This is a genomic window from Streptomyces sp. Inha503 (genome assembly GCF_047215865.1).
GTDB lineage: Bacteria > Actinomycetota > Actinomycetes > Streptomycetales > Streptomycetaceae > Streptomyces > Streptomyces lycopersici.
The window spans coordinates 7,748,401-8,206,500 of sequence record NZ_CP178360.1; the positions used below are offsets into that span (position 1 = coordinate 7,748,401).

A 458,100-nucleotide genomic window follows, 5' to 3' on the forward strand; every position below is an offset into this window, starting at 1 on the left:
TGGCCGGCGCGGTGGTCTGCGCCACCATCGCCGTATGGGCGGGACACCAGAAGCAGTCGCCCGAGCCACACGCCGCGCCCTCACAGCCCCCGGCGTCACAGCCCCCCGCGGCGCGTCAGCCCGCCGAGTTCGTGCCGTACGTCAACGCCTGGTCGGACCCGGGGTACGACATGGCCGCCGCGGCGTCGCGCGGGGTCAAGGAGTTCTCGCTGGGCTTCGTCGTCGCGGGCGACGGCTGCGCCCCGGTGTGGGACGGCGGCGCCTCGCTGGAGGACCAGGGCCTGGAGGCCCGGATCGAGGGCGTCCGCCGGGCCGGTGGCGACGTACGGATCTCCTTCGGCGGCGCCGAGGGCACCGAGCTCGCCACCGTCTGCACCGACGTCCCCGAACTCGCCTCCGCCTATGCCGAGGTGATCGAGCGTTATCAGGCCAACAGGATCGACTTCGACCTCGAGGGCGAGGCGCTCGCCGACGCCGAGGCGGCCGCCCGCCGCGCCCAGGCGCTCGCGCTGATCCAGCGCACCCACGAGGGCCTGAACATCTCCTTCACCCTGCCCGCCATGCCGGACGGGCTGACCCCGCAGGGCGTCGCCCAGTTGGAGGCCGCCAAACAGGAGGAGGTCATCCTCTCGGGCGTCAACATCATGGCGATGAACTACAGCGGCGACCACACCGGCGACATGGGCGACTACGCCGTCCAGGCGGCCACCGCCGCCCAGGCCCGGATCCGCGAGGTGTTCGGCATGTCCGACGCCGCGGCCTGGAAGATCCTCGCCGTGACGCCGATGATCGGGGTCAACGACGTCACCGGCGAGACCTTCACGCTGGAGGACGCGTCCGGTCTGGCGCGGTTCGCCGCGGAGAAGGGGATCGGACGGCTGTCGATGTGGTCCGCCGAACGGGACCAGCCGTGCACCCCGGAGATGAGCCGGTCCGCCACCCCGGCCGCCCCCACGGCCGGTGCCGCGGCCCCCGAGCCGACCGCGAACGCCGTCCCCAACACCCGGTGCAGCGGCGTCACCCAGCGCCCGGGCGCCTTCGAGGCGGCGCTGAGGGGCTGACCGGGCGCGCCCCTCCGTCCACCCCTGGACGGGGGTCCAGGGGATGGAGCCCCTGGGGATGGGACGGGTAAGGGCGGCGGGGGCGCATCCACTAAGGGCGGGGGCGCATCCCCCGCCGCCCCGCAGGCGCTACTCCCGCCCCGGCCCCCGCACCGGAATACTCGTGAACGTCGGCTGGGGCGCCGGGTCCTGGAAGAAGTCGTTCCCCTTGTCGTCCACCACGATGAACGCCGGGAAGTCCTCGACCTCGATCCTCCAGACCGCCTCCATGCCCAGCTCCTCGTACTCGAGGACCTCGACCTTCTTGATGCAGTCCTGGGCCAGCCGCGCCGCCGGGCCGCCGATCGAACCCAGGTAGAAGCCGCCGTGCGCGGCACATGCGTCGGTGACCTGCTTGGAGCGGTTGCCCTTGGCCAGCATGACCTTCGAGCCGCCCGCCGCCTGGAACTGCTCGACGTACGCGTCCATCCGGCCCGCCGTCGTCGGCCCGAAGGAGCCGGAGGCATAGCCCTCGGGGGTCTTGGCCGGGCCCGCGTAGTAGACCGGGTGGTTCTTCAGGTACTCCGGCATCTCCTCGCCCGCGTCCAGCCGCTCCTTGATCTTCGCGTGGGCGATGTCCCGGGCGACCACCAGCGTGCCGGTCAGCGAGAGCCGGGTCTTGACCGGGTGCTTGGTCAGCTCGGCCAGCACCTCGTCCATCGGCCGGTCGAGGTCGACGGCGACCGCGTCCAGGTCCGGGCCCGCGCCCTTGACCAGCTCCTCGTCCGTCGTCTCCGGCAGGAAGCGCGCCGGGTCGGTCTCCAGCTGCTCCAGGAAGACGCCCTCCGGCGTGATCTTGGCGAGCGCCTGGCGGTCGGCGGAGCACGAGACCGCGATCGCGACCGGGCAGGAGGCCCCGTGCCGAGGCAGCCGTACGACCCGCACGTCATGGCAGAAGTACTTGCCGCCGAACTGTGCGCCGATCCCGATCTTCTGCGTCAGCTCGAAGACCTTCTCCTCCAGCTCCTTGTCGCGGAAGCCGTGCCCGGTCGGCGAGCCTGAGGCGGGCAGCTCGTCCAGGTAGTGCGCGGAGGCGTACTTCGCGGTCTTCAGCGCGTACTCGGCGCTGGTGCCGCCGACCACGATCGCCAGGTGGTACGGCGGGCAGGCGGCCGTGCCCAGCGAGCGGATCTTCTGCTCCAGGAACTTCATCATCGATGCCTCGTTCAGCACCGCCTTCGTCTCCTGGTAGAGGAAGGACTTGTTGGCCGAGCCGCCGCCCTTGGCCATGAAGAGGAACTTGTAGGCGCCGCCGTCGGTCGCGTACAGCTCGATCTGCGCGGGCAGGTTGGAGCCGGTGTTCTTCTCCTCCCACATGGTCAGCGGGGCCATCTGGGAGTACCGCAGGTTGAGCTTGGTGTACGCGTCGTAGACACCGCGCGAGAGGGCCTCCTCGTCGCCCCCTTGTGTCAGCACGTTCTGCCCGCGCTTGCCCATGACGATCGCCGTGCCGGTGTCCTGGCACATCGGGAGCACCCCGGCCGCCGCGATGTTGGCGTTCTTCAGCAGGTCCAGCGCGACGAAGCGGTCGTTGGCGCTGGCGTCGGGGTCGTCGAGGATGCGGCGCAGCTGGGCGAGGTGGGCGGGGCGCAGATAGTGCGAGATGTCGTGCATCGCCTCGGCCGCGAGCTTGCGCAGCGCCTCCGGCTCGACCTTCAGGAAGGTGCGCCCATCGGCCTCGAAGGTGCTCACGCCGTCGGAGGTCACCAGACGGTACGGCGTGGTGTCCTCTCCCAGGGGCAGCAGGTCCGAATAGGCAAACTCTGGCATCGCGGCCATTCCTCACTCGACGGGGCTTCGGCTGACTTCGTCGACAGCGCGTCCATAAGCGTAGAACGGGGCAGCGGGACGGGGCCTGTGAGGTAAGGCTCAGTAGTAGGGGAAGGATCAGGGATCGTCCCCTAGTCGCGATCTAGCCCCGTCTTGGATCGCTGCCCTCGCGATGTTCGGCCCCGGGGGGCCTCACGGGCTTCGGGCAGCCGCGCCGGACTCCGTCCGTCGAGTCGCCTCTACCCCTAGTCGCGATCTATCGCGACTGGGTACGCTGAGCCCGTGGATGAGCAGCAGCCCGTGCCCCTGACCAAATCCGCCCCCGCACCCGCGCCCGAGGCCGCGTCGGCCCCGGCGCCCGCTTCTGCCGCGCCCGCGCCCGCGGCCGTCGCGGAGCTCCGCGCGTCCGACGCGGACCGCGACCGGATCGCGGACATCCTGCGGGAGGCGCTTGCCGAGGGGCGGCTCCAGCCGGAGGAGCACGCCGAGCGGATCGACGCGGTCTATCGCGCCAAGACCCTCGGCGAGCTGGAGCCCCTGGTGCGCGATCTGCCCGCCGCACCCACCCGCGGCGCCGCCTCCGCCTCCGCTTCCGCGCGCGACGCGGAGTCGGGGTGGCCGCGTTCCCTCCCCGAGTCGGAGAACCTGGTGGCGGTGTTCGGCGGTTCGACGCGCAAGGGCCGCTGGCGGGTCAGGCGCCGTACGAACGCCCTGGCGATCTTCGGTGGCGTCGAGATCGATCTGACCGAGGCGGTCTTCGAGCAGCAGGAGATCGTCATCCATGTCGTGGCCGCCTTCGGCGGGGTGGAGATCAAGGTCCCGGAAAACGTCTCGCTGCGCGGTTCGGGCGCGGGCATCCTCGGCGGTTTCGACGTCACGACGTACGAGGCGCAGGACCCCGACGCACCGGTGATCCACGTCACCGGGTTCGCCGTCTTCGGCGGTGTGGAGGCCAAGCCCAAGCGGGGTAAGCGGCTGAAGAACCTGCGAGCATAAGCCCTGAAGAAGGGGTGTGCACGGGGAAGTTCCGGGTGGGACAACGGTGTGCATAAGCGCGCGCACAGCGGGTAAGGCTTGGTGCATCGTCTCTCGTACGGCTGATGGGGGTGCTAACGGGGCCGTACACCTCGAGGCGGGCAAGGGTGACCACCGGAGCCGTCGTCAGGAGTAGACCGTGCTGCAACCGCATCAGCCCCTGCTGGAAGCCGCCGTGCCCCCGCAGCGCGTCCCCGCGCGGGATCAGGCCGGCCCCTGGCACTCGGAGGCGGTGTGCCGACGCGATGAGGCCGGGCTGTTCTTCGCTCCCTCCAAGGAGCCCACGGCTGCCAGGCTGTCGCGGGAGGAGGCCGCCAAGCGCGTCTGCGCGCGCTGCCCGGTCATGGTCGAGTGCCGGGAGCACGCACTGCTGCAACCCGAGCCGTACGGAGTGTGGGGCGGGCTGACCGCGGCCGAGCGCCGGGTCGTGCTGGCCCGCCGCCGGCGCCGGGAGGCCGAGCTACAGCGCGCGGTGCGGGTCGCCGCCGCCGGCTGAACTCTTCGGGACCTGGGCCGGGCACCGCCGGGAGGCGGGACCCGGCCCTCGTCATGCGGCGTCTGTCATGCGGGGCATCTCATGCGGGGTCTGTTCTGCGGGGTCTGCCATGCGGTGTCGGCTGAACGCCGCGGTCGGCTGACCCCCCGTCGTCCTGAACGCCGCCGTCGCCTCGCTCAGCTGGGCCGTTCGAAGTCGACCGAGGCGTAGGCGCGCAGCTTGGCCAGCCGGTGGGTGGAGTCGATCTGCCGGATCGTCCCGGACTTGGACCGCATGACCAGCGACTGGGTGGTGGCGGTCTCCGCGCGGTACCGCACCCCGCGCAGCAGATCCCCGTCGGTGATGCCGGTCGCGACGAAGAACACATTGTCGCCGCTGACCAGGTCGTCCGTCTCCAGAACCTGGTCGAGGTCATGGCCCGCGTCGAGGGCGCGCTGGCGCTCCTCGTCGTCCTTCGGCCAGAGCTTGGCCTGGATGGTGCCGCCGAGGCACTTGATCGCGCAGGCCGCGATGATGCCCTCCGGCGTACCGCCGACGCCCAGCAACAGATCCACCCCGGTGCTCTCGCGCGCGGCCATGATCGCCCCGGCCACGTCGCCGTCGGAGATGAACTTGATCCGGGCGCCCGCCTCCCGGATCTCCTTGACGATGCCCTCGTGGCGGGGGCGGTCCAGGACCACCACGGTGACGTCCTCGGGGCTGGACTTCTTCGCCTTGGCGATCCGGCGGATGTTCACGCCGGGGGGCGCGGTGATGTCGACGAACTCGGCGGCGTCGGGGCCGGTGACCAGCTTGTCCATGTAGAAGACGGCCGACGGGTCGAACATGGTGCCGCGATCGGCGACCGCGAGCACGGAGACGGCGTTGGCCATGCCCTTCGCGGTGAGCGTGGTGCCGTCCACGGGGTCCACGGCCACGTCGCACTCCGGGCCGGTGCCGTCGCCCACGCGCTCACCGTTGAAGAGCATCGGCGCCTCGTCCTTCTCCCCCTCTCCGATGACGACGACGCCGTTCATCGAGACGGTGTGCACGAGGGAGCGCATGGCCTTGACGGCGGCGCCGTCGGCGCCGTTCTTGTCGCCGCGGCCCACCCAGCGTCCGGAGGCCATGGCACCCGCCTCGGTGACCCGGACGAGTTCCAGGGCGAGGTTGCGATCGGGAGCCTCGGGGCTGACCTCGAGCTGGGACGGGAGATGATGCTCGGTCATCGGAGCGCACCTTTCTGTACGGCGACGGACCGTGAGGGCCCCTCCTCCCCGCGAGGGGGATCAGGAGGGTGAGGGTGTTCATGACTTTATCCGCTGATTGGCTAAGTGAGCAGATAGCCCCACGCATGAGCGCGGCCCTGTTGCGAGGTGCGGCGACCCGATGAGGGACGATAGGGGGCGTGGCAGGTATGCGTGGCAAAGAGACGGTCCGGGACATGGTGCTGTCGCTGGCGGCGATCGGCGTCGTCGCGGCGGCCATCTATCTCTTCGGTATCCCGCATGACGAGGGCCCCAAGGGCGCCGGGGTGAAGACGGTGAACTACCGCGTGGAGCTGGCCACGGCCCGCCGTGCCGCCCCGTACCCGGTGGCCGCCCCCGATCCGGGGACCCTGCCCAAGGGCTGGCGGGCGACATCGGTGACCTACCGCCCGGCCGCCGCGCAGGACGGCGCGCTCTGGCACCTGGGCTTCCTCGACCAGAACGAGGAGTACATCGCGGTCGAGCAGAGCGACGGCAAGCCCGTGCCGTTCGTGGAGGAGGTCACCCAGCAGGCGCGGGAGACGAAGCGGACGCAGCGGATCGACGGCAAGGACTGGGTCCGCTACGACGGCGACAAGTACGACGCGCTGGTGCGCAAGGAGCCGGGTGTGACCACGGTGGTCACCGGGACGGCGTCGTACGGGCAGCTGACGAAGATGGCCGAGGCGCTGACCGAGAAGAAGGGCTGAGCGGAGAAGTGGGGCCCTTGGCCCGGACCGCCCGCCGGTCCGGGCCAAGGGCTCCTGGTTCATCGAGCGTGCTCGAGCGTGATCGAGCGGTCGATCAGACCGTGGTGATGACGTCGTCGTAGTCCAGGCGGGGGCCACGGGGGAACCAGGCGTCCTCGCCCGGCTTGCCGATGTTGATGACCATCAGCGGGGTGTGGTCCTCGTCCAGGAACTCCTTCTGGACCCCGGCCGGGTCGAAGCCGGTCATCGGGCCGGCGGCGAGACCGGCGGCGCGGATGCCCAGGATGAAGTAACCGGCCTGGAGCGAGGCATTGAGCGCCGCGGCCTGCTCACGGGAGGCGCGCTCGGCGAAGAAGACGTCCTTGGCCTGCGGGAAGTGCGGGAAGAGCGCGGGCAGCTCCTCGTGGAACTCGTTGTCCGCGGCGAGGATCGCGACCAGCGGGGCGGTCGAGGTCTTGGGCTGGTTGCCCTCGGCCATGTGCTGAACCAGCCGCTCACGGGCCTCGGGCGAGCGGACCAGCACGATACGCAGCGGCGACTGGTTGAACGCGGTCGGCGCGTACTTGATCAGGTCGTAGATCGCCTGCACCTGCTCCTCGGTCACCGGCTCATCGGTGAAGGTGTTGGCAGTGCGGGCCTCGCGGAAGAGCAGGTCCTGGGCGGCGGGGTCGAGAACGAGTGCCATGTGAAGAAACCTCTGCATAAGCGGGGATATCGCTGACGGGCTCCACTCTACGATGCATAGATTAATGTTCAACTAAAATGATGGTGTGGGATGGGGAAGGTGCTCCGAATCACAGCGCGAAGACCGGCGGAGCCGGTCGAGCGCGGTGGATGGGGTGCTCTTGATGGGCGACGCCCGATCGACGCGGCCCCCCGCCACGCCCGCGGGGACGCCCTGCCACCGTCGGCCTCCGTTGAGGCCGAAGGCGCGACCGAGTGCCGCCGGTCGAAGGCGGCAAGGCCGATGGCGGCCGGTCGGCGGCGAGCGCCGATCCAACGCCGCCGGTCGGCGGCGAGCAGCGCCAGCGGTGGCCGGTGGACGCCGAGTGCCGGTCGAGTGCGGCCGTTCGGCGGTGAGCGATGAGCGGCGGCCGGTCAGCCTTCGGTGGGGTTTTCCGTGCGCCCGGCGGACGGCACGTCCGAGTGCGGCGGCCGGTGGACGCCGAGTGCCGGTCGGGTGTGGCCGATCGACGGGCGGCGCGGCTGAGTGCGGCTCGGCCGTTCGACGGCGGGCGGCGCGGGTGGTGGCCGGTGGACGCCGGGCGTCGGTTGGGTCGGTCGGTTCGGCGGCCTGCGATGAGGGGCGGCCGTGAACCGTCGGCCGGGCTCTCCGTGCGCTCGGCGGACGCTTGACCGAGTGTGGCGGTCGATCGACGGCCCGCAACGACCGCGGCCGTTCGACCGTGGGCGACGGACGGCCGCCGGTCAGCCCTCGCCGGCGCTCTCCGCTTCCTCGGCGCCTTCGGCGCCCTCGGCGGCCTCGTCCTCCGCCAGCGCCGCGTCCAGCCGGGCCCTCGCGCCCTCCAGCCAGTGGCGGCAGACCTTTGCCAGCTCCTCGCCGCGCTCCCACAGCGCCAGCGACTCCTCCAGGCTGGTGCCGCCCGCCTCCAGGCGGCGGACCACCTCGACCAGCTCGTCCCGCGCCTGCTCATAGCCGAGCGTGGTCTCCGCCCGCGCGCCCTGCCCGGCCTGGCCGTCCGCCTGTCCGGCCTGCCCGGTCTGCTCGTCCGTCTTCGCCATACCCCTCACCCTATTCAGCGGGTCCGACAGCGACCCGCACCCGGAACTCGCCCTCGGAGACCCGCGCCCGCAGCTCCTCGCCCTCCTCGACCTCCTCGGCCGCCCGCACCACCGAGCCGTCGGGGTGCTGGAGCACCGCATAGCCGCGGCGCAGCGTCGCGGCGGGGGAGAGCGCCACCACCCGCGCCTGGGTGTGGGCCAGCTCGGAGTCGGCCCGGTCCAGCAGATGGCCCAGGCAGCGGCGGGCGCGCTCCAGCACCGCCGTGATCCGCTCCTCGCGCTCGTCCACCATGCGATGCGGCTCCCGCATGCACGGCCGGGCCAGCGCGGCGGCCAGCCCCCGCTCCTCCCGGTCCAGCAGCCCGTGCACACTGCGCAGCGCCCGCTCCCGCAGCTGCTGGACGCGCATCAGCTCCTCGCCCACATCGGGCACGATCTTCTTCGCCGCGTCCGTGGGCGTGGAGGCGCGCAGATCGGCGACCAGGTCCAGCAGCGGCGAGTCCGGCTCATGGCCGATCGCGGAGACCACCGGCGTACGGCACGCGGCCACCGCCCGGACCAGCTGCTCGTCCGAGAACGGCAGCAGATCCTCCACGCTGCCGCCGCCGCGCGCCACCACGATCACATCCACCTCGGGCAGCGCGTCGAGTTCCTTGACCGCCTCGATCACCTGCGGCACCGCGTGCACCCCCTGCACGGCCACATTGCGCACCTCGAAGCGGACGGCGGGCCAGCGCAGCCGCGCGTTCTCCAGCACATCGCGCTCGGCGGCCGAGGCGCGGCCGCAGACCAGCCCTATCAGCTGCGGCAGAAACGGCAGCGGCTTCTTACGGTCGGCAGCGAACAGTCCCTCCGCCGCCAGCGCCTTCTTCGACTGCTCAAGACGTGCGAGCAGCTCCCCCACGCCCACCGGGCGGATCTCGGCGGCCCGCAGGGACAGCTGCCCGCGTGGCGCGTACCACTCCGGCTTGGCGTGCACCACGACCCGCGCGCCCTCGGCGACCGTGTCCGCGATCTTGTCGAAGACGGCGCGGAAGCAGGTGACGGTCAGCGAGATGTCGTAACTGGGGTCGCGCAGGGTCAGGAACACCACACCGGCGCCGGGGCGCCGGGACAGCTGGGTGATCTGCCCCTCGACCCAGACCGCGCCGAGCCGGTCGATCCAGCCCCCGATCAGCCGGGACACCTCGCCGACCGGGATCGGCGCCTCCGCGGACGTGTTGACAGCCATGACCGCGAGGGTATCGGCCCCCACCGACAGCAGCGGCGGTCATCGCCCCCCACCCATCGCCCCCCACCCATCGCCGCCACCAACCGCCTTCCCCAATCGCCGCCACCAACCGGCAGACCCCGCGGTCGTCGCCCCTACCATGGGGGACATGACTGCAACCTCCGCCCGCCGGGTCCTGCTCGCGGCCCCCCGTGGCTACTGTGCCGGTGTCGACCGTGCCGTGATCGCCGTCGAGAAGGCCCTGGAGCAGTACGGCGCGCCGATCTACGTGCGCAAGGAGATCGTCCACAACAAGTACGTCGTCCAGACTCTGGAGAAGAAGGGCGCCATCTTCGTCGACGAGACGGAGGAGGTGCCCGAGGGCTCCATCGTGATCTTCTCGGCGCACGGTGTCGCGCCGGTGGTCCACGAGGAAGCCGCCACGCGCAAGCTGGCCACCATCGACGCCACCTGCCCCCTGGTCACCAAGGTCCACAAGGAAGCAGTCCGGTTCGCCAAGGAGGACTACGACATCCTCCTGATCGGCCATGAAGGCCATGAAGAGGTCATCGGCACCAGCGGTGAGGCCCCCGAGCACATCACCCTGGTCGATGGCCCCGACGATGTGAAGAACGTCGAGGTGCGGGACGAGTCCAAGGTCGTCTGGCTCTCCCAGACCACCCTCTCGGTCGACGAGACGATGGAGACCGTGGACGCGCTCAAGGAGCGCTTCCCGCAGCTCATCAGCCCGCCCAGCGACGACATCTGCTACGCGACGCAGAACCGGCAGACCGCCATCAAGCAGGTGGCCGCCGAGTCCGACCTGGTGATCGTGGTCGGCTCCAAGAACTCCTCCAACTCGGTGCGGCTGGTGGAGGTCGCCCTTGGCGCGGGCGCCAAGGCGGGCCATCTGGTCGACTACGCGAGCGAGATCGACGAGGCATGGCTGGAGGGCGTCACCACGGTCGGCGTGACCTCGGGCGCCTCCGTTCCCGACGTGCTCGTCGAGGGCGTCCTGGAGTGGCTGGCCGAGCGCGGCTTCGGCGATGTCGAGGTCGTCCAGCCCATGCAGGAGTCGCTGACCTTCTCGCTGCCCAAGGAGCTGCGCCGGGACCTGCGGGCCGAGGCCGCCGCGGCGGCCGTCGGCCAGCCGGAGGCCGCGGCGGCCGGCAGCCGGCCCGAGGGGTCCCAGCGGTGACGTACGGCCAGGGGGCCACGGGGGCGTCCGCGGCGAAGGTGTTCGGCATCGACATCGGCGGTTCGGGCATCAAGGGCGCCCCGGTGGACCTGGACCGGGGTGAGCTCGCCGAAGAGCGCCATAAGGTGCTCACCCCGCATCCGTCCACGCCCGACGCGGTCCTGGACGGTGTCGTGGAGGTCGTCCGGCACTTCGACTGGTCCGGGCGGCCGGTCGGGGTGACCTTCCCGGGTGTGGTGAAGGACGGTGTCACCCTTACCGCCGCGAATGTCGACAAGAGCTGGATCGGCACCGATCTGGCGTCGCGCCTCACCGAGCGGCTGGACTGCCCGGTCACGGTGTTGAACGACGCGGACGCGGCCGGGGTCGCGGAGGCGACGTTCGGCGCCGCCCGCGGCGTCAGGGGCACCGTGATCGTGCTCACCCTCGGCACCGGCATCGGCAGCGCGGTCTTCACCGACGGGCATCTGCTCACCAACACCGAGCTGGGCCATCTGGAGCTGGACGGCCACGAGGCGGAGAAGCGGGCCTCGACCAAGGTCAAGGACGACCACGACCTCAGCTGGTCGCACTGGGCGCGCCGGGTGCAGAAGTACCTCCATCACCTGGAGATGCTCTTCTCTCCCGAGCTCTTCGTGCTGGGCGGCGGGGTGAGCCGTAAGGCGGACAAGTTCCTGCCGCTGATCGAGGGCGTCAGGGCCGAGATCGTGCCGGCGCAGCTTCAGAACAACGCGGGGATCGTGGGTGCCGGGATGGCCGCGGCCGCTGCTGCCGGCGACGCCGGGTGACCAGTACGGCCCGCCGTACGAGCACGATCACCACGGTCAGCAGCGTCCCCGCGTAGAGCCAGCCGGCTTGCAGCGACAGCGCGGTGAAGACCCCCACCGCCTGTCCGCTGAACCCCGCCGAGCCCTCGTTGATCGGCAGCAGCCCGACCGTATAGGCCAGCGGCGCCGTCACCGGCGCCGCCAGCAGATCGGCCGGGCGCACCCACAGTCCGCAGGCCGCGCAGGCGGGCAGGAAGAGCACGCTGTAGACGGTGGGCGAGCCGGAGAGCAGCAGCGCGTCCAGGCAGCCGACGCCGAGCATGGCGAGCGTGGTCAGCAGCCCCGCGCCCAGCCCGGTCAGCCGGGGATCGGGGAGGGACAGCCCCCGGACCCGCCGCAGGACGGCGGGCAGCGCCGCGGCCGCTCCGGACGGCCCCGTACGGCGTGCGGCAGGCCGCGGCGCCCGGGCCGCGCCGCCGGGCTGCCCCCGGCCCTGACCCGTGCTTCTGCCGCGTCCCGGATATGTGTCGTCCGCGGCGGGACGGGGCGGCGGTGCCGCCGCGCGGCGGGGCGTACGCGTGCTGTAATGCTCCACCCGACCAACGTAGGTCGCCGGAGGGCGAGAATCCGGTCTTGGACACGCCCTTCGCAGGACCTTGGCAGTGTGTTCGACCGATTGTCAGCCCGGCCGGGTGATCGAGGGCGGCCCCGTAGACTGGTGGACCGGCCCCGGCTCCACCGGGGCCCGTCATCGGTCCTCACATCCCGCCAAGGGAAGCTACGGGAAGTCGTCAACGTGTCGCTCACGATCGGAATCGTCGGTCTGCCGAATGTCGGCAAGTCGACCCTGTTCAACGCCCTCACCAAGAACGACGTGCTGGCGGCCAACTACCCGTTCGCCACCATCGAGCCCAACGTCGGCGTGGTCGGCGTCCCCGACCCCCGCCTGGACAAGCTCGCCGAGATCTTCGGCTCGGCCCGCAAGCTGCCCGCCACCGTCGACTTCGTCGACATCGCGGGCATCGTCAAGGGCGCCTCGGAGGGCGAGGGCCTGGGCAACAAGTTCCTGGCGAACATCCGTGAGTCGGACGCCATCTGCCAGGTCATCCGCGCCTTCAAGGACGAGAACGTCGTCCACGTCGACGGCAAGATCTCACCGAAGAGCGACATCGAGACGATCAACACCGAGCTGATCCTCGCCGACCTCCAGACCATCGAGAAGGTGCTGCCGCGCCTGGTCAAGGAGGCCCGGATCAAGAAGGACAAGCAGCCCCAGGTCAAGGCCGTCGAGGAGGCCAAGGCCATCCTCGACGAGGGCCGCACCCTCTTCTCCGCCGGCATCGTCCAGGGCAGCGAGCGCGCCGCCCTCCTCCACGAGCTGCACCTGCTCACCACCAAGCCCTTCCTCTACGTCTTCAACGTCGACGAGGAGGAGCTCACCGACGACTCCTTCAAGGCCGAGCAGCGCGCCCTCGTCGCCCCCGCCGAGGCGATCTTCCTCAACGCCAAGCTGGAGGCCGACCTCGCCGAGCTCGACGAGGACGAGGCCCTCGAGCTCCTCCAGTCCGTAGGCCAGGACGAGCCCGGCCTGGCCACCCTCGCCCACGTCGGCTTCAACACCCTGGGCCTCCAGACCTACCTCACCGCCGGCCCCAAGGAGTCCCGCGCCTGGACCATCAAGAAGGGCGCCACGGCCCCGGAGGCGGCCGGTGTCATCCACACCGACTTCCAGAAGGGCTTCATCAAGGCCGAGGTCATCTCCTACCAGGACCTGGTCGAGACGGGCTCCGTCGCCGAGGCCCGCGCGGCCGGTAAGGCGCGCATGGAGGGCAAGGACTATGTGATGCAGGACGGGGACGTGGTGGAGTTCCGCTTCAACGTCTAGACGCGCCCGTGTTGCTGATCCTGGTCGGCAGCGATGTCTCCATGATGGGATGCGTTGCCGTCTCGTAATTGCCCGATCTTCGGGCGGACCACGAAGATGGCCTGGTGCTGGAGCACATCGAGCGGGGCCGGCCCAACTGGAGCGGGCGGCCGGCGGAGCCGATCGTCCGAGTCGCTGTTGCGGCTGCCGTTCGACGAGGCGTGACCGGTCACCGAGGCGGTAGGCGGTGGGTGGACCCGGCAGAACACCCGAGAGCACCGTTCTCAACGTCGTCGACATGGACGATGGTGTCCGGAATTTCTTTGAAGTGCATGAGAGCCCTGACGGACACCCTGTAACTCCGTCCTACCTCCTCGTCGGCGGTGCCTGTCCTGCCGCACAGGATGCCCGCGGCCTTGGCGGCTTCATTCCCACGGGTAGGGCGTCGCATCCGGCGCGGAACGTGCCCGAGTGCCCCGTGCCGTCGTCAGCCAGGCTTGGCGGGGCTCGCAAAAGTCATGGCGAGTCGTCGTGCTGTTCGGCCGCGGCGCGGCGGAACTCCGCGTTGATGCGCTGGGCTTCCTCGAGCTGGTCCTCGAGGATCACGATGCGGCAGGCGGCCTCGACCGGCATGCCCTCGTCGACGAGTTCGCGGGCGCGGGCGGCGATCCGGAGTTGGTAGCGGGAGTACCGGCGGTGCCCGCCCTCCGAGCGGAGCGGGGTGATGAGGCGGGCCTCACCGATGGCGCGGAGGAAGCCGGGGGTGGTGCCGAGCATCTCTGCTGCCCGACCCATGGTGTAGGCGGGGTAGTCGTCGTCGTCCAGACGGCCACTGAGCGGATTGTCTGCTGTCATTCTCACCTCGTTGAGCAACGCGTCGAGGGGCCCTGGTGCCGTGCGCACCAGGGCCCCGAAGGAAATTCAACACCATCTGTCGGCCCTACTGCTCTGCCGACCTTCTGTCTTCCGCTACGCCGCCCGAGGGGGGCGGGATCGCGGGGATCGCGGTTGCGTGACCGGGGACCACCTTCCCATCCGGGGTCTTGCGGTACCCGGGCCGGTTCTCCGTGCCCGGGCGATCCTGATGGCGTCCGCTTCCTCCTTCTTCGTCAAGTCATCCACTTCGGGCTTGCACGGTGCGGCTGCCAGTCCCGTCGCCGTCCTGCGAACTACCTGGCTGCGCGACTCGACAGCCGCACCGACCTGCGAACTTCACGTACTTCTACCCGCCAGTTCGTGTCTGCGGGTCTCGCTCGACTCCGTCTACGAGAAAAACCTTAACCAGGGCACGGTCCAATGTCTACTCTGACGAGAAGAGATTTTGTTCCGCGTGGACCCCCGGTTGGCTATGGTCCGTAGCGGCGGTCGTGCGGCTGGTCACCCGGCCCGGCTCAGCGGCCGCATCTCGGCGGGAGGTGTCGGCGCGTTCGCGCCGCGTCCAGTGGGGTACAGCGGGCCGGACCGATGCATAAAATCGGCTCTCATGTCGAACGCTGACGAACTGCTCGTTGACGTGGCCGCCATGGTGGAGTCGGAGAAGAGCAACCAGATGTCCCTGACCGTGGTCACCGGCGGCGCTGTCATCACCGGTCGGTTGGCTCCCGAAGCCGTGTGGAGGCAGCGTGTGTCGGAGATCCTGAGGGACTCGGACCGCCTCGGCCCCTTCGCCGGAGTCTTCACCGCCGGCGGGACGCGGGACCGGCCCGACCGCGACGAGCCGCCCACGCATCTGCACTTCCATGTCGCCCGGATCCTGCAAGGAAGCATGGGGATCCCCGAGACGGGCGGGATGTACCGCGTCGCGATCAAGGACGTCAGCGCCTGGACCGTTGGCGACTTCAGCTACTCCGATTCATGAGTCACGGACCGGGTCGGCCATGGAAGCGCTGTCTTGCCGACCGGACACTGAAAGCGTCGAGGGCTCGACCGGCGCGTGCCGGTCGAGCCCTCAACGCTGTCCTGGTCCCGGCTTTCGCCTCTCTCGCCGGTTACCCGGGCGCGGGGGTGCCGAGCTGAGCCGACGCTTCCTCGAGCGGAGTGAGACCGCGCGCGGGTGAGGTTTCGGGAAACGCTCGGCACGTGAAGCCGAGACGGGTCATGGCCCTGGTGACCTCGCCGGCGGTGAAGTCACGACGGTCCTGCCCGGTGATGACCTCGCCCACCTGCTTCACGGGGTACTGTCGGCGGCCGATGAGCACGGACTCACCTGTGACGAGCTCGGGCCTGACACCCTTCATCGAGGCCAGCACTCCACTCCTGGTCAGGTCGAAGGGGTAACGGGCGATGACGCAGCGCATGGGTGCCTCACAGGCAGAGGGAGGAGGGATGAGCGGGGAAGGCGGATCGGCGTGAGAGGGCGAGAATGCCCACGGCGCATCCATGCTCGTCGATGACGGGCAGGGCCCCGAGCCGCCGGTGCCGCATCGTGCGCTCGGCTTCGGCGATCGTGGTCAGGGGCGAGGTGAACGGGCCGTTGTCGCCGAGGACGTCCCGCAGCCGGACCCGATCCGTGTACGCGGAGCTGTCGCGGACGACGGTGAGCTGGGTCTGGGTGACCAGGCCCGTGCACCGGCCGTCCTCGTCGTAGACGAGCAGGTGCCCGGAGCGGGCGCTGGCCATGACGGACAGGGCCACCTCTACGGTCATGTCGTCCCAGACCTGCGGGCCGGGCGCATCCATGGCGTCGATCACGGTCTCGGTGGCGGAATCCGCCGGTTGCGGCGTCATCTGGACCAGCGTCAAAGCGTGCCTCCTTGGGGAAGGGTAAAGTCCTGGCCGAGGAAGGTTCTAGGCTGCCGTGTCGAGGGCGGACCGCCCCTGAGCTTCGGGGTGTGTCGCCGCGCCGGTCCGTCGGTCGCCGGTGGCACGGCCGCGCCGATCGCGAGTGTGGGGGACGCCGCGCTTGGGGCGCTCCAACCCCGCTGTCGTCAGGACGACCGGAATGCCCGATGGAGTGCGCGCGCCGGTGATGCGGCTCAGCTCGGCCTCACCCGAGCGGACCTGGGTGGTCCGAGGGCGGATCCCGGCGTCTGCCATGAGACGGACCGCGTCGCGGCGCTGGGCGGGCGTCACCAGGGTGACGACGAGGCCGGACTCGCCGGCGCGGGCCGTGCGGCCTCCCCGGTGAAGGTGGTCCTTGTGGTCATTGGGCGGGTCCACGTTGACCACCAGGTCGAGGTTGTCGACGTGGATTCCGCGTGCCGCGACATTGGTCGCCACCATGACCGTCACCTGCCCCGTCTTGAACTGGGCCAGGGTCCGGGTGCGCTGCGGCTGCGACTTTCCACCGTGCAGTGCGGCGGCCCGAACACCGCTCTCCAGCAGATGGCCGGTGAGCCGGTCGACGGCGTGCTTGGTGTCCAAGAACATGATCACGCGGCCCTCTCGCGCCGCGATCTCCGTTGTCACCCGGTGCTTGTCCGCGCCGTGCACATGCAGCACGTGGTGCTCCATCGTGGTGACCGCGGCCGCGGAGGGGTCGACGGAGTGGACCACCGGGTCGATCAGGTACCGGCGGACCAGAAGGTCGACGTTGCGGTCCAAAGTGGCTGAGAACAGCATCCGTTGCCCCTTCGGGTGCACCTGCTCCAGCAGCGCTGTGACCTGCGGCATGAAGCCCATGTCGGTCATCTGGTCAGCCTCGTCCAGGACGGTGATGTCGACCTGGTCCAGGCGGCAGTCGCCTCGCTCGACGAGGTCCTTCAGACGGCCTGGCGTCGCGACGACCACCTCCGCCCCACCACGCAGCGCACCGGCCTGTTTGCCGATCGACATCCCACCGACCGCTGTGGCCAGCCGGAGCCGCACGGAGCGGGCGTACGGAGCCAGCGCGTCGGCGACCTGCTGTGCCAGCTCCCGGGTGGGCACCAGCACCAGCGCCAGCGGCTGCCGGGGCTCGGCTCGCCGACCGGCCGTACGGGCCAGCAGCGCCAGGCCGAAGGCCAGGGTCTTGCCGGATCCGGTGCGCCCGCGGCCGAGTACGTCACGACCCGCGAGGGAGTTCGGCAGGGTCGCCGCCTGGATCGGAAACGGTACGGTCACCCCTTCGGCGACGAGCGCGGCCAGCAACTGCCGGGGCATCTCGAGATCGGCGAACGTCTCGGCGGCGGGGAGTGCGGGGCTGACCGTCACCGGCGGGGCGAACTCCCCCCGCGGTGCGGCGGGCCGGCCCGCGTAACCGCGGGAACGGCTCGGGCCACCGGACCGCTTGGAGACCGTGGCCGCCGAGCGGCTGCCGCCTTTCCGGGAGCCGGAACTGCCGGTACGGGCAGGGACGGAACGGGCGTTCGTACGTGTGCGGTTCATGCGGAACCTTCCTGGAAGCGGCACGCATCAAGGAATTCCCGCAGCGCTCAGCGGCGCAGAGAATCGCAAGAACGGGCCAGAAAAAAATGCCGAAACGGGTCCGGCATGAGTCGAGGCCCGCACTCCACGGCGCGGGCCTCAGCTTCTCGCCGCGCGCGTCAGCTTCGGGCAGGAATGATGTTCTCGGCCATCGGGCCCTTCTGGCCCTGCGCGATATCGAAGCTCACCTTCTGGCCTTCCAGGAGCTCGCGGAAACCCTGGGCGGCGATGTTCGAGTAGTGGGCGAACACATCGGCGCCGCCGCCGTCCTGCTCGATGAAGCCGAATCCCTTTTCCGCGTTGAACCACTTCACGGTGCCAGTGGCCATATGTCACATCTCCTTTGGGCAGTGCCCGGAGACCACGCTCTGCGGCCTCCGCGTCGCGCGATGATTGCCCAGCCCGGAATATGACCGGAATACAGAAAAACTGCCACTGGCATGGAAGGCCAGTAAGGACACTTAAAGATTTTGGGAACCACAACTGCAACTGGACGCAACAGTAGCACAGCGCATGCGGCGGCGCATGGTAAATCATTACGCTCCGATTGTCACGCCAGGAATCTTCATCGCATTCTGTGCTGATTTCTCATTTCGCCACCACAGATATTCGGTCCGCCCGGACTACGGCCGAGTGTGTCCGGGAACAGGCGCTGGTCATTCCTGAAAGCGCGCACTGACCTCCGCCGGGGCGTACCGGTGCTGCTTCCCGTGGGCTCCACCGAGCGGCACGGTCCGCGCCCATCGCCACGGTCACGGCGTCGGGCGTGGCGGGTGACGCGCGCGGGGCGTCCGCCGAGAAGGGTGAGGCCATTTTGGACGCATGCGCGGAAGCCATCGCCGGATGGCTGATGAAATGACCCTGACGCCCGGCGGGCATATCCGCTGGGCCGGCCGTGGTGCCGCCCGCATGCGTGCCCGCCGGCCCGCTCGTACGGGACGGGCGCGGCCGGGAGGCACCTCCCGGCACGGCGCGGGCGGAACGAGGAACGCGGAACGAGGGACACGGGACGAGGGAAGGGGCATCGACATGACGCAGGCGCCGAAGCAGGACGGCTACGCGGCTGAGTACCGGCGCAGCCTGGAGGATCCGGAAGGCTTCTGGCTGGACGCCGCCCGTGCCGTCGACTGGACCGTCGCCCCGACCCGGGCCCTCGACGCGTCGGAGGCCCCGCTGTACCGGTGGTTCCCGGACGGGCGGTTGAACACCTGCCACAACGCTCTGGACCGCCACATCGACGCCGGGCGCGGCGAGCAGCTGGCGCTGGTGTACGACAGCCCGGTCACCGGCCGCAAGGCGGCGTTCACCTACCGGGAGTTGCGTGATGAGGTCGCGCGGTTCGCCGGGGTGCTGACCGGGCTCGGGGTGGCCCGGGGCGACCGCGTCGTGATCTATATGCCGATGATCCCCGAGGCGGTCGTCGCCATGCTGGCCTGCGCCCGCGTCGGCGCCGTCCACTCGGTCGTCTTCGGGGGATTCGCCGCGCGTGAGCTCGCCGTACGCATCGACGACGCCCGCCCCAAGCTCGTCATCGCCGCCTCGTGCGGTGTCGAACCGGCCCGTGTCGTGCCGTACAAGCCGCTTCTGGACGATGCCCTCGCGCTGGCCGAACACCAGCCGGAGCACTGTGTGATCCGTCAGCGGCCGCAGTGCGCGGCGGAGATGACCGGCCGTGACCTCGACTGGGACCAGGTCATGGAGACCGCCGAGCCGGTCGGCTGCGTCCCAGTGGCCGCCACCGACCCGCTGTACATCCTCTACACCTCCGGCACCACCGGCCGGCCCAAGGGCGTGGTGCGCGACAACGGCGGCCACGCGGTGGCGCTGCGCTGGTCCCTGGAGAACGTGTACGACACCCATCCCGGTGAGGTCTTCTGGGCGGCGTCGGACGTCGGCTGGGTCGTCGGCCACTCCTACATCGTCTACGCACCGCTGCTCACCGGCTGCACCACCGTGCTCTACGAAGGAAAGCCGGTCGGCACCCCGGACGCCGGTGCGCTGTGGCGGGTGATCGCCGAACACCGCGTGACGGCACTGTTCACCGCGCCGACGGCGATCCGCGCGGTGAAGAAGGAGGACCCGCGCGGAGAACTCCTGCACGCCCACGACATCGGATCGCTGCGCCATCTGTTCCTGGCCGGCGAGCGCCTGGACCCGGAGACCTACCGCTGGGCCACGGACCTGCTCGGCGTTCCGGTGGTCGACAACTGGTGGCAGACCGAGACCGGCTGGCCGATCGTCGCCAACCCCATGGGCCTGGAGCCGCACCCGCTCAAGGCCGGTTCGCCCACCGTGCCCATGCCCGGCTACGACGTGCGCATCCTCGACGCCACGGGCCGCGACGCGCCGCCGGGCGCCGACGGCGCGGTGGCGATCCGGCTGCCGCTGCCGCCCGGCACGCTGCTCACCGTGTGGCGGGACGACGCCCGGTATGTGCGCTCGTACCTGTCCGCCTACAGCGGCTACTACCTCACCGGCGACGGCGGCCGTAAGGACGAGGACGGCTACGTCTACGTCATGGGCCGCGTCGACGACGTGATCAATGTGGCGGGGCACCGGCTGTCCACCGGCGCGATGGAGGAGGTGCTCGCCGCTCACCCGGATGTCGCCGAGTGCGCTGTCGTCGGCGTCGCCGATCCGCTCAAGGGGCAGGTGCCGCGCGGTCTCGTCGTCCTCAAGGCGGGCCTCGCCCGCGATCCGCGGCACATCGCCGCCGAACTCGTCGCCGCCGTCCGGGAGACGATCGGCCCCGTGGCGGCGCTGCGCCGGGTCGACGTGGTCGCGGCCCTGCCCAAGACGCGCTCGGGCAAGATCCTGCGCCGCACCATGCGCGACATCGCCGACGGCCGGGACCCGGAGCTGCCCTCCACCATCGACGATCCCACGGTGATCGAGGCGCTGCGACCGGTGCTCCGCGGCGACGTCTAGCTCTCGCGCCTTCGCGCCTTAGCCGCGGCTTGCAGTGACCGGCACCTCGTCGATCACCGCGATGCCGGACGCCCCTTCTTCGGCCGGGCGTCGAAGATGACCGTCCACCCCCTGAATCCGGCCGATGTGCGGGCCATGACCGAGCTCGACGCCGCGGGGGCCGTCGATGCCCAGTTGATCACTGATGGATTCCCCGAGATCGTCCAGTCCTGGAGGCCGGGTATGGACCGTACGGAATTCTTGCGGGCCTCGGTCGCCAATCCACTCTCGCCCCTGCTGGTGGCCGGCGAGCTGTCCCTGCCGGGCGAATTCCCCGAGGCCTCGCACTCCGGGCCGTACTGGAAGCGGTCGGCAGCGGTGAGCGCACGTTCAGCGCGATCGCGGCCCAGGCCGGCGGCTCCAACGTCCCCGGTACCGCCCCGGACACGCCGCTGGTCGCGGTCTCCCGCCGCGGGGTGACCGACGGTCTGCCGCTGACCGCGCATTGGGGGCCGGAGGACCTGGTACGGGCGTGGCAGCCCGCCCAATCCGACCCACGGCGAATGCATGATCCGCGGGGTGCCGGTAACCCGCCGGGGGCCCACCACGGACTGAGGAGGGGAGCAACGCCGTGCGCATCGGAATCATCGGAGCGGGCCACATCGGCTCGACGCTGGCCCGCCACTTCGCCTCGATCGGCTACGAGGTGGCGATCGCCAACTCCCGCGGCCCGGACACCCTGGCCGACCTGGTGACCGGCATCGGCGGCCCGATCCGCGCGGTGACCGCCGAGGAGGCGGCCCGGACCGGCGAGGCGGTGGTCGTGTCCATCCCGTACGGCCGCTACCGGGAGCTGCCGACCGAGCCGCTGCGCGGCAAGGTCGTGATCGACACCTGCAACTACTACCCCGAGCGGGACGGAAACGACCCGGAGCTCGACACCGACGCCACCACCTCGAGCGAGAAGATCCAGGCCCACACCGGCGCCAACCTGGTCAAGGCGTTCAACGCGATCTACTGGGAGAACCTCCGCGACCACGCCCGCCCCCAGGGCGCCACCGACCGGGTGGCCATCCCGCTGTCCGGCAACGACGAGGAGGCCAAGGCCGCCGTGGCCGGGCTGATCCGCGACATCGGCTTCGACCCCGTGGACGCCGGCCACCTGGGCGAGGGCGGCCGCAAACACCAGCCGGGCAGCCGCGTCTACGCCACCGAGATGTCCTCCGCCGAGACCAGCGCCCTGCTGAGCGTCGCCTGAGCCCAGGGCTGACGCCCGTGAGGGCCCTCGTCAGCCGTTCCGGTTCGGTACAAGCCTGCTCAGATCGATGTCGATCTTGAACGGAACCGTCCTCTGGAGGTGGTGGCGGAAGATCCCGGCCGGGGCATAGGCACCGGTCGGCTCGTCGAGCTCATAGACGTGGACGACGGCCACCCCGTCCTCGTCCTCGATGCACCAGTAGTGGGGGATCCCGGCTTCGGCGTACTTGCGGAGCTTGACCGTGCGGTCTCGGTGGGCTGATTCGGGGGAGACGACCTCGATCACGAGTTGCACTTCGTCCGGCGCGAACCAGGTGCGGTCACTGTCGAAGCCGGCCGTTGTCACCAGCAGATCCGGTTCGGGCCGGTTGCGCTGATCCAGCTTGATCGTCATCTCGCGGCCGACCCTCGCCTCGGCGGGTACCTGTTCCATGAGTGCGACGGTGAGCATCGTGACGAGGTGGCCGTGCCACCACCTCTGCGGCGACATCATGAAAACGAGTGCTCCGTCGATCAGCTCGGTGTGGCGCGGCGCCTGGGGGAGGCGGTCCAAGTCCTCCGCAAACCAGCCTTCCGCGCGCGGTGGGCACATCCAGTCGGGCAGTGCGGTCATGGCTCAACAGTAGCGGTTCCGGGCGAGGGGAGGGCGTCACCTTTCCCGCCGCCGTCAGGGCTTCTTCGGCTTGCCCTCGCCGTACAGCCAGACGTCGAAGAGGCGGGTCAGGTCCTTGCCGGACTTCCGTTCGCACAGCGCGATGAACTGCTCGGTGTCGGCGTTGCCGTGCCGGTGGTCCATGAGCCAGGTGCGGAGGATGGTGAAGAAGGCCGGGTCGCCGACGGCCCGGCGGAGCTGGTGGAGCACCATCGCGCCGCGGCCGTAGACGGGCGGGTCGGAGACGCTGGCGACGGTCGGGGGGTCGGCGGGCGGGAAGTCCCAGATGCCCTCGCTCTCGTCGTCGGTGCCGTCGTAGAAGTCGTCGAAGATCTGCTGGGCGCTGCGGCCGTCGTGGTCCTCCTCCCACAGCCACTCGGCGTAGGTCGCGAAGCCCTCGTTGAGCCACATGTCCTTCCAGACCCGGGGCGTGACCGAATTGCCGAACCACTGGTGGGCGAGTTCGTGGACGACGAGGGTCTTGTCCGGGGCCGCGTCGAAGAACGGCTTGGTCTGGGTCTCCAGGGCGTAGCCCAGGCCGGGGAGGTGGTCGACGACGGCGCCGGTGGAGGCGAAGGGGTACGGGCCGAAGGTGTGGCTCTCCCAGGTGATCACGTCGTCGACCTGCTCGGCGATGTCCTTGGCGCCGGCGGCCTCGGTGGGGTCGACGGCCAGGTACGCGGGCAGGCCCTTGCCGGTGGTCGTCGTACGGATCCCGAAGCGGCCGATGGCGACCGTGGCCAGATAGCTCGCCATGGGCTCACCGCTGTGCCACCGGAAGGTGGTGCGGTGCCCCCGCGTCTCCTGGCCCTTCAACTCCCCGTTGGAGACGGCGGTGTAGCCCTGGGGAACGGTGACGGCGATGTCGTAGACGGCCTTGTCGGAGGGGTGATGGTTGCCGGGGAACCAGGTCATGGAGCCGGTGGGCTCGCCGAGGGCCACCGCGCCGTCGTGGGTGCGGATCCAGCCCTCCTTCCCGGTGTCATCGCCGGTGAGGGTCTTCGGCTCGCCGTCGTAGACGACGGTGGCCGTGAAGGTGCGGCCCTTGGGCAGGGCCGCGGCTGGGGCGAGCACCAGCTCGGTGCCGTCGCGGGCGGCCTTGGCGGGACGGCCGTTCACCGTGGCCTTCCGCACCCGCAGCCCGGCGAGGTCGAGGTGGAAGGAGCTCAGGGCGCGGTCCGCGCGGGCGGTGATCCGGGCGGTGCCCCTGAGGTGGCGCGAACCGGGGGTGTAGTCGAGGGCGAGGCGGTAGCCCCGCACGTCGTAGCCGCCGTTGCCGAGCCGCGGGAAGAGCGCGTCGCCGACCCCCGCGCTCCCCGCCCCGGCGCCGGACGCCCCGCTCGCCTCCTGCGCCCCGGCGCCACCGGTGCACCCCGCGCACAGCGCGAGCAGCAGTACCCCGGGCAGCACCCGCGAGAAGCGGCCGGCCGCCGTGGCCGCCGCCCGTGACCCGCTCATCCCCGCTCCGGCCCGGGTGCCGGGGGTTCCGCCCACTCCGGCAGCGGTTCGTCGTCCATCTCACGTCCCTACGCTTCGGCGGCTGCTCCTCAGGAGCGTAATGCGCCCGACTGCCGAAACGTGCGGGACGGCCGATGGCACGACACCGCGTCACGGCCGCAAACGCCGGGGAGGTGTCCGGCGCCGGGCAGCTCACCGACTTCGGGCGACTTAAACGTCTCTGAGCTGCGATTCACCACTTCTAGTGAAGCTCTGGCCTCCAGTTGCAATCGGCAACCCTGAGTTGCCAAGCTGTTGCTGACTGTCAACCCAGGGAGTGCACGTGGCCTTTGGTGACCAGCCCGCATACCTCCGCGTCGCCGACGATCTGCGGAAGAAGATCGCCGCGGGTGACTTGCCGCCGCATGCGCGCCTCCCCTCCCAGGCCAGGATCCGGGAGGAGTACGGGGTTTCGGACACCGTCGCGCTCGAAGCGCGCAAGGTGCTGATGGCCGAGGGGTTGGTCGAGGGGCGCTCCGGGTCGGGGACGTACGTACGGGCGCAGCCGGTGCCGCGGCGGGTGGTCCGGGGCGGGTTCCACGCCGCCGGGGAGACCACGCCGTTCCGGCAGGAGCAGACCGACGACCGGATCACCGGCACCTGGGAGGCCGAGAGCGGGCAGGAGGCGGCCGGGGGCGAGATCGCCGGGCGGCTGGGGGTCGAGGTGGGGGAGCGGGTGATGCGCACCCGCTATGTGTTCCGGTCGCAGGGGGAGGTGGTGATGCTCTCCACCTCCTGGGAGCCGCTCGAACTCACCGGCCGTACGCCCGTGATGCTGCCCGAGGAGGGCCCGCTGGCCGGGCGCGGCGTCGTCGACCGGATGGCCGCCCTCGACCTGGTGGTGGACAACGTGGCGGAGGAGGTCGGCGCGCGCCCCGGCCGGGCCGAGGAGGTGCTGGCGCTCGGCGGGGTGCCGGGCCACTGGGTGATGGTCGTCTCGCGTACGTACTTCGCGGGCGGCCGACCGGTGGAGACCGCCGATGTGGTGGTGCTGGCCGAGCGCTACCGGATCGCGTACCGGCTGCCGGTGAAGTGATCGTTCGCCCGCGGCCGGCGCTCACCGATCGCCGTCAGCGCTCACCGATCGCCGTCAGCGCTCACCGATAGTCGGGCGGTCCGTTCCGGGGCGCCTTACCGCGAGTTAACCGCCGCCCCGCCGCCGTAACGGCCCGGCAATGGCGTATCGCGGCCGCCCGTCACCTCCGGCTCCTACCGTCCTCGGGCGTAAGAGAACGGCCCGAGCGACAGGGGAAGCCGGTATGACGGATGCGGTCGATACGGTCACACCTAAGGCGGGAGGGCCGACACGGGCGGGAGGGCCGGCGACCGTTCCGCGGCGCGGCTACGCCCGGCTGGCGGCGGACGAGAGCCGTGAGGACTACTCGCTGCGCTACGCACCCCACTCCTACCGCCGCTGGTCGCCCACCATGGTCGCCTCCACGGCGCTCGGCGGCATCGCCTATCTCGCGGACTTCGCCATCGGCGCGTCCATCGTCTTCACCTACGGCTTCACCAGTGGTATCGCCTCGATCCTCACCGCGGCGACGATCATCTTCCTGACCGGCATCCCCATCGCCCGCGCCTGTGCGACCTACGGCCTGGACATGGATCTGATCACCCGCGGTGCCGGATTCGGCTACTTCGGCTCGACGCTGACCTCGCTGATCTACGCGAGCTTCACCTTCATCTTCTTCGCGCTGGAGGGCTCGATCATGGCGCAGGCCATGCACCAGGCCCTCCATATCCCGCTGCCGGTCGGCTATCTGCTGACCACCCTCATCGTGATCCCGATCGTCTTCCGCGGTATGGGCGCGCTCGCCAAGGTGCAGGCGTGGACCCAGCCGATCTGGCTGATCGGGCTCGCCCTGCCGTTCGTGGTGCTGGCCTTCGAGGCGCCGGACTCCTGGGGCGCGTTCGCCTCCTTCGGCGGGACCGAGGGCGCGGGCTCCGGTTTCGACTGGATCGGATACGGCCTGGGCACGGGTGTCGCGCTCTCGCTGATCGCACAGATCGGTGAGCAGGCCGACTATCTGCGGTTCATGCCCGCGAAGACCGACGAGAACCGGCGACGCTGGAATCTGGCGGTCCTGGCCGCGGGCCCCGGCTGGGTGGTCATCGGCGCGGCCAAGCAGATCGGTGGCGCCTTCCTCGCGTTCGTGGCGCTCGGCGCGGTCGGCAAGACCCATGCGCTGGAGCCCATCGCCCCGCAGATCGAGGCGCTGAAGCCCTGGCTGGGCTCGGTCGCGCTGCCCGCCGCCGCGCTCTTCGTGGTGGTCTCCCAGATCAAGATCAATGTGACCAACGCCTACAGCGGCTCGCTGTCCTGGTCCAACTTCTTCTCCCGGGTCACCCACCGCCACCCAGGCCGGGTCTGGTACATCTTCCTCAACCTCGCCATCGCGCTGGCGCTCATGGAGATGAACATGTTCGCGGCGCTCAACAAGCTGCTGGGCTTCTACTCCAACGTCGGCATCGCCTGGATAGCCGCCGTCGCCGCCGATCTGGTCATCAACAAGCCGCTCGGGCTGAGCCCGAAGTACATCGAGTTCAAGCGGGCGTATCTGCATCCCGTGAACCCCGCCGGATTCGGTGCGATGGTGATCGCCTCGGCGGTCTCGATCGTCGCCTTCTTCGGGGTCTTCGGGGAGGTGGCCGAGGCGTTCTCGACCTTCATCGCCTGCGGTCTCGCGCTGGTGCTCTGCCCGCTGCTGGCCTGGCTCACCGGGGGCCGCTACTACCTGGCCCGGAAGAACCCGGTGAACGGGCCGGGTGCCGACGTCCCGGACATCACCGCCACCCACCTGTGCGCCTCGTGCGAGACGGCGTACGAGCTGCCGGACATCGCCGACTGCCCGGTGCGGGCGGGGGCCGTCTGCTCGCTGTGCTGCTCACTGGATGCCGAGTGCGGGGATGTGTGCCGCAAGGCGCCCACGGGTGAGCCGGTGCTGATGCCGCTTCCCACGGTGGGCGGCGGCCCCGCCGTGGGCGGACCCTCCGCGAGCACATGAGCACCCCCGCCGGGCGTACGTGAAGACCCCCTCCGTGCGTACGTGAACTGAGCCCGGTTCCCGCGCCCCCTGTTGCAAAACTCACATCAGTGCAGGTGAAAGGGGTTACTGGAAGGGGATCATCCGTTTCGCTCTTACGATGGACCGGTTTGTGTCCGGTCGTCGGGGGGCGAAAGGAGTGCCAGGAACTTGAGCACGGAGCAGGGTTCCCACTCGCATTATCGAAGGTCACTCGGACCGGTGGCCCTCACCGCCGTGGGCCTCGGGTCGATCATCGGCTCCGGCTGGCTGTTCGGCGCCGAGCGCGCCGCCGCGCTGGCCGGGCCCGCCGCCATCCTGGCCTGGGTGATCGGCGCCGCCGTCGCCCTGACCATCGCCCTGACCTACTCCGAGCTGGGTTCGATGTTCCCCAAGGCCGGGGGCATGGTCCGGTACGGCCAGTACTCGCACGGCTCGCTGGCCGGATATCTGGCCGCCTGGGCCAACTGGATCGCCATCGTCTCCGTGATCCCCGGTGAGGCCACGGCCTCCGTGCAGTACATGTCCTCCTGGGACTTCGGCTGGGCCAAGGCGCTGTACGACGGGAAGGAGCTGACCGGCAGCGGTGTCGCGCTCGCGTCCGTGCTGCTGCTCTTCTACTTCTTCCTCAACTGGTTCGCGATCACCCTCTTCGCGAAGACCAACACCGCGATCACCGTCTTCAAGGTGGTCGTGCCGACCCTGACCGCCGGGGCGCTGCTGCTGTCGCACTTCGACACCGGCAATGTCACCGGCAACGGCGGCTTCACCCCCAACGGCTGGAGCTCCGTGTTCACCGCCGTCGCCGTCTCCGGCATCGTCTGGGCCTACAACGGCTTCCAGTCGCCGCTCAACATGGCGGGCGAGGCCCGTGACCCCGGGAAGTCGCTGCCCAAGGCCGTCATCAGCTCGATCCTCATCGCGCTGGTGATCTACGTCGCGCTACAGATCGCCTTCCTGACCGCCGTCCCCGCCGCCGATCTGCGGCACGGTGGCTGGTCCGGGCTCTCCTTCAACTCCCCGCTCGCCGATCTCTCCCTGGCCTGGGGCCTGAACTGGCTGGCGATGCTGCTGTACGCGGACGCCTTCATCTCCCCGTCCGGCACCGGCATGATCTACGCGGCCACCACCTCGCGCATGATCCAGGGCGTCCAGGAGAACGGCCATCTGCCGGGGATCTTCGGCAAGGTCGACCCCAAGACCGGCATTCCGCGCCCGGCGCTGCTGCTCAACCTGGGGATCGCCTTCATCTTCCTCGCGGTCTTCCGCGGCTGGGGCTCGCTCGCCGAGATCGTCTCCGTCGCCACCGTGATCTCGTACATCACCGGTCCGGTGGCCGTGATGTCGCTGCGCCGCCTCTCCCCGGAGCTGCCGCGCCCGGTGCGGCTGCGCGCGATGCCGGTGATCGCGCCGATCGCGATGGTCTTCGGCTCGCTGGTGCTGTACTGGGCCCGCTGGCCGCTCACCGGCAAGGTCATCTTCATCATGGCGATCGGGCTGCCGATCTGGGCCTGGTACGAGCTGCGCAAGCCGTGGTCGGAGCTGCGGCCGCATCTGGCCGCCGGTGCCTGGATGGTCGCGTATCTGCTCGTCATGGCGGCGGTGTCCTGGGCCGGCGGCAAGGACTTCGGCGGCCGCGGCTATCTGCCGGGCGGCTGGGACATCGTGATCGTCGCGCTGATCGGGCTGGCCTTCTACTTCTGGGGCGTACGCAGCGCATGGCGCAATCCGACGCTGCTGGAGGCCGAGCGCGAGATGGCCGCCGTCCCGGCCGACGAGGCGGGCGAGGGCGGCGACGGCGATCGGGTGAAGGCCGGAGTCGGCGTCTGAGACATGGCCGGATGAGTGCCTCCTGGTAAGAACACGTATCCGCTGCGTGAAGGTAGGGCGTAGGCTCGGGCATATGCGGATCGGGATTTCCTTAACGGTGTCGCGGGGTCATGCGCCCGGGCGCGCCACAGCGGAGGGGGCGGGGAGATGAGTGACGGGAACGCTGTGCTGCCCTGGCTCGTGATCCGCCAGGACAACAACGGCAACCGCTACCGCGTCGGGCGCTACGCCACCAGGACGGAGGCCCAGGAGGTGGCCGACCGACTGGAGGGCGAGGGCCGGGAGCAGCTGTACGTGGTCGAGCGGACCGCCGCGTCCCGTCAGTCCGGTTAGCCCGAATTCGGTTTCGGTAAGCGGAAATACGTACCTTCGGTCCGCGGGAACGCGTACCTCTTCCAGAGCCCCGGGGCGCTCCCGCCCCGGGGCTCTGGTGTGGATCCGCGCAGGCTAGGGTGCCGATCATGAGCGTGCGTGTGGTGGTGGGCGGAGCGGTGTTCGACCGGGGGCGGCTGCTGGCCGCGCGGCGCAGCGCCCCGCCCGAGCTCGCGGGCCGCTGGGAGCTGCCCGGCGGCAAGACCGAGCCCGGGGAGACCCCGCGGGCGGCGCTCGTCCGCGAACTGCGCGAGGAGCTCGGGGTCGAGGTCGAGCCGCTCGAACCGCTGCCCGGGGAATGGCCCCTCAAGCCCGGCTATGTGCTGCGGGTATGGACCGCGGCCCTGCGCTCCGGTGAGCCGCGCCCGCTCCAGGACCACGACGAGCTGCGCTGGCTCACCCCGGACCGGGTGGACGAGGTGGACTGGCTGGACGAGGACCGTCCCGCGGTGGCGGAGGCGGTCCGCCGGCTGCGCGCGGCCGGGGCTGCCGAGGGGACCCGTCCACGCACCTGTTGAGAACGTCCCGCGCGGGAAAATCCATGGGGTTCGAGCCGCCTCCGTCCGGTTAGGAGTGAGGGGGAGCGCTGATCATGGGCGCTTCACCAAAAGCCGGGACGGACACTGATGGCGGGCTGAGATAGTGCTGTGATCGTGAAGACCGTACTCGGGATGGCCGAAGTGCTGGATACTCGGCTATCTGAAGCCGGTCGGAGCACCTGAGCCGGAGGGGACGGGCGCATGAGCGAGAAGCCAGCGGGGGCTGATATGCCCGAGGAGACGGTGGGTTCGCAGGTGTCGCCGATGTCACAGGAGTCCTCGGTGTCGGACATGTCGTCCATGTCCTCGATGTCGGCGGTGTGGCAGAGCAGTCCTCCCGGCTCGATCTATGACTACATCCGGGTCGCCTCCTTCGCGCTCGGGCCCGACGGCCGGATCGCGCAGTGGAGCGAACGCGCCGCGGAATTGCTTGGGCTGACGGCAAGCCAGGCCATCGGCAAGGATCCGGTGGAGGCGTTCGTGCCGCCGGAGTACCAGGAGACGGGCCAGCGCGCGGTGGCCGACATCCTCGACGGCCGGGAGTGGACCGGGCTGGTTCCCTACCGTAACCCCCGGGCGCCGAGCGGGCATGGCATCGCCGAGGTCTATGTGATGCCCGCTCAGGACGAGCACGGGAAGCGGGCCGCGCTCTGCATCGCGGTGGACGTCAGCGCGTTGCGCGGACTGGAAACGGATCTTGCTTCTTCACAGGCCGTTTTCGGTCAATCTCCGCTGGGCTTCTTCCTCTTCGGGACCGATCTGCGGATCCTGCGCGTCAACGAGCGCTTCGCCAAGGTCTTCGGCCGCCCCACCGAGGAGTACCGCGGTACGACCCCGCACGATCTGCTGCCGCGCGGCGAGGCCGACCGGCTGGCCGCGGCCCTGCGCCAGGTCCTGGACTCCGGGCAGTCGCTGACCGACATGCCCATCGTGGGCCAGGCGCCGGGCAGCCCCGACCGCCGCCGCTGGTCGGTCTCGCTCTACCGGCTGCACAGCGGCTCCGGCCGCCCCATCGGCGTCGCCGGTCTCGCCACGGATGTCACCGGCCGCCGCCGCGCCGAGCAGGAGGCCGCGGGCGTACGGCGCAATCTGGCGCTGCTGAACGAGGCCGGGGCCCGAATAGGCACCTCGCTCGACCTGGAGACCACCGCCCGCGAGCTGCTGGACGTGGCCGTACCGCAGTTCTGCGACCTGGCCTCCGTCGACCTCTACCAGGGGCTGCTCTCCGGCGACGAGACCCCGCCCGGGCTCGCCGACGGCAGCGCCGAGCTGCGCCGCGTCGCCTTCGCCAGCGCGGTCTCCGACGGCCCGGTCCCCTTCGGCGACATCTGCCGCGTCAACACCGTGGAGGACCCCAAGCCCATCCAGGTCGGCGAGGTGCACCGCTACCCCTTCAACTCGCTGTGCGCCCACGCCCTGCGCACCGGCCAGGTCCGCGTCGTCCCCGGGCGGGACGGCAGCGAGGCCCTGGAGCTCGGGGCCATGCTCCAGTCCACCCTCGTGGTGCCGATGGTCGCGCGGGACACCGTCGTCGGCCTGGCCCAGTTCTCCCGCACCAAGGGCAGCGAGCCGTTCGGCGAACGGGACCGCGCGCTCGCCGTCGAGCTGGCCGCCCGCGCCGCCGTGAGCATCGACAACGCCCGGCTGTACCGCAGAGAACATGAACGCGCGCTGATACTCCAGCGCAGTCTTCTCCCGCCCGGCGACCCGGAGGCCGCCGGGCTCGATATCGCCTGCCGCTATCTGCCGGGGAACGCGGCGACCGAGGTGGGCGGCGACTGGTTCGACGTCATCGAGCTGCCGGGGCACCGCACCGCGCTGGTGGTCGGCGACGTCATGGGGCGGGGGCTGCGCGCCGCCGTGGCCATGGGCGAGCTGCGCACCGCCGTACGCACCCTCGCGCTGCTCGACCTGGAGCCCGCCGAGGTGCTCTCCGCGCTGGACGAGATCGCCCGGGGCCTCGGCACACCGGGCGGCTCGCACGCCGACGCGCGGTCCGGCTCGCGCGCCCTCGTACGCGGCGGCAAGGCCCCCGACGACTCCTCGGACCTGACCGAGGTCTACCTCGCGACCTGCGTCTACGCCGTCTACGACCCGGTCACCCGGCGCTGCACGTTCGCCAACGCCGGGCATCCGCCCCCTGTCCTCGTGGAGCCGGGCGAGGACGCCCTGCTGATGGAGGTCCCGCCCGGATTGCCGCTCGGCGTGGGCGGCGAGCCGTTCGAGGAGATCGAGGTCGAGCTCCCCGATGGCGCGCTCCTGGCCCTCTACACCGACGGACTGGTCGAATCCCGCGACCACACCCTCGACGAGGGGCTCCAGGCCCTGCGCGCGGCCCTCAACACCCCGGACGGCGCCGACGGCGGGAACGCCGCGGCCGGTTCCCTCGAGGACGTCTGCGACCACGTCCTGAGCACCCTGGACACCCACCACGGCGAGGACGACATCGCCCTGCTGATGGCCCGGGTGCAGGGCCTGTCGGCCGAGTCGGTCGGCGACTGGCACCTCCCCAGCGCCCCGCAGTCCGTGGGCCGGGCCCGCGAACTGGCCCGGGAGCAGCTGGAGTCCTGGGGCCTGGACGATCTGGTGGACACCACCGAGCTGCTGGTCAGCGAGCTGGTGACCAACGCCCTGCGGTACGGCGAGGGCGAGATCAGGCTACGGCTGCTGCTGGACCGCACGCTGGTGTGCGAGGTCTGGGACGGCGGTCTGGTCCAGCCCCGGCGGCGGCGCGCCCGGGACACCGACGAGGGCGGGCGCGGGCTCCAACTGGTCGGCCTGCTCAGCGCGGGCTGGGGCAGCCGCAGGACCCCGCTCGGCAAGACCGTCTGGTTCGAGCTGGCCCTTCCGGACGGCCAGCCCTCGGGCCCTGACTCGGTGGAGGCACTGCTCAGCCTGTGGTGACGGGCGGCGGCCCGTTACGGCAGCGCTACCGCCCCCGGCGGAACGTTCCCCTCCCCGCCCCTTCCCGAAACCGGGGCTCCGCCCCAGGCCCCCGAGACCGGGGCTCCGCCCCAGGCCCCCGAGACCGGGGCTTCGCCCCAGGCCCCCGAGACCGGGGCTCCGCCCCAGGCCCCCGAGACCGGGGCTTCGCCCCAGGCCCCCGAGACCGGGGCTCCGCCCCAGGCCCCCGAAACTGGGGCTTCGCCCCAGGTTCCGTGATCGGGGTTTTGCTCCAGACCCTGGACGGGGGCGTCCGCCTGAGGCCGTCGGGCCGGGGCTTCGCCCCAAGCCCCGAGACCGGTTCTGGCCGAGGTCCCGAGACCGGGGCTCCGCCCCAGGCCCCCGAAACCGGGGCTCCGCCCCAGGTCCCGTGATCGGGGTTTCGCTCCAGACCCTGGACGGGGGCGTCCGCCTGAGGCCGTCGGGCCGGGGCTTCGCCCCAAGCCCCGAGACCGGTTCCGGCCCAGGTCCCGAGACCGGGGCTTCGCCCCTTCCTGGCTGCATCGATATGCGGCTCTGCCGCATGGCGGGGCCCTGGCCCGGACGCTGGGGTCCAGGGGCGGAGCCCTTGGTATCGGGAAGGGGCGGGTAGGGGAGCAGCCCGCCGCAGGCGTCATGATCCGTCGGACACCCCAACCGCCCCAGCGGAACTACTGGCCCCGGCGGCGGATCTTGTTGCCGAGCCAGACCAGCGGGTCGTACTTGCGGTCCGCCGCCCGCTCCTTCAGCGGGATCAGCGCGTTGTCGGTGATCTTGATCTGCTCGGGGCAGACCTCCGTACAGCACTTGGTGATGTTGCAGTAGCCCAGCCCGTGCTCCTCCTGGGCGGTGCTCTTGCGGTCGAGCCCGGTCTCGGCCGCCGCGTCCAGCGGATGCATGTCCAGCTCCGCGACCCGCATCAGGAACCGCGGCCCGGCGAACGCCTCCTTGTTCTCCTCGAAGTCCCGCACCACATGGCAGGTGTCCTGGCACAGGAAGCACTCGATGCACTTGCGGAACTCCTGCGAGCGCCCCACGTCCTCCTGCCACATCCGGTACTCGCCCGGACCCAGCCCCTCCGGGGGCACGAAGGACGGCACCTCACGGGCCTTGGTGTAGTTGAACGACACATCCGTCACCAGGTCCCGCACGACCGGGAAGGCCCGCAGCGGGGTGATGGTGATCGTCTCGTTCCGTTCGAACACCGACATCCGGGTCATGCACAGCAGCCGTGGCCGCCCGTTGACCTCGGCGCTGCACGAACCGCATTTGCCCGCCTTGCAGTTCCAGCGGACCGCCAGATCGGGGGCCTGGGTGGCCTGGAGCCGGTGGACGATGTCCAGCACGACCTCGCCGTCGTTGACCTCGACGTGGAAGTCCTTCAGACCGCCGCCGTCCTGGTCGCCCCGCCACACCCGGAAGTGGGCCTCGTACGCACTCACTGGGTCAGCTCCTCGTCCGTCAGGTACTTCACCAGCTCGTCCTTCTCGAACAGGTTCAGCAGGTCGGGCCGGATGGGCGGCATCTCACGCCGCTCGAGCCGGATCTGGCCGTGCCCGGCGTCGGGGGCCGCCATCCCGCCCGAGGGGTCGGAGAGCCGGCAGACCAGATTGATCCGCCGCCATTGACGGTCCATCTCCGGGCAGTCGTCGCGGGTGTGTCCGCCGCGGCTCTCGGTCCGCTCCAGCGCGGCACGCGCCACGCACTCGCTGACCAGCAGCATGTTGCGCAGATCGATCGCCAGGTGCCAGCCGGGGTTGAACTGCCGGTGGCCCTCTACCCCGGCGCGGCGCGCCCGGACCCGCAGACTGGCCAGCCGGTGCAGCGCCTCCTCCATCTCCTCGGCCTTGCGGATGATCCCCACCAGGTCGTTCATCGACTGCTGGAGCTCCTGGTGGAGGGTGTACGGGTTCTCCGGCGGCCCGGCCGGGCCCGCGGTCTCGTCCGGTTCACCGGCCTCGGCGCTGAACGGGCGCAGCGCCTCGGCCGCCGCCAGGTCCAGCTGTGCCTCGTCCGGCACCGGACGGGTGCCGGAGGCCGCGGTCTCCTGGGCGTAGCGGGCCGCGTGGAGCCCGGCGCGGCGCCCGAAGACCAGCAGGTCGGAGAGGGAGTTGCCGCCGAGCCGGTTGGAGCCGTGCATCCCGCCCGCGACCTCGCCCGCGGCGAAGAGACCGGGCACGCCGGTGGCGGCCGCGGTGTCCGGGTCGACGTCCACCCCGCCCATCACGTAGTGACAGGTGGGACCCACCTCCATGGGCTCGGCGGTGATGTCGACGTCCGCGAGCTCCTTGAACTGGTGGTGCATCGAGGGCAGCCGCCGCTTGATGACCTCGGGCGGCATCCGGGTGGAGACATCGAGGAAGACCCCGCCGTGCGGGGAGCCCCGGCCCGCCTTCACCTCGGCGTTGATGGCGCGGGCCACCTCGTCGCGGGGGAGCAGCTCGGGCGGGCGGCGGTTGTGGTCCGGGTCCTCGTACCAGCGGTCGGCCTCGTCCTCGGACTGGGCGTACTTCTCCTTGAAGACGTCCGGGATGTAGTCGAACATGAACCGCTTGCCCTCGCTGTTGCGCAGCACCCCGCCGTCGCCGCGCACCGACTCGGTGACCAGGATCCCCTTCACCGAGGGCGGCCAGACCATACCGGTCGGATGGAACTGCACGAACTCCATGTTGATCAGCGGGGCGCCCGCGAGCAGCGCCAGCGAGTGGCCGTCGCCGGTGTACTCCCAGGAGTTGGAGGTCACCTTGAAGGACTTGCCGATACCGCCGGTGGCCAGCACCACGGCCGGGGCCTCCAGGGCGAAGAAACGGCCCGATTCGCGCTCGTAGCCGAAGACCCCGGCGACCCGGTCGCCGTCCTTGACGATCCGGGTGACCGTGCACTCCTGGAAGATCTTCAGCCGGGACTCGTAGTCGCCGGTGGCGGCCTTGTCCTCCTGCTGGAGGGAGACGATCTTCTGCTGGAGGGTGCGGATCAGCTCCAGGCCGGTGCGGTCCCCGACATGGGCGAGACGGGGGTACTCATGGCCGCCGAAGTTCCGCTGGGAGATCTTGCCCTCGGGGGTGCGGTCGAAGAGCGCGCCCCAGGTCTCCAGCTCCCAGACCCGGTCCGGGGCCTCCTGGGCGTGCAGCTCGGCCATCCGCCAGTGGTTGAGGAACTTGCCCCCGCGCATGGTGTCGCGGAAGTGCACCTGCCAGTTGTCGCGCTCGTTGACGTTGCCCATGCTGGCGGCGATGCCGCCCTCGGCCATCACCGTATGGGCCTTGCCGAACAGCGACTTGCAGATGACGGCGCAGCGCATGCCCTGCTCGCGGGCCTCGATCGCGGCACGCAGCCCGGCGCCGCCCGCGCCGATCACGACCACGTCCCACGCCTGCCGCTCGACTTGCGTCATCGGATGAGCACCTCTCCTAGAAAAAGCGGGGATCGTCGAAGGCGCCGCTCGCCACCAGATAGACGTAGAAGTCCGCGACGGCGACGCTGATGAGAGAGGCCCAGGCCAGCTGCATATGGCGTGCGTTGAGCCCGCTCACCCAGCCCCAGAGCCGATAGCGCACCGGATGCCGGGAGAAGTGCTTCAGCCGGCCGCCGACGATATGGCGGCAGGAGTGGCAGGAGAGGGTGTACGCCCAGATCAGCGCGATGTTGACGAGCAGCACCAGGGTGCCCAGGCCCATATGGCCCCAGCGGCCGTGGTCGTCCCGGAAGCCGAGCACGGTGTCATAGGTGAGGATCCCCGCGACGATCACCGCGAAGTAGAAGAAGTAGCGGTGGATGTTCTGAAGGATCAGCGGGAAGCGGGTTTCGCCGGTGTACTTGGCGCGCGGTTCGGCGACCGCGCAGGCGGGCGGCGAGGCCCAGAAGCCCCGGTAATACGCCTTGCGGTAGTAGTAGCAGGTGAGCCGGAACCCCAGCGGGAAGATCAGGATCAGCAGCGCCGGGGACAGGCCCCACCACGCGCCGAAGATCTCCCAGTTGGCGCCGCCCTTCATGGGTACGCAGTTCTGGGCGACGCAGGGGGAGTAGAAGGGGGAGACATACGGCTCGGCGTAGTAGTCGTCCCCCGCGAAGGCCCGCCAGGTCGAGTAGACGATGAACGCGAACAGTCCGGCGGCGGTGATGGCGGGGGAGAGCCACCAGCGGTCGCTGCGCAGATGGCGGCCGGGGATGGCGGCGCGCGAGGCGCTGTGCACGCCGTGCGGGGCCGTTCCGGATTCCGCGGGCGCGGGCGTGGTGGCTTGCGGGTCGGTGCCTGTGGCCAAGGGGAACTCCGCGGTGGAGTGGTATGGGGGGACGGTGGGGACGCGCCCCGTGACGGGAGGCGCGGCGGCCCGTCCCTAGGGCGCGTGGCGATCTCGCGCGCCGAGGCCCTCGTCGTCGACGTCCGACCACAGCGCGCTGTCGTACGGGGCGTCGGGGACCGGAACCATTTCGGGGCGTGATCTCTCCACGGGAGCCGTCTCGCGCAGCAGGGCGAGGCTCTCGCGCAGGTGGTCCGCGTCGGTGCGGACGCGGCGTATCTCCAGCCCGCCGGCGCCCACCCGCTGCTCCAGCCGGGAGACGGAACGGACCAGGTCATCGAGACAGCGCTGGACGGCCGTCAAGTCGTCGTTCAAGGACATGACTTGCCCTCACTTCCGCGGTTGCGGTTGGCGACGCTCATGCGACAGCGAGTGTTACGCGCCACGGTCCTGGTTGTGAAGGGATCTGTCGGGATTGGCGCCGCCACCGGCGGGATTCCGCCGCCGCGCGCCGGAGTGCGCGCCCGCCGCGTTGATCCGGGCGGGTGATCCTTTCCCCTCATGGCCGTCTCCATGGCCCTCTCGGCGTGCTGTCCCATGAACCGTCGCTTTGAGTGAGGAGTATATGCGATCAGCGTCACACTATGCCAAATGCGCATATGTCCGTCACTCTGCGGAGGTACGAGCCATGCCCATCACCAGGAGCCGCCGCGCCATGCTGCTCGCCGCGGGAGTGATGCTGCCGCTGCCCGTACTGACCGGGTGCAGCTCGGAGGACGACGGCCCGCCGCCGCGCGCCGCCTGGGACATCGCCTCCGCACCCCGCTCCGGGACCGCCGGCACCGGCACTCTGCGCTGGGCCCTGGACGCGACGCCCACCACGCTCAACGCTTTTCAGAAGACCGCGGACACGGGCACCCAGCGGATCGCGGGCGCCGTGCTGCCCTCCCTCTACACCCTCGACGCCCGCGGCCGGCCCCAGCGCAACGGCGACTATCTGACCTCCGCCGACGTCACCTCGACCGACCCCAAGCAGGTCGTGGTCTTCAAGCTCAACCCCAAGGCGGTGTGGAGCGACGGGCGCCCGATCGGCGCGGAGGACTTCCAGGCCCAGTGGAAGGCGCTGCGCGGCACCGACGAGAAGTACGGGACGGCGCGCAACGCCGGATACGACCGGATCGCCAAGGTCGAACCGGGGGACAAGGAACACGAGGTCAAGGTCACCTTCGCCAAGCCGTACACCGACTGGCGCTCGCTGTTCACCCCGCTGTACCCGAAGAGCGTGATGGGCAACCCGGCGGTCTTCACCGCGGCCGCGAACAAGGGGCTCGCGGTCGGCGCCGGACCCTTCATGGTCCGCCGGGTCACGGACTCCGAGGTCACCCTCGTCCGCAACCCCCGCTGGTGGGGCGACCGGGCGCGGCTGAGCCGGGTGGTCTTCCAGGCGGTCCCGGCCGAGAAGCGGGCCGAGGCGCTGATCGCCGGGCGGCTGGACCTGGCCGAGGTGGACCGGACCACCGCCCGGCGCATCCAGGCCACCGCCCCGGACAAGCAGGCCGCGGGCGCCAAGCGGGGGTCCTCGGCCCCGGGCAAGGCGGGTGCGCCGGAGCCGTCCACCGACGACACCGACAAGAACCGGGCGCGGACCCGGGCGCTGAGCAGGTTCACCCTGCGCAAGGCCCTGGACCCGGCCTACACCCAGCTCGCCCTCAACGGCACCAAGGGACCGCTCGCCGATGAGCGGGTGCGCCGCGCGGTGGCCCGCGTGATCGACCGGAAGACCCTGGCGAAGCTGGTGCTCAAGCCGATGGGGCTGCCGTCCGAACCGCTCGGCAACCATCTGCTGATGGCGGGCCAGCCGGGCTACAAGGACCACAGCGGTGCCCTCGGCGACCCGGACACCAACGCCGCGCAGTCGCTGCTCGCCGACGCGGGCTGGCGGGCGGGCGGCACCGGCCGGCAGAAGGCGCTGGACGGCAAGACGGACGACCGGGGCAGCCTCCGGCGCAGCGCCCCGACCGCCACCGAGGGCTCCACGAATCCCGCCACGGAGAGCACCTCCGGCACCGGGTCCGCCACCGCTTCCGGCGCCGGGTCCGCCACCGCCTCCGGCGCCTCGCCCGCGGCCGGTGACGCCGGGCGGTCCGGGCGGTCCGGACGGCTCCGGGAGACGGCCGTCGTACGGAAGAAGGGACGGCCGCTGGTGCTGCGCTTCGTCCTCCCCGACGACCGGACCGGCGCCCGGCTGAGCACGGTCGGCGAGCGCATCGCGCGGATGCTGGAGAAGATCGGCGTCCGGACCGAGATCACCAAGGTCTCCGCCGAGAGCTACTTCCGGGACCACATCGCCACCGGCGACTACGACCTGGCCCTCTACTCCTGGCCCGCCTCCGCCTACCCGGCCACCGACGCCCGCCCCATCTACGCCAAGCCGCAGCCCGCTGCGGACGGCTCCCTGGTCGTCGAGCAGAACTACACCCGGGTGGGCACCGACCAGATCGACCAGCTCTTCGACCAGGCGCTCTCGGAGCTGGACGGCGGCGCCTCGCGCTCCCTGGTCAGCCGGGCGGACGCCCGGATCTGGGCGGCGGCCGGATCGATTCCGCTCTATCAGCGCCCCCAGCTGATCGCGATGCGCAAGGGCTTGGTCAACGCGGGCGCCTTCGGCTTCGCCACCCCCCGCTACCAGGACATCGGCTTCCGCCGCTAAGAAGACGCCTGCGGCGAACTGCTCCCCTCCCCGCCCCTTCCCGAAACCGGGGCCCCGCCCCAGCCCCCGGCCCGGGGCTTTGCCCCAGCCCCCGGAGCGGGGTTCTGCCCCCGGTCCCGGCTCGGGGCTTTGCCCCAGGCCTCGGAGCGGGGTTCTGCCCCAGGTCCCGCAATTCGGGGCTCCGCCCCAGGCCCCGGAGCGGGGTTCTGCCCCAGGCCCCGGAGCGGGGTTCTGCCCCAGGCCTCGGAGCGGGGTTCTGCCCCAGGCCCCGCAACCGGGGTTCCGCCCCAGGCCCCGGCTCGGGGTTCGGTCCCAGGCCCCGGCTCGGGGTTCGGTCCCAGTCCCCGGCCCGGGGTTCGGTCCCAGTCCCCGGCCCGGGGCTCCGCCCCAGTCCCCGGAGCGGGGTTCTGCCCCAGGCCCCGGCCCGGAGCGGGGTTCGGTCCCAGGCCCCGCAACTGGGGTTCCGCCCCAGGCCTCGGAGCGGGGCTTCGCGCCAGGCCCCGGGCCGGGGTTCCGCCTCGGGCTCCGGGGCGGAGCTCCGCCCGCAACTGGCGTCCGCCTCAGACCCCGCGAGCGGGGTTCCGCCTCAGGCCCCGCGAGCGGGGTTCCGTCCCAGGCCCCGCGGCCGGGGCTTTGCCCCAGGCCCCCGCGACAGGCGTCCGCCCCGGTCCTCGGGCCGGGGTTCCGCCGCTTCCCGTGGCGTCGGTATGCGGCTTCGCCCCTTAATCCCGGGGTCCAGGGGCGGAGCCCCTGGTAACGGGAAGGGGCGGGGAGGGGAAAGACCGCCGAACACCCCGCAGCCCCATCGGCCCCCGAAGGCGCCCCCGGGCGTGGTGACCGGCGCGGGGACGGGCCGCGAGATGCGCCGCGGGATGGGCCGCGGGATGGGCTGCGGCATTCGTCCCCGCGCCGTCCCCGTACCATGGGGGTGAGGCCGAGGCGTGATCAGCCCGGCGGAAGGCGCGCCGCTTAAGGAGCGCGCCGCCACCCAACAACCGGGAGAAGCGCGCTTTCATGCCCACGCGCCACGACATTCGTAACGTCGCCATCGTCGCCCACGTCGACCACGGCAAGACGACCCTCGTCGACGCCATGCTCAAGCAGGCGGGCGCGTTCGCCGCCCACCAGCAGGTGGACGACCGGGTCATGGACTCCAACGACCTGGAGCGCGAGAAGGGCATCACCATTCTCGCGAAGAACACCGCCGTGAAGTACCACCCGGCGGATGGCGGCGACCCCGTCACCATCAACATCATCGACACCCCCGGCCACGCCGACTTCGGCGGTGAGGTCGAGCGCGGTCTGTCCATGGTCGACGCGGTGGTCCTGCTGGTGGACGCCTCCGAGGGGCCGCTGCCGCAGACCCGCTTCGTGCTGCGCAAGGCGCTCCAGGCCAAGCTGCCGGTGATCCTGTGCATCAACAAGACGGACCGCCCGGACTCCCGGATCGACGAGGTCGTCAACGAGGCGTACGACCTCTTCCTGGACCTGGACGCGACCGAGGAGCAGATCGAGTTCCCGATCGTCTACGCCTGCGCCCGTGACGGTGTGGCCTCGCTGACCAAGCCGGAGGACGGCACCGTCCCGGCCGACAGCGACAACCTCCAGCCGTTCTTCTCCACCCTGCTGGAGACCGTCCCGGCGCCGGAGTACGACGCGGCCGCGCCGCTCCAGGCCCATGTCACCAACCTGGACGCGGACAACTTCCTCGGCCGTATCGCGCTGCTCCGGGTCGAGCAGGGCGAGCTGAAGAAGGGGCAGACGGTCGCGTGGATCAAGCGCGACGGCACCATCTCCAACGTCCGGATCACCGAGCTGATGATGACCGAGGCGCTCACCCGCAAGCCCGCCGAGGTGGCCGGCCCCGGGGACATCTGCGCCGTCGCGGGCATCCCGGACATCATGATCGGCGAGACCCTGGCCGACCCGGAGAACCCGATCGCGCTGCCGCTGATCACCGTCGACGAGCCCGCGATCTCGATGACGATCGGCACCAACACCTCCCCGCTGGTCGGCCGCGGCCCCGGCGGCAAGGGCGCCGACAAGTCGGCCGTGAAGGACCGCAAGGTCACCGCGCGGCTGGTCAAGGACCGGCTCGAGCGCGAGCTGATCGGTAACGTCTCGCTGCGTGTGCTGCCCACCGACCGCCCGGACGCCTGGGAGGTGCAGGGCCGCGGCGAGCTGGCGCTGGCGATCCTGGTGGAGACCATGCGCCGGGAGGGCTTCGAGCTCACCGTCGGCAAGCCGCAGGTGGTCACCCGGGAGGTCGACGGCAAGGTCCACGAGCCGATCGAGCGCATCACCATCGATGTGCCCGAGGAGCACATGGGCGCGGTCACCCAGCTCATGGGCACCCGCAAGGGCCGGATGGACAACATGTCCAACCACGGCTCCGGCTGGGTCCGCATGGAGTTCATCGTCCCCTCCCGCGGTCTGATCGGCTTCCGCACCGAGTTCCTGACCGCGACCCGCGGCACCGGTATCGCCCACTCCATCCACGAGGGCCACGAGCCGTGGTTCGGCGAACTGAAGACCCGTAACAACGGCTCGCTGGTGGCCGACCGCTCGGGTGCGGTGACCGCCTTCGCGATGACCAACCTCCAGGAGCGCGGGGTGCTGTTCACCTCGCCGGGCACGGAGGTGTACGAGGGCATGATCGTCGGCGAGAACTCCCGCTCCGACGACATGGACGTCAACATCACCAAGGAGAAGAAGCTCACCAACATGCGGTCCTCCACCGCGGATGTGACCGAGTCCCTGGTCCCGCCGCGGCTGCTCTCGCTCGAGCAGTCCCTGGAGTTCTGCCGCGACGACGAGTGCGTCGAGGTGACGCCGGAGACGGTGCGGATCCGCAAGGTGGTGCTGGACCAGAAGGAGCGCGCCCGCACCGCCGCCCGCGCCAAGCGCTGACGCGCCCACCCGGGCGCGGGGGCGCCGAGGCTCACGCCCGGGCGCCAAGCGCTGGCGCTCACTTCAGGGCGCCGATGCGCACCGCGGCGCCGATGCGCATTACGGTGTCGAGGCGCACTACGGCGCCGATCACGGAGCGTAGGCGCCCCACCGCGCCTCAGTAAGCTGCCAACGGCCCGGACCCCCCGCCTCCACGGCGGGGGTCCGGGCTGTTGCCATGTCAGCAACGTGCCAGTCAAGCGGTTATCCGGATCTCCCTGTCCGAATATCGGCGTCCGAGCTCCGCATGATGTGTTAACAGTCCGTTTCGCGTGTGTCTGTCTGGGGCAGTTTTGTCCGGATTTCAAAGCTCCGCGCGTAGATGCTGTGACCAAAGCGAGACCCATAAGGTGTGGTTTAAGGGCCGGACGTGCTCAATCATGGGGTCCATTGAGCTCGGGTCAATGGGTCACACGCTGTGGGGAGCGCGGACCTACGAGCACATCTGGGGGGTTCCGGTCCCTTTCGCTGTCAGGGGTGTCAGCGTGTCTCCGGGCGCCCCCTCTCGTAGTGACAGTGGACTCCTGAGGAGGCAAACCCATGCGCGGTGCCAAGAGCGCCAAGTGGGTCGCGTTGGCAGCGGTTGTGGCGCTGGCCGCGACCGCCTGCGGTGGCAACGACAGCGACAGCGGCAGCAATGACATGAACAAGGGCACGGCGGACCCGAATGGGATACTCACCGCCCAGCTGAGCGAGCCGCAGAACCCGCTGCAACCGGCGAACGCCAAGGAGAGCCAGGGCAGCCGGGTGCTCCGCACGATCTTCGCGGGCCTGGTGGACTACGAGCCCGGCACCGGCAAGCTGGTGTATGTCAACGCCGAGTCCGTCACCCCCAACAAGGACTCCTCCGTCTGGACCGTCAAGCTCAAGCCGGGCTGGAAGTTCCACAACGGCGAGGCCGTGACCGCCAAGTCCTACGTGGACTCCTGGAACTGGTCCGCCAACGTCGCGAACAACCAGACCAACTCCAGCTGGTTCCAGGACATCAAGGGCTACGAGGACGTCCACCCCGAGAAGGGCAAGCCCAAGGCCGACAAGATGTCCGGCCTGAAGGTCGTCAACGACAACGAGTTCAAGATCGAGCTCAACAGCTCGGTCTCGTACTTCGCCTACAAGCTGGGCTACGACGTCTGGACCCCGCTGCCCAGCGGCTTCTTCAAGGACCCCAAGGGCTACGGTGAGAAGCCGGTCGGCAACGGCCCCTACAAGTTCGTCTCCTGGGACCACAAGAAGATGATCAAGGTCCGTAAGTTCGACGGCTACAAGGGACCGAACAAGGCCAAGAACGGCGGCATCGACTTCAAGAACTACACCACCGCCGACGCCGCCTACTCGGACCTGCGCTCCAACAACCTCGACTGGATCGAGCAGGTCCCGACCACCGCGCTGACCAACTACAAGTCCGACCTGGGCAAGCGCGCGATCGACGAGGAGTACTCGGCGGTCCAGTCGGTCGTCCCGGCCTTCTACACCAAGCAGTTCAAGGACATCGACCCCAAGGTCATCCAGGGTCTGTCCATGGCGATCGACCGTGACACGATCACCAAGACCGTGCTCCACGGCTCCCGCACCCCGGCCGACAGCTATGTCGCCCGCGGCGTGATCGGCTACAAGGCCGGCGCGCTCAAGGAGCAGGTCACCTACGACCCGGCCAAGGCCAAGGCCCTCATCAAGGAGGGCGGCGGGGTCCCGGGCAACAAGATCTCGATCCAGTACAACGCCGACCAGGACCACAAGCCCTGGGTGGACGCGGTCTGCAACAGCATCCGCAAGGCCACCGGCGTCGACTGCGTCGGCGACTCCAAGCCCGACTTCCAGGCCGACCTGAACGCGCGTGACAAGCACCAGGTCAAGTCCATGTACCGGGGTGGCTGGGTGCTCGACTACCCGGTCAACTCGAACTTCATGAGGGACCTGTACGGCTCCAAGGCGGCCGGTAACACCAGCGGTTACGCCAACAAGAAGTTCGACGAGCTCGCTGCCAAGGCCGACAAGGCCGCCACCCTCGACGAGACCGTGAAGCTCTACCAGCAGGCGGAGCAGGTCCTCGCGAAGGACATGCCGGCGATCCCGCTGTGGTTCTACAAGGTCAACAGCGGCCAGTCCAACAAGGTCCTGGGGAAGATCCCCTACGGCCAGGACGGCGACCCCATCTTCACCAACGTCCAGGTGAAGAAGAAGTAATCATCGGGACCGCCGGCCGGTGCCGCCGCTTCTCTCAACCAGGGAGCGGCGGCACCGGCCCGCAGGCGTGAGGCCCGCAGCTCATCCCCCCACCCGCGTGGCGCAGACGAGACGTGGCCTCCGCCGCCCCCCAACGGCATGGAGGCATGATGGGGCGCTATGTCGCCAGGCGACTGCTCCAGATGATCCCGGTCTTCATCGGGACTACTCTGATTATTTTCCTCATGGTCCACGTACTGCCCGGTGACCCCATCCGGGCGATGTGGGGCGAAAAGGCCGCCGACCCCGCGCAGGTCGCGTCTCTCCGCCATGAGTTCGGGCTGGACCAGCCCCTGTGGAAGCAGTACATCGACTACATGGTCGACCTCTTCCAAGGAGACTTCGGCAAGACCTTCGGCGGCCGTCCGGTCTCCGAGGAAATGGGGATGGCCTTCCCGGTGACGCTCCGCCTCGCGGCGGTGGCCCTCACCATCGAAATCATCGTCGGCATCGGGCTCGGTGCCTGGGCCGGTCTCAGGGCGGGCCGCGCCGCCGACACCGGCGTCCTGATCTTCACGCTGATCGTCATCTCCATGCCGGTCTTCGTCCTCGGCTACCTCGCCCGGTTCATCTTCGCCGACGAACTCGGCTGGCTGCCACCGAACGTCCAGGACTCGATGGACCTCCAGCAACTCCTGCTGCCAGGGTTCGTCCTCGCGATGCTCTCCATGGCGTATGTGGCCCGGCTGACCCGGACCACCTTCGCGGAGAACCTGCGCGCCGACTACATGCGCACCGCGCTCGCCAAGGGGCTGCCGCGCCGCCGGATCGTCGGCGTCCACCTGCTGCGCAACTCGCTGATCCCGGTCGTCACCTTCCTCGGCACCGACGTCGGCGCGCTGGTCGGCGGCGCGGTGGTCACCGAGGGCATCTTCAACGTCCAGGGCGTCGGCAACCTGCTCTTCAAGGCGCTTGGGCAGCGTGAGGGCACCACCATCGTCGGGGTCGTGACCATCTTCGTCCTCGTCATTCTCGTGATCAACCTGCTCGTCGACCTGCTGTACGCGGTCCTGGACCCGAGGATCAGGTATGCCTGACATGACCAAATCCGAGTCCGGCACGGTAGTCGACAGCGCGCCCCCGCAGGTCCGCGCGGACGCCGTCCCGGCCGCCGGCCCCGCCCCCCAGGGCAAGCCGCGCTCGCTCTGGGGCGACGCCTGGTACGAGCTGCGCCACCGGCCGCTGTTCTGGGTCTCGGCGGTGCTGCTGGTGCTGCTGCTGGCCATCGCGGCGTTCCCCGGGATGTTCACCGGGACCGACCCGCGCAACGGCGATCTGACCAACCACTTCCTGACCAAGCCCGAGCTGACCCACTTCTTCCAGGCCGACTGGTTCGGCTACGACGGCCAGGGCCGCTCCATCTACGCCCGGGTCATCTACGGCACCCGCGCCTCCATCATGGTCGGCGTCGGCGTGACCGCGGTGGTGACCCTCGTCGGCGGTCTGCTGGGCATGGTGGCCGGGTACTTCGGCGGCTGGATCGACTCGATCGTCTCCCGGATCGTCGACATCTTCTTCGGTCTGCCGTTCCTGCTCGGCTCGATGGTCGTGCTGAACGCGTTCACCGAGCGCAAGGTCTACGTCGTGATCGCGGCCCTCGCCTTCCTCGGCTGGACCACCATCGCCCGGGTGATGCGCAGTTCGGTGATCACCGCCAAGCAGGCGGACTACGTCACCGCGGCGCGGGCGCTCGGCGCCGGAACCGGCCGGATCCTGTTCCGCCACGTCCTGCCGAACGCGCTGGCCCCCACCATCGTGGTCGCGACCATCGCGCTCGGCGCCTACATCTCCGCCGAGGCCACGCTGTCCTTCCTCGGCCTCGGCCTCGCCGACCCCACCATCTCCTGGGGCATCGACATCTCCGACGCCAAGGACGCCATCCGGGACAACCCGCATGTGATGCTGTTCCCGGCCGGAATGCTGAGCCTCACCGTCTTCGCATTCATCACGCTCGGCGACGCGGTCCGCGACGCCCTCGACCCCAAGCTGCGCTGAGGAGGGCGTACGTGACCACCATCGAGAAGACCGCGGACGACGCCGTCCGCGAGGGTGCCGGAGACGACGGCACCCCACTGCTTGAAGTCCGCGACCTGCATGTGGAGTTCCACACCCGGGACGGTGTCGCCAAGGCCGTCAACGGCGTCAACTACAGCGTCCGCGCCGGTGAGACGCTCGCCGTCCTCGGCGAGTCCGGCTCCGGCAAGTCGGTGACCGCCCAGGCGATCATGGGCATCCTCGATATGCCGCCCGGGAAGATCCCGCAGGGGCAGATCCTGTTCCGGGGCGAGGACATGCTCACCATGGCGGGCGAGGAGCGCCGGAAGATCCGCGGCCGCAAGATCGCCATGATCTTCCAGGACGCGCTCTCGGCGCTGAACCCGGTGCTCTCCGTGGGCTATCAGCTCGGCGAGATGTTCCGGGTCCACCAGGGCCTGTCCAAGAAGGAGGCCAAGGCCAAGGCCATCGAGCTGATGGACCGGGTCCGCATCCCGGCGGCCAAGGAGCGGGTGAGCGACTATCCGCACCAGTTCTCCGGCGGTATGCGCCAGCGCATCATGATCGCCATGGCGATGGCGCTGGAGCCGGACCTGATCATCGCCGACGAGCCGACCACCGCGCTCGACGTGACCGTCCAGGCCCAGGTGATGGACCTGCTCGCGGAGCTCCAGCGCGAGTACCACATGGGTCTGATCCTGATCACCCATGACCTGGGCGTGGTGGCGGACGTCGCCGACAAGATTGCCGTGATGTACGCGGGCCGGATCGTCGAGACCGCCCCCGTCCACGAGCTCTACAAGCGCCCGGCCCACCCCTACACCCGCGGTCTGCTGGACTCCATCCCGCGCCTGGACCGCAAGGGGCAGGAGCTCTACGCGATCAAGGGGCTGCCGCCCAATCTGCTCAAGATCCCGACGGGCTGTGCCTTCAACCCGCGCTGCCCCAAGGCGGAGGACATCTGCCGCCGGGACGTCCCCGCCCTGGTGCCGGTCACCGAGCAGGACGGCACGGAGCTGCCGGGCCGCGGCAGCGCCTGCCACTTCTGGAAGGAGACCATCCATGGCTGACCCCGAGAAGAACGAGAAGGCCATGGAACCGGCCGCGGACGCCACCCCCAACGTCACGGAGGTGGAGACGGTCGACGCGGCCACCGAGGACGAGGCGGTCGCCGCGCTCGAGGCCAAGGTCGACCGCGGTGAGCCGATCCTCCAGGTGCGCAATCTGGTCAAGCACTTCCCGTTGACCCAGGGCATCCTCTTCAAGCGGCAGATCGGCGCGGTCAAGGCGGTCGACGGCATCTCCTTCGACCTCTACCAGGGCGAGACCCTCGGCATCGTCGGCGAGTCCGGCTGTGGCAAGTCCACCGTCGCCAAGCTGCTGATGACCCTGGAGACCGCCACCGCGGGCGAGGTCTTCTACAAGGGCCAGGACATCACCCGGCTGTCGGGCCGCGCGCTGCGGGCCGTACGCCGCAACATCCAGATGGTCTTCCAGGACCCGTACACCTCGCTCAACCCCCGGATGACGGTGGGCGACATCATCGGGGAGCCCTTCGAGATCCACCCCGAGGTGGCACCCAAGGGCGACCGCCGCCGCAAGGTCCAGGAACTCCTGGACGTCGTGGGCCTCAACCCCGAGTACATCAACCGCTACCCCCACCAGTTCTCCGGCGGCCAGCGCCAGCGCATCGGCATCGCGCGCGGCCTCGCCCTCAACCCGGAGATCATCATCTGCGACGAGCCGGTCTCCGCGCTCGACGTATCCGTCCAGGCACAGGTCATCAACCTGATGGAGGGCCTCCAGGACGAGTTCAACCTGTCCTACATCTTCATCGCCCACGACCTGTCCATCGTCCGGCACATCTCCGACCGGGTCGGCGTGATGTACCTGGGCAAGATGGCCGAGATCGGCTCCGACACCGAGATCTACGACCACCCGACGCACCCCTACACCCAGGCGCTGCTGTCGGCCGTCCCGGTCCCGGACCCCGAGTCGCGCGAGGGCCGCGAACGCATCATCCTCACCGGCGACGTCCCCTCCCCGGCCAACCCGCCCTCCGGCTGCCGCTTCCGCACCCGCTGCTGGAAGGCCGAGGACAAATGCGCCAAGGAGGTCCCCCTCCTCGCCATCCCCGAGCGCTTCGCCGGCACGGATTCGCCTGCGGCGCACGAGTCGGCGTGCCACTTCGCCGAGGAAAAGGACGTGGTCCACGCCTAGCATCACCGCGTGGGCCGCAGTCGAACGACGAGGGCCGCCCGGACCGGGCGGCCCTCGTCGTCGTTCAGGAGGCAGCGGTGGGCGGGTTCAGCGTGAACCATACGGCCTTGCCGGTGACGCCCGCGTCCTTGTCGGTGTAGTCGTGCACACCCCAGGTGTCGGAACACGACTCGACGAGCGTGAGCCCGCGCCCGCCTTCGTACTCGGTGTTCGCCGCCACCGGCTGCGGCAGCCCGCAGCCGGAGTCCCATACGGTGACCCGGAAGTCGGACGGCGTCGGCTCCCAGTCCATGCTGACGTACGCGTCGGTGGTGGTGTTCCGGTACGCGTTGGTGACCAGCTCCGACACGAGCAGTTCGGCCGTGTCCACGATGCAGTCGAGCCGCGCCGCCCGGAGGACATGGCGGATGGTGGCTCGTACGACGCCCACGGCGCGTGGGTCGTGGGGAATGAACAGGCCGTAGGACCAGGGCTCTTCGGGCGTGCGCATGGGGCAGCCTCCAGGTGAGTGCCTACTGTGACTGGCGCCATACGTAAGGTAGCGGCTGTGGGATTACAACTACAACCTGTGGCCTGAGGTGTGATAGCGGAGTGGACGCGTCCAGCCACGGTACGCAACACTCGCCTCCCGGAGAGGGGAGTTCACGTGGGGCTGAGAGCGAATCCCACCTACCGGCAGCGCCGGTTCGGCGCGGAAGTGCGCAAGCTGCGCGAGCGAGCCGGGCTGACTGTCGGGGAGGCGGCACGCCTGATGGAGATGCACAGTCCACATCTGAGCAACGTCGAGGCGGGGCGCACGAGTCTGTCGGCCGAGCGGCTCGGCATGCTGGCGCGGGCAGTGGAGGGTACAACTGCAACCTTCTTGGCCGCCTTGCAGGCGATGGGGCAGGAGTCCGGACGCGGTTGGTGGAGTGACTACCGCAAGGTGCTCGGGGCGTCTCATGTGGACCTCGCCGAGCAGGAGTCCGGGGCTCAGGCCCTGTGCAACTACGAGCTGTTGTTCATTCCCGGGCTTCTCCAGACCCGGGAATACGCCACGGCGGTCCACGGCAGCGGCTTCTCGGAAGCCGTACGCGAAGTGCAGGACCGGGCGATCGAGTTCAGGCTGCGGCGCCAGCTGGTCTTGTCGGGCGACCTGTCTCCCCGCTTTCACGCCATCATCCACGAGGCGGCGCTGCGTGTCCTCTACGGAGGCCGCACGGTGATGCGCGATCAGCTACTGCGGCTCATTCAGTCATCGCGGCTGCCGAACGTCACCATCCAGATCGTGCCCATCGACAACGAGGGAAGCGCGGCCTTCAGCCACCCCTTCATGCTGATCGAACCGAGCGTGGCGGAGTTGAGTACAGTGCTCGTGGATCAGTTCGGCGGATCCGAGTTCCTTGACGACTTGGACGCGGTCACCGATTACCGGCAGTCCTTCCAACGGCTGAGCGAGCTGGCCCTGCCATCCGTGGATGCCGAAGCCGCGCCGGAGGCCCGGACCGGGAAAGATTCGCTCGGACTCCTCCAGCACATCCTGTATCCCCTGCTCTAGGAGAAGGCCCGAATGTCTCCCCTTCAGTGGCGCAAGTCCAGCTTCAGCACCGGCGACGCAGCCAACTGCGTCGAACTCGCCGCCGACTCCGTCGGCACCTCCCATCTCCGCGAGAGCGACGACCCGGAGGTCGTCATATCCACGACTCCCGCCGCGCTGCGCGCGTTCCTGCGGGCCGCGAAGGCGGGGACACTGGACCGCCCTTCCCAAAGTACTTGATCTGGCGCAACTAATTTGTCAAACGTTTTCGAGAGGGGTACCCCACCCCCCGGCGAACCGGAGCCGGTCCGGCGGTCCGGCGACGGCCTCGGCCCCCGAGCGTGGGCGCCGCCACCGACGGGCACCCCCGCCAGCCGGCGCCCGGCGACGGCGCTCCGCCCCCCACCCCCCGACCCATGCTCAAATGCGCCGAAGGCGCGAGACGGCGCCGCGCCGGGCCTCGTAGGGTCGTGGCATGACCGCCCCTAACCCACCGGTCTATCAGGAGTACTACACCCGCACCCCTTTCCAGTTCTTGACGGGCGCCGGGTGGAAGCGGCTGGTGGCCTTCCGGGCCGATGAGTCCGGCGTCACCCTGGGCGGCGCCGCATTGCGATACCACCGGTTCCTCGCCGTCGTTCCGTGGCGGGACATCGAAGCCGTCGTGGTGTGGGCCACGCAAATGCCCACGGAGAAGCCGGTACAGCACATAGGTCTGAAGCTGCGGCCGGGCGTTCCCGCCCTTCCCGGCCCCAACCGGAAGCTCACCCCGCAGTTCGCTGCTGGTTTCGCACCGCACCTTGAGTACGAGGTCGTCAGGAACAGTCGGCGCATCGTCCTCTGGAAGGTCGATCAGGCCCGGCTCACCGCCGCACTCCAGGCGTTCGCCCCCCAAGTTCAGCTGCGAGTCCACCCGGTGCACCGGGAACGACCAGGGCAGGGCGGCGGGCTGGCGCCCGGATCCGGCGCGAGCATATTCGACATCATGCCCTGACCTCCGCGCGCTCCTCCGCGAAGTGGCACGCCGATGGATGCGCGGCCGCTCCCGGCAGGCCCGGCGGGACCGTCAGCACCGGCACTTCCACCGCGCAGCGGTCCTGGGCCTTCCAGCAGCGGGTGCGGAAGCGGCAGCCCGAGGGCGGGTTGGCCGGGGAGGGGACGTCGCCGGTGAGGAGGATGCGGGTCCGGGCCTCGCGCGACTCCGGGTCGGGGACGGGGACGGCCGACAGCAGGGCCTGGGTGTAGGGGTGCGTCGGATGGTCGTAGATCTCTCGGCCGGTGCCCGTTTCGGCGAAGCGGCCCAGGTACATCACGGCCACCCGGTCTGAGATGTGGCGGACCACCGACAGGTCGTGGGCGATGAAGATGTAGGACAGGTTGAACTCGTCCTGTAGGGCCTCCATCAGGTTGACCACCTGTGCCTGGACCGAGACATCCAGCGCCGACACCGGTTCGTCCGCGACGATGATCTCCGGCCGTAGCGCCAGACCCCGGGCGATGCCAATGCGCTGGCGCTGGCCGCCGGAGAACTGGTGGGGGTAGCGGTTGATGTGTTCCGGGTTCAGCCCCACCACGTCCAGGAGGCCCTGGACCGCCCGCCGTCGGTTGCCCTTCGGGGCCGCCTCGGGGTGGATCTCGAAGGGCTCCCCGATGATGTCGCCCACCGTCATCCGGGGGTTGAGCGAGGTGTACGGGTCCTGGAAGACCATCTGGATGTTGCGGCGTACGGCCCGCAGGGCCCGGCCCGACAGCCGGGCGATGTCCTCGCCCCGGTAGTGGATCGTCCCGGCCGTCGGCCGTTCCAGGCTGACCAGCAGCTTGGCGACGGTGGACTTGCCGCAGCCGGACTCGCCGACGATGCCCAGGGTTTCCCCGTGCCGCAGGGTGAAGGAGACCGTGTCGACCGCCCGGACCGCGCCGATCCGCCGCTTCACCAGCACCCCCCGCGTCAGCGGATAGTGCTTGGCGAGGTCGCGGACCTCGAGGACCGGCTCGGCGGTCCCGGTCTCGGGCATTGCCTCAGGCATTGCCTCACGCATTGACGGCGTCGAGGGCATCGAGTTCGTCCTTCCAGAAGTGGCAGGCGCTGGTCCGCCCGCCCGCGGCGCCCGTTCCGGCGTCCGCCGACACCTCGTACAGCGGCGGCCGTTCGACGCGGCAGACCGCCTGGGCGCGCGGGCAGCGGGGGTGGAAGGGGCAGCCGGGGGGCAGGGCGAGCGGGCTGGGCGGCGCGCCCTTGATCGCGTAGAGCCGTTCGCCGCGGTGGTCCACGCGCGGTACGGAGTCCAGCAGTCCGCGGGTGTACGGGTGGGCGGGGCGGCGGTAGAGGTCGCGCACCGGCGCGGTCTCCACGATCCTCCCCGCGTACATCACGGCGATGGTGTCGGCCACGTCCGCGACCACGCCCAGGTCATGGGTGATGAGGACGAGCCCCATCGCGTACTCCCGGCGCAACTCCGCGAGCAGCTCCATGACCTGGGCCTGGACGGTCACGTCCAGGGCCGTGGTCGGCTCGTCGGCGATGATCAGGTCCGGCTCCAGCGCCATCGCCATGGCGATCATGATGCGCTGGCGCATCCCGCCGGAGAACTGATGCGGATAGTCCCCGGCCCGCTGCCCCGCCGCCGGGATACGGACCCGGTCCATCAGCTCGACCGCCCGCCGCCGGGCGTCCTTGCGGGACATCCCGCGGTGCACCTCGTACATCTCGGCGAGCTGGGCGCCCACGGGAACCACCGGGTTGAGGGCGGAGAGCGCGTCCTGGAAGATCATCGCCATCGCGGCGCCCCTGATCCGGCGGCGCTCCTCCGCGCCCATCGCCAGCAGGTCCCGCCCCTGGAACAGCACCTGGCCGCCGGTGATCCGGCCGGGCGGGGAGTCGAGGATGCCCATGATCGCCTGGGCGGTCACGGACTTGCCGGAGCCCGACTCGCCCAGCACGGCCAGCGTCCGACCGGCGTCTACGGCGTACGAGACACCGCCGACGGCCTCGGCGATCCCGTCCCGGGTGCGGAATTCCACGCGCAGGTCCCGGACGTCCAGCAGCCGGGCCGCCATGGCCAGCGCAGCCATGGCTAACGCAGCTTGGGGTCGAGGGCGTCGCGCACCGCGTCGCCGAGCATGATGAACGCGAGCACCGTGATGGACAGCGCCCCGGCCGGCCACAGCAGCATATGCGGGGCGTTGCGGATCTGGGTCGCGGCCGAGGAGATGTCGATGCCCCAGGAGACGGTGGGCGGTTTGAGCCCCACGCCGAGGAACGACAGCGTGGCCTCCAGCGAGATGTAGGTGCCCAGCGCGATGGTCGCGACGACGATCACGGGGGCCACGGCGTTGGGCGCGATATGGCGCAGCAGCGTCCGGCCGCTGCCGGCGCCGAGCACCCGCGCCGCCTGGACGTAGTCGTGTTGCTTGACGGTCACCACCGAGCCGCGCGCGATCCGGGAGATCTGCGGCCAGCCCAGCAGCACGATGAAGCCCACCACCGGCCAGACCGAGCCGCTGGTGACCACCGACAGGAAGACCAGCCCGCCCAGCAGGATCGGGATGCCGAAGAAGACATCGGCGATGCGCGATAGCAGCGCGTCCCACCAGCCGCCGAAGTACCCGGCGAGCCCGCCCAGCACGCTGCCCAGCAGCGCCGCGCCGAGGGTGGCGCAGATGCCGACGGTGATGGAGGCACGGGCGCCGTAGACCGTGCGGGTGTAGACATCGCGGCCCTGGAGGTCGTAGCCGAAGGGGTGACCGGGGGCCGGGCCGTCCTGCGCCTTGGCCAGGTCGCCGTGGTACGGGTTTCCGCTCGCGATCAGCTGCGGCCAGATCGCGATCACGACGAGGAAGAGGATGATCAGCGCGGAGACGACGAAGATCGGGTTGTGGCGCAGATCGTCCCAGGCGTCCGTCCACAGCCCGCGTCCGGTGGGCGCGGCCGGTCCGCCGGAGCGGTGGGCTCCGCCGGAGCGGCGGCCGGGCTCCCCGCGCCAGGGGAGGGTGAGGCGCCGTGGGCCGCGCCGTGGCCCGCCCTTCAGGCTCTGTGGGCCGGAGGCGGCGGGGTCCACCGGACCGCCGCCGCCCCCGCCGGCCGGTGCGATCGCCTCGGTCATGTCATAGCGCGTGTCAAAGGGCTCAGGCATACCGGATCCTCGGGTCGAGCACGGCGTAGAGGAGGTCGACGAGCAGATTGGCGAGCAGGAAGACGATCACCAGGATGGTGACGAAGCCGACGACGGTCGGCGAGTTCTGGCGCAGGATGCCCTGGTAGAGCTGGTAGCCCACGCCGTGGATGTTGAAGATCCGCTCGGTGACGATCGCCCCGCCCATGAGCGCGCCGATGTCCGTGCCGATGAAGGTCACCACCGGGATCAGCGAGTTGCGCAGCAGATGGCGGGTGACGATCCGGTGGCGCGGCAGCCCCTTGGCGACGGCGGTGCGGACGTAGTCGGCGCGGGCGTTCTCCACGATGGAGGTACGGGTGAGGCGGGTGGTGTACGCGAGCGAGACCAGCCCCAGCACCACCCCGGGCAGCAGCAGTTCGTTCAGCGGCGCATCCGGGGAGACCGACGGCCTGGCCCAGCCCCACGTCACGCCGAACAGATACTGGAGCACCGTGCCGCTGACGAACGTCGGGACGGAGACCACGACGAGGGTGAGCAGCAGCACCGAGGTGTCGAGGCCCCGGCCCCGGCGCAGCCCGCTGAGGACGCCCAGGGTGAGGCCCAGCGCCAGCTCGAAGGCGACCGCGACGAGGGTGAGCCGGAAGGTGACCGGGAACGCGCTCGCCATCAGCTCGGTCACCGGCTGCCCGTTGAAGGCCGTACCGAAGTGGCCGCCGAAGATCTGCCCCATGTAGTGCGCGTACTGCCGCCACACCGGCTCATCCAGATAGAGGTCCTTACGGATCCGGGCGGCGGTGGCGGGGTCGGGGGCCTTGTCGCCGAAGAGCGCGGCCACCGGGTCGCCGAGCGCGTACACCATGAAGAAGATCAGGAAGGTGGAGCCGATGAAGACCGGGATCATCTGCGCGAGCCGCCGCAGCGTATAGCGGCCCATGGCTCAGCCGACCCTGATCTGCGAGTAGACCGGCACGCTGAACTGATTGAGCGCCACCTCGCTGAGCCGCCGCGAATAGCCCGCGCTGCCGTTCTGGTACCACAGCGGAATCGCGGGCATCTGCTCGGCGAGGATCTTCTCCGCGTCCCGGAATCCGGCGATGGCCCGGCCGTCGGCGGAGGCGGCGTTGGCCTGGTTCACCAGCCGGTCGAAGCCGGTGTCGCTGAAGTGGCCGTCGTTGGAGGAGGCGTCGGTGTAGTACAGCGGCTGGAGGAAGTTCTGGATCAGCGGATAGTCCATCTGCCAGCCGGCCCGGAACGGCCCGGTCATCTTCTTCCCCGCCATCTTGTTGCGGTAGTCGGCGAAGGTGCCGACCGGTCTGCCGACACAGGCCCGGTCGTTCCGCAGCACGGTGTTGACGCTGTTGCAGACCGCGTCCACCCAGTCCTTGTGGGAGCCGGTGTCGGCGTTGTACGTGATGGTCATCCGGCCGCCGGGCAGCCCGCCGCCCGCCTTGATCAGCTTGCGTGCCCGGACCGGGTCGTAGCGGCAGGCGTCCCCGCACAGCCCCGGCTGATAGCCGCCCTGGCGGCGCAGCACCGGCGAGGTCCAGTCGGTCGCGGGGGTGCGGGTGCCCTGGAAGATCCGCTCGGTGATCTGCGCGCGGTTGATCGCCATGGAGATGCCCCGGCGGACCTTGGCCTTCGCCGGGCCGCTCCAGGTGCGGTCGTACATCGGGAAGGTGAGGGTCTGGATGATCCCGGCGGGCTGGTTGATGTAGCGGTTGCCGAGGTCGGAGCGGACGAACTTCAGCTGCTGCGCCGGGACATCGTCGACCAGGTCGAGATTGCCCGCCTGGAGATCGGTGTAGGCGGTGTTGCTATCGGTGTAGACGCGTAGGTCGACGCCTTTGTTACGGGCCTTGTCCGGGCCGGGGTAGCCGTCCCAGGCGCGCAGCTTCATCACCGAGCCCTTGGCATACGACCGCACCTGGTACGGGCCGTTGCCGATGGGCTTCCTCAGCCAGGCGGCGTGGTCCTCGAAGAACGCCCGGGGCAGCGGCACATAGGCGTTGTAGCCGAGGGTCTTGGGCCAGGTGGAGAACTTCTGGGTGAGCCGGACGGTGAAGGTCCGGTCGCTCCTGACCCGCAGTCCGGAGAGGGCCTTGGCGGTGGGGGCGCCGCCGGAGGCGGGGTGGACCTTGTCATAGCCCTCGATGTACTCGAAGAAGTAGGCGTTGCGCTGCTTGTGGTCGATCCGGGCGCCGTAGTTCCAGGCGTTCACGAAGGACGCGGCGGTGACCTTCTCCCCGTTGGCGAACCGCCAGCCCTTCTTGAGGGTGATGGTGTAGTTCCGCTGGTCGGCGCTCTCGATCCGTTCCGCAAGCGCGTTCTTGGCCTCACCGGTCCTCGGGTCGTAGCGCTTGAGGCCACGGAAGATCATGTCGAGGACCTTGCCGCCCTGGACGTCATTGGTGTTGGCGGGCTCCAGCGGATTGGGGGGATCGCCCCAGGAGGAGCGGACGACACCGGCGTCGGAGCCGCTGTCCCCGCCGCCGCAGGCGGTCACGGCGGTCGCGGTGGTCGCGGCCGCCACGATCAGGACGACGGCACGCACACTTGAATGCCGGGCGTGCATGGGGTGCCGGGCACGCAGGGAATACGGGGCTCCGCGACGCATGGCGCCTCCCGACGATCCGGTCCAAGATCGGCCTTAGGCCCATCTGACATCCGCTGGGGCGGCGGCGCACGTCGATGACCGCTGTCCGGGGTGGCGGGGCCGGAGGTGGGGGAGGTTTGGTGAAGCGCGAGCCGAGCGGTACGTCCCTCGCTCGGCAAGCGCTTTCTCGAACACTTTCCCGTATCAACAGGCTCCCCTTCAAGCCCTGTTACCGAAGATTTCATCGCTTCACGCCCGCCTCGGAGAGCACCGGCGCCGCAGAGCGTTCCCCCCGGCCCTACAAGGCGAACGAACCGCCGCTCGCCGCTCGCCGCTCGCCGCTCGCCGCTCGCCGCTCGCCGCCCGCCGGGCGTCGCGGACACTCCCCGTCCGCGACCGCGCCTACCGTGCGGCCCATGGAGATCCGTCCCTTCCGCATCGCCGTCCCCGAAGCCGACCTCGACGATCTGCGCCGACGCCTGGAACGCACCCGCTGGCCGGAGCGGCTCCCGGGCGCCGACTGGTCCGACGGGGCATCGCTCGACCATGTCCGCGAGCTGGCCGCGTACTGGGCCACCGGGTTCGACTGGCGGGCGCGAGAGGCGCGGTTGAACGCGTTTCCGCAGTTCACGACCGAGATCGACGGGCAGCGGGTGCATTTCCTCCAGGTCCGTTCGCCCGAGCCGGATGCCCTACCGCTGCTGATCACCCATGGCTGGCCCGGTTCGATCGCGGAGTTCACCGAGGTCATCGGCCCGCTGACCGATCCGCGTGGCCATGGCGGCGACCCGGCCGACGCCTTCCACGTCGTCATCCCGTCCCTCCCCGGCTTCGCCTTCTCCGCCCCGCCGCGCGAGCCAGGGTGGGGCATCCGCCGCATCGCCACCGCCTGGACGGAGCTGATGGGGCGCCTGGGGTACGAGCGCTACGGCACACAGGGCGGCGACTTCGGTTCGCTGATCTCCCCCGAGGTGGCCCGGGTGGCGCCGTCGCGGGTCGTCGGCGTCCATGTCAACGCCCTGGTGACGGCGGGGTCGGCCGACGCGGCCGATCCGGAGGAGCTGACCCCGGCCGAGCGCTCACGCCTCACCGGGCTCGAACGCTGGCGCCGCGAGCTGTCCGGCTACGCCGCCATCCAGGGCACCCGCCCCCAGACCCTCTCCTACGGCCTCGCCGACTCGCCCGTCGGCCAACTGGCCTGGAACGTGGACTGGTTCGCCGCCCACGGCGACAAGCCCGATGCCCTCGACCGCGACGCGGTGCTGACGAACGTCTCCCTGTACTGGTTCACCAACACGGCGGGCCCCTCCGCCCGCCTCTACAAGGAGGCAGCCTCGGCCTGGGGTGCGTCCCCCGGGCGCTCCGGGGTCCCCACCGGCGTCGCGGTCTTCCGGAGCGACAGCGCGATCCGCCGCCTGGCCGAGCCATGGCATGCGATCACCCGCTGGTCGGAGTTCGAGACGGGCGGCCATTTCGCGGCGATGGAGGTCCCGGAGCTGCTGGTGGGTGACGTACGCACGTTCTTCCGCGACCTGCGCTGACCTGCGCTGACCTGCACTGACCTGCGCTGACCGGTGCTGACCGTGGCGAGACCGGCCTCGGGAACGTCATTTCGTCAGGATCGCGCTCGCGACGACGTCGAAGAGGTGATCGGCGCGTGGCGCGAGCGAGGGCTGGTCGCCGAGCCATGCGAGCGCCGCGATCAGCGCGAAGAGATCGGTGCCATCGATGTCCGTCCGCGCCATGCCCACGGCCTGGGCGCGGGTGAGCAGCCGTGTGCCGGCCGCGCGCAGGGTGACGCACGAGGCGTGGAGTGCGGATTCGGTGTCCTCGATGGCGGCTGCCATCAGCACGGTCACGCCCCGGTATTCGGTTGTCCATGCGACGCAGTCGCGCAGCCATGACACCAGCGCGTCCTCGGGCGAGCTCGACGTTTCGAGCTCGTCCGCCTTCGCCGTCATCTCGTCGAAGCTCGTGTGGAGCAGGGCCTCGAGCAGCGCTTCGCGCGTCGGAAAGTGGCGGAGCAGCGTCGCGAGCCCGACACCGGCCCTGCGCGCGATGTCGCGCAGCGACGCGTCGACGCCCTGCTCGGCGATGACGGTGCCCGCGACTGCGAGCAGGTGGTCACGGTTCTTCCTGGCGTCGGCCCGCATCTGCCCCTCTTGACTATCCGGCTTGACTATCCGGATCAGTGGTCCATATATTCGGATCAGTGGTACGGATATATGGACCACTGATCCGATCAGCGTATCCCCTGGCAGAGGCGGGAGAAAATGATGCCGACACACACGATGAGAGCGATCCGGCTGCATGAGTTCGGCGGCCCCGAGGTGCTGCGTTACGAGGAGGCGCCGGTTCCGGAACCGGCGCCGGGTGAGGTGCTCATCCGTGTGCACGCGGTCGGCATCAACCCTCCCGACTGGTACGCGCGCGAGGGGATGCCCAACGTGCCTCCCGAGCTCAAGCCCCCGTTCCAGCTCCCCCTGATTCCGGGGACCGACGTCTCGGGCGTCGTGGCAGCCGTCGCCGACGACGTCAACGGCTTCGCGGCCGGAGACGAGGTGATCGGCCTGCTGCGCTTCCCCATCGCTCTCCAGGGCGGCGGGTACGCCGAGTACGTCACCGCGCCGGCGTCCGACCTCGCCCGCAAGCCGGCCGCCGTCGATCATGTGCACGCGGCCGCGTTGCCCATGTCGGGGCTGACGGCGTGGCAGTTCTTGATCGAGCTCGGGCACGACCACCCCTCGCCGTTCCAAGCGGCCCGGCACCGCCCGATGGCCCTCGACGGCGAGACCACGGTGCTCATCAACGGCGCCGCCGGTGGCGTGGGCCACCTCGCCCTCCAGCTGGCCAAGTGGAAGGGGGCCCGCGTCATCGCCGTGGCCTCCGGGGCCCACGAGACGTTCCTGCGCGAGCTCGGCGCCGACGAGTTCATCGACTACACCAAGGAGCGGCCCGAGGAGGTCGCCCGTGACGTCGATCTCGTCCTGGACACCGTCGGGGGCCCCGACAGCAGGCGCTTCCTGCGCACCCTCAAGCGCGGCGGATCCCTCTACCCGGTGTACTTCGGCGAGTTCGACGACGAGGAGAACGCGAGGCTGGGCGTCACGGTCACGGCCACCCAGGTCCGCTCGAACGGCGCGCAACTCGCCGAACTGGGCCTCCTGCTCGACGCGGGTACGGTTCGCGTCGCGGTGGACAGCACGTTCCCGCTCGCGGACGCCCGAGCCGCGCACGAACGCGCCGCCCGAGGGCATATCCAAGGCAAGATCGTGCTCACGGTCGCCTAAGAACGAGCCGAGCCGTACGGACGCGCGGCGAAGGCGGGGGCACCGCTCCTCGGGAGGGGTCCCGGGCGGTCCCGAGGAGGATGGGCCGCCCGTAGCCGAGGTGACCGTAAGGAAGTTCCGCCATGACCCCCGTACAAGTCGACTGGCTGTCCATCGTGCTCGGCCCCCTCGCCCTCATCGCCCTGGCGTTCGCCTTCTCCGCGCAGCGCTCGGCGGTCAAGCGGGGCGAATCCATGCCTGGCTGGGGCAAGGCCGCGCAGGGCGTGGGAATCGCCTTTGTGCTGTTCGTGGCGGTGTCCAACATGATGTGGGGTACATGAGGGGCGTGGCGGCACGCCCTCAGACCCGCTGCACGGCCACTCGCTTGCCTCGGCCGCCGAGCCGGTCGAGCAAATGCCGGATGTCGTCGGGGTCGGAGCCGCCGTCCGCTACCGGCCTCGTGACCGTGTCCATGAAGTCATCCACCCACGCCTGTTCCTCCGGGGTGGGTGGGCCGGTCTCCGCCAGCACCTCTTCCGCCGCGATCAGCCCTGCCTCGATCTTGGCCGCGCGCTCGGCCGCGTGCGAGAGCCAGGCCGAGACGCTCATGCCCTCGCGATCCGCCGCCTCCTTGGCGGCGCTCAAGGTCTCGCTCGGGATCGTGATCGTGACACCTTCGAGGCTCATACCGGCGATCATGCGGGCGGACCACCCATTCCGGATGCCTGTGGACGGTGGTTCATCCGAACGAGGGGACGGGCAGATTGTGGGACGGCCCACCGGCGCCTGTGAGGAGAGCCCCATGGTCAGCTCGCCCTTCCCGGAAGACCAGCGGATCGTCCTGATCGGTGACCCACGGGTCAGGGCGGTGCCGGTGCGCGAATGCGGTGAACCGCTGGTCGACTGCCGGGGGCGGATGCGCGTGGACGGCCGGCGGGCCGATCCGGCGGGGCACTTCGCACGCCTCAGGGCCGGAGTCGCCGAACGCATCGAGCGGGCCGAGCGACTGCTGCCGGACGACTGGCGGTGGTTGCTGGTCGAGGGCTACCGGCCCCCGGCGCTCCAGCGGGAGATCTTCGATGGCTACGCGGCCACGCTGCGGAAGCTGGATCCGGGCGCCGACGAGGAGCGGATCCGGACGGCGGCCAGCCGCTGGTGCGCCCCGGCGGAGACGGCCGGACACGTCGCCGGGGCGGCGATCGACCTCACCGTATGCACGCGGGACGGTACGGAGATCGACATGGGCAGTCCGGAGGCCGCGACCCCGGAGGAGAGCGACGGGGCCTGCTACACCCACGCCCCCAGCCTGTCCGGACGGGCCCGCGAGAACCGGGCGTTGATGATCGAGGCGCTGTCCTCGGTCGGCATGGTCAACTACCCCACCGAGTGGTGGCACTGGTCGTACGGCGATCGCTACTGGGCCTGGTCCACGGCCGCCCCCACCGCCGTCTACGGGCCCGTCCCGGAGCCCTGACGGGCCGCGAGCCCGGCTGCCGGTCACCAGGGGCGCGGGACCACCTCGGCGCCGACCGGCTGGAGGGCGAGGGCCGGGCGGGGGTGGACGCGGTCCGGGGCGGTCAGCTCCAGCCGGTAGCGGCGCCAGATGTCGGCCACCAGGTGGACGGTCTCGGTGGTGGCCACGGCGGCCCCCACGCAGACGCGGGGGCCGAGCCCGAAGGGGAAGTACGAGCCGCGGGGCACCGGGGAGGGGCCGCCGCCCAGCCAGCGCTCGGGGCGGAACGCCTCGGCCTCCTCCCAGAACCGCGGATCGCGGTGGGCCACCCACTGGCTGACGGTGACGGTGGTTCCGGCGGGGATGAGGTAGCCGCCGAAGTCCAGGTCCTCCCGCGCGTCCCGGCTGGTCAGCCAGACCGGGGGGTAGAGGCGCAGCGCCTCGCGGACGACGGCGTGGGTGTAGGGCAGGGCATCCATCCGGGAGAGCCCGGCGGGGGTGGTGGCGAAGGCGGCGCCGGCCTCGGCCCGTACCCGCTCGGCGATCCGGGGGTGCCGGGCCAGCAGGACGCTCGTCCAGACCACCGCGTCATTGGTGGTCTCGAAGCCCGCCATGATCAAGGTGGCCAGCTCGTCCCGGAGTTCCTCCGGCGAGGGGGCGGGGGTGCCGTGGACGAGGGCGTGCAGCACGGGGGCGCGCTCCGGGTCGTTCGCGGCGGGGGAGGCGGCCAGGGCGTGCAGGGTGCGGTCGATACGGGCCATCGAGCGGCGGATGCGCAGCTTGCGCGGGGTCGGCACCCACTCGGGCAGCAGGACCGGCGAGGTCGACAGGTCCATGATGGGCGCCACCAGCCGGGCCACTTCGGCGGTGTCCCGGTCGCTGAACTCGTCCCCGAACATGAGCTGGGTGACCAGCCGCAGGGTCACCACCGCGATGTCGTCCTGGAGCGTACGGGCCTGGCCGGGCCGCCAGGTGCGCAGCAGCTTCTCGCCCTGGGCGTCGACGATTTCGGCCGCCCTGGTGGACAGCGACCGCCCGAACGCCGGTTGCAGCCGGTGCCGTTTGGCCTTCCACCGCTCGCCGTCGCTGTTCATGGTGGAGTGGGGGAAGCCCTGCCGCCGCGAGCCGCGCCGGGTGTCCGCGCTGGCCTTGGAGAACAGGGAGTCCCGGTCGACCAGCATCTTCTCCACGTCGCCGGGGTCGGTCAGCAGCACGTTGTTCTCGCCGAGCCGGACCACGTCGCCGTAGCGGCGCGAACAGTCGGTCAGAAAGCCCAGCGGATCGGAGGAGAAGGCGTGCAGATTGCCGAGGTACTTGTCCCCGGAGGGGCCCGGCAGGTCGGTGCGGTAAGGAGCGGCGGTCATGGACGTCCCCTCGGATCGTGGCCGACGGCGGTGGCCGCGGCATCGCCGCCGTGGCCACCGCCCGCGCTCAACCGCGCCGGTTTAGTAGTACGCGTAGGGCAGTGTGAGACGGTCCTTACGAGTGAGCCGGGCGAAGAGCGCTCCGGTGAGGATCAGCTTGCGCATGGCGAACACCTCCCTCTCGTTGGGGGCCGGACGCAGTGGGGTCACTGTGCCGACATGCGCTAGACAGTAAATATCCGCCGCAGAACTATCAAGAGTTGACAATTTCCATCAGAAGGTAGTGGATCGCTTAATTCCCTTTACTCGATGGGTTATCGGGGTTATCCGCGTTTACCGGTTATGGAGAGGCGTTTCATTGTGTGAGTTCGCTTATGATCGCGACGTGCCGCGGAACGACCTTCAGCGCATCATCGACTTCCGGCTCTCCTTCGCCCGCCGCCAGGCCGGTGAAGTGCGGGAGGTGCCGGGCGGTTTCCTGGTGCTGCACCGGGAGTACGCACGCTCCCATGAGCACAATCAGCTCCATATCACCGGGCCCGCCGACCCCGAGGGGCTGCCCGCGCTCGCCGATGAGGCCATGGCCTTCCTGCCGCACCGCCGGATCACGGTCCATGACGAGGCCCTGGGGCTGCTCTGTGTGCCCGCGCTCGAACGGGCCGGGTACACCCATGTCACCGAGGTGCTGATGGTCCACACCGGGCCGGTGCCGGAGGCCGGGGCGGCCGATGTGGTGGAGCGGGAGCTGGGGCCGTATCCGCACGGGCCGCTGCGACGGGCGGTGACGGCGCAGCAGTGGCGGTGGATGCCGGACGCGGACGAGAAGACCGTGCACGACCTCGTGGAGCGGCGCACCGCCCGGCGGGCCGGGGCCGAGGAGGTGCTCTTCCTCGCCGCCCACGACGACAGCGGCGAGATCGCCTCCTGGGCCGATCTGTATCTGGAGCCCGCCGCCGGGGTCGCCCAGATCGAGGAGGTGGCGACCGCCGAGCCATATCTGCGCCGCGGCTACGCCGGCGCCGTCCTGGCCGACGCGCTGCGCCGCGCGGCCGCCGCGGGGTGCGCGCTGCGATTCCTCGTCGCCGACCAGGACGACTGGCCGCTGCGCTGGTACGGCCGCCGCGGGTTCACCGCCGTCGGGCGGGCGCATTCCTTCTCGCGGTTCTGAGGCTGTGAGGCCTTGTGAGGCCTGTGAGCCCTGTGAGGCCGCTCCGTTACGGCTCCTTGCGCGGCAGGGCCTCCGACTCCGCCGCGATCAGCGCCGGGTCCAGCACCACGTCCTCCTCGCGGGCCTCGAGCGTCGGGTCCTCGGGGAAGTGGCAGGCGGACAGGTGGCCCTCGCGGTTGCCGTCCAGGCGGATGAGCGGAGGCTCCTCCCGCGCGCATTTGTCCTGGGCCTTCCAGCAGCGGGTGCGGAAGCGGCAGCCGGAGGGCGGGTTGATGGGGGAGGGGACGTCCCCGGCGAGCCGGATGCGCTCCCGGCGGGTGGTCTCCACGGCGTCCGGGCCGTCCGGGCCGCCCGGACCGTCCGAGGCCTCCTCGGCCATCACCACCGCCGCGTCCGGCACCGCGGACAGCAGCGCATGGGTGTACGGGTGGCGGGGGCGGCGGTAGATGGACTCGCGGTCGCCCACCTCGACCACCTTGCCCAGGTACATCACGGCGACGCGCTGCGAGAAGTGGCGTACCACGGCGAGGTCATGGGCGATGAACAGGAAGGCGATGCCCAGCTCCCGCTGGAGCTTCTGGAGCAGATTGACGACCTGCGCCTGGATGGAGACGTCCAGCGCCGAGACCGGTTCGTCGGCCACGATCAGCTTGGGCTCCAGGGCGAGCGCGCGGGCCACCCCGATGCGCTGGCGCTGGCCGCCGGAGAACTCGTGCGGGAAGCGGTTGTAGTGCTCGGGGTTGAGGCCCACGATCTCCAGCAGTTCGCGCACCCGGGCCTCCCGGCCGCCCGGCGGATCGATGCCGTTGATCTCCATGGGGCCGGAGATGATGGTGCCGACGGTCTGCCGTGGGTTCAGCGAGGAGTACGGATCCTGGAAGATCATCTGGATCTCGGAGCGGATCGGGGCGAGCTCCTTGCGGCCCGCGTGGGTGATGTCCCGGCCCCGGTAGGTGATCGTGCCGCTGGTGGGTTCCAGCAGCCGGGTCAGCAGCCGGCCCGTGGTGGACTTGCCGCAGCCGGACTCGCCGACCAGTCCGAAGCTCTCCCCGGCGTGCACGGTCAGATCGACCCCGTCCACCGCCTGTACGGCCCCGACCTTCCGCTTGAACGGAAAGCCGCCCATGATCGGGAAGTGTTTGGTCAGCTTCTCGGTGACCAGGAGGGGTTCGGGCGTGCCCGACTCGATGCTCATGCGTCAGCGCTCCTAAGCCCTGGTCCCTAGCCCAGCCGGGGCTTGATCTGCTCGGTGAAGAGGGTCTGTTTCCGCTCGGCGCTCAGATGGCAGGCCGCGCCGCGGCCGTCCGGCAGCGACGGCCGCTCGGTGGCGCAGCGGTCACCCTCCACCTGGTCGGTGTAGCGGCACCGCGGGTGGAAGGGGCAGCCCGGCGGGGGGCTGAGCAGGCTCGGCGGGGAGCCGGGTATGGGGCTCAGCGGCTCGTCCACGGCCGAGGTCAGCCGCGGCATGGAGCCCAGCAGCCCCCAGGTGTACGGGTGCTGGGGCGCCCGCAGCACCTCGCGGACCGTACCGCGCTCCACGGCCCGGCCCGCGTACATCACCAGCAGGTCGTCGGCGGTGTTGGCCACCACGCCCAGGTCATGGGTGATGAGGATGATCGCGGAGCCGAACTCCTGCTGGAGGTCCTTCAGCAGATCCAGGATCTGGGCCTGCACGGTGACGTCGAGCGCGGTGGTCGGCTCGTCGGCGATCAGCAGATCGGGGTCGCAGACCAGCGACATCGCGATCATCGCGCGCTGCCGCATCCCGCCGGAGAACTGGTGCGGATAGTCGTCCACCCGCAGCCGCGGGTTGGGGATGCCGACCTTCTGAAGCATCTCGATCGCCCGGGAGCGGGCCTCGCTCTTGGAGGCGCCGGTGTGCTTGCGGTACGGCTCGGCGATCTGGCGGCCCACCGTGTAGTACGGCGACAGGGCGGTCAGCGGGTCCTGGAAGATCATCGCCATGGTGTTGCCGCGCAGCCGCTCCAGGGTGCGCTCGGGTGCGCCGGTCAGCTCCTGCCCGTCCAGCAGGATCTCGCCGCTGACGGCGGTGGTGCGCGGATCGTGCAGGCCCAGCACGGTGAGGTTGGTGACGGACTTCCCGGAGCCGGACTCGCCCACGATGCCGAGCGTCCGGCCGCGTTCGAGGTCGAAGGAGAGGCCGTCCACGGCCTTGACGATCCCGTCCTCGGTGGAGAACCGGACGTACAGGTCGCGTACGGACAGGAAGGCGCCGTCGCCGGGGGCCGGTGGCGGCGTCGCGCCGTCGTCGGGCTTGGTGAGTGTGGTCATCTCGGCAGCTCCGGGTCTGTCAGGCGAGGCGCACGCGCGGGTCGATGAAGGCGTAGGCGGCGTCGACCAGGATGTTGAACACCACGATGGCCGCGGAGCTGACCAGCATCACGCCCATCAGCATCGGCAGATCGGTGAGCTGGACGGATTCCACCGCCAGCCGTCCGATGCCGTGCAGGGTGAAGGTGTACTCGGTGACCATGGCCCCGCCGAGGAGCGATCCGAGGTCGATGCCGAAGATGGTGACGATGGGAGCGATGGCGCCGCGCCAGGCGTAGCGGAAGAAGACCGTACGGCTGGAGAGCCCCTTGGCCCGCGCCGTGCGGACATGGTCCTCCTGAAGCTGCTCGACCATCTGGGAGCGGGTCATCCGGCTGTAGTTGGCCATGAAGATCAGCGAGAGCACCACCCAGGGCAGCAGCATCCCGCTGAACCACTTCGCCGGATTCTCGGTGAACGGGTAGTAGGCGGGCTGGTCCATGATCCCCAGCCCGCTGACGAACCAGGCCAGGGCGAGCACCCCGACGAAGTAGATCTGCATCGAGGCGCCGAGCAGCGACAGCGAGCTGAAGAACTTGTCGATCCAGGTGCCGCGCCGCCAGGCCGCGATCATGCCGATGCCGATCCCGCAGACCAGGAAGACCGCGGCGCCGCCGAGGGCGAGCGAGAGGGTGGTCGGGAAGCGGTCGACGATGGTGCTCCAGACCGGCTCCTGACTGACGAAGGAGTAGCCGAAGCAGGGTGCGTCGCAGTGCCCCACGGCGAAGTCCCGCCCGGCGAAGATCCCCACCATGAACTTCCAGTACTGGACCGGCACCGGCTGGTCCAGGCCCAGATTCTTGTTGATCATGGCGAGCGAGGTGGGATCGCAGTTCTTGCCGCAGGCGAGCCGGGCCGGTTCGGCGGGCAGGGCGAAGAAGAGGAAGAACGTGATCGCGCTGATCAGGATCAGGATCACGATCGCGCCGAGGGACCGGCGGGCGAGGAATCTCAACATGACGTCGGTGATCTTCCGCTAGGGGCGGGTCCCGGCCGCGTCCGCCGGAGCGGACGCGGCCGGTTTCTGCGCTGCCTGGGTGCGGCCGCGGCTACTTGAAGAAGTCGGCTACTTGATGAAGGCGCCTACTTGATGAAGACGGCCGTCGGGTCCACGGCGCCGTAGACCGTGTTGAACTTCACTCCGCCCAGCCCAGAGCCCCAGAGGGTGAACAGCCGGTTGTAGAAGGTCGGGACGGCGGGGATGTCCTCGGTGAGGATCTTCTCGCTGAGCTTGATCCACTCCGAGGTGGCCCGGCTCAGATCGCTGACCTTGGTCACCTTGGCGATCTCGCCGTTGACCGACGGCACGTTGAGGTGCGAGTAGTTCGCGGAGTCGTCGTAGACGTTCTCGCCGCCGTACACCGGCGGAACCACGGTCGAGGCGGACGGCCAGTCGGCACCCCACGAGGACCGGTACAGGTCGAACTTGTTCTTGACCTTTCCGATCTGGGTGTAATAGGTCGACTGGTCGATCTCCTTCTTCTGCACCTTGAACCCGGCCCGCTCCAGGGCCTGCTCGACGACCACCGAGGCGTCCTGGTGGGTGTCGCCGTTGCCGTAGGCGTAGACGAGCTCGTAGTTCTCCTTGCCCGCCTCCTTCAGCAGCTCCCTGGCCTTCTTGGCGTTGCCGCCGGGGTACTTCTTCTTCTGGAACGGGTCGAACTTGGGGTCGTAGCCCTTGAGGGTGGGGCCGACCAGCCCGCCGCCGATCTCACCGGCCTTCGGACCGCCGAACTGCTGGAGGTACTGACCGCTGGGGAAGGCCCAGGCGATCGCCTCGCGCACCTTCTTGTCCTTGACCCGATCGGTGTTGATCGACACGACATCCACATAGGGCTGCGTTTCGGTCAGCGACCGGGACATCGCCTCCTTGTCCTTGAGGACCGTGGAGATCTGCGACGGGTCGACCGCGTTGGTGAACGTCATCGCGTTCCGGTCGGCGCCCTTGTTCGCCTGGAGCCGGCGGGTGGAGTCCACCCACTGGTGGCCGAAGGAGACGTCGAACTTGTCGACGTACTGATGGCGTATCGAGTCGGTCTTGGGGTCCCACTGGTCGTTCTTGACGAACTGGATGCCCTTGCCCGGCTTGAAGTTCTGGATCTTGTACGGACCGGAGGCCAGCGGGGCCTTGTCGTACTTCTCCTTGGTGTCCTTGCCCGGCGGCACCGCGCCGATGTTGGGCATGGCGACCGCGAACGGCACCTCGGCGCGCGGCTGGTCGAAGTGGAAGACGACGGTCTTGTCGTCCGGGGTGTCCAGCACCGACTTGGGCAGGTGCTTGCCCTTGTAGGGGCCGTCCGGAAGCGCCTTGCGGTACTTCTGGCCCTCCCCGGAGAGCCACTGCTGGAGATAGGTCGGACCGGCGGCCTCGAACGGCGCGTAGAGCCGCTCCACGGCGTGCCGGACGTCCTTGGAGGTGATGGGCGAGCCGTCCTCGTACTTCAGCCCGTCCTTGAGGGTGTACGTCCAGGTGCGGCCGCCGTCGGAGGACTTGCCGGTGTCGGTGGCGAGGTCGCCGACCAGCTTGGCCTTGCCCGTCTTGTCGTCGAACTGGTAGTTCGTCAGCGTCCGGTTGTAGAGCGTCTGCATGATCAGCTCATCGCTGACATAGATCTGCCCCGGGTCCAGATGCTCGAAGGCGTCCCGCTGGAGCACCGTGACGGTGCCGCCCTTCTTGGCGCCCGGCAGGTCCTTGGCCGGTCCGGTGGAGTCGGCGGCGGTGCCGAGGGTGACGTCCTGGGACTCCATCTTGGGCTCGTTCGAGTCCTTGGGGTCCGAGCCACCGCCACCGCTGCTGCACCCCGCGAGCGCCAGGGCCCCCGCGGCCAGGGCGACGGCGAAGGTACGGGCTCTGCGGCTTCTCTTCGACTGTTCTTCGATGTTCACGTTGCCACTGCACCTGCCTCATCGGACGGAAGACTTGCCGTTCACTGCCTTGGGCCCGCCGGCCCCCCGGTCACCGCGTGGTCTTCGGGTCCATCGCGTCCCGGACCGAGTCCCCGAGCAGGTTGAAGGCGACCACGAAGACCACCATGGCGATGCCGGGGAAGAACATGTAGGTGATGTCGCCCTCGTAGAAGTTCGCGCCCTTGGCGAACATCCGGCCCCAGTCGGGGGTCGGCTCCACCACGCCGACGCCGAGGAAGGACAGCGCCGCCTCCGTCGTCACGAAGTTCGGCAGCATCAGCGTGGACTGCACCAGGATGGGCGTGACGAGGTTGGGCAGCAGCTCCTTGCGGACGATCCGCCACGGCGAGGCGCCGGTCACCCTGGCCGCCTCGACGAACTCACGCTCCCTCAGGGACAGCACCTGGCCGCGCAGCAGCCGGGCCAGCTGCATCCAGCCCAGCAGCCACAACACCATCACCAGGGCCGTCACCCGGAAATAGGTGGGCGTCTCCTTCTGCGGGCTGACGAACAGCGCGGTGACCACCGGCATGAAGGCGACGAAGAACAGCTGCTGCGGAAAGGACAGCAGCAGATCGATGAGGCGGCCGAGGAAGTAGTCGGTGCGGCCGCCCGTATAGCCCGCCACCACGCCGATCACGATGCCGGTGAGCGTGGACAGCACGGTCGCGGCCAGCCCGATCAGCAGCGAGGTGCGGATGCCGTAGACGAGCTGGGTCAGCACATCGCGGCCCAGCTTGGGCTCGACGCCGAACCAGAACTCGCCGTCGATGCCGCCATTGGGCTTCATCGGATAGCCGGTGAGGGGGTCCAGCAGCTCGGGCCGGTCCAGTCCGTACGTGGTGTACGGATCCTTGCCGTACAGCCAGGCGATCACCGGCGCCAGTACGGCGACGGCGAAGAAGAAGACCACCACGCACGCGGAGATCACACCGGTGCGGTCGCGTCTGAAGCGCCGCCACATCAGCTGGCGGGGCGCCAGACCGGCCGGCGCCTCGCCCTCCGTGCCGCCCGGTGCGGTCTTCTCGACCACGCCGGTCTGGGATGGACTCGTCATCGCCTAGCGTCCCCCCGCACTGGTGTCACACCGTCAACTCGCGTTGTCTATGCGCGTCATGTCGCCGCCCGTTCGCCAATGGTGGTGCATGCGTGTCGGGTTGAGCGGACTTTCGCAATCGGGGAACGGCTCAGTCAAGGGTCCGGGGAGGGTGGATGTGCCGCTCATTCGAACCTTGAGCGAAGATTTGGCAGATCGAGGTCCGGGCGTGCTTGACAGGGATCCCCCATGGGGGACAAAGCATGGACTATGGGTAGGAAACGCGTTAACACCCAGGCAACTCATCTGTCGCAACACCGATATACGGACGCGTCAGGCTGAACTGCGTACGGCCGTGCGGGTGCCGTGGACCGGCCGGGGCGCGAGATGCCGCCCCGGCCGGTCGCACCACTTCGGGGGCTCTCCCCCACCGTGTCTCCCGGTGGTCTCCGGACGGTCACGATCCGCATTTTTCTTCCACGATCGGTATTTTTCTTCGGCCCGCGACGGTTGCCCGGGGTGCGAGGCGGGGGAGACCTACGGCTATGGGGCAGGGACGGATACTCAACAGCGGAGCGCGCGTCTTCGGGGCGCTCGTCTGCGCGGTTCTCGGGCTGATCTCGCTGGGATGGATCATCCACGACCTGGACAAGGCCGATGAGGCGAACCATCTGTGGTGGACCTGGGCGGGGCTGCCGTTCCGGGCCACCGGAGGGATCTTCGGCTCCTCCCTGCTCGACCTCGCGCTGCTGCTGGTCTACGCGGTCGTCGGGATCACCGCCCTGCGCTCACCGGCCGCCGCGGGCGCGCTCGGCTCGGTCGCGGTGGTGACCGTCGCGGTGCGCCTGCCCAGCCTGTGGAACCTGAACTCCGACTGGCTCCAGGGCATCCCCGGCGATCTGAAGACCCGGGCGAACGCCAGCGCCTGGGCGCAGGTGGTGCTCTCGGGGCTGCTGCTGGCCGTCGTGGCCGCCGCGCGCCGCCCCGCCGACCTGGCCGCCCCGCCCGGGCAGCCGGTCTCGCCCGCCGACCGGCCGCCGGGCCGCCCCTCGCCCGGGGCGGCGGTCGTCGGCGCGCTGTTCCTGGGCGCCATCGGGGTCGTCATCGCCGCCTGGCAGATCTACTGGGCCCAGGAGCGCGGCTGGGAGATCTACAAGTACCTGCTCACCGGCAAGCACACGCTGCCCACCCTGCTCTCGGCGCCCGGCGCCTGGATCGCGTGGGCCGCGGTGGCGGTGTCCCTGGCCGGAGCGGCCGCCGCGCTCGCGCGCGCCCCGCTGGCTCGCCCGCTGGGGATGGTGGCGGCGGCCCTGGTGACGGCCACGGGGATCAGCGAGGCATCGCTCTACATCAAGCTGGACTATGTGGACCACCTCAGCGATCTGCCGACGGTGGGCGTGCTCAGCGTCCTCACCGGCTTCTTCGAGGCGATCGCGGGGCTGATCGCCCTGATCGTACTGGCGCGGCGGGGCATCGAGGAGGACACCGCGGGCGCCGGGGGCTTCGGAGGCGCCCCGGCGTACGGCGGCGGCTACGGCGGCTACGACGGGGGTTACGACGCCCAGGGGCCCGGGGGCTACGGGGACGGCCCCGGGGCCGGGGGCTACGGCGGCGGCTATGGCGGCGGGGGCTACGGCGGCGGTTACGCCCCGCCCCCGCCCGCCACGCCGCCGCTGGTGCCCCCGCCGCCCGGCACCCCGCCATCCGCACCGCCGCCGCCATCCGCGCCCCCGGCGCCGCCGCCGGGCTGGTGACGGCGGATCAGCGAGGCCCCGGGGTCCAGGCCCTGTCTGGTGCGGTCCGGGTGCGCCCCGAAGGGGCGCGGGGAACTGCGCGACCAGCCACGACGGTGCCGCGGATGATCGACGGCAGACCAGGGCACTCCCAGCGGAGCGTTACCCCAACCCGAGGGACCGCTTGAGGAAGTCCACCTGGAGCAGAAGCAGATTCTCCGCGACCTGCTCCTGCGGGGTCATATGGGTCACCCCGGACAGCGGCAGCACCTCATGCGGACGGCCCGCGGCCAGCAGCGCCGAGGAGAGCCGCAGGGTGTGCGCGGCCACCACGTTGTCGTCCGCCAGACCGTGGATGATCATCATCGGCCGTGCGGTGTCGGCCGCGCCGGACAGCCCCTCGTCGGTCATCAGCGCGTTGGCGGCGTAGACCTCGGGCTGTTCGTCCGGCAGGCCCAGATACCGCTCGGTGTAGTGGGTGTCGTACAGCCGCCAGTCCGTCACCGGGGCGCCCACCACGCCCGCGTGGAAGACATCGGGGCGGCGCAGCACCGCCAGCGCGGCGAGATAGCCGCCGTAGGACCAGCCGCGGATGGCCACCCGGCCCAGGTCCAGCGGATAGCGCCCGGCGAGCGCCGTCACCGCCTCGACCTGGTCCTCCAGCGTGACCGCGGCCAGGTCGTCGCGCACCGCCTTCTCCCAGGCGGGGGAGCGGCCGGGGGTGCCGCGGCCGTCCGCGACGACCACCGCGAAGCCCTGGTCGGCGAACCACTGCGAGGTGAGGTGGGCGTTGTGCGAGGCGACCACCCGCTGGCCGTGCGGGCCGCCGTAGGGGTCCATCAGGACCGGCAGCGGTCCGTCGCCCTCCTGGTAGCCGCTCGGCAGCAGCACCGCGCACGGGATGTCCCGCTTGCCCGCGAAGACGAGCTCGGGGCGGGCGGTGATGACGGGCCGCTCCGGATACGCGTCGAGCTCGGCCAGGCGCTCGGCCGCGCCGTGGTCGGCGGGCCGGAGGAGTTCCACGCTCACCCCGGGCCGCTCGAGACCCGTGTACGACAGCGCGATCACCTCACCGCCGCGCACGGCGGAGTGGACCGCGGGGAAGGGCCGCCTGCCGACCGGCTCCCAGCCGCCCTGGTCGCCGCTGCCCCGGAACCAGGCCCGGTGGACGGCGATCTCGCCGGGCCGCTCCGGCAGTGGCGCACCGGCCCCGGGGGAGGCGGAGAACAGCACGTCGTCCGTGCCGATGCCGAGGACCGCGCGCACCTGGAGGGCGCTGGAGGTCAGTTTGCGGTCGCCGACCATCAGGACCCGGGCGCCCCCTTCGTCCGCGATCCGGACGAGTCGTCCATCTTCGGTCCAGGCCGGCACCCCGGGGAAAAGATCCAGCCAAACCGCGTCCTCGTCCACATGGACCGTGCTGGTCCGGCCGGTGTCGGTGTCCACGGCCAGGTAGAGCTGGCTGCGCTGGTCCCTGGCCTGGACCAGAAGCAGCGGCGGACCGTAGGCCGACCAATGCACCCGCGCGAGGTACGGATAGCGCTCCCGGTCCCACTCGATCTCCGTACGGGAGCCGTCCAGACCGAGCAGAACCAGCCGCACCTCCGCGTTGGCGGTGCCCGCGGCGGGATAGGCCACCTCCGTGGGCTGCTGGCCGGGGTGGGCGGGGTCGGCGATCCACCAGCGCCGTACGGGGGACTCGTCGGCCCGGGCGGCCAGCAGGGCGTCGCTCCCCGGCGACCACCAGAACCCGCGTGAGCGGTCCATCTCCTCGGCCGCGATGAACTCCGCGAGGCCGTAGGTGACGGAGTCCCCCTCCGGCTCCGCGAGCGCCCGGTCCCCCGTGCCGTCCGCGCCGGTGACCCGCAGCGCCCCGCCCGCCGCGTAGGCGATGTGGCGGCCGTCGGGCGAGGGGCGCGGGTCCACGACCGGGCCGGGGACGCGCAGCTCGCGGGTGGTGCCCGTGGGCAGGTCCGTGGTGAACAGCCGCCCGGAGAGGGCGAAGGCGGCCCGCTCGACCGCGGCGTCCACCGCGTAGCCGACCACCCCGGCCGACCCCTCGCGGCTGCGCTCGCGCCGCGCCCGCTCCTCGGGGGACAGCTCCTCGTCGGCGCCGCCGAGCAGCTCGGCCGGGTCGGCTGCGGGGTACTCGCGCCGTCCGGCGAGGTCGTACACCCACAACAGGCCGGTGCGGTCGGTGCCCGAGCGGGAGCGCAGGAAGGCGACGCGTGAATCGTCGGGGGCCACGGCGAGGGCCCGCGGTGTCCCGAGGGTGAAACGTTGGGTGCGCGCGTGCTGCCGTGGGAACGAGAGCTGTCCGGTCATAGGGGGAGCGTACGGCCGTCGGATCATCGCGAGGGAGGGTACGGATCGGTAGGCGGGGCGGGCGTTGCCCCCGGCACGGTCCGGCCGGGACGGCGCGGGTGCCAAGCGGCCCCGGGCGATGGCGAGATGGCGCATAACCAACGAGAAGTCGCCCCGGAGGCCGGGAAGTTCGTGCGATCAGGCATGCGCCCCTGTCATGCTCCCGTGCACCGAGTCGTGTGCACACCGCCATAGTTATGATCGATTGCGCATAGTGGGTAGCCCCCCTGTGGCATGAATATGTTGTCCGTCCGAGTGCGTGTACCTGGAGGTGAGCCGCTGTGGCGCTCTCGATCTCGATGTCAGTGCTGCTGCTGATCATCGTCTTCATGCTCGTGAACAAGGCGGGACTGAAGGCGGTTCATGCGATCGTCTGTGTCCTCCTCGGCTTCTATCTGGCCAGTTCCTCGGTCGCTCCGACGATCGACGACCTCACCACCAATGTGGCGGACATGATCGGCGGCGTGAAGATCTGACCCCCGAGCGGGGCCGGGGCGTGCGACCCATGGGCACGTGTGTGCGAATCGTAGGCTGTGCCCATGACCGTTCTCCCCGCCCGTCGTCTGCTGCTGGTGCACGCACATCCGGACGACGAGTCGATCAATAACGGCGCGACCATGGCGAAATATGCCGCCGAGGGCGCACACGTCACCCTGGTGACCTGCACCCTCGGTGAGGAGGGCGAGGTCATTCCGCCTGCCCTCGCGCACCTCGCCGCCGACCGCGACGACGCGCTCGGCCCGCACCGGATCGGCGAACTCGCCGCCGCCATGGCCGCCTTGGGGGTCGAGGACCACCGCTTCCTGGGCGGGCCCGGCCGCTATCGCGACTCCGGGATGATGGGCGCCCCGCAGAACGACCGGCCGGACTGCTTCTGGCGGGCCGACCTGGACGAGGCCGCCGGGCATCTGGTGGCCGTGGTCCGCGAGATCCGGCCACAGGTCCTTGTGGCGTACGACACCAACGGGGGCTACGGCCACCCCGATCACATCCAGGCGCACCGCGTGGCGATGCGCGCCGTGGAGCTGGCCGCCGATCCCGGCTTCCGTCCCGATCTCGGCGAGCCGCACGACATCGCGAAGGTCTACTGGAACTGCGTGCCGCGCTCGGCCGTCGAGGAGGGCTTCGCCCGGCTGCGGGCCGAGGGCCGTGACTCCCTCTTCCCCGGCGTCGCCACGGTGGACGACATCCCCGGGGTGGTGGCCGACGCGGACGTCACCGCGTTCGTCGACGGCGTCCCCCACGCCGCGGCGAAGGCCGCGGCGATGGGCGCCCACGCCAGCCAGATCGCGGTGGACGGACCCTTCTTCGCGCTCTCCAACGACCTGGTCCAGCCGATGTTCCTCCACGAGCACTACCGGCTGGTCAAGGGCGAGGCCGGGGCGGACCGCGAGGACGACCTGTTCGCGGGGGTGACGGCATGACGGCCCCGCGCCTGGGCGGATACGCCCTGCTCGCCGTGGCCGGGGCCCTGGTGGGCGCCGCGGGCGCGCTGGTCCAAGCCGCGTGGTTCCCCGGCGGGTTGCTGCTCGCGCTGCTCGCGGTCGCGGGCCTGTGCTACGGCGGGGTCAAGGCCATGGGCGCCCGGATGGGCGGCGGAGTGCCCGCGGGCGCCTGGACGGTGGCCGTGTTGCTGCTCACTTCCTCCCGTCCGGAAGGGGATTTCCTTTTCGGCGCCGGGCTGGGGTCGTACGCTTTCCTCCTCGGCGGGATGTTCATCGGTGTGATGTGTGCCACGCTGCCTTTGGTGCCGCAACCTCCTGGCCCGCCGGTCCGACTTGGTAAGTGACGTGACGTTTTCGGCACGACGTCCCCGGCACTCGGAGGCCCTTCGGACACACGGCGAAGGGTGTGCCCCGGGCGTACCGGCTGCGGTGATCCGGCGGCCGTCAAGTGCGCGTCCGCACCGCCCAGTATGGTGGTGCCGCCGCCGAGCCGCCCGCGCGAGGTCTGACGGGCGGCGGAGCTAACTGGGAGAACCTGCTTTGAGCCGTGAATCTGACAGTTCGTCCTCCGGGCCCCGGGAGGGAAGCGGCGGTGCCGCCTACCCGTCGGGCACCCCGCCGTACGGATCCCGCCAGTACCCCTCGCCGAACCCCACGCAGGAGGCCCCGCAGGGCGCCGCCGAGGATGGGCAGGCGCGTGCCGCGGCCAAGCCGGAGGAGCCGAAGACCGAGACCACGCTGACGACCCGGATCAAGATCAACATTCCGGGGTCGCGGCCCATCCCGCCGGTGGTCATGCGCACGCCCGTCGCGGAGGACGGCGTACCCGCGCCGCGCTCCGGCGGGGACGACGACGCCGCTGAGCGCACCAGCGCCCTGCCCCGGGCCGACTTCACGCCGACGCCCGAGCGCGGTGTGCCGGCCGAGCCCGGCGGGGCCAAGGAGCCCGCCGAAGGCCGGGAGAGGAAGAGCGGCAAGGGCGACGGCGAGCGGACCAGCGACTGGTTCGCGCCCCGTAAGCCCAGAAGCGGCTCGTCGGCCACGGGCAGCACCCCGAAGCCGCCGGTGCCCCCGGCCCCCGACGCCACGCAGGGTTTCCCGGCGCCGGACACCACGCAGGGATTCCCGGCGCCCGACACCACTCAGGGGTTCCCTTCCCCGGAGACCACGCAGGGATTCCCCTCGCCGGAGACCACGCAGGGATTCCCGGCGCCTGACACCACTCAGGGATTCCCGGCGCCCGACGCCACTCAGGGATTCCCGGCGCCGCAGCAGGGCGGCGGCCCCGTCGCCGATCTGCCGTACTTCACCGACGCCCAGGCGCCGTCCGGCCACCCCGAGCCGACCGGGCCCACCACCGGCCCGGTCACCGGCGACATGTACGTGCCGCCGTCCGGCCCCGGCGCGGGCCCGCGCGACAGCGACTTGCTGGCCCCGCCCGGACCCGGCCCCGCGGGCGGCCCGTACGGCGGTGACCCGCAGACGCCTCCGGGCGGAGTGGGCCCGCTGGCCGGGGGAGGCCCGGCCGGTCAGCCGCCGACCCCGCCGGGTGGCTCGCCGCTGTCCGGCAGCCTCGGCGCCACCACCGGTGTGGGCCCGCTGACCGGCCCTGGGGCGGGGTCCGCCGACGGCCTCGGAGCCGATCCGTCCCCCTCGCTGTTCCGCGATCCCGAGCCCACGCCGACCGGCGGCGTGCCGCCGGAGCAGATCTCCAGCGACACGCTGGTCAGCGGGGTGCCCGTGGTGCCCTCGGCCGAGGGCCGGGCCAAGCCGCCGTCCCCGCCCGTTCCGGGCGGCCCGGGGGCCCCGGCGCCCGGCGGCGACAGCGCCCCGGCGCCGTCCGCCCCGAAGGCCGGCAAGCCCAAGAAGAAGGGCCGGTCCAAGGTCGTCATGGCCGGGGGCCTGCTGTTCGTGATCGCGGGCGGGGCCTACGCGGCCGGTCTGGTGATGAACCACGCCGATGTGCCGAACGGCACCACCGTCCTCGGCGTCGACATCGGCGGCACCTCCAAGGAGGTCGCCGTCGACAAGCTGGACACCGCGCTGGGCAAGCGCACCACCGCCCCGCTGACGGTGTCGGTCGACGGCCAGGAGAAGGAGATCAAGCCCTCCGTCGCGGGCCTGGCGCTCGACACCGAGGCCACGGTCCGGAACGTCGCGGGCCGGGACTACAACCCGGTCACCGTGATCGGCTCGCTCTTCGGCGGCACCCATGAGGCCGAACCGGCGGTCACCGTCGACGAGGAGAAGCTGCGGGACGCCCTGGAGCGGCTCGCGGGCCACTCCGGCACGGCCCGCGAGGGCGGCATCAGCTTCACCTCCGGCAAGGCCGTCCCGGTGTACGGCAAGGAGGGCAAGGGGCTGGACGTGGACAAGGCGGTCAAGGCCGTCTCGGACGGGTTCCAGCTGCGCGCCGAGACCGGGCAGAACAAGGCCATCACCCTGCCGGTCACCATCAAGCGCCCCACGGTCAGCAAGGCCGAGGTGGACCGGAAGCTGAAGAGCTTCGCCGAGCCCGCGATGTCGGGGCTGGCCACGGTCCAGACGGACGCCCAGCATTCGATCCCGTTCGGCCCGGACAAGTCGCTGCCGAAGATCCTCTCCATGCGGGTGGTCGACGGCAAGCTGGTGGAACACTACGACCTGGCCGTCCTCAAGCAGCTCTACGGCAGCACCTTCGACGGCGTTCTGCTGGAGCGGGGCGACGGCTCCAAGAAGCCCGTCACCCCGGAGGACGTGGAGTCGGCGCTGCGCCTGGCGTTGCGCGGCAAGACGCCCAGCGAGCGCATCGGCGTCATCGGCAAGGACAACTGACCGGCCCGTCACGCACGGCCGGACGACGCGGCCCCCGCCCGGCACCGGGCGGGGGCCGCGTCGTGTCTGCCCCGGGCCGCGTCCCTAGCAGGTCAGAGGAAGTCCGCTACGGTGCGGGCAGCGCCCCGAAGGGGCGCGGGGCTGTGTCGATGTGCGGCTCCGCCGCGTGGGACCAGCCACGACGGCGCCGCAGTCGGCCGACGACGCATCGCGATACTTCCAGCGGAGCGCTTAGGCTGTGTCACGGCCCGGCCCATGACATCTGTCATCTCCAGGTCACGACCGCTGACACTGCCGGTCACCCCCGCCCTCGGCCAGTCTTATGGCCATGACCGCAACGACCGCTGTTTCCGCCCCCGGCACCGGGGCCGCCACCACGGGCGCCCCGCCCGTGGTCCGCTTCGAGAAGGTGAACAAGGCCTACGGCGGTGTGCGCGCCGTGACCGATCTCGATCTCACCCTGTACCCGGGGGAGACCGTCGCCCTGCTGGGCCCCAACGGCGCCGGTAAGTCCTCCACCCTCGATCTGCTGCTCGGCCTGCGCCACCCCGACTCCGGCCGGGTGGAGGTCTTCGGCACCACCCCGCGCCAGGCCATCGTCCGCGGCCGGGTCGGCGCGATGCTCCAGAGCGGCTGTCTGATGGAGGAGGTGACGGTCCGCGAACTGGTGGGGCTGGCCTGCGATCTGCACCCCAAGGGGCATCCGGTGGACGAGGTGCTGGAGCGCGCGGGGATCGCCGAGATCGCCTCCCGCAAGGTGAACAAGCTCTCCGGCGGCCAGGAGCAGCGGGTGCGCTTCGCGTTCGCCACCGCCGGGGCCTCCGATCTGATCGTGCTGGACGAGCCCACGACCGGTATGGACGTCTCGTCCCGGCAGACCTTCTGGGGCGCGATGCGGGAGCAGGCGAAGCAGGGCCGCGCCATCCTGTTCGCCACCCACTACCTCGATGAGGCGGACGCCATCGCCGACCGGGTGATCGTGCTGCACCGCGGCCGGGTGCTGGCCGACGGCTCCTCCGCCGAGATCAAGGCGATGGCCGGGGCCCGCCGGATCTCCTTCGAACTGGACGGACCGGTCGACGAGACGGCGCTGCGCGCCCTGCCCGCGCTGACCAGGGTCGAGATTTCGGGGCGTACCGTACGGATACGGTCGACCGACGCGGACGCGACCGTCCACGCGGTCTACGGGCTCGGGCTCTATCCGCACGGGCTCGAGGTCACCGGCCTCGGCCTGGAGCAGGCGTTCCTCGCCATCACCGACGCCGCCGCGGCAGATGAGGAGTCCGCACGATGAAGACGCTGGTCAAGCTGGAGATCGCGCGGACCCTGCGCAATCGCAAGTTCATGTTCTTCACGATCATCTACCCGTCCGTGCTCTTCCTGCTGATCGCGGGCAGCACCGACGCCGACGACCGCGTGCCCGGCACCGGGCTGTCGATGCCGCTCTACTACATGGTCGCGATGGCCTCCTTCGGGGCGCTGACCGCCGGTCTGATGGGCAACGGCGAGCGGATCGCCAAGGAGCGCGAGGGCGGCTGGACCCGGCAGCTGCGGCTCACCCGGCTGCCCGGACGCGGCTATGTGGGGGCCAAGATCGCCGTGGGTGCGGTGGCCACCCTGCCGTCGATCGTGATCGTCTTCGTGGTGGCCGCCGTCGCCAAGGGCGTACGGCTGGACGAAGTCTGGGAGTGGCCCGCGCTGACCGCCGCGATCTGGGCGGGCTCCCTGGTCTTCGCCGCGCTCGGGGTGGCCATCGGATATCTGGCGAGCGGGGACGCGGTACGGCCGCTGACGATGATCATCTACTTCGGTCTGTCGATCCTCGGCGGGCTGTGGATGCCCACCACGTCGTATCCGGACTGGCTGCGGAACATCGGCGACTATCTGCCCACCCACGCCTACACCGCCCTCGGCCAGGCGATCGAGCTGGGCGGCGCCCCGCACACCAGGGACGTGGCGCTGCTCATCGGCTACCTCGCGGTCTTCGCGGGCGGTGCGGCGTGGCTGTACCGCAAGGACACCCGTAAGGCGTGAGGGATGCCGCAAGGCGTGAGCGCGCCCGTAAGGCGTGAGGGACACCCGTAAGGCATGACCGAGGGAGTGGCCCGAGGCGTGATCCGAGGAGAGAAGAACCATGGCTGACCGGGCCGAGTGGACCGACGGCGATCCGGAAGTCCGCCCCGGCGCGCGCCGCCGGCTGATCTGGTGGGCCGACGCGATGGCGTACGACGCGGAGAACGACCGGGTGGCCGCCATCGGGCAGCCCCCCGAGAACCGCAAACAGGCGCTGGTCAAGCTGTTGTGGATCGGGATCTGGATGGCCTATATGGGCGCGCCGGTGAGCGATCTGGCCGATGGCCATCACACCGCCCTGGGCACCGTGTGCGGCGGGTTCGGCCTGCTGGTCTTCGTCGCCGTCTATCTGGGGCTGGTCTTCCGGCACACCGGGCGGGCGCTGAGCAGGTACGCGGTCCTGGGGGCGCTGGGCGTGATCAGCGTGCTCGCCGCCGCACTCACCCTCACCATGGGCGACGACTGGCTGGTGCTCTCGGTCTATGTGTCCGTCGCCTTCGGGGCGGTGCTGCCACTGCGGCTGTCGAGCTGGGCGATCCCGCTGAACACGGCGTTCATGGTGGGTATCGGGGTGCTGGTGCGCGGCTCGCACGGACTGGTGTCCGCCCTGGTCATCCCCTCGCTGCTCGGCGGCTTCGCGATGAGCGCGGTGGGGCAGATGGTCCGCACCACCCGGGCGCTGCGCGCCGCCCGCGCCACCGTGGCCCAGCTCGCCGCCAACGAGGAGCGGCTGCGGCTCGCCCGCGATCTGCACGATCTGCTGGGCCACTCGCTCTCCCTGATCACGCTCAAGAGCGAGCTGGCGGGGCGGATGCTGCCCGACAAGCCCGAGCAGGCGGCGCGGCAGGTGGCCGATATCGAGCGGGTCAGCCGGCAGGCGCTGGTGGACGTCCGGGAGGCGGTCAGCGGCTTTCGACGCCCCACCTTGGAGGCCGAGGTCGCCGGGGCCCGTACCGCCCTCGCCGCCGGGGGCATCGCCGCCGACCTGAGCCGGGCCGGTACCCACCACCCCGACCTTCCGCCCGACCAGGAGGGGGCGCTGGCCTGGGCGCTGCGCGAGGCGGTCACCAATGTGGTGCGGCACAGCGGGGCGCGGCGCTGTGCGGTGACGCTCGACGAGACGGGCGACGAGCTGCGCCTGACCGTCACCGACGACGGCCGCGGCGCCACCGGCCCGCACGGCAACGGGCTCACCGGGCTGGCCGAGCGGCTCCAGCTGGCCGACGGGCGCCTGGAGACCGGCCCCGGCGAGCGCGGCGGCTTCACCCTCCGGGCCCTGGTCCCGCTCTCCCGCGGCGCCCACGTGGAGCTGCCCTCGCAGACCGCGTAGGACAGGCCGCGCCGTAGCGAAGGCGGGCAGTCCGGTGGGCCCTGGCCGCCGGGGGAGCGGTTACGCTGCGGGGCGTGATCCGGGTACTGCTGGCCGAGGACCAGTCCATGGTGCGGGAGGCGCTGGCCGCGCTCCTCGGGCTCGACGGCGAGATCGAGGTCGTCGCGCAGGTGGCGCGCGGTGACGAGGTCGTGGACGCCACCCGGACCCATCGCCCCGATGTGGCGCTGCTGGACATCGAGATGCCCGGTATGAGCGGGATCGAGGCCGCCGCCGCGCTGCACCGGGCCGAGCCCGGGATCCGGATCGTGATCCTTACCACCTTCGGCCGCCCCGGCTATCTGCGCCGCGCCATGGAGTCCGGCGCCGACGCCTTCCTGGTCAAGGACGCCCCGGCGGCGCAGCTCGCGGACGCGATACGGCGGGTGCTGCGCGGGGAGCGGGTGATCGACCCCACGCTGGCCGCCGCCGCGCTCGTGGACGGGGCCAGCCCGCTGACCGCGCGGGAGCGCGAGGTGCTGCGCGCCTCGGCGGACGGCTCGACCAACGCGGAGCTGGCCCGCGCGCTGAACCTGTCGCCGGGTACGGTCCGCAACTACCTCTCCACGGCCATCCAGAAGACCGCCGCCCGCAACCGCGCCGACGCCGTCCGCATCGCCCGCGACAAGGGCTGGCTGTAGCGCCCGCGGGCCAGGCCCTTCCGGGGTGCCCGTTTCCGGTCATGTGGCCAGGTCAAGCCATTCCCCGACGGCCAGTGCGTGTGCGCGTCGTCCGGCGTGGGTGCGGAACTCATTCTCCGGGTCGGAGACCTCGACGTAGCCCGCGATCTTGTCCGGCTGCTCCGTCTCGTAGTGCATCGGCACCGCGTACCGGGCGTCGAGGATCTCCGCGGCCGCGGCGGCCTGCCTCGGGTCCATCGCGGCGGGCAGCGGGCTCGGCGGTTGCAGGTGCGGTGCGTCGACCACCGCGCCGTTGGCGGGCAGGAACACCGCGTCGAACGGGCTGAACCGGCGCGCGATGAGCCACCAGTAGCCGTGGAACATCGTGTCGCCGCCGTGGAAGACCCGCTGCCCGTCGGCCTGCACCACCCAGTTCAGCTGCGGGTCGCCCAGTCCGTCGACGGAAGGGACCGCGGTGACGCGGAACGGCCCGACTTCGCGGGTGGACCAGGCATCCACGACCTCGGCGGCCAGCCGGTGCAGGGCCAGCTCGTGCTCGGCCGGCAGCGTCGTCACGTTGTCCACGTCGTCGCCGTGACCGGGCGCCGGACGCAGCACCGGCGCCCCCGGCGTCAGTGCGCCCGCGAGCGCGGACGCGTCGGTGTGGTCCCGGTGCAGATGGGTGACCAGCGCGGCGGTGGCCTTCCCGCTCGGCGCCGCCAGCCCCACGCCGGGCTTCCACCCCGTGAACAGCGGTGAGAGGTCCCGTACGTAGTCGATCACCAGTCGCTCGCCACCTGCCTCGATCTCCAGTCCGGCCCAGCCCAGTCGTCGCACCCGCATCTCGCACTCCTTCGTCGCGGTGGTTTTCGATTGCCGCGGAATTTAGCGTACGGTCGTTCGTTAAAGCAATAGCGAACGTACGTACGCTATTCTTGTCGCATGTCACCACGACGCTCAGCGGCCGAAGCGCAGGCCACCAGGGGGCGGATCCTCGGCCGTGCCGCCGAGATCGCCTCCGAGGAAGGGCTGGACGGCATCACCATCGGCCGGCTCGCCGAGGAGCTGGAGATGAGCAAGTCCGGGGTGCACAAGCACTTCGGCACCAAGGAGACGCTTCAGATCTCCACGCTGGACAAGGCGTTCGTGGACTTCTGGCACCGGGTGGTCGAGCCGGCGCTGGCCGAGCCGCCGGGTCTGCGGCGGCTGCGCGCGGTGTGCGCCAACTCCGTGGGCTACCTGGAAGCGCCACTGCTGCCCGGCGGCTGCCTGATGACCGCGGCGCTCACCGAGTACGACGGCCGACCCGGCCGGGTCCGCGACGCGGTGGCCGAGGTGTGGTCGCGCTGGCGGGAACGGCTGCGGGCGGACCTGACCGCGGCGGTGGAGAACGGCGAGCTACCCGCCGGGTTCGACATCGACCAGGCGCTGTTCGAGATCGTCGCCGCCGGACTGGCGCTGAACGCGGCCATGCAGCTCGAGCACGACCGGGCTGCCGCGGGCCGGGCCCGCCGCGCGATCGAACGGGCCCTGGACCAGTCCTGACCGCACACCAGACCGGGCCCCTGGACTCCGGGCCCCTGGACTCCGGGGCCTTGGGTGCCGCCCTGCCAGGCGGCGGAGCCGCGTATCGATGCAGCGGGAAGGGGCGGGGAGGGGAGGCTCGCGACAGGCGCCCGAACCGTCCGACGCCCCTGGTCCAGCCCCTGGCCCAGCCCCCCTAGTTCAGCATCGCGCGGGCGGCGCGGGCCTGGCGGCGTATCGTCTCTGCGGCGTCGGGCTCCACCGCCGCCACGACCTCCGCGTAGTCCTCCAGCTCCTTGGCGCCGGTCAGGAACTCGCCCCGCTCCACGAGGAGTTTGGCCCGCTCGTAGCGCAGTTCGGCCGGGTGGCTGGGCAGCAGCAGGGACAGCTCCAGCGCCCAGAGCCGGACATCGGTGCGCTCGGGGCGGGCGGACGCCCAGGCGCGGATGTTGTTGAGGATCCGCAGCACGATGTCCAGCGGTCCGGCCGGGGTCAGCATCGACGGCGAGAGCGGGGCGCCCGTGGCCCCCGACACCAGCGTCGCCGCGTCCTCGGCGGACAGCGGCCGCCCGCCGTCGAACGGGTCGGCCAGTACATGGCCGCCGTAAGGATCCCCGAAGCCGACCACGAAGTGGCCCGGCAGCCCCACCCCGTACACCGGCGCGCCCGCCCGCCGGGCCACCTCCATCCAGACCACGGACAGCAGGATCGGCAGCCCGCGGCGGCGCCGCAGCACCTGGTGGAGGAGTGAGGACTCCAGCCGCCGGTAGTCGGCCGGGCCGCCCCGGAAGCCATGGCGCTCACCGAGGAGGCGGGCCAGCGCGGCGGCCCAGTCCTCGGGGCCGCCGGGGGAGAAGGGGAGCTGACCGGCCAGCCGGTCCAGCTCGATCTGCGCTTCGTCGATTCCGGTCTCGTCCAGGCCGGGGTCGGCCTCCATGCCGACCAGCAGGCACAGCAGCGCCAGATCGGGGCGCTCTTCGCGGGCCGCGTCGGCGAACCAGCGGCGGCGGGAGACGTCGTTCATCCGTGGCATAGCCGCCTCGTACCCTGCTCAGCGCGGATCCTTCCCGGACACGCGCCAGTGATGATAGCTGTGGTGGACGGTGAAGCCCATGCCCTCGTAGAGGGCGTGCGCCCCGCCATTGTCCGTCTCCACCTGGAGATACGCGGCCGAGGCGCCCTCGTCGAGCGCCTTCCGGGCCAGCGCCGTCATCACGGCCTTGGCCAGGCCCTGGCGCCGCCGCTCCGGGGCGACCTCCACGGCGGTGAACCCGGCCCAGCGGCCATCCACCACACAGCGCCCGATCGCGGCCGGGGCGCCGCCCTCTTCAGCCGCTATGGTCGCGAACCACACCGACGGGCCGCCCGACAGCACCGTCCGCGCCTCGGGCGAGGGCTCGCCGGACGACCGCTGGTAGCGAGTCAGCCAGGCGTCGTCGAGCCGGGCGGAGAGCGTCACCGCCGAGGTGTCGGCGTCCAGGTCCCCGATGGGGGCGAGCGCCGCGATCTCCATCAGCGAGGAGACCTCCCGTATCCAGCCGCGGCTCTCCAGCTCCGCCGCGAGTAGTTCCTGGGTGCCCTCGGCGCCCGTGCTGACCTGGATGTACGCGGGCAGCTCCCGAGCCGCGTACCATTCGGTCACCCGGCGCAGCGCCGCGTCGAGCCCCATCCCGGGGTCGCCGAGGGGCAGTACCGAATTGGCGCGCCGGGTGAATCCGCCGGAGGCGCGCAGCGTCCACTCGCCCAGTGGTTCACTGGTCACCGGCGGCCACGCACGGGCGGCGACCCGGTCCAGCTCGGGCGCGCTCGTCGCGGGGCCGCGGCGGCGGGCCGGAGCGGCGGGCACCACCTTCCCCGCCACCAGGGACGACTCGGCGATCCGGACCGGCTCACCGGTACGCCGGGTGATGGAGAGCGTGCCCTCGGTCCACGATGTGAGAACCCCGACCACGTCGGTGAAGGTGGCGCCGGGCTCACGATCTTCGGTCAGAAGCCTGACTGAGACGCGTTTTCCCACGTCATCCGGGGTGATCCGGACTTCGAGACGTCCGCCAGTGGTGAAATCCACAGCTCTGTCAGCCCCTCATGTGCGCTCGGTGCCCAAGAACGGAGATACTAGGTGTGGGCATCGACGACGCCGCGCTCCCGCGCGATAGCAGCCCTAACGAGGAGGAACGACAGCGTGACCTACGTCATCGCGCAGCCTTGTGTCGACCTGAAGGACAAGGCGTGCATCGAGGAGTGCCCCGTCGACTGTATCTACGAGGGCCAGCGGTCCTTGTACATCCACCCGGACGAATGCGTCGACTGCGGGGCCTGTGAGCCGGTCTGCCCGGTCGAGGCGATCTTCTACGAGGACGACACTCCCGAGGAGTGGAAGGACTACTACAAGGCGAACGTCGAGTTCTTCGACGAGCTCGGTTCGCCCGGTGGCGCGAGCAAGCTCGGCCTGATCGAGCGGGACCACCCCTTCATCGCCGCGCTTCCGCCGCAGGAGCACGACGAGTAAACCCCTGCCCCGGCGCCATCGCCCGGAAGCAGTCGGCGGTCCCGTATGGCCTTGTGGCCTGCGGGACCGGGCTGTTTTCCGGGCCTCGCGGGCGCTCCCGTGGACCTCGCGGGCGCTCCCGCGGGTTTCGCTGGCGCTTTGCGGGTTCCGTCGGCGCTCCCGCGGGTTCCGTCGGCGTTACCGCGGGTTTCCCCCGCGCTCCCGCGGGTTTTCCCGGGCCCCCACGGCCCGGGCAGTTCCGAAGAAAGCGAGCCACCCCGTGCCACCCGTCTCCGCCCGCCTCCCGGTCTTCCCCTGGGACCGGCTCGAACCGTACAAGGCGACCGCCGCGGCCCACCCCGACGGCATTGTCGACCTCTCGGTGGGCACCCCCGTCGACCCGGTCCCCGAGCTGATTCGCGCGGCGCTCGCCGACGCCTCGGACAGCCCCGGCTATCCGACCGTCTGGGGCACGGCCGCGCTGCGTGACGCCCTCACCGGCTGGGTGGAGCGGCGGCTGGGCGCGGCCGGGGTGACCCACACCCAGGTGCTGCCGGTGGTCGGCTCCAAGGAGCTGGTGGCCTCGCTGCCGGCGCAGCTGGGCCTCGGCCCCGGCGACCGGGTCGCCTTCCCGCGGCTCGCCTACCCGACGTACGAAGTGGGCGCGCGGCTGGCGGGCGCCGAGCCGGTGCCGTACGACGAGCCCACGGAGCTCGACCCGGCCGGGCTGAAGCTGCTGTGGCTCAACTCCCCGTCCAACCCCACCGGCCAGGTGCTGTCCAAGGACGAGCTGCGCACCGCGGTCGCCTGGGCCCGTGCCCACGGGGTGCTGGTGGTCAGCGACGAGTGCTATCTGGAGCTGGGCTGGGAGGCCGATCCGGTCTCCGTGCTCCACCCGGAGATCTCCGGCGGCTCCTTCGAGGGGCTGGTGGCGGTCCACTCGCTCTCCAAGCGGTCCAATCTGGCGGGCTACCGGGCGGCCTTCCTCGCCGGTGACGAGGCGGTGCTCGGCGAACTGCTGAAGATCCGCAAGCACGGCGGGATGATGGTCCCCGCACCGGTGCAGGCCGCCACGGCCGCGGCGCTCGGCGACGACAAGCATGTGACGGAGCAGCGCGAGCGCTACGAGCGGCGCCGGGCCGCGCTGCGGACGGCGCTGGCGGGCCACGGCTTCCGCATCGAGCACAGCGAGGCGTCGCTGTACCTGTGGGCGACGCGGGACGAGCCCTGCTGGGACACCGTGGGCGCCCTCGCCGAACTGGGCATCCTGGTGGCGCCGGGCGAGTTCTACGGCGCGGCGGGGGAGCGGCACGTCCGGGTCGCGTTCACGGCGACCGACGAGCGCGTGGAGGCGGCGGTCCGCCGGCTGGGGGGCTGAGAACGGGAAGCCGCCTGGGGTGCCCCACGAGTCGCGCCGCCTGCGGCGGGCTGCTCCCCTCCCCACCCCTTCCCACAACTGGGGCTCCGCCCCAGACCCCACAACCGGGACTCCGCCCCGGGCCCGGGGGCCAGGGGCGGAGCTCCTGGTAGCGGGGAGGGGAGAGCATCGCTGTGCGGCTCCGCCGCGCGACCCGCCGGGTACCCCGCCGCGGGCTGATGGGTCCGAAGAGGCCCGGGGAGTACGAGAACTCCCCGGGCCCCTTCGGACGTCCGGGCCGACGATCAGCCGAGCAGCGGCAGGCCCTGGATCGGCAGGCCCCTGACCGGGAGGTCCGGGCTCTGCGGGGCGCTGGGCGCGGGGGCCTGCGGGGCGGCGGCCGGGGCGGGCCGTGCGGGCCGCACCGCCTTGCCCTTGCCCTTGGCGTGGGCGCCACCCTTGCCCTTCCCGTGCCCGAGGGCCCGGCCCTCGCCCTTACCGGCGGCCTTGGCGTGGGCCGCCCTGACCGGGGCGCTCTTGGCGGCCTTGTGGGACTTGGCGGCCTTCACGCCCTTGGCGGGCTTCGCGGTCTGCGCGGACTTCGCGGTCTGCGCGGGCTTTGCGGAATTGGCGGGATTGGCGGGCTTCGCAGCATCAGCGGGCTTCGCGGGCTTGGCCGGGGTCACGTTCGCCGGGGCGGCCCTGCCCCGCAGGATCCCCTTGACGGTCCCGCCGGCCTTGCCGCTGACTTCACCCGCCGTGCTCCCGACCTGCTGCGAGGCGACGTCGGCCACCTCACCGACCGAGGCGGTGTCCAGCGAGGACAGCCCCAGGTTGGAGGACTGCGGCTGGGCCGGCTCCGCCGCACTCGCGGCGCCGACCGCACCGACGACGGGAGCCGCGCTCGCCGCGACCAGTAGCGCCGTGCGGGCGATCCGACGGGTGAGAGGGAGGGACATAGTGCTCCTTTGACGAGGGGACAATTGGCGTCTGTGTCCGGCGATTCGGACGCTGTGAATACCGCGTGAACCTCGCGAAGGTTGCGGTGCCCCAAGGCAAAGAGTTGGCAATGCGTCGCATTATCCGTTTCTGCGCGTAATACGCCCGGGCCATTCCGCCCTACGCACCACACAATCCACCATCAGCCCCTCTGAACTGCGGTGATTCCATGCGCTATCGCATGGTGTCGATCCGTACTTCCGCCCCGGGAATCCCCTTGGCCGGACGCCAACCCGCCCCGGAATTCCGCGCGTTCCATTCGTGCTTGCCGTAAGAGACACGTTCGATGCGCAACTCGTCCGAGTGGGCCACCGCCCAGTGCGCGACCTCCCAGCCGCGCTGCCCGGCGCGTCCCGGGGCCGCCGCCTTGGGCACCGGAACCAGCACCGTGTGCGGCGAGGGGGCGGCCTGCTGACCGCCGCCGTGCCCGGCCAGGGCCGGTCGCGCCTCCGTCTCCGGGCCGAACTCCCGCTTCAGCGCCGCCCGTACCCGCACCGGATCGCCCGCCTCGCCGTCGTCCGGCGGCCCCGGGCAGCTGAGGGCCGCCCCGGAGCGCCCGGTGAGCGCGCCGGTCAGCACCACCGCCTCGGTCTCGTGCTTCGCGTACGCCTGCGGGAAGCCGCTGCGCTGCACCCGCTGCGCCGCCACCGTCAGCGGCAGCCGCGAATAGCCGGGCATCCGCACCAGGTCGTCGTAGAACTGCCCGGCGGCGTAGACCGGATCGCGGATCTGCCGCACACTTCCCCAGCCCTGGGAGGGGCGTTGCTGGAACAGCCCCTGCGAATCCCGGTCGCCGTGGCGGATGTTGCGCAGCCCCGACTCCTGGAGGGCGGTGGCCAGCGCGATGGTGACGGCCCGCTCGGGCAGTCCGCGGGAGGCGGCCACGGCCTCGATCGTGGCGGCGTTCACGGTCTGTTCGGGGGAGAGCCGCACTTGGACGCCGCCCGCCCGTACGACACAGCGCGGCGGTCCCACACCGCCCGTCACCAGCTGCGCCGCCAGATATCCGGCCAGGCCCAGCAGTACGGCACAGGCGACCGCGGCCCGCAGCAGCCGGGCGCGGTGGGAGAAGACGGACAGGGGCACGGGCCACACGGTACTGGAGCCTCACGCGGCCTGTTTCCGGTTCCCGGGCGCGGGGTGGGGAACACCACGTTCGCGGCACCGGCGGCCGGGGCCGGGGCCGGGGGCCGCTCCCGGGGCCGGGGGGGGGAGGGGGCATTGGGCAGGGGGCGCCGGGCGCGCGGGCCGACCGGCTAGGGTCGCGGGTATGGCACACCCAGCACTCGACCTGTCCCTGGACGCGGCCCGGCTCACCGCCCGGCTCGTCGACTTCCCCTCGGTCAGCGGTGAGGAGAAGGCGCTCGCCGACGCCGTGGAGCAGGCCCTGCGGGCCCTGCCCCAGCTGACCGTCGACCGGGACGGGGACGCCGTCGTGGCCCGCACGAACCTGGGCCGGGACGAGCGGGTCGTGCTGGCGGGCCATCTGGACACCGTGCCGATCGCCGACAACGTGCCCTCGCGCCTCGACGACGACGGCGTGCTGTGGGGCTGCGGCACCTCCGACATGAAGTCCGGCGTCGCCGTACAGCTGCGCATGGCCGCCACCGTGCCCGCGCCCAACCGCGACCTCACCTTCGTCTTCTACGACCACGAGGAGGTCGCCGCCGAGCTCAACGGGCTGGGGCGGCTGGCCAGGAACCACCCCGAGTGGCTGGCCGGGGACTTCGCCGTGCTGCTGGAGCCCACCGACGGCAAGGTCGAGGGCGGCTGCCAGGGCACGCTGCGGGTACGGGTGAGCACCCAGGGGCGGCGCGCCCACTCCGCGCGCAGCTGGCTCGGCGAGAACGCCATCCACAAGGCGGCGCCGATCCTGGACCGGCTGGCCGGTTATATGCCCCGGCGGGCGGAGATCGACGGGCTCACCTACCGCGAGGGCCTTAACGCCGTGACGATCGAGGGCGGCCACGCGACCAATGTCATCCCCGACTTCTGCACGGTGACGGTGAACTTCCGCTTCGCCCCCGACCGCTCCGAGGACGAGGCGCTCGCGCATGTCCGCGAGGTCTTCACCGGCTTCGAGGTCGAGCTCACCGACAGCGCGCCCGGTGCCCTGCCCGGTCTCGCCCATCCGTCGGCCGCCGCTCTCGTGGCGACGCTCGGGGTGGAGGTGGCGCCCAAGGACGCCTGGACCGACGTGGCCCGCTTCTCGGCGCTCGGCGTGCCCGCCGTGAACTACGGCCCCGGCGATCCGAAGCTGGCCCACACCCGCGAGGAGCACGTTCCGGTCGCCGCCGTCCTGGAGGCCGAGGAGCGCTTGCGGGCCTGGCTGACCAGCTAGGCGGCGCCCGACGGCCCGCACCGCCTGCGGCGGGCTGCTCCCCTCCCCGCCCCTTCCCGAAACCGGTGCCCCGCCCCGGACCCCGAGACCGGGGCTCCGCCCCAGCCCCCGGGGCCGGGCTCGGCCCCGGCCCCCGATGCCGGGGCTTCGCCCGGGTCCCGAAACGGAGCTCCGCCCCAGGCCCCGGAGTGTGCTCCGATCCGGATTCCGGGATCGGGGCCCGCCTCGGCCCCCGAGACCGGGGCTCCGCCCCAGCCCCCTCGGGGCCGGGCTCGGCCCCGGCCCCCGATGCCGGGGCTTCGCCCGGGTCCCGAAACGGAGTTCCGCCCCAGGCCCCGGAGTGTGCTCCGATCCGGACTCCGAGATCGGGGCTCCGCCCCAGCCCCTCGGGGCCGGGCTCGGCCCCGGCCCCCGATGCCGGGGCTTCGCCCGGGTCCCGAAACGGAGCTCCGCCCCAGGCCCCGGACTGTGCTCCGATCCAGACTCCGAGACCGTGGCCCGCCTCGGACCCCGAGACCGGGGCCCGTCCTGGACTCCGAGACGGGGGCCCGCCCCAGCCCCCTCGGGGCCGGGCTCGGCCCGGGCCCCCGAGACCGGGGTCCGCCCCGGACCCCGAAGCCGGGACTTCGCCCCAGCCCCCGGGCCGGGGCTCTGTTACTCCCCTCCTCCCCGCGGCATCCGCTATGCGGCTTCGCCCCGTTGCAGGGGCTCCGTCCCGGGGTTCGGGGGCTCGGGGGTTCGGCCTCGGGGTTCAGGGGCGGAGCTCCTGGTGGTGGGAAGGGGCGGGGAGGGGACAGACGCGCCGGGTGCCCCGTAGCTGCCCTGTGTGATCAGCGGTTCGGTGGGTGAGCGTGGCCCGGATTTCGGCTGTATGCCCTCCAAGGGGCCTACCCTGAAGCACAGATCTTTGACCAGATCTTGGTCTTGGCGAAGGGAGCACTCAGTGGGCAACGCCGAAGAAGAGCGAGCGCTGCGGGAGCAGCGTCTGGGCCCGGTCGTGCGCCGCCGCCATCAGATGCGGCCCGAGACGACCGACCAGCGGCTCCTGGACACCCAGGGGGCGACCCACTGGGTGCACGAGGACCCGTTCCGGGTGATGCGCATCCAGTCGGAGTTCGTCGAAGGCTTCGGCACCCTGGCGGAGCTGGGCCGGGCGATCAGCGTGTTCGGTTCGGCCCGTACGCCCGAGGGGTCCCCGGAGTACGAGGCGGGGGTGCGGATCGGCCGGGCCCTCGCGGAGGCGGGCTTCGGGGTGATCACCGGCGGCGGCCCCGGCGCGATGGAGGCGGCCAACCGCGGTGCGACCGAGGCGGGCGGCGTCTCGGTCGGCCTGGGCATCGAGCTGCCGTACGAGCAGGGCCTGAACCCGTACGTCGACATCGGGGTCAACTTCCGCTACTTCTTCGTGCGAAAAACGATGTTCGTGAAGTACGCCCAGGGGTTCGTGGTGCTGCCCGGCGGGCTCGGCACGCTCGACGAGTGCTTCGAGGCGCTCACCCTCGTCCAGACCAAGAAGGTCACCCGCTTCCCGATCGTTCTCTTCGGCAGCGCCTACTGGAAGGGCCTCGTCGACTGGCTCACCAACACCCTCATCGCCGAGGGCAAGGCGTCCCCGCACGACCTGGACCTGTTCCACCTCACCGATGACATCGACGAGGTGATCGACCTGGTGACCAAGGAGTCCGGCCCCTGACCGCGAGCGGCGTCTCCTCAACGGCCCGCTCAGGCCAGTCCCCGGCGGGCGACCGCCGGGGGCCGGTGGCCCGCGATGGACGACACCATGTCCAGCACCTGGCGGGTCTCCGCCACCTCGTGCACCCGGTAGATCCGGGCCCCCAGCCAGGCCGATACGGCGGTCGTCGCGAGCGTGCCGATCAGCCGCTCCTTGACCGGCCGGTCCAGGCTCTCGCCGACGAAGTCCTTGTTGGACAGCGAGACCAGGACCGGCCAGCCGGTCTCCGTCAGCTCGCCCAGCCGGCGCGTCGCCTCCAGTGAGTGGCGGGTGTTCTTACCGAAGTCATGGCCCGGGTCGATCATGATCCCGTCGCGCCGCACCCCCAGTTCGACGGCGCGCTCCGCGAGCTCCAGGGTGACCCGCAGGATGTCCTCCACCACATCGTCGTAGCCGATCCGATGCGGGCGGGTGCGCGGCCGGGCCCCGCCCGCGTGGGTGCACACCAGCCCGGCGCCGTACCGGGCGGCGACCTCGGCCAGCTTGGGGTCGACCCCGCCCCAGGCGTCGTTGAGTACGTCCGCGCCCGCGGCGCAGACCGCCTCGCCGACCTCATGGCGCCAGGTGTCCACGCTGATCACCACGTCCGGATGGCGCCTGCGCACCTCGGCCACGAAGCCCACCGTGCGGCGCGCCTCCTCCTCGGCGCTCACCTCGTCGCCCGGACCGGCCTTGACGCCGCCGACGTCGATGATCGCGGCGCCGTCCGCGACCGCCTGCTCCACCCGGGCCAGGGCGGGCTCGTCGCTGAAGGTCGCACCCTGGTCGTAGAAGGAATCCGGCGTCCGGTTCACGATCGCCATGATCACCCGGTCGTCTTCGCCGAACTCACGTCGTCCCAGCCGCAGCATCGAACTTCCCTCACGTCTTCTTCCAGGTTGCGGGCAGCGACGATAACTGTCCGAGGGGCATGGCACGATCGGGGCAGACAGTTATCGAGGCCGACGGACACAGACTCAACCATGCATCTGACGGGGAGACGATCACCGTGTTCTTGTTCTTGCTGATCGCGCTGGTCGTTGTGGTCGGCGGGGTCACGCTCGCCGTCGTCGGCGGCGGTGATGGCCCGCTCACCGACGCGCCCCCGGACCGGCTGGACGATCCGCTGCCCGCCGACCGGCCGCTGGGGCGCGCCGATGTGGAGTCGCTGCGGCTCCCCATGACGCTGCGGGGCTACCGGATGGCGGACGTGGACGATGTGCTGGGCCGCCTCGGCGCCGAGCTCGCCGAGCGCGACGCCCGGATCGCCGAGCTGGAGACGGCGCTCGCCGGTCCGCGCCCGAAGCCGTTGTCGCCCTCCGGGCCCGGCCCCGATCCGCTGTCGGCCCCGGAGAGCGACCATGGCTTCGGGCCGGGCGTCCTCGAGGGCCCCGGCCCTGGCCCCGGCCCCGAGCGGCGCCATTTCGAGGACGGCGGTTTCGAGGAGGACGGCTTCGAGGGCAGGGGCTTCGACGCCTTCGGGCGGCGCGGCTTTGACGGAAACGGCTTCGAGGGCCGCGGTTACGAAGGGCATGGCGCATGAGCGAGCAGGGTGTGGTCGAGGGGCCGGACGGTCTGCCGCGCTGTCCCTGGGGCCTGGAGAGCGAGTCCATGGCCGACTACCGCGTCTACCACGACACGGAGTGGGGCCGTCCGGTCCACGGCGATGACGCGCTCTACGAGCGGGTCTCCCTGGAGGCGTTCCAGTCCGGGCTGTCCTGGCTGACGATCCTGCGCCGCCGGGAGGGGTTCCGGGCCGCCTTCGCCGACTTCTCGATCAAGAAGGTCGCGGAGTTCACCGAGGCCGACGAGGAGCGGCTGCTCGCCGACCCCGGCATCATCCGCAACCGCGCCAAGATCGCCGCCACGATCGCCAACGCCCGCGCCGCGGCGGCCCTGGCCCCCGGTGAGCTGAGCGAGCTCATCTGGTCCCACGCCCCGGCCTCCGACGGCCGCCCGGCCCCGCGGACCTTCGCCGATGTCCCCGCGATCACCCCGGAGTCCACGGCCCTCAGCCGCGACCTCAAGAAGCACGGCTTCCGCTTCGTCGGCCCCACTACGGCCTACGCGCTGATGCAGGCATGCGGCCTGGTCAACGACCACCTGGCCGACTGCCACATCCGCGACGCGGTCTGAGCGCCCTGGCCCCCGGCGCCCGGCGCCCGGCGCCCGGCGCCCGGCCCCCGGCGCCCGGCCCCCGGCCCCGGCGCCTAGCGCCTGGCCCCCGGCTCCCAGCCGCCGATGGCCGGGTCGGGGGCCCGTCAGCGGCCGGTGAACCTCGGCTTCTCCTTGTTCACGAACGCGTTCACCGCGATGGCGTGGTCGTCCGAGGCCCCCGCGCGGCGCTGCAACTCGTCCTCCATGGCCAGGGCCTCGGTGAGGGTGTGGCCCGCGGCGAAGGCCAAGGACTCCTTGATCGCCGCATAGGCCGCGGTGGGGCCCTCGGCCAGCCGCCGGGCGACCGCCGCCGCCTCGGAGGCCAGCTCGTCGGCCGGGACCACCCGGTGGGCGATGCCCAGGCCGAGCGCCTCCTGGGCGTCGATGGTGCGCGGGAAGAGCAGCAGATCCGCCGCCCGGCCGTAGCCGATCAGCCGCTGAAGGGTCCAGGAGACCCCCGAGTCGGCGGTCAGCGCGACCCCGGCGAAGGAGGTGTTGAAGGAGGCGGTGTCGGCGACGATCCGGTAGTCGGCGGCGAAGGCGAAGCCCGCCCCGGCGCCCGCCGCGACGCCGTTGACCGCGGCGACCACCGGCTTCGGCATCCCGGCGATCGCGGTGACGATCGGGTTGTAGTGCAGCGCCACCGTGCTCATGGTCGAGCCCTCGCCGCTGCCGTCGCGGTCGGCGCCCAGCAGGCCGATGTGCTCCTTGAGGTCCTGGCCGACGCAGAAGGCGCGCGGCCCGGAGCCGGTGAGCAGCACGGCCCGTACCGCCGGGCTCTCCGCGGCCTCCAGCAGCGCGTCGCGCAGCGCCTCCTTGGTGTCGATGTTCAGGGCGTTCATCGCGTCGGGACGATTCAGCGTGATCGTGGCGAGACCCTCGGTGAGGTCGTAGAGCACGGCGTCGGCCATGGCGGTCCTCCGGCGGTGGGGCGAAGCGGGTGGGCGGCTCGGGCTGCGGCCGCACCGGCGGGCCCGGAAGGGGGCCCGCCGCGGCGGTCAGCGCACAGCATGCCGGAGATCATGACCGACCGACATGTGACCTGCGTCAAAGAACCGACCCTTCGTTCGGTGACGGCGGGCGTACGCTACCGCGATCGCCTCCCCGAATTGGGTGGTTTTGGGGGAACGCCTCGCACAGGCGTTGCCGACCGATGTTGGTCATCGGGTCGTGCCATGCGGGATAATGAGGGGGAAGCAACGTGTTCGATGCCGGTGACACCTGGGTTGTCGGCTGCGATGAGCTGGTTTCAGGAAGGGGAACGAGCATGGCGGCCATGAAGCCGCGGACGGGCGACGGCCCGCTCGAGGTGACCAAGGAGGGGCGGGGCATCGTCATGCGCGTTCCGCTCGAAGGCGGCGGTCGGCTCGTCGTCGAGCTGACACCGGACGAGGCCGACGCCCTCGGCGATGCCCTGAAGAAGGTTGTCGGCTGACGGCTTGCGACCCACCATCACCCGCGCGCTGCCCCGGCGGCCGGTACGTCAGGTACCGACCGCCGGGGCAGCGCTTGTACGGGGTTCCGCCGGAGACGGGGGACGGTCGCTCCCGGCGGTTCGGGCCGTTCGCGACCGCTCGGGCCGTTCCCGGCTATTCCTGGCCGTCCCGTCCGTTCCCGACCGTTCAAGCTATTCCCGGCCGTTCGGGCCGTCGCCGACCGCTCGGGCCGTGGGGATTCAGCCCCGTCCGGCCGTGGGGCTCAGCCCCGCTTGACCGCGCAGAGCAGGCCGTCGCCGACCGGCAGCAGGGACGACTGGAGCACGGTGGACTCCCGTACGGTCCGCAGCAGCTCGCGCACCCGCAGCACCTCCGTGGGCTGGGCCGCGGAGTCCACGGTCCGCCCGTTGGTGAAGACCCCCTCGAAGCAGACCAGCCCGCCCGGCCGCAGCAGCCGCAACGATTCGGCGAGGTAGTCCAGGCACTCCAGCCGGTCGCCGTCGCAGAAGACCAGGTCGTATCCGCCGTCGGCCAGCCGGGGCAGGACGTCGAGGGCGCGGCCGGGGATGAAGCGCGCCCGGTTCCCGGTGAACCCGGCCGCGCGGAACGCCTGCCGGGCGAACTGCTGCATCTCCGGTTCGGTGTCCACGGTGGTCAGCACGCCGTCCGGGCGCATTCCGCGCAGCAGGTGGATCCCGGAGACGCCCGTCCCGGTGCCGATCTCGGCGACGACCTTGGCGTCGGCGGTGGCAGCGAGCAGCCGCAGCGCGGCGCCGGTGCCCGCCGACACCGAGCGCAGCCCTGCTTCCCGGGCCCGGTCACGGGCCCAGTGAAGGGCTTCGTCCTCGGCGACGAACGCGTCGGCGAACGCCCAGCTCGTCTGCCGGTTGCCGGTAATGACCCTCTCCTGTCCCCGTAGTTGGCGCAACGGTGACTGTATCCGCTGCGCACGGGAACCCGCAGATGGGACCAGGCGTTGTAGAAGCCGGGGGGAGCGTATGGATCACGACCAAATGCAGGTCAAAAATGCTTATCCGGAGCTAACGGGCGAGGTGGATATGGTAGGGGCTCTACTGGACACCACCAGAGCCGACAGGGGAGGTGCGGCTGCGGCCGGTGACCGGAGAGTGCTGAAGCGCTTTCGCAGGTCAGTGGGCGAGCCGAAATCCGTGACCAACACCGCTGACCGTTCTCACCCCCGTAGCCCGAAGGGCACGGGAGGTGCGCCCCTCGCCGAGTCCGCCACCACCGCGACCTTCGCCACGGATGCGGACGCGGCGTGGACGCCTCCTACCTGGGAGGAGATCGTCAGCACTCACAGCGCACGGGTCTACCGCCTCGCCTACCGGCTCACCGGTAACCAGCACGATGCCGAGGATCTCACCCAGGAAGTGTTCGTCCGCGTCTTCCGCTCGCTGTCGACGTACACCCCGGGCACCTTCGAGGGCTGGCTGCACCGCATCACCACCAATCTCTTCCTCGACATGGTCCGCCGCCGGCAGCGCATCCGCTTCGACGCGCTCGGCGAGGACGCGGCGGAGCGGCTCCCCAGCCGCGAGCCCTCTCCCCAGCAGCACTTCAACGACACCCACTTCGACGCGGATGTGCAGCAGGCGCTGGACACCCTCGCCCCGGAGTTCCGCGCCGCCGTGGTGCTCTGTGACATCGAGGGGCTGTCGTACGAGGAGATCGCGGCCACCCTGGGCGTCAAGCTGGGCACCGTGCGCAGCCGTATCCACCGCGGCCGCTCGCATCTGCGCAAGGCGCTTCAGCACCGCGCCCCCGCGGCGCGGACCGGGCAGCAGCATGAGGTCGCCGCGGTGGCGCCGGGTGTCACGGCCCCCCGGCTGAGCGGGGAGGTCGGAATCGCGTGACCCGATCAGGCGGTCCGTCCCCCGCCGAGCAGCATCTCGGCGACCGCCTTGCGGCTCTGGTCGACGGTGAGCTGGGGCATGACGCGCGGGAGCGCGTCCTCGCCCATCTCGCCACCTGCTGCAAGTGCAAGGCGGAGGCCGATGCTCAGCGTCGGCTGAAAAACGTGTTCGCCCAGACGGCGCCCCCGGCACCGTCGGAGGGCTTTCTGGCCCGCCTCCAGGGCCTGCCGGCCACGGGCGGCGACGACGGTATGGGTGGCTCCCCCTTCGGGGGATCGGGCGTCTTCGGCCCGCGCGATCTGCGCGGCGGCTCACGGGACGTGCGCGAGGTGCGCGATGTGCGGGAGCCGGAGGAGAGACGGGAGCGGGCGTTCGCCTTCGTGCCCGCGATGCCCCCGGGCACCGCGATCGCACCGGCGGCGTCGGCCCGTGCCTCGCGTCAGCGCGGCTTCCGGATCCATGAGGTCGAGCGCCCCGCCCCGCGCCGCAGGTTCGCCTTCGCGGCGGCCGGAGCGGTCTCCCTGGCGGCCTTCGCGCTCGGCGCGGCCCTGCCGCTGGACGCGGCGGTCGACCCCCCGGGCAATTCGGCCGACGGCGCCGACACCGCGGTCTCCCCGGTGGGCGACGACACCGCCGTGAACGCGGGTGTGCGGGAGCGCACCCGCCAGGAGGTGGGCCTGCTGGCCACCACGGATGCCAGCACGGTCGCCCCGTCCCCGACGGCCACCCCGTACCCGCCGTCCCTGCGTCAGCCGGTGGCGGCGCTGAATCCGCTGATACAGCCGATTCTGTCGGTCACGGAGCTGCTGCGGACGTCGAACTCCACGCCCCCGGCCCCCCGGCCGACCCAGCTGGAGGTCCCGTCCGGGCCCGCGCCGGGCGGCTCGCCGTACCTCGGGGTCAGCGCGCCCCCGAAGTAGCGAAGTAGCGCGGAAGCGGTACGGAAGCAGCGCGTAAGCAGTACGACGGCGACCAGGGTGCCCGGTCTCGGGCCGTCCGTGTCTTTGCCGATCATGACAAGGTCTTTTCGTCCGTCCTGCGCGAGCGCCGACGGACCTGATTGAATCGCCTCCGGGCAGCGCGACCCGGAGGCGGTGATGTTATGTCCCCGGATGGGTGCAATGCTCTGGCCCGGGGTGCTGGGGTCTTCCGGCGAGTGAGCCGAAGGGGCGCGTCGCTGTCGAAAGGGAGAGCGCGCGCAGGGAGCGAGGAACGAGCGACCGAGCACGGTCGACCGTCGACAGCGACTGAAGCGCCCCGGAGGCGAACCGAGCCCTGAAAAAAAGGGAGATCATGGACGAGCCGAGGGCCCCTGGGCCCAAGCCGAAGCCGAGGTGGTGGAGCCGCCCGGCCGCCGCGCGACCCGGCGACCGGCCGAACGACGCGGCGGAGGGCGCCGAGGAGCGTACGGAGGCGGCCGCCGCGCAGGCGGCGCCGGAGCCGGTGGACGCCCCCGTGGAGGGCCCGGCGCCCGAGGAGCGGGCGCCCCGGCCGTTGCATGAGCCCGACCCGTACAGCACCCCGCCCTATGGCGACCCGGGGCCCTGGGCCCCGGCCCCGCCCGTTCAGCACCCGGTGGCGACCCCCGCGCAGGGCACGCACGTCCCGCCCGGGATGGCCCAGACGCCGCCCCAGGCGCCCCAGGCGCCCGGGATGACCCCGCCCCACGGCACCACCGTGCCCCCCGCCGCCGGGCCCGTACCGGGCCAGAGCGCGCCCCCGCCCCTGCCGCGGCACCCCGGGATGACCCCGCCGCACGGCACCCAGCTGCCTCCGGGCCCCGGAGAGCCCCACCAGGGCCACCAGAGCCATCAGAGCGCCCCCATGGCGCAGCCCGTCCAGGGCACCCAGTGGGGCGGCTATGACCCCTGGACGGTGGTCCCGCCACCCGCCGAGCGCGAGCGGAAGACCGTATCCCGCCGCGGCGCCTGGATCGCCGTGCTGCTGATCGCCCTGGTCGCCGGGTGCCTCGGCGGCGGTATCGGCGCCTACGCGGAGCGGGACCGCGCCTCCGGGGGCGTCGATGTGAAGCTGCCGCAGGCCCCGGTCGAGAAGGAGGCCAGGTCCCCGGGCAGCGTCGCCGGGATCGCCGCCAGGTCGCTGCCGGGCGTGGTGACCATCCATGTGCGCGGCGGCGCGGAGGAGGGCACCGGCACCGGCTTCGTGCTCGACAAGCAGGGCCACATCCTCACCAACAACCACGTCGTCCAGCCCGCCGGCGCGGACGGCGACATATCGGTGACCTTCAACAGCGGCCAGGACGCCAAGGCCGAGGTGATCGGCCGGGACGCCGGGTACGACCTCGCGGTGATCAAGGTCGACCGCGTCTCCGGGCTCACCCCGCTGCCGCTGGGCAACTCCGACTCGGTGCGCGTCGGCGACCCCGTCGTGGCCATCGGGGCCCCCTTCGACCTGGCGGGCACGGTCACTTCCGGGATCATCAGCGCCAAGGAGCGACCCATCACCGCGGGCGGCGAGAAGGAGGACGGCAGCGACGTCAGCTATGTCGACGCGCTCCAGACCGACGCCCCGATCAACCCGGGCAACTCCGGCGGCCCCCTGGTCGACCGCAAGGCGCGGGTCATCGGGATCAACAGCGCGATCCGGGCCGCCGACGACGGCTCGGGCCTCGGCGGCGGCCAGGGCGGCAGCATCGGCCTGGGCTTCGCCATCCCGATCAACCAGGGCAAGCGGGTCGCCGAGGAGCTGATCAACACCGGGAAGGCCACCCATCCGGTCATTGGCGTCACCCTCGACATGAGCTACACGGGCGACGGCGCCCGGGTGAACACCAAGGGCGCCGGCGGCGGCGCGCCGGTCACCGAGGACGGCCCAGGCGACAAGGCGGGGATCGAGCCCGGTGACGTGATCACGGAGGTGGACGGCGTCCGGGTGCACAGCGGCCAGGAGCTGATCGTGAAGATCCGCAGCCATCGCCCCGGGGACCGGCTCGAGCTCACCGTCAGGCGCGACGGCAAGGAGCGGGCCGCGGAGCTGACCCTGGGCTCGGCGAGCAGCGGCTGACGCCCGTTGTTGGCCCGGCCGTCTCCCGCGCCGACCCCACCGCCAGGTACGGTATTGAGTGGCCCAGGCCGGGGCCCAGACGTCTTGAGGAGCTGCAAGGTGTTGGACATAGGACCTCTCGAGCTTGTCGCGCTCGTTGTCCTTGCGGTGCTCGTCTTCGGCCCGGACAAGCTCCCGAAGGTGATTCGGGACGTGACGCAGTTCATCCGGAAGATCCGGGAGTTCTCCGACAGCGCCAAGGAGGACATCCGCTCCGAGCTGGGGCCGGAGTTCAAGGACTTCGAGTTCGAGGACCTCAACCCCAAGACGTTCGTGCGCAAGCACGTGCTGGACTCCGATGAGCTGGGCCTGAAGGAGATCCGTAACGGCTTCGACCTCCGCAAGGAGATGGCGGAGGTCGCCGACGCGGTGCACGGCCGGGAGAGTGATCCGCCGCAGGGCTCTTCAGGGGCTTCCGGCACTACCCCGCTGTCCCTGTCCAAGGATGACTCCAGCACGCCTGACCTGCTGCGCAAGCGCGAGGAGCCGGGACGCGAGGAGCGTCCGCCTTTCGACTCCGACGCCACTTGATCCCCCCGTATGCCCGGCCTGGTTGACCCGTATGGCTATCCTCCCTTTGTCCGGGGTGAGGGTCGCCCGAGGGGGGCGGGCCGCCCACGACGCAGGGCAAACGAGGAGGCCGCGCGCACATGGAGACCACGGGTCGGCTAGGGGAACGAGGGGTGGCAGCGGCCGCGCAGGGGATGCCCGCCGACGCCCGCCGGAGCGTTGACGGCTATCTGATGGCCGCCTTCCCCTGGTACGGGCTTGACGAGGCGTTCACCGGCCCCCGCTGGCTGATGCAGGTGGGTGCGGCCGCGGACGGCATCGTCGAGTACGGCTCGACCGGCCATGGCGAGGAGCCGTCCCTGCGGGTCGAGACCGATATGGAACAGCAGCGCTTCACGGTGGTCGTCACCGTCGCCAGCCGCCCGGGGCGGGACAGCGCAGACGGCACCGGCAAGCTGGAGGCCACCTCGGTCTCCTCGGCCGCCTGGCTGGCCGGCTCCGGTCTGTTGTCGTGCACCTGGCCGACCCGCATGGAGCGGGCGCTGCGCCAGGACTGGCTGGACCAGCAGACCGCGATCGCCTGGGAGCTGGCGGACGATCTGGAGGGCGAGAGCTGGTCACAGCTTTCGCTCCCGGTGGACGGGGTGCCGACCGACTTCCACTACCGCGAGTCGGAGTACGGCTGGGTGCTGGCCGGTACGGCGAACGAGGACGTGCACATCGGGGCGTACGGGCGCGGGATGAGCGCCTACGGCCTGGGCTTCGCCGTCGTGAAGGACATCGCCCGCTACGACGGGTAGGGGTGCGCCCGCACCCATGGCTCAGGGGCGGTTCCCCCGGGGGAACCGCCCCTGAGCCATAGGCCGTGGCCGTGAGCCATAGGCCGTGAGCCATAGGCCGTGAGCCATGGGCCGTGGCCGAGCGCGCCCGCTCAGAACTTGTTGCGCGGGGTGACGCCCAGCGACATGCCCGCGAGGCCGCGCTGGCGCCCGCCGATCTTGCCCGCGATCGCCTTGAGCGCGCTGCCCGCCGGGGAGTCGGGGTCGGTCAGCACGACCGGCTTGCCCTCGTCGCCGCCCTCGCGCAGCCGTACGTCGATCGGGATGGCGCCCAGCACGGGCACCGTCGTACCGGTGGTCCGGCTGAGTCCGTCGGCGACCACCTGGCCACCGCCGGTGCCGAAGACGTCGACCATCTCGTCGCAGTGCGGGCAGGGCAGCCCGGACATGTTCTCCACCACGCCGACGATCTTCTGATGGGTCTGGACGGCGATCGCGCCGGCCCGCTCGGCGACCTCGGCGGCGGCCTGCTGCGGAGTGGTCACCACCAGGATCTCGGCGTTGGGCACCAGCTGGGCGACGGAGATCGCGATGTCACCGGTGCCCGGGGGGAGGTCGAGCAGCAGCACATCGAGGTCGCCCCAGTAGACATCGGCCAGGAACTGCTGGAGCGCGCGGTGCAGCATCGGCCCGCGCCAGACCACCGGGGCGTTCCCCGGGGTGAACATCCCGATCGAGATGACCTTCACGCCGTTCGCCGACGGCGGCATGATCATGTTCTCGACCTGGGTGGGCCGTCCGTCGGCGCCCAGCATGCGGGGCACCGAGTGGCCGTAGATGTCGGCGTCCACCACGCCGACCTTGAGCCCGTCCGCGGCCAGCGCGGCGGCCAGGTTGACCGTCACCGAGGACTTGCCGACCCCGCCCTTGCCGGAGGCCACCGCGTAGACCCGGGTCAGCGAGCCGGGCTTGGCGAAGGGCACCTCGCGCTCGGCCTGGCCGCCGCGCAGCGAGGCGGCCAGCTCACGCCGCTGCTCGTCGCTCATCACCTCGAGGTCGACCGTGACTCCGGTCACACCCTCGACCCCGGCGACCGCGGTCCGCACATTGCCGGTGATCGTGTCCCGCATCGGACAGCCGGAGACCGTGAGGTAGACCACCACGGCGACCGAGCCATCCGCCGCGATCTCGACGGATTTGACCATGCCGAGCTCGGTGATCGGCTTGTGGATCTCCGGGTCGTTGACCGTCGCGAGCGCGGCGCGTACCGCGTCTTCGCTCGGTGCTGGGAGGGTGTCGGTAGCCATACGGAGATGGTACGGCGCCGTGGGCGGGGCGCGGACGGCCGTCAGCGGTCGCGTTCCTCACTCGGCCGGGGTTCGCCATGGCCGCCCGGCCGCGGGGCGCTCCGGCCGCCGTCCGGCCCCTGGCGCAGGTCCGCCAGCTGGTCACGGAGCCAGTCGCGGGTGGCCACCTCGCCCAGCCCCGTCCGCAGCGCCGCGATCTCCCGGGTGAGGAACTCGGTGTCGGCGATGGACCGTTCGTTCTGCTTGCGGTCCTGTTCGAGATTGACCCGGTCGCGGTCGGCCTGCCGGTACTGGGCCAGCAGGATCAGCGGGGCGGAGTACGACGCCTGGAGCGAGAGCATCAGCGTCAGGAAGATGAACGGGAACGGGTCGAACCGCAGCCGCGGCGGCGCCAGGATGTTCCAGAGCAGCCATAAGGCGACGAAGGCCGTCATCCAGGCGATGAACCGCCCGGTGCCCAGGAAGCGCGCGATCCGCTCCGACGCCTTGCCGAACGCCTCGGGGTCCCAGCGCGGCAGCGGGCTGCGGCGCCGCGCCTTGGGCCGGTCCAGACGGCCGCCGTCACCGTCCATCGGCGGCCTCCGGCAGGGCCATCCCGGCGTGCAGCTCGCGCTCCCGCCAGTCGGACGGCAGCAGATGGTCCAGGACGTCGTCGACCGTCACCGCGCCGAGCAGCGAGCCGGTCTCGTCCACGACGGGCGCCGCGAGCAGGTTGTACGTGGCCAGATGGCCGGCGATGACGTGTAGCGGGGTGTCCGGCGGCAGTGTCGGCAGATCGGAGTCGACGGCCGCGCCGACGAGGGTGAACGGCGGGTCGCGCAGCAGCCGTTGGAAGTGGATGATGCCCAGGTAGCGCCCGGTGGGCGTCTGGTCGGGCGGGCGGCAGACATAGACCTGGGCGGCGAGCGCGGGGGTCAGGTCCTGGTCGCGCACCCGGGCGAGCGCGTCCGCGACGGTGGCGTCCGGGCGCAGCACGATCGGCTCGGTGGTCATCAGACCGCCCGCCGACCCCTCCTCGTACGACATCAGCCGTCGCATGTCAGCCGCGTCCCGGGGGCGCATCAGGTCCAGCAGCCGCTCCTTGTCGGGCTCGGGGAGCTCGGAGAGCAGATCGGCCGCGTCATCGGGGTCCATGGCCTCCAGGACGTCGGCGGCGCGCTCCTCCTTGAGCTTGCCGAGGATCTCCACCTGGTCGTCGTCGGGCAGCTCCTCCAGGACGTCCGCGAGCCGTTCGTCGTCCAGGGCGGCCGCCACCTCGCCCCGGCGCTTGGCGGACAGATGGTGCAGCACATTGGCCAGGTCGGCGGGGCGCAGCTGCTCGAAGGTGGCCAGCAGGTTCTCCGCGCCCTGCCCCTGCTCCTCCAGCGAGAAGCCGGTGACCGACGACCAGTCCACGGTCAGCGCCTCGCCGCGGCGGCGCAGCGCGCGGGTCCTGCCGCGGCGGACGAAGACCTTGTCGACCTCCCAGTCCCGGCGTGCGGGCAGCTGGCTCATCGCCACGTCCAGGACCGTCACCGGCTCATCGGTCTCGACCAGCCGCACGGTGCGGTCGAGCAGTTCGCCGAGGACCAGGGTCTCGGTGGGGCGCTGTTCGAAGCGGCGCATGTTGAGCACACCGGTGGTGATGACCTGGCCGGACTCCACGCCGGTCACCCGGGTCATGGGCAGGAAGATCCGGCGGCGGCCGACCACCTCGACCACCAGGCCGAGCACCCGCGGCGGGCGGCCGGCCAGCCGCAGCATCGCCACGACATCGCGCACCCGCCCCACCTGGTCGCCGTTCGGGTCGAAGACGGCGACGCCCGCGAGATGCGAGACGAAGACCCGGGGGGTGCCTGCCGGCATGCCCTGCCTCCCCTCGTACCTGAGGCTTCCTTGTCAGGTTTCGTGGTCATTCAAGGCAATGATCCGCTCTTCACCGGGTTCAGGCTAACGTGCCCGCACCTGCCCTGCCGCCGGGCGAGGGCATCGCGGCACTCTGCGGACACCACGGGGCGGCACCGGTACGCTGCCCTACTGCACCGGCATCAGGAGGCAGAGCGGACGTGCGCACCCGGAACAGGGCTGTCGTTACGGCGATGTGCGCGGGGTTGGCCGCCACGCTCGCCGCGTGTGGCGGCGGCGGGGAGAAGGACCCCGACGCGGGGACGAACGGTGTGGGAAAGCTCCCCGCCACGAAGATCGAGAGCAAGGCCCGTCAGGCGGCCGGCGGCGCGAAATCGGTGCGGCTCTCCGGCAACCTCGTCACCAGCGGAGCCACCTACAAGCTGAACATGCGGCTCAACGCCGACGGCGGCACGGGCCAGGTGTCCAGCAAGGGCTCCAGCTTCGAGCTGCTGCGCGTCGGCAAGGAGCTCTACCTCAAGGCCGACGCGGGCTTCTGGTCGCACGACGGCGAGAGCGGTGGCGGCGACGCGGACAACGCGGCAGGCAAGCTGGACAACAAGTATGTGAAGGTCCCCTCCGGCGACCCCTCCTACGAGCGGCTCAGCGGTTTCACCGATATGAAGCTGCTGCTCGACGGGTTGCTCGGACTGCACGGCAAGATCACCGCGGGTGACCACGGGCGGGTGGACGGCGTGCGGACGATCACCATCAGCGCCGGTAAGGCCGGTGAGGGCGGCTCACTCGACGTCTCCCTGGAGGGAAGGCCATATCCGCTGCGGTTGCGGCGGGCGGGCGGCGCGGGGGTGATCCGGCTCGCGGACTGGAACGAGGGCTTCAAGCTGACCGCCCCGGAGAAGGGCCATGTGCTCGACTACGGGCAGCGGATCCCGGAGACGCCTTAGGCGCGTGCGCGCCTGTAGGGCTCCAAGGGCGCGTCCTTACCGGCGCCAGTCGGCTGGCGGGTGCCCGACGGATCGTGACGCTGCGGCGGGCTGTTCCCCTCCCCGCCCCTTCCCTCATCTGGGCCCCGCCCCAGACCCCGGGTCCAGGGGCGGAGCCCCTGCCACGCGGCGGAGCCGCATACCGGTACCGCGGGAAGGGGCGGGGGCAGCAACGATTGCGGCCCCGCCCGTGGTCCGCCGGACACTCCGTAGGGCAGTCCTTACGGGCGTCAGCTCGCTAGGACGCGTCCCTACGGGTGTCACGGGTCCGCTTCTTGCGGCGGGCCAGGAGCTTGGGGAGCGCCGCCGGGATCGGGCGGCGGGTGATCGCGGGGGACGGCAGCGGGGCCGCCGCCAGGGAGCCGGTGGGGTGCTCGGCGAGCGCCCCGGACGCGGGCTCCAGCCGCAGCACCCGGCATTCACGGGCCCAGCGCTCCGCGATGTGGTCGGCGTCCGCCGCGTTCAGCCGCTTGCCCTTGAGCTCGTCGACCGTCGCGGTCCACGCCTCGCCGCCCGGGGTCAGCTCGACCACCCGGGCGGACCAGCTCACCAGGCGGCCGCCCTTGTCCTTGCTGCGCACGGTCACGGTCGCGCTGCCTCCGTCGGCCAGCCCGAGGTCCGTGAGGGGCTGTTCGTCGGGGCCGTCCCCGACCAGGCAGACCGCGCTCTCGTGCCAGATGTGCCACAGGGCGCGCGGGGCACCCTCGGTGCCCTGGACCCAGATGAGGGCGGACTTCTTGGCCGCCTCCTCGACAAGGGCACGGTCCATCGGCGTCTGCGTCATGCCGACAGCCTAGGCCAGCTACGCATCCGTACCAGCCCGTGAAATGTCAGTTCCGTCGCACGGCCACGCGCCTTACCCTGGCCGCGTGCCCACCGCCCGTGCCGCCCGCGCCTCAGCCCCCGCCGCCACGCCCACCGCACCCGGTGACGGCGGCCGCTTCCACAGCGGTCCCGTGGATGTAGCGCTCCTTACGGTCGCCATCGCCGGGGTCTCGCTCTCCGCGCCGCTGGCCGCCGCGACGGTGGCGCCCGCGCTCGCCATCGCCTTCTGGCGCAACGCCATGGCGGTCGGCGCGCTCACCCCGCTCGCCCTGTGGCGCCACCGGGGCGAGCTGCGCGGGATGGGCCGCCGGACGGCGCTGCTTTCGATCGGGGCGGGGGCGCTGCTCGCGGTGCACTTCGGGGCCTGGCTGCCGAGCCTGCACATGACCTCCGTGGCCTCCTCGACCGCGCTGGTGACCACGACCCCCATCTGGACGGCGCTGCTGCTGCGGCTGCGCGGCCACCGCCCGCCCACGCTCGCCTGGCTGGGTACGGGCCTGGCGATCCTCGGTGTGGTGATCCTCACCGGGGTCGACCTGTCCGCCTCGCCGCGCGCCCTGCTGGGCGACGGGCTCGCGCTGCTGGGCGGAGTCGCGGCGGCCGGGTACGTGCTGCTCGGGGCGGAGGTGCGCCGCTCGGTGAGCACCACCGCGTACGCCTACGTCTGCTACACCACCACCAGCGTGCTCCTGCTGCTGACGTGCCTGGTGGCGGGCGCGGAGCTGGGCGGCTACAGCGGCACCACCTGGCTGCGGCTGGCCGCGCTGACGGTCACCGCGCAGCTGCTGGGGCACACCCTCATCAACCGGGTGGTCAAGGGCCTCGGCCCGTCCGTCACCTCGACCGCGATCCTGCTGGAGACGCCGGGGGCGGCCCTGATCGCGGCCCTGTGGCTGGGCCAGATGCCGCCCGTCGCCGCCTACCCGGCACTCGCGGTGATCCTCGGCGGGCTCGCGCTGGTCATCATGGCGGACGGGAAGGGCGCGTCGAACGCACCCGGCTGAGGAGCGAGGGTCCGGCTGAGCTGATGAGCGAGGGCCCAACCCACCTGGTGAGGGCCCGCCGCCCGGCCCTACAGCCAGCCGTTGCGCTTGAAGCCGCGGTGGATCGCGAAGCAGATGCCCACCGTGACCACGAGCACGGTCGGGTAGCCGAACTTCCAGCGCAGCTCCGGCATGTAGTCGAAGTTCATGCCGTAGATCCCCGCGATCATCGTCGGCACGGCGAAGATCGCCGCCCAGGACGTGATCTTCCGCATGTCCTCGTTCTGCGCGACCGTGGCCTGCGCCAGATTGGCCTGGAGGATCGAGTTCAGCAGGTCGTCGAAGGCCAGCACCTGCTCGTTGACCCGCGCCAGATGGTCCGCGACATCCCGGAAGTACTTCTGGATGTCCGGGTCCACCAGCCGCATCGGACGCTCGCTCAGCAGTTGCATCGGCCGCAGCAGCGGTGAGACGGCCCGCTTGAACTCGAGGACCTCGCGCTTGAGCTGGTAGATCCGGCCGGCGTCGCCGCCCCGCCGGGAGGTCGCGGCGGAGAAGACGTCGATCTCGACCTCGTCGATGTCGTCCTGGACGGCGTCGGCGACCGCGAGATAGCCGTCGACCACCTGGTCGGCGATGGCGTGCAGCACCGCCGAGGGGCCCTTGGCGAGCAGTTCCGGGTCCTGCTGGAGCCGGTGGCGCAGGGCGCGCAGCGAGCCCTGACCGCCGTGCCGGACGGTCACGATGAAGTTCCGGCCGGTGAAGCACATCACCTCACCGGTCTCCACGACCTCGCTGGTCGAGGTGAGTTCGGCGTGCTCCACGTAGTGGATGGTCTTGAAGACGGTGAAGAGGGTGTCGTCGTACCGCTCCAGCTTGGGCCGCTGATGGGCCTGCACCGCGTCCTCGACCGCGAGCGGGTGCAGCCCGAACTCCTGGGCGATCCCGGCGAACTCGCGCTCGGTCGGCTCGTGCAGCCCGATCCAGGCGAACCCGCCCTCCTCGCGGACCCGTTCCATGGCCTTCGCGGGGCTGACGTGTTCGCTGACCCGCTTGCCGTCGCGGTAGACCCCGCAGTCGACCACGGCGCTGGTGACCGACGGGTCACGCGTCGCGTCGTAGTCGCTGGCGGTACGGGAACGGCGCAGGGCGGGCCGAACGGCTGCGCGCAGGTCACGGATCATCGACATGACGGGCTCCTTCACAGGCCGGCCGTCAGCGGCGGGCGCGCGGCGCAGCGCAGCGCCCGGAAGGTGGACGTACGACATCCGGTGCCCGTACGTCCGCAAAGCGGGTGGCGCTCCGTGCGATGGCGCTGACGGAAGGTTCTTCGGAACTGAACAAAGCGGTACGAAGGCGCTCTACCGTCAGATGCCCTGGATGCGAGTGGGCTTCGCGTGTTTCACCGTCGAGCGGCGGGGTACGGAAGGCTCAGATCATGAAGTCGCATACCGAGGGGAAACGACGGGAGAACTGTCGGTACTGCACGGTCGACTAGGATCCACCGCAGCCCCACCTCCTCCGGCCGGTCCCCCATGAGGGACGATCTGTAACTCCCTGGGCAGGGATTAAGGCTATCAGTCGGCTGAACCGTTACGTCGCCGCTTTGCCTGTTCGATACGCGATCTATGCTCACCGCATGTCAGACGTTCTTCAGCTGGTCGAGGCCCGGTTGATCACCGCGCTGGGCGAGCCGGACGCCCGCGCCGCCGTCACCTTCGTCGGTACGGACCGCATTGAGGTGCTGCGATTCCGCGATGAGAGCGATGTGATCCGCTACGCCACGCTCGGCATGTCGGACCACCCGATGACCAGTCCGACCGCCGCCGTCGCCGATCCGCTGCGCGGGCCGCGCGCCGAGCTGGTGCTGACCGTGAGGACGGGCGGTTCCGGTCCCGACCTCTCCGTCCTCGACGAGGTGCTCCGCCCGCTCGCCGTGCTGGCCGCCTCGCCCCAGGTCGAGGGGGTCGTGGTGACCCCAGGCGCGTCGCTGGACCTCGGCGGGCCGCTGTGGCCCGGGGCGCCCTTCAGCTCCGTCCTGGTGGCAGAACCGGGCGGGCTGGTCGAGGACTTGGAGCTGCTGGAGCCCCTGGAGCCGGTGCGCTTCCTGCCGATGCTGCCGATGACCGCGAACGAGGCGGCGTGGAAGCGGGTGCACGGCGCCGGCGCCCTCCAGGACCGCTGGCTGCGGCACGGCACGGATCTGCGCGACCCGGTGCGGACCGGGGTGCCGCTGTCGGGCTGAGACCCGTGCTGAGACCCTTGCTGAGACCCGTACGGAAGCCCCGCGATGCCCCGGGAGTGGTGCTGGACGATGACCGCGGCGGGGCCGGACGGGAACTGGTGCGGGAAGTGGCCTCCGGACGGGTGATCGTCCTTGACGCGGCGACGACCGGGGAGGACCGTGGGGCCCTATGAGGGGCGAACCCAGTTGCCCGAAGTGCGGTGGCCGGGTGCGAGCGCCCGGTCTCTTCGCCGACTCCTGGCAGTGCGGTGTGCACGGCACGGTGCACCCCCTCCAGCCGGTCGTCCCGCCGAGCGTCGAAGCACTCGTGGTCGTCACCAACCGCGCCCGGGTGCCCGTATGGATGCCGTGGCCGCTGCCCGTGGGCTGGCTGTTCACCGGTGTGGCCTGCGCCGGGGACGACCGCAGCGGCGGCCGCGCCACCGCCGTGGCCTGCTCAGGACCCGGACCGCTGGGCGGCCCGGGTGAGCTGCTGCTGATCGCCGAGGAGCTGGGCGTCGGCCTCGGCGCGCGTTTCGCGGGCCTCCCGGGCCCCGATCCGGGGCCGGGGATGCGGGTGGACAAGCCGCCGCACGTCAAGGTGCTGGCCGCCGGGCGGCCCACCCCGCTGTGGCATGTCGAGGGCACCCCGGACGACCGCGCGGTCTTCGCGGGCGAGGCGTGCGGGCTGTGGCTGTGGGCGGTCGTCTGGCCCGAGCAGACCGGGCTGCTGATGTACGACGAGATGGTGCTCACCGATCTGCGGGACGCGGGGGCCGAGGTCGACCTGGTGCCCTGCGGGGCGCTCTCCCCGAGGCTGCTCTCGCCCTGAGCCCTCTCACCGCCGGTCTTCGCCGTCGGCTGGTGGGTCATGCACAGGTCAGGGCCGCCGACGTGGGCAGCCGCTGGCGTGGTTATGCTGGGGCGTCCCCTCGGTCCACCCCGAACGCAGCTTGGAGCCCGTGCCGTGCGCATCGATCTGCACACCCACTCCACTGCGTCGGACGGTACGGACACCCCCGCCGAGCTGGTACGGAACGCCGCCGCCCAGGGTCTGGACGTCGTCGCGCTCACCGATCACGACACCGTCGGCGGCTATGAGGAGGCGACGAAGGCGCTGCCCTCCGGACTGACGCTGGTCACCGGGGCCGAGCTGTCCTGCCGTCTCAACGGGGTCAGCCTGCACATGCTGGCGTACCTCTTCGACCCGGCCGAGCCCGAGCTGGCGCGCGAGCGCGAGCTGGTGCGCGACGACCGGGTGCCCCGGGCCCGGGCGATGGTCGCGAAGCTGCGCGAGCTGGACGTGCCGATCACCTGGGAGCGGGTGGCGGAGATCGCCGGGGACGGGGCCGTCGGACGGCCGCACATCGCCACCGCGCTGGTCGAGCTGGGCGTCGTGGAGAGCGTCTCGGACGCCTTCACCCAGGATTGGCTGGCCGACGGCGGCCGGGCGCATGTGGAGAAGCACGAGCTGGACCCGTTCGAGGCGATCCGGTTGATCAAGGGTGCCGGCGGGGTCGCGGTCTTCGCGCATCCGCTGGCCGTCAAGCGTGGCCAGTGCGTCCCGGAGAGCGCGATCGGCGAGCTGGCGGCGGCGGGTCTCGACGGTATCGAGGTCGACCATATGGACCACGCCGAGGACACCCGCGCCCGGCTGCGCGGTCTCGCCGCCGAGCTCGGCGTGCTCACCACCGGCTCCAGCGACTACCACGGCAGCCGTAAGACCTGTCGGCTCGGCGAGTACACGACCGACCCCGAGATCTACGGGGAGATCGTCCGCCGGGCGACCGGGGCCTTCCCGGTGCCGGGCGCGGGCGGCTGAGCCCCCGCTTCGCTCTCCACTCCGTCTTCCCTTCGTCCCCCTTACCGCATCAGCACCGCACCGCTGCTCGTCCTCGCAAGGCCATTCACCGTGTTCGACGTCGCCGTCTTCGGCTCCCTCTTCCTCACCCTGTTCGTGATCATGGACCCGCCGGGCATCACGCCCATCTTCCTGGCGCTGACCTCGGGCCGCCCGGTCAAGGTGCAGCGCCGGATGGCGGGCCAGGCGGCGGCCGTCGCCTTCGGCGTCATCGCCGTCTTCGGCATCGGGGGTCAGCAGATCCTCGACTATCTGCACGTCTCGGTCCCCGCGCTGATGATCGCGGGCGGCCTGCTGCTCCTGCTGATCGCGCTCGATCTGCTCACCGGTAAGAACGACGAGCCGACCCAGACCAAGGACGTCAATGTCGCGCTCGTCCCGCTCGGCATGCCGCTGCTGGCCGGGCCGGGCGCGATCGTCTCGGTGATCCTCGCCGTCCAGCACGCCCGTGGGATCGGCGATCAGATTGCGGTGTGGACCGCGATCGCGGCTATGCATGGCGTGCTCTGGGTCACCATGCGCTACTCGCTGCTGATCATCCGCGTGATCAAGGAGGGGGGAGTGGTACTGGTCACCCGGCTGTCCGGCATGATGCTCTCCGCCATCGCGGTCCAGCAGATCATCAACGGCGTCATCCAGGTGGCCCACACCGCCTGACACGCGCGAGCGCCCCCGTACCGTCTGTACGGGGGCGCTCGACGCTCTGTGCTGCTGGGAGGGCCTTACGGCACTACCGGGCGGCGGTGTCGGCTGGACGGATGTAGATGCGCTGGCCGATTGCGGCGGCCTGCTGCACGATCCGGTTGACGGAGGCGGCGTCTACGACAGTGCTCTCGATGGCGCTGCCATCGATGTCGTCAAGGCGCATGATCTCGAAGCGCAAGGCTTCTCCCTTCGTCTGATCCTCCTGAAGGAGAACTGATGTGTACGGAGTCGCGCGGCGTCGGTGCCGCGCGCTCCTGTACGTGTTCAACCAGAGGGTCCCCCGAAAACATTCCCTACGCTAATAAAATTTTTTCGCAGCCTAAGTATCCGCTGGTAGCGGGGGCGGGGTCCGGTTGTGTCCCTCACGGAGCCGCCCGGAGAATGAACCGCGTATGAGTGAGACCATGCCTCCGGGCCCACAAGACCTCGCCTCGATCGTCGCGGGCATCGAGCGCACGAACGAGCTGCTCCAGCGCGTACTCGCCGAGGTCGCGACCACGCCCTCGACACACGCGATCTTCGTGGACGCGGGGTATGTCTATGCGGCCGCCGGGCGGCTGGTCGCGGGCACGGAGGACCGCCGGGCGTTCGAGCTGGACGCCGAGGGGCTCATCGAGGCGTTCATCGACAAGGCACGCACGATCTTCCCGGACAGCAGGCTGCTGCGCGTCTACTGGTTCGACGGCGCCCGGCGCCGGATCCACACCCCGGAGCAGCAGGGCATCGCGGAGCTGCCCGACGTCAAGGTCCGGCTCGGCAACCTCAACGCCAACAACCAGCAGAAGGGCGTCGACTCGCTCATCCGCTCCGACCTGGAATCCCTCGCCCGCCACCGCGCCATCGGCGACGCCGTGCTGATCGGCGGCGACGAGGACCTGGTCTCCGCCGTCGAGGCGGCCCAGGGCTATGGCGCACGCGTCCACCTCTGGGGCATCGAGGCCCTCGACGGGCGCAACCAGGCCGAGCCGCTGCTGTGGGAGGTCGACAGCCAGCGCACCTTCGACCTCGACTTCTGCAAGCCGTACGTCACCCGGCGCGCCACCGGCTACGAGCCGAACGGCGACGCGCCCCTGTGCGGGCCCGCCCCGACCCGGGACGAGGTGCGGTTCATCGGGGCGCAGATCGCCGCCCAGTGGCTGTCCTCACGCGGCCGTGAGACCCTCGCCGAGCTGCTGCCGGGCCATCCGTATCTGCCCGGCTCCGTGGACCAGGAGCTGCTGATCGACGCGGAGGGGCTGCTGCGGCTCTCGCTGCGCGCCCACGCCGATCTGCGGCGGGCCCTGCGGGACGGCTTCTGGGAGCATCTGCAAGCGCAGTACTGAGGCTGTCGGGGCTCCGGGTGGGCTTCGGGCGGGCTCCGGGGCGGGCTTCGGGCCCAGCCGACGTCTTAGCGCCGCTCAGCCGAGGGCTCAGCGCTCAGCCCACGTCTCAGTGGTCAGCCCACGTCGCGCCAGAAGGAGATCAGGGCGTCGGCGGTGGGATGGGCCCGTTCGGCGTTGGGGGAGTGCCCGGCCCCCTCAATTACGGTCCGGCGGGCGGCCAGCCGATCGGCCATCTCGTCCATCAGCGGCACCGGCCAGGCGTAGTCCGCCTCGCCCGACAGCACATGGACGCGCAGCCGCAGCGCCGCCAGCTCATCGACCCGGTCCGGCTCGTCGGACAGCTGCCGCCCGGTGACGATCAGCTGCTCCGGGACGGTGCCCAGCCAGCGCTGATGCAGGAAATCCGCGACCCCGGGCGGTGTCGACTCATCGGCAGCCTCGGGCGGATCCAGCTCGCGCATCGCCTGCCATACGGACTCCATGTCCATCACGGTCAGCGCGTCGATCAGCAGCTTGATCCGGGCGCGCTGCGGGGCGGAGATGGCCGCCGGGCCGGAACTCATGATCGTCAGCGAGGCGAACGCCCCCGGATCGCGCAGTGCGGCGGTCCGCGCGATCAGCCCGCCGAGCGAATGCCCGAGCACATGGACGGGGTCCTCGGTCGCCGCGCTCAGGGCGGTGACCTGTGCGAGCAGATCCTGCGCCAGCTCGTCCTGGGCGTACGCGGCCTCCTTACGGGGGCCGGGGCTCTCGTGCTGCCCTCGGCCGTCGACGGCGACGGCCCGGAAACCGGCCGCGGCGAGCGGCTCCAGCAGCGCGATGAAGTCCTCCTTGCTCCCGGTGAACCCCGGGACCAGCAGAACGGTCCCGCGCGCCGCCGAAGCGGGCCGCGCGTCATGGACGGCGAACTCGCCGCGCGCGGTCCGGAGGCGGTACGCACGGGCGCTCGCGGGCAGTGTGAGAAAGGGCGGCCTGCTCATGGGACGAGGCTATACAGCCCGTGGGAAACGGCACATGAACGCCCAGGGGCCCGTACCGCGGTGTCGCGGGACGGGCCCCTGGACGTGTTGCCGTGCCGTAGCGCCATGGTGTGGCGTTGTGCTGGGTCAGCCCTCGACCGTGGCCTCGACGGCCTCGGCCGTCTTGGCGCGCGTACGGCGCCGCGGCTTGGCGGGCGCGGCCTCGGCCTCGTCCGCCGCCGGTGCCGCCGTGGCGGCCTTGGCGCGCGTGCGGCGCCGTGGCTTGGCGGCCTCGTCGGCGTCGGCGGCCTCGGTGGTGCCTTCGGCGGTCGCGACAGCGGCCTCCGCGGCCTTCGTCGCCTTGGCGCGGGTGCGCCGCGGCTTGGCGGGAGCCTCGGCGGCCTCCGCCTCCGGCTGCGCGTCGACGGTGTCGGCCTTGGCGGCGGCGCGAGTGCGGCGCCGGGGCTTGGCCTCCTCCGTCGCACCTTCGGCCGTCTCGACGGCGGCTTCGGCCGCTTCGGTGGCCTTACGGGTGCGGCGGCGCGGCTTGGCGGGGGCCTCGGCGGTCTCGGCGGCGTCCACCGCGTCCGTCGTCCCTTCGGCCGTCTCCACGGCGGCCTGGGCCGTCTCGGTGGCCTTACGGGTGCGACGCCGGGGCTTGGTCTCCTCCGTCGCGCCCTCGGCCGTCTCGACGGCGGCTTCGGCCGCTTCGGTGGCCTTACGGGTGCGGCGGCGCGGCTTGGCGGGGGCCTCGGCGGTCTCGGCGGCGTTCACCGGTTCCGTCGTGCCCTCGGCCGCTTCCGCGACGGTCTGGGCGGTCTCGGTGGCCTTACGGGTGCGGCGTCGGGGCTTGGTCTCCTCCGTCGTGCCCTCGGCCGTCTCGACGGCCTCCGCGGCCTTGGCGCGGGTCCGGCGGCGCGGCTTGGCGGGCGCCTCCACGGCCTCCGGAGCCTCCGCCGTCGTCACAGCCGTCACTGCGGCTTCCGCCGCCTCGGCGGCGTGCGCGGACTCCTCCGTGGCGCCCTCGGCGCCCTCAGCCGTCTCGACAGCCGCTGTGGCCGCCTCGGCGGCCCTCGCGCCCCGCGTGCGGCGGCGGCGCGGCTTGGCGGCGGTGGCGGTGGCCTCGGCGGGCTCCGCCTCCGGCTCGGCCGCCTCCGCCGTGTCGACGGCGGCCGTGGCCGCCTCGGAACCGGCCGTCGCCGTGCCGCCGCGCGTACGGCGGCGTCGGCGGGGCCGACGGGGCTCGGTGGCGCCCTCGGCGGTGTCGGCGGCGGCTTCGGCCGCCACCGCGCCCTCCGGGGCGCCCGCGCCGTCCAGGCTCACACCGCCACGGGTGCGGCGCCGGGGCCGGCGGTTGCGCGCGGGGCGCTCCTCCGCGGCAGGGGCGGCGGCCCGGCGGCCGCGGCCGCCACGGCCCCCGGTCTCGCCCAGGTCCTCGACCTCCTCGGCGGCGAGCCCGGCCCGGGTGCGCTCGGCACGCGGGAGCACACCGGTGGTGCCCTGGGGGATGCTCAGCAGCTCGTAGAGGTGGTCGGAGGTGGAGTACGTCTCCTCCGGGTCGTTGAACGGCAGGTCCAGCGCCTTGTTGATCAGCTGCCAGCGCGGGATGTCGTCCCAGTCGACGAGCGTGATCGCGATGCCCGAGGCGCCCGCGCGACCCGTACGGCCGATGCGGTGCAGATAGGTCTTCTCGTCCTCGGGCGACTGGTAGTTGATCACATGCGTGACGCCCTCGACGTCGATACCGCGCGCGGCGACGTCGGTGCACACCAGCACGTCGACCTTGCCGTTGCGGAAGGCGCGCAGGGCCTGCTCGCGCGCCCCCTGGCCGAGGTCGCCGTGGACCGCGCCGGAGGCGAAGCCACGGCGCGAGAGCTGATCGGCGATGTCGGCGGCGGTGCGCTTCGTACGGCAGAAGATCATCGCGAGGCCGCGGCCATCGGCCTGGAGCACACGCGCCACGACCTCCGGCTTGTCCATGGAGTGGGCGCGGAAGACGTGCTGGGTGGTGTTGGCGACGGTCTGGCCCTCGTCATCCGGCGCGGTGGCACGGATGTGCGTGGGCTGCGACATGTAGCGCCGGGCCAGCGAGATGACCTGGCCCGGCATGGTGGCCGAGAAGAGCATCGTCTGGCGTCTGGCGGGCAGCAGCTGGATGATCTTCTCGACGTCGGGCAGGAAGCCCAGGTCGAGCATTTCGTCGGCCTCGTCCAGGACGAGCGCCTTGACGGCGGAGAGCCGCAGCTTCTTCTGGCCCGCCAGGTCCAGCAGCCGGCCCGGGGTGCCGACGACCACGTCGACGCCCTTCTTCAGGGCCTCGACCTGCGGTTCGTAGGCGCGGCCGCCGTAGATCGACAGGACGCGGACGTCGCGGACCTTACCGGCGGTCAGCAGGTCGTTGGTCACCTGCTGGCACAGCTCGCGGGTTGGGACGACCACGAGCGCCTGCGGGGTGTCGGTCAGCTGCTCGGGCTTGGCCCGGCCGGCCTCGACGTCAGCGGGGACGACGACGCGCTCCAGCAGGGGGAGGCCGAAGCCCAGCGTCTTGCCGGTGCCGGTCTTGGCCTGGCCGATGACGTCGGAGCCGGAGAGGGCGACCGGAAGCGTCATCTCCTGGATGGGGAACGGGGACGTGATGCCGACGGCTTCCAGGGCCTCGGCAGTCTCGGGGAGGATCCCGAGTTCTCGGAAGGTGGTCAGGATGCTTGCCTCTTCTGTGAGCGCGGCGGGAGGCGGCGAAGGGGGTCGCACGGCGCCCGGTTGCACCGGCCTTGGGGATGGCCGATTCGGCGCGGGACCACGGCCTTCGCTCGAGCGCACACGCCGCGAGCGGGTCCCTCCTGCCGTGCGCACAGGTGGTGCGCGCCGCGCGGAGGGCGGTCGGGTTTGGAGCCGATCGGGCCACCGACCGGGCATCCGCATTCGTGGAACAACCCGCCGATACTCGACGAGCGCATTTATCACTGTACCCCGTAAGCGCGCATCTGTGACCGGGCTGTCCGATGCGGGGCCTCCGTGGGCATGGCTGACCAGGGCCTTCCCCGGGGCACGGAGCGGGCTATTGTGCGCTCCATGGAGACGCCTGACACGCCTGAGACGCCCGCCGCGACCACCGGGGACGACGCAGCTCCGGGGAAGGGCGGCGGGGAGAAGGCCCCCGAGCCCACCGGGATCGCCGCCCAGGACTGGGACACGGCGGCCGCCGATCCGCAGTACCGGGCCGCCGTCGTGGATCTGCTCGGCGCCCTCGCGTACGGCGAGCTGGCCGCCTTCGAGCGGCTGGCGGAGGACGCGAAGCTGGCGCCCACCCTCGAGGAGAAGGCGGAGCTGGCGAAGATGGCGTCCGCCGAGTTCCACCACTTCGAGCGGCTTCGGGGGCGGCTCTCGGCGATCGGCGAGGAGCCGACGGAGGCGATGGAGCCGTTCGCGGCGGCGCTGGACGGGTTCCACCGTCAGACCGCGCCGTCCGACTGGCTGGAGGGCCTGGTCAAGGCGTACGTGGGCGACTCGATCGCCAGTGACTTCTACCGCGAGGTCGCGGCCCGGCTGGATTCCGACACCCGCGATCTGGTGCTCCAGGTGCTCGACGACACCGGCCACGCCTCGTTCGCGGTCGAGAAGGTACGGGCCGCGATCGAGGCCGATCCGCGGGTCGGCGGGCGGCTGGCGCTGTGGGCGCGGCGGCTGATGGGCGAGGCGCTGTCGCAGGCCCAGCGGGTGGTCGCGGACCGCGACGCGCTCTCCACGATGCTGGTCGGCGGGCTGGCCGACGGCTTCGACCTGGCGGAGGTGGGACGGATGTTCTCCCGGATCACCGAGGCCCACACCAAGCGGATGGCCGCCCTGGGACTCTCCGCCTAGGTTCGAACGGCGCCTGGGCTTACGGCCCTGCCGCTACGGGCCCATGGCCTTACGCCGGGACCGAACGCCTACGGCGCGCCCTGGCCGGGCGGATGAGCAGCGACAGCAGCGCCGCCGCGAAGCCGAGCGCGACGATCAGCACGGCCGTCGTGTGCCCCGAGCCCAGCACCGTATGGGTCAGCAGAGCGCCCAGAAGCGCGGCGGCGGGGCCGGTGGACAGGACGAGGGGCCGTGCTGGCAGCCTTCGGGGGAGCCGGTGGAGCGCCCCGTATGCGATGACGAGACCGATCAGTACCGAGGCGAGCGCTTCCCAGAACAGCATTGGCGCGTCCTTCCCGCGAGCGGACCGGGACCGATACGTGATCACGAGTCGGTCACGCCCGTCCTACCCGTGCCCGACCGCGGGCAACCCTGTCCATGGGGGCGGTCTGTGGCGCGTGTTGGGCCGGGGGTGCGTGCGAGCGCAAACAGCGGCGGGGTCCGGTGGTCTTGTTCCACCGGACCCCGCCGCTGTGGGTGAATCCTCAGGCCGCGCCGAAACCGACCTTGCGAGCGGTCGGCTCGCCGAGCTCGACGTAGGCGAGCCGGTCGGACGGGACCAGAACCTTGCGGCCGTGGGCGTCCTCCAGGGTCAGCACCTGAGCCTTGCCGCCGAGCGCCTCGGCCACCAGGCGCTCGACCTCCTCGGCAGACTGCCCGCTCTCCAAGGTGATCTCGCGGGGCGCGTGCTGCACGCCGATCTTGACCTCCACGGCCTTGTCCCTCCGACGGTCAACTGGGGTAGCGCGGCCATCCGCGCCGTACCCAGCACACACTAGCCGGGCCGGAACACCCGCCGGGGGCCGCGGGCGCACGCCCGCAGCGAACACGCCCACCGCAGCGAACACGCCGCTTCGCGGCCGGGAACGGTCCCCGGCCGCTGAGCGGCCGCGCCCATCGCCGCCGTGTCCATCTCCCGGGGCGCCATCCGCCCCGCCGCGACATCCGCATCCGCCCGCCCCGCCGCGCTTAGCGAGTCCGCTCGGCGGTCCGGTCCGCTCAGTGGCCGCCCTCGGCCCCGTGCAGCGGGAAGCCCGCGATACCCCGCCAGGCCAGCGAGGTGAGCAACTGCACAGCGGTGTCCCGCGGCACGGCGCTCTCGCTGGAGAGCCAGTAGCGCGCGACCACCTGGGACACCCCGCCGAGGCCCACGGCCAGCAGCATCGACTCGTCCCGGGACAGCCCGGTGTCCTCGGCGATGACCTCGCAGATCGCCTCGGCGCACTGTAGCGAGACGCGGTCCACGCGCTCGCGCACCGCGGGCTCGTTGGTCAGATCGGACTCGAAGACGAGCCGGAAGGCGCCGCCTTCCTCCTCGACGTAGGCGAAGTACGCCTCCATGGTCGCCGCGACCCGCTGCTTGTTCTCGGTGGTCGAGGCGAGCGCGGTGCGCACCGCCTGGAGCAGGGCGTCGCAGTGCTGGTCGAGCAGGGCCAGGTACAGCTCCAGCTTGCCCGGGAAGTGCTGGTACAGCACCGGCTTGCTGACCCCGGCGCGCTCGGCGATGTCGTCCATCGCGGCCGCGTGGTAGCCCTGCGCGACAAAGACCTCCTGAGCCGCCCCCAGCAGCTGATTACGTCGGGCTCGGCGCGGCAGGCGCGTACCCCGTGGGCGCGCCTCGGTCTGCTCGATGGCTGTCACGCCGCCTCCCAATGAATGATCCCTGTGCACGATGTCCATCGCGCCCGCCATCGTACTTTTGGGTAACAGTGCGGCGCGCTGTTCGTGCGGAGAATTTCATGTACCGGACTCTATGAAAAGCCCATAAATGACGCTGGTCACCGGTAGTCCTCCTCGTTCTCCTCGACGATCCGTGCCTGTTCCGCCCGGTCGGCCTCGTTGGCTTCCATGGACTCGTCCGTCCTGGGGCGATCGTCGCGGCGGGAGATCACCTCGCGGTGCTGTTCGACGGCGTCCGCCTCGGGGGCCTCGACGTCGCGCGCGGCGGTCTCGTCGGCGTTCTCCACGGAGTCCTCGAAGGTGTCGGGGTCGGTTGGGTCGATGGACATGTACTCCCCTTCCCTGTCCCTGCGGCGGCTGCCCTTCCCTGTTCCTGTGGCGGCTTCCCTGTGGTGGCTTCGCGCCGGTGGTCCGCCCGTGGTGGGCGCCAGTGACGGGTTCCCACTTACGGCGGCTTTCCACCGAAGGCTGCCCAGTGGCGGCCAACGGCCGGTGAGCCAGTGGCAAGGCGATCGCCCCTGTGCCTTACGAGCCTAGGAGAGGTCACTTTCAGACGCTACGTGGTCTGTGAGCGTGAACACACGATCGCGCGCGTGATCGTCTCGTAACATTGCCGCATGTCTTCGACCGAGCCGCCGGAAGCCCGCATCGTCGCGGCGGTGCCGCCCGCGAGGTCCGTGCGGGTGGGAGCGGGGGAGAAGCTGCGAACCGCCGCCCTTCCGGGGCTCACGATGACCGTGCGCTGCCGTCCGCCGTCCGTCTCCGGGCTGCCGCCCGCGCTCTTCGTCCACGGCCTCGGCGGCTCCTCGCAGAACTGGTCCGCGCTCATGGAACTGCTCGCCGACCGGGTGGACGGCGAGGCGCTCGACCTCCCCGGCTTCGGTGACTCCCCGCCGCCGGACGACGGCAACTACTCGATAACCGCCCATGCCCGCGCCGTGATCCGTTACCTCGACGCGCAGGCGCGCGGACCGGTTCACCTGGTCGGCAATTCGATGGGCGGCGCGATCGCCACCCGCGTCGCGGCGGTGCGGCCCGATCTGGTGCGCACCCTCACGCTCGTCTCGCCCGCGCTGCCCGAGCTGCGCCCGCAGCGCACCGCGGTGCCGACCGGTCTGCTCGCGGTGCCCGGGGTGACGCGGCTGTTCACCCGCTTGACCAGGGACTGGGACGCGGAGCGGCGCACCCGCGAGGTGATGATGCTCACCTTCGGCGATCCGTCCCTGGTCACCCGGGAGGCTTTCGCCTACGCGGTGGAGGAGTTCGAACGCCGGCTCGCCCTTCCATACTTCTGGGACGCGCTCACCCGCTCGGCACGCGGTGTCGTCGACTCGTACACCCTGGGCGGTCAGCACTCCCTGTGGCGTCAGGCCGAGCGGGTGCTCGCCCCGACGCTGCTCGTCTACGGCGGCCGCGACCAGTTGGTGTCCGTAAGGATGGCGGACCGGGCCAACGCCACCTTCCGCGACTCGCGTCTGTTGACGTTGTTGGACGCCGGGCACGTCGCGATGATGGAGTATCCCGAGGCGGTGGCGCGCGGGATGCGCGAGCTGCTCGACGACGTTGATCAACGAGACGACCGGGACAGCCGGGAGGCGCGGGGGGCCGTACCGGTGTCCGGCGCGGACGGGAGCGGTGCGGCGCGTGGGTAAACACAGCGCACGTGGCAGCCAGGAGGGCCGGGAGCGCCGGTCCGCCGCGGCGGGCTCCGGCCAGGGTCAGGGCTCGGGCCCCGAGTTCGTCGAGTACAGCGCGCCCGGTGAGGCCCCGGCGGCCCCCGCGGCCGACGGCGGCAGACCGGGGACCGGGCGCCGACGGGCCGCACCGGGGCCCGGCGCCCCGGATCCCGGGGTCACCCCGCCGCAGGGTGTGCCGAGACTGCCTTACGGAGCCGGCGGGCCCGCGGCGCGCACCAGGGGCGGACATCCCGAGCAGCGCGAGGCGGGCGGTGGCTGGGGCGCGGTCGGCGGTCGCGGCGGCGGTCCGGGCGGGGTCAGGGGCCCCGGTGGTCCGGGTGGTCCGGGTGGTCTCGGCGGGGTCAGGGGCCCCGGTGGTCCGGGCGGCCCGGGTGGTCTCGGCGGGGTCAGAGGTCCCGGTGGACCCGGCGGTCCTGGTGGCCGTGGCGGTCCCGGCGGTCAGTGGCCGCCTTACGGTATGCGCACCATGAACCCGCCGCAGCGTCCGACCACGGGCGGCACGGGTGGCGCGGCTGGACTGATGCCCGGCCCGCGCAAGGAGTACATCGAGGCGTTCGACACCCCCGACGCCCTGGACTGCGACGGCGACGATGTCTTCGCGGCCGGTGCGCCGGGCGGCGTGCCCCCGCAGCGCGGTACGCGGCGGGCGGCCACTCCCTCCGGGGGGATCGGCGGCGGTTCGGGCGGCGACGGCGGGAGCGGGCCGGACGACGACGAGCAGGAGCCCCCGGGCAAGGGGGCGCGCGGTGTCACCAAGGGCGGTAAGGGGCGCACGTTCACCGGTGTCGCCGCGGCGGCCGTGACCACGGTGCTGGCCGTCGTGGTGGCCGGACAGGTCGCCGGCGGACCGCAGGGCGGCGGCGGTAAGACGCAGGCCGGGGGCGGCTCGGAGCGCGGCGACGACGCCGCCTCACGCGGTGCCCGCGACTCCCACGCCGACGACGGCCGCGGCGCCGCACGCTCGGCGAACTCGCCCGCCCCCGTCACCTATGACGAGAAGATGGCGGCCCTCTTTCCGCTCGACGCCAAGCTGCGCGGATCCGGCGCCTTCCAGACCGTCGGCGGGCACGACAAGGCGCCCGGCCGCGGCCAGGTGCTGCGCTACCGCGTCGATGTGGAGAAGGGACTGCCGCTCGACGGCGAGCTGTTCGCCGAGGCCGTGCACAAGACGCTGAACGACGACCGCAGTTGGGGGCACGGCGGCGTTCGCACCTTCGAGCGGGTCTCGTCCGGGCATGCGGACTTCGTGATCACCCTCGCGAGCCCGGGGACCACGGCGGCGTGGTGCGCCAAGTCCGGCCTGGACACCACCGAGGACAACGTCTCCTGCGACTCGGCGTCCACCGAGCGCGTCATGATCAACGCCTATCGGTGGGCGCAGGGCGCCAAGACCTTCGGCGACGACAAGATGCACTCCTACCGCCAGATGCTCATCAACCACGAGGTGGGCCACCGTCTCGGCCACAACCACGAGATCTGCTCCAAGCAGGGCGCGCTCGCGCCGGTGATGATGCAGCAGACCAAGTTCCTGTCGACGGACGGCGCCACCTGCCGCCCCAACGCCTGGCCGTTCCCCAAGGGCTGACGGGCCCGTACCGGTCCATACAGCGCCTCGCACCGGCCCATATAGCGCCTCCCAACGCCTGAATTCCCGATAGGTCACGTGCGTTCACCCCTTCCGGTGGTGCGACGGACAACCGTCCATCGCGCCATGGCCCTGCGCGCATAACGTGCTCCCGCTGCCTGACGGCGGCCGCCGCCGGTGACGGCGGCAGACGAACGGCCCGTTTGGGAGATCGGGGGTGCGCTCATGCGCGTGGGAATGCTTACGGACGGTGGCTATCCGTATGCGACCGGTGATGCGCGGGTGTGGTGCGACCGGCTGGTGCGTGGGCTCGCCCAGCATGAGTTCGAGGTGTACGCGCTCAGCCGCGACCCCGGTCAGGAGGGCGCGGGCTGGGGCGAGCTGCCGCGGCACGTCGGCCGGGTGTGCACGGCGCCGCTGTGGGGAGAGCCGGCGCCCCGGCGGGGCGGGTGGGGCGGCCGTCGGCAGCGGCGGCGGTTCGCCGAGCACTTCGGGGAGTTGGCCGCGGCGATCAGCGCGCCTTACGGCTCCGGTGTGCCCTATGGCTCCGGCGTGCCCCACGGCTCCGGTACACCCCATGGTTCTGATGCGCCCCATGGCTCCGGTGTGCCCGGGTGTTCCACGGACCAGGCGGACCGTTTCGCCTATGGTCTCCACGGCCTCGCGGACCTGGCGGTGGAGTACGGCGGACTGTCCGCCGCGCTCCGCTCCGAGGACGCCGTAAGGACGTTGGAGCGGGCCTGCCGCACCCTCGGGGCGCCGCACGGCGCGCAGCGGGCGCGGGTCGCCGATCTGCTGACCGTCACCGAGGCCCTGGAACGCGCGCTGCGCCCGCTGTCGCTCGACTGGTACGGCGACGGGGCCGGAGGCGATCCGGGGCTGGCCGGGGTGGATCTGTGCCACGCCGCGACCGGCGGCGCGGCCGTGCTCCCCGGGCTGCTGGCCAAGCGCCGCTTCGGCACCCCGCTGCTGCTCACCGAGTACGGCGTACGGCTGCGCGAGTGCTATCTGGCGGGCGCGGCCGGTGGAGTCGGTGCGGTCGGTGCGGTCGGTGCGGTCGGTGCCACCGGTGCCGCCGGTTTGGAAGACCTACGGCCGCTCTCGGGGCCCGTACGGTCCCTGCTGACCGCGTTCCACGGCCGGCTGGCCGCCGAGGCGTACGCGCGGGCGGATCTGATCACCCCAGGCAATACGCACACCCGCCGCTGGCAGGAACGGTGCGGTGCCGACCGTGAGCGGCTGCGCACTGTCTACCCGGGCATGGACGCCGCCCGGTTCGCGGAGGTCGGCGAGCAGGGCGCGGCCCCCTCCGAAGGCGACGACCGGACGCTGGTGTGGGTGGGCAGGATCGAGCCCGCCAAGGACGTCATCGCCCTGCTGCACGCCTTCGCGGTGGTGCGCCGGTGGCAGCCGGACGCCCGGCTGAGGATCATCGAGACCCGGCGCGGTGAGGACCCGGAGCCGGACGGCTATCCGGCCCACTGCCGCGCGCTGGCCGACCACCTCTTCCCCGACGAGGCGGCGGACGCCCACTCCGCCGGTGACAACCCCGTCTCCTTCGAGCGGCTCGGCGACCCCGAGGTGCCGACCCTGGCCGACGCCTATGGGGCGGGCGGCGTCGTGGTGCTGTCCAGCGTGGTCGAGGGCTTTCCGGTCGGGCTGGTCGAGGCGATGTTCTGCGGACGGGCCACGGTGTCCACGGACGTGGGCGCGGTGTGCGAGGTCATCGGCGGCACCGGCCTCGTGGTGCCCCCGCGCAATCCCCGGGCGCTCGCGGACGCGTGCCTGGCGCTGCTGAGCGACGCCGAGCGCTGTGCGCGCCTGGGCGCCGCCGCGCGCGCCCGTGCGCTGGAGCTGTTCACCGTCGAGCAGAACGTCGCGGCCTTCCGCGGGATCTATCTGGAGCTGATGTCGCACTGTCCCGTGCCGCGTGAGGAGGTCGGCGAGAGCGGGGGGCCGCTGCCGTTCGCCCGCCCCGCCGAGGCCCATGTGCCGGGACGCTGGACCGCGGGCCGCGACGGTGACGGGTTCGGGCACCGGCCGCCCGGTCCGGCTGCCTCCCGCCCCGCCCCGGAGCACACCCCCACCTGGGCCGGTCCACCGCCACGCGAGCCGCTGGGGGTGGGCCCGCGCCCGTCCGAGGAGGGCGCATGACCACGCCTTCCCGGTGGAACGGCCCGTTCGATCCGGCTTCCTCGGACCGCAGTCCTGCCTCGGACCGTGGCTTCGCCTCGGACCGCAGTCCTGCCTCCGACCGCAGTTCTGCCTCGGACCGTGGCTTCGCCTCGGACCGCAGTCCTGCCTCCGACCGCGGCCCCGCCCCGGACCGCAGTCCTGCCTCGGACCGTGGCCTCGCCTCGGACCGTGGTCCCGCCTCCGACCGCGGCCCCGCCCCGGACCGCAGTTCTGCCTCGGACCGTGGCCTCGCCTCGGACCGCGGTCCTGCCTCGGACCGTGGTCCCGCCTCCGATCGCGGCCTCGCCTCGGACCGTGGTCCTGCCTCGGACCGCGGTCCCGCCTCTGATCGTGGCTTCGCCTCGGATCGCGGCTTCGCCTCGGAACGCAGTCACACCTGCGACCGTGGCCCCGCCTCGGACCGTGGTCCCGCCTCCGATCGCGGCCTCGCCTCGGATCGTGGCCTCGCCCCCGATCGCCGCCTCGCCTCCGACCGCGGCCTCGGCGCCCTGTCCGGGGCCGCCCGGGTGCCGGTCTCGCGGGTGCCGGTCTCCCGGCGGCCGGACGAGACGTCCGCGCGCACCGGCACTGGTGCCGGGAAGGGGCAGGGGCAAGGGAAGGGGCGGCGGGGGCCCGCCGATCCGGTGCGGGCGCTGATGCACCGCCACCACGACCTGTGCGCCCGCGCCGTTGATCCGCTGGAGATCGCCGCCGGGCTGGAGGCCCACGGTGTGACGGACCGCACGGCCGCGCGCTTCCGGCACCGCGATGTCTTCTCGCTCGCCGAGGAGCTGTACGCCCGGGTGCCGCGCGCCGAGGAGTCCGCGCCCCCGGCCGCCCCCGCGCCGGGGCGCGCGCCAGTCGTACGGATGACGCTCGCCGCGCTGTGGCTGCTGCCGGGTGCCCTGTGCGCGGCGACCGCCTCCGCCGCCTTCCGCGTCGATGCCATCCGTAAGGACACCACCGTCGGCCTCGCCCTGGGCGCGGGCGGCGCCGCCCTGACGCTCATCGCGCTGTGGCTGTGTCTGCGCCGTGGCCCCCTGCGCGTCCGTGGGAGCGGACGCGGGGGCCGTATGGCGCACGCCTTCGGCACCGGCTGGCTGCTCGGGTACGCCGCCGCCGGGGACTGGCTGCTCTCCGGGCTCCTCGACGGACGCCGCCCTTACGAGGCGGCGCCCGCGGTCGAGGCCGCCGTCCTGCTCGCCCTGGCCGCCGCGCCCGCCGCGTGGTGCGCCCGCTGGTTCGCCGTCAGGGCGCGCCGCAGACTGTCGGTCAGCCGTGGTCTGGAGGAGTTCGCGGCCGGGGTGCGTCCGCTGTTCGCGGGCGTGGTGGCGGCCTTCCTCTGCGCACTGGCGGCCCTGGTGCCCGCGGCCCGGCTCACGGTGCCCGGATCGCCTCCCGCCGCCGCGCCCCTCACGACAGCCGAGGCCGCCGTCGTGGCGCTCTGCGCGCTGCTGTTCCTCGCCCGGCTGCTCGCCGTCCACGGCTTCCGGAGGGCCGCGTTCAGCGGTATCGCCGTGGCCTGCGCGGTCCAGGCCGCGGCCCTGGCGACGGGGGCGGCCGCCCGGCTCCCGGGCGCCGCGCCGCTCGCGGAGCCCGTGGCACGGCTGACCGCTGCCCAGGGCGCGGTCGCCGTCCCCGCGGCCGCCTGCGGCGCCGCCGCGCTCGCGCTGCTGATCCACGCGTTCGGCGCCCTGTGCCGGGCCTCCGCCCACGGCGACCCCGGCGCGCGTACCGCCCGGACCGCCGGTGATACCCGTATGACCCGCACCGCCCCGGACCGCGCCCCATAAGGCGTCCACCGCGCCCCATAAGGGGCCCACGCGCCCGTAAGGCGTCCATCGCGCCCGTAAGGGGCCCAGCGCCTCCGTAAGGGGCCCAGCGCCTCCGTAAGGCGCCCACCGAACCCGCCACCCCCCCCGTCCTTCCCCCTCAATGAGTCCGAGGAGCAACCACATGAGCTGCGACATGACCGATCAGCGCGCCGGTACGGGGAGGCGCGACCGATGAGAGTCCTGTTGCTCGGATCCGGCGGATTCCTCGGCCGCTATGTGGCCGAACACCTGCTCGCCGACCCCGCCGTACAGCTCACCGCGCTCGGTCGCGGCGACGACGCCGATGTGCGGTTCGACCTCTCCAGCGGCAGCCCGGGCGCGCTCACCCGCTTCCTCAACGCGGTCCACCCCGGCGTGGTGATCAACTGCGCCGGGGCGACCCGTGGCGGGGCGCGCGAGCTCACCCGGCACAACACCGTCGCCGTGGCCACCGTCTGCGAGTCGCTGCGCCGCAGCGGCTGCGGGGCCCGCCTCGTCCAGATCGGCTGTTCCTCCGAGTACGGGCCCTCGCAGCCCGGCTCGTCGACCGCCGAGGACGCCGTGCCGCGCCCCGGCGGCCCGTACGGCGTGAGCAAGCTCGCCGCGACCGAGCTGGTGCTGGGCTCCGGGCTGGACGCGGTGGTGCTGCGGGTCTTCTCGCCCGTGGGCCCCGGCACCCCGGCCGGGTCGCCGCTGGGGCGGCTCGCGGAGGCGATGCGGCGCGCGATGCAGTCCGGGGAGAGCGAGCTCAAGCTGAGCGGCCTGGGCGTGCAGCGCGACTTCGTGGACGTACGGGACGTGGCGCGGGCGGTCCACGCGGCCTCGCTGTCGGCCGCGCAGGGCGTGGTCAACATCGGCAGCGGGCGCGCCGTAAGGCTGCGCGAGGCGGCCTCCGTGCTCGCCAGGGTCGCGGGCTTCGGCGGCGCCCTGCACGAGATCGACAGCCCGCCGGGGCGCGGGGGACCGCATCACGTCCCGGCCGCCGTGGCCCACGTCCCGGCGCCCGCCCACCCCCATGGCGCGGCCCACGGCCATGCCACCGCCCATGGCCACGCGCCCGCCCACCCCCAGGTGGCGGGCGAGCACGGCGGTGGCCCGGCGGGCGTCGGCGCCGCCACCACCTACCCCTACCCGGACGGCTGTGGCAGCTGGCAGCAGGCCGATGTGCGCACCGCCCGCGACCGGCTCGGCTGGCGCTCAAGGATCCCGCTGGAGGAGTCGCTCGCCGACATCTGGATGGAGGCGGCATGTCGCATCTGATCCCCGCGGACCCCGGGCACGAGGTCCCGGCCACCGCCGTCCGGCTCGGTTTCGGAGTGCCCGGCTACGCCCACCCCCTGGTGGCGCCCACCGAGTGGGCCGAGCTCACCCGCCCCGGCGCGCCCCTGCACTGGGCGGTCCTCAACGTCGCCCGCGGCCCCGGCTCGCGCAGGGATCCGCACTGCCTTACGGCGGCGGCCCGGCTGCGCGCCACGGGCGTACGGGTGCTGGGCCATCTCGACCTGCGGTGCGGCACCCGCCCCTTCGGCGAGGTGATCAGTGACGCGAACCACTTCCTGGACTGGTACCAGGTCGACGGCTTCTGCCTGGAGCGCTGCCCGGTGGACCGTCCCGGGCTGCCTGAGGTCCGCCGTACGGTGGCCACGCTCCGCGCGCTGCTGGGCGGGGCCTATCTGGTGCTCGGCCAGGGCATCCATCCGCATGAGGGCTATATGGAGCTCGCCGATCAGCTGGTGACCTTCCGGGGCTCGTGGCCCGACTACCGCTGGTCCCAGGTGGCCGAGTGGACCGCGGGGTATCCGCCCGAACGGTTCTGCCACCAGGTGCACGGCGTTCCCCGCCGGCATCTCGAGGAAGCGCTGAGGATCGCCCGCTGGCAGGGCGCGGGCACGATCTACTTCACCGACCGCACGGCTCATCCCGACGGGCGGACCTGCACCGATTCGCCCTGGACCGCCCTGCCCGGCTACTGGGACGAAATCGTCTCGCGACTCGGACCACGTGTCATGGAATGAGATGGGGCGTGGCAGTGTTACGAGAAGAAAACCACCCCGCTCACGCGGGGGTGAACCGTCTGCTCCCTCCCCTTACGGAGTCCCCGTGTCGCTGCCACCCCTGGTCGAGCCGGCTCCCGAGCTCACCGTCGACGAGGTCCGCAGGTACTCGCGCCATCTGATCATCCCCGATGTCGGGATGGACGGGCAGAAGCGGCTGAAGAACGCCAAGGTGCTCTGTGTGGGCGCGGGCGGCCTCGGCTCCCCGGCCCTGATGTACCTCGCCGCGGCCGGCGTGGGCACCCTCGGCATCGTGGAGTTCGACGAGGTCGACGAGTCCAACTTGCAGCGCCAGGTCATCCACAGCCAGGCGGACATCGGCCGGTCCAAGGCGGAGTCCGCCCGTGACACGGTCCTCGGCATCAACCCGTACGTGAACGTCGTGCTGCACGAGGGCCGCCTCGAGGCCGACAACGTGATGGAGATCTTCTCCCAGTACGACCTGATCGTGGACGGCACCGACAACTTCGCCACCCGCTATCTGGTCAACGACGCGTGCGTGCTGCTGAACAAGCCGTACGTGTGGGGTTCGATCTACCGCTTCGACGGTCAGGCGTCGGTCTTCTGGTCCGAGCACGGCCCCTGCTACCGCTGCCTGTACCCGGAGCCCCCGCCGCCCGGCATGGTCCCGTCCTGCGCCGAGGGCGGCGTGCTGGGCGTGCTGTGCGCTTCCATCGGCTCCATCCAGGTCACCGAGGCCATCAAGGTGCTCACCGGCACCGGGGACCCGCTGGTCGGCCGTCTGATGATCTACGACGCCCTGGAGATGACCTACCGCCAGGTCAAGGTCCGCAAGGACCCGAACTGCGCGGTCTGCGGTCCGAACCCGACCGTCACCGAGCTGATCGACTACGAGGCGTTCTGCGGTGTGGTGTCGGACGAGGCCCAGGAGGCGGCGGCCGGTTCGACGATCACTCCCAAGCAGCTCAAGGAGTGGATCGACGAGGGCGAGAACATCGACATCATCGATGTCCGTGAGCCCAACGAGTACGAGATCGTCTCGATCCCCGGCGCCCGGCTGATCCCGAAGGACGGGTTCCTGATGGGCGGCGCCCTCCAGGACCTTCCGCAGGACAAGAAGATCGTCTTGCATTGCAAGACGGGTGTCCGGTCGGCGGAAGTCCTGGCTGTCCTGAAGTCCGCGGGCTTCTCCGACGCCGTCCATGTGGGCGGCGGCGTGATCGGCTGGGTCAACCAGATCGAGCCCGACAAGCCGGTCTACTGATCCCCGGTACGCACCGCCCGTAAGGGGGCCGGACCGCCGCGCCGACGGCGATCCGGCCCTCTTACGGCTTGCGGGGCGCCCTTACGGCTTGCAGGGCCCTCTTACGGCTGCCGCGAGAGCTCAGCGGCAGGTCGTGCCGCCCGCGGGCACCTTTCCGTCCAGCAGATAGGCGTTCACGGTCTTCGTCATACAGGCGTTGCCGCTGTTGTACGCGCCATGGCCCTGCCCCTTGTAGGTGACCTCGACGCCCACGCCCTCGCCCAGCTCCCGCACCATCTTCCGGGCCCCCTCGTACGGGGTGGCCGGGTCGCCGGTGTTGCCGACCACGAGGATCGGCGCCGAGCCCTCGGCCTGGACGTCCGGGGTGTCCGTGGTGCCGTCCACCGGCCAGCCGGTGCAGCCGAGCATGCCCCAGGCCAGATACTCGCCGAAGACCGGTGACGCCTTGCGGAAGCGCGGCAGCTGCGCCTTCACATCGGTCACCGTGTAACGCTGCCTGTCGTCCACGCAGTTGATGGCCGCGTTGGCGGCATTGATGTTGCTGTAGTGGCCGTTCTCGTCGCGGCCGGACATCGAATCGGCCATCGCGAGCAGCATGTTGCCCTCCTCGAGCTGCATCGCCTCCTGGAGCCCGAGCGTCAGGTACTTCCAGCTCTCCTTGTCGTAGAGCGCGGCGGCGATACCGCTCAGCGCCCCGTCCTGGGTGAGCTTGCGGCCGCTCTCGGTGGACAGCGGCTTCTTGTCGAGCTTCTTCAGGAAGGCCACGATCCGGTCGGCGCCCGCCGCCGGGTCGCCGCCGGTCGGGCAGGCCGTGCCCTTCTTGGCGCAGTCCTCGAGGTAGTTGTCGAGCGCGAGCTGGAACCCCTTCGCCTGGCCGTAGGAGCCCTGCTCGGGGTCCTCGGTGGGGTCGACCACGGCGTCCAGGACCGCGCGTCCCACCCGCTTCGGGTACAGATGGGCGTAGACACCGCCGAGTTCGGTGCCGTAGGAGATGCCGAAGTACGACAGCTTGTCGTCGCCCAGCACCTGCCGCATGAGGTCCATGTCACGCGCGGCGCTCACGGTGTCCACATGGCCGAGCACCTTGCCGGAACGCTTCTCGCAGCCCTTGATGAACGCCTTGGCGTCCGCCATCGCGGTCTTGACCTCGGCGTCGTCGTCCGGCGTGCTGTCCACGGCGTCCGAGGCGTCGATCTCCGCATCGCTCTGGCACCGCACCCCGGCGCTCTCGCCGACCCCGCGCGGATCGAAGCTCACCAGGTCATAGCGTGAGCGCAGGGTGTCGTAGGCGGCGGCGAAACCGGGGAGCGAGGAGACACCGGAGCCGCCGGGTCCGCCGAAATTGAACACCAGGGAGCCGATGCGCTTGCCCGATCCGGTGGCCTTGGCGCGGATCATGGCCAGATCGATCGTTTCGCCTCTGGGCTTCGCGTAGTCCAGCGGCGCCTTCAGAGTGGCGCATTCCCACTCGCTTCCCGGCTTCTCACCGGTGCCCTGCATCGCGGTCGGGGCGGGGCAGGACGACCAGTTGAGCTTCTGACCCGTGAGCGAGCCCGGCAGCCCGGAATCCGAAGGCGCGGCCGGGGCCGACGCCGAGGGCTCGGACGACGCCTTGCCCTGCTCGTTCCCCCCGTCGTCGTCGCAGCCCGCGGCGGTGAGGAGGGTGACCATGGCGGTCATGGAGACCAGCGCCCTGGTCCGTATGGTGCGTGGGGAACTCGGCATATCCGGAGATCCTATGAGGAGGCGGGGGCGGAATCGTCCACAACTCTTCTCAAAGCCGTCACGGTTCGCGCGGCGTCCGTACGGCGGGCCCGGCCGCGGACACCCCCTAGGTGCAGACCTTGCCCTTCGGAGGCACCGTGCCCTTGAGCAGATAGGCGTTGACCGTCTTTCGGACACAGGCGTTGCCGCTGTCGTACGCCCCATGGCCCTCGCCCTTGTAGGTGAGCTGGACGCCGACCCCGGGGCCCAGTTCCTTCGCCATCCGCGCGGCACCCTCGTACGGGGTCGCCGGGTCACCGGTGTTGCCGACGACCAGGATCGGCGCGGCCCCCTTGGCGCTCACGTCGGGCGTGGTCCAGGCGCCGCGCACCGGCCAGTCGGTGCACTGGGTGAGGCCCCACGCCATCATGTCGCCGAAGACGGGGGAGACCTTACGGAAGGTGGGCAGCTTCCGCTCGATGTCCGGGACCGTATAGCGCTGCTTGAAGTCGGCGCAGGTGATGGCGGTAAGGGCGGACTGGAGGGTGCTGTAGCGGCCGTCCGGGCCGCGCCCGTTCATGGCGTCCCCCAGGGCCAGCAGGATCCTGCCGTCGCCCTGCTGGGCGCCGGCGATCCCCTGGGTGAGGTACTGCCAGTACTCCCGCGAGTACAGGGACTGCGCGATACCGCCGTCGGCCAGGGACTCGGTCAGCTTCCGGCCGCCGTAGCCGCGCACCGGACGGCCGTCGAGCCGCTTCAGCAGCGTGCGGATCCGGTTCTGGGTGGGGCAGCTGTAGGCGCTGGTCCTGGTGCACGCCTTCAGATAGTCGTCGAGGGCGCGCTGGAACCCCTTGGCCTGGCCGAGCGCGCCCTGTTCGGGTGTCTGCATGGGGTCCACGACCCCGTCGAAGAGGGCGCGCCCCACCTGCTTCGGGTACAGATGGGCGTAGACGCCGCCGAGTTCGGTGCCGTAGGAGACGCCGAAGTAGTGCATCTTCTTGTCGCCCAGGACGCGCCGCATGAGATCCATGTCACGGGCGGCGTTGGTGGTGCCGACGTACGGCAGGATCGTGCCGGAGTTCTTCTCGCATCCGGCGGCGTAGGTCTTCACCCGGCGGACCAGGCTCTTCACCTCGGCGTTGTCGTTCGGGGTGGAGTCGGCGGCGTAGTAGGCGTCGAGCTGCCGGTCCGGGAGGCAGTGCACTCCGCTGCTGCGGCCGACCCCGCGCGGATCGAAGCTGACCAGGTCGTAGCGGGTGCGCAGTTGCTTGTAGCTGCCCGCGAGCGCCGGGAGGGTGGCCACGCCCGAGCCGCCGGGGCCGCCGAAGTTGAAGATCAGTGAGCCGATCCGGTGGCGCCGGTCGGTGGCCTTGGCGCGGATCATGGCGATGCCGATGGTCTTGCCGTGCGGCTTGCGGTAGTCCAGCGGTACATGGAGCGTCGCGCACTCCCACTCCCCGCCCGGGGCCTTGGTGGCGGCCGCGTCCTGGCTCGAGGAGGGGGCGGGGCAGCCGGACCAGTCCAGTTTCTGGTGAGCCGAGGTGTCCGGCCGTCCGCCCTGGCCACCGCATCCGGCGGCCAGGGCGGTCAGCAGCAGGGCGGCGGACAGCGCACCGAGGCGCAGAGGTCGGGACACGGCGGCTCTCCCGTGGGTGGGGGTACCGCCATCGTGAGGTCCGTGGCCGCCGCACGCGCGCACAGCGGGGGCGTACGGGTGAGGGGAGGCCTTGCGGCCCGGCGACCGCGGCAGGGCTCCAGCGGGGCCTCTACGGGGCCTCCACGGGGGCTACGGCGCCTCTTCGCGGGCGAGCCCCACAGCGGCCTGGAGCGCCCTTCCGCGGGCGGGCACCGGCGCTACAGGGCCTCTTTGCGGGTGAGGTGGGTGAAGGCCACCCAGCCGGGCAGCACCGGCAGCCAGAAGACCATCAGCCGGAAGAGCAGCACCGCGGGAGCCGCCGTCTCGTACGGCAGCCCGGCGAAGGTCAGACCCGCGATCAGGGCGGCCTCGACCGCGCCCACACCGCCGGGGGTGGGCGCCGCCGACCCCAGGGCGTTGCCCGCGAGGAAGACGACGGCGATGCTCGCGTAGCTCAGCTCACCGCCGAACGCCCGGATCGCGGAGTCGAGGCACATCACGTTCGCGGCGGTCAGCAGCAGGGTGCCGCCGATGCCGGCGAGCAGCTTCTTGGGCCGCTGGAGCACATCCAGCATGCGCGGCACGACGCCCGCGAACAGCGACCGCACCCGGGTGGAGACGAATTTCCGCAGCACGGGAATGGCGGTCACCACCAGCACCAGGACGGCGGCCGTCAGCAGCCCGGCGATCACCGTCCGGGACGGCGAGAGCGCCGGGGTGCGCTCGGTGCCGGTGATGTAGCCGAAGGTCAGCAGCAGCACGATATGGCTGGCGAGCCCGAACAGCTGGGAGGCGCCCACACTGGCCACCGCGAGCCCCGGCCGCACCCCCGCGCGCTGGAGGAAGCGGGTGTTGAGGGCGACCCCGCCGACCGCCGCGGGCGCCACCAGCTTCACGAACGAGGCGGCCACCTGCGCCAGCACCGTGCGCCCGAGGGGCACCTTCTCCGGGACGAAGCCGAGCAGGCTCAGCGCCGCGGCCAGATAGGTGAGCGCGGAGAAGACGAGCGCGAAGATGACCCAGATCCAGTTGGCCTCGCCGACCAGGGCGCCCAGCTTGAGATGGGTGAACTGGGACAGCAGGAAGTACGCGGCGAAGGCCCCCGCGCAGAAGCTGACCAGGGTGCGCGGCTTGATGCGCTCCAGCCGTTCGGGCTGTATCGGCGCCTGGGGCCTCACCAGCAGCACCTGCTGCCGGATCTGGGAGAGCAGATCCTCCTCGCGGGCGTCCTCCAGGGCCTCCTCGATGGCGCGCTTCTCCGCCTGCTTCTCGGCCTTGGCCGTCTTACGGTCGCCGGCGGCCACCTCCGGGCCCCCGGCGGCCTCCTGGGCCTCCCGCGTCTCGGCCTCACGGGCCTCCTTGGCCTCCTTGGCCGCGTGGGACGCCTCCAGGACGGCCTCCCGCTGGCGCTGGGCGCGCTCGCGCGCGAGCTGGCGCAGGGTCGCCCGGGTGCCCCGGCCGAGCGCCAGGGGCTGGAGCAGCGGAAGGCTTCCGGCGACCGCGTCCGGGCCGAGGACCTCCACGGCGGCGGCCACCGAGCGCTCGGCGCCCACCCGCAGGCCCAGGGTGGTCAGCAACTGTGCGATGTCCATCCGCAGCACCACGTCACCGGCCGCGATCTCACCGCTGCGCAGATCGGTCAGGAAGACCGTGCCGTTGCGGTCGACCAGCAGGGCGTCGCTGTCCAGCCGCCGGTGGGCGATCCGCCGCGACTGGAGCGCCTGGACCTGGTGCCAGGCCCCGGCCAGCAGTTCGTCGGTGATCGCCTCGTCCGGCAGGGCGTGCAGCGGTCGGCCGCCGACGTGCTCGTAGACGAGCATCACGGCGTCCGGGCCCAGCTCGGAGGTGGCGATCAGCTTGGGTGCGTTGGCCCCGGCCGCGATGGCCGCGTAGGCGAGCAGCGCCTCCTGCTCCAGGGCCTGGCGCAGCGACTGGAGGCTGCGCGGCGGGGTGATCGTCCGCAGCGTCAGCCGCTGCCAGACGCCGTAGAAGAAGCCCTGGGCCTGCTGCTCCCGGTCGACGACCGTGACGTCCAGGGGCGGGCCGTCCTCCAGCGTGACCAGATAGCGGCGGCCCCGGTCGCCGTGGCCGTGCTCTTCCTCGGGCTCCTCGGCGCGCATGGCGCTGACCGGGTTGAAGCCGACCCGGCGCAGCCCGGCGAGCAGATGCTGGCCGGTGGGGCGCACATTGGGGGAGCCGACCGCGTAGAGCGTGCCGTAGGCCACCGCCCAGCCGATGAGCACCGTAAGGATGATCGAGAACGGTGTGGTGTAGCCGCCCACGAGCACCGCGAAGGCGTCGAGCAGCAGTACGCACCACATGGCCACCCGCCAGCGCGGGCGGCGGGCCATGCCGACGGCCGTCATATAGGCGATGACGGGGGCGAGATAGCCGTGCACGGGGTCGCTGAAGGTGCCGCCGGGGGCGGGCTGGGTGAGCGCCTCGCGGAGCGAGCCGGGGGCGCCTCTGGCGACCCAGAGGTCCATGGCGAGGGACACCCCGTGGGCCAGCACCGCGGCCAGCACACCGTCGGCGATCCGCAGCCCGTCCCGCTTGATCAGCCGCTCGAGCGCGAAGGCCACCGGCAGGACGAGGACGGCCACCCCGGCCGTGAGCCCCGCGAAGTCGATCAGTAGCGGGGGCGCCTGGTTGGCGCCGTGTCCGATGTCCTTCTCCAGACCGGCGGTGGTGCCGTGGGCGAAGGCCGCGATGGCGAGCACGACGGCCATGCCGAGGATCCCGAGCAGCGTCCGCAGCAGATCGGAGGGGCGGTGCACACGGGCCGGCAGCAGCGGCTCGTCGCCGGAGACCCGGTCCACATGACCCTCCGGTCCGTCCGGGCCGCAGTCATCCCCCGAGCCCGGGGCCTCTGGTTCTGGCCGACCGGACGGTGTCGTGGAGTGCGGCAACGCCTCCGGGGTGCGGGCCTCCTCCTCGGGAGGCTGCGCACCCTGCTGCTTCGCCGTCTCTTCTTGATCTCGTATCACCAGTCACCGCCCGGAAGATGGTGGCATGCCCGGGCTGCGGAGGGGGGCATCAGGGTGCATTTCGGGGACGTGGACCCCGAATGGTACGCCCTGCTGAGGATTCCCGCACAATGCGTGATCGAACCGCGACCCGGCCCGGAACGGGCCCGCCGCGACCCCGCGAGGGGCGTGCGGTGGTGCGTTCCGCGGGGCGTACGGAGGGGCGTGCGGCGCGGCTGTCGTCGGGGCTGTCGGAGGGGTGCGGCAGGATGGGGCGGATGAGCCGGGAGAGCACGGAGAGCAGGGAGCCGGAGGGCGGGGACAGCGCCGAGGAGCTGCCCGAGTACGCCGAGCGGGTGCTGGAGGTGGCCGAGCTGATCCCCTCCGGTCGCGTGATGACCTACGGGGACGTCGCCGAATGGCTGGAGGAGGGCGGCCCGCGCCAGGTGGGCCGGGTGATGGCGCTCTACGGGGGCGCCGTGCCGTGGTGGCGGGTGGTGCGCGCGGACGGTGTGCTGCTGCCCGGCCATGAACTGCGCGCCCTTGGCCACTACCGCGAGGAGGGCACCCCGCTGCGCGAGGCGGCGCGCTCGGCCGAGGGCCATGTGCCGCGGATCGACATGGCCAGGGCGCGCTGGGACGGCGGCGGGCAGGACCACGGCCGGTAGCGGGGCGGCTTTCGGAAGCGCGGCGGGACCGGGGCGGCCGTCCCCGGGGGCGGCGGACGCGCGGCCGCGCCGGGGCGCGGTGGGCGTGGGACCGAACGCGTGCGGGGTGGGCGATGGGCCGGACGCGTGCGGGGTGGGCGCGGGACCGGACGCGTGCGTGGTGTGGGCGGGACCGTGCCGGGGCGCGGTGAGGGCGGGGCCGGACACGTGTGCGGCGGGGGCGCGGTCGTACGGGCGCCCGATGAGCGTGCGGCCGTACCGGTGTGCCGTGAGCGCGGGGCCGTACCACCGCGCGGCGGGCTCGCGGTCGTACCGGCGGTATCCACAGCCATACGGGTGAGGCCCCGCGACGCATGAGAGGCTGTCCCGCACCCAGCGAACCCACCAGGACCGGCGATCCAACGTGAGCTCCTCCCCCTCGTCCCTTCCGCGGCAGCGGCAGGCACGGCAGCCGTCCTCACGGCAGTCGGCCCAGGGCGTCTACCGCCTGCTCCGTCATCGGCCGGAGCCAGGTGCCCTTCCTGTCCTGGACGCACGGCAGCGCGCTGTGGTTGAGCACCGGGGCGGTCCTTTGCTGGTGCTCGCCGGGCCCGGCACGGGCAAGACGACGACGCTCGTGGAGGCGGTGGCCAGCCGGGTGCGCGAGGGCGCGGATCCCGACCGGCTCCTGGTGCTCACCTTCAGCCGTAAGGCGGCCGTCGAACTGCGCGACCGCATGTCCGCGCGCCTGGGCGGCGCGAGCGCCCCGCGGGCCACGACCTTCCACTCCTATTGCTACGCACTGGTCCGCGCCCACCAGGACGTCGATCTCTTCGTGAATCCGCTGCGGCTGCTCTCCGGACCGGAGCAGGACGTCGTCGTCAGGGAGTTGCTCGCCGGTCAGGCCGAGCTGGCGAGCGAGGGCCGGGCCTTCGTCCGCTGGCCGGACGACCTGCGCGCCTGCCTGACCACGCGGGGTTTCGCCGACGAGGTGCGCGCGGTGCTGGCCCGCAGCCGGGAGCTGGGCCTCGGCCCACGGTCGCTGGGGGAGTTCGCCGAGCGCACCGGGCGCCCCGACTGGTCCGCCGCGGCCGGCTTCCTCGCCGAGTACCTCGACGTCCTGGACGCCCAGGGGGTGCTGGACTACGCGGAGCTGGTGCACCGCGCGGTGCTGCTGGCCGGGCGGCCGGAGGTCGCGGCCGAGCTGGCGGGGCGGTACGACGCGGTGTTCGTCGACGAGTACCAGGACACCGACGTGGCCCAGGGGCGGCTGCTGCGGGCGCTCGCGGGCGGCGGCAGGACCCTGCTCGCCTTCGGTGACCCCGATCAGTCCATCTACGCCTTCCGCGGCGCCGACGTCGGCGGCATCCTCCGCTTCCGCGAGGACTTCCCGCGGGCGGACGGGCGGCCCGCCGACATGGAGGTCCTCACCGTCTCCCGACGCTCGGGGGCCGCGCTGCTCGCCGCCACCCGGCGGATCGCCGGCCGGATGCCGCTCACCCGGCTGCCCGCGCGAGCCGTAAGGGCGCACCGGGAGCTCGCGGCCACCCGTGACGGCGGCCGCGTCGAGGCGTACACCTACCCGACCGCGGGCGCCGAGCTCGACAATGTGGCCGACATCCTGCGCCGCGCCCATCTGGAGGACGGGGTGCCTTGGCGCGAGATGGCCGTCCTGGTGCGCGCCGGGGGGCGCTCGATCCCGGGTGTGCGCCGGGCGCTCACCTCGGCCGGAGTCCCCGTCGAGGTGGACGGCGATGACATCCCGCTGCGCCATGAGCCCGCCGTGGCCCCCCTGCTGACGGCGCTGCGGGCGGCCGCCACGGCCGCGCTGCCGGACAGCGGCGGGCTGTCCGCGGTCCTCGGCGTCGAGACCGCCCTGACCCTGCTCGCCTCGCCCCTCGGCGGTATGGACGCCGCCGATCTGCGCCGCCTGGGCCGTGCGCTGCGTGAGGAGGAGCGGTCCGCCGGGCGGGCGGTGCCGCGCCCCTCCGACGTCCTGCTCGCCGAGGCGCTCGCCGAGCCGGAGCGGCTGGCCGTCCACGACCCGGCGTACGCGCGCGGCGCCCAGAACCTCGGGCTGCTGCTGCGCACGGCCCGGGAGGCGCTGGCCCGGGGCGGCACCGCCGAACAGGCTCTGTGGGGGCTGTGGGACGGCACCCCCTGGCCCGGCCGATTGGAGCGGGCGGCGCAGCGCGGCGGCACCGCCGGGCGGAACGCGGACCGCGACCTGGACGCGGTGTGCGCGCTGTTCGAGACCGCCGCGCGCGCCGAGGAGCGCACCGGCGGCCGCGGCGCCCTCAACTTCCTGGAGGAGATCGACGCCCAGGACATAGCCGCCGACACCCTCTCCCGCCGGATGGTCCGCCCCGACGCCGTACGGCTGATGACGGCCCACCGCTCCAAGGGGCTCGAATGGGCCCTGGTGGTCGTCGCGGGGGTGCAGGAGGGGCTGTGGCCCGATCTGCGGCGGCGCGGTTCGCTCCTGGAGGCCGACCGGATCGGCCGGGACGGGCTGGCCGAACCGCTGCCGCCGGGCGCCCTGCTGGCCGAGGAGCGGCGGCTGTTCTATGTGGCGGCGACGCGCGCCAGGGAGCGGCTCGTGGTCACCGCCGTCAAGGCCGCCTCCGAGGACGGCGACCAGCCCTCCCGCTTCCTCGCCGAACTGGGCGTCCCGCCCACCGATGTCACCCAACGGCCGCGCCGTCCGCTGTCCGTCGCCGCGCTCGTCGCCGAGCTGCGCGCCACCACCGTCGACCCGGACGCCTCGGAGGCGCTGCGGGACGCCGCCGCGCGCCGTCTGGCGCGGCTCGCGGCGCTGCGGGACGAGGAGGGCCGCCCGCTGGTCCCGGCCGCCCACCCCTACCGCTGGTGGGGGCTGTACGAGCCGACGCACAGCGAGGTCCCGCTGCGCGACCGGGACCGGCCCGTGGCGCTGTCCGGCAGCGCGCTCGACCAGCTCGTCAACACCTGTTCGCTCCAGTGGTTCCTGGGGCGTGAGGTGAAGGCGGACGCGCCCTCGACGGCCGCCCAGGGCTTCGGAAACGTCGTGCACGTCCTGGCCGACGAGGTCGCCTCCGGCCGCACCCCGGCCGATCTCGCGGTCCTCATGGAGCGCCTGGACTCCGTATGGGACGCGCTCGCCTTCGACGCCCCCTGGAAGTCACGGCAGGAGAAGGAGCAGGCGCGGGCGGCCCTGGAGCGCTTTCTGCGGTGGCATGTGATGGAGCGCGGCGGCCGCAACCCGGTCGCCACCGAGCACTCCTTCGACGTCACGCTCGAAGCCGACGTCTATAAGGTGCGCATCCGCGGCAGCATGGACCGCGTCGAGACGGACGCCCAGGGGCGTGCCTATGTGGTCGACTTCAAGACCGGTAAGCAGGCCGTGACCCGTGGCGATGTCGAGCACCACCCCCAGCTGGCGGTCTATCAGCTGGCGGTGCGCGAGGGCGCCGTGGACGACGTCTTCGACGGCGGGCGCCCCGAGCCGGGCGGCGCGGAGCTCGTCCAGCTGCGGCAGGGCGCCGCCAAGAAGGACGGCGGCGACGACGTCCCCAAGGTCCAGGCCCAGGAGGCGCTGGACGGGGAGTGGGTGGGGCAGCTGCTCGCCACCGCGGCCGGGCGCGTCCTGGACGAGCGGTTCACCCCGAGCACGGGTGACCACTGCGAGCGCTGCGCGTTCCGGGGCGCGTGCAGTGCGCGGGCGGAGGGGCGCCATGTGGTCGAGTGACGCTGTCGCGTACGGGTCTGGGGCGGCGTGGCACCGGGCTGACGCCGTCACCCGTCGAGCCGTGACCCCGGGGCGGCCGTCGAGCGGCGCGGCGGGGCGTGTCGGTGGGCACCGATAGCCTCACTGGAGTGTCAGCCCGCATCACCGATCCCGAGGAGCTCAAGGAACTCCTCGGGATCCCGTTCACCCCGGAGCAGGTGGCGTGCATCACCGCACCGCCCGCCCCGCAGGTGATCGTCGCCGGGGCGGGCTCCGGAAAGACGACGGTGATGGCCGCCCGCGTCGTCTGGCTGGTCGGCACCGGCCAGGTCGCGCCCGACCGGGTGCTCGGCCTCACCTTCACCAACAAGGCCGCCGGAGAGCTGGCGGAGCGCGTCCGTAAGGCCCTCGTCACGGCGGGCATCGTGGACCCGGACCCGGATCCGGGAGCCACCGAGGAGGCTCCGGGCGAGCCCGTCATCTCCACGTACCACGCCTTCGCCGGACAGCTGCTGAAGGACCACGGGTTGCGCGTCGGCCTCGAACCGAGCGCCCGGCTGCTCGCCGACGCCACCCGCTTCCAGCTGGCCGCGCGCGTGCTGCGCTCCGCCCCCGGCCCGTATCCGGCGCTCACCCGCCCCTTCGCCGACCTGGTCACCGATCTGCTCGCGCTCGACGCCGAGCTCGCAGAGCACCTCGTCCCCACCGGGCGGCTGCGCGCGTACGACACCGAGCTGCTGCGGACGCTGGAGGGCACGCGGCTCACCAACGAGGCGCTGCGCAAGGTGCCCGAGGCCGCCCGCGCCCGCCAGGAGCTGCTGGGTCTGGTCGAGGCGTACCGCGAGGAGAAGCGCCGCCGCGATCTGCTTGACTTCGGCGACCAGATCGCCCATTCGGCCACCCTGGCTCTGGACCATCCGGAGGTCGGCCGGATCCTGCGCGAGCAGTTCGCGGTCGTCCTGCTCGACGAGTACCAGGACACCTCCGTCGCCCAGCGGCTGCTGCTGTCCGGCCTCTTCGGCGGCGGCACCGGACACCCCGTCACCGCCGTCGGCGACCCCTGCCAGGCCATCTACGGCTGGCGCGGAGCCTCCGTGGCCAACCTGGACGACTTCCCCGAGCACTTCCCGCACGCCGACGGCCGCCCGGCGGAGCGCTTCGCGCTCAGCGAGAACCGGCGCAGCGGCGGCCGCCTCCTGGACCTCGCCAACGGGCTGGCCGCCCCGCTGCGCGCGATGCACGAGGGCGTCGAGGCGCTGCGCCCCGCGCCCGGCGCCGAGCGGGACGGAGCGGTGCGCTGTGCGCTGCTGCCCACCCACGCCGAGGAGCTGGCCTGGCTCGCCGACTCCATCGCCCACCTGGTGCGCACGGGCACCCCGCCCGGTGAGATCGCGGTGCTGTGCCGTACGGCGGGTGACTTCGCGCAGATCCAGGGCGCGTTGGTGGAACGGGACATTCCGGTGGAGGTGGTGGGCCTGTCGGGGCTGCTGCACCTGCCGGAGGTCGCCGATCTGGTGGCCGTCTGCGAGGTCCTCCAGGACCCGGGGGCCAACGCCGCGCTGGTCCGTCTGCTCACCGGGCCGCGCTGGCGGATCGGCCCCCGCGACCTCGCGCTGCTCGGCCGCCGCGCCCGCGCGGTGGTCTCTTACGGCGGGTCGGACGGGGCGGAGGACGATCCGGACCGACGGCTCGCCGAGGCAGTCGAGGGCACCGACCCCGCCGAGGTGATCTCCCTCGCCGACGCCCTCGACACCTTCCTGGAGGCGGGCGGCGGCCCGGACGACGGGCTGCCCTTCTCGGCCGACGCACGGGTCCGGTTCGCCCGGCTCGCCGCCGAACTCCGCGAGCTGCGCCGCTCGCTCGCCGATCCGCTGATGGACGTCCTCCACCGGATCCTGGCCACCACGGGCCTCGAGGTCGAGCTGTCCGCCTCACCGCACGCCCTGGCCGCGCGCCGCCGCGAGACGCTCGGCAACTTCCTGGACGTCGCGGCCGCCTTCGCGGGCCGGGAGGGCGGTGCGGCCGTGGACGGCGAGGCCACCCTTCAGGGCTTCCTCGGCTTCCTGCGCACCGCCGCGCAGTACGAGAAGGGGCTCGACAACGCCCTGCCCGGCGGCGAGAACACGGTCAAGGTGCTCACCGCCCACAAGGCCAAGGGGCTGGAGTGGGATGTGGTGGCGGTGCCGGGGCTGGTCGCCAAGCAGTTCCCGAGCGAACAGTCCCGCGAGTCCTGGACGGCGAACGCGAAGGTGTTGCCGCACGAGCTGCGCGGGGACGCGCGGACGCTCCCGGACGTCACGGCCTGGGACAGCAAGGGAATCGCCGCCTTCAAGGACGCCATGAAGGGGCATCAGCGGACCGAGGAGCTGCGCCTGGGCTATGTGACCTTCACCCGGCCGCGCTCGTTGCTGCTGGGCTCCGGGCACTGGTGGGGCCCCACCCAGAAGCGCCCCCGCGGCCCGTCGGGCTTCCTGGACGCGCTGCGTGAGCACTGCGAGGCCGGGTACGGCGAGATCGAGGCATGGGCCGAACCGCCGGAGGAGGGCGCGGAGAACCCGGCCCTGCGGGAGTCGGCGGCCGACCGGGCCTGGCCGCTTCCGCTGGACCCGGCAGCGCTGCGCCACCGCCGCCGCGCCGCCGATGTGGTGCTCGCCCATCTGGCGCGCATCGAGACGGCGGGGGAGGAGCCGACCGCGCGGGACGAGGGGCACCCCCCGGCGGACGGGGACCTCTTTCCGGAGCCCCCGGAGGAGCTCGAGCCCCCGGAGGACCCGGAGTGGCCCGAGCCTCCGGAGGATCCTTACGGTTCGTACGAGGACGAGCCGTACGACGGCGCGCCGCCCCCCGACCCTTACGGCGCGCCGGAACCGGGCGCACCGGAGTCCGATGTGCCCGAAATCACGTCAGGACCGGCCGAGGACGGGCTGGCGCCCGAGGAGGCCCGGCTGATCGGCTCCTGGGACCGCGATCTGGACGCGCTCGCCGGGGAGCTGCGCCGGGCCCGCGAGACCGTGCACGAGGTGCCCCTGCCGGGCACGCTCACCGCGTCCCAGCTGCTGCGCCTCGCCGCCGACCCGGACGGCTTCGCGCGGGAGCTGGCCCGCCCCATGCCCCGGCCGCCGCGCCCCGCCGCGCGGCGCGGCACCCGCTTCCACGCCTGGGTCGAGTCGCGCTTCGAGGCGCTGCCGCTGCCCTTCCTCGGCCCGGACGAGCTGCCGGGCGGCGAGGACGACGAGGCGGAGATCGCCGACGAGCGGGATCTGACCGCGCTCAAGGAGGCGTTCTCCCGCACGCCGTACGCGCGTCGCACGCCTTACCGGGTGGAGGTGCCGGTCCAGCTGACCCTGGCGGGCCGCACCGTCCGCGGCCGGATCGACGCGGTGTACCGCGAGTCCGGTACGGGCCCCGACGAGGGTCCGCGCTACGAGATCGTCGACTGGAAGACCGGCCGCTCCCAGAACGCCGACCCGCTCCAGCTGGCCATCTACCGCGTCGCCTGGGCCGAACAGCACGGGCTGCCCCTGTCGGCGGTCACGGCGGCCTTCGTGTACGTACGCAGCGGTGAGGTGGTCCGCCCCACCGGGCTGCCCGGCCGGGCCGGGCTGGAGCGCGTCCTGCTCGGGGAGCCGGGGGACGAGGACGTCGGCGGGGACGCGGACGTCGGCGGGGACGCGGAAGTCGGCGGGAGCGCGGACGTCGGCGGGAACGGAGACGTGGGCGTCGGCGGGGGCATCGGTGGGAACGGAGACGCGGACGTCGGCGGGCACGTAGACGCGGACGCGACCGGAAATGACCGTATCGATGCCGGAACCGTCACCGAGAGCGAGCGCACTTGAGCGGCCCGGAGCCCCCCGCCCTCGCCCGGCCGTGGGCCGGATAGGCTCACATGCATGAGCAACACCCCGGACACGGACAACGCCGTCCGCGCCTTTGTGGACGGCCATCGCGCCGCCTTCCTCGCCGAACTCTCCGAGTGGCTGCGCATCCCGTCCGTATCCGCCGACCCCGCCCGCGCCGACGACGTCCGGCGCGGCGCCCAGTGGCTCGGGGACCACCTGGCCGCCACGGGCTTCCCGGTGACTGAGATATGGGACACACCGGGCGCCCCGGCCGTGTTCGCCGAATGGCCGTCTGGTGATCCCGACGCCCTTACGGTGCTCGTCTACGGCCACCACGACGTCCAGCCCGCCGACCGCGCGGACGGCTGGCGCACCGACCCCTTCGAACCCGTCATCGAGGACGGCAGGCTCTACGCCCGCGGCGCCGCCGACGACAAGGGGCAGGTTCTCTTCCACACCCTGGGGATACGGGCGCACCTGGCCGTGACCGGCCGTGACGCGCCCGCGGTGAACCTCAAGCTGCTGATCGAGGGCGAGGAGGAGTCCGGCTCCCCGCACTTCCCCGAGCTGGTCCGCGCGCACGCCGACCGGCTGGCCTGCGACACCGTGATCGTCTCCGACACCGGGATGTGGTCCGAGGACACCCCGACCGTCTGCACCGGTATGCGGGGCCTCGTAGAGTGCCAGATCGATCTCCACGGCCCAGGCCAGGACATCCACTCCGGCTCCTTCGGCGGCGCGGTCCCCAACCCGGCCACCGAGGCCGCCCGACTGGTCGCCGCGCTGCATGACGACGACCGTAAGGTGGCGATCCCCGGCTTCTACGACGGCGTCGTGGAGCTGACCGACCGTGACCGCGAACTCTTCGCCGAGCTGCCGTTCGACGAGGCGGACTGGCTGCGGACCGCGCATTCACGGGCCACGCTCGGCGAGGCCGGGTACTCCACCCTGGAGCGGATCTGGGCCCGCCCGACCGCCGAGGTCAACGGCATCGGCGGGGGTTACCAGGGGCCGGGCGGAAAGACCATCGTGCCCTCCGCCGCCCAGCTGAAGCTGTCCTTCCGGCTGGTGGCGGGCCAGGACGTGGAGAAGGTCCAGTCGGCCGTGCGGGACTGGGTCGCCGCCCTGCTCCCGGCCGGGATCCGCCATGAGATCACCTTTTGGGGCGCCACCCGCCCCTGTCTGACCCCGCTGGACCACCCCGCGCTCCAGTCGGTCGTCCGCGCCATGGGGCGCGCCTTCGGCCAGAAGGTCCGCTTCACCCGTGAGGGCGGATCGGGCCCCGCCGCCGATCTCCAGGACATCCTCGGCGCTCCGGTGCTCTTCCTGGGGATCTCGGTGCCGTCCGACGGCTGGCACGCGCCCAACGAGAAGGTCGAGCTCGGCCTGCTGATGAAGGGCGCCGAGACGGCCGCCCACCTTTGGGCCGAGCTCGCCGAGAATGGACGGGAATAGCTTGCTCTGTTACGTGAACCACCCATTGCACTGGGGGAGTTGGAAGCAGCCGTGACCACCTCGACCGACCACGCCACCGACCGGCCGATCACGCTCAGCGCCCCGAGCGGCATCGACCGCTCCGCGCACCACCGCTTGGACGAGGCGTGGCTGGCCGCCGCGTGGAGCCACCCGACGACGCGCGTCTTCGTGGTCTCCGGCGGCCAGGCCCTGGTCGACGACACCCCGGACGGCCGTACCGAACTCGTCATGACCCCGTCCTTCGAGGCCCCGCCCACCGAGAACCACCGCTACTTCCTGGGCACCGACCAGGAGGGCGTGCGCTACTTCGCGCTCCAGAAGGACTCCCTGCCGGGGCGGATGGACCAGTCGGCGCGCCCGGCCGGGCTGCGCGAGGCGGGCGTGCTGCTCTCCGAGCGTGACGCGGGGCTGCTGGTGCACGCGGTCGCGCTGGAGAACTGGCAGCGGCTGCACCGCTTCTGCTCACGCTGCGGTCAGCGCACGGTGATCGCGGCGGCGGGCCATATCCGCCGCTGCCCGGCGTGCGGGGCCGAGCACTACCCGCGCACCGACCCCGCCGTGATCATGCTGGTGAGGGACGATCAGGACCGGGCGCTGCTGGGGCGCCAGGTGCACTGGCCGGAGGGGCGCTTCTCGACGCTTGCGGGCTTCGTGGAGCCGGGCGAGTCGATCGAGCAGGCCGTGGTCCGCGAGGTGGCGGAGGAGGCGGGCGTCACGGTCGGCGAGGTCGACTACGTGGCCAGCCAGCCGTGGCCGTTCCCGTCCAGCCTGATGCTCGGCTTCATGGCCCGGGCCACGTCCTCCCGGATCCAGGTGGACGGGGAGGAGATCCACGAGGCGCGCTGGTTCTCCCGGGACGACCTGCGGGCCGCGATCGAGTCCGGGGAGGTCCTGCCTCCCTCCGGGATCTCGATCGCGGCCCGGCTGATCGAGCTCTGGTACGGCGAGCCGCTGCCGCGGGGCTGAGTCAGGCTCCGACCTTGGCCTTGACCTGCGCCAGGGACGGGTTGGTCAGGGTCGACCCATCGGGGAAGAGGACGGTCGGCACGGTCTGGTTGCCACCGTTCGCCTTCTCGACGAAGGCCGCGGACTCCGGGTCCTGCTCGATGTTGATCTCGGTGTAGGCGATGCCCTCGCGGTCCATCTGCCCCTTCAGGCGTCGGCAGTAGCCGCACCAGGTGGTGCTGTACATCGTCACAGTGCCGGACATCGGTCTTCGCTCTCCTCGGGGTCGTGGTGGGTGGGCAGAAGGTGAACGCTCACCTTCCGCCGGTCATTCCCGGATTCATATGACCGGAAGGCCATGGCTGTGGACAACCGGCATCGGGCGTCTCAGGGGACCTGGCAGCATGGCGGGGTGACAGCAGCAACGTCCTCCACTCTGTTCCCGCACGGCTCCACGCCAGGTGCCTACGCGGCCACCCCGCGTGACGCCGACGCGGTGCTCGATGGGCTCGACCCCGAGCAGCGCGAGGTGGCGACGTCCCTGCACGGCGCGGTGTGCGTGCTGGCCGGGGCCGGCACCGGCAAGACCCGCGCCATCACCCACCGGATCGCCTATGGGGTGCGCGCGGGGATGCTCCAGCCGGCCAGTGTGCTGGCCGTCACCTTCACCAACCGCGCGGCGGGGGAGATGCGCGGGCGGCTGCGGCAGCTCGGCGCGGGCGGGGTGCAGGCGCGCACCTTCCACTCGGCGGCCCTGCGTCAGTTGCAGTATTTCTGGCCCAAGGCGGTCGGCGGTGAGGTGCCCCGGCTGGTCGAGCGCAAGGTGCAGCTCGTGGCCGAGGCCGCCGCCCGGTGCCGGGTCCGGCTGGACCGCAATGAGCTGCGGGATGTGACCGGCGAGATCGAATGGTCGAAGGTCACCCAGACCGTGCCCGAGGACTATCCGGCCGTGGCCGCCAAGTCCGGCCGGGAGGCCCCCCGGGACGCCGCCGAGATCGGCCGGATCTATGCCACCTATGAGCAGTTGAAGCGCGACCGCGGAGTCATCGACTTCGAGGATGTGCTGCTCCTCACGGTCGGTGTGCTCCAGGAGCGGCCGGACATCGCCGATCAGGTGCGCCGTCAGTACCAGCACTTCGTGGTCGACGAGTACCAGGACGTCAGCCCGCTCCAGCAGCGGCTGCTGGATCTGTGGCTGGGCGAGCGGGACAGCCTGTGCGTGGTCGGCGACGCCAGCCAGACCATCTACTCCTTCACCGGCGCCACCCCCGACCATCTGCTGAACTTCCGCACCCGCCACCCCCGGGCCACCGTGGTCAAGCTGATCCGGGACTACCGCTCGACCCCCCAGGTGGTGCACCTGGCCAATGGGCTGCTGTCCCAGGCCCGCGGCCGGGCCGCCGAGCACAGGCTGGAGCTGGTCTCCCAGCGGGAGGCGGGCCCCGACCCGGCCTACGCCGCCTATGCGGACGAGCCCGCCGAGGCGGAGGGCACCGCCCGCCGGATCCGGGAGCTGATCACCCCGGTCGAGCAGGGGGGCGCCGGGATCCCGGCGAGCCAGATCGCGGTCCTGTACCGGGTCAACGCCCAGTCGGAGCTCTATGAGCAGGCGCTGGCCGATGCCCAGGTGCCCTATCAGCTGCGCGGCGCCGAGCGGTTCTTCGAGCGGCCCGAGGTGCGCGAGGCTGGGCTGTTGCTGCGCGGCGCGGCCCGTGGCGGAAGCGCCGACCCGGAGCTGGCGGACGCGGACATTCCGTCCCAGGTGCGGGCCGTGCTGGGCACCCGTGGCTGGACGCCCGAGCCCCCGTCGGGCTCGGGCGCGGTGCGCGACCGCTGGGAGTCCCTGGCCGCCCTGGTGCGGCTCGCCGAGGACTTCGCGGCGAGCCGCCCGGGGGCCACCCTCTCCGATCTGGTGGCGGAGCTCGATGAGCGGGCGGCGGCGCAGCACGCCCCGACCGTCGAGGGTGTGACCCTCGCCTCACTCCACGCGGCCAAGGGCCTCGAATGGGACGCCGTCTTCCTGGTCGGTCTCACCGAGGGAATGATGCCGATCACCTACGCCAAGACGGAGCAGCAGATCGAGGAGGAGCGCCGGCTGCTGTATGTGGGGGTCACCCGCGCCCGCCGCCATCTGACGCTGTCCTGGGCGCTCTCACGGGCTCCGGGCGGCCGGGCCTCCCGCCGCCCCACCCGCTTTCTCAACGGGCTGCGGCCCGGCTCCCAGGCCGTCGGCGCCCGTCCCCCGGGCGGGGGCGGCGGGATCGAGCGCGGGGCGGCGGCCCCGGGCGGGGGCGGCGGGGTGCGCAAGCGGCGCGGCCCGGTCCACTGCCGGGTGTGCGGCCGGGCGCTGACCGACGCGGGCGAGATGAAGCTGATGCGCTGCGAGGGCTGCCCGTCCGAGCTGGACGAGGCGCTCTACGAGCGGCTGCGCGACTGGCGGGCGGAGCAGGCGGGGCTGCTGGGGCAGCCGGCGTACTGCGTGTTCACCGACAAGACACTGCTCGCGATCGCCGAGGCGGTTCCGGGAACCGAACCGGAGCTCGCCCGCATCTCCGGTGTCGGAAGGCGCAAGCTGGACCGGTTCGGGGCCGATGTTCTCGCGCTGTGCGCGGGCAGGGAACTGCCCTCCGCACTCGACGACGAGGGCGACGGCGATGCCGGGGGAAGCCATTCGGGTGACCCTTGGCAAAACTCGACGGAAAAATAGTTTGCGCGCGCGGAGGCGCTACCCATAGCCTTCCGAGCACGGAAGACAACGGCCCTTCCAGGAGCCGAGGATTCCGTGTTCTACTGAACACCCGGACTGGTTTCGGACCGGTCCCTGAGACGCCGAGAGGAGGCGAAGACCAGTGATCAGCTTCATCAACACCATCAAAAAGGCCGATCGGTCGGTCGTCGCCACATGCCTGCTCGGCTCTGCGCTCCCTGGCACCGGTATGCCCGGAGCCAATGAGGCGCGCCTCAGTGAGCGACCGATCCAGGCACCTGCGGTAGCAGCAGCGGCACAGGCAATGGCCTATGCCTTTGCGGCCAATGGTGCCGAATCCCGGACGACGCAGCAGCACCACAAGACGTGGGCCTTCCGCAGGCTCGAACCCTGGAGTTATCCAGCCTGATCCAGGATCAGGTCGGCACCTTCCAGGGCCGCGGAACCCACACCGGGATCCGCGGCCCTTTTGATTTGCCAGAGCCCGGCCACCAGCCGGACCGAAGAGACGAGGAACACACACCGTGCAACTCAACGCACACGCCCCGTCCGCATCGACCGACCTGAACCGCCCGCCTGACTCCTCGGAGGACTCCTTGACCCCGCTCACCGCCCTCACCGAACTCGATGAGGCCATCGAGAACCTGGGTGTAGCCGTTCCGTGCCGCTCGTACGACCCGGAGGTCTTCTTCGCCGAGTCCCCGGCCGACGTCGAGTACGCGAAGTCGCTCTGTCAGACCTGCCCGCTGCGGGAGGCATGCCTCGCCGGCGCCAAGGACCGCCGGGAGCCCTGGGGCGTCTGGGGCGGCGAGCTCTTCGTCCAGGGCGTGGTGGTGGCCCGCAAGCGGCCGCGTGGTCGCCCGCGTAAGAACCCGGTCGCCGCATGAGCACCATCGGCACCATCGATCGCCCAGCGACGCACGACCCCATGAAGCAGGTTCCGACGATGACCCCACCGGTCTCCGAAACCCCCGCACCAGATACCTCCGGTGCGCCCGAGGCGCGCCAGAACAGGAACCGAGAGATGCAACTCATGCAAGAAGCCCTGGCCCGTGCGCATATGCACGACCGGCTGCAAGAGGCCGAGTCCGAACGGCAGGCCGTTCGGCTCGCGGCCGCCCGCCGGATGCAGCGACGTGCGGAGCGTGCCTCGCTCCGCGCCCGCCGCGCCCTGGCCATGGCGGTCATGCAGTGACCACCGTGTGCGGCACCGCCCAGAGGCGGGGCTGACACACCACACACGCCGACGGGTCCTATGCCGACCCATCGCCTGACCACGAAGGGCCGGTCCGATCGGACCGGCCCTTCGGCTGTCCCGAGGCGTCCGAGCTCAGGCCGAGGTCCGAGCTCAGGCAGAGGTCTCCGCGGCCTCGGGCTCTTCCTCGGCACCATCCGAGGACTCTTCCCCGGCGTCTGCCGCGGGGCCTTCCTCGGCGTCCTCTTCGGCGCGGTCCTTGGACTCCGGGTCCTTGGACCCCGGGTCCTTGGACCCCGGGTCTTCGGATTCCGGATCCGCGGATCCCGGGTCCGCGGCGAAGCCGGGGACCCATGCCTCGAGCTCATCCCGCATCCGCACCGTGGCACCCAGCTGGCACAGCACCCCTATGGTGCTCAGCGTCACCCGGTGAATCAGCAGATAGGCGGGCGGCAGATTCAGCTGATTGCCCAGCTCATAGACGGGGGAGTGACGGTCGGCCATCCGCGCCGCCTGGCTGCGCAGCCACTGCCGGTCGAAGACGAACGCGTCGACCTGGGCCGGTTCGAGCATCGGCAGCAGGAAGTCCAGCAGGTCATCCGGGTCGAGCTCGATCGTCGGCTTGACGAACCCCTCCCCGCGCATCAGGTCATAGACCCCCGCGGCGTCGTTCTCGAGCGCCATGCGCAGCGCGATGCCGATGGGCTCCGGAAGCCCTCCCGGGAGCCGGTTCACCGAACCGAAGTCCAGGACGCCCAGCTTCCACTGCTCCGGCGGGCCGTCCGGGGCGTCCCCGGTCAGCAGCCGGAAGTTCCCCGGATGGGGATCGGCGTGCAGCAGCCCGGTGCGGGACGCCCCCGAGAAGAGAAAGCGGGCCAGCAACTGCCCGGCGCGGTCCCGCTCCTCCTGTGTGCCGTCGGCTATCACCTCGGAGAGCGGCACCCCCTCCAGCCATTCGGTGATCAGTATCTGATCGCTCTGGTGCACCACCTCGGGCACCACGATCTCCGTGTCCTGTGCGTACTCCTCCACATGGATCCGCTGGGACGCCGCCTCCAGTTCGTAGTCCAGCTCCTCGGCGACCCGCTCGCGCAACTCCGCGATCAGCGGCTTGACGTCCAGCCCCGGCACCAGCGGCCCCAGCACCCGGGCGAATCGGCTCAGTTGGTTGAGGTCGGACAGCAGCGCCTCGCCCGCCCCGGGATACTGCACCTTGACCGCCACCGTGCGCCCGTCGTGCCAGACCGCCCGGTGCACCTGCCCGATCGAGGCGGCCGCCGCGGGCTTGTCCTCGAACTCCTGGAACAGCTCCGGCCAGTCCGGGCCCAGCCGCTCCTCCAGCGCCGCGTGGACCGTGCGGCTGGGCATGGGAGGGGCCGCTTCCTGGAGCTTGGTCAGGGCCGCCCGGTAGGGCCTGGCTATCTCCTCGGGCAGCGCCGACTCGAAGACGGACATGGCCTGTCCGAGCTTCATGGCCCCGCCCTTGAGCTCGCCGAGGACCTTGAACATCTGCTCCGCGGTGCGCTGCTGCACCTCGCGTGCGACGATCTCCGCCGGCCGTCCCCCTATCCGCTTCCCGAGCCCCCATGTGGCGCGCCCCGCGAATCCCAAGGGCAGCGCCGCCAGTTTGGCGGTACGGGTGATCGCCTTGCGCGGCAGATCGGTCATGCGCCCCTCCAACTACAGCCGTGCCATCCCGGAAGGTGGCCCCCGGGCCCCCGTGCCCACTCCGCGGACGTGGGTCACCCGGACATTGTCGCGTGCGGTGCCTCTGCGGCCGAGGCATATACGGCATCCTCCTCCCCGGCCGCCCCACAGCCGCATCCGGGATGTGCCTCGATCGGGCGCGCCTCCCAGACGAGCGAGGGAAGCGCCAGCTCCCACCGGACCCCCGCGCCCCCGGACGGGCGGCCGTCGAGGAAGGCCAGCGCCTGCACCGCGGTGAGCCCGGCCACCACCATCGCCAGCGCCGTGTCACAGGCCGGGGCGGTGCGCCGGCGACCGGACCGCCACTGCGCGAGCATCCTCGGCCAGACGGGCTCCCGCTCGGCACGGCCCGCCGCGGCGCAGCCCGCGCAGGGCGTGATCCCCGGCACCACCAGCGGGCCCACCACCCCGGTGGCCTCGATGACTCCCGCGTAGAGATGGGGGGTGCCGGAGGCGAGCAGCGGCTGGGCCTGCTCCGGATCCGGTGCGTACGCCGCGAGGCCGTCACGCGGGGCGATCACCACCAGCGCCAGCCCGGGCTCTCCCGAGGCGGTCCGCTCTCCCGAGAGGGGCCGCCCTCCCGAGGCGGTCCGCTCCCCTGAAGGGACCTTCTCCCGCGAAGGGGCCCGCTCCGCCGCCGAGGCCCGCAGCCGCGCCGACCGGCGGGGGAGCGGGGCGGGCGCGGCCTGGCGCACCACGCGGCGGGCCGCCAGATCCCGGCGCTCGCCGATCTGCTCGGCCGAGACCCCGCCGGGAGCCACATCCCAGGGCTCGACACAGCCGCCGTCCACCACATCGACCCGGCCGACCCCCGAGCCCGACAGCGCGGCCGCGACCGCGGCCCCGACCCGGCCCGCACCCCGCACCTGAACCCGCATCGCCCGCCGCGCGGCGAGCAGCCGCGCCGCGGCTCCGGGCTCGGGATGCAACACCGACAGCGCCCCCGCGTCGGGCCGCAACCGGTCCAGGGCCGCGGCGGGCTCACCGCCGTCCCTCGGCTCGTCCAGCAGTCCGGCCGCCGCCAGCCGGTCCACCAGTGCGTCGGCCCGCCCCTCCGGCAGGCCGATGGCCCGCGCCTCCTGCCGCAGCAGCGGCAGGCCGCGGGTGCCGTCCAGCAGCTCCAGAAAGCTGCCCGTGGCCGTGTCCACCGGCCCCATCACCACCGCGTGCGCCCGGGCCACCCCGAACTGGACCGTGTCCCGGCTCCGCCAGCCGCGCCGCAGCGCGGGCTTGAGCATCGGATGCATCGCCGTTCCCTCCCCCGTTTGATATGCCGTCGATGTGCCGTCCGTCGAACCGACTTCAGCATGCGGGGCGGCGCCCGGACCCCGCAGCGCGTTGTCCACAGGCAGTGGAATAAGTCGTACGAACGCCGGTCGTACAAGCCGTGCACACCGTGGAGTGGTTCGGTCCGCAACCATCGGCGGGATGGGACTTCCCCGGCTGCCAGCGGGTAACGTCGGGGCGTGTCCGCCGACCCGCCCCCTCGCACCGCGGGACAGAATGTCTCCCGCAGCGCCGCGAGCGCACCGAGCACCGTCCCGAGTCCGCAGAGCCGAGGCTCCGACGCGAGCGCGGTCGAGGTCCGCCGGAGCACCCGGCGGCGCAGGACGGTCTCCGCCTATCGCGAGGGCGACCGCACCGTCGTCCTCATCCCCGCCCGGATGTCCGAGGCGGAGGAGCGGCGCTGGGTGAGCGTCATGCTGGAGAAGCTGGCGGCCCAGGAGAGCAAGCGGATGCTGGGCGACGCGGAGTTGGCCGCCCGCGCCGAGTGGCTCTCCGGCCAGTACTTGGGCGGGCGGGCCAGGCCCGACTCCGTCCGCTGGGTCACCAACCAGAACACCCGCTGGGGGTCGTGCACCCCGGCCGAGGGCAGCATCCGGCTCTCGCACCGGCTCCAGGGCATGCCGGAGTACGTCGTGGACTATGTGCTCCTCCACGAGCTGGCCCATCTGCTGGTGCCGGGGCACGGTCGCCGCTTCTGGCAGCTCCTGGAGGCGTATCCGCGTACCGAGCGGGCACGCGGCTATCTCGAAGGGGTGGTCGCCGCCGCGCGGTTGCCGCACCTCTCCGGGCCCCCGGACGACCAGCCGTAAGGCGACCGCGCCCGGGCGGTGGGGGATCAGCCCCCGGGAGCCCCCGGGCCGTGCGGGAACCACATCCTGGTTCCCGGCGTCGCTCATAGTCGGCGGCAGCGGCTAGCCTGGCGCGCAACGCACACACCGGTACGGCGATGGGGGACGGTCCTAACGTATGGCCAGGGAATTCCAGCGCGGCCACAAGGCCAGGATCAGTGATCTGACGGCCGGGAGGGATCTGTACGTCGGGGTGCAGATCGCCGGACCCGGTCTGACCTTCGACATCAGCTGCTTCGGTCTCGACGCGAACGAGCGGCTGTCGGACGACCGCTACTTCATCTTCTTCAACCAGCCGAAGTCGCCTGAAGAAGCGATACAGCAGCTCGGGCCGCAGGCCGGGGACACGGATTCGTTCCGCGTCACGCTCGACAGCGTGCCGCCCGCCATCCAGAAGCTCTCCTTCACCGCGACCATCGACGGCGCCGGGCAGATGTCGCAGGTCGGCCCCGGCTACCTGCGGATCGTCGCGGGCGGCGAGGAGGTGGCCCGGTACTCCTTCACCGGTTCGGAGTTCAGCACCGAACGCGCGGTGATGCTGGGCGACTTCTACCTCAAGGACGTCTGGCGGTTCGCCGCCGTCGGGCAGGGCTTCGACGGGGGACTGGACGCGCTGCTCAAGAACTTCGGCGGTGAGGTGGCCGAGGAGGAGCCCGCCCCCGCGCCCGCCCAGGGCGCCACGCCCGGCTTCGCGCCGCCAGGACAGGCCGCCCCCGCACCGGGCTTCGCACCCCCGGCCGGGGCCCCTGCCCCATCGGCCCCTCCGGCCCCCGCCCCGCCCGCACCGCAGCCCGCCCCCGCCTTCGGCGCTCCCCAAGGCACGCCATCCCAGGGCACGCCGCCCCAGGGCACGCCGCCTCCGGGCACGCCCCAGGGCACGCCCCCGCAGGGCGTTCAGCCGCCCGCCCCCGGCACCCCGCAGATGCACGGCGCCCCCACCATCGCCGCACCCATCGCGCCGCCCGGCCAAGTGCCGCCGCCCGGCCAGGTGCCGCCCCCGGGGCAGGCACCGCCGCCTCCACCACCGGGCCAGTACCCGGGGCAGCAGCCCCCGTTCGGCCAGCAGCCGGGCCAGGCCCCGCCCGCCCCCGCGCCGTACGGCCAGCCGCCCGCCCAGCCCTACCCCGGTCAGCCCGGTCAGCCGGGCCAGCCCGCTCCTTACGGTCAGCCGCAGCCCATGGGCGGCGTCCCCCAGGGCGGTGGCGCGCCCGGGCTCCAGGCCGCGCTCTCCAAGTACCGCGAGGCGCCCACCGGCCAGCGCTGGACGCCGCAGAACCCCCGGCTGATGCGAGTAGACCTCGGTGTCGGCGGCCAGCCCGTGCTCGCCCGCCAGGGCACGATGGTGCTCTACCAGGGCAAGGTCGACTTCAGCTACAAGGGCGCCGGTTTCCGCGGCCGGATCGTCGGCAACGCGACCGGCCAGGAGATGCAGCTGATGCGCTGCACCGGCCAGGGCCAGGTCTTCCTCGCCGAGAACGCCGCGGAGCTCCACCCGATCGAGCTCCAGGGCGACGCCATCTGCGTCTCCGCCGAGAACGTGCTCGCCTTCGACGAGTCGCTGCACCACGAGGTGCGCCGGATCGAGGGCCATGGCATCCCCGGCGGCGCGCTGTTCACCATGCAGTTCCAGGGCACCGGAACCGTCGTGGTGAAGACCGAGGGCACGCCGGTCGTCCTCCCCGTCACCCCGACCACCTTCGCCGACAGCAACGCCATCGTGGCGTGGTCCGCCGGAGCCCAGGTGATCATCTCCAGCCAGGTGCGGCTGCGCCGCAGTGCCTACCCCGGCCACAGCGGGGAGACCGTGAACCTCCAGTTCCGCGGCGCGCCCGGCAACTTCATCGTCGTCCAGCCCTACGAGGTCTGAGGGAGCCCGATATGGACCAGCAAATGATCTCGGGCTTCGCACCCGCCCCGGTCGCCGCCCGCATGGAGAACCACGGCGCCAGCATGCTCAAGGTCGCCATGCAGAGCGGCCAGGACCTCTTCGCCCGCACCGGTTCGATGGTGGCGTACGAGGGCTTCGTCCAGTACGAGCCCAACCCGCCCGCGGTACGGCAGATGGCCTCCCAGTGGCTGACCGGCGAGGGCGCCCCGCTGATGCGGTGCAGCGGCGACGGGCTGCTCTACCTCGCCGACTACGGGGCCAACGTCGTCTGCATCAACCTCAACGGCGACTCGCTCTCGGTCAACGGCACCAACCTCCTCGCCTTCGACGCCCACCTCCAGTGGGGCGTCGAACGCGTCAAGGGCATCGCCAAGTTCGCCGGGCAGGGCCTGTTCAACGTGGGTGTCTCCGGCACCGGCTGGGTCGCCCTGACCTCCCGCGGGACCCCCATCGTGGTCGACTGCGGCCGCGGCGAGGACGAGACCTATGTGGACCCGGACGCGCTCGTGGCCTGGTCCTCCGGGCTCAAGGTGAAGGGCAAGCGCAGTTTCAAGGCGTCGTCCCTGATCGGCCGGGGCAGCGGCGAGGCGTATCAGCTCGGCTTCTCCGGGCAGGGCTTCGTCGTCGTACAGCCCAGTGAGGACAGCACCGACCGGCTCCGGGCCCGGGGCTGAGGGGGAGGGACACCAAATGCAGAGCCCGCTTTTCGCCTTCACCGAGGCCCAGACGCAGGACCGCTACGCGCTCCAGAACCCGCATCTGCTGCGGATCGCCCTGACCGGCCATGAGGATGTGCTCGCCCGTAAGGGCAGCATGGTCGCCTATCAGGGGCTCATCGAGTTCGACGGCGAGTACCAGACGCCCGGGCAGCACAGGGCGCGGGCCCGTACCGGTGAGGGCCTGGACCTGATGCGCTGCTCCGGGCAGGGCACGGTCTACCTCGCCAACCTCGCCCAGCACATCCATGTGATGGACGTGGACCACGACGGGCTGACCGTCGACAGCTCCTATGTGCTCGCGCTGGACTCCACGCTGCACTGGGAGTCGATCGCGGTGGACAGCCAGTTCGGGATCTCGGGGTCCGGCAAGTACAACCTCAACATCTCCGGCCGGGGCAAGGTGGCGCTGATGACCTCGGGGCAGCCGCTGCTGCTCCAGGTCACCCCGGACAAGTACGTCAACGCCGACGCGGACGCCATCGTCGCCTGGTCGAGCTCGCTGCGGGTCCAGATGCAGGCGCAGACGCACTCCTCGGGCGTCTGGCGGCGGCGCGGCAACACCGGCGAGGGCTGGGAGCTCAGCTTCCTCGGCCAGGGTTACGCCCTGGTCCAGCCCAGCGAGCTGCTCCCGCCGCAGAACGCGGTGGTCGGGGGCGGTATGGCCGCGCAGTTCGGCATGGGCCAGCAGGGCGCCCGCGGTCAGAACCAGGGCAATATCTTCAGCAACTGACCGAGGTCACCGCTGATGGAGCACGGCGGCCGCGGACCCCTCGGGTCCGCGGCCGCTCCGCATTCCAGCAGGCCCCGCGTTGCAACAGGCTCCTCGATTCCAGCGGGCTCCCCAGCGCGGCCCGACGCGCTCCTCAGAGCAGTGCGCGGGTGCGCGTCACCAGGTGGCGCACCGACTCGTCGGCCACGTCCGCCACCTCGTCGTAGCCGAACCAGCGCAGATCCAGCGACTCGTCGCTGATCGCCGCCACCACGCCCCGGGGCGCCACCGCCGCGTACTGGACGTCCAGGTGCCAGGCGCAGGGGGTCTGGTGCCGGTCGAGCCGCACCGGGCCGCCCGGCAGCAGCGTCAGCCCCGCGATCCCGGACTCCTCGGTGGCCTCGCGCAGCGCCGCGCCCGCGAGCGTGGTGTCGTCCGGCTCGCAGTGGCCGCCCATCTGGAGCCACATCCGCAGCTTCCGGTGCAGGGTGAGCAGCACCTGGTCCCGATCCGGGTCGATCACCAGCGCGCTCGCCGTAATGTGCCCGTCCCCGCACGCCTTCCACATGCCGTCCGGATACGCGGCCAGATGGTCGCCGTACAGCCGCCGCAGCCGCTCCTGGGCGGCATCGGGCGCAGGCCACTCGGTGAGCACCCGCGCCGCGTCCTGGTGCAGGCTCACTTCTCGCCGTCGCCCCGGTCGCCGCCCTCGCGGTCGTCCTCGCCGCTCTCGCGCCCCTTACGGAGGTCGGGGCCCTCGGAGCCGCCCTTACGGTCCTCATCACCGCCGGCCGCCTCGCCGAGCATCTTGTCCAGCTCGGAGAAGTCCAGCTGTTCGCCGTGGACGAAGCCGTCCGGGTCGTCGAGATCCTGTGCCGTCGGCAGCATGTCCGGGTGCGCCCAGAGGCCGTCGCGCCCCTCCAGGCCACGGGCGTCGGTGAGGGAGGCCCACAGCCGGGAGGCGTCCCGCAGCCGGCGCGGCCGCAGCTCCAGGCCGATCAGCGTGGCGAAGGTCTGCTCGGCGGGGCCGCCGCTCGCCCGGCGCCGCCGCAGCGTCTCGCGCAGGGCGTCGGCGGACGGCAGATGCGGCTTGGCGGCGGCGTGCACCACCGCGTCCACCCAGCCCTCCACCAGCGCCAGAGCGGTCTCCAGACGCGCCAGCGCGGCCTTCTGCTCGGGGGTGTCCTCGGGCTGGAACATGCCCTGCTGGAGCGCTTCCTGTAGCTGCTCGGGGTGGGTCGGGTCGAGCTGGCCGACCGCGTCCTCCAGCTTGGCGGTGTCGACCTTGATGCCGCGGGCGTACCCCTCGACCGCGCCGAAGAGGTGCGAGCGCAGCCACGGCACATGGGCGAACAGCCGCTGGTGGGCGGCCTCGCGCAGCGCCAGATACAGCCGGACCTCTTCCTTGGGCACGCCGAGGCCGGAACCCAGCGCCGCGATGTTGACCGGCAGCAGGGCCGCCTTGCTCGCCGGGCCCAGCGGCAGCCCGATGTCGGTCGAGCCGACCACCTCGCCGGCCAGCACGCCCAGCGCCTGCCCGATCTGGGTGCCGAACATGGCGCCGCCCATCGAGCGCATCATCCCGAGCAGCGGGCCGGCCATGGCCTGCATCTCCTCGGGCAGCACATCGCCCATGGCGGCGCCGACGCGCTCGGCGACCGGGTCCACCAGGTCCTTCCACACCGGCAGGGTCGCCTCGACCCATTCGGCACGGCTCCAGGCCACCGCGGTCCCCGAGCCGGAGGGCAGCGAGGTGACGCCGTCCAGCCAGAGGTCCGCGAGCCGCACGGCCTCCTGGACCGCGGCGCGGTCGGCGGGGCCGACGCTCTCGTCCTTGCTGCCGTCGGCGGTGCCGCGCGCGACGGTCTGGCGGGCGATGTCCTTGGCCATGTCCCAGTTCACCGGGCCGCCCTCGTACGAGAGCATCTGCCCGAGCTGCTGGAAGGCGGCGCCCAGGTCGCCCGGGTTCAGCGAACCGAACATCGCGGCGAACGGATTCTCCGCGCCGCCCGCTCCGCCGGTTCCGCCGCCGAACCCGAAGGGATTCGCGGGGCCCTGCTCGCCGCCCTGGCCGCCCTTCTTCTTGCCGTCGTCGCCGTCCTCCGGCTCCTCCGGCGGAAGGCCGAATCCGAATGGGGTGTCACTCACGGGTTTCCTCGGCTCGTTGGGCCACCGGCCCCGGGCCGGTGGCGGATGCCCGACATCACCACCCAGCCTAGACACCTCGCCGGTTTCCGGGCTCGGTGCTTCGCTGATCGCCGCCCTGCGGCAGGATGGACGTCACCTGGTACGTATGCGTGCATGCGCTGCGTACTGAAGACAACCGCTGGAGACGCCCGGTGAGTTCCCCAGACCGAGAAGTTCGCGCTGCGCGAAACGATACGGCCCGCACCGCACGACGACCCGTCGTGGCGGTGACCGGTGCCGCCTCGGGCCCAGGTGCCCTGCTCACGCAGCGGCTCGCGGAGTCCGAAGAGGTAAAGCAGGTCCTGGCCATCGACGAGCGCCGCGGTGAGGTGACCGAGGCGCAGTGGCACGTGCTGGACGTCCGCGATCCGGCCATCGCCGAGAAGCTGCGCGGCGCCGACGTGGTGGTCCACCTCGCCGTCGACCTGGATCTGGGCACCGACCCCGCCGCCCGCACCGCCTACAACGTGCGCGGCACCCAGACGGTCCTGACGGCCGCCGCCGCGGCCGGGGTGCGCCGGGTGGTGCTGTGCACGTCCGCGATGGTCTACGGGGCGCTCCCCGACAACGCCGTGCCGCTGGCCGAGGACGCGGAGCTGAAGGCGACCGCCGAGGCCACCGGCGTCGGCGACCTGCTGGAGATCGAGCGGCTCGGGGAGCGCGCGCCCCGGGCGCATCCGGGGCTGAATGTGACCGTGGTGCGCCCGGCGCTCCTGGTCGGCGGCACGGACACCGCGCTCACCCGCTATTTCGAGTCACCAAGGCTGCTGGTCGTCGCCGGATCCCGGCCCACCTGGCAGTTCTGCCATATGGACGACCTGGTCGGCGCGCTGGAGTACGCCGCCCTGGAGAAGGTCGAGGGCGAGCTGGCGGTCGGGTGCGAGGGCTGGCTGGAGCAGGAGGAGGTCGAGGAGCTGTCCGGGATCCGGCGCATGGAGCTGCCCTCGGCGGTCGCCCTGGGCGCCGCCTCCCGGCTGCACCGGCTCGGTCTGACACCGTCCCCGGCGGGCGATCTCGCGTACACGATGCACCCCTGGGCGGTCAGCGGCAGCAGGCTGCACGCGGCGGGCTGGCGGCCGCGCTGGACCAACGAGGAGGTCCTGGCGGAGCTGCTGGAGGAGGTCGCCGGCCGCCATACCGTCGCCGGGCGGCGTCTCGGCCGTAAGGACGCCACGACGCTCGGCGCCGCGGGCGCGACCGTGGCCCTGGTGGGCACCGCGGCGATCGTGCGCCGTGCCCGTAAGGCGCGCCGCCGGGCCTGAGACGAGAGACCCCGGAAGGTGTTTTCCGGGATCCGGTAGGCCGGTGGCTCCATTGATTCCCTGAGGGCGGGACGGTACGGCACGATGGACGGCATGGCACATTCGTACGATCACCCCGGCGAGCTCGCGGCCGCCCACCCCATCCGGCTGCTCGCCGTCCGTGACACGCCCCTGTCCGTGGACGAGGTGTTCGGGGCGGTGGGCGATGCCGCGGCGGGCGGCACGGCGCTGTTCGTGGGCACCGTGCGCAACCACGACGGAGGCGCGGAGGTCGGCGCCCTGGGCTACTCCGCGCACCCGACCGCCGAGGCCGAGCTGCGCCGGGTGGCAGAGAAGGTCGTGGCCGACTTCCCGGTGCGTGCGCTGGCCGCGGTGCACCGGGTGGGCGATCTGGTGATCGGTGATCTGGCCGTGGTGGTGGCCGTCTCCTGCCCGCACCGCGCGGAGGCGTTCGCGGCCTGCCGCAAGCTGATCGACGACCTCAAGAGCGAGGTCCCGATCTGGAAGCACCAGACGTTCGCGGACGGCACCGAGGAGTGGGTCGGGGCGTAGGAGGAGTGGGGTGGGCGTGTAGGGGGAATGCGCATGCGCATGGGGGCACGGAAGGGTGTACTCCGCTTGCGTAACCCCCACCCTGCCGTAAGCGTTGAGCTGGCAGAGGATTAATCTGCTCATCTGTCAGTCGCGGTCCTGAACCGCGATTTTTCAAGGGGTTCGGGAGGCTGCTGTGGCTGCGCTTCTCTGGTTGCTGATTCCGTTGTTCGCGGCGATAGGCGCGGCGATATACGCCGGCATAGCCGCCCGAGCCGGTAAACGGAAGTCCGGGGGGGATGTAGCCGAGCTGGCCGGATACGCCCGCTTCCGCGAAGCGATGGAGCGCCGGCCCGCCGATTCGGACGCCGCGGCCTGAGGCCGCCGCCCCGTCCGCGCCGCCCCTCGTACGGACGGCCCCGACGGTGGACTGACGGACGCGTCCCGTACTGTCGTTCCATGCCACGCCGCACCGCGACGATGCTCGCCTCCCTTCTGATGCTGATCGCGCTGCTGTGCGCCGGAGTGCTGATCCCGGTGCCGTACGCGGAGATGTCGCCCGGGCCGACGTACAACACCCTGGGTGAGCACAACGGGGAGTGCGTGCTCCAGATCTCCGGCCGCAAGAGCTGTGAGACCACCGGCGGACATCTGAACATGACCACGGTCCGGGTCACCGGTTCCGAGTACCGGATGAACCTCGTGGAGGCCGTCTACGGCTGGCTGGCGCACGATGACGTGGTCGTGCCGCACAGCACCCTCTACCCGGACGACAAGACCCCGGACCAGGTGGACCAGCAGAACGCCGAGGAGTTCACCCAGTCCCAGGAGTCCGCCAAGGTCGCGGCGTTGCGGGCGCTGAAGAAGCCGGTCACCGCGCATGTCATCGTCGGCGCCGTCCAGAAGGGCGCCCCGGCCCAGGGCAAGCTGCACGCGGGCGATGTGATCAAGTCGGTGGACGGCACGGCGGTGCGCGAGCCCGACGACGTGGCCAAGCTCGTCACCAAGCACAAGCCGGGCCAGAAGGTGGTCTTCTCGGTCGTCCCGGCCAAGAACGTGGCGGCGGCGGAGAAGAGCGGCAAGCAGCCCACCGGCGAGGAGCGCGTCACGATCACCACCACGAAGGCGGACAAGGGCCCGGCCCGCGCCATCGTGGGCATCCAGGCCGGGATCGACTACACCTTCCCGTTCCGGATCGACATCAAGCTGGCGGACGTGGGCGGGCCCAGCGCCGGTCTGATGTTCGCGCTGGGGATCGTGGACCGGCTCTCGCCCGGCGACCTCACCGGCGGGAAGTTCATCGCGGGCACCGGCACGATCGACGACAAGGGCACGGTCGGCCCGATCGGCGGGATCGAGATGAAGACGATCGGCGCGCGCGAGGCGGGCGCCCGCTACTTCCTCACGCCCAAGGAGAACTGCGCGGCCGCCGCCAAGGACGTGCCGAGCGGGCTGCGGCTGGTCAAGGTGCACACGATCGACGACGCCCTTACGGCGCTCGGGAAGATCCGTAAGGGGGACACCGCCGGTCTGCCGAAGTGCACGACGGGCTGAGCGGCGCCCCCGTTGCGGGGGTCAGGTCGCGGGGATCAGGGCGCGGCGGTCAGTCGGTGGCGAAGGTGGCGGCGAGCGCGTCCGCCAGGCCCGGCACCAGACCGGCCCCGGTGAGCACCTCGGTCGGGGAGTCCTTCTCCCGCAGCCGCAGGGCCGACTCGCGCGCGCCGTCCCGCAGCACGGCCACGGTCATCCGGACCTCCTGGCGGTCCGGGTGGTCGGCGACCCACTTGGCCAGCGCCGCCTCGTCCAGACCCTCGGGCACGGAGCTCTCGGCGGACGGCGGCAGCATCTGCCGCTCCACGGTGAGGGCGCAGCCGGTCACCGCGTCCGGCCAGGCGATGGTGGCGAGGAACTCGTCCAGCGGGGCGCCGGAGGGCAGCTCGTCCTGCTCGATGGGGGTCAGGGAGGCGATCTCCTCGCCGCCCTCGTCAAGGCCGAGCTGAGCGGCGAGGCCGGGCTCCTCGGTGCGCAGCCGGGCGGTGTCGACGAGGGCGAAGAGCCGGGCGGGCTGGTCCCAGCCGAGCCCCGAGGCGTAGTCGTCGATTTCGAGTACGGCTCGGGTCAGTGGATTCGAGGCCAGCGGGTCGGTGCCGGGGGTTGCGTTGGACATGGTTCATATCGTGCCCTGTTCGGACCCGGAAACGGGAACTGAGTAAAGCCTGAGTAAGTTGCAACAGGTGGGCCCTGGAGTTCAGGGTTCTCAATCGACAGCGAACTTCGAGGTGCGCACCTTGGCTTTCCAGATGCCGGACCGCGGCGGAGGCCCTACGGGGCCGCGGGTGAGAGTCGGCCGTCCGTCCCGGCGTGCCAGGACCCTGCTCATGACCCTGGGCGTGCTGGCCGTGTTGGCCATGCTCTTTGTCATGTTTGCCGGATTTTGGACGGATTGGCTCTGGTATCGCTCACTTCATTACTCTTCCGTCTTCAGTACCACCCTGAAGACGAAGATCGGGCTGTTCTTCGTCTTCGGCGTGCTGATGGCCACGGCCGTCGGGATCAACATCTGGCTGGCCCATCGGCTGCGGCCGCCGCTCAGCGCGATGTCCATGGAGCAGCAGAGCCTGGACCGCTACCGGATGGGCATCGCCCCGTTCAAGAAGTGGGTGCTGCTCGCGGTCACCGCCCTGGTGGGGCTGATCGCGGGCGCCTCGGCGGCCGGTCAGTGGCGCATCTGGCTGCTGTGGGTCAACGGGGTGCCGTTCGGCCAGAAGGACCCGCAGTTCCACAAGGACGTGGCCTTCTACGCCTTCGATCTGCCCTGGTACCGCTTCCTGCTGAGCTTCGGCTTCGCGGCCACGGTGCTCTCGCTGATCGCCGCGGCCCTGGTGCACTACCTCTACGGGGGCCTGCGGGTCACCAGCCCCGGCGCCCGCGCGACCGCCGCGGCCACCGGCCATCTGTCGGTGCTGCTGGGCGTCTTCGTGGCGCTCAAGGCGGTGGCGTACTGGCTGGACCGCTACGGACTCGCGGTGAAGTCCAGCGACTTCAAGGCGACGGGCAACTGGACGGGTCTGCGCTATGTGGACGCCAACGCCTATCTGCCCGCGAAGACGATCCTGTTCTGCATCGCGGCGATCTGCGCGGTGCTCTTCTTCGCCACGCTGTGGCGGCGCACCTGGCAGCTGCCGGTCATCGGCTTCGGGCTCATGGTGCTGTCGGCGATCCTGATCGGCGGGCTCTACCCGGCGATCGTCCAGAAGTTCCAGGTCCAGCCGAACGAGCAGGCCAAGGAGGCGCCGTACATCCAGAAGAACATCGAGGCCACGCGCAAGGCGTACGGCATCGATGACTCCAAGGTGGCGGACTACTCCGGCAAGAACGACAGCGACGGCGGCGGCGAGAAGCTCCGTAAGGACGCCAATACGACGGCCAGTTACCGGCTGATCGACCCCAGCGTCATCTCGCCGACCTTCCAGCAGCTCCAGCAGGAGCGCAAGTACTACCAGTTCCCCTCGACGCTCGACGTCGACCGCTACAAGGGCGCCGACGGCAAGGATCAGGACACCGTCGTCGGTGTGCGCGAGCTGAACCTCAACGGCATCCCCAAGCGGAACTGGATCAACGACCACTTCACCTACACCCATGGCTACGGCATGGTGGCGGCGAAGGGCACCACGACGGACCCCAACGCGGACCCGGCCGGCTCGCCGGACTTCACCGAGTCCGGGCTGCCCACCAAGAGCTCCAGCGGCGGCGGTGTCGGCACCTACGAGCAACAGGTCTACTACGGCGAGAAGACCGACCAGTACTCGATAGTCGGTGGCCCCCAGAAGGAGCTCGACTACGAGAAGAACGGCGAGCGGACCACCAGCTACAAGGGCAAGAGCGGGGTCAGCCTCTCCAACCCGGTCAACCGCGCCGCCTACGCGGTGGCGTTCGGCGAGCCCCAGATCCTCTACTCGGGCGCGATCGGGGACGGTTCGCGGATCCTGTACAACCGCACCCCCAAGGAGCGCGTCGAGAAGGTCGCCCCCTGGCTGACCATCGACGGTGACGCCTATCCCGCCGTGGTCCATGGCCGGATCAAGTGGATCGTGGACGCCTACACCACGACCAACGGCTATCCGTACGCCTCGCGGACGACCCTGGGCGACAGCACGGCCGACTCGCTGAGCGACGGGGACCGTTCGGTGGTCGCGCAGCAGAACAAGGTCAACTACATCCGCAACTCGGTCAAGGCGACCGTGGACGCCTATGACGGCACCGTCAAGCTCTACGAGTGGGACTCCAAGGACCCGGTCCTGAAGACCTGGGAGAAGGCGTTCCCGGGGACGGTCGAGCCCAAGGAGAAGATCAGCGGCGAGCTGATGGAGCATCTGCGGTACCCGCAGGACCTGTTCAAGGTCCAGCGCGAGCTGCTGACCCGCTACCACGTCACCGACCCCACGCAGTTCTACAGCGGCAGTGACGCCTGGCAGGTGCCCGAGGACCCGACCCACAAGGAGGGGAACGCGGTCCCGCCGTACTACCTGAGCATGAGGATGCCCGATCAGAAGGGGCAGACGTTCTCGCTGACGACGACCTTCACCCCCAACGGGCGCCCCAACCTGGGGGCGTTCATGTCGATCGACGCGGATGCCAACAGTAAGGACTACGGCACGATAAGACTGCTGAAGGTCACCTCCAACGTGCCCGGTCCACAACAGGTGCAGAGCGAGCTCAACGGTGATCCGGAGGTCGCCGAGTTCGTCAGGAACCTGAGAGGCACCGACTCCGACATCGAGTACGGCAATCTGCTCACCGTGCCACTGGACAACGGCTTCCTCTATATCGAGCCCGTCTACGCCCGCGGTGGCAGCGCCAACTACCCGCTGTTGAAGAAGGTCGGCGTCTCCTACGGCAAGGAGACGGTCTTCAAGGACACCCTGGGCGAGGCCCTGGACGCCGTCTTCGGCGAGTCGTCCGAACAGCGGCCACCGGAGGACGGCGGGCAGGAGGAGCCGCCGTCGAACGCCAACCCGACGGTGAAGGAGGCCCTCAAGGACGCCTCGGACGCCTATCAGGACGCCCAGGACGCCCTCCAGAAGCAGCCGCAGGACTGGGAGGCGTACGGCAGGGCCCAGAAGGATCTGAAGGACGCGCTGGACCGCGCCGCCAAGGCGGAGAACAAGGCGGCCGGCGACAAGGGGCAGCAACAGAACCAGCCACGGAGCCAGAGCGCCGGCGGCGGTTCCGACAAGAAGGGCGGCTGACCCCTGACGACCTGCGAGAACGGCCGGGCGGCCGGCCCCTCGCGCCGTGGTACGGTGGTTCCACCACGGCGCGGGGTGGAGCAGCTCGGTAGCTCGCTGGGCTCATAACCCAGAGGTCGCAGGTTCAAATCCTGTCCCCGCTACTGACACACGAGGCCCGGATCCGCAAGGATCCGGGCCTCGTTGTGTGTTGTATGAGCGTCCACTCGGGGAATGCGGATACAAGCGTTTGGGTTGTCTCTCTGTGGGCATGTCGACAAAACGCTGAAGTGACCTCCTCGGCTGCGGTATACCAGGTGTACGCCGGACGCGGGTGATGCCACGATGGGATTTATGGGGGACAGGGTCAGTCTGTTGGAGACAGGGCGTTTTGCGCACGCGCACGACGATGCCGAGGAGGAGACCCGGCACCGCCGTGCCGCCGAGGCCGGTGACACCGCCGCGATGAGCGCGCTCGGCGCGCTGCTGCTGCGCCGCGGCGACCTCGACGGCGCCGAACCGCATCTGCGGGGAGCCACCGGGGCGGGCGATCGCGCCGCCGCCAACAACCTCGGAGTTCTGCTGCACCAGCGCGGCTATGCCGACGAGGCGGCCGGCTGGTGGCGCATAGCCGCCGTCGCCGGGTCCCCCGCCGCGGCCCACGCCCTGGGCCGCCATCACCGCGAGCGGGGCGACGAGCCCGCCGCCGAGTACTGGCTGCGCCAGTCCGCCGAGTCCGGCCACACCCTGGGGGCGTACGCGCTGGGCGATCTGCTGGAGCACCGCAGCGACATCGGGGCCGAGCGCTGGTTCCGCACGGCCGCCGAGCGCGGCCACCGCGAGGCCGCGTACCGCCTCGCCCGCATCCTGGACGACCGCGACGACGAGGGGGACGAGCCGGCGGCCGAGCGCCGCCGTGGCGCCGAAGGGGGCGGCCGGGAGGAGGCCGAGCAGTGGTACCGGCAGGCCGCCGCGCGCGGCCACCGGCGCGCCGCCCTCCACCTCGGCACGCTGCTGGAGAAGCGCGGTGAGCTCAAGGAAGCCGGGCGCTGGTACCTGATGTCCGCCAAGGACGGCGAGGCCAGGGCCGCCTGCGCGCTGGGCTTCCTGCTGCGTGACGCGGGCGACACCGACAGCGCCGCCGTCTGGTGGCACCGGGCGGCCCAGGACGGCGACGGCAACGCCGCCAACGCGCTGGGCGCGCTCCACGCCGACCGCGGCGAGCCCCAGACCGCCGAGCGCTGGTACCGCGCCGCGCTCGACGCCGGGGACATCAACGGCGCCTACAACCTCGGGCTGCTCTGCGCCGAGCAGGGCCGCACCGCCCAGGCCGAGCAGTGGTACCGCCGCGCGGCCTACGCGGGCCACCGCGAGGCCGCCAACGCGGTCGCCGTGATGCTGCTCCAGCGCGGCGACGCGGCGGGCGCCGAGCCGTGGTTCTCCAAGGCGGCCGAGGCGGGCAGCGTCGACGCCGCGTTCAACCTGGGGATCCTGCACGCGGGCCGGGGCGAGGACCGGGCGGCCCGGCAGTGGTACGAGCGGGCCGCCGCCGCCGGGCACACCGAGGCGGCGCTTCAGGTCGGCCTCGCCCTCCAGCGGGAGGGCGACCTCCAGGGCGCCGAGCGCCATCTGCGCTGCGCCGCGGGCGGCGGCAGCGCCGAGGGCGCCTTCCGGCTGGCCGCGCTGCTGGACCGCTCCTCGGTCGGCGGCGACCCGGCGACCGGCACCGGCTTCGGCAGCTCGTCCGGGACGCGCTTCCCGACCCCGCCGCCGGACGACGGCTCCGGGCCGCACGTCCCCGAGTACGAGGAGTGGTACGAGCGCGCCGCGCGGCAGGGCCACCGGCGGGCCCAGGTGCGGGTGGGCATGTTCGCGGCCGCGCGCGCCGATGTGGTCGAGGCCGCGCGCTGGTACCGCATGGCCGCCGAGGCGGGCAGCAGCAACGGCGCGTTCAACCTGGGGCTGCTGCTGGCCCGGGAGGGCAGCGAGCCGGAGGCCGCCCTGTGGTGGACGCGTGCCGCCGAGTCGGGGCACGGCCGGGCCGCGCTGCGGCTCGCGCTGCTCGCGGCCCGTCGCGGCGCGCTCACCGAAGGGCAGCGGTGGTGCGCGCGGGCGGTCGAGCTGGGGCCCGCGGAGGTCGCCGAGCGCGCGGCCCGGCTGCGGGAGGCGCTCCAGCAGGAGCTCACGGCGTAGGCGGCGGGACCGGGCTGGGTGCCCTTCCCCTTCCCGCCCCTTCCCGCAGCGTCGATATGCGGCTCCGCCGCGTGGCAGGGGCTCCGCCCCCGGACCCCGGTCCTCAAACGCCGGACGGGCTGATTTCAGCCCGTCCGGGGCCCAGGGGGCGGCCCCATGGTTCGGGAAGGGGCGGGGAGGGGGAAAGATCCGCCGGACCCGCCCGCGGTGAGCCACCGGTGGGGCCCGTCGGTAACCGGTTTGCTCCTGCTGTCCACCCCGGGTTAAGGTTGCTACACAACGACGCGGGGTGGAGCAGCTCGGTAGCTCGCTGGGCTCATAACCCAGAGGTCGCAGGTTCAAATCCTGTCCCCGCTACCACGACGAAAGGCCCGGATCCTCCAGGATCCGGGCCTTTCGTCTGTCGCTGCCCCAGGGGCCCTCTCAGGCCGCGCAGTTGGGGCACAGCCCCCGGTACGTCACCTCGACCGCGGAGATCGCGAAGCCGTAGCGCTCCTGGGTGGGCAGGTCGGCGAGCAGATCGCCGGAGGGGTGGACATCGCGGATCGTGCCGCAGCGCGCGCACACCAGGTGCTGATGCGCGTGGTGCGCGTTCGGGTCGTAGCGCTTGGCCCTGCCGTCCGTGCTGACCTCGATCACCTCGCCGAGCGTGACGAGCTCGCCGAGGGTGTTGTACACGGTCGCGCGGGAGATCTCGGGCAGGCGCTCCGCCGCCAGCGCGTGGACTTCGTCGGCGGTGTAGTGCACGTGGTCCCCGTCGAGGACCTCGGCGACGACACGCCGCTGCGCCGTCAGCCTCCAGCCGCGTCCCCTGAGCCGTTCCAGCAGGTCACTCATGCCATTCACCTATCAGTCAGATAAGGACAAGGGTAGCAGCGGACGAGTCCTTGACCAGATCTGGTACGAGTCTCAAAGGCTTCTTGACTTAGATAATGTCCAATGTAGGATCGAGCCCAGCCCCAGACCAGGGACAGAATGCGAGTACGCAGGAGGCGCACGTGACGGTCCAGGACGACATCACTGGTCCGCTGACCACGGAGTCCGGGGCTCCGGTGGCGGACAACCAGAACAGCGAGACGGCGGGCGTCGGCGGTCCGGTCCTCATCCAGGACCAGCACCTGATCGAGAAGCTCGCCCACTTCAACCGCGAGCGGATCCCGGAGCGGATCGTGCACGCGCGGGGCGCCGGTGCGTACGGCACCTTCACCGTGACCGCGGATGTGACGAAGTACACCCGCGCCACGTTCCTCTCCGAGGTCGGCAAGCAGACCGAGACGTTCCTGCGCTTCTCGACGGTCGCCGGCAACCTCGGATCGGCGGACGCGGTGCGCGACCCGCGCGGCTTCGCGCTGAAGTTCTACACCGAGGACGGCAACTACGACCTGGTCGGGAACAACACCCCGGTGTTCTTCATCAAGGACGCCATCAAGTTCCCCGACTTCATCCACACCCAGAAGCGCGACCCGTACACCGGCTCGCAGGAGGCGGACAACGTCTGGGACTTCTGGGGGCTCTCGCCCGAGGCGACCCACCAGGTGACCTGGCTGTTCGGCGACCGCGGCATCCCCGCCTCGTACCGCCACATGAACGGCTACGGTTCGCACACCTACCAGTGGAACAACGCCGCGGGCGAGGTCTTCTGGGTGAAGTACCACTTCAAGACCGACCAGGGGATCAAGAACCTCACCGCCGCCGAGGCGGCCGAGACCGCCGGTCTCGACCCGGACAGCCACCAGCGCGATCTGCGCGAGGCCATCGAGCGGGGTGACTTCCCGACCTGGACCGTGCAGGTGCAGATCATGCCGGCGGCCGACGCGGCGAACTACCGCTTCAACCCGTTCGACCTGACCAAGGTCTGGCCGCACGAGGACTACCCGCCGATCGAGATCGGCAAGCTGGAACTCAACCGCAACCCGCGGAACATCTTCGCCGAGGTCGAGCAGTCGATCTTCTCGCCGGCCCACTTCGTGCCGGGTATCGGCCCGTCCCCGGACAAGATGCTCCAGGGCCGTCTGTTCGCGTACGGCGACGCCCACCGCTACCGCGTCGGCATCAACGCCGACCACCTGCCGGTGAACCGTCCGCACGCGGCCGAGGCGCGCACGTACGGCCGGGACGGCTTCCTGTACGACGGCCGCCACGCGGGCGCCAAGAACTACGAGCCCAACAGCTTCGGCGGCCCGGCCGAGACCGGTCAGGCGCTGTGGCAGCCGTCCCCGGTGTCCGGCCGGACCGGGGACCACGAGGCCCCCTCGCACGCCGAGGACGACGACTTCGTCCAGGCGGGCAACCTCTACCGGCTGATGTCGGACGACGAGAAGGAGCGCCTGATCGAGAATCTGGCGCAGTTCATCGCCAAGGTCTCCCGCGATGACATCGCACAGCGGGCGATCGATAACTTCCGTAAGGCGGACACCGACTACGGCAAGCGGCTGGAGGCCGCGGTCCAGGCCCTGCGCGGCTGACGGACGCTTGCCGTATCAACCGAAGAGGCCGGACGCCGTTGGGCTCCGGCCTCTTCGGGTGCCGGTCCGGTTCGTATGCCGGTCCGGAGGCCGGTTCAGGTGCCGGGCGCGGTGCGCCGGGCCCTTACGCCGGTACGGGCTGGGGCGCCGGGACCCAGCAGCGGATGATGTCGCGCACGGACACCACCCCGACCGGGTCGCCCGCGTCGAGGACGATCAGATGGCGGAAGCCGCCCTGGGACATCGCGCGGGCCGCCTCGTCCAGCGTCCACCCGGGGGCGGCGAAGACGACATCGGCGGTGGTGTGGTCGTGTGCGGTCTCCTGGTCGGGGTCCTGGCCCGCCCCCAGGGAGTTGAGGATGTCGCGCTCGGTGAGAATCCCCAGGCCGCTGGTGTCGGGATCGAGCACGATGGCCGATCCCACCCGTCGCGCCGACATCAGCCGGGCGGCCTGGCGGAGTGTGTGCGCGGGGCCGATGGTGAGGACCACCGAGCTCATGGCGTCACGGACGTGCATGGGCATGGATGGAGCCACCTCCTTGGTGAATCCCGGATCCCATTAGAGAAAGGATTCACAAGTTCACAAGGTCTGGAATTCTCATGTTCACATGCCTTGGTGGGTCCAACAAGGGCGCGCGGAAGCCGATCTGCCGCGGAGTGCGCCCCGCGCTCCGGTTCATGCTCCGGCCAGCCGCCGGAAGGCTCCTCAGGACCGCAGGTAGTCCAGCATCACCCCATGCAGCAGCCCATTGGACGCGGCCGCGTCGCCGCTGTTCGGGCCCGGTACGCCGTCGAGTCCGGTGAAGCGGCCGCCCGCCTCCTGGACGATCACCGCGTTGGCCGCCATGTCCCACAGCGACAATTCCGGTTCGGCGCAGATGTCCACCGAGCCCTCGGCCACCATCATGTACGGCCAGAAGTCGCCGTAGCCACGGGTGCGCCAGCAGGCGCGGGTCAGGTCGAGGAAGCCGTTCAGCCTGCCGCGCTCCTCCCAGCCGCTGAGCGAGGAGTACGCGAACGAGGCGTCGGAGAGGTTGCTCACCTTCGAGACCGCGAGCCGGGACGCGGAGGACAGGCTGCGCCCGGTGTACGCACCGAGCCCCTCGGCGGCCCACCAGCGCCGTCCCAGCGCCGGTGCCGAGACCACCCCGACCACCGGCCGGTCGCCGCCCTCACCGCGCTCCATGAGGGCGATCAGGGTGGCCCAGACCGGGACCCCGCGCACATAGTTCTTGGTGCCGTCGATCGGGTCGACCACCCAGCGCCGCGGACCGCTGCCCTCGCTGCCGAACTCCTCGCCGAGCACCGCGTCGCGCGGCCGGGCGCGCTGGAGCGAGGTGCGGATCAGCTCCTCGGCCGCCTTGTCGGCCTCGCTCACCGGCGTCATATCGGGTTTTGTCTCGACCTTGAGGTCGAGCGCCTTGAACCGCTCCATGGTGGTCGCGTCGGCGGCGTCGGCGAGAACGTGGGCGAGACGCAGGTCATCGTGGTAGTCGGGCATGGCCGAACAGTATCGACAGGAAAAGACGCGGAGCTACACGACTCCACAACGACCAGGGGACTTCGGCTGGACGGCCCGCCCGCGCGGGGCTCTTGACTTCATCTGGCGGCCCGTCAATTCTGTCGGGCACATGCCGGGCCGGGAGGCGACGATGCCCGCTCTGGGAGGCGACGATGCCCGCAGCGCGTGAATCCTTACTCGACGCGGCCTTCGCCGCGCTCGAGCGCGGTCCGTGGCCGAGGGTGAAGATGTCCGAGGTCGCGGCGGCGGCCGGGGTCTCCCGGAGACCCTCTACAACGAGTTCGGCAGCAAGGACGGCCTCGCCCGCGCTCTGGTGCGACGCGAGGCCGACGCGTATCTGTGCGGGGTCGAGCGGGCGCTGTCCAGGGGGTCGGGCCCGGCGGCCCTGGCGGCCCCCGGGGAGCGGCTGGCCGCCGCGGCGGTGTGGACGGTCCGCTCGGCGAGCGAGAACCCGCTGGTGCGGGCGGTGCTCACGGGCCGCTGGAACGAACGGCTGCCGACGTCCGTAAGGACGATACCGCCGGGTGAGCCGGAGCCGCTGCCCGCGCCGGGCGAGCTGATCGGCGAGGCGCGGGACCGCGCGGTGCGGCTGCTGGAGGGCGACTGGCCGCCCGGCGCGGTCGAGCTGCCGCTGGCCTGTGAGGCGGTCGCCAGGCTGGCCCTGTCGTACGTGGTGGCGCCCGCTCCGGCGGCGGATGTGGCCCGTATGGTGCGCACGGTGCTGGCCTGAGCCGCCCGGGGGGTACGGGGGTGCGGGGGGTGCGGGGCGTCCGGTGGGCCGCCGCGGGCGTGGGGCTCCGTCCGCCGACGCCTCAGTGGGCCGAGCCGGAAAGCTGGAGCCCTATCACGCCGACGATCACCAGCGAGATGGAGATGATCTTGAGCGTGGAGACGAGGTCGCCGAGGAAGACCATGCCGTAGATCGCGGTCCCGGCGGCCCCGATCCCCGTCCACACCGCGTACGCGGGTCCCACGTCGAGCTTCTTCAGGGACAGCGTCAGCAGCCCGAAGCTGCCGAGCGCGAACGCGCAGAAGGCGATGGTTGGCCAGAGGCGGGTGAAGCCGTGCGAGAGCTTGAGACAGACGGCGAAGCCGGTTTCGAGTAGCCCGGCGACCACGACCAGCAGCCACGCCATAGAGATGCCCTCCCGTGCCGCCGTCGGCTGCCGTCGTCCGGGGCGTCCCCGGTCGTCTGGATTGCCTGAGTCGCCTCGATTGCTTGATGCGATTATCCATTTACCGCCTGGGTGGAGCGGCAAACACGCCCCCTGCGGGTGTCCGGGCCGCTCCCTGCGGGTGTTCGGCGGATCTTGCCGCCTGCGGCGGGCCTTCCCCTCCCCGCCCCTCCCCGCCCCTTCCCGAAACTGGGGCTCCGCCCCAGACCCCGGGGCCAGGGCCCCACCCCTGACCCCGGGCTTGAGACGAGGCCCCGCCATGCGGCTCCGCCGCATGGCGATGCTGCGGAAGGGCGGGGCCCCGGTCTGGGGTCTGGGGTGGGGCTCCGGTCCGGGGTTTGGGGTGGAGCCGGGGGTCTGGGGCGGGGCCCCGGTCCGGGGTTTGGGGGAGCCCGGGGTCTGGGGCGAAGCCCCAGTTTCGGGAAGGGGCGGGGAGGGGAGCAGCCCGCCGCAGGCGGCATGGTCCGCCGGACAGGTCCTAGTCGCCCTCTCGCCGCTCGCGGGTGGCCAGCAGTCGCCGCAGGGAGTAGAGCCGGGCCGGTTCGGCGTGGCCGTCGGCCACCCACTGGTCCAGCGCGCAGTCCGGCTCGTCGTGGCTACAGGCGCGCGGGCAGCCCTCGGTGCCCGGTTCCAGGTCCGGGAAGGCGTGGATGACCCGCGCCGGGTCCACGTGGTGCAGCCCGAAGGACCGCACGCCCGGGGTGTCGATCGCCCATCCCTTGGCGTCCGGCAGGGGCAGCGCGAGCGCGGAGGTGGTGGTGTGGCGGCCGCGGCCGGTGACCGCGTTCACTCGGCCGGTGGCCCGCTGGCGGTCCGGGACCAGCGCGTTCACCAGTGTCGTCTTGCCCACGCCCGAGTGGCCGACGAAGACGGTGATCCGGTCCGTCAGCCGCTCCCGCACCCGGTCGGCGGCGTCGCCGTCGGCGAGCTCGTCGCGGCTGGTGACGACATAGGGGACGCCGAGCGGCTCATAGGTCTTCAGCATGTCGTCGGCGGGCGCCAGATCGGACTTGGTGAGGACGAGCAGCGGCTCCAGGCCCGCGTCGAAGGCGGCCACCAGACAACGGTCGATCAGCCGCGGGCGCGGCTCGGGATCGGCCAGGGCGGTCACGATCGCGAGCTGGTCGGCGTTGGCGACCACCACCCGCTCGTACGGATCGTCGTCGTCGGCGGTCCGGCGCAGGACGGAGGAGCGCTCCTCGACGCGGACGATCCGGGCGAGCGTGTCCTTGTCGCCGGAGAGATCCCCGACGACCGCGACCCGGTCGCCGACCACGACGCCCTTACGGCCGAGCTCGCGGGCCTTCATGGCGGTGATGGTGCGGTCCTCGACCAGGACCGTGAGCCGGCCGCGGTCGACCGTGAGCACGAATCCCTCGGTGGCGTCCTCGTGTTTGGGGCGGATGTTGGTGCGCGGCCGGTTGCCCTTGCGGTTGGGGCGGATCCGAACGTCGTCCTCGTCGGTGTGCTTGCCGTAGCGGCGCATGAGTCCAGGCTCTCAGGATCTCCGCGCCGAGGTCGTCGTCGCGTCGAGCATGCCGGTCCACAGACCGGGGAAGTCGGGGAGGGTCTTGGCGGTGGTCGCCACGTTCTCGACCAGCACGCCGTCGACGGCCAGACCGAGGACGGCGGCGGCGGTGGCCAGCCGGTGGTCCTCGTAGGTGTGGAAGATCCCGCCGTGCAGCGGGCGCGGGCGGATCCGCAGGCCGTCCTCGGTCTCGGTGACGTCCCCGCCCAGCTCGTTGATCTCCTTGGCGAGGGCGGCGAGCCGGTCGGTCTCGTGGAGCCGCAGATGCGCGATGCCGCGCAGCACCGACTCGGAGTCGGCCAGCGCCGCGACCGCCGCGATCACCGGGGTGAGCTCGCCGACCTCGTGCAGATCGGCGTCGATCCCGGTGATCCGGCCCGTTCCGGCGAAGGTCAGACCGGTGTCGGTGAGCTCGCAGGAACCGCCCATCTCGGTGAAGATCCGGCGCAGTTCGTCGCCGGGCTGGGTGGTGCGCTCCGGCCAGTCCGGGATGGTCACCCGGCCGCCGGTGACCAGGGCGGCGGCCAGGAACGGCGCCGCGTTGGACAGATCGGGCTCGACGACCAGATCGCGGCCGAGCAGCGCGCTCGGCGCCACCCGCCAGACGCCCCGCTCGCCGCCCGCCTCCGGGGTGTCCACCCGCGCGCCCGCCGCGCGCAGCATGTCCACGGTCATCCGGATGTGCGGCAGGGAGGGCAGCGCGGCGCCGATGTGACGCACCTCGGCGCCCTGGTTGAAGCGCGGCGCGGACAGCAGCAGCGCGCTGACGAACTGGGAGGACGACGAGGCGTCGACGCGGACCGGGCCGCCGTCCAGCGCCCCGCCGCCGTGCACGGTCATCGGCAGCGCGCCGCGGCCGTCGTCGTCGATACGGGCGCCCAGCGCGCGCAGCGCGTCGATCACGCCGTGCAGCGGGCGCTCGTGGGAGCGGGGGTCGCCGTCGAAGTGGACGGGACCGTCGGCCAGGGCGGCGACCGGCGGCAGGAAGCGCATCACGGTGCCGGCGTTGCCGACGTCGATGGTGGCCGGGCCGTGCAGCCCCGCCGGGATGACCCGCCAGGCTTCCCCGCCGCCGGAGGGGCCGCCGGAGCCGAGGGCGCCGTCGGACACCGTCTCCTCGATGCCGACGCCCATGGCGCGCAGGGCGGCGGCCATCAGGAGGGTGTCGCGGGAGCGGAGCGGGCGGCGCAGCCAGCCGGGTTCGGCGGCGAGCGCGGCCAGGATCAGACCGCGGTTGGTAACCGACTTGGATCCGGGCACGGTGACGGTCGCGTCGACCGCTCCATCGGCGGTCGGAGCGGGCCAGAGGGCGGTGTTGTCGCCCGGGGAGGTCTCAATGCCGGTCATGGGTCTCACTTTAGTGGTTCGCCCAGAGTGCCAATCTTGATCGAAAGTGGCGAAACCCAGTCGAAACACGGCGCTGCTACGGGCACCAGTGGAGGCGCGCCGGGCGCTCGTGCGGGGTCACGGCCCCAGGAGCCGGGGTCATAGCCCCAGTAGTCGGGGTCACAGTCCCAGCAGCCAGCGCCCTCCGGCGAGCAGCGAACACAGCGAGACCACGTGGAAGAGCAGCAGCCAGGCGGCGGCCGGAATGCCCGTCAGCCGGGCGAGCTGGTCGGGGTCGGAGTCGTACGCGCCGCCGTGACGGCGCTTGCGCTGGAGCTCGAAGGCCGGTCGCACGCCCCCCAGGAGGAGGAACCACACCACGGCGTACGCGAACCCCGCCTGGACGTCCGGCCCGGTCAGCCAGGAGACGAGGAAGAAGGCGGCACCGCTGATGACGACCGTAAGGACGCCATAGGCGTTGCGGATCATCACCAGCATCGCGACCAGCAGCGCCGTCGTCCCCCACAGCAGCAAGGTGATGTGGTTCGCCGCCAGCAGCCAGGCGCCGCCGAGGCCCAGCAGGGAGGGGGCGGTGTAGCCGGACGCCGCGGTGAGGATCATGCCCAGGCCCGTGGGCTTGCCGCGCGAGACGGTCAGCCCAGAGGTGTCCGAGTGCAGCCGTATGCCGTCCAGCCGCCGCCCGCTGAGCACGGCGACCACGGCGTGGCCGCCCTCATGGGCGATGGTGATGGCGTTACGGGCTATCCGCCACGCCGTACGGAAGACCACGACCGCGAACGCGATCACGCCGGTGGAGACGACCAGCCAGGTGGTGGGGTCGGGCTGGGAGCCGGTCACCCGGTCCCACAGATCGGCGGCGTTCGTTGCGTCCATGTGCGGGCGGCTCCTCGCGTCGGTAGGGGTCGTGGCAGTGTGGCACCTATGTGCGGTCGATACGCAGCGAGCCGGAGGCCGGAGGATCTCGTCGGGCTCTTCGGAGTGGAGAAGTGGGAGCCGGAGGAGACTCTGGCGCCGGACTGGAACGTCGCGCCCACCAAGGACGTGTACGCGGTGCTCGAACGCCCCCTTAAGGACGCCGCCGAGCCGCGTCCGGTTCGCCAGTTGAGGGCGTTGAAGTGGGGGCTGGTGCCGTCCTGGGCGAAGTCTCCCGAGGGCGGCGCCAAGATGATCAACGCACGGGCCGAGACCGTGCACGAGAAGCCGTCCTACCGGCGCCCGTTCGCCTCGCGGCGCTGCATCCTGCCCGCGGACGGCTACTACGAGTGGGTCACCGCGGCGGGGGAGCGGCAGCTGGAGGAGAAGGGCAAGCGGAAGCGGCCCCGCAAGCAGCCGTACTTCGTGACCCCGGTGGACGGCTCGGTGATGGCCATGGCCGGGCTGTACGAGTTCTGGCGGGACCGGACGCTGCCGGACGAGCACCCCCGGGCGTGGTGGGTCACCTGCACGGTGATCACCACCGAGGCGGACAAGGAGCCCTTCGGGGGCCCGGCCCGGGACGAGGGGCCGGGCTCGCTCGCCGAGATCCACCCGCGGATGCCGCTGGTCCTCACCGAGGACCGCTGGGCCTCCTGGCTGGACCCGGGCCGTACCGACCCCGACGACCTGCTGCCGCTGCTGGCGCCGCCGCCCTCCGGGCTACTGCGGGCGTACCCGGTGGCCACCGGGGTGAGTGATGTCCGTAACAACGGCCCCGAGCTGCTGGAGGAGCTCGAGGCCCCGGAGGAGGGCACGCTGTTCTGATGGCCGCTAAGAAGACGGACGAACCTCAGGAGAAGGCGGACGAACCTCAGGTGACCACCGAGCTGGTGGCGTCCCCGGCCGGGGACGCCCGGATCACCTGGCACCACGCCCCCGGCGCCCATGCGCTGCTGGCCGCGAGCCATGGCGCCGGCGGGGGCATCGAGGCGCGGGACCTGCGCGCGCTGGCCGGGGCGCTCCCCGGGCTCGGCGTGAGCGTCGCGCTGGTCGAGCAGCCGTGGCGGGTGGCGGGCAAGAAGATCGCGCCCGCGCCCTCGACCCTGGACACCGGATGGCGTGCCGTATGGCCCGCGCTGGAGAAGGCCGGGCTGCCGATCGTGGCGGGCGGCCGCAGCGCCGGGGCGCGGGTGGCCTGCCGGACCGCGACGGAGCTGGGCGCGAAGGCCGTACTGGCGCTGTCGTTCCCGCTGCACACACCGGGCAAGCCGGAGCGGTCCCGGGCCGAGGAGCTGCTGGCCACGGGCGTGCCGACGCTGATCGTCCAGGGCGGTCGGGACCCGTTCGGGCGACCGGAGGAGTTCCCGGAGCTGCCCGCGGCCATGGAGCTCGTGGAGGTGCCTTACGGCGACCACGTCTTCGGCCTGCCGAAGTCGGCGGACCTCGACGAGCCCGCGGCGCTCGCCCTGATCACCGGGGCCGTCACCGACTGGCTGCCGCGCGCCCTGGGGTGATCGCCGGCCGTCGGCCGCTGAGAACTGACCTGACCTGCCCTGGCCCTGGCCCTGGGCGCCCGGCGCCGGGGCGGGAATGCGGCGGGAGGGATCCGTGTTGAACGGGCTGTCGGTACTCACCGTGTAAGAGGCACTGATACGCGGAACACGAGGAAAGGGAGTCCCCCGCATGGGTTCGCTTGCTTGCCCGGCCCGTCCACGCGCCGCTGACCTGGACTGGTCTCAGCTGCAAGCAGCGCAGGCCGTGAAGATCGAAGCGGCGGGCGCACCGGATCGTCGTCTATTCTCCGATTCGAGCGGGTCCACATCCGGACCCGACACGAAGCTGGAGGAGGTGGGTCAGGTCACTGGGACCGACGCAGGTACCGACGGCGTGACCGAGGGAGAGCCGGTCGAGCGGTCGCAGGAGTCGTCCTCGGAGCGCAACGCGCGCTTCGAACGGGACGCCCTTGCCTTCTTGGACCAGATGTACTCGGCCGCGCTGCGGATGACGCGTAACCCGGCCGACGCCGAGGACCTCGTGCAGGAGACCTACGCCAAGGCGTACGGGTCCTTCCACCAGTTCCGCGAGGGCACCAACCTCAAGGCGTGGCTGTACCGCATCCTGACCAATACCTTCATCAACTCGTACCGCAAGAAGCAGCGGGAGCCCCAGCGCAGCGCGGCCGAGGAGATCGAGGACTGGCAGCTCGCGCGTGCCGAGTCGCATATGTCGACCGGTCTGCGCTCCGCCGAGTCGCAGGCCCTCGACCACCTGCCCGACTCCGATGTCAAGGAGGCCCTTCAGGCCATCCCCGAGGAGTTCCGCATCGCGGTCTATCTCGCGGACGTCGAGGGCTTTGCCTACAAGGAGATCGCGGACATCATGGGTACACCCATCGGTACGGTGATGTCCCGGCTGCACCGTGGTCGCCGCCAGCTGCGCGGTCTGCTGGAGGACTACGCCCGCGGGCGCGGGCTGGTCCCGGCTGGCGCGGGCGCCGCGGCGGACGAGTCGCACGATCGGAAAGGCGCGGACTCATGAGCTGCGGAGAGCCGCATGAGACGGACTGCTCCGAGGTTCTCGACCACCTCTACGAGTTCCTCGACCACGAGATGCCGGACGGCGACTGCGCCAAGTTCGAGGTGCACTTCGACGAGTGCTCCCCGTGCCTGGAGAAGTACGGCCTCGAGAAGGCCGTGAAGAAGCTCGTCAAGCGGTGCTGTGGCCATGACGACGTGCCCACCGATCTCCGGTCGAAGGTCATGGGGCGGATCGAGCTGATCCGCTCCGGGCAGGCGGTGCCGGAGCGCGAGATCACGGCGGAGACGAACGCGCCGGGCAACGCGCCGAGCAGCGCCCAGGAGTGACCCCGGGGCTCAGGCCCCAAGCGACCCTGGTGCTCAGGCCCGAAGTGACCCGGGCTCAGGCCCTGAGCGAGTCCGGAGCTCCGGTCCCGGGTGCCCTCTGGGCTCAGGCCCCAGGTGCCCCTCGGGCTCAGGCCCCAGTGGATCCCCGGTCGAACGCCTATCGAGTTGGCGCGTTCTCATTCCCACCCTCGGTGATCAGATCATCACTCGAAGGGGTGTAATCGGACAGTCCCTCCGATCCCATACGCCCCGCCTCGTCCTAAGCTCCCCAACCACCTGAGCCGCCCCGCCCGAGAGGGGTGGCGCGATGGACATGGAATGGGGAGGAGGACACCGTGCGGGCACTTCCCCACGCGGCGCGCGCCTATGTCCTGTGCGCCGTGCTCGCCGGGGCGTACTGCGCCGCCCCGGCCGTACGGCCCGGAGCGGCCGTCCCCTGGGCCACGACCGCCCTGCTCGCCGCGGTTCACGCGGTCGGCTCCAGGGTCCGCGCCCGGTGGCCAGAATGGTGCAGCCCCGTCCTTCTGGCCGGGGCTTTTCTGCTGCCGCCCGCCGCCGCGGCGCTGGTCGCCGTGCCCGGTGCGCTGCTCGCCCGCGTCGAGCGGCCCCCGGCCCGGGCGCGGCGGGCCTGGCGGGCCGCACGGCTCTCGCTGGCCGTCTGGGCCGCCTCGTGCGCCTTCGCGGCCCTGAACGGCCCCGGGACCCTCAGCGCCCTCTGGGCGCTCGGCGACGGCGCCCAGGCCCCCGCTGGGCAGGTGTCGCCCGGTACGCCCGGCTTTCCGTACGCCCTGGCGGCCGCCGTGGCCGCCGCGCTCGTCCTGGGCCTGACCGCCACCACCCTGGAGGGCGGGGTGCTGGTCACCGCCGAGCGGCAGTCCCCGCGCGCCGCCTGGTGGGGGCGGCTGCCCGGCGCCCTCGCCCCGTATCTGGTGCACGGGCCCGCCGGGCTGGCCATGGCGGTGCTGTGGCGCAGCCCTTACGGACCGGCGGCGGCCCTGCTGGTGCTGCTGCCGATGTACGTCTGCGCCTGCGGCTTCGTGCTCTACCGCCGTGAGAGCGCCGCCCACCAGGCCACCATCCGGGCCCTGGTCCAGGCGGTCGACATCAAGGACCGCTACACCCGTGGCCACAGCGAGCGCGTCGGCCGCGCCTCCGCGATGATCGCCCGCGAGCTGGGCATGAGCGGTGAGCGGCTGGAGGCGCTGCGGATCGCGGGCATCCTCCACGACGTCGGCAAGCTCGGCGTGCCCACCCGGCTGCTGCGCAAAAACGGTCCGCTGACCCCCGATGAGCGCCGGGTGATCGAGCTCCACCCGGAGTACGGCGACGAGATGGTGCGCGGCATCGGCTTCCTGGGCGAGGCGCGGGCCGCGATCCTCCACCACCATGAGCGGCTGGACGGCAGCGGCTATCCGTACGGGCTCGCCGGGGCGCAGATCCCGGAGTTCGCCCGGGTGGTCGCGGTGGCGGACGCCTTCGACGCGATGACCTCGACGCGTACGTACCGCAGGGCCCGGCCGGTGCCCACGGCCGTGGAGGAGCTGCAACGGTGCGCGGGCTCGCAGTTCGACCCCCGCATGGTCGGGGCCCTCACCCGCGCACTTGACCGCCACGGCTGGCACGCGGCGGTCACGGCGGACGCCCCTGAGGAGCGCGGAAACGTCCCGGCAGAGCCCGCCCCGCCCCTGGTACGCGCGGCGGCCCCGGGCGCCTCGGACGACCCCGGCGGGCCCCGCCCCGGCACGGGCGGCCCCGGCGGTGGCCCATGAGCCCCGCCGAGGACCCCACCAGGCCCAGCACGAACGATTCCCCCCACGCCTCCGGGCCCGCCCCCGGCCCAGCCGACGAGGGCCCGGGGGAGGTCCCGGAGACCTCGGGCAGACGCGGAGGCGGGACAGGGGCCCCGGGTCGCCTCGGCTCCGGACCGGGCCCCCGGCCTGCCGACGCGGGGACTGGGGGAGCCCCGGAGAGCTCGGGTAGGAGTGGGACCGGGGCACCGGGCCGTTTCGGATCGCGGGAGCGGGACGAAAGCGCGGCTCAGCGGGCTGCCAGGGCGGGGCGCCCCAGTTCGGCAGCGGCCGGCCCCCGACCTCCTAACGCTCTCGCCCGGATCGCCGAGCGGCACGCTCGCGCCCTCCATCGCACCCGCCGTCAACGGGCCGAGGCCGCCGCCGCTCGTGAGGAGGGGCGGGAGCGCATATCCCTGGGCCGTTATGGCGGCCTTACGGTCGTCGCCGTGTATGGCGCGGCGGGGGCGCTTGCCGTAGTGGCGCTGGTGTGGACCGAGTGGCATGGGGTGCGGCAGGCGGAGGCGGCGCTGGCCTTCGGGGCGCTCATCGTCGTGGGGGAGGCGATCCGGTGCGTCGAGGCGCCGCCCGCGCTGCCGGGCGGCGGCGGGGGAGTGCCCGATCCGCGCGGTGAGCCCGCGCCCCTCGCCGCCGCCGGCGCGCTCGGTTACGCCCTGCTCGGGCGGCTCGGCGGGGAGCCCGCCGACCATGGCGTCCTCCAGGTGGTCACCGTCGTCGTGGCGGCATCGCTCGCCGGGCTGGTGGCGCCGCTCGCGCTCGGCTGCCCGGTCGACCCCGGTCACACCGCGCGCCGGGTGCTGACCGCCGCGTTCGCCGCCGTCTGCTTCCAACCGCTGCACCGGACCGGCCGTTTGGCCGACTGGCTCGGCCATGGTCCGTCCCTCGTCGGCTATTTGCTCGCCCTGCTGGCCCTGACCGCCCTGTGCGACGCCGTCCTGGCCGCCGCCCTCGCCCGCGCCCGTACCGGGTGGCCTTACGGGCCGCTGCTCCGCGACGAGCTGCGGTCGCTGCCCGGGGTCGGGGCGGCGGTGTGCGCGACCGCCGCCGTGATGGCGCTCACCGTGGCCGTCGCCGGGCTGTGGCCGATGCCGGTGCTGGCGGTGCCGCTGCTGCTGATCCAGTACTCCTACCGCCGCTACGCCGGGATACGGGCCACCTACCGCCAGACCATCGCCTCCCTGGCCCGGTCGACCGAGATAGCCGGGTACACCCCGACCGGCCACGCCCGCGAGGTGGCCGGGCTCAGCCGGGCCGTGGGGCGTGAGCTGGGCCTCTCCGAGCCCCGGCTGACCGTGCTGGAGTACGCGGCGCTGATGCACGACATCGGCCAGCTGTCCCTGGTGGACCCGGTGCCCGCCGGGGCCACCGAACCGCTGCCCGCCGCCGAGCAGCGAAAAATCGCGCTGCTCGGCGGCGCTGTGGTGCGCCAGACCGGGGTACCCGCCGAGGTGGCGCTGGTCGTGGAGCGCCAGGCGGACCCGTACCGCGAGCAGCCGCTCGCCGCGCGTATCGTGCGCGCGGTGAACGCGTACACCGAGCTGGTGAGCGGGCCCGCGGCCGAGGGCGCGGCCGGGGCGGCGGCGCTGCGCGCCCTGGAGCGGCTGCGGCTGACCACGGCGCGCGACTTCGACCCGGTCGTGGTCGAGGCGCTCGCCACGGTGCTGTCGCGCGGGGCTTACGGCCGCCCCCGGTGAGAACTGATAACTCGCCGGTAATGAGCGGGGCTCCCGAGGGGCATGGTTGGATGCGAGGAGAGGGGTGCCAGGCCAGATGGCCGGTGGCAAGGAGGTGTGGTGGGCGTCGCATCCCGGCCGCAGCGTGAGGGGTCGGGCTGAGATGTCCGCGAATGTGTGGCAGGTTGTCTTCGAGGGAGGGCGACGCCGTCCGCGAAGGCATCTGGTACGGGACGACTTCGATACCGGCAGGCGGGAATCGTGAAGATCTTCGGCAAGGTACGGCACCGGCCGTCCGCCTCATGGCGGCAGGCCACGGACCGTGCGTTCACGCTCATCGGCGACGGCCGGTACGAGGACGCGGGCGCGCTGCTGACCCGCGCCGCCGACCTGGAGCCGTGGCTGTCGGAGTCCTGGTTCAACCTGGCGCTGCTGCACAAGTTCCGGCACGACTGGGAGCAGGCGCGCGCCGCGGGGCTGCGGGCGGTCGCGCTGCTGGACCGTGAGACGGGCGCTCCGGACTGGTGGAACGTGGGGATCGCGGCCACCGCGCTCCAGGACTGGCCGCTGGCCCGCCGCGCCTGGCAGGCGTACGGGCTGAAGGTGCCCGGAGAGGCGTCCGCGTCCGGCGAGCCGCTCGGCATGGAGCTGGGCAGCGCGGCGGTGCGGCTGTCCCCGGAGGGCGAGGCCGAGGTCGTCTGGGGCCGCCGGCTGGACCCGGCCCGGATCGAGGTGCTGTCCATCCCGCTGCCGTCGTCCGGGCGGCGCTGGGGCGAGGTGGTACTGCACGACGGGGTGCCGCACGGTGAGCGGGTGACGTCCGCGGGCCCCGCGTACCCGGTCTTCGACGAGATCGAACTGTGGGCCCCGTCCCCCGTGCCGACCTGGGTGGTGCTGCTGGAGGCGGCCACCGAGGCCGACCGGGACGCCCTGGAACGCCTCGCGGCGGACGCGGGCTTCGCGGCCGAGGACTGGTCCTCGTCGGTGCGGCTGCTGTGCCGTTCCTGCTCGGAGAGCCGGATGCCCAGCGACGAGGGCGAGGGCGAGCATCTGGACCCGCACGACCACAGCGAACCGGGCCACCCCGGGCCGCTGGGCCACCGTATGGCGGGCTCGGGGTCGCTGTGGGTGCCTGAGCGCGAATGCGGGATCGCGGCGCCTGGGGGGCTGGTGCGGGGGTTGCTGGACGGGTGGGTCGCGGATAGTCCGGACACGCGGGAGTGGCGGGATCTGGAAGAGGTCTGCTGACCGCCTTGGCGGCTGGCGGCTGCCCTGGGGGCGTCTGGCGGCTTGTGACGCCTGCGGCGGGCCTGTCCCCACCCCGCCCCTTCCTGAGGCCTCGATGTGCGGCTCCGCCGCGTGGGGGGCTTCGCCCCAGACCCTGGCTGGGCGGGCCGGATGTGTGCGGTCTTCCGTGCGCCTGCGGCGGGCCTGACCCCTCCCCGCCCCTTCCCGAAACTGGGGCTCCGCCCCAGACCCCGGCCCTCCCCGAAACCGGGGCTCCGCCCCAGGCCCCGGACTGGGCTCCGCTCCAGGCCCTGGGTTGGGTTCCGTCCCAGGTCCCGGGCTGGGGTTCCGCCCCCAGGCCCCAGCCCGGGGCGCCCCGCCCCTCCCCGAAACCGGGGCTCCGCCCCAGGCCCCGGACTGGGCTCCGCCCCAGGCCCTGGACTGGGTTCCGCTCCAGGCCCTGGGTTGGGTTCCGTCCCAGGTCCCGGGCTGGGGTTCCGTCCCCAGGCCCCGGCCCGGGGCGCCCCGCCCCTTCCCGAAACCGGGGTGCCGCCCCAGACCCTGGGTTGGGTTCCGCCCCAAGCCCCGGGCCGGGGCCCCGCCCCTTCCCGAGGCCTCGGTGTGTGGCTCCGCCGCGTGGCGGGGCTCCGTCCCGGGCCCTGGCCGGGGGACCGGCTGTGCGCGGTGCTCCGTCCCGGACCCCGGCCGGGGGGCCCGGGTGTGCGCGGGGCTCCGTCCGGCCATTCGCTGCTGCGGCGGGCGACTCGTCGGTTCCCGGGGTCCAGGGGCGGAGCCCCTGGTAGCGGGTAGGGGCGGGGAGGGGAAAGACCCGCCGGGTACCCCCGTAGCGGACCGGCAGGCCCGACAGGCCCCGGAAGGCCCCCGAAGGCATGCGTGGAGGGCCGGTCACACCCAGTAAGCGCACCGCATCCCGCCGCGCGCTGCCCGTACTCTGTAGGGCGACGCATCACGGTTGAAGGAAGGCGTACGGCGGACGATGTCGCAGCAAGGGACGAAGCAGCGGGTGGACGACGAGTTCATCGTGGACACGGAGGACTGCGAGGAGCGCGAGCGGGCCTTTCGCGAGCGCGGCACCGCCCGCCCGATCACCGTGTACGGCAACCCGGTCCTGCACAAGGAGTGCCGGGACGTGACCGTGTTCGACGAGGAGCTGGCGCGGCTCGTCGACGACATGTTCGCCAGCCAGCGGGCGGCGGAGGGCGTGGGCCTGGCCGCCAACCAGATCGGTGTCGACCTTAAGGTCTTCGTCTACGACTGCATGGACGACGAGGGCGTTCGCCATGTGGGCGTGGTGTGCAACCCGGTGCTGGAGGAGCTGCCCGCCGACCGCCGGATGCTGGACGACTCCAACGAGGGCTGTCTGTCGGTCCCCACGGCCTACGCGGAGCTGGCCCGCCCCGACTACGCGGTGGTGCGCGGCCAGGACCTCGACGGTGAGCCGATCGCGGTGCGCGGCACCGGCTACTTCGCGCGCTGCCTCCAGCACGAGACCGATCACCTCTACGGCTACCTCTACATCGACCGGCTCTCCAAGCGCGACCGTAAGGATGTGCTGAAGCAGATGGCCGAGGGCACCGCCCGCTATGAGACGGTGCCGAACGACTGAGTGTGCCGTGTGCCGTACGTCAGCAGGGCCGGGCCCCTCGGGGCCCGGCCCTGCTGACGTCTGTCAGAAGTCGTCGTCGAAGGCGACCGACCCCTCCACCGCGACCTGGTACGCCGAGGCGCGCCGCTCGAAGAAGTTGGTCAGCTCCTGGACGTTCTGGAGCTCCATGAAGGAGAACGGGTTCTCCGAGCCGAAGACCGGGGCGAAGCCGAGCCGCTGGAGGCGCTGGTCGGCCACGCACTCCAGATACTCCTGCATCGACGCGGTGTTCATGCCCGGCAGCCCGTCCCCGCACAGATCGCGGGCGAACTGGAGCTCCGCCTCGACGGCCTCCTTCAGCATGTCGGTGACCTGCCGCTGGAGCTCGTCGTCGAAGAGGTCCGGCTCCTCCTCGCGGACGGTGTCCACGACCGAGAAGGCGAACTCCATGTGCATCGACTCGTCGCGGAACACCCAGTTGGTGCCCGTCGCCAGGCCGTGCAGCAGTCCGCGCGAGCGGAGCCAGTACACGTAGGCGAAGGCGCCGTAGAAGAACAGCCCCTCGATGCAGGCCGCGAAGCAGATCAGGTTGAGCAGGAAGCGGCGGCGGTCCTCCTTGGTCTCCAGCCGCTCGATCTTCTCGACCGAGTCCATCCAGCGGAAGCAGAACTCCGCCTTCTCCCGGATGGAGGGGATGTTCTCGACGGCGGCGAAGGCCGCGGCGCGGTCGTCCGGGTCGGGGAGGTAGGTGTCCAGCAGCGTCAGATAGAACTGGACGTGCACCGCCTCCTCGAAGAGCTGCCGCGAGAGATACAGCCGCGCCTCGGGGGAGTTGATGTGCTTGTAGAGCGTCAGCACCAGGTTGTTGGCCACGATCGAGTCGCCGGTGGCGAAGAACGCGACCAGGCGGCCGATGAGGTGCTGCTCACCGGGGGAGAGCTTGGCGAGGTCGGCGACGTCGGAGTGGAGGTCGACCTCCTCCACGGTCCAGGTGTTCTTGATCGCGTCGCGGTAGCGGTCATAGAACTGCGGGTACCGCATCGGCCGCAGGGTCAGCTCGAACCCGGGGTCCAGCAGGTTCTTGGCGTGGCCCGGCGCGGTGTTCACGGTGGTCATCTCGGATGCGGTGGGCATTACTGGCAGGCCTCGCAGGACTCGGGGTTTTCCAGGGAGCAGGCGATCGCGTCGGCCTCGGCCGGGACCTGCTGTACGGAGACGGGGACGGTGGGAGTGGGGGTGGCGGCCGCGGCCGCGCCGCCCCGGGCGCTCTGGGCGATCCGGGTGGCCGGACGCGAGCGCAGGTAGTACGTGGTCTTGATGCCGCGCTTCCAGGCGTACGCGTACATCGAGCTGAGCTTGCCGATGGTCGGCGAGGCCATGAAGAGGTTCAGCGACTGGCTCTGGTCGAGGTACGGGGTGCGGGCCGCCGCCATGTCGATCAGGGCGCGCTGCGGGATCTCCCACGCGGTGCGGTACAGCTCCCGTACGTCCGCGGGCACCCAGGAGAAGTCCTGGACCGAGCCGTTGGACTCGCGCAGCGCCTCACGGGTCTGGGCGTCCCAGACGCCCAGCTTCTTGAGGTCGTCCACCAGATACGAGTTGACCTGGAGGAACTCCCCGCTGAGCGTTTCGCGCTTGAAGAGGTTGGAGACCTGCGGCTCGATGCACTCGTAGACGCCCGCGATGGAGGCGATGGTCGCGGTCGGCGCGATCGCCAGCAGCAGCGAGTTCCGCATCCCGGACTTCGCCATCCGCGCGCGCAGCGCCTGCCAGCGCTCCGGCCAGGTGGCCACCGCGTCGGTGTAGTGGTCCGGGTGCAGCACCCCGCGCGCGGTGCGGGTCTCGGCCCAGGCGGGGTGCGGGCCGTGGCGCTCGGCGAGCTCGCAGGACGCCTCGTACGCGGCGAGCATGATGCGCTCGGAGATCCGCGTGGAGAGCGCCGTGGCCTCGGGCGAGTCGAACGGCAGCCGCAGCCGGAAGAAGACGTCCTGGAGCCCCATGAGGCCCAGACCCACCGGGCGCCAGCGGGAGTTGGAGGCCCCGGCCTCCTCCGTGGGGTAGAAGTTGATGTCCACCACGCGGTCGAGGAAGGTCACGGCGGTGTGGACGGTGGCGTCCAGGCGCTCCCAGTCCAGCTGCCCGTCCTCGTCCAGGTGCGCGGCGAGGTTGACCGATCCGAGGTTGCACACGGCCGTCTCGCCGTCGTTCGTGACCTCCAGGATCTCGGTGCAGAGGTTGGAGGAGTGGACGACCCTACCGGGCTCGGCGGTCTGGTTGGCGGTGCGGTTGGCGGCGTCCTTGAACGTCATCCAGCCGTTGCCGGTCTGCGCGAGGGTGCGCATCATCCGGGCGTACAGCTGGCGCGCCGGGACCTGCTTGACGGCCTTGCCCTCGGCCTCGGCCTTCCGGTACGCGGCGTCGAACTCCTCGCCCCACAGGTCCACCAGATCGGGCGCGTCGGCCGGGGAGAACAGCGACCAGTCGGCGTCCGCCTCGACCCGGCGCATGAACTCGTCCGGGATCCAGTGGGCGATGTTGAGGTTGTGGGTGCGGCGGGCGTCCTCGCCGGTGTTGTCCCGCAGCTCCAGGAACTCCTCGAGGTCGGCGTGCCAGGTCTCCAGGTAGACACAGGCCGCGCCCTTGCGCCGGCCGCCCTGGTTGACGGCGGCCACCGAGGCGTCGAGCGTGCGCAGGAATGGCACGATGCCGTTGGAGTGCCCGTTGGTGCCCCGGATCAGCGAACCGCGCGCCCGGATGCGGGAGTAGGACAGGCCGATGCCGCCCGCGTGCTTCGACAGCCGCGCCACCTGGTGGTAGCGGTCGTAGATCGAGTCCAGCTCGTCCAGCGGCGAGTCCAGCAGATAGCAGGACGACATCTGCGGATGCCGGGTGCCGGAGTTGAACAGCGTGGGGGAGCTGGGCAGATACGACAGCGTGCTGGTCAGCCGGTAGAGCTCGGCCACGTCCTCCAGCGCCCGCTCCGAGTGGTCCTCGGCGAGCCCGCAGGCCACGCGCAGCAGGAAGTGCTGCGGGGTCTCGATCACCTGACGGGTGATGGGGTGGCGCAGCAGATAGCGGCTGTAGAGGGTGCGCAGTCCGAAGTAGCCGAAGCGGTTGTCGGCGCCGTCGGCCAGGGCCCGCTCCACCAGCGCGTCCAGCCGCTCGGCGTGGGCGGCGGCGAACTCCGCGGTGGAGTCGGCGAGCAGGCCCTCGCGGTGGCCCACCCGGACGGAGGCCGAGAAGGAGACCGCGCCCTGCCCGGCCGCCTCCTCGGTGATGGTCAGCGCCAGCAGCCGCGCCGCGAGCCGTGAGTACTCCGGCTCCTCGGCGATCAGTCCGGCCGCCGCCTCGGTCGCGAGGGCACGCAACTCCGCCTCGTCCGAACCGGGGTGACGGCCGCGCAGGGCGGCGGCCGCGACCTTGCCGGGGTCGGTGGCGGGCAGATCGGCGGTGAGTCCGGTAAGGGTCCGTAGCAGGGCGGTCCCGGGCGCGTCGTCCGCTGCCTGAGAAGCCGCCTGCGCTGAAACCGGATCGGCGGGCGCGATGGTCACTGAGGTGCTCTCCTTCGCTCGGTCAGGGCCTGTCTGGGGCGAGCCCAGATCACAACTCCAGACAGGCCCTGAGCCGCGAGGATGGTGCGATGGGCGCGTACGGGCATGCCGATGCCGCACTCCTCGTACGCCGGGCACACCACGCAGCGTCCATCGGCCCAACCCTCGAGGCCGGGGGACGTGTTCACAGGGCCGTCGGCAGGTGCTCGGACTCACGGGCACGCCGAATTGAGCGCACACGTACACCGTTGCGGGACAGTTCCGGATTCCCACCGGATTCCCCTGCGGCGACAGCGAGGACGAGCATACATCTTGTGTCGGCCGACGCACCCACCCCCATATCTTGTGTCGGAGCTGCGGAGTTTCGCATGAATGTGCTAATGCGTTCCGGCCTGGCGAGTGGGATGCCCTGGTCAGGCGACGCCCAAGCGGGAGCTATTTGCCGGTCTCCTTCTCGTACGCCTTGATGACCTCGTCGGTCGGGCCGTCCATCAGCAGCTCGCCCTTCTCCAGCCACAGCACCCGGTCGCAGGTGTCCCGGATGGACTTGTTGTTGTGGCTGACGAGGAAGACCGTGCCGGCCTCCTGGCGGAGCTCGCGGATCCGGGCCTCGGAGCGCTTCTGGAACTTCCTGTCACCGGTGGCCAGCGCCTCGTCGATCATCAGCACATCGTGGTCCTTGGCCGCGGCGATGGAGAACCGCAGCCGGGCCGCCATACCGGAGGAGTACGTACGCATCGGCAGGGTGATGAAGTCACCCTTCTCATTGATGCCCGAGAAGTCCACGATGCCCTGATAGCGTTCCCGGATCTGCTCACGCGACATACCCATGGCCAGACCACCGAGGATCACGTTCCGCTCACCGGTGAGGTCGTTCATCAGCGCCGCGTTCACACCCAGCAGCGACGGCTGACCGTTGGTGTAGACCTTGCCGCGCTCGGTGGGCAGCAGCCCCGCGACGGCCTTGAGCAGGGTCGACTTACCCGAGCCATTGGACCCGATCAGACCGATCGACTCACCCTTGTACGCCACGAACGTCACCCCGCGCACCGCGTGCACCTCACGCATGCCCGGGGCGCTCTTCCGGCCCAGCAGACGGCTGAGGGCCGCGGTGGCGCTGCCCTTCCCCTTGGGGCCGCCGTTGACCCGGTAGACGATGTGGACGTCGTCGGCGATGACGGTGGGCACCCGCGCCGGCGCGGAAGCCACCTGAGCGGCCTGGTCGGCCCGCTCCGCCTGGGCACCTTTGTCGAGGGTTTGCTCAGCCACGGCCGTACCGCTCCTCTGCCTTCCAGAAGTACACGAATCCCCCGGCGCCGAAGAGGACCGCCCAACCGAGGGCCAGCGCCCAGACATGTGGTGGCAGGTTCGACGAGGGGTAATTGTTGATCAGGGCGTACCGCATCAGGTCCATGTAGACCGCCGCCGGATTCGCCAGCATCGCGTCGCTGATCCAGCCGCTCGCTCCCGCGTGTTCGAGGGTGCGGGCCAGCGGAAACATCACGCCCGAGGCATACATCCAGGTACGCAGAATGAACGGCAGCAGCTGCGCGAGATCTGGTGTTTTGGCCCCCAGCCGCGCCACGATCAGTGACAGGCCGGTGTTGAAGACGAATTGCAGGGCCAGCGTGGGAATGATCAACAGCCAGGCCGGAGCCGGGAAGTGGCCGAAGCCCACCAACACGACGGCCAGCACGATCATCGAGAACAGCAACTGCTGGAGCTGCTGGAGCGCGAACGTCTCTCGCTGAGCGGCGGCCCCTGTGAACGCTTCGGCGCGGGGCGTCACAGCTCCACGGTGAAGGCCCAGAGGGTGAAGTCCGTCCCCGGCAGGGGCGCCCAGTCGCGCTCCGGGGCACGGGTGAAGCCCAACCGCTCGTACAGGCGGTGGGCGGCGGTCATCGAGTGCTGGCTGCTGATCACTATGCGCCGCAGGCCCAGTGCGCGGGCCCGGTCCAGACAGGCGCGCACGAGCGCTTCGGCGGCGCCGCGGCGGCGCGACTCGGGGCGGACGGCCAGCATCCGGAACTCCCCCTCGCCGGGGCGGGCGAGCTCCGCGTACGCCCCGCCGTGCACGGCGAACGCCACGGCGCCCAGCACCTCGTCGCTCGCCGCGTCCGCCGCGACCAGCAGCTCGGCCTCGGCGGCGCGGCTGCGGGCGTCGCGCAGGGTGGCGAGATAAGGATCACTGTTCCCGAAGTCCAGGAGCCCGTCCCCCAGATACGCCTGCGCGGTGAGCTCCCCGATTCCGTCCAGCTCCTCGTCCCGCGCGCGCCTGATCGTGATGTCCATGCCCGCAGTCTGCCGCAGGCCACTGACAGCCGGATAGCCGTGCGCGGGTTGTGGGGTGTGTGGTGTGTGGGTCCTCGGGGTCACTGGGTGACGGCGGTGATCACTCCGGTTGAGCCCGCGCGCTTGTTGGCGGCGTCGGCTTCCTGGTGGGTGACGTAGCGCCGGACCGTACCGTCCGGCAGCGTCAGCTCGTAGACGACAACGGGTTGAGGCGGCCATTGAGCCGCTGTTCCGCCGCAGTTGCAGGCCATGGTTGCCCTTCCTTTCCCTCAGGTCCGTCGTGGGGGCGGTGGGTCGGTCAGTCCAGCCACCGCGAGGCGACACCGGCCAGGTAGGAGAGCGTCAGGGCGGTGGCCGGGAGGTGGAACCACGCGGTGGTGTGCAGCAAGGAGGCGTAGACGGCGATGGCGGCGGCCACCCATGTGCTGGTGCACCAGCCGCAGTTGACCAGGTAGGAGGCGCGAGAGTCGTCGCCGAATCGGTCGGCGACCCAGATCCTGAACCCCGCCGCCAGGGTGTCCTTGGTGATGAAGCGGGTGATCCGGCAGGTGGTGCCGAGGGCGAGAAGGAACGCGGCGAGGCTCATCGGATCGTTTCCTCCCCGGGTGGTCATACGGGGGTCGGCACTGCCGATATCACTGCTGGGGTCGGCACGGCCGATGTCACAGCTGGGTCGGCATTGCCGATATCACTCATTAGAGGCATGAAGGGCGACGGCAAGCCATACCCCTTGACACGCATTCGCCCGAATAGCCGAGCGCTTGTCATACAAGCTCGGCGCCCCGCGCGCCCTCATGCGCCAAACGAGTGATGGCCGCCGTGAGGCCTTGAGCGACGCCGAGGGGCGTGGATAACTGGGAACGTGGCCGCCGAGGCTGCCCCATACCTCGTCGGCCACTCCAGGAGCCGGGCGTCCGCCCCATGACTCCGCCCTCATCCGCGCACCGCTCCCGCGCCCCGACCGGCCGCCCGTGGCTCATCCGTTGCTCCGGTGCGGTCTGTCCCGACCGCGCGGTGACGACGAGGCGTTGACCGGCGGTGTGTGCCCACACCCGTCGGCGTGCCGTCGGCGCACATCACCCGAACCGGAACCCGAACCCTTCCCCGGGAGGACCGACCATGACCTCGACCGCTCTCGCGACCGCCGTCGCCAACGCCGCCACCGCGGGCTACTGGCCACCGGTGGGACCGCCGACGCTACTCGCCGTGGTGCCCGACTCGGGCCCCGCCGCGGGTGGCAACTACGTCCGGCTGTTCGGCCAGAACCTGCGCGGTGTCACCGGCGTGTCCTTCGGCGGCACCCCCGCCACCATCGTCTACCAGGACAACCCCGGCGTTGCCGCCGGCGGTGGCTGGGGCGGCGGTGGCGGCGGCTGGGGTGGCGGCGGAGGAGGCTGGGGTGGTGGTGGCGGAGGTGGCTGGCCCGGAGGCGGCGGCAACCCCGGCTACGACGGCATCGTGGTGATAGCCCCGCCGCACGCGCCCGGTACCGTCCAGGTCACCGTCACCACCGCCGCCGGGACCAGCAACGGCCTGCCGTACACCTACGTGGCACCGGCCCCGCCCGCCGCCGTCGCCATCACCCCGACCGTGGGCCCGACCACCGGCGGCACCGTGTACGTGATCACGGGCACCAATCTGACCGGGGTCACCAGCGTCACCTTCGGCGGAAGCCCCTCGACCATCCTGGCCATCAACCCCGCCGGGACCAGCCTGATCGGCATCACCCCGGCGGGCCCGCCCGCGGGCGGCAACGTCACCGTGGCCCTCACCGGCCCCGGCGGCAGTACCAACGTGCCCGGCGGCTTCACCTACTTCGTCGCGCCGCCAGCACCGGCCCCCGTCGCCATCACGCCCGCCACCGGACCCGCCACCGGCGGCACCGCGTTCACCATCACCGGCACCAACCTCGGTGGTGTACTGGCCGTGCTGTTCAACGGCGTCCCCGCCACCGGTGTGACCGCCACCCCCACGACGGTGGCCGGTATCACCCCGCCCGGGGCCGTCGGCACCGCGACCGTCACCCTGGTGACGGCCTTCGGCACCGTCAACGTCCCCGGCGGCTTCCTCTACGTCTGATACGTCTGACCGCGCACATCCGGCCGGACCGCGCCGGTCACCGGGCCACCCTTCCCACCAGGGCCCGGTGACCGGCGACGACGTCCGGTCACCTTCGCTCGTTCCCGGCCGTCAAGGTCGGTATGGATGTCTACGAAGCGGTCATGAGCCGACGGGCGGTGCGCGGGTTCACGGACGCGCCGGTTCCGAGGGAGGCGCTGGAGCGGGTGCTGTCCGCCGCGGCCCGCGCACCCTCCGGCGGGAACCTCCAGCCGTGGCGGGCGTATGTGGTGACCGGCGACCCGCTGGCCGAGCTCAAGAAGCGCACCGCCGAGCGGGTGGCCGCGGAGGATCGCGGGGACGAGCGGGAGTACCCGATGTACCCGCCCGAGCTGAGCAGCCCGTACCGCGAGCGCCGCGCCGAGGCCGCCGAGCGGCGGTACGCCGCGCTCGGCATCCCACGGGACGATCAGCGGGCCCGCCACGGGGCCGTCGCCGCCAACTGGGACTGCTTCGGCGCGCCCGCCGCCCTGTTCTGCTACCTGGACCGCCGTATGGGACCGGCCCAGTGGGCCGACGCCGGGATGTATCTCCAGACCGTGATGGTGCTGCTCCGCGCCGAGGGGTTGCACAGCTGCGCCCAGATGGCGTGGTCGGTCTACCGCCGGACCGTCGCGGAGGTCGTGTCGCCCCCGGAGGGGCTGATCCTCTTCTGCGGCATGTCGATTGGCTACGAGGACGTCGGCGTGCCGTACGCCCGCTCGGAGCGGGCCCCGCTCGCCGAGACGGTGACGTTCCTCGGCGACCGGGGCCCTCTTTCCGCCTGACTGATCGTGCGGTGCGGCGGCGCCCTGGCCATCCGCTAGGGGCCCCGTGAGACGGATGCGTCCCGCCTTGACTGTGACGCAGGGGCGCGGTTTCTACTCGCACCACGAGACGGGCTGACGGCCAGTACGCATCTGTCGCGCCGTAGCGGTGCGCCGTTCCAGGACGGGATCATGAAGAGAACCATTCCCCTTGCTCTTGCTCTTGCCGCCGGCATCGCACTGACCGTGGCACCGGGGGCCGAACAGGCGACCGCGTCGGAGACGTCGCTCCGGTGGGGCGCGTGCCCGGATGAGATCACCGCACCCGGGCTGAAGTGCTCCCGCCTCGAAGTGCCGCTGGACTACCGCGAGCCAGACGGTAGAAAGATCACGATCGCGATCTCCCGGCTGGCGAGCAAGAACCCCGAGAAGCGCCGGGGTGTGCTGCTGACCAATCCCGGCGGACCAGGCGGATTCGGGCTGGACCAGCCCGCGCAGCTGAAGGCCGCGGGGCTGCCGCGGAGCGTGCTGGACAGCTACGACGTCATCGGCTTCGACCCGCGGGGAGCAGGCCGGAGCACCCCAGTGACGTGTAACCTGACGGGACATCAGCTCTGGGGCAACATACCGCCGTACGCACGGGACGCGGCCGCTGTCGCCCAGCATGCGAAGAGGGCCAAGGCCGTCGCCGAACAGTGCGCCGCTTCCGACACGGCCTTCATGCTGCCTCATATCTCCACCCGGAACACGGCACGGGACATGGACAGCATTCGGGCCGCGCTGGGCGAGAAGAAGCTGTCCTACCTCGGCTACTCCTACGGCACCCACCTCGGCGCGGTCTACGCGACGTTGTTCCCCGAGCGCGGTGACCGCCTCGTGCTCGACAGCAACCTGGGCCCGGGCGGCCTCGACGCCACGGGCGCGCGGATGATGGCCCGGGGTCTGGAGGACCGGTTCCCCGACTTCGCCGCGTTCGCCGCCGCCCGCCCCCAGTACGGCCTGGGCACCACCCCGAAGCAGGTGACCGAGAAGTTCCACGAACTCGCCGACCGCCTGGACAGGAAGCCCGTGCAAGGCGTCGACGGCTCCTACTTCCGGCTTCTCACCTTCAGTTTCAGCTACCGCGACAGCCGGCTGCCGATCGTGGCCGAGGCATGGCGGGCGCTCGACACCAACCAGCCACACCGCCGGGCGGTGACCCGAACAGCGGCAAAGCCCCCTGAAGGCAACCAGGTTGGGCGGGGCTGACGACGTCCGCCAGTCGTTGCCCCGCCTTTCTGCCTAGTTGTCCTCGGTGGTCCTGCGCCGCCGCATCCACCACACCAGCGTTCCGCCGGCTGCCGCGAGGGCCGCGGCGATGCCTGCGATCAGGCCCACCGGGATGTTGGAACCGGTGTCGGCGAGGTCCCCGTCCGGGTCCCTGGTCGCGGGCGGCTGACCGGCGTCCCCGCCGCCCGGGGTGGACGGTTCGGGTGCCGGAGTGGTCGGCTGGTCGGTCGGTTTGTCGGTGGGTTTGTCCGTCGGCTTGTCGGTCGGCTTGTCGGTCGGAGTCGGGGTCGGCGTCGGCGTCGGGTTGGGTTCGTCGCCGCCGGGGAGCTCGCCTGAGGTCCCGCCGAGGTACGCGGTCTCGGTGTCCTGGTACGTCGTCTCGGCGCCGGTGGAGGTCTTGGTGGTCTTGTCCAGGCCGCGGTGCTGGAGGTTGAACTGGGTACGGCTGATGTTCCGCTTGGGGGCCTTGGAGAAGTCCACGCCGCCAACGGTGATCACCCAGACCTCCTGGCCCTTGGTGAGCTCGTACTTGAACTCACCTTCGGTGAAGATCTTCCGGTACTTGTCGAAGACCTGCTGCTTGTCCCAGTCCTGGTTCGGCGCGCGCAGCGGCCACTGCTTGACGTCGTTGCTGTTGATGATGTTGTGGAAGTCGGTCGGCGACGCCGCGTCCTTCCGGCGGATGTACTCGGCGGCCACGCGGGCGTTGTAGACCCGGCGCAGATCGGCGTACTGGGGCTCGGTGTTGATCCACTTCTCGACGAGCGGGACCACGGTGTTGCCGAGGACGCGCTCGTTGTGCTCGATCTCGGCCTTGGTGAGGTCCTTGGCGCAGGAGTTGCCGCCGCCGGGGCCGGGGGTGTTGATGTCCATGTACTCGGACTTGAGCTTCAGCGGGGCGTCGAGGATGTAGACGCCGCCGTCCTGCTCACGGACCTTGGCCGTCTTGGGCTCGATCCAGTTGCGGCCGGAGTTCAGGCAGGGCCAGCCGTTGCGCTTGACCAGACCGTCCCACGCGGCCTTGCCGGTGGTGGTCTTGGGGTCCATGGCCTTGAAGAAGTCGTGCTTGAGCCGGAGGTCGGCCTCCAGCAGCACCCGGCCCGCGTCGGTGGACGCGAACTTGTTGTCCATGATCGTCTCGGGCTGGTCCGGGTTGAGGTTGACCCAGAACTTGTCCGGTGTGAGCGCGAGCCAGGTGAACATGGCGTCCGAGGACATCGTCAGCTTGGCGTCCCCGCCGTACCCGGGATTGGTGTCGGGGTTCTTGGCGTAGTCGGCCTTCATCGAGTAGTTGAAGCCCTTGCCCTTCACCGGGTCGCCCACATAGCTGAGCTCGAGGCTGGAGAAGTCGATGCCGCCGGGGCCGCGCATGAAGTAGCCGCGGGAATTGTTGTTGTTGTAGATCCGCTGGAGCTTCTGGGCCTCTTCCAGGGACTTCCCCGACCGGAGCGCCTGGTCGATGAGCGGGCCGCGCATGCCGTTCTTGCGCGGGTCGGGGTTGAACCGCGGGTCGTAGCGCGTGTAGTTGTTCGGCTTCTGGGTGCGCTCGATCGCGTTCGAGCGGCGCTCGTTGATCCCGGCCACCGTGCGGGTGGTGTTCCGGTGCTGCTGGATCTCCTTGTTGAGCTGGGAGATCCGGTCCTTGGTGCCCTGGTCGGTGCGCGCACCGGTCAGATACCGGTTGGTGACCCTCTGGTTCTGCTTGGCGATCTGCCGGTCGGCGTCGACCTGCTTCTGCTTGACCTCACCGTTGGACTTGCCCTCGACGTGCACATCGGTGCGCCGGTTGCGGGCGTCGACCCAGCGGCGCTTCTTGTTGCCGTTCTCGTCGGTGTAGTCGACGGGGTCCTCACACCACCAGTCGGGGCCGATCATGTTGTATTTCTTGACCATGCGGGCCATGAAGGCTTCGCCGCGGTGGTTGTTGCCGGGCTTGCCGATGTACTTCACGTCCAGGTAGCGCCTGAAGTCCGTGTACCCGCCACGCTTGCGCTGCTCCTGGAAGCGGGCGTAGATCTCCATGACGCGGTCGGCCGGCTTGCCGGACTTGTCGGCGATCCGCTGCCACTTGCGGTAGTCCGTGCCCGCCTTCTTGAGCTGTTCCTCGGTCGGCGGGAGGACGCCGTCGTACGCCTTGGCCGGGTTGTCGTAGGTGTAGGTCTCGTCGTTGGGCCAGGCGTCGTACTCCAGGTTGTCCGGAGGGCCGGAGTTCGCCGGGGTGCGGTCGAACTTCTGGCCCAGGTACTTCTCGTCACAGCGCTGCGTGCGCGGCTTGGCCTCGGCCTCGTCGGTGTGGAGGCCGGGCAGACCGGCCAGGGTGACGGCACCGGCCGCGGTGAAGGCGACCGCCAAGCGCGCCCAGAGGTGCCGTGGATGCGTGGGTTTGGGTATGAGGCTGGACAACGTGCGCCCTCCCCCTGGAGCCCCCGTTCAATGCCGCGGCGCGTAAAGGGACTCCGAGGCTGCGTTTGGGTGTCGGTTGCGCCGACGGCGGCCCAACGCTAGTGGGTGGTGCGCGTGTTGCCACAGAGAATTGCTCGGCGTGTCCGCGTCAAAACTGACTGGTTCTCGGATCGTTACTTTCGAGCCACGCCTCTCGCTACCGTTCGAGCCACGCGTCTCAGTCCCGTTCGAACCAGGTGTCTTCCATCGCCACGACGGCATCCTCGGTGCGCCGCACCCCGAAGACCGAGGCCATCAGGCCCCGCCGGTCGGTGGGCGAGACCGCCTTGAGGGCCAGACCCGCCAGGGCGTCCCACGCGAAGCTCCCCGGCGCGTGGGCGGGGTCGACCCCGACGGCGGCGGCCTGCTCCGCGGTGATCCCGAAGGCGTCGAGAACCGCGGTCACCTCGCCTTCGACGTCCCAGTCCTCCTCACCGGCGAAACCGGCCGCGAAGATACGGGCGCCGCCGGGGTGAACGACCTTCCAGGTGCCGTAGTCGGCGCCGGGGAGGTCCATGTCCGCGGCGGCGACGATGACCGCGTCGGGGTGGCGGTCGGCGAGCGCCTCGGCCTGCTCCTCGATGGGAAACCGCTCGGACAGGCTGATCAGGGCGGGGTCATTGATCTGGGTGACGCCGCCCCAGCAGCCGACCCGGATCACCTCCAGGTCGGCGCGGGTGTCCACCTCGACGAGTTCGGTGACGGGAATCGTCTCCCGGTGGTCCAGCACCCGGTCGACGGTGCCGAACGCCTCGGCGAACGCCCGCGCCCGCGCCTCGTCATGGGCCGCGAGCACGCCGTCCGGGCCGGGGAACGGCGGGCGCACGACGGTCAGGGTGAACTCGCCGTGGCGCTCCACCGGTTCATCGGAGGGGAAGTCCCACAGGGTCTCGTCAGACATGGAAAACACCGTAGTGGCGGGGTGGGGTCGGGGTGGTGCCACCGCAGTCTAGATCTGTGCTTGAAGCACAGATGAAAATCGCCCAGAGCGCTACTCCCGCTTGACTGAGCCTCTTCATCGCGTGCATTCTGCACACGATGAACTTACCCATGGAAGGCGAAGCCATGCGTGTCTCGGAACCCGAAGTGCTCATCTGCGGCGCCGGTGCCGCCGGACTGACACTCGCCATCGACCTCGCCCGCAGAAACGTCGACTTCCTGCTGGTCGACAAGGCGGCCGGACCCTTCAGGGGATCCCGCGGCAAGGGGATACAGCCCCGCAGCCAGGAGGTGTTCGAGGATCTGGGCGTCATCGACCGGATCGTGGCCTCCGGCGGGGAGTACCCCGTGATGCGCTTCTACACCGACGAGGGGCCGGTCGACCGGTCCTTCGAGATGTCCGGCCCGACCCCGGCGGAGCCGTACCATATCCCGCTGCTGGTCCCGCAGTTCCTCACCGAGCGCTGTCTGCGCGAGCGCCTGGCCGAGCTGGGGCACGCCCCGCTGTACGGCCACGAGCTCACCGGAATCGACCAGGACGACGACGGCGTGTCCGCGCGGATCGCCACCCCGTCCGGGGAGCGGACCGTGCGCGCTGCCTATCTCGTGGGCGCCGACGGCGGATCGAGCTTCGTCCGCAAGTCCCTGGACATCGGCTTCCCGGGCAGGACGCTCGGCGTGCGGGCCGTCGTCGCCGACGTACGCGCCGACGGCGTCTCGACGGACGCCTGGCACCGCTGGGGGGAGGGCACCGACACGCAGGTGTCACTGTGCCCGCTGTACGGCACGGACATGTTCCAGTACATGGGGCCGGTCCCCTTCGACGTGGACATCGACGTCTCGGCGGCGGGCCTGACCGCCCTCTTCCACGAACGCACGGGCCGCACCGACATCGTCGTCCGCGAGGTGCCCTGGGCTTCCGTCTTCTCGATGAACGCCCGCCTGGCCGACACGTATCGGATCGGCCGGGTGTTCCTGACTGGTGACGCCGCCCACGTCCATCCGCCGACGGGTGGGCAGGGCCTGAACACCGGCGTGCAGGACGCGTACAACCTCGGCTGGAAGCTCGCCGCCGTCCTGGACGGCGCCCCGCGCTCTCTCCTGGACAGCTACGAGCGGGAGCGCCGCCCGATCGCCGAGGCCGTCCTCGGCCTCTCCGAGCGGCTGCTGGAGGCCGCGCGGAGCCGCTTCACCAGCCGGGGCCGTGAGGTCAGCCAGCTCGACCTCGGCTATGCGGACTCGCCTCTCACGATCGCCACGCCGCACCGGGACAAGGGCCCGCTGGCCGGGGAACGCGCCCCCGACGCCCCCGTCACCGGTGCCGGAGGGCTCGACACCCGCCTCTTCAGCCTCTTCCAGGGCCCCCACTGGACCCTGCTCGGCTACGAGACCGACCGCGCCGCCGCCCCGGCCGTGCGCAAGGGCCTGCACATCCACACCACCGGCCCGCGCGGCGATCTGGACGATACCGGGGGCCACTTCCGCGACGCGTACGGCCTGGCGGCCGGGCAGTGGGTGCTCATCCGCCCCGACGGATACATCGCGGCTGTCGCCGACCTCCACACCATCGAGGCCCGCCTCGACGCCGTCGGGTTGCGCACCGGGGGTGCCTCACCCGGGTGGCGGTAGTCTCGGGGCCATGGCCACACGACGCCAGCGGCAGGTCACGCAGCGACGGCTGCATGAGTCGATCATCGATCTCATCGCGATCATGAACCAGCCGCACCGGGACGAGATCCTCATCGCCGAAGCGGGTATCCAGCTCGACCGGGCGCTCTTCCAGCTGATCGTGGGCATCCACCGGTTCGCCCCGATCGGCGTGGTCGAGCTCGCCGACCGAGCGGGCCGTGACCACACCACGGTCAGCCGCCAGGTCGCGAAGCTCGCGGAGCTGGGTTTGGTGGAACGCCGTCCCAGCGCGGAAGACCGTCGCGTCAAGGAAGCCCTCCTCACCGAGGAGGGGCGCCGCGTCATCGACGCGCTCGACGCCGCGCGCGGACGCCTCAGCCAGCCGGTGTTCGAGCAGTGGAGCGACCGCGACCTGCTCGAACTGGAACGGCTCATGCGGCGCTTCGTGGACGATCTGGTCGGCAAGTCCGCGGCCGAGAAGGCCGCGGACGACCGCTGATCCTTAGGCCGTGGCGAGGTGGTCGAGCTGGCCTGTCTTGGCGCTGCGTATGAGGGCGCTGAGGGTGGTGGGTGTGGTGGTGAGGATGGTCTCGGGTTCGTCGCTCTCGCGGAGCCGGATGGTGGCGTTGTCGGGAGCCGATACGTAGAGGCAGGCGTTGCCTGCGGAGCTGTACGAGGACTTCTGCCAATCGCGGGTGGCCAACTCATTTCCCTTTCAGGGCTCGGATGATGCTCTGGATGAGGTCGCGCGACTTCCGTTCGGTGAGGGCCACCGCCTTCATGCGATCCAGCACGATGCGGTACCTCTCCAACTGGGCAGGTGCATCGAGTAGTTCGGAACCATGCTCCGTATCGAGCTGCACGGTGTCCAGCTGTGGGACGGAGCCGGTGGCGTAAAGGATCGACTGGCCCGAGCCGGGGAAAGACCCCGCCTCGAAGGGAATCACCAGTACCGTGATGTGGGCGTGCTCGCTCATATCGAGGATGTGCTGTAGCTGTTCGCGCGCGATGTCCGGTCCGCCGAAGCGCATTCGCAGAGCGGCCTCATGGACGATGGCCGTATAGGGCATGGGCTTGTCACGGTAGAGGATGGCCTGCCGCTTCACGCGGTGGGAAATGTGATGCTCGACGTCCGGCGGAGTCAGCGGCGGCACTGCCTGCCGGAAGATCTCGCGTGCGTGGTCGATGGTCTGGAGCAGACCCGGCATGTGTGCGACGTGGGCCGTGCGCAGCTCCACGGCGTGATGTTCCAGCTCGGCCAGATCGAGCAGTCCGGCGGCGAGTGTCTCCCGGTACTCCTCCCACCAGCCCCGCTTGCGTTCCACTGCCATGTCGAGAAGCGCAGCGATCAGGGCCTCGTCCGCGCAGCGGTAGTTGCGTGCCAGCGCTCGCAGCCGCTCCGCGCTGACTCCGAACCGGCTCGCCTCGATGTTGCTGATGGCCGTCTGATTGGTGCCGAGCAGGCGCCCGGCCTCGGTCGACGTCAAACCGGCGCGTTCCCGAAGCCTGCGCAGCTCGGTGCCGAGGCGGAGTTGGCGTGCGGTCGGAACACTTCTCTGAGGCATTCGCCGATTCTCTCTGCTCATGCGCAACGGGCGCGTCACTCACACGAGTGGTATCGCAAGCACTTCTATCCGTGATGTCGAATACCTTATGTGGGCGGAGCTACGGTGTGTGCCCGGACACAGTCCAACTCCACGCACAAACCGGAGACTTCATGCCCACCGTAGCCCCGGAAAACCCCTGGTCGTACTCACTACGCCTGCCCCATGACCCCCGCGCCGCGGCCATCGCCCGCACTACCCTCCGTGCGGTCCTCGCCCGGCACGGGCTGGGCGAGCTCACCGACCCCGCGACCCTCGTCGCGAGCGAGATGGTCACCAACGCCTACCGCCACACCACCGGCCCCGCCGAAATCCGCATCCGGGCCGTGGAGGAGGGGCGTCTGCGGATCAGCGTGTGGGACACCAATCCGGACATCCCGCCGCCCTTCGACAAGCCCCCGGCCCTCTTCGACCGCTCGTCCGCCCTCGCGGAGGCCGCCGCGAACACCGAGGCCACCTACGGCCGTGGGCTCCTCATCGTCCGGATCTGCGCCGACAACTGGGGTGGTTACGCGCTCGCCGACGAGCTCTTCGGGCGGAGCGGCAAGCTGCTCTGGTTCGAACTGGCACCGCAACACCCCTGCGACGCCTTCGAGATCGCCGCCTAACGCCCACGCCCGCCCGGCGTCATTGCCGTGGAGAGGTCGTGCAGATCGTCGAAGGCCCGGAGGAGGTGCGCCTCCAGGCCCTGCTCGGGGTCGTCGATCCAGGCCTCGGCCGCGTGGTGGAAGGTGGCCCAGCCGGTCTGGGCGGCCAGGTCGGCCAGCCGGTCGGCGACGCCGCGCTGCCGCAGGGCCTCCGCCACGGCTTCGGTGAGGGACGCGGCCTTGGCCAAGTCGCGTTCGCGGAGCGCCGGCGTCACGGCGATGATCGCCAGCCGTGGTTCGGAGAACGGACGGTTCTCCTCGAGGATCCGTCCGGCTTTCCGGAAGGCGTGGAGCAGTACCTCAAGAGGTCCCAGACCGTCGGGTGCCTCGGCCACCTCGCGCATCAGCGCGGCACGCAGGTCGGCTTCGCCGTCGAAGAGCACTTCGCGCTTGTCCGGGAAGTGCCGGAAGAACGTGCGCTCGTTGACGCCCGCCCGGGCGGCGATCTCGGCCGTGGTGGTCCGGTCGAATCCGCGCTCCCGGTACAGCTCCAGGGCCGCCTGCTGAAGGCGGCGGCGCGCTTCTGCTCCGCTCCGTGGCACGCCCCGAGGTTACCGCACATGCCGACGGCCGATACTCCGTTGCGCCAGTGGCTGGCGCTATCGTAATGTCAGTGACTGGCACTAAGTAGTGCCAGTCACTGACATCAAGTGGGAGTCCCATGCATGTCTTCGTCACCGGTGGTTCCGGGCTGACCGGCCCCACCGTCGTCGCCGAGCTCATCGCGGCCGGTCACACCGTCACCGGTCTGGCGCGCTCGGACACCGCCGCGGCCAGGCTGGAGTCGCTGGGCGCAACGCCGCACCGCGGCTCTCTGGAAGACCTCGGCAGCCTGCGGAGTGGCGCCGAGGCCGCCGACGGCGTCCTGCATATGGCCTTCGGCGGCGACTTCGCCGACCCCGACGACCTGGAGCGGCGCGACCGGACGGCGATCGAGGCGTTGGGTCGGGCGCTGGCCCACTCGGGTAAGCCGTTCGTCTCCACCTCCGGCACGCTGGTCATGCCCGGCGGGCGGGAGAGCAACGAGAGGGACGAGCCCGACACGGCCGGGATCGCGGGGTTCCGGATCCCGGGCGAGCGGGCCTGTCTGGGCTTCGCCGCCCAGGGGGTGCGTGCGAGCGTGGTCCGGCTCGCTCCGACGGTCCACGGCCCCGGGGACTACGGGTTCATCGGCATGCTCGTCGCCACCGCCCGGAAGACCGGGGTCTCGGCGTATGTCGGCGACGGAAGCAACCGGTGGCCCGCGGTCCACCGGCGCGACGCGGCCGTCCTGTTCCGCCTGGCGCTGGAGAAGGCCCCGGCGGGCGGCGTACTACACGGAGTGGCCGAGAGCGGCGTCCGCTTCAAGGACATCGCGGAGGCGATCGCCCGGGGCCTCGGCCTGCCTGCGGTCCCGCTGACCCCCGACGAGGCCGCCACGCACTTCCCGAGCCCGGCCATGGCCACGTTCTACGGCTTCGACGGGCCCGTCTCCGGCGCCCACACCCAGGAACTGCTCGGCTGGACGCCGAATCATCCGACCCTGCTCGAGGACGTGGAGCACGGCGACTACCTCACCGCACCGGCCTCCTGACGCCTGCGGCGAGCTGTTCCCCTCCCCGCCCCTTCCCGAAACCGGGGCTCCGCCCCGGGCCCCGCTCCTCAAGCGCCGGAGGGGTTGGATGGTGGGGCTCTGCCCCGGGGTCCAGGGGTGGAGGGGCTGGAAGGTGGGGCTCTGCCTCGGGCCCCGCTCCTCAAGCGCCGGAGGGGTTGGATGGTGGGGCTCTGCCCCGGGGTCCAGGGGTGGAGGGGCTGGAAGGTGGGGCTCTGCCTCGGGCCCCGCTCCTCAAGCGCCGGAGGGGTTGGATGGTGGGGTTCCGCCCCGGGGTCCAGGGGTGGAGGGGCTGGAAGGTGGGGCTCCGCCCCAGGCCCCGGGGCCCAGGGGTGGAGCCCCCACCGCTCGGCGGAGCCGGACCACGGCGCGGAGCCCCTGCCACCCGGCGGAGCCCCGATGTTCAGCCCCTCCGGCGTTTGAGGAGCGGGGTCTGGGGCGGAGCCCCAGTTGTGGGAAGGGGCGGGGAGGGGAGGGGACAAGCCCGCCGCAGGCGTCACGGCCCGCCAGGCAACCCCAGCACCCCAGCACCCCTGACGCACCCTGACGTCGGCGCCGTACGGACGGCGAACGGGCCGTCGACTCCCCGAAAGGAGCCGACGGCCCGTTCGCCGTCGTCAATCCGCGCGGCCCGCCGCCAAGGCGTCAGTGGGCGCCCGGGGCGCCCGCCGTGGCGGGCGGGAGGTCGGTCTGGACGCTCGGGTCGCCCGCGTCCGCCTTGTAGTCGGCGGAGGACGTCTCGTCCACGCCGTCCGGGGCCTTGACCGCCCGCAGGATCAGCGTCAGGACGACCGTGACCACCACGTTGAGCACGAAGGCGGTGAGGCCGATGTAGCCGATCTCGCCGATACCGGGCATATCGGCGGTGTTGCCGAAGTGCTTCTGGGTGCCGCTCGGGGTGTCGTACGCCTTCCACGTTCCGTAGACCATGCCGACGGCCCAGCCCGCCAGCAGTGCCCAGCGGTGGAACCAGCGGGTGAACAGGCCGCCCACCAGGGCCGGGAAGGTCTGGAGGATCCAGATCCCGCCCAGCAGCTGGAAGTTGATCGCGACGGTCTTGTCCATGCCCAGCACGAAGATCAGCGCGCCGACCTTCACCAGCAGCGAGACCAGCTTGGAGACCTTGGTCTCCTCCTCGGCCGTGGCGTTCGGCCGCAGGAAGTCCTTGTAGATGTTGCGGGTGAAGAGGTTGGCCGCGGCGATCGACATGATGGCCGCGGGGACGAGCGCGCCGATGCCGATCGCGGCGAAGGCGACGCCCGTGAACCAGTCGGGGAACATGTCCTCGAAGAGCTGGGGGATGGCGAGCTGGCCGTTCTCGACCGTCACCCCGGCGGCGATGGCCATGAAGCCGAGCAGTGCCAGCAGCCCCAGCATCAGCGAGTACAGCGGCAGGATCGTGGTGTTGCGGCGGATCACCTCACGGCTGCGGCTGGAGAGCGTCGCCGTGATCGAGTGCGGATACATGAACAGGGCGAGGGCCGAGCCCAGGGCCAGCGTGCCGTATGCCCATTGCCCCTCCGCCGCAGGTGCGAGCCCGCCCGCGCCGGCCTTGGTGAACTTGTCGTTCGCCGCGCTGAAGATGTCGTCGAAGCCACCCAGTTTGATCGGGATGTAGATGATCGCCACCGCGATGACGATGTAGATCAGGGTGTCCTTGACGAACGCGATCAGCGCGGGGGCGCGCAGACCCGAGGAGTAGGTGTACGCCGCGAGCACACCGAAGGCGATCAGCAGCGGCAGGTCCTTGATGAACCAGTTGGTGTTCTCGCCGCCGCCGACGCCCATCACGTCCAGCACCGCCTGGATGCCCACCAGTTGGAGGGCGATGTACGGCATGGTGGCGAGGATGCCGGTGATCGCGACGGCCAGCGAAAGACCCTTGGAGCCGAAGCGGCCGCGGACGAAGTCCGAGGTGGTGACGTACCCGTGCTTGTGGGACACCGACCAGAGCCGGGGCAGGAAGGTGAAGATCAGCGGGTAGACCAGGATGGTGTACGGCACCGCGAAGAACCCGGCCGCGCCGGTCGCGTAGATCGCGGCCGGGACGGCGACGAAGGTGTACGCGGTGTAGAGGTCGCCGCCGAGCAGGAACCAGGTGATCCAGGTGCCGAAGCTGCGGCCGCCCAGGCCCCACTCGTCGAGGTTGTTGGCGTTCTCGGCGGCGCGCCAGCGCGCGGCCAGGAAGCCCATGACCGTGACGGCCACGAAGAAGAAGATGAAGACGGCGAGCGCGACGCCGTTCACTCCGCCGTTCATGCGGAGTCACCCCCCTTGCGCTCCCGCCGCTCCCGGCGGACCAGGACGTAGGCGACCGAGGTCAGCGCGGCCGACACCGGCACCCAGAGCATCTGGTACCAGTAGAAGAACGGGATCCCGATGAGGGTCGGCTCGACCTTGCCGTACGAACCGACCCAGAGCATCCCGACAAACGGGGCGATCAGGCACAGAGCGACCACGACGCGCGTGGGCGTCACGACCGGTCTCCTGCCGGGTGAAGTGGACGTGTCTGACATGCGGCGGGCTCCAGTCCCCTCGGCTCATCACCTGGATCACAGCTGATCATTTGTGTAATGCGCAGGAAATCTAAGCCCGGGGCCCGGCGGCCGTCACTACCCGTCCGTATATCGGTATGAGAAAGAAAGCTGGTCAGTCGTTCGGCCGCTGGAGCCGTGCCACGAACTTGTAGCGGTCCCCGCGGTAGACCGACCGCACCCACTCCACCGGCTCCCCGGAAGCGTCCCGCGAGTGGCGCGAGAGCATCAGCATCGGCAGCCCCACGTCCGTGCCCAGCAGCCCCGCCTCGCGCGGGGTGGCCAGCGAGGTCTCGATGGTCTCCTCGGCCTCGGCCAGCCGGACGTCGTACACCTCGGCCAGGGCCGTGTAGAGCGAGGTGTACTTCACCAGGCTGCGGCGCAGCGCGGGGAAGCGCTTGGCCGACAGATGGGTGGTCTCGATGGCCATCGGCTCACCGCTGGCCAGCCGCAGCCGCTCGATGCGCAGCACCCGTCCGCCGGTGGCGATGTCCAGCAGCCCGGAGAGCCGGTCGTCGGCGGTGACATAGCCGATGTCCAGCAGCTGGGAGGTGGGCTCCAGGCCCTGGGCCTTCATGTCCTCGGTGTACGAGGTGAGCTGGAGCGCCTGGGAGACCTTGGGCTTGGCCACGAAGGTGCCCTTGCCCTGGATCCGCTCCAGACGCCCCTCGACGACCAGTTCCTGGAGCGCCTGGCGCACGGTGGTGCGCGAGGTGTCGAACTCCGCGGCCAGGGTGCGCTCCGGTGGGACCGGGGTGCCCGGTGGCAGGGTCTCGGTCATCTCCAGCAAGTGGCGCTTGAGGCGGTAGTACTTCGGGACGCGCGCGGTGCGTGCCCCATTGGAGCCGTTGCCGTCGCTCTCGGCCGTCGTGGTGGCCGCCGCTGCCGCCGTTGCCCCCTCGGTGTCCATCGCGCGCCCTTCCGACTCCTGGTCCGCTGCCGTCACCGGCGTCCACCGCCGTCACCGGTCTCTTGAAATCCGGTCTTTTGGAATCCGGTCTTTTGAAATCCAGCGCCTCACATCGTGGCACGGTCCCGGCTCCGGGCGGTCCGTCGGTCCGGATGTCGGGAAGTGTCGGTCCGGTAACGGAGCCTCCGGTGACTCTTATACACCCTTGACACCCCAAAAGGTCTAGGCCAAGCTGCGGGCACTGGTCTGGACCATTAAACCCCTGATCCGGCCTTCTGAGGAGAGTGCTGTGAAGCGTGGGCTCATAGCGGCGACGGGTGTCGCGGCAATGCTGGTATCCGTCGCGGCCTGTGGGTCCGACGGCGATGACGACAAGGCCGGAGCGGACGGTTTCAAGGGGCAGACGCTCACCGTCTGGGCGATGGACGGCTCCACGCCGGACGGCTGGACGAAGGATGTCAAGGCCGCTTTCGAGAAGAAGACCGGCGCCAAGCTGAAGCTGGAGATCCAGCAGTGGAACGGCATTCAGCAGAAGGTGACCACCGCGCTCTCGGAGTCCGACCCGCCGGATGTGCTGGAGATCGGCAACACCCAGACCCCGTCCTACGCGCAGACCGGCGGCCTGGCCGAACTCGATGACCTGAAGAAGTCGATCGGCGCCGACTGGTCGGAGTCGATCAACAAGTCCGCGGTCTACGACGGCAAGCAGTACGCGGCGCCGTGGTACGCGGCCAACCGGGTCGTCCTCTACAACAAGAAGATCTGGGCCGAGGCCGGGATCAAGGACACCCCCAAGACCCGTACCGAGTTCTTCCGCGACCTCGACACCATCGAGAAGAAGACCGACGCCGAGCCCATCTACCTCCCGGGCCAGAACTGGTACTTCTTCGACGGGCTGACCATCGGCACCGGCGCCGACCTGGTGAGGAAGGACGGCGACAAGTGGGTCTCCAACCTCGCCGACCCCAAGGTCGGCAAGGCCATGGACATCTACAAGCAGTACCAGTCCTTCAGCAAGGCCCCCAAGGACAAGGACGAGGCCACCCCGCAGCAGGGCGAGATCTTCGCCAAGGGCAAGACCGGCGCCTTCATCGGCATGGGCTGGGAGGCCGGGGTCGCCATCAAGGCCAACCCGAAGATCGAGAAGGACATCGGCTACTTCACCATCCCGGGCGAGACCGCGGGCAAGCCCGAGGGCGTCTTCCTCGGCGGCTCCAACCTCGCGGTCGCCGCGGGCAGCGAGAAGCAGGAACTGGCCAAGGAGTTCCTGAAGATCGCGCTCAATGACACCTACGAGGGACAGCTCGCCAAGGAAGGCGGTGTCATCCCCAACAAGGAGTCGCTCCAGGCGCGGCTCAAGGGCAACCCCGCCGGGCAGGCGGCCGCCCCGGCCGCCGCGACCGGCGGCACCACCCCGCTGATCCCCGAATGGGCCGCGGTGGAGAACGCCCCGAACCCCGTCAAGGGCTATATGACCGCCGTGCTCAACGGTAAGTCGCCCGCCGAGGCGGCCAAGTCGGTCGAGGGCGAGATGAACAAGCGCCTCAGCCAGGAGCGTTGAGCCCGATGGCCGTAGCGACCGAACGCAAGGACCCCGGCCCGGCGCCGGCCGGGGTCCGCCGGGGCGGGGCACCGCCGCGGCCCCGCCGCCCGGCCCCGGGCGCGGCCGGGCGCGCACGGCTGAACGGCGCCGCCCCGTACCTCCTGCTGCTGCCCGCTCTGGTGGCGACCGTACTGCTGCTGGGCTGGCCGCTGGTCAAGGACGGCCTGCTGTCGTTCCAGAACCTCAATATGCGGCAGCTGATCCAGCACCTCACCGAGTGGAACGGCGTCGACAACTACCGCGAGACGCTGACCAGCGAGGACTTCTGGCGGGTCACCCTCCGGTCGGTGATCTTCACCGCGGTCAACGTCGTGCTGATCATGCTGCTCGGCACCCTGGTCGGACTGCTGCTGGCCCGCCTCGGCAGCAAGATGCGACTGCTGCTCTCGGTCGGCCTGGTGCTCGCCTGGGCCATGCCGCCCATCGCCGGCACCACCGTCTTCCAGTGGCTCTTCGCCGCCCGCTTCGGAGTGGTCAACTGGGTGCTGGACGCGCTCGGCTGGCACTCCATGGCGCACTACAACTGGACCGGCGGCCAGTTCTCCACCTTCTTCGTCGTCACCCTGCTGATCGTCTGGCAGTCGATCCCCTTCGTGGCGATCAACCTCTACGCCGCCACCACCACCATCCCCGGCGAGCTCTACGAGGCGGCCGCGCTCGACGGCGCCGGCACCTGGAAGAGCTTCACCTCGGTGACCTTCCCCTTCCTCAAGCCGTTCCTGCTGGCCACGACGTTCCTCGAAGTCATCTGGGTCTTCAAGGCGTTCACCCAGGTCTTCGCGATCAACGAGGGCGGCCCGGACCGGCTCACCGAAATCCTCCCCGTCTACGCCTTCGTCGAGGGCGTCGGCAACCAGCACTACGGCATGGGCGCCGCGATCTCGCTGCTGACCATCGTGGTCCTGCTGGCGCTGACCTCCTACTACCTCCGGACCGTGCTCAGGCAAGAGGAGGACGAGCTGTGAAGCGCTCGCCGCTCGCCCGGCTGTGGCCCAACGCGACCGCCGTCGTGCTCTTTCTCGGCTTCGCGTTCCCCGTCTACTGGATGTTCACCACGGCCCTCAAGCCGACCTCGGACATCATCTCCGAGGACCCGGTGTGGTTCCCGACCGGAGCCACCCTCGAACACTTCCAGAAGGCCGTGAACGCCGAGCACTTCTGGACCCTGGTGGGCAACTCGCTCACCGTCACCCTCTCGGCGGTCGGCCTCTCCCTGCTGATCGCGCTGCTCGCGTCGTTCGCCCTGGCCCGGATGCGGTTCAAGGGGCGCCGCGGCTTCCTGGTGACGTTCATGATCGCGCAGATGGCGCCCTGGGAAGTCCTGGTCATCGCCATCTACATGCTCGTACGCGACGGCGACATGCTGAACAGCCTGCTTCCGCTGACCCTGTTCTACATGGTCATGGTGCTGCCCTTCACCATCCTCACGCTCCGCGCCTACGTGGCCGCGATCCCCAAGGAGCTGGAGGAGTCGGCGATGGTCGACGGCTGCACCCGTCCGCAGGCGTTCATCCGGGTGATCTTCCCGCTGCTGGCGCCCGGCCTGATGGCCACCTCGCTCTTCGGCTTCATCACGGCCTGGAACGAATTCCCGCTCGTGCTCATCCTGAACAAGGACCCGGAGGCCCAGACGCTTCCGCTGTGGCTGTCCAGATTCCAGACCGCCTTCGGCGACGACTGGGGTGCCACCATGGCGGCGGCGTCGCTCTTCGCCATCCCGATCCTGCTCCTGTTCCTGTTTCTGCAACGCAAGGCGGTCGGTGGGCTCACTTCCGGCGCTGTGAAGGGATGATCCCGGTTTATGACGACCCTCGCACACGACTCGGCCACCCTCACCCGCGACGCTCTCACCGTCCTCCAGCCCGGCTTCACCGGAACCACCGCCCCCGACTGGGTGCTGCGGCGGCTCGGTGAGGGGCTTGCCTCCGTCGGCCTGTTCGGCCGGAACATCGCCACCCCCGAGCAGCTGGGCGCCCTCACCGCCCAGCTGCGCGCCGAGCGTGACGACGTCCTGGTGGCGATCGACGAGGAGGGCGGCGACGTCACCCGGCTGGAGGTGCGCACCGGCTCGTCCTTCCCCGGCAACCTGGCGCTCGGCGCCGTCGACGACCCGGAGCTGACCCGCGCCGTCGCCCGCGAGCTGGGCCGCCGCCTCGCCGAATGCGGCGTCAACCTCAACTGGGCGCCCTCCGCCGACGTCAACTCCAACCCCGACAACCCCGTCATCGGCGTGCGCTCCTTCGGCGCCGAACCGGGGCTCGTGGCGCGGCACACCGCCGCGTACATCGAGGGCCTCCAGGGCGCCGGAGTGGCCGCCTGCACCAAGCACTTCCCCGGCCACGGCGACACCGCCGTCGACTCCCACCACGCCCTGCCGCGCATCGACGCGGGTCTCGACACCCTGACCGCCCGCGAGCTGGTGCCCTTCCGCGCCGCCGTCGCCGCCGGGACCAAGGCCGTGATGAGCGCGCACATCCTGCTGCCCGTGCTCGACCCCGACCTGCCCGCCACCCTCAGCCCCGCCGCGCTGCACGGCCTGCTGCGCAGGCCGGTGGCCGACGGCGGACTCGGCTTCGACGGGATGATCGTCACCGACGGCATGGAGATGCGGGCCATCGCCGACGCGTACGGCATCGAGCGCGGCAGCGTCCTGGCGATCGCCGCGGGCGCCGACGCCATCTGCGTGGGCGGCGGGCTCGCCGACGAGGGCACCGTGCTGCGGCTGCGCGACGCGCTGGTCGCCGCCGTCATCGAGGGGCGGCTTGCGGAGGAGCGGCTGGCCGAGGCGGCGGCGCGGGTGCGCGCCCTGGGGGAGTGGACGCGGCGCTCCGGAGGACCGCGCGCGGCGCACGGCATCGAGCCCGCCGCGGGGGTGGGGCTCGCCGCCGCGCGCCGGGCGCTCAGAGTCACCCCGGCCGGGACCTCGTCCTCGTCCTCGTACGAACCGGTGACCGGACCCGCCTACGTGGCCGCCTTCACCCCGGTGGCCAACATCGCCGTCGGCGAGGAGACCCCCTGGGGCGTCGGCGCCGAACTGGCCCGGCTGCGCCCCGGCACCGGGGCCGCCACCTACGGGCGGCAGGACGCCGACGCCCTGGGCGTGCAGGGCCTGATCGAAAATATGCTCGACACCGCGGGGGACCGTAGGATCGTCGCTGTGGTCCGCGATGTCCACCGCCACCCCTGGATGGCCGACGCGCTGGACGCCCTGCTCACCGCTCGGCCGGAGACGGTCGTCGTGGAGATGGGGGTGCCCCAGGCGCCGCCCGCCGGGGCGCTGCACATCGCGACCCACGGCGCCGCCCGGGTGTGTGGCCGGGCGGCCGCGGAAGTGATCGTCGGCAACGGCGCCGGTGACCACCCCGGGGACTGACTCCTCAGCCCCCTCGGCCCAGCCCGGCACACCAGCCACCTGGAGGCACCCAGCATGTCCGCCACGACGACGGCCCAGCGCAGCGACCAGCCGGGCCGGATCATGTCCGGCGAGATGGCCGAGCAGCCCGCCGTGCTGCGCCGCATCCTCGACCAGGGCGCCCCGAGGATCCGCGAGGTCGCCGAGCGGATCGCCGCCCGCAACCCCCGCTTCGTCCTGCTCACCGCCCGGGGCACCTCGGACAACGCGGCGCTGTACGCCAAGTACCTGCTCGAAGTACTGCTCGGCAAGCCGTGCGGGCTGACCTCCATGTCCACCACCACCGCGTACGGCGCCCAGCCGGACCTCACCGACGTCCTGGTGATCACCGTCAGCCAGTCCGGCGGCTCCCCGGACCTGGTGGCCTCCACCGAGGCCGCCCGCGCGGCCGGTGCCATCACCCTCGCGGTGACCAACAACGCCGACTCGCCGCTCGCGGCCGTCTCCGAATTCCACATCGACGTGCTGGCCGGGCCGGAGAAGGCGCTGCCCGCGACCAAGACCTACACCGCGGAACTGCTCGCCCTCTACCTCTTCGTGGAGGGGCTGCGCGGCGGCGACGGCGCGGCCGCCAAGGTGCTGCCCGACCTCGCCCAGCAGATCCTCGACCGCCAGGACGAGGTCCGGCAGCTCGCGGCGCGCTACCGCTTCGCCGAGCGGATGGTCCTCACCTCCCGGGGCTACGGCTACCCGACCGCCAAGGAAGCCGCCCTGAAGCTGATGGAGACCAGCTACATCCCGGCGCTCTCGTACTCCGGCGCCGATCTGCTGCACGGCCCGCTGGCCATGGTCGACAACATCTCGCCGGTGATCGCCATCGTCACCGAGGGCAAGGGCGGCCAGGCGCTCCAGCCGGTCCTGGAGCGGCTGCGCGGCCGGGGCGCGGACCTCGTGGTCATCGGTGGCGCGTCGGAGGTGGAGCGGGCCTCGGCCGGGTTCGCCCTGCCGACGGACGGGGTCGCCGAGGAGGTCCAGCCGATCCTGGAGATCCTGCCGCTCCAGATGCTGGCGTACGAGGTGACGATCGCGCGCGGGCAGGACCCGGACGCGCCGCGGGCGCTGGCGAAGGTGACGGAGACGCGCTGAGCCTTGCGGCGGGGCCCGCTGAGGCACAAAGAAAACGGCTCCCGCGGCCTTCGAGAGGCGCGGGAGCCATATGTGACACCCGCGACCGCGGATGTGTGACACCCGCGGGCCGCGGCGCCAGGGCGGGACCCTCAACCCGCCCGGCACCGCAGCCCGGAGTTGCGTCGGCCGAGCGGCCGACCTGAGGATTCCCGAGCGGTCAGGGCAGAGCGCTCCGGGTTCCCCGATCCGCCCTCCTGTGCGGGGAGAGCGGAAGATCGCAGTGCTCGATATTCTGGACTAGACCACTGCTGTCTGTCCATGCTTATGCGCGAATAGGCTAATCCACCAGTGAGGGTAGGCTCACAACGTGCCCTCCATGAACGACCTCGTCCGCCAGCACACCGCACTCGACGATTCCGATCTCGAGTGGCTCCACCTGCTGGTCTCGGAGTGGCAGCTGCTCTCCGACCTCTCCTTCGCCGACCTTGTGCTGTGGGTCCCCACCAGTGATGGCACCCGGTATGTCTCCGTGGCCCAGATGCGGCCGAACACCGGACCCACCTCCTACCAGGACGACATGGTCGGCCATCTCGTCCCCCGCGGCCGCCGCCCCATGCTGGACGCCGCCCTGGACGAGGGCCGGATCGTCCGGGAGGGCGACCCCGAGTGGCGCGAGGAGGTGCCGGTCCGGGTGGAGTCCATCCCGGTCCGGCGGGAGAGCCGGGTCCTCGGCGTGATCGCGCGGAACACCAATCTGCTGACCGTACGGACCCCCAGCCGGCTGGAGCTCACCTATCTCCAGAGCGCGTCCGACCTCGCCCAGATGATCGCCGCGGGATCGTTTCCGTTCCCCAACCAGCAGGTCGACATGGACGCCTCACCACGCGCGGGCGACGGACTGATCCGGCTCGACGCGGACGGGGTGGTCCAGTACGCGAGTCCCAACGCGCTCTCCGCCTACCACCGGCTGGGGCTGGCCGCCGACCTCGTCGGCCACCACCTGGGCAAGACCACCGCCGAACTCGCCCCGGTGCGCGGCCCGGTGGACGAGGCGCTGGTCAAACTGGCCAGCGGCTGGGCGCCCCGGGAGTTCGAGGTCGAGGGCGGCGACGGGGTCATCCAGCTGCGGGCCATTCCGCTCAAGCCCAAGGGGCTGCACATCGGCTCGCTGGTACTGCTGCGGGACGTCACGGAACTGCGCCGCCGCGAGCGCGAGTTGATCACCAAGGACGCCACCATCCGGGAGATCCACCACCGGGTGAAGAACAACCTCCAGACGGTGGCGGCCCTGTTGCGGCTCCAGGCCCGCCGCATGGACTCGGCGCAGGGGCGGGAGGCGCTCAACGAGGCGGTGCGCAGGGTCGGCTCGATCGCCATCGTCCACGAGACCCTTTCGCAGAACCTCGACGAGCGGGTCGAGTTCGACGACATAGCCGACCGGGTGCTGGCGATGGTGGCCGAGATATCGCCCGGCAAGGTGACCGGCCGCCGCACCGGGCGGTTCGGCATCCTGGACGCCGAGGTGGCCACCCCGCTGTCCATGGTTCTCACCGAGGTGTTGCAGAACGCGCTGGAGCATGGCTTCGGGCCGGGGGAGCAGGGCACGGTCGAGGTCTCGGCGGTGCGCGGGGGCAGCGGTGAGGAGAGCCGGCTGGCGGTGATCGTCCAGGACGACGGGCGCGGGCTGCCGGAGGGGTTCGACCCGCAGCGGGCCGGAAATCTGGGACTTCAGATCGTCCGCACCCTGGTGGAGGGGGAGCTGGGCGGGACGTTCGACATGGTGCCCGCCCCGGAGCGCGGCACCCGGGTGATGCTGGACTTCCCGGTCGGTGCGGAGAAGCACTGAGCGCGTTGCGAATCCGAGAGCGACCTGTTATCGGAAAGCACTGAGCCCCGGACCCATCCGGTCCGGGGCTCAAAGCTCAATTTGCTGTGCGCATCGGGGGTTCTACGCGCTGCGGCTCGGGGGCCACGGGGTGCCGGGCTTCAGGCGCTGGCGTTGCGTGCCCGGTTGCGAGCGGCACGGCGCTTCATGGCGCGGCGCTCGTCTTCGCTCATTCCACCCCAGACGCCGGAGTCCTGGCCGGACTCAAGCGCCCACTGCAGGCACTGCTCCATGACGGGGCAGCGGCGGCAGACGGCCTTGGCTTCCTCGATTTGCAGCAGCGCAGGACCGGTGTTGCCGATGGGGAAGAACAGCTCGGGGTCTTCCTCGCGGCAAACGGCGTTGTGACGCCAGTCCATGGCTGCTCCATCTCCTCGTATTGCGGGCTCGTTGCTTGTGAATGTGAACGCTTTCACGAATCCCCCCGCAAGGGCAGGGCCGCCACACCAGTTGGGGCTGGTGCGGTCCTGTGGAATGAGGAGGGGGTTCGGGCTCTCAAGGGGGCCTTTCAGAAGGCCGTCCCGATCGCCAAGAAGAGACTCGCAAACCTCGGCGACGGATACAACCCCTTCCGGAAAGTTTTTTTTGATTCCTTGGTGTCGGCTCGGTCACAGCCGTACTTCCGGTGGGTGGAGTCCAGGCTAAACGTTCGACTGGAAGGACTTTTTGCGGTCTCACTCACACAATCACACGCAGTGCACGGCGTACGCCTGTGAACGTCACGCTCATACGCAGTCCCAGATGGTCACCGTCCATCTGGAACGGCAGTGGCGCCTGGGATTGCAAGGTGAAGTCCGTCAGGTCGTGAAGCGCTACCACATGCTTCCCGCGGGGCCCGCGCTCGGGTGTCGACGTCAGCAGCTGGGTCGCGTAGCGGGTCACCGCCGGCGCCGACAGCTTGGCGAGTCCCAGCACGTCGAGGGCGGTGTCGAAGGACGCCTGGGGCGCCGCGTAGACCGGGCGGTTGCCCAGAAAGGTCCACGGGGAGGTGTTGCAGACTATCGACAGCGCGAGCTCCTCGATCGGGTCCTCGCCCGGCCGCCCGATGGTGATGGTGCCCTGCCGCCGGTGCGGCTCCCCCATGAACTGCCGCACCATCTGCCGTATGTAGAGCGCGTGGGTGGACCGCTTACCGCGCTCGCGCTGCTGCTCGACCCGGCCGATGACGCTCGCGTCGAAGCCGAGCCCGGCGCAGAAGGTGAACCAGCGGGCCGGGACCGACTCGTCCCGGGTGCCCGGAGTGCCGCCCGCGAGTCCGAGGCCCACGGTGCGCTCGGTGCCGTCTCTCAACGCGTCCAGCAGGGCGCCGGTCGCCTCGACGGCGTCATTGGGCAGCCCGAGGGCGCGGGCGAAGACATTGGTGGAGCCGCCGGGCACGACCGCGAGCCGGGGCAACTCCTGTGGGGCGGGGCCATGGTGCAGCAGTCCGTTGACGACCTCGTTGACGGTGCCGTCGCCGCCGAACGCCACGACCAGTTCATGAGTGCCGCCGTCGACCGCCCGCCGGGCCAGGTCGCGGGCGTGCCCCCGGTACTCCGTGGTCGCCACGTCCAGCTTCAGATCGCTGGCGAGCGCGTGGAACAGAACATCCCGGGTGCGGGCACTGGTGGTGGTTGCTGCCGGATTGACCACGAGGAGTGCGCGCATGCGCGCCAGCCTACCCATCCGGGACGACGGGCCCCAGGGGGGTAGGGTCCGGGCGCCTCGAGGACGGCTAGGCTGCTGGGGTGAGCAGTAAGAAGTCCGCCACCGCGAAGTCCGCTACCGCGAAGACCGCGAAGAAGGCACAGAGGGGCACGGCGCGGCCGGACGGTGTGGCCGCCAAGGCGGCCGACGCCGCCGGTGCAGCCAGTGCTGCCGGTGCAGCCAGTGTCGCCGACGCCGCGCCTAGCGGGCCCCGCCCCGCCCGGCTGACCGCCGCCGCGGTGCTGGCCGCCGCGGAGGGCGTGGTGCTCCTGGGCTTCGGTGTATACGTACTGATCATGGGGCTGACCGGCGATCCGGAGAGCCCGCAGCAGGCGGAGATGCTCGGGGTCACCGTGCTGGCGCTGGCCCTGCTGCCGCTGCTGGCGGCCCGTGGGCTGTGGCTGCGGCGCCGCTGGAGCCGCGGGCCCGCGATGATCACCCAGCTGATGGCGCTGCCGGTGGCCTGGACGCTGTTGCAGAACGGCGGCGGGCTGATCGTCGCCGGAGCGGCCACCGCCGTCGTGGCCCTCGCGGTCCTGGCGCTGCTGATCAACCCGACGGCGACCGAGGCCCTGGGCATCGGCCCCCGCGACGCATAGCCGCCCCCTGCCTGCGGCGGCCTGTTCCCCTCCCCGCCCCTCCCCGAATCCAGGCCTCCGCCCCAGCCCCCGCTCCTCAATCGCCGGAGTGGCTGGAGAGCGGGACTCGGCCCCAGCCCCTGCTCCTCAATCGCCGGAGGGGCCGGATGGCGGGGCTCCGGCCCAGCCCCTGCTCGTCAATTGCCGGAGGGGCTGGAGAGCGGGACTCGGCCCCAGTCCCTGCTCCTCAATCGCCGGAGGGCTGGGAGGTGGGGCTCCGCCCCAGGCCCCAGGCCCCAGGCCCCGGGCCGGGGGCCCGGGGGCCTTCCCGCGGCATTGGTATGCGGCTCCGCCGTGTGGCAGGGGGCTCCGGCCCGGGGCCACGGGGTCCAGGGGCGGGGGCCCCTGGTAGCGGGAAGGGGCGGGGAGGGGAAGAACCAGGGGGCACCCCGTAGCGTGCGCTTGCTACTCCTCGACCAGCAGCTTGTCGCGCAACTGCGCAAGCGTGCGGGCCAGCAGCCGCGAGACATGCATCTGGGAGATGCCGACCTCCTGCGCGATCTGCGACTGCGTCATATTGCCGAAGAAGCGCAGCAGCAGGATCTTCTTCTCGCGCGGTGGCAGATCCTCCAGCAAAGGTTTGAGCGACTCGCGGTACTCGACGCCCTCGAGCGCCTCGTCCTCCGCGCCGAGGGTGTCGGCGACCGCCGGGGACTCGTCGTCCGTGTCCGGGACGTCCAGGGACAGGGTGCTGTAGGCATTGGCGGACTCCAGCCCCTCCAGCACCTCCTCCTCGGAGATGGACAGATGCTGGGCCAGCTCATGGACGGTCGGGGCGCGGCCATGGCGCTGGGAGAGCTCCGCGGTGGCCGTGGTCAGCGAGAGCCGCAGCTCCTGGAGCCGGCGCGGCACCCGCACCGCCCAGCCCTTGTCGCGGAAGTGGCGCTTGATCTCGCCCACGACCGTGGGTGTCGCATAGGTGGAGAACTCCACACCGCGGTCCGGGTCGAACCGGTCCACGGACTTGATCAGCCCGATGGTGGCGACCTGGGTGAGGTCGTCCAGCGGCTCACCGCGGTTGCGGAAGCGCCGGGCCAGGTGCTCCACCAGCGGCAGATGCATACGCACGAGGTTGTTGCGCAGCTCGGCCCGCTCGGCGGAGCCCTCCGGCAGCTGTCGCAGCTCGGCGAACATCGCCCGCGCGCCACTCCGGTCCTGCGGATCGTGCTGCTGATGCACCTGTTCGTGCTGATCCATGTGGTCCGCCCGCTCTGGTCGGTCTCCTGCCGCCTCCGAGTCCGCGGGATGCGGCCGGGCCGGCGGGTGCGGGATGGCCGGGGTACCTACTCCCCGCGATGATGCAGTGCTCACGGAGCCCCCTTGTTCCGTCACGGCTGTCCGGGGCCGGCGCCGCGCTCCTTGTACAGGCTGATGCTGACCGTTCGGTCCTCGGCCACCGTCGAGTCCACCTTGCCCGCCAGTGCGGAGAGCACCGTCCAGGCGAAGGTGTCGCGCTCGGGGGCGCGACCGTCGGTGGTGGGAGCCGAGACGGTCACCTGGAGTGCGTCGTCGATCAAGCGGAAGACGCAGCTCAGCACACTGCCGGACACGGCTTGTTGCAGCAGGATCGCGCATGCCTCATCGACGGCGATACGCAGATCCTCGATTTCGTCGAGGGTGAAGTCCAAGCGGGCTGCGAGGCCGGCGGTGGCCGTCCGCAGCACCGACAGATAGGCACCCGCAGCGGGCAGCCGGACTTCCACGAAGTCCTGGGTCCCGGGCTCGCCTGCGATCTGGGACACCCTCACCTCCAAGGTGACACAAGCTGATTGAGCTGAGCTGATTGGAGCGTCGGCCCCGAACCCTTATGGTGGAGGGTGATACGGGTCGGCGCTGTATGTACTTTGGCTGCGACGCTATCGCGATCTGCGGTTCGGTGTCGCCCGGACGAAGCACGGCCCCCATCACGGGTGAACCCGGCCCACAAGGCCGCGATATCACTCATAGTAAGCACATGAGTACGCAGCGTGGCTAGAGGTTTTGCGGTCTCAATTCGAAAGAGATGTCGCCTCACTCGGGAAATCGCTGGTCATGGCGGTGCCCACGGCCTGAGCGGCCAGCGCTCGCAGCGGCTCTCCGGAGAGCCTGCGCACCGTCCATTCGTCCATCGCCTCCGCGCCGATCGCGGCGTAGAAGCCGATCGCGGGCTCGTTCCAGTCGAGCACCGGCCATTCGAAACGGGCATATCCCCGCTCCACGCAGATCCGCGCCAGCTCGGCCAGCAGCGCCTTGCCGTGGCCGCCCCCGCGGGCCCGCGGAATGACGTACAGATCCTCCAGATACACGCCATGGGTGCCTGTCCAGGTGGAGAAGTTGCGGAACCACAGGGCGAACCCCACCGGGCAGGCGGGCTCCCCGGCGCCACCGGCCTCCTCGGCGATCAGCGCGAACACCGCGGGATGCGCCCCGAAGAGCGCCTCGCGCAGCTGCTCCTCGGTGGCCTTCGCCTCCTGCGGAGCCCGCTCGTAGTCCGCCAGCTCGCGGATCATCGCATGGATCGCCGGGACGTCGGACGGCTTCGCTGATCGGATCATGTGGTGAAGGCTAGCGGGCCACACCGACAAACGCGGCAGTCGATCTCCGACATTGCGCGGAAAACGCCAAGACCAGGGCGTCCGCGGAGCCGGGACTCACCACGCGTCGGCGTCTCACTGCACGATGAGCTGATCCACAAAGCACCAGCGCCAGTCCTCTCCCTCCTCGAAGCTGCGCATCACCGGATGGCCGGTCTCCTCGAAGTGCCGGGTGGTGTGCTGGTACGGCGAGGAGTCGCAGCAGCCCACATGGCCGCACACCAGACACTTCCGCAGCTGGACGGGGTGGCTGCCGACCACCAGGCATTCGGGACAGGTGTCCGACCGCGCCTCCGGTTCGGGACGCGGCAGTGCGGGAACATGCGGGCACTCGTTCATGATTGCCAGACTAAAACGCCGCATGGGCGGAGCACATGGACGACCGTCGGGACGGCCGACGGAGACAGGGCCGGACGATGGACGTATTGCCGTTGTTGATGCTGGTCGCGGGCAGCGCGGTGGTCGCGGGCGCGGCGCGCCGGACCCCGGTGCCCGCGCCGCTGCTGCTGGTCGCGGCCGGGCTCGCCGTCTCGTACGTACCCGGGGTGCCGGACTACACCCTGGACCCGCATATCGTGCTGCCCCTGGTGCTGCCGCCGCTGCTGCACAGCGCCGCGCTGGACAGCTCGTACCTCGATCTGCGGGCCAATCTGCGGCCGATCGCGCTGCTCTCCGTCGGGTATGTGCTCTTCGCGACGGTCGCGGTCGGCGTGGTCGCCCATCTGCTGATCCCGCAGCTGCCGCTGACCGCCGCCCTGGTGCTGGGCGCGGTGGTCGCGCCGCCGGACGCCGTGGCCGCCACCGCCATCGCCCGCCGGATCGGGCTGCCCTCCCGGCTCACCACGCTCCTCCAGGGCGAGTCCCTGTTCAACGACGCGACCGCGATCACCGCCTACCGGGTGGCGGTGGCCGCGGCCGTGGGGGAGGGCGTCAGCTGGGCCGAGGGGCTGCGGGAGTTCGCCTTCGCGGCCATCGGCGGTGTCGTGGTCGGTCTGATCCTGATGGTGCCGCTGCACTGGCTGCGCACCCGGCTGCGGGACGCCTTGCTGCAAAACACCCTCTCGCTGCTCATCCCCTTCGTCGCCTACGCCGTCGCCGAGCAGTTCCAGGCGTCGGGTGTGCTGGCCGTCGTGGTGGTCGGGCTCTACCTCGGACACCACTCCTGGCAGGTCGACTTCGCCACCCGGCTCCAGGAGGCGGCGGTCTGGCGCATGATCGACTTCGTTCTGGAGTCGGCGGTGTTCGCCCTGATCGGGCTGCAACTGCGGGTCGTGGTGGGCGGCCTGGGGGAGTACGGGGCGGGCCAGGCCGCCTGGTACGCGGCCGTCGTCTTCCTGGCCGTGGTGGCCGCCCGCTACGTCTGGGTCTTCCCGTCGACCTTCGTGCCGCGCATGCTCTTCCCCGGGATCCGCGAGCGCGAGCCCGGCACCAACTGGACGGCGCCGGTCATCGTCGGCTGGGCCGGGATGCGCGGCGTGGTCTCGCTGGCCATCGCGTTCTCGATCCCGGAGACCGTGCACGGCGGTACCCCCTTCCCGGCCCGCAACCTGATCCTCTTCCTCACCTTCACCACCGTCATCGGCACCCTGGTGATCCATGGGCTCACCCTGCCCTCCCTGATCCGGCTGCTCGGGCTGCCCGGCCGCGACCCCCACGCCGAGACCCTCGCCGAGGCCCAGGCGCAGAACACCGCGTCACTGGCCGCCGAGCGCCGTCTGGGGGAACTGCTCGCCGATGAGCGCAACGCCCTGCCGTCGCCGCTCGCCGACCGGCTGCGCACGGTGCTGGAGCAGCGCCGCAACGCCGTGTGGGAGCGGCTGGGCGCGGTCAACGAGGTGACCGGCGAATCGGCGGACGACACCTATCGGCGGCTGGCCCGGGAGATGATCGAGGCCGAGCGGGCGGTGTTCGTGGACCTGCGGGACGCCCGGCGGATCGACGAGGAGATGCTGCGGTCGCTGCTGCGGCGGCTGGACCTGGAGGAGGCGGCGCTCTACCGGGAGGGGGCCACGGAGGACGGAGCCTGAGCACCGGCCCCTCCGCGGCCGTCCTTACGCCGCTATTCGGTTCCCCCGAGGGCCTTACTTGAGCTGTTCGCGGATCCGGTCGCGCATCGAGGCCATGGTGAAGCCGCGCGGATCCACCTTGCCCGGCTGCCATTCCAGGTGGCCGATCACCGAGCGCTCGGTCCAGCCGTGATGGCGGCACACGGCCGCCGCGGCCCGCGCGATCGCGTCCAGCTGGGCCTCTGGCCACGGGTCCTCGCCGTCGCCCAGGTTCTCGCATTCGAAGCCGTAGAAGGCGCGGTTCCCGTCGGTGTTCGCCTCGTTGTCCGACGGGAGCGCCTTCTCGGCGATCACCGCCCGCAGGACGTCGTCGTCGCCCAGCCCGGCGTGGTTGGCGCGGCCGTAGCCGACCAGATGGACGCCGCCGTCCTTGGCGATCACGCCGTGGCACAGCGGGCCGGGCAGCCCCTCGAAGCCGTCCCGGCAGATCTCCACGGTCTCCTGGGTGCCGGAGGTGACGGTGTGGTGGATCATCACCCCGTGCACCGGGCCCCACGGCCCCTTGTGGTTCCGGTTGTGGTGCCGCCAGTCGCCGACCTGCGTCACCTTCAAGCCCTCGTTCGTCAGCGCCGCCAGGAAGTCCCCCGCGGACATGGGTGAGGCCATGCCCCGCCTCCGTTCTGGTCCGTCTCCGGTCCGTTCCGGTTCTGTGGCGGGCCCCGGTCGCGGACCGCCACGTTCACCCCTTTGCTTACCCGACGCACACCCATAAACACATGGGGTGATGAATGGTGGGGGGCGCGTTATCGTGCGGACCGGCTCATCCGTACGACCTCGCAACAGGAGACGCACCGCACCATGGACTACCAGGCAGTGCTGGAGGAGGTCGCGGCGCATGCGCGGCCGCGGATCGGCCGGGGCCGGGTGGCCCAGTACATCCCGGCGCTCGCCTCGGTGGACGCGGACCGCTTCGGGATCGCGCTCGCCGACGTCGACGGCCGGGTCACCGGGGTCGGCGACTGGGAGCGGCCCTTCTCGATGCAATCCGTCTCCAAGGCGTTCAGCCTCGCGCTCGTCCTCGCCGAGGACGGCGAGAAGCTGTGGCGGCGGGTCGGCCGGGAGCCCTCGGGCAACCCCTTCAACTCCCTGGTGCAGCTGGAGTACGAACACGGGATCCCGCGCAATCCGTTCATCAACGCCGGGGCGCTCGTCGTCACCGACCGGCTGCACACCCTTACCGGCGACGCCAGCACCACCATGCTGGACTTCCTGCGCGCCGAGAGCGGCAACCCGGACCTCGCCTTCGACCAGGAGGTCGCCGCCTCCGAGACCGCCCATGGCGACCGTAATGCCGCCCTCGCCCACTTCATGGCCGCCTATGGCAACCTCGACAATCCGGTGCAGACCGTCCTGGAGCACTACTTCTGGCAGTGCTCGATCGAGATGAGTTGCCGCGACCTCGCCCTGGCGGGCGGCTTCCTCGCCCGCCACGGGGTGCGCGCGGACGGCTCGCGGCTGCTGTCGCGCAGTGAGGCGAAGCGGGTCAACGCGGTCATGCTCACGTGCGGTACGTACGACGCGGCGGGCGACTTCGCGTATCGGGTCGGGCTGCCCGGCAAGAGTGGGGTGGGCGGTGGGATCGTCGCGGTGGTGCCTGGGCGTTGCGCGCTGTGCGTCTGGAGTCCTGGGCTCGACGATCGCGGCAACTCGGTGGCCGGGGTGGCGGCCCTGGACCACTTCACCACGCTGACCGGCTGGTCCGTCTTCTAGACCACGCCCAACGGACCGTGCCGCCTGCGGCGGGCTGTTTCCCCTCCCCGCCCCTTCCCGTGACTGGGGCTTCGCCCCAGGCCCCGGTGTGCAGGGGGGAGCCACCGGCCGTGGGTCAGGCCGCGCCCGGTGCGGCGTGGTGTCCGCGGTGGGCTGGACGTCTGTTTGCGGGTCCAGGGGCGGAGCCCCTGCCACGCGGCGGAGCCGCAAATGGACGCTGCGGGAAGGGGCGGGGAGGGGAAAGCGTCGGTGGCCGCCGGTCGCCCCGTAGCGTGGGCGCACGGTTCCGGTGCGGGCGCGTGGGAGCGTGGGGCGGCGCGCTGGTGGAGGTGGCGCGCGGCCTGGCGTGGCGGGACCATGGAGGGTAGTGGTGGTGTGAGCAGGAGGTGTACCGCCATGCAGCACGAGATGCGCGCCGAATACGAGGAGGGCAGCTCCGGGCGGGTCGCGGGCGCGCCGGTCAAGATCTGGCACATGGTCCGCGGGAACGGAACGACCGCGATGTGCGGGCGGGAGCTGGATCCGGACGCCGAGACCCAGGCCGCCGACCTGTGGGCCACGGGCGACGCGGGGCCGTTCTGCCACTCCTGCGGCGCGATGTATCTGCGCGAGGTCCCTTGAGCGCCTTGAGCGAGTACCGGGAGCGGAGGGCGCTGATCGGCCACGGCGCCGTGGTGTGGACCCGTACGGCCGGCACCGGGCCGCAGCGGGTGCTCCCCGACGGCTGCACGGATCTGATCTGGAGCGAGGCGGGACCGGGGCCGGACGGCGAGTTGCTGGTCGCCGGGCCGGACACCCGTGCCCACCTGGCCCCCGGCGCGCCGGGCACCCGCGCCCTGGGGCTGCGGTTCGCGCCCGGCACCGGCCCCGCCGTACTGGGCGTACCGGCGCATGAACTCCGCGATCTGCGGGTGCCCTTGGCCGCGCTCTGGCCGGGCGCGGAGGTCCGGCGGCTGGCCGAGCGGATCGCCACCGGGCAGACGGCCGCGGGCCGCCTTCTGGAGGAGGCGGCCTTCGGACGGCTGCGAACGGCGGAACCGCCCGATCCGGTGCTCGCCGCGATCGTCGCGGGGGTCTCCCAGGGGACGGCGGTGGCCGGGATCGCCGCCGCCGTGGGCCTGGGGGAGCGGCAGCTGCACCGCCGCTCCCTCGCCGCGTTCGGCTACGGCCCCAAGACGCTGGGCCGGGTGCTCCGGCTGAACCGGGCCCTGGACCTGGCGCGCACCGGCCTCCCCTTCGCGGAGGTCGCGGCCACGACGGGCTACGCCGACCAGGCCCATCTCGCCCGCGACGTCAGGGCGCTTGCGGGGGTGCCCCTGGGCCGTCTGCTCAGGGTGCCGTAGAGCTTCCGGGTGCTTGGGTCGAGCGAGCCCTAAAAGAACAAGTCGATGCCGTTGTCGTCGGGGTCGAGGACCGTGGCGTAGCGCTGGCCCCAGGGCGCGTCCCACGGCTCCAGCTTGCCGCGCACCCCTGCCTCCATGAGGTCCTGGTAGGTCTTGTCCACGTCGGCCGGGCTGTCGCAGGCGAAGGCCAGCCCCACGCGGTGGGAGCCGCTCGGCGGCGTCCACTCCGGTTCGAAGGAGCGCACCGTCGCGACCGTGTCCCACATCAGCCGCGTGCCGCCGGGCAGGGCGGCCTCGACGTGGGGCTGGGTGTCGGCGTCGGCGGGGATGTCGAGGCCGAGAAGGCGGTAGAAGGCGAGGGAGGCGGCCATGTCGGCGACGACCAGGCCGATGGCGTCGAATCGTGCTGTCATACGGGCAGCGTAGGGAGCGTCCGGGCGGCCGGTCTTGAACGAATCGGACGTCCCTGTCGGGGTCTCCATCGCGGGCCGGGCGCGCTCACGGGCAGTGGATGACCTGGCCCGCGTACGACAGATTGCCGCCGAAGCCGAACAGCAGCACCGGGGCGCCGGAGGCCACCTCGCCGCGTTCGACCAGCTTGGAGAGGGCGAGCGGAATGCTGGCCGCCGAAGTGTTGCCGGACTCCACCACATCGCGGGCGATCACCGCGTTGACCGCGCCCAGCTTGCGCGCGACCGGTTCGACGATCCGCAGATTGGCCTGGTGCAGTACGACACCGGCCAGGTCCTCCGGGGAGAGCCCGGCCCGTTCGCACACCTCCCGCGCGATCGGCGGCAGATGGGTGGTGGCCCAGCGGTAGACGGTCTGGCCCTCCTGCGCGAACCGGGGCGGTGTGCCCTCGATACGGACCGCGCCGCCCATCTCCGGGACCGAGCCCCACACCACCGGGCCGACGCCCGGCCGCTCGGCGGCCACCACGACGGCCGCGCCCGCGCCGTCGCCGGTCAGTACGCAGGTGGAGCGGTCGGTCCAGTCGGTGGCCGCGCTGAACTTCTCCGCGCCGATCACCAGGGCCGCGCCGGCCGCCCCGGCCCGGATGGTGTGGTCGGCGGTGGCGAGGGCGTGGGTGAAGCCCGCGCACACCACATTGAGGTCCATGGTGGCGGGGCGTGCCAGCCCGAGCCGGGCGGCGACCCGGGCCGCCATATTGGGGCTGCGGTCGATCGCCGTGCAGGTGGCGACGAGCACGAGGTCGATGTCGGAGGGGGCGAGCCCGCTGTTGGCCAGCGCCTTGGCGGCGGCCGCCGCGGCCATCTCGTCGACCGTCTCATCGGCGCGGGCGAGATGGCGGGTGCGGATGCCCACCCGGCTGCGGATCCACTCGTCGCTGGTGTCGACCATGGCCGCGAGGTCGTCGTTGTCGAGCACCTTCGCGGGCTGGTAGTGGCCGAGCGCCAGTACGTGCGAGCCGGTCATCGGTCATCCCCTTAGCGCCAGTGTCGACGTATCCGCGCGATTTTGCGGAGATCTCGACGGACAGTCTGCGGTGTGTCCAGTCTTGAGCGGAGCAGACCTGCCGTGCGCTCGGGTTACTCACCAATCTTGGGCGCCAAGATCTGGAGTTCCCGGCCTTTCCCTGGCGGGTGCCGGGGGTCGTGGCGGAAGGGGATGGCCTCTGACCGTGGCTCAGGGGAGTCGGCTCAGGGGAGTCGGCTCAGGAGAGCTGGCCGTTGTAGTCCGGGAGCTTGAAGGACTTCTCGGCGTGGCCACCGGTGAGGTCGGTGGGGCTGTTGCCGATGTTGGCGATGATCGTGTAGCCGTTCTTCTCGATCTCCGCCCGCTTGGCGGTCTTGTACTCCGCCACGTCCTGGAAGAGGTCCGGCAGATTGCGTACGTACAGACCGGCCACCGAGTAGCCGACCTTCTCCAGGTTGTACTCGGTCGGCAGGTAGATGATGCCGGGGCGCGCGGTGACGAAGAAGATGGCCACACCCCGGTCGTGGGCGTACTGGGCGAGCTTCAGCACCGGTTCGACGGCGGGCTGGGGGTAGCTGAAGCCGAAGTCCGTCTCCAGCGAGGTGTTGTCGATGTCCAGGACGATGGCCCGCTTCTCGCCCGAGGGTTCGGCGGTGCGCTCCTCGATGTAGGGGCGGGCCTGCTCGTCGATGATGGCGCGAACATCACGCTGCCAGGTCTCGTAGTCGACCTCCTCGGCGGCGGTGGCGCTCGACGGCGCCGCCGTGGCCGCCGCGGCCACAGTGGCCGCCGAGGTGCCCGTTGTGCCCGTGGTGCCGGTGGGGCCGGGCGTGGCGGCGGTCGCCGTGGTGGCCGTTCCGCCGACGCCGATGGCGAGGGCGACGACCACCGTCGTCATGCCGAGCCGCCGTGATCGCACGCGTCCTGCTGTCATCGGTCACTTCCTTCGCGTGAGGCGATTGCCGGATGGCATGTTCACGGCTGCCGGTGGACATGAGAAGACCTCTGCTTTACCGGCGAGTAACGGTTCGCGACCGAGGGGCCTTAATAGGCCAACGACACGTGCCGGGCCGTTCGTTGACTGGTCAGCCGGTAGATGGGTATGTCATCTACTGAAGGGCCGGCCTGGACCCCGGCGATGACCGGCGTGGCCGCGGGCTCCGGTGTCGCGCGCCTCCACCAGGTCAAGGAGGCTTGCATGTTCGATGATCGGCCCGCCTTCGGCGTCCGAGTCCACGCGCTCGGCGGAGTCACCGTCGCCGAGGTCGCGGGAGAGCTGGACATCTTCGCCGCGGGGCGGATCGTGGCTCGGCTCGATTCCCTCGTTCAGGTGCGGTGCCCGGATCTGATCCTGGACCTACGGCCGGTCACGTTCCTGGACTGTGCCGGATTGTCGTTACTGTGCCGGTTGCGCAATCGCGTGCTGGAGCGGGACGGGCGGCTGCGGCTCGTCATCGGTGATCCGCGCTTTCTGCGACTGCTGCGCATGGTCCGGCTGGACGACGCCTTTGAGATACTGGAAGATCTGACTCCGGCGATCGCGGGCGCGGCGGGTCCGGTGGTCGGAGGGGGCGGTGACGCCCTCGCCTAGGCCGTATCTGACCAAGTGTCAATAGTAAGAACCGAAATTCACTCGGACGAGCGGTCTTTACCGGCGGAATGCTGCGTCCCTCCCTCTGTAACCGGGGGTCACCCCCTTACGCTCGCGGAACGTCGCCTGAGGACCCGGCGGATTTCGCACCCGATGCCCGACCCTGCCCGCTTCCGGGACCTGACGAAGGTGAGAGGGGCAGTGTGCCGTTCCGAGGGGATATCGCGATGACGCAGCAAGGCGCTCCGCGTGATGCGCCGGTGCCGGTGGATCGCGGTGCCCAGAACGCCGCGCGGGGGCCCGCGAGCGAGGATCCGGCCGATGGCGTCGTTCCTCGGGTCCGTACGCACCGGGTCGGCGGGTACACCGTCGTGGAGCTCCACGGTGAGATCGACATCGCTGGGGTGGGAAGCGTGGGACCGGCGCTGGACGCGGCCACGGCCGGGGACCGGCCCTCGGTGATCGTGGACTTACGCCCGACCTCCTTCTTCGACTGCTCGGGCCTGGGACTGCTGTGCCGGGCCCATCGACGTGTCCGGGAGCGGGGCGGGCGGATGCGGCTGGTCTGCGACGACGCCTTGATCCTCCGCACGCTGCGGGCGGGGCGGATGCTGGATGTGCTCGAGCCGGTGGCAACGCTGGACGAGGCGCTGGGCGAGGAAGAGGGCTAGGGCGCGCCGCGGGTCGTGGCGCCTGCGGCGGGCTGCTCCCCTCCCCGCCCCTTCCCACAACTGGGGCTCTGCCCCAGACCCCGGGCCGGGGCTCTGCCCCAGACCCCGGGCCGGGGCTCTGCCCCAGACCCCGGATCGGGGCTCTGCCCCAGGTCCCGGATCGGGGCTCCGCCCCAGGCCCCTGGGCCGGGGCCTCGCACCAGGTCCCGGATCGGGGCTCCGCCCCAGGCCCCTGGGCCGGGGCCTCGCACCAGATCTCGGGCCGGAGTTCCTCCCAGTCCCCGGGCCGGGGCTCCGACCCAAACCCCGGCTCGGGGCTCCGCCCCTACCAACAGCATCGATATGCGGCTCTGCTGCGGGGCGGGGATCTGCCCCCGGTCCCCGGGGTCCAGGGGCGGAGCCCCTGGTAACGGGAAGGGGCGGGGAGGGGAAAGATCCGCCGGACAGCACACCTAGGGCGCGGCGCGGGTCGTGGCGCTTGCGGCGGGGCACGCGGCGGAGCCGTGTGGTGCGCGGGGCGCGCTCGCGTGTGGTGGCTGGGTGGCGGCCGGGGTCAGGGTCGGCGGTCCTGGGGCGGGGGAGGGGTCATCCGGTGGCCCCGGTGCTGTCGCCCGCGGCCCCAGGCGCGATGGCGGGCCCGTCCGCCGCCCGGGAGGGTCTCGTGGCTCTCCGGGGACATGCGGTTGCCGTTCTGGACATTGGTCCGGTGGATCAGCAGGGCGCCCACGGCGATCAGCGCGAGGATGACGACCACGGTGATCAGGGTCTCCATGGTGCTCACTCCCTGGGGCCGGGGCCCAGAGCTGGAGGGAATCCGGCCGGTTTGTGCGAAATGCTCCTGGTGTCTATACGGTACCTCCGGCCGGAGGTGGCGTCGCTCCCCGTGTGCGGCGGCCCCGGAGTCCGCGTGCACCGATACCGCGTCCGCACACGCCGAGCGCCCGCACCCGGCGTCGGGAACCGGGTGCGGGCGGTCAGGCCCTGATCCAGCGGATCAGTGGATCAGTGGGGTCGGCGGGTTCAGTGGGTTCAGTGGGTTCGGCGGGTTCGGCGGGATCAGTGGGTCTTGGCCAGCTGCTTCTCCAGCTTGGCCAGGCCATTGGCCCAGAGCTGGTTGACACGGCTGATCTCGGCCTGGTTCGGCTGCGAGTTGGTGCAGGACGGGCCGGGGCCGCCACCGGACATCAGCTCGCTGCACGGACCCTCGTAGTGGTCCGGCAGACCCAGCACATGGCCGGTCTCGTGCGCGGTGACCCGGGTCGAGTCGTACTCCTGGTTCTGGGCGTAGTCCAGGAAGACATAGCCGCTGCCGTGCCCGTCGGTGCTCGCGTACGAGCCCCGGGGGTCATTGCCCTCGCGGTAGGTGAAGTCCGCGTTGCTGCCCTCCTGGAGCTTCACGTTGCTCACCGCGGAGTTCCAGATCTGGGCGGAGCGGGATATCACCGACTTGAAGGTCGGGGCCTGGCTCGCGTTGTAGGTCACGGTGACGGCCGCCGCCGCGCTGGGCGACTTCGCCCGCTTCTCCAGCGCCGACTTCATGACGGCCTTGATGAAGGCGTCGGTGTCGGCCCGCTCCTCGCCGCTCGCCGTGTAGGCGGCGGCCGCCGCGCCGCGCTGGGCCGTGGAGTGGTCGGGCGTGGCCGCGGACGCGGGCATGGCGGACAGGGAGACCGCCAGGCCGAGGCCGATGGTCGCGGACAGCGCCAGCTTGGGGAGTGACATGTGGGGGGCTCCTCATCGTCCTCGGGCCCCGGTCGCCGTGTGGGGTGGCGGCCGGGGCCGTGGGATGAACTCTTGGCTGACGCAGAGTCTTGAGGAGAACCGGCCGTACGCGGAGATATCAACTGGTGATAGGACGAGGGCATATCCCCCGCCGGGCGTTCAGGGCCCGGCCGATGACCGGCGTTTGACACCCCGTTGACCCGTGTTTGACCACCGATTGATCGATTCCGGTACGGGTTGGCGGGATTTCAGAGTCTGGTGTGACGGACAAGTGCGCAGTTATGCTCCCGCCGTGGAGCTCGAGGTGAGGCACCTCCGTGCACTGTGCGCCATAGCCGACACCGGCAGCCTACGGAAGGCGGCGCGTCAACTGGGCATGACCCAGCCGTCCTTGACGACCCAGCTCCGGCGGATCGAGAACACCGTCGGCGGCCGGCTGTTCTCGCGGGAGGTCACCGGCAGTCGGCCGACCCCGCTGGGGCGGTCCGTGCTGTGCCGCGCCCGGCCGATCGTGGCCGAGATGAACGCCCTCGTCGACGAGGTCCGGCTGGAGGCGGGGCAGACCGCCGACGCCCGGCTGCGCATCGGCAGCACGGGCAGCCGGGCCGTGGTCGGCTGGCTGCGCAGGCTCCGCGCCCGCTACCCGGACGCGGACACCACCATCCACATCGACGTCTCCGCCAACGCGCTGTTGCAGATGGTGGCCGCCAACCAGCTGGACGTCGCCTTCGTCCACGAGGTCGAGGGCGCGCCGCTGCGGGTGCCCGAGGGCGTGGAGCGCCGGGTGCTCGTGGAGCGGGAGCCGCAGTTCGTGGCGCTGGCCGAAACCCATCCGGCCGCCGCACGCCCCGTGGTGCGGCTCGCCGAGCTCGCCGCCGACCAGTGGATGGTGGACCCCAGCGTGGACGGCGAGGGGCCCGGGCTGCGCCGGGTGCTGGCCGCCGCCGGGCTCAATCCGAGAGTGGTCTACGGGGACTATCTGACCGCCGCCGACCTGGTCGCCTCGGGCGAGGTGGTCACCCCCTGCCAGCCCACCGCGCGGTCCCGCCAGGGCGTGGCGGTCCGCCCGCTGCACGGGGATCCGCTGACGGTCCGGCTGTTCCTGGCCTCACGGGCGGTCCCGGCGGCCCGTACCGGCGCCGATGGATCCGCCCCGGACGCGGTGGTCCGTACCGGCGCCATCGAACCCGCCCCGGACCGGGAGTCCGGTGTGCCCGTCGACGTCGGTGCCACGGCGTCCGGCGCGCCCCTCGACGTGGACGCCCTCTTCGGCGACCTGGCGGACGCGTACTTCGAGATCGCCTGGGCGAGCGTCGCGTACCGCCAGTGGCTGGTGCGCAACGAGAGTCCGCTGCTGCGCCTCCAGGAGCCCCCGACCCGCGACGAGCTCGACATCCTGGGGCTCGCCGGGCCCGCCGAGGTCTCGTAGCTCCTGAACGCATAGCCCCGAACTCATAGCTCCGAACTCGTAGCCCCCGAAGGGGTGGCGAGCGATGACTTTCGCTCCGCCGGGCGGTCCAAGCACATGGGACCGCACCGGACCGCCACGCCATGCGAGGAGCGAGCAGATGATCGCCGAGCACGAACCGCAGACCGCGCTGGACACCCGTTTCAGCAGCCCGGACGCCACCGCCACCGCCTGGCCCGAGGGGCGTGAGGGGCTGGCGGCCGCGGAGCTCTACTGGCTGTCCACGGTCCGCCGGGACGGCCGTCCCCACGTCACCCCGCTCATCGCCGTCTGGTTCGACGGAGCCCTCTGCTTCTGCACCGGCCCCGCCGAGCAGAAGGCCCGCAACCTCGCGCACAATCCGCGCTGCGCCCTCACCACGGGTGTGGGCGTGCTGCGCGAGGGCCTTGACCTGGTGGTCGAGGGCACGGCCGAGCCGGTGCGGGACGACGCCACGCTGCGGCGGATCGCGGCGGCGTACGTGGAGAAGTACGGCGAGGAGTGGACCTTCCAGGTGCGCGACGGCGCCTTCCACCACCAGGGCCATGAGGCCCTGGTCTTCCGGGTCGCCCCGGCGACGGCGTTCGGCTTCCGCAAGGGTGAGTACGGCCAGACGCGCTGGCGCTTCTGACGCCCACGGAGGCCCCGGGCCGTTCGGTCCGGTCAGTCCAGGCCGAGCAGCCCGCCGGGCAGCCCCACCGGCAGTGTCTGCTCTGACCAGATCGTCTTGCCCTCGGCGGTCTGGCGGCTCCCCCAGCGCTGGCTGAGCCGCGCGACCAGCAGCAGCCCGCGGCCGCCCTCGTCGAAGGTGCGGGCGCGGCGCATATGCGGGGCGGTGCTGGAGGAGTCGGTGACCTCGCAGATCAGCGAGTGGTCATGGATCAGCCGCAGCTGGATGGGCGGTACGGCGTGCCGGATGGCGTTGGTGACCAGCTCGCTGACGACCAGCTCGGTGGTGAAGACGGCCTCGTCGAGCCCCCATTCGGTCAGCCGCTCCGTCACGTTCCGGCGGGACCGCGCCACCCACGCCGGATCGGCGGGCACGTCCCAGGTGGCCACGTGTGCCGCGTCCAGGGCGCGGGTGCGGGCGAGCAGCAGCGCGACGTCGTCCAGCACCCCCTCGCCCGGGAGGAGCGTCCGCAGTACGGCGTCGCAGGTGCCGCTCAGGGAGCCGCGGGGGTGGGCCAGCGCGTCGGCCAGCAGCAGCCGTCCCTCGTCCACATCCCGGTCCCATTCGCCCATCAGCCCGTTGGTGTAGAGGGCGAGCACGGCGTTCTCGGGCAGCTCGGTCTCCATCGCCTCGAAGGGCAGCCCGCCGACCCCGAGCGGCGGTCCGGGCGGCACCGGCAGGAACTCCACCGAGCCGTCCGGCCTGGCCAGCGCCGGGGCGGGGTGCCCGGCCGCGGCCAGCGAGCAGCGGTGCGAGACCGGATCGTAGACCGCGTACAGACAGGTGGCCCCCACATCCCCGGTGGCCTCCTCGGCCCCGGTCTCCGCGGCCAGGTGGATCACCAGGTCGTCGAGGTGGGTGAGCAGCTCGTCCGGTGGCAGATCGACGTCGGCGAGGGTACGGACCGCCGTCCGCAGCCGGCCCATGGTGGCCGACGCCTGGATGCCGTGGCCGACCACGTCGCCCACCACCAGCGCGACGCGCGCCCCGGAGAGCGGGATGACGTCGAACCAGTCCCCGCCCGCCCCGGCGTACGGGCCCGCGGGCAGATAACGCGAGGCGACCTCGACGGCCGGTGGCTGGGGGAGGGTCTGCGGCAGCAGGCTGCGTTGCAGGGCCAGGGCGGTGTTGCGCTCCCGGGTGAAGCGGCGGGCGTTGTCGACGCAGACGGCGGCCCGGGTGGTGATCTCCTCGGCCAGCACCACATCGTCCTGGGTGAACGCCTCGGGGGTGCGGTGGCGGGCGAACACGGCCACTCCGAGCGTCGTCCCCCGCGCCCGGATCGGCACCGACATGATCGAGTGGACGCCGAACCGCCGGATCGTCTCGGCGCGGTCGGGCTTCAGCGCACCCCACTCGGCCATCGAGGGATCGGTGGACGTGTGGATGATGGGACGCCCCGCCACCAGGCATTCGGCCATCGGTGAGACCTTCGGGTAGGTGTCCACCTTCCCCACCGGCACCACGGACTCCGGGCATCCCTCGTAAATGGATTGCCGGGCGGCGCGGCGCAGTACGACCGGGTCGGTGAGCGGCCCGGACGGCAGCTCCTCCTCCTGGGTCAGCCGGTCCAGCAGGTCGATGCTGGCGTAGTCGGCCAGTCGCGGTACGCAGACGTCGGCGAGCTCCTGCGCGGTGTGGTCGATGTCGAGGGTGGAGCCGATCCGTTCGCTGGCCGCGCTCAGCAGCAGCAGCCGCTGGCGGGCCAGATACTGATCGGTGATGTCGTGCGCCGCCATGCAGACCGCGTACACCCGCCCGTCCCTCGCTTGCAGCGGGGCGAACCGGGCCGACCAGGCCTGCTCCTTGGCCTCGCCGCTTCCGGTGCGCAGATACGTCTCCACCTCGCGCGGTTCGCCGGTGGTCAGCACATGGCGCATGGCCGCTTCGAGCTGTTCGCTCTGGAGCCTGCCCTTGATCTCCGACAGCCGCAGACCGCGGATCTCCGTCTCGGGGAGGCCGGTGACGCGGGCCATCTCGGCGTTCACCTTGCGCAGCCGCATATCGGCGTCGTAGATCGCCATCGGGCAGGGCGACTGGGTGTAGGCCCACTGCGTCAGCCCGTCGTTCCATGACTCGGGGGGCTGCTCCGCGCGGGGTGCGGCGGTCACCAGCAGCCAGTCGCCCTCCGGCCGCCTGCGGTGCGCCAGCAGCGGTACGGTCACCTCGCGGCCGTCCCGGTGGCGCAGCGCCACGATCCCGTGCCACCGGGTCAGCCGGGTGCGGGCATGGCGGGCCTCGGCGCCCGTCGCGCGGCCCGGATCGGCCAGCAGCTCGGCGGCGGGCCGCCCCACGACCTCGGGCGAGGGATGCCCGAGCAGTCGACGGGCGCCCTCGTTCCAGCTGGTCAGCGTCCCGTCATCGCTTACGGTGGCTCGTGCCGTATCCGCTTCGTCGAAGCCGCCCCGCTCCCGCGCGGAGCCGCTGTCGTGGCGCTTCATCCTCGCCATCCCTCCGGGACGGCACCGGGTCCGTCCACCAGGGCTCCCTTCCAGCCTGGTCCACTCCGGTCCGGGCATCAACCACAGCGCGGAGCCCGGAGCGGACGCCTGGGAAGTGCGCGGGTCAGACTCAGACCACCGCGGGCCGCAGATGCCGCCCGGCCCACTCGGCGAAGCTCGTGATCGGGAGGCCGAGGGCGCGTGCGAACTCGGGGCGGGCGGGCTGGCTGACCGTGTTCGTCCACTCATGCCCGAGGCCCCACTGCGGCATCCCGGCGGCGAGCGCCTCGTCCACGGTCATCGACGGGACGGTCAGCTCGGCGCCCGTGACCTCGGAGAGGACTTCGGCGACCCGGGTCATCGTCATATGGTCGCCCGCCAGTTCCAGCTCGACCTCGTGGAACCGCTCCGGGTCGGCGAAGGCCGCGGCGGCCGCCGTGCCGATGTCGGCGACGGCGATGAGGGAGAGTTCGGTGCCGGGCTTGAGGATGGTGGCCAGGCCGCCCTCGGGGCCGTTGGGGAGCAGGGACAGGAAGTTCTCCATGAAGAAGGCGGGCTTGAGGAGCGTCCAGTGGCGGAAGCCCGCCTCGCGGACCCGGTCCTGGAGGCCGGTCTTGGTGGCGAAGTAGTTCTCCAGCGCCGCCCAGCGGCCCTCCGCCCAGCCGGGCGCGTTGTGGTGCTGCCCGGCGCCGGAGACGGAGGTGTGCACGAACTGCGCCACCCCCGCGTCCCGCGCGGCGTCGATCAGATTGCGCCCCTGGACCCACTCGGAATCGCCCTGGAGGTCGTTCATATCGGGCATCTGGATCGAGAAGACGGCACGCGTCCCCTCGGCGGCCCGCCGCACCGAGTCGAGGTCGAGGAAGTCGCCCTTGACCAGCTCGGCGCCGAGCGTCGCCACGGCCTTGGCCCGCTCGCCGGCGGGGTCGCGGACCAGGGCCCGCACGGGAACGCCCGCCGAGAGCAGGGCTCGGGCGGTGGCACCGCCCTGCTGTCCGGTGGCACCGGTGACGAGGACGGGGGCGGAGGTCGGGGATTGCACGGGCATGCTGCTGCTCCTCGGGCAGAAAGGTATCGACTCATCGACAAGTCGACTGGGAAGGCTAAACGGCGGGCCCCGCCACTTATGACTCGGTACGATACGGAGGACCCCGCCACTTAGCAACCCGCCACTTGGCAACCCGGAGGTGACGCCATGCCCGCCCAGCGCGCGGACGCCCGGCGCAACTACGCGCGCATCCTCGCCGTCGCCGAGGAGGAGGTCGCCACGCACGGCGCCGACGCCTCCCTGGAACAGATCGCCCGCACCGCCGGAGTCGGCTCGGCCACCGTGCGCCGCCACTTCCCCACCCGCCGCGCCCTGCTGGAAGCGGTCTTCCGCGAGCGCATCGAATGCCTGGCCACCCGCGCCCGTGAGCTCGCGGAGGCGGACGACGTACGGGCCGCCCTGCTGGACTGGCTGGGCGCCCTCACCGTCTACTCCGCCACGGTGCAGGGCCTGGCCACCGCGCTCCTACGGGACGGGGAACTCGACCCGGAACACGCGAACCCCTGCGTGAACACCCTCGCCGACGCGGGCGAGCCCCTGCTGCGACGAGCCGAGCGGGCCGGCGCGGTGGCCCCCGGCGTGACCCCGGTCGACCTGGTCACCCTGGTCGCCGGCATCGCCCTGGCCACCCAACACCACCCCGACCCCGCCACCGAGGCGACCCGACTGCTGCACCTGACCGTGGCGGGCATCAGCCCTCGGGGGTGAGGGGCGGGGTGTCAACCCCGGCGCCCGCCGAGGACGTTCAAGGCGAACCGGCAAGGTTCACGCAAGGTTCACGGCAAAGAAGACCGCACCCGGGCCACTCGGGGCGGCTCGGGTGCGGTCTGGTGGTGCTGGGGAAGAGCGGGGTCAGCCCTTCTTGGTCTCCCAGAAGATCTTGTCGATCTGGGCGATGTAGTCCAGGGCCTTCTGCCCCGTGGCCGGGTCGGTCGAGCCCTTGGCCGCGCTCAGGGCCTTGAGGGTGTCGTTGACCAGCTGGTGCAGCTCGGGGTACTTCTCGAAGTGCGGGGGCTTGAAGTAGTCGCTCCACAGCACCGAGACATGGTGCTTGGCGAGCTCCGCGCGCTCCTCCTTGATGGTGGTGGCACGGGCGCGGAAGTGCGGGTCCTCATTGGCCTGGTACTTCTCCTGGATGGCCTTGACGGACTCGGCTTCGATACGTGCCTGGGCCGGGTCGTACACACCGCAGGGCAGGTCGCAGTGGGCACTGACCTGAACCTTGGGGGCGAACAGGCGGGAGAGCATAGAGCTGTCCTTCCATTCGTGATCGTCTTCTCAGGTGCGAGATTACTCCGTGGGGGAAGCCTTTTCTCGGGTGCCCCGGGGGGCTTAGGTCAAAAGTCCAGTGCAAGGCTGGGATGCCTGGGATCGTGTTGGGGGCAGGGTGAGGACCGGAGGTGCCGTGATGCGGGAGCAGCTGGGCGATCGCGGGCAGGAGCCGGACCGTGACCAGCGCGGGCTGCTGCGGATTGGGCTCGCGGAGGTGTACAACCCGTCGATGCAGCCGACGCTGTACCCCGGCGACCAGTTGGTGGTGCGCTACGGCGCGCCCGTACGGCCGGGGGACGTGGTGGTTCTGCGCCATCCGTTCCGGCAGGATCTGCTGATCGTCAAGCGCGCGGTGGAGCGGCGCGAGGGCGGCTGGTGGGTCAAGGGCGACAACCCGTACGTGGAGAACGACAGCCGGGAGTTCGGCGTCGTGCCGGACGAGCTGGTGGTGGCCCGGGCCTGGGTGCGGCTGCGGCCGCTGCGGAGCGCCGGGCGCGGTGGTCAGCGGTCGATGGCCGGGCTGGTCTCCTGGGCGGTGTCCGCGGTACGGCCCGTGGGCTCGCGGTCCTGGCGGCGACTGCGCTCGGCGCCGGCCGTCCGCTCGGCGTCGAGGCGTTTGCGGGCGCGGTAGGCGGCCACGTTGGCGCGGGTGGCGCAGCGGTCGGAGCAGTAGCGCCGGGAACGATTTGTCGATGTGTCGAGATAGGCGTTGCGGCAGGGTGACGCCTCACAGATGCCCAGCCGGTCGGCGCCCAGTTCGGTGAGGTGGAAGGCCAGCCCCATCGAGGCGGTCGCGGCGTATCCGGCACCCGCGTTGGCGGCGTAGTCCGCGATATGCATATGCCAGTCGGGGCGGCCGTCCTCGTCGCGGGTCTCATGGCCGGAAATCTGCGGGCTCACCGGGAACTCGATGAGCAGCGCGTTCAGCAGGTCCACCGCCAGCACCTCGTCGCCGCCCGCCGCCGCCTCGAAGACCGCGCGCAGCCGGGCCCTGACCGACCTCAGCCGGGTGACGTCCGCGTCGGTCGTCCGCCGGGCCTGCTGACTCTCCCCGAAGAGCGCCCGTACGGCCTCCACCGAGGTCAGGGTGTCGGTGCCACGGCTCGGCTCCTCGCTGTTGACCAGGCGCACGGCGAGATCCGAGTAATAAGCCAGTTCCACTTGTGGTCCTTACGAACGGCGGTCTAGGGTCATATCAGGTCGGTAAGAGGCGTTCTGCCTACGAGGGTATTACGGGCGGCTGCGCCGAGACGATGACGCATGGTTTGGAGGGGCTCGATGACGGACACCGTCGCCGTGGCGGACTGGCAGGCGTGGCAGCGGAGCTGGGACCGGCAGCAGGAGTGGTACCTCCCCGATCGTGAGGAACGGTTCAGGGTGATGCTCGACGCGGTCGAGGCCGTCGTCGGCCCGGAGCCCCGGATCCTCGACCTGGCGTGTGGCACGGGCAGTATCTCGGACCGGGCGCTGCGCCGGTTCCCGGGCGCCACCAGCACCGGTGTCGACCTCGACCCCGCGCTGCTGACGATCGCCCGCGGCCACTTCGCGGCCGAGCCGCGCGCCGAGTTCGTGACCGCCGATCTGCGCGACCCCGGCTGGACCGAGCGGCTGCCGCACCGTGCGTACGACGCCGTGCTGACCGCCACGGCGCTCCACTGGCTGCGCTCGGACGAGCTGCGGGTGCTGTACGGGCAGGTCGCGGGCGTGGTGCGGGAGGGCGGGGTGTTCCTCAACGCGGACCACATGCCCGATCCGGCCACACCCCGGCTCAACGCCGCCGACCACGCGTACCAGAAGGCGCGGCAGGCGCGGGCCAGGGCCGAGGGCACCCAGGACTGGGTGGACTGGTGGCAGACCGCCGCGCGGGACGAGGCGCTGGCCGGGCCGGTCGCCGAGCGGTTCTCGATCTTCGGCAATCCGGCGAACGGCGACCACGCGGACGGTGAGACGCAGTCCGTCGCCTGGCATGCGGAGACGCTGCGCGCGGCGGGCTTCGGGGAGGCGCGGGCCGTCTGGTGCTCGCCCTCGGACGCGATGGTGCTCGGGCTGAAGTGACCCAGGGGCGGAGTGCGCGAGGGCGGTACGGCCATCGGCCCGTACCGCCCTCGCGCATGTGCCGCGCCTAGGCGCTCCGCTGGAAGCGCCCTGACCTGCCGTCGACCGTCCGCGGCGCCGTCGTGGCTGGTCCCACGCGGCGGAGCCGCATATCGACACAGCCGCGCGGCGGAGCCGCACATCGCCACGGCCCCGCGCCCCTTCGGGGCGCCACCGAACCCCAGCCGACTTCCGCCGATCCGCTTAGAGCACCTTGGAGAGGAACGACTTCGTCCGCTCGTGCCGAGGATTGGTCAGCACCTCCCGCGGATGCCCGGACTCCACCACCACGCCGTCGTCCATGAAGACGACCGAGTCCCCGACCTCGCGCGCGAAGCCCATCTCATGCGTCACGACGATCATCGTCATGCCGTCCTCCGCGAGCCCGCGCATCACATCGAGCACATCGCCCACCAGCTCCGGGTCGAGCGCCGAGGTGGGCTCGTCGAAGAGCATCAGCTTCGGCTCCATCGCCAGCGCCCGCGCGATCGCCACGCGCTGCTGCTGGCCGCCGGAGAGCTGGGAGGGGTAGTTGGCCGCCTTGTCGGCGAGGCCCACCCGGTCCAGCAGCTTCAGCGCGCGCTCCCGTGCCACCGCCTTGGACTCCCGCTTGACCTGGACCGGCGCCTCGATCACGTTCTCCAGCGCGGTCATATGCGGGAAGAGGTTGAAGCGCTGGAAGACCATGCCGATGTCGCGCCGCTTCTCGGCGACCTCGCGGTCCTTGAGCTCGTAGAGCTTGTCGCCCTTCTGGCGGTAGCCGACCAGATCGCCGTCCACGTACAGCCGCCCGGAATTGACCTTCTCCAGGTGGTTGATGCAGCGCAGGAAGGTGGACTTGCCGGAACCGGACGGGCCGATCAGGCAGAACACCTCGCGCGGGGCGACCTCGAGGTCGATGCCCTTGAGGACCTGAACCGGGCCGAAGGACTTGTGGACGCCCTCGGCCTTCACCATGGCGGTCATGCGCCGACACCTCCGGAGCGGTTGCTGAAGGAGAGGAGATTGGCCCGGACCCGCTGGAGCGGGGTGGCCGGCAGGCTACGGCTCGAGCCGCGCGCGTAGTACCGCTCCAGGTAGTACTGGCCCACGCTGAGCACGGAGGTGAGGATCAGGTACCAGGCGGCCGCGAGGAAGAGCATCTCCGCCGTGGCGCCGGAGTTCTGCCCGACCTCGGAGGTGGCCTGGAGCAGGTCCCAGTACTGCACCGCGATCACCAGTGAGGTGGTCTTGAGCATGTTGATGAACTCATTGCCGGTCGGCGGCACGATCACCCGCATCGCCTGCGGCAGCACCACCCGGCGCAGCGTCTTGGCGTGGCTCATGCCGAGCGCCTGGGCGGCCTCGGACTGGCCCTCGTCGACCGACTGGATGCCCGCCCGGCAGATCTCGGCCATGTACGCGGCCTCGTTCAGGCCCAGGCCCAGCAGGGCGGCCAGGAACGGGGTCATGAAGTCCGACCACTCGTCCTTGTAGATCGGCATGATGTTGATGTAGTCGAACACCAGGCCGAGGTTGAACCAGACCAGCAGCTGCACATAGACCGGGGTGCCGCGGAAGAACCAGATGTAGCCCCAGGCGATGGAGGCGGTCACCGGGTTCTTCGACAGCCGCATCACCGCGAGGACGATGCCGAGCGCCACGCCGACCACCATCGAGAGGATGGTGATCCAGACGGTGTTGCGGACGCCCCTGAGGATCTCGCCGTCGAAGAAGTAGTCCGGGATGGCCTTCCAGTTGACGTCACCGCGGGCGAAGGCCGAGATCAGCAGGACGATCAGGGCGATGGCGACGACCGCGGCGACCCAGCGGCCGTAGTGCCGCACCGGGATGGCCTTGATGCTCTCCGGCGCCGGCGGCGGGGCGTCGACCGGACCCGCCTTTTCGATCTTAGTAGTCACGGATGGTGCCTTTCAGCGCGAGCGCGGACGGGGGAGGGCCGGATCACTTGCCGCCGTTGATGATGGCCTTGGTGACCGCGCCGTCCTTGACGCCCCACTTCGCGATGATCTTGTCGTATTCGCCGTTCGCGATGATCAGGGCGAGGGCCTGCTTGAGCGCATCGCGCAGCTGGGTGTTCTTCTTGGCGACGGCGATGCCGTACGGGGCCGCCTCCACCTGATCGCCGACGAGCTCGAAGTCCTTGCCGCCGCCGGAGGTCTTCACCGCGTACGCGGCGACCGGGAAGTCACTGGAGCCGGCGGCGGCGCCACCGCCGCGCAGCCGGGTCTGGGCCTCGGTGTCATTGCCGAACGCCTCGATCGAGATCTTGCCCTTGCCGTTCTTCTGGCAGGTCTTCGACTGGGACTTGGCCAGGTCGTGGGAGACGGTGCCGCGCTGCACGACGATCTTCTTGCCGCACAGGTCGTCCCAGGTCTTGATCCCCTTGGTGTCGCCCTTCTTGGTGTAGATCGAGACACCCGCGGTGAAGTAGTCGACGAAGTCGACGCCCTCGCCCGCCTTCTTGCCGGTGTCCGGGTCGACGCCCTGCTGGCGGCCCTTGTTGTCGGTCATGGCCGACATGGCGATGTCGTAGCGCTTGGAGCGCAGACCCGAGAGCAGGGTGTCGAAGGTGCCGTTGTTGAACTCGAACTTCACCCCGAGCTGCTTGCCGAGCGCGTCGGCGATGTCCGGGTCGATGCCCATGACCTGGCCGTTCTTCTTGAACTCGACCGGCGGATAGTTGATGTCCGAGCCCACCTTGATCACCTTGGCGCTCTGGATCTCCTTGGGCAGCTGGTTGAAGAGCGGGGCGGAGTTGGTGTTGGACCCGCCCGTGGCCTTGTCGGTCTGATCGCCGCAGCCCGTCAGCAGCAGGACGCCTACGACCGCTATCGCGCCGACGGGGGCCATCCGGGACTTCAGGGTGGCCCCACGGGGCGTGAAGCTGGCGGTCATGCTGGTTCCTCCGGCAGGGTGAGGGGGTGAGAGCTCGGGAACACGTTTGTGGGTGTCGCGATCTCGTGTGATTGGGGCATCTTGCCATCGGACGGGCCCGTACGGGCCGCTGGCCATGTCAAAATCGGATAACGGGCGATCCCCGTGGTGCACAATCGGACAGCGGTACCGGCCGGACAGCGGCGGCCGGTGGCGCGGGGCAGGCTCGTGATCATGCGGGGAACAGCGCATGACAGCGGCATGGACTTTCCCTAGAGCTTTCGCCCGTCTTCAGGCGTAATGCCTGGTTTTCCGGCGTCATGGCACCAGAACTCGCTCGTCCCTCGGCGCGCGCTTCAGGTAGAACAGACGGCTACACCCCTCACCCGGGGCTCAGGGCGCGAGTGCGACGCGCCCGGCGTTCGTACCCACACCCATGCGGTGGTCATCCGCTGAATGGGACGACGCGGTGCCCGCCCGCTCCGAACCTGGGGCGGATACCCTCGACAGAAAAACGACAAAGGGGTCAAAACAGTGGCAGCGGAGATGGTCAATCCTCGCAGCGACAGCACAAGCGGCAGCGGCGAAGGAGCCGAAGGCGTGACCGACGGGGAGCCCTTCGATCCGGCGTTCGCCCTGCACCGCGGCGGCAAGATGGCCGTCCAGGCGACCGTGCCCGTGCGCAACCGGGACGATCTGTCCCTCGCGTACACACCGGGCGTCGCCAAGGTGTGCAGCGCGATCGCCGAGCAGCCCGAGCTCGTCCACGACTACACCTGGAAGTCCCAGGTCGTCGCCGTGGTGACGGATGGCAGCGCGGTGCTGGGGCTCGGCGACATCGGTCCGGAGGCGTCCCTCCCGGTCATGGAGGGCAAGGCGATCCTCTTCAAGCAGTTCGGCGGGGTGGACGCGGTGCCCATCGCGCTCGACTGCCGGGACGTGGACGAGATCGTGGAGACCGTCGCCCGGTTCGCGCCCTCGTTCGGCGGCGTCAATCTGGAGGACATCTCCGCGCCCCGCTGCTTCGAGATCGAGCGCAAGCTCCAGGAGCGGGTCGACATCCCGATCTTCCACGACGACCAGCACGGCACGGCGGTGGTCACCCTCGCCGCGCTGCGCAACGCCGCCAAGCTGACCAACCGTGCGCTGGGTCAGCTGCGCGCCGTCATCTCCGGGGCGGGCGCCGCCGGTGTGGCCATCGCCCGGATCCTCACCGAGGCGGGCATCGGCGATGTGGCCGTGTGCGACCGCAAGGGCGTCGTCTCGCCGGACCGCGAGGACCTCACCGACGTCAAGCGTGAGCTGGCCGGCTTCACCAACAAGGCCGGGCTCACCGGATCCCTGGAGGCCGCGCTGGACGGCGCCGACGTCTTCATCGGCGTCAGCGGCGGCACGGTGCCGGCGGACGCGGTGGCCAAGATGGCGCCGGACGCCTTCATCTTCGCAATGGCCAACCCCAACCCGGAGATCCACCCCGACGTCGCCCACCAGTACGCGTCGGTGGTCGCCACCGGGCGCAGCGACTTCCCGAACCAGATCAACAACGTCCTCGCCTTCCCCGGCATCTTCGCGGGCGCCCTCCAGGTCCGGGCCTCCCGGATCACCGAGGGCATGAAGCTCGCGGCCGCCGAGGCGCTGGCCGCCGTGGTGGCCGACGAGCTGAGCGCGGACAAGGTCATCCCCTCGCCGTTCGACGAGCGGGTCGCCCCCGCCGTGACCGCGGCCGTCGCCGCGGCCGCCCGCGCGGAGGGCGTCGCCCGCCGCTGACGCCCCGCCCAGGGCCGGGTGGCGTTCACCGACGACCAGGTGCCTCTACGGGCCGGGCCGCCCCTCAGCCGGAGGGGCGGCCCGGCCCGTGCGCTGTCCGGCGGGCGAGCGGGGTCACACCGTGGTGCGGTTCCGTGGGGTCGCCCGGCGGCCTAAGGTCGGGATCATGTTCGCTGCCTATGCCGCACGTATCGACCGTGACCAGCCGCTGAGCGGCCTCGAACTGGGGGAGCGCCCCGAGCCGGAGGCCCGGCCCGGCTGGACCACCGTGAACGTCAAGGCCGCCTCGCTCAACCACCACGACCTGTGGTCGCTGCGCGGTGTGGGCCTCGGCGAGGAGTCGCTTCCGATGATCCTCGGCTGTGACGCGGCCGGGATCGACGAGGACGGCAACGAGGTCGTCGTCCACTCCGTCATCGGCCAGAGCGGACACGGTGTCGGCCCGAAGGAGCCCCGCTCCATCCTCACCGAGCGCTACCAGGGCACCTTCGCCGAGCAGGTGACCGTCCCCAGCTGGAATCTGCTGCCCAAGCCCAAGGAGCTCTCCTTCGAGGAGGCCGCCTGTCTGCCCACGGCCTGGCTGACCGCGTACCGGATGCTGTTCACCAACGCGGGGGTGCGCCCCGGCGACAGCGTCCTGGTCCAGGGCGCCGGGGGCGGTGTGGCCACCGCCGCGATCGTGCTGGGCGCGGCCGCCGGGCTGCGGGTGCTGGCCACCAGCCGTGACGAGGCCAAGCGGGCCCGCGCCGTCGAGCTGGGCGCCGAGGGCGCGTACGAGCCGGGGGAGCGGCTGCCGCGCCGGGTGGACGCCGTGATCGAGACGGTGGGCGCCGCGACCTGGTCGCATTCGGTGAAGTCCCTCAAGCCCGGCGGCACCCTGGTGATTTCGGGCGCCACCAGCGGCCCCAACCCAAAGACCGCCGAGCTCAACCGGATCTTCTTCCTGGAGCTGAAGGTCGTCGGCTCCACGATGGGCGGGAAGGACGAGCTGGAGGACCTGCTGAGCTTCTGCGCCGCGCGCGGGGTACGGCCGGTGATCGATTCGGTGCTGCCGCTGGATCGGGCCCGCGAGGGGTTCGAGAAGATGGCGGGCGGCGATCTCTTCGGCAAGGTCGTGCTGACGGTCTGAATGTGGGCGGCCTGAATATCGCGGCGGCATATTCCCGGCCGTTGTGCGGGTCCCCGGCCGTTGTTCGGGCCGTTGTGCGGGCCGGGGATTCCCGGGGTAATGCGCGGCTGCCCGCTGACTCTCGCGCCCCGCTGAATTCCCGGAATTCCGCTACGGCGCCGTTATGACGGCTACGGCGCCGACGGCCGTACGAAGCTCCGCCGGAAGTGATAGGAGCGGGAAGAGGCACCCACCAGGGCGGGGAAGTCGCGCACCCGGTCCCAGGCGTACGAGCCGCCGCCGCGCGGCCCGTCGGCCGCCAGGGCCGCCTCGTACGCCTCCACGTCGGTCCAGCGGGCGTAGTTGAGCACCCGGGCGCGGTCGGTGGACAGATGGCGCTCGCCATCGGCGATCAGATGGAAGTCGGCGGAGAGCAGACCCGGGTCGGGCTCGCTCTCCAGGGCCTCGATGACCAGGTCCACCCAGGACCGGCGGGTCTGGGGATCGGGGTCGTTGAAGTCGATCTCGACCACGACGAACAGCCCGGGGTCCGTGGTGGCGCCCTGGCCGGCGGCCGGTGCCTGGAAGGTTCGGTAGTGGCGGTAGTACGCGAGACCGAGCCGCTCGATGTCCGGGACCGCGCTGTCGACCGCGTCATTGCGCTGCTGGCGCTGGGTCCGGAAGAAGGCGTGGTACGCGGCCTCGTCGGCCCACTGGGAGTGGTGCATCAGCGTATCGCCGTCCGTGCCCGCGTAGAGGTTGTACGAGGTCAGCTCGGGCGCGGGCCAGGGGCGGCTGTCCCAGGCGGCGGCGATGGCGTCGACCGTGGCCCGCTGCCGTTCCGGTGTGCCCACGCTCCAGGTGCTGAACAGCGCGGCGCCCACATCGGGCCGGGTGAGATCGGGCAGCGGTCCGGAGCTGGTCGGGGCGGACATGGCGGTCTCCTCGCGATTGGGGACGTCGGAAAGCCGAACGGGCCGGGGGAGTGGGGATCGAGGCCGGAGGGGCGCGCTCCCCCGCGGTGCGCCCCCTCCGACGCCGATCCTGAAACTTCAACCGCGGTGCAAGTCAAGCGGCCAGGGGCGCGGGCTGTGTCGATGCGCGACTCCGCCGCGCACGATCGATGGCAGGTGTGGGCACTGCCGGTGGAGCGCTTACGGGGGCGTCCGGCGGGCCTTTCCCCTCCCCGCCCCTTCCCGAAACTGGGGCTCCGCCCCAGCCCCCGGACCGGGGCTCCGCCTCTTCCCTCGGCGTCGATATGCAGCTCCGCTGCGTGGCGGGGCTTCGCCCCTGGTAACGGGAAAGGGCGGGGAGGGGAACAGCCCGCCGCAGGCGTCACGTCCCGCCGGACAGCCCCTACGCCCGGTCCCCCCTCAGCAGGGCCGTGATCCGCGCCGCCGCCGCCCCCAGATGGTGGTGGGCCTCGGCCAGCTGGGCCTCCGTCACCCCGTGGTCGCGGGCCGCGTCGCGGACGTCGTCCCGGAACCGGTCGAGCAGCCGCTCCAGATCGCGGGCGGGGGTGCCGGAGGGGGTGAAGTCCCTGGCCCACTCGGGCACCCGCACCCCGGCCGCGCCGCCGCCACCGTCCCCGGCCGTCGGCTTCTGCTCGGGGCCGCCACCCGTCGGCTTCTCCTCCGCGCTGCCGGCCGTCGGCTTCTGCTCCGGGCTGCCACCCTTCGGCTTCCCCTCCGCGTTCCCGCCCTCCGGCTTCGTCACGTCCACCCGCTCGACCGTGACGTCCGGGCCGGACGCCTCGTCGCCCCAGCCCCAGTCCGTGCCCCAGTCCGGCCCCCGGTCCGAGCGCGAGGTGCCCGGCCGGGAGATCCGGCCCATCCCGCGTGACACCTCGGCCAGCCCCTCGCGCACCGCCCGCTGCCAGTCGCCCGCCCGGATGTGCTCCTGCGTCTGCTCCTGGACCCGCCGGGCGATCCGCTGGACCTCCTCGCGCGCGAAGTCCTGCGCGTCCCTGGCCTGCTTGCGGGCGCGCTGGGCGTCCTGCCGGGCCCGCCGGCTCTCCTCCTTGGCCCGGCGCGCCTGCTCCTTCCACTCCTCCTTCGCGCGCCGCATCTCCTCCTTCGCCTGCCGCCAGGTCTCCTTGTCGCCCCACGACCCCTCCCACGGGGCCTGCTTGTCCTGGGCGCCGCCGGAGGCGCGGGCCTGCTGGGCCGCCTCGCGCATCTCCCGCCGCAGATCGCTCGCGGAGCCGCGGACGTCCTCCCGGATCTCGGCGGCGAGTTCGGCGACCGACTCGCGGATCTCCAGCTCCAGATCGGCCAGCTCACCGCTGCGGTCGGCCAGTTCGGCGCGCCCGGCGTCGGTGATGGAGTAGACCTTGCGGCCGCCCTCGGTGGTGTGGGTGACCAGCCCCTCGGCCTCCAGCTTGGCCAGCCGCGGATAGACGGTGCCGGCCGAGGGCGCGTAGAGCCCCTGGAACCGCTCCTCCAGCAGACGGATGACCTCATAGCCGTGGCGCGGCGCCTCGTCGAGCAACTTGAGCAGATACAGGCGCAGTCGGCCGTGGGCGAATACGGGGGGCATCAGAGGACCTTTCCCTGGGTGCCGTCGGTGGTGTCCGTGTCCTCCTCGGACGGCGGACGGCGCAGCAGCGCGATGGCGCCCGAGAGGGTGGTGGCCTTGAGGCTGCCATTGCCGGTGCCGAGCCGTCCGGTGATCCTCTTGGCGCCCCACTGGCCGGTGACCCGTAGATCGTCGAAGCCGTTGGAGACCGAGCCGCTGGCCGTGTTGGCCTCCACCTCCGCGTCGGTGGGGTGCGGCAGCCGGATGGCGATCTCACCGGAGACGGTGGTGAGGCAGATGTCGGAGCACTTGGGGGCGGGCGCCAGGTCGAGCACCATGTCGCCACTGACCGACTCGGCCCGTACCGAGGGCCCGGAGCCCTCGATGACGGTGAGGTCGCCGGAGACGGAGTGGAACCGCATATCGCCGGTGACGGCCTGGGCCTCGACCCGGCCGGATACGGTGTCGGCCTGGACCGGACCGGTCAGCCCGAGCAGGGTGAAGTCGCCGGAGACACCGCGCAGCTCGGCACGGCCGGACAGCCCGGAGACCACGGCGGAGCCCCCGACCACGCCGACGGTGGCGCTGGTGCCGACGGGCACGGTGAGGGTGACATGGGCGGTGCGGGTGTAATGGCCGAGCCACTTGCGGAAGCCCTTCCGGGGGAGGTCGTCATAGCCGACGCTCAGGGTGCCGTCGATGTGGGTGACCTTCAGCGGCGGGCCGTCGATCTCCGAGACCTCGAGGCGGGCGGGGCCGGGGGCGGCGCCGACCACATTGACCGTGCCGCCCGCGATCTGGATGTCGAGCGTGGACACCGGGTCGTCGAGGGTGAGCTTCTGTGGCGCGTTGATCGACCACTGTGATCGGGCTGACATCCCTGGCCTCCCCTGGCTGGACGTGCGGCGCGCCATCTGGACGCAACATATCGTGTCTCCCACGTAACACGATATATCGCGGACGCGCGGAGTCAAGCCCGATCAGCTCCTGATCCGACCTGGGTCCACCCCTGATCCGACCCCGGACCGACCCCCGGCCCGCCCCTGATCTCGGCCCCGCATCCGTGCACAACCGCACGCGGTGGTGGAAGATGCATGGCGCAGCCATCATTTCTCTGTGGGCTGAATCGCACTTTTGAAAAAAGAAAGTCCTCCGGCCTGAGAAATTCCGCTAGAGCTTCGCTAGAGTCCCGGTAGAGCGTCATGGAGACATATGTTCGGGACTGTTACCTTCGTGGCCTCAGAATCGGGAAGGAAGAGGGGCCGTGGGGGAATGAGGTCACAACCCTTGAATACCTCGGTACCACAGGAAGACACGGAGCCGAACTCAGTTGCCCGGCTGTTGTTGCGGGCGGCGCGCGACCATGCCCATTCGGGGGTGCGCTATCTGGTCGGGCCCACTGCGAGTGAATCCGTGCGGCAGTCTTATCCGGAACTTCTGGAATCGGCGCTCGGACTCCTCTCCGCACTCCGCGGCCGCGGATTGCGGCCGCGGGACAAGGTGGCCCTGCTGCTGGACCGCCAGCCGGAATTCCTGACGGTCCTCTGGGCCTGTCTGCTGGGCGGCTTCGTGCCCTGCCCGATGGTGCCGATCTCCGGTGACCCGGCCCGCTGGGCGGCCCAACTCACCCATGTCAACGAGCTGTTGGACGGCCCGCTGCTGGTGACCACCGAGGCGACGCGGGCCGAGCTGCCCGAGGTCCCCGGGCTCGCGGTGGCCGTCGTGGAGGAGCTGCGGGCGGCCGAGGACGCCTCCGGCGCCGAGCGCGGGCGGCCGCCCGCCGTGCACCACGTGCACCACGCGGATCCGGACGACCTCGCCCTGCTGGTGCTCACCTCCGGCTCCACCGGGAATTCCAAAGCGGTCATGCTGACCCATGGAAATATCCTGGCGTCGATGGCCGGAAAGGCGGGAAAGCAGCGGCTCACCGCAGCCGACACCACCTTCAACTGGATTTCCTACGACCATGTGGCCGCGCTTCTGGAAGCGCATATGCTGCCGCTGTACGTGGGCGCCGAGCAATTGCATGCGGAAGCCGCGGTCATTCTCGAGGAGCCGCTGCGGTTCCTCCGGATCATATCCCGCCACAAGGTCACGATGACCTTTACGCCGAACTTCCTCCTCGGTCCGCTCAATTCCTCCGTCCATGAGGTGGCGGAGGAGATATCGGCGGGCGGCGAAGGGCTCGATCTCAGCGCGCTTCGCCATATCGTCAGCGGCGGTGAGGCGAATGTCGTCGCGACCGGCGAGGCATTCCTGGCCCATTACGCCCCGTATGGCCTCCGGAAGGCCGCGCTCTGGCCCGCCTTCGGTATGACGGAGACCTGCGCGGGCAGCATCTACAACCGCGAGTTCCCGGCCGCCGACGCGGGCCAGGAGTTCGCCAACCTCGGCACCCCCGTCGAGGGGCTGCGGATCCGGGTCGCCGACGACGACCACCGGGCGCTGCCCGCGGGCGAGATCGGCGAGTTGCAGCTCAGCGGCCCGATGATCACCCCCGGCTACTACAACAACGACGAGGCCACCGAGGAAGCCTTCACCCCGGACGGCTGGTTCCGCAGCGGCGACCTGGGCCGGATCGACGAGGGCCGGCTGACCCTCGTCGGGCGCAGCAAGGACAGCGTCATCGTCAATGGCGTCAACTACTTCAGCCATGAGATAGAGGCCGCCCTGGAGCAGCTGGACGATGTCGCCGGGGGCTATGTCGCGGCGTTCCCGACCCGCCGCCCCGGCAGCGACACCGAGCAGCTGGTCATCGCCGTCAACCCGGAGCCGGAGGACGACGACGAGGCCGGGCTGCACCGCATGATCACCGCGGTCCGCTCGACCGTCGTGATCCACTGGGGCTTCCGGCCCTCCCTCATCCTGCCGCTGCCCAAGGACGCCTTCCCCAAGACCAGCCTCGGCAAGACGCTGCGCCGCCGGATGCGCCAGCGCCTGGAGTCCGGTGGATACGACGACGTCATCGAGCGGGTCGCGGAGCTGACCACCCGCCGGCTCGGCGGCCACACCCCGCCCGAGGGCGAGACCGAGCGGATCCTCGCCGAGATCTACGCCGAGATGTTCGACACCACCGCGGAGCGGATCAGCGCCACCGCGAGCTTCTTCGACCTGGGCGGCACCTCGCTGGACATCCTGCGGCTGCGGCGCCAGGTCCACCGGCGCCTCGGAGTCGCGGACCTACCGGTCATCACGGTGCTCACCGCACCCTCCGTACGGCAGCTCGCCGCCCGGCTCGACGGCGGCGGCGCGCCCGGCGCCGCGGCGTACGACCCGGTCGTCACGCTCCAGTCCGGCGGTGAGAAGACCCCGCTGTTCTGCGTCCACCCCGGCGTCGGCGAGGTTCTGGTCTTCGTCAACCTCGCCAAGTACTTCGTCGGCGACCGGCCGTTCCACGCGCTGCGCGCCCGGGGCTTCAACGAGGGCGAGAAGCCCTTCACCAGCTTCGAGGAGATGGTGGAGTGCTATGTGGAGGCCATCCGCGCCCGCCAGCCGCACGGCCCCTACGCCGTCGCCGGATACTCCTACGGCGGCGCCGTGGCCTTCGAGATCGCCAAGGTGCTCGAGGCCCAGGGCGAGCGGGTCGACTTCGTCGGCAGCTTCAACCTTCCGCCGCACATCAAGTACCGCATGGACGAGCTCGACTTCATCGAGACCGCGACCAACCTCGCCTTCTTCCTCGACCTGATCAACAAGAAGCAGTCGCTCGACCTCCCCGCCGAACTGCGCCCGCTGTCCCAGGAGGAGCAACTGGCACATCTGCTGCGGATCGCCCCGCCCGCCCGGCTGGACGAACTCGACCTGGACCTGGACAAGTTCACCGCCTGGGCGGAGCTGGCCCATGGCCTCACCACCCTGGGCCGCGACTACCACCCCAGCGGCACCACCCGGTCCATGACGGTCTTCTACGCGATCCCGCTGCGCGGCACCAAGGAGGACTGGCTGGCGAACGAGCTGCGCCGGTGGGACGACTTCACGACCGAGCCCAACCGGTATCTGGACGTACCCGGTGAGCACTACACACTGATGGGCCCGCGGCATGTCGCGGCCTTCCAGGCGGTTCTGCGCAGGGAGCTCGACCGTGCGCTGGAGGACGCCGACCGGGCCCGGACCGCGGGCCGGTCATAGGCCCGTAAACGCCGGACACAAGGCCCGACAGGGCCAGGCACAGGCCCCGACAGGGCCAGGTACAAGGAGAAGAGCAGGGTGGAAGGCAAGAAGATCCTGGTCACCGGCGGCACCGGACAGGTCGCCCGGCCGGTGGCCGAGGCGCTGGCCGAGCGCAACGAGGTGTGGTGTCTGGGCCGGTTCGGCACCCCCGGTGTCGAGAAGGAGCTGAACGACCAGGGGATCACCACGTTCCACTGGGACATGAACGACCCGCGCGAGGCGGCGTACGAGGGGCTGCCGGACGACTTCACCCATGTCTTCCACTCGGCGGTGCGCCGCGGTGAGGACGGCGACGTCAACGCGGCCATCGAGGTCAACTCGGTGGCCACCGGCCGGCTGATGTCCCACTGCCGGACGGCGGAGGCGTTCCTCTTCGTCTCCACCGGGGCGCTCTACAAGCGGCAGACCCTCGACCACGCGTACACCGAGGACGACCCCGTGGACGGAGTGGCCGACTGGCTGCCCGCCTACCCGGTGGGCAAGATCGCCGCGGAGGGCGCGGCACGGGCGTTCGCCCAGGTGCTGAACCTGCCGACGACCATCGCCCGGCTCAATATCGCCTACGGCCCCGGCGGCTACGGCGGGGTGCCGATGCTCTACTTCAAGCGGATGCTCGCGGGCGAGCCGATACCGGTGCCCATGGAGGGCCAGAACTGGTGCTCCCTCCTCCACACCGACGACCTCATCGCCCACGTTCCCCATCTGTGGCAGGCGGCGTCGACCCCGGCCACGCTGGTCAACTGGGGCGGGGACGAGGCCGTCGGGATGACCGACTGCGTGCGCCATCTGGAGGAGCTCACCGGCGTCACCGCCCGGCTCGTCCCGAGCGAGGTCACCCGGGAGACGTACCACTTCGACCCCACGAAGCGGCGGGAGCTCACCGGCCCCTGCCGGGTGCCGTGGCGCGAGGGCGTACGGCGCACGCTCCAGGCGCTCCACCCCGAGCACCTTCCGTCTTGAGCCGCGGCACACCGCCGTCCGAGGAGTGGCGACCACCATGGCATCACCGAATATGGCATCACCGAACATCAAGGCCATCCGCGCCTCCTACGCGGGCTTCCGCGACCGCGATATCGAGGGGATCCTCTCGGGCATGCACCCCGATGTGGAGTGGGTGCATCCGGAGGGGATGGCCAAGTACGGGCTCGGCGGCACCAAGCTGGGCCATGCGGGCATCAAGGAGTTCCTCGCCCATGTGCCGACCGTGCTGGGCGGGATGAAGCTCGCGCCCAAGGAGTTCATCGAACAGGGCGACCGGGTCGTGGTGTTCGGCACCCGCGAGGTGACCTCGCGGAGCGGTAGGACCGTGACGCTGGACTTCGTCCACTCGTGGACGATGCGGGACGGCAGGGCGACGAGGATGGAGGACATCTTCGACACGGTGGCGTTCCATGAACTGATCGAGAGCTGACCGGAATCGCATACAGCCGTCCGCTCCCGCGCCGGGAAGGCAGGGGAGCGGACGGCCGTCAGGTCTCAGGCCTCAGGCCTCGGCCTCAGACCGTACGGAAGACCTCTTCGTACTCCAGGCGCGGCAGCCGCCCCATCCAGGCGTCCGGACCCGGCTTGCCGATGTTGACCACACAGACCGCCGCATGCCGCCCGTCCTCGAAGAACTCCTTGGAGACGGCCGCGTGGTCGAAGCCGATCATGGGTCCGGCGGCGAGCCCCGCGGCGCGCACGCCCAGGATGAAGTAGCCCACCTGGATCGCGGTGTTGAACCGCGCCGACCCCTCCCGGGCCTCCGGGTCGGCGAAGAACGCCTGCGGGTTCTCCATGAACGGCACCAGCCGCGGCAGCTCCTCGTGGAAGTCCAGGTCCGCGGCGAGCACCGCCACCAGCGGGGCCTTGGCCGTCTTCTCCTGGTTCCGCCCCGTCATATGCGCCACCAGCCGGGCGCGCGCCTCCTCCGAGCGCACCAGCACCACTCGCAGCGGCTGCTGGTTCAGCGAGGTGGGGGCGTACTTGACCAGTTCGTGGATCGCGCGGACCTGCTCGTCCGTCACCGGCTCATCGGTGAAGGTGTTGGCCGTACGGGCCTCCAGGAACAGCTGCCGCTGCGCCTCCGGCGCCAGGGTGAGAGGGCTCAGGGCCTCGCTGCTCTCCGGTCCGCTCATGGAGCTCTCCTTGTGAAGCGATGGTGGAACGACGTGATCCGCCGATGAATTAATTGGACTAGACGGGCTAGTCCATTGCGGTAAACGAAGGCTAGACTCACAAGTCCATCGAGGGCAAGACCGGCTTGGAGCGAGGAGGTTGGGCCGTTGCGGACGGACAGCGGTCCCCGGCGCGGCGCGGCGGGACGGCCCGTGGGCCCCCAGCCCGCCAAGCGGCAGGCGATATTGGAGGCGGCGGTGGCCGTCTTCCTGCGCGAGGGGTACGACCGGGCGAGCGTGGACGTCATCGCGGACGAGGCCCGCGTGTCCAAACAGACCGTCTACAACCACTTCGGCGACAAGGAGCGGCTGTTCATCGCCGCCGTCGAGGAGGAGCGGGAGCGGGTGGCGGCCGGTTTCGCCGCCGGTTCCCCGTACGCCCTCGGGCCGGACGGCGCCGGGGCCCCCGAGACGTACGACTCCGGCGACGCCCGCACCGCGCTGCTCGCCTTCGGCCACCGGGTGCTCGCCGTACTGCTCGACGCACGGGCCTCCGCGCTGCGCCGCCTGGTCATCGCCGAGGTCGCCCGCCACCCCTCGCTGCGCCCCGCATGCGCGGAGGGGGAGCCCCAGCAACTGGTGAAGTACCTCGCCGAGATGCTCGGCCGGCGCACCGGCAGCGGCGAGCTGAGCGTGCCCGACCCGGCCACCGCCGCCCGCCAGTTCGTGGCCCTGATCATTCAACAGGGGCTCTACCAGTCGATGTACGGCACCCGCCCGCTCGCCGAGGACGAGGCCACGGCCGTCTGCGAGAGCGCCGCCGACCTGCTCGTCCGTGCGTACCGCCCATGAAGCCCGAAGAGAGGTGCCACCCATGCGGGTGAGCGTGCTCGGACCGCTGACACTCGGCCTCGGCGCCCGGTCCGGAGTGCCCAGCGCGATGAAGCCGCGCAAGGTGCTGTCCCTGCTGCTGCTCAACGCGGGCCGGATGGTGCCGGTGCAGTCGCTGATGGCCGAGCTGTGGGGCGATCAGCCGCCGCGCACCGGGCTGACCACGCTCCAGACGTACATCCTGCATCTGCGCAAGCTGCTCGCCGAGGGGCTGGGGATGTCGTCGGCCGCCGTCACCCGGGATGTGCTCCAGACCCGGCCCGGGGGCTACGCCATGGTGGTGAGCCCGGGCGAGCTCGACGTCCACGAGTACCGCGACCTCGTCGCCGAGGGCGAGGGCGCGCTGGAGGCGGGCGACGAGCGGACGGCCGACGCCTCCTTCCGGCGGGCGCTGGCCCTCTGGCAGGGCCCGGCCCTGGTCGACGTCACCCCGCACGGGCGCCCGCTACAGGCGGAGGTCGCCCGGCTGGAGCAGTCCCGGCTCACGGTCACCGAGCGCGGCATCGAGACCCGGCTGCGGCTCGGCGGCCATCTGGAGGTGCTGAGCGACCTCGCCTCGCTGGTCGTGGAGCACCGCTTCCACGAGGGCCTGCACGCTCAGTACATGCTCGCCCTCCACCGCTCCGGCCAGCGCACCCGCGCCCTGACGGTCTACCAGCGGCTGCGGATGGCGATGACGGAGGAGCTGGGGCTCGAGCCCTCGGCGAAACTTCAGCGGCTCCAGCAGGCGGTGCTGGTGTCCGACCCCCGGCTGGACCACGAGGCGGGGGCGCCGGGGCGGGGGCCGGTGGTGGCGTGAGGGGCGGGCCATAGGGCCGCGGCGCCCGGCAGACGCTGTCTTGGACCGCCTCGGAGGCTGTCTTACGCCGCCTCGGCCTAGGAAGCTGCCCTCGGACGTCCGCGTCCTCCCTCAGACGCCCTCGTCCTCCTCAGACGTCCTCGTCCCCCTCAGACGTCGTCGTCCTCCTCGTCGAGCCGGGCCAGCCAGGTCGCCAGCCGCTCCACCGGGACCTCGAAGTCCGGGTTCAGGTCGACGAACGTCCGCAGCTGCTCGGCGAGCCACTCGAAGGTGACCGCCTCATCGCCGCGCCGCTGCTCCAGCTCCTCGATACCGCGATCGGTGAAGTACAAGGGTCGCTCCGGAAGGGTGATGTGGATCTACCCGCCCAGGATATGCGGCCCCGCGCCCCGGTGAGCGACCCAGGGCCGCCGGGGTTGACATTGCCGCGGGCGTCAATGTTTACGGTCCATCGACATGACCGACATGACAGCAGCGCGCTTTTCCGGCAGAGCAGTGATCGTCACCGGCGGGGGCACGGGGATCGGGCGGGTCACCGCGCGGACCTTCGCCGAGCAGGGCGCCCAGGTCCTGGTGGTCGGCCGTACGGCGGCGCGGCTCGCCGAGACGGCCGCCGACGCCCCGGGCATCCGGCCGCTGACGGCCGACATCGCGGCCCCCGGCGCCGCCGAGTTGATCGTGAACACCGCGATGGAGGCTTTCGGCCGCATCGATGTGCTGGTCAACAATGCCGCCGTGGTCCGGCAGACGCCGCTCGGGGACATCCGGCGGGAAGCCGCCGAGGAGATGCTGGCCGTCAATCTGCTCGCCCCGATGTACCTCACCCAGGCCGCGCTCCCGCGGCTGAGCGAGAGCGAGGGTGTCGTGATCAACGTCAGTACGGCGATCGGCCAGCGCGGCTGGCCGATCGCGGGCTCGGAGCTGTACGCCGCGCTGAAGGCCGCCCTGGACACGCTGACCCGCAGCTGGGCCGTCCAACTCGCCCCGCGCGGGGTGCGCGTGGCCGGTGTGGCCCCCGGACCCATCGCCACCGGGATCGGGCATCACCAGGGGCTCGACGCCGAGCAGATCGACGCCCTGCGGACGACCCTGATCGAGCATGTGCCGCTGGGGCGGCTCGGCCGGGCGGAGGAGGTCGCCTTCTGGATCACCCAGCTCGCCCGGCCCGAGGCGGCCTACACCACCGGGGTCGTACTGCCCGTGGACGGCGGCGCGCTGGTTGGCTAGGTGCGGACCGGCGGGTCTCTCCCCTCCCCGCCCCTTCCCGGCACCTGACGATATGCGGCTCCGCCGCGTGGGGGCTCCGCCCCAGACCCCGCCCCGGATGTGCGTGGCCTTCCGGCCCGGTCACCGGCCTGCGGCGGTTCTTTCCCCTCGCCGCCCCTTCCCGCAACTGGGGCTCCGCCCCAGATCCCGGCCGGACGCCTCGGATGTGCGCGGGCTTCTGGCGCGGTCGCCGGCCTGCGGCGGTTCTTTCCCCTCGCCGCCCCTTCCCGCAACTGGGGCTCCGCCCCGGACCCCGGCCGGACGCCCTGGATGCGTGCGGGCTTCTGGCGCGGTCACCGGCCTGCGGCTCGCCCACCCCGCGCCGCAGGTGGCGCGGTCGGCTCACCGCCCGGGGGTCCAGGGGCGAAGCCCTTGGTAGCGGGAAGGGGCGGGGAGGGGAAAGCATCGATATGCGGCTCCGCCGCGTGGCGGGGGCTCCGCCCCTGGACCCCGGGCCCGGTGAGGGGCGCAGTCTGCCGCGGGCGTCCCGGTCCGTCGGGCATCTCTGGGTGCGGGTAGCGGCTTCACACAGCGCCGATGTGCAGCTTCGCCTCTGGGCCCCGGGGCCTGGGGCGGAACCCCCACGCGGCGGAGCCGCATATTGTCAGGTGCCGGGAAGGGGCGGGGAGGGGAGCAGCCCGCCGCAGGCGGCGTGGGCCGGGGGCGGTGTTGGTCGCGGGTAGTCTCGCCGCATGCGGATAGGGGAGTTGGCGAAGGCCACCGGTGCCACGACCAGGGCCTTGCGGTTCTACGAGGAGCGCGGGCTGCTGAGCTCCGCACGCGCGCTCAACGGCTACCGGATGTACGACGAGCAGGCGGTCAGGCGGGTGGCCAACATCCGCTATCTGCTCGACGCCGGGCTCACGCTCGAGGACATCGAGCACTTCGGCGCCTGCCTGGACGGCGATCTGCCCAGCAGTCGGCCCTCCGAGGCCATGCTGGACATCGCGCGTCGCCGCCTGAGCGTGCTGGACGACCGGATCGCCACCCTCGCCCGGGTGCGCGGCGAGCTCGCCGAGCGGCTGGCCGCCGCCTCCGGCGACCGGGCCGCGGTCAGTCCGTCTGGCTGAGCAGCCAGGACACCAGCGCGCGGACGGCGCCGCCGAGCGCGGCGGCGACGAGGGTGAGAAGGGCGGGACGGCGGCGGTTCGGCATATTTGACCTGCTTTCGTGAAACCGGCGACGGTGCCGGGGGTACGTTTCACGATGTGCGGGGTCTGGGGTGTTGCGGCAGCCCGCACGCGTTGCAGTGGGCCGCAACGGGGGAGGGGCGAGCCATGGAGGACGGACCCGTCAGTGGGGAGCTGGTGCCGGAGCGGGACGCGGCGCGGCGGATCGGGGATCTGAAGCCGATCCCGGAGCAGGTGAGACCGGAGTGCCGGGCGCTGGCCGAGAGCCTGCGGGAGCTGTTCGGCACGGTCGGGGTGTCGCTGCGGGTCCTCGCCGTACGGCTGCACTACGACGCGGGGACCGTCTCGCGCTATCTCAACGGGACCGTGGTGCCACCGGCCGAGTTCGTGGACCAGCTCTTCACCCATGCCGCCAAGGCCGCCGGACGGCCGCCCGCCACCGAGGTCGTGGCGCATGTGCACACCCTGCAACGCCGGGCGTTGCAGGCCACCAACAAGGTGGGCTGGGAGCTCCAGCGGCTGCGCGACCAGCTCGCCGACGCGGACCGGCAGCGCCAGCAGGCCGAGGTGCGCGCCGAGGCGCTGTCGGAGGCGTTGCTGGTACGGAAACAGCGCATCGCCGAGATGGAGGTCGAGCAGCGCCGGATCGCGGTCGCGGCGGCGGACCGCGAGACCCAGGGCGCGGAGCTGGACCGGCTGCGCCAGGAGCGCGAGGACGTGACGGCCGAACGCGACCGGCTGCGGGAGGAAGTCGCCCGCCTCCAGGACGCGTTGGCCCAGGCCCGCCGCCAGGCCCTGGAGGCCGAGCGGCGCTGCGAGGCGCTGGAACACCAGCTTCAGGCGGAGGAGGAGGCCGCCGGGGCGAAGGCCCAGCCCGAGGAGCCCGCGTCCTACCGGCTGTCGCACGTCCAGGAGCAGGTGGTGGTGGCCCAGGAGCGGGCGAGGGAGCTGGAGCGGGAGCTGGCGGCGTTACGGGCCCGCGACGCCGCCTCCCACGACCGTTCGCCGATGGAATCCGGGCGCGTCCCGGACGTCTGGGGCGGTGTGCCGCGCCGCAATCCGCGGTTCACCGGGCGGGACGAGCTGCTCACCGAGGTGCGCGAGCGGCTGGAGGCCGCCCCCGCCGACACCGCCGTGGTCGCCCTCGTCGGGCTGCCGGGCATCGGCAAGACGCAGCTCGCCGCCGAGTACGCCCATCGTTTCGCCGCTCGGTACGACGTCGTGTGGTGGGTCGGCGTGGACGGGCTGCCCGCCCTGGTCGAGCGGCTGGGCGCGCTCGCCCGGGCCCTGCGCGGCGGGGACGGCAGGGACCCGGACCCGGCCCGCGCCGCCCTGGAGGCGCTGCGGCGGGGCGATCCGTACCGGCGCTGGCTCATCGTCCTGGACGACGCCGACGACCCGGAGGCCATCGCCGAGGCGCTGCCTGCCGGGAGCGGCCATGTGCTGATCACCTCGCGCAACCGGGCCTGGGCCGACCACTACGCTGAGCTGCTGGACGTCCCGCCGCTGAACCGGCAGGACAGCGTCGCCTTCGTACGCCGCCGGGCGCCGCGCATCGGCCCCGAGGACGCGGACCGGCTGGCGGCGGCCGTCGAGGACCTGCCGCTGGCGCTGGACCAGACGGCGGGCTGGCTGGACGGCGCGTCCACACCGGTCGCCGAGTACGTGCGCATGGCGAGCGACGGCGAGCCCAACCCGGTACGGCCCGCCGCCGACTACCCGATGCCGTACCACTCCGCATTCAAGGACCTGATCACCCGGTTGCGGGAGAGCACGAAGGCGGCGGCCGAACTGCTGCGCCTGTGTGCCCTGTTCGGCCCCGGCCCGGTCCCGCTCGCCCTGCTGCGGGCCGTCCCGGCGGGGCAGGTCTCCCCGGCGGTGGCGGCGCTCCTGGAGAACCCCAGCCAGCTGGAGCTGGCCATCGGCAAGCTGGCCCAGTGGTCGGTGATGCGGCGGTCGGCGCTGGAGGCCGAGGCGGTGTGGATGAGCCGCTTCGTACGGGACGCGGTACGGCGGCGGACACCGGAGGACAAGCGGGAGAAGGACGCCCGGGTCGTCCGCGGCGCCCTCGTCGCGGCGGATCCACGCTGCCCGGACGACCCGGCGGCATGGCCGCGCTACGCCCGGCTGGTGCCGTATCTGGAGCCGTCGGGCGCGCTGGAGTCGGAGGATGCCGCGTCGCGGCGGTTGGTTGTCGGGTTCCTCACGTATCTGACCCTGAGCGGCGACTACGAGACGGGCGGGCGGATCGCGGAACGCGCGGCGGGCGACTATCACGAATTGGCCGCGCGCCGGGCCGCGCTGCTGCGCGAGGCCGGGGACTACGGCGGCGCCGAGGCGCTGGACCGGGCGGTGCTGAAGAGCCTGAGCGGGTCCGACGCGCCGGGCAGACTTGTCGCGATGGCCCGGCTCGGCACGGATCTGCGGGGCCTGGGCCGCTATGACGAGGCGTACGAACTCGCCCGCGAGCAGCGCGACCTGAGTGCCGTCACATCTCCGGAGGACGGTGCGGAGGCGCGGAACGCCCGGCGGAGCCTGTCCCACTCGCTGCGGATGCTCGGCTCCTACGCCGAGGCCGCGGAGTTGTCCGGGCGGACGCTGGACAGCGCGCGTGCGGAGCTGGGGCCGACGGCGCTGGTGACGCTGGCCTGCGAGACGGAGCACGCGTACGACCTGCGGCTCTCCGGCCGCTACGGGGACGCCTTGGAGCTCCAGGCGTCCAGCGTCGAGCGGCACCGCGCCGTGCTGGGCACCGGGCATCCGCTGACTCTGACCGCCGAGTACCACCTGTGGCTGTGCGACGAGCACGGCAACCTCGACGACGTCCACTACCTGTGGCGGCGGGCGGTGGGCCTGTTGGGCGAGGACTCTCCGCTGACGCTCATGATCGCGACGGGAGCCGTCCGTGCCCTGCGGTACCAGAGCGACGTGGCGGGGGCCGCGAAGACCGGAGAGGAGATCTCAGCCCGGTACTGGGCTCGGCTCGGGGACCAGCATCCGTATGTCATCGGTGCCCGTGCGAACCAAGCCCTCGACCGGTCGCCGGAGTTGGTGGCGGGACACTTGGAGACGGCACTCACGGAGATGGCCGCGGCCGTCGGCGAGCGCCACCCCTGGACGCTGGGGATCGCGCTCAGCGCAGCTGACACGTACCACGTGATGGGGCGGCACCAGGATGCATGCGCCATGAGCCGGGAGACCGCGCTGCACGCCTCGGAAAGGCTGGGCGAACGGCATCCGCTGACCCTGCTGGCTCAGATCGGGCTCGCCGCGGATCTGCGGGTGATCCGCGGCGGAAAGGACGAGGCGGACATGATCGAGGACGTGGCCCTCCGGGGCCTGTCCGCCGTCCTGGGGCCGGACCACCCCTGTACCGTGGCCGCCCGCAACCGCACCCGCCCTGTCTGGGACTTCGAGCCGCTGCCGGTCTGACGCGGGTCGATACGGCCGGAAGGCCAGGCCCTCATGGGACCTGGCCTTCCGGATCAGTCGTACGGAACGGGGTGAATCAGATCTCGAAGACCTCGCCCACCAACGCCCCCTGCTCCGACTGGTGCCGCTTGTTCGACCCCACCGCGGGCGAGGACGAGTGCGGGCGGGAGACCCGGACCAGGCGCTCGGCGGCGGGGACGTCCGCGCCGACCGACAGCTCCAGGTGGTCGATCAGGTTGAGCGCGACGAACGGCCACGCCCCCTGGTTGGCCGGTTCCTCCTGCGCCCAGACGAACTTCTCGACGCCCGAGTACTTGGCGATCTCGGCCTGGAGCTCCGCACCCGGCAGCGGGTACAGCCGCTCCAGGCGGATGATCGCCGTGTCGTTCGCACCGCGCTTGTCCCGCTCCGCGGCCAGGTCGTAGTAGACCTTGCCGGAGCAGAAGACCACCTTGCGCACCGACGCCGGGTCGACCGTCTCGTCGCCGATCACCGGGCGGAACGAGCCGGACAGGAACTCCTCCGTCTTCGACGCCGCGGCCTTCAGACGCAGCATCGACTTCGGGGTGAAGACGACCAGCGGCTTGTGGTGCGGGTTGTGGACCTGCCAGCGCAGCAGGTGGAAGTAGTTCGACGGCAGCGTCGGCGCGGCGACCGTCATGTTGTTCTGCGCGCACAACTGGAGGAAACGCTCGATCCGGGCCGAGGAGTGGTCCGGTCCTTGGCCCTCGTAGCCATGCGGCAGCAACAGCGTGACACCAGAGGTCTGGCCCCACTTCTGCTCGGCCGAGGAGATGAACTCGTCGACGATGGTCTGCGCGCCGTTGACGAAGTCACCGAACTGCGCCTCCCACATGACCAGCGCGTCCGGGCGGGCCAGCGAGTAGCCGTACTCGAAGCCCATCGCCGCGTACTCGCTGAGCAGCGAGTCGTAGACGTTGTACCGCGCCTGGTCCTCGGTGAGGTACAGCAGCGGGGTGTAGTCGTCGCCGGTCTCGCGGTCCACCAGCACCGCGTGGCGCTGGCCGAAGGTGCCGCGGCGGGAGTCCTGTCCGGCGAGCCGGACCGGGGTGCCCTCCATCAGCAGCGAGCCGATGGCGAGGGTCTCGCCCATGCCCCAGTCGATCGAGTCGTCCTCGATCATCGCCGCGCGCCGCTGGAGCTGCGGGAACAGCCGCGGGTGGACGGTGATCCGGTCGGGGGTGTTGACCTGGGACTCGGCGATCCGCTTGACGACCTCCTGGGAGACCGCCGTCTGGACCGTGACCGGGAACTCCGCCTGCGGCTCGGGGACCTCGGCCGGGGCCGGGGCCGAGACCGCGTCGCGGACCTCGGTGAAGACCTTCTCCAGCTGGCCCTGGAAGTCCTGTAGCGCCTGCTCGGCCTCTTCCAGGGTGATGTCGCCGCGCCCGATCAGCGACTCGGTGTAGAGCTTGCGCACCGAGCGCTTCTTGTCGATCAGGTCGTACATCAGCGGCTGGGTGAAACCGGGGTTGTCGGTCTCGTTGTGGCCGCGGCGGCGGTAGCAGATCAGGTCGATGACCACGTCCTTGTTGAACGCCTGGCGGAACTCGAAGGCGAGCCGCGCGACGCGCACGACGGCCTCCGGGTCATCGCCGTTGACGTGGAAGATCGGCGCCTCGATCATGCGCGCGACGTCCGTGGCGTACATCGAGGAGCGGGACGCGGCCGGGGCGGCGGTGAAGCCGACCTGGTTGTTGATCACGATGTGCACGGTGCCGCCGGTGCGGTAGCCGCGCAGCTGCGACATGTTCAGCGTCTCGGCCACGACGCCCTGGCCCGCGAAGGCCGCGTCGCCGTGGAGGGCGACGGGCAGCACCGTGAAGTCGGTGCCGGCCTTGCCGATGATGTCCTGCTTGGCGCGGACGACGCCCTCCAGGACCGGGTCCACGGCCTCCAGGTGGGAGGGGTTCGCGGTGAGCGAGACCTTGATCTGCTCGCCGTCCAGACCGGTGAAGGTGCCCTCGGCGCCCAGGTGGTACTTGACGTCGCCGGAGCCGTGCATGGACTTCGGGTCGAGGTTGCCCTCGAACTCGCGGAAGATCTGCGCGTACGACTTGCCGACGATGTTGGCCAGCACGTTCAGCCGGCCGCGGTGGGCCATGCCGACGACGACCTCGTCAAGACGCGACTCGGCGGCCGCGTCCAGCACCGCGTCCAGCAGCGGGATGACGGACTCGCCGCCCTCCAGGGAGAACCGCTTCTGGCCGACGTACTTGGTCTGGAGGAAGGTCTCGAACGCCTCGGCCGCGTTGAGCCGGCGCAGGATGCGCAGCTGCTCCTCGCGCTCCGGCTTGTCGTGGCTGCGCTCGACGCGGTCCTGGATCCACTTGCGCTGCTTGGGGTCCTGGATGTGCATGAACTCGATGCCGGTGGTGCGGCAGTACGAGTCGCGCAGCACGCCCAGGATGTCGCGCAGCTTCATCATGGACTTGCCCGCGAAGCCGCCGACCGCGAACTCGCGCTCCAGGTCCCACAGGGTGAGCCCGTGCTCGACGATGTCCAGGTCGGGGTGCTTGCGCTGGCGGTACTCCAGCGGGTCGGTGTCGGCCATGACATGGCCGCGGACCCGGTAGGAGTGGATCAGGTCGAAGACCCGCGCCGCCTTGGTGACGTCGTCGTCGTGGCTGACGTCGATGTCCTTGAGCCAGCGGACCGGCTCGTACGGGATGCGCAGCGCCTTGAAGATCTCGTCGAAGAAGTCGTTCTCGCCGAGCAGCAGCTGGCTCATGATCCGCAGGAACTCGCCGGAGGCGGCGCCCTGGATCACCCGGTGGTCATAGGTGCTGGTCAGCGTCATGACCTTGGAGATGCCCAGCTTGTTCAGGGTGTCCTGGGAGGTGCCCTGGAACTCGGCCGGGTACTCCATGGCGCCGACGCCGATGATCAGGCCCTGGCCGGGCATCAGCCGCGGCACCGAGTGGACGGTGCCGATGCCGCCGGGGTTGGTGAGGGAGGCCGTGACGCCGGTGAAGTCCTCCATCGTCAGCTTGTTCGCGCGGGCGCGGCGGACGATGTCCTCGTAGGCCTGCCAGAACTCGAAGAAGTTGAGCGTCTCGGCCTTCTTGATCGCCGCGACGACGAGCTGGCGGTCGCCGTTGGGCTTGACCAGGTCGATGGCGAGACCGAGGTTGATGTGCTCGGGCTTGACCAGGGTCGGCTTGCCGTCCTTCTCGGTGAACGAGTGGTTCATCGAGGGCATCGCCTTCAGCGCCTGCACCATGGCGTAGCCGATCAGGTGCGTGAAGGACACCTTGCCGCCGCGGGCGCGCTTGAGGTGGTTGTTGATGACGATGCGGTTGTCGAACAGCAGCTTCACCGGGACGGCGCGGACCGAGGTGGCGGTCGGCAGCTCCAGCGACGCGTTCATGTTCTTCGCCACGGCGGCGGACGGGCCGCGCAGCGTGACCAGCTCGGGCCCAGCGGAGGGCGCGGCGGGCTCCTTCTTGGAGACCGTCGGCTCGGCCGGGGTCGGCTTGACCGGCGCGGGCTTGGCCGGGGCCGCCGGGGCGGCCTTGGCGGCGGGGGCCGCGACGGCCGGCTTGGCATCGGCGGGCTTCGCGGCCGGGGCGGCGGGCTTGGCCTCCGCCGGCTTGGCCGCAGCGGGCTGGGCCGGGGCCGCCGGGGCGGCGCTCGCGGCTACTCCCTGTGGTGGCGTGGCCACCGCGGAGCCGGTGTCCTGACCCGGCTTGTAGTCGGCGAAGAAGTCCCACCAGGCTCGGTCGACCGAGTTCGGGTCCTGGAGGTACTGCTGGTAGATCTCGTCGACGAGCCACTCGTTGGGGCCGAAGGCAGCGGCAGGGTTACTCCCCTGCCCGTCCTGTTCATCGGTCGAGACGCTCGAGGTGTTGGGGGACTGTGGCGACACGGCGGCAACCGCCCTCTTCCGCTTCCTAAAGGTGGTGGACAGCGGGAATAAAGGCTACGCCTCTTGGCCCCTTACGTGCAGGCCGCACTGGTCATCGTCGCGCAAGTCACATTGATTGGCGGGTTTCAGCGCATGACCCACCGGGAAACACACGGGGTTTCGTGTGTTTCCTCAGGCGCGGGGCAGCGCAGACGTGCACCCCTGCCGCTCGTATGTGCGCGACAGGATCGACTTTACTTCAGCTTTGATCTCTGGGGGTGCCCTGTTTGGGTTCCGGGGCAGGTCCCGGGAGGCTGACCTTGATCCGGCAGCCGCGCGGGGACTCCGCCACCCCTATCCGCCCGCCGTGCAGATCCACCGCCCAGCGCGCGATCGCCAGCCCCAGACCGGTGCCGCCGTCGCTGCCCGGCCCCGGCCGCCGGCCGTCCACCGGGGAGAGCCCGCCCCGGTTGAACCGCTCGAAGACCCGGTGCCGCTCCGCCTCCGGGATGCCGGGGCCCTCGTCCAGCACCTCCAGCTCCAGGCTCTCCGGGCCGTCACCGCGCCGGGCGCGCACGGTCACCCGGCCGTGTGCCGGGCTGTGCTTCACCGCGTTGTCGATGAGGTTCGCCATCACCTGGTGCAGCCGCTCGGCGTCGGCGTGGGCGGTCAGCTCGGGCGGTGAGACGTCCAGGTTGAGATGGACGTCCTTACGGGTGTGCGCGCCCGAATGGGACTCCGCGCCCTTGGCCATCCCGGCCTCCTTGAGGATCCCGGCCAGATACGGCCAGACCTCGAACCGCCGCGCGTGCAGCGGCACCACCCCGTTGTCGAGGCGGGAGAGGTCGAGCAGCTGGTCCACCAGGCGGCCCAGGCGCTGGGTCTGCTTCAGCGCGACCCGCATGGTCTCCGGATCGGCTTCCGAGACCCCGTCCACCACGTTCTCCAGCACCGCCCGCAGCGCCGCGATCGGGGTGCGCAGCTCATGCGAGACGTTGGCCACCAGCTCCTTGCGGTGGGTGTCCACCGCCTCCAGGTCGGCCGCCATCCGGTTGAACGCGGACGCCAGGTCGCCGAACTCGTCCCCGCGCTGCGCCGCCCGCACCCGCCGGGTGTAGTCCCCGTTGGCCATCGCCCGGGTGACCTCGGTCATCTCGTCCAGCGGGGCCGTGAGCCCGTTCGCCACGAACTGGGTGATCAGCAGCGAGGCGATGATCGAGAAGATGGTGATGACGCGCAGCTCGGTGTCGGAGTGCATCGCCGCGAAGACCAGCCAGGTGGTGATGATCACCGAGCCGACGACCAGCGCCCCCAGCGCCGCCTTGACCGAGCGGTACGGGTCGAAGGGGCGCAGCGCCTCCCAGATCCGGGCCCAGGTGGCGCGGGACCACGCCCGCCGGCCCGTGGGGGCGCCGGGCAGCCGGCAGGTCCTGGGGGCCTTGCGCGGCCAGAGCCTGGGCGCCTTGTCCGCCCAGGCCCGGGGAGCCCCGCGCGCCCAGCCCCCGCGCGCCCAGCCCCTGGCATCCGTGCCGGCCCGGACCTTGGGGACCCTGCGGACCTTGGGGACCCTGCGTACCCAGCCCCTGGGATCCGTGCCCGCCCGGACCTTGGGGACCCTGCGTGCCCAGCGGGCCTTCGTCATGCCGCCGGGGTCTCCAGGGCGTAGCCCACGCCGTGCACCGTACGGATCCGCTCCGCGCCGATCTTCCGGCGCAGCGCCTTGATGTGGCTGTCCACGGTGCGGGTGCCCGAGGCGTCCGCCCAGTCCCACACCTCGGCCAGCAGCTGCTCGCGCGAGAGCACCGCGCGCGGGGTGTTGGCCAGACAGACCAGCAGATCGAACTCGGTCGGGGTGAGGTGCACATCCGAGCCGCGCACCCGCACCCGGCGCTGGGCGTGGTCGATCTCCAGCTCGCCGAGGCGCAGGATCCCGCTGCGCGGGGTGTGCGCGGCCAGTGCCGCCCGCTCCACCCGCCGCAGCAGTACGTGCACCCGCGCGGCCAGTTCGCGCATGGAGAACGGCTTGGTCATGTAGTCGTCGGCGCCGACCCCGAGCCCCACCAGCATGTCGGTCTCGTCGTCGCGCGCGGTCAGCATCAGCACGGGCACCGGCCGCCGGGCCTGCACCCGTCGGCAGACCTCCAGACCGTCGAAGCCCGGCAGCATCACGTCGAGGACGAGCAGATCGGGCTGCCACGCCTCGGCCGTGTCGACCGCCGCCGGACCGTCTCCCGCCGTCTGGACCTGGAACCCCTCGGCGCGCAGCCGGGCCGCGATGGCGTCCACTATGGTCGGATCGTCCTCGACGACGAGGACCCGGCGCTGTGCGCCAGGGGTGGTCGTGGCGGTCCCGTTGTGACCGTTGTGAGTCTGCTCCATACGCCCGCCCCTGCGTCTTCCGGTGAAACCCGCGGCTCGCGCCTGGTCATCGCTCAGCCGCGTTTGGTAGGCAAGCAAGCGTAAAGCCAGCGTACGCGGCTTTGCTACGCGCCCCGAACCGCGAGATGGACGACGTCGGGAACACCCCGGGCAACGGCGACCTCTTCCGTACGCACCCGTGTGAACCCGGCATTCCGGAGAGATTCCTCGAACGCGGGCGACGGCTGTGCCGACCATACGGCCAGCACCCCGCCCGGTGCGAGACGCGCCGCGCAGGCCGCGAGCCCGGTGGGGGAGTAGAGGCCTTCGTTGTCCTCGGTGACGGTCCAGTCGGGGCCGTTGTCGATGTCCAGGCACAGCGCGTCATAGGTCCGCGGGCCCGTGCGCAGCCACTCGACCAGATCGGCGTGGACGACCTCGGTGCGCGGATCGGCCAGTGCCCCGGCGGTCATGGCCGCCAGGGGGCCCGCGTGGTGCCAGTCGATCACCGCCGCCTCCCGCTCGACCACCGCGATCCGTCCCCAGCGGGGTTCCGCCACCGCCTCGACCAGCGAAAACCCAACGCCGAGCCCGCCGATGAGCAGGGCGGGGGAGGGCCGGTCGGCGGGCAGCGCGTCGAGGGCGGCACGGATGAGCAGCCGCTCTGAGCGGCCGTCGGAGGTGTCCATGAGGAAGCAGCCGTTGGCGATGATCTCGAAGACGGCGTCGGCCGGGGATTCCCCGCCACCGCGCCGCCGCAGCACCACCTCGCCGTACGGGCCCTCCCGGCGGTCGACGGTCACCGGCCGGTCGTCGGCGGCGGCGTGGAGGTCGTACGGCGGCTGCGGCTGCATGGGTGTGGGGTCCTCCCGGGTGGTTCCTGACCCCGCCATCCTCGCGCCGCCTCCGCTCGCCGGTCCAACCGATTCACGGTCGCCCGGTGGCGTCGGGCGGCGTATGTCACAACCCGGGGCGCCGTGACATGACTCACGGCGTCCTGGTTGTTGTTCCGGTCGTGGCGGATAAGCGGGGAGCGGGGGGAGCGGCGGGAGTGAGAAAGGGGCGCGGGCGTTGACGGCATCGGTGAGCGGGACGGTGCCGAGCGCCGGGCGGGGGCACGGGCGCCGCATGGCGGCGGTGGGGCGTTCGCTGCCGTGCGCGCTCCTGGCCGTGCCGTTCACCCTCGGCTACACGCTCGTCCTGACCGGCACCGGGCTCTACGCCCGCCTCGGCGACCCCGGCACCGTGCGCGATCTGCTCGCTGGCTCCAGTACCGATGTGTCCCACCTCTCCCAGCGGCCGGTGCTGACGCTGCTGGTCAGCGCGTTGTGGGCGGTGGGCGGGATCACCTCGCCGTATCTGGCCGCCTTCCCCCTGGTGCTCGGCGCGCTGGAGCGGCGGCTCGGCGGGGTGCGCACCGCCGGGGTGTTCCTGCTCGGGCATGTGCTGGCGACGCTGCTCACCGAGGTCCCGGTGGCCGTATCCGTGGCCGTCGGGCATCTCCCGGACAGTTCGCTGCGCCGCCTGGACTACGGGGTGAGCTACGGGCTGATCGCCTGCGCCGCCGCGCTCGCCGGGCTGCTGTCGCCCCGGCGCCGGTGGGCGCTGCTGGGCGGCGTCGCCCTGGCGCTCGCCGCCGGGCTCCTCGTCGACTTCGATCCGCTCACCGGCTGGGGCCATGCCTTCGCCCTGCTGCTCGGCGTCCTCTCCTGGCCGTACGTCCGGCGAAACACCAGGTGGCGCCCGCGGCCACGGCGAGACGGAGACGCTTCGCCCCGCTTCGCTCACAGCGAACGAGCCTCCGGGAACACCTGAACCCCCTCCGCGCATTGAGTGGGCATTGACTTATTGAGTCCTCGTGACTCAACTTGCCTGCCGAAGGGGAGATCATGGCTTCGCTGTCCACACCGCTCACCCTGCCCGTACTGCCTCTTGAGGACGAGGTGGTGCTCCCCGGCATGGTGGTGCCGCTGGACCTTTCCGATACCGAGGTACGCGCCGCGGTGGAGGCCGCCCAGGCCGCCGCTCGCTCCAGTGGGAGCGGCGGCGGCAAGCCGAAGGTGCTGCTGGTGCCGCGCGTCGACGGCACCTACGCCGGTATCGGCACGCTCGGCACCGTCGAGCAGGTGGGCCGGCTCTCCGATGGCGACCCCGGCGCGCTGATCCGCGGGGTGCGCCGCGTCCGCATCGGGGCCGGGACCACCGGACCCGGGGCGGCCCTGTGGGTGGAGGGGACCACGGTCGAGGAGATCGTGCCCGATCCGCTGCCCGGTGCCGTCACCGAACTGATCAAGGAGTACAAGGCGCTGGCCACCAGCTGGCTGCGCAAGCGCGGCGCCTGGCAGGTCGTGGACCGGGTGCAGCAGATCGACGATGTCTCGCAGCTCGCCGACAACTCCGGCTACTCGCCCTTCCTGTCCGTGGCCCAGCGCGTCGAGCTGCTGGAGACCACCGACCCGGTGGCGCGGCTGAAGCTGGCCGTCACCTGGCTGAGCGACCACATCGCCGAGCAGGACGTGGCCGAGTCGATCGCCAAGGACGTCCAGGAGGGCGTCGACAAGCAGCAGCGCGAATTCCTGCTGCGGCGTCAGCTCGAAGCCGTCCGTAAGGAGCTCGCCGAGCTCAATGGCGACCCTGAGGACGAGTCCGACGACTACCGCGCCCGGGTGGAGGCCGCCGATCTGCCAGAGAAGGTCCGCGAGGCGGCCCTCAAGGAGGTCGACAAGCTGGAGCGGTCCAGCGACCAGAGCCCCGAGGGCAGCTGGATCCGCACCTGGCTGGACACCGTCCTGGAGCTGCCCTGGAACGAGCGCACCGAGGACGCGTACGACATCCAGGGCGCCAAGGCCGTGCTCGACGCCGACCACGCGGGCCTGGAGGACGTCAAGGAGCGGATCACCGAGTACCTGGCGGTGCGCAAGCGCCGCGCCGACCGGGGCCTCGGCGTCGTCGGCGGCCGCCGCGGCGGCGCGGTGCTCGCCCTCGTGGGCCCGCCCGGCGTCGGCAAGACCAGCCTGGGCGAGAGCGTCGCCCGCGCGATGGGGCGGAAGTTCGTCCGGGTCGCGCTCGGCGGCGTCCGCGACGAGGCGGAGATCCGCGGCCACCGGCGCACCTACGTGGGCGCGCTGCCCGGCAGGGTCGTCCGGGCCATCAAGGAGGCGGGCTCGATGAACCCCGTCGTCCTCCTGGACGAGATCGACAAGGTCGGCTCCGACTTCCGCGGTGACCCGGCCGCGGCCCTGCTGGAGGTCCTGGACCCGGCGCAGAACCACACCTTCCGCGACCACTACCTGGAGGTCGAACTCGACCTGAGCGACGTGGTCTTCCTCGCCACCGCCAACGTCCTGGAGGCCATCCCGGAGGCGCTGCTGGACCGGATGGAGCTGGTGCGCCTGGACGGCTACACCGAGGACGACAAGGTCACCATCGCCCGTGACCACCTGCTGCCCCGCCAGCTGGAGCGGGCCGGTCTGGAGCCGGGGGAGGTCGCGGTGGCCGACGAGGCGCTGCGCAAGCTGGCGGGCGAGTACACCCGCGAGGCGGGCGTACGGACCCTGGAGCGGTCCATCGCCCGGCTGCTGCGCAAGGTGGCGGCCCAGCACGAGCTCGGCGAGCGCGAACTGCCCTTCACCGTCGGCGTGGCGGAGCTGCGCCCGCTGATCGGCCGGCCGCACCACACCCCCGAGTCCGCCCAGGACCCGGCCGAGCGCCGCACCGCGGTCCCCGGCGTGGCGACCGGGCTCGCGGTCACCGGCGCGGGCGGTGACGTGCTGTTCGTCGAGGCGTCGCTGGCCGATCCGGAGACCGGCGGCGCGGGGCTGAACCTCACCGGTCAGCTCGGCGACGTCATGAAGGAGTCCGCCCAGATCGCGCTCTCCTTCCTGCGCTCGCACGGCGCGGAGCTCGAGCTGCCGGTCGGCGACCTGAAGGAGCGCGGCGTCCACCTCCACGTCCCGGCGGGCGCGGTGCCCAAGGACGGCCCGAGCGCGGGCATCACCATGACCACCGCGCTGGCCTCGCTGCTCTCCGGCCGCCAGGTGCGCCCGGACGTGGCGATGACCGGCGAGGTGTCCCTGACCGGGCGGGTGCTGCCCATCGGCGGTGTCAAGCAGAAGCTGCTGGCGGCGCACCGGGCCGGGGTGACCACCGTGATCATCCCCAAGCGCAATGAGCCCGACCTGGACGACGTCCCCGCCGAGGTCCTGGACAAGCTCGACGTCCACCCGGTCTCGGACGTCCGCCGGGTGCTGGAGCTGGCCCTGGAGCCCGCACGGTCGGCGGCGACCCCCGAGGTTCCGGTAGCGGCGTGACGGACGCTGCCGGAAGCGCAGTGGCCCGGGGCCCCGTGTCGAACGGGGTTCCGGGCCACGCGTGACCTGTCGGCCGTGCGTATCGTTGGACTAACCGGCCGCAGGTTCTGTGCCTGCGGCGGGGAGGAGCGGCACGATGACCGTCATGGCGATTGACAGGATCGAGATGGCCGACAGCGACGAATTCAGCCTGGACGAGATGTTCGACTGGCTGGAGCGGAGTCATGTCCCCGAGGGCTACAAGGTCGAGGTCGTCGAGGGGGCCGTTTTCATGACGCCGCAGAGGGACGTTCACTGGTCCATCATCCGCAGGATCGTGCGAGCACTCGAAGATCGTTTCGGGATGGACGTGAGGGTGCTCTCGGATGTGCGCATCGACTTTCCCGGGTGCAAGAACGGTTTCGCCCCGGATGTCGTCAAGATCTCGCAGAACGCGGCGAGGACCGACCAGGGCCGTTGGCGCAGTGAAGACGTCGAGTTCGTCGCCGAGGTGATCTCCAAGGACACGGCGGCGAACGACTACGGCCGCAAGAAGGTGGCCTACGCGGAGGCCGGGGTTCCCATCTACCTGATCGCGGACCCCTACACCGGCAAATGCCACCTGTTCACCGAGCCCAAGGAAGGCGACTACCTCAGTGAGCTGTCGGTTCACTTCGGCAGGGAACTCGACCTGACCGGCACCGCCGTCGATATGACGCTCAAGACCGACGACTTCCCCCGCGACTGATCCACGCCTCCGCTGCCTGTTCCCACAGGGCCAGGCAGCGAGCCCCGCGCTCAGACACGCCGCGTTGGCAGCCAGACAGGTCTGTCTGGTAGCTTCGACACCGAAGCAGACAGACCTGTCTGTTCGCATGTCGTATCGTCTTCGGAGGAACTCCGTGCGCACCCTGCTCGTCCTCGCCCACCCCGACCTCACCGCGTCCCGGGTCAACGCCGCCCTCGCCGAGGCGGCCCGGCCGGTGGAGAACGTCACGTTCAACGATCTCTACGCCGCCTATCCCGATCTGCGCATCGACGTCGAGCGCGAGCAGCGGCTGCTGCTGGAGCACGAGCGGATCGTTCTCCAGTTCCCCTTCTATTGGTACTCGGCGCCGCCGCTGCTGAAGAAGTGGCTGGACGAGGTGTTCCTGCGCGGCTTCGCCTACGGCAGCGGCGGCACCTCGCTGCGCGGCAAGTCGCTGCGGATCGCCACCACGGCGGGTGCGCAGGAGGAGATGTACCGGCCCGACGGGTTCAACCGCTTCACGGTCGTCGAACTGCTGAAGCCCTTCGACGCGGCCGCGAACATCACGGGCATGGCTTACGAGGAGCCGTTCGTCGTCTACGGTACGCACGGGATGGATGACGCGGCGCTCGCCGCGCACCAGGAGCGCTACCGCGCGCTGCTGGCGTCCGGGCTGCCGCACGAGCGTGATCTCGCCATCGCGTAACAGACGGAAAACTAGGGCCCGGCCGCGCGTATGCGGCCGGGCCCTTCGCCGTATCCACACACGGGCCGGTCTACACCCGGGCCGGGCACGCCTCCGCCACCAGCGACCGCGCCGCCTCCCGGGCCGCCTCCGCGAACTCCGGCCTCGGCTCCAGCGCCGCCGCGGCCATCACTCCGTCCACGAGTACGGAGATCTGCACGGCGAGCCGCTCGGGGTCGGCGGCCCCGGCCTCCCGGGCCAGCTCGGTCAGCCAGGCCCGTACGGCGCGCTTGTGCTCGACCGTCGCGGCGTGGGTGGCGGTGCCCGGATCGGTCTCGCCCGCGGTCCTGGTGAACGCGCAGCCGCGGAAGCCATTCCGTTCGGTCGCCGAGCCCAGCGCGTCGAAGAGGCCGATGAGCCGGTCCCGGGGGTCGGCGCCGGCCGCCTCGGCGGCCGCCCGCAGCGCCCCGCGCCAGTGCTCGTCCGATGCGCTCAGATAGGCCAGCACCAAATCGTCCTTGGTGCGGAAGTGGGAGTAGAGCGTCGCCTTCGCCACGCCCGACTCGGCGATGATCCGGTCCACTCCGACCCCGCGCACCCCATGGGCGTTGAACAGCGCGGACGCGGTGGACAGGATCCGCTCGTGGGCGGAGGGGCGGGCGCTGCTCATGATCAAGCTCCTTGACGCGGGCACACGGGGCCGTGGGATGACCGGGGCCGTAGGACGACCTGCGCCCTCCAGCGTACAGACAGACCTGTCCGTACGCCGGAGGGCGGGACGCGTCGCATGCGGTCGGACGCGCCAGGTGTGGGGGGTGACGCGATGCGGGGCTCAGCCGTTGGCGAGGGCCTGTAGCCGGTCCATGGCGCCGTTGAACTTGTTGTGGTCGCCGACCGTCGGGCCCGACGAGGTGTACTGCCAGATGGTGTGGAAGCCCCAGCCGGCCGGAAGCTCACCGACGGACGAGCCGTAGCGCGGAATCCACAGCGGGTTGACGCCACCGAAGGCGGCGGAGTTGCCCGTGCAGGTCTTCCACCAGCTGGTGGAGGTGTAGATCACCGGATCGCGGCCGGTGCGCGACTTGTAGGTGCTGCTGAAGGACTTGATCCAGTTGACCATCGCGCTGGCGCTCAGCCCGTAGCAGGTCGCGCCGTAGGGGTTGTACTCCATGTCGAGTGCGCCCGGCAGGGTCTTGCCGTCCTTGGACCAGCCGCCGCCGTGGTCGACGAAGTAGTTGGCCTGTGCGGCACCGGTCGAGTTGTTCGGCAGGGCGAAGTGGTACGCGCCGCGGATCATGCCGACGTTGTACGAGCCGTTGTACTGCTGGGCGAAGTACGGATTGGTGTAGCTGGTGCCCTCGGTCGCCTTGACATAGGCGAACCGGACACCGCTGCTCCACAGTGTCGACCAGCTGACATTGCCCTGGTGGCTGCTGACGTCCACGCCCTCGACGGTGGCGAGCAGCCCCGTCGGCGCCTCACCGGTCGTGGATCCGCCCTCGTGCTTGGCTATCTGGGAACCCGCCCAGTCGTCCTCGGGATGGGGGATGGCCTTGTCGCCCTGCCCCTGGGCGGCGAACGCCGAACCGGGCAGTGCGAGGGTCATGGCGAGGACCGCGGCGAGAATGCCGATCAGCGCACTGAGGGCGCGTCGGACCGAACCAGGTCTGTGCACGGGCATGGCGTTGCCTCCGAAACCTCGGTGGGGGGAGCTCCGATTGGAATGACCATGTCAGGGTTGACGCTACGGGCGTAGATAGGTCGACGGAAGGGGGAGAGTGTGATGCCGTTGGTCTAATCCTGCGAAATACTGGTGGAGCTGCGGTAACAGCCGCGCGTGGTAGAAACTTTCACGAAGTGAAAACCCGGAGAGGGCTCTGACGTGCACAACAACGGGGCATTGCCCCCTGAGCGGGGTGAGGGGGGCACGGTGGGCGGCATTGGTGTGGACCATGCATTCCTGGCTCTGGAGCGCGAATTGGCGGTTTTCCTCCGCAGAGCCCGTGCCGCTTCGGGGGAATTGGCCCGGGAGGTCCACCCGGAGCTCGAATCCGCCGCCTATGGACTGCTGATGAGACTGGAGGACGCCGGTCCGCAGCGCGCCACCGAGCTCGCGGCCTTCGTGGGCGTCGGCAAGGCCACGATGAGCCGTCAGCTCCGGGCCCTCGAGGGGCTCGGACTGGTGACGCGGACGCCCGATCCGGCCGACGGCCGGGCCTTCCTGGTGGAGTTGACCGACGAGGGCCGCAGCCGCTTCAGCGCCGTGCGGGGCGCGCGGCGGGCGCGGTACGCGCGCCGCCTCGCCGCGTGGGAGCGCAGCGAGGTCGCCGAACTCGCCAGGCTGCTGCACCGGTTGAACGCGGAGCAGGAGGCCGACGACCGCGGTCAGACGGCGCGCGCGGCGCAGGACTAGGGCGCTCATACCCGTCAGGATCGGCGACCGGCGCCCATCCGGCGACGCGGATGTGGCAACCGCGCTACCCCACCGGCGGGGCGGCCCCCGCGGTCAGACGGTGGGACGGCCCCCCGGTCAGGGCTCCACGTAGACCACGGCCGCGTCGTCATGGTTCTTGCCCCGGGGAAAGGCCGTACGGTCCGGATCGGCGTGCTCGGCCGCCCGCACCCGGTCGATCAGCGCCTGCGGGCCCTCCTTGCGCAGCAGCGCGAAGCACTCGGTCCAGTCGCCCTCGCCGAACCTCTCCACCCAGCGCGACGCCCCGTCGGTGAGCGCCGCCAGCGCCCGCACCTCACCGCGCGGGAGCTCCCCGGTGACCGCCTTACGGGAGACGGTGGGGTCGGCGGCGGCGGTGAAGAAGCCGCCCGCCACGTTGCGCAGCGGGGCGAGCCGCCGGCCCTCGGCCCGCAGCCGGTCGATGCGGTCGTCCAGGACCGGGGTCACTCCGCCATGGGTCCGCTCGATGAGCAACACCGAGTCGGACAGCACCAGATGCTCGATCCGCTCGGCGTTCCAGCGCGCCGCGACGACTGTTGCCTGGGGCGTAAGGGGGTGAGAAAGGTCACATGTTGAACTATGAGCGGCGGCGGTCCGGGTGATCGCCCCGGAGAGGCACTGTGTCAGTGGCATATCCCGTCGCGAACCGGACAGTTCGAGCAGCGATCCGCCGAGCCGTGCGGTGAACCAGTCCACGCTGTGGACGCAGCCGTCCCCTCCCTCGGGCGGGGTCACCCCGTCCAGCATCACGAGCGCACCGCCGTTCCCCGAGGCCGGGAGGGCTACTGATGCGTAGTCCTCGTTGGGATATTGCTGATCGCCGGGGGCGGTCGCGAGTTCGATGCGCATTCCCTCAGTCTGCCGGACCCCTGTCGATCACCACGGCGGCGAGGGCCGGACCGGGCATTGGTCCGTACCAAATCCAGCGGTGGTTTCTCCGCTGCCTGATTGGGGCGGGATTGACACTTCTGGGAAGCTGCGGGTGGGCATCCTGTCAGGGCGCCGGGGTCTTTACCAATCCGCGCAAGGTGGCGGGAAGGTATGGCCGCGAGCCAAAGTTGGTGGTCAACTACGCAATACGGTTCACTCGTTCGGGTGGCCGGGCGGGTGATGCGTACCCGCCCCAGACCCGTCCTGAAAGGGTCGGAATCCCTACCAGAGGTGGGGAAACACGATTGTTGATCCGTCGTCACCTCTTGGTCCACGTCAGCGGTCGGGCGAGAATGGATTGTGAGCACCGGTGCGGAAGAAGCGGCTTCGGGGCACCACGCGTGATGCGGTCGGCGAGCCACGCCACGATGAGGCGGCGCCGCGACGGCGCACCGTACGCGTCCGCCGTCGGCTCACCACGTCCGTAGCCCTCGTCTCCGTCGCCGTCCTCGGGGCCGGAACCCCCGCCGTTCTGCTCGCCCTCGACGACACCACCGACGCCCAGCACCTCGTCGACCTCGCGGAGACCAACCGCTCCACGGTGACCCTCGCCCACGCCCTCGCCGACGAGCGCGACGCCATGACCCGCTATGTCGCCGACGGCCGCACCTCCGCCTCCGGCCACGGGGTCTCCGAGGAGATGCGCGCCCGGGTCGACCGCCGGGTCCGCGAGGTGCGCGGGGACGTCCCGGCCTCCGTCCGGCGGCGCCTCGACGCCCTCCCCGAGCTCCGGCAGGAGGCGCTGACCGGCAAGGGCTCGGCCACCGACGTCTTCACCGCCTACACCCGGACCGTCCAGGCGTTAAACGGGATCACCGACACCCTGACCCGCCGGCTCCCGGCCGACGCCGAGTCCGGCGGCACCGCCGCGCTGGCCCCGCTCGGCCGCGCGGTGGAGGAGGCATCCGCCACCCGCGGACTACTGCTGGCCGCGCTCGACGCGGGCGGTGGCCAGCCCACGCTGGTCTCGGCCGCACAGCGGACCAACCTCCGCGAGCAGTCGGCGCTCGACGACTTCGAACAGCTGGCCCCGGCCGCCATGCGCGAGGCCTACCAGCGCACCGTCAGCGGCACCGAGGTCGACTCCGCCGAGCGCTACCTCGCCCGGCTCACCGACCAGAGCCGCCTCGCGGGCAATGACTTCTTCCTCCAGAAGGACCGCGTCGAGGCCGCTCTGAACGCCCGGCTCGACCAGATGCGCGGCGCACAGTCCTCGCTGGCCTCGGCCGAGGCCGCCCAGCTCGCGCGGGTGCGGGACGACGAGGTCACCGACCTGGAGCTGCGCATCGGCATCGTGGGCGCCGCCCTGCTGGTCGCCCTCGGCGCCGGAGTGCACAGCGCCCGCTCGATGACCCGGCCGCTGGCCGCCCTGCGGCTCGGCGCCCGCCGGGTCGCGGCCGATCCGGCGGCCGAGGAACCGGTGGAGTTCAAGGGCCGCGACGACGAGTTCGCGGACGCCGTACGGGCCGTCAACGAGCTGCACGCCAAGGCCGCGCGGACGTACGAGCGGGTCGCCGAGCTCGAGCGCGAGCGCACCCGGCTCGTCGGTGAGCGGCAGCGGCTGGCCGATGAGCGGGACGGGCTGCGCGCCGAGCGGGACGCGGTCACCACCCGGCTGGAGGGGCTGCGGGCCCGGGTCCACGGCAGCTTCGTCAGCCTCGCGCTGCGCTCGCTCGGCCTGATCGAGCGCCAGCTCGCCATCATCGAGTCCCTGGAGGAGCGGGAGCAGGACCCCGACCGCCTCGAAACGCTCTTCCAGCTCGACCACCTGGCCACCGGGATGCGCCGTTACGGTGAGAACCTCCTGGTCATCGCGGGCTCCGAGCAGAAGGCCACCCACCCGGGGCCGGTGCCGCTGCTGGATGTGCTGCGCGCCTCGATCAGCGAGGTCGAGCGGTACGACCGGGTGCAGATCCAGGCGCTGCCGCCGCATGCCCAGGTCGCGGGGTTCGCCGCGGACAGCGTCAGCCATCTGATCGCCGAGCTCCTGGAGAACGCGACATCGTTTTCTCCGCCGGACGCGGCGGTCCAGATCTCCGGCTGGCTGCTGGAGACCGGCGAGGTCATGCTCTCCGTCCAGGACGAGGGCATCGGCATGACGCCCGAGCGCTTCGTGGAGCTGAACAACCGGCTCGCCGACCCCGTGCCCGAGTACTGCCAGGGCCCCCAGCCGGAGGATCCGCTGGGCCTCGGGCTGTATGTGGTGACCCGGCTGGCCGCGCGCCACGGCATCCGCGTACAGCTGCGCGAGCAGCAGCCGGGCGGGGTGGCGGCCGTGGTCGTCCTCCCGACGAAGATCCTCCCCTCCGGTCCGCCCGGCGCCGGGCTGCCGCCCGCCCCGCCGGTGGGCGTGGGCGCGACGTACGGCGCCACCGGACCGTCCTCCTTCCTGGGCTTCCCGGGCTCGGAGGCCGAGGCGAACTCCAACGCACTGCCGGGGCAGGCCCGTTCGGTCGCGCGCGACGGGGGCCCCGAGGGTCTTCGGGACCAGGTTTCCCAGGACCGAGAGGGTGTGCCGAGCGCCGGGGCGGGAGCCGCCGCCGAGCCGTCGGCTACCGAGCCGGTCGCGCCGGTCCCGCCGCAAGCGGAGCCCGCGGACCCGGCGCCCCGGGCCGCCGACACCGCGGCCGCGTCCTCGACGGCGCGGGAGCCCGGACCCGGCCCGGAGCCCGTGCCTGGTGAGCCCGGTCCCGGTGCGGAGCCCGCGTTCGGGCCGCAGCCCGCGCTCGACCCGGACCGCGCGTCCGTCGAGGCGGCCGCCGAACCGGAGCCGAGCGCCCCCTGGGCCGTCCCCGGCGAGCGGTGGGGGCGGACCGCGGACACCGGCCGCGACTACCCCATGGAGCCCACGCCGCCGCGCGGCCATCCGGCCCCGGAAAGCGCCGGTACGCTGCCCGCCCTGCCTAAGCGCGTCCCCAAGCTGGCCCAGGCCGACGGGCCGGACGGCACACGGTCCGGTGCGAACGACGAGGCCCCGGCCTCCCAGGCCGAGGAGCCGGATGTCCCGGCCGTCGAGCGGACGATGGAGCTGACGCTCCGCCGCCTGCGCGAGAGCCAGGCGGACCGCGAGGACCGCGGTGGCCGCTCGGACCGTATGGATCCCGCCGACCGCGAAAGCCACGAGGACCGGGAGGGCCGTGAGAGCCGTGAGGGCCGTGAGGGCCGCGACGCACGTGCGGACGCCGCGGACCGCGCGGACGCCGACGGCCGCGACGGCCGCGCGGACCCCGACGACCACGCGGACCGCGAGTGGTACATCGGCGGCCACGGCATACGCCCGGTCGGCGCGGCCGCCTGGGGCCCGGCCAACGGCGGCCCGGCGCGGCCCGGCGGCCCGGCGTCGTACGGCGACCCGGAAGGCAGCGGCCCGGCGTCGTACGACGACCCGGAAGGCAGCGGCCCGCCGTCATCCGGCGGCAGGACGGCGGAGGGTGGTGAGCGGGCAGGCGGCGGTGAGCCGTCCGCCGATCCGTACGCCATCGGACCCGACCAGCACGCCCGCCCGGACGACGAGGTGGCGCGCACCGACAAGGGGCTGCCCAAGCGCCGACCGCGGAACGTGGCGCTCCGGGAGCCCGATCCACGGGAGCGGACCGGCTCGGTGAGCGCGGAGGAACTGCGGCGCCGGCTCGGTGGCTTCCAGCGCGGTGCCCGCGAGGGACACCGCGACGCCGCCGCCGAGATCGCCGCCCGCGGCGAGCCGGTGCGGGGGCGCGGGGGACCAGCAGGGCAAACGGGGGCGCAGAACGAGGGTGGCACGGTTGAGGAGGCACGCGGGTGAATGCGCCCAGTAGTACCTACGGGTTGAGTCGCGAGGCCCGTAATCTGCACTGGTTGCTGGCGAACCTGGTCGAGGAGGTGCCGGGCGTCCGTTCGGTCGTGGTCGTCTCGACCGACGGGCTGATGCTGCTCTCCTCCGACACACGGCACCACGCCGCGGCCGCGGCGGCCGATCCGTCGGCGCAGGACGGCCCCAAGGGCTCCAGCGCGGATCTGGCGACGATCGTCTCGGGGCTCGGCAGCCTCACGCTCGGCGCGGCGAAGCTGATGGACGCCGGCGGTGTCAAGCAGACGATGGTGGCGATGGACGAGGGCAGTCTGTTCGTCATGTCGATCAGCGACGGTTCGCTGCTGGGGGTGCACGCCACCCCCGACTGCGACATGACCGTCGTCGCCTATCACATGGCGCTCTTCGTGGGCCGGGCCGGACATGTGCTCACCCCCGAGCTCCGCAATGAACTACGCAGGTCGCTGGAGCACGCGCAGTGACGGCCGCCGGGTCCGGCCGACCCGCCCGTAAACCCGCTCGCGTACGTCCGTACTCACTCACCGGTGGCCGCACCCGCTCCGGCCATGTGCTGCTGGTGGAGACCTTCGTCGCGGCGCTGGAATCTCCGGACGGACGGCTCGACCTGGCCCCCAGCGGGTTGAACTCCCGGATGCTGCCGGAGATCCGGGCGATCATCGAACTGTGCGCCAGGATGCGCTCCGTCGCGGAGGTCTCCGCGATGCTCAAGATCCCACTCGGTGTGGTGCGCGTCCTGCTCAGTGACCTGGCCGACCAGGGAAAGATCCGCGTCTACGGCACCGGGCGGGGCCCCGGCCAGCCGGACCGCGCGTTGCTCGAAAGGGTGCTCAGTGGACTTCGCAGGCTCTGAGACGATCACGGCGACCCCGCCGGCGACGTCGGAGATACCCGGGGCCGGGATACCCGGGGCCGAGGAGGTGCTCCAGAGGTGGCAGACGGACCGCTCCCGCGCGCCGATCGCCACCAAGATCGTGATAGCGGGAGGCTTCGGCGTCGGCAAGACGACGTTCGTCGGCGCGGTTTCGGAGATCACTCCGCTCCAGACCGAAGCGCTGATGACGCAGGCCAGCGAGAGCGTGGATGACCTCGAGGCGACGCCCGAGAAGCTGACCACCACCGTCGCGATGGACTTCGGCCGGATCACGCTGGAGAACGATCTGGTCCTGTATCTCTTCGGCACCCCCGGCCAGCAGCGCTTCTGGTTCATGTGGGACGACCTGATGCGCGGGGCCATCGGCGCGGTGGTGATGGTCGACACCCGGCGCCTGGACGACAGCTTCCCGGCACTGGACTACTTCGAGAGCCTCGGACTGCCGTATGTGGTGGCGGTCAACCACTTCGAGGGGACTCCGCTCTACCAGGCCGAGGACGTACGGGACGCGCTCTCCGTGGCGCCCTCCGTACCCGTGGTGATGATGGACGCCCGGCGCCGGATCGCGGTCGTGGACGCGCTGCTGGCGCTGGTGAGGCACGCCGTTGACGTGTCACCCGAGTGACGTAACCTCTGCTCCGCCCGTGGGATGGAATGCTCCGTTCCTCTTTCCGGCCCGAGCGTGAGGGAGAGTCGACAGCCATGCGGAAGATACTCATCGTGGGTGCCGGTCAATCCGGCCTCCAACTCGCTCTGGGCCTCCAGTCCCAGGGCTACGAGCTCACGCTGATGTCCAACCGGACGGCCGATGAGATCCGCGGCGGGCGGGTGATGTCCACCCAGTGCATGTTCCACACCGCGCTGGACCACGAGCGCGATCTGGAGCTCAACTTCTGGGAGGAGCGGGCGCCGCGGATCGAGGGCCTCGGGGTCTCGGTCGCCGGGCCGCCGGCTCCCGGGGGCCATCCGCGGGTCATCGACTGGGTCGGCCGGCTCGACGGCTACGCGCAGTCCGTCGACCAGCGGATCAAGATGGCCGGCTGGATGGAGACGTTCGAGCAGCGCGGCGGCCAGGTGGTCATCCATGGCGCCGCCGTCTCCGACCTGGACGTCCTCGCCAGGAAGTACGACCTGGTGCTGGTGGCCGCGGGCAAGGGCGAACTGGTCTCGCTCTTCGGCCGGGACGCCGCCCGCTCCCCGTACGACACCCCGCGGCGCGCCCTCGCGGTCGCCTATGTGCACGGTCTCGGCCCGCGCCCCGAGCACCCCGGCGTCGACGCGGTGCGCTGCAATCTCGTCCCCGGCGTCGGCGAACTCTTCGTGATGCCCGCGCTCACCACCAGCGGCCGCGCCGACATCCTCTTCTGGGAGACCGTCCCGGGCGGCCCGGCCGACGCGTTCCAGGGCATCACCGACCCCTCGGAGCACCTGGAGCGCGTCCTGGAGCTGATGGAACACTTCACGCCCTGGGAGTACGCGCGCGCCACCAAGGTCGAGCTGACGGACGCGGGCGCCACGCTGTCCGGGCGGTACGCGCCGACCGTACGCCACCCGATCGGGCGGCTGCCGGGCGGCGGGCTGGTCCTGGGTGTCGCCGATGTCGTGGTGGCCAACGATCCAATCACCGGACAGGGCTCCAACTCCGCGGCCAAGTGCGCGGCGGCCTATCTGGAGAGCATCCTCGAGCGTGGCGACCGGCCGTTCGACGAGGAGTGGATGCGGAGGACGTTCGACCGCTACTGGGAGAGCGCGCGGCACGTCACCAAGTGGACCAACGCGATGCTGGCCCCGCCGCCGGAACACATCGTGAACCTCCTCGGTGCGGGTTCCGCCTTCCCGGCCGTGGCCCACCGCATCGCCAACGGCTTCGACGACCCCTCCGACTTCGAGAACTTCTTCTACGAGCCGGAGAAGACGGCCGCCTATCTGGACGAGGTCAGGGAAGCGGCCGAGGCCGCCGAGGCTGCGGCCGCCGAAGCCCAGGCCGACGATGTTGGTGGGTCCGACGACGAGGTCGAGATGGACGACCACGCCCCCGAGGTCGTCCGGTCCTTCCGCTGACACCGGCCGCCACCGCCGGAGCCGTCACCGCTTCTTGGCCACCGTGACCGGCCCCGGGCGCACCACGCCCTGGAGCGGATTGGAGGCGAGCGGGGAGAGCTTCACCCGCTGGCCGGGGCGTGGCGCCTGGACCACCTGGCCCTTGCCCGCGTACATCGCCACATGGCTCGCCCCCTTGTAGTAGACCACCAGATCGCCGGGGCGCAGCTGGCTGAGCGGCACCCGTGGCAGCTGGCGCCACTGCTCCTGGCTGGTGCGCGGGATGGTCCGCCCGGCATACGCCCAGGCGGCGGAGGTCAGCCCCGAGCAGTCGAAGGAGTTCGGCCCCTCGGCGCCCCAGACGTACGGCTTGCCGATCTGGTTCAGGGCGTAGGCGAGCGCCCGCCGCCCGGCCTCCGCGGACGCCATTCCGGGGCGGCGGCCGGGGGGCTGGTGGGGGCGGGGGCGGGGCGCGGTGACGGTGGCCACGGGGGAGGGGGTGCCGGAAGCCGCCGGGGTGGCGCCGTTCGTGCCGCGGTTCGTGGTGGCGGGCGGGCCCGCGGCGCCGTTCGAGGTGCCGTTCGAAGCGCCGTTCGCGGGGCCGAGCGCGCCGGAGGCGAGCAGTTTGCGCTGGGCCTTGGCGGTCTCCTGGCGCTCGCGCTGGGCCACCTGGGCGATCTGGCGGGTGCTGAGCGCGGCCAGCAGCTTCTCGATGGAGCGGAGCTGCCCCTTCACCTTGTCCCGCTGTTTCTTGCGTTTCGCCGCCAGGGACAGCTGTTTGTCCAGCGCGGTCCGCGCCCGGGTGGCGATGGTGTCGGCGCGCCGTTCGCCCTTGGTCAGCCGCCGGATCAGGGCGGCCTCGCGGCCGGCCGCCCGATCGAGCTCCCGCGCCTCGTCGGCGGCTTTCTCCGGGTGCGGGGTGAGCAGGGTCAGCAGGAAACTGTAGGAGGAGAGCGCGCTGTGGCCCTGGTACTGCCGACGGGCCAGCCGTCCCGCGTCGTCATGGCTTACGGCGAGGTCCGTACGGGCGTGGACGAGCCGGGCCGTGAGCTCCCGGGTCCTGGTGCGCTGCTTGTGCAGCTTCTCCTCGGTCGCGTTGTACGCCTCCGTCGCCTCCTCGGCCTTCCGGTACAGCGTCTTGAGCTGCGTCAGCAGCTCGGACACGGAACGGTCGGCGGGGCGGGCGGGGGCGGCCGACGCCTTGGCCGCCGGAACGGCGGGCACCAGCGCGGCGGCCGCGGTGATCGCCGCCGCGCAGACCGAGCCCACGATCCGTCCTGACACGTGATCACCTCCGGCTCCGAGACGCCTCTGTCCGGCGTCCAGCTCAGCAGGGATCGTGGCATGACGTTCGTATCTTCAGGAGAATTGTGGGCGAGTCGGACGAATACGGTCACTCGTCCGGCGGGGGGTCAGTCGGCCCGGCGGTCAGCTCGGCTTGGACCACGGCCACTTCGGCCCGCCACCCGGCTTCCCCTCCGGGTCGTATTCATAGGCCCAGCCCCGGACCAGGCCCAGCCGCTTGGAGGTGGCGGCGGGAACCCTGCGGTAGACATACACCGTCGGCGGTCCGCCCGCCTCGTCCTCCACCGGCACTTCATAGGTCTTCGGCGGCTGGCCCGTGAGGCCGACCAGCACCGGCAGTACCCGGCCGTCCAGCGGCCCGCCCACGAAGGGCGTCTCCTCGCTTCTCACGCCACGACCGTACGTCTCACGACGCCGTTCGTCTCACGACGGCTGTACGTCTCGCCACGACCGTACGTCTCAGCAGCCCTGCCCGTCAGAGCAGATGCGACGCCTCGCCCAGCGAGGGCACCACGCGGCGCGCCAGCCGCCCGACCGGCCCCTCGGCGGGCTCCATCCTGACCGCGGCCTTCATCACCCGGGCCGTCTGCGGATCGGTGGCCGCGGTGGCGGTCAGCATCGCCACGAACTGGTCCACCAGCCAGTCGCGCAGCTCCGCCGGGGACGGCCGCTTCTCCTCGTCCAGCCAGATCAACGAGGCCGCCTCGACGGCCGTGATCCAAGTGCGCACCATCATCCGCAGCCGCGCACCCGGCTCCTTGACCGCCAGATGGAGCAGGATCTCCTCGGCCGCCGCCCGCCGGACCTCGTCCACGATCGCGTTCGTGCGCGAGGTCTCGGCCACGCTGCCGCTCTGCAACAGCGCGCTGAACCCCGCGTCGTGCTCGTCCACGAAGGCCAGATAGCGGTCCAGCACCCGGCTCAGCCGGGCGCTGAGCGGGCCGCTCCTGGGCTCCTCGAAGCACCGCTCCAGCTCATCGGCGGCGCTGCGCAGCGCCGCCTCGTACAACTGCTGCTTACCGCCCGGGAAGTAGCGGTAGACCAGCGGACGGGAGGCCCCGGCGGCCGAGGCCACATCGTCCAGCGACACGTCCTCGGGCGCGCGGTGGGCGAAGAGGTCGAGCGCGGCGGTGAGGAGTTCGGCGCGCCGCGCCTCGACGCTCAGCCTGCGGTAGCTGCCCCGGCGCGCGGCCGGTGGGCTCGCGGTGTCCGGTGGGCTCGCGGCGTCCGGTGGCCGCGCGATCGCCGATGGGCTCGCGGTGTCCGGGGGTTCCGCCGCCGGGCGCGCGGCGCCACTCGCCTCCGCCGGGGTTGTCGCCTCCGGGGGCGCCGGAGCGGTGCCGCTGCCTGTCGTCATGCCTGGCAGCGTAACCGCCCGTCGTTACGAAGCGGATGCCCCCTTCGACCCGACCCGGCCGGGCCCTTGGGCCCGGCGGCCCAACGCCCCTCGGCCCGGCGGCCGATACCCCGTCCCGCAGCGCCGATATGCGGCTCCGCCGCATGTTCCGCCGCAGGCGTCACCCTCTACCCCAGCAGCCCCGAGCTCTTCCACAACCGGCGCCCCACGCCCCGCATCACCCCGACGTCATCGAGGAATTCGGTGAGCTTCCGGGCGCCGTTGCGCATCACCTCGCGCCGATGGGCGCTGGCCCGCACTTGAGCGACGGCCGCACGGCGGTCGAGCCCCACGTCCGTGTAGACCTTGGGGTTGATGAACGCCTGCGAGAAGATCCGGGAGAACTCCCCCGAACCGATCCGGGTCAGCTCCGCCTCCCAGCGCGGCGCCCGCAGCATCTGGCGGCGCAGCTCCTCGCGCGCGTACCGCACATGGCGGGCCTCCTCGACCACATGGATCCGGGTCACCCCGCGGATCAGCGGCTGGACGCGCTCGTCGGGGAAGGTCAGCCGCTGCATCCAGTCCAGGATCTCCTCGCCGAGGAGGGTCGCGGTGAACGAACCGGGCGTGGTGGAGAACGTCTTGAAGAACCGGCCCAGGTTGTGGTGGAGCGGGGCGACCGGATACGCCGGGGTGCCGCCCTTGGTGATCAGCCGCGCGAACATCTTGGAGTGACGGCACTCGTCGGCGATCTCGGTGAGCGCGTACCGCACATGGGCGCTGGTCGCGGGCTTGTCGTAGATGTGCCGGGTGAGCAGCTGGATCAGGATGATCTCGAACCATATGCCCAGGGAGGCGAGGGCCGCCGCCTCGTGCTGGGACAGCAGCAGCCGCTGCTCCTCCGACATCCGGCGCCACATGGGCGTGTCGTAGAGCGACACCAGCTCCGGTGGCCAGAACCACTTGCCGGGCTCGAACGGCGCGTCCCAGTCCAGTTCGGTGTCGGGGTCGAAGGAGTGCTTGGCGGAGGACTGGAGCAGCCGCTCCGCGACCCGTTCGCGGTCCTTGATCAGGCCGAGCGCGTCCCTGAGCGCGGGTGGTTCGGTCGTGGTGGACATCGTCGAGGGCACCTCACTGATGGCTCGGACAGACGCCGGTGGGCACGGTTACCGGCGGATACCTCTTATGAGACTCCGTGTCAGCAAGCCCGTCAATCCCTTGAGGAGGTCTTATTGACCGCCGAGTAACGGGCGTGTGAGCCTGCCGAGTACGCATCCGTTCACGGGGGAGCGAGGCGAAGGAGGCGTCGGTGGCGACGCAAGAGCTCTACGCGATGGATCCCGGAGACCCCCTCTGGCAGGTGCCCGCCGGCGGCGCCGCCCGATTCAGCTGGGAGTACGACGACCACCGGGCCCGGCTGCTCGCCCTCTACCAGAAGGGCAAGGACAAGCAGTGGGACGCGGTCAAGCGGATCGACTGGGGCCTGGACGTGGACCCGTACGATCCGCTGGGCACCCCCGATGAGTCGCTCGCCCTCTACGGCACCCGCCACTGGGACCGGATGACCGACCGGGACAAGGGCGAGCTGCGCCATCACGTCGCCGCCTGGCAGTTCAGCCAGTTCCTCCACGGCGAACAGGGCGCGATGGTGTGCGCGGCCCGGATCGTGGAGGCCGCGCCCGACCTCGACGCCAAGTTCTACTCCGCGACCCAGACCATGGACGAGGCCCGCCACGCCGAGCTCTACGGCCGCTTCCTGCACGACAAGCTCGGCACGGTCTACCCCATCAACACCGATCTGCGGACCCTGCTCGGCGACACCCTCCGCGACTCCCGCTGGGACATGGCCTACCTGGGCATGCAGGTGCTCATCGAGGGCCTGGCGCTCGCCGCGTTCGGCCTCATCCGTGACACCACCGACAAGCCGCTGCCCCGGCAGATCCTCGCCTACGTCATGCAGGACGAGGCCCGCCATGTGGCCTTCGGCCGGATGGCGCTGCGCGACTACTACCGGCAGCTGAGCGACGCGGAGCTGCGCGAGCGCGAGGAATTCGTCATCGAGGGCTGCTACTTGATGCGCGACCGGCTGCGCGGCGTGGAGGTCCTGGAGAACTTCGGCATCCCGAAGGCCGAGGCCGAGGAGTACTGCGAGCAGTCGCAGTTCCTGCACATGTTCCGCAAGCTGCTCTTCAGCCGGATCGTGCCGTGCGTGAAGGACATCGGGCTGTGGGGCGAGCGGCTTCAGCGGGCGTATGTCGACATGGGCGTGCTGGAGCTGGGCGACAGCAACCTCGACCTGCTGATGAACCAGGACGAGGAGCTGGCCGAGCGGCTGGACCAGCAGCGCTTCGCGGCGGAGGAGTCGGCGCGCACGGGCGAGGTCGACGAGGCGATCGCGGAGGGGGCGACGGCCGAGGCGCAGGCGTGAGTACGTAGCGGCGCAGGCGTGAGTACGTACATGACGCGCCCTCAACCTCGCCTCCGCGCAGCGACCTTGGTAGATTCGTGATCACCGCCAGCGAATGAGGCCGAGGTCATTGGGGTGATCTCGGTCCGGTGGCGTTCATATGCGTTCATATGCGTTCATATGAAGGAACGGCCGAAGGGTGCTCTCCACGGCGGTGGGGGGCACGCCTTTGTCCCGGCGTTCCGGCGTTCCGGCGTTCCGGAGGATGATGGTGCGGTGCGGATTCGAACGAGCACCAGTGAAGAACTCCCCGTCCTCCAGGACATAGAGCGCGCCGCCGGACTCTGCTTCCGGGACATCGGAATGGACGAAGTCGCCGATGACGAGCCCCTGAGCCTGGAAGAGCTGAGCCGCTACCAGCGGACCGGACGGGCCTGGGTCGCGGTGGACGACACCGACCGGGCGATGGCGTACCTGATCACCGACCCCGTAGACGGAAACATCCATATCGAGCAGATCTCGGTCCACCCCGACAGCGCCCGCCGTGGCGTGGGACGGGCCCTGATCGACCACATCGCGGCGCGCGCCGCGGGCGACGGCGTCCCCGCGCTCACCCTGACCACCTTCGTCGACGTGGCCTGGAACGCCCCGTACTACGCCGCGCGATGCGGCTTCCGGGCCTTGACCGAGGCCGAGCTGACCCCCGGGCTCCGCGAGATCCGGCTCAGCGAGGCCGGCCACGGGCTGGACCGCTGGCCACGGGTGTGCATGCGCAGGGATGTGGGCTAGAGCCGATACGCGGCTGGTCGATACGTGGGCCAGCCGATACGGGGGCTGGTCGATACGCGGGCTGGTCGATATGCGGGCAGGTCACGGGCGGTGGCTCAGGCCCCCGCCTACGTGCACAGCTCCTCCACCGTCCGCCCGAACGCCCGTAACCGCGCGGTCTCGTCCGCCCGGCGCCACACCAGGCCGAGCATCGAGTCCGGCACCCCCTCGACCGGTACGAAGGTGATGTCCCGGCGGCGGTGGTACTCCGCCGTCGGGGCGCACAGCAGCATCCCGCCCCGGCCCGCCGCGACCGCCGCCAGCCCTTCCTGGAGCGTGTGCACCAGCGGCCCACGGGGGATGGGCCGCCCGCCGGGGGTGGTGGCGGGCGCCATCGCGTCGTGCCAGTAGCGCGGCGCGGGGGCGGACGGGCCGATCAGCGGGCAGTCGGCCAGCGCCTCGGAGTCCACCCGGCCGCGGCCCGCGAACGGATGGCGGGCCGAGACCACCACGGTCTGCGGCTGCTTGGAGAAGACTGGGCCGAGGACCAGATCGGGCTCGGCAACCGGCAGGCAGACGATCGCGGCGTCCACCTCACCGGCCCGCACCGCGCCGAACGGATCGGCCAGCGGGATCTCCACGGTCGTCGGTTCACAGCCGGGGTGGCGCTCCCGGAAGGCCGCGATGGCCGCCGTCACCCGTTCATCGGCGGCCCCCTGGAACCCGATCCGGAGCACGCCGTCCACCCCGCGCGCCGCTCCGCGGGCGCTCTCGAATGCCCCGTACAGCGCCTCGTAGGCGGGCCGGAGCTCGGCCAGGAACCGCTCGCCGAGCGGGGTCAGCCGCGCCCGGCGGCTGGTGCGCTCCAGCAGCCGGGCGCCGATCCGGCGCTCCAGGTTCCGCAGCAGTTGGCTCACCCGGCTCTGCGAGACATACAACCGCTCGGCCGCGCGGCCGAAGTGGAGCTCCTCGCTCAGTACGAGGAAGCACTCCAGCTCGCGGATCTCCAACTCGGCCATGGCCTCCCACCGACTCCCATTACCGATCGCGGATTGATGAGCCTCGCTCATGGAAGGCTGAAAACTTCGGCGTTGTTCCCGCAGGGGCACAGCTGTTCGCTAAAGACATGTCCAATAGCACGGAACTCACCGCTCCGGCAGGCACATCCGGGTCACCTCCGATGGTGCGCTCGCCGCTCGGAGCCCGGCTCGGGAACTGGCTCGCGGCCTGGCTCGCCGTCGTCGCCGTCGCGGTCGGCACCTTCTCGGTGGTCACCACCGAGATGCTGCCGGTCGGCCTGCTCACCTCGATCGGCTCCGCGCTCGGGGTCTCGGACGGTACGGCGGGGCTGGCCATGACCGTGCCCGGTCTGGTCGCCGCGCTCGCCGCCCCGCTGCTCACCGTCACCGTCGGCCGCTACGACCGGCGGCTGGTGCTGTGCGGTCTGATGGGGCTGCTGGCCGTCGCCAATCTGCTCTCCGCGCTCGCGCCCGGCTTCGCCGTCCTGCTGTTCGCCCGGGTGCTGGTCGGGGTGAGCATCGGCGGGGTGTGGTCCATCGCGGGCGGGCTCGCGGTGCGGCTGGTGCCCGAGCGCTCCGCGGGCCACGCCACCACGCTGATCTTCAGCGGTATCGCGGTGGCCTCGGTGCTCGGGGTGCCGATCGGGACGCTCATCGGGGATCTGGTCCACTGGCGGGTCGCGTTCGCCGCCTTCGCCGCCCTGTCGCTGGCCGTGGCCGCCGCCATGGCCGTCACCCTGCCGCCGCTGCCCGCCACCGGGACCATCCGGCTGCGCGAGGTGCCGGGCCTGTTCCGCAACGTCCGGCTGCGGACCGGCCTCATCACCACTCTGCTGCTGGTCACCGGCCACTTCGGCGCGTATACGTATGTCCGGCCGGTGCTCGAGGACGTCGCCGGGGTCGGGGCGGGCCTGATCAGCACCCTGCTGCTGGCGTACGGCGTGGCGGGCATCGCCGGGAACTTCCTGGCAGGCGCCACCGCCCACCGCGATCCACACCGCGCCCTCATGGTCATCTTCACCCTGCTGGCGGCGGCCGAGCTGCTGGTCCCGGCGGCCGGGGCCACGACGGCGGGAGCGGCCGTACTGCTGCTGGTGTGGGGGCTGGCGTACGGCGGGGTTTCGGTGACCTGCCAGACCTGGGTGCTGCACGCGGCGCCGGACGCGCGGGAGGCGGCGTCGGCGCTGTACGTCGGGGTCTTCAACGTGGCGATATCGCTGGGCGCGCTGCTCGGCGGCCGGGCGGCGGACGCGATCGCGGTCCCCAGTGTGATGTGGTTCGGGGGCGCGCTGGTGGTCCTCGCCCTGGCGAACGTGGTGCTGTTCGGCAGGCGGAGGTGAGGGGGGCCGCGGGGGCCACGGGTGCCGCAGGGTGTGCGAAGGGGGGTACGAAGGGCACGAGGGCCATGTCAGGCCATGTGGACCCGGCGATCAGGTGAGACCCTGAAACCAGGGGACTCGTCTGCGGGAGTGGGTCCGATGGCAGTGAGCATGCACGTGGTCTGGAGCAAGTGCGAGCCGGGACGCGTCATCTACGAGACGCATTCGATCGAGACGGTCACCGACGGCTCGGGCGTCCACGCGACCGTCGACAGCCATACGTACGAGATCTCCCTCCGCAGCCGGGCCCAGGCGGAGTCCATCGCGGACGAGGAGGGCTTCGAGCTGTACCGGAAGGGCGAGGCGTGGGAGAGCCTCCCCGAGGAGGAGGGCCTATCCGAGGAGGGCCTTCCCGAGGAGGACGAATGAGTAAGGAGCAGCGCCCAGGGCGCTGCTCCTTACACGCTGCTCCTCTTACGTCATGCTCTGCCCGGGCCCTGCCGCAGACGGGACCCGGACGCCCGGACGCCCGGCCTCACTCCTCGACGTCGTCGTCGCCGTGCCCCAGCAGGAAGTCCACATCCCGTCGCTCGGTGCCCGCCGCGCCGCCGACCGTGATCTGGCGGGTGGCCGGGGCGTAGCCGCTGGCCACCACCGTGTAGTGGTCGCCGGTGAGCGCATCGAAGCCGAAGGACCCGTCCGGACTGGTGATGACCTGGCCGACCACATCCCCGGAGGCGTCCAGCAGCGAGACCCGCGCGTCCCCGAGCGGCAGGCCGCCCCGGTCCCGTACGGTGCCCCGGACCCGGGCCGCGGGCGGCAGCTCGGCGTCCACGCGCACCGGTTCACCGGCGGTGAGCTCCACCTGGGTGGCGTACGGCCGGTGCCCGGCGGCGGCCACGGTCAGCGTGTACGTCCCCGGGGCCAGCTCCGGCAGCGCGAACTCGCCCTTCTCGTCGGCGGTCACCGACCCCGCGACCTCGCCCTCGGGCCCGGTGGCGGTGGCGGTCGCACCGGGCAGCGGCTCCCCGCCGACGGCCCGTACGGACCCGGTCAGCCCGCCCCCGCCGGACAGCCGCAGATCGCAGACGACCGGCAGATCCGAGACCAGCAGCGTGGCGGCCTGCGGCTGATGCCCGGCGGCCGAGCCGATGAGGACGACGCTGGCGGCGTCGGGGGCGGGCAGGTGGTACCGGCCGTCGCGGCCGGTGACCGTACGGCCGAGCTGGCGGCCGCCCGTGTCGATGAGGGTGATGGCGGCGTCGGCGAGCGGGGTGTCGCCGGGGCCGAGGACACGGCCGTGGATGACGCTGCCGGTGAGGACGGGGAGGTCGTCGACGACCTCGACATCGTCGGCGCCCGCGGCGACCGGCTCCGCGACAGCGGCCGGAACACCAGCCGGAACACCAACCGGAGCTGAATCGACCACAGGGGCGGAATCAGCCACCGGAGCCGAAGTGGCCAGCGGACCCGAGCCCGCCACTCGCCCCGCCCGCCGCCGCCCCGGCAGACAGAGGGCGATCAGCAGACCGCCGACCGAGGCGGCGCACGCCACCAGGAACGAGATCTTGAACCCGTCCTTGCTCGGCAGCGCCACCCCACCGAAGTCGATGGTCTGGTGCGCCAGGATCACGCCCACCACCGCGCTGGAGGTGGACATGCCGATCGACCGCATGAGGGTGTTGAGCCCGTTCGCCGCACCCGTCTCAGCGGCGGGGACGGCGCTGACGATCAGGGTGGGCATCGCCGAGTACGCGATGCCGATACCGACGCCGAGCGCGGTGGAGAGCACCACGACCTGCCAGATGTGGTCGATCATGACGAGCCCCGCACCGTACGTCGCGCCGATGACGATCAGCCCGATGACCAGCGAGACCTTCGGCCCGCTCGAGGCGTTGATCCGCGCGGAGAGCGGGGAGACCAGCATCATCGCGACGCCCATGGGAGCGAAGTAGAGCCCGGCCATGACCATGGACTGGCCCAGGCCGTACCCGGTGGCCTCCGGCAGCTGGAGCAGCTGCGGCAGGATCAGCGACATCGCGTAGAACGAGAAGCCGACCATGATCGAGGTGAGGTTGGTCAGCAGCACCTGGCGCCGCGCCGTGGTCCGCAGATCGACCAGCGGCTCGGCGGTACGCAGCTCGAAGACGCCCCAGAGCAGCAGGATCACGACGGCCGCGCCGAACAGCCCGAGCGTGGTGCCGCTCGTCCACCCCCAGTCACCGCCCTTGGTGATCGGCAGCAGCAGACAGACGAGACCGGCCGTCAGCCCGAGCGCGCCGATGGCGTCGAAGCGGCTGGGGGTACGGACGGAGGACTCGGGGACGACGGCGAGCACGAGGGCGATGGATATCGCGCCGAGCCCCGCGGCCCCGTAGAAGAGCACATGCCAGTTGGTGTGCTGCGCCACGAACGCGGCGGCGGGCAGCCCCAGCGCGCCGCCGATGCCGAGCGACGAGCTCATCAGGGCCATCGCCGAGCCGAGCTTGTGCGGCGGAAGCTCGTCCCGCATGACGCTGATGCCGAGCGGAACGGCGCCCATGGCCCCGCCCTGGATGGCCCGGCCGATCACCATCACCACCAGGTCGGAGGTGACGGCGCAGGTCAACGAGCCGATGACCATCAGTGCCAGCGCGACCATCAGCATCCGGCGCTTGCCGAACATGTCCCCGAGCCGCCCCATGACGGGCGTGGAGACGGCACCGGCGAGCAGGGTGGCGGTGACCACCCAGGACGCGTTGGAGCTGGTGGTGTGCAGCAGCTGGGGCAACTCGGTGACCAGCGGAACGACCAGCGTCTGCATCACGGACACGGCGATGCCGCAGAACGCGAGCACCGCCACGAAGCCGCCGCCGACCTCCCGCGGGAGCGGCGTGCCGGACGGCGCGGCGCTCAGATGTTCCGCGACGCGAGGTGGGGCTGACTGGGGCATGCGAATGCCGCCTCCAAAGAAAGTTCAGGAGATTGATGGAAGCATGAGAGGTGTGCATCCTACACAAGGTGTGTATCGTGCACACTTCCATTGAGGGGCGCGGGGGAGGCGAGGAGGAATCGTGCTGGATCGTCGGCTGGAGCGACTGGAACGCGAGCTGATGCTGGTGGCCAGGTGCTCAGTCCTGACCCCCCGCGAACGAAAGGGTCAGGCGACGGACGCCCAGGACCCCACGGCGCGGCCAACGACACAGCCGGACACCGGCACACCCTCTGGGGCTGAATCATGCACCCCCATCCGCCTGGACCGCTCCGGCTATCTGCTCCTCTCCCGCCTGGACGCCGAGGGCGCGATGACCATCGGCCAGCTGGCCGACGCGCTCCAGCTGGACGTCTCGACCGTCAACCGCCAGACCGGCGCCCTGCTCCGGGCCGGCCTCGTCGAACGCATCCCGGACCCGGAGGGCGGCCTGGCCCGCAAACTCCGCGTCACCCCGCGGGGAGCCGACCGCATGGCGGCGGAACGGACGTGCCGGCAGACCGACCTGTCCCGGCTCCTGGAGTCGTGGACCCCGGAGGACGTGGCTCGCTTCGAGGACGTCCTGACCCGCTTCAACCGCGAGGTGGAACGCCAGGAGGGCCGGGCCTGGCCACGGGAGACGGACGAGGCGGCGAGCGCCCCGGAATGAGGGCGCGCCGAAGAGCGTTGTTCGAGACAACGGCATGACGCCCGTCACACCCCCCGAGGAGGCCAGGAAGAAATGCCCACCCCCGCTTCCCACCCCAAGACCACCGGCACCAGCGGCGGACACCGCGTGGACGTGGAGCGCGGCGCGCAGCACGTCACGGTCACGATCGACGGCCGCGTAGTCGCCGAGTCGGCCCGTCCCCTGCTGGTCCACGAGACCGGTCTCCCGGTCCGCTACTACCTCCCCCCGGAGGACGTGGACCTGACCCTCTTCGAGCCGACCGACACCCACACCATCTGCCCCTTCAAGGGCGAGGCCGCGTACTGGACCTACCGCGGCCCGGCGGGCGAGGGCGCGGAGCCGCGTCCGGACGTGGTGTGGGCGTACCCGCAGCCGATCGAGAAGGTGTCGGAGATCAAGGACCATCTGTCGTTCTACGACGAGGTGGCAAAGATCGACGTATCAAACTAACCGAACACGCAACCCCCCAAACACGCAACCACCCAAACAAGGAACCACCCAAACCCGGAACCACCCGCACACGACCCCACCCGGACATCACCCCATCAGGGGCCTTCCAGGCTCCCCCCAGGGGGAACCCCTGACGCGTGCACATCCACGCGTACTCGTGGCTGGGCGAGAAGGAGCTGTTCGACCGGGAGGCCCTACGCCGCCCGCCCGACCGCCCCCACCCGCCCGTCACGGCGGAGGACGAGGAGCACTACCGCACGCTCCTGGAAACGTTCCGCCACTCGGAGCTCCCCCCACTGGAGACATCCCTCTGGCTCCTGAAGTCCCCCACCCTCATCCGCGCCACCTTCGAGGAACCGAAGGACGCGGCGGCGTGGCTGGGCCGGCAACTGACCGAACACGCCCCCGGCTTCCTCTCCCACCAGGAAGCCGACACCGCCCGCCTGTCCCGCCTGATCACCACGGCCACCACCCGCCTCACCCACGGCACGGACGTCTCCTTCGGCTTCTACCTGGGCCGCACGTCCTTCCTCTCCCTGGCCCTGGTGACCTGCACCCCCAACCACTGGTACCCCGACGTCTCCTGCCCCCGCCACCCTCACCTCCCGGCAACCGCCTGACACGATCTGCCCCGTGCACGCCTGTCTTGCGTCTCCTCAGGCGGTGAGCAGCGGTTTCAAGAGGGGACTCGGGGTGCCATGCCAGAAGATGTCGAGGCTGTCACGGGCGCGGGTGGTCGCGACGAAGAGCAATGATCGGGCCCGCTGCGCTTCCCGGCGGTAGCGGACCAGATCGGTGCCTCGCAGCCGGGTCACTGCTTCCCGCCGTACAAGGCCGTCACTCACCCCCGCGATGATCATTCGCTGGTATTCGAGACCTTTGAACCGGAACATCGTGCCGATGTGCACCCCGCTTCCGTCGCGGGGGCCCTCGGGGCCGATCTCTACCGCGAGGATGTTGTGTTGAGCAAGTGTGTATGCCACCTCGCTGGCCATCTGGTTGGTGGGAACACAGATGGCGAACTGCTCGTGTGGAATCCGTTCGTCCGGGACGTCCCAGGCCGCGATCCGTTGGGCGATCGCTTCACGTTTCGTCTGCCAATCCGGGCGGCCGTGGAGTTCTGGCAATCCTCCGCTGAGGACTGAGCGGTAACCTGCCAGCGTTTCTTCGCTGCCGTCGAGGTCGTCGTACTTCTCTCCGCTGAGCACATCCAGTGCGGAGCGCAGAATCTGCCGAGTGGTGCGGTAGCTGAGGTTGAGCCTGGACGAGCGGCCGCGGATATTGATTCCCAGGCTTCCCAGCGTCACCTGGTTCTTATAGATGCGCTGATGGGTGTCGCCGACCAGGAAGATGTCATTGCGGTCGCGGGCGGCCATGGCGCGCAACACCTTCCAGTGGGCGGGCCGCAGGTCCTGTGCCTCGTCAACCACGATGTGGCGGTACCGGTAGCGCACCCAGCCACCGGAGCCGTCCTGCAGATGGATGTTGTCGAGACCTCCTGCCTCTGCACGCTGGCGCTCGATGGCCTGAATCCGCTGCTCACGCTCCATCTCCAGGCGGGCGGCACGCTCGGCGACCTGGTCCCATGTCTGCCTGCCGAACCGGTCCAGCCGCTGGGTGAAGCGCTCGGCGAGCTGCCAGATCTCGGCGCGCTCGCCCCTTCCGAGGTTCTTGCCACGGCCGGCTCGGCGGGCCCGGAAGTAGTCGGTGCGCGCCCCGACCGTGTGGCCGAGGATCACCTGCGTCCACTCGTCGTGAAGGAACTCCGCGTCCCAGCCGGTCACGCCGAGCTCATTGAGCAACGCACGCCATTCGCGGACGGCCTGGTTGTCGTCGATCGTCTGCTTATGGCTGCCCGGCTCCGCCTCGCGGACGATCCGCAGCGCCAGTTGGTCCACATGACTGACCTCGACGCGGGACAGCAGTTCCTCGCCGCGGTATCGACGGGATCGCCTCCAGTGATGGCGAACGCTGGCTGCACGCCTGCGCGTACGGCGACGGCCCGGACGGTTCGGGCAATGCCGAGACATGGATTCGGGTCGGCCACGCCCAGCACATGAACTTCGTGGTGAACCAATTGACCGATACGGCATAACGGTCCTCCCAAAGATCTGGTGCCCAACCGTCCTGACCGTTACCGGTTCCCGGCCCCGCCGCCCGGTAGCCACGTCCGGCGCGGCAGACGCTCGGTGTCCGCCAGCAGCTCGAAATGCGGCTCCCTGCTCCAACTTTCCTGATGCCCGATGATGAACAGTCGGCGCTTGGCGCGGCTGACCGCCACATTGAGAAGGTTGGGCGTCTCGGCTGCCCAGGCACGGGCACGGGCGCCCTGGCGCGGATGGGTGCCCAGCACCAGGATGACCACATCCGACTCCTTGCCCTGCATGGTGTGCACGGTGCCGATGTGGTCCGAGAGGAAATCGGAGACCTGTTTGCGGTACGCCCCTGGCTCCATGCCCACCGGGACCACCTCACCCAGACGCATACCGCGTACGGTCCGGGCACAGCCGCTGACCACATCCCGGAACGGGCTGAGAACACGCACCCGGTCCAGGCCGATGCCCCACTTACGGTGCAGAACAGTCAGCATGCGGGTCAGGGCCGCCCCCTCTTCCGGGACCCACTTGCCGGTGGCCTCGCCCGACGCCACATTGACCCAGCAACTGAGCGGGTAGACACAGGAACGGCAGCCCTCCCGACCGGTTTCGACACATTCCACGCAGAGGTCCGGCCCCGGGAAGGGTTTCTCCTGCGTGCCGTACACCATGAGTCCGTCGTAGGCGATGTCGTTGCTGAGCTCGAACATGGTTCGTTCGCATCGACGGTGCACACGCAGCGGGGCACCCACCCAGACCGGTTCGATCTCACCGTCCTGCCGCCGGTAATCGACCGACGTTCCCCAACGATTGACCCGGTCCGCGACCCGTTGGGCGGAAGTCTCGGACGGGAGCCACTCCCTGCCGACGCCGTACGCCTCCCGCAATCGCTCCTGCACCGAAAGAGGTAGCGGAACGACCGGCTCCAGCTGCAGTGGATCACCCACCAGAACGGCCCGGCGAGCCCGCCAGAGGGCGCCGACCGCAGCCTGCGGTGCGGCCTGCCCTGCCTCGTCGATCAGCACCCACCCCAGGGATTCGCTGCCCAGGCCGCCGAACAGGCGACCACAGGAGGCGAAGGTCGTGGACACCACAGGCATGACCAGAAACAGCGACTGCCAGACAGCCAGTGCCACCTCCTGCGGAACGACCCCGGCGAACACCTCCTTGAGCAGGAGCAGATTCAGACGGACGGCCCTGGCATTCGCGACGACGAAGGCGCGATGCAGGTTCAGAGCCGTGAGGAACACCTTGGTCCGCGCGGCGCAGAATTCCTCATCCGACCAGGGCGAGGCCAACTCGCGCCGATCTTCGTCGAGAGCGTCCCAGCCTTCAGGGAAGTGCTCTCCCCAGGTGGTACGCGCCTGGTCCAGCACCCGTCGGGCCTCGGCTACCGCTTCGCGTGCCAGGCGTGTGCGCTCCGCCGCTTGCCTGAACTCTTCGGCTGTCTCGCCCCGGGCGAGCTCCGCCTCGTGTGACCGGTTCCGAGCCTCCCCGAGAGCGAGGAAGGTCTGATCCACCTGCTGCCGATACGCGTTGTCCGTCCCCTGCCACTCCCGGAATTCGCGTCCGGCACCCATCGCGCTTCGCAAGCCACCGGGGCGGGTGCGGCGATGAGCCTCGGCCCGCTCCCGCGCCTCCCCGTACACCCTCATCGCATGGCGGAGGGCCTCGTGCGCCGTGTTCACCCTCCTCGCGGCGTATACGTCTGCGTCCCCAGCCAGCCCGGCCGCCGACTCGGCGGCCACGACCGTGTCCTGCAACGCGTCGAGGTCCCGTAGCGCACGTGACGCTGCCTCGCGGGCCGCCCGCAGGGTCTCCGCGTGCCGCAGCGCCCGGTTGAACTCGGCCTTGGCCGTGTCCCAGTCGTCCGCCGTCTCCGTACCCTCCGGTACCGGTACGGGGCCCTGCCCGCCCGGCGGGAATCGCGCACCGGCCGGCGGGTCGTAGAAGGGCTCACCGCGCTCCAGCCGTTGGAGAAGCGACTGCATGCCGTTCGAAACCTGGTCGGCGGGCCGCTGGCCGCCACGCTGTCGCGGAGGGCGGGTGCCGGCGTCGCGCCGCGGTTTCTCACCCCACCACCAGCGTTCCAGGAACTCTTTGCGCTTCTCGGACTTGCCGAGCGGCGCGGCGACGGCGCCCCAGGCCGGGGCGCCACCGAGCAGAGACACGGCCTGCTCAAGGAAGAACGAGCCTTCGCCGTGCCACTCCTCCCCGAGGGCGTCCAAGGCGGGCAACTCGGTCGTGATGTTCTGCACCGCGCCGTTGTTCGAGGAGGCCACCACGATCTCGTGTCCCGTCAGTGTGGGCTTGAGCCGCGCCACGCTGCGCTTGAATCCTTCGGACTGCCATTCGACCTTGCCCTTGAAGCCGTCCTGAGCGCGGGTGAGCTTGGCCAGCTCCGTGGCCCGTGTCACCACGATCGCCGCGACCAGGTCGCGGAGCATCGTGGTTTTTCCCGTGCCGGGCGGACCATTGACGGAGAACAGTCCGCTGGTCCCCGCCAGTTCCGCCATGATCTGGTTCACCGCGAACTGCTGGCTCAGGGCAAGCGGCCACTTGACGGGAGCGGGCCACCGTCCGAGCGGTACCGCCTCGGGCGACACTCCGCGCAGGACCGCGATCGGGTGGCGCCGTACGTCGGTGCGGGCCGATACCGGAACAGCCGCCGCATCGGACAGGTAGCGCCTCAGCGCGACCCCGTGATTCTCCGCGTCAGCGACACGCTCCAGATCTTCCGGCAGCAGACTGTTGAGGAAGGCCGGATCGGCATCGGGCAGGGAGCCGTCCTTCCGCCTGCGGACCCGCTGGCTGTGAATGCGGATGCTCGCCGGGGACAGCAGATCGGCCACCCCGCACAGCTCGGCCACGTGTGCGGCGAACGCCACCAGGTCGGGCAGTTCGACCGGTCGGCCCGATTCCTCTCCGGTCGCCGGGTCGTCCACCCCCTCGTCGGGGGTATCGGGGGCAGCGGGGGGAGGGTTGCCGGGAGTCGTGTCATCATCGCTGCCTTCGGAGCGGGAGAGCCGCCTCGTGATGGGACGCAGCGCGTTGGTGATCAACCCCGCGCCCAGATCCCCGATGAGAGCGGTGAGCGCGCCCACTGCTGCTCCCCCGAGGATCTCTCGCACGATGCCGCGCCAGCCACCAGCGGCCGCCGCGCCCGTTGCCGCACCCCCGCCGTTCTGGAAGGCGTCGCCGCCCCGGACATTCTCCGTATAGGGAATGTGGTGGCGTGTCAGCATGCTGATCGCCTCGTCGCATGCGGACTCGGTCTCATCGAAACCATCGAGCCAGCTCGGCGTGTCCGGCCCCGGATCGCGTACGCGTCCGGTCGCCCACGCGCAGGTGGAGAAGGCTGTAGCGCCGTCCAGGAGCACGCCCTGAGCATCCACGGTCAGAGCGAATACCGCGGTCTCGCCCTTCTGCTGCCGCGTACCCGCGTAGTCCTCCGCGTCCTCACCGAAGTGCTTCTCCAGCGCATCCCGTACGGCGGACAGCGGGAAGACGCCGCCATAGACGGTGTGGCGCCACACTTCCTTGTTGGTGTCGATCCGCTCGCGCTGTAGAGGGTGTTCCGCCTCCCAGGGCAGCGCGGGCCACGGCTCCCCCGGCCGTACGTCCACTTGCTGGATCCACTCACGGGCCGAGACACGGGCGCCTCTAGGCGGAGGAGACGGAAGCTGGGGTGGGCTGAAGAGCTCCACCGCCCGCCAGAATCGCACGACTTCGGTGCGCCGTCGCTTGTCCCCTCGCATGTGCGCCTCCTGTTCCCCCGGGCCCACCGGAGGGGCCCAATCTACTGGCTTGGCTTCGCGTAGCGTTGTCCGCACACTACAGGAATGCTCAGTTTGCGTGCAGGAACGCTCAATCTGTTAGAGTTGCACCGCAGCCGGCCGACGAGAGGGAAGGGCGCCGATGGAAGTCAAGCTCGGCGAAGTGGCGAGTATGAAGGTGTGCCTCCTGGCACGTGCGTGGGGGGTGGACGAGGAAGGGGTCGTGCTCCGGTTGCTGGAGCACTTTGAGAACTCAGAGCAGCGACCGCCGACCAGGCTGCCCCCGGGCCTCGTCGCGGTGCACGCGCTCTATGCGGGACACAAGGTGTCCGGGGAGTACGACCCCGAGTCGCAGAGCCTGGTGATTCCCTCGGGACCGGCTCAGGGGCGTTACAAGACCCCGAGCGGTGCCGCTACAGCGGTTCTGCGGGCGTACAACCCGGATGTCGCCCCCCATCGGAACGGATGGTCATTTTGGGTCGTGGATGAGAGCGGAGCCCGGCTCCAGTCCCTTCGCTGATCGCGCGCGCGGCCACGGTCCGGACGATCTGGCCCGAGGCGGACGCAGGGGACGTAAGACAGGTGAGATATGGGGGACGGGTGCGACGGATCGACTATGACCAGCGGGTCTTGACACTCATCGAAGTACGGGGCGGAGAGCGGGAGTGGGCCGAGGCCGAGAGGTGCTTCGAGGAGCACGGCTGGCCCGTCACCGGTCACCACCCCCGTGGTGAAGGTCCGCTGCGCGGCGTACTGGACCCGGATCCGGCCTCGCGCGTGTACGAGGTGGAGGTGCGGCTGTTCGGCGCGGCACGCGGCTGCGATCGAGGCGCCGCCCAGCGGGTGCGGAAGGCGGTACGAGCGGCCCGACTGGAGGCGTATGTACTGCGCGCCGAGCCTCTCGTCCGCGACCGGGAGATGCTCCCGGAGTGGCGTGCCTACAGCACGAGGTATCGGCACAGCGGCCCGCACGGCCGGTGGTGGCGCCGCGCCGCTCGGTATGTCGTCCGCACCGGCCGGTATGACACCAGGGTGCGAGTGGCCGGTACTCCGAGGCAGGCCCTGCGGCTGGCGCGGACGGGCGCGACGGCGAGTGTGACGGCCGGGGACACGGGCAGCCCCAGCCGCGTCGCCGTACGGCCCCTCGATGGCCGGTGGCGCGGAAATGTACGGTTCTGGCCCGAAGAAGAGGGGGAACGCCGCCTCCTTCGCGTGTTCGCCGGGATCATCCTGGCAACGGCAGCCGCGGTGTTCGCCTCAGGGCACTCCGGCTTCACTTGGTGGTTCTGGGGAGTCGTGGCAGTCGTCGCGGGGTGTGCGGGGGTGTGGGCGGGGACCGGGCTCTACCGCGAAGGTCGAACGGCGGGCGCGCTCGTGGCACTCGTCGCCCTGTGCGTGTTCCTGTCGATGGGCCTCGGTCTGCTCAACAGGGACGGGTCGGGCTGGACCCGGACACAGATCCTCGTCACTGGTGTGATCGTCGCCGTCCTGGGCGGGCTGCGGCTGCTGGTACGGCAGTGGACCTGGGGCGAATGGGTGGCATGGGCCGTGCCGCTCGCGGCGACCCTGGCCGCCTCCTCATTTCTCGCGGCAGGCTCCCTCCTGCACACCCTCTACGCGGACGCCCTGTCGTTCTCCCCCGATGACCTCGACGTACCAACCGTCTGGCAAACCCTCGCAGCGGTGAAACTGCTGACGCTGCTGAGCCTGGTCATGGTGGGTCCCGCCTGGTGGGGCTACGCCCGGCATCGGCACCATTTCTACGCCGCCCCGGGCGAGGGCTTCAACATCGCCATATACGTCCTGATCACGCTGGCGCTGCTGGGCGGGTCCGGCCTCCTCGCCCTGAACTCGGCGGAGGCGGCGGCGGACAAGACGAAGGCCGCCGCGATACGGGGCGAGGACCCGCCTTCGTACTTCGGCGTAGAGCCGGAGTGGACGTGTGTCGAACCGGCCGTACCGGCCGGTAGGTTGTCCGGAGAGGGCCCTCGCCTCGTCCCGAAGCGGCCCTATCTGTCATTCGGGATCGCCCAGGGTACGGCCGTCCTATGGGACCGAGTGGCGAAGAAACCGGTGAAACTGCGGGCGAGCCAGGTGCGGCTGGTGCCGACGAAGTCCGCGATGGCGGTGTGCGGCGGCGAGGCGTCCTGAGACGGCCTCATGCGGGGCGTGGCCGCTCGCCGGAAGACCAGCAGGCGCAGTCGAGCTCGGCCCAGACGGCCTTGCCGGGGCCCTTGGGCCGCGGGGTGACGGCCCAGCGGGTGGCCAGGTTCGAGACGAGGAACAGGCCGCGGCCGGACTCGGCGTCGTGGGGCGTCGTGGTGAGAGCGGGGCGGCGTTCGGCGCGGGTGTCCGACACCTCGATACGGATGAGCGCCCGGGTTGCGGGGGCGCAGGTAGCGGTGAGGCGGAGGTGGAAGTCCCGACCGGGGACGTGGCCGTGGCGAACGGCGTTTCTCGGCGTCGGTCGAACTCTGGTTCTGGATCACTTCAGCACCAAAAGTGATCCAGAACCGCCCCGAACGCTGCTGAGCTTGACCGCGTCGCAGGCACCAACAACTACGGCTGTTCACTGCTGACCCGGTGGCGGCGCATCGGACGTATTTCCCCGATCTGACTTGTTCCTTCAGCTGGGGCGGGATGTGAACTCACGACCCTTCGTCTCGAACGAGGTTCGGGCGGGATCGACACCGGATGGTTTGCTGCTTTGCCTGGTCAGGGCGTAGGTGTGGGGTGCTTTCGGCCGGTGTCGGAGGGGCTTGGGGAGTAGGTCGGCTCCCAGATGGCTCCCAGTGCCCAGCATGGTGCCGACGCCCCTACATCTGACGTGACAGGTCGTCCACCAGAAGGTCGAGAGTAGCCTCCTCATGGAGTGCGACGCCGAGGGCCGTCATGGCAGGGGCGAGATCCGGGTCCCAGTCCGCGCTGACCGGCTGGCCGTCGAGCGCCAGTTGAGGGATGCCCTCAGCCTGGCTGCGAGCGGCCAGGTGCTCGTAATCCGCGGTGCCCATGCGCCACGGCACGGCGTCGTAGCGGCGGATGACCCGGTTGGCCAGAACGATCCCTGGCCAGTCGAAGTCGCCGTGGTAGGCGAAGCGACAGCCTGTGGCGGCGAGGGCGTCAAGAAGCGTGGCGACCACTGTGGCGGCGCTGCCGGACGTGCACACGACGGGCCGGACACAGGCCGCGTCTGCCGCGGCTTCCACCACGCGCGGATTCTCACAGATGTGGATGAGCGTTCCGGCGGGGAGACGCAGCCGCAGGGAGTGCAGGTCGCGCGGCGTCAGGTGCGTTTCGGCGTGATGCTTGGCCCGCTCCCGCAGGGCACACTCCCGCCAGCCTTCGCCGGCGGGGCGCAGCCCGTAGGTCAGCACTGTGCTGGAGACCTCGTCCGGCGTTACGGACACCAGCCGCCACAGAGCGCGTCGGCCGGCCGCGTCGTCGGGGAACTCGGTGCCATGGGCGAGGGCGACACCGCGTTGGACGAAGCGTGCGAGCCAAGTGCCGTCGTCCAGGCCGTGCGCGGAGCCGGTCGTCATGGCGGCGAGTTCTCCTCGGCCGAGGGCGTTGCCGCTACGTTTAGGACCGAGGAGAATGGTGAGGACTTGGACCGCCTGCTGGAGTGTCCGGATCGCCGCATCGGGCGTCACTCCCCTCGGAACCCCGGCCCGGCGCAACAGGTCGTACCACCGTCTGGGCCATTCCTGGCCGGCGAGCGGGGAGGCGTCGAGGGACGACGAGAGGGACGACCATACCTGCTCCCGCCGTGCCGTCGCGTCCGCGCGGACGGCACGGCGGTCGGTGAGGGGCGGGCCGAGTTCCTCCAGGGTGTCCCTGAGGCCGAGTCCGGCGGCCGAGGCGCGCAGCCGTGCGTCGAGCACGTCGAGCCGTACGGTCACGGCGGCACCGGTGAGAGGTTTGCCCAGGAGGAGAGACGGGCGCCGCCGGTGGGTGGCCGAAAATACCACGGACGTGTGCCGGCCCGTAGCGATTCCCGTAGTAACTCCTGCGAGCGCGTTGAACACCCTCCGGGAAGATCTCGGCGAGTGGGAGCACCTCTCCTCGTACAAACTCGTCGCGGGCCCGGACACCATCTATCTGGCCGAGCCCGACCGCGCTGCGAGTACGTCGACAGCTATGGCAGCAGCGAGCCGCGGCAGGGCGTTGCTTGAAACTGCTGCTCGACGAGAACGTGCTCCGCCCCATGGCTGAGATCGTGCGCATCAGCACGGCTGTCTGGTGGGCCTGCGCACGGCGATCGCCACCGTCTGCGCGGCTCTTCCCTACGCCCTGTCCGAACTCGAAGCAGCCGACGGCCAACGCCTCGTCTCCCTGACATCGATCGACCCGACGCGGCAGAAGCGCCTTCAGATCACGGGCCCGGACGCCGCCCCGCCCGAAGCACTGGCCGGGGCGTGATTCGGCCACCAGGCCCTGACACCTCGGTACACGAGGGCTCCCGGTCGGCAACCCATGGCAAGCGAGACCGGGACACGACCCGGTGGCTGACTGCGCTTCGTCTCATCAGGGCTCGCTGCCGAGCTCTTCCTGGAGCTCGGCGATGCGCCGTTGGATTGCCGCCGCGTTCTTCCGCTGACGGGTCAGCTTCGCCTCGGCGGCCGCCAGTTCCCGGGCGAGCCGCTCTCGATCAGCTGCCGCCCGCTCACGGATGGTCCCGTCGTCGCGGTACGCGGGCCCTACCCGCTCACTGCTCACTACCCCGCGACGCTCTCCGCATTCCGGGCAGTCGACGACGCGGGCGGAAACGTGGCTGTGCTCGCGATGCTGAATGTGGGGCACCACATGGTCGCAACGGAGAGTGAGGTCCCAAGTATCGAGGTCCTTCTTGCGTTCCTCCCGTGAGGGCCAGGAAGCGAACAGCCTGGCGAGCTTCTCCAGCTGCTTCGGACCCATCGGCGGTGGTGGGCAACAGAAGCCGCAATGCGTCACCCGAGAACCGCTGATGCCCCACCGACCACGTGTCGGCGTGCCGCTCGCGGAACCGCGGAATCCATGCTGGCGTGGGCGCCCCGCGTGTCGGCAGCCCGTGTGCCGGATGATGACTCTTGGCCGGAGTTGGATCGCAAGCGGCCTTCAGGCGACTGATGTCCTCTGGTGCAGGCGGTCAGATGTTGCTGTTTTGAGAGGCTGTCAGCGAGTCCCTATCGGGCCGTCGGCAAGACTGCCCCTCCGCTGAGCCTCGCCGAGTCGGCCCGGCGCTCCGCAGAGCGCATGGGCAACAGGACACACGACGCAAGGGCCAATCTTGCCAGCCCGTGACCTGCTCCGAACCGGGCCTTGCAGGGCGTCTGTGACTCAGCGCTACGACTGGTCACGCATCTAGGCGTAGGCGTCACGGGAAGTGAGATACCCCTGGTTGTTTCAGCACCTGGCTGGTCCGCGGGGCCCTGGCCGAGTTCCGCCCTACCTGGGGATCGTCCGGTCTGATGCCATGGAGAAGCGCAGGTTGGGACACCATCGTTGGGGGCGATGTGGGGACATCCACGCGATGGAAGGGACCGAGCGGCGATCGGTGGAGCTCTGCCGGGAGGCGGCTGGCGCGCTGGCGGGAGGACTCACGAAACGCGGATCAGCGGCTGGAGGAGATTGCGGCGGACCACCTGAGCGCGCTGCATGAGACGCTCCGTGCCGATCGATCGGCTTTCGGGTTGTACGACACGGCCTGTGCGGCCGGTGAACGGCTCGCCGGGGCCCTGGGGTCACTGGCCGCCGAGGGCGCGGAGTCGGAGGACGCGCTCGTCGCACGTCTCGTCTCGGAGGTCGGTGGGGACGGCGGCACACTCGCCGACGCCGCGGTGCGCAGGGGGATGGCCGCGGCGGTCCGCGATGTCCGGGACATGCATCCCGAGATGGACGACGCCATGAACGGGGGTGGCGCGGGCGGCGGCTTTGCCTGGGACATCCTGTGCGATCTCTACCAGGTGTTCTTCGCCGACATGGTGGGGGAGTTCCTCAGGGCCGTTGTTGCCGAGCACGTCAAACTGGCAGTGCCGGTGCTCATCGCTACCGATCCGGAAGGCAGGATCGCCAACTGGGTCGCGGAGAAGGTGGTGGACCTCGCGCCGAACCCCTGCGAGGAGTCCGCCGAAGCGACGGACCTCGCACAAGCCGTGGACACCGCCCAATCGGTGGTAGGCGCTGCGCAGGACTCCTCGACCGCGCTGTCCAAGATCGCCGAGTCGCTGGTACCGCAGGCGGTCGGCAGGATACTCGGCCTGATCACTGAGGAGACCACCGGAGAAGAGGGAGCGGCGGCATGACCGATTCCGACCATTTCCTGTGGTGGCGCGGCCACCGCGGGGACCGGCCTCGCGATGACCGCTGGACGGAGATCGACAAGGAAGCCTTCCAAGAAAAGGAGCGCCGCATCACCGGCCGACACCACCTGCCCGGTCCGGTCCCGGACTGGGCCGAGGATCTGTTCCGCGTCGCCAGGGCCGCGTTCATCGCCGACAAGTACGTACGCCGGACCGGAGAAGGGGACCGGTGGACCCGCCGCATCAGCCTCGCCGTACCCGTCACGGAACACGAGCGGTGGGAAAGCGCAGCTGTCCGTACCCACCTCACCGCGCTCCTCCAAGTCCTCACCGGGGACCTATGGAATGTGGACTTCCGGCCCCTCACCGGTCACTACGTCGAGGACGCGCTCGTCTCTCCGGACGAGCCGCGTGCCTCGGAAGTCGCGTTGTTCTCCGGCGGACTGGATTCCCTCAGCTGGGCCGCCACCCGCTCACGCGCCGACGACTCCCGCCCGCTGCTGCTCGTGATGTTCCGCGAGATCGGCCTCCTGCGTCTCCAGCAGCGGGTGTACACGGCCGTCGAACGACTGGTCGGAGCACGGCCGGTGCTGCTGTTGCCGATGAGCCAGACCCCGGCGGGCGACGGCTCGGGGGCACGGCTGGAGACCTCCTCCCGCACACGTGGTCTGCTGTACGCGGCGGGCGCGATCCGCGCCGCCACCGCGCACGGGGTGCGTACCGTCCACATCCCCGAGAACGGCCAGCTCGCCCTCAATCCGCCCCTGACGCCCGCGCGTTCGGCCGCTTGTTCCACGCGCTCCGTGCACCCGCGGACGCTGGGCAGTCTGAACGCCTTGTTGACTGCCGTGAGTGACACGGAGAGCACGGTGCAGGTGGTCAACCCCTTGGCACAGATGACGAAAGGCGAGGTGTGCAAGGCCGGACGTGGCGCGGGCCTCACTCCGTCCGACCTGGAGTCCACCCTGAGCTGCGGTAAACCTCCAACCCGCCGAAGCGGCGGCCCTCCCATCGCCAACTGCGGCGCCTGCTTCCCGTGTCTCGTGCGCCGCTCCGGGCTGCTCCACGCCAACGGCAGCGACGGCACCCGGTACGAGGCATTGCCGTGGGCGGACGGCCTACCGCTTGACCGGGGCGCCGACTGGCGCGCACTGCAGCGGTGGCTGCTCGGCCCGTACACCCTTACGGATGTCTTCACCGATACCCCGCTGCCGCCGGACACGGACCCGGCGGTGGCGTTCGATTTGATCAGGCGCGGGCGGGAAGAGCTGGCCCGGCTGCTTCAGATCGCGGATGCGACGGAGGCGGCTGACGCGGCGTAGGCGGCGCAGGTGAGATGCGGCTCGGACCAAGCCGCCTTGGTGGTCATGGGACCCCATCGTCGAGGTGTCCTGGACGCAGTACCTGCGCAGAGCGCCGACTGATCTGGGTCAAGGCCTTTTCGCCTCCCCATTCGGATCGTGAGTCGAAGGCCCGGGCACACCGCCTCGCCGACTCGCTGTCTTGAATCCCAAACGACGTGCACTCGACGAAAGTGCTTGAACTCTGGGCGCGCGCCTAAGAAAATCCCAAACGGCGTGCACCCAGCAGCGCGAGGCCTGCGTCTTCTACTGTCCTTCCTGAAGCCAGGGATCACCGGCCCACTCGTCCGCTGGGAGATCCCCCGACCTCAGGAAGGAACCACGTGCAGCTGAGGCTGATGTACGTGATCACCGCGGTCCTCGCGGCGCTTGTCGCCGCTCTGGTCGGCAGCGTCGTGACCGTCGTCGAGGGAGGGCGTCCCACGGCGGCCTTCAAGACCGGGGCATTGACCTTCGCCGGCTCCCTGACGCTGCTTTTCGTGGTTATGGGTGCCCTGGGTGTGGTGGGCTCGTGAGCGACATGGGTGCCCTCGGAGGGCACGTGCAGGCTGAGGGTCCCTCCTCGCTCGACGAAGTGCTCGCGAAGGTGCGCCGACACCGCACGCACCTCTCGCGGCTGATGAACACCCATGACGCGACTCACCTCGTCCTCGGGCTGCTGTACCTGAGCCGGACCGCGCACGCCGCTCCCGGCACCGGCGTACCGACATGGTCGTGGTTGCTGGGTCAGCCAGCAGGGCGCGGTTCGGGTATCCGCGCTGCCGTGAGCAAGTGTCTGAGCCACTGGCTTCCCGCAGCCGACGAACAGAGCGCAGATGTGGGCACGAGGAGCCTGATGCCCGTTCCGCCCCCTGGTTCCGAAGGACCACTTCACGCTCTCGTCCAGGCCATCGGCTCCACCCAGCGGGTCGGGCCCCTGCTCGACCACTGCCTCCGTGATCTCTCGGCGGACCAGGCAGATGGCAGCCACTACTTCACGCCGGGTGATATGGCGCGTCTGATGGTCGGTGCGGCCGTCCCCCGCGACCGGCACAGAGTGCTGGACCCGGTTTGCGGTTCAGGGGGACTGCTCGTCGAGAGTCACCGCTATGTCCGCGAACGCGTCGAGCTGAACCCAACCATGTCCTTGCATGGAAAGGAACAGCACGCCCACACCTCGCAGGTGGCCCGCATGAACTTCGCGGTGCGGGGGATCACGGCTCACGTCTTCCCGCCCGGGGACAGCCTCGCGGAGCCCGAGCGCGAGCCCTACGACATTATCCTGGCCAACCTTCCCTTCAACCAGCGCGACTGGGCGCCGGAGGACAACATGGAGCAGGGCGCCCGCCGGTCGGATCCCCCGCTCCCTGCCGATCCCCGGTGGCCGGAGGAACCGCCGTCCCGAGGGTCCGCCAACTCCGCGTGGATTCAGCACATCGCGCACGCGCTGGCTCCAGCCGGACGGGCCGTCTTCCTGATGGCCGACAGCGTGGCCAACAGCAGACAGCCCGTCACCCGAAGGCTCCGCGAACGCCTCCTGCGCGACGATCTAGTCGAGTGCGTGATCGCTCTGCCACCTCGCGTGTTCGGTCACACCAAAGCCCCCGCCTGTCTGTGGGTGCTCAACAGGGACAAGAGCGCGCGCCCCGGCTGGGGTGTCCTGGACCGTCGCCGGCAGGTGCTTTTCGTCAACGCGCGGCGAGCCTTCGAACCGGTCCCGGAGTCGAGAGCACGGAGGCTGGGCGACAAAAACACGGCATTGATCCTGACCACCCTGGCGGCCTGGCGTGGCCTCTCCGAGGACGGCGCTGCGGTCGCGCCGTACAACGACGCGGTCGGCTGGTCCCGAAGCTGCTCCACCGAGGAGATCGCCGATCGCGAGTACAGCCTGATGCCGACCTCGTACGCCGTGGAGCCTCCCAGCCCCGAGCGGGACACACGGAGCCGGGTCGAGCAGCTCAAGCTCGAACTGGCCGATCAGATCGAGCAGATGCGCGACCTGGAGCTCCGACTGCTGGACGTCTTGGAGGAATTCTGATGGAAGCCAATGCCGACCAGGTCGACTCGGGTAAAGCGGCTTGGCAGACGACCTCCATCAAAATCGAGCGGATCCGCAGGCGCATCTACACCACCTCCGGTTTCATCGACGACGCGGCGGCCGAACAGACTGCAGGAGTCGTCAGCTCGACGTTCGTCCAGAACGGCAGGATCCTCTCGCCCAGGACCAAGGAGTGTCGGCCGGGCAATTCCGCGCCCAGCAGGGCAATCCTCAAGGAGGGTGACCTGGCCGTCGTACTCGTCCGGCGGGTGGGCGATTCCGCACTGGTCACTGCCGAGCACGCGGGGTGTACAGCAACCAGGTCGATCGGCATCATCCGAGCTGAGCCGCACATAGTGCGGTGGCTGCGTATCTGGCTACAGACACCCACAGCGAAGGCTCATATCGACGAGGATGTGACGACACATGTCGAGCCCACCATCAGCCTCGGCACCCTCCACCGCATGCTGTTTCCGCTGCCTCCGCCAGACGTCGTCACCGCATACCACCGGGCCTTCGGCTTCATCGAGGGGATGACCGCCCGCTACCAGGAGACCGCCCGCAAGGCGGTGGAACTGGCCGACGCTCTCCATGACGACTGGGCATCGGCGATTCCGCCGTGGGAGACACGACCGCTCGCGAAAGTCGCCAAACCGAAGACGGGCCGAGGTTCCGAACGCTCGCTTCCCCCGTTGCCCACAGAACCCACCACCGATGTAACCGATGTAATCGCCCCCAGAGATCTCTACGACCTCCCCGTGCCCCACGTCCAGAGGTTCCGTCTGAGCAGCCCAGCGACCGAGGGCGACGCACATCCTCCCGGCACCTTGATGCTGAGCACCCGTTCCGACGGCGCACACATCGCTGTGCCGAGCCGACCAGCAACACCTCTCAGAGGCGTCGTGGCCGTACGACCTAATGAGGACGAGGACGGTTGGTGGCTGCTTCACGAACTCAGGAGCAGGAGCAGCGACATCACGCGGCTTGCGCAGGGCCAGAACGGCAGGGAAATCTCCGCCGGCGCCCTCAAACGCCTGGAGGTCACCTGGCCGGACCGGTTCACGCGCACCGACTTCCACACGATGGCCGATCCCCTGCACGCCATGGCGCGACTCCTTGTTGCCAAGATCGCGACGCTGCACACCCTGCGGGACGCGCTCCTGCGCGACATCTCCGCGAAGGCCGGCGTCCTCCGGCAACCGACAACCGAGCCGGAAGAGCAGAGCGCTCCTGCTCCTCGCCCCACCGCGGGCCCCGTACCACGGGGTATGACCGGCAAGGATCGGCCTGATCCGTGAACTTCGGCAGGAAGACGGTGGGGATATTGTCCGGTGATGGGGCGTTGTTGGGCCTTCTTTCAGTGTTGCGGTTAGAACATCATGATTCATTAGCGAGTAAAGCGGTGATTCATGACATGGTGGTGAGTGCTGCGGGTAGCGAAGGACCCGGTACATGGGGGCGAACCGACCCATTGGTGGGCGGTGAGCTGGTGATCCAGACGGCCTTCCCGGTGCCGGTAACTCGAGCGCGCACGTAACCCGGCGCTCCGACCGCACCGCATGGGAGCCACCTCAGGCGGCTCCCATGCCACCACCAGGCGGCTTGGTCGTGAGGCAACCCTCTCACCGTCGGGTACGGCCCTGGCTGCACTGTGTAGCAATGGCGCGCTCGACCACCTCAACCGGAGGCAGACATGGCCCGTGCCAGGGAGGCTGACCCGTCCGCGTTATTCGAGCGTCGGTGGGGGAGATCGGCCGAAGAGCTGGGTCATCACGTTGCCGCCACGGGCCACACGAACATCACCAGCGAGCCTGCTGTTTCGGGCAAACCCGCTGATCACATTTCGGGACGACAGGAATTGAACCTACTCCTGACCCCATGGCAGCAGACAGCGAGTGCTCGACCTGGCTGACACATATGACCATGGCTTTGCACATGCCATACCTCAGATTGGCCGAGCCTCGTTCACACCTTCATATGATGAACCTTTTGCCATACGTTCGTTCGGTGAGGGGGACGTCGCATGGGCACCGGGGGCGGCGGCGAGGTTCTGGACATCAAGGTGGCGGACATCAAGTCGGTCGCGCCGACGTTTCACCACCAGTCGGTGAAGCTGAGCGAGGCGCTGACCAAGCTGATCACGACGCTCGACGGCTATGGGGAGCCGTGGGGGGACGACAAGCCCGGTAAGGACTTCGCCAAGCAGTACAAGCCGAACCAGAAGCACATCGAGTCGGCGGCCGGGATTCTCGTTCTCGGGCTGACCAGCATCTACGAGGCGATGAACGACATGGCCGATGGCCATGTCGACAACGACAAGCTCATCGAGGGCATGTTCACCAAGGCCAAGCACGGCTCCGGCCATGACCAGGGTCCGGGCGCGGGCGGCCATCGGTGAGCATCGGGAGCGAGATCGAGGAGAAGGCCAAGGCCCTCCTCATGAAGCTGGGCATGTGGTGGCCGGACGCCAACTCCGGCACGCTGCGCCACGCGGCCGACGCCTGGCGGACGTTCGCCGACAGCGTGGACGATGTGCGGGTCGCCACTGACAAGGCGGCCACGACGCTCATCCACCACAACAAGGGCGAGGCGATCGACGCCTTCGAGACCTTCTGGGGGCGTTACGCCAAGGGCAAGGACGAAGGCTGGCTGAGCAATCTCGCCAAGTCCGCCCGGAACATGGCCAAGGCGCTGGACAAGTTCGCCGACACGGTCGATGACGCGATCGAGAAGCTGTGGACGCAGATCAGTATCGATGCCGTCGCGCTCGTCGGCGGCGGGCTGCTCACCATCGTCACCGGGGGCGCCTCCGACGGAGTAGCGGCGGAGATCATCGCTATGGCCGCCGGTCTGGGCGTGGCCGTGGAGGAGTCGGTTGCCATCATCGCGGCGGAGATGCTGACGGGTGCCGTCTTCACCAGTGTGTTGTCGGTGACGATCGACGCGGCGGTGGCGCAGCCGGTGAAGATCGCCCTGGGGCAGCAGAAGGGTTTCAGCCTGGACGAGGTCAATCAGGCGGCCAGGGACGGCATGATCGACGGCGGGATCTTCGGGGCCGGGTTGGGGGTGCTCAAGCCCGGTGTGATGCCGAAGCTCACCGGTGTTCCGGACCTGCTCAAGCCGCCGAAGGTGCCCTCGCTGCGCCCGAATCTGATCGAGGAGGGTCCGGCCGCCCGTCCGGCCAAGAAGTGCCCGTGCACGGGTGAGCCGATCGACATCGCGACGGGTGCGATGTTGATGGAGCACACCGATCTGACGCTGCCCGGTTCGTTGCCGCTGGTCTTCGAGCGCACCCATGTGTCCTCGTACCGGGGCGGGGTGTGGTTCGGCCCGACGTGGGCCAGTCTGCTGGACGAGCGGGTCCAGCTGGACGCGGAGGGTGTGGTGTTCGCGGCCGCGGACGGGATGCGGCTGGTGTATCCGGTGCCGGAGGCGGGGGTGCCGACGCTGCCCGCGAAGGGGGCGCGGTGGCCGCTGGAGTGGGACGGCAAACCGGACGGCGTCATGACGGTGACCGATCCGGAGGCGGGTGTGGTGCGGACGTTCGTCCGTCCCGCCGCCACGGAGGAGCCGGGCGCGGTCTACCTGGCCCTGGAGAGCCTCCAGGACCGCAACGGCGCGCGCATCGACATCGAACGCGCCCTGAGCGGCGCCCCGCTGGCCATCCGCCACTCCGGCGGCTACTACCTGGCCATAGACACTGAGGGCCAGCGGGTCACCGCTCTGCGGCTGCTGGACGAACCGCCGTCGGTCTACGCGCCGGAGCGGAGCCGTGAGGGCGGCACGGTGGTGATGCGCTATGGCTACGACGAGGCGGGCAACCTCACCGAGGTCATCAACTCCAGCGGCACGCCGCTGCGGTTCACCTACGACGGCCAGGGGCGGGTGACGTCCTGGACGGACCGCAACGGCACGTCGTTCCGGTACGTTTACGGGCCGGACGGGAAGGTGGTGCGCACCGAGGGCAGCGACGGCGTCTACAACGGCGGCCTGGAGTACGACGACGAGGCGCGGACGACCGTCTACACGGACTCGCTCGGCCACGCGACGAGATACCGCTACAACGCCGACGGGCAGCTGATCGAGGAAACCGATCCGCTGGGTCACACCACGCTGACGGAGTGGGACGCGCGCGGCGACCGTAAGGTCGCGGTGACGGATCCCCTGGGGCGCACGACGCGCTACGGGTACGACGAGGACGGCAACCTCACGACTGTCACCCTGCCGGACGGGGCGCGGGCGGAGGCCACGTACAACGACCTGTGCCTGCCGGTGGAGGTCACTGAGCCGGGCGGCGGGACGTGGCGCCACACGTACGACGACACGGGGAACCTCCTCACGACGACTGACCCCGTAGGCGCCACCACGGCCTACGGTTACACCGAGCGGGGCCACTTGGCCGAGGTGACGGACGCGCTGGGCAACACCACGCGTCTGACCCCGGACCGGGCCGGGCTGCCCGTCGGCGTGACGGATCCGCTGGGGCACACCACGAGCGTTCGCCGGGATCCCTTCGGCCGGGTGGTGGAGGCGACGGATCCGCTGGGCCACACCACCCGTATGGGCTGGACGACCGAGGGCAGACCGGCGTGGCGGGAGGAGCCGGACGGGGCCAGGGAGAGCTGGACCTGGGACGGCGAGGGCAACCTCCTCACCCACACCGACGCGGCGGGCAACACCACCCACCAGACGTCCACCCACTTCGACGTCCCCGCCACTCGCACGGAGCCGGACGGCACGAGGTACGCCTTCGCCTATGACACCGAGCTGCGCCTGACCGAGGTCACCAACCCCCAGGGCCTGACCTGGACCTACACCTACGACCCGGCGGGCCGGCTCACCTCCGAGACCGACTTCAACGGCCGTACCGTCGGCTACACCCACGACCCCGCGGGCGACCTGCTGACCCGCACCAACGGCGCGGGCGAGACGCTGCACTTCACCCGGGACGCGCTGGGCCGCACGACGGAACAACGCGACGAGGCGGGCACACGGACGACGTATGCCTACGACGCGCACGGCGCCCTGACGCGAGCGGCGAATCAGGACGTTGAGCTGACCCTGGAACGGGACGCGGTGGGCCGAGTCCTGTCGGAGACGGTCAATGGGCGGACGACGACGTACGCGTATGACGCCGTGGGCCGCCGCACCGAACGCACGGTGCCCTCGGGCCTGAAGAGCGTCTGGACCTACGACGAGTCAGGCCGCCCCCCGCGACTGGCGGTGGGCACGGCGGGCACCGTGACCTTCGCGTACGACGCGGCGGGCCGCGAGACGGAACGCCGCATCGGCGAGGCGGTGCGCCTGACGCAGACCTGGGACAGCTCAGACCGCCTCACCACCCAGACAATCGCCGAGGGCCGTGGCAACGAGGCGGACCGGATCCTCCAACACCGCTCCTACGCCTACCGCCCGGACGGCTACCTCACCGAGATCCGCGAACTCACCTCGGGCACGCGCCGCTTCGACCTCGACCCGGTCGGCCGCGTGACGGCGGTGCACGCCCACGGCTGGACCGAGACCTATGCCTACGACGCGGCGGGCAACCTGACGCACGCGACGGCCCCGGGTCATGAGGCGCCCGGCGACCGTGAGTTCACCGGCACGGTGATCCACCGCGCGGGCCGCACGACGTACGAACACGACGCCCAGGGCCGCCTCACCCGCCGCACCCGCCGCCTGCTGAATGGCCAGACCCGCACCTGGACCTACACCTGGAACGCGGAAGACCGTCTCACGGACGCGACAACCCCGGACGGCGACCACTGGCACTACACATACGACCCCCTCGGCCGCCGCATATCCAAACAACGCCTGGCCGAGGACGGCACGGTCGCGGAATCGCTGACCTTCGCGTGGGAAGACACCCGCCTCGCCGAACAATCCACACCGGAGGGCAACCACACCACCTGGGACTACACCCCTGACACCCACCGCCCCTTGACCCAAACCGACCACGCGTCACTGGTGCGCGAGCCCGGCGAATCCCTCATCGAGAAATTCACCGGCGCCGACGACGACACCACACCGCGTTTCCACGCCATCATCACGGACCTGGTCGGCGCCCCAACGGAGTTGGTCACCGAGGCCGGTGACCTGACCTGGCAACACCGCACCACCCTCTGGGGCACCCACTTCCCCTCCGGGACGAACAGATCAACGGTCGACTGCCCCCTCCGCTTCCCCGGCCAATACGCCGACCCCGAAACGGGCCTGTACTACAACTACTTCCGCCACTACGACCCCGAAACGGCCCGCTACGTCACCCCCGACCCGCTGGGCCTGGACCCTGCCCCTAATCACCACGGATATGTGGTCAATCCGATGGCGTGGTTCGACCCTCAAGGGCTGTCGTGCACGAAGCGTCCCAATCTCAGCGTGAACGAAAAGCAGTTCGGTAAGAAGTGGGGTAAGCACGCTCAGGACTACAGCCTGGATCCTGCTGACGGAAGCTCCAGGACATGGTTCCGCGACCGAATGAGCGCCATCCACAACGACCCGGACGAGGTCCGGCAAGGTTCATGGAACCCCCAGAGCGGAGGAGGCGAAGACTACCTCTTCTACCGGAAGGGGAAAGACCTTCTGGTCACTAAGGCCGACGGGGAATTCGTTACAATGTTCCCGCAGGATAAGCCGAATGGATGGTTCGCGAATGCGGACGTGGTTCACGGGGAAGGAGGATGATGATCTGTGCGACTTGACTCCCTTGCTGATTGCACGGTCGTCGCCGTTAAGGGTATCTACTATCTCCCTGAAGAGAGCGATCCGGCGGCGTCCCCCGAGGCCATTGAGTTGGTTCTCAAGGAATCTGGTTCACTGGACCTGACTTCGGGGACGGACTGGACGCTGCGTATCGAGGAAGGGGCGTGGCCAGAGCTTCCCAAGTGGTGTTACCCTCCCGATGCGTGGGCTTATCGCGATATTCTCGCTCTTTCTGCGGAAATGCTCGGTAAAATTCGCGCTGTGGGGAAGCAAGTCAATGAGTACGGGGATCTGGTCCAAGTTGAGCTCCAGTTCGAAGGAGGATCCCGCATCGCTGTCGCGTCCGGCGAATCGCTGATTGTGACGTTCGCCTTCGCGGACAAGGGCTGATCCCTGCGAAGGCTCTTATGTCGAAGGTGGCGAAAGGAGCGGCGGTGGCGGCCTATGCTGGGCGCGTGACATCGAAGGGCGAGCAGGGGCCGGCGCTACGGGCGGATGTGGCGCGGAATCGTGCTCGGGTGTTGCGGGTCGCCCGTGAGCAGTTGGCCGCCGGTGATGACTCACTTCAGCTGAATGCCATCGCCCGGCTCGCCGGGGTGGGCGTGGGGACCGTGTATCGGCATTTCCCCAACCGCCGCGCGCTGTGGGAGGCGCTGTCGACCGAGCGCCCGGCCTGACGTTGAGGCCGCCGACGTGCGCCGTCTGCTCTGCGGCATCGAGCACGCCTACGTTCCGGCGCTGACAGCAACCCGAAGCGCGCCGAGGTCTACCTGGATGTCCTCCTCGAGGGGCTGCGTCCCCCGCGCGGTCGAGCGGAACGCCGCGGTCGCGACCGGTGGCGATCCGCGCTTTATGGCGGCCCGGCCATGGTCCGGGCGCGGACGGCCATCGGTGAGCATGGGGAGCGAGATCGAGGAGAAGGCGCTCCCAGCAGGAAGGTAGGCGTGGACCTGAACCTCCGAGGCCAATCAGTCACCCGTGTCTGCTTCGACGCGGCTTTCACGCTACTCACCAGCGAGGATTACGAGGTGCGCGTGGAGGCGGACGCAAGCATCCAGGCGCCCGGTGGAGAGCTTGTGGTGTTTGATCCGGAATCCCCAAGTGCCACTGCTGCCCAATTGGTGAGCCTCGTGCACGATACGATTACCTCGGCCGAGGTGGGAAGCGTTGGAGGTCTGCTCATCTCGTTCGAGAGTGGTGCAGAATTGGCCGTGGCTCCGGATTCCGAATACGAGGCATGGGAGCTTGTGGGGCCGAACGGGAGTCGAGTGGTATGCATGCCGGGTGGCGAGATCGCACGATGGAGCGAACAGTAGCCTCGTGAGCGGTGCCGCGATTCTGGCGTGCGTGATCGCGACCTGGCGAATCCATGGGGTGGGCGTCGGATAATTCGTCGAAGAGGCAGATCAGGCAGTGAAGGCTGACTTCATCGAAGTTCGAAGAGGAGTATGGAACGCTCCACAGCCGGCGGGATGACATCGAAAGACGGCGGGCACGGCAGCAGGCCCATGAACGCCATCATTGCTCGCGCGCTGATCGAGCTGCTTGTATCCCTTGAGTTGTCCGACGAAGAGTCGGTTTCTGTGGAGGCGTCGGCAGCTCTTGCCGAGGATGCCGCCACGTCGCTAAGGGTTGTCCCGTAAATGATCTACGGCATGCTGGTCGACCGGCGGCTTTCTCTGTCACCCGGCGAGGGTGAGGTTGTGCAGGCGGGCGATACCGAGCATGGCGTGGTGGACACCGGCGCCTTTCAGGCGGCAGTCACGCAGGATCTTCCAGCTCTTCATCCGGGCGAAGGCGTGCTCGACGCGGGCGCGGACCTTGCGGTGCGAGGTGTTGTGTTCCTCCTTCCAGGCCGGCAGATCGGCCTGGCCACGTTCGCGGCGATGCGGGATGACCAGGCCAGTGCTCCGGTAGCCACCGTCCGCGATCACCATGGTGTTGCCAACAGTCGCTTTGGCGCCGGACAGTTCCCACGCCTTGCCGTCATTGCGGTTGCCGGGCAAAGGCTTGCCGACCGCGACGACGAGCCGGCTGTCGGCGTCGATGATGACCTGGTGATTGGTCGAGTATCGGTAGTTCTTCGACTGCTCGGCGACCGTGTGGTCACGCGTAGGGACCAGGGTGCCGTCCACGATCAGCACCGCGTCCTTTCGGAACCGTTTGCGGGACTGGAGCGCGAGCGACGGCCCGAGGTGGTCGATGATGCGGTCGGCGGCCGACTTCGACACCCTGAACAGCGGGGCCAGCTGCCGCAACATCAGGTTTGTCCGCCAGTACGCGGCGACCAGCAGCGCGCCCGGTCCTCCAGCAGCAGGCTCCATGGCCGCCCCTTGCGGACCGGGTCCACACCCTCCCGCCGCAGCGCGGTGATCAGCTTGCCGAACTGCCGCGAGCTCAGCCCGGTGAACGGGGCTATCCAGGACGGCTCCGACGCCGTGATCAGACCAGTCACAACAAGATCATCTCATCCGTGACCAGCAGTTGCGGGACAACCCTTAAGCAAGAAAAAAAGCCGCCTGGCAGTTTGCCTAACTCTTCGGCTAGGTCTGCCAAACGGCTTCTGAGGCACGTTTCCGCAGATCACCGCGGTTTCTGTGCCCCCGGCAGTGTGGTCGCTCAGGACATAGGAATGGGGTGTCTCAAGACATCGGAATGACCTTGGGGTCAAGGTCTGACGATGTCGAAGAGGCGTCTGGTGATCACTGCTGTGGTCGTAGAGGGCCGTACCCAGGGCGAGGTTGCGCGGGCGTACGGGGTGTCGCAGGGATGGGTCAGCCGTCTGGTGGCCCGCTACCGAGCCGAGGGCGAGGCTGCCTTCGAGCCGCGCTCCCGGCGGCCGAAGACCTCACCGACCGCGCTCGATGCGGCCACGGTCGACCTGATCGTCCGCATCCGAAAGGAGCTGGCCGGACAGGGCCTGGACGCGGGGCCCGAGACGATCGCCTGGCACCTGCTCCACCATCACCACCTGCGCGTGTCGCGGGCCACGATCAGCCGCTACCTCACCGCCCACGGCCTGGTGGTCCCCGACCCCAGGAAACGACCCCGCTCGTCCTACATCCGCTTCCAGGCCGAGCTGCCCAATGAGACCTGGCAGGCCGACTTCACCCACTACCGCCTCGCCGACACAGCCGGCACCGACACCGAGATCCTCACCTGGCTCGACGACTGCTCCCGCTACGCCTTGCACGTTACCTGCTGGCCACGCGTGACCGGCCCGATCGTCCGGGACACGTTCCGCCAGGCCGTCGCCGCGCACGGCATCCCGGCCTCCACCCTCACCGACAACGGCATGGTCTTCACCACCCGCCTCTCAGGCGGCCGTGGCGGCCGCAACGCCCTGGAACACGAACTGCGCCGCCTGCACATCACCCAGAAGAACGCCGCCCCCAACCACCCCACCACCTGCGGCAAAGTCGAACGCTTCCAGCAGACGATGAAGAACTGGCTGCGCGCCCAGCCCCACCAGCCCACCACCCTGCCCCACCTGCAGACCCTCATCGACCAGTTCACCCACGCCTACAACCACCAGCGACCCCACCGGTCCCTGCCCCACAAAGCCACCCCCGCCACCATCTACACCACCCGGCCCAAGGCCCTACCCGCCCACAGCCGCAACGCAGACACCCACACCCGCATCCGCCACGACCGCATCGACAAATCCGGCATCGTCACCCTCCGCCTGGCCGGACGCCTGCACCACATCGGCATCGGACGAACCCACGCCGGAACCCACGTGATCATGCTCACCAACGACTTGGACGTCCGGATCGCCAACGCCGCCACCGGCGAACTCCTCCGCGACCTGACCATCGACCCCAGCCGCGACTACCAGCCAACCGGCCGACCACCCGGCCCACAACGACGATGACCCCGAACCCAATCGTGGGTTCGAGGTCATTCCGATGTCCTGCGACATCACATGGTGCCCCCGGCAGGATTCGAACCTGCGCACACGGCTCCGGAGGCCGTTGCTCTATCCCCTGAGCTACGGGGGCTTGCGCCTGTCGCTGCTGTCTCGCGGCGACAGGTAGAACACTATCAGCTCGCGGAGGGTGGTCATGAACGTTTATCGGGGGGCGGCGGTCGGGGGGTGGATGTGGGAGCGGAGCGGCGTATACCGCATGTGGAGGGTGGGGCGCAGGGGTCTTGGGGAAAGGTCCCTCGCACGGGGCGGAAGTGGGGAAAACCCGGACGCAGCCGCGGCCGCCCGCCTACTCTTCAGGATGTGCCTGGCTTGTCCGGCCGGGTCCTTGTCGTCGACGACAACAAGGTCATCCGGCAGCTGATCAGGGTCAACCTCGAGCTGGAGGGCTTCGAGGTCGTGACCGCGGCCGATGGTGCCGAGTGCCTGGAGATCGTTCACCAGGTGCGGCCCGATGTGATCACTCTCGATGTTGTGATGCCCAGACTCGATGGGCTGCATACGGCGTCGAGGCTGCGTGCTGATGCTCGAACGTGTCATGTGCCCGTCGCGATCATCAGTGCGTGTACGCAGTACGAGATGGACAGTGGGAAGGCGCTGGGCGTCGATGCCTTCCTCGCGAAACCCTTCGAGCCCGTCGATCTTGTCGAGCTCGTGAGGCGGCTGATGCGGCAGGGGGCGGCCGGTGCGGCCGCGCCCGGTGATGCCGAGCCGGCTGTGGGGCCCACCGGGTAGTGGTGGGCCCCAGGCTCGGGCCTCTTCCTCTTCCTTTTCCTTCCGGTTCGGCCCGGGGGGCTTGGACTTCGGTTCTCGCCGGGGCTCGGGCTTCAGTTCTGGCCGGGGCTCGGGAGGCTCGGGTTTGTTTGTGGGTTTGTTCGGGGCCCGGTCCCTTTGGGCCGGGGTCCGGACGGGCCCAGTCGTGTGCTCGTCCGAAGGGCGAAACCGGTTCGCTTTCGTACCCCCCTCCTCCCATACGCTTGTCCCGTGACTCCCGCCCAGCTCTCCCGCACTGTGCTGCACACCGTGCGTCGTGCCGTTGAGGACGACGAGCTGTGCGTTGCCGTGCCGGAGCGGGTGAAGGTGCGGACGCCGCCTCGGGCTGGGTGTGGGGATTACGCCACTAATGTTGCTCTGCTGCTGGCCAGAGGCGGTGGGGATGCGCTGGGTATCGCCCAGGTTTTGCGGCGGCGGCTGCTCCGTACGCCCGGGATCGGCCGCGTTGATGTCGCCGCCCCCGGGTTTCTCAACATCACCCTTAGTGCCAGTTCCCATGCTCAGCTTGTGCGGGACGTCCTCTCCCAGGGGGCTCGCTACGGGTACGGCGATGCGCTCGCTGGGGTTTCGGTTCCGCTGGGGCCCGCCAACGAGGTGCGGGCCGCGCTTGTCGCTCATGTGGTGCGGGGGCTCGTCGAGGCTGTTGGGGGAGTCGTTGTTCCTGGTCAAGGGCCTGTTGTTCGGGCGGTTCCCGTGTCCGGGGGTGAGCTGCTTCGCTCCCTCGGCCCCGACGCCGCCCGCTGGGCGTTGCTTCGGCCCGCCGGGCATGATCTGCCCGATCTCGACCCCTCCCGGCTTCTCTCCCAGCGCGAGGACAACCCCCTCTTCCGGGTTCAGTACGCCCATGCCCGCGCCTGCGCCCTGATGCGGAATGCCGGGCAGCTGGGCATTACGCCCGAGCCCGAGTCCAGGGCTTACGACCACCCCGCCGAGAGCGGCCTTCTCGCCCTCCTCGCCGATCACCCCCGCACCATCGAGGCCGCCGCCCGGCACCGTGCGCCCGACCGGCTCGCGCGGCATCTTGTCGGCGTCGCCGATGCCTTCTTTCGCTTTCATGACCGGATTCATGACCGGATTCATGAACGGTTTCATGACGACTGCCCGCCGATCCCTTCCGGCCAGCTCAAACCCTCGGCCGTCCACCGTTCCCGGCTGGCCCTTGCCGATGCCACCGGGGCGGTGCTCGCCGGCGGCCTGCATCTGCTCGGCATCAGCGCACCCGAACATCTGTAAGACCTTGAGAGAGACAGCAGAGACAGCATGAGCCGTTCCGCCCATCCCGCCGGGCCCCGCCACGCCGATGTCCTCCCCGAGGGGCACTACGCCGCGCCGCCCGCCGATCTCAATCAGCTCGATCCGCGCGTATGGTCCCGTACGGTCAGCCGGAACGCCGATGGCGTCGTGACCGTCGGCGGGATCGACGTCAAGACGCTCGCGGGGCGGTTCGGGACGCCCGCGTACTTCCTCGACGAGGCCGACTTCCGGGCCCGCTGCCGGGCCTGGCACGAGGCGTTCCAGGAGCAAGGGGAGGACGCGGATGTGTTTTACGCCGGGAAGGCGTTCCTCTCCCGCGCCGTCGTGCGCTGGCTGAACGAGGAGGGGCTCAACCTCGACGTGTGTTCCGCCGGGGAGCTGGCCACCGCGCTCGCCGCCGGGATGCCCGCCGAGCGGATCGCGTTGCACGGGAACAACAAGTCCACCGCCGAGATCGAGCGGGCGGTCGAGGAGGGTGTCGGGCGGATCGTGCTCGACTCGTTCCAGGAGATCGTGCGGGTCGCGCACATCGCCCAGCGGCTCGGTAAGCGCCAGCGGGTGCAGATCCGGGTCACCGTGGGTGTGGAGGCGCACACCCACGAGTTCATCGCGACCGCCCACGAGGACCAGAAGTTCGGCATTCCGCTCGCGGGCGGGCAGGCCGCCGAGGCCGTACGGCGGGCGCTCAAGCTCGACGGGCTCGAGCTCATCGGCATTCACTCGCACATCGGGTCGCAGATCTTCGACACCTCGGGCTTTGAAGTGGCCGCCCACCGCGTCGTCGGGCTGCTGAAGGAGATCCGGGACGAGCATGGCGTCGAGCTGCCCGAGATCGACCTGGGTGGCGGTCTCGGCATCGCGTACACCTCGGAGGACGACCCGCGCGAGCCGCACGAGATCGCCAAGGCGCTGCGCGACATCGTGCACCGGGAGTGCGACACGGCCGGGCTCGCGGTGCCGCGGCTGTCGGTCGAGCCGGGGCGGGCGATCGTCGGGCCGACCGCGTTCACGCTCTACGAGGTGGGCACGGTCAAGGAGCTGCCGGGGCTGCGGACGTACGTCAGCGTTGACGGCGGGATGTCCGACAACATCCGTACCGCGCTCTACGACGCGGAGTACTCGGTGGCGCTGGTCTCCCGCGCCTCCACCGCCGAGCCGATGCTCTCCCGCGTCGTCGGCAAGCACTGCGAGTCCGGCGACATCGTCGTACGGGACGCCTTCCTGCCCGCCGATCTGGCCCCCGGCGATCTGATCGCGGTCCCCGCCACCGGCGCGTACTGCCGCTCTATGGCGAGCAACTACAACCACGCGCTCCGGCCGCCCGTCGTCGCCGTACGGGACGGGCAGGCGCGCGAGATCGTCCGGCGGGAGACGGAGGAAGATCTGCTGCGGCTCGATGTCGGCTAGCGAGGATCCGCTACTCGCCAGCGGCTACCGCCAGCCGCTACCGCCAGTGGGAATCGGCTAGCGAGAAATGGATCTCGGATACTGGACCCGGGACAGAAAATCCCGTCCAGTGCATGAGACTGGTGCACTAACGCGCTGATGCATTAACGCGATGGATGAGAGACGAGGTCGGATGATGCGTACGCGTCCGCTGAAAGTGGCGCTGCTGGGCTGTGGAGTGGTCGGCTCAGAGGTGGCGCGCATCATGACGACGCAGGCGGACGACCTCGCGGCGCGCATCGGGGCCCCGGTCGAGCTGGCCGGGATCGCCGTGCGCCGCCCCGGCCGGGTCCGGGAGGGGGTGCCGGCGGAGCTGGTGACCACCGACGCCACGGCCCTGGTCAAACGCGGGGACATCGATGTGGTGGTCGAGGTCATCGGCGGGATCGAGCCCGCCCGTACCCTGATCACCACCGCCTTCGACCACGGTGCGAGCGTGGTCTCCGCGAACAAGGCGCTGGTCGCCCAGGACGGCGCGGCGCTGCACGCCGCGGCCGAGCAGCGCGGTGCGGACCTCTACTACGAGGCCGCGGTCGCGGGGGCGATCCCGCTGGTGCGGCCGCTGCGCGAGTCGCTCGCGGGTGACAAGGTCAACCGCGTCCTCGGCATCGTCAACGGCACCACCAACTTCATCCTCGACCGGATGGACGGAAGCGGCGCCGGTTACAGCGAGGCGCTGGACGAGGCCACGGCCCTGGGTTACGCCGAGGCCGACCCGACCGCCGACGTCGAGGGCTTCGACGCCGCCGCGAAGGCCGCGATCCTCGCCGGGATCGCCTTCCACACCCGGGTCACCCTCGACGATGTGCACCGCGAGGGCCTTACCGAGGTAACCGCCGCCGACATCGCCTCCGCCAAGCGCATGGGCTGCACGGTCAAGCTGCTCGCGATCTGTGAGCGGGCCGCCGACGGCCGGTCGGTCACCGCGCGGGTGCACCCGGCGATGATTCCGCTGAGCCACCCCCTCGCCTCCGTACGCGAGGCGTACAACGCGGTCTTCGTGGAGGCCGACGCCGCGGGACAGCTGATGTTCTACGGCCCGGGGGCGGGCGGTTCGCCGACCGCCTCGGCCGTCCTCGGCGACCTCGTCGCCGCCTGCCGCAACAAGCTGGCGGGCGCCACCGGACCCGGGGAGTCCGCCTACAGCCGGCTTCCGGTGAGCCCGATGGGCGAAGTGATCACTCGATACCACATCAGCCTGGACGTCGCCGACAAACCGGGAGTTCTGGCGCAGGTCGCCACGGTCTTCGCCGAGCACGGCGTGTCCATCGATACGGTCCGCCAGCAGGGGAAGGACGGCGAGGCGTCCCTCGTCGTCGTGACCCACCGGGCGAGCGACGCCGCGCTGTCGGCGACCGTGGAGGCGCTCCGCCGGCTCGACACCGTCCGCGGTGTCGCGAGCATCATGCGGGTCGAGGGCGAGTAGAGGGTGAGTAGAGGCCGGGTAGCGGCCACGCTGAGGCCGAACAGAGGGTGAGCGGAGAGTAAGGAAAATCATGAACGCAATCGCCGACGCCGGGCCTCGAATGTCCGGCACCCGCCAGTGGCACGGCTGGCGGGGCATCATCGAGGAGTACCGCGACCGCCTCCCGGTCAGCGGGACCACCCCCGTCGTCACCCTGCGCGAGGGCGGTACGCCGCTGGTCCCCGCGCAGGTGCTCTCCGAGCGCACCGGCTGCGAGGTCCACCTCAAGGTCGAGGGCGCCAACCCCACCGGGTCGTTCAAGGACCGCGGGATGACGATGGCCATCAGCGTGGCCAAGGAGGCCGGCGCCAAGGCCGTCATCTGCGCCTCCACCGGCAACACCTCGGCCTCGGCGGCGGCGTACGCCGTACGGGCCGGGATGGTCTGCGCGGTGCTGGTCCCGCAGGGGAAGATCGCGCTGGGCAAGATGGGTCAGGCCCTCGTCCACGGCGCGAAGATCCTCCAGGTCGACGGCAACTTCGACGACTGTCTGACGCTGGCGCGCGGACTGTCGGAGAAGTACCCGGTGGCGCTGGTCAATTCGGTCAATCCGGCCCGGATCGAGGGCCAGAAGACCGCCGCCTTCGAGATCGTGGACATGCTCGGGGACGCGCCCGACATCCATGTCCTGCCGGTCGGCAACGCGGGCAACATCACGGCCTACTGGAAGGGCTACAGGGAGTACGCGGCGCCGTTCGCCGACAGCGGGCCGCACGCCTCCCGTACGCCCCGGATGTGGGGCTTCCAGGCGTCCGGCGCGGCGCCGATCGTGCGCGGTGAGCCAGTCAAGGAGCCGAGCACCATCGCCACCGCCATCCGCATCGGTAACCCCGCCTCGTGGACCTTCGCCGAGCAGGCGCGCGACGAGTCCGGCGGCCTCATCGACGAGGTGACCGACCGTCAGATCCTCGCCGCCTACCGGCTGCTCGCCGCCCAGGAGGGCGTTTTCGTCGAGCCCGCCTCCGCGGCGAGCGTGGCGGGTCTGCTGAAGGCGGCCGAGCAGGGGCTGGTCGACCCGGGCCAGCGCATCGTCTGCACGGTGACCGGGAACGGGCTCAAGGACCCGGACTGGGCGGTGGCGGGTGCGCCGCAGCCGGTCGTGGTCCCGGTGGACGCGGATGCTGCGGCCGTACGGCTTGGGCTGGACTGATACGGCGCGACGCGGAGCGGCCCGGGCGGGCCGGTCTTCCGGGTCGGTCCGGTAAGGCGTGGTGCGCCGTGGGCCGGGCCGGTCCGGTACGGCGCGACCCGGCCCTGACCGGGGCCGGGGCCTGGTGCGACGGGGGTTTCGGCGGGCCGCCTGACGCGGCCCGGCGGGCCCCTCGGCGCCCACGTCGGCCCCGGGTCGTGGGGCTGGGCGGTGTCCTGCGGATCGTGCCGCCCGCGGCGGGCAGTTCCCCTCCCCGCCCCTTCCCGAAACCAGGGACTCCGCCCCCGGCCCCCGCTCCTCAAGCGCCAGAGGGGCTGGAGGGTGTGGCTCCGTCCCCGGCTGCCGCTCCTCAGGCGCGCGGGAGGGGTTGGAGGGTGTGGCTCCGTCCCCGGGTCCCGCTCCTCAGGCGCGGGAGGGGTTGGAGGGTGTGGCTCGGCCCCCGGCTGCCGCTCCTCAGGCGCGGGAGGGGTTGGAGGGTGTGGCTCCGTCCCCGGGTCCCGCTCCTCAGGCGCGGGAGGGGTTGGAGGGTGTGGCTCCGTCCCCGGGTCCCGCTCCTCAGGCGCGGGAGGGGTTGGAGGGTGTGGCTCCGTCCCCGGGTCCTCCGCGCCCGCGCCCACGCCGACCCCGCCGCGTCGGGCCACTACGCTGCCATGCCGACCCCGCTCCGCCAGGCCCCCTCCGTGGCTTTTCTAAAGATCCACTCAAGTGGTGGCAGAGCAGCGCGAGGGCGCGCGGGGCGCTCCAGTAGAGTGGTCGCGGACGATGGCAGGGAGCGCGACACGCATCGTGCGCCTCCCGTGCGCCCTATGTCGCCACAGAACCTTCCTTCGATAGGCTGTACTGAATCCGCCCCGACGCAGAGCGCTTGCCTCTGCGCGGCGTCGCCGTACTTGTCACGGCCCTCGCGGTGTTCCGTACCTCTTCGAGCAATCGCACGTAACCACAAGGAGAGTCATCGAGCGATGGCCGGTCCAGCGTTCCGCGCCGCCGCCGTCCGAGTGCGCGTCCCCGCCTCAAGCGCCAATCTCGGTCCTGGCTTCGACGCCCTCGGCCTGGCCCTGGGCCTCTACGACGACGTGGTGGTCCGGGTGGCCGACTCAGGTCTCCACGTCGACATCGCCGGTGAAGGCGCGGAGTCGCTTCCGCGCGATGAGAACCATCTGCTCGTACGCTCCCTGCGCACCGCCTTCGACCTGCTGGGCGGGCAGCCCCGCGGTCTCGAGCTGGTCTGCGCCAACCGCATTCCGCACGGCCGGGGCCTGGGCTCCTCCTCCGCGGCCATCTGCGCCGGGATCGTCGCCGCGCGCGCGGTGACCATAGGCGGCGCCGAGCGGCTCGACGACGCGGCGATGCTGGAGCTGGCCACCGAGATCGAGGGCCACCCCGACAATGTCGCCGCCTGTCTGCTCGGCGGCTTCACCCTGGCCTGGACGGACGCGGGGTCCGCCCGGGCGATCAGGATGGACCCTGCGGATTCCATCGTTCCGGTGGTCTTCGTCCCTGGCCGGCCGGTGCTCACCGAGACCGCCCGCGGCCTGCTGCCGCGCACCGTCCCGCATGTGGACGCCGCGGTCAACGCGGGCCGGGCCGCACTGCTCGTCGAGGCCCTGACCAGGCGTCCTGAGCTGCTGCTCGCCGCGACGGAGGACCGACTGCACCAGGAATACCGTGCTCCGGCGATGCCCGAGAGCGTGAGCCTGGTGAACCGACTGCGGGCGGACGGCGTCCCCGCGGTCATCTCCGGCGCGGGCCCCACGGTGCTCGCGCTGGTCGAGGACGGTGCGGCCGACAAGGTCGCACGACTGGCGGGCGAGGGGTGGGCGGCCAACCGGCTGGCTCTCGACGCCGGGGGGGCGAGCGTCCTGCCGCTCACCTGACACCGCGATCCGGGGTGCCCCGGAGCCGGGAAAACTCGATAGCCGGTCTTGGAGAGGGGGAATGTTTGTTGGATCCGGTAGTGTTAACCTCAAGTCTGCACTCGATGCCTCTTGGATGTACTCGGAGGCGAGGTGCTCAGTGTCCCCATCAGGGACCACCCTTCTTCCGGGAGCCTCCCACACTGCCTGAGCAGCCTGCCTGAGCAGTATCGAGCACGCTCCGGAATCGGCGTGGCGGATTCTCGTGAATCCTCCGCCGCGTCGGAACCATGAACTGATCTCTCCGCCGTACCCGGCGGACCACCGCCCCGGCCCGGTCCGTAACGGAAGGACCACAGCCGGACAGCACAACCGGTCGCCGAGCCAGACAGGCCGACGCCCGCTCCAGGGAAGGACCCTTCGTGAGCGACACCACCGATCTGATGGGCGTGAACGCCTCCGGCACCTCCGACAGCGGTGTCGGCAACAACGCGCCCGCCACGGACGCTTCCGCGCCCGCCAACGGTGCTGCCACTGGCGCTGCCCCGCGGCGACGCCGCTCGGGCACCGGCCTCGACGCCATGGTCTTGGCCGAGCTCCAGCAGCTCGCCTCGAGCCTTGGCATCAAGGGCACCGCGCGGATGCGCAAAGGCCAGCTGATCGAGGTCATCAAGGAGAAGCAGGCCGCGGGCTCCGGCTCCGCCCAGGGCTCCGAGAGCACTCCGTCCGACGCGGAGGGGGTGACCAAGCCGAAGCGCCGCACCACCTCGCGGGCCCGTACGGGCGACGACGCCGAGGAGAAGACCGGCGCCAAGTCCTCGAAGTCCGCCGGGAAGGCGGAGAAGGCCGACAAGGCCGACGCCGAGGAGAAGGCCGCGGCCCAGCAGCAGATCGAGATCCCCGGCCAGCCCGGTGAGCCCGCCGGCGATGAGCAGCCGGCCGGTGAGCGCCGCCGCCGGCGGGCCACCGCGCCCGCCACCACCCCCGACTCCGGGGGTACGGCCACCGCTGTCGAGACCAAGACGGAGGCGCGCAGCGACGTCTCCGCGAAGACCGAGGCCAGGACCGAGCCCAAGGGCGACGGGAAGGCCGAGACCGCCGCCGACACCGCCGAGGGCAAGGGCGCCAGGGGCGGTGACCGCCAGGAGCGCGGTCAGAAGGGCGACCGCCGGGACCGCCAGCGCGACCGCGGCGACCGCGGCGACCGCCGCGGCAAGGGCGAGGACGGCCAGCAGGGCGGCGGCGGCCGTCAGCAGCGCGACGGGCGCGGCCAGAGCCAGCAGCGCGCCGACGAGGGCGATGACGACTTCGAGGGCGGGCGCCGCGGGCGCCGCGGCCGCTACCGCGACCGCCGTGGCCGCCGTGGCCGTGAGGACTTCGGCAATGAGCCGCAGGTGTCCGAGGACGATGTGCTGATCCCCGTCGCGGGCATCCTCGACATCCTCGACAACTACGCGTTCATCCGGACTTCCGGGTACCTCCCGGGCCCGAACGACGTGTACGTCTCGCTCGCCCAGGTCCGCAAGAACGGTCTGCGCAAGGGCGACCACGTCACCGGAGCGGTCCGTCAGCCGCGCGAGGGCGAGCGCCGCGAGAAGTTCAACGCGCTGGTGCGGCTGGACTCGGTGAACGGCATGGCGCCCGAAACCGGGCGTGGGCGGCCGGAGTTCGGCAAGCTGACGCCGCTTTACCCGCAGGACCGGCTGCGTCTGGAGACCGAGGCGGGCGGGCTGACGACCCGGATCATCGACCTGGTCGCGCCGATCGGCAAGGGCCAGCGCGGTCTGATCGTGGCCCCGCCGAAGACCGGTAAGACCATGATCATGCAGGCGATCGCCAACGCGATCACCCGCAACAGCCCCGAGTGCCATCTGATGGTCGTCCTTGTCGACGAGCGGCCGGAAGAGGTCACCGACATGCAGCGGTCGGTCAAGGGCGAGGTGATCTCCTCGACCTTCGACCGACCGGCCGAGGACCACACCACCGTCGCGGAGCTGGCGATCGAGCGGGCCAAGCGCCTGGTCGAGCTGGGCCATGACGTGGTCGTCCTGCTGGACTCGATCACCCGCCTGGGCCGTGCGTACAACCTGGCAGCGCCCGCCTCCGGCCGCATCCTGTCCGGTGGTGTCGACTCGACCGCGCTCTACCCGCCGAAGAAGTTCTTCGGTGCCGCGCGCAACATCGAGGACGGCGGCTCGCTGACCATCCTGGCCACCGCGCTGGTCGAGACCGGCTCGCGGATGGACGAGGTGATCTTCGAGGAGTTCAAGGGCACCGGCAACATGGAGCTCAAGCTCGATCGGAAGCTCGCCGACAAGCGCATCTTCCCGGCGGTGGACGTCGATCCGTCCAGCACCCGCAAGGAAGAGATCCTGCTGGCGTCGGAGGAGCTGAACATCGTCTGGAAGCTGCGCCGGGTGCTGCACGCGCTCGACTCCCAGCAGGCGATCGAGCTGCTGCTGGACAAGATGAAGCAGACGAAGTCGAACGCCGAGTTCCTGATGCAGATCGCCAAGACCACGCCCACCCCGGGCAACAACGGCGACTGACCGGACACCCGCCGGAACGCTCCGTAGCGAGGCCCCCCGCACCGCGGGGGGCCTCGTTTGCGTTCCATGAGAGGTGAGCCACATCTTCCGGCCAGGCCGCGGACCGGTTCTGATCATGTTATCGCCCGCGAAAGTGCAGGTCGCAGCGGTAAGGCGGACGAACGGGACGAACGGTGCGCCCGGCCGCCCAAGCGAAAACCGGCCATCGCGGATATGCAACCCTGGCGCACGGCCTTCCATCTGTCAGGTCGGAACACGGGGCCGGAACCCAGGCTGACTCCACCGCGAACGCGGCGCCACGCCTGACCGTGACGGCAGGGGGTACTCGGGCAGCGAAAGAGAACTGAGGAGCACATGGCCGAGGACAGCAGCAACGCACCGGTGGGCCCAGGCCGCCACCGCGCACGCGGCGCGACGGCGGGCCGCCGTCGTAAGCGGCCCAGCACGCGCCGTAGAGCGGTGCTCTACACGGTGTGGACGCTGGCCGCCGTACTGGTACTCGGCGGTGCCGGGCTCGGCTACCTCTACTACAAGCTGAACGGCAACCTCACCGGCGTCGACGTCAACGCCGCCCTGGGCGCCAACCGCCCCAAGAACGTCGACAACGGCTCGATGGACATCCTCGTCCTCGGCTCCGACTCCCGGGCCGGTAAGAACGCCAAGTACGGCACGGACGAGGGCACCTCGCGCTCCGACACGGCGATGATCGTCCACGTCTACAAGGGCCACAAGAAGGCCAGCGTCATCAGCATCCCGCGCGACACCCTCATAGAGCGGCCGTCCTGCACCACCAAGGGCGGGCAGCGGACGCCCGCCGTGCAGGCGGCCATGTTCAACAGCGCCTATGAGGCCGGCGGTCCGGCCTGCACCATCAAGACCATCGAGTCCATGACGGGCATACGCATGGACCACTTCCTCGAGGTCGACTTCTCCGGCTTCAAGCAGCTGATAGACGACCTCGGCGGTGTCAACATCACCACCACCGCCCCGATCCACGACCCCAAGAGCCATCTCGACCTGGAGCCCGGCGCGCACACCCTGGACGGCGAGCAGTCGCTGGGCCTGGTGCGCACCCGGCACGGCGTGGGCGACGGCAGCGACCTCGGCCGGATCAAGCTCCAGCAGGCGTTCGTCAAGGCGCTGCTGGACCAGGTCAAGCACGTGGACCTGTTCGGCAACCCGAAGAAGCTCTACGACCTCGCGGACACCTCCACCAAGGCCCTCACCACCGACTCCGAGCTGGCCTCGGTGAGCAAGCTGAAGGGCTTCGCGGAATCCCTGAAGGGCATCGGCTCGGGCAATATGAAGATGACCACGCTGCCCGTCGAGTACGACCCGCAGAACCCGGCCCGGGTGCTGCCCATGGAGCGCAAGGCCAAGCTGATATGGACCGCGCTCCGCCATGACCGGCCGGTCCCCGCCTCCGCCACCAAGGGCTCCGCGGGCGACGCCACCAGCGCGGGCAAGGTCGTCAAATAGGTCCGTTCAAGGTCGTTCGAGGGCGTCCGACGCCCTCCCGGGCGAGCCGGGAATATCCGGGCCCGCCCCCCGGTTTTGGGGGATGCGGCCAGTACTGGCAGACTGGATCGTCGGTCCCGGTTCACGACAGGCAACCCGCCCGTCGACCCGGTGCCCTCCCGAACCTAGGAGATTCCCTTGAAGCGCGAGATCCACCCGGAGTACGTCGAGACGCAGGTCAGCTGCACCTGTGGCGCGTCCTTCACCACCCGTAGCACCGTGAGCGGCGGCACCATCCGCGCCGACATCTGCTCCGAGTGCCACCCGTTCTACACGGGCAAGCAGAAGATCCTCGACACCGGTGGCCGTGTGGCGCGGTTCGAGGCCCGCTTCGGCAAGAACGCCGGGTCCGCCAAGAAGTAGCGACCCGCACGGCGCCGGTCTTCGGTCGCCCCTTCCCTGGGGCGACCGGACCGGCGTTTTGTCGTCACCGGCCCTCCGGCACCTTCCGCAACGCCACCACGCAGACCACTCAGGGAGCCCTCCGATGTTCGAGGCGGTCGAGGAACTCATCGGCGAACACGCCGACCTCGAGAAGCGGCTCGCCGACCCCGCGGTCCACGCCGACCAGCGGGAGGCGCGGCGGCTCAACAAGCGCTACGCCGAGCTGACCCCGGTGATCACCGCCTATCGCGCCTGGAAGCAGGCCGGGGACGACATCGAGACCGCCCGCGAGCTGGCCCAGGACGACCCCGACTTCGTGGACGAGGTCAAGGAGCTGGAGCAGAGCCGCGAGCAGCTCACCGACCGGCTGCGGCTGTTGCTCGTCCCCCGCGACCCGAGCGACGACAAGGACGTCATCCTGGAGGTCAAGGCCGGGGAGGGCGGCGAGGAGTCCGCGCTGTTCGCCGGCGACCTGCTGCGGATGTATCTGCGGTACGCCGAGCGGATCGGCTGGAAGACCGAGGTCATCGACGCCAATGAGTCCGACCTCGGCGGCTACAAGGACGTCCAGGTCGCGGTCAAGGCCAGGGGCACCACCGAGCCCGGCCAGGGCGTCTGGGCCCGGCTGAAGTACGAGGGCGGGGTGCACCGGGTGCAGCGGGTGCCCGCCACCGAGTCCCAGGGCCGTATCCACACCTCCGCGGCCGGGGTGCTGGTCACGCCCGAGGCCGAGGAGGTCGAGGTCGAGATCGGCCCCAACGATCTGCGGATCGACGTCTACCGCTCCTCCGGACCCGGCGGCCAGTCGGTCAACACCACCGACTCCGCGGTGCGCATCACCCACCTGCCCACCGGCATCGTCGTCTCCTGCCAGAACGAGAAGAGCCAGCTCCAGAACAAGGAGCAGGCGCTGCGCATCCTGCGCTCGCGGCTGCTGGCCGCGGCCCAGGAGGAGGCCGAGCGGGAGGCGTCGGACGCGCGGCGCAGCCAGGTCCGCACCGTCGACCGGTCCGAGCGCATCCGTACCTACAACTTCCCGGAAAACCGGATCTCGGACCACCGTGTCGGTTTCAAGGCGTACAACTTGGACCAGGTGCTCGACGGTGAACTCGATCCGGTCATCCAGGCGTGCGTCGACGCCGACGCGGCCGCCAAGCTGGCGGCGGCCGGCTGAGCCACCCACTGATCAACGCTTCGTGCCCTTGTCCGGACCGGCTGGAGGAATTCAGTGAACGTGCTGCTCGCCGAGGTGGCGCAGGCCACTCAGCGGCTGGCCGACGCGGGCGTGCCCTCACCGCGCTTCGACGCGGAGGAGCTCGCCGCCTTTGTGCACGGCGTCAAGCGGGGAGAGCTGCACGGCGTGCCCGACGCCGACTTCGACGCCCGCTACTGGGAGGCGGTCGCCCGCCGCGAGGCCCGCGAACCCCTTCAGCACATCACCGGCCGCGCCTTCTTCCGCTATCTGGAGCTCCAGGTCGGCCCGGGGGTCTTCGTGCCCCGGCCGGAGACCGAGTCGGTGGTCGGCTGGGCGATAGACGCGGTGCGCGCCATGGACGTCGTCGAACCGCTCATCGTCGATCTGTGCTCCGGTTCCGGGGCCATCGCGCTCGCGCTCGCCCAGGAGGTGCCGCGCTCCCGGGTGCACGCCGTGGAGCTGGACGAGGGCGCCCTGCGCTGGGCCCGCAAGAACGTCGAGGGGTCCCGCGTCGTTCTCCATCACGCGGACGCGTTGACGGCCCTGCCCGAGCTCGACGGGCAGGTGGACCTCGTCATCAGCAACCCGCCGTACATCCCGCTGACCGAGTGGGAGTACGTGGCGCCGGAGGCCCGCGATCACGACCCCCAGCTCGCGCTCTTCTCCGGTGAGGACGGCCTCGATGTCATCCGTGGCCTGGAGCGCACCGCCCACCGGCTGCTGCGCCCCGGGGGCGTGGTGGTCATCGAGCACGCGGACACCCAGGGCGGCCAAGTGCCGTGGATCTTCACGGAGGAGCGGGGCTGGGCGGACGCCGCCGACCACCCGGATCTGAACAACCGGCCCCGGTTCGCCACCGCGCGGAAGGCCATGCCGTGACCGCGGCACCGCACCACACACTGGCCAGGTACGAGGAGGAGCGTTAAATGGCACGGCGATACGACTGCGGGGACGCGACCGACCGCAAGACCGGCCTGCGCGAGGCCGCCTCCGCCGTCCGCCGCGGCGAACTGGTCGTGCTGCCCACCGACACCGTCTACGGGATCGGCGCGGACGCCTTCAACGCCGAGGCGGTCGGCGATCTGCTCGAGGCCAAGGGGCGCGGCCGCAACATGCCGACCCCGGTGCTGGTCGGCTCGCCGAACACCCTGCACGGACTGGTCACCGACTTCTCCGAGATGGCCTGGGAGCTGGTGGACGCGTTCTGGCCCGGTGCGCTCACCCTCGTCGCCCGGCACCAGCCGTCGCTCACCTGGGACCTGGGGGAGACCCGGGGCACCGTAGCGGTCCGGATGCCGCTGCACCCGGTGGCGATCGAACTGCTGACGGACTTCGGCCCGATGGCGGTCTCCAGCGCCAACCTGACCGGCCACCCCTCCCCGCAGGACTGCGACGCCGCCCAGGACATGCTGGGGGACTCCGTCTCGGTCTACCTCGACGGCGGGCCGACCCCGGCCGCCGTGCCCTCCTCGATCGTCGATGTGACCGGCAAGGTGCCGGTGCTGCTCCGGGCGGGCGCGCTCACCGCCGAGCAGCTCCGGGAGGTCGTACCCGACCTCGAGGTGGCCAATTGACAGCCCCTGAGGGGCGTGGCATAGCGGAACACCGCGAGAAGAACGCCGAGGCCACCTTCCGCATCCTCCACGTCAGCACCGGCAATGTGTGCCGCTCGCCGATCACCGAGCGGCTGACCCGGCATGCCCTCGCCCACCGCCTCGGAAGTGTCCGCACCCGCGGTCTGATCGTGGAGTCCGCCGGCACCTGGGGCCATGAGGGCGCGCCCATGGAGGCGCACGCCGCCACGGTCCTGACCGACTTCGGGGCCGACCCGGCGGGCTTCCTCGGCCGTGAGCTGCTGGACGAGCACGTCATCCGCGCCGACCTGGTCCTGACCGCCACCCGCGACCACCGGGCGCAGGTGATCTCGATGGGGCACTCGGCGGGGCTGCGCACCTTCACGCTCAAGGAGTTCACCCGGCTGGTGCGGGCCATAGACCCCGCGACGCTGCCCGATCCGGAGGAGGCGGGCGGTGTGGTGGAGCGCGCCCGCGCCCTGGTACAGGCGGCGGCCGCGCTGCGCGGCTGGCTGCTGGCGCCCAACGAGGAGGCGGACGAGGTGCACGATCCGTACGGGGCGCCGATCACCTTCTTCCGCTCCATCGGGGACGAGATCAACCAGGCCCTGGACCCGGTCGTCACGGCGCTGACGGGGGTACCCGCCCCCGCGTAGCCCCGGCCGGGGGTGTCCGATGGATCTTGAGGCCTGCGGCGGGCCCACGCGGCGGAGCCGCATATCGACGCTTTCCCCTACCCGCCCCTTCCCTCAACTGGGGCTCCGCCCCGGACCCCGCTCCTCAAGCTCCCCCAGCTACCGCTGGGAGGTGCCCCCTGGAGGGGCTGGAAGGCGGGGCCCCGGGCGCGCCGTAAGGGGGCCTTCCCGGGCCGTACGGCGCGCCGTACGGCGTCGCGAGGCCTACATTGGGGGTGACCCGATAAGCGCCGATCCGCCGTCCCTCCGAAGGCTGTGAGCACGCCATGGCCGTCACCCCCTGGGGCCCCGATTTCGGGTGCCTCGCCCGCCAGGACCCGGAGCTGGCGGGAATCATCCTGAGCGAGATCGACCGCGTCTCCGGCGGGCTCCAGCTGATCGCGGCCGAGAACTACGCCTCGCCGGCCGTGCTGGCGGCGCTCGCCTCACCACTGGCCAACAAGTACGCCGAGGGCTATCCCGGCGCCCGCCACCACGGCGGCTGCGAGATCGTGGACATCGCCGAGCGGGTGGCCCAGGACCGGGCGAAGGCGCTGTTCGGCGCCGAACACGCCAATGTGCAGCCGCATTCGGGGTCCTCCGCGGTGCTGGCCGCCTACGCCGCGCTGCTGCGGCCCGGGGACACGGTGCTGGCGATGGCGCTGCCGCACGGCGGCCATCTCACCCATGGTTCGCCCGCCAATTTCTCCGGCCGCTGGTTCGACTTCATCGGCTACGGCGTCGATCCGGCGACCGGGCTGATCGACTACGAGCAGCTGCGCGGGCTCGCCCACGCCCATCGCCCGAAGGCGATCGTCTGCGGGTCGATCTCCTATCCCCGCCATCTGGACTACGCCGCCTTCCGCGCCGTCGCGGACGAGGTGGGCGCGTATCTCATCGCCGACGCCGCCCATTCCATCGGTCTGGTCGCGGGAAAGGCGGCGCCGTCCCCGGTGCCGTACGCGGATGTGGTGTGCGCAACGACACACAAGGTGCTGCGCGGGCCGCGCGGCGGAATGCTGCTGTGCGGTGCGGAACTCGCCGAGCGGGTGGACCGGGCGGTGTTCCCGTTCACCCAGGGCGGGGCCCAGATGCACACCGTCGCGGCCAAGGCGGTGGCGTTCGGCGAGGCCGCGGCGCCCGCCTTCACCGCCTATGCGCGGCGGGTGGTGGCCAATGCCCGAGTACTGGCGGACGCCCTGGTCGGGGAGGGGCTGGCGGTCACCACGGGCGGCACCGACACCCATATGATCACCGCCGATCCGGCCCCGCTCGGCCTGGACGGACGCACCGCGAAGGGCCGCTGCGCGGCCGCCGGGATCGTCCTGGACACCTGCGCGCTGGCGTCCGCCACCGAGCCCCGGGGGTGCGTCAAGGGGCTGCGTCTTGGCACCGCCGCGGTGACCACACAGGGAATGGGAGCGCCGGAAATGGAGCGCATAGCCAATCTCATGGGAACCGTGTTGCGGGACGAGGGCGTGGTACGGGAAAAGGTGGCGGATCTGGCGGGGAGATTTCCGCCCTATCCGGACGACGGCCGAATCATGCAACCATCCGAAGGTGTAGGACGTCTGTAAGTACGTTCACCGCGAGGCGTCGGACACGCATAGGGTGTGGGGCTGTGATGGCCAGCGATACCTCTGGGGCAGCCTGTGCGTGAATACCTGCTGACTCTGTGCATCACGGCCGCGGTCACCTATCTGCTGACCGGGCCGGTGCGGAAATTCGCCATCGCGGCCGGTGCGATGCCCGAGATCCGCGCCCGTGATGTGCACCGTGAGCCCACGCCACGGCTCGGCGGCATCGCCATGTTCGGCGGGCTGTGCGCGGGGCTGCTGGTCGCCGCCCACCTGACCAACCTCAAGGACGTCTTCGAGGTCTCCAACGAGCCACGGGCGCTGCTGTCCGGCGCCGGGCTGATCTGGCTGCTCGGGGTGCTGGACGACAAGTGGGGCGTGGACGCGCTGATCAAGCTGGGCGGCCAGATGATCGCCGCCGGTGTGATGGTGCTCCAGGGTCTGACCATCCTGTGGCTTCCGGTGCCCGGTGTGGGACCGGTCTCGCTGACGCCCTGGCAGGGCACGCTGCTCACCGTCGCGCTGGTCGTCATCACCATCAACGCGGTCAACTTCGTTGACGGGCTCGATGGTTTGGCGTCCGGGATGGTGTGCATCGCCGCCGCGGCGTTCTTCATGTACGCGTACCGCATCTGGTACGGCTACGGCCTGGAGGCGGCCGCGCCCGCCACCCTGTTCGCCGCCGTCCTCATGGGGATGTGCCTGGGCTTCCTGCCGCACAACGCCCACCCCGCGCGGATCTTCATGGGCGACTCGGGTTCGATGCTGATCGGGCTGGTGCTGGCGGCGGGCGCCATCTCCATCACCGGCCAGGTGGACCCGGACGCGATGAAGCTGTTCGAGGGGTCCGAGCAGGCCGCGGTGCACGCCACCGTCCCGGTCTACATCCCGCTGCTGCTGCCGCTGACCGTCATCGCGGTGCCCTTCGCCGACCTGGTGCTGGCGATCGTCCGCCGCACCTGGCGGGGTCAGTCGCCGTTCGCCGCCGACCGCGGCCATCTGCACCACCGGCTGCTGGAGATCGGCCACTCGCACAGCCGGGCCGTCCTGATCATGTATTTCTGGTCGGCGCTGATCGCCTTCGGCGCCGTGGCGTACTCGGTGAACTCGGCCGGTGTGTGGTTCGTGCTGGCGATCGTGGCGCTGAGCGGGGTCGGTCTCGTGCTGTTGCTGCTGCCGCGGTTCACCCCGCGTGTTCCGCGCTGGGCGGAGGGGTTCGTTCCGCCGCGCTACCGCCGCGCCAACCGGATCGCCGGGGCCGAGCAGGGGGCGGAGGCGCAGCAGGAGGCGCCCGCCGAGCCCGTGGCGGCCGCGGCCGGTGCCGGGTCCGCCGCCTCGGGGCCGGACCTGGTCAAGCCCGAGCCGGTGGGCTCCGGGCGACACGGCGGCGCGAGCAACGGGACGAGCGGCGGGGCGAGCGCCGGGGCGAACGGTGTGAACGGCGCCACCGCGATCGGCGACCGATCCCGCTTCACCCACCGCCGACGCATCGGAACACCCCAGTAATCTCCCCAGTCATCGCAGCGATGTCCCCAGTCATCGCCCCGGTCAAAGGAGTCCGGCGAGAGCGCTGAAGATCACAGAGCGGCGTCAGCACGGTACACACCTCATAACTCTCCCGTGTGATGTGCAGCACACTCGGTGGGTAAAGACCTCATCAAATAGTTTGTGATACCGTTCACTAAACCCGGTGCTAGACCCGAGGGGCCGTAGGGCGACGGCTCTTCCTCGTGAGGTTCCCTCTGTCCCCGGGGATACGCTCGTCCACGACGAATCGTTGCTTCCGACACTTGCCGGAGAAACCCTTCATGCAGTCCAACGACGCCAGAACGCTCCTGAGTTGCGCCGTGCCCACAGCCATCGCCGGTGTGGTCGCCGTCGCCGTCGGTTCTGTGCTCGCAGGCGGCAAGGGGGCGATCGGCGCGGGCTTTGGCACATTCGTCGCCGTGGTGGTGATGGCTTCCGGGCTGATCGTGCTGGAGCGCACGGCGAAGCACCTGCCCCATCTGTTCCAGGCCATGGGCATGGTCCTCTTCATGGCCGAGTTCCTGCTGGTGGCGGTCGTGCTCGCGGTGTTCCAGGACACCACGCTGTTCAATGTCAAGGCTTTCGCCCTCGCACTGCTCGCCGCGACCCTGGTGTGGGTCGGCGCACAGACCCGTGCACACATGAAGGCCAAGATCCTCTATGTGGAGCCGGAAGCCGAGGACGAACGCAAGCCCGGGGGGGCGAAGAAGTCCGCTCCCGCCGGGTCCACGCCGTGAGAAGTAGGGCCGGGATAAGAGCATGTGCGCTCACCTGCTATCGTCCGGTGCCATCTGAGGCACAGCGGGCGCAGGTAGCTGAACCCCCGGAATTCACGGGACGGAATCGGCGGCCCATGCAGCTGATGCCCTACATACCACTCGGCCACGCGCCGATCAGCCGCCCCCACATTCGTAAGACCAGTCCAGTGCCGTTCCGTGGCCGCGTGCCGCGCCGACACAACGAGGTTGCCGTACCCATGCGCCACGCTGAAGGAGCTCGCGGTGAGTTCTGACCAGACGCTCGCCTTCGAGACGAACTGCCACATCTTCGACGGGTGCGGCTTCCCGGCACCCGGACTCCATTCGTTCAAGTTCGAGCCGCTCTTCTCGATCGGCGGATTCGACTTCAACAAGCCCATGCTGCTCGCGCTGCTGGGCACCGTCGCCATTGTCTGGTTCTTCTGGGCCGCGTTCGGCCGGGCCAAGGTGGTCCCCGGCAAGCTCCAGATGGTCGGCGAGGCCGGTTACGACTTCGTGCGCCGCGGGCTGGTCTACGAGGCCCTCGGGAAGAAGGAGGGCGAGAAGTACGTCCCCCTCATGGTCTCGCTGTTCTTCTTCGTGTGGATCATGAACCTGTGGTCGGTCATCCCGATCGCCCAGTTCCCGGTGACGTCGATCATCGCCTTCCCGGCCGGTCTCGCCGCCATCGTCTACGTCCTCTGGATGTACCTGACCTTCAAGAAGCACGGCTTCGTCGGCGGCTGGAAGAACATCACCGGCTACGACAAGGAGCTCGGCGCGATCCTGCCGATGATCGTCGTGATCGAGTTCTTCTCGAACGTGATCATCCGGCCCTTCACCCACGCGGTCCGGCTCTTCGCCAACATGTTCGCCGGCCACCTGCTGCTGCTGATGTTCACCATCGGCTCCTGGTACCTGCTGAACGGCATCGGGATCGCCTACGCGGGCGCGTCCTTCGTGATGACGATTCTGCTGACCGCCTTCGAGCTCTTCATCCAGGCTGTCCAGGCGTACGTCTTCGTGCTCTTGGCCTGCAACTACGTTCAGGGCGCGCTCGCCGAGCACCACTGAGCACACCTGCCTCCCAGACCATCAGACGTCCGGTGGCCAACCCCCACCGGCCCATGAAACGCAAAGGAAGAACCGGCATGTCCGCTCTCCAGACCCTCGCCGCCGACGGCATCACCGGCAACCTCGGTTCGATCGGTTACGGTCTCGCCGCCATCGGCCCCGGCGTCGGCGTCGGCATCATCTTCGGTAACGGCACCCAGGCCCTGGCCCGTCAGCCCGAGGCGGCCGGCCTGATCCGCGCCAACCAGATCATGGGCTTCGCCTTCTGTGAGGCGCTCGCGCTGATCGGTATCGTCATGGGCTTCCTTTTCAAGTCCTGAACGGACCGCTTTAACCACGACAGACGGAAGGCACTGATGTGAACGCCCTGGTACAGGTGGCGGCCGAGGAGAGTGAGAACCCCCTCATCCCGCCGATCCCGGAGCTGGTCATCGGCCTGATCGCCTTTGCCATCGTCTTCATCTTCCTCGCCAAGAAGCTCCTCCCGAACATCAACCGGGTTCTGGAGGAGCGCCGCGAGGCGATCGAGGGCGGCATGGAGAAGGCCGAGGCCACTCAGGCCGAAGCCCAGCAGGTCCTCGAGGACTACCGAGCCCAGCTCGCCGACGCCCGTCACGAGGCCGCGCGACTGCGCCAGGAGGCGCAGGAGCAGGGCGCCGCGCTCATCGCAGAGATGCGCGCGGAGGGCCAGCGGCAGCGTGAGGAGATCATCGCCGCCGGTCACTCGCAGATCGAGGCCGATCGCAAGCAGGCCGCTCAAACCCTGCGCCAGGACGTGGGCAGGCTCGCCACCGACCTGGCCGGCCGGATCGTCGGTGAGTCGCTCGAGGACGTGGCCCGGCAGAGCCGCACCATCGACCGGTTCCTCGACGAGCTCGAGGCGAAGGCGACCGATGGCTCGAAGGCCGAGGCCGGCCGATGAACGGAGCGAGCCGGGAGGCACTGGCAGCCGCGCGCGAGCGCTTCGACGCCCTGACGGACAACACCGCCGTCGACGCGACGAAGCTCGCCGATGAGCTGGCCGCCGTCACCGCGCTGCTCGACCGCGAGGTCTCGCTGCGCCGGGTCCTCACCGACCCGGCGCAGCCCGGCGAGGCCAAGGCCGAACTGGCCGCGCGGGTGCTGGGCGGACAGGTCGGCGGCGAGACCATCGACCTGGTCTCCGGCCTGGTCCGGTCCCGCTGGTCGCGCTCGCGCGACCTGGTGGACTCGCTCGAGGAGCTGGCCAGCGCCGCCGACCTGGTCGCGGCCGAGCGGGCCGGCACCCTCGACGACGTGGAGGACGAGCTGTTCCGGTTCGGCCGGATCGTCTCCTCCTCGTCCGAGCTGCGCGGTGCGCTCACCGACCGGCGCGCAAGCGTCTCCGCCAAGTCCGGGCTGGTCCGCGAGCTGCTCGGCGGCCGCGCCGACCAGCGGACCGAGCGGCTGGTGATCCGCATGGTGACCCATCCGCGGGGTCGTAGCCTGGAGGCGGGTCTCGACGAGCTGTCCAGGCTGGCGGCGGCGCGCCGGGACCGTACGGTCGCGGTCGTCACCTCCGCGGTGCCGCTCAGCGACCGGCAGAAGCAGCGGCTCGGTGACGCACTGGGGAAGCTGTACGGACGGAAGATGCACCTGAACCTGGATGTGGACCCGGAGGTCCTCGGCGGGATCTCGGTGCGCATCGGCGACGAGGTCATCAACGGGACCATCGCGGACCGCCTCGAAGAGGCGACCCGGCGGATGGCCGGCTGACACAGCCACCAACTCAACAAGCATGTAAGCGGCCCGAGTTGGGCCGTAGTCAAACACTTCGGGCCCAACAAGGAGAGCAGGGAACCCAGATGGCGGAGCTCACGATCCGGCCGGAGGAGATCCGGGACGCGCTGGAGAACTTTGTCCAGGCGTACAAGCCGGACGCGGCCTCGCGCGAGGAGGTCGGTACGGTCAGCGTTGCCGGCGACGGCATCGCGAAGGTCGAGGGTCTTCCCTCGGCCATGGCGAACGAACTGCTGAAGTTCGAGGACGGCACCCTCGGCCTCGCCCTCAACCTCGAGGAGCGCGAGATCGGTGCCGTTGTCCTCGGCGAGTTCAGCGGCATCGAGGAGGGCCAGCAGGTGCACCGCACCGGCGAGGTCCTCTCGGTAGCCGTCGGCGAGGGCTACCTCGGCCGCGTCGTCGACCCGCTGGGCAACCCGATCGACGGCCTCGGCGAGATCGAGACCGAGGGCCGCCGCGCCCTCGAACTTCAGGCCCCCACGGTCATGGACCGCAAGTCGGTGCACGAGCCGATGGAGACCGGCTACAAGGCCGTCGACGCGATGACCCCGATCGGCCGTGGCCAGCGTCAGCTGATCATCGGCGACCGGCAGACCGGCAAGACCGCGCTGTGCGTCGACACGATCATCAACCAGCGTGACAACTGGCGCTCCGGCGACCCGAAGAAGCAGGTCCGCTGCATCTATGTCGCCATCGGCCAGAAGGGCTCCACCATCGCGTCCGTGCGCGGCGCGCTGGAGGAGGCCGGCGCCCTGGAGTACACGACGATCGTCGCCGCCCCGGCGTCCGACCCGGCGGGCTTCAAGTACCTGGCCCCCTACACCGGCTCGGCCATCGGCCAGCACTGGATGTACGAGGGCAAGCACGTCCTGATCGTCTTCGACGACCTGTCCAAGCAGGCCGACGCCTACCGCGCGGTGTCGCTGCTGCTGCGCCGCCCGCCGGGCCGTGAGGCCTACCCGGGTGACGTCTTCTACCTGCACTCCCGGCTGCTGGAGCGCTGCGCCAAGCTCTCCGAGGAGATGGGCTCCGGTTCGATGACCGGTCTGCCGATCGTCGAGACCAAGGCGAACGACGTGTCGGCGTTCATCCCGACCAACGTCATCTCCATCACCGACGGCCAGTGCTTCCTGGAGTCCGACCTGTTCAACGCCGGACAGCGGCCGGCCCTGAACGTCGGTATCTCGGTCTCCCGCGTCGGTGGTTCCGCCCAGCACCGGGCCATGCGCCAGGTCTCCGGCCGCCTCCGGGTGGACCTCGCCCAGTACCGCGAGCTGGAGGCGTTCGCCGCCTTCGGCTCGGACCTGGACGCGGCCTCCAAGGCGTCGCTGGAGCGCGGTGCCCGCATGGTCGAGCTGCTGAAGCAGGGGCAGTACGCCCCGTTCTCCACCGAGGACGAGATCGTCTCCATCTGGTCCGGCACCACCGGCAAGATGGACGACGTGCCCGTGGAGGACATCCGCCGCTTCGAGCGGGAGCTGCTGGACTACCTCCACCGTGAGCACAAGTCGCTGCTGACCAGCATCGTCGAGGGCGGCAAGATGTCCGACGACACGATTCAGGCGCTGGGCGAGGCCGTGGACTCCTTCAAGCGGCAGTTCGAGACCTCGGGCGGCAAGCTGCTGGGCGAGGACTGAGCGCATGGGTGCCCAGCTGAGGGTCTACAAGAGGCGGATCAAGTCCGTCTCCGCGACCAAGAAGATCACCAGGGCGATGGAGATGATCGCCGCCTCGCGCGTCGTCAAGGCGCAGCGCCAGGTGGCCGCGTCGACTCCGTACGCCACCGAGCTCACCCGGGCGGTGGGCGCGGTCGCCAAGGGCTCCACCACCCAGCACGCGCTGACCACGGAGAGCGACAACCCGACCCGCGCCGCGGTGCTGCTCATCACGAGCGACCGGGGTCTCGCGGGCGGCTACTCCTCCAACGTGATCAAGGCGGCCGAGGAGCTCACCGAGCGGCTCACCCGTGAGGGCAAGGAGGTCGACGCGTACATCGTCGGCCGCAAGGGCGTGGCGTACTACGCCTTCCGTGAGCGCAAGGTCACGGAGTCGTGGGGCGGCTTCACCGACAACCCCACCTACGCGGATGCCAAGAAGATCGCGGGCCCGCTGATCGAGGCCGTTCTCAAGGACACGGCCGAGGGCGGCGTGGACGAGCTGCACATCGTCTTCACCGAGTTCGTCTCGATGCTGACGCAGACCCCGGTCAAGGACCGGCTGCTGCCGCTCAGCCTCGAGGAGACGGCGGAGGCGCAGGAGAGGAAGGGCGAGATCCTTCCGCTCTTCGACTTCGAGCCGTCGTCCGAGGACGTCCTGGACGCCCTGCTGCCCCGGTATGTCGAGGCCCGTATCTACAACGCCCTGCTCCAGGCCGCCGCCTCCAAGCACGCGGCCACCCGGCGGGCGATGAAGTCGGCGACCGACAACGCCGAAGAGCTCATCAAGTCGCTCACGCGGCTTGCCAACGCGGCCCGCCAGGCCGACATCACCCAGGAAATCAGCGAGATCGTCGGTGGCGCGAGTGCTCTGGCCGACGCCTCCGCGGGGAGTGACTGACACTATGACCACCACTGTTGAGCCAACCGCTGTGGCCGCCGGCCGCGTCGCGCGGGTCATCGGCCCGGTCGTCGACGTGGAGTTCCCCGTCGACGCGATGCCGGACATCTACAACGCGCTGACCGTCGAGGTCGCCGACCCGGCGCAGGAGGGCGCGAAGAAGACCCTGACCCTCGAGGTCGCCCAGCACCTGGGCGAGGGTCTGGTCCGCGCCATCTCCATGGAGCCCACCGACGGTCTGGTCCGCCAGGCCGCGGTGACCGACACCGGCGACGGCATCACGGTGCCGGTCGGCGATGTCACCAAGGGCCGGGTGTTCAACACCCTGGGCAAGATCCTCAACGAGCCCGAGGCCGAGTCCGAGGTCACCGAGCGCTGGTCCATCCACCGCAAGGCCCCGGCGTTCGACCAGCTCGAGTCCAAGACCGAGATGTTCGAGACCGGTCTGAAGGTCGTCGACCTGCTGACCCCGTACGTCAAGGGCGGCAAGATCGGCCTGTTCGGCGGCGCGGGCGTCGGCAAGACCGTCCTCATCCAGGAAATGATCATGCGTGTGGCCAAGCTGCACGAGGGCGTTTCGGTGTTCGCCGGTGTCGGTGAGCGCACCCGTGAGGGCAACGACCTGATCGAGGAGATGGCCGAGTCCGGCGTGCTCCCGCAGACCGCGCTGGTCTTCGGCCAGATGGACGAGCCCCCGGGCACCCGTCTCCGCGTCGCCCTGGCCGGTCTGACCATGGCGGAGTACTTCCGCGATGTGCAGAAGCAGGACGTGCTGTTCTTCATCGACAACATCTTCCGCTTCACCCAGGCCGGTTCCGAGGTCTCGACCCTGCTCGGCCGGATGCCCTCCGCGGTGGGCTACCAGCCGAACCTGGCCGACGAGATGGGCATCCTCCAGGAGCGCATCACCTCGACCCGCGGTCACTCGATCACCTCGATGCAGGCGATCTACGTCCCCGCGGACGACCTGACCGACCCGGCCCCGGCGACCACCTTCGCGCACCTCGACGCGACCACGGTGCTCTCCCGGCCGATCTCGGAGAAGGGCATCTACCCGGCGGTGGACCCGCTGGACTCGACGTCCCGGATCCTGGACCCGCGCTACATCTCGCAGGACCACTACGACTGCGCCTCGCGCGTGAAGTCGATCCTCCAGAAGTACAAGGACCTCCAGGACATCATCAACATCCTGGGCATCGACGAGCTCGGCGAGGAGGACAAGCTCACCGTCTTCCGCGCCCGTCGTATCGAGCGCTTCCTGTCGCAGAACACCCACGCGGCGAAGCAGTTCACCGGTCTCGACGGATCGGACGTGCCGCTGGACGAGTCCATCGCCGCGTTCAACGCGATCGCCGACGGTGAGTTCGACCACTTCCCCGAGCAGGCGTTCTTCATGTGCGGTGGCCTGGACGACCTCAAGGCCAAGGCCAAGGAGCTGGGCGTCTCCTGAGCCCGGTAGCTCCGCGAGAGGGGTGGGCCCGGTCCCGCCCCTCTCCGTACGCCCGTTATTCTTTGACGAAAGCCCTGCCCGACCCGGCAGGGAGAGACCCGAGGAGCCACGTTGGCTGCTGAGCTGCACGTCGAGATGGTCGCGGCGGACCGTAGTGTCTGGTCCGGCGCGGCCACCTTGGTCATCGCGCGCACCACATCGGGTGACATCGGCGTCATGCCCGGCCACCAGCCGCTGCTCGGTGTGCTGGAGTCCGGCCCGGTGACCATCCGTTCGGTCGACGGCGGGACGGTCGTGGCCGCGGTGCACGGTGGGTTCATCTCGTTCTCGGACGACAAGCTCTCACTGCTGGCCGAGGTCGCGGAGCTGTCCGACGAAATCGATGTGAAGCGCGCGGAGCGGGCGCTGGAGCGTGCCAAGTCGGAGGCGGACGCCGCCGCCGAGCGGCGCGCCGACGTCCGGCTGCGCGCGGTGGCGGGAGCGCACTGAGCCTGTCACGTACGGTCGGAAAACCTCAGCCGCGGACCTCGCTGGAGCTCCCCTTCAGCGGTCCGCGGCTGAGGCGATGCAGGTGCGGTTTTTCCGGATGAGGCGAGGAGGTCGGTGAAGATGGTCCTCGCTCTGCTTGTGGGCGGCGTGGTCGTCGCGCTGGTGGTGGTGGGACTCTTCGTCTTCGGTCTCCGGCGGCGGCTGATCCAGCGGTCCGGCGGAACCTTCGACTGTTCACTGCGCTGGGATCCACCGCCAAGCGAATCCGAACCGAGCGGCAAGGGCTGGGTGTACGGCGTCGCCCGCTACAACGGTGACCGCGTCGAGTGGTTCCGGGTCTTCTCCTACGCGCCCAGGCCCCGGCGGATCCTGGAGCGCGCCTCGATCGAGGTGCTGGAGCGGCGCACCCCCAAGGGCGAGGAGGAGCTGGCGCTGCTCTCCGACGCGGTGGTGCTCGCCTGCCGGCACGGCGGCACCCGGCTGGAACTGGCCATGAGCGACGACGCCCTGACCGGCTTTCTGGCCTGGCTGGAGGCCGCACCCCCCGGCCAGCGCGTCAACGTGGCCTGAGCCGCCTTTTCCGCGCGGCTAGCGTACGCCCAGTTCCTGGGCCAGTACCGCGGCCTGGACCCGGCTGCGCAGCTCCAGCTTGTTCAGCAGCCGGCTGACATGCGTCTTCACCGTCGCCTCCGCCATCGTCAGCCGCTCCGCGATCTGCGCGTTCGACAGCCCCTGCCCCAGACAGGCCAGCACCTCACGCTCCCGCGGGGTGAGCGTGGCCAGCACCTCGGGGCCGGGTGCGGTGGGGGAGGGGGAGGCCTGGGGCCGGGCGAACTCCGCGATCAGACGGCGGGTGACCGCGGTGGCGATCATGCCCTCGCCGCGCCCCACCGTACGGACCGCCTCGATCAGATCGGCCGCCTCGCTGTCCTTGAGCAGGAACCCGGCGGCGCCCGCGCGCAGCGCCCCGAAGACGTACTCGTCCAGGTCGAAGGTGGTCAGCACCAGCACGTCCGCCAGTCGCTCCTCGACCACCTGGCGGGTGGCCGAGACCCCGTCCAGCCGGGGCATCTGGACGTCCATGAGCACCACATCGGGGCGCAGCGCCCGGGCCATCTCCACCGCCTGGAGGCCGTCCACCGCCTCGCCGACCACCTCCACGTCGGGGGCGGACCGCAGGATCAGCACCAGTCCGGAGCGGACCGAGCCCTGGTCCTCGGCGACCAGCACCCGGATCGGCTGGGACGCGGAACGGGCGGGCGGGGCGGGCGGGGTCACGGCGGCTCCTGGTCGTCGAAGGGTCATGGCACGCTCTGGGCGCTCGTGCTCTGGGCGCTCTCGTCGTCCAGCGGCAGCGCGGCCCGCACCCGCCAGACCATGCCCTCGGGCCCGGCGACCGGACCGGCGTCGAGCGTGCCGCCGAGCAGGGACACCCGTTCGCGCATCCCGATCAGCCCGGTGCCGGAGCCGGGCGCCCGGGGGCCCTCGCGGTCGCCGTACGGGCTGATGACGCTGACCTCGAGCGGGCCGTCCGCGCGGTGCGCCAGCGTGACGTCCACCCGGCCGGGCGCGGCGTGCTTGAGGGCGTTGGTGAGCGACTCCTGGACGATGCGGTACGCGGCGAGCTCGACCGGGGCGGGCAGCGGGGCGGTGCCGTCCGGCCGCTCGTCGTACAGGACGATGTCCTGGCCGCCGGGGCGGGCGTTGGTGCGGGCCTGCTCCAGCAGGGTGTCGAGCGCGTCGAGGGTGGAGGTGGCGGCCGGTTCCGAGGTCTCCCCGGGGTCCCGCAGCAGCCCGATCAGCCGGCGCATCTCGGCCAGGCCGCGCACGCTGTTCTCCCGGATGACGCCGAGCGCCTCGTCGGTCGCGGCGGGGTCCTTCAGGGACAGGGCGGCGCTGGAGTGGATGGCGATGGCCGAGAGGTGGTTGGCCACCATGTCGTGGAGTTCGCGCGCCATCCGGGAGCGCTCTGAGGCCACCGCCTCCCGCCGGTCCAACTCGGCCAGCAGCGCGACGCGTTCGGCCTCCAGACGGGCGGCCTGGGCCTCTTCGCGGTGGTTGCGGATCACCGTCCCGGTCCACGCCGGGGTGACGACGAGGAGTCCGACGAACGCTCCGGCCAGCAGCGCCAGGGGGTCGTTGTAGACGGCCAGCGGCACCACGGTCACCAGCCCCGTGACGAGCCAGCAGATCCGGGGGATGCGCTGGGCGGCGGTGGCGCCGGAATACATGACGGCCGCGTAGACCAGATCGGTGTACATCAGCATCGTCGCGGCCAGCCCGCCGCTGAGGGCGTCGACGGCGAGCGCGGCGGTCCCCACGCCCAGGGCGATGAGGGGCCTGGAGCGCCGCACCAGTTCGGCCGCCGAGATCACGAGCAGCGCGATCAGCCCCAGCCACCGGGGCGTGCCGTAGTACGAAGGATTGTTGTGCAGCCCCAGCGCCCACATCAGGGCCCCGCCGAGCAGTCCGCCAAGACCGATCACGACGTCATGCTGGTGCGGGCGTGGGAGGTGGGGACGGGACGGCATGGCACCCATCACACCATGTACGCCGCCGGGCGGACCTCCCCCCTGGGGCCGGGCCCGCCGCCCGGCGGCGTACATCGAAGGATGCAGTCGGGATTCATCGCCGCCGACGACGCGCGCGGACCGATCGACGGGGAGGCTTGGGACCAAGGCAGAGCGAGAGAGGAAACATCGTGGTTGTCGCGCTGATCATCGCCTGTGAGGTCGGCTTCTGGGTGCTGTTGGCCCTCGGCATTCTGCTGCGCTACGTGGCGAAGATGCCGAAGGCGAGCACCGTGGTGCTCCTGTGCGAACCGGTGCTGGAGGTGGTGCTGTTTGTGACGACCGTGATCGATCTGAGGAACGGCGCCGAACCGGACTGGAAACACGGTCTCGCCGCGGTCTACATCGGCTACTCGGCCGCGCTCGGCCATTCGACGGTCAAATGGGTCGACGCCCGGGTGGCCCACCGCTTCTTCGGCGGGCCGCCGCCGGTCAAGCCCGCGAAGTACGGTGCGGCGCGCACGCTGCACGAGTGGAAGACCGCCGGGCGCTGGGTGCTGGCCGCGGTCATCGCCATGGCACTGCTCCAGGGCGGGATCTGGTACGTCGGCGACGACGGTGAGATCGGCTCGCTGCGCGACTGGCAGCTGAAGATGCTGTTCCTGATCGGCATCAACGTGGCCATCGCGCTCAGCTACACGCTCTTTCCCAAGCGGGAGCGCTCCGCGTCGTCTGCCCGCTAACCCCCGTAACGGGCAGACGACGCCGGGCCCCGCCCCGCCCCGTCGGCCCCGGCCACGTGCTGCCACGCGCCGGCCGGGCCGACGGGGCCCGTGGTTTTTCAGCGGTTCTCGCCCGGGACCCACAGGACGTCGCCGACCTCCTTGTTGGCCGAGCGGGCCAGGATGAACAGCAGATCCGAGAGCCGGTTGAGATAGGTGGCGGTGAGCGCGTTCATCGAGTCCCCGTGCTCGGTGAGCGCCGCCCAGGTGGAGCGCTCGGCGCGGCGCGCCACGGTGCACGCCTGGTGCAGCAGCGCCGCGCCCGGGGTGCCGCCCGGGAGGATGAAGCTGCGCAGCTTCTCCAGCCCCTCCAGGAAGCGGTCGCAGTCCGCCTCCAGTTTGTCGATATAGCTCTGCGCCACGCGCAGCGGCGGATGGGCGGGGTCCTCCACCACCGGTGTGCACAGGTCCGCGCCCACGTCGAACAGGTCGTTCTGGACGCGGACCAGCACCTTGACGATCTCGGCGGGCAGTTGGCCCAGTGCGATGGCCACCCCGATCGCGGCGTTCGCCTCGTTGGCGTCGGCGTACGCGCCGATCCGCGAATCGGTCTTGGCGGTGCGGCTCATATCGCCGAGGGCGGTGGTGCCCGTGTCGCCGGTGCGCGTATAGATGCGGGTGAGATTGACCATGGCTCCGAGCCTACGCGGCGGCCCTACGCCCCGGCCTGCTGGAAGAGCCGTGCCCCGAGGGTGACGGCCACGGCCGCGAGCGCGGTGGCGACCAGCGCGGCCAGCGCGATCTTCCCGTCCCCGTACTCCCCGGCGAAGGCGGCCCGCACCCCGTCCACGAGATAGCGGAACGGCACGAAGTGCGAGGCGATGTCGAGCCAGCGGGGCCCGAGCGACATCGGCAGCAGGATGCCGGACAGCAGCATCGCGGGCATGGTGATGGAGTTGATGACCGGCGCGAACCCCTGCGGCGAGGACACCCGCATCGCCAGCGCGTAGGAGAGCGAGGCGAGCGAGATGGTCAGCACGCCGACGAAGACGAAGCCGATGACCACGCCCAGCACCGGGGCGCGCAGCCCGAGCGCCACGGCGACGCACACCAGCGCCAGGGACTGCCACAGCAGCTGGACGACGTCCTTGAGCACCCGGCCCATCAGCAGCGCCAGCCGGCTGACCGGGGTCACCCGCATCCGCTCGATGACGCCCGTACGCCGCTCGAGGATCAGCCCGATCCCGGTGAACGAGGCGCTGAACAGGCCGAGTTGGACGAGGATGCCGGGGACGATGGTCTGCCAGGAGCTGGCCCGGCCGCCGAGCGGCAGATCGGTGAGCAGCGGGCCGAAGAAGACGAGGAAGAGCAGCGGCTGAACCATCCCGAAGATCAGGGCGGGTTTGGAGCGCAGCGTCTGGCGGGCGTAGCGGCCGAATATCAGGGCCGTGTCGGAGACGAGATGAGGCATGGGGCCTTGGTCCTCTGCTTGGGGCGGTTCCGGGGCTAGGTGTCCTGGTCAGACGGCGAGCGGGGCGGGGTCCCGCGGGGCGGTGCCGCGCCCGGTGATGGCGATGAAGGCGTCCTGGAGGGTGGCGTCCGGTGCGCCGCCGTGCTCCGCCTTGAGCCGCTCCGCCGTCCCCTCTGCGGCCACCAGGCCCTGGTCGACGATGACCAGCCGGTCGGACAGCGCCTCCGCCTCGTCCAGGTAGTGGGTGGTCAGGAAGACCGTCATGCCGTGCTCGGCGCGCAGCCGGCGGATCAGCTGCCACAGATCGGCGCGGCTGCCGGGGTCGAGCCCGGTGGTCGGCTCGTCCAGGAAGAGGATCTCGGGCCGGTGGACCAGGCCGAGGGCGATGTCCAGCCGCCGCCGCTGGCCGCCGGAGAGCGCGGCGCAGGGGCGGTCCAGCAGCTCGGCCAGGCCCAGCTCCCGGGCCAGCTCCCCGGCGCGGGCGGTGGCCTCGGCCCTGCCCATCCGGTAGAGCCGCCCCTGGGTGACCAGTTCCTCCCGTACGGAGACGGTGGGATCGACCCCGCCGGACTGGGCCACATAGCCGATCCGCCGGCGCACCCCGGCCGGATCGCGGGCGAGGTCGTGCCCGGCGACGGTGGCGCTGCCGCCGGTCGGCGGGAGCAGCGTGGTGAGCATGCGCAGCGTGGTGGTCTTGCCCGCTCCGTTGGGTCCGAGGAAGCCGAGGATCTCACCGCGCTCGACGGTCAGGTCGATACCGCGCACGGCTGCCACGGGGCCGCGCCTGGTCCGGAAGGTGTGGGTGAGGCCGTTCGTCGTGATGACTGCCATGGGACCCAGAAAAACAGAGGGGCACCAATTTTGCAATCACCCCAAAAATCAAGGAACACCAGCGAAGCTAGGATGAGGCCATGGCGGAAGGACTCAGGGAGCGGAAGAAGCGGCAGACCAGGCAGCACATCTCGGACATCGCGACCGGGCTGTTCATGGCGCGCGGCTTCGAGGCGGTCACGATCGCGGAGATCGCCGAGGCGGCCGAGGTCTCCGTCAACACGGTCTACAACTACTTCCCGACCAAGGAAGACCTCTTCGTCGACCGCGAGGAGGAGGTCGTCGACCGCCCCTCCCGGCTCGTGCGGGAGCGCGCGGCCGGGCAGTCGGCGGCGCGGGCGCTGATGGACCAGCTGCGCCAGGACATCCGCGAACGGCACGCCTATGTCGGGCTGAGCGAGGGCTACGACCGGTTCCGGCAGGTCATCGTGGAGTCCCCGACGCTCATGGCCAGGCTCTTCGCCATCCAGGGCAGGGCGGTCCATCAGCTCGGGGTCACCCTGCGCGAGGAGGCCGCCGCCGACCCCGGGGACCCCAGGCCCGAGTTCATCGCCCATCAGCTCGTCGGGTTGCAGAACGCGGTGCTGCGCTCGATCATCCGCGGGCTCGCGGAGGGCGGCGACGTGGACGCCGTCGCCGAGGACGCCCTCCGTAAGGTCGACGTCATGGAGTCGCTCCTGAGCGACACGGTCCTCAACTATGCGGCGAAGAACACACCGTGACGCGCGTTACGAGGGGCTGCCCGCGGGGGTGAACGGACGTTAAGGTCCGGCACATCGGACTGTGACCAAGTCGGACGGAATCAGAAGGAGTGTGTCGTGGCCAAGAAGCTCGCGGTCATTGGAGCCGGACTCATGGGGTCCGGTATCGCGCAGGTCTCGGCCCAGGCCGGCTGGGACGTGGTGCTGCGCGATGTGACCGACGAGGCGCTGCGGCGCGGCACGGACACCATCCGGGCCTCGTACGAGAAGTTCGTCTCCAAGGGCAAGCTGGCGGCGGAGGAGGCCGAGCGGGCGCTGGGCCGGATCACCACCACGACCGACCTGGACGCCGCCGCCGACGCGGATGTCGTGGTGGAGGCGGTCTTCGAGAAGATCGAGGTCAAGCGGGAGATCTTCGGCGCCCTCGATGAACTGGTCAAGGACGACACGATCCTGGCCTCGAACACCTCGGCCATCCCGATCACCAAGATCGCCGCGGCCACCCGGCGGCCGGAGCGGGTCGTCGGTACCCACTTCTTCTCGCCGGTGCCGATGATGGGGCTGTGCGAGCTGGTGCGCGGGCACAAGACGAGCGATGAAACCCTGGCCGCCGCACGGGAGTTCGCGGAGGGCGTCGGCAAGACCTGTATCGTCGTCAACCGCGATGTCGCGGGTTTCGTCACCACCCGGCTGATCTCCGCCCTCGTCGTGGAGGCGGCGAAGCTGTACGAGTCGGGGGTCGCCACGGCCGAGGACATCGACACCGCCTGCAAGCTGGGCTTCGGCCATGCGATGGGACCCCTCGCGACGGCCGACCTGACCGGTGTGGACATCCTGCTGCACGCCACCGACAACATCTACACCGAATCGCAGGACGAGAAGTTCGCACCGCCGGAGATCATGCGCCGGATGGTCGATGCGGGGGACATCGGCCGGAAGAGCGGCGAGGGCTTCTACCGCTACTGAGGGCCTTGGTGCGGCGCCAGGCCCGGAACTCACCCTCCTGGGTGAATTCGGTATCGGTTCGCTTACAGACGGCAACTTCCTCGTGTGAGGGGCAGTCAGTTCTGTAGACAGAAATGGCGCATTGACGACACGACGCACCGTATTGGGGAGCGCATATGCACATCAGGGGCGACCACGCCGAGCTGGTCGTCGGGGGCCGACTGGACGTCCGGAGCGCGGCGGACGCCCGTACGGCCCTGCACACCGCCGTTGACACGGGCGGCGGAGATCTCGTCCTCGACCTGACCGAACTGGACTCCTGGGACGCGACCGGTCTCGGGGTGATCATGGGCGCGCACCGCCGCGCGGGCCGGGCGGGCAGACGGTTGGTGCTGCGCGGGGTGCCGCCGCAGATGCAGCGGCTGCTGGTGGCCACCCGGCTGCACCGCATCCTCGCGATCGAAGGCGGACTGGAGGCGGAGTCCCTGCCGCGTGTCTGAGCGGCGGGGACCGCCCGCCCCGGCGGCGGTGGGTTACCCGGGGTGGCGCGGGCCCCTTCCGGCGCGGTGGATACTGTGAGCAGGTCCAGGCCGTCTGATACGGCCCGGGGTTCGGCGAGCGCCGGACACAATCCCTACGGCGGCACCGGACCAGAAGCGAAGGCAGGCCGGGGAGCCTTACAGCACGCCACGCATCTGGGGGGCAAGGACATTGGACCCGAAGAACCGCGGATCGCAGGAGCACGGCCACGACGAGGCCGCGCCGGGTGTGGCTTCCGGTGCGTCGCGTGCGGCGGGCGGCTCGGGCGACGGCTCGTCGCCGCGCCCGCCCGCGCCGCCGGGACCGGCGGGACCGGCGGGACCGACCGGGCCTACGGGGCCGACGGGGCCTACGGGGGACGTACCGACGCCACCGCTGGGCGCCCCGGTGCCCGGCGCGTCCGCCTCCCCGCCCTCCTCCGCCTCTTCCGCGTCCTCTCCCTCCTCCGCGCCCGCTTCCGCGTCCCCGGCCCGCACCGCGCGCATCGTCGCCGGTGACCATCTGCTCACGGTCAACCCCGTCGACGGCAGCGAGATAGAACCCTGCCCGCCCGGTGAGCGCCCCGCCCGGCCCGAGCGCCACGGCCCCGACGAGCGGGCCGAGCTGCGCCGGGCCGCCGCCGCGCCCCGCCCGTCCGGCACCGTCCTCCCCGAGCTGCCGATGCTGGAGCGCGAGGAGGAGCGGGAGCGGCTGGCCCGGCTGCTCGCCCGCGGCCGCTCGGTGCGGGTCACCGGGCCCTCCGGCGCCGGGCGCAGCACCCTGCTGGAGGCCGTCGCCACCGACTGCGAGCGGCTCGCCCCCGACGGCGTCGTACGCCTCTCCGGCTACCACCGCACCCCCACCGACCTCCTCCACGACCTCTACGCCGCCGTCCTCAGCGCCCCGCTCTACCGGCCGGACCGCGCGGAGCTGCTGGCGGCGGTCCAGGAGATCGGCGCGGTCGTCGTCCTGGACGACATCGAGTTCGGCGGCGCCGCGCTGGACGAGTTCCTCGACGCGACCCCCGAATGCGCGTTCCTGATCTCCGCCACCCCCGATGTCCCGGCGCCGTCCCCCGACTCCCACCTGGAGGAGGTCTTCCTCTCCGGGCTCAGCCGTACGGCCGGACTCGAGCTGCTGGAGCGGGCCGCACGACGGCCCCTGGACGAGGTCGAGGCGAGCTGGGCGGCGGACCTGTGGTTCGAGTCCGAGGGGCTGCCGCTGCGCTTCGTCCAGGCGGGCGCGCTGCTGCGGCAGCGGGACGCCCGGCGCGACGACGCCTCCGCGCCGGATTCCGGGGCCCCGTTGCCCTCGATCGCCGAGGCGGCGTCCCCCGCCGCGCTGCTGGCCGCCCGGCTGAGCGAGGCGGCCCGCGACGCCCTGCGGTTCGCGGTCGCGCTCGGCGGCGAATGCCCGGACCAGGTGCATCTGCGCGCGCTGTCCGCGGACACCCACGCGGACGCGGCCCTCGGCGAGCTGCTCGGCTGCGGCCTCGTCACCCCGGCCGGATCGCACCACCGGCTGGCGGCGCGCGTCACCGCCCAGCTCGCGGAGGCGGGCTACGCCGACGAGGACGCCGGGCGCGCGCACACCGTCGCCCAGCACTACGCCTGGTGGGCCGCGCACCCCTCGGTGGCCCCCGAGCGCGTCGCCGCCGAGGCCGACGCGATCCTCGCGGCGATGACCGCGCTCATCGGCAGCCGCGAGGCGGGCCACGCCGACGCCGCCGTACTCCTGGCCCGCGCCGCCGCGCCCGCCCTCGCCGCGGCGCTGCACTGGGGCGCCTGGGAGCGCGCGGTGCGGCACGGCCAGGAGGCCGCGCGGCTGGCGGGGCAGGTCGCGGACGAGGCGTACTTCCACCATGAGCTGGGCGTCCTCGCGCTGTGCACGGGCCATCTGGACCGGGCCCGCGCCGAGTTGGAGGCGTCCATCGGGCTGCGGGGCGTACTCGCGGACAAGCGGGGCACGGTCGCGGGGCGGCGCGCGCTGGCGCTGGTCGCCGACCGCTCGCCCGGCTCGGCGATGGCCGGGGCGTTCGGGACGAGCGGTGGGAACCGTAAGGACGACGCGGTGCCCCCGGCGGCGGACGGAGCGGCGGACAGAGCGCCGGCCGGAGCGGCGGACGACACCGAGACCACGATCGTCACCCCGAAGGTGGCGACGACGACGCCCATGGCCGCCATGGGCGGCACGGCGGCGACGAGGGCGGTGACCGCGGTGGTCCCGTCCGCCTCCCGTACCTCGGTGGCCGCGCCCGCCACCCCCACGGCCCTCACCGCCGCGTCGGCCCCCGCCGGGCCCTCGGGCGGCAAGCCGGGGGGTCTGCGGCGGCTGATGACGCACGGTACCCGGCGCAATGTGGTCGCGGCGGCCTCGGGTGTGCTGCTGGTGGCCGTGCTCGGCACCGTGGTGACCCTGGGCGTCACCTCGGGCGACGACTCCGACAGCCCGGCCGACAAGGTCAAGCCGGACCGTTCGGCCAGTCAGCAGGACGACGACAAGGGCCTGACCGCCGACGAGCCCACGAGCGGCACCAGCCAGGCTCCCCAGCCGGGCCTCAGCGGGGTGCCGAAGTCGTCCACGTCCCCGACCGCGCCCAGCGGCAGCGGCTCGCCCAGCGCCTCCGCGGCGACCGGCGGCCCCTCGTCCACCGACGGCTCGCCCTCGGACACCGAGCAGCCGCCCTCGCCGCCGTCCTCGCACCCCACGACCTCCGACCCGCGGCCGACGACCAAGCCGCCGACGAGCAGGCCGACGACGCCGACCGGCGAGCCCACCAAGCCGACGCCCACGACGTCGTCCCCGACCACGACCCCCACCGGGGACACCTCGAACACCGCGAGCGCCCCCACGACCCACACGGCGCCGAGCACGGCCACCACCCCGGTCGCGTAGCGGCGCGGGGCGCCGGATCGCGCCAGGGGGTGCTCGGCGCGCGTGGCGTGATGTGACCGGCTCAGGGACGGCGTCCGGCGGATGGTGACGCCTGCGGCGAGCTGTTCCCCTCCCCGCCCCTTCCCGAAACCGGGGCTCCGCCCCGGACCCCGGACAGAGGCTGCGCCCCAGGCCCCGGCCACGGGGCTGCGCCCCGGGCCCCGGGCCAGGGGCTCTGCCTCAGATTCCGGCCAGGGGCTGCGCCCCAGGCCCCGGCCACGGGGCTGCGCCCCAGGCCCCGGGTGAGGGCTTTGCCCCAGAACCTGGGCCAGGGGCTGTGTCCCGGGTCCCGACCGCGGGGCTGCGCCCAGACCCCGGGCGGGGGCTGTGCCCCGGGTCCTGGGCGGAGCTGTGCCCCTTCCTGCGGCGTCGGTGTGCGGCTCCGCCGCGTGGTGGAGCTGTGCCCCGCGCTCCGGACGGGGGCTGTGCCTCAGTCCCGGCCAGAGGCTGCGCCTCAGGTCCCGGCCACGGGCTCTGCCTCAGTCCCGGCCAGGGGCTGTGCCCCGGGCCCTGGGCAGGGGCTCCGCCCCTTCCTGCGGCGTCGGTGTGCGGCTTCGCAGCGTGGTGGGGCTGTGCCCCGCGCTCTGGGAGGGGGCTCTGCCCTAGGTCCGGGGTCCAGGGGCGGGGCCCTTGGTGGCGGGAGGGGGTCGGGTGGGGGAGCGTTGGTGTGCGGCTTCGCCGTGTGGTGGGGCTGTGCTCCGTGCTCTGGGCGGGGGTTCTGCTCCAGGTCCCGGGGTCCAGGGGCGGAGCCCTTGGTAGCGGGAAGGGGCGGGGAGGGGAAAGCAACGCCGTGTGGCGGCCCGTCGCGAGGGCCGTCGGGCGCCCCGTGGGGCCCGGCTCCGGGGAGGGCGGGCCCCCGTAGGGGCCCGGCTCCGGGGGCGGGTGCGAGTGCGTGTGGCGGGAGGAGGCCGGGGGCTTGCGGGTCCGGCCTCCCGCGTCGCGGCGGGCTCCGCGTCAGAAGAGGCGGAGCTTGTCGTCCTCGATGCCCCGGAGCCCGTCGTAGTCCAGCACCACACAGCCGATGCCCCGATCCGTGGCGAGGACGCGGGCCTGCGGCTTGATCTCCTGGGCGGCGAAGACGCCCTTCACGGGGGCGAGGTGCGGGTCCCGGTTGAGGAGTTCGAGATAGCGGGTGAGCTGCTCGACACCGTCGATCTCACCACGGCGTTTGATCTCCACGGCGACCGTCGTCCCGTCCGCGTCGCGGCAGAGAATGTCCACGGGGCCGATGGCGGTGGGGTATTCACGCCGAATAAGCGTCCAGCCATCGCCAAGTGTCTCGATACGATCGGCGAGCAGCTCCTGTAGATGGGCCTCGACACCGTCCTTGATCAGGCCGGGGTCGACGCCGAGTTCGTGCGAGGAGTCATGGAGGACCTCCTCCATGGTGATGATGAGCTTCTCGCCCGCCTTGTTCACGACCGTCCACACATCGTCGTCGCCTTCCTTCAGCGTGCACGGCGGAGACATCCAGTTGAGGGGTTTGTAGGCCCTGTCGTCCGCGTGGATGGACACACTGCCGTCGGCCTTGACCAGGATCAGACGGGGTGCCGAGGGGAGGTGGGCGGTGAGGCGGCCGGCGTAGTCCACCGAGCACCGGGCGATGACGAGACGCATGGTCGGCAACGCTACTCGACCACCACCGCCGCACGCGATTCGTCCGCCGATGGACCCCTTCGGCGATGGCTGGTTGTGTGCCCATTCTCCTGGTGCGGGCGCAGTGGCCGAATTACCGTTGAAGCGGGCGGTCGTCGGACGGGTACGCTGCGTCGCCGTCCGCCCTTCCCATCCCTGAGACCCCGCTCGCGGGGTCGCGAGAGGAGAACCCATGTCGCTCGACGTCTCACCGGCCCTGCTCGAACAGGCCGAGCGAGGCGAGGTCGACGAAGCGGCCTTCGTCGACTGCGTCCGGAACTCCCTACCGTACGCATGGGAGATGATCAGCTCGTTGGTGGCCCAGCTGAAGGTGGACGGCGGGGAGTTCGCCGACAACCAGACGCCGCCGCCCGATGAGCAGGCACGCGGTCAACTGCTCCGCGCACTCGCCAGTGACGCGATACGCGGTGCGCTCCAGCGCCACTTCGGGGTGCGGCTGGCCTTCCAGAACTGTCACCGGGTGGCGGTCTTCCCGATGGACGCATCGGCCGACGAGCGCCTCGCCCGCTTCACCTCGGTCCGGGGGCAGCTGCTCAACCAGTCACCCGAACTCCGCGACTGCTGACGGGACGTACGCTGCCGCTCCACCAGGGGGAGGTGTATCAGCGCAGGAGCGGCAGCACCTCACCACCGAGCCGTCGTACGTTCTCCTCCGTGGCCGCCAGATCGCCCGACCCCTCGACCAGCAGCGCGAACCGGTGGATCCCGGTGCGCTCCGCGGTCGCCGCCAGCCGGTCGGCGCACAGCCGCGGCGAGCCCACCGGATGCAGCTCGCACAGCAGCTCCGCATAGGCCACGGGGTCGCGCATCCGGCGCTCCCGGCCGTCGACCGTCACATGCGCCTCAAGACCCTGCCGCAGCCAGCCGGGCATCGCCTTGGTCAGTATCTCGGCCGCCGCGGGGCGGGTGTCCGCGATCTGCACCACCCCGGCCGAGACATGGCGGGCCGCCACCGCCTCGACATGCTCCGGTGAACGGCCCGCCGCCAGCGCGGACTTCCGCCACAGCCCGACCACCTCGGCCTTCTCCTCGTCCCCGCAGTGCATGCCGAGCAGCATGGGCAGACCGCGCTCGGCGGCCAGCCGCACACTGGTGGGCGAGGTGCAGGCGACGACCACCGGCGGGGCGCCCGTCACCGGCCCGGCGAGGGCGTCGTCGGGGCGCGGCACCACCGCCACCTCGCGGAAGGTGAACCGCTCGCCGTCCGCTCCCACCCGGGGCTCGCGCAACCAGCGCAGCAGCAGATCGAGCGATTCGGGGAAGCCCTGCTCGTACGCCCCCAGTCCTGAGCCGAAGACCTCGAGGTCCACCCAGGGACCGCCACGGCCGACACCCAGCGTGAACCGGCCGCCGGAGAGCAGATGGAGCAGTGCCGCCTGCTCACCCAGCGCGACGGGATGCGCGGTCGGCAGTACGCTCACCGCCGTACCGACGCCGATCCGGCGGGTACGTCCCAGCAGCAGCGCGGCGAGGGTCACCGCGGATGGGCAGACGCCGTACGGAACGAAGTGGTGCTCGGCGACCCAGACCGCGTCCAGCCCGGTCTCCTCGGAGAGCTCGGCCGACCGCACCGCCCGGTGCAGCGCCTCCTCCTGTCCCTGGCCTGGGAATTGAGCGGCCAGGATGAAAGCCCCCACATCCATCGTGAAACTGCCTCCTTGTCGCGGCTGATGTGCCGGCGCGGGCATCCCCCCTCATAGGCATTAACGCCTGACACGTGCCAAGGGCACGGCCAGGCATGAAGTTTTCATGATGATCAGAGAGTGGGTGTGGATGACGGCTTTCCCGGAGGGTGACCGTAGCGCGTACGCTGGTCACAGCCCGTTAGCTACCAGCTCTGTCGAGGTGCCCCGTGTCTCCACGCCGAAACCGCCCGCGAGGCGGCGAAACGCCCGTCGGCCACGAGAGTACGAGCCGTTATGGCCTCGACCGCATGGAGACCTGGCAGGGGGAGGAGTGGGTGGTCCGGCAGGTCGGCGGCGGGGCGGCCGCCAAGCACTACCGCTGCCCGGGCTGCGACCAGGAGATTCCGCCGGGGGTGGCGCATGTGGTCGCCTGGCAGCAGCACATGGGCGCGGACGACCGGCGCCACTGGCACAAGGCGTGCTGGAACGCACGGGACCGCCGGAGCGCGAAGCTCCAGCGGTCCCGTAACGCGCCGCGACATTGACTCGGGCGCGGGTACGTCCGGCTCGGGCCTCGCGGGGCGCGGTCAGCCCGGCCCGGGCCTCGCGCATCCGGCTCCGGCCCGGTGAGCCCTACACGTCGCGCTTCTCCAGCAGCACATAGGCGGCGATCAGGGCCCCCGCCGTGACTCCGGCCAGTGCCCACAACTGGGGCCAGCCGCTGTTCAGGCTCTCGTCGAGCCGGAAGAGGGCGGCCAGCGACTGGGGCGAGGAGTACTCCTGCATCTTCTCCCCCAGATCGCGGAGGCTGTCCGACATCATCAGGAACGCGGGGAGGATGGCCGGGAGCAGCACCACACCGAGCATCGTGGTGATCGCGCCCGCGGAGTGCCGCAGCATGGAGCCGACGGCCAGCGAGAGCAGCCCCAGCAGCGACACATAGAGCCCGGCGCCGACCGTCGCGCCCAGGAGCTGGTCGTTCGTCGGCTCCTGGACGCCCGGACCGCTGTGCATCCCGGTGCTGGCGAGGGCCACCAGCACGAGCGCGAGGGTCGTGGTGGTGAACGAGAGGGTGAAGAACACCAGCGCCTTGGCGGTCAGCACCCGGGAGCGCTGCGGGGAGGCGGTGAGGGTGGTCCGGATCATCCCGGTGCCGTACTCGGAGGTGACCACGAGCACCCCGAGGGTGACGATGCACAGCTGGCCGAGCAGGGTGCCGAAGAACCCGGGGAGGGTGGTGGGGACGGTCCCGTAGTCGCTGTCGCTGGTGCTCGCCGCCACCAGGAGTCCGATCCCGGCCACCAGCGCGACCATCACGCTCAGCGTCCAGATCGTGGAGCGCACCGACTTGATCTTGGTCCACTCGGAGGCGAGCGCATTGCCGAGGTGGGTCTGGCGGATCGGGATCGGCGAGGTGTACGGGCCGACACCGGCGTACGGCTGCGACGGAGGCCCGGAGGGCACCGGCTGGTGCGGGGCCGCCTGCGGCGGCATCTGCGGAGGACCACCCTGCGGACCACTATGCGGACCACTCTGTGGAGGGCCCTGCGGAGGACCCTGCGGGGGGACGGGCGCCTGGTACTGCTGCTGGTACGGGGTCGTCATCGGGCGTCCTCGGTGTCGCTCTTGGTCAGATCGGCGGGGGCGGACGGCGCCGCGGGCGGCTGAGCCGGGGGAGTGGGGGGAGCCACGGGAGTCGTGGGAGCCGCTGGAGTCGCGGGGGTCGCCGGAACCGCCGGTGGAGCGGTGGGCGGCATCGCGGGGGCGGCGGGAGCGGCGGACGGGGCCGCCGGTGCGGTGGGCATGGGAGCGCCCGGGGTGTGCGGGGCGCCCGGGGCGTGCTGCTGTGGCGGGGCCGGGGGTTCCGCGTAGCCAGGCAGTACGGTCCCCGGCGGGAAGCCCACCGGCTGCTGTGCCGGAGCGCCCGGCGCATGGCCGTACGGCCCGCCCTGCGGCACCGTGCCCGGCATCTGCTGTTGCAGCGCGGCGCGCTCGTCGACGGTCGAGCGGTAGTCCACCGCGCCCTGCGTCATCCGCATGTACGCCTCTTCCAGCGACGCCTGGTGCGGGGAGAGCTCCCACAGCCGTACGTCCGCCCCATGCGCCAGATCGCTGATGCGCGGCAGCGGCAGCCCGGTCACCCGCAGCGCGCCGTCCTGCTCCGGCAGCACCTGGCCGCCCGCCTCGCTCAGCGCGGCGGTCAGCTTCTCGCGCTGCCCCGGGTCGCCCTCGGGGGTGCGGACGCGCGCGAAGTCCGCGGAGTTGTAGGAGATGAAGTCCTTGACGCTCATATCGGCGAGCAGCTGCCCGCGCCCGATCACGATCAGATGGTCGGCGGTGAGCGCCATCTCACTCATCAGATGGCTGGAGACGAAGACGGTGCGGCCCTCGGAGGCCAGCTGCTTCATGAAGTTGCGGACCCAGAGGATGCCCTCGGGGTCCAGGCCGTTGACCGGCTCGTCGAAGAGCAGCACCTGAGGGTCGCCGAGGAGGGCGGCCGCGATGCCCAGTCGCTGGCCCATGCCGAGCGAGAAGCCCTTGGAGCGCTTGCGCGCCACGTTCTGGAGGCCCACCACGCCCAGCACCTCGTCCACCCGGCGGGCCGGGATGCCGGACAGCTGGGCCAGGCAGAGCAGGTGCTGGCGGGCGCTGCGGCCGCCGTGCACCGCCTTGGCGTCGAGCAGCGCGCCCACCTGGCGGGGGGCGTTGGGGAGTTTGCGGAACGGATAGCCGCCGACCGTGACATGGCCGGCGGTGGGCGCGTCGAGGCCCAGGATCATCCGCATGGTGGTGGACTTGCCCGACCCGTTGGGTCCGAGGAAGCCGGTGACGGCGCCGGGCCTCACCTGGAAGGACAGGTTGTACACGGCCGTCTTGGCACCGTAGCGCTTCGTCAGGCCGACTGCCTCGATCATTCTCCGCCCCTCATGAGCATGGGTCGGGCGTGCACGCCCCCGATGAGGCTTAGGAGCCTAACGGCGCGTTGACGGTTCCCGTTACTCGGGAGATGAGAGCGCATCGTAACTCTTTGGGCCGCCGTGCCCTCCGGGCCCGCCGTGCCGCTCGTCCTCCGGGCAGCGGAGGAGGTCGGGCTGCGGCAGCGCCCAGCCCTCCTCCTGGAAGATCCGGGTGCCGGTTCCGCGTACGGCGGGGTCGGCGCCCGCGCGGGTGACCCAGGCGCGGGGGTCCGGGCCGAGGAGTGCGCGCAGCCGGGGCGAGCCGGCGAGCAGGCGGGTGAGCAGGGCGCTCTGGTCGCCGCCGCCGGGGAGGGGGCGCTCGGTGCCGTCCGGGGACATCAGCACTCCGCGCTCGCCGACGTAGAGGTACGCGCCGCCGAGCCGCTCACCGGACGGCATGACCATCGGGTACCGGCTGCCGGGCAGCAGGACGCGGCGGTAGTTGGGGTACTCGGTGGCGTCCACGGCCGCCAACTGCTCGGCGTCCAGCCAGCTGATGACGAGCGGGGTGCGGGCGCCGGGTGCCGTGTACGGGGCGGAGGCCACGTAGCCGTAGCGGCCGATGTGGGCCGAGCAGCCCACCGCGATGCCGTGCACGTCGACCGGGACCATGGGGACGGTGGCCGGGTGGCCGGGGCGGGACAGCTTGTGGTGGAGCTGGGCGGGGGAGGCGTTGGAGCCGACCGCGATGACGGGGTGGCGGTGGGGGGTTGGGAGGTGCCCCAGGCGGCGGAGGACGGCGTCCAGCGGCTCTTCGGGCGCTTGGTCGTCGTCGGGGCGTGGGTTGACCGTCCAGGTGCCGAGGTGGGGGCCGGGGGCGGGGGTGAGGTCCCAGAGTTCGCCGGTGGTGAGGAGGGTGGGGTGGGTGATGGGGCGGCCGGGGTAGGTGAGGGGCTGTTGGGCGGGGACGTCGGCGAAGCCGAGAGTTTTCAGGGTGCGGTCGGTCACGGGGGTTTGCCTGCCCCACCCCGCCCCTCCCCGAAACCGGGCCCCGCCCGGCCCCGCCGGGGGCTCCGCCCCCGAACCCCCGCTCCTCAAACGCCGGAGGGGCTGGGTTGGCCGGTGCTCCGCCCCGGCGCGTGCGGGGGCTCCGTCCCCGGACCCCCGCTCCTCAAACGCCGGAGGGGCTGGGTTTGTCGGTGCTCCGCCCCGGCGCGTGCGGGGGCTCCGTCCCCGACCCCCGCTCCTCAATCTTCCCCAGCTACCGCTGGGAGGTGCCCCCTGGAGGGGCTTGGGTTTTACATGCGCGTGCCCCGCGCCGCTTGGGCGGCGCGGGGCATCGGGCGCTCCGGATGTGACCGAGGGTCACCGGGACTGCTGGGCCGGGACGCCGCGGGCGGCCGCCTCGTCCTCGCCCGGGGCACCGGCCGCGGCCACCGCCGCGCCGGTCAGCGTGGCCAGCATCTCGCGGACGTTGGTCAGCTGGGCGTTGATGCTGTCGCGGCGGTTGGTGAGGGCCGCGAGCTCGCGCTCGGATTCGCTGCGGATGCGGTCCGCCTTGGCGTTGGCGTCGGCCACGATGTCCTCGGCCTGGCGCTGCGCGGTCTCCACCGTCTGGCGGGCGCGGCGCTCGGCGTCGGTGCGCAGCTTCTCGGCCTCCAGGCGCAGCTGCTCGGCGCGGTGCTCGATCTCCGCGAGCCGCTTCTCGGCCTTGGCCTGACGCGACGCCAGGTCGCGCTCGGACTGCTCGCGGCGCTTGGCGAGGTTGGTCTCGAAGTCGGCGGCGGCCTGCGCGGCCTTGGCGCGGGTCTCCTCGAAGAGGGAGTCCGCCTCCTCGCGCTTGGACTGGGCGTCCTTCTGCGCCTCCTGGCGCAGCGTGGCCGCCTCGCCCTTCGCCTTCTCGACGATCCGCGCGCCCTCGTCCTCGGCCTTGGCCTTGCGGTCGGCGGCGAACGACTCGGCGTCGTTGCGGACCTGCTGGGCGGCCGACTCGGCCAGCTCACGGTGCTGTTCGGCGGCGCGCCGAGCCTCCTCGCGCAGATCCTTCGCCTCTTCCTCGGCGAGACGGAGGATCTTCTCGACCCGGGCGCCGAGCCCCGCGTAGGACGGCTCCGAATCGTTGATCTGGGCCTGAGCGTTCTGCGTCTCGAGGTGCAGCTCCTCGATGCGCTTTTCCAGAGAGGTGATACGGGCCAGTGCACTGTCACGATCGGCGACGAGCTTGGAAATGCGGTCGTCCACCTGACCGCGGTCGTACCCACGCCGCACGAGCTCGAAGCCGAAGGGGGAGGAAGTGTCGCTCATGGGGTTCCTGTCGAAAGAGACCGGTGAGGTGATAGAGGGAATCCTAGGGGGCCGAACGGCGTGTCATCGAGTCAACGTCTGTTTGATCTGCTGAATCTCCAGCCTTTTGAGTGGAGTTAAGACGGAGACCTCGTCACTCGTCGGGATGATACGGACATGCCGTGATGGACGCAGCCCGACGCGAGACTTACGCGAAACCGACGCGAGACTTAAGCGAAACCTCGATAGGCACGGCTGAGACTCGTCCCCCCGGATACGGTTACCCCTCCGACCGCTTGCCACTCCTCGTCGCACCCGCACCCGCCGCTGTCTTGACTTGGCCGTTCTCCTTGCCGCCCGCGCCACCCGACGCGGGGGTCTCGAAGGATTCCAACGCCTCGAGGACGTCCTGGACACGGGAGATCTCCGCGTTGATGTCCTCGCGGCGGCGCTTGAGCAATTCCAGCTCGCGCTTGCCCTCGTCCACGATCTGCTGTGCCTCGTCCGTGGCCTGGGTCCGGAGCCGGTCCGCCTCCCGCTCGGCCTCGGTCTTCTTCTGCTCGGCCTCCTTCAGCAGACCCTCGGCCTTCTTCACGGCCGCGATCCGCACCCGGCTCGCTTCGCTCTCCGCCTCCGCGACCAGCGACTTGGCCTTCTCCTCGGCCTTCATCAGCTGTGCGGTGGCCGCCGCGACCAGCTTGTCGACCCGCTCGCCGGTGGCCTTCATCTGCTCCGCGGACTCCCGGCGGGCCCGCTCGTGCAACTCCTCGACCTCGGCCTCGGTACGGGCACGCAGTTCCTCGGCGCGCTCCCGGATGGCCGTGGCGTCGCCCCGGGCCTCGCCCAGCATGGTGTCGGAGTCCGTACGGGCCTTCTCCACCATGGCGTTGGACTCGGCCGTCGCCTCGGAGACCAGCCGCTCCGCCTCCCGGCGGGCCACGCCCACCATGGTGTCCGCCTGCTCCTCGGCCGCGGTCGCCGCGCGCAGCGCGGCCTCCTGCGCCTCGGAGGTGAGCCGCTCGGCCTCCGCCGAGGACTCGGTGATCAGCCGGTCGGCCTGCTCGGCGGCGTCCGAACGCCGCTTGTTGGCGTCCTCGCGCGCCCGGTCGATCAGCCGGTCCGCCTCGGCCTGCGCCTCGTTGCGGATCCGCTCCGCCTCGGCCGCCGCCTCGGTCTGGACCCGCTCGGCCTCGGCGCGGGTGCGCGCCGCGTGCTGCTGCGCCGAACCCACGGTCTCCGCGGCCTCGCCGCGCAGCCGCTCCGCCTCGCCGCTCGCCTCCGCGTGCAGCCGGTCGGCCTCGTTCCGGGCCTCGGTGATCAGGCGGTCCGCCTGCTCGGCCGCCTCCGAGCGGATGCTGTTGGCGTCGCCGCGGGCCTGGGCCCGGGTGCGGGCCGCGTCCTGCTCCGCGGTCGCCCGCGCGTCGGACGCCTCCGTACGCAGCGCCTGCGCCCGTGTGGTGGCCTCCGAGACCAGCCGCTGGGCCTCCTCGGTGGCGCCGCTGATGAGCGTATCGGCCTGTTCGGCGGCCTCGGCACGGGACTTGTTGGCCGAGCGGCGCGCCTCGTCCAGCGTCTCGTTGGCCTCGGCGCGCAGCCGCTCGGCCTCGTGGGTGGCCTCGGTGACCAGCCGGTCGGCCTGCTCGGCGGCGTCGGCGCGGCGCCTGTTCGCCTCCTCGCGGGCCTGCTCGGTCAGCCGCTCCGACTCGGCGATCGCCTCCGCGACCGTGCGCTCCGCGAGCGACTTGGCGGCCTCGGACTCCTCCGTGGCCTCCCGCCGCACCCGGGTGGCGTCCTGCGAGGCGCGCTCCCGCTCCGCGTAGGCGTCCGCGCGGACCCGGTCGGCCTCGGCCTGAGCCTCGTCGCGCACCCGCTCCGCGGCGTGCTCCGCGGCGTTGCGCAGCCCCGTGATCTCCTGCTCGGCCTGCTCGTGCAGCCCGGCGACCGAGTCCCGCACCTGCTGGGCGGTCTGCTCGGCGGTGGCGACCAGGTCGGCCGAGCGCCGCTCGGCCTCCTCGACCAGCCGCTGCGCCTCGGCCTGTGCCTCGGAGACCCGGGTCCGGGCGGCGGCCAGCAGCTCCTCGCTCTGCTCCCGCGCCGCCGTACGCTCCGCCTGCGCCTCCTCGCGGGCGTCGGCGAGCAGTTCCTCGGCCTCGCGGCGGCGGCGGGCCGCCTCCTCCTGGGCGGCGGCCAGGGCCTCCGCGGCCTCGGTGCCGATCCGCTCGGCGGCGCTCGCCGCCTCCGCGCGCACCCGGTCGGCCGTCTCCTGGGCCTCCGAGCGCAGCCGCTCGGCCTCCGCGGCGGCCTCGCCGCGCAGCCGTACGGCCACCGACTCGCCCTCGGCGCGCGCGTTCGACGCGTCCGCGGCGGCCTCGTCGCGCAGCCGGGCGGCCTCGTCCTCCGCCTGCTGGCGCAGCGCGTTCAGCCGTTCGGCGGACTCGGTGCGCTGCCGCTCGATCTCCTCGCCGGTCTCCTTGCGCAGCCGCTCCGCCTCTTCGCGGGCGTCCCGCAGCGCCTGGTCGGCGGAGGAGAGCCGCTGCTCGGCCTCCTGGTGCAGCCGGTTCAGCTCGCCCTCGGCCTCGGCGCGGCGGTCCTCGGCGGCCCGCTCGGCCTCCTCGCGCAGCTCCTCGGCCGCGGTGGCCGCCTCCGACTTGACCCGCTCGGCCTGCTCCTCGGCCGAGGTCACCAGCTCCTCGGCCTCGCCCCGCGCCCGCTTCAGCAGCTCATCGGCCTGCCGGCGCAGCGCGTTGGCCCGCTCGATGGCCTCGGTGCGCACCCGCTCGCTCTCGGCGGTGGCACCGGAGCGGGTCTCCTCCGCGTCGGCCTTGGCCTTGGTCAGCAGGTCCTCGGCGGTGCTGGCCGCCTCCTCGATCTGCTGGACCGCCTCCCGGCGCGCCTCGGCGCGGACCCGCTCGCCCTCGGCGGCCGCGTCCGACTTCAGCTGCTCGGCCTCGCCCCGCAGCCGGCGGGCCTCCTCCTGAAGCTCGACGGTCTTGGCGCGGTACTCCTTGGTGTCGTCCTTGGCCGTGCCCTTGAGCTGTTCGGCGGTGTCGTGCGCCTCGGCGCGCAGCCGGTCGGCCTCTTCCTCGGCCTCGCGCCGGATCCGCTCCGCCTCGTCGGTGGCCGCCTTGGTGGTGGACTGCGCCTTCTCCGAGGCGCGGGTCAGCACCTCCTCGGCGCTCCGGGCCGCCTTGGCCAGCTGGGCCGCGGAGTCCTCGGCGGCCCTGGCCCGGGCGTCGTCGCCCGCCTCGGCGATCATCCGCTCGGCCTCGGCGCGGGCGTCGTCCCGCAGCTGCTCGGCCTCGGCCCGCAGCCGCTCGGCCTCCTTGGTGGCCTCGCCGACCAGCCGGGCGACCTCCGCCTTGGCGGTACGGGTGCGGGTCTCGTTGTCCGACTCGGCGGCGCTGAGCCGCTTGGCCGCCGCGTCCTTGGCCTCGGCGACCACCTTCTCGGCCTCGCTGCGCGCCTCCCGCAGCGCCTGCTCGGCCTCGTGCATCCGCTGCTCGGCGGCGCGGGTCTGCTCGGCCGCGGCGCGGCGGGCCTGGTCCGCCTCGCTGGCGGTCGAGGTGCGCAGCTGCTCGGCGTGGTCGGTGGCCTCCTGGGCCTGGGTGCCCGCGTTGGTCAGCAGCCGCTCGGCATCGCTACGGGCCCGGCGCAGAATCGCCTCGGCCTCGGCACGGGCGGCCTCCGCCTCCGACCCCAGCCGCTGGCGCGCCTGTTCGGTCATCCGCTGGGCCTCGGCGCGGGCCTCGGCCAGGGCCTGCTCGGCCTCCGTCCGGGACTCGTCCATCAGCCGGCGGGCCTGCGCCTCGGTACGGGCCCGCAGTTGCTCGGCCCAGGCCACGTTCTCGTTGACGTGGGACTCGACGGTGGCGCGGCGCTCGGCCAGCTCCTGGTCCAGCCGCTGGCGCCGGGCCACGGCCTCGGCGTGCAGCTCGGCCTCGAGCCGGGACTGCCGCTCGGCCTGCTCCTGGAGCAGCCGCTGGGTCTGGGCCCGGGTCTCGCGCAGCTCCCGCTCGGCGTTGGCGCGCAGCTGGTCCGCCTGGAGCTGCGCGTCCCGCAGCAACTGCTCAGCCTGGTAGCCCGCGTTGGCGCTGTCGTAGGCGGGGCGGGCCGCCAGATTACGGCGCGCCTCATGCAGCTTGGCGCGCAGCACCTCGACTTGGTAGCCGAGGTCGTCGGCGTGCTGGACGGCCTTCTCCCGCTCGGTCTTCAGCCGCTCCATCTCGGCCTCGAACTTCGAGAGCTGATCGTCAGGCTCGTAGCGGTCGTAGCCCCGCACTGCGCGGTCCCATCCGTCCCCTGGTCGCATTGGCGGCCGGCTCCGTAACCCTCCAGGCTCCCGTGGTCCCTTGCGGTGCCCGGGGGTCCCTCGACGGTTTCCCTTGCGGTACCGACCAGGCGAGGTGCGTGCCGGGTCGGACCGGAGCTGGCCCTTCCGAGAAATGGTGTCAGATCATCGGCGAAGCCCGGGCCGGACCCCGAACCCTCTCCGTTTCCGTACCCCGGCCGATGCAGCACTCTACCGGCCGGGGAAGGGGTAGGTCAGTGGTCCGCTTCAGTGATCCTCTTCGTCCTTGTGCGCGGCGGGGTCCGCGGCGGTGACGAGCTCGGTCAGCACACCGTGACAGTCCTTGGGGTGGAGGAAGGTGATCCGGGAGTCCATCGAGCCGCGGCGGGGCTGCTCGTAGAGGACCCGGACGCCCTTGTCGCGGATGGCCTCGGAGTCGGTGTCGACATCGGCGGTGCCGAAGGCGATGTGGTGGACGCCCTCACCGTTCTTGGCCATCCACTTGCCGACCGCGGAGTCCTCCCGGATCGGCTCGAGGAGCTGGAGGTAGGAGGCCCCGCCGTCGGAGGTCTCATTGATCTTGAGCATGGCCTCGCGGACGCCCTGCTCCTCGTTGATCTCGGAGTGGAACACCTCGAAGCCGTACGTGGCACGGTAGAACTCGACAGTCTTGTCGAGGTCGGAACAGGCGATCCCGATGTGGTCGATTCTCGTCAGCATGGGAACAGTGCACCGCCGCACGGTCGGTTACGCAACGTGCGCGCGATCACACCGATGGGCCGGTGACCGCGCGGGTACTCGTCAGTACATTGACGATAACCCTCGTTAACTTCCTTCTCCTCGTGAAGGGACGCACCAATGACTGGTACGACCTCTGTGATGGTGGCGGGCGCGCGCACGCCCATGGGACGGCTGCTCGGCAGTCTGCGCTCGTTCTCCGGCGCCGATCTGGGCGGAATCGCGATCAAGGCCGCGCTGGAGCGGGCCGGGGTCGGTGCCGATCAGGTGCAGTACGTGATCATGGGGCAGGTGCTCCAGGCGGGCACCGGGCAGATCCCCGCACGTCAGGCGGCGGTCAAGGCCGGTATCCCGATGAGCGTGCCGGCCCTCACGATCAACAAGGTCTGTCTCTCCGGGCTGGACGCGATCGCCCTGGCCGACCAGCTGATCCGCGCCGGTGAGTTCGACATCGTGGTCGCGGGCGGCCAGGAGTCCATGACCAACGCCCCCCATCTGCTGCCCAAGTCCCGTGAGGGGTACAAGTACGGCGCGGTCGAGATGCTCGACGCGATGGCGTACGACGGGCTGACGGACGCCTTCGAGAACATCGCCATGGGCGAGTCCACCGAGAAGCACAACACCCGGCTGGGCATCCAGCGCCCCGAGCAGGACGAGTTCGCGGCCCAGTCCCACCAGCGGGCCGCCGCCGCGCAGAAGAACGGCCTCTTCGACGCCGAGATCACCCCGGTGGAAGTCCCGCAGCGCAAGGGCGAGCCGGTGGTCTTCGACAAGGACGAGGGCATCCGCGGCGAGACCACCGCGGAGCTGCTGGCCCGGCTGAGGCCCGCGTTCACCAAGGACGGGACGATCACCGCGGGCACGTCGTCGCAGATCTCGGACGGTGCCGCCGCGGTCGTCGTGATGAGCAAGGCCAAGGCCGAGGAGCTCGGACTGGAGTGGATCGCCGAGATCGGCGCCCACGGAAATGTGGCGGGACCCGACAACTCCCTCCAGTCGCAGCCGTCCAACGCGATCGCGCACGCCCTGGGCAAGGACGGTCTGACGGTGGACGACCTCGATCTCATCGAGATCAACGAGGCGTTCGCCGCGGTCGCCGTGCAGTCAATGAAGGACCTGGGCGTCTCCCCCGAAAAGGTGAATGTGAATGGGGGCGCGATCGCCCTCGGCCACCCCATCGGAATGTCCGGCGCCCGCATCGCTCTGCATCTGGCGCTGGAGCTGCGGCGGCGCGGCGGCGGCACCGGTGCGGCGGCGCTGTGCGGTGGCGGTGGGCAGGGCGACGCGCTGATCCTGCGGGTGCCGGCGGGGAAGTAACCCCGTACGGGGACGCCGGTTTCCGCGTATGGGGACGGCGGTTTCCGTTGTGATCAAGCGATTGTGCTCAAGCGATGAGGAGTACGGCACCCATGGCTGATGTGCCCACGCTGGTGGAGCAGGCGCGGCAGGGGCGGCCGCGTGCGGTCGCCCGGCTGATCTCGCTGGTCGAGGGCGCCTCGCCGCGGCTGCGCGAGGTGATGGCCGCGCTCGCTCCGCTGGCCGGGGGCGCGTATGTGGTCGGGGTGACCGGCTCACCGGGGGTCGGCAAGTCCACGTCGACCTCCGCGCTCGTCTCCGCCTACCGGCGGGCGGGCAAGCGGGTGGGCGTGCTCGCCGTGGACCCCTCCTCGCCGTTCTCCGGCGGGGCGCTCCTCGGCGACCGGGTACGGATGTCCGAGCACGCCTCCGACCCCGGCGTCTACATCCGCTCCATGGCCACCCGCGGCCACCTCGGCGGGCTCGCCTGGGCCGCCCCGCAGGCCATCCGGGTGCTGGACGCGGCCGGCTGCGAGGTGATCCTGGTGGAGACGGTGGGCGTCGGCCAGTCCGAGGTCGAGATCGCCGCCCAGGCCGACACCAGCGTGCTGCTGCTCGCGCCGGGGATGGGCGACGGGATCCAGGCGGCCAAGGCCGGGATCCTGGAGATCGGCGATGTGTACGTGGTCAACAAGGCCGACCGGGAGGGCGCCGACGCCACGGCCCGCGAGCTCAACCACATGCTGGGCCTGGGCGAGGCGCGGTCGCCGGGCGACTGGCGGCCGCCGATCGTGAAGACCGTGGCGGCGCGCGGCGAGGGGATCGGGGAGGTCGTCGAGGCGCTGGAGAAGCACCGGGCGTGGATGGAGGAGCACGGTGTGCTCGCGGAGCGCCGGATGCGGCGGGCGGCGGGTGAGGTCGAGACGATCGCGGTGACGGCGCTGCGGGAGCGGATCGGCGATCTGCACGGCGACCGCCGCCTGGGCGCGCTCGCCGAGCGGGTCGTCGCGGGCGAGCTGGACCCGTACGCGGCGGCGGACGAGCTGGTGGCGGCGGTTACCGAGCAGGGGTAGCGGGTGCGTTTCGGGTGCGTTCGGGCGTGCCCCCGTTCGGGCGTGCCCCGAAGGGTGCGTTCCGGGTGCGCAGAAGGTGCGTTCTGGGTGCGCCGAAGGGCGCGTTCCGGGTGCGGGGCCGGGGCCTCCGGGGCGGGGCCCTGGACCGTATATTTACGGCGCCATTGGCCGGGGACTTGCGTGGGCCGGAGATCGGCGCCACAAATACACGTAAGTGTCCAGGACCCCACCCCTCCGACCCCGTCCCCTCCTGCCTCGTCGGCGGCTCTCCCTAGTCGTCGTCGCCGCTGTCGTCGTCACCGTGGTCGTCGTCGGCCGGGGCCTGGGTGACCTTGCCCGAGTGGGCGTCTACGTTCAGGTCGCGCTCCTTGTGGTTCTTCACGGTCTCGACCTCCCACACCGGGGTGCGGTCGCCGTCGAATTCCACGGAGGTCACCGTGGAGCTGGACGCCTTCCGGGCCGCCTCGGTGGCCGAGACGTCGGCGTTCCGCAGGGCCTTGGCCTCGGCGGCGTCCTCGGGGTCGTTGTCGTCCGGGTCCACCCGCTGGTCGATCACCTTGCCATTCGCGTCCAGCGTGACCTCGTGCCACGTGCCGTCCTTGCCCAGGACGTCCGCCTCCCAGCGGCCGTGGTCGCGGTCGATGGAGTCCAGCGTGCCCGGGACCGCCTTCAGCGCGGCATCTGCCGCCTGGGTCAGCGAGGCGCCGGTGGACGCGGCCGCCGGGGCCGAGGACTGGGTCGCCGGGGACGAGGACTGGGTGCCCGCCACGGCGACGGCCGTACCCCCGCCGACCAGGGCGGCCGCGGCGACAGATGCGATGATGATGCGCTTCATGTGGGTTCCTCCCCATTCGTGTTCGGACGTCAACCACCCTGGCCGATCGATGCTGAAGCCCACCTGAAGCCGCCTGAAGAGATCTTCAGGTTCGCTCTGCGACGCTGGTCGCATGCGTTTGCTGATTGTGGAGGACGAGCGGCGGCTGGCCCTGTCGCTGGCCAAGGGGCTGCGGGCGGAGGGGTTCGCCGTCGATGTGGCGCACGATGGCCAGGAGGGGCTGCACCGTGCGCAGGAGGGGGTGTACGACCTCGTCGTCCTCGACATCATGCTGCCGGGGCTGAACGGCTACCGCGTATGCGGGGCGCTCCGGGCGGCCGGGAACGAGGTGCCGATCCTGATGCTCACCGCCAAGGACGGCGAGTACGACGAGGCGGAGGGGCTCGACACCGGGGCCGACGACTATCTGACCAAGCCGTTCTCGTATGTGGTGCTGGTGGCGCGGGTGCGGGCGCTGCTGCGGCGGCGCGGCCCGGGGGCCTCGCCCGTGGTGCGGGTGGGGCCGCTCACCGTGGACCGGGGCGCGCGCCGGGTGGAGCGGGACGGCCGGGAGGCGCCGCTGACCGCCAAGGAGTTCTCCGTGCTGGAGCAATTGGCGACGCGGGCGGGGGACGTGGTTTCCAAGGCGGAGATCCTGGAGCATGTGTGGGACTTCGCCTACGACGGCGACCCCAACATCGTCGAGGTGTATGTGAGCGCCCTGCGCCGCAAGTTGGGCGCGGGGCTCATCGAGACCGTACGGGGAGCGGGGTACCGGCTCCGTGCGTAAGGTGTTCGGTTCGGTACGGGCGCGGGCCGCGCTGGGGGCGACCCTGGTGGTGGCGGTGGCCCTGGTGGCGGCGGGGATCGCGGTGCTCCAGGTGCTGCGCACCGATCTGGGGGACCAGGCGCGGCTGAAGGCCCAGGTGGACGCGCGGGAGGTGGCGTCGAAGATAGCCGCCGGGGCGGACTACGGGTCGCTGAAGCTGGACGAGAGCGTCCCGGTGCAGGTCGTGGACGAGGACGGCCGGGTGCGGGCGGTCAGCGAGGATCTGGAGGCCGTGAAGGGCACCGGGAGCGCGTCCGTGAGGCCCGTCGCGGCGGGCGTCACGGACGACGACGACACCGACGATGACGACCGCGGCGCCGGAAAGGTCTCCTCCGGGGAGGAGTACAGCGACGGCTCCGCCCGTGTCGACGGGGAGACCGCCGACTACGTCTGGGCGGCCGTGGAGGCCACCGACACCTCCGGCGAGGACGTCACCGTCTACGCGGGCGCCCCGCTGGCCACCGAGCGCGGCGCGGTCACCACGGTGCGGAACGCGATGCTGCTCGGGCTGCCGCTGTTGCTGGTGGTCGTGGCCGCCGTGACCTGGCTGGTGACCCGGCGCGCGCTGCGGCCCGTGGAGGGCATCCGGCGCGAGATGGCCGCCATCACGGCGAGTACGGACCTGGCCCGGCGGGTGCCCGAGCCGGGGTCGCACGACGAGGTGGCGCGGCTGGCCCGGACCACCAATGAGACGCTCACGGCGCTGGAGGCGTCCGTGGCGCGGCAGCGGGCCTTCGTGGCCGACGCCTCCCACGAGCTGCGCTCCCCGGTGGCCTCGCTCCGCACCCAGCTGGAGGTGGGCGCCGCCCATCCGGAGCTGCTGGACTTGGACGGCGCCGTGGCGGACGTGGTGCGGCTCCAGCGGCTCGCGGCCGACCTGCTGCTGCTGGCCCGGCTGGACGCGGGGGAGCGGCCCACGGGGGAGACCCCGGTGGCGCTGGACGCCCTGGTGCGCGAGGAGCTGGCCCAGCGGGTGGCGGACCGGGTGCCGGTGCGGGACGAGGCGGCGCCGGTCGCGGTGCCGGGCTCGCGCGGGCAGCTGGCCCAGGTGCTGGGCAACCTGGTCGACAACGCCCAGCGGCACGCCCGGGGCGGGGTGCGGGTGACGGTGCGCGAGGAGGGCCGGTGGGCCGTGCTGGAGGTCGCGGACGACGGCGCGGGCGTGCCCGAGGCCGAGCGGGAGCGGATCTTCGAGCGGTTCGTACGGCTCGATGACGCCCGCAGCCGCGACGATGGCGGGGCCGGGCTCGGCCTCGCCATCGCGCGGGACGTGGCGGTGCGCCACGGCGGCACACTGACCGTCCGGACGGCACCCGAGGGCGGCGCCCTGTTCGAGCTGCGGCTGCCGACGGGCCCCTAGACCCGGCCCCGCTGGGTGCGCAGGTGCTCCGCGACGGGTACCAGCGATCCGTACAGCGCCTTGAGGTCCTCCGGCGCGAGCAGATCGATGAAGTGCCTGCGCACGGACGCCACATGGTGGGGGGCGACCTTGCGCATGGTGTCCCAGCCCTGCTCGGTCAGCACGGCGTACAGCCCCCGCCGGTCCGATTCGCAGTTCTCGCGGCGGACCAGGCCGGCGTTCTCCATCCGGGTGATCTGGTGGGACAGCCGGCTCTTGGATTGCAGGGTCGCGGACGCGAGATCGCTCATCCGCATCCGGTGGTCCTCCGACTCCGAGAGGTTGACCAGGATCTCGTAGTCGTTCATGGTCAGGCCGAACGGCTGGAGGTCCTTCTCGAGCTGGTAGGTCAGCAGCCGGCTGACATCCAGGTGGGTGCGCCAGGCGCGCTGTTCCTCGTCGCTGAGCCAGCGCGTGCCGTTCTCGGTCTCCATGGGATGTATTCTACCTATAGAAGTTGAATTCCGAACCAATGGATGTATCGGGCTAGAGGTCACCTGTTCGACGTTACACTCCGCACCTTCGCGCTCACGAACCGGTACCCCCCGTCTCGCCAACCGATATCTCGGCGACGACCTCCTCCGTGGACTGGAGCAGTACGGTCCCCGCGCCCACGAACTCGAATTGGTGTTCCTCGCCCGACGCGCCCCCGAGCCCCGTACGCGACCGGACGGCCCCGAGGAAGCCGCGCAGATACTCGTGGTCGTAGTGGTGGCACGGCGTCGGGCAGTCCGCCCAGCCGACCAGCGCCTGCGGATCCACCCGGATCGGCGGCTCCATGAAGACCACGGGCCCGTTGGAGGCGGCCACGAACTTCCCCGTGCCGATGAGGGTGAGGAAGCCCGGGACGATGGACTGCTTCAGGGACAGCGAGGGCTGGAAGGCGAGCAGATTGCCGGATCGGATGGAGAGGTTGCCGTCGTCCAGGTCGTAGGAGTTGACGTCGAAGGCGCGGTCCGCGAGCACCATCTTGCCCCGCCCCTCGGCCACCACCCAGTCCGCCGCGTGCAGCGGGGAGTGGAAGCTGTGGGCGATGAGGTGGTCGAGGTGGCCGAGTCCGACGCCCTGGAAGTCGATCTGCCCGTAGTAGGCGACCATCTTCCCCTTCTGGAGGAACCACTGGCCGTTCAGGTCCACGCTGAAGGCGTACGGATTGATGTTGTCGTCGACGGGCAGCGTCCAGGCGTCATGGATGACGGGGCCGTTCACAGCTTCTCCTCCGATGCCTGGACGTAGACCGTGCCGGTGCCGGACAGCTCCAGTTGGAACGCCTCGCCCGAGCCGCGGCCCACCATTTCGCGCCAGCCGATCGCCGTCGAGAGCTTATTGCGAACATCACCCCGGTGGGCGACATAGGCTTGCGGATCGACATGCACCGGACGTCCCGGGCCGATCGGCAGCTCCAGCACCCCGCCGTGCGCCATGACCGCCGCCGAGCCGTGCCCCTCCAGGGTGGTGGTGAACAGCCCCTGGCCGGTGACCTGGCCACGCACCATGCCCATCACCCCGCCCTGGGAGCCCAGGAACATCGTGCCCTGGCGCAGCGAGCCGTCGAAGGCCAGCAGCCGGTCCGACTCCACATAGAGGGTGTCGCCGACCAGGTCGATCACATGGACGTGATGGCCGCCGTGCCCGAACATCACCGTGCCCTGGCCCTCGACGGTCATCAGCGGGGTGGCCTCGTTGGCGACCCGCCGCCCGATCATCCCCCGCACCCCGCCCTGGCCGCCGGTGATGCTGGGGGTGAACCGCACGTCCCCGCGGTAGGCGAGCATCGCGCCACGCTGGCTGAACAGGGTCTGCCCGGGCATCACCTGGGCCTCGACCATCCGCGAGGTGAGGACGTTGAACGGCATCAGACGTCGCCCCCGATCGTGTTGCGCTCACTGGGCTGCACGTAGACCAGCCCATCGCCCTCGAAGCGGATCTGGAAGGACTCCCCGCCGCTCTCGCCTATCAGCGCGCGGAAGTTCACCCCGGCCTGGAAGTGCTGTTTGAGGCCGCCGGTGTGGGCGATGTACGCGCCCGGGTCGACCTGGAGCGGCGTCTGCGGGGTGACGCGCAGCACGACCGCCGTGCCGGCGGACACGAGCGCGGCCTGGCCGGTGCCCTCGACCGTCGTGGTGAAAAGACCGTTGCCCTGTGCGGAGCCGCGCAGCCCGGTGAAGGAGGTGCCGGTGCGCAGCGCGGAGTCCGTGCACAGCAGATTGCTGGATTCCACATAGAGCTTCTCGCCCTGGAGCGACACCAGGTTGATCTCGCTCGCCCGGTCGGCGAAGTAGCACGTGCCGTGCCCCTTCACCTCCATGACCGCCATCTGCTCACCGGTGAGCCGACGGGTCACCATCCCGCGCAGCCCCTCCCCGCCGCCCGTCCTCTTCTTGAAGGTCATATCCCCCTCGTAGGCGACCATCGCGCCGTTCTTGGCCTTCACGGAGTCGCCGGTCAGGTCGACCGCGAGCACCCTGCTTCCCTGGAGCCGAAACTGAGCCACGGAGCCGACGGTAGCGGTCCTGCGACGCCGGGGGACAGGGAGCGCCGGGGGCATGAGGTGCCCCCCGGACCGAGATCGCCCGCGAGGCTGCGACAATGGGCGAAAGCTTGTGCATTGCTTCACAAGCTGGTCCGTGTCTCTCTCTTCACACGAAGGTGCTCTCGTGGACTTCAAGACCGCCACCGCGCTGCGCCGGCTCCGCCTGGTCTCCGCGCCCGAGGCCGTGTCGTTCCTGCTGCTGCTCATCTGCTCGGTGCTCAAGCGCACCACGGACTTCAACGCGGTGCCGGTGATGGGCATGGTGCACGGCGTGCTGTTCATTCTCTACGTGGTCTTCTGGGCGGACGCCTGGAACCGCGCCAAGTGGAAGTGGCAGACCGCGGCGCTGTACTTCGTCCTCTCCGTCCTGCCCACCGGCGGCTTCTTCGCCGAGCGCAAGCTCAAGCGGGAGACCGAGGCCGGGGTGATCGCGGCCCGCGCCCGTAAGGAGGGCGTGGTCAACGCATGATCGTCGCCTTTTCGGTGACGCCGCTGGGCGTCGGCGAGGACGTGGGGGAGTACGTGGCGGACGCGGTGCGGGTGGTCCGGGAGTCGGGGCTGCCGAACCGTACGGACGCGATGTTCACCTCGATCGAGGGCGAGTGGGACGAGGTCATGGACGTCGTCAAGCGTGCCGTCGCGGTGGTGGAGGCGCGGGCGCCCCGGGTCTCGGTGGTCCTCAAGGCCGATATCCGCCCGGGTGTCACGGACGGTCTGACCTCCAAGGTCGAGACGGTCGAGCGGCACCTCTCCGACTGAGCACCCCGGCGCGGGCGGGTGGCCTCGGTCCCCCGCCCAGGGCGTCAGCCCCCGCCCACCAGGGCCATGCCCAGCGGGGTGCGCTCGTACAGCACCTGATGGCCCTGGCGGCGCGAGCTGAGCAGCCCGGCGGCGCGCAGCACCGCCAGATGCGCCGAGACCGACGAGGGCGCCAGACGGTGCCGGGCGGCCAGGGCCGTGGTGGACGCGGGCTCCTCCAGACCGGAGAGGATCGCGGCGCGGCTGGCGCCCAGGAGCCGTACGAGCGCGTCCGCCGTGACCGCGTCCGGCTCCCGCCACAGCCCGCCGACCCCGCGCGCCGGATAGATCACCGTGGGCTGCCACGGCGGGGCGAAGCCGCTGATCACATCCGGCCAGACGAAGACGCTGGGCATCAGCAGCACCCCACGGCCGTCGAGATCCTGCGTCTGGGCGGGCACCACGGAGTTGCGGATGGTGAGCGTGGAATCGGTCCAGCGCAGCGCCGGGCGCAGATCCGCGAACAGGCGCTCCAGGCCGCCCTCGGCCAGCTGCCGTGAGCGATAAGCGATATCCGCCTCCAGTAATGCCCGCAGCCGGGGCCAGTCCGGCTCCACCAGGGCCCGCCAGGCGGCTTCGGTCACATCCGCCAGCCGCTGGACGGCCCCCGCCGGATCGTCCAGCATCGCCCGGCCCCGCGCGGAGCCCGCCGCCCCCGTCGTGCACTCCAGGGACAGGACCAGCTCACGGCGGGCGGCGGCGGGGTCCGTGGCCCGCATCCGCGCCAGCTCGTCCTCGAACGACGCGTACGGCACCTCCGGCGGTGGGCCCAGGAAGTCCGGGGTGTAGCCGCCCCGCCCCGGCATCAGCAGCCACAGCTCCGACAGGTCGAGCCCGGCCAGCGCCTCCCGCACCCGCCGCAGCCACGGCAGGTGATAGCCGTGCCGCTCTGTCCTGCGCAGCGTGCGCACCGCCTCATGGGTCTGGCACAAGGGCGAGATGGCGAACCGGCAGCGCAGCAGATCATCCGTACCGAACTGCATGTGCAGTGGCATCTGCGCCCCCGGGATCCCGAAGATTCGGCTCAGTCCGAAACACTAGAGCCCGCCCCGGCCGTACGGGCACGCTTCCGGCATGGCAACGCCCTCCGGGCCCGGCACCACGGGCCCCCACGAGTCGCGCCCCGACGCGCCCGCCTCCCGACCCGAGCTCGCGCCCGGCGCCGACGAGGGGCCGCCGCGGGGCCCGGGGAGCGTTGGCTACCGCGCGGTGTTCGCGGTCGGTGAGTTCCGGGCCGTCTTCGCCGCGCACCTGGTCTCCATGCTGGGCGAGGTGGTCGGCCAGCTCGCGCTGTCCGTGCTGGTCTTCAGGCTCACCGGATCGCCGCTGCTGAGCGCCCTGACGTTCGCCACCTCGATGCTGCCGTACGTGATCGGCGGCGCCCTGCTGTCCTCCGTCGCCGACCGCTTCCCGGCCCGCCGGGTGCTGGTGGTCTGCGATCTGGTGCACGCCGCGTGCGTGGCCGCGATGGTGGTGCCGGGGATGCCGGTGGCGGCGCTGCTCGCGCTGCGCTGTGTGCCCGCGGCGATCTCCCCGGTGTTCAGCGGCACCCGGTCGGCGACGCTCGGCGACATCCTCGGCGAGGGCGACCCCTTCGTACTGGGCCGCTCGGTCATCCGGATCACCGCCCAGACCGCGCAGCTCGCCGGGTTCGGCGTCGGCGGGCTGCTGCTGGCCGCCGTCTCGCCGCGGGCCGCGCTGGCGATCACCTCGGCGGCCCTCGTCGGCTCGGCGCTGGTGTTGCGCTTCGGCACCCGCCGCCGCCCGGCGCGGCAGCTGACCGGGGGCGGGGCTCCCCCAGCTACCGCTGGGAGGTGCCCCCTGCTCGGGGACTCGCTGAGCGGGATCCGGCAGCTGTTCGCGGACCGCCGGATCCGGGCGCTGATGCTGCTGTCGTGGGTGCCACCGATGTTCGTGGTGATGCCCGAGGTCCTGCTGACGCCGTACTCCGATGGGCTGGGCCTCGGCTCGGTGGGTCTTGGGCTGCTGATGTGCGGGATGCCGGTGGGCGCGGTCGTCAGTGAGGCCCTGGTGGGCTCGCTGCTGGGGCCGCGCGCCCGGGCCCGGCTGACGCTGCCGGTCGGCGTCGCGGCGATGCTGCCCGCCCTGGGGTACGCCGTCCATCCGTCGTTCGGCTGGGCGCTGGCCCTCCAGGTGCTGACCGGCTGCGGTATCGCCTACAGCCTCGGCCTGGACCAGTGGTTCTTCGCCGCCGTCCCGAATGAGCTGCTCGGCCGGGCGATGACGGTGATGACGGCCGGGCTGATGACCGCCCAGGGTCTCGGCATGGCGGTCTCGGGCGCGGTCGCCGAGTTCGTACCGGTCCATGTGGTGGCCGCGACCGCGGGCGGCTGTGGGGCGCTCTGCTCGCTGCTGGTGGCGCTGGAGGTGCGGCGTACGGTCCCCGGGCCCGTCCGGGCCGAAGTGTGAGATAGGGCTGACCACGATATGACCGGCCGGTAGGGTCGGTGGTGTGCCGAAGCCGCTCAGCCTGTCGTTCGACCCCATCGCCCGCGCCGATGAGCTCTGGAAGCAGCGGTGGGGGTCCGTGCCCTCGATGGCCGCGATCACCTCCATCATGCGGGCCCACCAGATCCTGCTCAGCCAGGTCGACGCGGTCGTCAGACCCTACGGACTGACCTTCGCCCGCTATGAGGCGCTGGTGCTGCTCACCTTCTCCAAGGCCGGTGAGCTGCCCATGTCCAAGATCGGCGAGCGGCTGATGGTCCACCCGACCTCGGTCACCAATACGGTGGACCGCCTGGTCAAATCGGGTCTGGTCGACAAGCGGCCGAACCCCAACGACGGCCGCGGCACCCTGGCCTCGATCACCGACCGGGGCCGTGAGGTGGTCGAGTCGGCCACCCGCGATCTGATGGCGATGGAGTTCGGGCTCGGGGCCTACGACGCCGAGGACTGCGGCAAGATCTTCGAGATGCTGCGTCCGCTGAGGGTTTCGGCGGAGGACTTCGAGGACGACTGAGCGGGGCTTCGGAGCGGCCGCCGAAGACGCTTCCGGGACCGCTGCCGAAGACGCTTCCGGGGCGGCCGCCGAAGACCGGGGGCGGCGAAGATCGCCCCGGAACGGGCGGTTACGCTCAGGGCATGAAACGCAGCGTGCTGACCCGCTACCGGGTCATGGCCTACATCACCGCAGTGATGCTGCTCGTGCTCTGCACCTGCATGGTGTTCAAGTACGGCTTCGACACGGGCGAGGACCTCACGCTCGTGGTCTCCCAGATCCACGGCGTGCTCTACATCGTCTACCTGGTCTTCGCCTTCGACCTCGGCTCCAAGGCCAAGTGGCCGTTCGGCAAGCTGCTGTGGGTCCTGGTGGCGGGCACCATCCCGACGGCCGCGTTCTTCGTCGAGCGCAAGGTCACCCATGAGGTGGAGCCGCTGGTCAGCGGCGCCGAACCGGCCCCCGCGCAGGTCTGACCCGGCGGTTTGTAGCCCTTCCGCGCGTCCCGTCCGAGCCCGGACGAGGCGCGCGGACGCGAGTGCCGGGTCACCCGATCGGCCGGGTGCGGCGTGTCTCCCTTCGACAATTAGTAGGACGTCCAAGTACTTTTGAGGCATGGACACCGAAGGCATTGAGGCGGGCCGCCGACGGTGGCAGGCCCGGTACGACGCGGCACGCAAGCGCGATGCCGTCGGGGGTCCGGGGGCGAAGCCCCCAAAGGACTGGGCGCGCACCACGCTGTCGGGAGATCCCGTCGAGCCGGTCTACGGGCCCGCCCCGGGCGACTCCGTGGCGGGGTTCGAGCGGATCGGCTGGCCCGGGGAGTTCCCGTTCACCCGTGGCCTCTACGCCACCGGGTACCGGGGCCGGTCCTGGACCATCCGCCAGTTCGCCGGGTTCGGCAATGCCGAGCAGACCAACGAGCGCTACAAGATGATCCTCAAGGCGGGCGGCGGCGGGCTCTCGGTCGCCTTCGACATGCCCACCCTGATGGGCCGCGACTCCGACGACCCGCGCTCGCTCGGCGAGGTCGGCCACTGCGGTGTCGCCATCGACTCCGCCGCCGACATGGAGATCCTCTTCAAGGACATCCCGCTCGGCGACGTCACCACCTCGATGACCATCAGCGGCCCGGCCGTCCCCGTCTTCTGTATGTACCTGGTCGCGGCCGAGCGCCAGGGCGTGGACGTCTCACGGCTGAACGGCACGCTCCAGACGGACATCTTCAAGGAGTACATCGCCCAGAAGGAGTGGCTCTTCCCGCCCGAGCCGCATCTGAAGCTGATCGGCGACCTGATGGAGTACTGCTCCGAGGGCATCCCCGCGTACAAGCCGCTGTCCGTCTCCGGCTACCACATCCGCGAGGCCGGGGCGACGGCCGCGCAGGAGCTCGCGTACACCCTCGCCGACGGCTTCGGCTATGTGGAGCTCGGCCTCTCCCGGGGCCTGGACGTCGACTCCTTCGCGCCCGGCCTGTCCTTCTTCTTCGACGCGCACGTCGACTTCTTCGAGGAGATCGCCAAGTTCCGCGCCGCCCGCCGGATCTGGGCCCGCTGGATGCGCGATGTCTACGGGGCGACCACCGAGAAGGCGCAGTGGCTGCGGTTCCACACCCAGACCGCCGGGGTCTCGCTCACCGCCCAGCAGCCGTACAACAACGTGGTGCGCACCGCCGTGGAGGCCCTTGCCGCGGTACTCGGCGGCACCAACTCGCTGCACACCAACGCCCTGGACGAAACCCTCGCACTGCCCAGCGAGCAGGCCGCCGAGATCGCCCTGCGCACCCAGCAGGTGCTGATGGAGGAGACCGGGGTGGCCAATGTGGCCGACCCGCTGGGCGGTTCCTGGTACGTCGAGGCGCTGACCGACCGGATCGAGGCCGACGCCGAGAAGATCTTCGAGCGGATCAAGGAGCGCGGCCGCCGCACGGTGCCGGACGGGCGGGAGCCCCGGTGGCCGATCACCGCCGGCATCCTCCAGGGCATCGAGGACGGCTGGTTCACCGGCGAGATCGCCGAATCCGCCTTCCGCTACCAGCGGGCCCTGGAGAAGGGCGACAAGAAGGTCGTCGGCGTCAACTGCCACGAGGGCTCGGTCACCGGCGATCTGGAGATCCTGCGGGTCGGCCACGAGGTCGAGCGCGAGCAGGTGCGGGCGCTGGGCGGCCGTAAGGCCGGGCGGGACGAGGCCGAGATCGCCAAGGGGCTCCGGGCCATGATCGCCGCCGCCCGCGAGGGGTCCAACATGATCGAGCCGATGCTGGCCGCGGTGCGTGCCGAGGCGACACTCGGCGAGATCTGCGACGCCCTCCGCGACGAGTGGGGCGTCTACACGGAGCCGGCCGGCTTCTGAGCCCCGTCCGGGGCGGGTCCGGCGGCCGCCGCGCCCCCGGGGTCCGCCCGGGTCATCCCGTACAGCAGCAGATCCGTGAAGTCCCGCGCCCAGTGCGGGTCCACCGGCTCCGCGCTGACCATCAGCCGGTGGAGCACCGTCCCGGCGACCGCGTCGAAGATCAGGTCCGCGTTGCGGGCCGACACCTCCGGGTCCTCCGCGCGCGGCAGCTCACCCCGGAGCCGGGCGCGCTCCCGGCCGATCGTCACCAGCCGCTTCTGCCGGTCCACGATCGCCGAGCGCACCCGGCACCGCAGCGACTCGTCGTGCATCGCCTCGGCGAGGACGGCCATCAGCGCGGTGCCCGTCTCGGGGCGCTCCAGCAGCGCCCCCAGCCGGATCACCGCGGCCTCCACATCGGCGTGCAGACTGCCGTGGTCGCCCGCTTCCAGGTGTTCGTCGAAGACCGCCGCGACCGCGTCCACCACCAGCTCGCACTTGCTCGCCCAGCGGCGGTAGAGGGTCGTCTTGGCGACTCCGGCGCGGGCCGCCACATCGCCCAGGGTCAGCTTCGCCCAGCCCAGTTCCACCAGGGCGGCACGCGTGGCGCCGAGGATGGCGCGGTCGGCCTCGGCGCTGCGTGGGCGCCCGGTGCGGCGTGCGGACGGGCTCATGCGCGGCACCCTACCCGCCAGTACCGCGCATCGTCCCGGGTGAGTTACGCTACGACTCGTAGCGTAAGGGTGTGCCGCGGCCGGTCCATCGGCTGACGCGCTTTTCCCTTCACCGCGTGAAGAGGGGAGGATGGGACCATGCAGCCACGGAACATGTCCATGAGTGGAGTGGTCGACCTCGCCGCGGTGAAGGCGGCCGGAGAAGCGAAGCAGAAGGCGGAGCGGGCGCGGGCCGAGTCGGCCCGCACCGGGGGCGCCCCCGCGCCCACCCGTCTGATCTTCAATGTCGACGAGGCGGGTTTTCAGCAGGACGTCCTCCAGCGCTCCACCGAAGTGCCGGTCGTCATCGACTTCTGGGCCGAGTGGTGCGAGCCCTGCAAGCAGCTCGGCCCCGTCCTGGAGCGGCTGGCCACGGAGTACGCGGGGCAGTTCGTCCTCGCGAAGATCGACGTCGATGCCAACCAGATGCTCTTCCAGCAGTTCGGCGTCCAGGGCATCCCCGCCGTCTTCGCGGTGATCGCGGGCCAGCCGGTGCCGCTCTTCCAGGGCGCCGCGCCCGAGGCGCAGATCCGCCAGGTGCTCGACCAGCTGATCCAGGCGGCGGAGCAGCAGTTCGGCATCGTGGGTACACCGGTTGAACCCGCCGCTGGGGACGAGGGCGCCGAGGAGGCCGCCCCGGAGGTCCCCGAGTCGCCGCAGGACCTCGCGCTCGCCGCGGCCCATCAGGCGCTGGACGCCGGTGACCTGGGCGGTGCGGTGCGGGCGTACCAGAGCCTGCTCGCCGACGACCCCGGCAACGGCGAGGCCAAGCTCGGCCTGGCCCAGGCCCAGTTGCTGGAGCGCGTCCAGGGGTTGGACGCCACGCAGGTGCGCAAGGCGGCCGCGGAGAGCCCGGCGGATGTCAAGGCCCAGATCGCGGCGGCCGACCTCGACCTGGTGGGCGGTCATGTGGAGGATGCCTTCGGTCGGTTGGTGGACGCGGTGCGCCGTACGGCGGGCGAGGACCGGGACGCGGCCCGGGTTCATCTCCTGAGTCTGTTCGATGTGATCGGCGGTGAGGACCCCCGAGTGGTGGCGGCGCGCGGCGCGTTGGCGCGGGTGCTGTTCTGACCTCCGGCTCCTCAAACAACACAGCGACCGCTCTTTACTAAAACTTGGTAAACGCGGTCGCTGTTACTGCCAGTAAATGCGAGCCCCGGCTTTGTCCGGTCTTGGAGTAAATCTCCCTCTCTTTCCGGTCACTGTCCGGCAACCGAGTGTGGCCGATCTCGACCGTCCTGCCGCAGTTCGGTTATCCGTCCGTTACTCGCTAGTAACGAACCCCTTGTGCCCAAGCCGGGAATGGACCACGATCGGCCAAGCTCGGTCCATCCCCCCGTAGCTCGGCATCCGGTCGGCGCGTCGGTGTGGTTGGGTCCCCACCGGGCAGGTCGGCGGCAGTGGCGCCGACCGTGGACAGGGGGGTCTCTGCCCACAAAGCAGGGCCTGTCCAGGAGGTTGCGCGAGATTGCGTGGCCAGTGGTTGTCGCTCGGGGGTGATCGCCGGTGTTTCGGGTGCGGTGTGCGCCTGTGAGACGTGGGCGCTCTCCTTCCCGAGGACGTAGCACTTCTCCCATCCCAGGTCCGGGGCCCCGCCCCGGCCGGAGATGTACGTCCGAGAAGGAGGAAAGTCATGGAGTCCGTGGCTCGTGGCGGCACCAGATGGAAGCGGTTCGCCGTTGTCATGGTGCCGAGCGTTGCTGCCACGGCCGCGATCGGCGTCGCCCTGTCCCAGGGTGCGCTCGCGGCCTCGTTCAACGTGTCCGGTCAGCAGTTCAAGGTCTCGGTCGACCGGCTCGACGGCACCGGGTTCGCGCAGTACGGCGCGCTTGACACCCAGCACGGGGGCAAGAAGATCCCCGTCGCGGTGTCGGCGTTCAAGAGCGCGAAGCTCAAGGGCCTGTGCCAGTCCGTCGTGATCCCGGTTCCGGTCTTCGGCGATGTGTCGCTGAAGCTGACGGCCGGCAACGGCAGCAAGCAGGTTGAGGCCAAGAACCTCTTCATCGATCTCGATCAGCTCAACGCGGACGCCACGTTCCGCGGGATCGACATCGGCGTCGCGGCGGGTGACGCCCACAAGGGTCCAGGCATCAACAAGGGCGACGCGGCCGATCCCGGTTCGTTCGGCCAGCAGTCCGATTCCGCCACGCTGACCGGTGTGAAGCAGACCGCCTGGGCGACCAGCGCGGGCACGTTCAAGCTCTCCGGCCTTTCGATGAAGGTCAGCAAGGGCAAGAACGAGTGCTTCTGATCAGCTGAGCCAGGGGTGGGGGGCCGCGGTGCTGCCCCTCACCCGGGCATCGACCCGCAGCGTGTATGCGCCAGGCTAGTACCGCTGTAGAACAACCGCGATCACACCGATCGCCAGCCCCAGGGAGCTGTTTTCAATGAGTGCCGAGTCGCCGGGGGCGAGTGACCGTATCAGCCGTTGGCGGGGGTCCTTCAGGGCATGGCGCTGGCAGCGCCCGTTCTGGGCCGGGCTGTTGAGCCTGCTGGCGGGCGTACCGATCATGTACTTCCCGTACAACGACCTCAACGCCGGTGGATTCACCATCAACATGTCCACCACCGCCGGATCGGCCTCGCTGATCATCGGGGTGCTGCTGGTGGTCCTGGGCCTGACCATGTGGTTCCAGCCCATGGTGCGGGTGTTCGCCGGAGTCGCCACGATCCTGCTCGGTCTGGTGTCGATCCCCGTCTCGAACTTCGGCGGCTTCCTGATGGGATTCCTGCTCGCGCTGTTCGGCGGCGGCATGAGCATCTCCTGGGCGCCCGGGGAGACTCCCTCCGCGCAGCCGGCCGAGGGGCCGGGAAACGCGTCAGAGGACGACGGGAACGGTGACAGCGTGCCGGAGCCGGCCGGGGCCGGGTCCGCGTCGGACCAGGAAGCCAGGAATGGGAGGCACCGTGCGGGGTGAAGACCGACCCGAGCAGCCGGAGGGAGTGAGCCCACGCCGGGTCAGAACCGGCCCGCGGCACGCGGCACCGAAGAAGTCGGTACTCACCCGCCTTCAGGTGCCCGCCGGCAAGGCCATAGCGCTGGCCGCCATGCCGACGGCCGTGCTGATGGGCATGGGGCTCACTCCGCAGCTCGCCTCGGCCAACCCCCGGCCCGAGGACCGCTACAAGCCCGGCCCGTGTGTGTCGCAGCCGGACGAGGCGGACAAGGACGACGCCAAGGGCAGCAAGGACGCCCAGGGCGAGGACAAGGACTCCAAGGACGCCAAGGACTCGTCCGAGAAGGGCTCCGAGGACGGTTCCAAGGGCTCTGAGAAGCCCTCGGACGGCCAGACCGGGTCCCGGGACGACAAGGCCGCCCCCACGCCGTCTCCGTCCGGTTCCTCCTCCGCCCCGTCGTCCGGCTCCGAGGACGAGAAGGAGTCGGAGGAGCCCTCGGCCTCGCCGAGCCCGTCGAAGTCCAAGAACCCGCTGGACCCGCTGGGACTCGGGGACACGCTCCACGACGTCCTCACGCCCGACGACGAGAGCGCGGACGACTCGGCCGAGCCGAGCGCCTCGCCGAGCCCGTCCTCCAGCGACAAGCCCAGCTCGTCGCCGTCCCCGTCCAAGTCCTCCGACCAGCCCACCGATCCGGTCAAGGACACGGTGGACAAGGTGGGCAAGGGCGTCAAGGACACCGTGGACGAGGTGGGCAAGACCGTCGACGACGCCAAGGACAAGGCGGACAAGGCGCTTCCCAAGCCCTCCGCGTCCGCCTCGAAGGACGCGGACGGCAAGGAGGCCTTCCCCTGCCCGAAGTTCGACGCCGACGCGTACGAGAACGCCGAGACGGACCCGACCTCGAGCCTGCTGCCCGAGGACCCCTGGACCCTCAAGAGCACACTGCTGAGCCTGCACGGCCTGGACTACAAGGGCATCGTGGAGGTCAAGACGCAGGGGGGCCAGACCAAGAAGGTCCTGAAGTTCACCGCCTCGGGCGTGGACATCAAGGACCTCCACCAGCTGGTGGTGGGCCCGGCCGGGACCACCACGCACGTGCAGGCGCGCGAGGGGTCCACCTCGACCATTCGCAACGGCACGGTGACCATGTACACCGAGGAGCTGAAGGGGAACCTCCTGGGACTCATCCCGATCACCTTCAGCCCCAAGAGCCCGCCGCCGGTGAACATCCCCGAGGTGTTCTTCACCGACGTCACGGTCACCCAGGCCGGTCAGTTCGGTGGCGATCTCACCGTTCCGGGTATGCATCTGTTCAAGACCGGGGAGTGATCCCGCGCCCCCCACCGACCCGTTCGGGAGCCGCACAGCCCTCCATGAGAGGGAAACGCCCGTGGGCACCGCCTCCACTCGGAGACGGTGCCCACGGTCGCGTTACGGGCGCTACTGGTTCGCGCCGCCCAGGTGGTGCACCCGGACCATGTTGGTGGTGCCGGGGACGCCGGGGGGCGAACCGGCGGTGATGATCATGGTGTCGCCCTCGGCGTAGCGGCCCAGCTTCAGCAGCTCGGCGTCCACCAGGTCGACCATCGCGTCGGTGTGCTCGACATACGGCACCACGAAGGACTCCACGCCCCAGCTCAGCGTGAGCTGGTTGCGGGTGGACGCGTCGGTGGTGAAGGCCAGGATCGGCTGCTGGGCGCGGTAGCGGGAGAGCCGGCGGGCGGTGTCCCCGGACTGGGTGAAGGCCACCAGCGACCTGGCGCCCAGGAAGTCGGCGATCTCGGCCGCCGCGCGGGCCACCGAACCGCCCTGGGTGCGCGGCTTCTTGCCCGGCACCAGCGGCTGGAGACCGCGCGAGAGCAGCTCCTGCTCGGCGGCCTCGACGATCCGGGACATCACCTTGACCGTCTCGATCGGGTACGAGCCGACCGAGGACTCGGCGGAGAGCATCACCGCGTCGGCGCCGTCCAGGATCGCGTTGGCGACGTCGGACGCCTCGGCGCGGGTCGGCCGGGAGTTGGTGATCATCGACTCCATCATCTGGGTCGCGACGATCACCGGCTTGGCGTTGCGGCGGCAGAGCTCGATCAGCCGCTTCTGCACCATCGGGACCTTCTCCAGCGGATACTCCACCGCGAGGTCACCACGGGCCACCATCACCCCGTCGAAGGCCGCGACGACCTCGGTCATGTTGGCGACCGCCTGCGGCTTCTCCACCTTGGCGATCACCGGCACCCGGCGGCCCACCTCGTCCATGATCCGGTGCACGTCCCGGACGTCGGCCGCGTCCCGGACGAAGGACAGGGCGACCATGTCGCAGCCCATCCGCAGGGCGAACTTCAGGTCCTCGATGTCCTTCTCGGACAGCGCGGGCACATTGACCGCCGCACCCGGCAGGTTGATCCCCTTGTGGTCGGAGATCACCCCGCCCTCGATGACGATGGTCCGCACCCGCGGGCCCTCGACGGAGGTGACCCGCAGCTCGACATTGCCGTCGTTGATCAGGACCTGGTCGCCCTTGGAGACGTCGCCCGGCAGCCCCTTGTAGGTGGTGCCGCAGATGGTCCGGTCACCGTCCACGTCCTCGGTGGTGATGATGAACTCATCCCCGCGGACCAGCTCCACCGGTCCGTCCTTGAAGGTCTCCAGACGGATCTTGGGGCCCTGGAGGTCGGCGAGGACGCCGACCGCGTGCCCGGTCTCCTCGGAGGCCTTGCGGACGCGGTGGTACCGCTCCTCGTGCTCCGGGTGGCTTCCGTGGCTCATATTGAACCGGGCCACGTTCATCCCGGCCTCGATCAGGGACTTCAGCTGGTCGTAGGAGTCGACGGCGGGGCCCAGAGTGCAGACGATTTTGGAACGGCGCATGAGGCAGATCCTATCGGGTTTGTTTCGGAGCGGAATATTCAAGTCAAGGGCGAATCGGAGCGGAGCCGGAGCCTAGGCGCTGACCAGGCGATACGTCTGGCTGGCGATCTCCAGCTCCTCATCGGTGGGCACCACGGCCACCGCGACCCGGCTGGTCTCCGTGGAGATCAGCCGCGCCGTGGCGGAGCGCAGCGCGTTGCGGACGCCGTCCACCTCGATGCCGAACGCGGTGAGGCCGTGCGTCGCCGCCTCCCGTACCGCCGCGGAGTTCTCCCCCACACCGGCGGTGAACGCGATGGCGTCCACCCGCCCGAGCACCGCGGTGTACGCGCCCACATACTTCCGCAGTCGGTGGATGTAGATGTCGAAGGCGAGCTGGGCGGCCCGGTCGCCCTCGCCCATCCGGCGGCCGATCTCGCGCATGTCGTTGTCCCCGCACAGCCCGGCAAGACCGCTGCGCTTGTTGAGCAGCGTGTCGATCTCATCGGTCGACATGCCGCCCACCCGGGACAGATGGAAGATCGCCGCCGGGTCGATGTCCCCGGAACGGGTACCCATCACCAGGCCCTCCAACGGGGTCAGCCCCATCGAGGTCTCCACGCACACACCGCCGCGCACCGCCGAGGCGCTGGCCCCGTTGCCCAGGTGCAGCACGATCGTGTTGACCTCCGCGGGCTCCCTGCCCAGCAGCTCCGCGGTGGCCCGGGAGACATACGCGTGCGAGGTGCCGTGGAAGCCGTAGCGCCGCACCCCCCAGCGGTCGGCGGTCGCCACGTCGATCGCGTAGCGCGCCGCCGCCTCCGGGATGGTGGAGTGGAACGCCGTGTCGAAGACCGCGACCTGCGGCAGGTCCGGGCGCAGCGCGCGGGCCACCTTGATCCCGGTGACATTGGCCGGGTTGTGCAGCGGGGCCAGCGGGATCAGTTTCTCGATCTCCTCGACCACCTCGTCGGTGATCAGGGTCGGCTCGGTGAACCGGGTGCCGCCGTGCACCACCCGGTGGCCGACCGCCGCCAGCTCGGGCGAGTCGAGGCCCAGGCCCTTGGCGGCCAGCTCGTCGGCCACCTGCTTGAGGGCCGCCGCGTGGTCGGCGACGGGGCCCTCACCGATCCGCTCCACGATGCCGGAGGCCGGACGGGAGCCGTCGGCCATGTCCAGCAGCTGGTACTTCACGGACGAGGAGCCGGAGTTGAGGACGAGGACTCGGGAGCCGTTCACGCGGACTGCGCCTTCTGTGTCGGGGAGGTCGGGGAGGTGGCGGTTGCCGGGGACGTGGGGGACTGGGCCTGGATGGCGGTGATCGAGACGGTGTTGACGATGTCCTGTACGAGCGCCCCTCGGGACAGGTCGTTCACCGGCTTGCGCAGGCCCTGGAGCACCGGGCCGACCGCGACGGCGCCCGCCGAGCGCTGCACGGCCTTGTAGGTGTTGTTGCCGGTGTTCAGGTCCGGGAAGATCAGCACGGTGGCCCTGCCCGCCACCTCGGACTCGGGCAGCTTGGTCGCCGCCACCGCCGCGTCCACCGCCGCGTCGTACTGGATCGGGCCCTCGACCAGCAGATCCGGGCGGCGCTCGCGGACCAGCTCGGTCGCCTTGCGCACCTTGTCCACGTCCGCGCCGGAGCCCGAGGTGCCGGTGGAGTACGACAGCATCGCGATCCTCGGCTCCACCCCGAACTGGGCGGCCGTCGTCGCCGACTGGATGGCGATGTCCGCCAGCTGCTCGGCGCCCGGGTCGGGGTTGACCGCGCAGTCGCCGTACACCAGCACCCGGTCGGCCAGGCACATGAAGAAGACCGAGGAGACGATCTGGGCGCCCGGGGCGGTCTTGATGATCTCGAAGGCGGGCCGGATGGTGGCGGCGGTGGAGTGCACCGCGCCCGAGACCATGCCGTCGGCCAGCCCCTCCTGGACCATCAGGGTGCCGAAGTACGACACATCGGCCACCACGTCGTACGCCAGCTCGTAGGAGACGCCCTTGTGGGCGCGCAGCTTCGCGTAACCCTCCGCGAAGCGCTCGCGCAGCGGGGAGGTCTGCGGATCGATGATCTGCGCCTCGGCGAGCTGGATGCCGAGCTCGGCGGCGCGCTTGCGGATCGAGTCCTCCTCGCCCAGCAGTGTGAGATCGCACACATCGCGGCGGAGCAGTACGTCGGCGGCGCGCAGCACCCGCTCCTCCGCGCCCTCGGGCAGCACCACCCGGCGGCGGTGGGACCGGGACCGCTCGATCAGCTCGCGCTCGAACATCATCGGGGTGACCCGGCTGGAGCGGCCCACCGAGATGCGCTCGGTCAGCGCCGCGGTGTCCACGTGCCGCTCGAAGAGGCCCAGTGCGGTCTCCGCCTTGCGCGGCGCGCTCGCCGTGAGCTTGCCCTCGATGGCGAACAGCTCGGCCGCCGTCGGGAAGGACCCGCCCGCCACCGACACCACCGGGGTCCCCGGCGCCAGCCGCGAGGCCAGCGACAGGATGTCCGGACCCGGCCGCTCGTCCAGGGTGAGCAGCACCCCGGCGATCGGCGGGGCGCCCGCGCTGTGCGCGGCGAGCGCGCCGACGATCAGGTCCGCGCGGTCCCCGGGCGTCACCACCAGGCAGCCCTCGGTCAGCGCGGGCAGGAAGGTCGGCAGCATCGCGCCGCCGAAGACGAAGTCCCGCACATCCCGGGAGAGCCCGGTGTGATCGCCGAGCAGCACCTCGGCGCCCAGGGAGCGGACGATCTGGGAGACGGTGGGTGCCGACAGCGACCCGTCCTCGGGCAGCACATAGCTGGGCACCGGCAGCTTGGCGGCCAGCCGCTCGGCGATGGCCGCGCGGTCCCCGGGCGCCACCCGGTTGACGACCACCGCGACCACCTCGCAGCCCCGCCCCTCATAGGCGCGGTAGGCGTTGTGGGCCTCGGCGCCGGCCGACTCGGCGGTCTGCTTCTGCCCGCCGACCACCGTGATCACCGAGGCGCCGAACTCATTGGCCAGCCGGGCGTTCAGCCCCAGCTCGTCGGGGAGGCTGGTGGCCGCGTAGTCGCTGCCCAGCACCAGCACGTAGTCATACGCGTCGGCGACCTCGTGGAAGCGGCCGACCAACTGCGAGACCAGCTCGTCGGTGCCCCGCTCGGCCTGGAGCGTGGCGGCGTCCCCGTAGGTCATGCCGAAGACGGACTCCGGGGACTGGCTGAGCCGGTAGCGCGCCCGCAGCAGGTCGAAGAGGCGGTCGGGGTCGTCGTGCACCAGGGGGCGGAAGACGCCGACCCGGTCGACGTGGCGGGTCAGGAGCTCCATGACTCCCAGCTCCACGACCTGGCGTCCGTCGCCACGCTCGACTCCGGTCACGTACACGCTGCGTGTCACGCGTGCTCTCCGTTCCTCTGGCGTTCGTCGGTGTTTTCGCTATGTGCGCCCATCGGACACAAATCGGCCACATTGACCGGCCCAGTCCTCTTGACAATACCTGCGACCGTGATTAAGGCGCTTGTCGATCGGGGGATACAGCACCACCCCGCCCATGAAACAATCGGACTGGCTCACATCTACCCGTAGGGAGCAGGAGACACAGCACGATGCGCATCGGAGTTCTCACCGCAGGCGGCGACTGCCCCGGTCTCAACGCTGTGATCCGGTCGGTGGTGCACCGCGCGGTCGCCGGCCACGGAGACGAGGTGATCGGTTTCGAGGACGGTTTCAAGGGACTCCTCGACGGCCGTCACCGCAAGCTCGACCTCGACGCCGTCAGCGGCATCCTCGCCCGCGGCGGCACCATCCTCGGTTCCTCCCGACTGGAGCGCGCGCGGCTGCGCGAGGCGTGCGAGACCTCGAAGGACCACGCCCGTGACTACGGGATAGACGTGCTGATCCCGATCGGCGGCGAGGGCACCCTCACCGCGGCGCGGATGCTCTCCGACGCCGGGCTGCCGATCGTCGGCGTCCCCAAGACGATCGACAACGACATCTCCTCCACCGACCGCACCTTCGGCTTCGACACCGCCGTCGGCGTCGCCACCGAGGCCATGGACCGGCTGAAGACCACCGCCGAATCCCATCAGCGGGTGATGGTCGTCGAGGTCATGGGGCGCCACGCGGGCTGGATCGCGCTGGAGTCCGGGATGGCCGGCGGCGCCCACGGCATCTGCCTGCCGGAGCGGCCCTTCGAGGTCGACGGGCTGGTGAAGATGGTCGAGGAGCGGTTCGCCCGCGGCAAGAAGTTCGCCGTCATCTGCGTCGCCGAGGGCGCGCACCCGGCCGAGGGCTCCATGGACTACCAGAAGGGCGAGATCGACCAGTACGGCCATGAGCGGTTCACCGGGATCGGCAACCGCCTCGCGGCCGAGCTGGAGCGGCGCCTGGGCAAGGAGGCCCGCCCGGTCATCCTGGGGCATGTGCAGCGCGGCGGCACGCCCACCGCGTACGACCGCGTGCTGGCCACCCGCTTCGGCTGGCACGCCGTGGAGGCGGCGCACCGGGGCGACTTCGGCATGATGACCGCGCTGCGCGGTACGGACATCATGATGGTGCCGATCGCCAACGCGGTCACCGAGCTCAAGACCGTGCCGGTGGACCGGATGGACGAGGCCGAGTCGGTCTTCTGATCCGCCACGGCCGCTGGTCTTCTCTCTTCTTTCGTCTTCTTCCGTCCTCGTCGGCCGCAGCGGTCTTGATCATCCCCCCGTGGAAGATCAAGACCGCTGCGGCCGTGCGGTGTTGGCGAGGTTCAGCCTTGAACAAGTGCCTGGTGTGAACAAGGCTGTCCCGTGTCCGGGACACGTTCCGGAGCAGTCCCGGACAGGGGCGGGACACAGGGGTGGGGGAGAGAACGACAGATGACCGGTGCGGACAGAGCCCCGGATCCACAGGGGGCGCGGAACCCGGGCGAGTTCATCGCCGCGCTACAGGCGCTCAAGGACTGGTCCCGGCTGACCTACCGGGAGCTGGCCGCGCGGGCGGACGCGCTCGGGGACGTACTGCCGCGCAGCACGGTCGCCAATATGCTCGCGCGCGCCACGCTGCCCCGCGAGGAGTTGGTCGCGGCGTTCGTACGGGCCTGTGGGGTGGGGCCCGCGGAGCTCACGGTGTGGCTGACCGTCCGCAAAGACCTCGCGGCCCGCGCCGCTGACGTCACCGAGGTCGAGCCGGTCGGGCCGGTTGAGCCGGTCGGGTCGGTCGGGTCGGTCGGGTCGGTCGAGTCGGTCGGGCGTGGTGAGCTAGGTGAGCCCGCAGCGCCGACCGCCCGCTCCTCCTCCCGTACGCCCGAGGCGGGCGCGCGGCGCTTACGGATGCCGGTGCTGAGCGCCGCGCTCGGGCTGACGGTCGTGGCCGCCGTCGCCGTCGTGCTCACCTGGCGGGCGCACGACGACGACGGCGGGGGCGGGGGCGGGGGCGGCGGGCGTGGTGGACGGGACGACAAGGGCGGGTCCGTGGCGGTGTCCCCGGACAGCCCGGCGCCCGCGCCCGGGAAGTACCGGATCCGGGCCGTCCACTCCTCGCTGTGTCTGTCCGAACGCCGGACGGACAAGACCTCCTGGGTCTATCAGGTGCCGTGCGCGGAGGTCTTCCCCTCGTTCTCGCTCAAGCGCCTGGACGACGGGCTGTGGCGGATCGCCACCCTGCACCCCGAGCACGGCCCGGGCTGCTCCGGAATCATGGGCCAGAGCAAGGCCGAGGGCGCCTGGCTGGGGGACGACTACTGCGAGAGCCGGGGAGCGGGCGAGGAGTTCCGGCTGGAGGCCGTGGACCGGCCCGCCGAGGGGTTCCGGCTGCGGCCCGCGCACACCGGCCAGTGTCTGGCGCTGCCCGGCGGCACCACCCGGCGCTGGGCCCATGTGGCCCAGCTGCCGTGCCGGTCCGATGCCCCCGGGCAGGTCTTCCGCTTCGACCCGGTGGACGCCGGGGCCAAGCGGTAGCCCGCGCTGCCGTCGTGGTTCCGCCCCTCTGGTACTGTCCCCGCCTGATCAAGGGGGAACTGGTCAGGGGATGTAAGGAGTTACGGGCGGGATGCGTGGTTTATGGGGCCGTGTGTGGCAGCGCCGCACGCCCCTTGTCGTACTGATGGCGGTCGTGGGGATCGCGGGGGCCGTCCTCGTGACCCGGGACAGCGGCGGCGGCCATCTCGCCGCCAACCGGGCCCAGTTGCGGAAGGCATGCGACGGCACCCTGCCGTACGGGGACCTCGAACGGCTGGTGCGTGACGAGCGACCGGGCGAGCTCAGAGAGCACGGCACGGTGCTCGCCCCCGGTCAGGAGAGCCGCTCGTTGCTGGACTGCTCCCTGTCGTGGGGCGACGGCTACGGGGTCACGGTCCACGCCGAGGCGCTGGTCTCCGATGTGCCCGAGGCCGTCGAGACCCGGGACCTCCTCGAACCGGCCGGTGGCCGTGGCACGTTCGTGGCGCCGGGCACCACCGGCCAGTACGGGAAGCGGGGCGCCTGGCTGGTGGCCGACTGCCTGGGCGGACTCGGCGGCCGGGTCCGGCCCACGACCGATCTGTATGTGACGGCCAGGGTGACGGACGGGACGGACGGCACCGACTCGGTGGACGAGTCCGGCAAGGCCGACGAGGCCGACGAGGCCCACGAGGTGGCGGCGGGGAACGGCAACGGCAAACCGGACCGCGCCACCGCGCTCCTCGGCTTCCGTACCGCCGTACACGTGGCCAACGCCCTCACCAAGGCCCAGCACTGCGGCTCCGGCCCGCTCACGACCCCGACCTCCGTGGTGGACACGGACGAGACCCATGGCGCGCCCGGTCAGGGCCTGCGCAAATGCGAGTGGATCGACGGCTCCTCGCTCCCCGGTGTCGCCGCCGGCTCCTGGACCACCCTCGGCGATCTCCAGGAGTCCACCGGCCTGAGCGCCTGCGCCGGGGAGTGGGACGCGGAGAAGAACGCAGGTGAGCGCCCGCGCCCGAAGCAGTGGCAGGTCACCGAGGTCGAGGCGGCCAGCTGGTCGGGGATCCTCGGCCGGTCGGCGTACGACTCCTACGAACGCGAGGGCCATGTGCCAGGGTGGGGAGCGGAGGACGACAAGCGCCCCTCCGAGGCCGGTTCCGAAACGGACGCTGATCGTGGTGTGCGGGGGGAGGACCGCGTCTCCTCCTACGCCGGGCGGCCCCAACTCGCCCTGTGGGCCCGGTCGGTGTGCGGCGGCCGCACCACCTACCACCGGGTCGCCGTCCTCCCCGAGATCCGGCTCGAGGACGGTGAGACGGCAGTCATCGGCGGCAAGGACCGCGCCAGGCTCTCCACCGCCGCGCGTACGGTCCTGGACCGCTACCTCGACGCCGACGACGGCTGGCCCGCGTCCGCGAAGTGCCGTGACACCAAGGTGCTCGGGGAGGTGGAGCAGTGGCACTGACCCGACCCGCGCTCACCCGGCGCCAGGTCCGCGCCCTGGTGGCCGTCGCGGTGGCGCTGGCCGCCCTCGCCGGAGCGTTCGTCTGGTTCGCGGGCAGCGAGGACCGGGCGCTGGAGGGGGCCTGCGACGGGGTGCTTCCGGTGGGCGAGGTCCACAAGGTGCTCGGCGACGACACCGAACTGGACGTCACGAACCGCACCGAGGGCTCCTTCGGCGAGAAGGCCGACAGCGCCGCCAAGAGCGAAGAGGGCGGCGAGGGCGCAGAGGGTGGCGAGAACGGCGCCAAGCGCGCCAACTCCCTCTCCGTCCACTGCCGGATCACCGCCGAGGACACCGGCCACATCGCCGTCTCCATCGCGGGCTCGCCCCGCCCCCGCGCCGAGTACGGATACGACGACCTCTACACCGCCGTACCCGCCCGCCGCACGCTCCCGGTCCCCCTCGGCCACGGCTGGTCCGGCCTGTTCGCGACCGACACCGCACGGCTGGACGACGCCGAGGACGGCACGGCCACCACCGCCATAACTCTCGACTGCGCCCGGCGCGGCGACAGTCTGCTGATCACTGTCGAGACCGCGCTGCGCGGCCACACCACCCTCGACGACCCCGCCGTCCGCCCCGACTTCGTCCGCACCGCCACCGCGACCGCCGAGGCGGCCAACGACCACTGGGGCTGCGGCGCGCGCCTGGGCAAGCCGGTCCGCACCGTCGGCCTGCCGGTGAACGAGGACGAGTACGAACCGCTGCTGGGCGCCAAGGGCACCTGCGCGGCCGTCCCCACCGCCTCCCGCTCCGCCGTCTCCACCGCCCGTGAGACCGCCCGGGACCGCGCACCGCGCGAGGCTTGCGTCCTCGGCACCCGGGACGGCTCACCGCTCTACCGGCTGGACGCGTACTACGGCCCCTACGCGGAGGACGCCCGCTCCCAGTACACCCGAGACTACGACTACGAGAATGTGACCCCCGCCGAGAAGCCGGCCGGGCGGCTCGGCCGGAGCGCCTACTGGGCCGGTGCCAGCTGCCCGCGCGGCGCCGAGTCCGCCCTCTACCTCATCCGCGCCGACGCGGCCGACGGCGAGACCCGCCGCCGCCCCGACCTCGCCTACGAACGCGCCGCGCTGGCGGCTTTCGCCGCCGCCTCGGCCGAACACCACGGCTGCGCGGTGCCGAGCCTGCCCCAGGGCTGAACCACCGGCCGAACGAGGGGGCGCCCGCCGGGCCCTGACGCCTGCGGCGGGCTACTCCCCTCCCCGCCCCTTCCCACAACTGGAGCTCCGCCCCAGACCCCGCTCCTCAATCGCCGGAGGGGCTGGAAGGCGGGGCTCCCGTCCCAGGCCTCGGGGTCCAGGGGCGGGAGCCCCTGCCACGCGGCGGAGCCGCACATTGGTGCTGCGGGAAGGGGCGGGTAGGGGAAAGACCGGCTGGATACCCCGTGGCGACCGCGCCGTCATCCCTTGACGGCGCCGCCCAGGGCGAAGCCGCCGCCCAGGCGGCGGGAGATCAGCACGTAGAGCAGGAGCACGGGCGTGGAGTAGAGGATCGAGAAGGCGGCCAGCTGGCCGTAGACGACCTGGCCGTAGTTGCCGAAGAAGGTGAAGATCGAGACGGACGCGGGGAGTTGTTCGGGGGAGAGCAGCAGCATGAAGGGGACGAAGAAGTTGCCCCACATCATGATGAAGCTGTAGATCATCACGACCGTGATGCCCGGCCCCATCAACGGCAGGATCACCCGGATCAGGCTCTGTAGCCAGGACGCGCCGTCCGTCCACGCCGCCTCCTCCAGAATCACCGGCACGCCGTCCATGAAGTTCTTCATCAGCCAGATGGCGAACGGGAGTTGGGAGGCGGCGAGGAAGAGGGCCGTACCGGACATGGTGTCGATGAGGTCCACCTGGACGAAGAGTCCGTAGACCGGAACCATGATCGCGGTGATCGGCAGACAGGTGGTGAAGAGCACCGTCAGCAGATACGGGCGCACGACGCGGGAGCGGAAGCGGGAGAGGGGGTAGGCGGCGAGGGCCGCGCACGCGACGGTCAGGATGGTGGCGCCGCCGCACAGGAGCAGGCTGTTGAGCATCGGCGTGAAGGTGATCTCGTCCGTCCACACCGCCGAGAAGTTGTCCATCGTGGGCGAGCCGGGCGCCGAGACCCGCAGGGTGGCATCGTTGTCGATCGAGGCCAGGACCAGCCAGGCTAGCGGGAGCAGGAACGCGGCGGCGATGAGCAGCAGCGCGGCGTCGGCGGCCAGCCGGCGGCGCAGCCGGGGGGACCAGCGGGGGCCGCCGGTGCGGCTCTTGGCGGAGCGGGGCCAGGGGCGGGCGGTGCGGGCGGAGAGCGCGGACAACCTCGGACCTCCTCGCGCGCTTGCGAGCGCAGTCGATCAGCGTCCGTCTATGAAACCGGGTGCCAGTCGCGTTGGGGAAGACGCGTGCGCGGTTCGCTCCCTACGACGTCTCCCTACGGCGCCTGCTTACGGCGTCTCCTTACGGCGCCGGTGAGGCGATCGTCACCGGCTGGTCGTTCCGCAGCTGGTCGAACAGGCGCCGCGCCTGTGTCTCGTTCCACTGCACCGCGCTGCCCTTGGAGGTCCGGAGGTTGGTGTTGGACACCGGGACGTTGAGCTGCTTGCCGTTGCCCGAGGTGACGCCCTTCACCGCCTCGAACAGGGACATCAGGGTCGGCAGGCCCATGTCCTTGTCCACGATCAGCGTGTCCAGACCCGCGCGTACGGTCGGGAAGGCCGCGAACGGGTTGGCCAGGACGCCCGGGGTCGCGGCCTTGGCCGCCAGCGCGGCCAGGAACTTCTGCTGGTTCTGGGTGCGGCCCAGGTCGCCCTTGGCCTCCTGCTTGCGCTGGCGGACGAACGCGAGCGCCTTCGCGCCGTCGAGGTTCTGGCAGCCCTTCTTCAGGTCAAGACCGGACTTGGGGTCCTTGATGTCCCGGCCCACACACATCCGCACCCCGCCGACCGCGTCCACGACGTCCACGAACCCGGAGAAGCCGATCTCCGCGTAGTGGTCGATGCGCAGCCCCGTGTTGCGCTCGATGGTCGAGACGAGCAGATCGGGGCCGCCCATCGAATAGGCCGCGTTCAGCTTGTTCTGGGACGGGTTGTAGCGCCTGCCGGTCTCGGGGCGGACGAAACCGGGGATGTCCACCCAGGAGTCGCGCGGCAGGCTCATCATCGTGGTGCCGTTGGAGCCGGTGTGCAGCACCATCATCGAGTCGGTGCGGCGGCCCTCGGCCGAACCGGTGCGCAGGCTCTTCCTGGCCTCCTCGGAAAGGCCCTCCCGGCTGTCGGAGCCCACGATCAGGTAGTTGGTGCCCTTGCCGGGCGGTGGGCGGTCCGGGGCCCTGCCGAGGTCGACCTCGCGGTTGAGCTGGGTGTCGGCCCAGACGTAGGCGCTGCCGGAGGCGAGGAGCAGTGCGGAGACCGCCACGATGGCCAGCCGGACGATCCGGCGGCGCCTGCTCAGCGGCTCCTTGGGGGCGCGGCGCCGGACGGTGGGGGTGGGTGCGGGTACGGGCACGGGTACGGGCTCGAGGGTGCTGGTCTCGTCGCCCGTCCGGTAGGGGGCCGGTTTGGTGGGCACGCCATGGGGCGCGGGGACGCCCGGTGTCGCGGACGGCCTCTGCGCGGGGATGCCCTGGGGCCCCGCCGCGGGCATGCCCTGGGCCCCCTGCACGGGGATGCTCTGGGTGTCCGCCGTGGAGATCTCCCAGGCCCGCGCCGACGGCCGGTCCCCGGCGGCCCACCCGTCCAACCGATCGCTCATGGACGGCAGTCTGCCGAGCGGCCGGAGCCGCCCGCCGTCCGTTCATAGAGGTACGACAACTTCGGTGCCGCGTTGAACGCGGACCCGGTCGCCGTACGTAACCCCTCCGTACGTGACCCCGTCGTACGCCACGCCTCCGTACGCCACGCCTCCGTACGTCACCTCGATGTCAGGCTCCGGTGCGCGGGTGCCTCGCCGAGCGCCTGCGCGGCCGTCCCGGAGCGCTGGATGCGGTGCCACCGCAGCCGCGTTCCGAGCAGGAGGGCGACCACGGACTGGATGACCACCAGATACATCAGCTGCCGGTAGACGAAGAGCTGGAACGGCAGCGACCACAGCGCCCGCATCCGCTCCCCGTCCAGCCGCAGCGCGTATCCGGCGCAGACCATCTGGATGCCGAGATAGCCGAACCACACCCCGGCCGCCTCCGCCGGGTCGAGGAAGAGCGCACCGTACAGGGCGAAGAGGTCGATCACGGGCGCCAGCAGCGGCAGCAGCACCTGGAAGAGCGTGAGATAGCTGAGCCCCCGGCGGCCGAACCGCCCCACCGAGCCCAGCGAGATCATCGCGCGGCGGTGCTTCCACATGGCCTGGAGCGTGCCGTACCCCCAGCGGTACCGCTGGCGCCACAACTGGCGCAGCGAGGTGGGCACCTCGGTCCAGGCGACGGCGGTCTCCTCGTACACCACCCGCCAGCCCGCCCGCCACAGCGCCATGGTGAGGTCGGTGTCCTCGGCGAGGGTGTCCTCGCTGACCCCGCCGACGCCCATCACCGCGTCCCGCCGGAACGCCCCGATGGCGCCGGGCACGGTCGGCATGCACTCCAGCACCTCGAACATCCGCCGGTCGAGGTTGAACCCGAAGACGTACTCCAGGTGCTGCCACCTGCCCAGCAGACTGCGCCGGTTGCCCACCTTGGTGTTGCCGCTGACCGCGCCGATGGCCGGGTGGGCGAGCGGCTGGATGAGCTGGTGGATGGCGTCCGGTTCGAAGACGGTGTCGGCGTCGACCATCACCACGATGTCGTGTTTGGTGTGCACGAGGCCGGTGTTGAGGGCGGCCGCCTTGCCCGCGTTGGGCTGCCGGACCACCAGCACCCGGCGGTCCTTGACGCTCGCGGCGATATCGGCCGTACGGTCCGTCGAACCGTCGTCGATCACGACCACTTGCAGCCGCTGGTGGGTGGAGGCGAGCAGCGAGCGGATGGTGGCCTCGATGCCCGCCTCCTCGTTGTACGCGGGGATGAGCACCGTCACCGGCTCGTTGACCTGCTTCCCGGGCCGGAAGCGGGTGAGCCGCCGGACATGGGTACGCGCGAACACCACCAGCATCAGCAGCCGCAGCACCCCCAGCGCCCCCGCGATCCCCAGCACCCACGCCATGGTGGACACAAAGCTCCGGCCGATGGCCGCGACCCAGATCAGCGCCTTGCCCTCCCAGCGCTCCAGGCCGGAGACCGGGACGTCGACCGGGGGCACGCCGAGCCCGCCGGTCACGGTGGTGAACTTCTTGGCCCGCGGGTCCTTGAGCAGCTTCTCCGTCTCCTGGTACGCGGCGTCCGTCTGGCTGAACTGCCGGACCATCCCCTGCGAGGGCTTCGTGCCCGACCGGTCGGCGGCCACCAGCGCGTAGCCCTCCGCCGCCACGCGCCGCGCCGCCTGCCACTCGTCGCCGCACAGCGTGTCCACATCGGCGGTCAGCGGCAGCCGCAGCAGCCTCGGCTGGACCCCCACGGACCCCGCGAGCGCCGACTCGGTCAGCGACAGCTCCATCCGGGATCGGCTGGAGGACGCCGTGCCCATGTCGGCGCCGGTGTAGGTGTTCGACCCGATCTCATGGCCCTCGGCGCGGATCCGGCGTACGAGGCCGGGGTACTGGGCCGCCTTGGCGCCGGAGACGAAGAACGTGGCCCGCGCGTCGTACCGGCGCAACAGGTCCAGCAGCCGCGGTGTCTGGACGGGGTCAGGACCGCCGTCGTAGGTCAGCGCCACCGTCCCGGCGGGCATCCCCACGGTCCGCACCCGGGCCCCGTTGATCTGCACCACCGGCCCGCCGTCGGCCAGCGCCCGCGGCACCGGGCTGGTGCACGGCCGCCGCGTCTTCGCCGCGTCGACCTCGTGGTTGGTCCAGCCCTGGAACATCAGCAGGCCGAACATGACGGGAAGGACGAGGAGAAGGAGCAGCCAGTGCGCGCGCGGATCACGGGCCGCCTTGTGCCGACCTCCCCGGGACTGGTGGTTTGGTTCCTGGCGTTTTTTCGACCGGTTGCCCTCAAACATGGTTGGTCGCACCGTAGTTGGCGGGCGCTCGGCGGATCCGGTGAAGCAGCGGGAATGGATAAGAATTCCCGGGACGCCCCCCGCGGCGCTGCCCAATCGCCTATGGACCAGGGTGGCTTGGGGACGCAATCCGGAGATAATGGGCTCATGGAACGGGTGGGGCGTATCGCCGCGTGGACGGCCCTCGGTGTGGTGGTGGTCGGCCTGGCCGCGTATTTCTCAGTCGTCGGCCTGGACGACGCGGACCGTACGGCCAGCGTGGTGGGGGTCTTCGTCGGCATCGCGTCGCTCGCGCTGGCGGTCGCGGTGGAGCTGAGGTCCCGGCGTGCGCCCACGGCGCCCCGCACCGGGGGAGGCTCGGATCCTTCCTCGGCGAGGGCGGCGTCGGAGGGCCGGTCGACGACCTCGCCCCGGTACGGGGGTGACCACATCGATTTCAGTGGCGGTGTCTTCCACGGACCCGTGGTCGGCAAACGGGTGGAGCGCCCGCCGGAGCGCCGGTCCGGGCCGTCGGACGGTGCCGACCCGGAGGCCGGAGAGCCCTTGTGAACCATCCGGACCGTGCGGACCACATCGACTTCGGTTCGGGGCACTTCTCCGGCAGGGTCGTGGGCAAAATGGTGGTGCACCACCATCAGCCGTCGCCGGGGCCGACTCCTGGCGCCCTGTTCTCGCAGCCCGCGCCGCACCCCGGATTCGTCGGCCGGCTGACCGAACTCGAGTCGCTGCTCGACGTGCTGAAGCCGACCGGGCCGGGTGAATCCGGCCATGGCGGCCATGGCGATGTGACCGCCGCCGCCGTCGCGGGCCTGGGAGGCGTGGGGAAGACGGCCCTGGCCCTCCAGGCGGCGTACGAGGCGCAGCGGCGAGGATGGTTTCCCGGCGGTGTGCTCTTCGTCGATCTGCATGGGTACGACGGCACCGCCCTCAGCCCGGAACGCGCGCTGGAGTCCCTGCTCAGGGCCTTGGGGGTGGCTCCGGAGCACGTCCCGCCCACTGTCGACGAGCGTGCCGGGCTGTACCGGTCGCTGCTGAGCGGGATCGCGGCCGAGAACGGGCCCGCGCTGATCCTGGCGGACAACGCCGCCCAGTCCTCCCAGGTGAGACCGCTGATCCCCGGGCATCCCGGGCACCGGCTCCTGGTGACCTCGCGCGACACCCTGGCCCAGCTCGGCATGTACCAGCTCCACCTCCAAGTGCTGCCGTCGGCCGCCGCGATGGAGGTGCTCACGGCGGCCGTACGCAACGCCCAGCCGCAGGACACACGGATCGTGGCCGAGCGGACCCAGGCGGAGCTGCTGTGCCGGCTGTGTGGATACCTGCCCCTCGCGCTCCAGATCGCGGCGGCACTGCTCATCGCGGACCCGGGTAAGCCCGTCGGGGAGCTCGCCGGTGAGCTGTCGAGCGTGGCCACTCGGGTGGACTACCTGGACGACGGGGAGCGTGGCGTTCGCGCGGCCTTCGACCTGTCCTACGGTCGGCTGACCGAGGAGCAGTCACGCCTGTTCCTGCTGCTCGCGCTCGCCCCGGGTGAAGGCATATCGGCGGAAACCCTGAGAGTGAGCTACGGGGCGCCACTGCCGCCCCGAGGCGTCGACGTCCTGGTACGGGCGCACCTGGTCGAACCTCGCGATGCCGACGGGCGCTGGCGCATGCACGATCTGCTCCGCGCCTACGCGGCGGCCAAAGTGGCCGAGAACGGTGCCCGGTTCGCCTCCGAGTACGAACGTTCTCGTGGCCGGATCCTGGATCACTACTACGAACGCGTGGTGGACGCGGGGGGATTGCTGCGGGTCCCGCCCCAACGAGGGCCTCGCCCTCGTTTCGCGGGCCGTGAGGAGGCTCTCGCCTGGCTCGATGGCGAGCGGACGGGCCTGGTGGAAGCCGCCTGTTGGGCCGCCGAACCCCGTCATGCGGAAGCGGCCACCAAACTGGCGCTGGATCTGGGCGAGTACCTGGGCCGATGGCGTCTGTACGGCGATGCCATCGTCGTCTACCAGTACGCGATCAACGGCGCCCGCGCGCTGGGCGACCGGCGGAGCGAGGGGAAGTCGTGGAACAACCTCAGCATCGCGCTGCGCCGGGTCCGCCGGCTGGAGGAGGCCGCCGACGCCTGCCATCGCGCTCTCGACGCGTATGAGGGGGAGGATTCCGCCGAGAGCCGGGGCAGAGCCTGGAACAACCTCGGCAACGCGCTGGTCGAGCTGCGGAGGATCGAGGATGCCGCGGCGGCGTACGAAAAGGCCATCAGGGTCTCGCGGGACTGCGGCAATGTGCGCACGGTCGCGATGGCGGAGAACAGTCTCGGGAGCGCGTTGAACAAGCTGGGACGCCTGGACGAGGCGATGGAATGCCTCGTGCGTGCCCGCGACGCGGGGCGGGAGCTGGCGGACTTCCGCGTCGAGGCCACCGCGGTCAACAACATCGGCCGGGTCCGCCGGAGGCTCGGACGCTTCGACGAGGCCCTGGAAGATCACGGGCGGGCACGGGACCTCTTCCGGGAGAACGGGGACCGGGAGGGGGAGGCGACGTCACACAATGAACGAGCCCTGGCGCTGGCTTCTCTGGGGCGTCTCACCGACGCGATAGCGGAGCATCACCTCGCTCTTCGGATCTTTCGGGAGGTCGGTGAGCGCCACCGCGAAGCCGTCGTCACCAATGACCTCGGTATGAGTCTGCGGGCCGTGGGCCGCCTGCCCGAGGCCGCCGAGAGCCACCTCCACGCCCTGAGGATCTTCGAGGGGCTCGGGGACGTGTACCACCAGGAACGTACGGCGGGTCTGCTCGCCGAGCTCCGGGCACCGGCCCGGCCGGCTCCCAGGCGCGTCGAACGGAGGCGGTAGGCCATGGTCAGGCGGCAGGTCCGGGCTCGGCCAGCGGTGCGTCCGGCCGTCTCGCCGTCGTTGCTCTTCGCGCAGCCCACCGCGCTGTGCAACCTCGACTGCTCCTACTGCTATCTGCCGGACCGGGCGGACGCGCGCGCGATGTCGCCCGAGGTGGCCGACGCCATGGCCGACGGCGTCCGGACATGGGCCGGAGAGCATCCGGTGCGGGTCCAGTGGCACGGTGGGGAACCGCTCACCGTGGGGGCGCGCAGGTTCACGGAGTTGCTCTCCCGCTTTCCGGAGCGCGGTGCCCACCCCATTCGTCATGCCGTGCAGACCAACGCCACATTGATCGACGACATCTGGTGCGATGTGTTCGAGCGATCGGCGGTCGATGTGTCGGTCAGTATCGACGGTCCCGGCGAGGCGAACGGGCGCAGAACGGACAGGGGAGGGCGGCGGACGGCGGAGCGCACGCTGAGGGGCATCGACGTGCTGCGGCGGCGCGGCATCGCCTTCGACGCCATCGCCGTGGTGTCCGAGCCATCGGCGGAGCGGGCTCGGGAGATGTACGCGTGGTTCGCGGAGCTCGGCACCCGGACCCTCGGCGTGAATCTCGTCGAACGCAAGGGTGTGTACCGGGAGCGCGTGGCATGGGACGAGCGTGCGGTGGTGGAGTTCTGGGCGGCTCTGCTGGGCTGCCGTCGCTCCGACGGCCGGATGCGGATACGGGATCTGGACCTTGCCTTGCGCTATGTCCGCGACGAGCTCGACGGCCGGGCGGGCGAGCGTGTGATCGCCCCGCGTGAGTTCGCCCCCATGGTCATGTGGAACGGGGCTCTGGTGCCCATGGGGCCCGAACTCGCCGGGTTCACCTCACCACGGCACGGCGCACTGTCCATTGGCGACATCACCGAGTCCGGGCTGGTCGAGTTGGTGGAACGGGCCGTCGATGTGCCGTGGGTGGCCGAGGCCATGGACGGGTTCGCCAACTGCCAGGCGGTCTGTGATCATTTCGCGTTCTGTCTGGGCGGGAACGCGGCCAACAAGTTCTTCGAAACCGGCAGGTTCGACACCACCGAGACCACGCATTGCCGGACAAGTAAGAAACTGCTGATGGAAGGGGTGTTCCAGCATGTCGCGGAACCCTGGAGAAGATGAGCCGGACGCCGTCGCGGGGCTGCCGGAGCTGATCGACGCTCATCGGAGTCGGCTGTCCGCACTGCTCGCCGATATCCCCGACTCCGGCAGCGGCTGCCGCCGAGGCGGGGGTGCGCGTGCGGGCACCGGGACATCGTCGTTCATCGAGGACTGGGACTACGCCGAGCCGTACCGGCCGCCGCGGGAGGAGACACTGGACGAGGGCCCGGCCGAGGAGCCCGAGGACACCGGGACGGAGCCCGCGAGCGAGGAGTGAACCGGCCTCCGCTCTGCTTCACTGACCCGTATGCCTCTTCCGATGCGTTGGTCTTCGAGACCACCAGGCCCGCGTCCGCCGACTACCTCACCCGGCTCGCCGCGCGTGACGCCGGGCGCGACTACAAGGGGCGGATGCTGGACGCTGCGACGGCGCGCATCGCCGCGCATCCGTGCGTCGAGCTGCGGCGGGGCGATGTCCACGCCCTCCCCCTGGACGACGCCGCGATCCGACACCCGGAACCCGGCGTCGGTGGCGAGCCGGGCGAGCCGACGGCCGATGGTGGCGTTGCGGATCACCCGTTCGGCGATGTGGCGGGTGTAGGCGCGGGAGAGGCCATTTCGGCCACCCAGGTCTTCCGCGATGTCCGCGCGGCGGACCGGACCTTCGGATTCGAGCGCACCACCCGCCGTGCCGTCGAGGCGGGCTACCTCACCGAGGATCAGGCGGCCGCCTGGCTGGACCACCTCGCCCACGGCCCGTTCAGACGATCTTGGTGGACCCCGCATCGACGGACAGGTTCACGCCGATCGCGTTCGGCATGGTCGGGGAGGCCAGCAGCAGCACCGCCCGGGCGATCTCGGCGGGATCGATCAGGGTCTCGGTGAGCATCCCGGTCTCCTTCGGCAGGGCCGCCATCAGAGTTTCGTGGTCGACGCCCACGTTGTCCGCCACGCGTGCGACGTATCCGTCCTCGGACGTTATCTGGGGCGTGCGCGTCACCGACGGCGACACCGCGTTGATGCGTACTCCGGAGGGCGCCATGCGCTCGGCCAGCTGCCGGGTGAAGGCGTTGAGGGCCGCTTTGGCGACGGAGTAGGGCAGCGGCTCCGTCCCCGGCCGACGGGCGCTGTCGGAGCTGATGTTGACCACGGCGCCCCTGGCCTCGAGGAGCGAGGGCAGCGCCGCGCGGGTGGTCCGAACGGCCGACTCGAAATTGAGGGCGAACCCGTATGCCCAGACCTCGTCCCCGCCGTTGAGCGGATCGCCGAACGCCTCCTGCGGCATTTCGCCGCCGCCGGCGTTGTTGACCAGGACGTCGATCCTGGGATCGACGGCCAGGACGGCATCGACCAGGCGCTGGGGACCGTCGGCCGTGGCGAGGTCCACGGGGATGAAAGTGGCTCCGGTGGCATCGAGTTCGGGCGTGCTGCGTCGCGCCGTCGCGGTCACCAGGGCCCCTTCCTGCTGGAACGCCCGAACGATCGCGAGGCCGATGCCCCTGCTCGCCCCGGTGACGAGGACGCGCTTGCCGGTGAGCTGAAGATCCATGACGTGCTCCTGTGATGGGAGGGACTCAGGCGGGCATAACTGAAACAGTGCTATCGCAGTTATGTCAATAACTGCGTCATGGTTGTGTCAGTTAGTGGCGGCGGGGGTAGGGTGAGGCCCGAGACAGAGACAGAGGTGGAGGAGGTGGGCATGGGCGAGAAGAGCCCTCCCCGGCGGATCCGGGCGGACGCCGAACGCAGTACGGCCCGCATCCTGGAAGCAGCGGAAACCGTGCTCGCCGCGGACGCCACCGCGTCCCTGGAGCAGATCGCGGACGCCGCGGGGCTCGCTCGCGCCACCGTCCACCGCCGGTTCGCCTCGCGCGCCGCACTGCTGGACGCCCTGGCCGAACGGCTCAGTCAGCGCTACCTGGGCGGATTGGCCGAAGCACGGGTGAAGACCGCACCGCCCCTCATCGCGCTGCACCGTGTCACGGAGATCGTCTTCGATCTCAAGCTCTGCCACCGCTTCGCCATCCAGCTGACCGCGGCCCTCACGCCGGAAGTCCTCGACGGCCTCGACCTGCTCTTCGCCCGCCTGAGGGACACAGAAGCGATCACCGCGGTCGACCCCGCCTGGGGCCGCAAGGTCTACCTGGCCCTTCTGCACGAGGTCCAGGAACTGCCCGCGGACTCTCCGACCCTGGCCTCCTCGGCCACCGCGGATGAGACCGAGGCGAGGATCGATCTGCTGGTGCGAACCACACTGGGCGCGCTGGGCGGCAGCCTCCCCGCGACAGCCCTCCCGCTCACCAGCTAGCGCCGCGGCCTCAGGCGGCCCGGAACCAGGTGCCCAGGGCCTCGTGGAGACCGTCGTTCGTGGTGCCCTGCCAGGCGATGTAGCAGTCGGGGCGGAGCAGCAGGGCGGTGTCGAGGCCGGGGGCGGCCGCGGTGTCGACGTGGGGGGACCACGGGCCCGGGTCGAGGGTGCCGGTGGGGTCCAGGAGGAGGGGGCGGGCGGTCCGGGTCAGCTCGCGGAGGCCCGGGAGGTCCGGGAGGTCCGGGGCCCAGTGGCCGACCAGGGGGCCGTTCGCGGGGCCCATGGTGTAGCTGATGTCCGCGCCGGAGAGCAGCCCCGCGATGTGCTGCCGGGTCGTGGGCTGGTCCAGCAGTTCGCCGAACAGCGCGCGCAGCGCCGTCACATCGCCGCCCGGCCGGGTCAGCAGCGACTGCGCCTGCGTGTGCATGGCGACCCGCCGGGCCGCGGGGTGCCGCTCCGACTCGTACGTGTCGAGCAGCCCTTCCGCCGCGTGGCCGCGCACCTCGGCGGCCAGTTTCCAGCCGAGGTTCACCGCGTCCTGGAGGCCCAGGTTGAGCCCTGGGCCGCCGATCGCCGAGTGCACATGCGCCGCGTCGCCGAGCAGCAGGACGCGGCCCGCGCGGTAGCGCTCGGCGATCCGGGTGTTGCCGCCGAAGAGCCGCCGCATCAGATGCGGGCCCGGACCGGCCGGCGGGCCGAGTGCGATGTCCGTGCCGAGCACCCGGCGGGCGCTGGCCCGCAGCTCGTCCAGCGACGCCTCGCCCTCGGCCGGCTGCCCCCATTCCACGGTGCTCACCGTCGGTTCGCGGCCCGGGAACGGCGCCCAGGTGATCAGCCCGCGCTCGGTCCGCAGATGCTGGAACGGCGGTATGACGCCGAAACCGGGCACGGTCAGTCCGCCATCGGCACCGATCGCGTCCGGGTCCACGCTCACATGCGCGGTGCGCGACACCGAGTCGTCCGTCGTCACACCGGGGAACGCGATCCCGGCGAGCTTGCGGACCACGCTGTGCCCGCCGTCCGCGCCGACCACGAACTCCGCCTCGATCGGGTCCTGTTCGCGCAGCTCGACCGTCACCGACTTCTCGCCCTGCGTCAGCCCGATGACCTCGTGCCCGCGCCGGATGTCGACGCCCAGCTCCGCCGCGCGCTCGGTGAGCATGCTCTCGATCCGGCGCTGCGGCACCGGAAGCGTATACAGCGGGTTGTCCGGCAGATCGCTCAGGTGGAGCGGGAACGCGCCGAAGGTGAAGTGGGGCGCCGGTTCGGGTGCGGCGCCGGGCTCGGTCAGCCGCTCGTACAGCCCGCGCCGGTCGAGCAGGCGCACGACCTGGCCCACGAGGCCGTTGGCGCGCTGTTTGTCGTTCGGTGCGGTGAGGCGTTCCAGGACGACCGGGCGCACACCGGCCAGGGCGAGTTCGCAGGCGAGCATCAGGCCGTTGGGCCCCGCGCCTGCGATGATGACCTCGATCATGAATTCCCCTTCGGGGCAGATTGGTTGAGGGCCTTACGGGGTGGACAGCCCCGCAGCGAGCCGGGCGAGGGCGTCCGTGAGCAGGCGGCTCACCGGCACGGCCGCGTCGGTGCGGAGATGGTGGGCGATAGTGGTGTTGACCGCGCCCATGACCGCCGAAGCGACCAGGTGCGGGTACAGGTCCTGCTCCGGGTCGCCACCGGTACGTTCCGCGACGGCCGCCGCGATCTCGGCCTCGGCGACGGCCCCGGCCCGCAACATCTCGCCCCGCAGGGCCGGTTCGGCGACCATCACCCGCACGCCTGCCGTCCACCGCGCCGCGTCGGCGACGGACGGATGGGCGATCGCCTCCGTGTCCGGCGCGAACTGCCCCAGTACGGCTTCCGTGATCGCGTCCCACAGCGGCTCGTCCGGCCGTTCGCGCAACTCCTCCGCGACGCGCAGACAGCGGTCGAGGTGGCGAAAGACGATCGCCTCGGCCTTGCTCGAGAAGTAGTTGTTGAACGTACGCGGCGAGACCCCGGCGGCCTCGGCGATGTCCTCCACCTTGACCTTGTCGAACCCACGCTCCACGGTCAGCCGCACCGCGGCCCAGCTGAGCGCGGCATGCGTCTGGGCCTTCTTCCGCTCTCGCAGTCCCATGCGGTGAGCGTAGCAAAAATTGCGGGCTCCGCAAATATGCGTGGCCCGCAAATTCAGATGTCGAGAGGCCAGCGATGTCCGTCCGGAATGTGCCACGCGTAGTGGTGTCCGTCGGCTTCGCGGGCATAGCCGAAACGCTCCTGAGCGGGGCGGCCGTGGTCGTTCCACCACTGCCAGGCGGCCTCCGCCCGCCGCCACAGGTCGGCGCTTCCGCCGTAGGTGACGGTGGTGGTGGGTTCATCGGCGATCGGCGCGCGTGCCCATGTGCCGTCGCGCCGCTGGAGCTGGAGCGACGTCGCGCCGGTGCCGTCATCCATGTGATAGACCAGCTCGGCGCCGGGAAGGTGGAAGGCGAGCAGCAGCCGGAACGGGTAATTCGCGCGGATGTCTCCAGCGGTGAGTGAGGCGGAACGGCACCCGGCTCGGGGCGCGTAAGGTGCCCGCCCGGGGTGCCGGTAGGCATGCGCGTCACTGCGGGCGGGCATGAACCGGCCGGTTGTGGCGGTGAAGCGGCCCACGGCACGTCCCTCTTCGTCCACGGTCAGACGGACCAGACCACCCTCGATGCCCATGGCCACGTCGGCGAGGATCATGCCGCCGGGTCGCGTCTGCTCGATCCAGGCGGCCGGGATACGGGGGACCGAGCAGGTCGCGATGGTCCGGTCGAACGGTGCGTGGTCCCCGGGAAAGCCCTGTTGCCCGTCTCCGGCAGCGAGGTGCGGCCGGTACCCCGCGGAGGCGAGTCGGCCACGGGCGGCCTCCACGAGATCGTGGGAGACATCGATGGAGTGCACCAGGTGATCGCCCAGCCGGGCGCACAGAAGGGCGGCGTTGTACCCCGTGCCGGTGCCGACTTCCAGTACTCGGTGGCCGTCCGCCACACCCAGCTCCTCCAGCATCCCCGCCATGAGGCTGGGCAGTGTGCTGGAGGATGTCGGGATACCGGTCCACGCTCGCTCGTCGACGCGTTCGGCGGTCTCGGGGTCGAGTGCCGTGACGAGGGTCTGGTCGCTGTAGACGGCGGCTTCCCAGGAATCACGGTCCGCCGCGTCATGTCGGCGCCATACGGTGATACCCCTGCTGTCGGCCTCCTGCCCGTACCACTCGGGCACGAAGATATGGCGCGGCACCTTGGCGAACGCCTCGGCCCAGGCGACCGAACGGATCGCTCCCGCCCGCCGCAATTCCTCGACCAGCGAGTGCAGCCGCGGCGCCGCGTCGTCGAAGAGAGGGATACTCACGCGCGTACTCCTTGCAGTTCATCGGCGATGGCCTCGGCGATGGGCAGGCCCGTGGCGCCTTGGATCCAGTCCCAGCCGTAGTCGCTGCGCCAGTCCTCATGTCCTCGGGAGCTCCGGGCATGGACTTCTGCCGCGAGCAGACGATCGCCCGCGATGGTGAGCCGGACCTCGTACGCCTTCTCGATCCAGGCCTGAAAGAGATGGGCGGTGGTGTCGATGCCGCGTAGATCGACCAGGTCGTGCGGGGAGAGGCGCCGGGTGTAGACGGTCTTGAGTTCATTTCCCTCGATGAATACCGGTGAGGCTACGGGTTTGCAGATGATCGGGCTCGGGGTGTCCTCGGCGAATGCCCTGACGGCATCGGGGTCGTTCGTCACGAGGGTCGCGGGGATGGCGAGGCCGCACTCACGGGCTGTCGCGAGCTGGATCGGTTTGTACTCGGCGCGCGTCATCGCCGCCGGGTGGTTGACCCACCGGGCGTCGAGCGCCGAGATCACTCCGCCGTATCCCGCGCGTGCCTGCGCTGCGGCGAACCGTCGTTCGGCCTCGGACATTCCGTCCGCGAGGCGGAACTGATGGGGGGCGCGGAAGTAGACCGCCTCGATGTCCGAGAGTTCGACAGCCCGGTGGGAGTTGGCGAGTTTGCCGCACCATCCTCGTCGGGTGTCGATGCGCCCAGCGAGGATGGCCCGCTGCGGAAAGTCCGCGGTGTCCATCCGGAATACCCGCACCCCTCGGTTGGTGAGTACGTTCACGACGCGGTCCGTCGGCCAGTCATCGCGGGCGGCGATCACGAGGATGGTGGGCATGCCCTCAATCCTTCGGACCCTCGTCGAGGGGCGGCGGATTGGTCATGTTGCCGTCGGGGACGGTGGGGCTGTGAGTCGTCATGTACGGCAGCGGGCCGTCGTAGAGGCCGATCGACATCTGCGATCCCTCGTCGTAGACAGCCGCTGGTTTCTCGATCGCCTGTGTCGAGTCGGGCACACGGGCGAAACGAAGGATCCATGGGCGCGTGGTGGAGCCCGAGGGCCCCTCGTCGCTCTGCGGAATCCGCTCGCCAGGGGGCAGGAGCGGAAACGCCTCACGTGGATGCGTGAACGTGGTCACTGCTTGCTGTCCTCTTCCTCGCGATGGTCGAAGCGGCAGGAACCAGTGTGGTCCCATTCGCCTTGGTTACGGCTCGTTTGTGTGTCCAGCTCGGCCCAGATTTCCTTGTCGACGGTGCGTTCGCGGACGCCCCAGCGGTCCGCGAGGGCGCGGACGATGAGCAGGCCGCGGCCGTGCTTGTCGCGGGGCGACGGGCGGCGGGGACTCGGGAGTCGTTCGCCCCGGGGATCGGATACGGCGATCCGCAGACGGGTTTTGGTGAGGGTGAGCCGTAAGCGGAAGAGCCGCCCGGGTACGTGCCCGTGCCGTACGGCGTTGGTGGCCAGCTCGGAGACGATGAGCGCCGTGTCGTCGGCGAGTGCGGGGTGCCCCCACTCGGAGATCAGTCGTGTGGCGTGCTGGCGGGCCCTGGTCACGCTTATCGGTGTCGGGACGTAGTCGACGCGAGCCTCTTCGATGACGGGGTCGCTGGGGTCCGGGATCCGGGGGTCTTGGGGCGCGAATGCCATCGCGTACCTCCAGTGGGCAGGGCAGGGCGGAGCGCGTCCGCCAACTGACGTCCCTGTGCGAGCGGTTCATTACGGACCGTAGCGCTGTCCGCTCGCGGTGCACAAGTTCCTCTTGGAGGATTTCCCCCGATCTGGTTTGCGGCGGCCGCCCCCGGCAGCCAGACTGGGCGCGTGACGACAAGTCAGCCCATGCAGGGCAATAGCACCTCGACCGTTTTGGGACGCAGGCTCGGTGGTGAGCTGACCAAGCTCCGCACCGCGGCGGGCTTGACGCAGACCCATGCCGCCAAGGTGCTCACCGGGTCCACGACCAAGGTCGCCAAGATGGAGGGTGGCTGGGTCCCGATGCGGGACCCGGACATCCGCGCGCTGTGCGAGCTGTACGGCTTGAGCGACCCTGCGGCGGTGGGCGGGTTGCTGGAGCTGGCTCGCGTTGATCGTGAGCGTCGCAAGGCGAAGGGCTGGTGGAATGAGTTCCCGAACCTCGGGGACATGCAGGAATACGTCGCGTTGGAGAACGCGGCCACGGCCATCAAGGCATGGCAGCTCACCTTCGTCCCGGGACTGTTGCAGACGCCGGACTACATCCGGGCACTCCGGAATGATGCCCCGTCGGCGGGCGGCGACCATGAGGAGTTCGTGGCGGCGAGGCTCGCACGCCAGCGGCGGCTCGATGAGGCTCCGCAGCTCTCACTGCGGGCAGTGGTCTACGAGGCCGCGCTGCGGAACCTCATCGGCGGCGCGGATGTGATGCGTGGACAGTTGGACCATCTGGTAGCCGTGGCCCGGAAGGACAGCGTCAGCCTGCGCGTTCTTCCGTTCAGCGCGGGAGCCCGCCATGGGATGAACTGCACGTTCAACATCATCTCCTTTGCCGAACCCGGAGCGATGGACGTGGTGTACATGGAGGTTCCGTTCAGGCGGATCTGGGTCGAAGGCGGAGATGCGGCTGCACAACACGATGAGTTGTTCGAGAGAATCGCTGAGCGTGCCCTGAACGAGCACGATTCCCTGGAACTCATCGCAAACCTGAGCGGAGAGCTGTAACCCCGATGCCTGCTTTCGCATTCCGCAAGTCGAGCCATAGCGACCCTGAGCGCGAATGCGTGGAGGTGGCCACAAACGTGCCCAACACCGTGGCGATACGCGACTCCAAGGACCCGGAGGGTCGAATACTCCGCTTCACCCCCGCCGCCTGGGCGGCCTTCCAGCGTGTCCTCAGAGCATCGAGCGGGTGAGACCGCCGTCCACGGCGATCGTGGTGCCCGTGACGTACGAGGCCAACGGCGTGGCGAGGAAGCAGACGACGGACGCGAGTTCGTCCGGTGTGCCGAACCGCCCCATGGGGATGTCGTCCGTGGCGGTCGTCGGCACGCCGTCCGGGTAGAGCGCGCGTGCTCGGGACGTCAGAATCCGGCCGGGTGCCACGCAGTTGACCGTGATGGCGTCCGGCGCCAGTTCGTTGGCCAGCGTCTTCAGGTATCCGGTCAGCCCGGGGCGGATCAGGTTGGACAGCGCGACCAGTGAGGTCGGTTCCTTCACCGTGGTCGTCGTCACCGCGACGATCCGGCCGTACGGGCTGTGCCGCAGGTGGGGTACGGCGGCGCCGACCATGCGGACCAGGGGCAGCAGCAGGGTGCGGAACGCGTCGTGCGCGGCGGGCGCGTCGATCTGTAGTGCGGTGCCCGGACGCGGCCCTCCCGTGTTCCACACCAGGATGTCGACACCGCCGAAGCGGCTGACGGTGTGCTCGACGACCCGTTCCGCCGCACCTTCCTCGGAGAGGTCGGCGACCATGGGAACGGCACCGATACGCGTCGCCTCCGACTCCAGGCTCTCCCGGCGCCGGGCGACGGCGACGACGTTGGCGCCCTCGCCGGACAGGCGTTCCGCTATGGCCAGCCCCAGCCCGGACGAGGCGCCGCAGACGATCGCGGTCCGGCCTTTGAGCATGAGATCCATGGTTGTCCATACCTTCCAAGAGGGTCAGGGGCGAGGGTCAGGACGCCGGTGAGCGTCGGGCGCGGAGTACCTCGCGCAGGATGGCGCCGGTCTCCTCGGGGCTCTCCAGGGGCCAGAAGTGCCCCCCGGTGACGAAGCGGACCTCGACGGCGGCCGCATGGGGAATGCGCTCGGCGGCGTCGGCGTAGAACTCGCGGGGCTGGCTGCGTGAGTCCCTGCCTTGCAGCAGGGTCACCGGAGCGCGCCAGCGCGGGATCAGGTCGGTGCGCCGCTCGATCCACTCCTTCCGGAAGGTGGAGGCCATGCTGTAGCGCGGGACGGCGCGGGTGATCCCGGGATACGAGTACTCCTGGATGACGCGGCGCATGTCCTCGTCGGCCACCGGCAGATTCCCGACGGAGGCGTACGCCCAGGCGACGAACTGTTTCGGGTCCTCCATCAGCCCGCTCCACGGAGCCTCGGCGAGGAGGTCGTCCTGTGGGGCGAGGTCGGGGTGGAAGTGGTGGAGGTGCTGCTCGCCGCGCACATAGTGGCGGACTCGCCCGGGATGGGCGGCGGCGATGTGGTCGCCCTGTACGGTGCCCCGGTCGTGGGTGACCAAAATAAACCGATCCACCCCGATCGCGTCGAGCAGCGCGACGAGTTGCCCGGCCGCGCCGGAGTGCCGGTAGTCGCCTCGCCCCTTCTCCGACTGTCCATAGCCTTTGAGGTCGATCGCGACGCAGCGGTACGAGTCCGACAGCGCGGCCATCTGGTGGTGCCACAGGAACCATGAGTCGGGCATCCCGTGCAGGAACACCACGGGCTCCCCGGTCCCGGCCTCGACGTAGTGCCACCGGACCGTTTCGTGATCGCCCGGGACGTCCTCGAAGTGGTGGGTGAACACGGCCCCGTCGAGCTGCTCGGTGTCCCCGTCGTGGTCGGCGGGGCGGGGCCGCACATCGGCGTAGTGCTCAAGGCGCCGGGCCACGAGGGCCTCGGGCGGTACGAAGCCCTCGATGGCCTGACGTGCCCTCACGGGCAGGTCGGTGTAGCGCCACTCATGGTCCATCGCCATTTCCTCTGGTGGTCGTGGTTCGAGCCAACCCGTCCACCCTCACGCGGGCGTGCCCATCACGTCCAACGATGTCCGCTGCTGGGCGCCAGCACGATCGGTGATAATGGAGGGCGTGGAACTGCGCCACCTCGAATACTTCCTCGCGGTCGCCGACACCGGGAGCTTCACCCGCGCGGCGAAGACGCTGCACGTCGTCCAGTCAGGCGTGTCGGCGACGGTCAGAGCCCTGGAACGGGAGCTGGGGTCGGCCCTGTTCACCCGGAGCCCACAGGAAGTCACCTTGACGGCGGCCGGACGTGCCTTCCTGCCCCGGGCGCGAGAGACCCTGGACGCCGCGCGCGCCGCCAAGGACGCCGTTCACCGGACACAGGGCGCCTTGCACGGCACGGTCACGGTCGGCACCCAGACCTCGATCGACCTCGTCGACCTGCCCGGGCTCCTGGCCGCGCTGCGCGCCCGCCATCCCGGTGTCGCGGTGCGGCTGCGTGCGGCCATGGCGGGGTCGGCGGGCCTGGCGGAGCAGCTGCGCGACGGTCGGCTCGACGTCGCCTTCCTCTCCCTGCCAGGGCCGCCACCGGCCGATCTCACCACCCGGCCGCTGGCCACCGTGCCCATGGTCGTGTACGTGGCCGACTCGCATCCGCTGGCCGGGGCGGGCCGGGTGCCACTGGCGCGACTGGCCGAGTTCCCGTTCATCGACTCCCCGCCGGGCTTCGGCAACCGCGCCGTCGTCGACCAGGCCTTCGCCGCCGCGGGGGTACAGCGGGAGGTATCCGTCGAGGTCGCGGACGTCGGCACCGCCGTCAACTTCATCCGGGCGGGGCTGGGGATCGGCTTTCTCGGCCATTTCCTGGTCCAGGACCGGACCGGCCTCGACACGGTGCGGGTCGCGGACCACGAACTGCGCTGGCGGCTCACCGTCGCCACCGCCGCGACCCGGCGCCCCAGCGCGGCCACCGAGGCGTTCCTGGACCTGCTCGGTGAACGACATCCCTCACCACTCGGGGATGCCTCCACCCAGGGTCTCAACTCGGTGTGACCCGCCCGAACCGCGCGATCGCGTCCAGGACCGCGCCCCGCAGGGTGGGACTGCCCGTGTGCCCCGAGTCGTCGATCACCTTCAGCTCCGCGTCCGGCCAGGCCTTGGACAGCTCCCACGCGCTCTTCAGCGGACTGCCCAGGTCGAGTCGCCCATGAATCAGCACCGCCGGGATACCGGCCAGCCGGTGCGCGTCACGGAGGAGTTGTCCGTCCTCGAGCCATGCGTCATGGGAGAAGTAGTGGGCGCAGATCCGGACGAAGGCCATCAGCGCGTCGTCGGGCTTGTCGCTGTAGTAGCCCGGATGCCCCAGCGCCTCATGGGCGATGACGGCGTCCTCCCAGGCGCACCAGGTCCGCGCCGCCTTGACCCGGACCGCCTCGTCCGGGCTGTTCACCAGTCGGTTGTACGCCGCGACGAGCTCGCCGCCCCGCTCCGACTCCGCCTCCGGCACCGCGTCGCGGAACGTCTCCCAGGCGCCGGGCAACAGGCGTCCGACACCGCCGTAGAGCCAGTCGGTCTCCTCCGGCCGGGTCATGGTGACGCCCGCGATGACGATCTCGGAGACCCGCTCGGGGTAGCGCTCGGCGTAGGCGAGGATCAGCGTCGAGCCCCAGGAGCCGCCGTAGAGGAGCCAGCGCTCGATGCCCAGGTGCGCGCGCAGCCGCTCCATGTCGGCGATGAGGTGGTCGGTGGTGTTGTGATCGAGGCTGACGGACGGGTCGGAGGCGTGCGGCAGGCTCTCACCGCAGCCACGCTGGTCGAACAGGACGATCCGGAAGACCTCGGGATCGAACATCCCACGAGCGCCGCGGCGCCCTCCGCCGCCGGGGCCGCCGTGCACGCACAGGGCCGCCTTCCCCTGGGGATTCCCGCTGGTCTCCCAGTAGATCCGGTTTCCGTCGCCGACCTCGAGGAGGCCGTGCGCGTACGGTTCGACGGGCGGGAACGGCTCGGCCATGGCGGTCTCCTCCTGAAGGCGCGAAAGAGCAACCTGGCGAGGTTAGTCGGAGGCTGACAAGGCGTCACCTGATTTCTCCTCCGCCCCGGACCCGGGTCCTGGGGACTCGGTCAGGTGAGACCGGCGTCGCGGGCCAGGAGGGCCGCTTGGACGCGGTTGGTGACGTCCAGCGCGGTGAGGACGCGGCTCACATGGGCCTTGACGGTGCTTTCGCGCATGCCGAGGCCGGCCGCGATGTCGGCGTTGGTATCGCCCCTGGCCAGGAGCGTCAGGACATCGCGTTCACGGGGTGTGAGTGTTTCGAGGCGGGCGCGGGCGGCATTCGCCTGGGGGCGGTTGGCGTGGTGGTAGCGGTCGATGAGGCGGCGGGCCGCGGCGGGGTGGAGCATGGCCGAGCCGGTGGCGACGAGGTGGACGGCGCGCAGGATCTCGGCGGGGTCGGTGTCTTTGAGGAGGAAGCCGTCGGCCCCGGCCGCGAGCGCGTTGTAGACGTATTCGTCGAGGTCGAAGGTGGTCAGGGTGATGACTTTCGGGGGGTGGGGCAGGGCCCGCAGACCGGTGGTGGCGGTGATGCCGTCCATACGTGGCATGCGGACGTCGACCAGCGCCACGTCCACGCGGTGGGCGGTGGCCCGTTCAATGGCCTCGACGCCGTCGCTCGCCTGGGCGACGACCTCGATGCCGTCGTCCGTGTCGAGGAGGTCGGCCAGGCCCAGACGGACCAGGGCGTCATCGTCGACGATCATGGCGCGGATCATGTGCGGGGGCCGTTCTGCTCGATGGGTGCGGGGTGGGGGATGCGGGCGGCCAGCCGCCAGCTTCCGGCGCCGTGGGGGCCGGTGTTCAGATGTCCGCCGAGGGCGCTGACCCGCTCCCTCAGGCCGACCAGCCCGAAGCCGGAGGGGGCCGTGTCCGGGGCGGCGGTTCCCGGGCTGTTGGTGACCTCGACGAGCGTGGCGGGCGGACCGTAGGTGAGGCGGACGCGCACAGGGGCGCCCGAGGCGTGCTTTCGGGCGTTCGTCAGACCTTCCTGGACCAGACGGTAAACGGCCAGGCGGTGCGCCGCGGGAGCCTGCTCCGGCTGCCCCTCGACGGTCAGGTCGACCTGCTGCCCGGCCGTGCGTGCCTGTTCGACCAGTTCCCGTACGTCGCGCAGGACGGGAGCGGGCGCGGAGTCGGCCGTGGTGTGCGGGTCGTGCAGGGCGCCGAGGACATCGCGCAGGTCGGTCAGCGCCTGGGTGGAGGTGGTGCGCAGCAGGGTGAGGCGTTCGGCGACCGGGCCGGGCAGGGTGTCGGCCTTGGTGGCCAGGACCCCGGTGTGCAGGGCGATGAGGCTCAGGCGGTGGGCCAGGACGTCGTGCATCTCGGCGGCGATGCGGGTGCGCTCGGCGGCCCGGGCACTCTCCTCGCGCAGTTCCCGCTCGATGCGCAGGTGCTCGACCTGGGCGTTGAGCCCCTGCACCAGGCGGCGGCGGCTGCCTATCCACAGTCCGCCCACCACCGCCAGCAGCAGGAACAGGTTCGCGCCGTACTGCTGTGGCGTCCACAGGGAGACCGCGGTCGGCGCCACCGCGTTGGCGGCCAGGGCGGCGGCGCCGCAGCCCACGGCCACCGCGGCGCGGCGCCGCGCGGCCAGGTCGAACAGCGCGACCAACAGCAGCGGCAGCAGGGGCCATCCCCCCAGCCCCGTCGCGGCCGTGGCCAGGAGCGGAGCGACGAACCACGGAAGCCGGCGCACGAGCAGGGCCAGCCCGCACACCACCGCCGCCGCGGTACGCGCCGTCAGGTACTGGCCGCCGACGGTCGCGGCGCCGTTCTGGACGGCGGCCTCTGTCAGCAGCAGCACCAGGCCGTATCGCCCGTACCTGGCCCACAGGAGGCTCTTCTTCCGGCTCACGCCGAAATCGTAGGCGCGCGGCCGGTCGCCCTTCCTCCGACGATCTTCCATGCCGTCCCTCTACTTTCGTAGGGGGAGAGCGTCGTACAAGGGCGGATTCACCCGCGCGGACCGGTTCTTAGCGTCGGGTCCATGGACAACTGGACCACCTCGCACGACCGTGTCCTCGCGCAGCGATATGCCGAGGGCTGGATGTTCCTCATCGAGGCCGCCCGCGACATGCGCACCACCGGAGCCATCGCCCCCAGCGGAACGGCGCTGGCCCGTGCGCTGACCGAACCGGTCCGCGCACGGGCCGGTCGGCCACTGGACATTCTGGAGGCGGGGGCCGGGACGGGGGCCGTCACTCGCGTCCTGATCCCGCGGCTGCCGCGCGGCAGCCACCTGGACGTCGTGGAGGCCAATCCGCGCTTCGCCGACCGGTTGCGCCACCTCGCCGCCGCGCACGCCGATGCCGATGCCGCCGTCGCGGAGCGGGTCCGGGTCCACACCGCCCGCGTCGAGGAGTTGGACACGAACCGTCGCTACGACGTGATCGTCTCCGGCCTGCCCTTCGCCAACTTCGCCCCCGGGGACATCGAGGCGATCATGGACCGGTATCTGGAACTGCTGCGTCCGGGCGGTGTCCTGACGTACTTCGCCTATCTGGGCACCCGCCGGGCCCGCACCCTGCTGGCGTCCCGTGCGCGGGTCCGTCGGCACCGGGCGGCGGAAGAGGTCCTGGCCGCCTACCGGCGCCGGTACGCGGGCGGCTGCCGGACCGTGTGGGCCAATCTGCCCCCCGCCGAGGTGTGGCGGCTCCAGCGGCCCGCCGCCACGCCCACGCCCGCTCCCACGCCCCCGCGTCCGCAGCCCGCCGCCATCGGAGCGGCAGACCGGTGAACATCCTGGCCAACGCCCTCGGCAAGGTGCCCGCCGCGAGTGCCTACGCGATCGTCGCCGTGGCCGTCCTCGCCGAATCCGTCCTGCTGGTCGGGGCCTTCATCCCCACCCTCACCCTGTTGCTGACCGCCGGCGCACTGGCCCGCACCGGGCGGCTGGACCTTCCGGCGCTGGTGACGACGGCCGCGTGCGCCGTGGTGGTGGGGGACTTCCTCGCGCACCGCACCGGGAAGGCCCTCGGCGACCGCCTGCGCACCGGACGCCTCGGCCGCCGCCTCCCCACCGCCGCATGGCGGCGTGCCGAGGCACTGATGGCCCGCCACGGGGGCCACGCGGTCTTCCTGGCCCGATTCCTGCCGATCCTGCGCACCCTCACGCCCCATCTCGCCGGCGCCGCACGCCTGCCCTACCGGCGCATCGCCCCCTACAGCGCCCTGGCCGCGCCGCTGTGGGCCACCGCCGAGGCAGGCACCGGATATACGGCCGCCGCCTCCCTCCAGCGCGCCCTCAGCCTCGGCGGCCCCGTCCTCGCCGCGACGGCGGCGGCCGGGGCCGTACTGGCATGGACGAGGGTCCACGGCCGCACGCGGGCATGGACGGCCGCACGCGGACACGGCCCGAGCCGCCGCGTCAGACCTCCTCGCGCATCAGCCGCAGATACACCACCGAGAACAGCGCACCCACCACCAGCAACAACAGCGCCACCGCCGTGCCGTAGCCGATCAGGGACTTGTTGAACGCCTGGTCGTACATGAAGACCGGGAGGGTCTGGCTGCGGTTTCCCGGGCCGCCTCGGGTCATGGCCCAGATGAGGCCGAACACCGACAGCGTCTGGAGGGTGTTCAGCATCAGATTGGTGCCGATGGAGCGGCGGATCATCGGCAGGGTGATGTGCCAGAAGCGGCCGAGGCCGCCGGCGCCGTCGACCTCCGCCGCCTCGGTGATCTCCTTGGGGATCTCGGACAGCGCGGCGGAGTAGACGAGCATCGAGAAGGCCGTGCCGCGCCAGACGTTGGCGAACGAGACGGCGAGGATGGGCAGGGTGTAGAGCCAGTTCTGGGACGGCAGGCCCAGCCAGTCCAGCAGGGCGTTGAGCGTGCCCTCGCGGCGGAAGAACGCGTACAGCAGGAAGCCCGCCACAATCTCGGGGACGACCCAGGCCGCGATGACGATCGAGCCGGTGAGCGTGCGCACCGGCCGGGAGGCGCGCTGCATCAGGGCGGCCAGGGCCAGGCCGAGGGTGTTCTGGCCGACGAGGGAGGAGAGCAGCGTGAAGACGAGGGTGAGGACGACCGCGTTACGGAAGTCGTCGTCGCCGAAGGCGCGCTGGAAGTTGTCCAGGCCCACGAAGTCCGTGGAGGACGCGCCCGTGAGCTGCATATTGGTGAAGGCGATATAGACGCAGTAGGCGATCGGGCCACCGAGGAAGAGCAGCAGCATGACGGTGGCGGGGGCGAGCGGAAGCCAGCGCAGGGGGCGGCCGCGACGGGGGCCCGGCCGGGCCGGGGTCTCCGTCGGGGCCGCCGCCACCTTGGTCGCGGTTGCCATCGGGGGGCGGCCCTCAGCCCTGGCCGCCCGCCGCCACCGTGGCGCCGTCGGTGATGGACTTCAGCTGGTCGTCGTAGGACTTCGCGGCCTTCTCCGGTGAGGAGTCACCCGTGGTCGCCGCCTCCATCGCCTCGCCGATCGCCGTGGAGACCTGCGGATAGACGGGGGTGGTGGGGCGGTAGTGGGTGTTCTTCACCAGGCCCGTGAAGAAGGTGATCCCGGGCATGGACGAGGTGTACTTCGGGTCCTGCGCGACGTCCTTACGGACCGCGATCTGCGCGTCGACGATGTCCCAGGTGACCGCGTTGTCCTTGGTCTGGAGCTGCTCGATGAACTTCCAGGCCAGATCCGGGTTCTTGGACTTCGCGGTGATCGCCCACGTCCAGCCGCCGGACATGCTGACCTTGCCGGGCGCCTGGCCGTGCTGTGTGGGCATCGGAGCCTGGCCGAGGGTCTTGGACCACTCGGGCCACGGCTTGCCGCCGGTCTTCAGCCAGTTCTGGCCGAGCCAGGAGCCGTCGAGTGCGATGGCCAGCTTGCCCTGGGGCAGCCATTCGCTGTAGACGGTGGTGCCCACGTTGGGGTCGAGGGCGTCGGAGATGTCCGGGCCCAGCTTCTGGGAGTAGACGGTCTTGAGGAAGGCGAGGGCGTCGCTGAACCCCTTGCCGCCGGTGACCCACTTCTTGGCGCCGGGGTCGTAGAGCGGGTTCCCGCCCGCCTCGCCCGTGCCGTACAGCAGCATCTCGAACCCCTGCATCACGGAGGTCTCGCCCGGGGCCTTGCCGGTGTAGACGTTGAGCGGGGTGACGCCGGGGACCTTCTTCTTGATCGTGCGCGCCGCCTCGAGGATCTCGTTCCAGTTCTTGGGGGACCAGTCGGCGGGCAGCCCGGCCTTGGCGAAGATCTTCTTGTTGAACCACAGACCGCGGGTGTCGGTGCCGTCCGGGACGCCGTACGTCTTGCCGTCCTCGGCCTTGGCCGCGGCCTTCGCGGTGTCGACGAACTGGTCCCAGGTCTTCCACTTGGCCAGATAGTCGTCGAGGGGGCGCAGATAGCCCGCCTTGATGTCGGAGTTGATCCGGAAGGTGTCCTCGTAGACCAGGTCCGGGGCGGTCTTCGGGGACCGCATCATCTGCTGGACCTTGGTGGCGTAGTCGTTGTCCTGCGCCTGGATCGGGATCAGCTTGACCTTCTTGCCGGGGTTGGCCTTCTCGAACTGCTTCTTGACCTCGGCCAGATGGTTGTCCTTGAAGCGGATCTTGTTGTCGGTGGAGCGGTTGTAGGCGACCTTGACGGTGTCCGGGTCGCTGCCCGAACCGCCACCGCAGGATGTGAGTCCGGCGGTGGCGGCGAGGGTGGCGGCGAGGATCAGTGGGGCGGTGGGGCGCACGGGCACGACCTCCTTGCTGGCCTCTGTGGGCTGCGGGCTGACCGTAAGGTCGGCTTCAACGGAAGGTCAATCCCCGTGACCTGGATGGTCACTTGATCGAACGCCGCCCGGCGGATGGGGCTCGGTTCGGGGTCAGCCGTTGTAGCCCGTGAGCGCCTTGGTGAAGTCGTACGTGCCCTGGTCGATACCGCTGCACGCGTCCCCGTCCGTGCCGGAGCCGCACTTGCGGTCGCGGTTGAGCGACCAGAAGCTGACGCGGGCCAGGTGGTGGCCCTTGGCGTAGGAGACCATGGCCTTGAAGTTGTTCAGGGATATGGTCTCGCCCGCGACGTCGGTCTTGCCGTTCATCGAGGAGAAGCCGACCTTGCGGTAGGCGGCGTCGGAGGAGAGGCCGTACGCGCTCGCCACCGTGTTCTTCAGGCCGTCCACCGCGGACTTGGTGGCCGCCGCCATGTCGATCGAGCCCTGGCCGAAGTCGAACGGCATGACCGCCCAGCCGTCCACGTCGAGCCCGGCGGTGGCACCGCGCTTGACCAGGTCCTTGCCGTTGGAGTCGGGGCCGCTCGTGGTGGTGCCGAAGGTGACGTACACCTTGATGCCGCTGTTCTTCTGCTTGACCGTCTTGAGCGCGTCGATCACCCGCTGGCGGACCGTGGCGTTCTCGAACTCGGTCGACTCGATGTCGATGTCGATCGACTTGAGCTTGTAGGCGTCGATGACCTTCTGGTACGCGCCGGCGAGCGCGGACGCGGAGGAGCACTTCTCGCCCAGCTTGTTACCGCTCCAGCCGCCGAAGGAGACGGTGACATCGCCGCCCGCCGAGCGGATGGAGTTGATCGTCGACTGGTCGTTGCCGCCGGTCAGCGCGCGGGAGCCGTCCCACTTGGGGTTGCAGCCGCCGTCGGACAGCATGAAGGCCATCGTGAACTGCTGGATACCGGTGGCCGACATGACGTCCGTGGCCTTGGGCGGAGAGCCCCAACCCAGGTACAGGTAGGGCCCGTTGAGCCCGCTGGGGGCGGCGGCGGTGTGCGCCGCCCGCGGCGCCGCCTGGGCGGTGGCCGCCGCGGTGGCGCCCGCGGCGAGCAGGCCGATGGCGGCGGCGAGGGCGAGTCTGCGGTGCGTCGGCTTGGAAAGAGGCATGGCTGATGGAGCCTCCTGGTGGGGGGTGGGAGGAAGTCGAGCGAGGCTGAACCTAGCGAGGCGGCATGGCCGCGACAAGATGTCGGATAGGAAACTTTCCTATCGGGCTCGCGGGCGACTGGGAGGACGCGCCTCCCAGCAGGGAGGATGCCGGTCGTAGTCCCGGTTCTGGTCGCGGTCGGATACTGACCGCAGGAGGGACGTGCATCCGATGAACCACAAACGCCCTGGAACGGGCCCGCTTACCGTGACGGTGTTCGTCTTCCCGGGGGTGCGGCTGCTCGATGTGACCGGCCCCATCGAGGTGTTCGCCTCGGCGAACGGGTTCGGCGGGCGCTATCGGGTGCGGATCGCGTCCGGGGACGGGGCGGAGGTGATCACCTCCGCCGGGACCCGTCTCGGCGCCGACGTGCGGGTCGACGATCTGCGTGAGCCGAGCGACGTCCTGGTGATCCCGGGCGGTCCGGAATGGGAAACGCTGATCAAGGACGACGCGCTGCTGGACGTCGTCCGGCGACTGCATGAGAAGGCCCGCTGTACGGCGTCGGTGTGCACGGGGGCGTTTCTGCTGGCGGCGGCCGGACTGCTGGACGGGCGTCGCGCCGCGACGCACTGGCGGCACTCACGGCAACTGGCCTCCCGCTTTCCGTCCGTGCGGGTCAAACGGGACGCCATCTTCGTACGGGACGGGCGAATGATGACCTCGGCGGGTGTCAGCGCCGGTATCGACCTCTCCCTGGCGCTCGTCGAAGATCATTACGGTGCGGAGGTCGCTCGGGCTGTCGCCAAGGACATGGTCGTCTTCATGCAACGACCGGGGAGCCAGTCCCAGTTCAGCGTCCGCTCCCAGGTCCCGCACTCCCGCCGGGAGACGCTCCGCCGGGTGCTGGACGAGGTCGCCGAGAACCCCGGGGCCAACCACACACTGCCGGCCATGGCACGCAGGGCGGGCGTCAGCGTCCGTCATATGACCCGGCTCTTCGACGAAGAGGTGGGAACCACGCCCGCCCGGTATGTGGAGCAGGTCCGGTTGGAGGCCGCCCAGGTGCTGCTGGAGACGGGCGACGACGCCATGGCGGTGGTGGCGCGGCGTACCGGGTTCGGCTCACCGGAGTCGATGCGCAGAGCGTTCGTACGGCACCTGGGGGTGACGCCCGGTGCGTACCGGACCAGTTTCCGCACGACCGGGGTGGGCGCGGAGGATTCGGCGCCCGAAGCCGTCTCGCCGTAGTCGGGGCGCGACGGGGCCCCTCACATGGCGTGGCGGGCCGCGTGGCCAGCTTCCCGTGGCGTGGCGGGCCGCGTGGTCAGCGGAAAGCGGATGCCACAAGATCCTTCTGCTCGGCGGCGTGCCGCCGGGCGGAGCCCACGGCCGGGGCCGGTGCGGGCGGACGGCTGACGCATCCGACGGGACGGTTCGCCGACCGCCGCACCCGCGGCCCCACGAAGGACCAGGCGCCTTGGTTCTCCGGCTCCTCCTGCACCCACCGCACCTCGGCGTCGGCGGGGAAACGGGCGAGTTCCGCGCCGAGCTCCCGCTCCGGGAACGGGTAGAGACGCTCCACACGGACGATCGCGGTGTCCGGCGGGTTCGAGCTTCGCCGGTGGGCGTCCAGGTCGTAGAAGACCTTGCCCGAGCACACCAGCACCCGCCCGGTCCGGGCGGCATCGGCCGTCTCGTCCGGCAGGACCGCACGGAACGCGCCCGTGGTGAGCTCCGTCAGCGTGGAGGTGGCCGCCTTCAGCCGCAGCATCGACTTCGGAGTGAACACGACCAGTGGCCTTCTGCGTTCGCGCTCACCGAGCGCTTGCCGCCTGAGCAGGTGGAAGTAGTTGCCGGGCAGGGAGGGCATGGCGACGCTCATGTTCCCCCGCGCACACAGTTGGAGGAACCGCTCGACCCTGGCGGAGGAGTGGTCCGGTCCCTGCCCCTCCAGGCCGTGCGGCAGCAGCAGCGTCACCCCGGAGCGCTGCCCCCATTTCTGCTCGGATGACGCGATGTACTCGTCGACGACGGTCTGGGCGCCGTTGGCGAAGTCGCCGAACTGCGCCTCCCACAGCACCAGAGCGTCGGGCCGCGCCAGGGAGTAGCCGTATTCGAAGGCCAGCGCCGCCAGTTCGGACAGCATCGAGTCGTAGGGCGCGAAGTCCGCGGCCGGTGCGCCGAGGGAGCTCAGCGGTGTGTATTCCACGCCGGTGCGCCGGTCGGTGAGCACGACGTGCCGTTGCCCGAACGTGCCGCGGCGGGAGTCCTGCCCGGCCAGCCGTACCGGAACCCCGTCCAGCAACAGGGAGCCGATGGCGAGAGTTTCCGCGGTGGCCCAGTCGATCGTTCCCGCGTCCAGCGTCGCGGCACGTCGGCGCAGCTGCGGCAGTACGCGCGGGTGCACGGTGAAGTCCTGCGGCGGACTGGTCTGGGCCGCGATCACGCGCCGGGCGGTCGCCTCGGTGATCGCGGTGGGCGCGGTGGGCGCTTGAGCGACGGCCGCGCCCTCGGTGTCTCCGGTGTCTCCGGTGTCTCCGGCGTCACCGGGAACGACGCGTGCCGGGGAGCGGCCGGGGACCGACAGCGCCTGGGTTTCGACGAAGGCACGCTCGAGGCGTTCCCGATAGTCCCGCAGGGCGCCTTCCACCTGCCGTTCGCTGATGTCTCCCCGGCGGATCAGCGCCTCGGCGTACAGCTTGCGCACCGAAGGTCTGGCGACGATGCGGTCATACATCGCCGGCTGGGTGATGGATGGATCATCGACCTCGCTGTGGCCGTGGCGCCGATAGCAGATCAGATCGATGACCACGTCCTTGTGGAACGCCTGCCGGTAGTCGAAGGCCAGCCGTGCGATACGGACGACGGCCTCGGGGTCGTCTCCGTTGACGTGGAAGATCGGGGCTTCGATGGTCCGTGCCGCGTCGGTTGCGTAGCCGCTCGTACGGCCGTAGGCGGGTGAGGTCGTGAAGCCGAGCTGGTTGTTGATGACGATGTGGACCGTCCCCCCGGTGCGGTAGCCGGGCAGCTGGGACATGTTCAGCGTCTCGCCGACCACACCCTGTCCGGCGAACGCGGCATCCCCGTGGACGACGATCGGCAGCACGGGGAAGGTGCCGGCACCGTCCGCGGCCACCTCCTGCTTGGCGCGGACCACTCCCTGGGCCACCGGCCCCACGATCTCCAGATGCGAGGGGTTCGCCACGACGGAGACGGCGATGGTGCCGCCGTTCAGGGCGCGATAGGTCCCCTCAGCACCGAGGTGGTACTTCACATCCCCGGACCCCTGGACCGACCGGATGTCCACCGCGTCGTCGAACTCGTGGAATATCTCCGCATAGGACTTGCCGACGATGTTGGCGAGCACATTGAGCCGGCCGCGGTGTGCCATACCGATGACGGCTTCCCTCACCCCGGTCTTGATGGAGCGGTGCAGCAGGGCGTCCAGCAGCACGATCGCGGACTCGCCGCCTTCGAGCGAATACCGTTTCTGGCCCACGTATTTGGTGTGCAGGAACGTCTCCAGGGCCTCCGCCGCGCCCAGCCGGTAGAGGATCTGCAATTGTTCCGCGCGGTCAGCCCCGGGGTGCGGCGTTTCGATCCGCCGCTGGACCCAGCGACGTTCTTCGGCGCTCTGGATGTGCATGTACTGGGTGCCGACGCTCCGGCAGTAGGACTCCCGCAGGACCCGCAGAACGTCGCGAAGGGACATGGTGACCTGCCCGGCGAAGCCGTCGACCACGAACGTCCGCTCCAGGTCCTCGTCGTCGAGTCCGAACGCCATGATGTCGAGCTCCGGGTGCGGGCCCCTGCGCTCCGCCGTGAGCGGATCGGTGTCGGCCATCAGATGTCCGCGCACGCGATACGCGTGGATGAGCGCCGCGACGCGGACCGCCTTCACCGCATGGTCACTCACCGTGCCGGAGTCGTGACGCCCTTGGTCCGTCGCCGGGGCGGAGGAGGTGAAGAGGTCCCGCCACGCCTGGTCGACCGAGCCCGGGTCATGGAGATACCGCTCGTGCTGCTCCTCGACAAGCCATTCGTTGAGGCCGAATTCCAGCTCATGCGACTGTGTCATGCCATCCACGCTAAAGCAGCAGGAAAGATGAGAAAGGCATGTAAATGTGCCATAGAGGCGGCACATCAGGACATGCCGCTTGCCGGGTCGAGCAGGAGGTGCCGGGCGGCATGGCGCAGGGAGTGGCCGGTCACCACCACCCAGGCGATGACGAGCAGCCCATAGAACGCCACGGCGAGCCAGACGAACATCTCCGAACCGGTCCGTGCCGCGAGGGCACTGGTTGCCGTCACACAGGCGCCGACCGGGAAGATGAAGGACCACCACGTGGGCGCGAACGGCAGCCCGGCCCGGATCGTCCGCACGGTCAGTCCCGTGGCCAGCGCCGCCCACAGCATGGCGAAGCCCCACACCACGATCCCGCCCAGCAGCGCGAACACCTCGGTGCCGCGCACGTAGGGCGCGGGCAGCGTGCTCGGTGCCGCCGCGGCCAGCGCGCCGAGTGCCGTCACCGACTGGCCCAGCGCCCCCACCCCGATCCACACCGTGGGCACCACCGTTCCGGTGGGTGCCTCATGGTGCACCAGACGGCCGTAAATCATGGCCAGTACCAGCAGCGCCGCGACCAGGCCGAGTCCGAGCATCGCGTAGCAGCCCAGCAGCAGGGCGAGCCGCGGCTGCCCCGCCGGAGCGTGAGGGACGAGCAGCGCGCCCGTCGCGGCCGAGACCATCGGCGGCACCACCGGCATCAGCCAGCCCCCGAACGCCGCGTCCGGTGTGAAGCGGTGCCGGGTGACCATCAGATAGGGCACCGTGCAGGCCGTGACGAGACCGAGCACGGTACCGAGCGACCACAGCACCCAGGCCACGCCCAGCGCCGTCCCGGTCCCGGTCAGCGGGCGGCCGAGCAGCAGCGCCCCGGAACCCACCGTGAGCAGCGCCATCGGCGGCGCGCCGAAGAACTGGGCGGTCACCGGATCCCCGGCGTGCGACCGCAGCGCCCGCTGCCGGAGGTAGCCGACGGCCAGCAGGACCAGCAGGAGCGCGGCACCCAGCCAGACCGCCGTGGCGGCGGTGCGCAGCATGGGGGAGTTGCGCGGCAGGGTGACCGCCGCATTGGCGACGATGCCGGTACCCATCACGGCCGCGAACCAACTGGGGCCGAGGAGCGGACGCCTCTTGCTGGGTGCCGTGGGCGCCAGAGTGTCGACGCACGGGGAACAATTCATTCCGCAAACGTAGGCGTGGATCAAGGCGGCACTGTCGTGGATGTCCTGATGTAAGCGCGGCATGGCAGACATCGAGCGACCGCCCCAGCGGCCGGCGGCTCCGCCGCGGCTGGACCCCGGGGTCTGGGGCGGAGCCCCAGTTGTGGGAAGGGGCGGGGAGGGGAACAGCCCGCCGCAGGCGGCACGGCCAGTCGCCCGCTAGTGCTCGCTGAGCCAGCGGTACAGCAGCTCGGGCCGTCCGATCTGCCCGTAGTGCGGGGCGCGGGCGGCGCGCCCCGCCTCCACCAGGTGCTCCAGATAGCGGCGGGCGGTGATCCGGGAGATCCCCACGGTCTCGGCGGTGGCCGCGGCCGAGATGCCCTCCTCCTCCGCGCCGCGCAGCGCCTCCGTGACGGCGTGCAGGGTGGCCTGGGTCAGCCCCTTCGGCATCGCGGCGGGCTGCGGCGCCCGCAGCGCGGCCAGCGCGCGGTCCACCTCGTCCTGTCCGCTGGCCTCGCCCGCGGTCGCGCGGAACTCGGCGTACCGGAGGAGGCGGTCCCGGAGGGTGGAGAAGGTGAACGGTTTCAGCACGTACTGCACGACCCCGAGGGAGACTCCGTCGCGGACCACCGCGAGGTCCCGGGCCGAGGTGACCGCGATCACATCCGCCCCGTTCCCGGCCGCGCGCAGCGCCCGTACGAGCTGGAGGCCGTGCCCGTCGGGGAGGTAGAGGTCCAGCAGCAGGAGGTCGGCGGGCGTCCGCTCCAGCAGCCGCTGCGCGTCCCCGCCGCTGCGCGCCGCCCCGACGACGGCGAAGCCGGGAACGCGCTCGACGTACATCCGGTGCGCGTCCGCCGCGACGGGGTCGTCTTCGACGACGAGAACCCGGATCGGCGCCGGATCCCCCGGTCTCGCCTGCGGCGGGCTCATGAACGGATTCCTCTCGAAACGCGGTCGAAACGCGGTGTACACGGAAGCTCAGGGCTCCAATTTACGGAGGGTAACCGCAAGTGGCCAGATCCCTACGGTGACGATTCCCCTACGCCCTGTCTCCCGGGGCCTCCGCCCCCGGACCCCCGCTCCCGGACGGCCGGATATGGCCGCTGACGGCGGGCTCAAGGCGTGGCGGCCGGGGTCGTCAGGGGGAGGCGGGCGGTGAATTCGGCGCCGCCGTCCGGGGAGGTGGTGACCTCGACCGTGCCCGCGTTGCGGCGGGCGGCCTGCTGGACCAGGGCCAGGCCGATGCCGCGGCCCGGGGACTTCGTGCTCCAGCCGCGGCGGAAGACCTCCTCGGCCGCCCCCGGGTCGAGCCCGGCGCCGGTGTCCGACACGCGCAGGGTCAGCTCACCGGCGTCCGTGCGGGCGGTGACCGTCACGCGGGCGCTGCGCGGGGCCGCCTCGTTGCCGACGCCCTCCGCGGCCGCGTCCGTGGCGTTGTCGATGAGGTTGCCGAGGATGGTCACCAGGTCGCGGGCGGGCAGGCCGGGCGGGAGGACGCCGTCGTCGATACGGCTGTCGGGGGCCAGGACCAGCTCGACGCCGCGCTCACTGGCCTGGGCCGCCTTGCCCAGCAGCAGGGCGGCCAGGACGGGCTCGGCGACGGCCGCCACCACCTGGTCGGTCAGCGCCTGGGCCAGCTCCAGCTCGGCGGTGGCGAAGTCGACCGCCTCGTCCTCCCGGCCCAGTTCGATCAGCGAGACGACGGCGTGCAGCCGATTCGCGGCCTCATGGGCCTGGGAGCGCAGCGCCTCCGCGAAGCCGCGCACCGAGTCCAGCTCGCCGGAGAGCGCCTGGAGCTCGGTGTGGTCGCGCAGCGTGACGACGGTGCCGCGCTGCTCACCGCTGCTCACCGGGGAGGTGTTGACGACCACGACCCGCTCCGCGGTCAGATGCAGCTCGTCCACGCGCGGCTCGGTGGCCAGCAGGGCGCCGGTCAGCGCGGGTGGCAGGCCCAGGCCGGAGACGTAGCGGCCGACGGAGTCCTCGGGCAGGCCGAGCAGCTCCCGCCCGCCGTCGTTGATCAGCGCGATCCGCCGCTGGCCGTCGAGCATCAGCAGCCCCTCGCGCACGGCGTGCAGCGCGGCCTGGTGGTAATCGTGCATCCGGCTCAGCTCGGCCGCGTTCATCCCGTGCGTATGGCGGCGCAGCCGGGCGTTGATCACATACGCGCACAGGCCGCCCAGCGCGAGCGCCGCCGCCGCCACGGCGAGCAGCGCGAGCAGCTGGCGGCGCACCTGGGCGCTGATGGTGTCCACGGTTATCCCGGCGCTGACCAGGGCGGTGATCCGGCCGCCGGCGCGGGCGTCGCGCACCGGGGCGACCACGCGCACGGAGGAGCCGAGCGTGCCGGTGTAGGTCTCGTCGAAGATCCGCCCGCGCAGCGCGGGCTTGATGTGGCCGAGATAGGTGGCGCCGATCTGGCGCGGATCGGGGTGCGCCCAGCGCACCCCGTGGGTATCCATGATCGTGACGAAGGTGACGCCGGTGTCCCGGCGCACCTTCTCCGCGTACGGCTGGAGCCGGGCCGTGGGGTCCTTGGACCGCGCGGCCTCGGCGACCGAGGGGGAGTCGGCGACGGCCACCGCGGCGGCGGTCGCCCGCTGCCGCGCGGCCACCACCGCCTGCTCGCGGTCGGTGACGTAGGCGAAGACGGCGCACCCGGCCACCAGGGCGGCGACCAGCACGACCTGCATCGCGAACAGCTGGCCCGCCAGGCTGCGGGGGTGGGGGATGCGCATGGCCATCAGTCTGCACACGCATCTTTGCGTGAACGAAATGAACGGAAGGGTGACCCCCATCACAGGCTGGGGCATAGTCGCCGGGACCGTTCAAGGCGGTGTGCGAGCCGCACACAGTACAGCGCCGGGACAGTTGGACGGCAGAACAGAAGGAGGCAGCACCGTGGCTGCGGACACCACGCCGCCCGCATCCGGGCGTACGGAACCGGATGGGACGAAGCCGAAGAAGGAAAGGATTCACTACCTCTACCTCGCCGTCATCGGCGCGGTGGCGCTCGGCATCCTCGTGGGCTTCGTGGCCCCCGATACCGCGGTGGAGCTCAAGCCCATCGGCGAAGGCTTCGTCAACCTCATCAAGATGCTGATCTCGCCGATCATCTTCTGCACGATCGTGCTCGGCGTCGGCTCGGTGCGCAAGGCGGCCAAGGTCGGCGCGGTCGGCGGTCTCGCGCTCGGCTACTTCATGGTGATGTCGACCGTGGCCCTCGCCATCGGCCTGGTGGTCGGCAACTTCCTCGACCCCGGCAGCGGCCTGCACATGAGCCATGAGGCGGCCCAGGCCGGGCAGAGCCAGGCCGACGGCGCCTCCGAGTCGATGGCGGACTTCCTGCTCGGGATCATCCCGACGACGCTGGTCTCCGCCTTCTCCCAGGAGCAGGTGCTACAGACCCTGTTCGTGGCCCTCCTCACGGGCTTCGCCCTCCAGGCGATGGGCAAGGCGGGCGACCCGGTGCTGCGCGGCATAGGCCACATACAGCAGCTCGTCTTCAAGCTGCTGTCGATGGTCATGTGGGCCGCCCCGGTCGGTGCCTTCGGCGCGATCGCCGCCGTGGTCGGCGAGACCGGTCTGGACGCGCTCAAGGCGCTCGCGGTCATCATGATCGGCTTCTATGTGACCTGTGCGCTCTTCGTGTTCCTCGTCCTCGGGACGATCCTGCGGCTGGTCGCGGGCATCAACATCTTCCTGCTGCTGAAGTACCTGGCGCGGGAGTTCCTGCTGATCCTGTCGACGTCCTCCTCCGAGTCGGCGCTGCCGCTGCTGATCGCGAAGATGGAGCACGCGGGCGTCAGCAGGCCGGTCGCCGGTATCACCGTCCCCACGGGCTACTCCTTCAACCTGGACGGCACCGCCATCTACCTGACGATGGCCTCGCTGTTCATCGCCGAGGCCATGGGCGACCCGCTCTCCATAGGCCAGCAGATATCCCTCCTCGTCTTCATGATCGTCGCGTCGAAGGGCGCCGCCGGTGTGACCGGCGCGGGCATGGCGACGCTGGCGGGCGGTCTCCAGTCGCACCGGCCCGAACTCGTGGACGGCGTCGGCCTGATCGTCGGCATCGACCGCTTCATGAGCGAGGCCCGCGCCCTCACCAACTTCGCGGGCAACGCGGTCGCGACCGTCCTGGTCGGCACCTGGACCAAGGAGATCGACAAGGAGCGGATGAACGAAGTCCTCGCCGGACGGCTGCCGTTCGACGCGGAGGGCTTCGCCCGCAGCGGTGGCGGCCACGGCCCGGCCGCGGACGACTCCGAGGCGGCCGAGGGCAAGTCCCTTCCCGAGCGGCGTGACGGTGACACGGCGAAGGAGCACGTGAACGCCTGACACCCCACGCGCAACGCGGCCCTGCCCTCCTGAATCGGGGCAGGGCCGTGCGCGTTGCACGGGCCCGGGGCGCATGGCGTGGTGGACACGGCGAATGGCGTCCCGCGTCTTCCCCCCGTTGGAAGACGCGAGACGCCGGCATTGACCCGGCCGCCAATGGGTACTTGGCGGTGCTCGGCTGGTCCTCGGCGCCGAAGGCGCCCTACCGCTCGCCGTCCGGCGCGCGGCGCAGTTGTTCCGGCAGGGCCGTCCACTCGGGGCCCTCGCCCAGGGGCTTGACCCAGGCGATGTTCCCGCCGGTGTCCACGTAGGCGACCCGGCCCATGGCCCCGCGTTCGAGGTCGTAGACGAGTTCGCCGATCCGTGGTGTGCTCCGTGTTCCTTCCGCGGTGGTCATGAGCCGCCTCCTCGGCACCTCACTGCCATACCGTCCCCCGTTCGTCGTCGGAAAGAGGGCCCGGCCCGGAGACCGGAGAGTTCCGGTCCGGTCGCCGCCGTCAGCGGTGACCGGGGAGAGCTTCTGGTGCCCGTGGGGCCCTCGAACACTCGTAGGGTGCTACGAGCCGCTGATATCCCGCTGATGCCTCGCTGACCCGAACCCGTGGGTAGGCTTCCAAGTGGTCACAGTGAAATCTCTGGTACCAACGGGGGCAGTGTGTGGATGGGACCGAGTTTCGCCTGTTGGGACCGGTCGGAATATGGCAGGGCGAGCGTCTGCTGGGGCCGACCGCCGCACAACAGCGGTCCGTTCTGGCGATGCTGCTGATGGCCTCCGGCCGCGTGGTGTCCGTCGACAGGCTGGTGTTGGCAGTATGGGGCGAGGATCCGCCGGGGTCCGCGCGAAACGCCGTACAGGTACAGATTTCCAAGCTGCGTCGCATCCTGTCCGCTCTGCCCGGGGCCGAGTTGACGACGTCGGCGAAGGGCTATTCCCTCACCGTCGCGCGTGAGCAGGTCGATCTGCACCGGTTCCGCGATCTGGTGCGGGCCGCGCGGGAGGCTCCGAAGGACGCCGGGGCCACCGGGGAGCCCGAGGCCGCCGTGGCCGCCGAGGCCCGGGCCGGGGAACTGCTGCGCGCCGCGCTCCAGCTGTGGCGCGGGCCCGCGCTGGCGGATGTCGCGGGCGGCTGGCTGCCCGAGACCCTGGGCGCCGGTCTGGAGGAGGAGCGGCGTGCGGCGGTCGAGGAGTGCGCCGCGATCGATCTGCGTTCCGGACGCCACCACGAGGCCGCCGCCGAGCTGTCCGCCCTGGTGGCCGAACACCCCTTGCGGGAACGCTCGGTGGCGCTGCTGATGGAGGCGCTACGGCGCTGTGGCAGGCGGGCCGACGCGCTCGCGCTGTTCCGCTCCACCCGCCGGAGGTACGTGGAGGAGCTGGGCATCGAGCCCGGCGACGAGCTGCAAAGGCTCCACCGGCAGGCTCTCGAGGACAGCCGGGACGGGAGAGACAGCCGGGACGGATGGGATAGCCGGGACAGTCGGGACGGGCGGGACAGCCAAGACGGCAGGGACGGCCGTTCCGTGGACGGCTCCGGGCCGTCCGGCGCGTACGGGAGCGCTCCCGTGGCGCCGGCGCCGCCCGACGCGCCGCCCGCCCCGGCCCCCGCGCCCGCCCCGGAGGGCGCCCCGGCCGCCGACGAGGCCCCCGAGCTCGCCGCCGAACCCGCCGCCGAGCCCTCGGGCATGCCCGCCACCGCCCCCGAGCAGATCACCGTCGTCACCGCCGTGCCCCAGCAACTCCCCTCCGAAGTCGCCCACTTCACCGGCCGTGAGCGCGAACTGGCCGGGCTGGACGCCCTGCTGCCCGCAAGCACGGGCACAGGCGAGGGCGACGGCGGCGGCGGGGGACGGGCGTCCACGGCCGCGAGGATCACCGTGATCGCGGGCAGCGGCGGCCTCGGCAAGACGACCCTCGCGGTGCACTGGGCCCACCGCGTCCGCGACCGGTTTCCCGACGGCCAGCTCTATGTGAATCTGCGCGGCTTCGGCCCCACCGACTCGGCCATGACCGCCGCCGAGGCCGTACGGGGCTTCCTGGACGCCTTCCAGGTGCCCGCCCACCGGATCCCCGCGACCCTGGAGGCGCAGACCGCGCTGTACCGGAGCCTGCTGGCCGACCGCCGGATGCTGATCCTGCTCGACAACGCCCGGGACGCCGAGCAGGTGCGGCCCCTGCTGCCCGGCTCCCCCGGCTGTCTGGTGGTGCTGACCAGCCGTAACGAGCTCACCAGCCTGGTCGTCGCCGAGCAGGCCCAGCCGCTGCCGCTGGATCTGCTCGACCGCGACGAGTCGCGCGAACTGCTGATCAGCCGGGTGGGCGGCGAGCGGGTGGCCGCCGAACCCGAGGCCGTGGAGGAGGTCATCACGGTGTGCGCCGGGCTGCCGCTCGCGCTCGCCATCGTGGCCGCCCGCGCCGCCACCCACCCCCGCTTCTCCCTGGAGGCGCTGGCCGGGGAGCTGCGCGACGCCCGCGGCAGCCTCGACGCGTTCGAGGGCGGGGACGCCACCACCGATGTCCGGGCCGTCTTCTCCTGGTCGTACCACACCCTGGGCGCCGACGCCGCCCGGCTGTTCCGGCTGCTGGGCGTGCACCCGGGCCCCGACATCGCGGCCCCCGCGGCCGCCAGCCTGGTGGGCATCCCGGTGCCGCAGGCCCGCCGGCTGCTGATCCAGCTGACCCGGGCGCATCTGATCACCGAGCGCGCCCCCGGTCAGTACGGCTTCCACGATCTGCTGCGCGCCTACGCCATGGAGCTCACCCAGGCGTACGACGCGCGGGAGGAGCGCCGCACCGCGCTGCACCGGATGCTCGACCACTATCTGCACACCGCCGTGGCCGCCGGGAAGGCCTTCACCCCGCACCGGGAGCCGATCACGGTCGAGCCGGTCCGGCCCGGTGTCAGCGTCGGCGAGTTCGCGGGGCACGGCCAGGCGCTGCTCTGGTTCATCGTCACCTATCCGGCGCTGATGGCGGCCCTCCAGGAGGCCGCGGAGGCCGGATTCGAGACCCACACCTGGCAACTGGCCTGGTCGCTCACGGAGTTTCTGGACCAGCGGGGCCACTGGCACGACCAGCGCACCGTGCACCGGATCGCCCTGGGCTCGGCCCACCGCATCCGTGACCTCGCCGGTCAGGCCCACTCCTGCTATGCCCTGGGCCTGGCCGATCTGCGGATGGGGCGCTACGACCGGGCCCGCGGCCATCTGGTGCGCGCCCTGAACCTGTACGGCGAGACCGGCAACGCCGTCGGCCAGGCCCTGGCCCACGGCGCGCTCAACCTCGCCAGTGAGCGGGAGGGGCGCCATGACGAGGGGCTGCACCACGCGCTGCGCGCCCTGAAGCTGTACCGGGCGGCGGGTCACCGCAGCGGCGAGGCGTACGCCCTGAACAACGTCGGCTGGGCGTACGCCATGCTGGGCGACTTCCAGCAGACCCTCGTCCACTGCGAGAAGGCGCTGACCATGCTGCGGCAGGCGGGGGACAGACGCGGGGAGTCCGCCGCCTGGGACAGCCTCGGCTACGCCCACAGCCACGTCGGCGACCACCAGCAGGCCATCAGCTGCTACCGGCACGCGGTGGACCTGCGGCGCGGCCGGGGCGAGCGGGTCCGGGAGGCGGAGTCCCTGCACCGGCTCGGCAGCGCCCAGCTCGCCGCCGGGGACCGGGCCGGGGCCCGCCGCAGCTGGCAGCGGGCCCTGACCCGGTTCGACTCCCTCGGCCACCCCGACGCCCACCGGGTCCGGGACGGCCTCACCGGGCTGGGCGGGGCCGACGGCTGACGGGACGCAAGGCCGTGCGGCAGGGCGTGCGTACGGCTCAGGCGGGCCGCAGCCAGATCGTGCCCAGCGGCGGCAGCACCGGCAGGATGGAGGCCGGACGGCCGTGCCACCCCGTGGGCTCGGCCTTCAGCGGCTCGGCGTTGACCACGCCACCCCCGCCGTAGCGCCGGTCGTCGGTGTTCAGCACCTCGCGCCACACCGGCACCGCCTCCGGCGTCCCGACGCGGTACTCGTGCCGGACCACCGGGGAGAAGTTGCTGATGGCCAGCAGCGGGGAGCCCTCGGCGTCGTAGCGGAGGAAGGCGAAGACGTTGTCCTCGCGGGCATCGCCCTCGATCCAGGAGAACCCCTCGGGGTCGGTGTCCCGCTGCCACAGCGCGGGCGTGGCCGCGTACGCCTGGTTGAGGTCGCGGACCAGATCGCGGACGCCCCGGTGGTCGGGCTCGGCGGAGTACGACGGGTCCAGCAGCCACCAGTCGGGACCGTGCGCCTCCGACCACTCGGCGCCCTGCGCGAACTCCTGCCCCATGAACAGCAGTTGCTTGCCCGGATGGGCCCACATGAAGCCGAGGTAGGCGCGGTGGGTGGCGCGCCGCTGCCACCAGTCGCCGGGCATTTTCGACACCAGGGCCCGCTTGCCGTGCACCACCTCGTCATGCGAGATCGGCAGCACGTAGTTCTCGCTGTACGCGTACACCATCGAGAACGTCATCTCGTGGTGGTGATAGGCGCGGTGCACCGGCTCGTGCGCGAGATAGGCCAGCGAGTCGTGCATCCACCCCATGTTCCACTTCAGCCCGAAGCCGAGGCCGCCGAAGCCGCTGGGGCCCACATGGTGGGTGGCGCGGGTGACCCCGTCCCACGCGGTCGACTCCTCGGCGATGGTGACCACGCCCGGACAGCGGCGGTAGACGGTCGCGTTCATCTCCTGGAGGAAGGCGACCGCGTCCAGGTTCTCCCGGCCGCCGTGCGCGTTGGGCGTCCACTGGCCCGGCTCGCGGGAGTAGTCGAGGTAGAGCATGGACGCGACGGCGTCCACGCGCAGACCGTCGATATGGAACTCCTCGCACCAGTAGACCGCGTTCGCCACCAGGAAGTTGCGCACCTCCGTCCGCCCGTAGTCGAACTCCAGCGTGCCCCAGTCGGGGTGCGCGGCCCGCAGCGGATCGGCGGGCTCGTACAGCGGACGGCCGTCGAACTCCGCCAGCGCCCAGGCGTCCTTCGGGAAGTGCGCGGGCACCCAGTCCACGATGACCCCGATGCCCGCCCGGTGCAGCGCGTCCACCAGGTACTTGAAGTCGTCGGGGGTGCCGAGCCGGGCCGTGGGCGCGTAGAAGCCGGTCACCTGGTAGCCCCAGGAGCCGCCGAAGGGGTGCTCGGCCACCGGCATCAGCTCGACATGGGTGAACCCCAGGTCCTTGACGTACGCCGGGAGCTGTTCGGCGAGCTGCCGGTAGGTCAGCCCCGGCCGCCAGGACGGCAGATGCACCTCGTAGACGGAGAACGGCAGCTCATGGACGCGGCCGCCCGCCCGGCCCGCCATCCACGCCTCATCGCCCCAGTCGTGGTGCGAGGCGTGGACGACGGAGGCGGTGGCGGGCGGGCACTCGGTGCGCCGCGCCATCGGATCGGCGCGCAGGGAGTGGCCGCCGTCGGGCCGGGCGATCTCGAACTTGTAGAGCGCGCCCTCGCCGACACCGGGCAGGAACAGCTCCCACACGCCGCTGCCGCCGAGCGAGCGCATCGGCAGCGCGGTGCCGTCCCAGTAGGTGAAGTCGCCGGTCAGCCGCACCCCTAGGGCGTTGGGCGCCCATACGGTGAAGCGGGTGCCGGCCACGCCCTGATGGGTCATCGGCCGCGCGCCGAGCGCCCGCCACAGCTCCTCGTGGCGGCCCTCGCCGATCAGGTGCAGATCGAGTTCACCGATGGCGGGCAGGAAGCGGTACGGGTCGTGCAGCTCCAGCTCGGCGTCCTCGTACGCCACCAGCAGCCGGTAGTCCGGGACCTCCCGCAGCGGCAGCACCCCGGAGAACAGCCCGTCCCCCTCGGACCGCAGCCGGGCGCGCAGCCCGGCGGCGGCGACGGTCACCGACCGGGCGTACGGGCGCAGGGTCCGGAACAGCACCCCGCCGGGCACGGGGTGGGCGCCGAGCACCGCGTGCGGATCGTGATGCGCCCCGGTCAGCAGCCGCCGCCGGTCCTCGTCCCCGAGCGCGGGCGCGGCCCGCACCCCCCGCTCGTCCTCCACCGTGTCGTCGGGGCCCGCGCCACCCCCGGCCACGGGCCGCCCGGCCACCCGCGACGGCCCGCCCACGCCGCCGTCCTCCTCCCGCCGCTCCCCGCCCGCGCGGGGCGCCCGGGGCACGGGCGGTGAGCCGTAGGACACCCGGGCCTCGGGGCCCCGGTGCGCGGGCGGATGGGGGCGGCCGGAGAGGAACGTGTCCGGGACCGCCGGGCCGGTCGTGGCGCCGGTGGCGGCGGGCGCGTGGCCCGGTCCCTCGTCGGACGGGTACTGGCCGGACGGCGGTCGTGCGGTCACGGGGTGGTCCTCCCGGAGGTGTCGGAGGTGTCGGAGGGGACGGGGGAACGGCGGGAAAGGAGTCCGGGCCGGGGTCAGGCGCGGGTGGCGGCCAGGCGGTGGATCGCGGTCATCGGGACGGACAGCCAGTCGGGGCGGTGCCGCGCCTCGTAGAGCACCTCGTAGACGGCCTTGTCGGTCTCATGGGCGCGCAGCAGCTCCGGTTCGGCGCGCGGATCGGTGCCGGACGCCTCCGCGTAGCCCGCGCAGTACGCGGCACGGGTGCGGCCCGCCCACCGCTGCGGCTGCTCATGGCGTCCCACGGCCGCCGCGTAGTCGAAGGACCGCAGCATGCCCGCGATGTCGCGCACCGGCGGCTGCGGGCGGCGCCGCTCGGCCAGCGGGCGGGACGGCTCGCCCTCGAAGTCGATGAGCGACCACCGCCCGCCCGCTCCGCCGCCGCCTCCGCTGTCCCCGCCGTCTCCGCCGTTTCCCGTGAGCAGCGCCTGCCCCAGGTGCAGATCGCCGTGGATGCGCTGGGCCGCCCAGGTGCGGCCCGCGCGCCCCAGCGCGGCCAAGTCCTCGTACGCGCCGTGCAGCGCGGTGCGGTACGGCTGGAGCGCGGGCACCGCGGCGGCGGCCGAGTCGAGCCGTTCGCTCATCGCCGCGGCGAGATGCTCGATCTGCGGGCGGCGCAGCACGGAGGTGGGCAGCGCGCGGGCCATCGCCAGATGGACCTCGGCGGTCGCGTGCCCCAGCGCGCGGGCGGCGTCGGTGAAGTCGCCGTCGGCGGCCAGGGCGTCAAGCGCCAGCTGCCAGCCGTCCCGGGAACCGGCCAGGAAGGGCTGGAGCACCCCCAGGGTGAACGGCTCCGGCCGTGGCCCGGCGGCCTCGGCCGGGGGCTCGGCCTCGAACCAGGCGGCGGGCGCGGGCACCCGGGGGCAGCCGGTGCGGGCGAGCGCGAGGGGGAGTTCGAGGTCCGGGTTGGTGCCGGGGCTGACCCGCCGGAAGAGCTTGAGAATAAACGTATCGCCGTAAACCACCGAGGAGTTGGACTGCTCCGCCGTCATCACCCGGGGCGCGAGCGCGGACGGGATGGCGCTGGACGGCTCCCGTACGAAGCGCAGCGGGCCGAGCCGTCCGGGCATCCGCAGCCGCTCCAGCAGCAGCGTGGTGAGCCGGGGGTCGGCCAGCGCCTCGTACACCGTCTGCCCGTCCAGCGGCCCGCCGCTGGGCCGGCCGATGAGCGCGGGGGCGAGCGGCGGCGGCAGGGTGGGGCGCGCCCCGAGCAGCAGCTGGTAGCAGTCGCTGGCCGCCGCGCCGCGCCGGTGGCCGCAGCCGAAGCCGTGCCGGTGGCCGGGCGGCTCCGGCTGCTCGGCGCGGATCAGCAGATGGAGCAGCCCCGGCGTGCCGCAGCTCGCCCGCCACGGCAGCAGCTCGGTCGCGGAGACCAGCGCGAAGCCGCTGACGGGACGGCCCTTGCCCGCGAACCAGCGCTGTCGGGGCAGCCACTCGGTGAGCAGCGGCGCGAGCGAGGTGAGCAGCCCGGGCGGGCCCGCGGCCGCGGCGGTGCGGGCCGCGGCCGGTGGGGGCTGGTCCCGCGGTACGGCGGTCGGCGGGTGGTGTGCCCCCCGGGAGAGCGGAGCTTCCGGCATGGCGTCGCGTCCTTTCCCCGGGCACACGACAGATCAGGGCAAAGTGTCCCGGATTGCGGCATTGACTGTGCGACGGTGCGGGACGTGTCGGGCGAGGATCGTCCGTACGGTGAGCCCGGTGAACGCCATCGGGCCCGCCGGTGACGGTGTGAGTACAGAGTGCCCATGACGGGGGGTCGAAAACGCCCGTACGCGCCCGAGATGGACGCGTACGGATGAGCGAAGGCCGTGCCCGGCCGAAACCGGATGGCGGCCTTGGCGCCTGCGGCGGGCCACGCGGCGGAGCCGCATATAGGTGCTTCCCCCTCCCCGCCCCTTCCCTCAACTGGGGCTCCGCCCCAGACCCCGCTCCTCAATCGCCGGAGGGGCTGATTTCAGCCCGTCCGGGGAAAGCATCGCTCAGCCGACGCGGTCGGCCCAGCGCCCCATCACCTCACCGCGCCGCAGCCGGAACCAGTAGAAGCCGTGCCCGGCCAGGGTGAGCAGATAGGGCAGCTCGCCGATGGCCGGGAACCGGACCCCGCCGATCAGCTCGACTGGATGGCGGCCGGCGAAGGACTGGAGGTCCAGCTCGGTGGGCTGGGCGAAGCGCGAGAAGTTGTTCACGCACAGCACCAGGTCGTCCTCGCCGTCCCGGGTCCTCGGGGCCTCGCGCAGGAACGCGAGGACGGCCGGGTTGGAGGACGGCAGCTCGGTGAAGGAGCCCAGCCCGAAGGCGGGGTTCTGCTTACGGATCTCGATCATCCGGCGGGTCCAGTGCAGCAGCGAGGACGGGCTGCTCATGGCCGCCTCGACATTGGTGACCTGATAGCCGTAGACCGGGTCCATGATGGTCGGCAGGAACAGCCGCCCCGGATCGCAGGAGGAGAAGCCCGCGTTCCGGTCGGGGGTCCACTGCATGGGGGTGCGTACGGCATCGCGGTCGCCGAGCCAGATGTTGTCGCCCATGCCGATCTCGTCCCCGTAGTAGAGGATCGGCGAGCCGGGCAGGGACAGCAGCAGCGCGGTGAACAGCTCGATCTGGTTGCGGTCGTTGTCCAGCAGGGGCGCCAGCCGTCTGCGGATGCCGATGTTGGCCCGCATCCTCGGATCCTTGGCGTACTCCGCGTACATGTAGTCGCGCTCTTCGTCGGTGACCATCTCCAGCGTCAGCTCGTCGTGGTTGCGCAGGAAGATGCCCCACTGACAGCCGGAGGGGATGGCGGGGGTCTTGGCGAGGATCTCCGAGACCGGGTAGCGGGACTCGCGCCGCACGGCCATGAAGATGCGCGGCATCACCGGGAAGTGGAAGGCCATATGGCATTCGTCGCCGCCCGCCGAGAAGTCGCCGAAGTAGTCGACGACGTCCTCCGGCCACTGATTGGCCTCGGCCAGCAGCACGGTGTCCGGATAGTGGGCGTCGATCTCGGCCCGGACGCGCCGGAGCATCTCATGTGTCCGGGGCAGGTTCTCGCAGTCGGTGCCCTCCTCGGCATACAGATACGGGACGGCGTCGAGCCGGAATCCGTCGATGCCCAGGTCCAGCCAGAAGCGCAGGGCGGCCAGTACCTCCTCCTGGACGGCGGGGTTCTCGAAGTTGAGGTCCGGCTGGTGCGAGAAGAAGCGGTGCCAGTAGTACTGCTTACGTACCGGATCAAAGGTCCAGTTGGAGGTCTCGGTGTCGACGAAGATGATCCGGGCGTCCTGGTACTGCTTGTCGTCGTCGGCCCAGACGTAGTAGTCGCCGTACGGTCCGTCCGGGTCGCTGCGGGACTCCTGGAACCACGGATGCTGATCACTCGTGTGGTTCATGACAAAGTCAATGATCACGCGCATCCCGCGCTGATGAGCGGCGTCGACGAACTCCACGAAGTCCGCGAGGTCCCCGAACTCCGGCAGCACGGCGGTGTAGTCCGAGACGTCGTAGCCGCCGTCGCGCAGCGGTGAGGCGAAGAACGGCGGCAGCCACAGGCAGTCCACGCCCAGCCACTGGAGATAGTCCAGCTTGGCCGTCAGGCCCTTGAGGTCGCCGACGCCGTCGCCGTTGCTGTCCTGGAAGGAGCGGACCAGGACCTCGTAGAAGACCGCGCGCTTGAACCAGTCGGGATCGCGGTCGCCCGCGGGCGTGTCCTCGAATGTGTCCGGTACGGGCTCGTTGACGATCATGTTGTGGGTGACCCTCCGATCGGTGAGGACGGTCGCAGGGACAGCACATGCGCCGAAGCCATATCCCGCCCCGGCTCCAGGCGCACATAGTTGTCCCTGCCCCAGTGATAGGTCTCGCCGGTGAGCTCGTCGCGCACCGGGACGGACTCATGCCACTCGAGGCCGAGTTCCGGCATGTTCAACGAGACCGTCGCCTCCTGGGTGTGGTGAGGGTCGAGGTTGACGACCGTGACCACACACGAGTCGCCCGCGCGCTTGGAGTAGACGATGACGGAATCGTTGTCGGCGTGGTGGAATCTGAGGTTGCGCAGCCGGCGCAGGGCGGGATGGCGGCGGCGCACCCGGTTCAGCCGGGCGAGCAGCGGGGTGATCGTTCTTCCCTCGCGCTCGGCCGCCGCCCAGTCCCGCGGCCGCAGCTGGTACTTCTCCGAGTCCAGGTACTCCTCGCCGCCCTGCCGCGCCGGGGTGGACTCGCACAGTTCGTAGCCCGCGTAGACGCCCCAGGTGGGGGAGAGGGTGGCGGCGAGCACGGCCCGCACCTCGAAGGCGGGGCGGCCGCCCTCCTGGAGGTAGGCGTGCAGGATGTCGGGGGTGTTGACGAAGAAGTTGGGCCGCATCCAGGCGGCCGCGTCCCCCGACAGCTCGGTGAGGTAGTCGGTGAGCTCCTGCTTGGTGTTCCGCCAGGTGAAGTAGGTGTACGACTGGTGGAAGCCGACCGCGCCGAGGGCGTTCAGCATCGCCGGGCGGGTGAACGCCTCGGAGAGGAAGAGGACATCGGGGTCGGAGCGGTGGATGTCGCCGAGCACCTTCTCCCAGAAGACCACCGGCTTGGTGTGCGGATTGTCCACCCGGAAGATCCGCACCCCGTGCGCCATCCAGAAGCGCAGCACCCGCTCGGTCTCCCGGACCAGCCCGTGGAAGTCCCGGTCGAAGGCTACGGGGAAGATGTCCTGGTACTTCTTGGGCGGGTTCTCGGCGTACGCGATGGTGCCGTCGGCGCGCCGGTGGAACCACTCGGGGTGCTGGGAGACCCAGGGATGGTCCGGGGAGCACTGGAGCGCGAAGTCCAGCGCCACCTCCATGCGCAGCTCCCGGGCGCGCGCCACGAAGTGGTCGAAGTCCTCGAAGGTGCCGAGGTCGGGGTGGATCGCGTCATGGCCGCCGTCGGCCGAGCCGATGGCCCAGGGCGAGCCCACGTCGAACGGGCCCGCGGAGAGCGTGTTGTTGGGGCCCTTGCGGAAGGCGGTGCCGATGGGGTGGATCGGCGGCAGATAGACCACGTCGAAGCCCGCGGCGGCGATCGCGGGCAGCCGCTCGGCGGCGGTGCGCAGGGTGCCGCTGACCGGCCGCCGCCCCTCGGCCACCTTGGCGCCCTCCGAGCGCGGGAAGAACTCGTACCAGGACCCGAACAGCGCGCGCTCCCGGTCCACCTGGAGCGGCATGGGGCGCGAGGAGCTGACCAACTCCCGCAGCGGGTGGCGGTCGAGGGCCGCGGTCACATCGGGCGCGAGGGCGGCGGCGAGCCGGTCGGCCACCGGGCGGCGCTCGTCGCGCAGCCCGTCGACGGCCGCCAGCACCGCCTCCCGGCCGTCGTTCTTGGGCACTCCGGCCGCGGCCCGCTCATGCAGCCGGGCGCCCTCCTCCAGGACCAGATCGGTGTCGATCCCGGCCGGGACCTTGATGCGGGCGTGATGGCGCCAGGTGGCGATCGGATCGCTCCACGCCTCGACCGTGTACGTCCAGCGGCCGGGCGCGCCGGGGGTGACCTCGGCGCCCCAGCGGTCGGTGCCGGGGGTGAGTTCACGCATCGGGGTCCAGGGGCCGGAGCGGCCGGACGGATCCCGGAGGACCACATTGGCGTTGACCGCGTCATGGCCCTCCCGGAACACGGTGGCACTGACCTCGAAGGTCTCGTCCACCACCGCCTTGGCGGGGCGGCGGCCGCAGTCGATCAGCGGGCGGATATCCAGAATGGGAATGCGACCGATCATAGGATCACCTGACGGCAGTGCGGATGGAGACGCGTTGGCGGCTTTTGTCCTTTGTATCGGTTTTGCCGCCGAGCGTTGGGTTGCGGGCATGACAGCTCCTGTCCGCGTTCACTCTGGTGGGCGGATGGGGTCGGCCATGGGGGGCGCGCGTGGAAAGCCTTCCCCCGCGGAATGGGGAGACAATCCGGGTTCCCGTTAACTACCGGTTCGTAACGCGGGGTACATGAATCGACCCCGCCCGTAGGCGGGGCCGTCCACTCGACGCGTTCTGGGTTTACGTCAGTTGGCCACCCGCAGCAGACGGTTCGGCGAACCCGGGCCCGCGCCGCGCACCCGGCCCTTGCTCGCCCCGGCCGTCAGCGCCGCCCCCACCTGGGCCGGAGTCGCGAAGCGATGGCCGGCGAGATACAGCGCGGCGGCGCCCGCGACATGCGGGGCCGCCATCGACGTCCCCGAGAGCGTCCTGGCCGCGGTATCGCTCGCGTCGGACGCCGAGACGATCCGGTCCCCGGGTGCGAACAGGTCAACTCCCGGGCCCCAGTTGGAGAATCCCGAGCGCCGGTCGGCGCGGTCGGTCGCGCCCACCGTGAGCGCCCCCGGCACCCGGCCCGGCGAGAACGAGGCGGCGGGCCGGTCCTGGTTGCCCGCCGCCACGGTGAAGACCAGACCGGCGGCGATCCCCGCCCGCACCGCCGCGTCCCATTCGGGCAGCGGGGTGGCGGCCGCCGAGCCCAGGCTCAGATTGACCACCGCGGGCCGCCTGGCGTGTCGCAGCACCCAGTCCATTCCGGCCAGCACCTGAGCGATGGTGCCCTCGCCCCGGTCGTCCAGCACCCGTACGGCCACGATCGCGGCCTCCTTCGCCACGCCGTAGCGGGTGCCCGCCGCCGTGGCGGCCACATGGGTGCCATGGCCGTTGCCGTCCTCGGCCACCGGATCGTCGTCCACGAAGTCCCAGCCGGAGCGGGCCCGGCCGCCGAAGTCCTCATGGGAGGTGCGGACCCCGGAGTCGATCACATAGATCGTGGTGCCGCGCCCGCCGCCGCGGGGCGCGGTGTACGCCCCGTCCAGCCGCCGGTCCGGCTGGTCGATCCGGTCCAGACCCCACGGCGGCCGCGCCCGGCCCCGCGGCGGGGCCGGTAACCGCGCCCGGGACCAGCGCAGCGACACCCGCTCGTCCCGGGTCACCGAGGCGATGCGCGGATCGGCCGCCAGCCGCCCGGCCTGTGCCGCGTTCGCCCGTACCGCGTAGCCGTTGAGCGCGGTGCGGTAGACCC

Annotated in this window: 396 protein-coding genes, 3 tRNA genes, 9 pseudogenes and 1 riboswitch (2 of these 409 cut by a window edge); of the genes and pseudogenes, 229 read left to right on the plus strand and 179 right to left on the minus strand. The window is 71.2% G+C overall.

The genetic code is table 11. From position 1 onward, the window contains the following. On the plus strand, positions 1-1,061 hold the 3' portion of the coding sequence (locus ACJX2R_RS32890) for a chitinase (protein ID WP_413103087.1). Its footprint begins 34 nt before the window's first position; the window shows 1,061 of its 1,095 coding nt (coding positions 35-1,095); its start codon lies beyond the left edge, outside the window; it ends in the stop codon at positions 1,059-1,061. A gap of 129 nt (positions 1,062-1,190) precedes the next feature. Here the strand turns inward: ACJX2R_RS32890 and ACJX2R_RS32895 are convergent, their stop codons facing one another. Continuing rightward, on the minus strand, positions 1,191-2,879 hold the full coding sequence (locus ACJX2R_RS32895) for a fumarate hydratase (protein WP_413103088.1): 1,689 nt from the start codon (positions 2,877-2,879) through the stop codon (positions 1,191-1,193). A gap of 291 nt (positions 2,880-3,170) precedes the next feature. On the opposite strand from ACJX2R_RS32895, the gene ACJX2R_RS32900 reads away from it, so the two are divergent. Both ACJX2R_RS32900 and ACJX2R_RS32905 read left to right on the plus strand, forming a co-directional pair. Then, a complete protein-coding gene (locus ACJX2R_RS32900; protein WP_413105999.1) occupies positions 3,171-3,866 on the plus strand; it encodes a DUF1707 SHOCT-like domain-containing protein in 696 nt (231 codons plus the stop codon). A gap of 178 nt (positions 3,867-4,044) precedes the next feature. Further along, complete coding sequence (locus tag ACJX2R_RS32905) at positions 4,045-4,401, plus strand: WhiB family transcriptional regulator (RefSeq protein WP_020868722.1); 357 nt, start codon at positions 4,045-4,047, stop codon at positions 4,399-4,401. A 176-nt stretch (positions 4,402-4,577) separates the two neighbouring features. Here the strand turns inward: ACJX2R_RS32905 and glpX are convergent, their stop codons facing one another. After that, the gene (glpX, locus tag ACJX2R_RS32910) at positions 4,578-5,609 is read right to left on the minus strand and encodes a class II fructose-bisphosphatase (protein WP_413103089.1); all 1,032 of its coding nucleotides are present in this window, start codon (positions 5,607-5,609) and stop codon (positions 4,578-4,580) included. A 188-nt stretch (positions 5,610-5,797) separates the two neighbouring features. Between glpX and ACJX2R_RS32915 the strand changes: the two genes are divergently transcribed. After that, positions 5,798-6,337 carry a DUF4245 domain-containing protein gene (locus ACJX2R_RS32915; protein WP_413106000.1) on the plus strand — a complete coding sequence of 180 codons (540 nt, stop codon included), beginning with the start codon at positions 5,798-5,800 and terminating at the stop codon, positions 6,335-6,337. Positions 6,338-6,431: 94 nt separating this feature from the next. Here ACJX2R_RS32915 and ACJX2R_RS32920 read toward each other — a convergent pair whose 3' ends face one another. From ACJX2R_RS32920 to xseA, 3 genes are all read right to left on the minus strand, one after another. Further along, positions 6,432-7,022, minus strand: a complete 591-nt coding sequence (locus tag ACJX2R_RS32920; protein WP_210944167.1) for a malonic semialdehyde reductase — start codon at positions 7,020-7,022, stop codon at positions 6,432-6,434. Positions 7,023-7,765: 743 nt separating this feature from the next. Then, positions 7,766-8,080 carry an exodeoxyribonuclease VII small subunit gene (locus ACJX2R_RS32925; protein WP_413103090.1) on the minus strand — a complete coding sequence of 105 codons (315 nt, stop codon included), beginning with the start codon at positions 8,078-8,080 and terminating at the stop codon, positions 7,766-7,768. A gap of 10 nt (positions 8,081-8,090) precedes the next feature. Further along, positions 8,091-9,311: an exodeoxyribonuclease VII large subunit gene (xseA, locus tag ACJX2R_RS32930; RefSeq protein WP_413103091.1), complete on the minus strand. Its 1,221-nt coding sequence runs from the start codon at positions 9,309-9,311 to the stop codon at positions 8,091-8,093. Positions 9,312-9,450: 139 nt separating this feature from the next. On the opposite strand from xseA, the gene ACJX2R_RS32935 reads away from it, so the two are divergent. Both ACJX2R_RS32935 and ppgK read left to right on the plus strand, forming a co-directional pair. Next, a complete protein-coding gene (locus ACJX2R_RS32935; RefSeq protein WP_413103092.1) occupies positions 9,451-10,488 on the plus strand; it encodes a 4-hydroxy-3-methylbut-2-enyl diphosphate reductase in 1,038 nt (345 codons plus the stop codon). Then, positions 10,485-11,276 (plus strand): polyphosphate--glucose phosphotransferase, encoded by a 792-nt coding sequence (gene ppgK / locus ACJX2R_RS32940; RefSeq protein WP_413103093.1) that lies wholly within the window; start codon positions 10,485-10,487, stop codon positions 11,274-11,276. Before ACJX2R_RS32935 ends, ppgK begins: the two co-directional genes overlap by 4 nt. Here ppgK and ACJX2R_RS32945 read toward each other — a convergent pair. Continuing rightward, entirely contained in the window at positions 11,182-11,850 is a 669-nt protein-coding gene (locus ACJX2R_RS32945) for a DUF6542 domain-containing protein (RefSeq protein WP_413103094.1), read from the minus strand. The two genes, ppgK and ACJX2R_RS32945, sit on opposite strands and share 95 nt — an antisense overlap. 201 nt (positions 11,851-12,051) lie before the next feature. Here ACJX2R_RS32945 and ychF point away from each other — a divergent pair, with 201 nt between their 5' ends. Beyond that, a complete protein-coding gene (ychF, locus tag ACJX2R_RS32950) occupies positions 12,052-13,140 on the plus strand; it encodes a redox-regulated ATPase YchF (RefSeq protein ID WP_262703525.1) in 1,089 nt (362 codons plus the stop codon). Between the two features lie 495 nt (positions 13,141-13,635). On the opposite strand, the gene ACJX2R_RS32955 is transcribed toward ychF, so the two are convergent. Then, positions 13,636-13,974, minus strand: coding sequence for a MerR family transcriptional regulator (locus tag ACJX2R_RS32955; protein WP_164429822.1), 339 nt, complete (start codon positions 13,972-13,974; stop codon positions 13,636-13,638). Positions 13,975-14,602: 628 nt separating this feature from the next. On the opposite strand from ACJX2R_RS32955, the gene ACJX2R_RS32960 reads away from it, so the two are divergent. Beyond that, complete coding sequence (locus ACJX2R_RS32960; protein ID WP_413103095.1) at positions 14,603-14,977, plus strand: hypothetical protein; 375 nt, start codon at positions 14,603-14,605, stop codon at positions 14,975-14,977. A 130-nt stretch (positions 14,978-15,107) separates the two neighbouring features. Here the strand turns inward: ACJX2R_RS32960 and ACJX2R_RS32965 are convergent, their stop codons facing one another. The 4 genes from ACJX2R_RS32965 to ACJX2R_RS32980 all read right to left on the minus strand — a co-directional run bounded on the left by ACJX2R_RS32965 (position 15,108) and on the right by ACJX2R_RS32980 (position 17,792). Next, a complete protein-coding gene (locus tag ACJX2R_RS32965) occupies positions 15,108-15,416 on the minus strand; it encodes an SCO5918 family protein (protein WP_413103096.1) in 309 nt (102 codons plus the stop codon). Positions 15,417-15,423: 7 nt separating this feature from the next. After that, positions 15,424-15,861, minus strand: coding sequence for a CBS domain-containing protein (locus ACJX2R_RS32970; protein ID WP_413103097.1), 438 nt, complete (start codon positions 15,859-15,861; stop codon positions 15,424-15,426). Between the two features lie 45 nt (positions 15,862-15,906). Then, complete coding sequence (locus ACJX2R_RS32975) at positions 15,907-17,424, minus strand: DEAD/DEAH box helicase (protein WP_413103098.1); 1,518 nt, start codon at positions 17,422-17,424, stop codon at positions 15,907-15,909. Between the two features lie 158 nt (positions 17,425-17,582). After that, positions 17,583-17,792 carry a cold-shock protein gene (locus ACJX2R_RS32980; protein WP_413103099.1) on the minus strand — a complete coding sequence of 70 codons (210 nt, stop codon included), beginning with the start codon at positions 17,790-17,792 and terminating at the stop codon, positions 17,583-17,585. Between the two features lie 404 nt (positions 17,793-18,196). On the opposite strand from ACJX2R_RS32980, the pseudogene ACJX2R_RS32985 reads away from it, so the two are divergent. From ACJX2R_RS32985 to ACJX2R_RS32995, 3 genes and pseudogenes are all read left to right on the plus strand, one after another. Continuing rightward, positions 18,197-18,322 (plus strand): annotated as a pseudogene (locus ACJX2R_RS32985) (creatininase family protein); the annotation flags it as partial. 170 nt (positions 18,323-18,492) lie between these two features. After that, positions 18,493-20,391, plus strand: coding sequence for a propionyl-CoA synthetase (locus ACJX2R_RS32990; protein ID WP_413103100.1), 1,899 nt, complete (start codon positions 18,493-18,495; stop codon positions 20,389-20,391). 610 nt (positions 20,392-21,001) lie between these two features. Further along, a complete protein-coding gene (locus tag ACJX2R_RS32995) occupies positions 21,002-21,628 on the plus strand; it encodes an NADPH-dependent F420 reductase (RefSeq protein WP_413103101.1) in 627 nt (208 codons plus the stop codon). Between the two features lie 30 nt (positions 21,629-21,658). On the opposite strand, the gene ACJX2R_RS33000 is transcribed toward ACJX2R_RS32995, so the two are convergent. Next, positions 21,659-22,240, minus strand: a complete 582-nt coding sequence (locus ACJX2R_RS33000; RefSeq protein ID WP_413103102.1) for a Uma2 family endonuclease — start codon at positions 22,238-22,240, stop codon at positions 21,659-21,661. Between the two features lie 54 nt (positions 22,241-22,294). Next, entirely contained in the window at positions 22,295-23,737 is a 1,443-nt protein-coding gene (locus ACJX2R_RS33005; RefSeq protein WP_413103103.1) for a M1 family metallopeptidase, read from the minus strand. Positions 23,738-24,059: 322 nt separating this feature from the next. Here ACJX2R_RS33005 and ACJX2R_RS33010 point away from each other — a divergent pair, with 322 nt between their 5' ends. The 6 genes from ACJX2R_RS33010 (at position 24,060) to ACJX2R_RS33035 (ending at position 32,447) form a co-directional block, all read left to right on the plus strand. Then, a complete protein-coding gene (locus tag ACJX2R_RS33010) occupies positions 24,060-24,812 on the plus strand; it encodes a GntR family transcriptional regulator (protein WP_413103104.1) in 753 nt (250 codons plus the stop codon). Positions 24,813-25,035: 223 nt separating this feature from the next. Then, positions 25,036-26,784: a purine-cytosine permease family protein gene (locus ACJX2R_RS33015; protein ID WP_413103105.1), complete on the plus strand. Its 1,749-nt coding sequence runs from the start codon at positions 25,036-25,038 to the stop codon at positions 26,782-26,784. Between the two features lie 189 nt (positions 26,785-26,973). Then, positions 26,974-28,632 (plus strand): APC family permease, encoded by a 1,659-nt coding sequence (locus tag ACJX2R_RS33020; RefSeq protein WP_413103106.1) that lies wholly within the window; start codon positions 26,974-26,976, stop codon positions 28,630-28,632. A gap of 147 nt (positions 28,633-28,779) precedes the next feature. Then, positions 28,780-28,965, plus strand: coding sequence for an SPOR domain-containing protein (locus ACJX2R_RS33025; RefSeq protein ID WP_262703545.1), 186 nt, complete (start codon positions 28,780-28,782; stop codon positions 28,963-28,965). Positions 28,966-29,093: 128 nt separating this feature from the next. Continuing rightward, entirely contained in the window at positions 29,094-29,522 is a 429-nt protein-coding gene (locus ACJX2R_RS33030) for a (deoxy)nucleoside triphosphate pyrophosphohydrolase (protein WP_262703546.1), read from the plus strand. 222 nt (positions 29,523-29,744) lie between these two features. Continuing rightward, positions 29,745-32,447 (plus strand): SpoIIE family protein phosphatase, encoded by a 2,703-nt coding sequence (locus ACJX2R_RS33035; RefSeq protein ID WP_413103107.1) that lies wholly within the window; start codon positions 29,745-29,747, stop codon positions 32,445-32,447. Positions 32,448-33,136: 689 nt separating this feature from the next. Here the strand turns inward: ACJX2R_RS33035 and ACJX2R_RS33040 are convergent. The 4 genes from ACJX2R_RS33040 to ACJX2R_RS33055 all read right to left on the minus strand — a co-directional run bounded on the left by ACJX2R_RS33040 (position 33,137) and on the right by ACJX2R_RS33055 (position 37,087). Continuing rightward, positions 33,137-33,907, minus strand: coding sequence for a succinate dehydrogenase/fumarate reductase iron-sulfur subunit (locus ACJX2R_RS33040; RefSeq protein WP_413103108.1), 771 nt, complete (start codon positions 33,905-33,907; stop codon positions 33,137-33,139). Next, complete coding sequence (locus ACJX2R_RS33045; protein ID WP_413103109.1) at positions 33,904-35,859, minus strand: fumarate reductase/succinate dehydrogenase flavoprotein subunit; 1,956 nt, start codon at positions 35,857-35,859, stop codon at positions 33,904-33,906. Before ACJX2R_RS33045 ends, ACJX2R_RS33040 begins: the two co-directional genes overlap by 4 nt. Positions 35,860-35,875: 16 nt before the next feature. After that, positions 35,876-36,727, minus strand: coding sequence for a hypothetical protein (locus ACJX2R_RS33050; RefSeq protein ID WP_413103110.1), 852 nt, complete (start codon positions 36,725-36,727; stop codon positions 35,876-35,878). Between the two features lie 75 nt (positions 36,728-36,802). After that, positions 36,803-37,087 carry a hypothetical protein gene (locus ACJX2R_RS33055; protein ID WP_020868672.1) on the minus strand — a complete coding sequence of 95 codons (285 nt, stop codon included), beginning with the start codon at positions 37,085-37,087 and terminating at the stop codon, positions 36,803-36,805. Between the two features lie 307 nt (positions 37,088-37,394). Between ACJX2R_RS33055 and ACJX2R_RS33060 the strand changes: the two genes are divergently transcribed. From ACJX2R_RS33060 to ACJX2R_RS33090, 7 genes are all read left to right on the plus strand, one after another. After that, positions 37,395-39,416 (plus strand): ABC transporter family substrate-binding protein, encoded by a 2,022-nt coding sequence (locus ACJX2R_RS33060; RefSeq protein ID WP_413103111.1) that lies wholly within the window; start codon positions 37,395-37,397, stop codon positions 39,414-39,416. A gap of 1,014 nt (positions 39,417-40,430) precedes the next feature. Then, complete coding sequence (gene typA, locus ACJX2R_RS33065; protein WP_262703552.1) at positions 40,431-42,326, plus strand: translational GTPase TypA; 1,896 nt, start codon at positions 40,431-40,433, stop codon at positions 42,324-42,326. 579 nt (positions 42,327-42,905) lie between these two features. Continuing rightward, the gene (locus ACJX2R_RS33070) at positions 42,906-44,549 is read left to right on the plus strand and encodes a peptide ABC transporter substrate-binding protein (protein ID WP_413103112.1); all 1,644 of its coding nucleotides are present in this window, start codon (positions 42,906-42,908) and stop codon (positions 44,547-44,549) included. Between the two features lie 149 nt (positions 44,550-44,698). Further along, the gene (locus ACJX2R_RS33075) at positions 44,699-45,625 is read left to right on the plus strand and encodes an ABC transporter permease (RefSeq protein ID WP_262703613.1); all 927 of its coding nucleotides are present in this window, start codon (positions 44,699-44,701) and stop codon (positions 45,623-45,625) included. Beyond that, complete coding sequence (locus ACJX2R_RS33080) at positions 45,618-46,583, plus strand: ABC transporter permease (protein WP_413103113.1); 966 nt, start codon at positions 45,618-45,620, stop codon at positions 46,581-46,583. Before ACJX2R_RS33075 ends, ACJX2R_RS33080 begins: the two co-directional genes overlap by 8 nt. Before the next feature lie 11 nt (positions 46,584-46,594). Next, entirely contained in the window at positions 46,595-47,653 is a 1,059-nt protein-coding gene (locus tag ACJX2R_RS33085) for an ABC transporter ATP-binding protein (RefSeq protein ID WP_413103114.1), read from the plus strand. After that, complete coding sequence (locus ACJX2R_RS33090; protein ID WP_262703556.1) at positions 47,646-48,803, plus strand: ABC transporter ATP-binding protein; 1,158 nt, start codon at positions 47,646-47,648, stop codon at positions 48,801-48,803. The genes ACJX2R_RS33085 and ACJX2R_RS33090 overlap by 8 nt, the downstream gene beginning before the upstream one ends. A 64-nt stretch (positions 48,804-48,867) precedes the next feature. Here the strand turns inward: ACJX2R_RS33090 and ACJX2R_RS33095 are convergent, their stop codons facing one another. Then, positions 48,868-49,293, minus strand: a complete 426-nt coding sequence (locus ACJX2R_RS33095; RefSeq protein WP_413103115.1) for an ATP-binding protein — start codon at positions 49,291-49,293, stop codon at positions 48,868-48,870. Between the two features lie 156 nt (positions 49,294-49,449). On the opposite strand from ACJX2R_RS33095, the gene ACJX2R_RS33100 reads away from it, so the two are divergent. The 3 genes from ACJX2R_RS33100 (at position 49,450) to ACJX2R_RS33110 (ending at position 51,313) form a co-directional block, all read left to right on the plus strand. Then, positions 49,450-50,340 carry a helix-turn-helix domain-containing protein gene (locus ACJX2R_RS33100; RefSeq protein ID WP_413103116.1) on the plus strand — a complete coding sequence of 297 codons (891 nt, stop codon included), beginning with the start codon at positions 49,450-49,452 and terminating at the stop codon, positions 50,338-50,340. A gap of 12 nt (positions 50,341-50,352) precedes the next feature. Next, positions 50,353-50,559 carry a DUF397 domain-containing protein gene (locus ACJX2R_RS33105; RefSeq protein ID WP_413103117.1) on the plus strand — a complete coding sequence of 69 codons (207 nt, stop codon included), beginning with the start codon at positions 50,353-50,355 and terminating at the stop codon, positions 50,557-50,559. A gap of 235 nt (positions 50,560-50,794) precedes the next feature. Further along, complete coding sequence (locus ACJX2R_RS33110) at positions 50,795-51,313, plus strand: hypothetical protein (protein WP_413103118.1); 519 nt, start codon at positions 50,795-50,797, stop codon at positions 51,311-51,313. On the opposite strand, the gene ACJX2R_RS33115 is transcribed toward ACJX2R_RS33110, so the two are convergent. The 5 genes from ACJX2R_RS33115 to ACJX2R_RS33135 are packed head-to-tail and all read right to left on the minus strand — an operon-like array spanning position 51,303 to position 57,006. After that, complete coding sequence (locus ACJX2R_RS33115; RefSeq protein ID WP_413103119.1) at positions 51,303-52,334, minus strand: ABC transporter ATP-binding protein; 1,032 nt, start codon at positions 52,332-52,334, stop codon at positions 51,303-51,305. The two genes, ACJX2R_RS33110 and ACJX2R_RS33115, sit on opposite strands and share 11 nt — an antisense overlap. Before the next feature lie 16 nt (positions 52,335-52,350). After that, positions 52,351-53,391, minus strand: coding sequence for an ABC transporter ATP-binding protein (locus tag ACJX2R_RS33120; RefSeq protein ID WP_413103120.1), 1,041 nt, complete (start codon positions 53,389-53,391; stop codon positions 52,351-52,353). A gap of 2 nt (positions 53,392-53,393) precedes the next feature. Then, complete coding sequence (locus ACJX2R_RS33125) at positions 53,394-54,452, minus strand: ABC transporter permease (RefSeq protein ID WP_413103121.1); 1,059 nt, start codon at positions 54,450-54,452, stop codon at positions 53,394-53,396. Next, on the minus strand, positions 54,445-55,368 hold the full coding sequence (locus ACJX2R_RS33130) for an ABC transporter permease (protein ID WP_413103122.1): 924 nt from the start codon (positions 55,366-55,368) through the stop codon (positions 54,445-54,447). The genes ACJX2R_RS33125 and ACJX2R_RS33130 overlap by 8 nt, the downstream gene beginning before the upstream one ends. Positions 55,369-55,371: 3 nt before the next feature. Next, a complete protein-coding gene (locus tag ACJX2R_RS33135) occupies positions 55,372-57,006 on the minus strand; it encodes a peptide ABC transporter substrate-binding protein (protein WP_413106001.1) in 1,635 nt (544 codons plus the stop codon). 437 nt (positions 57,007-57,443) lie between these two features. Between ACJX2R_RS33135 and ACJX2R_RS33140 the strand changes: the two genes are divergently transcribed. Then, the gene (locus ACJX2R_RS33140; protein WP_413103123.1) at positions 57,444-58,568 is read left to right on the plus strand and encodes an epoxide hydrolase family protein; all 1,125 of its coding nucleotides are present in this window, start codon (positions 57,444-57,446) and stop codon (positions 58,566-58,568) included. Positions 58,569-58,634: 66 nt separating this feature from the next. Here the strand turns inward: ACJX2R_RS33140 and ACJX2R_RS33145 are convergent, their stop codons facing one another. After that, a complete protein-coding gene (locus tag ACJX2R_RS33145) occupies positions 58,635-59,180 on the minus strand; it encodes a TetR/AcrR family transcriptional regulator (RefSeq protein ID WP_413103124.1) in 546 nt (181 codons plus the stop codon). A gap of 123 nt (positions 59,181-59,303) precedes the next feature. Between ACJX2R_RS33145 and ACJX2R_RS33150 the strand changes: the two genes are divergently transcribed. Together ACJX2R_RS33150 and ACJX2R_RS33155 are read left to right on the plus strand one after the other, a co-directional pair. After that, complete coding sequence (locus ACJX2R_RS33150; RefSeq protein ID WP_413106002.1) at positions 59,304-60,317, plus strand: NADP-dependent oxidoreductase; 1,014 nt, start codon at positions 59,304-59,306, stop codon at positions 60,315-60,317. 122 nt (positions 60,318-60,439) lie between these two features. After that, on the plus strand, positions 60,440-60,637 hold the full coding sequence (locus ACJX2R_RS33155; RefSeq protein ID WP_262703567.1) for a hypothetical protein: 198 nt from the start codon (positions 60,440-60,442) through the stop codon (positions 60,635-60,637). A gap of 19 nt (positions 60,638-60,656) precedes the next feature. Here the strand turns inward: ACJX2R_RS33155 and ACJX2R_RS33160 are convergent, their stop codons facing one another. Then, on the minus strand, positions 60,657-60,983 hold the full coding sequence (locus tag ACJX2R_RS33160) for a hypothetical protein (protein WP_413103125.1): 327 nt from the start codon (positions 60,981-60,983) through the stop codon (positions 60,657-60,659). Between the two features lie 115 nt (positions 60,984-61,098). Between ACJX2R_RS33160 and ACJX2R_RS33165 the strand changes: the two genes are divergently transcribed. After that, positions 61,099-61,770, plus strand: coding sequence for a M15 family metallopeptidase (locus tag ACJX2R_RS33165; protein ID WP_413103126.1), 672 nt, complete (start codon positions 61,099-61,101; stop codon positions 61,768-61,770). A gap of 23 nt (positions 61,771-61,793) precedes the next feature. Here the strand turns inward: ACJX2R_RS33165 and ACJX2R_RS33170 are convergent, their stop codons facing one another. Together ACJX2R_RS33170 and ACJX2R_RS33175 are read right to left on the minus strand one after the other, a co-directional pair. Next, the gene (locus ACJX2R_RS33170; RefSeq protein ID WP_413103127.1) at positions 61,794-63,113 is read right to left on the minus strand and encodes a cytochrome P450; all 1,320 of its coding nucleotides are present in this window, start codon (positions 63,111-63,113) and stop codon (positions 61,794-61,796) included. Between the two features lie 81 nt (positions 63,114-63,194). Continuing rightward, on the minus strand, positions 63,195-63,323 hold the full coding sequence (locus ACJX2R_RS33175) for a cittilin family RiPP precursor (RefSeq protein ID WP_214665340.1): 129 nt from the start codon (positions 63,321-63,323) through the stop codon (positions 63,195-63,197). Positions 63,324-63,498: 175 nt separating this feature from the next. Here ACJX2R_RS33175 and ACJX2R_RS33180 point away from each other — a divergent pair, with 175 nt between their 5' ends. Next, on the plus strand, positions 63,499-64,281 hold the full coding sequence (locus ACJX2R_RS33180; RefSeq protein ID WP_413103128.1) for a GNAT family N-acetyltransferase: 783 nt from the start codon (positions 63,499-63,501) through the stop codon (positions 64,279-64,281). A gap of 46 nt (positions 64,282-64,327) precedes the next feature. Here ACJX2R_RS33180 and ACJX2R_RS33185 read toward each other — a convergent pair whose 3' ends face one another. The 5 genes from ACJX2R_RS33185 to ACJX2R_RS33205 form a co-directional block, all read right to left on the minus strand. Then, positions 64,328-65,476: an ABC transporter ATP-binding protein gene (locus ACJX2R_RS33185; RefSeq protein WP_413103129.1), complete on the minus strand. Its 1,149-nt coding sequence runs from the start codon at positions 65,474-65,476 to the stop codon at positions 64,328-64,330. A 26-nt stretch (positions 65,477-65,502) separates the two neighbouring features. Then, positions 65,503-66,573, minus strand: coding sequence for an ABC transporter ATP-binding protein (locus ACJX2R_RS33190; RefSeq protein WP_262703572.1), 1,071 nt, complete (start codon positions 66,571-66,573; stop codon positions 65,503-65,505). 19 nt (positions 66,574-66,592) lie between these two features. Next, positions 66,593-67,570: an ABC transporter permease gene (locus ACJX2R_RS33195; RefSeq protein ID WP_262703573.1), complete on the minus strand. Its 978-nt coding sequence runs from the start codon at positions 67,568-67,570 to the stop codon at positions 66,593-66,595. Between the two features lie 125 nt (positions 67,571-67,695). Beyond that, the gene (locus ACJX2R_RS33200; RefSeq protein WP_413103130.1) at positions 67,696-69,498 is read right to left on the minus strand and encodes an ABC transporter substrate-binding protein; all 1,803 of its coding nucleotides are present in this window, start codon (positions 69,496-69,498) and stop codon (positions 67,696-67,698) included. A gap of 70 nt (positions 69,499-69,568) precedes the next feature. Next, the gene (locus tag ACJX2R_RS33205; RefSeq protein WP_121824778.1) at positions 69,569-70,576 is read right to left on the minus strand and encodes an ABC transporter permease; all 1,008 of its coding nucleotides are present in this window, start codon (positions 70,574-70,576) and stop codon (positions 69,569-69,571) included. 524 nt (positions 70,577-71,100) lie between these two features. Between ACJX2R_RS33205 and ACJX2R_RS33210 the strand changes: the two genes are divergently transcribed. Further along, positions 71,101-72,309: a hypothetical protein gene (locus ACJX2R_RS33210; protein ID WP_413103131.1), complete on the plus strand. Its 1,209-nt coding sequence runs from the start codon at positions 71,101-71,103 to the stop codon at positions 72,307-72,309. Positions 72,310-72,450: 141 nt separating this feature from the next. On the opposite strand, the gene ACJX2R_RS33215 is transcribed toward ACJX2R_RS33210, so the two are convergent. After that, the gene (locus ACJX2R_RS33215; RefSeq protein ID WP_413103132.1) at positions 72,451-74,613 is read right to left on the minus strand and encodes an alpha/beta fold hydrolase; all 2,163 of its coding nucleotides are present in this window, start codon (positions 74,611-74,613) and stop codon (positions 72,451-72,453) included. 320 nt (positions 74,614-74,933) lie between these two features. On the opposite strand from ACJX2R_RS33215, the gene ACJX2R_RS33220 reads away from it, so the two are divergent. From ACJX2R_RS33220 to ACJX2R_RS33255, 8 genes are all read left to right on the plus strand, one after another. Beyond that, a complete protein-coding gene (locus tag ACJX2R_RS33220) occupies positions 74,934-75,128 on the plus strand; it encodes a hypothetical protein (RefSeq protein ID WP_037952186.1) in 195 nt (64 codons plus the stop codon). A gap of 63 nt (positions 75,129-75,191) precedes the next feature. Then, on the plus strand, positions 75,192-76,076 hold the full coding sequence (gene mshB, locus ACJX2R_RS33225; RefSeq protein WP_413103133.1) for an N-acetyl-1-D-myo-inositol-2-amino-2-deoxy-alpha-D-glucopyranoside deacetylase: 885 nt from the start codon (positions 75,192-75,194) through the stop codon (positions 76,074-76,076). Then, positions 76,073-76,441, plus strand: a complete 369-nt coding sequence (locus ACJX2R_RS33230) for a DUF6113 family protein (protein WP_201855240.1) — start codon at positions 76,073-76,075, stop codon at positions 76,439-76,441. Before mshB ends, ACJX2R_RS33230 begins: the two co-directional genes overlap by 4 nt. A 196-nt stretch (positions 76,442-76,637) precedes the next feature. Next, on the plus strand, positions 76,638-78,911 hold the full coding sequence (locus ACJX2R_RS33235) for a hypothetical protein (protein ID WP_413103134.1): 2,274 nt from the start codon (positions 76,638-76,640) through the stop codon (positions 78,909-78,911). Positions 78,912-79,239: 328 nt separating this feature from the next. Continuing rightward, positions 79,240-80,205 (plus strand): ABC transporter ATP-binding protein, encoded by a 966-nt coding sequence (locus ACJX2R_RS33240; RefSeq protein ID WP_413103135.1) that lies wholly within the window; start codon positions 79,240-79,242, stop codon positions 80,203-80,205. Continuing rightward, positions 80,202-80,945, plus strand: a complete 744-nt coding sequence (locus ACJX2R_RS33245; RefSeq protein WP_413103136.1) for an ABC transporter permease — start codon at positions 80,202-80,204, stop codon at positions 80,943-80,945. Before ACJX2R_RS33240 ends, ACJX2R_RS33245 begins: the two co-directional genes overlap by 4 nt. Positions 80,946-81,045: 100 nt before the next feature. After that, a complete protein-coding gene (locus ACJX2R_RS33250) occupies positions 81,046-82,314 on the plus strand; it encodes a sensor histidine kinase (protein WP_413103137.1) in 1,269 nt (422 codons plus the stop codon). 107 nt (positions 82,315-82,421) lie between these two features. Continuing rightward, positions 82,422-82,994 (plus strand): DNA-binding response regulator, encoded by a 573-nt coding sequence (locus ACJX2R_RS33255; RefSeq protein ID WP_413106003.1) that lies wholly within the window; start codon positions 82,422-82,424, stop codon positions 82,992-82,994. A gap of 39 nt (positions 82,995-83,033) precedes the next feature. Here the strand turns inward: ACJX2R_RS33255 and ACJX2R_RS33260 are convergent, their stop codons facing one another. Further along, positions 83,034-83,816: an MBL fold metallo-hydrolase gene (locus tag ACJX2R_RS33260; protein WP_413103138.1), complete on the minus strand. Its 783-nt coding sequence runs from the start codon at positions 83,814-83,816 to the stop codon at positions 83,034-83,036. A gap of 99 nt (positions 83,817-83,915) precedes the next feature. Here ACJX2R_RS33260 and ACJX2R_RS33265 point away from each other — a divergent pair, with 99 nt between their 5' ends. After that, the gene (locus ACJX2R_RS33265) at positions 83,916-84,518 is read left to right on the plus strand and encodes a TetR/AcrR family transcriptional regulator (protein WP_262703583.1); all 603 of its coding nucleotides are present in this window, start codon (positions 83,916-83,918) and stop codon (positions 84,516-84,518) included. Between the two features lie 175 nt (positions 84,519-84,693). On the opposite strand, the gene ACJX2R_RS33270 is transcribed toward ACJX2R_RS33265, so the two are convergent. Further along, positions 84,694-85,530 (minus strand): transglutaminase-like domain-containing protein, encoded by an 837-nt coding sequence (locus ACJX2R_RS33270; protein ID WP_413103139.1) that lies wholly within the window; start codon positions 85,528-85,530, stop codon positions 84,694-84,696. Positions 85,531-85,548: 18 nt separating this feature from the next. After that, positions 85,549-86,565, minus strand: a complete 1,017-nt coding sequence (locus ACJX2R_RS33275) for a GNAT family N-acetyltransferase (protein WP_413103140.1) — start codon at positions 86,563-86,565, stop codon at positions 85,549-85,551. Between the two features lie 114 nt (positions 86,566-86,679). On the opposite strand from ACJX2R_RS33275, the gene fdxA reads away from it, so the two are divergent. Continuing rightward, positions 86,680-87,006 (plus strand): ferredoxin, encoded by a 327-nt coding sequence (gene fdxA, locus ACJX2R_RS33280; RefSeq protein ID WP_014054705.1) that lies wholly within the window; start codon positions 86,680-86,682, stop codon positions 87,004-87,006. A 259-nt stretch (positions 87,007-87,265) separates the two neighbouring features. Next, positions 87,266-88,363, plus strand: a complete 1,098-nt coding sequence (gene dapC / locus ACJX2R_RS33285) for a succinyldiaminopimelate transaminase (protein ID WP_413103141.1) — start codon at positions 87,266-87,268, stop codon at positions 88,361-88,363. A 284-nt stretch (positions 88,364-88,647) separates the two neighbouring features. Here the strand turns inward: dapC and ACJX2R_RS33290 are convergent, their stop codons facing one another. After that, positions 88,648-89,301, minus strand: a complete 654-nt coding sequence (locus ACJX2R_RS33290; RefSeq protein WP_413103142.1) for a hypothetical protein — start codon at positions 89,299-89,301, stop codon at positions 88,648-88,650. A gap of 214 nt (positions 89,302-89,515) precedes the next feature. Beyond that, entirely contained in the window at positions 89,516-90,436 is a 921-nt protein-coding gene (locus ACJX2R_RS33295; protein WP_413103143.1) for a hypothetical protein, read from the minus strand. A gap of 175 nt (positions 90,437-90,611) precedes the next feature. Here ACJX2R_RS33295 and dapE point away from each other — a divergent pair, with 175 nt between their 5' ends. Further along, positions 90,612-91,682 carry a succinyl-diaminopimelate desuccinylase gene (dapE, locus tag ACJX2R_RS33300; RefSeq protein WP_413103144.1) on the plus strand — a complete coding sequence of 357 codons (1,071 nt, stop codon included), beginning with the start codon at positions 90,612-90,614 and terminating at the stop codon, positions 91,680-91,682. Positions 91,683-92,625: 943 nt separating this feature from the next. Continuing rightward, entirely contained in the window at positions 92,626-93,375 is a 750-nt protein-coding gene (locus ACJX2R_RS33305; protein ID WP_020868627.1) for a TIGR00730 family Rossman fold protein, read from the plus strand. 29 nt (positions 93,376-93,404) lie between these two features. On the opposite strand, the gene folP is transcribed toward ACJX2R_RS33305, so the two are convergent. Further along, complete coding sequence (folP, locus tag ACJX2R_RS33310) at positions 93,405-94,265, minus strand: dihydropteroate synthase (RefSeq protein ID WP_413103145.1); 861 nt, start codon at positions 94,263-94,265, stop codon at positions 93,405-93,407. Positions 94,266-94,402: 137 nt separating this feature from the next. Here folP and ACJX2R_RS33315 point away from each other — a divergent pair, with 137 nt between their 5' ends. Both ACJX2R_RS33315 and ACJX2R_RS33320 read left to right on the plus strand, forming a co-directional pair. Next, the gene (locus ACJX2R_RS33315; RefSeq protein ID WP_413103146.1) at positions 94,403-94,936 is read left to right on the plus strand and encodes a DivIVA domain-containing protein; all 534 of its coding nucleotides are present in this window, start codon (positions 94,403-94,405) and stop codon (positions 94,934-94,936) included. After that, positions 94,933-95,529, plus strand: a complete 597-nt coding sequence (locus tag ACJX2R_RS33320) for a DNA-3-methyladenine glycosylase I (RefSeq protein ID WP_413103147.1) — start codon at positions 94,933-94,935, stop codon at positions 95,527-95,529. The genes ACJX2R_RS33315 and ACJX2R_RS33320 overlap by 4 nt, the downstream gene beginning before the upstream one ends. 125 nt (positions 95,530-95,654) lie before the next feature. On the opposite strand, the gene ACJX2R_RS33325 is transcribed toward ACJX2R_RS33320, so the two are convergent. Continuing rightward, positions 95,655-96,461 carry an enoyl-CoA hydratase-related protein gene (locus ACJX2R_RS33325; RefSeq protein ID WP_413103148.1) on the minus strand — a complete coding sequence of 269 codons (807 nt, stop codon included), beginning with the start codon at positions 96,459-96,461 and terminating at the stop codon, positions 95,655-95,657. Positions 96,462-96,817: 356 nt separating this feature from the next. Here ACJX2R_RS33325 and ACJX2R_RS33330 point away from each other — a divergent pair, with 356 nt between their 5' ends. Beyond that, entirely contained in the window at positions 96,818-96,985 is a 168-nt protein-coding gene (locus ACJX2R_RS33330) for a DUF3117 domain-containing protein (RefSeq protein ID WP_003966491.1), read from the plus strand. 263 nt (positions 96,986-97,248) lie between these two features. Here ACJX2R_RS33330 and ACJX2R_RS33335 read toward each other — a convergent pair whose 3' ends face one another. Continuing rightward, complete coding sequence (locus ACJX2R_RS33335; RefSeq protein WP_137979415.1) at positions 97,249-97,914, minus strand: O-methyltransferase; 666 nt, start codon at positions 97,912-97,914, stop codon at positions 97,249-97,251. 130 nt (positions 97,915-98,044) lie between these two features. Here ACJX2R_RS33335 and sigE point away from each other — a divergent pair, with 130 nt between their 5' ends. The 5 genes from sigE to ACJX2R_RS33360 all read left to right on the plus strand — a co-directional run bounded on the left by sigE (position 98,045) and on the right by ACJX2R_RS33360 (position 103,233). After that, on the plus strand, positions 98,045-98,860 hold the full coding sequence (sigE, locus tag ACJX2R_RS33340) for an RNA polymerase sigma factor SigE (RefSeq protein ID WP_262703594.1): 816 nt from the start codon (positions 98,045-98,047) through the stop codon (positions 98,858-98,860). Beyond that, positions 98,857-99,780, plus strand: a complete 924-nt coding sequence (locus ACJX2R_RS33345) for an anti-sigma factor family protein (RefSeq protein ID WP_413103149.1) — start codon at positions 98,857-98,859, stop codon at positions 99,778-99,780. The genes sigE and ACJX2R_RS33345 overlap by 4 nt, the downstream gene beginning before the upstream one ends. Before the next feature lie 373 nt (positions 99,781-100,153). Beyond that, complete coding sequence (locus ACJX2R_RS33350) at positions 100,154-101,884, plus strand: trypsin-like peptidase domain-containing protein (protein ID WP_413103150.1); 1,731 nt, start codon at positions 100,154-100,156, stop codon at positions 101,882-101,884. 99 nt (positions 101,885-101,983) lie between these two features. Then, on the plus strand, positions 101,984-102,454 hold the full coding sequence (locus ACJX2R_RS33355; RefSeq protein ID WP_037952227.1) for a sec-independent translocase: 471 nt from the start codon (positions 101,984-101,986) through the stop codon (positions 102,452-102,454). 119 nt (positions 102,455-102,573) lie between these two features. Further along, positions 102,574-103,233 (plus strand): hypothetical protein, encoded by a 660-nt coding sequence (locus ACJX2R_RS33360; protein ID WP_262703598.1) that lies wholly within the window; start codon positions 102,574-102,576, stop codon positions 103,231-103,233. 131 nt (positions 103,234-103,364) lie between these two features. Here the strand turns inward: ACJX2R_RS33360 and ACJX2R_RS33365 are convergent, their stop codons facing one another. The 3 genes from ACJX2R_RS33365 to ACJX2R_RS33375 are packed head-to-tail and all read right to left on the minus strand — an operon-like array spanning position 103,365 to position 106,364. Continuing rightward, entirely contained in the window at positions 103,365-104,519 is a 1,155-nt protein-coding gene (locus tag ACJX2R_RS33365) for an Mrp/NBP35 family ATP-binding protein (RefSeq protein WP_138913950.1), read from the minus strand. A 41-nt stretch (positions 104,520-104,560) separates the two neighbouring features. Further along, on the minus strand, positions 104,561-105,091 hold the full coding sequence (locus ACJX2R_RS33370) for a DUF1003 domain-containing protein (protein WP_262703599.1): 531 nt from the start codon (positions 105,089-105,091) through the stop codon (positions 104,561-104,563). Further along, positions 105,081-106,364 carry a magnesium transporter MgtE N-terminal domain-containing protein gene (locus tag ACJX2R_RS33375; RefSeq protein WP_413103151.1) on the minus strand — a complete coding sequence of 428 codons (1,284 nt, stop codon included), beginning with the start codon at positions 106,362-106,364 and terminating at the stop codon, positions 105,081-105,083. The genes ACJX2R_RS33370 and ACJX2R_RS33375 overlap by 11 nt, the downstream gene beginning before the upstream one ends. 200 nt (positions 106,365-106,564) lie before the next feature. Here ACJX2R_RS33375 and ACJX2R_RS33380 point away from each other — a divergent pair, with 200 nt between their 5' ends. Beyond that, positions 106,565-107,308 carry a hypothetical protein gene (locus ACJX2R_RS33380; protein WP_413103152.1) on the plus strand — a complete coding sequence of 248 codons (744 nt, stop codon included), beginning with the start codon at positions 106,565-106,567 and terminating at the stop codon, positions 107,306-107,308. Between the two features lie 277 nt (positions 107,309-107,585). Here ACJX2R_RS33380 and ACJX2R_RS33385 read toward each other — a convergent pair whose 3' ends face one another. Further along, positions 107,586-108,131 (minus strand): hypothetical protein, encoded by a 546-nt coding sequence (locus ACJX2R_RS33385; RefSeq protein ID WP_413103153.1) that lies wholly within the window; start codon positions 108,129-108,131, stop codon positions 107,586-107,588. Positions 108,132-108,174: 43 nt separating this feature from the next. Here ACJX2R_RS33385 and ACJX2R_RS33390 point away from each other — a divergent pair, with 43 nt between their 5' ends. Next, entirely contained in the window at positions 108,175-109,176 is a 1,002-nt protein-coding gene (locus ACJX2R_RS33390) for a DMT family transporter (protein WP_413103154.1), read from the plus strand. A gap of 68 nt (positions 109,177-109,244) precedes the next feature. Here the strand turns inward: ACJX2R_RS33390 and ACJX2R_RS33395 are convergent, their stop codons facing one another. Continuing rightward, complete coding sequence (locus ACJX2R_RS33395) at positions 109,245-110,345, minus strand: magnesium and cobalt transport protein CorA (protein WP_020868609.1); 1,101 nt, start codon at positions 110,343-110,345, stop codon at positions 109,245-109,247. Between the two features lie 449 nt (positions 110,346-110,794). On the opposite strand from ACJX2R_RS33395, the gene ACJX2R_RS33400 reads away from it, so the two are divergent. The 4 genes from ACJX2R_RS33400 (at position 110,795) to ACJX2R_RS33415 (ending at position 113,897) form a co-directional block, all read left to right on the plus strand. Then, positions 110,795-111,400, plus strand: a complete 606-nt coding sequence (locus ACJX2R_RS33400; RefSeq protein WP_413103155.1) for a suppressor of fused domain protein — start codon at positions 110,795-110,797, stop codon at positions 111,398-111,400. 169 nt (positions 111,401-111,569) lie between these two features. Continuing rightward, positions 111,570-112,211: a DUF6758 family protein gene (locus ACJX2R_RS33405; RefSeq protein WP_121824791.1), complete on the plus strand. Its 642-nt coding sequence runs from the start codon at positions 111,570-111,572 to the stop codon at positions 112,209-112,211. Positions 112,212-112,346: 135 nt separating this feature from the next. Continuing rightward, positions 112,347-113,201, plus strand: a complete 855-nt coding sequence (locus ACJX2R_RS33410; RefSeq protein WP_413103156.1) for a PHP domain-containing protein — start codon at positions 112,347-112,349, stop codon at positions 113,199-113,201. Between the two features lie 90 nt (positions 113,202-113,291). Beyond that, positions 113,292-113,897 carry a MarC family protein gene (locus tag ACJX2R_RS33415; RefSeq protein ID WP_413103157.1) on the plus strand — a complete coding sequence of 202 codons (606 nt, stop codon included), beginning with the start codon at positions 113,292-113,294 and terminating at the stop codon, positions 113,895-113,897. A 73-nt stretch (positions 113,898-113,970) separates the two neighbouring features. Here the strand turns inward: ACJX2R_RS33415 and ACJX2R_RS33420 are convergent, their stop codons facing one another. Beyond that, positions 113,971-114,123, minus strand: coding sequence for a hypothetical protein (locus ACJX2R_RS33420; RefSeq protein ID WP_020868604.1), 153 nt, complete (start codon positions 114,121-114,123; stop codon positions 113,971-113,973). A gap of 214 nt (positions 114,124-114,337) precedes the next feature. Here ACJX2R_RS33420 and ACJX2R_RS33425 point away from each other — a divergent pair, with 214 nt between their 5' ends. Next, positions 114,338-115,267 carry an NYN domain-containing protein gene (locus tag ACJX2R_RS33425; RefSeq protein ID WP_413103158.1) on the plus strand — a complete coding sequence of 310 codons (930 nt, stop codon included), beginning with the start codon at positions 114,338-114,340 and terminating at the stop codon, positions 115,265-115,267. A gap of 113 nt (positions 115,268-115,380) precedes the next feature. On the opposite strand, the gene ACJX2R_RS33430 is transcribed toward ACJX2R_RS33425, so the two are convergent. Together ACJX2R_RS33430 and ACJX2R_RS33435 are read right to left on the minus strand one after the other, a co-directional pair. Continuing rightward, positions 115,381-116,247: an alpha/beta fold hydrolase gene (locus tag ACJX2R_RS33430; RefSeq protein ID WP_413103159.1), complete on the minus strand. Its 867-nt coding sequence runs from the start codon at positions 116,245-116,247 to the stop codon at positions 115,381-115,383. 126 nt (positions 116,248-116,373) lie between these two features. Beyond that, positions 116,374-119,005: pseudogene (locus tag ACJX2R_RS33435) on the minus strand (DEAD/DEAH box helicase). Positions 119,006-119,298: 293 nt separating this feature from the next. Here ACJX2R_RS33435 and ACJX2R_RS33440 point away from each other — a divergent pair. Next, a complete protein-coding gene (locus ACJX2R_RS33440; protein ID WP_413103160.1) occupies positions 119,299-120,087 on the plus strand; it encodes a ferritin-like fold-containing protein in 789 nt (262 codons plus the stop codon). Between the two features lie 49 nt (positions 120,088-120,136). On the opposite strand, the gene ACJX2R_RS33445 is transcribed toward ACJX2R_RS33440, so the two are convergent. From ACJX2R_RS33445 to ACJX2R_RS33460, 4 genes are all read right to left on the minus strand, one after another. Then, positions 120,137-120,409 (minus strand): hypothetical protein, encoded by a 273-nt coding sequence (locus ACJX2R_RS33445; RefSeq protein ID WP_413103161.1) that lies wholly within the window; start codon positions 120,407-120,409, stop codon positions 120,137-120,139. A 202-nt stretch (positions 120,410-120,611) separates the two neighbouring features. Next, on the minus strand, positions 120,612-120,839 hold the full coding sequence (locus ACJX2R_RS33450) for a DUF3107 domain-containing protein (protein WP_262701798.1): 228 nt from the start codon (positions 120,837-120,839) through the stop codon (positions 120,612-120,614). Between the two features lie 286 nt (positions 120,840-121,125). Continuing rightward, a complete protein-coding gene (locus ACJX2R_RS33455) occupies positions 121,126-121,767 on the minus strand; it encodes a TetR/AcrR family transcriptional regulator (RefSeq protein WP_037952404.1) in 642 nt (213 codons plus the stop codon). 137 nt (positions 121,768-121,904) lie between these two features. After that, positions 121,905-122,135 (minus strand): hypothetical protein, encoded by a 231-nt coding sequence (locus ACJX2R_RS33460; RefSeq protein WP_262701797.1) that lies wholly within the window; start codon positions 122,133-122,135, stop codon positions 121,905-121,907. 288 nt (positions 122,136-122,423) lie between these two features. Between ACJX2R_RS33460 and ACJX2R_RS33465 the strand changes: the two genes are divergently transcribed. From ACJX2R_RS33465 to moeZ, 7 genes are all read left to right on the plus strand, one after another. Then, on the plus strand, positions 122,424-123,458 hold the full coding sequence (locus ACJX2R_RS33465; RefSeq protein WP_413103162.1) for an alpha/beta fold hydrolase: 1,035 nt from the start codon (positions 122,424-122,426) through the stop codon (positions 123,456-123,458). Next, positions 123,442-125,088 (plus strand): DUF3152 domain-containing protein, encoded by a 1,647-nt coding sequence (locus tag ACJX2R_RS33470; RefSeq protein WP_413103163.1) that lies wholly within the window; start codon positions 123,442-123,444, stop codon positions 125,086-125,088. The genes ACJX2R_RS33465 and ACJX2R_RS33470 overlap by 17 nt, the downstream gene beginning before the upstream one ends. Positions 125,089-125,313: 225 nt before the next feature. Then, positions 125,314-127,242, plus strand: coding sequence for a DUF3492 domain-containing protein (locus tag ACJX2R_RS33475; RefSeq protein ID WP_413103164.1), 1,929 nt, complete (start codon positions 125,314-125,316; stop codon positions 127,240-127,242). Then, positions 127,239-129,056, plus strand: a complete 1,818-nt coding sequence (locus tag ACJX2R_RS33480) for a hypothetical protein (RefSeq protein ID WP_413103165.1) — start codon at positions 127,239-127,241, stop codon at positions 129,054-129,056. The genes ACJX2R_RS33475 and ACJX2R_RS33480 overlap by 4 nt, the downstream gene beginning before the upstream one ends. Before the next feature lie 213 nt (positions 129,057-129,269). Continuing rightward, positions 129,270-130,337: an NAD-dependent epimerase/dehydratase family protein gene (locus ACJX2R_RS33485; protein ID WP_413103166.1), complete on the plus strand. Its 1,068-nt coding sequence runs from the start codon at positions 129,270-129,272 to the stop codon at positions 130,335-130,337. Beyond that, positions 130,325-131,092, plus strand: coding sequence for a spherulation-specific family 4 protein (locus tag ACJX2R_RS33490; protein WP_262701792.1), 768 nt, complete (start codon positions 130,325-130,327; stop codon positions 131,090-131,092). Before ACJX2R_RS33485 ends, ACJX2R_RS33490 begins: the two co-directional genes overlap by 13 nt. An 85-nt stretch (positions 131,093-131,177) precedes the next feature. Further along, positions 131,178-132,356, plus strand: a complete 1,179-nt coding sequence (gene moeZ / locus ACJX2R_RS33495) for an adenylyltransferase/sulfurtransferase MoeZ (RefSeq protein ID WP_262701791.1) — start codon at positions 131,178-131,180, stop codon at positions 132,354-132,356. Between the two features lie 120 nt (positions 132,357-132,476). On the opposite strand, the gene ACJX2R_RS33500 is transcribed toward moeZ, so the two are convergent. The 3 genes from ACJX2R_RS33500 to ACJX2R_RS33510 all read right to left on the minus strand — a co-directional run bounded on the left by ACJX2R_RS33500 (position 132,477) and on the right by ACJX2R_RS33510 (position 138,683). Beyond that, positions 132,477-134,081 carry an alpha/beta hydrolase gene (locus tag ACJX2R_RS33500; protein ID WP_413103167.1) on the minus strand — a complete coding sequence of 535 codons (1,605 nt, stop codon included), beginning with the start codon at positions 134,079-134,081 and terminating at the stop codon, positions 132,477-132,479. A 106-nt stretch (positions 134,082-134,187) separates the two neighbouring features. Then, the gene (locus ACJX2R_RS33505; protein ID WP_413103168.1) at positions 134,188-135,696 is read right to left on the minus strand and encodes an alpha/beta hydrolase; all 1,509 of its coding nucleotides are present in this window, start codon (positions 135,694-135,696) and stop codon (positions 134,188-134,190) included. Between the two features lie 218 nt (positions 135,697-135,914). Beyond that, positions 135,915-138,683, minus strand: coding sequence for a flippase-like domain-containing protein (locus ACJX2R_RS33510; protein ID WP_413103169.1), 2,769 nt, complete (start codon positions 138,681-138,683; stop codon positions 135,915-135,917). A gap of 257 nt (positions 138,684-138,940) precedes the next feature. Between ACJX2R_RS33510 and ACJX2R_RS33515 the strand changes: the two genes are divergently transcribed. The 5 genes from ACJX2R_RS33515 to nudC all read left to right on the plus strand — a co-directional run bounded on the left by ACJX2R_RS33515 (position 138,941) and on the right by nudC (position 149,296). Continuing rightward, complete coding sequence (locus tag ACJX2R_RS33515; RefSeq protein WP_413103170.1) at positions 138,941-139,330, plus strand: MGMT family protein; 390 nt, start codon at positions 138,941-138,943, stop codon at positions 139,328-139,330. A gap of 526 nt (positions 139,331-139,856) precedes the next feature. After that, positions 139,857-143,036: an ATP-dependent helicase gene (locus ACJX2R_RS33520; protein WP_413106004.1), complete on the plus strand. Its 3,180-nt coding sequence runs from the start codon at positions 139,857-139,859 to the stop codon at positions 143,034-143,036. Positions 143,037-143,164: 128 nt separating this feature from the next. After that, the gene (locus tag ACJX2R_RS33525) at positions 143,165-146,851 is read left to right on the plus strand and encodes a UvrD-helicase domain-containing protein (RefSeq protein WP_413103171.1); all 3,687 of its coding nucleotides are present in this window, start codon (positions 143,165-143,167) and stop codon (positions 146,849-146,851) included. A gap of 54 nt (positions 146,852-146,905) precedes the next feature. Next, on the plus strand, positions 146,906-148,309 hold the full coding sequence (locus ACJX2R_RS33530) for a dipeptidase (RefSeq protein WP_413103172.1): 1,404 nt from the start codon (positions 146,906-146,908) through the stop codon (positions 148,307-148,309). Positions 148,310-148,360: 51 nt separating this feature from the next. Next, a complete protein-coding gene (gene nudC, locus ACJX2R_RS33535; RefSeq protein ID WP_262701784.1) occupies positions 148,361-149,296 on the plus strand; it encodes an NAD(+) diphosphatase in 936 nt (311 codons plus the stop codon). A gap of 1 nt (position 149,297) precedes the next feature. Here nudC and ACJX2R_RS33540 read toward each other — a convergent pair whose 3' ends face one another. Continuing rightward, positions 149,298-149,540, minus strand: a complete 243-nt coding sequence (locus ACJX2R_RS33540; RefSeq protein WP_037952302.1) for a mycoredoxin — start codon at positions 149,538-149,540, stop codon at positions 149,298-149,300. A gap of 147 nt (positions 149,541-149,687) precedes the next feature. Between ACJX2R_RS33540 and ACJX2R_RS33545 the strand changes: the two genes are divergently transcribed. The 4 genes from ACJX2R_RS33545 to ACJX2R_RS33560 all read left to right on the plus strand — a co-directional run bounded on the left by ACJX2R_RS33545 (position 149,688) and on the right by ACJX2R_RS33560 (position 153,177). After that, a complete protein-coding gene (locus tag ACJX2R_RS33545) occupies positions 149,688-151,982 on the plus strand; it encodes an ATP-dependent DNA helicase UvrD2 (protein ID WP_413103173.1) in 2,295 nt (764 codons plus the stop codon). A gap of 142 nt (positions 151,983-152,124) precedes the next feature. Further along, entirely contained in the window at positions 152,125-152,391 is a 267-nt protein-coding gene (locus tag ACJX2R_RS33550; protein ID WP_262701782.1) for a hypothetical protein, read from the plus strand. A gap of 115 nt (positions 152,392-152,506) precedes the next feature. Next, on the plus strand, positions 152,507-152,869 hold the full coding sequence (locus tag ACJX2R_RS33555) for a WhiB family transcriptional regulator (protein WP_020868576.1): 363 nt from the start codon (positions 152,507-152,509) through the stop codon (positions 152,867-152,869). After that, on the plus strand, positions 152,866-153,177 hold the full coding sequence (locus tag ACJX2R_RS33560) for a hypothetical protein (protein ID WP_137979441.1): 312 nt from the start codon (positions 152,866-152,868) through the stop codon (positions 153,175-153,177). The genes ACJX2R_RS33555 and ACJX2R_RS33560 overlap by 4 nt, the downstream gene beginning before the upstream one ends. A 153-nt stretch (positions 153,178-153,330) precedes the next feature. Here the strand turns inward: ACJX2R_RS33560 and ACJX2R_RS33565 are convergent, their stop codons facing one another. Continuing rightward, positions 153,331-154,845, minus strand: a complete 1,515-nt coding sequence (locus tag ACJX2R_RS33565) for an ABC1 kinase family protein (protein WP_413103174.1) — start codon at positions 154,843-154,845, stop codon at positions 153,331-153,333. Between the two features lie 74 nt (positions 154,846-154,919). Then, positions 154,920-156,131: a ThiF family adenylyltransferase gene (locus tag ACJX2R_RS33570; RefSeq protein ID WP_413103175.1), complete on the minus strand. Its 1,212-nt coding sequence runs from the start codon at positions 156,129-156,131 to the stop codon at positions 154,920-154,922. 219 nt (positions 156,132-156,350) lie between these two features. Between ACJX2R_RS33570 and ACJX2R_RS33575 the strand changes: the two genes are divergently transcribed. The 4 genes from ACJX2R_RS33575 (at position 156,351) to ACJX2R_RS33590 (ending at position 160,356) form a co-directional block, all read left to right on the plus strand. Beyond that, positions 156,351-156,980: a M48 family metallopeptidase gene (locus ACJX2R_RS33575; protein WP_262701778.1), complete on the plus strand. Its 630-nt coding sequence runs from the start codon at positions 156,351-156,353 to the stop codon at positions 156,978-156,980. A gap of 157 nt (positions 156,981-157,137) precedes the next feature. After that, positions 157,138-158,886: a TerD family protein gene (locus ACJX2R_RS33580; protein WP_413103176.1), complete on the plus strand. Its 1,749-nt coding sequence runs from the start codon at positions 157,138-157,140 to the stop codon at positions 158,884-158,886. Between the two features lie 11 nt (positions 158,887-158,897). Continuing rightward, entirely contained in the window at positions 158,898-159,581 is a 684-nt protein-coding gene (locus ACJX2R_RS33585) for an AIM24 family protein (RefSeq protein WP_037952321.1), read from the plus strand. Positions 159,582-159,597: 16 nt separating this feature from the next. Further along, a complete protein-coding gene (locus tag ACJX2R_RS33590; RefSeq protein WP_413103177.1) occupies positions 159,598-160,356 on the plus strand; it encodes an AIM24 family protein in 759 nt (252 codons plus the stop codon). Between the two features lie 133 nt (positions 160,357-160,489). Here ACJX2R_RS33590 and ACJX2R_RS33595 read toward each other — a convergent pair whose 3' ends face one another. Together ACJX2R_RS33595 and ACJX2R_RS33600 are read right to left on the minus strand one after the other, a co-directional pair. Continuing rightward, entirely contained in the window at positions 160,490-161,017 is a 528-nt protein-coding gene (locus ACJX2R_RS33595) for an NUDIX hydrolase (protein ID WP_413103178.1), read from the minus strand. Then, entirely contained in the window at positions 161,014-162,483 is a 1,470-nt protein-coding gene (locus ACJX2R_RS33600; RefSeq protein WP_413103179.1) for a zinc-dependent metalloprotease, read from the minus strand. The genes ACJX2R_RS33595 and ACJX2R_RS33600 overlap by 4 nt, the downstream gene beginning before the upstream one ends. 191 nt (positions 162,484-162,674) lie before the next feature. Here ACJX2R_RS33600 and ACJX2R_RS33605 point away from each other — a divergent pair, with 191 nt between their 5' ends. The 4 genes from ACJX2R_RS33605 (at position 162,675) to ACJX2R_RS33620 (ending at position 165,869) form a co-directional block, all read left to right on the plus strand. Further along, entirely contained in the window at positions 162,675-163,784 is a 1,110-nt protein-coding gene (locus tag ACJX2R_RS33605) for an NAD-dependent epimerase/dehydratase family protein (protein ID WP_262701773.1), read from the plus strand. 84 nt (positions 163,785-163,868) lie between these two features. Next, complete coding sequence (locus ACJX2R_RS33610) at positions 163,869-164,336, plus strand: molybdenum cofactor biosynthesis protein MoaE (RefSeq protein WP_413103180.1); 468 nt, start codon at positions 163,869-163,871, stop codon at positions 164,334-164,336. Positions 164,337-164,511: 175 nt separating this feature from the next. Further along, positions 164,512-164,694, plus strand: coding sequence for a hypothetical protein (locus tag ACJX2R_RS33615; RefSeq protein ID WP_262701771.1), 183 nt, complete (start codon positions 164,512-164,514; stop codon positions 164,692-164,694). Between the two features lie 80 nt (positions 164,695-164,774). After that, positions 164,775-165,869 (plus strand): PDZ domain-containing protein, encoded by a 1,095-nt coding sequence (locus ACJX2R_RS33620; RefSeq protein ID WP_413103181.1) that lies wholly within the window; start codon positions 164,775-164,777, stop codon positions 165,867-165,869. A 49-nt stretch (positions 165,870-165,918) separates the two neighbouring features. On the opposite strand, the gene ACJX2R_RS33625 is transcribed toward ACJX2R_RS33620, so the two are convergent. Continuing rightward, on the minus strand, positions 165,919-166,482 hold the full coding sequence (locus ACJX2R_RS33625) for a PPA1309 family protein (RefSeq protein ID WP_210949539.1): 564 nt from the start codon (positions 166,480-166,482) through the stop codon (positions 165,919-165,921). 133 nt (positions 166,483-166,615) lie between these two features. Between ACJX2R_RS33625 and ACJX2R_RS33630 the strand changes: the two genes are divergently transcribed. The 4 genes from ACJX2R_RS33630 (at position 166,616) to ACJX2R_RS33645 (ending at position 172,096) form a co-directional block, all read left to right on the plus strand. Continuing rightward, a complete protein-coding gene (locus ACJX2R_RS33630; protein ID WP_413106005.1) occupies positions 166,616-169,564 on the plus strand; it encodes a UPF0182 family protein in 2,949 nt (982 codons plus the stop codon). A 69-nt stretch (positions 169,565-169,633) separates the two neighbouring features. Next, positions 169,634-169,707 (plus strand) — tRNA-Met (locus ACJX2R_RS33635). A gap of 181 nt (positions 169,708-169,888) precedes the next feature. After that, positions 169,889-171,736 carry a tetratricopeptide repeat protein gene (locus tag ACJX2R_RS33640; protein WP_413103182.1) on the plus strand — a complete coding sequence of 616 codons (1,848 nt, stop codon included), beginning with the start codon at positions 169,889-169,891 and terminating at the stop codon, positions 171,734-171,736. 283 nt (positions 171,737-172,019) lie between these two features. Next, positions 172,020-172,096, plus strand: a tRNA-Met gene (locus tag ACJX2R_RS33645). A gap of 63 nt (positions 172,097-172,159) precedes the next feature. Here ACJX2R_RS33645 and ACJX2R_RS33650 read toward each other — a convergent pair. Then, on the minus strand, positions 172,160-172,573 hold the full coding sequence (locus ACJX2R_RS33650) for a Fur family transcriptional regulator (RefSeq protein WP_020868561.1): 414 nt from the start codon (positions 172,571-172,573) through the stop codon (positions 172,160-172,162). A gap of 95 nt (positions 172,574-172,668) precedes the next feature. Between ACJX2R_RS33650 and ACJX2R_RS33655 the strand changes: the two genes are divergently transcribed. Continuing rightward, on the plus strand, positions 172,669-174,201 hold the full coding sequence (locus tag ACJX2R_RS33655) for a catalase (protein ID WP_413103183.1): 1,533 nt from the start codon (positions 172,669-172,671) through the stop codon (positions 174,199-174,201). 124 nt (positions 174,202-174,325) lie between these two features. Here the strand turns inward: ACJX2R_RS33655 and ACJX2R_RS33660 are convergent, their stop codons facing one another. Both ACJX2R_RS33660 and hisN read right to left on the minus strand, forming a co-directional pair. Further along, positions 174,326-174,718, minus strand: a complete 393-nt coding sequence (locus ACJX2R_RS33660; RefSeq protein ID WP_262701906.1) for a cyclic nucleotide-binding/CBS domain-containing protein — start codon at positions 174,716-174,718, stop codon at positions 174,326-174,328. 189 nt (positions 174,719-174,907) lie between these two features. After that, on the minus strand, positions 174,908-175,702 hold the full coding sequence (gene hisN / locus ACJX2R_RS33665; RefSeq protein ID WP_262701766.1) for a histidinol-phosphatase: 795 nt from the start codon (positions 175,700-175,702) through the stop codon (positions 174,908-174,910). 173 nt (positions 175,703-175,875) lie between these two features. Here hisN and ACJX2R_RS33670 point away from each other — a divergent pair. Continuing rightward, positions 175,876-176,453: pseudogene (locus ACJX2R_RS33670) on the plus strand (TetR/AcrR family transcriptional regulator). Positions 176,454-176,535: 82 nt separating this feature from the next. On the opposite strand, the gene ACJX2R_RS33675 reads toward ACJX2R_RS33670, so the two are convergent. The 4 genes from ACJX2R_RS33675 to ACJX2R_RS33690 all read right to left on the minus strand — a co-directional run bounded on the left by ACJX2R_RS33675 (position 176,536) and on the right by ACJX2R_RS33690 (position 180,646). Beyond that, positions 176,536-176,859: a DMT family transporter gene (locus tag ACJX2R_RS33675; RefSeq protein ID WP_262701764.1), complete on the minus strand. Its 324-nt coding sequence runs from the start codon at positions 176,857-176,859 to the stop codon at positions 176,536-176,538. A gap of 517 nt (positions 176,860-177,376) precedes the next feature. After that, the gene (gene rsgA / locus ACJX2R_RS33680) at positions 177,377-178,384 is read right to left on the minus strand and encodes a ribosome small subunit-dependent GTPase A (RefSeq protein ID WP_413103184.1); all 1,008 of its coding nucleotides are present in this window, start codon (positions 178,382-178,384) and stop codon (positions 177,377-177,379) included. 12 nt (positions 178,385-178,396) lie between these two features. After that, positions 178,397-179,773, minus strand: coding sequence for a 3-phosphoshikimate 1-carboxyvinyltransferase (gene aroA, locus ACJX2R_RS33685; protein WP_413103185.1), 1,377 nt, complete (start codon positions 179,771-179,773; stop codon positions 178,397-178,399). 159 nt (positions 179,774-179,932) lie between these two features. Further along, a complete protein-coding gene (locus ACJX2R_RS33690; RefSeq protein ID WP_262701761.1) occupies positions 179,933-180,646 on the minus strand; it encodes a M50 family metallopeptidase in 714 nt (237 codons plus the stop codon). Positions 180,647-180,694: 48 nt separating this feature from the next. Here ACJX2R_RS33690 and ACJX2R_RS33695 point away from each other — a divergent pair, with 48 nt between their 5' ends. The 8 genes from ACJX2R_RS33695 (at position 180,695) to def (ending at position 189,887) form a co-directional block, all read left to right on the plus strand. Next, positions 180,695-181,513 (plus strand): SOS response-associated peptidase, encoded by an 819-nt coding sequence (locus ACJX2R_RS33695; RefSeq protein WP_413103186.1) that lies wholly within the window; start codon positions 180,695-180,697, stop codon positions 181,511-181,513. Next, complete coding sequence (locus tag ACJX2R_RS33700; RefSeq protein ID WP_413103187.1) at positions 181,513-182,202, plus strand: alpha/beta family hydrolase; 690 nt, start codon at positions 181,513-181,515, stop codon at positions 182,200-182,202. Before ACJX2R_RS33695 ends, ACJX2R_RS33700 begins: the two co-directional genes overlap by 1 nt. Positions 182,203-182,536: 334 nt before the next feature. Then, positions 182,537-183,226, plus strand: a complete 690-nt coding sequence (locus tag ACJX2R_RS33705) for a sigma-70 family RNA polymerase sigma factor (protein ID WP_037952362.1) — start codon at positions 182,537-182,539, stop codon at positions 183,224-183,226. Beyond that, positions 183,223-183,552 (plus strand): mycothiol system anti-sigma-R factor, encoded by a 330-nt coding sequence (rsrA, locus tag ACJX2R_RS33710; RefSeq protein ID WP_262701758.1) that lies wholly within the window; start codon positions 183,223-183,225, stop codon positions 183,550-183,552. Before ACJX2R_RS33705 ends, rsrA begins: the two co-directional genes overlap by 4 nt. A 335-nt stretch (positions 183,553-183,887) precedes the next feature. After that, complete coding sequence (locus ACJX2R_RS33715; RefSeq protein WP_413103188.1) at positions 183,888-185,321, plus strand: HD-GYP domain-containing protein; 1,434 nt, start codon at positions 183,888-183,890, stop codon at positions 185,319-185,321. A gap of 467 nt (positions 185,322-185,788) precedes the next feature. After that, on the plus strand, positions 185,789-187,054 hold the full coding sequence (locus tag ACJX2R_RS33720) for an HD-GYP domain-containing protein (protein ID WP_413103189.1): 1,266 nt from the start codon (positions 185,789-185,791) through the stop codon (positions 187,052-187,054). Between the two features lie 240 nt (positions 187,055-187,294). After that, the gene (locus tag ACJX2R_RS33725) at positions 187,295-188,281 is read left to right on the plus strand and encodes a tetratricopeptide repeat protein (RefSeq protein WP_020868546.1); all 987 of its coding nucleotides are present in this window, start codon (positions 187,295-187,297) and stop codon (positions 188,279-188,281) included. Between the two features lie 976 nt (positions 188,282-189,257). After that, positions 189,258-189,887 carry a peptide deformylase gene (gene def, locus ACJX2R_RS33730; protein WP_262701755.1) on the plus strand — a complete coding sequence of 210 codons (630 nt, stop codon included), beginning with the start codon at positions 189,258-189,260 and terminating at the stop codon, positions 189,885-189,887. 63 nt (positions 189,888-189,950) lie between these two features. On the opposite strand, the gene ACJX2R_RS33735 is transcribed toward def, so the two are convergent. The 7 genes and pseudogenes from ACJX2R_RS33735 to ACJX2R_RS33765 all read right to left on the minus strand — a co-directional run bounded on the left by ACJX2R_RS33735 (position 189,951) and on the right by ACJX2R_RS33765 (position 196,295). After that, positions 189,951-190,982 (minus strand): ribonucleotide-diphosphate reductase subunit beta, encoded by a 1,032-nt coding sequence (locus tag ACJX2R_RS33735; protein ID WP_413103190.1) that lies wholly within the window; start codon positions 190,980-190,982, stop codon positions 189,951-189,953. Positions 190,983-190,999: 17 nt separating this feature from the next. Then, complete coding sequence (locus ACJX2R_RS33740) at positions 191,000-193,417, minus strand: ribonucleoside-diphosphate reductase subunit alpha (RefSeq protein ID WP_413103191.1); 2,418 nt, start codon at positions 193,415-193,417, stop codon at positions 191,000-191,002. A gap of 179 nt (positions 193,418-193,596) precedes the next feature. Beyond that, positions 193,597-193,758: riboswitch (cobalamin riboswitch) on the minus strand. A 94-nt stretch (positions 193,759-193,852) separates the two neighbouring features. Beyond that, on the minus strand, positions 193,853-194,686 hold the full coding sequence (locus ACJX2R_RS33745) for an ABC transporter ATP-binding protein (protein ID WP_413103192.1): 834 nt from the start codon (positions 194,684-194,686) through the stop codon (positions 193,853-193,855). Then, a pseudogene (locus ACJX2R_RS33750) lies at positions 194,679-195,227 on the minus strand (ABC transporter permease); the annotation flags it as partial. The pseudogene ACJX2R_RS33750 and the gene ACJX2R_RS33745, both read right to left, overlap by 8 nt. Further along, on the minus strand, positions 195,203-195,709 hold the full coding sequence (locus ACJX2R_RS33755) for a GNAT family N-acetyltransferase (protein ID WP_413103193.1): 507 nt from the start codon (positions 195,707-195,709) through the stop codon (positions 195,203-195,205). The gene ACJX2R_RS33755 and the pseudogene ACJX2R_RS33750, both read right to left, overlap by 25 nt. A gap of 80 nt (positions 195,710-195,789) precedes the next feature. Continuing rightward, positions 195,790-195,960, minus strand: coding sequence for a hypothetical protein (locus ACJX2R_RS33760; protein ID WP_166484413.1), 171 nt, complete (start codon positions 195,958-195,960; stop codon positions 195,790-195,792). Positions 195,961-196,007: 47 nt separating this feature from the next. Continuing rightward, positions 196,008-196,295 carry a hypothetical protein gene (locus ACJX2R_RS33765; protein WP_413103194.1) on the minus strand — a complete coding sequence of 96 codons (288 nt, stop codon included), beginning with the start codon at positions 196,293-196,295 and terminating at the stop codon, positions 196,008-196,010. Positions 196,296-196,828: 533 nt separating this feature from the next. On the opposite strand from ACJX2R_RS33765, the gene ACJX2R_RS33770 reads away from it, so the two are divergent. From ACJX2R_RS33770 to ACJX2R_RS33780, 3 genes are all read left to right on the plus strand, one after another. Next, on the plus strand, positions 196,829-197,788 hold the full coding sequence (locus tag ACJX2R_RS33770) for an IPT/TIG domain-containing protein (protein ID WP_413103195.1): 960 nt from the start codon (positions 196,829-196,831) through the stop codon (positions 197,786-197,788). A gap of 122 nt (positions 197,789-197,910) precedes the next feature. Continuing rightward, on the plus strand, positions 197,911-198,594 hold the full coding sequence (locus ACJX2R_RS33775; protein WP_413103196.1) for a nitroreductase: 684 nt from the start codon (positions 197,911-197,913) through the stop codon (positions 198,592-198,594). A gap of 171 nt (positions 198,595-198,765) precedes the next feature. Next, positions 198,766-199,821 (plus strand): alpha/beta fold hydrolase, encoded by a 1,056-nt coding sequence (locus ACJX2R_RS33780; RefSeq protein ID WP_413103197.1) that lies wholly within the window; start codon positions 198,766-198,768, stop codon positions 199,819-199,821. 33 nt (positions 199,822-199,854) lie between these two features. Here ACJX2R_RS33780 and ACJX2R_RS33785 read toward each other — a convergent pair whose 3' ends face one another. Then, positions 199,855-202,245 carry a hypothetical protein gene (locus tag ACJX2R_RS33785; protein WP_413103198.1) on the minus strand — a complete coding sequence of 797 codons (2,391 nt, stop codon included), beginning with the start codon at positions 202,243-202,245 and terminating at the stop codon, positions 199,855-199,857. Positions 202,246-202,462: 217 nt separating this feature from the next. Continuing rightward, the gene (locus ACJX2R_RS33790; RefSeq protein ID WP_413103199.1) at positions 202,463-203,185 is read right to left on the minus strand and encodes a DUF6333 family protein; all 723 of its coding nucleotides are present in this window, start codon (positions 203,183-203,185) and stop codon (positions 202,463-202,465) included. A 164-nt stretch (positions 203,186-203,349) separates the two neighbouring features. Between ACJX2R_RS33790 and ACJX2R_RS33795 the strand changes: the two genes are divergently transcribed. Together ACJX2R_RS33795 and ACJX2R_RS33800 are read left to right on the plus strand one after the other, a co-directional pair. Next, complete coding sequence (locus ACJX2R_RS33795) at positions 203,350-204,852, plus strand: FAD-dependent oxidoreductase (RefSeq protein ID WP_413103200.1); 1,503 nt, start codon at positions 203,350-203,352, stop codon at positions 204,850-204,852. A 10-nt stretch (positions 204,853-204,862) separates the two neighbouring features. Beyond that, positions 204,863-205,351 (plus strand): MarR family winged helix-turn-helix transcriptional regulator, encoded by a 489-nt coding sequence (locus ACJX2R_RS33800; RefSeq protein ID WP_413103201.1) that lies wholly within the window; start codon positions 204,863-204,865, stop codon positions 205,349-205,351. Between the two features lie 3 nt (positions 205,352-205,354). Here ACJX2R_RS33800 and ACJX2R_RS33805 read toward each other — a convergent pair whose 3' ends face one another. Next, positions 205,355-205,555, minus strand: coding sequence for a DUF397 domain-containing protein (locus ACJX2R_RS33805; protein ID WP_413103202.1), 201 nt, complete (start codon positions 205,553-205,555; stop codon positions 205,355-205,357). Between the two features lies 1 nt (position 205,556). Continuing rightward, positions 205,557-206,417: a helix-turn-helix domain-containing protein gene (locus ACJX2R_RS33810; protein WP_413103203.1), complete on the minus strand. Its 861-nt coding sequence runs from the start codon at positions 206,415-206,417 to the stop codon at positions 205,557-205,559. 152 nt (positions 206,418-206,569) lie between these two features. Here ACJX2R_RS33810 and ACJX2R_RS33815 point away from each other — a divergent pair, with 152 nt between their 5' ends. Further along, the gene (locus ACJX2R_RS33815) at positions 206,570-207,064 is read left to right on the plus strand and encodes an ATP-binding protein (RefSeq protein WP_413103204.1); all 495 of its coding nucleotides are present in this window, start codon (positions 206,570-206,572) and stop codon (positions 207,062-207,064) included. Here the strand turns inward: ACJX2R_RS33815 and ACJX2R_RS33820 are convergent. After that, positions 207,061-207,645, minus strand: coding sequence for a TetR family transcriptional regulator (locus ACJX2R_RS33820; RefSeq protein WP_413103205.1), 585 nt, complete (start codon positions 207,643-207,645; stop codon positions 207,061-207,063). The two genes, ACJX2R_RS33815 and ACJX2R_RS33820, sit on opposite strands and share 4 nt — an antisense overlap. A gap of 119 nt (positions 207,646-207,764) precedes the next feature. Between ACJX2R_RS33820 and ACJX2R_RS33825 the strand changes: the two genes are divergently transcribed. Further along, the gene (locus ACJX2R_RS33825) at positions 207,765-208,676 is read left to right on the plus strand and encodes an SDR family oxidoreductase (protein ID WP_413103206.1); all 912 of its coding nucleotides are present in this window, start codon (positions 207,765-207,767) and stop codon (positions 208,674-208,676) included. A gap of 663 nt (positions 208,677-209,339) precedes the next feature. On the opposite strand, the gene mctP is transcribed toward ACJX2R_RS33825, so the two are convergent. The 3 genes from mctP to ACJX2R_RS33840 all read right to left on the minus strand — a co-directional run bounded on the left by mctP (position 209,340) and on the right by ACJX2R_RS33840 (position 212,138). Next, positions 209,340-210,953, minus strand: coding sequence for a monocarboxylate uptake permease MctP (mctP, locus tag ACJX2R_RS33830; RefSeq protein WP_413103207.1), 1,614 nt, complete (start codon positions 210,951-210,953; stop codon positions 209,340-209,342). Next, complete coding sequence (locus tag ACJX2R_RS33835) at positions 210,950-211,210, minus strand: DUF3311 domain-containing protein (RefSeq protein WP_413103208.1); 261 nt, start codon at positions 211,208-211,210, stop codon at positions 210,950-210,952. Before ACJX2R_RS33835 ends, mctP begins: the two co-directional genes overlap by 4 nt. 133 nt (positions 211,211-211,343) lie before the next feature. Continuing rightward, entirely contained in the window at positions 211,344-212,138 is a 795-nt protein-coding gene (locus ACJX2R_RS33840) for a GntR family transcriptional regulator (protein ID WP_262701910.1), read from the minus strand. Positions 212,139-212,427: 289 nt separating this feature from the next. Between ACJX2R_RS33840 and ACJX2R_RS33845 the strand changes: the two genes are divergently transcribed. The 6 genes from ACJX2R_RS33845 (at position 212,428) to ACJX2R_RS33870 (ending at position 220,067) form a co-directional block, all read left to right on the plus strand. Then, positions 212,428-213,699, plus strand: coding sequence for an extracellular solute-binding protein (locus ACJX2R_RS33845; protein ID WP_413103209.1), 1,272 nt, complete (start codon positions 212,428-212,430; stop codon positions 213,697-213,699). A gap of 5 nt (positions 213,700-213,704) precedes the next feature. After that, on the plus strand, positions 213,705-214,706 hold the full coding sequence (locus tag ACJX2R_RS33850) for a carbohydrate ABC transporter permease (RefSeq protein ID WP_413103210.1): 1,002 nt from the start codon (positions 213,705-213,707) through the stop codon (positions 214,704-214,706). Next, positions 214,703-215,533 (plus strand): carbohydrate ABC transporter permease, encoded by an 831-nt coding sequence (locus ACJX2R_RS33855; protein ID WP_413103211.1) that lies wholly within the window; start codon positions 214,703-214,705, stop codon positions 215,531-215,533. Before ACJX2R_RS33850 ends, ACJX2R_RS33855 begins: the two co-directional genes overlap by 4 nt. Before the next feature lie 9 nt (positions 215,534-215,542). Next, the gene (locus tag ACJX2R_RS33860) at positions 215,543-217,114 is read left to right on the plus strand and encodes a glycoside hydrolase family 3 protein (protein WP_413103212.1); all 1,572 of its coding nucleotides are present in this window, start codon (positions 215,543-215,545) and stop codon (positions 217,112-217,114) included. A 54-nt stretch (positions 217,115-217,168) separates the two neighbouring features. Further along, entirely contained in the window at positions 217,169-218,239 is a 1,071-nt protein-coding gene (locus tag ACJX2R_RS33865) for an SIS domain-containing protein (protein ID WP_020868522.1), read from the plus strand. A gap of 358 nt (positions 218,240-218,597) precedes the next feature. After that, positions 218,598-220,067 carry a sensor histidine kinase gene (locus ACJX2R_RS33870; RefSeq protein WP_262701806.1) on the plus strand — a complete coding sequence of 490 codons (1,470 nt, stop codon included), beginning with the start codon at positions 218,598-218,600 and terminating at the stop codon, positions 220,065-220,067. Positions 220,068-220,207: 140 nt separating this feature from the next. Here the strand turns inward: ACJX2R_RS33870 and ACJX2R_RS33875 are convergent, their stop codons facing one another. Further along, positions 220,208-220,465 (minus strand): WhiB family transcriptional regulator, encoded by a 258-nt coding sequence (locus ACJX2R_RS33875; protein ID WP_014054815.1) that lies wholly within the window; start codon positions 220,463-220,465, stop codon positions 220,208-220,210. A gap of 319 nt (positions 220,466-220,784) precedes the next feature. Then, entirely contained in the window at positions 220,785-221,753 is a 969-nt protein-coding gene (locus ACJX2R_RS33880; RefSeq protein ID WP_413103213.1) for a diacylglycerol/lipid kinase family protein, read from the minus strand. An 80-nt stretch (positions 221,754-221,833) separates the two neighbouring features. Here ACJX2R_RS33880 and ACJX2R_RS33885 point away from each other — a divergent pair, with 80 nt between their 5' ends. Beyond that, positions 221,834-222,391 carry a hypothetical protein gene (locus tag ACJX2R_RS33885; RefSeq protein WP_413103214.1) on the plus strand — a complete coding sequence of 186 codons (558 nt, stop codon included), beginning with the start codon at positions 221,834-221,836 and terminating at the stop codon, positions 222,389-222,391. A gap of 444 nt (positions 222,392-222,835) precedes the next feature. On the opposite strand, the gene ACJX2R_RS33890 is transcribed toward ACJX2R_RS33885, so the two are convergent. The 4 genes from ACJX2R_RS33890 to ACJX2R_RS33905 form a co-directional block, all read right to left on the minus strand. After that, on the minus strand, positions 222,836-223,741 hold the full coding sequence (locus tag ACJX2R_RS33890; protein WP_371106055.1) for an RNA polymerase sigma factor SigF: 906 nt from the start codon (positions 223,739-223,741) through the stop codon (positions 222,836-222,838). Positions 223,742-223,758: 17 nt separating this feature from the next. After that, positions 223,759-224,172 carry an anti-sigma regulatory factor gene (locus ACJX2R_RS33895; protein ID WP_014054819.1) on the minus strand — a complete coding sequence of 138 codons (414 nt, stop codon included), beginning with the start codon at positions 224,170-224,172 and terminating at the stop codon, positions 223,759-223,761. Positions 224,173-224,418: 246 nt separating this feature from the next. Further along, positions 224,419-224,964, minus strand: a complete 546-nt coding sequence (locus ACJX2R_RS33900; RefSeq protein ID WP_262701809.1) for a GNAT family N-acetyltransferase — start codon at positions 224,962-224,964, stop codon at positions 224,419-224,421. A 114-nt stretch (positions 224,965-225,078) separates the two neighbouring features. Beyond that, entirely contained in the window at positions 225,079-225,342 is a 264-nt protein-coding gene (locus ACJX2R_RS33905) for a UBP-type zinc finger domain-containing protein (RefSeq protein WP_413103215.1), read from the minus strand. 77 nt (positions 225,343-225,419) lie between these two features. On the opposite strand from ACJX2R_RS33905, the gene ACJX2R_RS33910 reads away from it, so the two are divergent. Next, positions 225,420-227,030 carry a Na+/H+ antiporter gene (locus tag ACJX2R_RS33910; RefSeq protein WP_413103216.1) on the plus strand — a complete coding sequence of 537 codons (1,611 nt, stop codon included), beginning with the start codon at positions 225,420-225,422 and terminating at the stop codon, positions 227,028-227,030. A 54-nt stretch (positions 227,031-227,084) separates the two neighbouring features. On the opposite strand, the gene ACJX2R_RS33915 is transcribed toward ACJX2R_RS33910, so the two are convergent. Beyond that, complete coding sequence (locus tag ACJX2R_RS33915) at positions 227,085-227,675, minus strand: N-acetylmuramoyl-L-alanine amidase (protein ID WP_413103217.1); 591 nt, start codon at positions 227,673-227,675, stop codon at positions 227,085-227,087. 192 nt (positions 227,676-227,867) lie between these two features. Here ACJX2R_RS33915 and ACJX2R_RS33920 point away from each other — a divergent pair, with 192 nt between their 5' ends. The 3 genes from ACJX2R_RS33920 to ACJX2R_RS33930 all read left to right on the plus strand — a co-directional run bounded on the left by ACJX2R_RS33920 (position 227,868) and on the right by ACJX2R_RS33930 (position 230,122). Next, entirely contained in the window at positions 227,868-228,779 is a 912-nt protein-coding gene (locus ACJX2R_RS33920; protein ID WP_413103218.1) for a glutaminase, read from the plus strand. Between the two features lie 396 nt (positions 228,780-229,175). Further along, positions 229,176-229,400, plus strand: a complete 225-nt coding sequence (locus tag ACJX2R_RS33925; protein ID WP_020868512.1) for a hypothetical protein — start codon at positions 229,176-229,178, stop codon at positions 229,398-229,400. Continuing rightward, positions 229,397-230,122 carry a helix-turn-helix domain-containing protein gene (locus ACJX2R_RS33930; RefSeq protein WP_413103219.1) on the plus strand — a complete coding sequence of 242 codons (726 nt, stop codon included), beginning with the start codon at positions 229,397-229,399 and terminating at the stop codon, positions 230,120-230,122. The genes ACJX2R_RS33925 and ACJX2R_RS33930 overlap by 4 nt, the downstream gene beginning before the upstream one ends. Positions 230,123-230,151: 29 nt before the next feature. Here ACJX2R_RS33930 and ACJX2R_RS33935 read toward each other — a convergent pair whose 3' ends face one another. The 3 genes from ACJX2R_RS33935 to ACJX2R_RS33945 all read right to left on the minus strand — a co-directional run bounded on the left by ACJX2R_RS33935 (position 230,152) and on the right by ACJX2R_RS33945 (position 232,493). Then, on the minus strand, positions 230,152-230,535 hold the full coding sequence (locus tag ACJX2R_RS33935; RefSeq protein WP_413103220.1) for a VOC family protein: 384 nt from the start codon (positions 230,533-230,535) through the stop codon (positions 230,152-230,154). Between the two features lie 85 nt (positions 230,536-230,620). Further along, positions 230,621-231,559, minus strand: coding sequence for a beta-ketoacyl-ACP synthase III (locus tag ACJX2R_RS33940; protein ID WP_413103221.1), 939 nt, complete (start codon positions 231,557-231,559; stop codon positions 230,621-230,623). Positions 231,560-231,797: 238 nt separating this feature from the next. Beyond that, positions 231,798-232,493: an HAD family acid phosphatase gene (locus ACJX2R_RS33945; protein ID WP_413103222.1), complete on the minus strand. Its 696-nt coding sequence runs from the start codon at positions 232,491-232,493 to the stop codon at positions 231,798-231,800. A 264-nt stretch (positions 232,494-232,757) separates the two neighbouring features. On the opposite strand from ACJX2R_RS33945, the gene ACJX2R_RS33950 reads away from it, so the two are divergent. Continuing rightward, positions 232,758-233,150, plus strand: a complete 393-nt coding sequence (locus ACJX2R_RS33950; protein WP_413103223.1) for an STAS domain-containing protein — start codon at positions 232,758-232,760, stop codon at positions 233,148-233,150. Between the two features lie 227 nt (positions 233,151-233,377). Then, the gene (locus tag ACJX2R_RS33955) at positions 233,378-233,821 is read left to right on the plus strand and encodes an STAS domain-containing protein (protein WP_413103224.1); all 444 of its coding nucleotides are present in this window, start codon (positions 233,378-233,380) and stop codon (positions 233,819-233,821) included. 553 nt (positions 233,822-234,374) lie between these two features. Here ACJX2R_RS33955 and ACJX2R_RS33960 read toward each other — a convergent pair. Beyond that, on the minus strand, positions 234,375-234,593 hold the full coding sequence (locus ACJX2R_RS33960) for a hypothetical protein (RefSeq protein ID WP_413103225.1): 219 nt from the start codon (positions 234,591-234,593) through the stop codon (positions 234,375-234,377). Positions 234,594-234,877: 284 nt separating this feature from the next. Then, a complete protein-coding gene (gene snpA, locus ACJX2R_RS33965) occupies positions 234,878-235,543 on the minus strand; it encodes a snapalysin (RefSeq protein ID WP_262701823.1) in 666 nt (221 codons plus the stop codon). A gap of 292 nt (positions 235,544-235,835) precedes the next feature. Between snpA and ACJX2R_RS33970 the strand changes: the two genes are divergently transcribed. Together ACJX2R_RS33970 and ACJX2R_RS33975 are read left to right on the plus strand one after the other, a co-directional pair. Beyond that, the gene (locus ACJX2R_RS33970) at positions 235,836-236,972 is read left to right on the plus strand and encodes a LysR family transcriptional regulator (protein WP_413103226.1); all 1,137 of its coding nucleotides are present in this window, start codon (positions 235,836-235,838) and stop codon (positions 236,970-236,972) included. A 139-nt stretch (positions 236,973-237,111) separates the two neighbouring features. Further along, positions 237,112-237,621 (plus strand): pyridoxamine 5'-phosphate oxidase family protein, encoded by a 510-nt coding sequence (locus tag ACJX2R_RS33975; protein ID WP_413103227.1) that lies wholly within the window; start codon positions 237,112-237,114, stop codon positions 237,619-237,621. Between the two features lie 32 nt (positions 237,622-237,653). Here ACJX2R_RS33975 and ACJX2R_RS33980 read toward each other — a convergent pair whose 3' ends face one another. Next, positions 237,654-240,101, minus strand: coding sequence for a SpoIIE family protein phosphatase (locus ACJX2R_RS33980; RefSeq protein ID WP_413103228.1), 2,448 nt, complete (start codon positions 240,099-240,101; stop codon positions 237,654-237,656). A gap of 130 nt (positions 240,102-240,231) precedes the next feature. After that, positions 240,232-241,149: an NmrA family NAD(P)-binding protein gene (locus ACJX2R_RS33985; RefSeq protein ID WP_413103229.1), complete on the minus strand. Its 918-nt coding sequence runs from the start codon at positions 241,147-241,149 to the stop codon at positions 240,232-240,234. Between the two features lie 147 nt (positions 241,150-241,296). Here ACJX2R_RS33985 and ACJX2R_RS33990 point away from each other — a divergent pair, with 147 nt between their 5' ends. Continuing rightward, positions 241,297-241,857 carry a TetR/AcrR family transcriptional regulator gene (locus ACJX2R_RS33990; protein ID WP_413103230.1) on the plus strand — a complete coding sequence of 187 codons (561 nt, stop codon included), beginning with the start codon at positions 241,297-241,299 and terminating at the stop codon, positions 241,855-241,857. A 144-nt stretch (positions 241,858-242,001) separates the two neighbouring features. On the opposite strand, the gene sodN is transcribed toward ACJX2R_RS33990, so the two are convergent. Continuing rightward, entirely contained in the window at positions 242,002-242,397 is a 396-nt protein-coding gene (gene sodN / locus ACJX2R_RS33995; protein ID WP_037965025.1) for a superoxide dismutase, Ni, read from the minus strand. Between the two features lie 160 nt (positions 242,398-242,557). Here sodN and sodX point away from each other — a divergent pair. Next, positions 242,558-242,866, plus strand: a pseudogene (gene sodX, locus ACJX2R_RS34000) (nickel-type superoxide dismutase maturation protease); the annotation flags it as partial. Positions 242,867-242,922: 56 nt separating this feature from the next. On the opposite strand, the gene ACJX2R_RS34005 reads toward sodX, so the two are convergent. Next, positions 242,923-243,582, minus strand: coding sequence for a CGNR zinc finger domain-containing protein (locus ACJX2R_RS34005; protein WP_262701835.1), 660 nt, complete (start codon positions 243,580-243,582; stop codon positions 242,923-242,925). Between the two features lie 117 nt (positions 243,583-243,699). On the opposite strand from ACJX2R_RS34005, the gene ACJX2R_RS34010 reads away from it, so the two are divergent. Then, positions 243,700-244,476, plus strand: a complete 777-nt coding sequence (locus tag ACJX2R_RS34010) for a class I SAM-dependent methyltransferase (RefSeq protein WP_413103231.1) — start codon at positions 243,700-243,702, stop codon at positions 244,474-244,476. Positions 244,477-244,719: 243 nt separating this feature from the next. Here ACJX2R_RS34010 and ACJX2R_RS34015 read toward each other — a convergent pair whose 3' ends face one another. The 3 genes from ACJX2R_RS34015 to ACJX2R_RS34025 are packed head-to-tail and all read right to left on the minus strand — an operon-like array spanning position 244,720 to position 247,413. After that, a complete protein-coding gene (locus ACJX2R_RS34015; protein WP_121825398.1) occupies positions 244,720-245,472 on the minus strand; it encodes an amino acid ABC transporter ATP-binding protein in 753 nt (250 codons plus the stop codon). Between the two features lie 5 nt (positions 245,473-245,477). Further along, a complete protein-coding gene (locus ACJX2R_RS34020) occupies positions 245,478-246,416 on the minus strand; it encodes an amino acid ABC transporter permease (protein ID WP_262701838.1) in 939 nt (312 codons plus the stop codon). 43 nt (positions 246,417-246,459) lie between these two features. Next, entirely contained in the window at positions 246,460-247,413 is a 954-nt protein-coding gene (locus ACJX2R_RS34025) for an ABC transporter substrate-binding protein (protein ID WP_413103232.1), read from the minus strand. Positions 247,414-247,926: 513 nt separating this feature from the next. Here ACJX2R_RS34025 and ACJX2R_RS34030 point away from each other — a divergent pair. Together ACJX2R_RS34030 and ACJX2R_RS34035 are read left to right on the plus strand one after the other, a co-directional pair. Further along, a complete protein-coding gene (locus tag ACJX2R_RS34030; protein WP_262701840.1) occupies positions 247,927-249,159 on the plus strand; it encodes an NADP-dependent malic enzyme in 1,233 nt (410 codons plus the stop codon). Between the two features lie 166 nt (positions 249,160-249,325). Then, the gene (locus ACJX2R_RS34035) at positions 249,326-250,288 is read left to right on the plus strand and encodes a zinc-binding dehydrogenase (RefSeq protein ID WP_413103233.1); all 963 of its coding nucleotides are present in this window, start codon (positions 249,326-249,328) and stop codon (positions 250,286-250,288) included. A 170-nt stretch (positions 250,289-250,458) separates the two neighbouring features. Here ACJX2R_RS34035 and ACJX2R_RS34040 read toward each other — a convergent pair whose 3' ends face one another. From ACJX2R_RS34040 to ACJX2R_RS34050, 3 genes are all read right to left on the minus strand, one after another. Continuing rightward, on the minus strand, positions 250,459-251,202 hold the full coding sequence (locus ACJX2R_RS34040) for an antibiotic biosynthesis monooxygenase (protein ID WP_413103234.1): 744 nt from the start codon (positions 251,200-251,202) through the stop codon (positions 250,459-250,461). 421 nt (positions 251,203-251,623) lie between these two features. Then, on the minus strand, positions 251,624-252,805 hold the full coding sequence (locus tag ACJX2R_RS34045; RefSeq protein WP_413103235.1) for a helix-turn-helix transcriptional regulator: 1,182 nt from the start codon (positions 252,803-252,805) through the stop codon (positions 251,624-251,626). Further along, positions 252,805-253,662: a DUF4097 family beta strand repeat-containing protein gene (locus ACJX2R_RS34050; protein ID WP_413103236.1), complete on the minus strand. Its 858-nt coding sequence runs from the start codon at positions 253,660-253,662 to the stop codon at positions 252,805-252,807. The genes ACJX2R_RS34045 and ACJX2R_RS34050 overlap by 1 nt, the downstream gene beginning before the upstream one ends. A 394-nt stretch (positions 253,663-254,056) precedes the next feature. On the opposite strand from ACJX2R_RS34050, the gene ACJX2R_RS34055 reads away from it, so the two are divergent. The 3 genes from ACJX2R_RS34055 to ACJX2R_RS34065 all read left to right on the plus strand — a co-directional run bounded on the left by ACJX2R_RS34055 (position 254,057) and on the right by ACJX2R_RS34065 (position 258,365). Beyond that, positions 254,057-256,912 (plus strand): AMP-binding protein, encoded by a 2,856-nt coding sequence (locus tag ACJX2R_RS34055; RefSeq protein WP_413103237.1) that lies wholly within the window; start codon positions 254,057-254,059, stop codon positions 256,910-256,912. A gap of 78 nt (positions 256,913-256,990) precedes the next feature. Continuing rightward, entirely contained in the window at positions 256,991-257,914 is a 924-nt protein-coding gene (locus ACJX2R_RS34060; RefSeq protein WP_262701845.1) for an NAD-dependent epimerase/dehydratase family protein, read from the plus strand. Between the two features lie 52 nt (positions 257,915-257,966). Next, positions 257,967-258,365 (plus strand): nuclear transport factor 2 family protein, encoded by a 399-nt coding sequence (locus ACJX2R_RS34065; protein WP_413106006.1) that lies wholly within the window; start codon positions 257,967-257,969, stop codon positions 258,363-258,365. 85 nt (positions 258,366-258,450) lie between these two features. Here the strand turns inward: ACJX2R_RS34065 and ACJX2R_RS34070 are convergent, their stop codons facing one another. After that, entirely contained in the window at positions 258,451-259,071 is a 621-nt protein-coding gene (locus ACJX2R_RS34070; RefSeq protein ID WP_413103238.1) for a malonic semialdehyde reductase, read from the minus strand. A 147-nt stretch (positions 259,072-259,218) separates the two neighbouring features. On the opposite strand from ACJX2R_RS34070, the gene ACJX2R_RS34075 reads away from it, so the two are divergent. Together ACJX2R_RS34075 and ACJX2R_RS34080 are read left to right on the plus strand one after the other, a co-directional pair. Next, positions 259,219-259,902: a TetR/AcrR family transcriptional regulator gene (locus tag ACJX2R_RS34075; RefSeq protein ID WP_413103239.1), complete on the plus strand. Its 684-nt coding sequence runs from the start codon at positions 259,219-259,221 to the stop codon at positions 259,900-259,902. A gap of 22 nt (positions 259,903-259,924) precedes the next feature. Continuing rightward, positions 259,925-260,740, plus strand: a complete 816-nt coding sequence (locus ACJX2R_RS34080; RefSeq protein ID WP_262701849.1) for an AfsR/SARP family transcriptional regulator — start codon at positions 259,925-259,927, stop codon at positions 260,738-260,740. 149 nt (positions 260,741-260,889) lie between these two features. Here ACJX2R_RS34080 and ACJX2R_RS34085 read toward each other — a convergent pair whose 3' ends face one another. Continuing rightward, a complete protein-coding gene (locus ACJX2R_RS34085) occupies positions 260,890-261,072 on the minus strand; it encodes a DUF6104 family protein (protein WP_210945633.1) in 183 nt (60 codons plus the stop codon). Positions 261,073-261,196: 124 nt separating this feature from the next. Between ACJX2R_RS34085 and ACJX2R_RS34090 the strand changes: the two genes are divergently transcribed. The 3 genes from ACJX2R_RS34090 to fxsT all read left to right on the plus strand — a co-directional run bounded on the left by ACJX2R_RS34090 (position 261,197) and on the right by fxsT (position 266,568). Then, complete coding sequence (locus tag ACJX2R_RS34090) at positions 261,197-261,967, plus strand: SDR family NAD(P)-dependent oxidoreductase (protein WP_413103240.1); 771 nt, start codon at positions 261,197-261,199, stop codon at positions 261,965-261,967. A gap of 731 nt (positions 261,968-262,698) precedes the next feature. After that, positions 262,699-263,076, plus strand: a complete 378-nt coding sequence (locus ACJX2R_RS34095; protein ID WP_413103241.1) for a MerR family transcriptional regulator — start codon at positions 262,699-262,701, stop codon at positions 263,074-263,076. Between the two features lie 207 nt (positions 263,077-263,283). Next, complete coding sequence (fxsT, locus tag ACJX2R_RS34100; protein WP_413103242.1) at positions 263,284-266,568, plus strand: FxSxx-COOH system tetratricopeptide repeat protein; 3,285 nt, start codon at positions 263,284-263,286, stop codon at positions 266,566-266,568. Positions 266,569-266,644: 76 nt separating this feature from the next. Here fxsT and ACJX2R_RS34105 read toward each other — a convergent pair whose 3' ends face one another. The 4 genes from ACJX2R_RS34105 to ACJX2R_RS34120 all read right to left on the minus strand — a co-directional run bounded on the left by ACJX2R_RS34105 (position 266,645) and on the right by ACJX2R_RS34120 (position 273,648). Further along, on the minus strand, positions 266,645-270,457 hold the full coding sequence (locus ACJX2R_RS34105) for a multifunctional oxoglutarate decarboxylase/oxoglutarate dehydrogenase thiamine pyrophosphate-binding subunit/dihydrolipoyllysine-residue succinyltransferase subunit (RefSeq protein ID WP_413103243.1): 3,813 nt from the start codon (positions 270,455-270,457) through the stop codon (positions 266,645-266,647). A 238-nt stretch (positions 270,458-270,695) separates the two neighbouring features. Further along, positions 270,696-272,078, minus strand: coding sequence for an ATP-binding protein (locus ACJX2R_RS34110; RefSeq protein ID WP_413103244.1), 1,383 nt, complete (start codon positions 272,076-272,078; stop codon positions 270,696-270,698). Continuing rightward, the gene (locus ACJX2R_RS34115; protein ID WP_014054863.1) at positions 272,075-272,815 is read right to left on the minus strand and encodes a response regulator transcription factor; all 741 of its coding nucleotides are present in this window, start codon (positions 272,813-272,815) and stop codon (positions 272,075-272,077) included. Before ACJX2R_RS34115 ends, ACJX2R_RS34110 begins: the two co-directional genes overlap by 4 nt. A 104-nt stretch (positions 272,816-272,919) precedes the next feature. Beyond that, positions 272,920-273,648: a spermidine synthase gene (locus tag ACJX2R_RS34120; protein ID WP_413103245.1), complete on the minus strand. Its 729-nt coding sequence runs from the start codon at positions 273,646-273,648 to the stop codon at positions 272,920-272,922. 217 nt (positions 273,649-273,865) lie between these two features. Between ACJX2R_RS34120 and ACJX2R_RS34125 the strand changes: the two genes are divergently transcribed. From ACJX2R_RS34125 to ACJX2R_RS34140, 4 genes are all read left to right on the plus strand, one after another. After that, complete coding sequence (locus ACJX2R_RS34125; protein ID WP_413103246.1) at positions 273,866-274,609, plus strand: rhomboid-like protein; 744 nt, start codon at positions 273,866-273,868, stop codon at positions 274,607-274,609. Positions 274,610-274,683: 74 nt separating this feature from the next. Then, positions 274,684-277,104, plus strand: coding sequence for an endopeptidase La (lon, locus tag ACJX2R_RS34130; protein ID WP_413103247.1), 2,421 nt, complete (start codon positions 274,684-274,686; stop codon positions 277,102-277,104). A gap of 136 nt (positions 277,105-277,240) precedes the next feature. Next, positions 277,241-277,831, plus strand: coding sequence for a Uma2 family endonuclease (locus ACJX2R_RS34135; protein ID WP_413103248.1), 591 nt, complete (start codon positions 277,241-277,243; stop codon positions 277,829-277,831). Between the two features lie 154 nt (positions 277,832-277,985). Beyond that, positions 277,986-278,537: an NAD(P)H-dependent oxidoreductase gene (locus ACJX2R_RS34140; RefSeq protein WP_262701858.1), complete on the plus strand. Its 552-nt coding sequence runs from the start codon at positions 277,986-277,988 to the stop codon at positions 278,535-278,537. Between the two features lie 70 nt (positions 278,538-278,607). Here the strand turns inward: ACJX2R_RS34140 and ACJX2R_RS34145 are convergent, their stop codons facing one another. Both ACJX2R_RS34145 and ACJX2R_RS34150 read right to left on the minus strand, forming a co-directional pair. Beyond that, a complete protein-coding gene (locus ACJX2R_RS34145) occupies positions 278,608-279,186 on the minus strand; it encodes a TetR/AcrR family transcriptional regulator (protein WP_413103249.1) in 579 nt (192 codons plus the stop codon). A gap of 162 nt (positions 279,187-279,348) precedes the next feature. Further along, positions 279,349-280,197, minus strand: a complete 849-nt coding sequence (locus ACJX2R_RS34150; RefSeq protein WP_262701860.1) for a lysozyme — start codon at positions 280,195-280,197, stop codon at positions 279,349-279,351. 201 nt (positions 280,198-280,398) lie between these two features. Here ACJX2R_RS34150 and ACJX2R_RS34155 point away from each other — a divergent pair, with 201 nt between their 5' ends. Further along, positions 280,399-280,929, plus strand: a complete 531-nt coding sequence (locus tag ACJX2R_RS34155) for a MarR family winged helix-turn-helix transcriptional regulator (RefSeq protein WP_371106058.1) — start codon at positions 280,399-280,401, stop codon at positions 280,927-280,929. A gap of 117 nt (positions 280,930-281,046) precedes the next feature. Here ACJX2R_RS34155 and ACJX2R_RS34160 read toward each other — a convergent pair whose 3' ends face one another. Further along, complete coding sequence (locus ACJX2R_RS34160) at positions 281,047-281,817, minus strand: hypothetical protein (RefSeq protein WP_413103250.1); 771 nt, start codon at positions 281,815-281,817, stop codon at positions 281,047-281,049. Between the two features lie 391 nt (positions 281,818-282,208). Between ACJX2R_RS34160 and ACJX2R_RS34165 the strand changes: the two genes are divergently transcribed. The 5 genes from ACJX2R_RS34165 to ACJX2R_RS34185 all read left to right on the plus strand — a co-directional run bounded on the left by ACJX2R_RS34165 (position 282,209) and on the right by ACJX2R_RS34185 (position 288,638). Continuing rightward, entirely contained in the window at positions 282,209-285,679 is a 3,471-nt protein-coding gene (locus tag ACJX2R_RS34165) for a nitrate- and nitrite sensing domain-containing protein (RefSeq protein ID WP_413103251.1), read from the plus strand. Next, positions 285,676-286,167, plus strand: a complete 492-nt coding sequence (locus ACJX2R_RS34170; RefSeq protein WP_256652484.1) for a roadblock/LC7 domain-containing protein — start codon at positions 285,676-285,678, stop codon at positions 286,165-286,167. The genes ACJX2R_RS34165 and ACJX2R_RS34170 overlap by 4 nt, the downstream gene beginning before the upstream one ends. Beyond that, the gene (locus tag ACJX2R_RS34175; protein ID WP_020868455.1) at positions 286,164-286,556 is read left to right on the plus strand and encodes a DUF742 domain-containing protein; all 393 of its coding nucleotides are present in this window, start codon (positions 286,164-286,166) and stop codon (positions 286,554-286,556) included. Before ACJX2R_RS34170 ends, ACJX2R_RS34175 begins: the two co-directional genes overlap by 4 nt. A 34-nt stretch (positions 286,557-286,590) precedes the next feature. Further along, positions 286,591-287,202, plus strand: coding sequence for a GTP-binding protein (locus tag ACJX2R_RS34180; protein ID WP_413106007.1), 612 nt, complete (start codon positions 286,591-286,593; stop codon positions 287,200-287,202). 77 nt (positions 287,203-287,279) lie between these two features. Continuing rightward, positions 287,280-288,638 (plus strand): styrene monooxygenase/indole monooxygenase family protein, encoded by a 1,359-nt coding sequence (locus tag ACJX2R_RS34185; RefSeq protein WP_413103252.1) that lies wholly within the window; start codon positions 287,280-287,282, stop codon positions 288,636-288,638. A gap of 24 nt (positions 288,639-288,662) precedes the next feature. Here the strand turns inward: ACJX2R_RS34185 and ACJX2R_RS34190 are convergent, their stop codons facing one another. From ACJX2R_RS34190 to ACJX2R_RS34205, 4 genes are all read right to left on the minus strand, one after another. After that, on the minus strand, positions 288,663-289,901 hold the full coding sequence (locus tag ACJX2R_RS34190; protein WP_413103253.1) for an NlpC/P60 family protein: 1,239 nt from the start codon (positions 289,899-289,901) through the stop codon (positions 288,663-288,665). Positions 289,902-290,045: 144 nt separating this feature from the next. After that, positions 290,046-290,312 carry a hypothetical protein gene (locus ACJX2R_RS34195; protein ID WP_262701866.1) on the minus strand — a complete coding sequence of 89 codons (267 nt, stop codon included), beginning with the start codon at positions 290,310-290,312 and terminating at the stop codon, positions 290,046-290,048. Positions 290,313-290,397: 85 nt separating this feature from the next. Then, positions 290,398-291,279, minus strand: a complete 882-nt coding sequence (locus tag ACJX2R_RS34200; RefSeq protein ID WP_413103254.1) for a TetR family transcriptional regulator — start codon at positions 291,277-291,279, stop codon at positions 290,398-290,400. A gap of 167 nt (positions 291,280-291,446) precedes the next feature. Next, positions 291,447-292,376, minus strand: coding sequence for an AurF N-oxygenase family protein (locus tag ACJX2R_RS34205; protein WP_262701868.1), 930 nt, complete (start codon positions 292,374-292,376; stop codon positions 291,447-291,449). A 215-nt stretch (positions 292,377-292,591) separates the two neighbouring features. On the opposite strand from ACJX2R_RS34205, the gene ACJX2R_RS34210 reads away from it, so the two are divergent. Together ACJX2R_RS34210 and ACJX2R_RS34215 are read left to right on the plus strand one after the other, a co-directional pair. After that, the gene (locus tag ACJX2R_RS34210) at positions 292,592-293,686 is read left to right on the plus strand and encodes a ferritin-like domain-containing protein (protein WP_413106008.1); all 1,095 of its coding nucleotides are present in this window, start codon (positions 292,592-292,594) and stop codon (positions 293,684-293,686) included. A 255-nt stretch (positions 293,687-293,941) separates the two neighbouring features. Next, positions 293,942-294,454 carry a GNAT family N-acetyltransferase gene (locus ACJX2R_RS34215; protein WP_413103255.1) on the plus strand — a complete coding sequence of 171 codons (513 nt, stop codon included), beginning with the start codon at positions 293,942-293,944 and terminating at the stop codon, positions 294,452-294,454. Between the two features lie 107 nt (positions 294,455-294,561). On the opposite strand, the gene ACJX2R_RS34220 is transcribed toward ACJX2R_RS34215, so the two are convergent. Continuing rightward, entirely contained in the window at positions 294,562-295,452 is an 891-nt protein-coding gene (locus tag ACJX2R_RS34220) for a LysR family transcriptional regulator (RefSeq protein ID WP_413103256.1), read from the minus strand. Positions 295,453-295,559: 107 nt separating this feature from the next. On the opposite strand from ACJX2R_RS34220, the gene ACJX2R_RS34225 reads away from it, so the two are divergent. Further along, on the plus strand, positions 295,560-296,792 hold the full coding sequence (locus ACJX2R_RS34225; protein ID WP_413103257.1) for an MFS transporter: 1,233 nt from the start codon (positions 295,560-295,562) through the stop codon (positions 296,790-296,792). 138 nt (positions 296,793-296,930) lie between these two features. Then, positions 296,931-297,200, plus strand: a complete 270-nt coding sequence (locus ACJX2R_RS34230; RefSeq protein WP_044570011.1) for a hypothetical protein — start codon at positions 296,931-296,933, stop codon at positions 297,198-297,200. A gap of 106 nt (positions 297,201-297,306) precedes the next feature. Here the strand turns inward: ACJX2R_RS34230 and ACJX2R_RS34235 are convergent, their stop codons facing one another. Further along, complete coding sequence (locus ACJX2R_RS34235) at positions 297,307-299,703, minus strand: MFS transporter (protein ID WP_413103258.1); 2,397 nt, start codon at positions 299,701-299,703, stop codon at positions 297,307-297,309. Between the two features lie 124 nt (positions 299,704-299,827). Here ACJX2R_RS34235 and ACJX2R_RS34240 point away from each other — a divergent pair, with 124 nt between their 5' ends. The 3 genes from ACJX2R_RS34240 (at position 299,828) to ACJX2R_RS34250 (ending at position 301,482) form a co-directional block, all read left to right on the plus strand. Next, the gene (locus ACJX2R_RS34240; protein ID WP_413106009.1) at positions 299,828-300,391 is read left to right on the plus strand and encodes a MarR family winged helix-turn-helix transcriptional regulator; all 564 of its coding nucleotides are present in this window, start codon (positions 299,828-299,830) and stop codon (positions 300,389-300,391) included. 72 nt (positions 300,392-300,463) lie between these two features. Continuing rightward, positions 300,464-300,862, plus strand: coding sequence for a DUF427 domain-containing protein (locus ACJX2R_RS34245; RefSeq protein ID WP_413103259.1), 399 nt, complete (start codon positions 300,464-300,466; stop codon positions 300,860-300,862). A gap of 137 nt (positions 300,863-300,999) precedes the next feature. After that, entirely contained in the window at positions 301,000-301,482 is a 483-nt protein-coding gene (locus tag ACJX2R_RS34250) for a hypothetical protein (RefSeq protein ID WP_413103260.1), read from the plus strand. Positions 301,483-301,518: 36 nt separating this feature from the next. Here ACJX2R_RS34250 and ACJX2R_RS34255 read toward each other — a convergent pair. After that, positions 301,519-302,796 (minus strand): annotated as a pseudogene (locus tag ACJX2R_RS34255) (UvrD-helicase domain-containing protein); the annotation flags it as partial. 200 nt (positions 302,797-302,996) lie between these two features. Then, on the minus strand, positions 302,997-306,716 hold the full coding sequence (locus ACJX2R_RS34260; protein ID WP_413103261.1) for a DEAD/DEAH box helicase: 3,720 nt from the start codon (positions 306,714-306,716) through the stop codon (positions 302,997-302,999). A gap of 648 nt (positions 306,717-307,364) precedes the next feature. On the opposite strand from ACJX2R_RS34260, the gene ACJX2R_RS34265 reads away from it, so the two are divergent. After that, on the plus strand, positions 307,365-308,885 hold the full coding sequence (locus ACJX2R_RS34265; protein ID WP_413103262.1) for a hypothetical protein: 1,521 nt from the start codon (positions 307,365-307,367) through the stop codon (positions 308,883-308,885). A gap of 7 nt (positions 308,886-308,892) precedes the next feature. On the opposite strand, the pseudogene ACJX2R_RS34270 reads toward ACJX2R_RS34265, so the two are convergent. Both ACJX2R_RS34270 and ACJX2R_RS34275 read right to left on the minus strand, forming a co-directional pair. Then, positions 308,893-309,189 (minus strand): annotated as a pseudogene (locus tag ACJX2R_RS34270) (ATP-binding protein); the annotation flags it as partial. A 361-nt stretch (positions 309,190-309,550) separates the two neighbouring features. Continuing rightward, positions 309,551-310,828: a TIGR02679 family protein gene (locus ACJX2R_RS34275; RefSeq protein ID WP_413103263.1), complete on the minus strand. Its 1,278-nt coding sequence runs from the start codon at positions 310,826-310,828 to the stop codon at positions 309,551-309,553. 145 nt (positions 310,829-310,973) lie between these two features. On the opposite strand from ACJX2R_RS34275, the gene ACJX2R_RS34280 reads away from it, so the two are divergent. Next, entirely contained in the window at positions 310,974-311,153 is a 180-nt protein-coding gene (locus tag ACJX2R_RS34280) for a hypothetical protein (protein WP_413103264.1), read from the plus strand. A 105-nt stretch (positions 311,154-311,258) separates the two neighbouring features. Here ACJX2R_RS34280 and ACJX2R_RS34285 read toward each other — a convergent pair whose 3' ends face one another. Further along, complete coding sequence (locus tag ACJX2R_RS34285) at positions 311,259-311,450, minus strand: hypothetical protein (protein WP_413103265.1); 192 nt, start codon at positions 311,448-311,450, stop codon at positions 311,259-311,261. A gap of 776 nt (positions 311,451-312,226) precedes the next feature. On the opposite strand from ACJX2R_RS34285, the gene ACJX2R_RS34290 reads away from it, so the two are divergent. From ACJX2R_RS34290 to ACJX2R_RS34340, 11 genes are all read left to right on the plus strand, one after another. After that, entirely contained in the window at positions 312,227-313,015 is a 789-nt protein-coding gene (locus ACJX2R_RS34290; RefSeq protein WP_413103266.1) for a hypothetical protein, read from the plus strand. Beyond that, a complete protein-coding gene (locus tag ACJX2R_RS34295) occupies positions 313,012-314,334 on the plus strand; it encodes a 7-cyano-7-deazaguanine synthase (protein ID WP_413103267.1) in 1,323 nt (440 codons plus the stop codon). The genes ACJX2R_RS34290 and ACJX2R_RS34295 overlap by 4 nt, the downstream gene beginning before the upstream one ends. A gap of 362 nt (positions 314,335-314,696) precedes the next feature. Further along, the gene (locus tag ACJX2R_RS34300; RefSeq protein WP_413103268.1) at positions 314,697-314,888 is read left to right on the plus strand and encodes a hypothetical protein; all 192 of its coding nucleotides are present in this window, start codon (positions 314,697-314,699) and stop codon (positions 314,886-314,888) included. A 320-nt stretch (positions 314,889-315,208) separates the two neighbouring features. Next, positions 315,209-316,390, plus strand: coding sequence for an N-6 DNA methylase (locus ACJX2R_RS34305; RefSeq protein WP_413103269.1), 1,182 nt, complete (start codon positions 315,209-315,211; stop codon positions 316,388-316,390). After that, the gene (locus ACJX2R_RS34310) at positions 316,390-317,688 is read left to right on the plus strand and encodes a hypothetical protein (RefSeq protein ID WP_413103270.1); all 1,299 of its coding nucleotides are present in this window, start codon (positions 316,390-316,392) and stop codon (positions 317,686-317,688) included. Before ACJX2R_RS34305 ends, ACJX2R_RS34310 begins: the two co-directional genes overlap by 1 nt. Positions 317,689-318,413: 725 nt before the next feature. After that, the gene (locus tag ACJX2R_RS34315; RefSeq protein ID WP_413103271.1) at positions 318,414-318,788 is read left to right on the plus strand and encodes a hypothetical protein; all 375 of its coding nucleotides are present in this window, start codon (positions 318,414-318,416) and stop codon (positions 318,786-318,788) included. A 41-nt stretch (positions 318,789-318,829) separates the two neighbouring features. Then, a complete protein-coding gene (locus ACJX2R_RS34320; RefSeq protein WP_413106010.1) occupies positions 318,830-323,074 on the plus strand; it encodes a DUF6531 domain-containing protein in 4,245 nt (1,414 codons plus the stop codon). A 6-nt stretch (positions 323,075-323,080) separates the two neighbouring features. Then, positions 323,081-323,482: a hypothetical protein gene (locus tag ACJX2R_RS34325; RefSeq protein ID WP_413103272.1), complete on the plus strand. Its 402-nt coding sequence runs from the start codon at positions 323,081-323,083 to the stop codon at positions 323,480-323,482. Positions 323,483-323,547: 65 nt separating this feature from the next. Continuing rightward, positions 323,548-323,769: a helix-turn-helix domain-containing protein gene (locus tag ACJX2R_RS34330; RefSeq protein WP_413103273.1), complete on the plus strand. Its 222-nt coding sequence runs from the start codon at positions 323,548-323,550 to the stop codon at positions 323,767-323,769. A 267-nt stretch (positions 323,770-324,036) separates the two neighbouring features. Then, positions 324,037-324,408 (plus strand): DUF6188 family protein, encoded by a 372-nt coding sequence (locus ACJX2R_RS34335; RefSeq protein ID WP_413103274.1) that lies wholly within the window; start codon positions 324,037-324,039, stop codon positions 324,406-324,408. Positions 324,409-324,540: 132 nt separating this feature from the next. Further along, the gene (locus ACJX2R_RS34340; RefSeq protein WP_413103275.1) at positions 324,541-324,735 is read left to right on the plus strand and encodes a hypothetical protein; all 195 of its coding nucleotides are present in this window, start codon (positions 324,541-324,543) and stop codon (positions 324,733-324,735) included. A 39-nt stretch (positions 324,736-324,774) separates the two neighbouring features. Here the strand turns inward: ACJX2R_RS34340 and ACJX2R_RS34345 are convergent. After that, positions 324,775-325,547: pseudogene (locus ACJX2R_RS34345) on the minus strand (transposase). A 225-nt stretch (positions 325,548-325,772) separates the two neighbouring features. Between ACJX2R_RS34345 and ACJX2R_RS34350 the strand changes: the two are divergent. Beyond that, positions 325,773-326,966 (plus strand): IS481 family transposase, encoded by a 1,194-nt coding sequence (locus tag ACJX2R_RS34350; protein WP_413102085.1) that lies wholly within the window; start codon positions 325,773-325,775, stop codon positions 326,964-326,966. Positions 326,967-327,018: 52 nt separating this feature from the next. On the opposite strand, the gene ACJX2R_RS34355 is transcribed toward ACJX2R_RS34350, so the two are convergent. After that, a tRNA-Arg gene (locus ACJX2R_RS34355) sits at positions 327,019-327,093 on the minus strand. A gap of 181 nt (positions 327,094-327,274) precedes the next feature. Between ACJX2R_RS34355 and ACJX2R_RS34360 the strand changes: the two are divergent. The 25 genes and pseudogenes from ACJX2R_RS34360 to ACJX2R_RS34480 all read left to right on the plus strand — a co-directional run bounded on the left by ACJX2R_RS34360 (position 327,275) and on the right by ACJX2R_RS34480 (position 354,597). Beyond that, positions 327,275-327,755: pseudogene (locus ACJX2R_RS34360) on the plus strand (response regulator). Between the two features lie 249 nt (positions 327,756-328,004). Continuing rightward, complete coding sequence (gene nrtL, locus ACJX2R_RS34365) at positions 328,005-329,027, plus strand: ArgS-related anticodon-binding protein NrtL (protein WP_413103276.1); 1,023 nt, start codon at positions 328,005-328,007, stop codon at positions 329,025-329,027. Positions 329,028-329,054: 27 nt separating this feature from the next. Further along, a complete protein-coding gene (lysA, locus tag ACJX2R_RS34370; protein WP_413103277.1) occupies positions 329,055-330,455 on the plus strand; it encodes a diaminopimelate decarboxylase in 1,401 nt (466 codons plus the stop codon). A gap of 172 nt (positions 330,456-330,627) precedes the next feature. Next, positions 330,628-331,920, plus strand: a complete 1,293-nt coding sequence (locus tag ACJX2R_RS34375; protein ID WP_413103278.1) for a homoserine dehydrogenase — start codon at positions 330,628-330,630, stop codon at positions 331,918-331,920. A gap of 70 nt (positions 331,921-331,990) precedes the next feature. Beyond that, positions 331,991-333,109: a threonine synthase gene (thrC, locus tag ACJX2R_RS34380; protein WP_413103279.1), complete on the plus strand. Its 1,119-nt coding sequence runs from the start codon at positions 331,991-331,993 to the stop codon at positions 333,107-333,109. 962 nt (positions 333,110-334,071) lie between these two features. Further along, positions 334,072-334,986: a homoserine kinase gene (gene thrB, locus ACJX2R_RS34385; protein WP_020868419.1), complete on the plus strand. Its 915-nt coding sequence runs from the start codon at positions 334,072-334,074 to the stop codon at positions 334,984-334,986. A gap of 401 nt (positions 334,987-335,387) precedes the next feature. After that, entirely contained in the window at positions 335,388-337,514 is a 2,127-nt protein-coding gene (gene rho / locus ACJX2R_RS34390; protein ID WP_413103280.1) for a transcription termination factor Rho, read from the plus strand. A 354-nt stretch (positions 337,515-337,868) separates the two neighbouring features. Further along, a complete protein-coding gene (locus ACJX2R_RS34395; protein ID WP_413103281.1) occupies positions 337,869-338,993 on the plus strand; it encodes an LCP family protein in 1,125 nt (374 codons plus the stop codon). A 177-nt stretch (positions 338,994-339,170) separates the two neighbouring features. Further along, positions 339,171-339,395: a 50S ribosomal protein L31 gene (rpmE, locus tag ACJX2R_RS34400; RefSeq protein ID WP_201851294.1), complete on the plus strand. Its 225-nt coding sequence runs from the start codon at positions 339,171-339,173 to the stop codon at positions 339,393-339,395. A gap of 124 nt (positions 339,396-339,519) precedes the next feature. Next, a complete protein-coding gene (gene prfA / locus ACJX2R_RS34405; protein ID WP_413103282.1) occupies positions 339,520-340,590 on the plus strand; it encodes a peptide chain release factor 1 in 1,071 nt (356 codons plus the stop codon). Positions 340,591-340,644: 54 nt separating this feature from the next. Then, positions 340,645-341,490 (plus strand): peptide chain release factor N(5)-glutamine methyltransferase, encoded by an 846-nt coding sequence (gene prmC / locus ACJX2R_RS34410; RefSeq protein WP_262701902.1) that lies wholly within the window; start codon positions 340,645-340,647, stop codon positions 341,488-341,490. A gap of 47 nt (positions 341,491-341,537) precedes the next feature. Beyond that, the gene (locus tag ACJX2R_RS34415; RefSeq protein WP_014054918.1) at positions 341,538-342,185 is read left to right on the plus strand and encodes an L-threonylcarbamoyladenylate synthase; all 648 of its coding nucleotides are present in this window, start codon (positions 341,538-341,540) and stop codon (positions 342,183-342,185) included. Then, the gene (locus tag ACJX2R_RS34420; RefSeq protein ID WP_037951046.1) at positions 342,182-342,841 is read left to right on the plus strand and encodes a low molecular weight phosphatase family protein; all 660 of its coding nucleotides are present in this window, start codon (positions 342,182-342,184) and stop codon (positions 342,839-342,841) included. The genes ACJX2R_RS34415 and ACJX2R_RS34420 overlap by 4 nt, the downstream gene beginning before the upstream one ends. 305 nt (positions 342,842-343,146) lie before the next feature. Next, on the plus strand, positions 343,147-344,436 hold the full coding sequence (glyA, locus tag ACJX2R_RS34425) for a serine hydroxymethyltransferase (protein ID WP_413103283.1): 1,290 nt from the start codon (positions 343,147-343,149) through the stop codon (positions 344,434-344,436). Positions 344,437-344,499: 63 nt separating this feature from the next. Continuing rightward, the gene (locus tag ACJX2R_RS34430; protein WP_413106011.1) at positions 344,500-345,942 is read left to right on the plus strand and encodes an MraY family glycosyltransferase; all 1,443 of its coding nucleotides are present in this window, start codon (positions 344,500-344,502) and stop codon (positions 345,940-345,942) included. Positions 345,943-346,244: 302 nt separating this feature from the next. Next, on the plus strand, positions 346,245-346,700 hold the full coding sequence (locus ACJX2R_RS34435) for a hypothetical protein (protein WP_086880583.1): 456 nt from the start codon (positions 346,245-346,247) through the stop codon (positions 346,698-346,700). Between the two features lie 264 nt (positions 346,701-346,964). Further along, positions 346,965-347,774, plus strand: a complete 810-nt coding sequence (atpB, locus tag ACJX2R_RS34440) for a F0F1 ATP synthase subunit A (RefSeq protein ID WP_413103284.1) — start codon at positions 346,965-346,967, stop codon at positions 347,772-347,774. A gap of 77 nt (positions 347,775-347,851) precedes the next feature. Next, positions 347,852-348,094: an ATP synthase F0 subunit C gene (gene atpE / locus ACJX2R_RS34445; RefSeq protein ID WP_037951036.1), complete on the plus strand. Its 243-nt coding sequence runs from the start codon at positions 347,852-347,854 to the stop codon at positions 348,092-348,094. A gap of 38 nt (positions 348,095-348,132) precedes the next feature. After that, complete coding sequence (locus ACJX2R_RS34450; protein WP_037951034.1) at positions 348,133-348,696, plus strand: F0F1 ATP synthase subunit B; 564 nt, start codon at positions 348,133-348,135, stop codon at positions 348,694-348,696. Then, positions 348,693-349,508, plus strand: coding sequence for a F0F1 ATP synthase subunit delta (locus ACJX2R_RS34455; RefSeq protein WP_262701571.1), 816 nt, complete (start codon positions 348,693-348,695; stop codon positions 349,506-349,508). The genes ACJX2R_RS34450 and ACJX2R_RS34455 overlap by 4 nt, the downstream gene beginning before the upstream one ends. An 89-nt stretch (positions 349,509-349,597) precedes the next feature. Further along, positions 349,598-351,169 carry a F0F1 ATP synthase subunit alpha gene (gene atpA / locus ACJX2R_RS34460; protein WP_262701572.1) on the plus strand — a complete coding sequence of 524 codons (1,572 nt, stop codon included), beginning with the start codon at positions 349,598-349,600 and terminating at the stop codon, positions 351,167-351,169. Positions 351,170-351,173: 4 nt separating this feature from the next. Continuing rightward, complete coding sequence (locus ACJX2R_RS34465; protein WP_413103285.1) at positions 351,174-352,088, plus strand: F0F1 ATP synthase subunit gamma; 915 nt, start codon at positions 351,174-351,176, stop codon at positions 352,086-352,088. 4 nt (positions 352,089-352,092) lie between these two features. After that, positions 352,093-353,538 (plus strand): F0F1 ATP synthase subunit beta, encoded by a 1,446-nt coding sequence (atpD, locus tag ACJX2R_RS34470; RefSeq protein ID WP_138913787.1) that lies wholly within the window; start codon positions 352,093-352,095, stop codon positions 353,536-353,538. Between the two features lie 111 nt (positions 353,539-353,649). Beyond that, entirely contained in the window at positions 353,650-354,027 is a 378-nt protein-coding gene (locus tag ACJX2R_RS34475) for a F0F1 ATP synthase subunit epsilon (RefSeq protein WP_037951023.1), read from the plus strand. 120 nt (positions 354,028-354,147) lie between these two features. Beyond that, positions 354,148-354,597: a DUF2550 domain-containing protein gene (locus tag ACJX2R_RS34480; RefSeq protein ID WP_198276172.1), complete on the plus strand. Its 450-nt coding sequence runs from the start codon at positions 354,148-354,150 to the stop codon at positions 354,595-354,597. Positions 354,598-354,615: 18 nt separating this feature from the next. Here the strand turns inward: ACJX2R_RS34480 and ACJX2R_RS34485 are convergent, their stop codons facing one another. Continuing rightward, complete coding sequence (locus ACJX2R_RS34485) at positions 354,616-355,305, minus strand: response regulator (RefSeq protein WP_413103286.1); 690 nt, start codon at positions 355,303-355,305, stop codon at positions 354,616-354,618. 23 nt (positions 355,306-355,328) lie between these two features. After that, positions 355,329-356,558, minus strand: coding sequence for a sensor histidine kinase (locus tag ACJX2R_RS34490; protein WP_413103287.1), 1,230 nt, complete (start codon positions 356,556-356,558; stop codon positions 355,329-355,331). Positions 356,559-356,728: 170 nt separating this feature from the next. Here ACJX2R_RS34490 and ACJX2R_RS34495 point away from each other — a divergent pair, with 170 nt between their 5' ends. After that, the gene (locus tag ACJX2R_RS34495; protein ID WP_413103288.1) at positions 356,729-357,280 is read left to right on the plus strand and encodes a hypothetical protein; all 552 of its coding nucleotides are present in this window, start codon (positions 356,729-356,731) and stop codon (positions 357,278-357,280) included. Between the two features lie 98 nt (positions 357,281-357,378). Here the strand turns inward: ACJX2R_RS34495 and ACJX2R_RS34500 are convergent, their stop codons facing one another. The 3 genes from ACJX2R_RS34500 to ACJX2R_RS34510 are packed head-to-tail and all read right to left on the minus strand — an operon-like array spanning position 357,379 to position 359,561. Then, the gene (locus tag ACJX2R_RS34500; RefSeq protein ID WP_413103289.1) at positions 357,379-357,951 is read right to left on the minus strand and encodes a cob(I)yrinic acid a,c-diamide adenosyltransferase; all 573 of its coding nucleotides are present in this window, start codon (positions 357,949-357,951) and stop codon (positions 357,379-357,381) included. 23 nt (positions 357,952-357,974) lie between these two features. Then, positions 357,975-358,730: an ABC transporter permease gene (locus ACJX2R_RS34505; RefSeq protein WP_413103290.1), complete on the minus strand. Its 756-nt coding sequence runs from the start codon at positions 358,728-358,730 to the stop codon at positions 357,975-357,977. Positions 358,731-358,778: 48 nt separating this feature from the next. Beyond that, positions 358,779-359,561 carry an ABC transporter ATP-binding protein gene (locus tag ACJX2R_RS34510; protein ID WP_413103291.1) on the minus strand — a complete coding sequence of 261 codons (783 nt, stop codon included), beginning with the start codon at positions 359,559-359,561 and terminating at the stop codon, positions 358,779-358,781. A gap of 80 nt (positions 359,562-359,641) precedes the next feature. On the opposite strand from ACJX2R_RS34510, the gene ACJX2R_RS34515 reads away from it, so the two are divergent. From ACJX2R_RS34515 to ACJX2R_RS34530, 4 genes are all read left to right on the plus strand, one after another. Next, positions 359,642-360,283 (plus strand): TetR/AcrR family transcriptional regulator, encoded by a 642-nt coding sequence (locus ACJX2R_RS34515; protein WP_413103292.1) that lies wholly within the window; start codon positions 359,642-359,644, stop codon positions 360,281-360,283. Positions 360,284-360,379: 96 nt separating this feature from the next. Continuing rightward, positions 360,380-361,228 carry a 3-hydroxyacyl-CoA dehydrogenase family protein gene (locus ACJX2R_RS34520; protein WP_413103293.1) on the plus strand — a complete coding sequence of 283 codons (849 nt, stop codon included), beginning with the start codon at positions 360,380-360,382 and terminating at the stop codon, positions 361,226-361,228. Between the two features lie 155 nt (positions 361,229-361,383). Further along, complete coding sequence (locus tag ACJX2R_RS34525) at positions 361,384-361,707, plus strand: STAS domain-containing protein (RefSeq protein WP_413103294.1); 324 nt, start codon at positions 361,384-361,386, stop codon at positions 361,705-361,707. 211 nt (positions 361,708-361,918) lie between these two features. Then, positions 361,919-364,621 carry an ATP-binding protein gene (locus ACJX2R_RS34530; protein WP_413103295.1) on the plus strand — a complete coding sequence of 901 codons (2,703 nt, stop codon included), beginning with the start codon at positions 361,919-361,921 and terminating at the stop codon, positions 364,619-364,621. 993 nt (positions 364,622-365,614) lie between these two features. Here ACJX2R_RS34530 and nucS read toward each other — a convergent pair. Next, the gene (gene nucS / locus ACJX2R_RS34535; protein WP_262701586.1) at positions 365,615-366,277 is read right to left on the minus strand and encodes an endonuclease NucS; all 663 of its coding nucleotides are present in this window, start codon (positions 366,275-366,277) and stop codon (positions 365,615-365,617) included. Positions 366,278-366,488: 211 nt separating this feature from the next. On the opposite strand from nucS, the gene ACJX2R_RS34540 reads away from it, so the two are divergent. Further along, entirely contained in the window at positions 366,489-366,881 is a 393-nt protein-coding gene (locus tag ACJX2R_RS34540; protein ID WP_037951008.1) for an SCO5389 family protein, read from the plus strand. Positions 366,882-366,918: 37 nt separating this feature from the next. Here the strand turns inward: ACJX2R_RS34540 and ACJX2R_RS34545 are convergent, their stop codons facing one another. Then, a complete protein-coding gene (locus ACJX2R_RS34545) occupies positions 366,919-367,959 on the minus strand; it encodes an LLM class flavin-dependent oxidoreductase (protein ID WP_413103296.1) in 1,041 nt (346 codons plus the stop codon). Positions 367,960-368,168: 209 nt separating this feature from the next. On the opposite strand from ACJX2R_RS34545, the gene ACJX2R_RS34550 reads away from it, so the two are divergent. Further along, positions 368,169-368,486 carry an ATP/GTP-binding protein gene (locus ACJX2R_RS34550; RefSeq protein ID WP_121824842.1) on the plus strand — a complete coding sequence of 106 codons (318 nt, stop codon included), beginning with the start codon at positions 368,169-368,171 and terminating at the stop codon, positions 368,484-368,486. Positions 368,487-368,574: 88 nt separating this feature from the next. Here ACJX2R_RS34550 and ACJX2R_RS34555 read toward each other — a convergent pair whose 3' ends face one another. The 6 genes from ACJX2R_RS34555 to mce all read right to left on the minus strand — a co-directional run bounded on the left by ACJX2R_RS34555 (position 368,575) and on the right by mce (position 378,129). After that, positions 368,575-369,435: an ABC transporter permease gene (locus tag ACJX2R_RS34555; RefSeq protein ID WP_413103297.1), complete on the minus strand. Its 861-nt coding sequence runs from the start codon at positions 369,433-369,435 to the stop codon at positions 368,575-368,577. A gap of 107 nt (positions 369,436-369,542) precedes the next feature. Further along, positions 369,543-370,856 carry an ABC transporter ATP-binding protein gene (locus ACJX2R_RS34560; RefSeq protein WP_413103298.1) on the minus strand — a complete coding sequence of 438 codons (1,314 nt, stop codon included), beginning with the start codon at positions 370,854-370,856 and terminating at the stop codon, positions 369,543-369,545. A gap of 81 nt (positions 370,857-370,937) precedes the next feature. Then, the gene (locus ACJX2R_RS34565) at positions 370,938-371,846 is read right to left on the minus strand and encodes a hypothetical protein (protein WP_413103299.1); all 909 of its coding nucleotides are present in this window, start codon (positions 371,844-371,846) and stop codon (positions 370,938-370,940) included. 357 nt (positions 371,847-372,203) lie between these two features. Then, on the minus strand, positions 372,204-373,142 hold the full coding sequence (locus tag ACJX2R_RS34570; RefSeq protein WP_413103300.1) for a cellulose-binding protein: 939 nt from the start codon (positions 373,140-373,142) through the stop codon (positions 372,204-372,206). 259 nt (positions 373,143-373,401) lie between these two features. Continuing rightward, a complete protein-coding gene (gene scy / locus ACJX2R_RS34575; RefSeq protein WP_413103301.1) occupies positions 373,402-377,430 on the minus strand; it encodes a polarized growth protein Scy in 4,029 nt (1,342 codons plus the stop codon). A 246-nt stretch (positions 377,431-377,676) separates the two neighbouring features. Beyond that, positions 377,677-378,129 (minus strand): methylmalonyl-CoA epimerase, encoded by a 453-nt coding sequence (mce, locus tag ACJX2R_RS34580; protein ID WP_262701591.1) that lies wholly within the window; start codon positions 378,127-378,129, stop codon positions 377,677-377,679. A gap of 156 nt (positions 378,130-378,285) precedes the next feature. On the opposite strand from mce, the gene ACJX2R_RS34585 reads away from it, so the two are divergent. After that, positions 378,286-379,464, plus strand: coding sequence for an acetyl-CoA C-acetyltransferase (locus ACJX2R_RS34585; protein ID WP_413106012.1), 1,179 nt, complete (start codon positions 378,286-378,288; stop codon positions 379,462-379,464). Between the two features lie 92 nt (positions 379,465-379,556). Further along, positions 379,557-380,516 carry a methylmalonyl Co-A mutase-associated GTPase MeaB gene (gene meaB / locus ACJX2R_RS34590; protein ID WP_413103302.1) on the plus strand — a complete coding sequence of 320 codons (960 nt, stop codon included), beginning with the start codon at positions 379,557-379,559 and terminating at the stop codon, positions 380,514-380,516. 271 nt (positions 380,517-380,787) lie between these two features. Here meaB and ACJX2R_RS34595 read toward each other — a convergent pair whose 3' ends face one another. Continuing rightward, the gene (locus ACJX2R_RS34595; RefSeq protein ID WP_413103303.1) at positions 380,788-381,351 is read right to left on the minus strand and encodes a PepSY domain-containing protein; all 564 of its coding nucleotides are present in this window, start codon (positions 381,349-381,351) and stop codon (positions 380,788-380,790) included. Between the two features lie 112 nt (positions 381,352-381,463). Between ACJX2R_RS34595 and ACJX2R_RS34600 the strand changes: the two genes are divergently transcribed. Both ACJX2R_RS34600 and ACJX2R_RS34605 read left to right on the plus strand, forming a co-directional pair. Beyond that, entirely contained in the window at positions 381,464-382,120 is a 657-nt protein-coding gene (locus ACJX2R_RS34600) for a response regulator transcription factor (RefSeq protein ID WP_413103304.1), read from the plus strand. After that, positions 382,113-383,519 (plus strand): ATP-binding protein, encoded by a 1,407-nt coding sequence (locus ACJX2R_RS34605; protein ID WP_413103305.1) that lies wholly within the window; start codon positions 382,113-382,115, stop codon positions 383,517-383,519. Before ACJX2R_RS34600 ends, ACJX2R_RS34605 begins: the two co-directional genes overlap by 8 nt. Here the strand turns inward: ACJX2R_RS34605 and ACJX2R_RS34610 are convergent. The 4 genes from ACJX2R_RS34610 to ACJX2R_RS34625 all read right to left on the minus strand — a co-directional run bounded on the left by ACJX2R_RS34610 (position 383,516) and on the right by ACJX2R_RS34625 (position 386,052). Then, positions 383,516-383,992 (minus strand): MarR family winged helix-turn-helix transcriptional regulator, encoded by a 477-nt coding sequence (locus tag ACJX2R_RS34610; RefSeq protein ID WP_020868377.1) that lies wholly within the window; start codon positions 383,990-383,992, stop codon positions 383,516-383,518. The genes ACJX2R_RS34605 and ACJX2R_RS34610 overlap by 4 nt on opposite strands. A gap of 94 nt (positions 383,993-384,086) precedes the next feature. Beyond that, complete coding sequence (locus ACJX2R_RS34615) at positions 384,087-384,767, minus strand: AIM24 family protein (RefSeq protein WP_262701596.1); 681 nt, start codon at positions 384,765-384,767, stop codon at positions 384,087-384,089. Beyond that, the gene (locus tag ACJX2R_RS34620) at positions 384,764-385,414 is read right to left on the minus strand and encodes an AIM24 family protein (RefSeq protein ID WP_413103306.1); all 651 of its coding nucleotides are present in this window, start codon (positions 385,412-385,414) and stop codon (positions 384,764-384,766) included. Before ACJX2R_RS34620 ends, ACJX2R_RS34615 begins: the two co-directional genes overlap by 4 nt. After that, positions 385,414-386,052, minus strand: a complete 639-nt coding sequence (locus tag ACJX2R_RS34625; RefSeq protein WP_413103307.1) for an AIM24 family protein — start codon at positions 386,050-386,052, stop codon at positions 385,414-385,416. Before ACJX2R_RS34625 ends, ACJX2R_RS34620 begins: the two co-directional genes overlap by 1 nt. A gap of 163 nt (positions 386,053-386,215) precedes the next feature. Between ACJX2R_RS34625 and ACJX2R_RS34630 the strand changes: the two genes are divergently transcribed. Then, positions 386,216-386,560 carry a DUF3817 domain-containing protein gene (locus ACJX2R_RS34630; RefSeq protein WP_020868373.1) on the plus strand — a complete coding sequence of 115 codons (345 nt, stop codon included), beginning with the start codon at positions 386,216-386,218 and terminating at the stop codon, positions 386,558-386,560. Further along, on the plus strand, positions 386,557-386,850 hold the full coding sequence (locus ACJX2R_RS34635) for an MTH1187 family thiamine-binding protein (RefSeq protein WP_020868372.1): 294 nt from the start codon (positions 386,557-386,559) through the stop codon (positions 386,848-386,850). The genes ACJX2R_RS34630 and ACJX2R_RS34635 overlap by 4 nt, the downstream gene beginning before the upstream one ends. A 44-nt stretch (positions 386,851-386,894) precedes the next feature. Here ACJX2R_RS34635 and ACJX2R_RS34640 read toward each other — a convergent pair whose 3' ends face one another. Continuing rightward, the gene (locus tag ACJX2R_RS34640; RefSeq protein ID WP_413103308.1) at positions 386,895-387,884 is read right to left on the minus strand and encodes a DUF5937 family protein; all 990 of its coding nucleotides are present in this window, start codon (positions 387,882-387,884) and stop codon (positions 386,895-386,897) included. 79 nt (positions 387,885-387,963) lie between these two features. On the opposite strand from ACJX2R_RS34640, the gene ACJX2R_RS34645 reads away from it, so the two are divergent. The 4 genes from ACJX2R_RS34645 (at position 387,964) to ACJX2R_RS34660 (ending at position 392,203) form a co-directional block, all read left to right on the plus strand. Then, positions 387,964-389,319 (plus strand): MFS transporter, encoded by a 1,356-nt coding sequence (locus ACJX2R_RS34645; protein ID WP_413103309.1) that lies wholly within the window; start codon positions 387,964-387,966, stop codon positions 389,317-389,319. A 43-nt stretch (positions 389,320-389,362) separates the two neighbouring features. Beyond that, complete coding sequence (locus ACJX2R_RS34650; RefSeq protein WP_262701602.1) at positions 389,363-389,872, plus strand: MarR family winged helix-turn-helix transcriptional regulator; 510 nt, start codon at positions 389,363-389,365, stop codon at positions 389,870-389,872. Positions 389,873-389,994: 122 nt separating this feature from the next. Next, positions 389,995-390,327 (plus strand): DUF3817 domain-containing protein, encoded by a 333-nt coding sequence (locus ACJX2R_RS34655; protein ID WP_164432901.1) that lies wholly within the window; start codon positions 389,995-389,997, stop codon positions 390,325-390,327. A gap of 139 nt (positions 390,328-390,466) precedes the next feature. Beyond that, positions 390,467-392,203: a methylmalonyl-CoA mutase gene (locus ACJX2R_RS34660; RefSeq protein ID WP_413103310.1), complete on the plus strand. Its 1,737-nt coding sequence runs from the start codon at positions 390,467-390,469 to the stop codon at positions 392,201-392,203. On the opposite strand, the gene ACJX2R_RS34665 is transcribed toward ACJX2R_RS34660, so the two are convergent. Beyond that, the gene (locus tag ACJX2R_RS34665; RefSeq protein WP_413103311.1) at positions 392,179-392,856 is read right to left on the minus strand and encodes a TetR/AcrR family transcriptional regulator; all 678 of its coding nucleotides are present in this window, start codon (positions 392,854-392,856) and stop codon (positions 392,179-392,181) included. The genes ACJX2R_RS34660 and ACJX2R_RS34665 overlap by 25 nt on opposite strands. A 138-nt stretch (positions 392,857-392,994) precedes the next feature. On the opposite strand from ACJX2R_RS34665, the gene ACJX2R_RS34670 reads away from it, so the two are divergent. The 4 genes from ACJX2R_RS34670 (at position 392,995) to ACJX2R_RS34685 (ending at position 397,125) form a co-directional block, all read left to right on the plus strand. Beyond that, positions 392,995-393,966: a tetratricopeptide repeat protein gene (locus tag ACJX2R_RS34670; protein ID WP_413103312.1), complete on the plus strand. Its 972-nt coding sequence runs from the start codon at positions 392,995-392,997 to the stop codon at positions 393,964-393,966. Positions 393,967-394,528: 562 nt separating this feature from the next. Further along, positions 394,529-395,146: a DUF6230 family protein gene (locus tag ACJX2R_RS34675; RefSeq protein WP_037958497.1), complete on the plus strand. Its 618-nt coding sequence runs from the start codon at positions 394,529-394,531 to the stop codon at positions 395,144-395,146. Positions 395,147-395,282: 136 nt separating this feature from the next. Continuing rightward, the gene (locus tag ACJX2R_RS34680) at positions 395,283-395,813 is read left to right on the plus strand and encodes a DUF6114 domain-containing protein (RefSeq protein WP_413103313.1); all 531 of its coding nucleotides are present in this window, start codon (positions 395,283-395,285) and stop codon (positions 395,811-395,813) included. Continuing rightward, positions 395,791-397,125, plus strand: coding sequence for a hydrogenase expression protein HypF (locus ACJX2R_RS34685; protein ID WP_413103314.1), 1,335 nt, complete (start codon positions 395,791-395,793; stop codon positions 397,123-397,125). The genes ACJX2R_RS34680 and ACJX2R_RS34685 overlap by 23 nt, the downstream gene beginning before the upstream one ends. 111 nt (positions 397,126-397,236) lie before the next feature. Here the strand turns inward: ACJX2R_RS34685 and pyk are convergent, their stop codons facing one another. The 3 genes from pyk to pta form a co-directional block, all read right to left on the minus strand. After that, positions 397,237-398,664, minus strand: a complete 1,428-nt coding sequence (pyk, locus tag ACJX2R_RS34690; protein ID WP_413103315.1) for a pyruvate kinase — start codon at positions 398,662-398,664, stop codon at positions 397,237-397,239. A 72-nt stretch (positions 398,665-398,736) separates the two neighbouring features. After that, positions 398,737-399,882 (minus strand): acetate kinase, encoded by a 1,146-nt coding sequence (locus tag ACJX2R_RS34695; protein ID WP_413103316.1) that lies wholly within the window; start codon positions 399,880-399,882, stop codon positions 398,737-398,739. Further along, positions 399,879-402,005, minus strand: coding sequence for a phosphate acetyltransferase (gene pta, locus ACJX2R_RS34700; protein ID WP_413103317.1), 2,127 nt, complete (start codon positions 402,003-402,005; stop codon positions 399,879-399,881). The genes ACJX2R_RS34695 and pta overlap by 4 nt, the downstream gene beginning before the upstream one ends. Positions 402,006-402,214: 209 nt before the next feature. On the opposite strand from pta, the gene ACJX2R_RS34705 reads away from it, so the two are divergent. The 4 genes from ACJX2R_RS34705 (at position 402,215) to ACJX2R_RS34720 (ending at position 407,188) form a co-directional block, all read left to right on the plus strand. Further along, positions 402,215-403,240 carry a 6-phosphofructokinase gene (locus ACJX2R_RS34705; RefSeq protein WP_413103318.1) on the plus strand — a complete coding sequence of 342 codons (1,026 nt, stop codon included), beginning with the start codon at positions 402,215-402,217 and terminating at the stop codon, positions 403,238-403,240. A 231-nt stretch (positions 403,241-403,471) separates the two neighbouring features. Next, the gene (locus ACJX2R_RS34710) at positions 403,472-404,551 is read left to right on the plus strand and encodes an RICIN domain-containing protein (protein ID WP_413103319.1); all 1,080 of its coding nucleotides are present in this window, start codon (positions 403,472-403,474) and stop codon (positions 404,549-404,551) included. Between the two features lie 91 nt (positions 404,552-404,642). Continuing rightward, the gene (locus ACJX2R_RS34715; RefSeq protein WP_413103320.1) at positions 404,643-406,001 is read left to right on the plus strand and encodes a hypothetical protein; all 1,359 of its coding nucleotides are present in this window, start codon (positions 404,643-404,645) and stop codon (positions 405,999-406,001) included. Then, positions 405,992-407,188: a hypothetical protein gene (locus ACJX2R_RS34720; protein WP_413103321.1), complete on the plus strand. Its 1,197-nt coding sequence runs from the start codon at positions 405,992-405,994 to the stop codon at positions 407,186-407,188. The genes ACJX2R_RS34715 and ACJX2R_RS34720 overlap by 10 nt, the downstream gene beginning before the upstream one ends. A gap of 260 nt (positions 407,189-407,448) precedes the next feature. Here the strand turns inward: ACJX2R_RS34720 and ACJX2R_RS34725 are convergent, their stop codons facing one another. The 3 genes from ACJX2R_RS34725 to ACJX2R_RS34735 form a co-directional block, all read right to left on the minus strand. Further along, on the minus strand, positions 407,449-408,345 hold the full coding sequence (locus tag ACJX2R_RS34725) for a carbohydrate ABC transporter permease (protein ID WP_413103322.1): 897 nt from the start codon (positions 408,343-408,345) through the stop codon (positions 407,449-407,451). 139 nt (positions 408,346-408,484) lie between these two features. Next, the gene (locus ACJX2R_RS34730; RefSeq protein ID WP_413103323.1) at positions 408,485-409,777 is read right to left on the minus strand and encodes an LCP family protein; all 1,293 of its coding nucleotides are present in this window, start codon (positions 409,775-409,777) and stop codon (positions 408,485-408,487) included. A 158-nt stretch (positions 409,778-409,935) separates the two neighbouring features. Continuing rightward, entirely contained in the window at positions 409,936-412,056 is a 2,121-nt protein-coding gene (locus ACJX2R_RS34735; RefSeq protein WP_413103324.1) for a bifunctional polysaccharide deacetylase/glycosyltransferase family 2 protein, read from the minus strand. 147 nt (positions 412,057-412,203) lie between these two features. Here ACJX2R_RS34735 and ACJX2R_RS34740 point away from each other — a divergent pair, with 147 nt between their 5' ends. From ACJX2R_RS34740 to ACJX2R_RS34755, 4 genes are read left to right on the plus strand one after another with little or no spacing between them, the layout of a single operon-like run. Then, positions 412,204-412,605 carry a hypothetical protein gene (locus ACJX2R_RS34740; protein ID WP_413103325.1) on the plus strand — a complete coding sequence of 134 codons (402 nt, stop codon included), beginning with the start codon at positions 412,204-412,206 and terminating at the stop codon, positions 412,603-412,605. Continuing rightward, entirely contained in the window at positions 412,602-414,899 is a 2,298-nt protein-coding gene (locus ACJX2R_RS34745; RefSeq protein ID WP_413103326.1) for a tetratricopeptide repeat protein, read from the plus strand. Before ACJX2R_RS34740 ends, ACJX2R_RS34745 begins: the two co-directional genes overlap by 4 nt. A 3-nt stretch (positions 414,900-414,902) precedes the next feature. Then, positions 414,903-416,042, plus strand: coding sequence for a cyclophane-forming radical SAM peptide maturase AmcB (gene amcB, locus ACJX2R_RS34750; protein WP_413103327.1), 1,140 nt, complete (start codon positions 414,903-414,905; stop codon positions 416,040-416,042). Then, positions 416,017-416,298: a hypothetical protein gene (locus ACJX2R_RS34755; RefSeq protein ID WP_413103328.1), complete on the plus strand. Its 282-nt coding sequence runs from the start codon at positions 416,017-416,019 to the stop codon at positions 416,296-416,298. Before amcB ends, ACJX2R_RS34755 begins: the two co-directional genes overlap by 26 nt. A gap of 483 nt (positions 416,299-416,781) precedes the next feature. Here ACJX2R_RS34755 and ACJX2R_RS34760 read toward each other — a convergent pair whose 3' ends face one another. Then, positions 416,782-417,570, minus strand: a complete 789-nt coding sequence (locus ACJX2R_RS34760) for an SDR family NAD(P)-dependent oxidoreductase (protein ID WP_413103329.1) — start codon at positions 417,568-417,570, stop codon at positions 416,782-416,784. A gap of 150 nt (positions 417,571-417,720) precedes the next feature. Between ACJX2R_RS34760 and ACJX2R_RS34765 the strand changes: the two genes are divergently transcribed. Next, positions 417,721-418,329: a TetR/AcrR family transcriptional regulator gene (locus tag ACJX2R_RS34765; protein WP_413103330.1), complete on the plus strand. Its 609-nt coding sequence runs from the start codon at positions 417,721-417,723 to the stop codon at positions 418,327-418,329. Between the two features lie 10 nt (positions 418,330-418,339). Here ACJX2R_RS34765 and ACJX2R_RS34770 read toward each other — a convergent pair whose 3' ends face one another. The 6 genes from ACJX2R_RS34770 to ACJX2R_RS34795 are packed head-to-tail and all read right to left on the minus strand — an operon-like array spanning position 418,340 to position 423,305. After that, complete coding sequence (locus ACJX2R_RS34770; protein ID WP_413103331.1) at positions 418,340-419,803, minus strand: FAD-dependent monooxygenase; 1,464 nt, start codon at positions 419,801-419,803, stop codon at positions 418,340-418,342. A gap of 33 nt (positions 419,804-419,836) precedes the next feature. After that, entirely contained in the window at positions 419,837-420,445 is a 609-nt protein-coding gene (locus ACJX2R_RS34775) for a TetR family transcriptional regulator (RefSeq protein WP_413103332.1), read from the minus strand. A gap of 53 nt (positions 420,446-420,498) precedes the next feature. Continuing rightward, positions 420,499-421,686, minus strand: coding sequence for a methyltransferase domain-containing protein (locus tag ACJX2R_RS34780; protein WP_413103333.1), 1,188 nt, complete (start codon positions 421,684-421,686; stop codon positions 420,499-420,501). Further along, the gene (locus ACJX2R_RS34785; protein ID WP_413103334.1) at positions 421,683-422,495 is read right to left on the minus strand and encodes an MvdC/MvdD family ATP grasp protein; all 813 of its coding nucleotides are present in this window, start codon (positions 422,493-422,495) and stop codon (positions 421,683-421,685) included. The genes ACJX2R_RS34780 and ACJX2R_RS34785 overlap by 4 nt, the downstream gene beginning before the upstream one ends. Positions 422,496-422,499: 4 nt before the next feature. Beyond that, positions 422,500-422,796 carry a putative ATP-grasp-modified RiPP gene (gene tgmA / locus ACJX2R_RS34790; protein ID WP_413103335.1) on the minus strand — a complete coding sequence of 99 codons (297 nt, stop codon included), beginning with the start codon at positions 422,794-422,796 and terminating at the stop codon, positions 422,500-422,502. After that, complete coding sequence (locus ACJX2R_RS34795) at positions 422,793-423,305, minus strand: ATP-binding protein (RefSeq protein ID WP_413103336.1); 513 nt, start codon at positions 423,303-423,305, stop codon at positions 422,793-422,795. Before ACJX2R_RS34795 ends, tgmA begins: the two co-directional genes overlap by 4 nt. Positions 423,306-423,476: 171 nt before the next feature. Here ACJX2R_RS34795 and ACJX2R_RS34800 point away from each other — a divergent pair, with 171 nt between their 5' ends. Both ACJX2R_RS34800 and ACJX2R_RS34805 read left to right on the plus strand, forming a co-directional pair. Then, positions 423,477-424,352, plus strand: coding sequence for a helix-turn-helix domain-containing protein (locus ACJX2R_RS34800; protein ID WP_413103337.1), 876 nt, complete (start codon positions 423,477-423,479; stop codon positions 424,350-424,352). Positions 424,353-424,357: 5 nt separating this feature from the next. After that, complete coding sequence (locus ACJX2R_RS34805) at positions 424,358-424,543, plus strand: DUF397 domain-containing protein (RefSeq protein ID WP_413103338.1); 186 nt, start codon at positions 424,358-424,360, stop codon at positions 424,541-424,543. On the opposite strand, the gene ACJX2R_RS34810 is transcribed toward ACJX2R_RS34805, so the two are convergent. Together ACJX2R_RS34810 and ACJX2R_RS34815 are read right to left on the minus strand one after the other, a co-directional pair. Continuing rightward, a complete protein-coding gene (locus ACJX2R_RS34810; protein ID WP_413103339.1) occupies positions 424,524-425,267 on the minus strand; it encodes an SDR family oxidoreductase in 744 nt (247 codons plus the stop codon). The two genes, ACJX2R_RS34805 and ACJX2R_RS34810, sit on opposite strands and share 20 nt — an antisense overlap. A gap of 37 nt (positions 425,268-425,304) precedes the next feature. Further along, the gene (locus ACJX2R_RS34815; protein WP_413103340.1) at positions 425,305-426,318 is read right to left on the minus strand and encodes an alpha/beta fold hydrolase; all 1,014 of its coding nucleotides are present in this window, start codon (positions 426,316-426,318) and stop codon (positions 425,305-425,307) included. 118 nt (positions 426,319-426,436) lie between these two features. Between ACJX2R_RS34815 and ACJX2R_RS34820 the strand changes: the two genes are divergently transcribed. Continuing rightward, positions 426,437-427,363 carry a LysR family transcriptional regulator gene (locus ACJX2R_RS34820; protein WP_413103341.1) on the plus strand — a complete coding sequence of 309 codons (927 nt, stop codon included), beginning with the start codon at positions 426,437-426,439 and terminating at the stop codon, positions 427,361-427,363. Here ACJX2R_RS34820 and pip read toward each other — a convergent pair. From pip to ACJX2R_RS34835, 3 genes are all read right to left on the minus strand, one after another. Then, on the minus strand, positions 427,350-428,324 hold the full coding sequence (pip, locus tag ACJX2R_RS34825) for a prolyl aminopeptidase (protein ID WP_413103342.1): 975 nt from the start codon (positions 428,322-428,324) through the stop codon (positions 427,350-427,352). The two genes, ACJX2R_RS34820 and pip, sit on opposite strands and share 14 nt — an antisense overlap. Before the next feature lie 110 nt (positions 428,325-428,434). Beyond that, positions 428,435-429,082, minus strand: a complete 648-nt coding sequence (locus ACJX2R_RS34830; RefSeq protein ID WP_413103343.1) for a response regulator — start codon at positions 429,080-429,082, stop codon at positions 428,435-428,437. Next, positions 429,079-430,221: a sensor histidine kinase gene (locus tag ACJX2R_RS34835; protein WP_413103344.1), complete on the minus strand. Its 1,143-nt coding sequence runs from the start codon at positions 430,219-430,221 to the stop codon at positions 429,079-429,081. Before ACJX2R_RS34835 ends, ACJX2R_RS34830 begins: the two co-directional genes overlap by 4 nt. A 132-nt stretch (positions 430,222-430,353) precedes the next feature. On the opposite strand from ACJX2R_RS34835, the gene ACJX2R_RS34840 reads away from it, so the two are divergent. Next, complete coding sequence (locus tag ACJX2R_RS34840) at positions 430,354-431,103, plus strand: class I SAM-dependent methyltransferase (protein ID WP_413103345.1); 750 nt, start codon at positions 430,354-430,356, stop codon at positions 431,101-431,103. Then, the gene (locus ACJX2R_RS34845; protein WP_413103346.1) at positions 431,100-431,840 is read left to right on the plus strand and encodes a DedA family protein; all 741 of its coding nucleotides are present in this window, start codon (positions 431,100-431,102) and stop codon (positions 431,838-431,840) included. The genes ACJX2R_RS34840 and ACJX2R_RS34845 overlap by 4 nt, the downstream gene beginning before the upstream one ends. Here the strand turns inward: ACJX2R_RS34845 and ACJX2R_RS34850 are convergent. The 3 genes from ACJX2R_RS34850 to ACJX2R_RS34860 form a co-directional block, all read right to left on the minus strand. Further along, positions 431,734-432,651, minus strand: coding sequence for a carbohydrate ABC transporter permease (locus tag ACJX2R_RS34850; RefSeq protein ID WP_262701627.1), 918 nt, complete (start codon positions 432,649-432,651; stop codon positions 431,734-431,736). The two genes, ACJX2R_RS34845 and ACJX2R_RS34850, sit on opposite strands and share 107 nt — an antisense overlap. Before the next feature lie 13 nt (positions 432,652-432,664). After that, the gene (locus ACJX2R_RS34855) at positions 432,665-434,041 is read right to left on the minus strand and encodes an ABC transporter substrate-binding protein (protein ID WP_413103347.1); all 1,377 of its coding nucleotides are present in this window, start codon (positions 434,039-434,041) and stop codon (positions 432,665-432,667) included. 132 nt (positions 434,042-434,173) lie between these two features. Further along, positions 434,174-435,184, minus strand: a complete 1,011-nt coding sequence (locus tag ACJX2R_RS34860; RefSeq protein ID WP_413103348.1) for a chitinase — start codon at positions 435,182-435,184, stop codon at positions 434,174-434,176. A gap of 211 nt (positions 435,185-435,395) precedes the next feature. Between ACJX2R_RS34860 and ACJX2R_RS34865 the strand changes: the two genes are divergently transcribed. Continuing rightward, positions 435,396-436,415, plus strand: a complete 1,020-nt coding sequence (locus tag ACJX2R_RS34865) for a GlxA family transcriptional regulator (RefSeq protein ID WP_413103349.1) — start codon at positions 435,396-435,398, stop codon at positions 436,413-436,415. Positions 436,416-436,491: 76 nt separating this feature from the next. Here ACJX2R_RS34865 and ACJX2R_RS34870 read toward each other — a convergent pair whose 3' ends face one another. From ACJX2R_RS34870 to ACJX2R_RS34885, 4 genes are all read right to left on the minus strand, one after another. Then, positions 436,492-439,311 carry a multifunctional oxoglutarate decarboxylase/oxoglutarate dehydrogenase thiamine pyrophosphate-binding subunit/dihydrolipoyllysine-residue succinyltransferase subunit gene (locus ACJX2R_RS34870; RefSeq protein ID WP_413103350.1) on the minus strand — a complete coding sequence of 940 codons (2,820 nt, stop codon included), beginning with the start codon at positions 439,309-439,311 and terminating at the stop codon, positions 436,492-436,494. Continuing rightward, on the minus strand, positions 439,311-440,414 hold the full coding sequence (locus tag ACJX2R_RS34875) for a TDT family transporter (RefSeq protein WP_413103351.1): 1,104 nt from the start codon (positions 440,412-440,414) through the stop codon (positions 439,311-439,313). The genes ACJX2R_RS34870 and ACJX2R_RS34875 overlap by 1 nt, the downstream gene beginning before the upstream one ends. Before the next feature lie 198 nt (positions 440,415-440,612). Beyond that, entirely contained in the window at positions 440,613-441,323 is a 711-nt protein-coding gene (locus ACJX2R_RS34880) for a response regulator (protein ID WP_138917617.1), read from the minus strand. Between the two features lie 185 nt (positions 441,324-441,508). Continuing rightward, the gene (locus ACJX2R_RS34885; RefSeq protein ID WP_413103352.1) at positions 441,509-443,131 is read right to left on the minus strand and encodes an ATP-binding protein; all 1,623 of its coding nucleotides are present in this window, start codon (positions 443,129-443,131) and stop codon (positions 441,509-441,511) included. Positions 443,132-443,294: 163 nt separating this feature from the next. Between ACJX2R_RS34885 and ACJX2R_RS34890 the strand changes: the two genes are divergently transcribed. Further along, a complete protein-coding gene (locus ACJX2R_RS34890) occupies positions 443,295-444,734 on the plus strand; it encodes a cation:dicarboxylate symporter family transporter (RefSeq protein ID WP_413103353.1) in 1,440 nt (479 codons plus the stop codon). A 202-nt stretch (positions 444,735-444,936) separates the two neighbouring features. Here the strand turns inward: ACJX2R_RS34890 and ACJX2R_RS34895 are convergent, their stop codons facing one another. Beyond that, a complete protein-coding gene (locus ACJX2R_RS34895) occupies positions 444,937-445,131 on the minus strand; it encodes a hypothetical protein (RefSeq protein ID WP_262701634.1) in 195 nt (64 codons plus the stop codon). Between the two features lie 284 nt (positions 445,132-445,415). Between ACJX2R_RS34895 and ACJX2R_RS34900 the strand changes: the two genes are divergently transcribed. Next, positions 445,416-448,514, plus strand: coding sequence for an AfsR/SARP family transcriptional regulator (locus ACJX2R_RS34900; RefSeq protein WP_413103354.1), 3,099 nt, complete (start codon positions 445,416-445,418; stop codon positions 448,512-448,514). Positions 448,515-448,551: 37 nt separating this feature from the next. On the opposite strand, the gene glgB is transcribed toward ACJX2R_RS34900, so the two are convergent. The 5 genes from glgB to ACJX2R_RS34925 form a co-directional block, all read right to left on the minus strand. Beyond that, the gene (gene glgB / locus ACJX2R_RS34905) at positions 448,552-450,744 is read right to left on the minus strand and encodes a 1,4-alpha-glucan branching enzyme (RefSeq protein WP_413106013.1); all 2,193 of its coding nucleotides are present in this window, start codon (positions 450,742-450,744) and stop codon (positions 448,552-448,554) included. A gap of 383 nt (positions 450,745-451,127) precedes the next feature. Further along, positions 451,128-452,687, minus strand: coding sequence for a maltokinase N-terminal cap-like domain-containing protein (locus ACJX2R_RS34910; protein WP_413103355.1), 1,560 nt, complete (start codon positions 452,685-452,687; stop codon positions 451,128-451,130). A 399-nt stretch (positions 452,688-453,086) separates the two neighbouring features. Next, positions 453,087-454,832: a maltose alpha-D-glucosyltransferase gene (gene treS, locus ACJX2R_RS34915; protein ID WP_413103356.1), complete on the minus strand. Its 1,746-nt coding sequence runs from the start codon at positions 454,830-454,832 to the stop codon at positions 453,087-453,089. Further along, entirely contained in the window at positions 454,829-456,823 is a 1,995-nt protein-coding gene (locus ACJX2R_RS34920) for an alpha-1,4-glucan--maltose-1-phosphate maltosyltransferase (protein WP_413103357.1), read from the minus strand. The genes treS and ACJX2R_RS34920 overlap by 4 nt, the downstream gene beginning before the upstream one ends. Positions 456,824-457,102: 279 nt before the next feature. Continuing rightward, positions 457,103-458,100: the 3' portion of a S8 family peptidase gene (locus ACJX2R_RS34925; protein WP_413103358.1), read on the minus strand. The gene runs 256 nt beyond the window's last position; only the last 998 of its 1,254 coding nucleotides appear in the window; the start codon falls outside the window, past its right edge; its stop codon occupies positions 457,103-457,105.

Coding starts and splice junctions, on each gene's coding strand:
- ACJX2R_RS32895 (WP_413103088.1), bottom strand. CDS start 2,879: ATGGCCGCGATGCCAGAGTTTGCCTATTCGGACCTGCTGCCCCTGGGA.
- glpX (WP_413103089.1), bottom strand. CDS start 5,609: ATGACCGAGCATCATCTCCCGTCCCAGCTCGAGGTCAGCCCCGAGGCT.
- ACJX2R_RS32915 (WP_413106000.1), top strand. CDS start 5,798: ATGCGTGGCAAAGAGACGGTCCGGGACATGGTGCTGTCGCTGGCGGCG.
- ACJX2R_RS32920 (WP_210944167.1), bottom strand. CDS start 7,022: ATGGCACTCGTTCTCGACCCCGCCGCCCAGGACCTGCTCTTCCGCGAG.
- ACJX2R_RS32925 (WP_413103090.1), bottom strand. CDS start 8,080: ATGGCGAAGACGGACGAGCAGACCGGGCAGGCCGGACAGGCGGACGGC.
- xseA (WP_413103091.1), bottom strand. CDS start 9,311: ATGGCTGTCAACACGTCCGCGGAGGCGCCGATCCCGGTCGGCGAGGTG.
- ACJX2R_RS32935 (WP_413103092.1), top strand. CDS start 9,451: ATGGGGGACATGACTGCAACCTCCGCCCGCCGGGTCCTGCTCGCGGCC.
- ACJX2R_RS32955 (WP_164429822.1), bottom strand. CDS start 13,974: ATGACAGCAGACAATCCGCTCAGTGGCCGTCTGGACGACGACGACTAC.
- ACJX2R_RS32960 (WP_413103095.1), top strand. CDS start 14,603: ATGTCGAACGCTGACGAACTGCTCGTTGACGTGGCCGCCATGGTGGAG.
- ACJX2R_RS32965 (WP_413103096.1), bottom strand. CDS start 15,416: ATGCGCTGCGTCATCGCCCGTTACCCCTTCGACCTGACCAGGAGTGGA.
- ACJX2R_RS32975 (WP_413103098.1), bottom strand. CDS start 17,424: ATGAACCGCACACGTACGAACGCCCGTTCCGTCCCTGCCCGTACCGGC.
- ACJX2R_RS32980 (WP_413103099.1), bottom strand. CDS start 17,792: ATGGCCACTGGCACCGTGAAGTGGTTCAACGCGGAAAAGGGATTCGGC.
- ACJX2R_RS32990 (WP_413103100.1), top strand. CDS start 18,493: ATGACGCAGGCGCCGAAGCAGGACGGCTACGCGGCTGAGTACCGGCGC.
- ACJX2R_RS33000 (WP_413103102.1), bottom strand. CDS start 22,240: ATGACCGCACTGCCCGACTGGATGTGCCCACCGCGCGCGGAAGGCTGG.
- ACJX2R_RS33005 (WP_413103103.1), bottom strand. CDS start 23,737: ATGAGCGGGTCACGGGCGGCGGCCACGGCGGCCGGCCGCTTCTCGCGG.
- ACJX2R_RS33015 (WP_413103105.1), top strand. CDS start 25,036: ATGACGGATGCGGTCGATACGGTCACACCTAAGGCGGGAGGGCCGACA.
- ACJX2R_RS33025 (WP_262703545.1), top strand. CDS start 28,780: ATGAGTGACGGGAACGCTGTGCTGCCCTGGCTCGTGATCCGCCAGGAC.
- ACJX2R_RS33030 (WP_262703546.1), top strand. CDS start 29,094: ATGAGCGTGCGTGTGGTGGTGGGCGGAGCGGTGTTCGACCGGGGGCGG.
- ACJX2R_RS33035 (WP_413103107.1), top strand. CDS start 29,745: ATGAGCGAGAAGCCAGCGGGGGCTGATATGCCCGAGGAGACGGTGGGT.
- ACJX2R_RS33045 (WP_413103109.1), bottom strand. CDS start 35,859: ATGACGCAAGTCGAGCGGCAGGCGTGGGACGTGGTCGTGATCGGCGCG.
- ACJX2R_RS33055 (WP_020868672.1), bottom strand. CDS start 37,087: ATGTCCTTGAACGACGACTTGACGGCCGTCCAGCGCTGTCTCGATGAC.
- ACJX2R_RS33060 (WP_413103111.1), top strand. CDS start 37,395: ATGCCCATCACCAGGAGCCGCCGCGCCATGCTGCTCGCCGCGGGAGTG.
- typA (WP_262703552.1), top strand. CDS start 40,431: ATGCCCACGCGCCACGACATTCGTAACGTCGCCATCGTCGCCCACGTC.
- ACJX2R_RS33070 (WP_413103112.1), top strand. CDS start 42,906: ATGCGCGGTGCCAAGAGCGCCAAGTGGGTCGCGTTGGCAGCGGTTGTG.
- ACJX2R_RS33075 (WP_262703613.1), top strand. CDS start 44,699: ATGGGGCGCTATGTCGCCAGGCGACTGCTCCAGATGATCCCGGTCTTC.
- ACJX2R_RS33080 (WP_413103113.1), top strand. CDS start 45,618: ATGCCTGACATGACCAAATCCGAGTCCGGCACGGTAGTCGACAGCGCG.
- ACJX2R_RS33090 (WP_262703556.1), top strand. CDS start 47,646: ATGGCTGACCCCGAGAAGAACGAGAAGGCCATGGAACCGGCCGCGGAC.
- ACJX2R_RS33095 (WP_413103115.1), bottom strand. CDS start 49,293: ATGCGCACGCCCGAAGAGCCCTGGTCCTACGGCCTGTTCATTCCCCAC.
- ACJX2R_RS33105 (WP_413103117.1), top strand. CDS start 50,353: ATGTCTCCCCTTCAGTGGCGCAAGTCCAGCTTCAGCACCGGCGACGCA.
- ACJX2R_RS33110 (WP_413103118.1), top strand. CDS start 50,795: ATGACCGCCCCTAACCCACCGGTCTATCAGGAGTACTACACCCGCACC.
- ACJX2R_RS33115 (WP_413103119.1), bottom strand. CDS start 52,334: ATGCCCGAGACCGGGACCGCCGAGCCGGTCCTCGAGGTCCGCGACCTC.
- ACJX2R_RS33120 (WP_413103120.1), bottom strand. CDS start 53,391: ATGGCTGCGCTGGCCATGGCGGCCCGGCTGCTGGACGTCCGGGACCTG.
- ACJX2R_RS33125 (WP_413103121.1), bottom strand. CDS start 54,452: ATGCCTGAGCCCTTTGACACGCGCTATGACATGACCGAGGCGATCGCA.
- ACJX2R_RS33130 (WP_413103122.1), bottom strand. CDS start 55,368: ATGGGCCGCTATACGCTGCGGCGGCTCGCGCAGATGATCCCGGTCTTC.
- ACJX2R_RS33135 (WP_413106001.1), bottom strand. CDS start 57,006: ATGCACGCCCGGCATTCAAGTGTGCGTGCCGTCGTCCTGATCGTGGCG.
- ACJX2R_RS33140 (WP_413103123.1), top strand. CDS start 57,444: ATGGAGATCCGTCCCTTCCGCATCGCCGTCCCCGAAGCCGACCTCGAC.
- ACJX2R_RS33145 (WP_413103124.1), bottom strand. CDS start 59,180: ATGCGGGCCGACGCCAGGAAGAACCGTGACCACCTGCTCGCAGTCGCG.
- ACJX2R_RS33150 (WP_413106002.1), top strand. CDS start 59,304: ATGCCGACACACACGATGAGAGCGATCCGGCTGCATGAGTTCGGCGGC.
- ACJX2R_RS33155 (WP_262703567.1), top strand. CDS start 60,440: ATGACCCCCGTACAAGTCGACTGGCTGTCCATCGTGCTCGGCCCCCTC.
- ACJX2R_RS33160 (WP_413103125.1), bottom strand. CDS start 60,983: ATGAGCCTCGAAGGTGTCACGATCACGATCCCGAGCGAGACCTTGAGC.
- ACJX2R_RS33165 (WP_413103126.1), top strand. CDS start 61,099: ATGGTCAGCTCGCCCTTCCCGGAAGACCAGCGGATCGTCCTGATCGGT.
- ACJX2R_RS33170 (WP_413103127.1), bottom strand. CDS start 63,113: ATGACCGCCGCTCCTTACCGCACCGACCTGCCGGGCCCCTCCGGGGAC.
- ACJX2R_RS33185 (WP_413103129.1), bottom strand. CDS start 65,476: ATGAGCATCGAGTCGGGCACGCCCGAACCCCTCCTGGTCACCGAGAAG.
- ACJX2R_RS33190 (WP_262703572.1), bottom strand. CDS start 66,573: ATGACCACACTCACCAAGCCCGACGACGGCGCGACGCCGCCACCGGCC.
- ACJX2R_RS33195 (WP_262703573.1), bottom strand. CDS start 67,570: ATGTTGAGATTCCTCGCCCGCCGGTCCCTCGGCGCGATCGTGATCCTG.
- ACJX2R_RS33205 (WP_121824778.1), bottom strand. CDS start 70,576: ATGACGAGTCCATCCCAGACCGGCGTGGTCGAGAAGACCGCACCGGGC.
- ACJX2R_RS33210 (WP_413103131.1), top strand. CDS start 71,101: ATGGGGCAGGGACGGATACTCAACAGCGGAGCGCGCGTCTTCGGGGCG.
- ACJX2R_RS33215 (WP_413103132.1), bottom strand. CDS start 74,613: ATGACCGGACAGCTCTCGTTCCCACGGCAGCACGCGCGCACCCAACGT.
- mshB (WP_413103133.1), top strand. CDS start 75,192: ATGACCGTTCTCCCCGCCCGTCGTCTGCTGCTGGTGCACGCACATCCG.
- ACJX2R_RS33230 (WP_201855240.1), top strand. CDS start 76,073: ATGACGGCCCCGCGCCTGGGCGGATACGCCCTGCTCGCCGTGGCCGGG.
- ACJX2R_RS33240 (WP_413103135.1), top strand. CDS start 79,240: ATGACCGCAACGACCGCTGTTTCCGCCCCCGGCACCGGGGCCGCCACC.
- ACJX2R_RS33245 (WP_413103136.1), top strand. CDS start 80,202: ATGAAGACGCTGGTCAAGCTGGAGATCGCGCGGACCCTGCGCAATCGC.
- ACJX2R_RS33250 (WP_413103137.1), top strand. CDS start 81,046: ATGGCTGACCGGGCCGAGTGGACCGACGGCGATCCGGAAGTCCGCCCC.
- ACJX2R_RS33255 (WP_413106003.1), top strand. CDS start 82,422: ATGGTGCGGGAGGCGCTGGCCGCGCTCCTCGGGCTCGACGGCGAGATC.
- ACJX2R_RS33260 (WP_413103138.1), bottom strand. CDS start 83,816: ATGCGGGTGCGACGACTGGGCTGGGCCGGACTGGAGATCGAGGCAGGT.
- ACJX2R_RS33265 (WP_262703583.1), top strand. CDS start 83,916: ATGTCACCACGACGCTCAGCGGCCGAAGCGCAGGCCACCAGGGGGCGG.
- ACJX2R_RS33270 (WP_413103139.1), bottom strand. CDS start 85,530: ATGCCACGGATGAACGACGTCTCCCGCCGCCGCTGGTTCGCCGACGCG.
- ACJX2R_RS33290 (WP_413103142.1), bottom strand. CDS start 89,301: ATGTCCCTCCCTCTCACCCGTCGGATCGCCCGCACGGCGCTACTGGTC.
- dapE (WP_413103144.1), top strand. CDS start 90,612: ATGGCACACCCAGCACTCGACCTGTCCCTGGACGCGGCCCGGCTCACC.
- folP (WP_413103145.1), bottom strand. CDS start 94,265: ATGCTGCGGCTGGGACGACGTGAGTTCGGCGAAGACGACCGGGTGATC.
- ACJX2R_RS33320 (WP_413103147.1), top strand. CDS start 94,933: ATGAGCGAGCAGGGTGTGGTCGAGGGGCCGGACGGTCTGCCGCGCTGT.
- ACJX2R_RS33325 (WP_413103148.1), bottom strand. CDS start 96,461: ATGGCCGACGCCGTGCTCTACGACCTCACCGAGGGTCTCGCCACGATC.
- ACJX2R_RS33330 (WP_003966491.1), top strand. CDS start 96,818: ATGGCGGCCATGAAGCCGCGGACGGGCGACGGCCCGCTCGAGGTGACC.
- sigE (WP_262703594.1), top strand. CDS start 98,045: ATGGTAGGGGCTCTACTGGACACCACCAGAGCCGACAGGGGAGGTGCG.
- ACJX2R_RS33350 (WP_413103150.1), top strand. CDS start 100,154: ATGGACGAGCCGAGGGCCCCTGGGCCCAAGCCGAAGCCGAGGTGGTGG.
- ACJX2R_RS33360 (WP_262703598.1), top strand. CDS start 102,574: ATGGAGACCACGGGTCGGCTAGGGGAACGAGGGGTGGCAGCGGCCGCG.
- ACJX2R_RS33365 (WP_138913950.1), bottom strand. CDS start 104,519: ATGGCTACCGACACCCTCCCAGCACCGAGCGAAGACGCGGTACGCGCC.
- ACJX2R_RS33370 (WP_262703599.1), bottom strand. CDS start 105,091: ATGGACGGTGACGGCGGCCGTCTGGACCGGCCCAAGGCGCGGCGCCGC.
- ACJX2R_RS33375 (WP_413103151.1), bottom strand. CDS start 106,364: ATGCCGGCAGGCACCCCCCGGGTCTTCGTCTCGCATCTCGCGGGCGTC.
- ACJX2R_RS33385 (WP_413103153.1), bottom strand. CDS start 108,131: ATGACGCAGACGCCGATGGACCGTGCCCTTGTCGAGGAGGCGGCCAAG.
- ACJX2R_RS33390 (WP_413103154.1), top strand. CDS start 108,175: ATGTCAGTTCCGTCGCACGGCCACGCGCCTTACCCTGGCCGCGTGCCC.
- ACJX2R_RS33395 (WP_020868609.1), bottom strand. CDS start 110,345: ATGTCGATGATCCGTGACCTGCGCGCAGCCGTTCGGCCCGCCCTGCGC.
- ACJX2R_RS33400 (WP_413103155.1), top strand. CDS start 110,795: ATGTCAGACGTTCTTCAGCTGGTCGAGGCCCGGTTGATCACCGCGCTG.
- ACJX2R_RS33405 (WP_121824791.1), top strand. CDS start 111,570: ATGAGGGGCGAACCCAGTTGCCCGAAGTGCGGTGGCCGGGTGCGAGCG.
- ACJX2R_RS33425 (WP_413103158.1), top strand. CDS start 114,338: ATGAGTGAGACCATGCCTCCGGGCCCACAAGACCTCGCCTCGATCGTC.
- ACJX2R_RS33430 (WP_413103159.1), bottom strand. CDS start 116,247: ATGAGCAGGCCGCCCTTTCTCACACTGCCCGCGAGCGCCCGTGCGTAC.
- ACJX2R_RS33440 (WP_413103160.1), top strand. CDS start 119,299: ATGGAGACGCCTGACACGCCTGAGACGCCCGCCGCGACCACCGGGGAC.
- ACJX2R_RS33445 (WP_413103161.1), bottom strand. CDS start 120,409: ATGCTGTTCTGGGAAGCGCTCGCCTCGGTACTGATCGGTCTCGTCATC.
- ACJX2R_RS33460 (WP_262701797.1), bottom strand. CDS start 122,135: ATGTCCATCGACCCAACCGACCCCGACACCTTCGAGGACTCCGTGGAG.
- ACJX2R_RS33465 (WP_413103162.1), top strand. CDS start 122,424: ATGTCTTCGACCGAGCCGCCGGAAGCCCGCATCGTCGCGGCGGTGCCG.
- ACJX2R_RS33475 (WP_413103164.1), top strand. CDS start 125,314: ATGCGCGTGGGAATGCTTACGGACGGTGGCTATCCGTATGCGACCGGT.
- ACJX2R_RS33480 (WP_413103165.1), top strand. CDS start 127,239: ATGACCACGCCTTCCCGGTGGAACGGCCCGTTCGATCCGGCTTCCTCG.
- ACJX2R_RS33485 (WP_413103166.1), top strand. CDS start 129,270: ATGAGAGTCCTGTTGCTCGGATCCGGCGGATTCCTCGGCCGCTATGTG.
- ACJX2R_RS33490 (WP_262701792.1), top strand. CDS start 130,325: ATGTCGCATCTGATCCCCGCGGACCCCGGGCACGAGGTCCCGGCCACC.
- ACJX2R_RS33500 (WP_413103167.1), bottom strand. CDS start 134,081: ATGCCGAGTTCCCCACGCACCATACGGACCAGGGCGCTGGTCTCCATG.
- ACJX2R_RS33515 (WP_413103170.1), top strand. CDS start 138,941: ATGAGCCGGGAGAGCACGGAGAGCAGGGAGCCGGAGGGCGGGGACAGC.
- ACJX2R_RS33530 (WP_413103172.1), top strand. CDS start 146,906: ATGAGCAACACCCCGGACACGGACAACGCCGTCCGCGCCTTTGTGGAC.
- ACJX2R_RS33540 (WP_037952302.1), bottom strand. CDS start 149,540: ATGTCCGGCACTGTGACGATGTACAGCACCACCTGGTGCGGCTACTGC.
- ACJX2R_RS33560 (WP_137979441.1), top strand. CDS start 152,866: ATGAGCACCATCGGCACCATCGATCGCCCAGCGACGCACGACCCCATG.
- ACJX2R_RS33565 (WP_413103174.1), bottom strand. CDS start 154,845: ATGACCGATCTGCCGCGCAAGGCGATCACCCGTACCGCCAAACTGGCG.
- ACJX2R_RS33570 (WP_413103175.1), bottom strand. CDS start 156,131: ATGCATCCGATGCTCAAGCCCGCGCTGCGGCGCGGCTGGCGGAGCCGG.
- ACJX2R_RS33580 (WP_413103176.1), top strand. CDS start 157,138: ATGGCCAGGGAATTCCAGCGCGGCCACAAGGCCAGGATCAGTGATCTG.
- ACJX2R_RS33585 (WP_037952321.1), top strand. CDS start 158,898: ATGGACCAGCAAATGATCTCGGGCTTCGCACCCGCCCCGGTCGCCGCC.
- ACJX2R_RS33590 (WP_413103177.1), top strand. CDS start 159,598: ATGCAGAGCCCGCTTTTCGCCTTCACCGAGGCCCAGACGCAGGACCGC.
- ACJX2R_RS33610 (WP_413103180.1), top strand. CDS start 163,869: ATGGACGGCATGGCACATTCGTACGATCACCCCGGCGAGCTCGCGGCC.
- ACJX2R_RS33620 (WP_413103181.1), top strand. CDS start 164,775: ATGCCACGCCGCACCGCGACGATGCTCGCCTCCCTTCTGATGCTGATC.
- ACJX2R_RS33625 (WP_210949539.1), bottom strand. CDS start 166,482: ATGTCCAACGCAACCCCCGGCACCGACCCGCTGGCCTCGAATCCACTG.
- ACJX2R_RS33630 (WP_413106005.1), top strand. CDS start 166,616: ATGCCGGACCGCGGCGGAGGCCCTACGGGGCCGCGGGTGAGAGTCGGC.
- ACJX2R_RS33640 (WP_413103182.1), top strand. CDS start 169,889: ATGGGATTTATGGGGGACAGGGTCAGTCTGTTGGAGACAGGGCGTTTT.
- ACJX2R_RS33650 (WP_020868561.1), bottom strand. CDS start 172,573: ATGAGTGACCTGCTGGAACGGCTCAGGGGACGCGGCTGGAGGCTGACG.
- ACJX2R_RS33655 (WP_413103183.1), top strand. CDS start 172,669: ATGTCCAATGTAGGATCGAGCCCAGCCCCAGACCAGGGACAGAATGCG.
- ACJX2R_RS33660 (WP_262701906.1), bottom strand. CDS start 174,718: ATGCACGTCCGTGACGCCATGAGCTCGGTGGTCCTCACCATCGGCCCC.
- hisN (WP_262701766.1), bottom strand. CDS start 175,702: ATGCCCGACTACCACGATGACCTGCGTCTCGCCCACGTTCTCGCCGAC.
- ACJX2R_RS33675 (WP_262701764.1), bottom strand. CDS start 176,859: ATGGCGTGGCTGCTGGTCGTGGTCGCCGGGCTACTCGAAACCGGCTTC.
- rsgA (WP_413103184.1), bottom strand. CDS start 178,384: ATGCGCCGCTACGGCAAGCACACCGACGAGGACGACGTTCGGATCCGC.
- aroA (WP_413103185.1), bottom strand. CDS start 179,773: ATGACCGGCATTGAGACCTCCCCGGGCGACAACACCGCCCTCTGGCCC.
- ACJX2R_RS33690 (WP_262701761.1), bottom strand. CDS start 180,646: ATGGACGCAACGAACGCCGCCGATCTGTGGGACCGGGTGACCGGCTCC.
- ACJX2R_RS33695 (WP_413103186.1), top strand. CDS start 180,695: ATGTGCGGTCGATACGCAGCGAGCCGGAGGCCGGAGGATCTCGTCGGG.
- ACJX2R_RS33700 (WP_413103187.1), top strand. CDS start 181,513: ATGGCCGCTAAGAAGACGGACGAACCTCAGGAGAAGGCGGACGAACCT.
- rsrA (WP_262701758.1), top strand. CDS start 183,223: ATGAGCTGCGGAGAGCCGCATGAGACGGACTGCTCCGAGGTTCTCGAC.
- def (WP_262701755.1), top strand. CDS start 189,258: ATGTCGCAGCAAGGGACGAAGCAGCGGGTGGACGACGAGTTCATCGTG.
- ACJX2R_RS33735 (WP_413103190.1), bottom strand. CDS start 190,982: ATGACCACCGTGAACACCGCGCCGGGCCACGCCAAGAACCTGCTGGAC.
- ACJX2R_RS33755 (WP_413103193.1), bottom strand. CDS start 195,709: ATGGACATCACGATCAGGCGCGCGCGGGACGAGGAGCTGGACGGAATC.
- ACJX2R_RS33760 (WP_166484413.1), bottom strand. CDS start 195,960: ATGGCCTGCAACTGCGGCGGAACAGCGGCTCAATGGCCGCCTCAACCC.
- ACJX2R_RS33765 (WP_413103194.1), bottom strand. CDS start 196,295: ATGAGCCTCGCCGCGTTCCTTCTCGCCCTCGGCACCACCTGCCGGATC.
- ACJX2R_RS33770 (WP_413103195.1), top strand. CDS start 196,829: ATGACCTCGACCGCTCTCGCGACCGCCGTCGCCAACGCCGCCACCGCG.
- ACJX2R_RS33775 (WP_413103196.1), top strand. CDS start 197,911: ATGGATGTCTACGAAGCGGTCATGAGCCGACGGGCGGTGCGCGGGTTC.
- ACJX2R_RS33780 (WP_413103197.1), top strand. CDS start 198,766: ATGAAGAGAACCATTCCCCTTGCTCTTGCTCTTGCCGCCGGCATCGCA.
- ACJX2R_RS33790 (WP_413103199.1), bottom strand. CDS start 203,185: ATGTCTGACGAGACCCTGTGGGACTTCCCCTCCGATGAACCGGTGGAG.
- ACJX2R_RS33795 (WP_413103200.1), top strand. CDS start 203,350: ATGCGTGTCTCGGAACCCGAAGTGCTCATCTGCGGCGCCGGTGCCGCC.
- ACJX2R_RS33800 (WP_413103201.1), top strand. CDS start 204,863: ATGGCCACACGACGCCAGCGGCAGGTCACGCAGCGACGGCTGCATGAG.
- ACJX2R_RS33810 (WP_413103203.1), bottom strand. CDS start 206,417: ATGCCTCAGAGAAGTGTTCCGACCGCACGCCAACTCCGCCTCGGCACC.
- ACJX2R_RS33815 (WP_413103204.1), top strand. CDS start 206,570: ATGCCCACCGTAGCCCCGGAAAACCCCTGGTCGTACTCACTACGCCTG.
- ACJX2R_RS33825 (WP_413103206.1), top strand. CDS start 207,765: ATGCATGTCTTCGTCACCGGTGGTTCCGGGCTGACCGGCCCCACCGTC.
- mctP (WP_413103207.1), bottom strand. CDS start 210,953: ATGAACGGCGGAGTGAACGGCGTCGCGCTCGCCGTCTTCATCTTCTTC.
- ACJX2R_RS33835 (WP_413103208.1), bottom strand. CDS start 211,210: ATGTCAGACACGTCCACTTCACCCGGCAGGAGACCGGTCGTGACGCCC.
- ACJX2R_RS33840 (WP_262701910.1), bottom strand. CDS start 212,138: ATGGACACCGAGGGGGCAACGGCGGCAGCGGCGGCCACCACGACGGCC.
- ACJX2R_RS33850 (WP_413103210.1), top strand. CDS start 213,705: ATGGCCGTAGCGACCGAACGCAAGGACCCCGGCCCGGCGCCGGCCGGG.
- ACJX2R_RS33860 (WP_413103212.1), top strand. CDS start 215,543: ATGACGACCCTCGCACACGACTCGGCCACCCTCACCCGCGACGCTCTC.
- ACJX2R_RS33865 (WP_020868522.1), top strand. CDS start 217,169: ATGTCCGCCACGACGACGGCCCAGCGCAGCGACCAGCCGGGCCGGATC.
- ACJX2R_RS33870 (WP_262701806.1), top strand. CDS start 218,598: ATGAACGACCTCGTCCGCCAGCACACCGCACTCGACGATTCCGATCTC.
- ACJX2R_RS33875 (WP_014054815.1), bottom strand. CDS start 220,465: ATGGACTGGCGTCACAACGCCGTTTGCCGCGAGGAAGACCCCGAGCTG.
- ACJX2R_RS33880 (WP_413103213.1), bottom strand. CDS start 221,753: ATGCGCGCACTCCTCGTGGTCAATCCGGCAGCAACCACCACCAGTGCC.
- ACJX2R_RS33900 (WP_262701809.1), bottom strand. CDS start 224,964: ATGATCCGATCAGCGAAGCCGTCCGACGTCCCGGCGATCCATGCGATG.
- ACJX2R_RS33905 (WP_413103215.1), bottom strand. CDS start 225,342: ATGAACGAGTGCCCGCATGTTCCCGCACTGCCGCGTCCCGAACCGGAG.
- ACJX2R_RS33910 (WP_413103216.1), top strand. CDS start 225,420: ATGGACGTATTGCCGTTGTTGATGCTGGTCGCGGGCAGCGCGGTGGTC.
- ACJX2R_RS33915 (WP_413103217.1), bottom strand. CDS start 227,675: ATGGCCTCACCCATGTCCGCGGGGGACTTCCTGGCGGCGCTGACGAAC.
- ACJX2R_RS33920 (WP_413103218.1), top strand. CDS start 227,868: ATGGACTACCAGGCAGTGCTGGAGGAGGTCGCGGCGCATGCGCGGCCG.
- ACJX2R_RS33925 (WP_020868512.1), top strand. CDS start 229,176: ATGCAGCACGAGATGCGCGCCGAATACGAGGAGGGCAGCTCCGGGCGG.
- ACJX2R_RS33935 (WP_413103220.1), bottom strand. CDS start 230,535: ATGACAGCACGATTCGACGCCATCGGCCTGGTCGTCGCCGACATGGCC.
- ACJX2R_RS33940 (WP_413103221.1), bottom strand. CDS start 231,559: ATGACCGGCTCGCACGTACTGGCGCTCGGCCACTACCAGCCCGCGAAG.
- ACJX2R_RS33945 (WP_413103222.1), bottom strand. CDS start 232,493: ATGACAGCAGGACGCGTGCGATCACGGCGGCTCGGCATGACGACGGTG.
- ACJX2R_RS33950 (WP_413103223.1), top strand. CDS start 232,758: ATGTTCGATGATCGGCCCGCCTTCGGCGTCCGAGTCCACGCGCTCGGC.
- ACJX2R_RS33955 (WP_413103224.1), top strand. CDS start 233,378: ATGACGCAGCAAGGCGCTCCGCGTGATGCGCCGGTGCCGGTGGATCGC.
- ACJX2R_RS33960 (WP_413103225.1), bottom strand. CDS start 234,593: ATGGAGACCCTGATCACCGTGGTCGTCATCCTCGCGCTGATCGCCGTG.
- snpA (WP_262701823.1), bottom strand. CDS start 235,543: ATGTCACTCCCCAAGCTGGCGCTGTCCGCGACCATCGGCCTCGGCCTG.
- ACJX2R_RS33975 (WP_413103227.1), top strand. CDS start 237,112: ATGATCGCCGAGCACGAACCGCAGACCGCGCTGGACACCCGTTTCAGC.
- ACJX2R_RS33980 (WP_413103228.1), bottom strand. CDS start 240,101: ATGAAGCGCCACGACAGCGGCTCCGCGCGGGAGCGGGGCGGCTTCGAC.
- ACJX2R_RS33985 (WP_413103229.1), bottom strand. CDS start 241,149: ATGCCCGTGCAATCCCCGACCTCCGCCCCCGTCCTCGTCACCGGTGCC.
- ACJX2R_RS33990 (WP_413103230.1), top strand. CDS start 241,297: ATGCCCGCCCAGCGCGCGGACGCCCGGCGCAACTACGCGCGCATCCTC.
- sodN (WP_037965025.1), bottom strand. CDS start 242,397: ATGCTCTCCCGCCTGTTCGCCCCCAAGGTTCAGGTCAGTGCCCACTGC.
- ACJX2R_RS34010 (WP_413103231.1), top strand. CDS start 243,700: ATGACGGACACCGTCGCCGTGGCGGACTGGCAGGCGTGGCAGCGGAGC.
- ACJX2R_RS34015 (WP_121825398.1), bottom strand. CDS start 245,472: ATGGTGAAGGCCGAGGGCGTCCACAAGTCCTTCGGCCCGGTTCAGGTC.
- ACJX2R_RS34025 (WP_413103232.1), bottom strand. CDS start 247,413: ATGACCGCCAGCTTCACGCCCCGTGGGGCCACCCTGAAGTCCCGGATG.
- ACJX2R_RS34035 (WP_413103233.1), top strand. CDS start 249,326: ATGTTCGCTGCCTATGCCGCACGTATCGACCGTGACCAGCCGCTGAGC.
- ACJX2R_RS34040 (WP_413103234.1), bottom strand. CDS start 251,202: ATGTCCGCCCCGACCAGCTCCGGACCGCTGCCCGATCTCACCCGGCCC.
- ACJX2R_RS34045 (WP_413103235.1), bottom strand. CDS start 252,805: ATGCCCCCCGTATTCGCCCACGGCCGACTGCGCCTGTATCTGCTCAAG.
- ACJX2R_RS34050 (WP_413103236.1), bottom strand. CDS start 253,662: ATGTCAGCCCGATCACAGTGGTCGATCAACGCGCCACAGAAGCTCACC.
- ACJX2R_RS34055 (WP_413103237.1), top strand. CDS start 254,057: ATGAGGTCACAACCCTTGAATACCTCGGTACCACAGGAAGACACGGAG.
- ACJX2R_RS34065 (WP_413106006.1), top strand. CDS start 257,967: ATGGCATCACCGAACATCAAGGCCATCCGCGCCTCCTACGCGGGCTTC.
- ACJX2R_RS34070 (WP_413103238.1), bottom strand. CDS start 259,071: ATGAGCGGACCGGAGAGCAGCGAGGCCCTGAGCCCTCTCACCCTGGCG.
- ACJX2R_RS34080 (WP_262701849.1), top strand. CDS start 259,925: ATGCGGGTGAGCGTGCTCGGACCGCTGACACTCGGCCTCGGCGCCCGG.
- ACJX2R_RS34090 (WP_413103240.1), top strand. CDS start 261,197: ATGACCGACATGACAGCAGCGCGCTTTTCCGGCAGAGCAGTGATCGTC.
- ACJX2R_RS34095 (WP_413103241.1), top strand. CDS start 262,699: ATGCGGATAGGGGAGTTGGCGAAGGCCACCGGTGCCACGACCAGGGCC.
- fxsT (WP_413103242.1), top strand. CDS start 263,284: ATGGAGGACGGACCCGTCAGTGGGGAGCTGGTGCCGGAGCGGGACGCG.
- ACJX2R_RS34110 (WP_413103244.1), bottom strand. CDS start 272,078: ATGACGAAGGCCCGCTGGGCACGCAGGGTCCCCAAGGTCCGGGCGGGC.
- ACJX2R_RS34115 (WP_014054863.1), bottom strand. CDS start 272,815: ATGGAGCAGACTCACAACGGTCACAACGGGACCGCCACGACCACCCCT.
- ACJX2R_RS34120 (WP_413103245.1), bottom strand. CDS start 273,648: ATGCAGCCGCAGCCGCCGTACGACCTCCACGCCGCCGCCGACGACCGG.
- lon (WP_413103247.1), top strand. CDS start 274,684: ATGGCTTCGCTGTCCACACCGCTCACCCTGCCCGTACTGCCTCTTGAG.
- ACJX2R_RS34135 (WP_413103248.1), top strand. CDS start 277,241: ATGACCGTCATGGCGATTGACAGGATCGAGATGGCCGACAGCGACGAA.
- ACJX2R_RS34145 (WP_413103249.1), bottom strand. CDS start 279,186: ATGAGCAGCGCCCGCCCCTCCGCCCACGAGCGGATCCTGTCCACCGCG.
- ACJX2R_RS34150 (WP_262701860.1), bottom strand. CDS start 280,197: ATGCCCGTGCACAGACCTGGTTCGGTCCGACGCGCCCTCAGTGCGCTG.
- ACJX2R_RS34160 (WP_413103250.1), bottom strand. CDS start 281,817: ATGCGCATCGAACTCGCGACCGCCCCCGGCGATCAGCAATATCCCAAC.
- ACJX2R_RS34185 (WP_413103252.1), top strand. CDS start 287,280: ATGCGGAAGATACTCATCGTGGGTGCCGGTCAATCCGGCCTCCAACTC.
- ACJX2R_RS34200 (WP_413103254.1), bottom strand. CDS start 291,279: ATGACGACAGGCAGCGGCACCGCTCCGGCGCCCCCGGAGGCGACAACC.
- ACJX2R_RS34205 (WP_262701868.1), bottom strand. CDS start 292,376: ATGTCCACCACGACCGAACCACCCGCGCTCAGGGACGCGCTCGGCCTG.
- ACJX2R_RS34210 (WP_413106008.1), top strand. CDS start 292,592: ATGGATCCCGGAGACCCCCTCTGGCAGGTGCCCGCCGGCGGCGCCGCC.
- ACJX2R_RS34220 (WP_413103256.1), bottom strand. CDS start 295,452: ATGGCCGAGTTGGAGATCCGCGAGCTGGAGTGCTTCCTCGTACTGAGC.
- ACJX2R_RS34225 (WP_413103257.1), top strand. CDS start 295,560: ATGTCCAATAGCACGGAACTCACCGCTCCGGCAGGCACATCCGGGTCA.
- ACJX2R_RS34230 (WP_044570011.1), top strand. CDS start 296,931: ATGGCAGTGAGCATGCACGTGGTCTGGAGCAAGTGCGAGCCGGGACGC.
- ACJX2R_RS34235 (WP_413103258.1), bottom strand. CDS start 299,703: ATGCCCCAGTCAGCCCCACCTCGCGTCGCGGAACATCTGAGCGCCGCG.
- ACJX2R_RS34245 (WP_413103259.1), top strand. CDS start 300,464: ATGCCCACCCCCGCTTCCCACCCCAAGACCACCGGCACCAGCGGCGGA.
- ACJX2R_RS34260 (WP_413103261.1), bottom strand. CDS start 306,716: ATGCGAGGGGACAAGCGACGGCGCACCGAAGTCGTGCGATTCTGGCGG.
- ACJX2R_RS34275 (WP_413103263.1), bottom strand. CDS start 310,828: ATGGTGTCCGGGCCCGCGACGAGTTTGTACGAGGAGAGGTGCTCCCAC.
- ACJX2R_RS34295 (WP_413103267.1), top strand. CDS start 313,012: ATGACCGATTCCGACCATTTCCTGTGGTGGCGCGGCCACCGCGGGGAC.
- ACJX2R_RS34305 (WP_413103269.1), top strand. CDS start 315,209: ATGCCCGTTCCGCCCCCTGGTTCCGAAGGACCACTTCACGCTCTCGTC.
- ACJX2R_RS34310 (WP_413103270.1), top strand. CDS start 316,390: ATGGAAGCCAATGCCGACCAGGTCGACTCGGGTAAAGCGGCTTGGCAG.
- ACJX2R_RS34315 (WP_413103271.1), top strand. CDS start 318,414: ATGGGCACCGGGGGCGGCGGCGAGGTTCTGGACATCAAGGTGGCGGAC.
- ACJX2R_RS34320 (WP_413106010.1), top strand. CDS start 318,830: ATGAAGCTGGGCATGTGGTGGCCGGACGCCAACTCCGGCACGCTGCGC.
- ACJX2R_RS34340 (WP_413103275.1), top strand. CDS start 324,541: ATGGAACGCTCCACAGCCGGCGGGATGACATCGAAAGACGGCGGGCAC.
- ACJX2R_RS34350 (WP_413102085.1), top strand. CDS start 325,773: ATGTCGAAGAGGCGTCTGGTGATCACTGCTGTGGTCGTAGAGGGCCGT.
- lysA (WP_413103277.1), top strand. CDS start 329,055: ATGAGCCGTTCCGCCCATCCCGCCGGGCCCCGCCACGCCGATGTCCTC.
- ACJX2R_RS34375 (WP_413103278.1), top strand. CDS start 330,628: ATGATGCGTACGCGTCCGCTGAAAGTGGCGCTGCTGGGCTGTGGAGTG.
- thrC (WP_413103279.1), top strand. CDS start 331,991: ATGAACGCAATCGCCGACGCCGGGCCTCGAATGTCCGGCACCCGCCAG.
- thrB (WP_020868419.1), top strand. CDS start 334,072: ATGGCCGGTCCAGCGTTCCGCGCCGCCGCCGTCCGAGTGCGCGTCCCC.
- ACJX2R_RS34395 (WP_413103281.1), top strand. CDS start 337,869: ATGGCCGAGGACAGCAGCAACGCACCGGTGGGCCCAGGCCGCCACCGC.
- prfA (WP_413103282.1), top strand. CDS start 339,520: ATGTTCGAGGCGGTCGAGGAACTCATCGGCGAACACGCCGACCTCGAG.
- ACJX2R_RS34415 (WP_014054918.1), top strand. CDS start 341,538: ATGGCACGGCGATACGACTGCGGGGACGCGACCGACCGCAAGACCGGC.
- glyA (WP_413103283.1), top strand. CDS start 343,147: ATGGCCGTCACCCCCTGGGGCCCCGATTTCGGGTGCCTCGCCCGCCAG.
- ACJX2R_RS34435 (WP_086880583.1), top strand. CDS start 346,245: ATGCAGTCCAACGACGCCAGAACGCTCCTGAGTTGCGCCGTGCCCACA.
- atpE (WP_037951036.1), top strand. CDS start 347,852: ATGTCCGCTCTCCAGACCCTCGCCGCCGACGGCATCACCGGCAACCTC.
- ACJX2R_RS34455 (WP_262701571.1), top strand. CDS start 348,693: ATGAACGGAGCGAGCCGGGAGGCACTGGCAGCCGCGCGCGAGCGCTTC.
- atpA (WP_262701572.1), top strand. CDS start 349,598: ATGGCGGAGCTCACGATCCGGCCGGAGGAGATCCGGGACGCGCTGGAG.
- ACJX2R_RS34465 (WP_413103285.1), top strand. CDS start 351,174: ATGGGTGCCCAGCTGAGGGTCTACAAGAGGCGGATCAAGTCCGTCTCC.
- atpD (WP_138913787.1), top strand. CDS start 352,093: ATGACCACCACTGTTGAGCCAACCGCTGTGGCCGCCGGCCGCGTCGCG.
- ACJX2R_RS34480 (WP_198276172.1), top strand. CDS start 354,148: ATGGTCCTCGCTCTGCTTGTGGGCGGCGTGGTCGTCGCGCTGGTGGTG.
- ACJX2R_RS34490 (WP_413103287.1), bottom strand. CDS start 356,558: ATGCCGTCCCGTCCCCACCTCCCACGCCCGCACCAGCATGACGTCGTG.
- ACJX2R_RS34500 (WP_413103289.1), bottom strand. CDS start 357,951: ATGGTCAATCTCACCCGCATCTATACGCGCACCGGCGACACGGGCACC.
- ACJX2R_RS34505 (WP_413103290.1), bottom strand. CDS start 358,730: ATGCCTCATCTCGTCTCCGACACGGCCCTGATATTCGGCCGCTACGCC.
- ACJX2R_RS34510 (WP_413103291.1), bottom strand. CDS start 359,561: ATGGCAGTCATCACGACGAACGGCCTCACCCACACCTTCCGGACCAGG.
- ACJX2R_RS34515 (WP_413103292.1), top strand. CDS start 359,642: ATGGCGGAAGGACTCAGGGAGCGGAAGAAGCGGCAGACCAGGCAGCAC.
- ACJX2R_RS34525 (WP_413103294.1), top strand. CDS start 361,384: ATGCACATCAGGGGCGACCACGCCGAGCTGGTCGTCGGGGGCCGACTG.
- nucS (WP_262701586.1), bottom strand. CDS start 366,277: ATGCGTCTCGTCATCGCCCGGTGCTCGGTGGACTACGCCGGCCGCCTC.
- ACJX2R_RS34540 (WP_037951008.1), top strand. CDS start 366,489: ATGTCGCTCGACGTCTCACCGGCCCTGCTCGAACAGGCCGAGCGAGGC.
- ACJX2R_RS34545 (WP_413103296.1), bottom strand. CDS start 367,959: ATGGATGTGGGGGCTTTCATCCTGGCCGCTCAATTCCCAGGCCAGGGA.
- ACJX2R_RS34555 (WP_413103297.1), bottom strand. CDS start 369,435: ATGCCGCCGCAGGCGGCCCCGCACCAGCCGGTGCCCTCCGGGCCTCCG.
- ACJX2R_RS34560 (WP_413103298.1), bottom strand. CDS start 370,856: ATGATCGAGGCAGTCGGCCTGACGAAGCGCTACGGTGCCAAGACGGCC.
- ACJX2R_RS34570 (WP_413103300.1), bottom strand. CDS start 373,142: ATGAGCGACACTTCCTCCCCCTTCGGCTTCGAGCTCGTGCGGCGTGGG.
- scy (WP_413103301.1), bottom strand. CDS start 377,430: ATGCGACCAGGGGACGGATGGGACCGCGCAGTGCGGGGCTACGACCGC.
- mce (WP_262701591.1), bottom strand. CDS start 378,129: ATGCTGACGAGAATCGACCACATCGGGATCGCCTGTTCCGACCTCGAC.
- meaB (WP_413103302.1), top strand. CDS start 379,557: ATGGCTGATGTGCCCACGCTGGTGGAGCAGGCGCGGCAGGGGCGGCCG.
- ACJX2R_RS34595 (WP_413103303.1), bottom strand. CDS start 381,351: ATGAAGCGCATCATCATCGCATCTGTCGCCGCGGCCGCCCTGGTCGGC.
- ACJX2R_RS34600 (WP_413103304.1), top strand. CDS start 381,464: ATGCGTTTGCTGATTGTGGAGGACGAGCGGCGGCTGGCCCTGTCGCTG.
- ACJX2R_RS34610 (WP_020868377.1), bottom strand. CDS start 383,992: ATGGAGACCGAGAACGGCACGCGCTGGCTCAGCGACGAGGAACAGCGC.
- ACJX2R_RS34620 (WP_413103306.1), bottom strand. CDS start 385,414: ATGCCGTTCAACGTCCTCACCTCGCGGATGGTCGAGGCCCAGGTGATG.
- ACJX2R_RS34635 (WP_020868372.1), top strand. CDS start 386,557: ATGATCGTCGCCTTTTCGGTGACGCCGCTGGGCGTCGGCGAGGACGTG.
- ACJX2R_RS34640 (WP_413103308.1), bottom strand. CDS start 387,884: ATGCCACTGCACATGCAGTTCGGTACGGATGATCTGCTGCGCTGCCGG.
- ACJX2R_RS34645 (WP_413103309.1), top strand. CDS start 387,964: ATGGCAACGCCCTCCGGGCCCGGCACCACGGGCCCCCACGAGTCGCGC.
- ACJX2R_RS34655 (WP_164432901.1), top strand. CDS start 389,995: ATGAAACGCAGCGTGCTGACCCGCTACCGGGTCATGGCCTACATCACC.
- ACJX2R_RS34660 (WP_413103310.1), top strand. CDS start 390,467: ATGGACACCGAAGGCATTGAGGCGGGCCGCCGACGGTGGCAGGCCCGG.
- ACJX2R_RS34665 (WP_413103311.1), bottom strand. CDS start 392,856: ATGAGCCCGTCCGCACGCCGCACCGGGCGCCCACGCAGCGCCGAGGCC.
- ACJX2R_RS34670 (WP_413103312.1), top strand. CDS start 392,995: ATGCAGCCACGGAACATGTCCATGAGTGGAGTGGTCGACCTCGCCGCG.
- ACJX2R_RS34675 (WP_037958497.1), top strand. CDS start 394,529: ATGGAGTCCGTGGCTCGTGGCGGCACCAGATGGAAGCGGTTCGCCGTT.
- ACJX2R_RS34680 (WP_413103313.1), top strand. CDS start 395,283: ATGAGTGCCGAGTCGCCGGGGGCGAGTGACCGTATCAGCCGTTGGCGG.
- ACJX2R_RS34685 (WP_413103314.1), top strand. CDS start 395,791: ATGGGAGGCACCGTGCGGGGTGAAGACCGACCCGAGCAGCCGGAGGGA.
- pyk (WP_413103315.1), bottom strand. CDS start 398,664: ATGCGCCGTTCCAAAATCGTCTGCACTCTGGGCCCCGCCGTCGACTCC.
- ACJX2R_RS34705 (WP_413103318.1), top strand. CDS start 402,215: ATGCGCATCGGAGTTCTCACCGCAGGCGGCGACTGCCCCGGTCTCAAC.
- ACJX2R_RS34710 (WP_413103319.1), top strand. CDS start 403,472: ATGACCGGTGCGGACAGAGCCCCGGATCCACAGGGGGCGCGGAACCCG.
- ACJX2R_RS34715 (WP_413103320.1), top strand. CDS start 404,643: ATGCGTGGTTTATGGGGCCGTGTGTGGCAGCGCCGCACGCCCCTTGTC.
- ACJX2R_RS34730 (WP_413103323.1), bottom strand. CDS start 409,777: ATGAGCGATCGGTTGGACGGGTGGGCCGCCGGGGACCGGCCGTCGGCG.
- ACJX2R_RS34735 (WP_413103324.1), bottom strand. CDS start 412,056: ATGTTTGAGGGCAACCGGTCGAAAAAACGCCAGGAACCAAACCACCAG.
- ACJX2R_RS34740 (WP_413103325.1), top strand. CDS start 412,204: ATGGAACGGGTGGGGCGTATCGCCGCGTGGACGGCCCTCGGTGTGGTG.
- amcB (WP_413103327.1), top strand. CDS start 414,903: ATGGTCAGGCGGCAGGTCCGGGCTCGGCCAGCGGTGCGTCCGGCCGTC.
- ACJX2R_RS34755 (WP_413103328.1), top strand. CDS start 416,017: ATGTCGCGGAACCCTGGAGAAGATGAGCCGGACGCCGTCGCGGGGCTG.
- ACJX2R_RS34760 (WP_413103329.1), bottom strand. CDS start 417,570: ATGGATCTTCAGCTCACCGGCAAGCGCGTCCTCGTCACCGGGGCGAGC.
- ACJX2R_RS34765 (WP_413103330.1), top strand. CDS start 417,721: ATGGGCGAGAAGAGCCCTCCCCGGCGGATCCGGGCGGACGCCGAACGC.
- ACJX2R_RS34770 (WP_413103331.1), bottom strand. CDS start 419,803: ATGATCGAGGTCATCATCGCAGGCGCGGGGCCCAACGGCCTGATGCTC.
- ACJX2R_RS34775 (WP_413103332.1), bottom strand. CDS start 420,445: ATGGGACTGCGAGAGCGGAAGAAGGCCCAGACGCATGCCGCGCTCAGC.
- ACJX2R_RS34785 (WP_413103334.1), bottom strand. CDS start 422,495: ATGCCCACCATCCTCGTGATCGCCGCCCGCGATGACTGGCCGACGGAC.
- ACJX2R_RS34795 (WP_413103336.1), bottom strand. CDS start 423,305: ATGGCATTCGCGCCCCAAGACCCCCGGATCCCGGACCCCAGCGACCCC.
- ACJX2R_RS34805 (WP_413103338.1), top strand. CDS start 424,358: ATGCCTGCTTTCGCATTCCGCAAGTCGAGCCATAGCGACCCTGAGCGC.
- ACJX2R_RS34810 (WP_413103339.1), bottom strand. CDS start 425,267: ATGGATCTCATGCTCAAAGGCCGGACCGCGATCGTCTGCGGCGCCTCG.
- ACJX2R_RS34815 (WP_413103340.1), bottom strand. CDS start 426,318: ATGGACCATGAGTGGCGCTACACCGACCTGCCCGTGAGGGCACGTCAG.
- pip (WP_413103342.1), bottom strand. CDS start 428,324: ATGGCCGAGCCGTTCCCGCCCGTCGAACCGTACGCGCACGGCCTCCTC.
- ACJX2R_RS34830 (WP_413103343.1), bottom strand. CDS start 429,082: ATGATCCGCGCCATGATCGTCGACGATGACGCCCTGGTCCGTCTGGGC.
- ACJX2R_RS34840 (WP_413103345.1), top strand. CDS start 430,354: ATGGACAACTGGACCACCTCGCACGACCGTGTCCTCGCGCAGCGATAT.
- ACJX2R_RS34850 (WP_262701627.1), bottom strand. CDS start 432,651: ATGGCAACCGCGACCAAGGTGGCGGCGGCCCCGACGGAGACCCCGGCC.
- ACJX2R_RS34860 (WP_413103348.1), bottom strand. CDS start 435,184: ATGCCTCTTTCCAAGCCGACGCACCGCAGACTCGCCCTCGCCGCCGCC.
- ACJX2R_RS34865 (WP_413103349.1), top strand. CDS start 435,396: ATGAACCACAAACGCCCTGGAACGGGCCCGCTTACCGTGACGGTGTTC.
- ACJX2R_RS34870 (WP_413103350.1), bottom strand. CDS start 439,311: ATGTGCCGCCTCTATGGCACATTTACATGCCTTTCTCATCTTTCCTGC.
- ACJX2R_RS34875 (WP_413103351.1), bottom strand. CDS start 440,414: ATGAATTGTTCCCCGTGCGTCGACACTCTGGCGCCCACGGCACCCAGC.
- ACJX2R_RS34880 (WP_138917617.1), bottom strand. CDS start 441,323: ATGAGCCCGCCGCAGGCGAGACCGGGGGATCCGGCGCCGATCCGGGTT.
- ACJX2R_RS34885 (WP_413103352.1), bottom strand. CDS start 443,131: ATGCGCATCCCCCACCCCCGCAGCCTGGCGGGCCAGCTGTTCGCGATG.
- ACJX2R_RS34895 (WP_262701634.1), bottom strand. CDS start 445,131: ATGACCACCGCGGAAGGAACACGGAGCACACCACGGATCGGCGAACTC.
- ACJX2R_RS34910 (WP_413103355.1), bottom strand. CDS start 452,687: ATGCCGGAAGCTCCGCTCTCCCGGGGGGCACACCACCCGCCGACCGCC.
- treS (WP_413103356.1), bottom strand. CDS start 454,832: ATGATCGTCAACGAGCCCGTACCGGACACATTCGAGGACACGCCCGCG.
- ACJX2R_RS34920 (WP_413103357.1), bottom strand. CDS start 456,823: ATGATCGGTCGCATTCCCATTCTGGATATCCGCCCGCTGATCGACTGC.